The organism is Arsenicicoccus dermatophilus (assembly GCF_046267915.1).
In the GTDB taxonomy this organism is placed as follows: domain Bacteria; phylum Actinomycetota; class Actinomycetes; order Actinomycetales; family Dermatophilaceae; genus Arsenicicoccus; species Arsenicicoccus dermatophilus_A.
This window is the reverse complement of record NZ_CP176520.1, coordinates 2149142-2610514: the sequence shown is the minus strand read 5'-3', so window position 1 is coordinate 2610514 and position 461373 is coordinate 2149142. Positions and strand designations below refer to the sequence as shown.

Annotated in this window: 383 protein-coding genes, 8 tRNA genes, 3 rRNA genes, 1 other RNA gene, 3 pseudogenes and 2 riboswitches (2 of these 400 only partly in view); of the genes and pseudogenes, 271 read left to right on the top strand and 127 right to left on the bottom strand. The window is 73.1% G+C overall.

The window, feature by feature from the left end:
- A protein-coding gene (locus ACK2IS_RS12310; protein ID WP_409483606.1) for an ATP-dependent helicase crosses the window boundary here: on the top strand, positions 1–2585 show its 3' portion. It extends 787 nt beyond the left edge of the window; the window shows 2585 of its 3372 coding nt (coding positions 788–3372); the start codon falls outside the window, past its left edge; its stop codon occupies positions 2583–2585.
- Between the two features lie 27 nt (positions 2586–2612).
- Here ACK2IS_RS12310 and ACK2IS_RS12305 read toward each other — a convergent pair whose 3' ends face one another.
- The gene (locus ACK2IS_RS12305; RefSeq protein WP_409483605.1) at positions 2613–3788 is read right to left on the bottom strand and encodes a phosphotransferase; all 1176 of its coding nucleotides are present in this window, start codon (positions 3786–3788) and stop codon (positions 2613–2615) included.
- Between the two features lie 41 nt (positions 3789–3829).
- On the opposite strand from ACK2IS_RS12305, the gene nudC reads away from it, so the two are divergent.
- The 5 genes from nudC (at position 3830) to ACK2IS_RS12280 (ending at position 8334) form a co-directional block, all read left to right on the top strand.
- Complete coding sequence (nudC, locus tag ACK2IS_RS12300) at positions 3830–4753, top strand: NAD(+) diphosphatase (RefSeq protein ID WP_409483604.1); 924 nt, start codon at positions 3830–3832, stop codon at positions 4751–4753.
- 45 nt (positions 4754–4798) lie between these two features.
- A complete protein-coding gene (locus tag ACK2IS_RS12295; RefSeq protein ID WP_409483603.1) occupies positions 4799–6934 on the top strand; it encodes an ATP-dependent DNA helicase UvrD2 in 2136 nt (711 codons plus the stop codon).
- A gap of 165 nt (positions 6935–7099) precedes the next feature.
- Positions 7100–7420 carry a hypothetical protein gene (locus tag ACK2IS_RS12290; RefSeq protein ID WP_409483602.1) on the top strand — a complete coding sequence of 107 codons (321 nt, stop codon included), beginning with the start codon at positions 7100–7102 and terminating at the stop codon, positions 7418–7420.
- A gap of 185 nt (positions 7421–7605) precedes the next feature.
- Positions 7606–7893, top strand: coding sequence for a WhiB family transcriptional regulator (locus ACK2IS_RS12285; RefSeq protein ID WP_409485673.1), 288 nt, complete (start codon positions 7606–7608; stop codon positions 7891–7893).
- Positions 7894–8154: 261 nt separating this feature from the next.
- Complete coding sequence (locus ACK2IS_RS12280) at positions 8155–8334, top strand: hypothetical protein (RefSeq protein ID WP_409483601.1); 180 nt, start codon at positions 8155–8157, stop codon at positions 8332–8334.
- Between the two features lie 7 nt (positions 8335–8341).
- Here ACK2IS_RS12280 and ACK2IS_RS12275 read toward each other — a convergent pair whose 3' ends face one another.
- From ACK2IS_RS12275 to ACK2IS_RS12265, 3 genes are all read right to left on the bottom strand, one after another.
- Positions 8342–9679 carry an ABC1 kinase family protein gene (locus ACK2IS_RS12275; protein WP_409483600.1) on the bottom strand — a complete coding sequence of 446 codons (1338 nt, stop codon included), beginning with the start codon at positions 9677–9679 and terminating at the stop codon, positions 8342–8344.
- 10 nt (positions 9680–9689) lie between these two features.
- Positions 9690–10577, bottom strand: a complete 888-nt coding sequence (locus tag ACK2IS_RS12270; protein ID WP_409483599.1) for a hypothetical protein — start codon at positions 10575–10577, stop codon at positions 9690–9692.
- A 148-nt stretch (positions 10578–10725) separates the two neighbouring features.
- Positions 10726–10881, bottom strand: a complete 156-nt coding sequence (locus ACK2IS_RS12265; protein WP_241452625.1) for a DUF5679 domain-containing protein — start codon at positions 10879–10881, stop codon at positions 10726–10728.
- 228 nt (positions 10882–11109) lie between these two features.
- Between ACK2IS_RS12265 and ACK2IS_RS12260 the strand changes: the two genes are divergently transcribed.
- Positions 11110–11937, top strand: coding sequence for an enoyl-CoA hydratase/isomerase family protein (locus ACK2IS_RS12260; RefSeq protein ID WP_409483598.1), 828 nt, complete (start codon positions 11110–11112; stop codon positions 11935–11937).
- Positions 11938–12055: 118 nt separating this feature from the next.
- The gene (locus ACK2IS_RS12255) at positions 12056–12604 is read left to right on the top strand and encodes a M48 family metallopeptidase (RefSeq protein ID WP_409483597.1); all 549 of its coding nucleotides are present in this window, start codon (positions 12056–12058) and stop codon (positions 12602–12604) included.
- Positions 12605–12607: 3 nt separating this feature from the next.
- On the opposite strand, the gene ACK2IS_RS12250 is transcribed toward ACK2IS_RS12255, so the two are convergent.
- On the bottom strand, positions 12608–13189 hold the full coding sequence (locus ACK2IS_RS12250) for an NUDIX hydrolase (RefSeq protein WP_409483596.1): 582 nt from the start codon (positions 13187–13189) through the stop codon (positions 12608–12610).
- A complete protein-coding gene (locus ACK2IS_RS12245; protein ID WP_409483595.1) occupies positions 13186–14667 on the bottom strand; it encodes a zinc-dependent metalloprotease in 1482 nt (493 codons plus the stop codon). The genes ACK2IS_RS12250 and ACK2IS_RS12245 overlap by 4 nt, the downstream gene beginning before the upstream one ends.
- Before the next feature lie 125 nt (positions 14668–14792).
- Here ACK2IS_RS12245 and ACK2IS_RS12240 point away from each other — a divergent pair, with 125 nt between their 5' ends.
- Both ACK2IS_RS12240 and ACK2IS_RS12235 read left to right on the top strand, forming a co-directional pair.
- Positions 14793–15227 (top strand): molybdenum cofactor biosynthesis protein MoaE, encoded by a 435-nt coding sequence (locus ACK2IS_RS12240; RefSeq protein WP_409483594.1) that lies wholly within the window; start codon positions 14793–14795, stop codon positions 15225–15227.
- Entirely contained in the window at positions 15224–16315 is a 1092-nt protein-coding gene (locus ACK2IS_RS12235) for a PDZ domain-containing protein (RefSeq protein ID WP_409483593.1), read from the top strand. The genes ACK2IS_RS12240 and ACK2IS_RS12235 overlap by 4 nt, the downstream gene beginning before the upstream one ends.
- A gap of 81 nt (positions 16316–16396) precedes the next feature.
- On the opposite strand, the gene ACK2IS_RS12230 is transcribed toward ACK2IS_RS12235, so the two are convergent.
- Positions 16397–16936: a PPA1309 family protein gene (locus ACK2IS_RS12230; protein WP_409483592.1), complete on the bottom strand. Its 540-nt coding sequence runs from the start codon at positions 16934–16936 to the stop codon at positions 16397–16399.
- A gap of 84 nt (positions 16937–17020) precedes the next feature.
- Between ACK2IS_RS12230 and ACK2IS_RS12225 the strand changes: the two genes are divergently transcribed.
- The 7 genes from ACK2IS_RS12225 to ACK2IS_RS12195 all read left to right on the top strand — a co-directional run bounded on the left by ACK2IS_RS12225 (position 17021) and on the right by ACK2IS_RS12195 (position 28732).
- The gene (locus ACK2IS_RS12225) at positions 17021–20080 is read left to right on the top strand and encodes a UPF0182 family protein (protein WP_409483591.1); all 3060 of its coding nucleotides are present in this window, start codon (positions 17021–17023) and stop codon (positions 20078–20080) included.
- 48 nt (positions 20081–20128) lie between these two features.
- A tRNA-Met gene (locus ACK2IS_RS12220) sits at positions 20129–20202 on the top strand.
- 583 nt (positions 20203–20785) lie between these two features.
- A 16S ribosomal RNA gene (locus tag ACK2IS_RS12215) occupies positions 20786–22305 on the top strand.
- 342 nt (positions 22306–22647) lie between these two features.
- Positions 22648–25750, top strand: a 23S ribosomal RNA gene (locus ACK2IS_RS12210).
- A gap of 70 nt (positions 25751–25820) precedes the next feature.
- Positions 25821–25937, top strand: a 5S ribosomal RNA gene (gene rrf, locus ACK2IS_RS12205).
- Together the 16S, 23S and 5S rRNA genes form the textbook arrangement of a ribosomal RNA operon.
- A 94-nt stretch (positions 25938–26031) precedes the next feature.
- Positions 26032–27360: a M16 family metallopeptidase gene (locus ACK2IS_RS12200; protein WP_409483590.1), complete on the top strand. Its 1329-nt coding sequence runs from the start codon at positions 26032–26034 to the stop codon at positions 27358–27360.
- A 1-nt stretch (position 27361) separates the two neighbouring features.
- A complete protein-coding gene (locus ACK2IS_RS12195) occupies positions 27362–28732 on the top strand; it encodes a M16 family metallopeptidase (RefSeq protein ID WP_409483589.1) in 1371 nt (456 codons plus the stop codon).
- Between the two features lie 168 nt (positions 28733–28900).
- Here ACK2IS_RS12195 and hisN read toward each other — a convergent pair whose 3' ends face one another.
- The 4 genes from hisN to aroA form a co-directional block, all read right to left on the bottom strand.
- Positions 28901–29680, bottom strand: a complete 780-nt coding sequence (hisN, locus tag ACK2IS_RS12190; protein ID WP_241452612.1) for a histidinol-phosphatase — start codon at positions 29678–29680, stop codon at positions 28901–28903.
- Between the two features lie 71 nt (positions 29681–29751).
- The gene (locus tag ACK2IS_RS12185) at positions 29752–29913 is read right to left on the bottom strand and encodes a hypothetical protein (RefSeq protein WP_409483588.1); all 162 of its coding nucleotides are present in this window, start codon (positions 29911–29913) and stop codon (positions 29752–29754) included.
- A gap of 192 nt (positions 29914–30105) precedes the next feature.
- Complete coding sequence (locus ACK2IS_RS12180; RefSeq protein ID WP_409483587.1) at positions 30106–31206, bottom strand: ribosome small subunit-dependent GTPase A; 1101 nt, start codon at positions 31204–31206, stop codon at positions 30106–30108.
- Entirely contained in the window at positions 31203–32618 is a 1416-nt protein-coding gene (gene aroA / locus ACK2IS_RS12175; RefSeq protein WP_409483586.1) for a 3-phosphoshikimate 1-carboxyvinyltransferase, read from the bottom strand. Before aroA ends, ACK2IS_RS12180 begins: the two co-directional genes overlap by 4 nt.
- 86 nt (positions 32619–32704) lie before the next feature.
- On the opposite strand from aroA, the gene ACK2IS_RS12170 reads away from it, so the two are divergent.
- From ACK2IS_RS12170 to ACK2IS_RS12155, 4 genes are all read left to right on the top strand, one after another.
- A complete protein-coding gene (locus ACK2IS_RS12170; protein WP_409483585.1) occupies positions 32705–33538 on the top strand; it encodes an SOS response-associated peptidase in 834 nt (277 codons plus the stop codon).
- Positions 33539–33746: 208 nt separating this feature from the next.
- Positions 33747–34370, top strand: a complete 624-nt coding sequence (locus ACK2IS_RS12165; protein WP_409483584.1) for a sigma-70 family RNA polymerase sigma factor — start codon at positions 33747–33749, stop codon at positions 34368–34370.
- Entirely contained in the window at positions 34370–34624 is a 255-nt protein-coding gene (rsrA, locus tag ACK2IS_RS12160; RefSeq protein ID WP_409483583.1) for a mycothiol system anti-sigma-R factor, read from the top strand. The genes ACK2IS_RS12165 and rsrA overlap by 1 nt, the downstream gene beginning before the upstream one ends.
- Positions 34625–34804: 180 nt before the next feature.
- Positions 34805–36835 carry an alpha/beta hydrolase gene (locus ACK2IS_RS12155; RefSeq protein WP_409483582.1) on the top strand — a complete coding sequence of 677 codons (2031 nt, stop codon included), beginning with the start codon at positions 34805–34807 and terminating at the stop codon, positions 36833–36835.
- A gap of 94 nt (positions 36836–36929) precedes the next feature.
- Here the strand turns inward: ACK2IS_RS12155 and ACK2IS_RS12150 are convergent, their stop codons facing one another.
- The 3 genes from ACK2IS_RS12150 to ACK2IS_RS12140 all read right to left on the bottom strand — a co-directional run bounded on the left by ACK2IS_RS12150 (position 36930) and on the right by ACK2IS_RS12140 (position 38091).
- Positions 36930–37004: a 50S ribosomal protein bL37 gene (locus tag ACK2IS_RS12150; protein WP_372490264.1), complete on the bottom strand. Its 75-nt coding sequence runs from the start codon at positions 37002–37004 to the stop codon at positions 36930–36932.
- Positions 37005–37234: 230 nt separating this feature from the next.
- Complete coding sequence (gene sodN, locus ACK2IS_RS12145) at positions 37235–37627, bottom strand: superoxide dismutase, Ni (protein WP_409483581.1); 393 nt, start codon at positions 37625–37627, stop codon at positions 37235–37237.
- A gap of 110 nt (positions 37628–37737) precedes the next feature.
- Complete coding sequence (locus tag ACK2IS_RS12140; RefSeq protein ID WP_409483580.1) at positions 37738–38091, bottom strand: S26 family signal peptidase; 354 nt, start codon at positions 38089–38091, stop codon at positions 37738–37740.
- Positions 38092–38216: 125 nt separating this feature from the next.
- Here ACK2IS_RS12140 and ACK2IS_RS12135 point away from each other — a divergent pair, with 125 nt between their 5' ends.
- Positions 38217–39182 (top strand): zinc-binding dehydrogenase, encoded by a 966-nt coding sequence (locus ACK2IS_RS12135; RefSeq protein WP_409483579.1) that lies wholly within the window; start codon positions 38217–38219, stop codon positions 39180–39182.
- A gap of 73 nt (positions 39183–39255) precedes the next feature.
- Here ACK2IS_RS12135 and ACK2IS_RS12130 read toward each other — a convergent pair whose 3' ends face one another.
- The 4 genes from ACK2IS_RS12130 to ACK2IS_RS12115 form a co-directional block, all read right to left on the bottom strand.
- On the bottom strand, positions 39256–39843 hold the full coding sequence (locus tag ACK2IS_RS12130) for a cytochrome b5 domain-containing protein (RefSeq protein WP_409483578.1): 588 nt from the start codon (positions 39841–39843) through the stop codon (positions 39256–39258).
- Between the two features lie 120 nt (positions 39844–39963).
- Positions 39964–40626, bottom strand: a complete 663-nt coding sequence (locus ACK2IS_RS12125; RefSeq protein ID WP_409485672.1) for a GDSL-type esterase/lipase family protein — start codon at positions 40624–40626, stop codon at positions 39964–39966.
- A 62-nt stretch (positions 40627–40688) separates the two neighbouring features.
- Positions 40689–40862, bottom strand: coding sequence for a DUF6104 family protein (locus tag ACK2IS_RS12120; protein ID WP_409483577.1), 174 nt, complete (start codon positions 40860–40862; stop codon positions 40689–40691).
- Between the two features lie 123 nt (positions 40863–40985).
- Positions 40986–44900 (bottom strand): multifunctional oxoglutarate decarboxylase/oxoglutarate dehydrogenase thiamine pyrophosphate-binding subunit/dihydrolipoyllysine-residue succinyltransferase subunit, encoded by a 3915-nt coding sequence (locus ACK2IS_RS12115; protein ID WP_409483576.1) that lies wholly within the window; start codon positions 44898–44900, stop codon positions 40986–40988.
- A gap of 118 nt (positions 44901–45018) precedes the next feature.
- Between ACK2IS_RS12115 and ACK2IS_RS12110 the strand changes: the two genes are divergently transcribed.
- On the top strand, positions 45019–46398 hold the full coding sequence (locus ACK2IS_RS12110) for a hemolysin family protein (protein ID WP_409483575.1): 1380 nt from the start codon (positions 45019–45021) through the stop codon (positions 46396–46398).
- Entirely contained in the window at positions 46395–47552 is a 1158-nt protein-coding gene (locus ACK2IS_RS12105; protein WP_409483574.1) for a hemolysin family protein, read from the top strand. Before ACK2IS_RS12110 ends, ACK2IS_RS12105 begins: the two co-directional genes overlap by 4 nt.
- On the opposite strand, the gene cofE is transcribed toward ACK2IS_RS12105, so the two are convergent.
- Positions 47539–48600, bottom strand: coding sequence for a coenzyme F420-0:L-glutamate ligase (gene cofE, locus ACK2IS_RS12100; RefSeq protein ID WP_409483573.1), 1062 nt, complete (start codon positions 48598–48600; stop codon positions 47539–47541). The genes ACK2IS_RS12105 and cofE overlap by 14 nt on opposite strands.
- A complete protein-coding gene (gene cofD, locus ACK2IS_RS12095) occupies positions 48597–49655 on the bottom strand; it encodes a 2-phospho-L-lactate transferase (RefSeq protein WP_409483572.1) in 1059 nt (352 codons plus the stop codon). Before cofD ends, cofE begins: the two co-directional genes overlap by 4 nt.
- A gap of 325 nt (positions 49656–49980) precedes the next feature.
- On the opposite strand from cofD, the gene ACK2IS_RS12090 reads away from it, so the two are divergent.
- From ACK2IS_RS12090 to ACK2IS_RS12080, 3 genes are all read left to right on the top strand, one after another.
- A complete protein-coding gene (locus tag ACK2IS_RS12090; RefSeq protein WP_241452594.1) occupies positions 49981–50259 on the top strand; it encodes a WhiB family transcriptional regulator in 279 nt (92 codons plus the stop codon).
- 114 nt (positions 50260–50373) lie between these two features.
- A complete protein-coding gene (locus ACK2IS_RS12085) occupies positions 50374–53763 on the top strand; it encodes a glycosyltransferase (protein WP_409483571.1) in 3390 nt (1129 codons plus the stop codon).
- Positions 53760–55277 (top strand): DUF5719 family protein, encoded by a 1518-nt coding sequence (locus ACK2IS_RS12080; protein WP_409483570.1) that lies wholly within the window; start codon positions 53760–53762, stop codon positions 55275–55277. Before ACK2IS_RS12085 ends, ACK2IS_RS12080 begins: the two co-directional genes overlap by 4 nt.
- A gap of 94 nt (positions 55278–55371) precedes the next feature.
- Here the strand turns inward: ACK2IS_RS12080 and ACK2IS_RS12075 are convergent, their stop codons facing one another.
- A complete protein-coding gene (locus tag ACK2IS_RS12075) occupies positions 55372–55845 on the bottom strand; it encodes a metallopeptidase family protein (RefSeq protein WP_409483569.1) in 474 nt (157 codons plus the stop codon).
- 52 nt (positions 55846–55897) lie between these two features.
- Here ACK2IS_RS12075 and ACK2IS_RS12070 point away from each other — a divergent pair, with 52 nt between their 5' ends.
- From ACK2IS_RS12070 to secA, 13 genes are all read left to right on the top strand, one after another.
- Entirely contained in the window at positions 55898–56422 is a 525-nt protein-coding gene (locus tag ACK2IS_RS12070) for a DUF3499 domain-containing protein (RefSeq protein WP_409483568.1), read from the top strand.
- Between the two features lie 39 nt (positions 56423–56461).
- The gene (locus ACK2IS_RS12065; RefSeq protein WP_409483567.1) at positions 56462–57913 is read left to right on the top strand and encodes a phosphomannomutase/phosphoglucomutase; all 1452 of its coding nucleotides are present in this window, start codon (positions 56462–56464) and stop codon (positions 57911–57913) included.
- A gap of 3 nt (positions 57914–57916) precedes the next feature.
- Entirely contained in the window at positions 57917–58102 is a 186-nt protein-coding gene (locus tag ACK2IS_RS12060; RefSeq protein WP_409483566.1) for a Trm112 family protein, read from the top strand.
- Positions 58103–58122: 20 nt separating this feature from the next.
- On the top strand, positions 58123–59298 hold the full coding sequence (locus ACK2IS_RS12055; RefSeq protein ID WP_409483565.1) for an SIS domain-containing protein: 1176 nt from the start codon (positions 58123–58125) through the stop codon (positions 59296–59298).
- Positions 59299–59415: 117 nt separating this feature from the next.
- Positions 59416–60873 (top strand): adenosylhomocysteinase, encoded by a 1458-nt coding sequence (ahcY, locus tag ACK2IS_RS12050; protein ID WP_409483564.1) that lies wholly within the window; start codon positions 59416–59418, stop codon positions 60871–60873.
- Positions 60874–61052: 179 nt separating this feature from the next.
- Complete coding sequence (mtrA, locus tag ACK2IS_RS12045) at positions 61053–61733, top strand: MtrAB system response regulator MtrA (protein ID WP_409483563.1); 681 nt, start codon at positions 61053–61055, stop codon at positions 61731–61733.
- Positions 61734–61746: 13 nt separating this feature from the next.
- The gene (mtrB, locus tag ACK2IS_RS12040) at positions 61747–63546 is read left to right on the top strand and encodes an MtrAB system histidine kinase MtrB (RefSeq protein ID WP_409483562.1); all 1800 of its coding nucleotides are present in this window, start codon (positions 61747–61749) and stop codon (positions 63544–63546) included.
- Entirely contained in the window at positions 63543–65303 is a 1761-nt protein-coding gene (locus tag ACK2IS_RS12035; protein WP_409483561.1) for an LpqB family beta-propeller domain-containing protein, read from the top strand. The genes mtrB and ACK2IS_RS12035 overlap by 4 nt, the downstream gene beginning before the upstream one ends.
- Before the next feature lie 144 nt (positions 65304–65447).
- The gene (locus ACK2IS_RS12030) at positions 65448–66197 is read left to right on the top strand and encodes a ComF family protein (RefSeq protein WP_409483560.1); all 750 of its coding nucleotides are present in this window, start codon (positions 65448–65450) and stop codon (positions 66195–66197) included.
- Positions 66198–66323: 126 nt separating this feature from the next.
- Positions 66324–67031, top strand: coding sequence for a ribosome hibernation-promoting factor, HPF/YfiA family (gene hpf / locus ACK2IS_RS12025; RefSeq protein WP_409483559.1), 708 nt, complete (start codon positions 66324–66326; stop codon positions 67029–67031).
- 144 nt (positions 67032–67175) lie between these two features.
- Entirely contained in the window at positions 67176–67868 is a 693-nt protein-coding gene (locus tag ACK2IS_RS12020) for a response regulator (RefSeq protein ID WP_409483558.1), read from the top strand.
- A 4-nt stretch (positions 67869–67872) separates the two neighbouring features.
- Positions 67873–69099 (top strand): winged helix-turn-helix domain-containing protein, encoded by a 1227-nt coding sequence (locus ACK2IS_RS12015; RefSeq protein ID WP_409483557.1) that lies wholly within the window; start codon positions 67873–67875, stop codon positions 69097–69099.
- Between the two features lie 146 nt (positions 69100–69245).
- Positions 69246–71909 (top strand): preprotein translocase subunit SecA, encoded by a 2664-nt coding sequence (gene secA, locus ACK2IS_RS12010; protein ID WP_409483556.1) that lies wholly within the window; start codon positions 69246–69248, stop codon positions 71907–71909.
- Positions 71910–72030: 121 nt separating this feature from the next.
- Here secA and ACK2IS_RS12005 read toward each other — a convergent pair whose 3' ends face one another.
- Positions 72031–72540: an Rv3235 family protein gene (locus ACK2IS_RS12005; protein ID WP_409483555.1), complete on the bottom strand. Its 510-nt coding sequence runs from the start codon at positions 72538–72540 to the stop codon at positions 72031–72033.
- A complete protein-coding gene (locus ACK2IS_RS12000) occupies positions 72537–73310 on the bottom strand; it encodes a LysM peptidoglycan-binding domain-containing protein (RefSeq protein ID WP_409483554.1) in 774 nt (257 codons plus the stop codon). Before ACK2IS_RS12000 ends, ACK2IS_RS12005 begins: the two co-directional genes overlap by 4 nt.
- Before the next feature lie 206 nt (positions 73311–73516).
- Between ACK2IS_RS12000 and ACK2IS_RS11995 the strand changes: the two genes are divergently transcribed.
- Positions 73517–74059 carry a hypothetical protein gene (locus ACK2IS_RS11995; protein WP_409483553.1) on the top strand — a complete coding sequence of 181 codons (543 nt, stop codon included), beginning with the start codon at positions 73517–73519 and terminating at the stop codon, positions 74057–74059.
- 16 nt (positions 74060–74075) lie between these two features.
- Here the strand turns inward: ACK2IS_RS11995 and ACK2IS_RS11990 are convergent, their stop codons facing one another.
- Positions 74076–74306: a helix-turn-helix domain-containing protein gene (locus tag ACK2IS_RS11990; RefSeq protein ID WP_409483552.1), complete on the bottom strand. Its 231-nt coding sequence runs from the start codon at positions 74304–74306 to the stop codon at positions 74076–74078.
- Positions 74307–74507: 201 nt separating this feature from the next.
- Here ACK2IS_RS11990 and ACK2IS_RS11985 point away from each other — a divergent pair, with 201 nt between their 5' ends.
- The 5 genes from ACK2IS_RS11985 (at position 74508) to ACK2IS_RS11965 (ending at position 80228) form a co-directional block, all read left to right on the top strand.
- Complete coding sequence (locus ACK2IS_RS11985) at positions 74508–75215, top strand: SAF domain-containing protein (RefSeq protein ID WP_409483551.1); 708 nt, start codon at positions 74508–74510, stop codon at positions 75213–75215.
- The gene (locus ACK2IS_RS11980; protein ID WP_409483550.1) at positions 75212–76477 is read left to right on the top strand and encodes a CpaE family protein; all 1266 of its coding nucleotides are present in this window, start codon (positions 75212–75214) and stop codon (positions 76475–76477) included. Before ACK2IS_RS11985 ends, ACK2IS_RS11980 begins: the two co-directional genes overlap by 4 nt.
- A gap of 222 nt (positions 76478–76699) precedes the next feature.
- Positions 76700–78292 carry a sugar transferase gene (locus tag ACK2IS_RS11975; RefSeq protein WP_409483549.1) on the top strand — a complete coding sequence of 531 codons (1593 nt, stop codon included), beginning with the start codon at positions 76700–76702 and terminating at the stop codon, positions 78290–78292.
- Between the two features lie 76 nt (positions 78293–78368).
- The gene (locus ACK2IS_RS11970) at positions 78369–79790 is read left to right on the top strand and encodes a WS/DGAT/MGAT family O-acyltransferase (RefSeq protein WP_409483548.1); all 1422 of its coding nucleotides are present in this window, start codon (positions 78369–78371) and stop codon (positions 79788–79790) included.
- Between the two features lie 18 nt (positions 79791–79808).
- Positions 79809–80228, top strand: coding sequence for a DUF6912 family protein (locus ACK2IS_RS11965; RefSeq protein WP_409483547.1), 420 nt, complete (start codon positions 79809–79811; stop codon positions 80226–80228).
- 7 nt (positions 80229–80235) lie between these two features.
- Here ACK2IS_RS11965 and ACK2IS_RS11960 read toward each other — a convergent pair whose 3' ends face one another.
- Complete coding sequence (locus ACK2IS_RS11960; protein WP_409483546.1) at positions 80236–80556, bottom strand: hypothetical protein; 321 nt, start codon at positions 80554–80556, stop codon at positions 80236–80238.
- Positions 80553–80801 (bottom strand): hypothetical protein, encoded by a 249-nt coding sequence (locus tag ACK2IS_RS11955; RefSeq protein ID WP_409483545.1) that lies wholly within the window; start codon positions 80799–80801, stop codon positions 80553–80555. Before ACK2IS_RS11955 ends, ACK2IS_RS11960 begins: the two co-directional genes overlap by 4 nt.
- Positions 80802–81045: 244 nt before the next feature.
- Here ACK2IS_RS11955 and ACK2IS_RS11950 point away from each other — a divergent pair, with 244 nt between their 5' ends.
- Both ACK2IS_RS11950 and ACK2IS_RS11945 read left to right on the top strand, forming a co-directional pair.
- Entirely contained in the window at positions 81046–85920 is a 4875-nt protein-coding gene (locus ACK2IS_RS11950) for an NAD-glutamate dehydrogenase (RefSeq protein WP_409483544.1), read from the top strand.
- A 110-nt stretch (positions 85921–86030) separates the two neighbouring features.
- Positions 86031–87536, top strand: coding sequence for a sensor histidine kinase (locus ACK2IS_RS11945; RefSeq protein ID WP_409483543.1), 1506 nt, complete (start codon positions 86031–86033; stop codon positions 87534–87536).
- Positions 87537–87692: 156 nt separating this feature from the next.
- On the opposite strand, the gene ACK2IS_RS11940 is transcribed toward ACK2IS_RS11945, so the two are convergent.
- A complete protein-coding gene (locus tag ACK2IS_RS11940) occupies positions 87693–87941 on the bottom strand; it encodes a WhiB family transcriptional regulator (protein WP_241452563.1) in 249 nt (82 codons plus the stop codon).
- Positions 87942–88286: 345 nt separating this feature from the next.
- On the opposite strand from ACK2IS_RS11940, the gene ACK2IS_RS11935 reads away from it, so the two are divergent.
- Positions 88287–88670, top strand: a complete 384-nt coding sequence (locus tag ACK2IS_RS11935; RefSeq protein ID WP_409483542.1) for a hypothetical protein — start codon at positions 88287–88289, stop codon at positions 88668–88670.
- A gap of 13 nt (positions 88671–88683) precedes the next feature.
- Here ACK2IS_RS11935 and ACK2IS_RS11930 read toward each other — a convergent pair whose 3' ends face one another.
- Genes ACK2IS_RS11930 through ACK2IS_RS11920 form a run of 3 tightly spaced genes read right to left on the bottom strand, consistent with a single transcriptional unit; the run spans position 88684 to position 93720 of the window.
- Positions 88684–89061, bottom strand: a complete 378-nt coding sequence (locus ACK2IS_RS11930; RefSeq protein ID WP_409483541.1) for a fluoride efflux transporter FluC — start codon at positions 89059–89061, stop codon at positions 88684–88686.
- Positions 89058–89579, bottom strand: coding sequence for a FluC/FEX family fluoride channel (locus ACK2IS_RS11925; protein ID WP_409483540.1), 522 nt, complete (start codon positions 89577–89579; stop codon positions 89058–89060). The genes ACK2IS_RS11930 and ACK2IS_RS11925 overlap by 4 nt, the downstream gene beginning before the upstream one ends.
- 43 nt (positions 89580–89622) lie before the next feature.
- The gene (locus tag ACK2IS_RS11920; RefSeq protein WP_409483539.1) at positions 89623–93720 is read right to left on the bottom strand and encodes an FtsK/SpoIIIE domain-containing protein; all 4098 of its coding nucleotides are present in this window, start codon (positions 93718–93720) and stop codon (positions 89623–89625) included.
- 180 nt (positions 93721–93900) lie between these two features.
- On the opposite strand from ACK2IS_RS11920, the gene ACK2IS_RS11915 reads away from it, so the two are divergent.
- Genes ACK2IS_RS11915 through ACK2IS_RS11885 form a run of 7 tightly spaced genes read left to right on the top strand, consistent with a single transcriptional unit; the run spans position 93901 to position 98498 of the window.
- Positions 93901–95124: a CpaF family protein gene (locus tag ACK2IS_RS11915; protein ID WP_409483538.1), complete on the top strand. Its 1224-nt coding sequence runs from the start codon at positions 93901–93903 to the stop codon at positions 95122–95124.
- Positions 95121–95987 carry a type II secretion system F family protein gene (locus ACK2IS_RS11910; RefSeq protein ID WP_409483537.1) on the top strand — a complete coding sequence of 289 codons (867 nt, stop codon included), beginning with the start codon at positions 95121–95123 and terminating at the stop codon, positions 95985–95987. The genes ACK2IS_RS11915 and ACK2IS_RS11910 overlap by 4 nt, the downstream gene beginning before the upstream one ends.
- Positions 95984–96919 carry a type II secretion system F family protein gene (locus ACK2IS_RS11905; RefSeq protein WP_409483536.1) on the top strand — a complete coding sequence of 312 codons (936 nt, stop codon included), beginning with the start codon at positions 95984–95986 and terminating at the stop codon, positions 96917–96919. The genes ACK2IS_RS11910 and ACK2IS_RS11905 overlap by 4 nt, the downstream gene beginning before the upstream one ends.
- A 26-nt stretch (positions 96920–96945) precedes the next feature.
- Positions 96946–97182, top strand: coding sequence for a hypothetical protein (locus tag ACK2IS_RS11900; RefSeq protein ID WP_409483535.1), 237 nt, complete (start codon positions 96946–96948; stop codon positions 97180–97182).
- A 1-nt stretch (position 97183) separates the two neighbouring features.
- Positions 97184–97573 carry a TadE/TadG family type IV pilus assembly protein gene (locus tag ACK2IS_RS11895; protein WP_409483534.1) on the top strand — a complete coding sequence of 130 codons (390 nt, stop codon included), beginning with the start codon at positions 97184–97186 and terminating at the stop codon, positions 97571–97573.
- Positions 97570–98040, top strand: coding sequence for a pilus assembly protein (locus tag ACK2IS_RS11890; RefSeq protein WP_409483533.1), 471 nt, complete (start codon positions 97570–97572; stop codon positions 98038–98040). Before ACK2IS_RS11895 ends, ACK2IS_RS11890 begins: the two co-directional genes overlap by 4 nt.
- Positions 98037–98498 (top strand): pilus assembly protein TadG-related protein, encoded by a 462-nt coding sequence (locus tag ACK2IS_RS11885; RefSeq protein WP_409483532.1) that lies wholly within the window; start codon positions 98037–98039, stop codon positions 98496–98498. The genes ACK2IS_RS11890 and ACK2IS_RS11885 overlap by 4 nt, the downstream gene beginning before the upstream one ends.
- A 37-nt stretch (positions 98499–98535) precedes the next feature.
- Here ACK2IS_RS11885 and ACK2IS_RS11880 read toward each other — a convergent pair whose 3' ends face one another.
- Positions 98536–99315 (bottom strand): FadR/GntR family transcriptional regulator, encoded by a 780-nt coding sequence (locus ACK2IS_RS11880; RefSeq protein WP_409483531.1) that lies wholly within the window; start codon positions 99313–99315, stop codon positions 98536–98538.
- A gap of 152 nt (positions 99316–99467) precedes the next feature.
- Here ACK2IS_RS11880 and ACK2IS_RS11875 point away from each other — a divergent pair, with 152 nt between their 5' ends.
- The 12 genes from ACK2IS_RS11875 to ACK2IS_RS11820 all read left to right on the top strand — a co-directional run bounded on the left by ACK2IS_RS11875 (position 99468) and on the right by ACK2IS_RS11820 (position 112738).
- Positions 99468–100019, top strand: a complete 552-nt coding sequence (locus tag ACK2IS_RS11875; RefSeq protein WP_409483530.1) for a gluconokinase — start codon at positions 99468–99470, stop codon at positions 100017–100019.
- A gap of 14 nt (positions 100020–100033) precedes the next feature.
- Complete coding sequence (locus ACK2IS_RS11870; RefSeq protein ID WP_409483529.1) at positions 100034–101419, top strand: GntP family permease; 1386 nt, start codon at positions 100034–100036, stop codon at positions 101417–101419.
- A gap of 374 nt (positions 101420–101793) precedes the next feature.
- A complete protein-coding gene (locus ACK2IS_RS11865; protein ID WP_409483528.1) occupies positions 101794–102879 on the top strand; it encodes a C1 family peptidase in 1086 nt (361 codons plus the stop codon).
- A gap of 106 nt (positions 102880–102985) precedes the next feature.
- Positions 102986–103582, top strand: a complete 597-nt coding sequence (locus ACK2IS_RS11860; protein WP_409483527.1) for a hypothetical protein — start codon at positions 102986–102988, stop codon at positions 103580–103582.
- 34 nt (positions 103583–103616) lie between these two features.
- Positions 103617–104732, top strand: coding sequence for a peptide chain release factor 2 (prfB, locus tag ACK2IS_RS11855; RefSeq protein WP_409483526.1), 1116 nt, complete (start codon positions 103617–103619; stop codon positions 104730–104732).
- A 139-nt stretch (positions 104733–104871) separates the two neighbouring features.
- Positions 104872–105156 (top strand): hypothetical protein, encoded by a 285-nt coding sequence (locus ACK2IS_RS11850; protein ID WP_409483525.1) that lies wholly within the window; start codon positions 104872–104874, stop codon positions 105154–105156.
- Between the two features lie 167 nt (positions 105157–105323).
- Complete coding sequence (locus tag ACK2IS_RS11845; RefSeq protein ID WP_409483524.1) at positions 105324–106169, top strand: cell division ATP-binding protein FtsE; 846 nt, start codon at positions 105324–105326, stop codon at positions 106167–106169.
- Entirely contained in the window at positions 106166–107077 is a 912-nt protein-coding gene (ftsX, locus tag ACK2IS_RS11840; RefSeq protein ID WP_409483523.1) for a permease-like cell division protein FtsX, read from the top strand. The genes ACK2IS_RS11845 and ftsX overlap by 4 nt, the downstream gene beginning before the upstream one ends.
- A gap of 196 nt (positions 107078–107273) precedes the next feature.
- A complete protein-coding gene (locus ACK2IS_RS11835; protein WP_409483522.1) occupies positions 107274–108713 on the top strand; it encodes a peptidoglycan DD-metalloendopeptidase family protein in 1440 nt (479 codons plus the stop codon).
- Between the two features lie 61 nt (positions 108714–108774).
- The gene (gene smpB, locus ACK2IS_RS11830) at positions 108775–109254 is read left to right on the top strand and encodes an SsrA-binding protein SmpB (RefSeq protein WP_409483521.1); all 480 of its coding nucleotides are present in this window, start codon (positions 108775–108777) and stop codon (positions 109252–109254) included.
- A 78-nt stretch (positions 109255–109332) separates the two neighbouring features.
- Complete coding sequence (locus ACK2IS_RS11825; RefSeq protein ID WP_409483520.1) at positions 109333–111330, top strand: DUF2207 domain-containing protein; 1998 nt, start codon at positions 109333–109335, stop codon at positions 111328–111330.
- A gap of 154 nt (positions 111331–111484) precedes the next feature.
- Positions 111485–112738 (top strand): DUF2207 family protein, encoded by a 1254-nt coding sequence (locus tag ACK2IS_RS11820; RefSeq protein ID WP_409483519.1) that lies wholly within the window; start codon positions 111485–111487, stop codon positions 112736–112738.
- Between the two features lie 186 nt (positions 112739–112924).
- Here the strand turns inward: ACK2IS_RS11820 and pepT are convergent, their stop codons facing one another.
- The 4 genes from pepT to ACK2IS_RS11800 form a co-directional block, all read right to left on the bottom strand.
- On the bottom strand, positions 112925–114181 hold the full coding sequence (gene pepT, locus ACK2IS_RS11815) for a peptidase T (protein WP_409483518.1): 1257 nt from the start codon (positions 114179–114181) through the stop codon (positions 112925–112927).
- Between the two features lie 20 nt (positions 114182–114201).
- Positions 114202–117588, bottom strand: coding sequence for a pyruvate carboxylase (locus ACK2IS_RS11810; RefSeq protein WP_409483517.1), 3387 nt, complete (start codon positions 117586–117588; stop codon positions 114202–114204).
- 92 nt (positions 117589–117680) lie between these two features.
- Positions 117681–119000, bottom strand: coding sequence for a threonine/serine exporter ThrE family protein (locus ACK2IS_RS11805; RefSeq protein WP_241452527.1), 1320 nt, complete (start codon positions 118998–119000; stop codon positions 117681–117683).
- Between the two features lie 121 nt (positions 119001–119121).
- Positions 119122–119181, bottom strand: a riboswitch (cobalamin riboswitch).
- Between the two features lie 146 nt (positions 119182–119327).
- On the bottom strand, positions 119328–119798 hold the full coding sequence (locus ACK2IS_RS11800; protein ID WP_409483516.1) for a hypothetical protein: 471 nt from the start codon (positions 119796–119798) through the stop codon (positions 119328–119330).
- A 267-nt stretch (positions 119799–120065) separates the two neighbouring features.
- Here ACK2IS_RS11800 and ACK2IS_RS11795 point away from each other — a divergent pair, with 267 nt between their 5' ends.
- Both ACK2IS_RS11795 and ACK2IS_RS11790 read left to right on the top strand, forming a co-directional pair.
- Positions 120066–121346, top strand: coding sequence for an MFS transporter (locus ACK2IS_RS11795; RefSeq protein WP_409483515.1), 1281 nt, complete (start codon positions 120066–120068; stop codon positions 121344–121346).
- A gap of 37 nt (positions 121347–121383) precedes the next feature.
- Complete coding sequence (locus ACK2IS_RS11790; RefSeq protein ID WP_409483514.1) at positions 121384–122451, top strand: 3-hydroxyisobutyryl-CoA hydrolase; 1068 nt, start codon at positions 121384–121386, stop codon at positions 122449–122451.
- 111 nt (positions 122452–122562) lie between these two features.
- On the opposite strand, the gene ACK2IS_RS11785 is transcribed toward ACK2IS_RS11790, so the two are convergent.
- The gene (locus ACK2IS_RS11785) at positions 122563–123489 is read right to left on the bottom strand and encodes an isoaspartyl peptidase/L-asparaginase family protein (protein WP_409483513.1); all 927 of its coding nucleotides are present in this window, start codon (positions 123487–123489) and stop codon (positions 122563–122565) included.
- Between the two features lie 71 nt (positions 123490–123560).
- Here ACK2IS_RS11785 and ACK2IS_RS11780 point away from each other — a divergent pair, with 71 nt between their 5' ends.
- Positions 123561–124418, top strand: a complete 858-nt coding sequence (locus tag ACK2IS_RS11780) for a hypothetical protein (protein ID WP_409483512.1) — start codon at positions 123561–123563, stop codon at positions 124416–124418.
- Between the two features lie 127 nt (positions 124419–124545).
- Positions 124546–124911, top strand: a transfer-messenger RNA (tmRNA) gene (ssrA, locus tag ACK2IS_RS11775).
- 144 nt (positions 124912–125055) lie between these two features.
- Here the strand turns inward: ssrA and trxA are convergent.
- On the bottom strand, positions 125056–125478 hold the full coding sequence (gene trxA / locus ACK2IS_RS11770) for a thioredoxin (protein ID WP_409483511.1): 423 nt from the start codon (positions 125476–125478) through the stop codon (positions 125056–125058).
- A gap of 399 nt (positions 125479–125877) precedes the next feature.
- Here trxA and ACK2IS_RS11765 point away from each other — a divergent pair, with 399 nt between their 5' ends.
- The 6 genes from ACK2IS_RS11765 (at position 125878) to ACK2IS_RS11740 (ending at position 132727) form a co-directional block, all read left to right on the top strand.
- Positions 125878–128277: a DEAD/DEAH box helicase gene (locus tag ACK2IS_RS11765; RefSeq protein WP_409483510.1), complete on the top strand. Its 2400-nt coding sequence runs from the start codon at positions 125878–125880 to the stop codon at positions 128275–128277.
- A 115-nt stretch (positions 128278–128392) separates the two neighbouring features.
- Positions 128393–128956, top strand: coding sequence for a YqgE/AlgH family protein (locus ACK2IS_RS11760; protein ID WP_409483509.1), 564 nt, complete (start codon positions 128393–128395; stop codon positions 128954–128956).
- A gap of 38 nt (positions 128957–128994) precedes the next feature.
- Positions 128995–129300 (top strand): DUF3039 domain-containing protein, encoded by a 306-nt coding sequence (locus tag ACK2IS_RS11755; RefSeq protein WP_409483508.1) that lies wholly within the window; start codon positions 128995–128997, stop codon positions 129298–129300.
- Positions 129301–129404: 104 nt separating this feature from the next.
- Positions 129405–129641: a hypothetical protein gene (locus tag ACK2IS_RS11750; protein ID WP_409483507.1), complete on the top strand. Its 237-nt coding sequence runs from the start codon at positions 129405–129407 to the stop codon at positions 129639–129641.
- A gap of 186 nt (positions 129642–129827) precedes the next feature.
- Positions 129828–131582: a DEAD/DEAH box helicase gene (locus ACK2IS_RS11745; RefSeq protein ID WP_409483506.1), complete on the top strand. Its 1755-nt coding sequence runs from the start codon at positions 129828–129830 to the stop codon at positions 131580–131582.
- Between the two features lie 164 nt (positions 131583–131746).
- Positions 131747–132727, top strand: a complete 981-nt coding sequence (locus ACK2IS_RS11740; protein WP_409483505.1) for a hypothetical protein — start codon at positions 131747–131749, stop codon at positions 132725–132727.
- Between the two features lie 108 nt (positions 132728–132835).
- Here ACK2IS_RS11740 and ACK2IS_RS11735 read toward each other — a convergent pair whose 3' ends face one another.
- On the bottom strand, positions 132836–133312 hold the full coding sequence (locus ACK2IS_RS11735) for an Lrp/AsnC family transcriptional regulator (RefSeq protein ID WP_409483504.1): 477 nt from the start codon (positions 133310–133312) through the stop codon (positions 132836–132838).
- A 110-nt stretch (positions 133313–133422) separates the two neighbouring features.
- On the opposite strand from ACK2IS_RS11735, the gene hppD reads away from it, so the two are divergent.
- Positions 133423–134631 (top strand): 4-hydroxyphenylpyruvate dioxygenase, encoded by a 1209-nt coding sequence (gene hppD, locus ACK2IS_RS11730; RefSeq protein WP_409483503.1) that lies wholly within the window; start codon positions 133423–133425, stop codon positions 134629–134631.
- 140 nt (positions 134632–134771) lie between these two features.
- On the opposite strand, the gene ACK2IS_RS11725 is transcribed toward hppD, so the two are convergent.
- From ACK2IS_RS11725 to ACK2IS_RS11715, 3 genes are all read right to left on the bottom strand, one after another.
- Positions 134772–135275 carry a hypothetical protein gene (locus ACK2IS_RS11725; protein WP_409483502.1) on the bottom strand — a complete coding sequence of 168 codons (504 nt, stop codon included), beginning with the start codon at positions 135273–135275 and terminating at the stop codon, positions 134772–134774.
- 9 nt (positions 135276–135284) lie between these two features.
- Entirely contained in the window at positions 135285–137231 is a 1947-nt protein-coding gene (locus tag ACK2IS_RS11720) for an ABC transporter transmembrane domain-containing protein (RefSeq protein WP_409485671.1), read from the bottom strand.
- 143 nt (positions 137232–137374) lie between these two features.
- Positions 137375–139108, bottom strand: coding sequence for an ABC transporter ATP-binding protein (locus ACK2IS_RS11715; RefSeq protein ID WP_409483501.1), 1734 nt, complete (start codon positions 139106–139108; stop codon positions 137375–137377).
- An 88-nt stretch (positions 139109–139196) separates the two neighbouring features.
- Here ACK2IS_RS11715 and ACK2IS_RS11710 point away from each other — a divergent pair, with 88 nt between their 5' ends.
- Positions 139197–140114 (top strand): RDD family protein, encoded by a 918-nt coding sequence (locus ACK2IS_RS11710; RefSeq protein WP_409483500.1) that lies wholly within the window; start codon positions 139197–139199, stop codon positions 140112–140114.
- A complete protein-coding gene (locus ACK2IS_RS11705) occupies positions 140111–140659 on the top strand; it encodes a GNAT family N-acetyltransferase (RefSeq protein WP_409483499.1) in 549 nt (182 codons plus the stop codon). The genes ACK2IS_RS11710 and ACK2IS_RS11705 overlap by 4 nt, the downstream gene beginning before the upstream one ends.
- A 174-nt stretch (positions 140660–140833) precedes the next feature.
- Here the strand turns inward: ACK2IS_RS11705 and ACK2IS_RS11700 are convergent, their stop codons facing one another.
- The 5 genes from ACK2IS_RS11700 to ACK2IS_RS11680 form a co-directional block, all read right to left on the bottom strand.
- Positions 140834–141460 carry an isochorismatase family protein gene (locus ACK2IS_RS11700; RefSeq protein ID WP_409483498.1) on the bottom strand — a complete coding sequence of 209 codons (627 nt, stop codon included), beginning with the start codon at positions 141458–141460 and terminating at the stop codon, positions 140834–140836.
- Positions 141457–142776 (bottom strand): nicotinate phosphoribosyltransferase, encoded by a 1320-nt coding sequence (locus ACK2IS_RS11695; protein WP_409483497.1) that lies wholly within the window; start codon positions 142774–142776, stop codon positions 141457–141459. Before ACK2IS_RS11695 ends, ACK2IS_RS11700 begins: the two co-directional genes overlap by 4 nt.
- Before the next feature lie 128 nt (positions 142777–142904).
- Positions 142905–144566 (bottom strand): S8 family peptidase, encoded by a 1662-nt coding sequence (locus ACK2IS_RS11690; RefSeq protein ID WP_409483496.1) that lies wholly within the window; start codon positions 144564–144566, stop codon positions 142905–142907.
- Between the two features lie 340 nt (positions 144567–144906).
- Entirely contained in the window at positions 144907–146661 is a 1755-nt protein-coding gene (locus tag ACK2IS_RS11685; RefSeq protein WP_409483495.1) for a S8 family serine peptidase, read from the bottom strand.
- 257 nt (positions 146662–146918) lie between these two features.
- Positions 146919–148877, bottom strand: a complete 1959-nt coding sequence (locus ACK2IS_RS11680; protein ID WP_409483494.1) for a S8 family serine peptidase — start codon at positions 148875–148877, stop codon at positions 146919–146921.
- Between the two features lie 339 nt (positions 148878–149216).
- Here ACK2IS_RS11680 and clpS point away from each other — a divergent pair, with 339 nt between their 5' ends.
- From clpS to ACK2IS_RS11645, 7 genes are all read left to right on the top strand, one after another.
- The gene (gene clpS / locus ACK2IS_RS11675; protein WP_409483493.1) at positions 149217–149507 is read left to right on the top strand and encodes an ATP-dependent Clp protease adapter ClpS; all 291 of its coding nucleotides are present in this window, start codon (positions 149217–149219) and stop codon (positions 149505–149507) included.
- On the top strand, positions 149507–150094 hold the full coding sequence (locus ACK2IS_RS11670; RefSeq protein WP_409483492.1) for a DUF2017 family protein: 588 nt from the start codon (positions 149507–149509) through the stop codon (positions 150092–150094). The genes clpS and ACK2IS_RS11670 overlap by 1 nt, the downstream gene beginning before the upstream one ends.
- Positions 150095–150243: 149 nt before the next feature.
- On the top strand, positions 150244–151167 hold the full coding sequence (locus ACK2IS_RS11665; protein ID WP_409483491.1) for an ABC transporter substrate-binding protein: 924 nt from the start codon (positions 150244–150246) through the stop codon (positions 151165–151167).
- A 3-nt stretch (positions 151168–151170) separates the two neighbouring features.
- Complete coding sequence (locus ACK2IS_RS11660; protein WP_409483490.1) at positions 151171–152175, top strand: amino acid ABC transporter permease; 1005 nt, start codon at positions 151171–151173, stop codon at positions 152173–152175.
- A 14-nt stretch (positions 152176–152189) separates the two neighbouring features.
- A complete protein-coding gene (locus ACK2IS_RS11655; protein WP_409485670.1) occupies positions 152190–153014 on the top strand; it encodes an amino acid ABC transporter ATP-binding protein in 825 nt (274 codons plus the stop codon).
- 105 nt (positions 153015–153119) lie between these two features.
- Positions 153120–153926, top strand: coding sequence for a glutamate racemase (murI, locus tag ACK2IS_RS11650; RefSeq protein ID WP_409483489.1), 807 nt, complete (start codon positions 153120–153122; stop codon positions 153924–153926).
- Between the two features lie 2 nt (positions 153927–153928).
- Positions 153929–154687 (top strand): MBL fold metallo-hydrolase, encoded by a 759-nt coding sequence (locus ACK2IS_RS11645; RefSeq protein WP_409485669.1) that lies wholly within the window; start codon positions 153929–153931, stop codon positions 154685–154687.
- A 43-nt stretch (positions 154688–154730) separates the two neighbouring features.
- Here ACK2IS_RS11645 and ACK2IS_RS11640 read toward each other — a convergent pair whose 3' ends face one another.
- Together ACK2IS_RS11640 and ACK2IS_RS11635 are read right to left on the bottom strand one after the other, a co-directional pair.
- On the bottom strand, positions 154731–155201 hold the full coding sequence (locus ACK2IS_RS11640) for an SRPBCC domain-containing protein (protein WP_409483488.1): 471 nt from the start codon (positions 155199–155201) through the stop codon (positions 154731–154733).
- 111 nt (positions 155202–155312) lie between these two features.
- On the bottom strand, positions 155313–157508 hold the full coding sequence (locus ACK2IS_RS11635) for an MMPL family transporter (RefSeq protein ID WP_409483487.1): 2196 nt from the start codon (positions 157506–157508) through the stop codon (positions 155313–155315).
- 98 nt (positions 157509–157606) lie between these two features.
- Between ACK2IS_RS11635 and ACK2IS_RS11630 the strand changes: the two genes are divergently transcribed.
- Genes ACK2IS_RS11630 through rdgB form a run of 3 tightly spaced genes read left to right on the top strand, consistent with a single transcriptional unit; the run spans position 157607 to position 159737 of the window.
- Positions 157607–158344, top strand: a complete 738-nt coding sequence (locus ACK2IS_RS11630) for a hypothetical protein (protein WP_409483486.1) — start codon at positions 157607–157609, stop codon at positions 158342–158344.
- A 14-nt stretch (positions 158345–158358) separates the two neighbouring features.
- Complete coding sequence (gene rph / locus ACK2IS_RS11625; protein WP_409483485.1) at positions 158359–159108, top strand: ribonuclease PH; 750 nt, start codon at positions 158359–158361, stop codon at positions 159106–159108.
- A complete protein-coding gene (gene rdgB, locus ACK2IS_RS11620) occupies positions 159105–159737 on the top strand; it encodes an RdgB/HAM1 family non-canonical purine NTP pyrophosphatase (protein WP_409483484.1) in 633 nt (210 codons plus the stop codon). The genes rph and rdgB overlap by 4 nt, the downstream gene beginning before the upstream one ends.
- Before the next feature lie 106 nt (positions 159738–159843).
- Here the strand turns inward: rdgB and arfB are convergent, their stop codons facing one another.
- The 3 genes from arfB to bcp form a co-directional block, all read right to left on the bottom strand.
- Positions 159844–160293, bottom strand: a complete 450-nt coding sequence (arfB, locus tag ACK2IS_RS11615) for an alternative ribosome rescue aminoacyl-tRNA hydrolase ArfB (RefSeq protein ID WP_409483483.1) — start codon at positions 160291–160293, stop codon at positions 159844–159846.
- Positions 160294–160327: 34 nt separating this feature from the next.
- Positions 160328–160407, bottom strand: a tRNA-Leu gene (locus tag ACK2IS_RS11610).
- Between the two features lie 49 nt (positions 160408–160456).
- Positions 160457–160924: a thioredoxin-dependent thiol peroxidase gene (gene bcp / locus ACK2IS_RS11605; RefSeq protein ID WP_409483482.1), complete on the bottom strand. Its 468-nt coding sequence runs from the start codon at positions 160922–160924 to the stop codon at positions 160457–160459.
- A 169-nt stretch (positions 160925–161093) separates the two neighbouring features.
- Here bcp and ACK2IS_RS11600 point away from each other — a divergent pair, with 169 nt between their 5' ends.
- From ACK2IS_RS11600 to ACK2IS_RS11580, 5 genes and pseudogenes are all read left to right on the top strand, one after another.
- Positions 161094–161738 (top strand): DUF3618 domain-containing protein, encoded by a 645-nt coding sequence (locus tag ACK2IS_RS11600; protein WP_409483481.1) that lies wholly within the window; start codon positions 161094–161096, stop codon positions 161736–161738.
- Between the two features lie 158 nt (positions 161739–161896).
- Positions 161897–161971 (top strand) — tRNA-Lys (locus ACK2IS_RS11595).
- Positions 161972–162034: 63 nt separating this feature from the next.
- Complete coding sequence (locus ACK2IS_RS11590) at positions 162035–162511, top strand: GNAT family N-acetyltransferase (RefSeq protein WP_409483480.1); 477 nt, start codon at positions 162035–162037, stop codon at positions 162509–162511.
- A 169-nt stretch (positions 162512–162680) separates the two neighbouring features.
- Positions 162681–163880: an IS30 family transposase gene (locus ACK2IS_RS11585; protein ID WP_409483479.1), complete on the top strand. Its 1200-nt coding sequence runs from the start codon at positions 162681–162683 to the stop codon at positions 163878–163880.
- 4 nt (positions 163881–163884) lie between these two features.
- Positions 163885–164133 (top strand): annotated as a pseudogene (locus ACK2IS_RS11580) (integrase core domain-containing protein); the annotation flags it as partial.
- Positions 164134–164606: 473 nt separating this feature from the next.
- Here ACK2IS_RS11580 and ACK2IS_RS11575 read toward each other — a convergent pair.
- The 3 genes from ACK2IS_RS11575 to ACK2IS_RS11565 form a co-directional block, all read right to left on the bottom strand.
- The gene (locus ACK2IS_RS11575) at positions 164607–166721 is read right to left on the bottom strand and encodes an RHS repeat-associated core domain-containing protein (protein ID WP_409483478.1); all 2115 of its coding nucleotides are present in this window, start codon (positions 166719–166721) and stop codon (positions 164607–164609) included.
- The gene (locus ACK2IS_RS11570; RefSeq protein WP_409483477.1) at positions 166722–167720 is read right to left on the bottom strand and encodes a DUF6531 domain-containing protein; all 999 of its coding nucleotides are present in this window, start codon (positions 167718–167720) and stop codon (positions 166722–166724) included.
- 905 nt (positions 167721–168625) lie between these two features.
- A complete protein-coding gene (locus tag ACK2IS_RS11565) occupies positions 168626–169243 on the bottom strand; it encodes a copper resistance protein CopC (protein WP_409483476.1) in 618 nt (205 codons plus the stop codon).
- Positions 169244–169411: 168 nt separating this feature from the next.
- On the opposite strand from ACK2IS_RS11565, the gene ACK2IS_RS11560 reads away from it, so the two are divergent.
- Positions 169412–169702: a hypothetical protein gene (locus ACK2IS_RS11560; protein WP_409483475.1), complete on the top strand. Its 291-nt coding sequence runs from the start codon at positions 169412–169414 to the stop codon at positions 169700–169702.
- Positions 169699–171315, top strand: coding sequence for an alpha/beta hydrolase (locus tag ACK2IS_RS11555; RefSeq protein WP_409483474.1), 1617 nt, complete (start codon positions 169699–169701; stop codon positions 171313–171315). Before ACK2IS_RS11560 ends, ACK2IS_RS11555 begins: the two co-directional genes overlap by 4 nt.
- A gap of 34 nt (positions 171316–171349) precedes the next feature.
- Here the strand turns inward: ACK2IS_RS11555 and ACK2IS_RS11550 are convergent.
- Both ACK2IS_RS11550 and orn read right to left on the bottom strand, forming a co-directional pair.
- Positions 171350–171422: transfer RNA gene (locus tag ACK2IS_RS11550), tRNA-His, on the bottom strand.
- A gap of 121 nt (positions 171423–171543) precedes the next feature.
- Entirely contained in the window at positions 171544–172182 is a 639-nt protein-coding gene (gene orn / locus ACK2IS_RS11545) for an oligoribonuclease (protein WP_409483473.1), read from the bottom strand.
- A gap of 80 nt (positions 172183–172262) precedes the next feature.
- On the opposite strand from orn, the gene ACK2IS_RS11540 reads away from it, so the two are divergent.
- From ACK2IS_RS11540 to ACK2IS_RS11530, 3 genes are all read left to right on the top strand, one after another.
- Entirely contained in the window at positions 172263–173420 is a 1158-nt protein-coding gene (locus ACK2IS_RS11540) for a PrsW family intramembrane metalloprotease (RefSeq protein WP_409483472.1), read from the top strand.
- A gap of 104 nt (positions 173421–173524) precedes the next feature.
- On the top strand, positions 173525–177409 hold the full coding sequence (locus ACK2IS_RS11535) for a Pls/PosA family non-ribosomal peptide synthetase (protein WP_409483471.1): 3885 nt from the start codon (positions 173525–173527) through the stop codon (positions 177407–177409).
- On the top strand, positions 177406–178719 hold the full coding sequence (locus ACK2IS_RS11530) for a M1 family metallopeptidase (RefSeq protein ID WP_409483470.1): 1314 nt from the start codon (positions 177406–177408) through the stop codon (positions 178717–178719). The genes ACK2IS_RS11535 and ACK2IS_RS11530 overlap by 4 nt, the downstream gene beginning before the upstream one ends.
- Before the next feature lie 448 nt (positions 178720–179167).
- On the opposite strand, the gene ACK2IS_RS11525 is transcribed toward ACK2IS_RS11530, so the two are convergent.
- Positions 179168–179884, bottom strand: coding sequence for a 4'-phosphopantetheinyl transferase family protein (locus tag ACK2IS_RS11525; RefSeq protein ID WP_409483469.1), 717 nt, complete (start codon positions 179882–179884; stop codon positions 179168–179170).
- A 75-nt stretch (positions 179885–179959) separates the two neighbouring features.
- Here ACK2IS_RS11525 and ACK2IS_RS11520 point away from each other — a divergent pair.
- Positions 179960–180032, top strand: a tRNA-Arg gene (locus tag ACK2IS_RS11520).
- Between the two features lie 56 nt (positions 180033–180088).
- Here the strand turns inward: ACK2IS_RS11520 and ACK2IS_RS11515 are convergent.
- Both ACK2IS_RS11515 and ACK2IS_RS11510 read right to left on the bottom strand, forming a co-directional pair.
- Positions 180089–180745: an excalibur calcium-binding domain-containing protein gene (locus tag ACK2IS_RS11515; RefSeq protein ID WP_409483468.1), complete on the bottom strand. Its 657-nt coding sequence runs from the start codon at positions 180743–180745 to the stop codon at positions 180089–180091.
- A gap of 348 nt (positions 180746–181093) precedes the next feature.
- The gene (locus tag ACK2IS_RS11510; protein ID WP_409483467.1) at positions 181094–182023 is read right to left on the bottom strand and encodes a hypothetical protein; all 930 of its coding nucleotides are present in this window, start codon (positions 182021–182023) and stop codon (positions 181094–181096) included.
- 402 nt (positions 182024–182425) lie between these two features.
- On the opposite strand from ACK2IS_RS11510, the gene ACK2IS_RS11505 reads away from it, so the two are divergent.
- Positions 182426–184327 carry a bifunctional metallophosphatase/5'-nucleotidase gene (locus ACK2IS_RS11505; protein WP_409483466.1) on the top strand — a complete coding sequence of 634 codons (1902 nt, stop codon included), beginning with the start codon at positions 182426–182428 and terminating at the stop codon, positions 184325–184327.
- A gap of 132 nt (positions 184328–184459) precedes the next feature.
- Here ACK2IS_RS11505 and ACK2IS_RS11500 read toward each other — a convergent pair whose 3' ends face one another.
- Complete coding sequence (locus ACK2IS_RS11500) at positions 184460–185074, bottom strand: vitamin K epoxide reductase family protein (RefSeq protein WP_409483465.1); 615 nt, start codon at positions 185072–185074, stop codon at positions 184460–184462.
- Positions 185071–185994, bottom strand: coding sequence for a DUF929 family protein (locus tag ACK2IS_RS11495; protein ID WP_409483464.1), 924 nt, complete (start codon positions 185992–185994; stop codon positions 185071–185073). Before ACK2IS_RS11495 ends, ACK2IS_RS11500 begins: the two co-directional genes overlap by 4 nt.
- 274 nt (positions 185995–186268) lie before the next feature.
- On the opposite strand from ACK2IS_RS11495, the gene ACK2IS_RS11490 reads away from it, so the two are divergent.
- From ACK2IS_RS11490 to ACK2IS_RS11460, 7 genes are all read left to right on the top strand, one after another.
- Positions 186269–188008, top strand: coding sequence for a dynamin family protein (locus ACK2IS_RS11490; protein ID WP_409483463.1), 1740 nt, complete (start codon positions 186269–186271; stop codon positions 188006–188008).
- Complete coding sequence (locus ACK2IS_RS11485) at positions 188005–189669, top strand: GTPase (protein WP_409483462.1); 1665 nt, start codon at positions 188005–188007, stop codon at positions 189667–189669. Before ACK2IS_RS11490 ends, ACK2IS_RS11485 begins: the two co-directional genes overlap by 4 nt.
- A 145-nt stretch (positions 189670–189814) precedes the next feature.
- Entirely contained in the window at positions 189815–190024 is a 210-nt protein-coding gene (locus ACK2IS_RS11480) for a hypothetical protein (protein WP_409483461.1), read from the top strand.
- Between the two features lie 265 nt (positions 190025–190289).
- Entirely contained in the window at positions 190290–190490 is a 201-nt protein-coding gene (locus tag ACK2IS_RS11475; RefSeq protein ID WP_409483460.1) for a hypothetical protein, read from the top strand.
- Positions 190491–190645: 155 nt separating this feature from the next.
- Positions 190646–191302 (top strand): single-stranded DNA-binding protein, encoded by a 657-nt coding sequence (ssb, locus tag ACK2IS_RS11470; RefSeq protein WP_409483459.1) that lies wholly within the window; start codon positions 190646–190648, stop codon positions 191300–191302.
- A gap of 108 nt (positions 191303–191410) precedes the next feature.
- Positions 191411–193093 carry an energy-dependent translational throttle protein EttA gene (gene ettA / locus ACK2IS_RS11465; protein ID WP_409483458.1) on the top strand — a complete coding sequence of 561 codons (1683 nt, stop codon included), beginning with the start codon at positions 191411–191413 and terminating at the stop codon, positions 193091–193093.
- A gap of 163 nt (positions 193094–193256) precedes the next feature.
- Entirely contained in the window at positions 193257–194996 is a 1740-nt protein-coding gene (locus ACK2IS_RS11460) for a pyruvate dehydrogenase (protein ID WP_409483457.1), read from the top strand.
- 87 nt (positions 194997–195083) lie between these two features.
- Here the strand turns inward: ACK2IS_RS11460 and ACK2IS_RS11455 are convergent, their stop codons facing one another.
- Positions 195084–196052 (bottom strand): acyl-CoA thioesterase, encoded by a 969-nt coding sequence (locus ACK2IS_RS11455; protein ID WP_409483456.1) that lies wholly within the window; start codon positions 196050–196052, stop codon positions 195084–195086.
- A gap of 147 nt (positions 196053–196199) precedes the next feature.
- On the opposite strand from ACK2IS_RS11455, the gene ACK2IS_RS11450 reads away from it, so the two are divergent.
- On the top strand, positions 196200–196706 hold the full coding sequence (locus ACK2IS_RS11450) for a hypothetical protein (protein ID WP_409483455.1): 507 nt from the start codon (positions 196200–196202) through the stop codon (positions 196704–196706).
- A 119-nt stretch (positions 196707–196825) separates the two neighbouring features.
- Here the strand turns inward: ACK2IS_RS11450 and ACK2IS_RS11445 are convergent, their stop codons facing one another.
- Positions 196826–199039 (bottom strand): RecQ family ATP-dependent DNA helicase, encoded by a 2214-nt coding sequence (locus ACK2IS_RS11445; protein ID WP_409483454.1) that lies wholly within the window; start codon positions 199037–199039, stop codon positions 196826–196828.
- A gap of 61 nt (positions 199040–199100) precedes the next feature.
- Between ACK2IS_RS11445 and ACK2IS_RS11440 the strand changes: the two genes are divergently transcribed.
- Positions 199101–199556: an acyl-CoA thioesterase gene (locus ACK2IS_RS11440; protein WP_409483453.1), complete on the top strand. Its 456-nt coding sequence runs from the start codon at positions 199101–199103 to the stop codon at positions 199554–199556.
- The gene (locus ACK2IS_RS11435) at positions 199553–200218 is read left to right on the top strand and encodes a hypothetical protein (RefSeq protein ID WP_409483452.1); all 666 of its coding nucleotides are present in this window, start codon (positions 199553–199555) and stop codon (positions 200216–200218) included. The genes ACK2IS_RS11440 and ACK2IS_RS11435 overlap by 4 nt, the downstream gene beginning before the upstream one ends.
- Before the next feature lie 85 nt (positions 200219–200303).
- Here the strand turns inward: ACK2IS_RS11435 and ACK2IS_RS11430 are convergent, their stop codons facing one another.
- The 5 genes from ACK2IS_RS11430 to ACK2IS_RS11410 form a co-directional block, all read right to left on the bottom strand.
- A complete protein-coding gene (locus tag ACK2IS_RS11430; protein ID WP_409483451.1) occupies positions 200304–201713 on the bottom strand; it encodes an MFS transporter in 1410 nt (469 codons plus the stop codon).
- Complete coding sequence (locus ACK2IS_RS11425; RefSeq protein ID WP_409483450.1) at positions 201710–202528, bottom strand: glycerophosphodiester phosphodiesterase; 819 nt, start codon at positions 202526–202528, stop codon at positions 201710–201712. Before ACK2IS_RS11425 ends, ACK2IS_RS11430 begins: the two co-directional genes overlap by 4 nt.
- 94 nt (positions 202529–202622) lie before the next feature.
- On the bottom strand, positions 202623–204368 hold the full coding sequence (locus ACK2IS_RS11420; RefSeq protein ID WP_409483449.1) for a glycoside hydrolase family 13 protein: 1746 nt from the start codon (positions 204366–204368) through the stop codon (positions 202623–202625).
- Between the two features lie 128 nt (positions 204369–204496).
- Entirely contained in the window at positions 204497–204967 is a 471-nt protein-coding gene (locus ACK2IS_RS11415) for a globin (protein WP_409483448.1), read from the bottom strand.
- Complete coding sequence (locus tag ACK2IS_RS11410; protein WP_409483447.1) at positions 204964–206085, bottom strand: mechanosensitive ion channel family protein; 1122 nt, start codon at positions 206083–206085, stop codon at positions 204964–204966. The genes ACK2IS_RS11415 and ACK2IS_RS11410 overlap by 4 nt, the downstream gene beginning before the upstream one ends.
- Before the next feature lie 77 nt (positions 206086–206162).
- Here ACK2IS_RS11410 and malQ point away from each other — a divergent pair, with 77 nt between their 5' ends.
- The 4 genes from malQ (at position 206163) to ACK2IS_RS11390 (ending at position 213818) form a co-directional block, all read left to right on the top strand.
- Entirely contained in the window at positions 206163–208379 is a 2217-nt protein-coding gene (gene malQ, locus ACK2IS_RS11405; protein WP_409483446.1) for a 4-alpha-glucanotransferase, read from the top strand.
- A 179-nt stretch (positions 208380–208558) separates the two neighbouring features.
- Positions 208559–210064, top strand: a complete 1506-nt coding sequence (locus ACK2IS_RS11400; protein ID WP_409483445.1) for a pyridoxal phosphate-dependent decarboxylase family protein — start codon at positions 208559–208561, stop codon at positions 210062–210064.
- Positions 210061–211449, top strand: a complete 1389-nt coding sequence (locus ACK2IS_RS11395; RefSeq protein WP_409483444.1) for a lysine N(6)-hydroxylase/L-ornithine N(5)-oxygenase family protein — start codon at positions 210061–210063, stop codon at positions 211447–211449. Before ACK2IS_RS11400 ends, ACK2IS_RS11395 begins: the two co-directional genes overlap by 4 nt.
- A complete protein-coding gene (locus ACK2IS_RS11390; RefSeq protein WP_409483443.1) occupies positions 211446–213818 on the top strand; it encodes a GNAT family N-acetyltransferase in 2373 nt (790 codons plus the stop codon). The genes ACK2IS_RS11395 and ACK2IS_RS11390 overlap by 4 nt, the downstream gene beginning before the upstream one ends.
- A 73-nt stretch (positions 213819–213891) precedes the next feature.
- Here the strand turns inward: ACK2IS_RS11390 and pepN are convergent, their stop codons facing one another.
- Positions 213892–216444, bottom strand: a complete 2553-nt coding sequence (pepN, locus tag ACK2IS_RS11385) for an aminopeptidase N (RefSeq protein ID WP_409483442.1) — start codon at positions 216442–216444, stop codon at positions 213892–213894.
- Between the two features lie 166 nt (positions 216445–216610).
- Between pepN and ACK2IS_RS11380 the strand changes: the two genes are divergently transcribed.
- From ACK2IS_RS11380 to ACK2IS_RS11370, 3 genes are all read left to right on the top strand, one after another.
- Entirely contained in the window at positions 216611–217201 is a 591-nt protein-coding gene (locus ACK2IS_RS11380; protein ID WP_409485668.1) for a DsbA family protein, read from the top strand.
- 99 nt (positions 217202–217300) lie between these two features.
- Positions 217301–217792, top strand: a complete 492-nt coding sequence (locus ACK2IS_RS11375; RefSeq protein ID WP_409483441.1) for a ribose-5-phosphate isomerase — start codon at positions 217301–217303, stop codon at positions 217790–217792.
- Positions 217793–218018: 226 nt separating this feature from the next.
- Positions 218019–218231, top strand: a complete 213-nt coding sequence (locus ACK2IS_RS11370; RefSeq protein WP_409483440.1) for a hypothetical protein — start codon at positions 218019–218021, stop codon at positions 218229–218231.
- 127 nt (positions 218232–218358) lie between these two features.
- Here ACK2IS_RS11370 and ACK2IS_RS11365 read toward each other — a convergent pair whose 3' ends face one another.
- Positions 218359–218979 (bottom strand): DUF2185 domain-containing protein, encoded by a 621-nt coding sequence (locus ACK2IS_RS11365; protein WP_409483439.1) that lies wholly within the window; start codon positions 218977–218979, stop codon positions 218359–218361.
- A 528-nt stretch (positions 218980–219507) separates the two neighbouring features.
- Positions 219508–219581, bottom strand: a tRNA-Gly gene (locus ACK2IS_RS11360).
- A gap of 117 nt (positions 219582–219698) precedes the next feature.
- On the opposite strand from ACK2IS_RS11360, the gene ACK2IS_RS11355 reads away from it, so the two are divergent.
- A tRNA-Pro gene (locus ACK2IS_RS11355) sits at positions 219699–219772 on the top strand.
- 86 nt (positions 219773–219858) lie between these two features.
- Here ACK2IS_RS11355 and ACK2IS_RS11350 read toward each other — a convergent pair.
- Positions 219859–220908 (bottom strand): hypothetical protein, encoded by a 1050-nt coding sequence (locus tag ACK2IS_RS11350; protein ID WP_409483438.1) that lies wholly within the window; start codon positions 220906–220908, stop codon positions 219859–219861.
- 160 nt (positions 220909–221068) lie between these two features.
- On the opposite strand from ACK2IS_RS11350, the gene pcaF reads away from it, so the two are divergent.
- The 9 genes from pcaF (at position 221069) to ACK2IS_RS11305 (ending at position 230921) form a co-directional block, all read left to right on the top strand.
- Entirely contained in the window at positions 221069–222277 is a 1209-nt protein-coding gene (pcaF, locus tag ACK2IS_RS11345; protein WP_409483437.1) for a 3-oxoadipyl-CoA thiolase, read from the top strand.
- Between the two features lie 29 nt (positions 222278–222306).
- Positions 222307–223092 carry a CoA transferase subunit A gene (locus ACK2IS_RS11340; RefSeq protein ID WP_409483436.1) on the top strand — a complete coding sequence of 262 codons (786 nt, stop codon included), beginning with the start codon at positions 222307–222309 and terminating at the stop codon, positions 223090–223092.
- 3 nt (positions 223093–223095) lie between these two features.
- Positions 223096–223746 (top strand): CoA transferase subunit B, encoded by a 651-nt coding sequence (locus ACK2IS_RS11335; RefSeq protein ID WP_409483435.1) that lies wholly within the window; start codon positions 223096–223098, stop codon positions 223744–223746.
- Positions 223747–224063: 317 nt separating this feature from the next.
- Positions 224064–225584 carry a trigger factor gene (tig, locus tag ACK2IS_RS11330; protein WP_409483434.1) on the top strand — a complete coding sequence of 507 codons (1521 nt, stop codon included), beginning with the start codon at positions 224064–224066 and terminating at the stop codon, positions 225582–225584.
- Positions 225585–225776: 192 nt separating this feature from the next.
- Entirely contained in the window at positions 225777–226412 is a 636-nt protein-coding gene (locus ACK2IS_RS11325) for an ATP-dependent Clp protease proteolytic subunit (protein ID WP_409483433.1), read from the top strand.
- Positions 226413–226450: 38 nt separating this feature from the next.
- Positions 226451–227107, top strand: a complete 657-nt coding sequence (locus tag ACK2IS_RS11320) for an ATP-dependent Clp protease proteolytic subunit (RefSeq protein WP_409483432.1) — start codon at positions 226451–226453, stop codon at positions 227105–227107.
- 219 nt (positions 227108–227326) lie between these two features.
- Positions 227327–228604: an ATP-dependent Clp protease ATP-binding subunit ClpX gene (gene clpX, locus ACK2IS_RS11315; RefSeq protein ID WP_409483431.1), complete on the top strand. Its 1278-nt coding sequence runs from the start codon at positions 227327–227329 to the stop codon at positions 228602–228604.
- A gap of 269 nt (positions 228605–228873) precedes the next feature.
- Positions 228874–229455: a hypothetical protein gene (locus ACK2IS_RS11310; protein WP_409483430.1), complete on the top strand. Its 582-nt coding sequence runs from the start codon at positions 228874–228876 to the stop codon at positions 229453–229455.
- Positions 229452–230921: an acetyl-CoA acetyltransferase gene (locus ACK2IS_RS11305; protein ID WP_409483429.1), complete on the top strand. Its 1470-nt coding sequence runs from the start codon at positions 229452–229454 to the stop codon at positions 230919–230921. Before ACK2IS_RS11310 ends, ACK2IS_RS11305 begins: the two co-directional genes overlap by 4 nt.
- A gap of 72 nt (positions 230922–230993) precedes the next feature.
- Here the strand turns inward: ACK2IS_RS11305 and ACK2IS_RS11300 are convergent, their stop codons facing one another.
- Both ACK2IS_RS11300 and ACK2IS_RS11295 read right to left on the bottom strand, forming a co-directional pair.
- Positions 230994–231344, bottom strand: coding sequence for a hypothetical protein (locus ACK2IS_RS11300; protein WP_409483428.1), 351 nt, complete (start codon positions 231342–231344; stop codon positions 230994–230996).
- A 42-nt stretch (positions 231345–231386) separates the two neighbouring features.
- On the bottom strand, positions 231387–233600 hold the full coding sequence (locus ACK2IS_RS11295; protein ID WP_409485696.1) for a hypothetical protein: 2214 nt from the start codon (positions 233598–233600) through the stop codon (positions 231387–231389).
- Positions 233601–233607: 7 nt separating this feature from the next.
- Between ACK2IS_RS11295 and ACK2IS_RS11290 the strand changes: the two are divergent.
- A pseudogene (locus ACK2IS_RS11290) lies at positions 233608–233730 on the top strand (aquaporin); the annotation flags it as partial.
- Positions 233731–233828: 98 nt separating this feature from the next.
- On the top strand, positions 233829–234119 hold the full coding sequence (locus ACK2IS_RS11285; RefSeq protein WP_409483427.1) for an aquaporin: 291 nt from the start codon (positions 233829–233831) through the stop codon (positions 234117–234119).
- A gap of 128 nt (positions 234120–234247) precedes the next feature.
- Here ACK2IS_RS11285 and ACK2IS_RS11280 read toward each other — a convergent pair whose 3' ends face one another.
- The gene (locus ACK2IS_RS11280) at positions 234248–235129 is read right to left on the bottom strand and encodes a dienelactone hydrolase family protein (RefSeq protein ID WP_409483426.1); all 882 of its coding nucleotides are present in this window, start codon (positions 235127–235129) and stop codon (positions 234248–234250) included.
- Between the two features lie 207 nt (positions 235130–235336).
- Positions 235337–237970, bottom strand: coding sequence for a valine--tRNA ligase (gene valS, locus ACK2IS_RS11275; RefSeq protein ID WP_409483425.1), 2634 nt, complete (start codon positions 237968–237970; stop codon positions 235337–235339).
- 109 nt (positions 237971–238079) lie between these two features.
- Between valS and ACK2IS_RS11270 the strand changes: the two genes are divergently transcribed.
- Positions 238080–238946 carry a lysophospholipid acyltransferase family protein gene (locus ACK2IS_RS11270; RefSeq protein WP_409483424.1) on the top strand — a complete coding sequence of 289 codons (867 nt, stop codon included), beginning with the start codon at positions 238080–238082 and terminating at the stop codon, positions 238944–238946.
- 64 nt (positions 238947–239010) lie between these two features.
- Here the strand turns inward: ACK2IS_RS11270 and ACK2IS_RS11265 are convergent, their stop codons facing one another.
- The 3 genes from ACK2IS_RS11265 to ACK2IS_RS11255 all read right to left on the bottom strand — a co-directional run bounded on the left by ACK2IS_RS11265 (position 239011) and on the right by ACK2IS_RS11255 (position 242154).
- Entirely contained in the window at positions 239011–239982 is a 972-nt protein-coding gene (locus ACK2IS_RS11265) for a bile acid:sodium symporter family protein (RefSeq protein WP_409483423.1), read from the bottom strand.
- Between the two features lie 68 nt (positions 239983–240050).
- Entirely contained in the window at positions 240051–240590 is a 540-nt protein-coding gene (locus ACK2IS_RS11260; RefSeq protein WP_409483422.1) for a DUF4916 domain-containing protein, read from the bottom strand.
- Between the two features lie 184 nt (positions 240591–240774).
- Positions 240775–242154: an FAD-binding oxidoreductase gene (locus ACK2IS_RS11255; RefSeq protein ID WP_409483421.1), complete on the bottom strand. Its 1380-nt coding sequence runs from the start codon at positions 242152–242154 to the stop codon at positions 240775–240777.
- A 62-nt stretch (positions 242155–242216) separates the two neighbouring features.
- Here ACK2IS_RS11255 and ACK2IS_RS11250 point away from each other — a divergent pair, with 62 nt between their 5' ends.
- Positions 242217–243446, top strand: a complete 1230-nt coding sequence (locus ACK2IS_RS11250) for an acetyl-CoA hydrolase/transferase family protein (protein ID WP_409483420.1) — start codon at positions 242217–242219, stop codon at positions 243444–243446.
- A 90-nt stretch (positions 243447–243536) separates the two neighbouring features.
- Here the strand turns inward: ACK2IS_RS11250 and ACK2IS_RS11245 are convergent, their stop codons facing one another.
- Together ACK2IS_RS11245 and ACK2IS_RS11240 are read right to left on the bottom strand one after the other, a co-directional pair.
- A complete protein-coding gene (locus ACK2IS_RS11245) occupies positions 243537–245342 on the bottom strand; it encodes an ATP-binding cassette domain-containing protein (RefSeq protein WP_409483419.1) in 1806 nt (601 codons plus the stop codon).
- Entirely contained in the window at positions 245335–247107 is a 1773-nt protein-coding gene (locus ACK2IS_RS11240) for an ATP-binding cassette domain-containing protein (RefSeq protein WP_409483418.1), read from the bottom strand. Before ACK2IS_RS11240 ends, ACK2IS_RS11245 begins: the two co-directional genes overlap by 8 nt.
- Positions 247108–247600: 493 nt before the next feature.
- Here ACK2IS_RS11240 and ileS point away from each other — a divergent pair, with 493 nt between their 5' ends.
- The 4 genes from ileS (at position 247601) to ACK2IS_RS11220 (ending at position 254911) form a co-directional block, all read left to right on the top strand.
- On the top strand, positions 247601–250903 hold the full coding sequence (gene ileS / locus ACK2IS_RS11235; RefSeq protein WP_409483417.1) for an isoleucine--tRNA ligase: 3303 nt from the start codon (positions 247601–247603) through the stop codon (positions 250901–250903).
- A 248-nt stretch (positions 250904–251151) separates the two neighbouring features.
- Positions 251152–252498 (top strand): bifunctional folylpolyglutamate synthase/dihydrofolate synthase, encoded by a 1347-nt coding sequence (locus ACK2IS_RS11230; RefSeq protein WP_409485667.1) that lies wholly within the window; start codon positions 251152–251154, stop codon positions 252496–252498.
- On the top strand, positions 252495–252896 hold the full coding sequence (locus ACK2IS_RS11225) for a DUF4233 domain-containing protein (RefSeq protein ID WP_409483416.1): 402 nt from the start codon (positions 252495–252497) through the stop codon (positions 252894–252896). Before ACK2IS_RS11230 ends, ACK2IS_RS11225 begins: the two co-directional genes overlap by 4 nt.
- 161 nt (positions 252897–253057) lie before the next feature.
- Entirely contained in the window at positions 253058–254911 is a 1854-nt protein-coding gene (locus ACK2IS_RS11220; protein WP_409483415.1) for a LamG-like jellyroll fold domain-containing protein, read from the top strand.
- 103 nt (positions 254912–255014) lie between these two features.
- Here ACK2IS_RS11220 and ACK2IS_RS11215 read toward each other — a convergent pair whose 3' ends face one another.
- On the bottom strand, positions 255015–256772 hold the full coding sequence (locus tag ACK2IS_RS11215) for a M4 family metallopeptidase (RefSeq protein ID WP_409483414.1): 1758 nt from the start codon (positions 256770–256772) through the stop codon (positions 255015–255017).
- Positions 256773–256980: 208 nt separating this feature from the next.
- Between ACK2IS_RS11215 and ndk the strand changes: the two genes are divergently transcribed.
- Positions 256981–257412 carry a nucleoside-diphosphate kinase gene (ndk, locus tag ACK2IS_RS11210; RefSeq protein ID WP_409483413.1) on the top strand — a complete coding sequence of 144 codons (432 nt, stop codon included), beginning with the start codon at positions 256981–256983 and terminating at the stop codon, positions 257410–257412.
- Positions 257413–257487: 75 nt separating this feature from the next.
- Here the strand turns inward: ndk and ACK2IS_RS11205 are convergent, their stop codons facing one another.
- The 3 genes from ACK2IS_RS11205 to ACK2IS_RS11195 form a co-directional block, all read right to left on the bottom strand.
- Entirely contained in the window at positions 257488–258063 is a 576-nt protein-coding gene (locus ACK2IS_RS11205; protein ID WP_409483412.1) for a MarR family winged helix-turn-helix transcriptional regulator, read from the bottom strand.
- A gap of 93 nt (positions 258064–258156) precedes the next feature.
- Positions 258157–258354, bottom strand: coding sequence for a YbdD/YjiX family protein (locus ACK2IS_RS11200; RefSeq protein ID WP_409483411.1), 198 nt, complete (start codon positions 258352–258354; stop codon positions 258157–258159).
- A 13-nt stretch (positions 258355–258367) separates the two neighbouring features.
- Entirely contained in the window at positions 258368–260632 is a 2265-nt protein-coding gene (locus tag ACK2IS_RS11195) for a carbon starvation CstA family protein (protein ID WP_409483410.1), read from the bottom strand.
- A gap of 168 nt (positions 260633–260800) precedes the next feature.
- Between ACK2IS_RS11195 and lpdA the strand changes: the two genes are divergently transcribed.
- Complete coding sequence (gene lpdA / locus ACK2IS_RS11190) at positions 260801–262198, top strand: dihydrolipoyl dehydrogenase (RefSeq protein ID WP_409483409.1); 1398 nt, start codon at positions 260801–260803, stop codon at positions 262196–262198.
- Between the two features lie 170 nt (positions 262199–262368).
- On the opposite strand, the gene ACK2IS_RS11185 is transcribed toward lpdA, so the two are convergent.
- On the bottom strand, positions 262369–264744 hold the full coding sequence (locus tag ACK2IS_RS11185) for a putative bifunctional diguanylate cyclase/phosphodiesterase (RefSeq protein WP_409483408.1): 2376 nt from the start codon (positions 264742–264744) through the stop codon (positions 262369–262371).
- Between the two features lie 332 nt (positions 264745–265076).
- Between ACK2IS_RS11185 and rpsO the strand changes: the two genes are divergently transcribed.
- From rpsO to ACK2IS_RS11135, 10 genes are all read left to right on the top strand, one after another.
- The gene (gene rpsO / locus ACK2IS_RS11180) at positions 265077–265346 is read left to right on the top strand and encodes a 30S ribosomal protein S15 (protein ID WP_241452338.1); all 270 of its coding nucleotides are present in this window, start codon (positions 265077–265079) and stop codon (positions 265344–265346) included.
- 173 nt (positions 265347–265519) lie between these two features.
- Positions 265520–268024, top strand: coding sequence for a polyribonucleotide nucleotidyltransferase (locus ACK2IS_RS11175; protein ID WP_409483407.1), 2505 nt, complete (start codon positions 265520–265522; stop codon positions 268022–268024).
- A 338-nt stretch (positions 268025–268362) separates the two neighbouring features.
- Positions 268363–269796 (top strand): thioredoxin domain-containing protein, encoded by a 1434-nt coding sequence (locus tag ACK2IS_RS11170; RefSeq protein ID WP_409483406.1) that lies wholly within the window; start codon positions 268363–268365, stop codon positions 269794–269796.
- Between the two features lie 111 nt (positions 269797–269907).
- Complete coding sequence (locus ACK2IS_RS11165; RefSeq protein WP_409483405.1) at positions 269908–270465, top strand: DUF3072 domain-containing protein; 558 nt, start codon at positions 269908–269910, stop codon at positions 270463–270465.
- Between the two features lie 106 nt (positions 270466–270571).
- A complete protein-coding gene (locus tag ACK2IS_RS11160) occupies positions 270572–271609 on the top strand; it encodes a YihY/virulence factor BrkB family protein (RefSeq protein WP_409483404.1) in 1038 nt (345 codons plus the stop codon).
- 175 nt (positions 271610–271784) lie between these two features.
- Positions 271785–272783 carry a hypothetical protein gene (locus ACK2IS_RS11155; protein WP_409483403.1) on the top strand — a complete coding sequence of 333 codons (999 nt, stop codon included), beginning with the start codon at positions 271785–271787 and terminating at the stop codon, positions 272781–272783.
- 129 nt (positions 272784–272912) lie between these two features.
- Positions 272913–273662 (top strand): 4-hydroxy-tetrahydrodipicolinate reductase, encoded by a 750-nt coding sequence (gene dapB, locus ACK2IS_RS11150; protein ID WP_409483402.1) that lies wholly within the window; start codon positions 272913–272915, stop codon positions 273660–273662.
- Between the two features lie 110 nt (positions 273663–273772).
- Entirely contained in the window at positions 273773–274171 is a 399-nt protein-coding gene (locus ACK2IS_RS11145) for a VOC family protein (protein WP_409483401.1), read from the top strand.
- A 297-nt stretch (positions 274172–274468) separates the two neighbouring features.
- Positions 274469–274894 (top strand): VOC family protein, encoded by a 426-nt coding sequence (locus tag ACK2IS_RS11140; RefSeq protein ID WP_409483400.1) that lies wholly within the window; start codon positions 274469–274471, stop codon positions 274892–274894.
- Positions 274891–275298, top strand: a complete 408-nt coding sequence (locus ACK2IS_RS11135) for a VOC family protein (protein WP_409483399.1) — start codon at positions 274891–274893, stop codon at positions 275296–275298. The genes ACK2IS_RS11140 and ACK2IS_RS11135 overlap by 4 nt, the downstream gene beginning before the upstream one ends.
- A gap of 86 nt (positions 275299–275384) precedes the next feature.
- On the opposite strand, the gene ACK2IS_RS11130 is transcribed toward ACK2IS_RS11135, so the two are convergent.
- Entirely contained in the window at positions 275385–275888 is a 504-nt protein-coding gene (locus tag ACK2IS_RS11130) for a GNAT family N-acetyltransferase (protein WP_409483398.1), read from the bottom strand.
- Between the two features lie 119 nt (positions 275889–276007).
- On the opposite strand from ACK2IS_RS11130, the gene ACK2IS_RS11125 reads away from it, so the two are divergent.
- Together ACK2IS_RS11125 and ACK2IS_RS11120 are read left to right on the top strand one after the other, a co-directional pair.
- Complete coding sequence (locus ACK2IS_RS11125; RefSeq protein WP_409483397.1) at positions 276008–276535, top strand: GNAT family N-acetyltransferase; 528 nt, start codon at positions 276008–276010, stop codon at positions 276533–276535.
- 87 nt (positions 276536–276622) lie between these two features.
- Positions 276623–277444, top strand: a complete 822-nt coding sequence (locus ACK2IS_RS11120) for an alpha/beta fold hydrolase (protein WP_409483396.1) — start codon at positions 276623–276625, stop codon at positions 277442–277444.
- Positions 277445–277502: 58 nt separating this feature from the next.
- Here the strand turns inward: ACK2IS_RS11120 and ACK2IS_RS11115 are convergent, their stop codons facing one another.
- The 6 genes from ACK2IS_RS11115 to ACK2IS_RS11090 form a co-directional block, all read right to left on the bottom strand.
- A complete protein-coding gene (locus tag ACK2IS_RS11115; RefSeq protein WP_409483395.1) occupies positions 277503–278762 on the bottom strand; it encodes an MFS transporter in 1260 nt (419 codons plus the stop codon).
- A gap of 82 nt (positions 278763–278844) precedes the next feature.
- Positions 278845–279201 carry a cyclophilin-like fold protein gene (locus ACK2IS_RS11110; RefSeq protein WP_409483394.1) on the bottom strand — a complete coding sequence of 119 codons (357 nt, stop codon included), beginning with the start codon at positions 279199–279201 and terminating at the stop codon, positions 278845–278847.
- Positions 279202–279251: 50 nt separating this feature from the next.
- Positions 279252–279896, bottom strand: a complete 645-nt coding sequence (locus tag ACK2IS_RS11105) for a lactate utilization protein C (protein ID WP_409483393.1) — start codon at positions 279894–279896, stop codon at positions 279252–279254.
- Positions 279893–281431: a lactate utilization protein B gene (locus ACK2IS_RS11100; protein WP_409483392.1), complete on the bottom strand. Its 1539-nt coding sequence runs from the start codon at positions 281429–281431 to the stop codon at positions 279893–279895. The genes ACK2IS_RS11105 and ACK2IS_RS11100 overlap by 4 nt, the downstream gene beginning before the upstream one ends.
- Entirely contained in the window at positions 281428–282231 is an 804-nt protein-coding gene (locus tag ACK2IS_RS11095; protein ID WP_409483391.1) for a (Fe-S)-binding protein, read from the bottom strand. The genes ACK2IS_RS11100 and ACK2IS_RS11095 overlap by 4 nt, the downstream gene beginning before the upstream one ends.
- Before the next feature lie 20 nt (positions 282232–282251).
- Positions 282252–283931, bottom strand: coding sequence for an L-lactate permease (locus tag ACK2IS_RS11090; protein ID WP_409483390.1), 1680 nt, complete (start codon positions 283929–283931; stop codon positions 282252–282254).
- Positions 283932–284071: 140 nt separating this feature from the next.
- Between ACK2IS_RS11090 and ACK2IS_RS11085 the strand changes: the two genes are divergently transcribed.
- Positions 284072–284824, top strand: coding sequence for a FadR/GntR family transcriptional regulator (locus ACK2IS_RS11085; RefSeq protein ID WP_409483389.1), 753 nt, complete (start codon positions 284072–284074; stop codon positions 284822–284824).
- On the opposite strand, the gene ACK2IS_RS11080 is transcribed toward ACK2IS_RS11085, so the two are convergent.
- Positions 284805–285380 carry an N-acetyltransferase family protein gene (locus tag ACK2IS_RS11080; RefSeq protein WP_409483388.1) on the bottom strand — a complete coding sequence of 192 codons (576 nt, stop codon included), beginning with the start codon at positions 285378–285380 and terminating at the stop codon, positions 284805–284807. The two genes, ACK2IS_RS11085 and ACK2IS_RS11080, sit on opposite strands and share 20 nt — an antisense overlap.
- 76 nt (positions 285381–285456) lie before the next feature.
- Here ACK2IS_RS11080 and paaA point away from each other — a divergent pair, with 76 nt between their 5' ends.
- The 6 genes from paaA to ACK2IS_RS11050 all read left to right on the top strand — a co-directional run bounded on the left by paaA (position 285457) and on the right by ACK2IS_RS11050 (position 290073).
- Complete coding sequence (paaA, locus tag ACK2IS_RS11075) at positions 285457–286524, top strand: 1,2-phenylacetyl-CoA epoxidase subunit PaaA (protein ID WP_409483387.1); 1068 nt, start codon at positions 285457–285459, stop codon at positions 286522–286524.
- The gene (gene paaB / locus ACK2IS_RS11070; protein ID WP_409483386.1) at positions 286521–286808 is read left to right on the top strand and encodes a 1,2-phenylacetyl-CoA epoxidase subunit PaaB; all 288 of its coding nucleotides are present in this window, start codon (positions 286521–286523) and stop codon (positions 286806–286808) included. The genes paaA and paaB overlap by 4 nt, the downstream gene beginning before the upstream one ends.
- On the top strand, positions 286805–287602 hold the full coding sequence (paaC, locus tag ACK2IS_RS11065) for a 1,2-phenylacetyl-CoA epoxidase subunit PaaC (RefSeq protein ID WP_409483385.1): 798 nt from the start codon (positions 286805–286807) through the stop codon (positions 287600–287602). The genes paaB and paaC overlap by 4 nt, the downstream gene beginning before the upstream one ends.
- Positions 287603–287616: 14 nt before the next feature.
- A complete protein-coding gene (paaD, locus tag ACK2IS_RS11060; RefSeq protein WP_409483384.1) occupies positions 287617–288099 on the top strand; it encodes a 1,2-phenylacetyl-CoA epoxidase subunit PaaD in 483 nt (160 codons plus the stop codon).
- 3 nt (positions 288100–288102) lie between these two features.
- Complete coding sequence (gene paaE, locus ACK2IS_RS11055) at positions 288103–289224, top strand: 1,2-phenylacetyl-CoA epoxidase subunit PaaE (RefSeq protein ID WP_409483383.1); 1122 nt, start codon at positions 288103–288105, stop codon at positions 289222–289224.
- Between the two features lie 252 nt (positions 289225–289476).
- Positions 289477–290073: a hypothetical protein gene (locus tag ACK2IS_RS11050; protein WP_409483382.1), complete on the top strand. Its 597-nt coding sequence runs from the start codon at positions 289477–289479 to the stop codon at positions 290071–290073.
- A 55-nt stretch (positions 290074–290128) separates the two neighbouring features.
- Here ACK2IS_RS11050 and ACK2IS_RS11045 read toward each other — a convergent pair whose 3' ends face one another.
- Positions 290129–290764: a GNAT family N-acetyltransferase gene (locus tag ACK2IS_RS11045; RefSeq protein ID WP_409483381.1), complete on the bottom strand. Its 636-nt coding sequence runs from the start codon at positions 290762–290764 to the stop codon at positions 290129–290131.
- Between the two features lie 81 nt (positions 290765–290845).
- Positions 290846–290975: riboswitch (cobalamin riboswitch) on the top strand.
- Between the two features lie 31 nt (positions 290976–291006).
- On the opposite strand from ACK2IS_RS11045, the gene ACK2IS_RS11040 reads away from it, so the two are divergent.
- Genes ACK2IS_RS11040 through ACK2IS_RS11025 form a run of 4 tightly spaced genes read left to right on the top strand, consistent with a single transcriptional unit; the run spans position 291007 to position 293762 of the window.
- Entirely contained in the window at positions 291007–291711 is a 705-nt protein-coding gene (locus tag ACK2IS_RS11040) for an energy-coupling factor ABC transporter permease (protein WP_409483380.1), read from the top strand.
- On the top strand, positions 291708–292103 hold the full coding sequence (locus tag ACK2IS_RS11035; RefSeq protein ID WP_409483379.1) for an energy-coupling factor ABC transporter substrate-binding protein: 396 nt from the start codon (positions 291708–291710) through the stop codon (positions 292101–292103). The genes ACK2IS_RS11040 and ACK2IS_RS11035 overlap by 4 nt, the downstream gene beginning before the upstream one ends.
- 1 nt (position 292104) lies before the next feature.
- Positions 292105–292881: a cobalt ECF transporter T component CbiQ gene (gene cbiQ, locus ACK2IS_RS11030; RefSeq protein WP_409483378.1), complete on the top strand. Its 777-nt coding sequence runs from the start codon at positions 292105–292107 to the stop codon at positions 292879–292881.
- Entirely contained in the window at positions 292878–293762 is an 885-nt protein-coding gene (locus ACK2IS_RS11025) for an energy-coupling factor ABC transporter ATP-binding protein (RefSeq protein WP_409483377.1), read from the top strand. Before cbiQ ends, ACK2IS_RS11025 begins: the two co-directional genes overlap by 4 nt.
- A gap of 4 nt (positions 293763–293766) precedes the next feature.
- Here ACK2IS_RS11025 and ACK2IS_RS11020 read toward each other — a convergent pair whose 3' ends face one another.
- Together ACK2IS_RS11020 and ACK2IS_RS11015 are read right to left on the bottom strand one after the other, a co-directional pair.
- Positions 293767–294735, bottom strand: a complete 969-nt coding sequence (locus tag ACK2IS_RS11020) for an aminoglycoside phosphotransferase family protein (RefSeq protein WP_409483376.1) — start codon at positions 294733–294735, stop codon at positions 293767–293769.
- Positions 294732–295808 carry a hypothetical protein gene (locus tag ACK2IS_RS11015; RefSeq protein WP_409483375.1) on the bottom strand — a complete coding sequence of 359 codons (1077 nt, stop codon included), beginning with the start codon at positions 295806–295808 and terminating at the stop codon, positions 294732–294734. Before ACK2IS_RS11015 ends, ACK2IS_RS11020 begins: the two co-directional genes overlap by 4 nt.
- Positions 295809–295944: 136 nt before the next feature.
- Here ACK2IS_RS11015 and ACK2IS_RS11010 point away from each other — a divergent pair, with 136 nt between their 5' ends.
- The 8 genes from ACK2IS_RS11010 to truB all read left to right on the top strand — a co-directional run bounded on the left by ACK2IS_RS11010 (position 295945) and on the right by truB (position 304571).
- Positions 295945–296244: a hypothetical protein gene (locus ACK2IS_RS11010; RefSeq protein WP_409483374.1), complete on the top strand. Its 300-nt coding sequence runs from the start codon at positions 295945–295947 to the stop codon at positions 296242–296244.
- Positions 296245–296714: 470 nt separating this feature from the next.
- Positions 296715–297239: a ribosome maturation factor RimP gene (rimP, locus tag ACK2IS_RS11005; RefSeq protein ID WP_409483373.1), complete on the top strand. Its 525-nt coding sequence runs from the start codon at positions 296715–296717 to the stop codon at positions 297237–297239.
- Entirely contained in the window at positions 297239–298267 is a 1029-nt protein-coding gene (gene nusA, locus ACK2IS_RS11000; protein ID WP_409483372.1) for a transcription termination factor NusA, read from the top strand. Before rimP ends, nusA begins: the two co-directional genes overlap by 1 nt.
- Before the next feature lie 100 nt (positions 298268–298367).
- A complete protein-coding gene (locus ACK2IS_RS10995) occupies positions 298368–298619 on the top strand; it encodes a YlxR family protein (RefSeq protein WP_409483371.1) in 252 nt (83 codons plus the stop codon).
- A gap of 159 nt (positions 298620–298778) precedes the next feature.
- Positions 298779–301841: a translation initiation factor IF-2 gene (infB, locus tag ACK2IS_RS10990; RefSeq protein WP_409483370.1), complete on the top strand. Its 3063-nt coding sequence runs from the start codon at positions 298779–298781 to the stop codon at positions 301839–301841.
- 115 nt (positions 301842–301956) lie between these two features.
- Complete coding sequence (locus ACK2IS_RS10985) at positions 301957–303036, top strand: TRM11 family SAM-dependent methyltransferase (protein WP_409483369.1); 1080 nt, start codon at positions 301957–301959, stop codon at positions 303034–303036.
- A gap of 60 nt (positions 303037–303096) precedes the next feature.
- Complete coding sequence (gene rbfA / locus ACK2IS_RS10980; RefSeq protein WP_409483368.1) at positions 303097–303597, top strand: 30S ribosome-binding factor RbfA; 501 nt, start codon at positions 303097–303099, stop codon at positions 303595–303597.
- The gene (truB, locus tag ACK2IS_RS10975) at positions 303597–304571 is read left to right on the top strand and encodes a tRNA pseudouridine(55) synthase TruB (protein ID WP_409483367.1); all 975 of its coding nucleotides are present in this window, start codon (positions 303597–303599) and stop codon (positions 304569–304571) included. The genes rbfA and truB overlap by 1 nt, the downstream gene beginning before the upstream one ends.
- A 115-nt stretch (positions 304572–304686) precedes the next feature.
- Here truB and ACK2IS_RS10970 read toward each other — a convergent pair whose 3' ends face one another.
- Positions 304687–305337, bottom strand: coding sequence for a GntR family transcriptional regulator (locus ACK2IS_RS10970; protein ID WP_409483366.1), 651 nt, complete (start codon positions 305335–305337; stop codon positions 304687–304689).
- Positions 305338–305567: 230 nt separating this feature from the next.
- Here ACK2IS_RS10970 and ACK2IS_RS10965 point away from each other — a divergent pair, with 230 nt between their 5' ends.
- The 3 genes from ACK2IS_RS10965 to ACK2IS_RS10955 all read left to right on the top strand — a co-directional run bounded on the left by ACK2IS_RS10965 (position 305568) and on the right by ACK2IS_RS10955 (position 309132).
- Complete coding sequence (locus ACK2IS_RS10965; RefSeq protein ID WP_409483365.1) at positions 305568–307412, top strand: AMP-dependent synthetase/ligase; 1845 nt, start codon at positions 305568–305570, stop codon at positions 307410–307412.
- A gap of 67 nt (positions 307413–307479) precedes the next feature.
- Positions 307480–308163, top strand: a complete 684-nt coding sequence (locus tag ACK2IS_RS10960) for an FMN-binding negative transcriptional regulator (RefSeq protein ID WP_409483364.1) — start codon at positions 307480–307482, stop codon at positions 308161–308163.
- Between the two features lie 9 nt (positions 308164–308172).
- Positions 308173–309132 carry a bifunctional riboflavin kinase/FAD synthetase gene (locus tag ACK2IS_RS10955; RefSeq protein WP_409483363.1) on the top strand — a complete coding sequence of 320 codons (960 nt, stop codon included), beginning with the start codon at positions 308173–308175 and terminating at the stop codon, positions 309130–309132.
- A gap of 349 nt (positions 309133–309481) precedes the next feature.
- Here ACK2IS_RS10955 and ACK2IS_RS10950 read toward each other — a convergent pair whose 3' ends face one another.
- From ACK2IS_RS10950 to ACK2IS_RS10940, 3 genes are read right to left on the bottom strand one after another with little or no spacing between them, the layout of a single operon-like run.
- Positions 309482–310288, bottom strand: a complete 807-nt coding sequence (locus tag ACK2IS_RS10950) for an SGNH/GDSL hydrolase family protein (protein WP_409483362.1) — start codon at positions 310286–310288, stop codon at positions 309482–309484.
- 53 nt (positions 310289–310341) lie between these two features.
- The gene (locus ACK2IS_RS10945) at positions 310342–311892 is read right to left on the bottom strand and encodes an AAA family ATPase (protein ID WP_409483361.1); all 1551 of its coding nucleotides are present in this window, start codon (positions 311890–311892) and stop codon (positions 310342–310344) included.
- Positions 311889–313100, bottom strand: a complete 1212-nt coding sequence (locus ACK2IS_RS10940) for a toxic anion resistance protein (RefSeq protein ID WP_409483360.1) — start codon at positions 313098–313100, stop codon at positions 311889–311891. The genes ACK2IS_RS10945 and ACK2IS_RS10940 overlap by 4 nt, the downstream gene beginning before the upstream one ends.
- A 138-nt stretch (positions 313101–313238) precedes the next feature.
- On the opposite strand from ACK2IS_RS10940, the gene ACK2IS_RS10935 reads away from it, so the two are divergent.
- Positions 313239–315353: a TIGR03960 family B12-binding radical SAM protein gene (locus ACK2IS_RS10935; RefSeq protein ID WP_409483359.1), complete on the top strand. Its 2115-nt coding sequence runs from the start codon at positions 313239–313241 to the stop codon at positions 315351–315353.
- A gap of 73 nt (positions 315354–315426) precedes the next feature.
- On the opposite strand, the gene ACK2IS_RS10930 is transcribed toward ACK2IS_RS10935, so the two are convergent.
- Positions 315427–316014 carry a TetR/AcrR family transcriptional regulator gene (locus tag ACK2IS_RS10930; RefSeq protein WP_409485666.1) on the bottom strand — a complete coding sequence of 196 codons (588 nt, stop codon included), beginning with the start codon at positions 316012–316014 and terminating at the stop codon, positions 315427–315429.
- Positions 316015–316263: 249 nt separating this feature from the next.
- Here ACK2IS_RS10930 and ACK2IS_RS10925 point away from each other — a divergent pair, with 249 nt between their 5' ends.
- From ACK2IS_RS10925 to ACK2IS_RS10870, 12 genes are all read left to right on the top strand, one after another.
- The gene (locus ACK2IS_RS10925) at positions 316264–318879 is read left to right on the top strand and encodes an MFS transporter (protein ID WP_409483358.1); all 2616 of its coding nucleotides are present in this window, start codon (positions 316264–316266) and stop codon (positions 318877–318879) included.
- 103 nt (positions 318880–318982) lie between these two features.
- Positions 318983–319441 (top strand): GNAT family N-acetyltransferase, encoded by a 459-nt coding sequence (locus ACK2IS_RS10920; protein WP_409483357.1) that lies wholly within the window; start codon positions 318983–318985, stop codon positions 319439–319441.
- Positions 319442–319601: 160 nt separating this feature from the next.
- Complete coding sequence (locus tag ACK2IS_RS10915; protein WP_409483356.1) at positions 319602–319997, top strand: DUF1622 domain-containing protein; 396 nt, start codon at positions 319602–319604, stop codon at positions 319995–319997.
- Between the two features lie 156 nt (positions 319998–320153).
- The gene (locus tag ACK2IS_RS10910) at positions 320154–321584 is read left to right on the top strand and encodes an amino acid permease (RefSeq protein WP_409483355.1); all 1431 of its coding nucleotides are present in this window, start codon (positions 320154–320156) and stop codon (positions 321582–321584) included.
- Between the two features lie 108 nt (positions 321585–321692).
- Positions 321693–324557 (top strand): FAD-binding and (Fe-S)-binding domain-containing protein, encoded by a 2865-nt coding sequence (locus tag ACK2IS_RS10905; protein ID WP_409483354.1) that lies wholly within the window; start codon positions 321693–321695, stop codon positions 324555–324557.
- A 58-nt stretch (positions 324558–324615) separates the two neighbouring features.
- Positions 324616–325383, top strand: coding sequence for a TIGR03936 family radical SAM-associated protein (locus tag ACK2IS_RS10900; protein ID WP_409483353.1), 768 nt, complete (start codon positions 324616–324618; stop codon positions 325381–325383).
- Between the two features lie 377 nt (positions 325384–325760).
- Positions 325761–328988 (top strand): Rne/Rng family ribonuclease, encoded by a 3228-nt coding sequence (locus tag ACK2IS_RS10895; protein ID WP_409483352.1) that lies wholly within the window; start codon positions 325761–325763, stop codon positions 328986–328988.
- Positions 328989–329193: 205 nt separating this feature from the next.
- A complete protein-coding gene (gene rplU / locus ACK2IS_RS10890; RefSeq protein ID WP_241452288.1) occupies positions 329194–329502 on the top strand; it encodes a 50S ribosomal protein L21 in 309 nt (102 codons plus the stop codon).
- Between the two features lie 48 nt (positions 329503–329550).
- On the top strand, positions 329551–329805 hold the full coding sequence (gene rpmA / locus ACK2IS_RS10885; RefSeq protein WP_241452286.1) for a 50S ribosomal protein L27: 255 nt from the start codon (positions 329551–329553) through the stop codon (positions 329803–329805).
- 141 nt (positions 329806–329946) lie between these two features.
- The gene (obgE, locus tag ACK2IS_RS10880; RefSeq protein ID WP_409483351.1) at positions 329947–331476 is read left to right on the top strand and encodes a GTPase ObgE; all 1530 of its coding nucleotides are present in this window, start codon (positions 329947–329949) and stop codon (positions 331474–331476) included.
- Between the two features lie 4 nt (positions 331477–331480).
- The gene (gene proB, locus ACK2IS_RS10875; protein ID WP_409483350.1) at positions 331481–332590 is read left to right on the top strand and encodes a glutamate 5-kinase; all 1110 of its coding nucleotides are present in this window, start codon (positions 331481–331483) and stop codon (positions 332588–332590) included.
- Between the two features lie 133 nt (positions 332591–332723).
- Positions 332724–334010: a glutamate-5-semialdehyde dehydrogenase gene (locus tag ACK2IS_RS10870; RefSeq protein ID WP_409483349.1), complete on the top strand. Its 1287-nt coding sequence runs from the start codon at positions 332724–332726 to the stop codon at positions 334008–334010.
- On the opposite strand, the gene ACK2IS_RS10865 is transcribed toward ACK2IS_RS10870, so the two are convergent.
- On the bottom strand, positions 333995–334699 hold the full coding sequence (locus ACK2IS_RS10865; RefSeq protein ID WP_409483348.1) for a hypothetical protein: 705 nt from the start codon (positions 334697–334699) through the stop codon (positions 333995–333997). The genes ACK2IS_RS10870 and ACK2IS_RS10865 overlap by 16 nt on opposite strands.
- Positions 334699–334857: a hypothetical protein gene (locus ACK2IS_RS10860; RefSeq protein WP_409483347.1), complete on the bottom strand. Its 159-nt coding sequence runs from the start codon at positions 334855–334857 to the stop codon at positions 334699–334701. The genes ACK2IS_RS10865 and ACK2IS_RS10860 overlap by 1 nt, the downstream gene beginning before the upstream one ends.
- Positions 334858–335232: 375 nt before the next feature.
- Here ACK2IS_RS10860 and ACK2IS_RS10855 point away from each other — a divergent pair, with 375 nt between their 5' ends.
- A complete protein-coding gene (locus ACK2IS_RS10855) occupies positions 335233–335925 on the top strand; it encodes a class I SAM-dependent methyltransferase (protein ID WP_409483346.1) in 693 nt (230 codons plus the stop codon).
- A gap of 58 nt (positions 335926–335983) precedes the next feature.
- On the opposite strand, the gene ACK2IS_RS10850 is transcribed toward ACK2IS_RS10855, so the two are convergent.
- Positions 335984–337072 (bottom strand): glycosyltransferase family 2 protein, encoded by a 1089-nt coding sequence (locus tag ACK2IS_RS10850; RefSeq protein ID WP_409483345.1) that lies wholly within the window; start codon positions 337070–337072, stop codon positions 335984–335986.
- Positions 337073–337139: 67 nt separating this feature from the next.
- Here ACK2IS_RS10850 and ACK2IS_RS10845 point away from each other — a divergent pair, with 67 nt between their 5' ends.
- The 5 genes and pseudogenes from ACK2IS_RS10845 to ACK2IS_RS10825 all read left to right on the top strand — a co-directional run bounded on the left by ACK2IS_RS10845 (position 337140) and on the right by ACK2IS_RS10825 (position 339460).
- Positions 337140–337382: a hypothetical protein gene (locus ACK2IS_RS10845; RefSeq protein WP_409483344.1), complete on the top strand. Its 243-nt coding sequence runs from the start codon at positions 337140–337142 to the stop codon at positions 337380–337382.
- A gap of 17 nt (positions 337383–337399) precedes the next feature.
- A pseudogene (gene nadD, locus ACK2IS_RS10840) lies at positions 337400–337972 on the top strand (nicotinate-nucleotide adenylyltransferase); the annotation flags it as partial.
- Between the two features lie 146 nt (positions 337973–338118).
- Positions 338119–338559: a ribosome silencing factor gene (gene rsfS, locus ACK2IS_RS10835; RefSeq protein WP_409483343.1), complete on the top strand. Its 441-nt coding sequence runs from the start codon at positions 338119–338121 to the stop codon at positions 338557–338559.
- Positions 338560–338612: 53 nt separating this feature from the next.
- Positions 338613–339263 (top strand): histidine phosphatase family protein, encoded by a 651-nt coding sequence (locus ACK2IS_RS10830; protein ID WP_409483342.1) that lies wholly within the window; start codon positions 338613–338615, stop codon positions 339261–339263.
- Between the two features lie 124 nt (positions 339264–339387).
- Positions 339388–339460: transfer RNA gene (locus tag ACK2IS_RS10825), tRNA-Ala, on the top strand.
- A 193-nt stretch (positions 339461–339653) separates the two neighbouring features.
- On the opposite strand, the gene ACK2IS_RS10820 is transcribed toward ACK2IS_RS10825, so the two are convergent.
- Positions 339654–340496 (bottom strand): Cof-type HAD-IIB family hydrolase, encoded by an 843-nt coding sequence (locus ACK2IS_RS10820; protein WP_409483341.1) that lies wholly within the window; start codon positions 340494–340496, stop codon positions 339654–339656.
- Positions 340497–340732: 236 nt separating this feature from the next.
- Here ACK2IS_RS10820 and leuS point away from each other — a divergent pair, with 236 nt between their 5' ends.
- From leuS to ACK2IS_RS10795, 5 genes are all read left to right on the top strand, one after another.
- Positions 340733–343666 carry a leucine--tRNA ligase gene (gene leuS / locus ACK2IS_RS10815; protein WP_409483340.1) on the top strand — a complete coding sequence of 978 codons (2934 nt, stop codon included), beginning with the start codon at positions 340733–340735 and terminating at the stop codon, positions 343664–343666.
- Between the two features lie 2 nt (positions 343667–343668).
- Positions 343669–344547: a DegV family protein gene (locus tag ACK2IS_RS10810; protein ID WP_409483339.1), complete on the top strand. Its 879-nt coding sequence runs from the start codon at positions 343669–343671 to the stop codon at positions 344545–344547.
- A 234-nt stretch (positions 344548–344781) separates the two neighbouring features.
- Positions 344782–346539, top strand: a complete 1758-nt coding sequence (locus tag ACK2IS_RS10805) for an oleate hydratase (protein WP_409483338.1) — start codon at positions 344782–344784, stop codon at positions 346537–346539.
- A gap of 560 nt (positions 346540–347099) precedes the next feature.
- A complete protein-coding gene (locus ACK2IS_RS10800) occupies positions 347100–347894 on the top strand; it encodes a ComEA family DNA-binding protein (RefSeq protein WP_409483337.1) in 795 nt (264 codons plus the stop codon).
- The gene (locus tag ACK2IS_RS10795; protein ID WP_409483336.1) at positions 347891–350431 is read left to right on the top strand and encodes a DNA internalization-related competence protein ComEC/Rec2; all 2541 of its coding nucleotides are present in this window, start codon (positions 347891–347893) and stop codon (positions 350429–350431) included. The genes ACK2IS_RS10800 and ACK2IS_RS10795 overlap by 4 nt, the downstream gene beginning before the upstream one ends.
- A gap of 30 nt (positions 350432–350461) precedes the next feature.
- Here ACK2IS_RS10795 and ACK2IS_RS10790 read toward each other — a convergent pair whose 3' ends face one another.
- Entirely contained in the window at positions 350462–351397 is a 936-nt protein-coding gene (locus ACK2IS_RS10790; RefSeq protein WP_409483335.1) for a LysR family transcriptional regulator, read from the bottom strand.
- A gap of 124 nt (positions 351398–351521) precedes the next feature.
- Here ACK2IS_RS10790 and ACK2IS_RS10785 point away from each other — a divergent pair, with 124 nt between their 5' ends.
- Entirely contained in the window at positions 351522–352403 is an 882-nt protein-coding gene (locus ACK2IS_RS10785) for an NAD-dependent protein deacetylase (protein ID WP_409485665.1), read from the top strand.
- 43 nt (positions 352404–352446) lie between these two features.
- On the opposite strand, the gene lexA is transcribed toward ACK2IS_RS10785, so the two are convergent.
- Entirely contained in the window at positions 352447–353145 is a 699-nt protein-coding gene (gene lexA, locus ACK2IS_RS10780) for a transcriptional repressor LexA (RefSeq protein ID WP_409483334.1), read from the bottom strand.
- 254 nt (positions 353146–353399) lie between these two features.
- On the opposite strand from lexA, the gene ACK2IS_RS10775 reads away from it, so the two are divergent.
- A complete protein-coding gene (locus ACK2IS_RS10775; protein WP_409483333.1) occupies positions 353400–353792 on the top strand; it encodes a LysM peptidoglycan-binding domain-containing protein in 393 nt (130 codons plus the stop codon).
- Positions 353793–354030: 238 nt separating this feature from the next.
- On the opposite strand, the gene ACK2IS_RS10770 is transcribed toward ACK2IS_RS10775, so the two are convergent.
- The 3 genes from ACK2IS_RS10770 to ACK2IS_RS10760 form a co-directional block, all read right to left on the bottom strand.
- The gene (locus ACK2IS_RS10770; RefSeq protein ID WP_409483332.1) at positions 354031–354600 is read right to left on the bottom strand and encodes a PKD domain-containing protein; all 570 of its coding nucleotides are present in this window, start codon (positions 354598–354600) and stop codon (positions 354031–354033) included.
- A 293-nt stretch (positions 354601–354893) separates the two neighbouring features.
- Complete coding sequence (locus ACK2IS_RS10765) at positions 354894–355520, bottom strand: DUF6318 family protein (protein WP_409483331.1); 627 nt, start codon at positions 355518–355520, stop codon at positions 354894–354896.
- 93 nt (positions 355521–355613) lie between these two features.
- Positions 355614–355742, bottom strand: coding sequence for a hypothetical protein (locus tag ACK2IS_RS10760; RefSeq protein ID WP_409483330.1), 129 nt, complete (start codon positions 355740–355742; stop codon positions 355614–355616).
- Positions 355743–356075: 333 nt separating this feature from the next.
- Between ACK2IS_RS10760 and nrdR the strand changes: the two genes are divergently transcribed.
- The 3 genes from nrdR (at position 356076) to ACK2IS_RS10745 (ending at position 361054) form a co-directional block, all read left to right on the top strand.
- Positions 356076–356579 (top strand): transcriptional regulator NrdR, encoded by a 504-nt coding sequence (gene nrdR, locus ACK2IS_RS10755; RefSeq protein ID WP_409483329.1) that lies wholly within the window; start codon positions 356076–356078, stop codon positions 356577–356579.
- A 148-nt stretch (positions 356580–356727) separates the two neighbouring features.
- Entirely contained in the window at positions 356728–359676 is a 2949-nt protein-coding gene (locus tag ACK2IS_RS10750; protein WP_409483328.1) for a vitamin B12-dependent ribonucleotide reductase, read from the top strand.
- A gap of 205 nt (positions 359677–359881) precedes the next feature.
- On the top strand, positions 359882–361054 hold the full coding sequence (locus ACK2IS_RS10745) for an amidase domain-containing protein (RefSeq protein ID WP_409483327.1): 1173 nt from the start codon (positions 359882–359884) through the stop codon (positions 361052–361054).
- A gap of 71 nt (positions 361055–361125) precedes the next feature.
- Here the strand turns inward: ACK2IS_RS10745 and ACK2IS_RS10740 are convergent, their stop codons facing one another.
- The 4 genes from ACK2IS_RS10740 to ACK2IS_RS10725 form a co-directional block, all read right to left on the bottom strand.
- Complete coding sequence (locus tag ACK2IS_RS10740; RefSeq protein ID WP_409483326.1) at positions 361126–362037, bottom strand: endonuclease/exonuclease/phosphatase family protein; 912 nt, start codon at positions 362035–362037, stop codon at positions 361126–361128.
- Between the two features lie 117 nt (positions 362038–362154).
- Positions 362155–362646 (bottom strand): hypothetical protein, encoded by a 492-nt coding sequence (locus tag ACK2IS_RS10735; RefSeq protein WP_409483325.1) that lies wholly within the window; start codon positions 362644–362646, stop codon positions 362155–362157.
- A 4-nt stretch (positions 362647–362650) separates the two neighbouring features.
- The gene (locus tag ACK2IS_RS10730) at positions 362651–363109 is read right to left on the bottom strand and encodes a hypothetical protein (protein WP_409483324.1); all 459 of its coding nucleotides are present in this window, start codon (positions 363107–363109) and stop codon (positions 362651–362653) included.
- A 29-nt stretch (positions 363110–363138) separates the two neighbouring features.
- Positions 363139–363912, bottom strand: coding sequence for a DeoR/GlpR family DNA-binding transcription regulator (locus tag ACK2IS_RS10725; RefSeq protein ID WP_409483323.1), 774 nt, complete (start codon positions 363910–363912; stop codon positions 363139–363141).
- A 275-nt stretch (positions 363913–364187) separates the two neighbouring features.
- On the opposite strand from ACK2IS_RS10725, the gene ACK2IS_RS10720 reads away from it, so the two are divergent.
- The 8 genes from ACK2IS_RS10720 (at position 364188) to ACK2IS_RS10685 (ending at position 372755) form a co-directional block, all read left to right on the top strand.
- A complete protein-coding gene (locus ACK2IS_RS10720) occupies positions 364188–365264 on the top strand; it encodes a substrate-binding domain-containing protein (protein ID WP_409483322.1) in 1077 nt (358 codons plus the stop codon).
- 31 nt (positions 365265–365295) lie between these two features.
- Complete coding sequence (locus ACK2IS_RS10715; RefSeq protein ID WP_409483321.1) at positions 365296–366822, top strand: sugar ABC transporter ATP-binding protein; 1527 nt, start codon at positions 365296–365298, stop codon at positions 366820–366822.
- Entirely contained in the window at positions 366819–367940 is a 1122-nt protein-coding gene (locus ACK2IS_RS10710; RefSeq protein ID WP_409483320.1) for an ABC transporter permease, read from the top strand. The genes ACK2IS_RS10715 and ACK2IS_RS10710 overlap by 4 nt, the downstream gene beginning before the upstream one ends.
- A gap of 1 nt (position 367941) precedes the next feature.
- Complete coding sequence (locus ACK2IS_RS10705) at positions 367942–368955, top strand: ABC transporter permease (protein ID WP_409483319.1); 1014 nt, start codon at positions 367942–367944, stop codon at positions 368953–368955.
- Entirely contained in the window at positions 368952–370463 is a 1512-nt protein-coding gene (locus ACK2IS_RS10700) for an FGGY-family carbohydrate kinase (protein ID WP_409483318.1), read from the top strand. The genes ACK2IS_RS10705 and ACK2IS_RS10700 overlap by 4 nt, the downstream gene beginning before the upstream one ends.
- A 103-nt stretch (positions 370464–370566) precedes the next feature.
- Positions 370567–370815 (top strand): hypothetical protein, encoded by a 249-nt coding sequence (locus ACK2IS_RS10695; protein ID WP_409483317.1) that lies wholly within the window; start codon positions 370567–370569, stop codon positions 370813–370815.
- Between the two features lie 5 nt (positions 370816–370820).
- On the top strand, positions 370821–371825 hold the full coding sequence (locus ACK2IS_RS10690) for a CobW family GTP-binding protein (protein ID WP_409483316.1): 1005 nt from the start codon (positions 370821–370823) through the stop codon (positions 371823–371825).
- A gap of 39 nt (positions 371826–371864) precedes the next feature.
- Positions 371865–372755, top strand: coding sequence for a diacylglycerol/lipid kinase family protein (locus ACK2IS_RS10685; RefSeq protein ID WP_409483315.1), 891 nt, complete (start codon positions 371865–371867; stop codon positions 372753–372755).
- 258 nt (positions 372756–373013) lie between these two features.
- Here ACK2IS_RS10685 and ACK2IS_RS10680 read toward each other — a convergent pair whose 3' ends face one another.
- Together ACK2IS_RS10680 and metA are read right to left on the bottom strand one after the other, a co-directional pair.
- Positions 373014–373907 (bottom strand): thioredoxin domain-containing protein, encoded by an 894-nt coding sequence (locus ACK2IS_RS10680; RefSeq protein WP_409483314.1) that lies wholly within the window; start codon positions 373905–373907, stop codon positions 373014–373016.
- 292 nt (positions 373908–374199) lie between these two features.
- Positions 374200–375138 carry a homoserine O-succinyltransferase gene (gene metA / locus ACK2IS_RS10675; RefSeq protein WP_409483313.1) on the bottom strand — a complete coding sequence of 313 codons (939 nt, stop codon included), beginning with the start codon at positions 375136–375138 and terminating at the stop codon, positions 374200–374202.
- Between the two features lie 190 nt (positions 375139–375328).
- On the opposite strand from metA, the gene ACK2IS_RS10670 reads away from it, so the two are divergent.
- The 11 genes from ACK2IS_RS10670 to ACK2IS_RS10620 all read left to right on the top strand — a co-directional run bounded on the left by ACK2IS_RS10670 (position 375329) and on the right by ACK2IS_RS10620 (position 389516).
- Positions 375329–376291, top strand: coding sequence for an oxygenase MpaB family protein (locus tag ACK2IS_RS10670; RefSeq protein WP_409483312.1), 963 nt, complete (start codon positions 375329–375331; stop codon positions 376289–376291).
- A 208-nt stretch (positions 376292–376499) separates the two neighbouring features.
- The gene (locus ACK2IS_RS10665) at positions 376500–378200 is read left to right on the top strand and encodes a S8 family peptidase (protein ID WP_409483311.1); all 1701 of its coding nucleotides are present in this window, start codon (positions 376500–376502) and stop codon (positions 378198–378200) included.
- 262 nt (positions 378201–378462) lie between these two features.
- Positions 378463–380172 carry a S8 family peptidase gene (locus ACK2IS_RS10660; protein WP_409483310.1) on the top strand — a complete coding sequence of 570 codons (1710 nt, stop codon included), beginning with the start codon at positions 378463–378465 and terminating at the stop codon, positions 380170–380172.
- Positions 380173–380321: 149 nt separating this feature from the next.
- Positions 380322–381518, top strand: a complete 1197-nt coding sequence (gene serA / locus ACK2IS_RS10655) for a phosphoglycerate dehydrogenase (protein WP_409483309.1) — start codon at positions 380322–380324, stop codon at positions 381516–381518.
- A 225-nt stretch (positions 381519–381743) separates the two neighbouring features.
- Positions 381744–383036 carry an MFS transporter gene (locus ACK2IS_RS10650; protein ID WP_409483308.1) on the top strand — a complete coding sequence of 431 codons (1293 nt, stop codon included), beginning with the start codon at positions 381744–381746 and terminating at the stop codon, positions 383034–383036.
- A 161-nt stretch (positions 383037–383197) separates the two neighbouring features.
- On the top strand, positions 383198–385012 hold the full coding sequence (locus ACK2IS_RS10645; protein ID WP_409483307.1) for a S8 family serine peptidase: 1815 nt from the start codon (positions 383198–383200) through the stop codon (positions 385010–385012).
- Positions 385013–385158: 146 nt separating this feature from the next.
- A complete protein-coding gene (locus ACK2IS_RS10640) occupies positions 385159–385671 on the top strand; it encodes an FBP domain-containing protein (protein WP_409483306.1) in 513 nt (170 codons plus the stop codon).
- Between the two features lie 150 nt (positions 385672–385821).
- A complete protein-coding gene (locus ACK2IS_RS10635) occupies positions 385822–387306 on the top strand; it encodes a glutamine synthetase family protein (RefSeq protein WP_409483305.1) in 1485 nt (494 codons plus the stop codon).
- 93 nt (positions 387307–387399) lie between these two features.
- Complete coding sequence (locus ACK2IS_RS10630) at positions 387400–387831, top strand: hypothetical protein (RefSeq protein ID WP_409483304.1); 432 nt, start codon at positions 387400–387402, stop codon at positions 387829–387831.
- A 274-nt stretch (positions 387832–388105) separates the two neighbouring features.
- Positions 388106–388804 carry a hypothetical protein gene (locus ACK2IS_RS10625; protein WP_409483303.1) on the top strand — a complete coding sequence of 233 codons (699 nt, stop codon included), beginning with the start codon at positions 388106–388108 and terminating at the stop codon, positions 388802–388804.
- A gap of 7 nt (positions 388805–388811) precedes the next feature.
- Positions 388812–389516, top strand: coding sequence for a peptidyl-tRNA hydrolase (locus tag ACK2IS_RS10620; RefSeq protein ID WP_409483302.1), 705 nt, complete (start codon positions 388812–388814; stop codon positions 389514–389516).
- Positions 389517–389541: 25 nt separating this feature from the next.
- Here ACK2IS_RS10620 and ACK2IS_RS10615 read toward each other — a convergent pair whose 3' ends face one another.
- The 3 genes from ACK2IS_RS10615 to ACK2IS_RS10605 all read right to left on the bottom strand — a co-directional run bounded on the left by ACK2IS_RS10615 (position 389542) and on the right by ACK2IS_RS10605 (position 394181).
- On the bottom strand, positions 389542–391335 hold the full coding sequence (locus ACK2IS_RS10615; RefSeq protein ID WP_409483301.1) for an AMP-dependent synthetase/ligase: 1794 nt from the start codon (positions 391333–391335) through the stop codon (positions 389542–389544).
- Between the two features lie 64 nt (positions 391336–391399).
- Positions 391400–393274 carry an AMP-dependent synthetase/ligase gene (locus ACK2IS_RS10610; RefSeq protein WP_409483300.1) on the bottom strand — a complete coding sequence of 625 codons (1875 nt, stop codon included), beginning with the start codon at positions 393272–393274 and terminating at the stop codon, positions 391400–391402.
- A gap of 55 nt (positions 393275–393329) precedes the next feature.
- On the bottom strand, positions 393330–394181 hold the full coding sequence (locus ACK2IS_RS10605) for an alpha/beta fold hydrolase (protein ID WP_409483299.1): 852 nt from the start codon (positions 394179–394181) through the stop codon (positions 393330–393332).
- A 111-nt stretch (positions 394182–394292) separates the two neighbouring features.
- Between ACK2IS_RS10605 and ACK2IS_RS10600 the strand changes: the two genes are divergently transcribed.
- From ACK2IS_RS10600 to ACK2IS_RS10560, 9 genes are all read left to right on the top strand, one after another.
- Positions 394293–394955, top strand: coding sequence for a hemerythrin domain-containing protein (locus ACK2IS_RS10600; protein ID WP_409483298.1), 663 nt, complete (start codon positions 394293–394295; stop codon positions 394953–394955).
- Entirely contained in the window at positions 394853–396901 is a 2049-nt protein-coding gene (locus tag ACK2IS_RS10595) for a DUF6541 family protein (protein ID WP_409483297.1), read from the top strand. The genes ACK2IS_RS10600 and ACK2IS_RS10595 overlap by 103 nt, the downstream gene beginning before the upstream one ends.
- A 16-nt stretch (positions 396902–396917) precedes the next feature.
- Complete coding sequence (gene hrpA, locus ACK2IS_RS10590; protein WP_409485664.1) at positions 396918–400865, top strand: ATP-dependent RNA helicase HrpA; 3948 nt, start codon at positions 396918–396920, stop codon at positions 400863–400865.
- A gap of 434 nt (positions 400866–401299) precedes the next feature.
- Entirely contained in the window at positions 401300–403102 is a 1803-nt protein-coding gene (locus tag ACK2IS_RS10585; RefSeq protein WP_409483296.1) for a hypothetical protein, read from the top strand.
- 7 nt (positions 403103–403109) lie between these two features.
- Positions 403110–404078, top strand: a complete 969-nt coding sequence (locus ACK2IS_RS10580) for a substrate-binding domain-containing protein (RefSeq protein WP_409483295.1) — start codon at positions 403110–403112, stop codon at positions 404076–404078.
- Between the two features lie 4 nt (positions 404079–404082).
- Positions 404083–405585, top strand: a complete 1503-nt coding sequence (locus ACK2IS_RS10575) for a sugar ABC transporter ATP-binding protein (protein ID WP_409483294.1) — start codon at positions 404083–404085, stop codon at positions 405583–405585.
- On the top strand, positions 405582–407384 hold the full coding sequence (locus ACK2IS_RS10570; protein WP_409483293.1) for an ABC transporter permease subunit: 1803 nt from the start codon (positions 405582–405584) through the stop codon (positions 407382–407384). Before ACK2IS_RS10575 ends, ACK2IS_RS10570 begins: the two co-directional genes overlap by 4 nt.
- Positions 407381–407725 (top strand): gamma-glutamylcyclotransferase family protein, encoded by a 345-nt coding sequence (locus ACK2IS_RS10565; protein ID WP_409483292.1) that lies wholly within the window; start codon positions 407381–407383, stop codon positions 407723–407725. The genes ACK2IS_RS10570 and ACK2IS_RS10565 overlap by 4 nt, the downstream gene beginning before the upstream one ends.
- Positions 407726–407924: 199 nt before the next feature.
- Positions 407925–408848 (top strand): PAC2 family protein, encoded by a 924-nt coding sequence (locus ACK2IS_RS10560; protein WP_409483291.1) that lies wholly within the window; start codon positions 407925–407927, stop codon positions 408846–408848.
- Between the two features lie 92 nt (positions 408849–408940).
- Here the strand turns inward: ACK2IS_RS10560 and ACK2IS_RS10555 are convergent, their stop codons facing one another.
- Complete coding sequence (locus ACK2IS_RS10555; RefSeq protein ID WP_409483290.1) at positions 408941–410695, bottom strand: DNA polymerase; 1755 nt, start codon at positions 410693–410695, stop codon at positions 408941–408943.
- Between the two features lie 37 nt (positions 410696–410732).
- Between ACK2IS_RS10555 and ACK2IS_RS10550 the strand changes: the two genes are divergently transcribed.
- The 5 genes from ACK2IS_RS10550 to ACK2IS_RS10530 all read left to right on the top strand — a co-directional run bounded on the left by ACK2IS_RS10550 (position 410733) and on the right by ACK2IS_RS10530 (position 415809).
- A complete protein-coding gene (locus ACK2IS_RS10550) occupies positions 410733–411467 on the top strand; it encodes an EcsC family protein (protein WP_409483289.1) in 735 nt (244 codons plus the stop codon).
- Positions 411468–411691: 224 nt separating this feature from the next.
- Positions 411692–412069: a YkvA family protein gene (locus ACK2IS_RS10545; RefSeq protein WP_409483288.1), complete on the top strand. Its 378-nt coding sequence runs from the start codon at positions 411692–411694 to the stop codon at positions 412067–412069.
- A gap of 121 nt (positions 412070–412190) precedes the next feature.
- Positions 412191–413432: a DUF4192 domain-containing protein gene (locus ACK2IS_RS10540; protein ID WP_409483287.1), complete on the top strand. Its 1242-nt coding sequence runs from the start codon at positions 412191–412193 to the stop codon at positions 413430–413432.
- A gap of 54 nt (positions 413433–413486) precedes the next feature.
- Positions 413487–413879 carry a universal stress protein gene (locus tag ACK2IS_RS10535; RefSeq protein ID WP_409483286.1) on the top strand — a complete coding sequence of 131 codons (393 nt, stop codon included), beginning with the start codon at positions 413487–413489 and terminating at the stop codon, positions 413877–413879.
- Positions 413880–414078: 199 nt separating this feature from the next.
- Entirely contained in the window at positions 414079–415809 is a 1731-nt protein-coding gene (locus ACK2IS_RS10530; protein WP_409483285.1) for an RNA polymerase sigma factor, read from the top strand.
- Between the two features lie 165 nt (positions 415810–415974).
- Here ACK2IS_RS10530 and ACK2IS_RS10525 read toward each other — a convergent pair whose 3' ends face one another.
- Genes ACK2IS_RS10525 through ACK2IS_RS10515 form a run of 3 tightly spaced genes read right to left on the bottom strand, consistent with a single transcriptional unit; the run spans position 415975 to position 420540 of the window.
- Positions 415975–418299, bottom strand: a complete 2325-nt coding sequence (locus ACK2IS_RS10525) for a transglutaminaseTgpA domain-containing protein (RefSeq protein ID WP_409483284.1) — start codon at positions 418297–418299, stop codon at positions 415975–415977.
- Positions 418296–419540: a DUF58 domain-containing protein gene (locus ACK2IS_RS10520; RefSeq protein ID WP_409483283.1), complete on the bottom strand. Its 1245-nt coding sequence runs from the start codon at positions 419538–419540 to the stop codon at positions 418296–418298. The genes ACK2IS_RS10525 and ACK2IS_RS10520 overlap by 4 nt, the downstream gene beginning before the upstream one ends.
- A gap of 10 nt (positions 419541–419550) precedes the next feature.
- Entirely contained in the window at positions 419551–420540 is a 990-nt protein-coding gene (locus tag ACK2IS_RS10515) for an AAA family ATPase (RefSeq protein WP_409483282.1), read from the bottom strand.
- A gap of 538 nt (positions 420541–421078) precedes the next feature.
- Here ACK2IS_RS10515 and mraZ point away from each other — a divergent pair.
- The 20 genes from mraZ to ACK2IS_RS10415 all read left to right on the top strand — a co-directional run bounded on the left by mraZ (position 421079) and on the right by ACK2IS_RS10415 (position 441724).
- Positions 421079–421510: a division/cell wall cluster transcriptional repressor MraZ gene (mraZ, locus tag ACK2IS_RS10510; protein ID WP_409483281.1), complete on the top strand. Its 432-nt coding sequence runs from the start codon at positions 421079–421081 to the stop codon at positions 421508–421510.
- A gap of 174 nt (positions 421511–421684) precedes the next feature.
- Entirely contained in the window at positions 421685–422731 is a 1047-nt protein-coding gene (gene rsmH, locus ACK2IS_RS10505; protein ID WP_409483280.1) for a 16S rRNA (cytosine(1402)-N(4))-methyltransferase RsmH, read from the top strand.
- Complete coding sequence (locus tag ACK2IS_RS10500) at positions 422728–423282, top strand: hypothetical protein (RefSeq protein WP_409483279.1); 555 nt, start codon at positions 422728–422730, stop codon at positions 423280–423282. The genes rsmH and ACK2IS_RS10500 overlap by 4 nt, the downstream gene beginning before the upstream one ends.
- 110 nt (positions 423283–423392) lie before the next feature.
- Positions 423393–425372: a peptidoglycan D,D-transpeptidase FtsI family protein gene (locus tag ACK2IS_RS10495; protein ID WP_409483278.1), complete on the top strand. Its 1980-nt coding sequence runs from the start codon at positions 423393–423395 to the stop codon at positions 425370–425372.
- Positions 425373–425383: 11 nt separating this feature from the next.
- Positions 425384–427006, top strand: a complete 1623-nt coding sequence (locus ACK2IS_RS10490) for a UDP-N-acetylmuramoyl-L-alanyl-D-glutamate--2,6-diaminopimelate ligase (RefSeq protein ID WP_409483277.1) — start codon at positions 425384–425386, stop codon at positions 427004–427006.
- A complete protein-coding gene (mraY, locus tag ACK2IS_RS10485) occupies positions 427003–428085 on the top strand; it encodes a phospho-N-acetylmuramoyl-pentapeptide-transferase (RefSeq protein WP_409483276.1) in 1083 nt (360 codons plus the stop codon). Before ACK2IS_RS10490 ends, mraY begins: the two co-directional genes overlap by 4 nt.
- Positions 428085–429593: a UDP-N-acetylmuramoyl-L-alanine--D-glutamate ligase gene (gene murD / locus ACK2IS_RS10480; RefSeq protein WP_409483275.1), complete on the top strand. Its 1509-nt coding sequence runs from the start codon at positions 428085–428087 to the stop codon at positions 429591–429593. Before mraY ends, murD begins: the two co-directional genes overlap by 1 nt.
- The gene (locus ACK2IS_RS10475; RefSeq protein ID WP_409483274.1) at positions 429590–430834 is read left to right on the top strand and encodes an FtsW/RodA/SpoVE family cell cycle protein; all 1245 of its coding nucleotides are present in this window, start codon (positions 429590–429592) and stop codon (positions 430832–430834) included. Before murD ends, ACK2IS_RS10475 begins: the two co-directional genes overlap by 4 nt.
- The gene (gene murG, locus ACK2IS_RS10470) at positions 430831–432084 is read left to right on the top strand and encodes an undecaprenyldiphospho-muramoylpentapeptide beta-N-acetylglucosaminyltransferase (RefSeq protein WP_409483273.1); all 1254 of its coding nucleotides are present in this window, start codon (positions 430831–430833) and stop codon (positions 432082–432084) included. The genes ACK2IS_RS10475 and murG overlap by 4 nt, the downstream gene beginning before the upstream one ends.
- Positions 432081–433547 (top strand): UDP-N-acetylmuramate--L-alanine ligase, encoded by a 1467-nt coding sequence (gene murC / locus ACK2IS_RS10465; RefSeq protein ID WP_409483272.1) that lies wholly within the window; start codon positions 432081–432083, stop codon positions 433545–433547. Before murG ends, murC begins: the two co-directional genes overlap by 4 nt.
- A gap of 32 nt (positions 433548–433579) precedes the next feature.
- Positions 433580–434305: a cell division protein FtsQ/DivIB gene (locus ACK2IS_RS10460; RefSeq protein WP_409483271.1), complete on the top strand. Its 726-nt coding sequence runs from the start codon at positions 433580–433582 to the stop codon at positions 434303–434305.
- Positions 434306–434560: 255 nt separating this feature from the next.
- Positions 434561–435910, top strand: coding sequence for a cell division protein FtsZ (ftsZ, locus tag ACK2IS_RS10455; protein ID WP_409483270.1), 1350 nt, complete (start codon positions 434561–434563; stop codon positions 435908–435910).
- Positions 435911–436045: 135 nt separating this feature from the next.
- Positions 436046–436789: a peptidoglycan editing factor PgeF gene (gene pgeF / locus ACK2IS_RS10450; RefSeq protein ID WP_409483269.1), complete on the top strand. Its 744-nt coding sequence runs from the start codon at positions 436046–436048 to the stop codon at positions 436787–436789.
- Positions 436786–437562 (top strand): YggS family pyridoxal phosphate-dependent enzyme, encoded by a 777-nt coding sequence (locus ACK2IS_RS10445; protein WP_409483268.1) that lies wholly within the window; start codon positions 436786–436788, stop codon positions 437560–437562. Before pgeF ends, ACK2IS_RS10445 begins: the two co-directional genes overlap by 4 nt.
- Before the next feature lie 42 nt (positions 437563–437604).
- Positions 437605–438189, top strand: coding sequence for a cell division protein SepF (locus ACK2IS_RS10440; protein WP_409483267.1), 585 nt, complete (start codon positions 437605–437607; stop codon positions 438187–438189).
- 96 nt (positions 438190–438285) lie between these two features.
- Entirely contained in the window at positions 438286–438570 is a 285-nt protein-coding gene (locus ACK2IS_RS10435; protein ID WP_409483266.1) for a YggT family protein, read from the top strand.
- 68 nt (positions 438571–438638) lie between these two features.
- Positions 438639–439574, top strand: a complete 936-nt coding sequence (locus tag ACK2IS_RS10430; protein ID WP_409483265.1) for a DivIVA domain-containing protein — start codon at positions 438639–438641, stop codon at positions 439572–439574.
- A 224-nt stretch (positions 439575–439798) separates the two neighbouring features.
- The gene (locus ACK2IS_RS10425) at positions 439799–440224 is read left to right on the top strand and encodes a TraR/DksA family transcriptional regulator (protein WP_409483264.1); all 426 of its coding nucleotides are present in this window, start codon (positions 439799–439801) and stop codon (positions 440222–440224) included.
- A complete protein-coding gene (gene lspA / locus ACK2IS_RS10420) occupies positions 440221–440799 on the top strand; it encodes a signal peptidase II (protein ID WP_409483263.1) in 579 nt (192 codons plus the stop codon). Before ACK2IS_RS10425 ends, lspA begins: the two co-directional genes overlap by 4 nt.
- Positions 440792–441724: an RluA family pseudouridine synthase gene (locus ACK2IS_RS10415; RefSeq protein ID WP_409483262.1), complete on the top strand. Its 933-nt coding sequence runs from the start codon at positions 440792–440794 to the stop codon at positions 441722–441724. The genes lspA and ACK2IS_RS10415 overlap by 8 nt, the downstream gene beginning before the upstream one ends.
- A 10-nt stretch (positions 441725–441734) precedes the next feature.
- Here ACK2IS_RS10415 and ACK2IS_RS10410 read toward each other — a convergent pair whose 3' ends face one another.
- Complete coding sequence (locus tag ACK2IS_RS10410) at positions 441735–442601, bottom strand: hypothetical protein (protein ID WP_409483261.1); 867 nt, start codon at positions 442599–442601, stop codon at positions 441735–441737.
- Positions 442602–442817: 216 nt separating this feature from the next.
- On the opposite strand from ACK2IS_RS10410, the gene dnaE reads away from it, so the two are divergent.
- From dnaE to ACK2IS_RS10380, 6 genes are all read left to right on the top strand, one after another.
- Positions 442818–446378, top strand: a complete 3561-nt coding sequence (dnaE, locus tag ACK2IS_RS10405; protein WP_409483260.1) for a DNA polymerase III subunit alpha — start codon at positions 442818–442820, stop codon at positions 446376–446378.
- 105 nt (positions 446379–446483) lie between these two features.
- The gene (locus ACK2IS_RS10400; protein ID WP_409483259.1) at positions 446484–448640 is read left to right on the top strand and encodes a S9 family peptidase; all 2157 of its coding nucleotides are present in this window, start codon (positions 446484–446486) and stop codon (positions 448638–448640) included.
- Entirely contained in the window at positions 448637–449482 is an 846-nt protein-coding gene (locus ACK2IS_RS10395; RefSeq protein WP_409483258.1) for a shikimate 5-dehydrogenase, read from the top strand. Before ACK2IS_RS10400 ends, ACK2IS_RS10395 begins: the two co-directional genes overlap by 4 nt.
- An 86-nt stretch (positions 449483–449568) precedes the next feature.
- Positions 449569–450135 carry a hypothetical protein gene (locus ACK2IS_RS10390; RefSeq protein WP_409483257.1) on the top strand — a complete coding sequence of 189 codons (567 nt, stop codon included), beginning with the start codon at positions 449569–449571 and terminating at the stop codon, positions 450133–450135.
- 118 nt (positions 450136–450253) lie between these two features.
- The gene (locus ACK2IS_RS10385) at positions 450254–451261 is read left to right on the top strand and encodes an SPFH domain-containing protein (protein ID WP_409483256.1); all 1008 of its coding nucleotides are present in this window, start codon (positions 450254–450256) and stop codon (positions 451259–451261) included.
- On the top strand, positions 451258–451482 hold the full coding sequence (locus tag ACK2IS_RS10380; protein WP_409483255.1) for a hypothetical protein: 225 nt from the start codon (positions 451258–451260) through the stop codon (positions 451480–451482). The genes ACK2IS_RS10385 and ACK2IS_RS10380 overlap by 4 nt, the downstream gene beginning before the upstream one ends.
- 43 nt (positions 451483–451525) lie before the next feature.
- On the opposite strand, the gene ACK2IS_RS10375 is transcribed toward ACK2IS_RS10380, so the two are convergent.
- Complete coding sequence (locus ACK2IS_RS10375) at positions 451526–452314, bottom strand: ABC transporter permease (RefSeq protein ID WP_409483254.1); 789 nt, start codon at positions 452312–452314, stop codon at positions 451526–451528.
- 118 nt (positions 452315–452432) lie between these two features.
- Here ACK2IS_RS10375 and ACK2IS_RS10370 point away from each other — a divergent pair, with 118 nt between their 5' ends.
- Positions 452433–453260, top strand: coding sequence for a M14 family zinc carboxypeptidase (locus ACK2IS_RS10370; RefSeq protein WP_409483253.1), 828 nt, complete (start codon positions 452433–452435; stop codon positions 453258–453260).
- Positions 453261–453273: 13 nt separating this feature from the next.
- Here ACK2IS_RS10370 and ACK2IS_RS10365 read toward each other — a convergent pair whose 3' ends face one another.
- Positions 453274–454458 (bottom strand): CPBP family intramembrane glutamic endopeptidase, encoded by a 1185-nt coding sequence (locus ACK2IS_RS10365; RefSeq protein ID WP_409483252.1) that lies wholly within the window; start codon positions 454456–454458, stop codon positions 453274–453276.
- 91 nt (positions 454459–454549) lie between these two features.
- Between ACK2IS_RS10365 and hisD the strand changes: the two genes are divergently transcribed.
- From hisD to priA, 8 genes are all read left to right on the top strand, one after another.
- Positions 454550–455929, top strand: coding sequence for a histidinol dehydrogenase (gene hisD / locus ACK2IS_RS10360; RefSeq protein WP_409483251.1), 1380 nt, complete (start codon positions 454550–454552; stop codon positions 455927–455929).
- Positions 455926–457071 carry a histidinol-phosphate transaminase gene (locus ACK2IS_RS10355; RefSeq protein ID WP_409483250.1) on the top strand — a complete coding sequence of 382 codons (1146 nt, stop codon included), beginning with the start codon at positions 455926–455928 and terminating at the stop codon, positions 457069–457071. Before hisD ends, ACK2IS_RS10355 begins: the two co-directional genes overlap by 4 nt.
- The gene (gene hisB, locus ACK2IS_RS10350; protein ID WP_409483249.1) at positions 457068–457682 is read left to right on the top strand and encodes an imidazoleglycerol-phosphate dehydratase HisB; all 615 of its coding nucleotides are present in this window, start codon (positions 457068–457070) and stop codon (positions 457680–457682) included. The genes ACK2IS_RS10355 and hisB overlap by 4 nt, the downstream gene beginning before the upstream one ends.
- A gap of 5 nt (positions 457683–457687) precedes the next feature.
- Entirely contained in the window at positions 457688–458302 is a 615-nt protein-coding gene (locus tag ACK2IS_RS10345) for a hypothetical protein (RefSeq protein WP_409483248.1), read from the top strand.
- Positions 458299–458946 (top strand): imidazole glycerol phosphate synthase subunit HisH, encoded by a 648-nt coding sequence (gene hisH / locus ACK2IS_RS10340; protein WP_409483247.1) that lies wholly within the window; start codon positions 458299–458301, stop codon positions 458944–458946. The genes ACK2IS_RS10345 and hisH overlap by 4 nt, the downstream gene beginning before the upstream one ends.
- A 357-nt stretch (positions 458947–459303) precedes the next feature.
- Entirely contained in the window at positions 459304–459750 is a 447-nt protein-coding gene (locus tag ACK2IS_RS10335; RefSeq protein ID WP_409483246.1) for a hypothetical protein, read from the top strand.
- Between the two features lie 93 nt (positions 459751–459843).
- Positions 459844–460965 carry a thioredoxin domain-containing protein gene (locus ACK2IS_RS10330; protein ID WP_409483245.1) on the top strand — a complete coding sequence of 374 codons (1122 nt, stop codon included), beginning with the start codon at positions 459844–459846 and terminating at the stop codon, positions 460963–460965.
- Between the two features lie 128 nt (positions 460966–461093).
- A protein-coding gene (gene priA / locus ACK2IS_RS10325) for a bifunctional 1-(5-phosphoribosyl)-5-((5-phosphoribosylamino)methylideneamino)imidazole-4-carboxamide isomerase/phosphoribosylanthranilate isomerase PriA (protein ID WP_409483244.1) crosses the window boundary here: on the top strand, positions 461094–461373 show its 5' end (the start). It continues 461 nt past the right edge of the window; 280 of the gene's 741 nt are visible here — the first part of the coding sequence; the start codon lies at positions 461094–461096; the stop codon falls past the right edge of the window.

The window sequence follows — 461373 nt, the reverse complement described above, 5'->3', positions numbered from 1 at the left end:
GCATCGCGCAGACCTTCCCCGACGTGGGATGGGGCGAGCGGCGCCGGCACCGGGCGGTCCTGCTGGACGAGTTCCAGGACACCAGCGAGGCCCAGCTGGTGCTCCTGCGCGAGCTCTTCGCCCACCCCACCGACGGCGTCCCGGTCATGGCGGTCGGTGACCCGCACCAGTCGATCTATGGCTGGCGCGGAGCCTCCGCGACCACGCTGACGTCCTTCCCGCGCCACTTCCCGACCCAGGCGGGGCCCTCGCGGACCCTGCCGCTGTCCACCTCCTGGCGCAACGACGAGGCCGTGCTGGCCGTCGCCAACACCGTGGCCGCCCCCCTGACCGAGGCCTGCCCGGTGGAGGTGTCCCGGCTGTCGCCGCGACCGGGGGCCGGGCCGGGACGGGTCGAGGCCGCCCGGCTGACCACCCACGTCGCGGAGGCGGAGCACGCCGCCGACTGGTTGGCCGGACGTCTCGGCCTGGGCGACGACCCGACCACCGGGGTGCCCGGCACCGCCGACGACTCGGGGCCGGCACCGGGCGGGCGCCGTCCCACCGCGGCTGTGCTGTGCCGCAAGCGCTCGCAGTTCCCCGTCGTCCTGGAGGCCCTCGAGGCCCGCGGCGTGCCGTGCGAGGTGGTCGGGCTCGGCGGGCTGCTCGCCATGCCCGAGGTCATCGACCTGGTGGCCTTCCTGCACGTCGTCGACGACCCCGCCCGCGGCGACCACCTCGCCCGGCTCCTCACCGGACCGTCGGTGCGCCTCGGTGCGAGCGACCTCGCAGCGCTGCACGACTGGTCCCGGGCGCTGGGCGCGCGGGTGGACGCCGACGAGGACCAGGTGGGTCTCGTCGAGGCCGTGGACCACCTGCCGCCGACCGGGTGGGTGTCCGGCCGTGGGCGCTCGCTGACGCCCCTCGCCAGGCAGCGGCTGCTGGACCTGCGCGACCGGGTCCGGCGGGTGCGCGACCTGCTCAGCGCCACGCTCCCGGAGGTCGTCGCGGAGGCCGAGCGGGTCCTGGGTCTCGACCTCGAGGTCCTCGCCCGGCCCAGCCGCCCGATCGCCGAGGCGCGGGTCCACCTCGACGCCTTCGCCGACGTGGCCGCCCAGTTCGCGGCCGGCGCCGACCGGCCCACGCTCGGGGCTCTGCTTGACTGGCTGGACGCCGCCGAGGACCGCGAGCGCGGCCTCGCCCCCGGGCAGGTCCCCCCGGTCCCCGGTGCGGTCCAGGTGCTCACCGTCCACGCCTCCAAGGGCCTGGAGTGGGACCTCGTCGTCGTCCCCGGCCTGGACGAGGGCACCTTCCCCGCCCACGACGCCCGCACCCGCGAGAGCGACGACGGACGCTACGTCGTCCCCGAACCGACCGACAAGACCTGGCTCGCCGGCCTCGACACAGTGCCCTTCGACCTGCGCGGCGACCGCGGCGGGCTGCCGGTCCTGCCGTGGCGCGATGCTGCGGACCTGGTCGACGTCAGCGCCCGGATCGGCACCTTCGTCGGGGAGTGCGGAGCCCACGCGGTCATGGAGGAACGCCGGCTCGCCTACGTCGCGCTCACCCGCGCCCGGCACGAGCTCCTGCTCTCGTGCGCGGTGTGGGGCCACCAGACGCGTCCGAGGGTGACCTCGCGCTTCCTCGAGGAGATCCTCGCCGCCGGCCAGGCCGTCCCCACCTGCTGGGAGGCCATGCCCGACCCGGCGGACGAGCCGACCAACCCGCTCGCGACGGTCGACCGCAGCGTCCTCTGGCCGCCGGGCCACCCGGTCGATCCGGCGCTGCTGCGGGCGGTGAGCGAGATCGAGGCCGCCGCCGAGCGCAGGCGCGACCCCGCCGAGACCGCGTCCCCGGCCGCGGGCGGGGAGGGCCCGGCTCCGGCATACGGCCGCGTCCCTGACCGGTCCTGGGCCGAGCTGGACCGCGAGCTGGCCGTGCTGCTCGCCGAGCGCGCCCGGGGCGGACGCGAGCGGGCCGCCGTCGTCACCATGCCGGCCCACCTGTCGACCTCGGCCCTGGTGGCGCTCGCCGACGATCCCGACGCCTTCCTGAGCGGGCTCCGACGGCCCATGCCCACCCGCCCCGCGACCGAGGCCAGGCGGGGCACGGCGTTCCACGCCTGGATCGAGCGGCACTACGGCGAGGCGGCGATGGTCGACCTGGACGAGCTGCCGGGCAGCGCCGACGAGGGCGCGGCCGAGGAGGCCGAGCTCGCGGTGATGCGCGAGCACTTCCTGGCCAGCGAGTGGGCGCAGCGCACCCCCGTGGAGGTGGAGCTGGCGGTGGAGTCGCAGGTGGCGGGGGTGAGCATCCGCGGTCGCATCGACGCGGTCTTCTCCCGGCCCGACGGGGGGCTGACGGTGGTCGACTGGAAGACCGGCGCCCGTCCCACGGGGCGCCGGGCGCAGGTCCGCCAGGTCCAGCTCGCGGTCTACCGCCTGGCCCTGGCCCGGTTGCGGGGTCTGGACCCCGACCAGGTCGACGGCGCCTTCTACTACGCCGCCACCGGTGAGACGGTCCGACCGGTGCTGCCGGACCAGGCCGAGCTGGAGACGCTCGTCGCCGAGCTGTACTCCCGAGGCTCCGGCACCGCGCCCGGCTGAGCCCGCGCGCCCGCCGCGCCCCGGGGCTCAGGCCTCGTCGGGCGACCGGTAGGTGCTCGTCCTCGCCCGAGGGTCGGCCACCGGATCCTCGGACCGATCCTCCTGGGCGGCCAGCGGGTCCGACAGGCGCGTCGGGAGCCGGGAAGCGGCGTCCTCCGCCACGAAGGGCAGCTCGGCCTGGTCGTACCCCGGGTCCGTCTCGTCGGGGAGGTCTTCTCCGGATCCCACCGGCCCCGGACGGGTGGTCTCGGGGGCGAGCGGCCGCAGCACCTCCCGCCCCACCCGGGAGGACAGCTCCTGGAGGTCGCGGGCGCAGGCGTCGACCGCCGCCGCGTCGTCGGCCGCCATGGCGTGGCTGAGCTCACGCACCAGCCGCAGCTCGGAGAGCAGCTGGGCCCGCATCTCCAGGGCACGGTCGGGGCGCTCCTGCCGGGCCGCGGAGTAGGCCTCGAGGACCGTGTCGAAGGCCTCGGGAGAGGCCTCGCCCCACAGCTGGCCGAAGTCCTCCGCAGGATCACCCACCCGGGCCTGGTCCCAGCCGGTGACGGCGACGACGCGACCCGTCGCCGAGTCCGACTCGGCGGCGAAGTCAGCGACCACCAGCTCGCCCGACAGCCGACCGTGCAGCGGGACCGAGGCGAACCGCCAGCAGGCGACGTTCTCCAGGGCGCGTTCCCACCGGCTCATCAGCGCCGAGGGGATGTGCCCGCTCGCGCCGACCCGGTCCAGCTCGACCAGGTGACGGGAGCGGCAGGCGTCGGCGTCATAGCTCGGGACCCCGCTCTCGTCGTACAGGAGCGGGTCGAGGTTGTGCACGTGAGCCACCGCCCGGCCCAGCGCCGCGGCGATCCCCGGTCCCGCGGGCAGCCGGGCGAAGTCGAGGTTGCGGCCCTCCAGGTGCGGATAGACCATCGCCCGCCCGCTGTCCCGCAGCGGGATGCTTCCCGCCTCCACGGGCACCGCGAAGGGAAGCCGCTTGTCCAGCTGTGGCAGCAGGAAGGCGGCCGACTCCATCTGTGCCGCGTCGGCGGCCGTGCGCGGGACCCGGATGGTCCAGCGGCGGCCCTTGGTGTCCTCGACCCAGGCGACGTCGCACCGGTCGTCCTCCCCGAGCACCAGCTGCACGCCCACCGGATCCAGGCCCTTGACGGCGGCGCTGGCGAGGGCGGAGAGCTGGAGCGGAGTACGGCGGGGCGCTGTCACGGCCCCAACCTAGGCGAGCCTTGCCGTCTACGCTGTGAGGCGTGACCGATCCGGCGCAATTGCTCCCCGAACTTGCCCTGGCCCGCCCGGGGCTCGACCGTCAGGGCTGGCGGCGCGACGTGCCCGGCCTGCTCGACCAGGCGTTGGCCGACCCCGCGACCCAGGTGGTGGAGGTCCGCGGAGAGCTGCTCGAGACGACCGCCGACCTGTCCGCTCTCGTGCGACGGGGGATCGGCGAGGTCGCCGTGCGGCCGGGCGGCGAGGAGCTGCTGATCCATCTCGGACGGCAGCCGGATGGCCCTCGGCTGGTCGGCGTCGTCCGACCGGCCGACGACGAGCCGGGTCCGGGCTGGCACGGGCTGCGCGCGGTCGGGCTCACCCTCGGGGACGCCGACGTGGCCGTCGCGACCGCTCTCGTCGCGATGGCCCACTGGCACCGCGCCCACGGCTGGTGCGCCCGCTGCGGGCGGCCCACCACCGTGGTCAGGGCGGGATGGGTGCGTCGCTGCGCCGCGGGCCACGAGTCCTTCCCGGCGACCTCACCGGCGGTGATCGTGGCCGTGACCGACGAGGACGACCGGATCCTGCTGGCCCGCAACGCGTCCTGGGCGCCGGGTCGGATGTCGGTGCTCGCCGGCTTCGTCGAGCCGGGGGAGTCCCTCGAGGGGGCCGTGGCGCGGGAGGTCGACGAGGAGGTCGGTCTGAGGGTCCGTGGGGTGACCTACGCCGGCAACCAGCCCTGGCCCTTCCCGGGGTCGTTGATGGTCGGCTTCCGGGCGCGGGCCGCGGCGGGGGAGCTCACCTTCCGGGACGGCGAGATCGGTGAGGCCCGATGGTTCACGCGCGAGGAACTGCGGGCGCAGGTGCGCGCCGGGACGGTGCTGTCCGGCGGGAGCCCGTTGTCCATCGCCTACCACCTGATCGAGAGCTGGTTCGGCGAGTCGCTGGCCGATCTGCACCCGTGAGCCGAGACGGGGGTATGTCGGTGCGGTCTGGGACACTTCACCCCGATGCCTGCCTCACCTGACCAGATCCTGGCCGCCCTCGACCCCGAGCAGCGGGCGGTCGCCGAGCGCCCGCTCGGGCCGATGTGCGTCCTCGCGGGCGCGGGCACCGGCAAGACGCGCGCGATCACCCACCGCATCGCCTACGGCGTCCGGTCCGGTGTCTACGTCCCGCAGCGGGTCCTGGCCGTGACGTTCACGGCGCGGGCCGCGGGCGAGATGCGCACCCGGCTGCGCGACCTGGGGGCCGCAGGGGTGCAGGCACGCACCTTCCACGCGGCGGCTCTGCGGCAGCTGCACTACTTCTGGCCGCGGGCGATCGGAGGTGCGGCGCCGGAGGTGATGGCGCACAAGGCCGGAGCCGTCGCGGAGGCCGGGGCGCGGTTGCACCTGCAGCTGGACCGGCCCGCCATACGCGACCTCGCCGCCGAGGTGGAGTGGGCCAAGGTGAGCCTGCTGACCCCGGAGAGCTATCCCGCGGCGGCGCGGCACGCCCGCCGCGACCCGGCGGGGCTCGACCACACGGCGATGGCGCGGCTGCTGCAGGCCTACGAGGAGGTCAAGGGCGAGCGGGGGGTCATCGACTTCGAGGACGTGCTGCTGATCATGGCGGGGATCCTGGACCAGCACCCGGCGATCGCCCGCGAGGTGCAGGCGCAGTACCGCCACTTCGTCGTGGACGAGTACCAGGACGTCAACGCCCTCCAGCAGCGTCTGCTCGACCTGTGGATCGGCGACCGCCGGGACATCTGCGTGGTGGGCGACGCGGCCCAGACGATCTACTCCTTCACCGGGGCCTCGCCCGCGCACCTGCTGGGTTTCGCGGCGCGCTATCCCGACGCGGCGGTGGTCAAGCTGGTCCGCAACTACCGCTCCACCCCGCAGATCGTCGGTCTGGCCAACGTCATGCTCCGCGCCCAGGCCCGGGCGAGCCGCGCCGGGACCGCCCATGCCCTCGTCCAGCTGCAGGCCCAGGCCGCGGACGGTTCCCCGCCCACCCTGACGGCCTACGACGACGACCAGGCGGAGGCCCGCGGGGTGGCCGCGGCGATCAAGGCCCGGATCCAGGCCGGCACCCCGCCGGCGCAGATCGCGGTGCTGTTCCGCACCAACGGGCAGAGCGAGGCGATCGAGACGGCGCTCTCCGAGGAGCAGGTGCCCTATCTCGTGCGCGGCGGGGAGCGTTTCTTCTCCCGCCGGGAGGTCCGCGACGCGATGCTGCTGCTGCGCGGCCAGGCACGCACGGACGACGGCTCGCTGCCGCTGGGTGAGCTGGTCCGGGAGGTCCTCGTCGGCGTGGGGTGGACGGCGACGCCTCCGGCCGGCGGGGGTGCCGTCCGCGAGCGCTGGGAGTCCTTGCAGGCCCTGGTGGCCCTGGCCGACGACCTGGCCGTGGCCCAGCCGGAAGCCCGGCTGAGCGACCTGGTGGCGGACCTGACCGAGCGCGACCAGGCGCAGCACGCGCCCACCGTCCAGGGCGTCACCCTGGCGTCGCTGCACAGCGCCAAGGGTCTGGAGTGGGACGTCGTGCACCTCGTCGGCTGCAGCGACGGGCTGATGCCGATCTCCATGGCCGAGGGGTGGGAAGCGGTCGAGGAGGAGCGACGGCTGCTGTATGTCGGACTGACCCGCGCCCGCAAGGAGCTGGCCCTGTCCTGGGCGGCCTCCCGCAACGTCGGGGGACGTGCCGGGCGCCGGCCGAGCCGCTTCCTGGACGACGCCGTCTCGGTGCTCGGCGAGGGGGCGCGCTCGACGCAGCGCGCGGGTGGCCGTGGTGGCTCGCGCGCCGCCGGCCCCACGATCGCCCGCGTCGCGCACTGTCGCACCTGTGGCACCGAGCTCGGGACCGCCGCCGAGCGCAAGACGGGTCGTTGCGCCGACTGCCCGCCCACCTACGACGAGGCGACCTTCGAGCGGCTGCGCGAGTGGCGGCGGGGGGCGGCCGCGGCGGCGAGCGTCCCGGCCTATGTCGTGTTCACCGACGCGACGCTCACGGCGATCGCCGAGCGCCATCCCGAGGATCTTGCGCAGCTGGCGCAGGTGTCCGGGGTGGGCGCCCGCAAGCTCGACCTGTACGGCGCGGCGGTCCTGGCCCTGCTCGGCGGCGCGGAGCCTGACGAGATCCTCTCTGCGACACCATGATTCGTGACACTGACGGAGTTGTCACCGGTCCGTGAGGGGGACCTGCCGTTAATTCCGTTGCCCCCTCGTGAGGCCCCGGATACAGTCCAGATGTCCTGACGCGGTGCGAGCCGTGTTCCACGTCGGCGCGCGAGCGCCGTCGACGCCCGAGAGGAGGGTCCCGCCATGGAGAGCACCACGATCGTGATGACGACCGACGTCGTCGGCCTCGTGCTGCCCACGCGCGCCTGGACCCTCGGCACCAGCCGGCCGGGCACCGGTCTGCGGGGCACCGCCCTGCGTGGCAGCAGCATGTCGGGCCACGGCACCACCGGCGGCGCCGCCGGCGGCACGACGGTCCTGTCCTGCGGCACCGGCCTGTCCGGTCGCTTCGAGGGCACCGCTGTCGATCTCGTCATCAAGCGCGCCGCCACCCGTCCGGGCGCCGTCCGCATCCCGTCTCGTTCCCACGATGTCGTCCCGTCCTTCGGGAGGCCACCGGTCTAGACCCAGACCTGGTCCTCCTCACGAAGGCCGTGGAACCCGACATCCGGGATCCGCGGCCTTCGTGCGTGTCCGGCGATCCCCGCGCCACGCGCCACACCACCTGCCACCAGACCACCACCCACCAGGGCCCGCACCCGGGCCGCCCGACGCCCCTCATCTCGGGGCGACACCACCAGGAGGACGAGATGACACTCGCGGAGCTGATCGACCACAGAGTCGCCGGCGCTGCTGCCGACAGTGCGATCCCGTGCCAGGACAACGACGCGGAGCTGTGGTTCGCGCAGACCCCGGAGGGGGTGGAGTTCGCCAAGGCACTGTGCGGCACCTGCCCCGCCCGGCAGGAGTGCCTGGCCGGCGCCCTCGAGCGGCGCGAGCCGTGGGGCGTCTGGGGCGGCGAGCTCGTCCTCGCCGGCGTCGTCGTCCCCCGCAAGCGGCCTCGGGGCCGTCCCCGCAAGACCGAGGTCGCGGCCTGACCGTGACCCTCCCGCACCGACCACCCGAAGGAGAACCATCGTGTTTGCCCACGTCAGCCAGGAGATCGTCCGGGTCCGAGCCGAGCAGGCCCGGGTCCCGGCCCGCCCCCGCAGCGCCCACGAGGTGCGTATGGCGGTGGCGCGCCGCCGCCGTCGCTGAGGCGCGTCTGCCCGCACCACCCACCGACGAGCGGCCCGATGGAGCGGGCGGGATCGAAGCGGTCCCGCCCGCTTCGCCGTGCTCCGGCATACGGTGGCCTCGTGGACGAGGCGATGACGTGCGGCAGCTGTGGGCGGCAGGTGCGGGGCGCGGAGGCGGAGCAGGCGCAGGTGCGGTGGGGCTTCGGGGTCGAGCGGGGGCGCACGGTGTGGACCTGCGACGTGTGCAGCCGGCGCCACGCCCGCTCCATCGAGGGGAGGCTGGACTCGCCGTGGTGGTAGCCCGGTCCTAGGTCGGGGGGAGCTCCAGCTCGTCCAGCCAGTGGCTCAGGATGGCGCGGGTCTCGACCTCGGCCCCGAGCTGGCACAGGACCCCGATCCCGCCGGCCCACACCCGGTGGATGAGCAGGTAGTCCGGCGGCAGGTCGAGGACGGCGAGCACCGGCTGCCAGCGGGGCTCGGTGACGTGGGCGAAGCACTCGCGCAGCCAGCCGCGGGTGAACCGGAACCGGTCGTGGCGGGCGGGCTCGAGGAAGGGTGCGAGGAACTCCGCCAGCTCGTCGGCGTCGGCGTCGGCGTCCGCGTGCACCCAGCCCTCGTCGACGAGGCCGGCGAGCACGGACTCGGCCGTGTCGTCCCCGGTCAGGGCCAGCCCGAGGAGGCGCCCGACGGCCGGGGGCATGCCGTCCGGGAGGTGGTTGACCGCCCCGAAGTCGAGGACCCCGAGCCGCCCGTCCGCGGTGAGCCGGAAGTTGCCGGGGTGGGGGTCGGCGTGGAGCAGGCCCACGTGGTCGGGGCCGGCGAGCAGGAAGTCCAGGTAGGCCGATCCGGCCTGGTCGCGCTGCTCCTGGCTGCCGTCGCGGACGACGTGGGACAGCGGCACCCCGTCCAGCCACTCCATGACGACCACACGCCCGGTCCCGGCGAGGACCTGGGGGATGACGAAGTGCTCGCTGTCGGTGAAGGCCGCCGCGAAGCGACGCTGGGCATCGGCCTCGAGGGTGTAGTCGAGCTCCTCGCTCATCCGGTCCTGCAGCTCCTGGGTGACGGCGCGCAGGTCGATGCCGGTCCCCATCGCCCCGAGGGGTCCGAGCGCGCCCGTCAGCCGCGTGATCCGGGAGAGCTGACGCAGGTCGGACATGAGCGCCTCGCCCGCGCCGGGGTACTGCACCTTGACGGCGACGGCACGACCGTCCGCCCAGGTGGCCCGGTGGACCTGGCCGATCGACGCGGAGGCAGCCGGGGTGTCGTCGAAGTCCGCGAACGACGACCGCCAGTCGGGTCCGAGCTCGGCCGCGAGGACGCGGTGCACGGTGGCGGCGGGCATCGCCGGGGCCGCGTCCTGCAGCGCGGTGAGCGCCGTCCGGTAGGGTCCGGCGATCTCGTCGGGCAGCGCCGACTCGAAGATCGACATCGCCTGGCCGACCTTCATGGCGCCGCCCTTGAGCTGCCCCAGGACGCTGAAGAGCTGGTCCGCGGTCCGGGTGGCGACCTGCGCGGCCACGGCCTCCGCGGGGGCGCCGCCGAGTCTGCGGCCGAGCCCGGCGGCGGTGCGACCGGCGTGCCCGAGCGGGAGGGTGGCGAGGCGTATGGCGCGGCCGGCTGACCGGCGGGGGATGTCGCTCACCGGTCGATTGTCACCCCGCGAGGACCTCCTGCGCGGGCAGATGGGCGTCGCAGCGGGGGTGGACCTGCCATCCGCGGCGGACGAGCTCACCGCTCGTGGGGTCGATCTCGACGGTGACCCCGGCGGTGGTCGCTCGCTCGGTCCCGGACGCGAGGCGGAGCGTGACGCCGCAGGCGAGGGCCGTCGTGGCGGGGTCGCCGACCGCGGCGCGCGGGGCGCGGTTCTCGGGGTCGACCAGCTGGGCGAGGACCCGGGGCCAGGCCGGGTCGCGGTCGGAGCGGTAGAGGTCCAGGCACAGCGGGCAGGGGTCGGTCAGGTCGCTCCACAGCGGTCCCACCGTGATCGCCCCCTCGGTCACCACGACGGGCAGCACTCGTGCCCAGGGTGCCCACCGGCGGGCGACCATGGGGTCGACGGCTCCGTCGGCGACGAGGACGACGAGCCCCTCGGGCGGGGAGGTGCGGCTGCGGCGTCCGGCCTGGGGGAAGCGGGAGGGGGCGAGGTCGTGCTGGGTGTGCACGGTGCATCCGGCTCGGGCGAGGTGTCGGGCGAGCTCGTCGGCGAGGTCGCCTCGTCCGGCGACCAGGACGGTCGGGGCGGGTGCCTGCGGTCGGGACCACAGGTCCCGGGGCGGGGCCATGGACCGCAGGAGGCCATGGTCGGCCAGGGTCTGGAGCAGGTGGTCGATCCGGGCGGGGTCCTCGTCGTGGTGCAGGTAGGCCGCCCCGAGCTGGTGCCGGGTGCGGGTGCCGTCGAGCAGGGACAGGACCTCGCGGTCGGCCGCCGACAGGCCGGCGACCACGACGGCCGTGGCGTGGTGGGAGCCGACCTGCACCTCCCCGTCTCCACGGTCCAGCAGGCGTGCCGGGATCAGGGCGGGAAGGTCGGGGCGGGCCATGATTGCTCCTCAGGTGTGGGGTCAATCAAAGTCTGCCGCACGCAAACGAAAGCAAACGAAGGGTAGGGCTCGCCTGTGGACAAGGGTGTGACGTGAGCGGGGGGGTGCCGACCGTGGTCGGCACCCCCCCGCTCCCCGGTGGTGCGGCTCAGGCCTTGCCGAGGATGCGGTTGAGGTTGGTGCCGCACTCGGGGCACTTGCCCTTGGCCATGCGACGACCGTTGGTCTCCACGACGTCGCCCTCGGCCTCGCGCTTGGCCTTGCACTTCACGCAGTAGAACTCGCCCTTGTAGGTGTCGGCCATGATCTGTCTCCTTGTCGATCGTGCCGCCGGTGCGGCATCCGGACTGCCGTCACCATAGAGCACGGAGAGTGTCCTTTTGGGGATGACGTCCCGTTGCCGTACGAGTACGGTCCGCAGCACGAACGCCCGCTCTGCCGTGCTGCCGCGGCCCTCTCGGCTCGCTACTGTCGGGAGCGCGCGCGGCCGCGGTCCGCCGGTCGCGCCGACGACGACCGCGCGGAGGACCCAATGTCTGACCAGTTCCATTGGTGGGATCAGGAATTCGTACACCTGAGCGTGGTTCGCCGCGAGCACGGTGAGCGGCGTGCCGCCGTCGTCACCCTGGACCTGCCCGACCGTCGCAACGCGATGAGCGAGGAGATGACCTCCTCGTGGGGGCGGCTCGTCGAGCTGTTGCGGAACGACACGCGCCTCGCGTGCGTGGTCGTCACCGGCGCGGGCACCGCGTTCTGCTCCGGCGGCGACCTGTCCTGGCTGGGCGCCGAGCCGGACGCCGCGGTCGCCGACCTGCGAGCGCGGATGCTGGCCTTCTACCGCACCTGGCTGTCCATGGCGACGCTCGAGGTCCCCGTGGTGGCCGCGGTCAACGGCCACGCGGTCGGCGCCGGGCTGGCCCTGGCCCTGGCCTGCGACATCCGGTACGTCGCGCAGACCGCCAGGCTGTCGGTCCCCTTCACCTCCCTGGGTCTTCATCCAGGGATGGCGACCACCTGGTCCCTGCCTCGACTGGTCGGTGAGGGCACCGCCGCGGATCTGCTCCTGACCGGTCGCGTCGTCGGTGGCACCGAGGCCGTCTCCCTCGGCATGGCGTCCGCGGCGGCCCCGGCGCAGGAGGTGCTCCCACTGGCGCTCGCCGCGGCCGACCGGATCGCGGCTGCGGCGCCGGTGGCCACCAGGCTGACGCTGATGGCGCTGCGTGGTGGCGGGCACCCGTCCCGGGACGCCGCGCTGCAGTGGGAGGCGCTGGCCCAGGCCACGACCATGGCCACGGACGACGTGCACGAGGGGATCGCGGCAGCGGGGGAACGGCGCTCTCCGCGCTTCGCCGGCCGGTGACGGTCCACGAGGGCCCACCCCATGTCGCTCGCCGTGCGCACCCGCTCTGACACGCTCCGCACCCGTGCTGCGGCGCGCCCCCGGGCCCGTGCCCCGTCGCGCGGCTAGGGTGCGGCGCATGAGCGACGTCGAGGTCCGCCGCAGCCCCCGGCGTCGGCGGACGATCAGCGCCTATCGCGAGGGCGGACGGATCGTCGTGCTCATCCCGGCCGGTCACTCCCGCACCCAGGAGCAGCGCTGGATCGACCAGATGGTCGCCAAGGTGGAGTCCCGCACGCCGCGCGGATCAGCCGGCGACGAGCAGCTCCGGGCCCGAGCGGCCGACCTGTCGGCGGCCTACCTCGGCGGCCTCGCCAAGCCGGCCAGCATCGTGTGGGTCACCAACCAGCGCCGCCGCTGGGGATCGTGCACCCCGGCGGACGGTACGATCCGGATCTCCGACCGGGTGGCGGCGCTGCCGCTGTGGGTGCAGGACTACGTGATCCTGCACGAGCTCGCCCACCTCCTGCAGCCCGGCCACGGACCGGACTTCTGGACCCTGCTGCGCTCCTACCCCAAGCTGGAGCGGGCCAAGGGTTATCTCGAGGGCTATGCCCACGCCCGTCAGGCCGAGCCGGTGCCGGACGGGGAGCCCGGCTCGCTCGACGAGGACTGCCTGGGCGCCTGAACGTCAGCCGGCCCGGCGTCGGGCGTTGGCGAGCAGGCGCGGCAGGTCCTGCCCGTGCGGCCGGGGCAGGGCGTCGACCGGCCACCAGGCCACGTCGAGGGACTCCGCGCTGACGGTGGGGGCCGCCGGTGGGACCACGGCGACGCAGCGCAGGTCCAGGTGCTCCCGGCAGCGTCCGAAGCTCCCGACCAGCCCGTGCCGGTCCAGGTCGACGAGCACCGGCCGCACCTGGAGGTCGGCGAGACCCGACTCCTCCCGCCCCTCGCGCCGGGCGGCCGCGAGCACGCTGTCGTCGCCGGGGTCGGCATGACCGCCGAGCTGCAGCCAGGTCCGGGCCTTGCGGTGGTGCGTCAGCAGCACCTGGTGCCAGTCCTCGGTCACCACCAGCACGCTGGCCGTGAAGTGCTCGGGTGGTCCCTGCCGGGACCACGCGTCCGGGTGCTCCGCGAGGTGGGCGAGCATCCGCGCGCGCACCTGCGCCTCCCGGTCGTCGACCGGCTCCAGGCCCGTCAGCAGCCGTACGGCGTCCGCGTGCAGCGCGTCGAGCCAGGTCCCGTCCGGGGGTCCTGCGGCCAGGTCCCTCACGCCGGCGACCCGGGCGGGGTGGGCCCGGTGCCGCCGCCCGTCCCGTCGCCGGAGCCGTCACCCGCGCCGCCGCTGGCCAGCAGCCGGTCGAGCTCGGCGTCCAGGTCGTCGCCGCCCCCGGCCCGCACCCGCTCGACGTACCCCAGCACGTCGTCCAGGTCAGCGCCGGTGGGGGAGAGGTCGGGGTGGGCCCAGGCGCCGTCGCGCAGCTGCGACCCCCCGGCCTCCTCGAGCGCCGCGAAGAGGTTGGCGGCGTCCCGCAGCCGCCGGGGACGCAGCTCCAGGCCGACCAGCTGGGCGAGGGTCCGCTCGGCGGGTCCCCCGGTGGCGCGGCGCCGCCGCACGGCCTCACCCAGGGCGGCGGCCTCCGGCAGGTGGCCCCGGGTGGCGCGGTCGGTGACGACGTCGACCCAGCCCTCGACCAGGGCGAGGAGGGTCTCCAGAGAGGCGAGGGCCCGGCGCTGGGCCGCGGACGGCTCGGGGGTGAACAGGTCCTGTCCGACCGCGGCCTGCAGCGCCTCCGGGTCGGTGGGGTCGATGGTCGCCATCCGCGTCTGGATGCCCTCGACGTCGATGCTGATGTCGCGGGCGTAGGCCGTCACGGCGGACGTGAGCGCGGCGCCGAGCCAGGGGCGCCCGGCGAACAGCCGCGACCGGGCCGACTCCCGGGCGGCGAGGTAGAGCCGCACCTGTGCGGGGTCGATCTGCAGACCCTCGCCGAAGGCCGCGACCCCGGCGGGCAGCAGTGCGACGGCGTGGTCGGGGACCAGGGGCAGTCCGACCTCGGTGCCCGACACGACCTCGCCGGCGAGCCCGCCGACCGCCTCGCCGATCTGGGCGGCGAACATCGTGGCTCCCATCCGCTGCACCATCGGACCCATCTGGGCCATCAGGGCGGTGGCATCCATCCCCGCCGGCAGGGCTGGCATCCCGGGCAGGGTGCCGAACGTCTCCAGGCCGCCGTGCCGACCGAGCTCGTCCAGCTGGGAGCGCATGGCCCCGGTCATGGCCCCGGTGACCCCGTCGGCGACGGGTCCGACCAGGCGCACCCAGGTGGGTAGGGTCGCCTCCACCCACTCGGCCCGGCTCCACACGGCGTCCGCCGTGGCAGGGGCCTCGAGGTCGGTGACCTGGTCCAGCCACATCTGGGCGACCCGGATCGCGTCGCCGCAGTCCCGCCGCTCGTTCTCGCAGACGACCTGGTCGCCCGTGCTGGCGGCGCGCTTGCGGGCCAGGTCGAGGGCCAGCGCCCCGTCGACGGGACCGTCGGGCGCCGGACCGGTGAACATCGCCCGGACCTGCTGCTGCACCATCGCCAGCTGGGCCGGTTCGAGTCCCTGGGCGCCGAGCCGCGCAAGCATCTCGCGCAGCCGCGGGTCGGCGGCCAGCGAGGGATCGCCGAGCATCTCGCCGAGCATGCGGGCGAGGTCGTCCTCGTCGGGGTCCTTGCCGGCGCCGGGGTTCGGGGGGGTGCTCACGGCTCGCTCCTCGCGGTGGGGGTCCTGGTTCTTCGTCCAACGCTAGGAGGCACGTGGACGTTCCGTCACCTTCTCGTCACCCCGGCTAGTCTTCGGCGAGACATCAGCGCTCCGGAAGGCCCCCCGTGTCCCAGTCCCCTCCACCGGTCCGGCTCACCGCGATCCGTGACTCGGCCCTGTCCGTCGCCGAGGTGCTCGACGCGGTGTCGGACCCGCGCGCCGGAGGGGTCGTCCCCTTCGTGGGCGTGGTGCGCGACCACGACGGGGGCAACCAGGTGAGCCGGCTGGGCTACTCCGCCCACCCGTCGGCGGCCGAGCGCCTGCAGGAGGTCGCGCGGGACGTCGCCGCCCGCCACGAGGTCCTCGCCGTGGCCGCGGTGCACCGGGTCGGCGAGCTGGCGGTCGGCGAGCTCGCGGTGGTCTGCGCCGCCGCGGCCGCGCACCGGGAAGCGGCCTTCGACGCCTGCCGCGACCTGATCGACACCCTGAAGTCCACCGTGCCGATCTGGAAGCACCAGGTCTTCGCGGACGGCTCCGACGAGTGGGTGGGGCTGCCGTGAGGCGTGGGACAGGTGCCTCCCGGGTCCGCGCGGCCGACGGTCGGCCCCGTCGCTCCTCCCGGGGACCGCTGGTGGCGCTCGCGGTGGCGTCCCTGGTCGCCGTGGCGCTCGCGTTCGTCCGGCTGCCCTACGTCATCCTCTCGCCGGGGCCTGCCATCAACACCCTGGGCACCAACGAGGACGGTCGGCCCCTCATCACCGTCCCCAAGGACAAGGACCATCCGGCGGGCGGCGCGCTCAGCCTGACGGCCGTGTCGGTGCGCGGCGGTCCGGGCCGGCTGCTCAACGCCTACGACCTGGCCGCCGCCTGGGTGGCGGGCGACCGCGAGATCCTGCCCGAGGAGGCGGTCTACCCCAGGGGCGCGACGGGCGAGCAGGTCAAGAGGGCCGGCCAGGCGGAGATGTCCCACTCGCAGGAGGACGCCGTGGTCGTCGCCGAGCGTGCCCTCGGTCTGCAGGTCGGGGAGAAGGTCGCGGTCGGTCAGATCCCCGAGGGCTCGACCGCGGCGGGGCGCCTCGAGGTGGGCGACCGGATCCTGGCGGTCGGGGGTCGCCCGGTGAGCACCGGTGAGCAGCTGCGGCAGCAGATCCAGGGGTATGCCGACGGCTCCACCGTGGCGGTCCGGGTGCTGCGCAAGGGCGTGGAGCGCACGGTGACGCTGCCGGTGCGCCTGAAGGACGGCCGCAAGGTGGTGGGGGTCGGCCTCGCCGTCGACTACACCCTGCCCGTGCCGGTGACCATCGACCCCGGGCAGGTCGGGGGTCCCTCCGGCGGGCTCATGTTCTCGCTGGGCGTCTACGACCGGCTCACGCCCGGCGACCTCACTGGAGGACGCCGGATCGCGGGCACCGGGACCATCTCGCCGGGTGGGCAGGTCGGCCCGATCGGTGGCATCCACCAGAAGGTCGTGGGGGCCCGGGGAGCCGGTGCGCAGTGGTTCCTGGCCCCCGCCGCGAACTGCTCGGAGGTCAGTCACGACGTGCCCGACGGCATCCGCGTCGTCAAGGTGGAGACCTTCACGCAGGCCCTCGCCGGCGTGCAGGCCATCGCGGCCGGGCGCGGCGACGGCCTGCCTGGCTGCGGCTGACCGGTCGCCGCACCCGACGGCCCGGTCCCGCTCGCCGCACCCGACGGCCCGGTCCCGGTCGCCGCCCCGCGGACGGGGCGGTCAGTCGGTGAGGGTTCCGCGCAGCGCCTCGACCAGGCCTGGCGCGATGTCCGCCCCCATCGCGACGGCGTCGTCGTTGTCGTGGGCGCGCTGGCGCAGGAGGGTGACCTGCTCGCCGCCGCGCTCCACGGCCACGAGCAGCCGCACGTCCTGGCGGTCGGGATGGGCGGCGAGGTAGGCCGTCGCGGCCTCGGGGTCCTGCGGCATACCGCTCTCTGCCGCCGGGGGCACCACGATCCGCTCGACGCTGATCGCGGTCCCGGCGACCTCCTCGGGCCACACGATCTGGGCGAGCAGCTCCTCGAGCCCGGCCGCGTCGGGCAGGTCCTCCTGCTCGACGGCGGTGAGGCCGTCGGGGTCCTCCTCGGCGAGCCGCCGGCTCAGCTGCGGTTCGGCGGCGAGCAGGTCGCCGGTGCGCACGAGCGCGAACAGCCGCGTGGGCTGGTCCCAGCCGGAGCGGGACACGTGCCGCTCCGTGTCGACGGCGCAGGTGATGAGCGGGGTGGGCACGATGCGGGGCGTCTCGGTCACGGTCGCCATTCTTCCAGCCCCGCGGGGTAGGTTGTCCGCGAAGACCGTCCCTGGCTGTCCGGCCGGCGAGGACCTGTGCAGGAGGACCCGAGCGTGAGCGACGACGAGGCCCCGCGCCCCCAGGACGGGGAGCCGACCGGCGCGCGGCGCGTGACGCCACCGGGCAGCCGCCGTCGCCGTCGTGGGGTGATGGGGCCGCTCGTCACGATCCTGGCGATGGTGGCCCTGGCACTGGGCGCCCTGGCGGGTCTGTGGACCGAGGTGCTGTGGTTCGGCTCTCTCGGCCGGCAGGGGGTGCTCACCACCGAGCTGACGACCCGGACCGTGCTGTTCCTGGTCGGTGCGGTGACGGTGGGTGGGCTGACCCTGTCGAGCGTCGTGCTGGGCCACCGGCTGCGTCCGGTCTACGCGCCGGTCACCGAGGAGCAGGTGGCGCTGGACCGCTACCGCACCGTCCTGGACCCCTTGCGTCGCCTGGCGACCTGGGTGGTCCCCGGCATGCTGGGGATCCTCTCGGGCACGGCGCTCGCGAGCCAGTGGCAGACCTTCCTCCTGTGGCGTCACCAGGTCCCCTTCGGGCGCAAGGACGCGCAGTTCGGGATGGACGTCGGCTTCTTCGTGTTCACGCTGCCGTGGCTGCGCTTCCTGGTGGACTTCACGCTGATGTCCCTGGTGCTGGCCGCGATCGTGGCCGGCCTGACCCACTACGTGTACGGCGGTCTGCGCCCCCCGGGCGCGGGGGGGCGGTCGAGCCGCGCCGCCGTCGTCCATCTGTCCTGCCTGTTCGCCGCTCTCGCGCTGGTGCAGGGGCTGAGCTACTGGCTGGGGCGGTACGACCTCGCGCTCGCGGACGGGGCCCGGATCACGGGCATCACCTATGCCGCCGATCACGCGGTCCTGCCGGGGCGCTCGATCCTCGCCGCCGCGGCGGTGCTGTGCGCGCTGTTCTTCCTGGCGTCGATCCGGACGGGATCGTGGCGGTTGCCGGTCGTGGGGGTGGCCCTGCTCGCCGTGACCGGTCTCGTGGTGGGCACGATCTACCCGATGCTCGTGCAGAGCCTCAAGGTGCGGCCGAGCGAGCGGACCCTGGAGCAGCCCTACATCCAGCGCAACATCGAGGCGACGCGAGCGGCCTTCGGCCTGGACAGGATCGTGCAGACGCCGTATGCCGCGGAGGCGACGGCGGCGCCCGGGCAGCTGCGGGGGGACGCTCAGACCATCCCGGGCATCCGGATCGTCGACCCTGCCGTCGTGGGCAAGACGTTCGAGGCGCTCCAGTCGGTCAAGGCCTTCTACTCCTTCCCGACCACCTTGGACGTCGACCGGTACGCCGTCGACGGCCGGTCGGTGGACGCGGTCGTGGGGGCTCGGGAGCTGCGGCTGGCCGACCTGGATCCCGCCCGGCGCAACTGGGTCAACGACCACACCTTCTACACCCACGGCTACGGGCTGGTCGCTGCCTACGGCAACCGGCGCGGGCCTGACGGCCAGCCGGTGTTCTTCGAGCAGAACATCCCCACCACCGGACGGCTCGGACCCTACGAGCCGCGCATCTACTTCGGCGAGGAGTCGCCGACCTACTCGATCGTGGGCGCCCCGCCCGGCAGCGGGGATGCCGAGCTCGACCACCCCGACGGGTCAGCGGGGGGCGAGCGGCGCACCACCTACCGGGGATCTGGCGGGGTTCCCATCGGGTCTTTGCCGCGTCGGCTTGCCTACGCCATCGCGTACCGCGAGCCCAACATCCTGCTGTCCAGCACCGTCAACGACGAGTCGCGCCTGTTGGACGTCCGGTCCCCGCGGGAGCGGATCGGCAAGGTGGCGCCCTGGCTCACGCTGGACGGCGACCCCTACCCGGCCGTCGTCTCCGGACGGATCCAGTGGATCGTCGACGGGTACACGACGAGCTCGAGCTACCCGGGCTCCAAGCTCACCGAGCTGCAGGACGTGACGACGGACGCCTTGACGCAGACCTCCCGCAGCCGCACGGCTCAGGCCCCGGCGCGGGTCAACTACGTCCGCAACTCGGTCAAGGCGACGGTGGACGCGTACGACGGGACCGTGCACCTGTACGCCTGGGACGAGCAGGACCCGATCCTGCGGGCGTGGATGCGCGCCTTCCCCGGGGTGGTCGAGCCGCGGTCGGCGATCAGCGGAGCCCTGATGTCGCACTTGCGCTACCCGCAGGACCTGTTCAAGGTGCAGCGCTCCATGCTCGCTCGTTACCACGTGACCGATCCGGCCAGCTTCTTCGGTGGTCAGGACTTCTGGAAGGTTCCCGGTGACCCCGCCCAGCGGGCGACCGTGGACACCCCGAGCCAGCCGCCGTACTACCTCTCGGTGCAGGTGCCGGGTCAGGGCGCACCGACGTACTCGCTCACCTCCACCTTCACGCCGGAGAACCGCATGGTCCTGTCGGCCTTCCTGTCCGCCGACGCGGACGCGGGGAACCAGCCGGGCCGACCCAGGGCGGGCTACGGCACGCTGCGGCTGCTCGAGCTGCCCAAGGACGCCCAGGTGCAGGGCCCGCAGCAGGTGGCGAACGAGATCTCCTCGAGCGCCGCGTCGTCGCCACGGTTCGCCCTGACGCTGGGACAGTTCCTCAACAGCGGGTCCTCCGGAGGGTCCAAGGTCACCAAGGGCAACCTGCTCACCCTCCCCGTCGGCGGGGGACTGCTGTACGTGCAGCCGATCTACGTGCAGGCGTCGACCAGCACCTCGGCCTACCCGCAGTCCAAGGCCATCGTGGCGAGCTTCGGCGACAAGCTGGCCTGGTCCGACACCCTGGACGGGGCGCTCGACGGGCTCTTCGGCGGCAGCTCGGGGGCGACGGCCTCGCCCGGGGGTGAGACACCGAAGGCGCCGGCCACCGGGTCGGCGGAGGTCGCCCGCCAGCTCGCGCTCGCCCAGCGGGCGATGGCCGATGCCGACAAGGCGCTCGCGGCCCGTGACTTCACCGCGTACGGCGAGGCCCAGCGGCGGTTGCGGGTGGCGATCGAGAGTGCCGCCGCGGCCCAGCGACCGGGGCAGACGACGGTGGTGCCGGCGACCCCGTCGCCGCAGGCGACCGCCCCCGCACCAGCACCGTCACCCGCCATGCCCAGCGCCTCGGCGTCGTCGCCCGCCACCACCGCGAGCTCGCTTCCGGGGTGACGGATTTGCATGAGGCATCCACCGTCCCGTAACCTCAGACCATACCGACGCGGGGTGGAGCAGCTCGGTAGCTCGCCGGGCTCATAACCCGGAGGTCGCAGGTTCAAATCCTGCCCCCGCTACGACAGGCAGCAGCCCGACGAAGGCCCGGACCAGATGGTCCGGGCCTTCGTCGTCGATGGCTCCCCGTCGTGGGTGCCGGGACGCCGGTGTCCGTGGGGGTGTGCGGACCATGAGGGTTGCTGCCGGCGAGCGCCTATCGGTCAGCCCACCACCGCGGTGCCTTGCCGCCCGATTCATCCCGATTTTGCCCCGGCGCCACGTGATGTGTACTGTCTCTCCTCGTGCCCCGGCCACGGAGCGCAACCCCTCATCTCGTCGTCCACCAGGACGCGCAGCGAGCGGGTTGACACCGAGCCGAGCATGAGTTAAGTTAGTCGAGTTGCCCAAAGCGGGTCACTGGTTCGGCTAGGCCATAAACGCCTGGACGGCAAGTTGACACGCCAAGGCGAAACGAAGTAAGTTTAACGAGTTGCTGCAGAGCAAACGGCGCGGAGAGCGTCGCTAGCACTGCAAGCGTCCGATGTTTGAGAACTCAACAGCGTGCCTAAGTTTGATGCCAATTTTTTACCTCGTTTGAGGTTCCTTTGGTAGACGGACAGCAACGTCAGGTTGTTGTTCTGTTTGCTGGGATTGTACAAATTTTCTACGGAGAGTTTGATCCTGGCTCAGGACGAACGCTGGCGGCGTGCTTAACACATGCAAGTCGAACGATGAAGCCCAGCTTGCTGGGTGGATTAGTGGCGAACGGGTGAGTAACACGTGAGTAACCTGCCCTTCACTCTGGGATAACCCCGGGAAACCGGGGCTAATACTGGATACGACCTACGCAGGCATCTGCAGTGGGTGGAAAGCATTGTGGTGGAGGATGGACTCGCGGCCTATCAGCTTGTTGGTGAGGTAGTGGCTCACCAAGGCGACGACGGGTAGCCGGCCTGAGAGGGCGACCGGCCACACTGGGACTGAGACACGGCCCAGACTCCTACGGGAGGCAGCAGTGGGGAATATTGCACAATGGGCGAAAGCCTGATGCAGCGACGCCGCGTGAGGGATGAAGGCCTTCGGGTTGTAAACCTCTTTCAGCTCTGAAGAAGCGAAAGTGACGGTAGGAGCAGAAGAAGCACCGGCTAACTACGTGCCAGCAGCCGCGGTAATACGTAGGGTGCGAGCGTTGTCCGGAATTATTGGGCGTAAAGAGCTTGTAGGTGGTTTGTCGCGTCTGCGGTGAAAATCCAACGCTTAACGTTGGACTTGCCGTGGGTACGGGCAGACTAGAGTGTGGTAGGGGAGACTGGAATTCCTGGTGTAGCGGTGAAATGCGCAGATATCAGGAGGAACACCGATGGCGAAGGCAGGTCTCTGGGCCATAACTGACACTGAGAAGCGAAAGCATGGGGAGCGAACAGGATTAGATACCCTGGTAGTCCATGCCGTAAACGTTGGGCGCTAGGTGTGGGGCTCATTCCACGAGTTCCGTGCCGCAGCTAACGCATTAAGCGCCCCGCCTGGGGAGTACGGCCGCAAGGCTAAAACTCAAAGGAATTGACGGGGGCCCGCACAAGCGGCGGAGCATGCGGATTAATTCGATGCAACGCGAAGAACCTTACCAAGGCTTGACATACACCGGAAACATCCAGAGATGGGTGCCCCGCAAGGTCGGTGTACAGGTGGTGCATGGTTGTCGTCAGCTCGTGTCGTGAGATGTTGGGTTAAGTCCCGCAACGAGCGCAACCCTCGTTCTATGTTGCCAGCACGTGATGGTGGGGACTCATAGGAGACTGCCGGGGTCAACTCGGAGGAAGGTGGGGACGACGTCAAATCATCATGCCCCTTATGTCTTGGGCTTCACGCATGCTACAATGGCCGGTACAAAGGGCTGCGATACCGCGAGGTGGAGCGAATCCCAAAAAACCGGTCTCAGTTCGGATTGGGGTCTGCAACTCGACCCCATGAAGTCGGAGTCGCTAGTAATCGCAGATCAGCAACGCTGCGGTGAATACGTTCCCGGGCCTTGTACACACCGCCCGTCAAGTCACGAAAGTCGGTAACACCCGAAGCCGGTGGCCTAACCCTTGTGGGGGGAGCCGTCGAAGGTGGGACTGGCGATTGGGACTAAGTCGTAACAAGGTAGCCGTACCGGAAGGTGCGGCTGGATCACCTCCTTTCTAAGGAGCATATGCCTCTTCATCACCGAACGTGTGGTGGGGGTGCTCAAGGGTGGAACATCGAACGGATGGCGCCGGCTGGTGCTGGTGGCGAGTACGGCTCGTGGTCTCTTCGGGGATCGTGGGTGGGGAAAGCTGCTGGTGGTGGTGGGTGTCGTGGCGCGCTGTTGGGTCCTGAGACATCGGGCCGCCCCTGGTATGGGTCCTCTCTTGTGGGAGAGGGGCTCGGGGGTAGGTCGGGTTGTTTCTCCTGGACTGTCGAAGCTGCACTTTCGGGTGTGGTGAGGTGGTGGTCACGGGTTTGTGTTTTGAGAACTACACAGTGGACGCGAGCATCTTTGTGGCCAAGTTTTTAAGGGCGCACGGTGGATGCCTTGGCACCAGGAACCGATGAAGGACGTAGGAATCTGCGATAAGCCTCGGGGAGTCGATAACCAGACTGTGATCCGAGGATTTCCGAATGGGGAAACCCGGCTGGAGGTATGTCCAGTCACCTGCACCTGAATATATAGGGTGTGTGGAGGGAACGTGGGGAAGTGAAACATCTCAGTACCCACAGGAAGAGAAAACAACAGTGATTCCGTCAGTAGTGGCGAGCGAACGCGGAAGAGGCTAAACCGGTCGTGTGTGATACCTGTCAGGGGTTGCACGGTCGGGGTTGTGGGACTTTCCTACCAGCACTGACATGCTGGTGAGCAGTAAGAAATCCATGATGTAGGCGAACGGTCTTGAAAGGCCGGGCACAGAGGGTGTTACCCCCGTAGCCGAAACGTCGTGGACTGCTGGAGAGCATCCCAAGTAGCACGGGGCCCGAGAAATCCCGTGTGAATCTGGCAGGACCACCTGCTAAGCCTAAATATTCCCTGGTGACCGATAGCGGACAAGTACCGTGAGGGAAAGGTGAAAAGTACCCCGGGAGGGGAGTGAAATAGATCCTGAAACCGTGCGCTTACAATCCGTCGGAGCCTCTGTGTGGGGTGACGGCGTGCCTTTTGAAGAATGAGCCTGCGAGTTAGTGCTCAGTGGCGAGGTTAACCCGTGTGGGGAAGCCGTAGCGAAAGCGAGTCCGAACAGGGCGAATGAGTCGCTGGGTCTAGACCCGAAGCGAAGTGATCTACCCATGGCCAGGTTGAAGCGCGGGTAAGACCGCGTGGAGGACCGAACCCACCTAGGTTGAAAACTGGGGGGATGAGCTGTGGGTAGGGGTGAAAGGCCAATCAAACTTCGTGATAGCTGGTTCTCCCCGAAATGCATTTAGGTGCAGCGTCACGTGTTTCTTGCCGGAGGTAGAGCTACTGGATGGCTGATGGGCCCCACCGGGTTACTGACGTCAACCAAACTCCGAATGCCGGTAAGTGAGAGCGTGGCAGTGAGACTGCGGGGGATAAGCTCCGTAGTCGAGAGGGAAACAGCCCAGATCACCAGCTAAGGCCCCTAAGCGTGTGCTAAGTGGAAAAGGATGTGAAGTTGCTGTGACAACCAGGAGGTTGGCTTAGAAGCAGCCACCCTTTAAAGAGTGCGTAATAGCTCACTGGTCAAGTGATTTTGCGCCGACAATGTAGCGGGGCTCAAGCACACCGCCGAAGCTGTGGCATTGACACATTGCCAAGCCCTTGTGGTTCAGGCGTGTTGATGGGTAGGGGAGCGTCGTGTGGCGGGTGAAGCGGCGGAGTGATCCAGCCGTGGACGCCACACGAGTGAGAATGCAGGCATGAGTAGCGAATGACGGGTGAGAAACCCGTCCGCCGAATAACCAAGGGTTCCAGGGTCAAGCTAATCTGCCCTGGGTAAGTCGGGACCTAAGGCGAGGCCGACAGGCGTAGTCGATGGACATCCGGTTGATATTCCGGAACCGGCGCAGTACCGCCCCTAGCGAGGCTGGTGATACTAAACCTGGTGAAGCGGCTCTAACCACCTTCGGGTGGGTGAGTCGCGGATGAGGTGACCTGAGCCAGTAGTAGTTAAGCGATGGAGTGACGCAGGAAGGTAGCCTCCGCGTGGCGATGGTTGTCCACGTCTAAGGATGTAGGCCGGCATGTAGGCAAATCCGCATGCCATGGGGCTGAGATCTGATAGTGACCGCGTATGCGGGAAGAGGGTGATCCTATGCTGCCTAGAAAAGCTTCTAGCGAGGGACTGAGCCGCCCGTACCCCAAACCGACTCAGGTGGTTAGGTAGAGAATACCAAGGCGATCGAGTGAATCGTGGTTAAGGAATTCGGCAAAATGCCCCCGTAACTTCGGGAGAAGGGGGGCCATGATCGTGACGCACCTTGCGTGTCGAGCGTGAGTGGCCGCAGAGACCAGGGGGAAGCGACTGTTTACTAAAAACACAGGTCCGTGCGAAGAAGTAATTCGATGTATACGGACTGACGCCTGCCCGGTGCTGGAACGTTAAGGGGACCGGTTAGCCTCACGGCGAAGCTGAGAACTTAAGCGCCAGTAAACGGCGGTGGTAACTATAACCATCCTAAGGTAGCGAAATTCCTTGTCGGGTAAGTTCCGACCTGCACGAATGGCGTAACGACTTCCCTACTGTCTCAACCGCGAACTCGGCGAAATTGCACTACGAGTAAAGATGCTCGTTACGCGCAGCAGGACGGAAAGACCCCGGGACCTTTACTATAGCTTGGTATTGGTGTTCGGTACGGCTTGTGTAGGATAGGTGGGAGACTGTGAAGCATGCACGCCAGTGTGTGTGGAGTCAACGTTGAAATACCACTCTGGTCGTTCTGGATATCTAACCTCGGTCCGTGATCCGGATCAGGGACAGTGCCTGGTGGGTAGTTTAACTGGGGCGGTTGCCTCCTAAAGGGTAACGGAGGCGCCCAAAGGTTCCCTCAGCCTGGTTGGCAATCAGGTTTCGAGTGTAAGTGCACAAGGGAGCTTGACTGTGAGACAGACATGTCGAGCAGGGACGAAAGTCGGGACTAGTGACCCGGCGGTGGCTTGTGGAAGCGCCGTCGCTCAACGGATAAAAGGTACCCCGGGGATAACAGGCTGATCTTGCCCAAGAGTTCATATCGACGGCATGGTTTGGCACCTCGATGTCGGCTCGTCGCATCCTGGGGCTGGAGTAGGTCCCAAGGGTTGGGCTGTTCGCCCATTAAAGCGGTACGCGAGCTGGGTTTAGAACGTCGTGAGACAGTTCGGTCCCTATCCGCTGTGCGCGTAGGAAACTTGAGAAGGGCTGTCCCTAGTACGAGAGGACCGGGATGGACGAACCTCTGGTGTGTCAGTTGTTCTGCCAAGAGCACCGCTGATTAGCTACGTTCGGGAGTGATAACCGCTGAAAGCATCTAAGCGGGAAGCACGCTTCAAGATGAGGTTTCCATGCCCCTAGAGGGTGAGAGGCTCCCAGCTAGACTACTGGGTTGATAGGCCGGACGTGGAAGCACGGCAACGTGTGGAGCTGACCGGTACTAATAAGCCGATAACTTGACCCGAAGATCGCTCGCGTCCACTGTGTAGCTCCCGACACACAAACCCTATGGTTTGTTGACATGTCGATAGAGTTACGGCGGTCATAGCGTAAGGGAAACGCCCGGTCCCATTCCGAACCCGGAAGCTAAGCCTTACAGCGCCGATGGTACTGCACTGGTGACGGTGTGGGAGAGTAGGACGCCGCCGGACAACCATTCACGTGTAGCCCCCAACCACCGGTTGGGGGCTACACGCATATCCGGACTCTTCTTCCCGCCGCAGCCGCGTGGCCTAGGGTGCTCCTATGCCCTTGAGCTACCAGATCGCCGAGCGGACCTTGGCCAACGGCCTGCGGATCATCGTCAACGAGGACCACAGCGTGCCGACGGTCACCGTGAACCTGTGGGTCGGTGTCGGCTCCCGTCACGAGGTGGCCGGCCGCACCGGATTCGCCCACCTCTTCGAGCACCTGATGTTCCAGGGCTCGGCCAACGTGGCCAGTGGCGAGCACTTTGCGGCCCTGATGGCGCATGGTGCCCGCCTCAACGCGACCACGTGGTTCGACCGGACCAACTATTTCGAGACGGTGCCCAGCGGCGCCCTCGAGCTGGCGCTGTGGCTGGAGGCGGACCGACACGGCCGGCTCCTGGATGCCGTGACGCAAGAGAACCTGGACAACCAGCGCGACGTCGTCAAGGAAGAGAAGCGGCAGCGCTACGACAACCAGCCGTACGGCTTCGCCCTCGCCGACGTCTACGCCACCGTGTTCCCGGAGGGGCATCCCTACCACCACAGCACCATCGGCTCGATGGCCGATCTCGACGCGGCGAGCCTCGAGGACGTGCATGCGTTCTTCCATCGGTACTACGGCCCCGACAACACCACTCTCACGCTGTCGGGAGACGTCACCGCCGCAGACGGCTTCGCCGCTGTGGAGAAGTACTTCGGGGGACTTCCCGCGTCCACGGAGCCGCCCCGCGGGCCGGTGTCCCCGCTCCCACCGCTGACCGAGCCGGCGCGACTCGAGCGGCGCGAGGACGTGCCCAGCGACCGCCTGTTCATCGGTTTCCGGCTGCCGGTCGACGACACCGACGAGTTCTACGCCGCGAGCGCGGCCCTCGACGTCCTGGCGGGTCTGTCCACCTCGCGCGCCTACACCCGATTGGTCCGTCGTGAGCAGCTGGCCACCTCCGTCCAGGGCTTCGCGTGGGGCCTGATCGACGGCGTGAGCCTCGGCCTGATCACCATGGACGTCGCGGACGGGGTCGATCCCGCCGTGGCCGAGCAGGCTCTGTGCGAGGAGCTGGAGCGACTGGGTGAAGAGGGCCCCACCGGCGTCGAGCTCGAGTCCGTCCTGGCCCAGAGCGAACGGTCATGGTTGAGCGCTCTCGCGTCCCAGGCCGAGCGTGCGGACGCCATCTGCGGGCACGCCGCGCTGCACGGTGATGCGACCTTCATCAACACCTTCCTCGAGCGGATCGCCGCGGTCACGCCCGAGCAGGTCCGGCAGTCGGCGCGGGCCTACGTCCAGCCGTGCAACCGTGCGGTGGTCGCCTATCTGCGTAGGCAGGACGGCATACGCCCGCAGGACGACGAGCCCAACCCGGACCCGACCACCAGCCAGGAGGCCTGAGATGAGCCAGACCACCATCCCGCCGCGGCCGCAGGTCGCCGAACCGGCAGCCTGGGCGTTCCCGGAGCCGAGCGAGCACGTCCTCGACAACGGCCTGCGGCTGCAGGTCTTCCACACGCCCGGCCAGTACGTCGCCAGCGTGCGGCTCGCGGTGCCCGCCTTCCCGGCGCTGGAGCCCCGCGAGCAGGAGGGTCTGCTGGCGATCCTCGGCCGCACCTTCGACGAGGGCACCCAGGACCACCCGGCCGAGGAGTTCGCGCAGCTGCTGGAGCACGGCGGCATCGCGCTCGGCTCCTCGACCAGCGAGTTCGGGATGGTGCTCGACCTCGACGTCGCGGTCGCCCGTCTGGAGCGGGGGATAGAGCTGTTCGCGGAGTGCGTCCGGCGACCGGCGTTCCCCGAGGACGAGATCGAGCGCGCCCGACGTCGGCGCCTCGCGGACATCGAGCAGGAGACGGCCGACCCGCGCTCGAGGGCCGCCCGGGAGTTCGCCCGGACCTTCTACACCCCGGACGTGCGCGCCTCCCGTCCCTCCGCAGGCACCCCGGACACCGTGCGCGCCATCACGGCCGAGGCCGTGCGCGCCTTCCACGCCGACCACGTCGGCCCCCTGGGCACCACTCTCGTCGTGGCCGGCGACCTGTCCCCGCTCGGCCCGGACGCGACCAGCGTCGTGCGGGACCTCGTGGCGCGCTCGTTCGGGGACTGGGCGGCGCAGCGGATCGCCCCCATCGCTCCGCAGGCGCCCGTGCGCCGGGACGACGCAGCGCGCATCGTGGTCGTCGACCGGCCGGGGTCGGTGCAGTCCGAGCTGTACGTCGGTTGCCTCGGGCCGGACCGCCGCCATGGCTGGGGGGCCTACCCGGTGCTGTCCTTCCTCCTGGGCGGGGCGCCGCAGGCCCGGATCGACGCGGTCCTGCGCGAGGACAAGGGCTACACCTACGGGATGCGTACGTCCTTCGTGCCGCGCGCCCAGGACGGTCTGCTCCTCGCGTCCGGCTCGGTGCGCGGCGACGTCACGGGAGAGTCCGTCCAGCTGCTGCTCTCGATCCTGGAGGACGCCCGCACGGGCTTCGAGGTCGACGAGACGCGCGACGGTGTCGCCTTCGTGAGCATGACCGCTCCGGGGCGGTACGCCACCGCCGACGCCATCGCGGACGAGGCCGCCGGACTGGCCCTCGAGGGGCTGCCCACGACCTGGGTGACCGAGATGTTCGCCCAGACCCGAGGGCTGGACCCCCAGGCGCTCCTGCGGGCCTACGAACGGGCCCAGGTGGGTGTCTGGACCGTCGTCGTCGTGGGCGACGCCGCGCAGGTGGTCCCCCAGCTCAGCGCGCTCGGCCGCGGCGAGGTCGAGGTCCGCGAGCGCTGAGCCCGGACCACGTGCCTGAGCCCGGACCACGTGCCTGAGCCCGGACCACGTGCCTGGGCCCCGACGCCCGAGGCGCGGGGCCAGGTCGGGGGGAAGGCCGTCAGGCCGTCACGCCCGCCGACCCCCGGCCGACCGTGTGCGAGATCGGGGGCAGGCGGTGCCGAACGCTCAGCCCAGGCGGCGCAGGACCTCGTCGTGCAGCAGCCCGTTGGTGGCCACGGCGTTGCCGCCCCACGGTGCGGCGGAACCGTCGAGCGAGGTGAACCGCCCGCCGGCCTCGGTGACGATGGGGACCAGGGCGGCCATGTCGTACTCCGCGAGAGAGGGCTCGGCCGCCAGGTCCACGGCACCTTCGGCCACGAGCATGTACGACCAGAAGTCGCCATACGCCCGGGTGCGCCAGCAGTCGTCCATCAGCTGCAGGAAGGCCTCCAGTCGGTCGCGCTCCCGCCAGCCACCCAAACTCGCGTAGGACATCGACGCGTCCTCGATCCGGGAGACCTGGGACACCTGGATGCGCTTGGCGGAGAACAGGTTGCGGCCCGTCCACGCCCCGGTGCCCCGGGCGGCCCACCAGCGACGGCCGAGCGCCGGGGCGGACACCAGGCCCATCACCGGCTCGTCCCCGTCGACCAGGCCGATGAGGGTCGCCCACACGGGCAGGCCCCGGACGTAGTTCTTGGTGCCGTCGATGGGGTCGATGATCCAGCGACGGGCGCCGTGCCCGGTGGTGCCGAACTCCTCGCCCTGCACGGCGTCCCGGGGGCGCGTGCGCTTGAGTTGGCCGCGCATGAGCTCCTCCGCGTCCCGGTCCGCGTCGGTGACCGGGGTGAGGTCGGGCTTGGTGTCCACCACGAGCGATTCCGACCGGAAGCGCGTCATCGTCACGCGCTCGACGGAGTCGGCGAGGACATGAGCGAGTCGGACGTCGTCGTCATAGGTGATCACCGTCGTAAGGTAACCGTGCGTCACGAAATGTCGCCCCATTTGTCCGCGACGCGCCAAAGGTCATCACCCGATCAGGCGTAGTTGGCCTCCGTGCGTCGAGAGCGGTCACGCACCAGGGCGAGCCCGAGGCGACGGCAGACCGCCAGGCCGAGCAGCCACCCGATGATCACGTCGGTCGACCGGTGGTGCGCCAGGAGGACCGGCGAGGGCCCCATCACGACGACCCCCGACACCGCGCCCGGCGTGCGCGAGCGACCCGTGGTACGGGTGCGCGAGCAGCAGGCAGGTCAGCGGCCCGACGATCGCCGTGGTGCCGAAGGGTGCCTGGAGGCGAAAGATGACGAGGGCTCGCAGGGCGGGCCGGCGTCGGCGGGCGGCTGTGGTCGGCGACACGACCGGATCGGCGGAACGCGTTGTGCGGCGACTCAGCGCCCGAGCTCGCCGGCGCCCCGCTCGTCGGGGCGGTCCTCGCCACCCGCTCGGGCCCGCAGCAGGCGTCGCAGCGAGTCCAGACGTGCGGCGCCGCCGACGCCGGCGTGACCTGCCACCACCCACTCGTCGAGCGCGCACTCCCGCTCGTCGTGGCTGCACCCACGGGGACACTCCTCGGCGCCCACCGCGAGGTCCGGGAAGTGCTGGATCACCCGGTCCAGGTCCACGTGCGCCAGCCCGAAGCTGCGCACGCCGGGCGTGTCCACGACCCAGCCGTCGTCGTCAGGCAGCCGCAGCGCGATCGCGGAGGTGGACGTGTGCCGCCCGCGGCCGGTCACGTCGTTGACGTGCCCGGTCGTGCGCCGGGCCGCGGGGACGAGCAGGTTGACCAGCGTGGACTTGCCGACGCCGCTGTGGCCCACCAGCACGCTGACCTGACCGCAGAGCGCGTCCCGCAGCTCCTCCAGCCCCCGCGTCCGGGCTAGCAGCTCTGGGGCGTCGGGCCGCGACGCGAGGTCCTCGGTGTCCGGGATCGTCGAGGTCGCGATGCAGCGGACGTCGAGGGCCGAGTAGGCCTGGACCCACGGCGCCGGGTCGACCAGGTCGGCCTTGGTCAGCACCAGGACCGGCTCCAGGCCCGCGTCGTAGGCCGCCACCAGGCAGCGGTCGATCATCCGGGGACGCGGCTCGGGGTTGGCCAGGGCGGTGACGATGACCAGCTGGTCCACGTTGGCGACGATGACCCGCTCGACCGGGTCCGTGTCGTCGGCCGTGCGCCGCAGCACCGACGAACGTTCGTGCTGCCGCACGATGCGGGCGAGGTGGTCCGGGCCGCCCTGCAGGTCCCCGACCAGCCCGACGCGGTCGCCGACCACGATGCCCTTGCGACCGAGCTCGCGCGCCTTCATGGCGGTGACGACCCGCTCCTGCGGCCCGCCCTCGTCGACCAGGGTGGTGTACCGACCGCGGTCGACCGCCGTGACCAGCGCCTCGACGGCGTCGTCGTGACTCGGGCGCTCCTTGGTGCGCGGCCGGGACCCCTTGCGGCTGGGGCGGATCCGCACGTCGCTCTCGTCATACGTCCGCCGGGTCACCGCCGCCTCCCCCCGAGCCGCCGGCCCCGCTCGGTGCGCTCCTGGTCACCCCGGCCCGCCTCGGCCCCGGGCGCCGCGGCGAGCAGGTCGCCCCACCGGCCCGCGAAGTCCGGCAGGGTCTTGCCGGTCGTGGCGACGTCCTCGACGACCACGCCCGGGACGCGCAGGCCCACGACGGCGGCCGCCATGGCCATGCGGTGGTCGGCGTAGGTGCGGACGAGCTCCCCGCGCAGGGGGCGAGGGCGGACCAGCAGCCCGTCCTCGGTCTCGACGACGTCCCCGCCCAGACGACTCAGCTCCCGGGCGAGAGCCGCGAGCCGATCGGTCTCGTGGTGCCGGATGTGCGCCACGCCCCGGATCCGCGTGGGGGAGTCGGCCAGGGCCGCGACGGCGGCCACCACCGGGGTCAGCTCGCTCGCGTCCCGCAGGTCGACGTCGACGCCGTGCAGCGCCCGCCCCACCACGGTGAGCCCCCCGCGGTCCAGGACGACGTCAGCGCCCATCGCCTCGAAGACCCCGCGGACGAGGTCCCCGGCCTGCGTGGTGAACTGCGGCCAGGCCGGGACGTGCACCCGACCGCCGGTCACCAGCGCGGCCGCGAGGAACACCGCCGCGTTGGACAGGTCCGGCTCCACGGTCACGTCCAGCGCGTTGATCTCGCTGGGCTCCACCCGCCAGGTGTCCGGGTCGCCGTCGTCGACCATCACCCCGACGTCCCGCAGGGTCTCCACGGTCATCCCGATGTGCGGCAGGCTGGGCAGCGCCGGCCCCACGTGCCGCACCGTGACCCCCTGGTCGAAGCGGGCGCCCGACAGGAGCAGCGCGGAGATGAACTGGCTGCTGCCGGAGGCATCGACGGTGACCTCGCCGCCGGGGAGTGCGCCGCGGCCGTGCACGGTGAAGGGCATCGCGCCCCGGCCACCGTCGTCGACCACCGCGCCGAGGCCGCGCAGGGCCTGCAGGACCGGGCCGACCGGGCGGGTGCGGGCCTGGGGGTCCCCGTCGAAGGTCACCGGGCCGTCGGCGAGGGCGGCCACCGGCGGCAGGAAGCGCATCACCGTCCCGGCGAGCCCGACGTCCACGAGGGCCGGGCCGCGCAACCGGGCGGGCCGGACCAGCCAGTCCGGACACCCCGGGTCCTCGCCGTCGTGGTCCTCCACCTGCGCCCCGAGGCGACGCAGGGCCTGCGCCATGAGCAGGGTGTCCCGAGAGCGCAGAGGGCGGCGGATCCGCGAGGCGTCGTTGGCCAGGGCCGCCAGGACCAGGAAGCGGTTGGTGATCGACTTGCTCCCCGGCAGGACGGCCACGGCGTCCACCGGCCCGTCGGCCGTGGGCGCGGCCCAGTCGCCGGACGACGACGATGCGGCGAGGAAAGGGGAGGAGCGATGGTCGGGGTCCGCGGGGCGCGTCAACGAAGGTCCTTGGTCGAGGAGAGGATGCTGCGACAACACTAGCCACTGGACCCCATGACAGCGCGTGACCGGCCATGATGAACCACATGTGCGGACGCTACGCAGCCACCAGGGACGTCGCCGACCTCGTGGCGGTCCTCGACGTGGAGCAGGACGCCACGAGCGAGCCGACCCTGGGGATCGCGCCGGCAGGGTCGGGGTCGGGGGTGGTGCCCGACCACAACATGGCCCCCACCAAGGCCGCCCCCGTCGTGCTCACCAGGCGGCCGCGCGGCGCCTCCGCCGGGGACGACGCCGACCCGGTCCGACAGCTGCGCCTGCTCACCTGGGGGCTCGTGCCCTCCTGGGCCAAGGAGGTCAAGGTCGGGGTCCGGATGATCAACGCCCGCGCCGAGACCCTCCTCGACAAGCCGGCCTACGCGCGGGCGGCCCGCGCGCAGCGGTGCCTGGTCCCCGCGGACGGGTACTACGAGTGGCAGCAGAGCCCGACCGCGCGGGACGCGAAGGGCAAGCCGCGCAAGCAGCCCTTCTTCATCCACCGCGCCGACGGGCAGCCCCTCGTCATGGCGGGGGTGTACGAGCTGTGGCGCGACCGGACCTTGCCCGAGGGCGACCCCGCGTCGTGGCTGGCGACATACGCCGTCATCACCACCGCCGCCGAGCCCGGGCTGGACACCATCCACGACCGCCAGCCGTTCGTCCTGGATCCCGAGCGGTGGGCCACCTGGCTCGACCCTGCGCGGACGGACGACGAGCACGTGCGAGGCCTGCTCGAGGGCTACCGGCCCGGGCGGTTCGAGGCCTACCCCGTGAGCACCGCGGTCAACGACGTCCGCAACAACGGCCCGCAGCTGCTCGACCCCGCCCCGGCCGACCAGCTCGTCGGTGTGGTCGACCCCGCCACGGGCGAGGTGCGGTGAGGGGACCAGGCCGCAGGGAGGACGTCCCGCCAGGGGCCGAGCAGGCGTCCCGTCCGCCGGAAATAGCCGGGGAAGGAGGGACGTTGACGGGGAGGACCGCCGACCCGAGGAGCAGCCCGTGCTAGTCACCCCCGTCCTCCCGACGGCCGAGCACCCGTCCCTGGACATCGCGCCGCAGCCCCGGCTCGCCGGACTAGGCTTGCCCACGATGACTGACATCGACGTGGCGACCGAGAGCCCGGCCGAGCGCCAGGCCCGCTTCGAGACCGAGGCGCTGCCCTTCCTCGACCAGCTCTACAGCGCGGCCCTGCGGATGACCCGCAACCCGGCGGACGCGGAGGACCTGGTCCAGGAGACCTACGCCAAGGCCTACGGCGCCTTCCACCAGTACCGGCCCGGCACCAACCTCAAGGCCTGGCTGTACCGCATCATGACGAACGCCTACATCAACACCTACCGCAGGAAGCAGCGGGAGCCGCTGCAGTCCGACGCCGCCGAGATCGAGGACTACCAGCTGGCCCGCGCCGGCTCGCACTCCTCCACCGGCAACCGGTCCGCGGAGATGGAGGCGCTCGACCACCTGCCCGACAGCGACGTCAAGCGGGCGCTGCAGGAGATCCCGGAGGACTTCCGCCTCGCGGTCTACCTCGCGGACGTGGAGGGCTTCGCCTACAAGGAGATCGCCGAGATCATGGGCACGCCCATCGGCACGGTGATGTCCCGCCTGCACCGCGGCCGGCGCCAGCTGCGCGACTTGCTCACCGACTACGCCGTGGAGCGCGGGTTCGTCCCCGGCGCCTCCACCACCGAGGCCGAGGGGGCGGACGCGTGATGGGTGAGCACCTCGACTGCTCCAGCTTCATGGACCACGTCTTCGAGTTCCTCGACGGCGAGCTCGACGAGACGCAGTGCGAGGAGTTCGCCCGGCACCTGCGCGAGTGTCCCCCCTGCCTGGACGAGTACCAGCGGGACCAGGCGCTGAAGGCACTGGTCCGACGCAGCTGCGCCTGCGAGCAGGCCCCCACCCAGCTGCGCACCCAGATCATCGCGAGCTTCACCAGCGTCACCATCGAGTACGGTCGCTGACCGCCCGGGCGAGCCCGCCCCCGACGCCAGGTGCCGGGGCCGGCTGCCCGTCATCACGATCGGTCGACCGGATGCCGTGATTCCCGACCGAGCGCGTCGCCCATGGTCCCGTCTCAGGTACCCGTGCCATCCTGCGAGCACGCCCGGACCGGGGGATCGACGTCGATGGAGGGGCCAGGCATGGAGCTGACGGGAAATGCCTTCGTGATCGTCGCGGTGGCCGTGGCGGTGGCCGCGCTGATCGGTGGCGCGGTGCTGAGCGGGCGGACCGCTCGCAGCCGGGTGGGGCTGGCCCAGCGCCTGCTCGTCCAGCTCGTCGTCGTGGCGCTCGGGGTCACCGCCATGGCGGTCGTCCTCAACCGGGACAACAAGTGGTACGCCAGCTGGTCCGACCTGCTCCACGGGTCGGCCGGCGCGGAGCAGGCGACCACCAGCGGAGCCCAAGGCGCTGCGGCCTTCGCCTCGGACCGCCCCACCCCGACCGCCACGGCCACCCGGCGTACGCTGCCTGCGCTGCCCCAGCCCGGGTCGCGGGTCCAGACCTACACCGTGTCCGGGCCGCGCAGCCGTCTCAGCGGCAAGGTCGTCGTCCTGCTCCCCGAGGGGTACACCGACCCCGCCCAGGCGATGCGGGACTACCCGGTGCTGGTGGCGATGCACGGCTACCCCGGAACCCCTGAGCAGTGGCTCGACGCCATGTCCGCGCAGAAGTCTCTCGACGCGGCCCGGACCGGCGGCAAGACCGGCCCCGTGGTGCTCGTGGCACCCCAGCTGGAGTTTCCCGGAGGCACCGACTCGGAGTGCGTGGACGCCCCCGGCGGTGCCCAGGTCGAGACCTGGCTCGCTGCCGACCTGCCGGCCTGGGCGCGCAGCACCTTGCGCGTCCGCACCGACCGTGCCTCCTGGGCGGCGACCGGCTTTTCCACCGGCGCCTACTGCGCCGCGATGATGGCGGTGAAGCACCCCGACACCTATGGCGGCGCGATCATGCTGGGCGGCTACACCAAGCCCGCGTTCAGCGGGAAGTCACCCCTGACGACCCCGCAGCAGCGGGCAGCGTACGACCTGCCGGCCCTGGTGGCGAGCCACCGTCCGCCGGTCGCCGTCTGGGCGCAGACCTCCGACGTGGACCAGCTGTCCTACGGCTCGACCAAGGCGCTCGCCGCCGCGGCCACGGCCCCCACCTCGGTGACCACCCTGCTCGACCACGGCACCGGGCACCGCACGGCGGTCTGGGCGGCGCACCTGCCCGCCGCCCTCCAGTGGCTCGGCGCCACCGTCCCCGGCTTCTCGGTCAAGGCGGCCGTCGCGACGCCGACGGCCGGCCCCGCCACGCCGGCCACCCCTGCCGTGGCAGCCGCGCCGACCCTGCCCCCCGGGTTCGCCCCGCTGCCGGTGGCCAAGGGTCGACTGATGAAGACCGTCCTCGCCGGGAAGGCCTCCGGCGTCACCATGCCCGTCTGGGTGTGGCTGCCCCCGGCCTACGACGACCCGGCCAAGGCCGGCACCCGCTTCCCGGTGCTGATGATGTTTCCGGGCGGTGACGGTGCGGGGTACACCCAGTGGTACCAGTTCGGCCAGCCCCAGCTGCTCGCCGACGGCGCCCAGGCGGGGACGTTCTCGGACTTCGTGATGGTCATGCCCTCCATGCAGGTCGCCAAGAACCTCGACACCGAGTGCACCGACCTGCCCGGCCAGCCGAGGGTGGAGACCTTCTTCGTCCAGGACGTGGTCGGGATGGTCAAGCAGAACTTCCGCGTGCTGCCGCAGGCGACCGCCTGGGCCGCAGGGGGCGACTCCAGCGGGGCCTACTGCGGGGCCCGTCTCGCCTTCGCCCACCCCACGACGTTCTCGACGGTCGCCTCGCTGTCGGGCTACTTCGTCATCGACAGCAACGTGCCGTCCGGAAAGACCGCCGCGGCCCTCGCCACCAGCCCCAAGGCTCTCGCCTCGGGCCCCAACCCGCCCCCGGTCACGTTGCGGAACTGGGTCGGGAGCAACGCCGAGGAGCAGTTCTCGGCAAAGGTCTACCGCTCGTTCGCGGCCGTGGTGAAACCACCTACCAAGGTGAGCCTGGCGCAGGGCCGGGGCGGCCACAACTGGAAGTCCTTCCGGACGATGCTGCCCGAGCTGTTCGCCTGGCTCACCCAGCAGCTCGACAAGCCGGCCGCCGGTCCGACGCCTCCCGGTGCCCGGCCCGCGGCGCACTGACGCCGACGGGCCCGCACCGAGCCGGTATGCCGAAGGCCCCTGCCGCACCAGCGGTCAGGGGCCTACGTGCGTCGCCGGACGCGTGATCGAACGATCAGGCGTTGGGCTTGCGGCCGTGGTTGGCGCCGTTCTTCTTACGGGCACGACGCTTGCGGGCGCGCTTGCTCATGAGGACTCCTCGGATCGGGTATCGCGGCCGCCCCGGAGACCGGGGCAGCGCGTTGGCCCAGGACGGGCCTCAAACAGCAAGTGTCGCACAGGAGCGCGGCCGCCCCGAAACCGGTCCGCGTCGCGGGCGGGGGACCCGGGACGCTGCGAGCCCCGCGGGCGCCTCGGGTGCGGACCGGGGCAGGGACGACGGCGTCCTGCGGGTGGCCGCACCCTCGACGACGGCCGGGGTCAGGCCTTCTTGGTCTCCGCGAAGATGGTGGCGATCTCGTCGATCTTGGCCAGGAGCTCGTCGGCCTTGGCGATGTCCCACTCGCCCTTGGTGCCGGAGGCGCCCGCGAGCTTGGTGGCCTCGTTGACGAGGGTGTGCAGCTGCGGGAACTTCTCGAAGTGCGGGGCCTTGAAGTAGTCGGTCCACAGCACCCACAGGTGCTCCTTGACCAGCTGGGAGCGCTGCTCCTTGATGAGGGTGGCGCGCATCCTGAACTCGGGGTCCTGGTTGTCCCGGACCTTCTCCATGATGGCCTTGACGGACTGGGCCTCGATCCGGGCCTGGGCGGGGTCGTAGACACCGCAGGGCAGGTCGCAGTGGGCGTGGACCTCGACGGGGGCGAACGTGAACATCGTCAGTTCCTTTCGCGAAGACTGTGCGTGGCGGGACGCCACGTCTGGGCACCAACCTAACCCGACCGGCGGGGGGCTGGCGATCTTGCCGGGCCCGCCGGAGCGGGCCGTCACCCCTCGGGGCGGGAGAATCGCGGCAGTCGCAGCAGCGGTGTGGGGACGCGCTTGACCACCAGGCCCTCGATGTCCTCGTCCCGCAGGGCGCCGACGTGCCAGGAGTCGATCCCCTCGCGCGGGTTGTCCCGCTCGACCCACCAGCCCTCGCGGGTCTTGGGATCACGACCCGTGACGCGCTTGACGGACAGCGGACGGGGCCCCTGCTCGCCGTCGGGCAGCCGGACGACGGCCAGCCGGCCGATCCGCGGACGAGCCCCGAAGGCCACGAGCAGCCAGTCGCCCTCGTGCAGGGTCGGCTCCATCGAACGACCGCGGACGACGGCGAAACCAAGGCGGGGGCGAGGCATCCAGGGACCTATCTGACGAGTCGGGTGCTGCGTGCCGGTCCAGCCTATGCCGTGCGGCCCGGCTCCGGGCCCCCGCCTCCGCCGCACCGGCTGCGAGCACTCCCGGGCTGGCATAGGTTCGGCCCATGCTCGCCGCCTACGCCGCCCGTCAGTCCGCCGACGACCCGCTCTCCGCGCTGGAGGTGGGGGAGCAGCCGGAGCCGCAGGCGCGCCCCGGGTGGGTCACCGTGACCCTGCGGGCGTCCGGGCTCAACCACCACGACCTGTGGTCCCTCAAGGGGGTCGGGCTGCTCCCCGATCGGCTCCCCATGATCCTGGGGTGCGACGGGGCCGGCGTGACCCCCGACGGGGACGAGGTCATCGTCCACGCCGTCGTGGCGAGCGAGGGCTGGCGTGGCGACGAGACCCTCGACCCGCGCCGGACGCTGCTGTCCGAGCTGCACCCCGGCACCATCGCCGAGCGGGTGGCCGTCCCCACCCACAACCTCGTCCCCAAGCCCGCCGCGCTGTCCTGGGAGCACGCGGCCTGCCTGTCCACCGCGTGGCTCACGGCATACCGGATGCTGTTCACCCACGCCGCGGTCCAGCCGGGCGCGACCGTCCTGGTGCAGGGGGCGGGGGGCGGAGTCGCCACGGCGCTCGTGCAGCTCGGGGCCGCGGCCGGTCTGCGCGTGTGGGCGACCTCGCGGGACGAGACCAAGCGACGCAAGGCCCTGGAGCTGGGGGCTACCGAGGTCTTCGAGCCGGGCGCGCGGCTGCCCCGACGCGTGGACGCCGTGCTGGACACCGTGGGCGCGGCGGTCTGGCGGCACTCGATCAAGTCACTGGAGGCGGGTGGCACCCTGGTCACCGCGGGCGCGACCACCGGTGACCCCCAGCGCACGGAGCTGCCGGACATCTTCTTCCGGCAGCTGCGGGTCGTCGGCTCCACGATGGGCAACCGGGGGGAGCTGGAGCGCCTCGCGCACCTCGTCGTCGACCGGCGCATCGAACCGGCCGTGGACAGCACCACCTCGCTGCCGGGGGCCCGGCGAGGTTTCGAGCGGCTGGCCGGATCGGACCTGTTCGGCAAGGTGATCGTCACGCACTGACCCGTCGTGGCGCTCACCGCTCGCGGGACGACGAGGAGGGCGTGACCGCGATCACGCCCTCCTCGCGCTCAGGTCACTTGGTGAGGGTGCCGATCTGGAAGGTCGCCAGACGCGCCTTGGCCTCGGCGTTGGTGGCGTGCTGGGCGGTGAACTGCGCGGTGGCGTCCTGACCGCAGATGCCCTCGATGCGCTTCGGGCCGCCCGGGTGGCGGCTGATCCACTTGGTGAGGTCGTAGACCTTGCCGTCGATGGCGGCCCAGCAGGAGGTGGCGTTGTCGTGGTCGTTGACCACGGCGATGGTGTAGGACTTGCCACCGGCGGCAGGGGTGGCCGCGGAGGACGACGGGGTGCCGACCGTGGTGGCGACCGTGCTGGTCACCGTGGCAGAGGCGGCGTTGTCGATCGCCGTGGCGGCTTGGGAGGCGCCGTTCGTCGCGGCCGTGGCGGCCTCGGAGGCGCCCTTCGACGCAGCCGTGGCGGCCTGGGAGGCCGCCGTCGAGGCGGCGGTGGCAGCGGCGGCGCCGGCGGTGCTGGCGGCGGCGCCGACCGACGACGCGGCGTCGCCGGCGCTCTTGGCGGCGTCCGAGCCGCAGGCAGACAGCGACGACGCGGCGACGAGGCCGGCGGCGATGGCGACAGAGGTGCGCAGGGCGCGGGGCATGTCAGTCTCCTTCCGGCGGCCGCGAGGTGCGGACGCGGCTCCACCTTAAAGGGTGCCTGGTCTCACGCAGGGTCATCGCCGGAGCCGTTCCCGAGTCGTGATACGCGCCTTGGCGGACACTCAGCGCGACAGCCGCATCCAGCCGTCCCATCCGCCGTGCAGGACCAGCCAGGCGATCAGCCCGTACCCCGCCTGACCGGGGTGGAAGCCGTCGCCGGTGGCGTCCAGGTCGCTCACCCACTGGTCGTGCCCCTGCAGCGGGCGGAAGCAGTCCACGAAGGGCACCCCGCGGCGGGCGCACACGTCGGCCTGGGCCTCGGTGACGATCTCCAGCGTGGAGTTGAAGGTCGGGTCGTTGGTCGGCGTCGACCCCACCACGAAGGCCGCGATGCCCTGGGCCTGCGCGTCGTCGAGCACGTTGGCGAGGTTGAGCCGGGACCGGGCGGTGGTGATCCCGGTGAGGACGTCGGCGTGACCGACGCTGATCACGAGCCGACGCTCCGAGCGGCCCCGCCACCGGGGCGGGCACTCGCTGCGCCACCGGGCCAGGACGTCCGCCGACGAGTCGCCGCGGATGCCCAGGTTGTAGGCCGAGAGCTGGACGTCCGGGTGCTGGGTCCGCGAGACGACCCGGGACACCCAGCCCAGGCCCTTGGGGTCGCCGTAGCCCGCCACGAAGGAATCACCGATGAACACCAGCCCCACGTCCCGGGGACCGTGCTCGTCGTCCACCGGGGCGACGTTGTGGGGGGAGGGGTTGTAGTCCTGCGGGTCGCGGAACACCACGGGTGGATCCTTGTCTGTCGGGCGTCGGACGGACCGAGAGCTGCGGTGGCCGAGAGCTGTCACTCGTCGTCGTCGAGACGGGCCAGCCAGGTGGCGAGCCGCTCGACCGGCACCTCGAACTCGGGGTTGAGGTCGACGAAGGTCCTCATCTGCTCCGCCAGCCAGCCGAAGCTGAACTCCTCGTCACCCCTGCGCTGTTCGAGCTCTTCCAGGCCGCGGTCGGTGAAGTACACGGTCGTCATTGTGCCCCATCCGGACGCACCGGCCAGCGGGGCGTGCCGACGTGGACACAGATTTGCCCGGCACGGCGGCGGGCCCGCCCACCAGGGTGGACGGGCCCGTCAGGGAGGAGGGGATCAGCGCTCGAGGGCGCGCTCCATGAGCGAGGCCTGCTCGACCGCGTGCGCCTTGGAGGAGCCCGTCGACGGAGCGGCCGAGGCGGGGCGGGAGACCAGACGGAAGGAGCGCTTCTCGCCGTGGCGGGCGAGCAGCTCCGGCGCCGTGAGCGCGACGTACGGCCAGGTGCCCTGGTTGGCGGGCTCGTCCTGGACCCAGACGATCTCGGCCTCGGGGTAGTCCGCCAGCGCCTGGGCGAGTTCCTTGGCCGGGAACGGGGCGATCTGCTCCACGGTCATGATCGCCGTGCGGTCGTCGCCGAGCTTCTGCCGGTGGGCGTCGAGCTCGTAGTAGACCTTGCCGGAGCAGAGCAGCACCCGGTCGACCGTGGCGGCGTCGATGCCGGTGCGCTCCGGGATGACCGGCCGGAAGGTGCCGGTGGTGAAGTCCTCCGGCGAGCTCGCCGCGGCCTTGAGCCGCAGCATGGACTTCGGGGTCGCCACGATCAGCGGGCGGCGCGGCCGGGCGTAGGCCTGCCGGCGCAGCAGGTGGAAGTAGGAAGCCGGGGTGCTCGGGAAGGCGACCGTCATGTTGTCCTGCGCGCACAGCTGCAGGTAGCGCTCGATCCGGGCCGAGGAGTGGTCCGGCCCCTGGCCCTCGTAGCCGTGGGGGAGGAGCAGGACGACGGAGGACCGCTGGCCCCACTTCTGCTCCGAGGAGGAGATGAACTCGTCGACGATGCTCTGGGCGCCGTTGGCGAAGTCGCCGAACTGCGCCTCCCACAGCACGAGGGCGTCCGGGCGCTCGACGGAGTAGCCGTACTCGAAGCCCATCGCGGCGAACTCGCTCAACAGCGAGTCGTAGACCCAGAAGCGGGCCTGACCCTTGCCCAGGTAGAGCAGCGGGGTCCACTCCTCCGCCGTCTCCTTGTCGATCAGCACCGAGTGGCGCTGGACGAAGGTTCCGCGGCGGGAGTCCTGGCCGGCCAGGCGGACCGGCGTGCCCTCCATCAGCAGCGAGCCGAACGCGATGAGCTCGCCCGTTCCCCAGTCGATGCCGCCGTTGGCGACGGAGTCCGCACGCTTCTCCAGCATCTGGCGCAGCTTGGGGTGCACGGTGAAACCCTCGGGAGTGGCGACGAAGGCCTTGCCGAGGTGCTGGAGCGTGTCCGCGGTGATGGCCGTCTCCACGACCTTGGCCGGGGCCTTGTCGTCCGCCTCCTGCGCCTGCGGTCGCTCCAGGCCGGCGGGGCCCGAGTCGCGCCCGGCCTTGGCGGCCTTGACCGCCTCGCGGGTCTCCACGAAGACCCGCTCCAGCTGCTGCTGGTAGTCCTGCAGCGCCTCCTCGGCCTGCTCGACCGTGATGTCGCCACGGCCGATGAGGGCCTCGGTGTAGAGCTTGCGGACGCTGCGCTTGGCCTCGATGAGGTTGTACATCAGCGGCTGGGTCATCGAGGGGTCGTCGCCCTCGTTGTGCCCGCGTCGGCGGTAGCACACCATGTCGATGACGACGTCCTTGGCGAACCGCTGGCGGAACTCGTAGGCCAGCTCGGCCACCCGGACGCAGGCCTCGGGGTCGTCGCCGTTGACGTGGAAGATCGGGGCCTGGATCATCCGGGCCACGTCCGTGGAGTAGACGCTCGACCGCGAGCTCGACGGCGCGGTGGTGAAGCCCACCTGGTTGTTCACGACGATGTGGATCGTGCCCCCGGTGCGGTAGCCACGCAGCTGGGACAGGTGCAGGGTCTCCGCGACCACGCCCTGGCCGGCGAAGGCCGCGTCGCCGTGCATGAGCACGGGAAGGACGGTGAAGGCCTCCCCGGCGTGCCCGAGGCGGTCCTGCTTGGCCCGGACGATGCCCTCGAGCACCGGGTTGACGGCCTCCAGGTGCGAGGGGTTGGCGGCGAGGTAGACCTTGGTCTGCCGGCCGTCGTCGGAGGTGAAGGTGCCCTCGGTGCCCAGGTGGTACTTCACGTCGCCCGAGCCCTGAACCGAGGAGGGGTCCTGGACGCCCTCGAACTCCTTGAAGATCTGGCCGTAGGACTTGCCCGCGATGTTGGCCAGGACGTTGAGGCGACCACGGTGGGGCATGCCGATGCACACCTCGTCCATCGAGTCCTCGGCGGCCCGGGTCAGGATGCGGTCGAGCAGGGCGATGGCGGACTCGCCGCCCTCCAGCGAGAACCGCTTCTGGCCGACGAACTTGGTCTGCAGGAAGGTCTCGAAGGCCTCGGCGGCGTTGAGCCGGCGCAGGATCCGCAGCTGCTCCTCGGCCGTCTGCCGGTCGTGGTGGACCTCCACCCGGTCCTGGATCCACTGGCGCTGGTCCGGGTCCTGGATGTGCATGTACTCCACGCCGACGGTGCGGCAGTAGGAGTCCCGCAGGATGCCGAGGATGTCGCGCAGGTGCATCAGCGGCTTGCCGCCGAAGCCACCCGTCGCAAACTCCCGCTCCAGGTCCCACAGGGTCAGGCCGTGGCGCTCGATGTCCAGGTCCGGGTGGCGGCGCTGGACGTACTCCAGCGGGTCGATGTCGGCCATCAGGTGGCCCCGGACGCGGTAGGCGTGGATCAGCTGCTGGACGCGGGCCGTCTTGTTGACGTCGTCCTCGTGCCCGGCCGAGATGTCCTGGACCCAGCGCACCGGCTCGTAGGGGATGCGCAGCGAGGCGAAGACCTCGTCGTAGAAGCCGTGCCGGCCGAGCAGCAGCTCGTGGATGACCTTGAGGAACTCGCCGGAGCCGGCGCCCTGGATGATCCGGTGGTCGTAGGTGCTGGTCAGCGTCAGGATCTTGCTCACCGCGTGCCGGTTGAGGGTCTCCTGCGCGGCGCCCTGCCACTCGGCGGGGTACTCCAGCGAGCCGACGCCGATGATGGCGCCCTGGCCCTGCATGAGCCGGGGGGTGGACGAGTTGGTGCCGATGCCGCCGGGGTTGGTCAGCGAGATCGTGGTGCCGGCGAAGTCGTCGACGGTCAGCTTGCCGCCGCGGGCCTTGCGGATCAGCTCCTCGTACGCCGTCCAGAAGTGGACGAAGTCCATCGTCTCCGCGGACTTGATCGAGGGCACCACCAGCGAGCGGGTTCCGTCCGGCTTGGGGAGGTCGATCGCGATGCCGAGGTTGACGTGGGCGGGCTTGACCAGCGCCGGCTTGCCGTCCTCGATCCGGAAGGAGTGGTTCATCTCCGGCATCGTCTGCAGCGCCTTGACCATGGCGAAGCCGATGATGTGGGTGAAGGACACCTTGCCGCCGCGCGAGCGGCGCAGGTGGTTGTTGATGACGATGCGGTTGTCGATCAGGGCCTTGGCCGGGACCGCACGCAGGCTCGTGGCGGTGGGCACCTGCAGGCTCGCGTCCATGTTGGTGACCACCCGGGCGGCCGGGCCCTTGAGCACGACGACCTCGTCCTCGGTCTGCGGGCCGGGCTGCCTGACCGCGGGGATGTCCCGGGGCGTGGGCTTGGCCTGCGCGTCGCCGGGGCGCGCGCCCATGGCGGACCTCGGCGTGGCCGGGTCACCCGGCGCGGCCTGGGTGGGTCCGGACGCCCCGGGCCGCGCGGCCGCGCGGTCCTGGCCGGCCGCGCCCGCCTTGCCAGGATCGATCGCGCGGTCGGTGGCCTGCTCGGGGGAGGCCGACTCGGGCTTGGCCGCGCCGGTCGAGGGCGACGCGGGCGCGGCGTCGACCCGGCCCGGCCGAGGTGCGGAGGCGCCCGCCTGCGAGCCCCGGGCCGGTGCGGCAGCCGTACCGCCCTGGCCATCGCCGTGCCCGGACCCGGGGGTGTAGTCCTCGAAGAACGACCACCAGGCCCGGTCCACCGAGCTCTTGTCCTGCTTGTACTGCTCGTACAGCTCGTCGACGAGCCATTGGTTGGCTCCGAAGGAGGTCGAGGGGGTGGGGCCGCTGGGGGGCGTGGTCACGGCTGGGATCGCCTCTTTCATGGATTCGCGTCGACGTCGACCGAGAGTGCCTACGGGGTCAGAGTAACCCCCAAGCCTTCGACCTGCCGGGGAGCGGAACCACGGTGACCGCCCTGTCGACCGTAGGATCGGGCCCACTATGACCGAATGGTTGCTCCTGCTGGCAGCGGTGCTCCTCACCGGCTGCGCGGCCTTCTTCGTCGCGGCGGAGTTCTCGCTGGTGGCGCTCGACCGACCGACCGTCCAGCGGGCCGTGGACGCGGGGGACACGGCGGCGCGCCCGGTGCTCACGTCCCTGCGCACCCTCTCGACGCAGCTGTCCGCCGCCCAGGTGGGCATCACCCTCACCACGCTGCTCACCGGCTTCATCGCCGAGCCCGCCATCGGCGGCCTGATCCGGGGACCCCTGCTCGGCCTCGGGGTGCCGGCGTCCGCGGTCCCTGCCGTCTCGACCACGGTCGCGATGCTCCTGGCCACCGTGGCCTCGATGATCGGCGGCGAGCTCGTCCCGCAGTTCCTCGGCCTGTCCGCCCCGCTGCCCACCGCCAAGGTCGTCACCCGCCCGGTCCGGATCTTCAGCCTCCTGGCCAGGCCCCTCATCGTCGTGCTCAACGGGTCGGCCAACGCCTTCCTGCGCCGGCTCGGCATCGAGCCGCAGGAAGAGCTCTCGGCGGCCCGCACCCCGCAGGAGCTGGCCTCCATGGTGCGCCGCTCCGCCGAGGCCGGGACCATCGACGAGGACACGGCCCGGCTGCTCACCCGGTCCCTGGGCTTCGGCGAGCGGACCGCCGACGACGTGATGACCCCCCGGGTCCGCTGCGAGACGGTCGAGCGGTCCGCGTCGGCCGCGGACGTCCTGACCCTCGCCCGGCGGACCGGGCACTCGCGCTTCCCGGTGATCGGGGAGGACCTGGACGACGTCGACGGCGTCGTCCACGTCAAGCGTGCCCTCGCCGTGCCCCACGAGCGCCGCCAGGAGGTGCCGGTGTCCGCCCTCATGGTCGACGCCCTGCACGTGCCCGAGACGATCCGGCTCGACCCCCTCCTGCTGCTGCTGCGCCGGCACAGCTTCCAGATGGCCGTCGTCCTCGACGAGTACGGCGGCACCTCCGGCGTGGTCACCCTGGAGGACGTGATCGAGGAGATCGTCGGGGAGGTCGCCGACGAGCACGACCGCCGCGGACCCCAGGCCCACGCCCGCCGCGACGGGACCTGGACGGTCCCCGGGCTGTGGCGCACCGACGAGGTCCGCGACCGCGTGGGCGCGGCCATCCCCGAGGCGCCCACCTACGAGACGCTGGGCGGGTTCGTCATGGCCCGGCTCGGCCGGGTGCCCGAGGTCGGCGACGAGGTCGAGATCGAGGGCTGGCACCTCACGGTCGAGGGCATGGACGGCCGCCGGGTCGACCGGCTCCGGCTCGAGGCACGACACGACCCGCCCGGCGACGGACAGGGGCACGCCCAGGCGGGCTCGCCCGACGCCTCCTCCGGCATACGACAGCAGGGGGAGACCCGATGAGCACCGCCGCCGCACTGTGGATCTCGATCATCCTGCTGCTGGGCAACGCGTTCTTCGTGGGCGCGTCGTTCGCCGCGATGGCGGCCCGCCGGTCCGCTCTCGAGCCGCTCGCCGCGGAGGGCTCCACCGCGGCCCGGCGCTGCCTCGACGCACTGGAGCAGGTCTCCACCCTGCTCGTCTGCTGCCAGCTCGGGATCACCGTCTGCTCGCTGGGGATCGGCGCGCTCGCCGAGGTCGCGCTGCACCACCTCTTCGAGGGCTGGCTGGAGGCCGCCCACCTGTCCGCCGCCCTCGCCGGCCCGCTCGCGCTGGTGCTCGCGCTGCTGCTCGTGGTCTACCTGCACGTCGTCGTGGGGGAGATGATCCCCAAGAACCTCGCCATCGCCGGACCCGAGCGAGCCGCCCTCGTGCTCGTCCCGGCGCTCCTCACCGTCACCCGCGTCCTGCGGCCGATCATCTGGGTGATGGAGCGGCTGGCCAAGTCCATCGTGCGCGCCGTGGGGATCGAGCCCAAGGACGAGCTCGCCTCCACCTTCACGACCGAGGAGGTCGGGGAGATCGTCGCCGAGAGCCACCGCGAGGGGCTGCTGGAGGCCGAGCAGCACGGGCTGGTGCAGGGTGCGCTGGAGTTCAGCGACCGGCTCGCGCACGAGGTGGCCGTGCCCCTGGAGCGGGTCGTGTCGCTCACCCAGGGCGCCACCCCGCAGGACCTCGAGCGGCTGGTCGCCAGGCACGGCTACTCGCGCTACCTGGTGCGCTCCGAGGACGGCGACATCGTGGGCTACCTGCACCTCAAGGACATCCTGTACGCCCGCGACGAGGACGTGGACGAGCCCATCCCCCCGAAGCGGCTGCGTCGCCTCGCGACGGTCCACGCCGACGACGAGGTCGAGGACGTGCTCGCCGCGATGCAGCGGACCGGGCGGCACCTCGCCCAGGTGCTCGCCGCGCACGACGACCGCGAGGTCACCGGTGTGGTCTTCCTCGAGGACGTCCTGGAGGAGCTCGTCGGCGAGGTGAGCGACCAGTCCCAGAAGGCCGTCGAGCGGGTCGCCCGGGTGCGGGCCGCGGCCAGCTCGGTCGGGGGGGAGGAGACCGTGGTCGACCCCGTGCGTCATGGGCGGTCCACGGCGGGGCCGCTCACCGATCGCTGAGCAGCACCTCCGCCGCGGTACCGCACACATCCTCCTGGGCCACGACAAGATCCTCGGCCGCACAGGCCACCTCGAGCCGGGCCAGAGCGCGGCCGAGGCTCGTCGCGTCGGTCGCGTCGAGCCGGATCCGATCCTCCTCGGCAGCCGCGACGGCCACCTGGGGGAGCGTCAGCAAGGCCAGTCGGACGGCCCGGTCGCAGCGCGCGCCGAGCTCCTCGGCGACCAGCGGGCGGACTCCCACGCGCTCGCTGGACGGGCTCCCCGGCGGGGCACCCAGCGCAGCGCGGACGGCCTCGACGTGGCCGAGCGCGAACCAGTCCCCGGGGCCCGTCCGGACCAGGGAGCGGGCCCCCGGCCCACGGTCAGGACCGACCAGGTGCGCCAGTCCGCGCACGACCGCGGCCCCGACGCCGGATGCCTTGCCCTTGACCAGGTCGGCGGCCGAGGCGACCTCGTCGGCGACCGCGCGGGAGGTGACCACCAGCGAGCGGCCGTCGTGGTCGACCCCACCCCGCAGGTCGTCGGCGGGGCTGAGCCCGGCGCACCCCAGGGCGAGGTCGGCCTGGCCGCCGCGCCAGGGCCGGCCCGCGGTGTCCGTGAGCAGCACCCCGACCCGGGCCCCGACCTCGGCCCGGAGCTGCCGCCTCAGCCGTTCCGCCGCGGCGTCGGGATCCTCGGGCAGGACGAGCAGCCCGCCCTGGTCGCCGGTGTTGGAGGCATCGACCCCCGCCGCCGCCATGACGGGTCCGGCGACGGCCTCGACGATGCGGGTGACTCCCGCAGGGGTCGCGCGCTCGGCGACGACGCGAACCGACTGGGAACGGACGAGCGCGTCCTTGGCACCTCGCTCCCCGGCCCAGGGGCGCCGCAGCCCCTCGGCCTTGGAGACCAGCTTGCTGGAGACCGCCAGGACGTCGCCGTCCTGCAGGCCCCCCGGCACGGACCGTACGACGGCGTGGGCCAGCACCGCCGCCAGGTCCGTGGTGTCGGTGACCTCGGGCAGGCCGAGCACGGGGTGGATCTCGACGGGGTCGGGTGCGGCGCTCACCGGTCCGTGACCGGGGCCGCCGCGTGGCCGTCGCCCGCCGCCAGTTCCAGGCCCAGACGCAGCGCCTCGGCGGCGATGGCCGCGGTGGCGGGCACGTCGGTCATCAGCAGGGGCCGCGCGACCACCCTGAGGTCGCGCCGGGTGCGGGCCAGGGTCGCCCCGGCAGCGGCGTCGGACTCGTCCACCAGCCAACCGTCGAGGAAGTCGGCATACAGCCCGGCCACCGCCTCGGTCGTGGTGGGCAGCCCCAGCGCGGCGAGGCAGGCGTCGGCGTGCCCGCGCACCGGACGGCCACCGATCACGGGGGAGACGCCCACCACGGGTGCGCGGCAGCCCCGCACGGCATCGCGCACCCCGGGCACGGACAGGATGATGCCGATGGACACGACCGGGTTGGACGGCGGCAGCAGGATCAGGTCGGCGCCGCGGATGGCGTCCAGGACCCCGGGAGCGGGAGCGGCCCGGTCCAGCCCGGCCACGACGAAGCGGTGGGCGGGCAGGGCGGCCTGGTGCCGCACCCACCACTCCTGGAAGTGGATGGCGCTCTGCCCGCCCTCGCGGTCCGGGTCGTCGACGACCACGTGCGTCTCGACGGGGGTGTCCGTCATCGGAAGCAGCCGGACGCCGCGCTCGGGCAGTCCCCACCGGTCGGCCAGGCGAGCGGTGACCTGGGACAGGGGAGCCCCCTGGGCGAGCCACTGGGAGCGGGCGACGTGGGTCGCGACGTCCTTGTCCCCCAGCCCGAACCACTGCGGCTCGGCGCCGTAGGCCGCGAGCTCGGACTGGACCACGTGCGACTCGTCCGACCGACCCCAGCCCTGACCCTCGTGGATCCCGCCGCCGAGGGTGTACATCATCGTGTCCAGGTCCGGGCAGACCCGGAGCCCGAAGAGGGTGATGTCGTCGCCGGTGTTGCCGACGACGGTGACCGCGTGCGGGCCGCCCGGCAGTGGGGACGGGGCGATCCCGGCCGCGTCGGTCGAGGTGGTGAGCTCGAGGAGGCCGCGCAGGAAGCGAGCGCCGCCGACCCCTCCGGCGAGAGTGACTATCCGCATGCCAAGATCCTTGCATACACTCTTTCGGGTCAATATCCTTACTTCTTCGTCATGATCTGTCACGAAGGCGAATCGCCGGGCTGACGTGCACCGATGGACTGGCCGGGGCGGTGCCAGATGGGCCGAAAGGGTGGCGAAACCGCCATCTTCCCGGCATCTCCTAGCACTGGGGCGCTTGACTGTCGGCGTATGACACGCATGTAATTTCGCTGTTGCACCCGGGTGGGGACAGATCGTTGTGCCCCTACCCCGCTACTACGTGTAACGCAGTAATCACCCAGAGCATCGAGACCGCGGTCGCGGTGCGGAGGCAGGAGGGGCCGTGATGGAACTGCAGCTGGTCGGCGGGCTGGACGTGTCGGGTGTCGACGACGCCGAGGAGGGCGTGCTGTCCTGGCAGGAGCGAGCACTGTGCGCCCAGACCGACCCGGAGGCCTTCTTCCCGGAGAAGGGTGGCTCCACCCGGGAGGCCAAGAAGGTCTGCACCGGGTGCGAGGTCCGGGCCGAGTGCCTGGAGTACGCGCTCGCCAACGACGAGCGCTTCGGCATCTGGGGCGGGCTGTCCGAGCGCGAGCGCCGCAAGCTCAAGAAGCGCGCGGTCTGACCGGAACCGGTCCGTCCAGGACCTGACCGGCGCCGCGTCGCCGGCACACCCCAGGTAGTACACCCCAGGTAGTCAGGCGCCCCGGCGCCCCGAGCCCCAGACCACGGAGAACAGGTGCCCTCAGCTCTCAGCGGCGCGGCAGGCCCCGCGAGGGAGCCGAGCCCCGTCGACGCGATCGTCCTCGTCCGCGACGGCGCGCCCTGGGTGGCGGACTGCCTCCGGGCGCTGTCGGGTCAGACCGCGCCCCTGCGACGACTGGCGATCGTCCTCGCCGGCGACTCCGACGATCCCTGTCACGCCCCGGAGGGCCTCCCCGAGCCGATCGTGGTGGTGGCCCGTGGCTGCTGCGACGCCCGTGCGGTCCGAGCCGGTATGGCGGCCCTGCGGGCGGCAGCCGTGCCGGAGCCCGCGGGATCGACCCCGCCCGAGCGCCCGCCCACCTCCGCCGTCGCTCCCACGCCGTCGCCGCGCCCCGAGCCGGCGGCGGCACCGACCGGTTGGGTGTGGGTGGTCCAGGACGACTGCCGTCCCGAGGCCGGCTGTCTCGCTCACCTCCTCCAGTCCGCCGCCGAGCATCCGACGGCGGCCGTCCTCGGCCCCAAGCACGTGGACGAGCAGCAGCCTGACCGTCTCGTCGCGGTGGGTCTGGCCGTGTCCCGCACGGGCCGTCGCGTCGCGGTCCCGCGCGCCCCCGAGCTGGACCAGGGTCAGCACGACGACCGGTCCCAGGTCCTCGCCGCCGCAGCCGGGGCGCTGCTCGTGCGGGCCGATGTGCTGGAGGACCTCGGGGGCCCCGACCCTCGGCTGTCCGCCGCCTGGGACCTCGACCTGGGCTGGCGCGTGCGGGACGCCGGCCACGAGGTGCTCGTGGTGCCGCAGGCCCGGGCCCGGACCGCGCGGGCGAGCGAGCGGGGCCTGAGGTCCCGGGAGCGGTTGCCGTTCGCGGGAGTGCCCTGGGCCGACCTCGAGGCCCGGGGGGTCGTGCGCGCGCGGGTCCTGGCCGAGCGGGCCGACTGGGAGCGGGAACGGCGTGCCGCCTCGGCCGCGCACGTGCGTCGTCGCCGACGGGCGTCCCGCCAGGTCGTCCTCGCGCGTCACCCCTGGTGGCAGGTGCCCCTGGTGATCGCTCAGGTCCTCGGCTGCGGGCTGGGCCTCGCCCTGCTCCTGCTCGTGGCCAAGCGCCCGCGGGCGGCGCGTGCCGAGCTCTCCGACGCCCTGTCCGTGCTCGCCCTGCACCGCTGGTTGCCCGCCCGCACGAGTCCGCCCCGAGGGGGCCGATCGCGGGTGGGCGACCTGCTGTCGCCGCAGCACGAGGCCCTGCGCGGCGTCACCGACGAGCTGTCCCGGGCGCTGCCCGGGGCGCGTCACCCCACCGCGGCGGACGGGGTCGAGGACGACCGGCCGGACCTCGTGGAGCCGGGTCCGGTCAGCGACGAGGCCGAGGACCTGCCGGGGGAGGCGCGGGGCGCCGGGGTCACCCGACACCCCGTGCTGCTCGCCCTCCTCGCCGCGGTGCTCCTCACCGTCGTCGGCTGGTGGGGGGTGCTGAGCCAGGACCTGGGGGGCCTGCGCGACCGCGGACTGGTCGGCGGGGAGCTGCTCCCGGCCTCGGGCGACGCAGCGGCAGCCTGGACGCGCTACCTCACCAGCTGGAGCGAGGACGGTGCGGGTACGGCCCTGCCGGCTCCTCTGTGGACACCGCTGCTGGCGGGCCCGGCCGCGCTGGTGGAGCTGCTGCCCGGACGCACCCCGAGCGCGCCCACCGGCACCACCGTGGCCCTGCTGCTGCTGGTGGCGCTGCCGCTGGCGGTGCTGTCGGCATACCTCTCGGGGCGGGTGGTGACGCGTCGGTCGTGGCCCCGCGCGCTGGTGGCCCTGGCGTGGGGTCTGTCCCCGGCCCTCCTGGTCGGGCTGCGGGAGGGGCGGGTGGGCGCGGCCGCCCTCGGGCTGCTCCTCCCACCCCTGCTCGCCGGCCTGGCCGCCTGCAGCAGGCGTCGGCCGTGGTGGCCCGCCGTCGGCGCCACCCTCCTGGTCGCCGCGGCCGCGGCCTCGGTGGCGCCCCTCCTGCTGGTCGTCGTGGCCGTCGCCGGCATCCTCGTCGGGGGGCTGGGCGCCGGCCGCTCCCGCGTCGCCGGGCTGCTGCTCGTGCTGGTCCCCGGGGCGCTGCTCGGACCGGACGTGCGGGCGTGGTGGCACGGGCCCGAGCTCCTGCTGACCGGGCCGGGCCTCGCGCGGTGGGGGACCGCTCCCCGGCCCTGGACCGCCGCGCTCCTGTGGCCGACCGAACCGGCCCTCGATCCCTCCCTGGCCCTGCCCGGACCGACGTGGCTGCAGCAGGGATGGCCGGTCCTGATGGCGCCGGTGCTGCTCGCGGGCCTGGCCGGGATGCTCGTGTCCGGGCGGCGCGGGCGCCTCGCCGGGCCTCTGGCGGGACTGGCCGTCCTGGCGCTGGCGCTCGCGTGCTTCGCGCCCTCCCTCACGCTGGCCCGGGTCGTCGACCAGGCAGGCGCCCACCGGGTCACGGCCTGGACGGGTGCCCCGGTCCTGCTCCTCACGCTCGCGCTCCTCGCCGCGGCGCTCGTCGGTGCCGACGCGGTTTGGCACAGCGGCGCGGCCCTCCCCGCCACCTCGCCCGGGCGGGTCGTGCGCGTGCTGGGATGGACGCTCGTCGGGCTGCTGACGCTCACCGTGGTCGCGCAGGCCTGCTGGCTGTCCGTGGTGCGCCTGGACGGCCAGCTGCGGGTGGGCCCGCAGCGTCTGCCCGGGATCGCCGCAGACGGGGCGGGGAGCGCGCTGCGCACGCGCTACCTCGCCCTGCACCCGCAGGGCCGGTCGCTCGGCTACGAGCTGCTGCCGGGCGACCCGGTGGAGGTGGTGCGCTCCCTGCCGCGCGCGGACGCCGAGGATCCCTGCGCCGCCCCGGTGGCAGACCTGCTCGGCGGCGCCCCGGCGGGTGGCACGAGCCCGACCGCAGCCCGGCGGCTGGCTGCCCTGGGCGTGGCCTTCGTCGGGCTGCAGCCCGCCGTCCCGGAGGTCGCCACCACCCTGGACACCACGGCCGGGCTGGCGCGGTTGACCGACCCGGGCGAGGTCAGCCTGTGGCGCGTCTCGCCGCAGGGCGCCGGTCCGGGTGCGTCGGCTCCGCTCGCGGTCTCGGCGGTGCAGGTCCTGGGCCCCGACGGGGAGCTCGTGGGGTCGGTGCCGGTGCGGGGCGCCGGACCGCGCGCCTCGGGGGACCTGCCCGCGGGAGCCGCGACCCTCGCGGTGGCCCGTCCCTCGTCCTGGGCCCGGACCGCCGAGGTCAGCGTGGACGGCGTCGTGGTCCGCGCCGTCGACCGCCAGGGGCTGGCGGCCTATCCCCTGCCCCCGGGCGCGCACCACGTGGAGATCGGTCCCACGACCTCGTGGAGCTGGTGGCGGTGGGCCCAGCTGGGGCTGCTCGCCGTCGTGGTGGTGCTGGCACTGCCCCTCGGGGCCCGTCCGCAGGAGCAGGAGAACCGATGAGGGGTGCAGGTGTGCTGCGGGTGCTGGCGGTCGTCGTGGCGGGTGCCGCCGCGGTGGCAGGCGCCACCGCCATGGACCGCACCTATCTCGTCGACGGTGCGCCGCACCGCACGGCGCCTGCGGCCGGTCAGCCGGGACGGCCGCTGACGGCCGTGTCCCTGCTGTGCCCGGGCCCGGAGACGACGGGCGTGCCCGGGCTACCCCGGCCGAGGGCCGGGGGGCCGGGCGCCGCGGTCGACCTGATCGCCGCGGCGGCTCCCGCGGGGGTGCCCGGCGCGCTGGGCGCCGAGCTGCCGGACGGCTCCATCAGGCTGGTGGCGCTGCCCGGCGACGTGGAGCTGCGCCGCACCACGGTGGGGACGTCCGTGCCGGCCGCACCGGTCACGGGCGCGCGCGGTGGGCTCGTGGCGGCCTCGGGGGGGCTCGCGCCGACCCTGGCCGGGCTGCAGCGCTCGCTGGTTCCGGCGGGGGAGCGCCGCGCCCTCACGTCGGCGCCGTGCTCGGTCCCCCAGGCGGACGCCTGGCTGCTGGCGGGCTCGGGCCAGGCCGGGCGTCAGGAGCACCTGGTGCTGGTCAACCCGCACGGCACCGCGGCGACGGTGGATGTCACGGTCCTCGGGACCAGGGGTCCCATCATCGGCGTCGCGGGCCGCGGTGTCGTCGTGCCCGCGCGTGGGCGCACCGTGGTGCTGCTCGACGCGCTGGACGGTGCCGAGGTCAGCCCGGCCGCGCACGTGCAGGTGCGGGCAGGCACCGTCCACGCGACGCTCCACGACGGGTGGCTCGACGGGATCGTGCCCCGGGGCGGGGACGACGCGGCGGCCTCGGCCCCGCCGGAGACCCTGCAGGTCCTGCCCGGGGTCTCCGTCAGCGGGCCGGCCGATCCCGTCGTGGTGCGTGTCGCCGTGCCGGGCACGGCACCCTCCGACGTACGGGTCTCCGTCCTCGGCCCGTCAGGACCGGTGCCCGGTGCCATCGTGACCCGCCGGGTCGCGGGCCGGGCCACCGCGGACCTCGGGCTGCCGTCGCTGCCGTCCGGGGTGTATGCCGTCCAGGTGCAGGGCTCGACCCCGGTCGTGGCCGCCGCGTCGGTGGGCCGGGCGGACGGGGCCCGACCGGCCGGCCCCGCCACCGTGGCTGCGCCGGTGCGCGACCTGGCGTGGGCCGTGGCCGCGTCCCCCCTGCACGACCTCGCGGGCGTGCCGCTGGGCGTGCAGGCCGGCGTCGCCCTCGACGAACGCCTGTCCGTGGCCAACCCCACCTCACGACCCGCGACGGCCACGCTCACCCTGGTGGACCCGGCGGGGCTGCCGAGCCCTCGGCTGCTGACGGTCCCGGCGGCGTCCGCGGTCAGCGTGGCGGTGGGCGGCTCGGCATCGGTCTGGCTGCGCCCCGACGTCCCCGGGGTGCGGGCCGCCCTGGTCACCGAGGCCGAGGGCGGGCTGATCACCTCCAGCCCGCTGACGGCCCGGCCCCAGACGACCGTGCCGTTCGTGGTGTCCCGCCAGGGCTGACGGAGGTGCCTGCCGGTGGGCGGGTGGGCGCGCACTCGTCCCGGGGGGCGGGACCACAGCCCACCACCGATGGACTGCTCTCACACCCTCACCGTCAGCCCAGGTCGGGGTCGTAGCCGGGGTCGAGGTCCTCCGGCGACACCATGAGCAGCGCCGCGGCCTGCTCCACCACGACCAGGTCCACCAGCTGCTCGAGCTCGGTGCTCCCGCAGGCCCGGCTTTCCACCGGGCGTCGGTAGACCACGATCCGCGGGCGGCGGGAACCGTCGCCGGGCCGGGCGTTCCCGAGGGGGACCGTGCCCTCCTGCTCGCAGGTCCGCAGCACGTCGTCGGTGGGCACGAGCTCGACCGCCACCTCCACCCCGTCCAGCCGGCCGTCCGCGCGCGGTGCGATCCGGTCGACGGCCTCGAGGACGAACTGGTCGAAGCGGTCCGCTCGGGTGAGCATCTCCGGCACGGGGGGCCAGGCGAGCGGGCCGCGTCGCCCCCGGCCGCGTCGGTCTCGGGACAGTCGGCGAGCCGGGCCTGCGCAGGGGCTCTCGGCGGGGGGCGTGCTCACGTCGGGCATCCTACGGCGTGCCGATGGCCGCGGACCCGCGCGCGGGCTAGGGTGCACTCCCGTGACCGCTCCGCGCCTGTGCTCCAAGACCCCGTGCGGTCGTCCCGCCGTGGCGACCCTCACCTATGTCTATGCCGAGTCGCAGGTCGTGGTGGGCACCCTGGCGACCTTCGCGGAGCCGCACTCCTACGACCTGTGCGCGGACCACGCGCGTCGGCTGACCGCTCCACGCGGCTGGGACGTGGTGCGCCTCGTCCCGACCTTCGCGGACCCGGCGCCCGCGCCGGACGAGCTGGTGGCCATCGCCGACGCGGTCCGCGACCGCCGGGAGCAGGACCCGCCCCAGGGTGACCGGCAGGCCTCCCCGCAGCGCGCCACCACGTCCACCCGGCGGACCATCGTCGCCGCGACCGGCGTCCCGACCCAGGGTGATCGTCCGATCGGGCAGGTGACCACCGTCGAGGTGGGGCGTCGCGCCCACCTGCGCGTCCTGCGCGAGGAGGTGGACGGCGCTCCGCAGGGCGGGCCGGGTCGGGCCGAGGACGGCGAGGTCGTCACCGATCCCGGTCCTGACGGCCCACGCTGACCGGCTCCCCGGCCCAGGCTCGCCCGGTAGGGTGACGGCGTGACCTCCCGCACCGATCTCACCACCTTCGTGAAGGCCTACGACGTGCGCGGCCTCGTGCCCGACCAGCTGGACGCCAGGGTGGCGCACGCCCTCGGGTCCGCCTTCGCCCGCGTGGTGGCCCTGCCCGACGGCGCTGAGGGCGTCGTCATCGGACACGACATGCGTCCTTCCTCCCCGGAGCTGTCCCGGGCGTTCGCCGAGGGGGCCAGGCAGCACGGGGTCGACGTCACCCTGATCGGGCTGTGCTCCACCGACGGGCTCTACTTCGCCTCCGGCCACCTGGGTCTGCCCGGCGCGATGTTCACCGCCAGCCACAACCCCGCGGCCTACAACGGCATCAAGATGTGCCGCTCCGGGGCTCGCCCGGTGGGTCAGGACTCGGGCCTCGCGGCCATCCGCGACCTGGCGCAGGAGCTCCTGGACGGCGAGCCGGACCAGGCTCCGGCCGCGACCCCCGGCGAGATCCGGGAGCAGGACCTGCTCCGGGCGTATGCCGAGTTCCTGCGCGGGCTGGTCGACCTGTCGACGCCGCGACGCCGCACCCCGCTGCGGGTCGTCGTGGACGCCGGCAACGGCATGGGCGGGCTGACCGTCCCCGCCGTGCTCGGCGACGCGGCCGACCTGGACGCGCTGCCGATCGAGGTCGTGCCGATGTACTTCGAGCTGGACGGGTCCTTCCCCCACCACGAGGCCAACCCGCTGGAGCCCGCCAACCTGGTCGACCTGCAGCGCGCGGTCGTCGAGCAGGGGGCCGACCTCGGGCTGGCCTTCGACGGCGACGCGGACCGCTGCTTCGCGGTGGACGAGCGCGGCGCGGCGATCAGCCCGTCCGCGGTGACCGGCCTGATCGTCCAGCGGGAGGCCGCGCGGGCGGTGGCAGGCGGAGCGAACCCGGGCGAGCTGGCCTTCGTCCACAACGTCATCACGTCCCGGGCGGTGCCCGAGGTCATCGCCGAGGCGGGCGCCCGGGCGGTCCGCACCCGGGTCGGGCACTCGTTCATCAAGGCCACGATGGCCGAGCACGACGCGGTCTTCGGCGGCGAGCACTCGGCGCACTACTACTTCAAGGACTTCTGGTTCGCCGACACCGGCATGCTCGCCGCGATGCACCTGCTCGCGGCCCTCGCCGAGACCGACGACCCCGCCTCGCGGCTCGTCGCGCGCTTCGACCGCTACGTCGCCAGCGGCGAGATCAACTCGACGGTGGCCGACCAGTCCGCCCGCAGCGCCCTCGTGCGCGAGTGGGCGGTCGCGCGGGGGCTCGCCGTCGACGAGCTCGACGGGCTGACCGCCACCCACGAGCCGGGGGCGGACGGCGGCCTGTGGTGGGTCAACGTCCGTCCCAGCAACACCGAGCCGCTGCTGCGGCTCAACGTCGAGGCCTCCGACCGCGCCACCATGGAGCAGGTGCGCGACGAGGTCCTCGCGATCATCCGAGGAGAGGCCTGACCCATGAGCGACACCACCATCCAGCCCTGGCTGCGCGAGATCCTGCGGTCCCCCGGAGGCGAGCACCAGCTCGTCGACGGCACCGCTCCCGACGGCAGCCCGGAGCTGCGCTGCCCCGGGCTCGGCGTCGCCTTCCCCGTCGTGGACGGCATCCCGGTGCTGCTCATGGACGAGGCCCGACAGCTCTGACCCCTGCCGAGGAGGCTCCCGTGCCCCAGCTGGACGAGCGACTGCTCGACGACCTCGACGAGCTGCGCCGGCTCGACTCCCGCGACCACGTCCGGGCCCTGGCCACGGCCGGGGCGCAGGTGCGGGCCGGAACGACGCTGGCGCAGGAGGCCGGTGCCGCACGGCTGTCGCTGGACGACCGACCCCGCGCCGTGCTGGTGTGCGCGCTGGGCGGCTCGGCCGTGGTGGCCGAGGCGCTGGGGGTGCTCGCCGAGGACCACGGCCCGGTGCCGGTGGGGCGCCGGTCGACCGCGCCGCTGCCCAGCTGGGTGGGTCCTCTCGACGTGGTCGTCGCGGTCTCGTTGTCCGGCCGGGCCCCCGGCCCGCTGACCCTCGCCGCCGAGGCGGCCCGCCGCGGCGCCCAGCTGCTCACCGTCGGGGCCGCAGAGTCGCCCCTGGCGGACGTGTGCCGTCAGGCGCGGGGCGTCCACGTCCCCGTGCCGCCGGAGGTCGTCGCGTCCCGCACCTCGCTGTGGGCCCTGCTCACCCCGGTGCTCGTGGCCTGCGACGCCCTCGGGGTCGTGGACTGCGGCCCGGACCTCCTGGCCACGGTGGCCGACGAGCTCGACGCCCAGGCCGAGGCCTGCCGCCCCGGCTCCGAAAGCTTCGTCAACCCCGCCAAGGTCGCCGCCGTCCAGCTCGCCGAGACCGTCCCCGTGGTGCTCGGGGACGGCGCCGCCATGGGGGTCGCCGCCCGCCGCGCGGTCGCGGGGCTCGCCCGCACCGCGCGCATCCCGGCGATGTCCGGCTGGCTGCCCGACGACGCCTCCCAGGTGGTCGCGACCTTTGGCGGGCCGTTCACGGCTGCGGGCGGCCAGGGCGTCGGCGGTCACGCCACCGGCCCGGCGCGGGATATCTTCGCCGACCCCTTCCTCGACGCCGCCCAGACCCCGCCGCTGGGGCTGCTGCTGCTGCGCGAGGAGGGACCCGACGTCCCGCCGGCCCAGACCGCGCTGGCCGAGGCGGTCCTGCAGGAGGCGCGGGACACCGGGGTACGGGTCCACGAGATCACCGGCAGCGGGGGCCGCCGGGTGGTCCGGCTCGCCACCGTCCTGGCGCTCACCGACTTCACGGCGGCCTACGCCGCGCTCGGCCTGGGGCTGGACCCCTCCACGAACCCGCACGTGGCCGCCCTGCGCACCGCGACGATCCGCTGACGCGCGCCCGGTCGGCGACCCCGCGGATCACCTAGACTCGGGCGGTCGGCCCTTGCCGCCCGCAGCCTGCGGGTGGGTGGGCCGTACCTTCGCCATACCGATCGAAAGGCTCGTCACGTGACGATCGACCACAAGGTCCGCGACCTCTCCCTGGCCGAGGCCGGGCGGCACCAGATCCGCCTCGCCGAGCACGAGATGCCGGGCCTGATGGCGCTGCGCGAGGAGTATGCCGAGGCCCAGCCGCTGGCTGGCGCGCGGATCGCCGGCTCCCTGCACATGACCGTGCAGACCGCCGTGCTCATCGAGACGCTCACCGCCCTCGGCGCGCAGGTGCGGTGGGCGAGCTGCAACATCTACTCCACGCAGGACGAGGCGGCGGCGGCGGTCGTCGTCGGTCCGGGGACGCCCGAGGACCCGCAGGGCGTGCCGGTCTTCGCCTGGAAGGGCGAGACGCTGGAGGAGTACTGGGACTGCACCGACCAGATCCTCACCTGGCCCCAGGGGCAGCACGCCAACATGATCCTGGACGACGGCGGCGACGCGACGATGCTGGTGCACAAGGGCGTCGAGTGGGAGGCCGCCGGGCAGGTGCCCCCCACCACCGACGAGGACTCGGAGGAGTTCTCCGTGTTCAAGGCCCTGGTGCGTCGCACGATGGCCGAGGACCCGCAGAGGTGGACGACGGTCGCCGCGGAGATCAAGGGTGTCACCGAGGAGACCACCACGGGTGTGCACCGGCTCTACGAGCTGGCCCGCGCCGGTGAGCTGCTGTTCCCGGCGATCAACGTCAACGACTCGGTCACCAAGTCCAAGTTCGACAACAAGTACGGCTGCCGCCACTCGCTGATCGATGGGATCAACCGCGCCACCGACACGCTCATCGGGGGCAAGGTCGCCGTGGTGTGCGGCTACGGCGACGTCGGCAAGGGCTGCGCGGAGTCGCTGCGTGGCCAGGGCGCGCGCGTGATCGTCACCGAGATCGACCCGATCTGCGCGCTGCAGGCCGCGATGGAGGGCTACCAGGTCGCGCGCCTGGAGGACGTCGTCGGCCAGGGGGACATCTTCGTCACCACGACCGGCTGCTTCGACGTGATCCGCACCGAGCACATGGTGGCCATGAAGGACAAGGCGATCGTCGGCAACATCGGCCACTTCGACAACGAGATCGACATGGCCGGGCTGGCCAAGGTCTCTGGGGTCACCAAGACCGAGATCAAGCCGCAGGTCCACGAGTGGACCTTCACCCAGGAGGGCCCCGACGGGCAGCCCGCTGGCCGGTCGATCATCGTGCTGTCCGAGGGGCGCCTGCTCAACCTCGGCAACGCCACCGGTCACCCGTCCTTCGTGATGTCCAACTCCTTCGCCAACCAGACGATCGCGCAGATCGAGCTGTTCACCAAGCCGGGGGAGTACGCCAAGGACGTCTACGTCCTGCCCAAGCACCTGGACGAAAAGGTCGCCCGCCTGCACCTGGACGCGCTCGGCGTGCGGCTGACCGAGCTGTCCAAGCCGCAGGCGGAGTACCTCGGCGTCGACGTCGCCGGCCCCTACAAGCCCGAGCACTACCGCTACTGACCGGCCGCGAGTCGGCGGCGCCCGCCCTCATCCGGGGTGAGGGCGTCGCCGTCCGTCGTCCTGCTGCGCCGCACGGGTGAGCGAGGGCGAACACGCGGGGACGGCCATGACCCCTCCGTGATGGTGGCGGGCCGGTGTGTGAAGATGACGGACGACGTCGTGCAGTGAGGAGCAGCCCCGTGAAGCACCGGATCCTGGTCGTCGACGACGACCTCGCGCTCGCCGAGATGCTCGGCATCGTGCTGACCAGCGAGGGGTTCGACGTCACGCACGTGGCGACGGGCACGGCGGCGCTGCCGGCCTTCCGCGAGGTCAAGCCGGACCTGGTGCTCCTCGACGTGATGCTCCCCGGCATGGACGGGATCGAGGTCTGCCGACGGCTGCGCACCGAGTCGGGCGTGCCCATCGTCATGCTGTCCGCCCGCACCGACACCACCGACGTCGTCGTGGGGCTGGAGTCCGGCGCCGACGACTACATCGTCAAGCCCTTCAAGCCCGCCGAGCTGCTCGCCCGCATGCGGGTCCGGCTGCGCCGCGGCGAGGAGGTCGAGCAGGAGCACCTGACCATCGGCGACCTGACCATCGACGTGGCCGGACACGCGGTGCGCCGCGGGGACGAGACGCTCTCGCTCACCCCGCTGGAGTTCGACCTGCTGGTCGCGCTGGCCCGCAAGCCCTGGCAGGTCTTCACCCGCGAGGTGCTGCTGGAACAGGTCTGGGGCTACCGCCACGCCGGCGACACCCGTCTGGTCAACGTGCACGTCCAGCGGCTGCGCTCCAAGATCGAGCACGACCCCGAGCACCCCGAGATTGTGGTGACCGTGCGCGGCGTCGGCTACAAGGCCGGCACCGGCTCCTGACCGGCGGCAGTCCATGGCCCGCACCCTGCGCTCCGACCTCGCCTCGCTGCGGGACCAGGTCACGCGCACGGCGTCCGACGGGCTGTCCCGCACCTGGCCCTGGCTGCGGACGTCGCTCACCCGCCTGATCGAGCTCTGGCGGCGCTCGCTGATGATGCGCACCGTCGCCAGCACCATGCTGCTGAGCACGGCCATGCTGTTGATCGTGGGCTCCTACCTGCACGGGCGGGTCGCGGAGGGCCTGACCGACGAGAAGCGCGCGACGGCCAGCAACGACGCCGCCGCCCGGCTGCGGTCGGCACAGGCGCAGTTCGACCACGCCGACAAGACCGACGAGTCCAACCTGCGGCAGATGGCCACCGACATCGTCCAGCAGGACCACGCCCCGGACCGCTCCCGGGACGTGCTCATCACCCCCACCGTGGGCAACACCCGGGCGCCGCTGCCCACCGTGGCGGCGGGCGACATCTCCCTGGCCGAGGTGCCGGGGACGCTGCGCACCCAGGTGCGGGCGGACCGCACCCACCAGCAGCTGCAGATCGTCACCCTGCGCCGGGACGGCACCAGCGTCCCCGTCGTCCTGGTGGGCGCCCAGGTGCAGCTGCCCCCCGGGGCCGGCAGCTACGACCTCTACTACGCCTATCCCATGCGCGCGGAGGCGCGGGCGCTGGAGATCGTCACCCGCAACCTGCTCCTCGCGGGCGGGCTGCTCGTCGTCCTCATCGGCGGCGTGGCGTATGTCGTGACCCGGCTCGTCGTCGACCCCGTCCGACGGGCGGCGCAGGTGGCCGAGCGACTCGCGTCGGGCAGGCTCGACCAGCGGATGGCGGTGCGGGGGACCGACGACCTGGCGGTGCTCGGCCGCTCGTTCAACCGGATGGCGTCCAGCCTGCAGACCCAGATCGTCCAGCTTGAGGGCCTGTCCAAGGTGCAGCAGCAGTTCGTGTCCGACGTGTCCCACGAGCTGCGCACCCCGCTCACCACGGTGCGCATGGCTGCGGACCTGCTCTACGACGCCCGTGAGGGCTTCGACTCCCCGGCGGCCGCCCGCAGCGCCGAGCTCCTCACCGGCCAGCTGGAGAGGTTCGAGAACCTGCTCACCGACCTGCTGGAGATCAGCCGGATCGACGCGGGCGCCGCCAGCCTGGACCCCGAGCCCCTGGACCTGCGACGGCTCGCGCAGGAGGTCGTGGACGACTCCGCGGCGCTCGCCGCGCACCGCGGCAGCGAGGTGCGCGTGGTGGCTCCCGAGGTGCCGGTCCTCGCCGAGGGCGACCGCCGCCGGATCACCCGGATCCTGCGCAACCTGGTCGTCAACGCCATCGAGCACGGCGAGGGCGAGCCGATCACCGTGGAGATCGCCCGCAACGTGGACGCCGCGGCCGTGGCCGTCCGGGACAACGGCGTCGGCCTCAAGCCCGGGGAGGCGGCCAAGGTCTTCACCCGCTTCTGGCGCGCCGACCCGGCCCGGGCCCGCACCACCGGAGGCACCGGCCTGGGACTGTCGATCTCGATGGAGGACGCACACCTGCACCACGGCTGGTTGGAGGCCTGGGGTCAGCCCGGGGTCGGGTCCTGCTTCCGGCTCACCCTGCCGGTGACCTTCGGCGAGCCCTTCGGCGAGTCGCCGCTGCCGATGCAGCCGCGCGGGGTCCGGGTCAACCCGCCGGTCCTCGCCCGGTCCGCTGCTCCCGGGGGCGCCCGCGGGACGGCCGACACGGTGCCGGGCACCGCCCTCGACGTCGGCTTCCTGGGTCTGGAGGACCGCTCCCCGGCGGCCGCCAAGGACCCGACCTGGGCCAACCAGCCATGAGGCGCCATCTCCTCGGCATACCGTGGACGCTGGCCGCCGCGCTGGCGATCGGTGGCTGCCAGGGCCTGCCCGGGTCGAGCCCGGTGCAGCAGGGCCAGGTGGTGGGGCGGGGACCCGCGGAGGGGGTGCGGGTGATCCCCCGCGGACCGGTGCCCGGCTCGACCCCCGAGGCGCTGGTGACGGACTTCCTGCGGGCCGGGGTGGCGTCCGAGGACAGCGGCGTGGCCCGGGACTACCTCACCGGCCACGGCTCCGAGCAGTGGCACCCCGACGGCTCGGCCTGGATCTACGACGACGCCCGCCGCCCCACGGTCACCCAGGTCAGGCCCGGCACCGTGACCGTCAGCGGCGTGGTGTCCGCCCAGCTGGACCGCGAGGGGCACTACGTCGAGCTGCCCCCCGGACAGGTCCGCACCGCGACGCTCACCCTGGTCAGGCAGGGGGACGAGTGGCGGATCGACGGCGGGCTGGGGGCGTTGGCCTCAGCCTGGATCAGCCGCTCGGACCTGGGTCTCTACGCCTCCTCGCCGGTCGCGTACGTCGCACCCGGCCAGCACACCCTGATCCTGGACCGCCGCTGGTTCCTCGAGGGCTCGGGGCTGCTCACCCGGGTGGCGCGGGCCCAGCTGGCGGCGCCGCCGGCCTACCTGCAGGGCGCGGTCGAGACCGGCGTCCCGGAGTACACCGACCTCTCGCTCGGCGCCGTGGCCCTGGACCGGGGCCTGGCCCGGGTGGCGCTCACCGGCCGGGCGCTCAACGCCGACGACCGGGGCCGGCGCCTGATGTGGCAGCAGCTCACCGCGACCCTCACCTCGGTGACCGGCGTGGACCGGGTGCAGCTGGAGGCCGACGGGAGCACCCTGACGGCCCCGGGTCTGCCCGACGGACCCCTCGGCGCGACCGACGTGTCCCTCGCCGAAACCGCCCTGCCGACGGCCCCGGTGCTGCTCCGCCGCCGGGGCACGCTGGAGCGCGCGGACCCGGCCTCGCTGAGCGAGCAGGGCGGTCAGCGCGCCACCCGGCGACCCCTCGCGGGGCCGCCGCTGCCGCCCGTGGGACCTCAGTGGTCCCGGCTGGCGCTGTCCCCCGACGGGGAGGAGCTCGCGGGTCTGAGCAACGACCGCACGGACCTCGCGCGGTGGCACGGCACCCAGCTGGTGCGGCACGACAGGTTGGCCCAGGACCTGACCCGCCCGGCCTACGACACCCGCGGGTACCTCTGGGCGGCGGGCCGCACCGACGCCGGCACACGCCTGTTCGCCCTGGCCCGCTCGGACACCTCCGCCATGCCCCCGACGGCGGTCAACGTGCCCTGGCTGGCAGACCGGACGGTCCTCGCGCTGCGTCCCTCCCCGGAAGGGCAGCGTGTCCTCGTCGTCTCCCAGCCCACCGGCGGGGGCCCGGCCACCGTCGGCGTCAGCGGCGTCCTGCGCAAGGACGGGCGCCCGGTGGGCCTCGCCCAGCCGATCGCCGTCGCGGGCGCCCTGGTGTCCGTGGTGGACGCCACCTGGCTCGACGCCGACACGCTCGGCGTCCTCGGCCGGAACCGCGACCACCCGGCGCCCCACGTGGTCGTGGCCCCGATCAGCGGTCCCAGCCAGATCCTCGGACCGGTCCCCGGCGGCACGGCGATCACCAGCGTCGGCGGCGCGCGCACCATCGTCGTGCAGACCGACCGCGGACAGGCCCTGGTGCGGTCCGGCAACGGCTTCCAGCCGCTCGTGGCGACCGGGGACTTCGTGGTGCCCGGGCACTGACCCGGCGCATCGGTCCGGACACCTGCCCTGGGGACGGTGGCGGGTTCCGGGTCCGGTCGTCCACAGGGCGGGGTGAACGGGCCGGGCCGCCGGAGAGCGGGTGGGAGGGTGGGACCTCCGGCAGACACCTGGCAGGGAGGAGCCATGCGGGTCCGTGACCTCACCACCGCCCTCGCCGACCTGGCGCTGCCGCGCACCTGCGCGGTCTGCGGCCGCCCCGCGGGATCGCTGTGTGAGCCCTGCCGGGCCGACCTGTGGGGCTGGTGCCACGCCGGCGGTCCGCGGCGGGTTCGTCCCGATCCCGAGCCGGCCGGACTGCCTCCGGTGGTCGCGGCAGGTGTCAACGACGGCTCGCTGCGGCGTGCGCTGCACGCCTACAAGGACGAGCAGCGGCGGGACCTGCGCCCGCACCTGGCCGAGCTGCTCGCCCCGGCCCTGGACCTGGTGACCACCCGGGCGGGTGCGGGAGCGCAGGGCATGCCCGCCCTTGCCCGTCCGGTCGTCGTGCCGGTCCCCACCGCCCCGGCTGCGCGGCGACGCCGGGGCGACCGGCCGCTGGAGGCGCTCGCCGCCGCCGCCGCGGACCGGGCGGGCCTCCCGGTCGCCCGGCTGCTGGTCACCCGGGGTCCCCGTGCCGACCAGGCGGTCCTCGGCCATCGGGCGCGGGCGGCGAACCTGCACGCCACCATGGTGCTCGCTCGCGCCGGGTGTGCCGGTCCGGTCGTGCTGGTGGACGACCTGCTGACCACGGGCGCCACCCTGGTGGAGGCCACCCGGGCGGTGGAGGCGGGTGGGATGCCCGTGCTGGCCGCCGTGGTCGTGGCGGCGACCCGGCGACGTCCGGACGGCGGGACCTGTCGGGAACCCGTGGGCCCCGTTCGAACGTTGCGCTAGCGTCAGACAACGGCTCGACGACGAGTCGGGTCCTCCCGTCGCGCGAAGGAGGTGAGGAGCAGCTCTCAGCAGGCCAGGCAGGCCTGACCATCCCAGCGGTCCACGCCCCTTCCAGGAGGAGATTCCATGGACATCCAGATCACCGGTCGCCACCTTCCCGTCACCGACGCGTTCCGCGAGCGCGTGCACGACAGGCTCAGCAGGCTCGAGCCCTTCGTCAGCCGCGATCCCCGCCTGGACGTGATCGTGGCCAAGCAGGCCAGCGCCGCGGCCCCGGACGCGATCACCGTGGAGATCACCTGCCGCACCAAGGGCCCGGTCGTGCGGGCCGAGGCGACGGGGGACGACAAGGAGGCGGCCTTCGACGTCGCTGCCACCAAGCTCCTGGACCGGCTCAAGAAGGCCGCCGACCGGCGCCGCGGCCAGCGCCGCCGGGTCACCACCTCCACGGCCCCCGACCTCGCCGTCGGGCCTTTCGCCGACTCCGTGCTGACGGAGGTGCGCGCTCCCGCTCCCGAGACCGCCGCACCTGCTCCGGCGACGCCCGCGGAGCCGGACCAGGACGCCGGCCCCGAGGTCGTCGAGCTGCCCGACACCCCGATCGAGGTGCGCGTCAAGCACCACCGGTCCGCGCCGATGACCCTGGAGCAGGCGCTGGACCAGATGGAGCTCGTCGGCCACGACTTCTACCTCTACGCCGACGCGGACACCGGTGCGCCCAGCGTGCTCTACCGCCGTCGCGGCTGGTCGTACGGCGTCCTGCACCTGGACACCGAGCCCGCGACGGGCGTCGACGGGGAGCCCGCCGCCGAGGCGGAGGCCGCCACCGCCTGAGGGCACGGGCCGACCGGATGGGCCGGGCATCGCCTGGTTCACCCGGTCGGCCCAGCCCGCCCCGCGCCGGGGGAGACGGCCCGGCCCGGCGAGTCGTCCGGGGCACACGGCGCGGGTGCGGCTCGCCCGTGCCAGGATGCCGGTATGACGGGGAACAACGACGGCGTGTCCCAGGAGCGCATCCGGGTCCTGGTGGCCGACGACCACGTGCTGTACCGACGCGGGCTGGAGATGGTGCTGGCCCAGGAGCCGGACATCGAGATCGTGGGCGAGGCCGGCGACGGCGCAGAGGCGGTGCAGCTCGCCGAGGAGCTGGTGCCCGACATCGTGCTGATGGACGTGCGCATGCCCCGCCTGTCGGGTTCCGAGGCGACCGCTCGGGTGCGGGCGTCGGTGCCGTCGGTCAAGGTCGTGATGCTGACCATGTCCGACGAGCACCAGGACCTGTACGAGTCGGTGCGTGCGGGCGCGACGGGCTACCTGCTCAAGGACGTTCCCGGCGAGGAGATCGCCGACGGCATCCGGCAGGCCGCCGCCGGCCAGTCGCTCATCTCCCCGCCCATGGCGTCCAAGCTCCTGCAGGAGTTCGCGCACCTGATCAAGCGCGAGGACGAGCGGCCCGCGATGCCGGTCCCGCGGCTCACCGACCGGGAGCTGCAGGTCCTCAAGCTCGTCGCCCGCGGCCTGGCCAACAAGGACATCGCGACCGAGCTGTTCATCTCCGAGAACACGGTCAAGAACCACGTGCGCAACATCCTGGAGAAGCTCCAGCTGCACTCGCGGATGGAGGCCGTGATGTTCGCGGTCCGCGAGAAGATCCTCGACCTGCCCGAGTGACCCGGTGGCCGGGCATCCGCCGCAGCGGCGGCTCACCCTGCCCCAGGCCCGGCGTATGGCGCTGGCGGCGCAGGGCTTCGCCCGGGCGCGCCCGGAGCACCCCACCGCCCGCGACCTGACGCGCGTCCTGCAGACCGTGCAGGTCGTGCAGATCGACTCGGTCAACGTGCTGGCGCGCTCGCACTACCTGCCCTTCTGGTCGCGCCTCGGCGGCTACGACCGGGCCGCCCTGGACGGGCTGCGGGACCGGGCCCCGCGCCGGATGGTGGAGTACTGGGCCCACGAGGCCTCGCTGGTGCCGCCGTCGACCTGGCCGTTGCTGGGGTGGCGGATGGCCCGGGCGCACGACGACGCCTGGGGCGGGATGCGCCGGGTCGCCCGCGAGCACCCGGAGCTGGTGGCCGCGGTGCGTGCCGAGGTCTGCGAGCATGGCCCGCTCACGTCCCGCCAGGTCGAGGCCCGGCTGGTGGCGCGGCTGGCGCACGACCCGGCGCGGCCGCGGGACCGGTGGGGATGGAACTGGTCGCTGGTCAAGTCCGCCCTGGAGCACCTGTTCTGGGCGGGGGAGATCACCAGCGCCGGGCGGACGACGAGCTTCGAGCGACGCTACGCCCCGCTCGACCGGGTGCTCCCGCAGGCCCTGCTGGCGGACGCCCTCGCGGCCGCCCGCACCCCGGAGCGCGACGGCGACCGGGTGCGGGCCCTGGTCGAGCTGTCGGCCCGCGCCCTCGGCGTCGGCACCGTCCAGTGCCTGCGCGACTACTTCCGGCTGCCCGCGCCGCGGGTGGCACCGGCCGTCGACGCGCTGGTCGAGGAGGGCGTGCTCGTCCCGGCCGAGGTCGAGGGCTGGCGCCGTCCGGCCTACGTCCACCGCGACGCCCGGGTGCCGCGCCGGGTCACGGCGAGCGCGCTGCTCAGCCCCTTCGACTCGCTGGTCTGGCAGCGGGACCGGACCCGGGCGCTGTTCGGCTTCGACTACCGGCTCGAGATCTACGTGCCGGCGCACCTGCGCGTCCACGGCTACTACGTGCTGCCCTTCCTGCACGACGAGCGGCTCGTGGCCCGCGTCGACCTCAAGGCGGACCGCGCGACCGGGCGGCTGCTCGTCCAGGCGCGGCACCAGGAGGAGCATGCCGGGCCGGACGCCGTGGCCGCCCTCGACGAGGAGCTGGCGGCCCTCGGCGCCTGGCTCGACTGTCCCGAGGTGACCCTGGGGCTGAGCCCGCGGTGACCCCTGGCCCGAGACGGGGGCGGCCCGGGGTCAGCCGACGGTGGGACGGAGGTGACTGCCGACCTCCGGCATACGCACTAGTCTGAGCGGAGCGAGGGCCGGGCGACCGGCCCCGTGAGCCACCGATCACCGCGAGGGAGCACCACGTGTCCGTCATCGACCGTCTGCTGCGCGCCGGCGAGGGCAAGACCCTCCGCCGCCTGCAGGGCATCGCTGTCCAGGTCAACGCCATCGAGGCGAGCTACGAGGCGATGACCGACGCCGAGCTGCGCGCCGAGACCGACATCTTCCGCAGGCGGCTGCGCGACGGCGAGACGCTGGACGGCATCCTGCCCGAGGCCTTCGGCGTGGTCCGCGAGGCCTCCCGACGCACCCTGGGCAAGCGGCACTTCGACGTGCAGGTCATGGGTGGTGCGGCCCTGCACCAGGGCAACGTCGCCGAGATGAAGACCGGTGAGGGCAAGACCCTGGTGGCCACGCTGCCGTCATACCTGAACGCCCTGGAGGGCAAGGGCGTCCACGTCGTCACCACCAACGACTACCTCGCCTCCACCCAGGCCGAGCAGATGGGGCGCGTCCACCGCTTCCTGGGCCTGGAGACCGGCTGCATCCTGGCGTCGATGACCCCCGAGCAGCGCCGGGTGGAGTACGCCAAGGACATCACCTACGGCACCAACAACGAGTTCGGCTTCGACTACCTGCGCGACAACATGGCGTGGACGCCGCAGGAGATGGTGCAGCGGCCGCACAACTTCGCCATCGTGGACGAGGTCGACTCGATCCTCATCGACGAGGCCCGCACCCCGCTGATCATCTCCGGTCCCGCGGACCAGGCGACCCGGTGGTATACCGAGTTCGCCAAGCTGGTGATGCGGCTGGAGCGCGGCGAGGACGGCCGCGGCGACTACGAGGTCGACGAGAAGAAGAAGACCGTCGGCATCTTGGAGGCGGGCATCAACAAGGTCGAGGACTACCTCGGGATCGACAACCTCTACGAGTCGGTCAACACCCCGCTCATCGGCTACGTCAACAACGCGATCAAGGCCAAGGAGCTGTTCAAGCGGGACAAGGACTACGTCGTCATCGACGGCGAGGTCCTGATCGTCGACGAGCACACCGGTCGCATGCTGCCGGGCCGGCGCTACAACGAGGGCATGCACCAGGCGATCGAGGCCAAGGAAGGCGTCGAGATCCAGAACGAGAACCAGACCCTCGCGACGATCACGCTGCAGAACTACTTCCGGCTCTACACCAAGCTCTCAGGCATGACGGGCACCGCCCAGACCGAGGCCGCCGAGCTGCACCAGATCTACAAGGTGGGCGTGGTCCCGATCCCCACCAACCGGCCGATGATCCGCAAGGACCTGCCCGACCTGGTCTACCGCACCGAGACCGCGAAGTTCGAGGCCGTGGCCGACGACCTGGTCGAGCGCCACGCCAAGGGCCAGCCGGTCCTGGTCGGCACCACGTCCGTGGAGAAGTCGGAATACCTCTCCGAGCTGTTGCGCCGCCGTGGCGTCCCGCACCACGTCCTCAACGCCAAGCATCACGCGTCCGAGGCGGCGATCGTCGCGGAGGCCGGCCGCAAGGGCGCGGTCACCGTGGCCACCAACATGGCCGGTCGAGGCACGGACATCATCCTGGGCGGCAACCCCGAGTTCCGGGCGATGCAGGCGTTGAAGGCCCAGGGTCTGGACCCCGACGAGACGCCGGAGGAGTACGAAGCCGCCTGGGACGTGGCGCTGGCCGAGGCGGAGGCCGGCGCCAAGGACGCCCACGAGGAGGTCGTCGCGCTCGGCGGACTGTACGTCCTGGGCACCGAGCGCCACGAGTCGCGGCGCATCGACAACCAGCTGCGTGGCCGGTCCGGGCGTCAGGGCGACCCCGGCGAGAGCCGGTTCTACCTCTCGCTGCAGGACGAGCTCATGCGGATGTTCAACGGGCAGATGGTCGAGACCTTCATGGCCCGGGCCAACATCGAGGAGTCCGTGCCGATCGAGTCCAAGATGGTGAGCCGTTCGATCGCCAGCGCCCAGACCCAGGTCGAGGGCCGCAACTTCGAGATCCGCAAGAACGTCCTCAAGTACGACGACGTCCTCAACCGCCAGCGCACCGTGATCTACGACGAGCGCCGCAAGGTCCTCGAGGGCCAGGACCTGCAGGAGCAGATCCGGATCTTCCTCAACGACGTCGTCGACGCCTACGTCACCGCCGAGACCGGCGAGGGCTTCCCCGAGCAGTGGGACCTGGAGCGGCTGTGGACCGCGCTGCGGCTGATCTGGCCGGTGAGCGTGTCTTGGCAGGAGCTGGAGGACGAGGCCGGCGGCCGTGCCGCCATGCGCCCCGAGGACCTGGCCCTGGAGCTCAAGTCCGACGCGCAGCACGCGTACGACCGCCGCGAGGCCGAGCTCGGTGAGCACGTCATGCGCGAGGTGGAGCGGCGGGTGGTCCTGTCGGTGCTGGACCGCAAGTGGCGTGAGCACCTGTACGAGATGGACTACCTGCAGGAGGGCATCGGCCTGCGGGCCATGGCCCAGCGCGACCCGCTGGTGGAGTACCAGCGCGAGGGCTACCTGCTCTTCGAGGCGATGATGGACGGCATCAAGGAGGAGTCCGTCGCCTACCTGTTCAACCTCGACGTCGAGATCGGCGAGGAGGAGGCGGCGCGGTTGGCCGAGGCGGCGCGTGAGCGCCAGCAGCTGCACTACTCCGCCCCGAGCGAGGACGGCTCGGTCGAGGAGCACGACGAGGGCGCCCAGCCCGCCTCGCGGCGCGCGCGTCGTGGGGGCCGCAAGGGTCGTCGTCGCTGAATCGCGTACGACACCGACGGGCCCGGCAGGACATCACGTCCTGCCGGGCCCGGTCCGTCCCCGGAGTACGTCGACCAGAACGCGGGAGCGGCGCCCTGGCCGGCGCGCCCGCGAGCAGCGGTCAACCGACAGTCATCGCGTCGATGACCCACCGCCCGTCCCGACCCACCATCCGGAAGGCGAGCGCGCGAGCGCGGTCTCCGATCATCACCACGGCGGCGACCTCGGCCACCCCGTCGCGGGGCTCGGCGACGCGTACCCGCCGCACCACCGGGCGTCGGCCGCGACCGGGATGACGGGTGGGCGCCAGCTGCGCGCCGCGGGCCAGCCGGGCGTAGACCTCCGTCGTGGTCCACCGGACCAGCTGGCTGATCGGGCGGTGGGCGGCCAGGACCTCGACCACGGCCTGGCTCACCTGCTGGGCCCAGGCGGAGGCGGGCGGCAGGTCGGCGCTCGCGGTGGGCTGGGGGCCGAAGGCCGCGTCCCGGTGCCGGAAGTCGAGGTCGAGGGTCCCCTGGCCGACGGTCCAGCCGTGGTGACCGTCGTCGGGGGAGGACGGGTGGCCGACCGGCTCGGGAACGATCCGGGGCGCGGGCCGTACGTAGGGCCTGGGGGCTGCTGCGAGGCTCATCGGAGGCTGCCGGCGCGCTCGAAGGCGGGGACGTGCAGCACCTGACCGGGCAGGAGCAGATCGGGGTCCGGGCCGATGGTCTCGCGGTTCGCCAGGTGCCACGCGTGGCAGGCGGCAGCGATCTCGGCGTCCGAGGAGTGCGGCGGCAGGTGCGCCGCAGCCAGGGCCCACAAGGTGTCGCCGCGGAGCACCACGACCTCGTCCGGTCGTGGACGTCCCGGGGTCCGGTGCGTCGCCGGGCGGGGCCGGGCTCCGACGTCGGGGCCGCCCTCCGTCGGGCTAGGCGGCTCGGGCAGCAGGTCCGGCTGGACGGGCGCGCGGTCGGTCGGTGCGCGGAGCGCGTCCGCCCCGGCCAGGTCGGGCACCACCGTGGTGGCCGCCTCCAGGGCGGCGGCTGCGGCCACGGGTGCGGGACGGGGCGCGGCCTGGGCCGGGGAGGTGGCCGTCGCCGTGCCGACGCCGAGGAGGGCCGCGGCAAGTCGTAGGCGACGGTCCCGCCCCGCCACCGCGAGCCGGCTAGGAGCGCCGCGCCGCAGGTCGCGGGCGAGCAGCAGGAGATCGGTCGCGGTGCGTCCGAGCCAGCAGGTGGCGAGGGCCCCCGAGGCCGCCAGTGCGGTCCTGCCGAGCAGGGAGGGGAGGTCTCCCGACGGCCACGTACGCACGGCCGCGAGGGTGGCCACGGCGACCGCCGCGGCCAGCAGGCCCAGGACCGCAGCGGTCGACCAGACGCGGAACGCGGCGGCGCGGGGGTGGTGAGAAGTGACGGGCATGAAGTCAACTTAGGCAGTTTGCCTGCGTTTGCCTATGAATGATGCCGAAAGAGCGCGACCTGGTACTTACGGTGAGTAACCAACCACCCGAGGTGTCCGGGGGGTGGGCCATTGTGCCTACCGCGACCCTGGGGACCGACGGACTCGTACGCTGGGGTCCAGGGAGCGCTGCCGACCGACGCGCAGCCAGGCACCGAGAGGGGACCATGGGGCGCTGGGACGAGCTCTTCGACGACCTGGAGGGGCGCTGGGCGGAGGAGGAGCGGGCGCAGGAGCTGGGTTCCGTCCCCGACCGGGTGCGCCGCGACCGGGGCAGCACCACGATCCTGGGCCGGGCACTGGCCGCCGAGGGGCGTTCGCTGCAGGCGGTGCTCCCCGGGGGCGAGATGCTCCACGGCGTGCTCACCGACGCCGGGGCCGGCTGGCTGCGGCTGGAGGCCGACGACCGGGCGCAGGTGGTGCGCACGGATGCGGTCCGGCACCTGGCGGGGCTGCCCCGTGCGGCTCGGCCGGGTGGTCGGGTGGCGGACCGCCCGGTGGGGGCTGCCGTGCGCGACCTGGCGCGGGACCGGCGTGCGGTCCGCGTGCACCTCACGGCGGGTGAGGTCCTGGAGGGCATGGTGCAGGCCGTCGGTCATGACCATGTCGACCTGGCGCTGGTGCCCGCGGACGTCCCCGCTCGACGTGGCGTGGCCGCCCGTCTGGTCACCGTCCCCCTGGACGGGATCGCCGCGATCCGTCAGGTGTGAGGGCGCTTGCCCGAGGTCAGGCCTCGGACTCGCTCTGACCGAAGGGGTGCGCAGCCACGAAGGCCCTGGTCTCGGAGTACATCCGCTGGATGTAGTCCTCGAGGACGCTGCTCTCCACGCGCCACTGCCCCCGGCCGCCGACCTTGATCGCCGGCAGCTCTCCCGACCGCACCAGCGCATAGGCCTGGGCGGACGAGATGTCCAGCACCTCGGCCACCTCGGCCAGCTGGATGAAGCGCTTGGGCATGCGCAGCTCTCCTCGTGCGATCGGCTGCCGGGCGCTCCGGCTCGACCCGAGTGTAGGACTGCCGTCCGGCCCTCGGACGAGCGCCTGTGGACAGCGGCGGTGACGAGGCCGGCCCTGTGGATGACGGCCGCCCTCTCCGGCGCCGGGGCGCCACCATGGAGCGCAGGAGTGGCCGCGCCCGCGGCCGGTGAGGAGGACCCCGTGGCACCGTGGCGACCGTGGACAGGACGGGCCGGCGCGCCGGCCGCCGGCGAGCAGGCCCGCAGCGCCCGTCGTCTGCGTCAGCCCTCGTGGCGGGACGGTCGGCTCCTCGTCGGGCTGCTCCTGGTGCTGGCCAGCGTGGCGCTGGGGTCTCGGCTCGTCGCCGCGGCCCAGGACACCACGGCGGTCTACGTCGCCACCCGCGACCTCGGGGCCGGCGAGGCCCTCTCCGCCGCGGACCTGCGTCCGGTGCAGGTCCGTCTGGGCTCCCTGCAAGGCGACTACCTCCCGGCCGGTGGACTCCCGGGCGACCGTTCGCACGTGGTGCGGTCCGTCGCGCGCGGTGAGCTGGTGCCGCTCTCGGCGCTGGGCTCGCGGGACCAGGTCGCCCAGCGGCAGGTGTCCGTCCCCGTCCCGGCGGGATCGACCGGCCCGCTCGTGCGCGGCACCGCCGTGGAGGTCTGGGTGAGTCGGCACAGCTCGGAGGGTGGCGCCGACGTCTATGCCGCACCCCGGCTGGTGGTCGGCAACGCCTCGGTCGCACGCGAGCCGGAGCAGTCGACCAGCCTCACCGGGGGTGGCAGCACCGTCGCCCTGCAGGTGTGGGTGCCCACCGCCACCGTCCCGGCCCTGCTGGCGGCCGTGGACGCCAAGGACCGGGTGACGGCCGTCCCCCTGCCCGGCGCGGTCCTGCGCAGCGGCTCATGAGCGGGGGACCTCGTCCGTCCGTCCTGACCGCGCTCCCGGACGGGTGGGACGCCGACGTCGTCGCCGCGCTGGGCGCGAGGGTGGCCGTGGGTCGCCGGTGCGTCGACCTGCCTGACCTGCTGGCGGCCGCCGAGGCCGGCCTGGGCGACGTGGTCCTGCTCGCGGCGCGCTTGCGCGGGCTCGACCTGAGCGCCGTCCGGGACCTGCGGCTGCGGTCCGTCGGTGTCGTGGGGGTGGTCTCTCCGGGGGAGGAGGCTGACGAGGCCGGCCTGCGTCAGCTGGGCGTGAGCACCCTGGTCCCGGCCGACGCGGCTCCGGCCGATCTGTACGCCGCGGTGGTGGCCGCCCTGGCGCGCACCGCGGCGGCGCCACCGGCGGACCACCCGGTGGGCGCGGCCGATCTCGCGGACGCGGCGTCGAGGGCTCCCGAGCCGGAGGGCCGTGGGCGGGTGGTCACGGTGTGGGGACCCCACGGGGCGCCCGGTCGGACCACCCTCGCCGTCAACCTCGCGATCGAGCTGGGGCGGGCCGAGGTGCGGACGTTGCTCGTCGACCTGGACACCCACGCCGCCTCGGTCGCTCAGCACCTGGCCGTGCTGGACGAGGCACCGGGCCTGGCTGCCGCCTGCCGGGCCGCCGAGCACGGCACCCTCGACCGGCTGTCCCTGGCCCGGCTGGCACCCGAGGTCGCCACCGGCGTGCGGGTGCTGACCGGGATCCCTGCGGCCGACCGCTGGCCGGAGGTCCGGTCCGCGGCCGTCGAGCGGATCCTGGACGTCGCCAGGCTCGAGCACGACCTGGTCCTGGTCGACTGCGCCGCCTCGCTGGACGACGACGAGGAGCTGAGCTATGACACTCTCGCGCCTCGCCGCAACATGGCCACGCTCACGGCGCTGGAGGTGGCGGACGAGGTCCTGGCGGTAGGGGCGGCGGACCCGGTGGGACTGCAGCGCCTGGTCCGCGGGCTGCACGAGCTGAGGAGCAGGGCCGTGGAGCCGGGGACGGTCGTCGTGAACAAGCTGAGATCGGCCGCGGTGGGACCACGGGCGGGGGAGCGGGTCGGCGGGCTGCTGGAGCGGTTCGCCGGGGTCGGTCAGCTCCGGCTGCTGCCCTTCGACCCCGACGCGGCCGACCGTGCGTTGCTGGCAGGTGTCGGCCTGGGGGAGGCGGCCCCCGGCTCCCCGCTCGCGCTGGCCGTGGCCGACGTGGCCAGGCTGCTGGACGCGCGGCGCCACCTGGGGGACGGGCCCGGCGAGGGTTGAGGCACGGGAGCGCCCCGGACGCCGCTACCCATATGGACGCATCTGCCCGATTCGTGCCCCTGTGCGAAGGCATGCGCATATAGTTCAAAGTCCTGACTCACAGTTGCCACCTTGCGCCTGCCGCGCAGGAATGAGGGAAGGCAGTGCGCGCTGCTCGCAGGCGCCCGTAGGGTGGTCGAGCCGACACGGAACGACAGGACGACAGGAAGAGGTAGGGGGCAGATGACGGTCCAGCAGGAGCTCCGGGGAGCAGCCGAGCCCCAGAGCGAGGAGCGCCGCCAGCCCACGACCCGACCCAGGATCTCCTGGACCTGCGACCGGCCGTACGTCGTGCCGGCAGCCGTCGCAGGACGGGAGCGGACGCCCGAGGAGGTCGAGCGTTTCGACCCCGTCGCGCGAGCCCGGACGCGCCGCGCCCGGTGGGAGCGACCGACCATGGTCCAGGCGGTCGTCGGCGACGTCCTGATCGCCATCTGCCTGACGTTCGTCCTCATGGTCAACGACCAGCGGACCCTGCATCAGTCGATCGGCGGTGCCGTGGGCACCGGCGTGCTGTGGTGCGTGTTGCTGCTCATCCGCCGCGGTTACGACCTGCGGCGGATGAGCGAGGTGACCGCCGCGGTCCAGGCCGTCGCGGGGGCCGCCTTCGGCGCGATGGCGGTCCTGGGCTTCCTGTCCTACGCCATGAAGGTGGAGCTGCCACGACGCTATGTCCTCGTGGGCGTCCCGGCGATCGCCTTCCTGACGATCGTCCACCGACTGATGGTGCGCCACACGCTCAAGCGTCGCCGCACCTGCGGCGACGCGATGCTCCGCACGCTGGTCGCCGGTGACGGCTCGACCGCAGGGGCGTTCGCGCACGAGCTCGCCACCACCAAGGACCACGGCATGCAGGTCATGGGCATGGCCCTGGCCAGCCTGGACGTGGTGCCCATGACTCCCGGCGCCTCGCAGGTCCCGGTGTGGGGCGTGCTGTCCGAGATCCCGCAGCTGGTCGTGGACCACGACATCGATGTCGTCGTGGTGACCGGGGGCGGTCTCTCCGGCACCTCTCTGCGCCGGCTCTCCTGGGCGCTGGAGCGCGTGGGGGCCGACCTCGTCGTCGCCCCGGGGATGGTCGACACGACCCCCTCGCTGGTGACCATGCAGCCGACCGCCGGCCTGCAGCTGCTGCACTGGGAGCGCCCCTCCGACAAGCTGGGCCGCGGCATCCTCAAGAACATCCAGGACCGGACCATCGCCCTGCTCGCGATCATCGGGGTGTCGCCGATCCTGCTGATCACGGCCGCGGCCGTCAAGCTCACGAGCAAGGGTCCGATCTTCTACACCCAGCAGCGACTCGGGCAGGACGCGCAGCCGTTCACCATGATCAAGTTCCGCAGCATGGTCACCGACTCGGACGCGCTGCGAGCCCAGCTCGTCAAGCAGCACCAGTCCCAGACGGGACAGGGCAACAAGGTCCTGTTCAAGATGGCGGACGACCCCCGCATCACCAGGGTGGGCAAGATCATCCGCCGCTACAGCATCGACGAGCTGCCGCAGCTGTTCAACGTGCTTCGCGGCGACATGGCCCTCATCGGTCCTCGGCCTCCCCTGGCCGAGGAGGCCGAGAAGTACCACGACAAGGACAACCGCAGGCTCCGCGTCAAGCCGGGGCTGACCGGTCTGTGGCAGGTCAGCGGACGCTCCAACCTGGACTGGGACCAGTCGGTCAACCTCGACCTGCGCTACGTCGACAACTGGTCCCTGGGGATGGACATGCAGATCCTGCTGAAGACGGCCCGAGCGGTCCTCAAGGGTGACGGCGCCTACTGAGAGCCGCCGCACAGCCACCGTCGACCGGGCGCTCCGAGGAGGGGCGCCCGGTCGACGCATCTGGGACGATGGCCCGGTGAGCGAACGGCTGACCCCCCTGGACGCGTCCTTCCTCTACCTCGAGCGCCCCAACGCGGCGATGCACGTGGGCGCGGTGATGGTGTTCGCGCCGGACGCCCAGGCACCCGACCACGCGGAGCTGCTCGAGCGGGTGGGGACTCGCCTGCCGCGGGTGCCTCGCTACCGCCAGCGCGTGCGCACCGTCCCCGGGGGGATCGCCAACCCGGTCTGGGTGCCCGACCAGTCCTTCGACGTGACCTACCACGTCCGCGCCGCAGCCCTGCCGCGGCCGAGCACCAGGGAACAGCTCGACGAGTTCGTGGCCCGGGTCCTCGCCCGGCCCCTGGACCGGAGCCGCCCGCTGTGGGAGCTCTACCTCGTGGAGGGCCTGGAGGACGGGGGCTTCGCGGTGGTCACCAAGACCCACCAGGCACTGGTGGACGGCATCGAGACGGTCGACATCGCCCAGGTCGTGCTCGACGACACCCCGGTCGCGGACGTCCCGCCCCCGGCGCCGTGGGCTCCCGGGCGCGAGCCCAGCGATCTGCAGCTGGTCGTGGGCTCGGTCCTCGGGGCGATCCGGAGGCCGGGTCGGGTGCTGGAGGCGGTCGACGCCGGCGTGGGCGAGCTGCGCCGGGCTGCCGAGGGCGTCCTGGCCGGGGCGGGGCAGGTGCTCTCCGCGGTCGCCACCACCGCGTCCCGTCCCGCCCACCGCAACGCCCTGAACGGCCCCACCGGCCAGGCCCGCCGCTATGTCACCGTGGCGACCGACCTCGAGGACTACCGCGTCGTCCGGGAGGGGGTCGACCGCGGCGACGTGGGCCTGACGCCCAGCATCAACGACGTCGTCCTGACCGTCGTGACCGGCGCCATACGGTCCTGGCTGGAGAGCCGCGGTGAGGTCGTCGACCGCGCCACCTCGGTCCGGGCGCTGGTCCCGGTCGGCATCCGTCCCGAGGGGGTGGACCAGGCCGGGTCGAGCCGCGTGACGGCCTGCTTCGTCGACCTGCCGGTGGGAGAGCCCAGCCCGGTGGTCCGGCTGCACCAGATCGCCTTCGCCATGTGGCGGCAGGTGGACCGGGGCCGGGCGATGGGGGCAGACACCCTGGCGGGGCTCGCGGGATTCGCGTCGCCGACCCTGCACGCCCTGGCCGCGCGGATGGGTGGGCTCGCCTCCCGCGCCTTCTTCAACCTGGTCGTCACCAACGTCCCCGGCCCCCAGGAGCCGCGCTACCTGGGCACGACCACGATGACGGAGACCTATCCTGTGATGCCGGTCGCCGACGGGCAGGCGCTCGCCCTCGGCGTGACGTCCTACGACGGACGGGTCTACTACGGCATCAACGCCGATCGTGACCTCGTCCCCGACCTCGCCGTCCTCGCCCAGGCGATCTCCGACTCGCTCGCCGAGCTGGTCGAGCTGGTCGAGCTGGCCTGACCTCCAGGAGCTGATCCCATGGCCGTGCGCCGCACCTACCTGCCCCTCGACCTCGACGACCTGAGGGCCCTGCACGACCGCGGCGAGGTGACCGCCGCGGCCCTGGAGGGTGCCTGCGCGGTGACGGCGGCGGTGGCTCGCGAGCTGCCCGACGACGACGAGGAGGAGCGCGAGTACGACGCCCTGCGGGAGTGCGCGGCGGTCGCCGCGGAGCGGGCGGGTGCGCGCCGCCGGGTGATCGCCGCCGCGGACCTGGCACCTGCCGGCGTGGCCGACGTCCCGGACGGCTACGCCTTCGTGCGGGTGACCTCGCCCGTCCGGCTCGGGCAGCTGGTGTCCTTCCACGTCGACGAGACGACGGCCCACGAGGACGAGGACCTGCTGTGGTACGACGTCAGCGAGCTGGCCGAGGTCCTGCGGCTCGTCGAGCAGGACTGATCCGGGGTCAGGGCGTCGTCGGGCCGAGCTCGGACCGCACCCGACGCACGACGTCGAGGAGGGCCTGTTCGTCAGCCCGGAGCCGGGCATCGGCGAGCAGGCTCTCGGGCGAGGCGTCCCGGCCGGATCGCGCCGCGGCCGCACCCTCCCAGGTGTCGGACAGCACGGTGCCGTGACGTGCCAGGGCCTCGGCCAGGGGAACGAGGGTCCGGAGCACCCGGGCGGCCTCGGACCCCGTGGGGGCCGGCAGCTCCCGGTGCAGCCGCGCGAGGGTCGCCGCGGCAGCGCAGACCGAGGCCGGGTCCGGGTCGGCAGGCCCGACGCTCACCGGGCGGGCCCGGCGCGCTGCAGGTCGACGGGGGCCGCCGTCGACCACCAGACGGCCGACCCACCCGGCCCAGGGTCCTGGCCGGTCGGGTCCTGACCCAGCGCCTCCAGCCGGTCCGCCAGCAGCTGGAGGCAGGACACGAGCTCGTGCTGCACGACGGGGGAGGCAGCCATGGTCGCCGTCGTCCAGTCCAGCTCGTCGACGGCACGGGCCAGCGCGGCGGAGGTGGGCGGCAGGACGGGCACGTCGGCACTCTAGCCAGCCGGGGCGAACCGGGACGGCCACCACCCACAGGGTTGTATGGCGAACCGGGTCCTCGCATGGCCCTCGCGGGCGCGCGACGACCCGGTGGCTCGACATGAGAGGGGACGTCGGGCGCCGGTCCGGATAGGCGTGGGGTGGCCTGTCGGTCCGCACGGCATACGGCTAGTCTCGGCCCCAGTGCACAAAGTCGTGCACCCGTCGAGATCGATGAGGTACTCACAGGCCATGTCTGCATCCTTCGACCAGTCCCGCGAGGAGCTGCTCACCGCAGCTGCGGAGGTGGCAGGGCGCTCCCGGGACGGCACCACCGTCCAGCTCCTCCACCGTTACTACCGCCACACCGCCACCGAGGATCTGCGCGCCAGACCGCCGGAGGACCTGCTGGGCGCGGCCCTGGCCCACCGGGACCTGGCGCGTCGCCGCGAGCCGGGCACGGCCCTGGTGCGGGCGTTCACGCCCACGGTGGCGGAGAACAAGTGGTCCTCGGGGCACACGGTGGTCCAGGTCGTCACCGACGACATGTCGTTCCTGGTCGACTCGGTCACCGCGGCGATCATGCGTGACGGACGCACGATCCACGACCTGGTCCACCCCCGGCTCGTGGTGCGCCGCGACGTGACCGGCCAGCTGGTGGAGATCCTCGACGTCGACCCCGAGGACGCCCCGCGCGGGGCCTTCGACGTGCACGTCGAGTCCTGGATGCACGTCGAGATCGACCGGGAGTCCGACAGCGCCGACCTGCGTGCCCTGGAGCAGCACCTGGTGCAGGTGCTGGGCGACGTCCGCGAGGCCGTCGAGGACTGGCCCAAGATGCGCGAGCGGGCCGAGTCCACGGCCGCCGTCCTGCGCGAGCGCCCGCCGGCCGACGTGCCCGGCGAGGAGATCGACCAGGCCGTCCGGCTGCTCGACTGGCTCGCGGCGGGGAGCTTCACCTTCATCGGTTCCCGCGACTACGTCCTGGCCGGAGAGGATGAGGACCTGACCCTGCGTGCGGTGCCGGGCACGGGTCTGGGGATCCTGCGCTACGACGAGCGTCAGGCCTCGATCGCCCACCTGGAGGGGGCGGTGCGGGCCAAGGCGCTCGAGCCCCACCTGCTGGTCATCACCAAGGCCAACTCCCGGTCCACGGTGCACCGCTCGGTCTACCTCGACTACATCGGCGTCAAGACCTTCGACGCCGAGGGTCGGGTGACCGGGGAGCGGCGCTTCCTGGGCCTGTTCACCTCCGGGGCGTACACCGAGTCCGTGCTGCGCATCCCGGTGGTGTCGGACAAGGTCGCCGAGGCGCTGCGCCTGTCCGGCTACGGTCCTGACAGCCACGACGGTCGCGACCTCGTGGGCGTCCTGCAGACGTTCCCCCGTGACGAGATCTTCCAGTCCGACCCGGCCACCCTGGCCGAGGTCGCGACCTCGATCATCCACGCCAAGGTACGACGGCAGCTGCGCGTCTTCCTTCGCGAGGACGTCTACGGCCGCTTCACCTCCGTCCTGGTCTACCTCCCTCGCGACCGCTACAACACCGAGACCCGGTTGCGGATCGAGGGCCTGCTGCGCGCCACCTTCGGCAGCGACCAGATCGACTACACCACCCGTGTCAACGAGTCGACGCTCGCCCGGCTGCACTTCGTGGTGCGCGGCGAGCAGGGCGCCACCCTGCCCGACGTCGACCGAGCAGCCTTGGAGAGCAAGATGATCGAAGTTACCCGTGCCTGGGCCGACGACCTCGGCGAGGCGGTCACCAGCGAGCATGGTGAGGAGGCGGCCGCCGCTCTGCTCAAGACCTACGGGCAGGCCTTCTCGGAGTCCTACAAGGAGGAGTTCGGCGCGCGCGTCGCCGTCGTGGACATGGCGCACCTGGAGGCGTTGACCCCCGGCGAGCTCGGGCTGAGCCTGTACCAGCCGCTCGGCTCCGACGCCCGCGAGCGGCGCATGAAGGTCTACACCGACCACGAGCTGTCCCTCTCCCGGGTGCTGCCGATCTTCACCGACCTCGGGGTCGAGGTGACCGACGAACGGCCCTATGTCGTGGACCGGGCGGGGCGTGAGCCGGCGCACGTCTACGACTTCGGACTGCGCGCGGCCCGCGACGGCGACTGGGAGGACCATGGCGGCGACGTCCGGGCCCACGTCCAGGAGTCCTTCGCACAGGCCTGGACCGGGGAGATCGAGTCGGACCGACTCAACTCCCTGGTGCTCGCCGCCGGCCTGACCTCGCGTCAGGTCGTCATCCTGCGCTCCATCGCCAAGTACCTCCGGCAGGCGGGGACGACCTTCACCGCGGCCTACATCGAGGACGTGCTGGTCGGCAACCCCGAGATCAGCCGGATGCTGGTCGAGCTGTTCGAGACCCGTTTCGGCATCGAGGCCTTCCCCGACGACGAGGAGGGTATGACGCAGCGGCGCGCCGCCGAGGAGGCCGTGGTCGCCCGCATCACCGACGCCCTGGAGCAGGTCGCCTCACTGGACGCCGACCGGATCCTGCGGTCCTTCCTCGGCACCATCCAGGCGGTGCTGCGCACGAACTACTACCAGCGCACGCAGGACGGGGCGCCCAAGCCCTACCTGTCGATGAAGCTGGACCCGCACGCGGTGCCCGGCCTGCCGGCCCCGAAGCCGAAGTTCGAGATCTGGGTCTACAGCCCGCGGGTCGAGGGCGTGCACCTGCGCTTCGGCAACGTGGCCCGTGGTGGTCTGCGCTGGAGCGACCGTCGCGAGGACTTCCGCACCGAGATCCTGGGCCTGGTCAAGGCGCAGATGGTCAAGAACGCCGTCATCGTGCCGACCGGCTCCAAGGGCGGCTTCTTCGCCAAGCAGCTGCCGGACCCGGCCGTGGACCGCGACGCCTGGCTGGCCGAGGGCATCGAGTCCTACAAGCTGTTCATCTCCGGTCTGCTGGACCTCACGGACAACCGTGTCGGGCAGGACATCGTGCACCCCCTCGACGTGGTGCGGCACGACCCCGACGACCCCTACCTCGTGGTGGCGGCCGACAAGGGCACGGCGAGCTTCAGCGACATCGCCAACGGCGTGGCGCAGTCCTACGGCTTCTGGCTCGACGACGCCTTCGCGTCCGGCGGCTCGGCGGGCTACGACCACAAGGGCATGGGCATCACCGCCCGGGGCGCGTGGGAGTCCGTCAAGCGGCACTTCCGAGAGCTGGGGCACGACACCCAGACCGAGGACTTCACGGTCGTCGGCGTGGGTGACATGAGCGGCGACGTCTTCGGCAACGGCATGCTGCTGTCCGAGCACATCCGCCTCGTCGCGGCCTTCGACCACCGGCACATCTTCGTCGACCCGCAGCCCGTGGCGGCGACGTCGTACGTCGAGCGGCGCCGACTGTTCGACCTGCCGCGCTCCTCGTGGGCGGACTACGACACCTCGCTGATCAGCGAGGGCGGGGGGGTCTTCTCCCGCAGCGCGAAGTCGATCCCGGTGTCCCCGCAGATGGCCGCGGCCCTGGGCGTCGAGGGCGCCCCGACGTCGATGACTCCCGCCGAGCTGATGAAGGCCATCCTGCTCGCTCCGGTGGATCTGCTGTGGAACGGCGGCATCGGCACCTACGTCAAGGCGTCCACGGAGTCCAACGCCCAGGTCGGCGACCGGGCCAACGACGCCATCCGGGTCGACGGGCGGGACCTGCGCGTCAAGGTGGTCGGGGAGGGCGGCAACCTGGGCGCGACCCAGCTGGGCCGGATCGAGGCCGCCCACAGCGGCATCCACGTCAACACCGACGCGATCGACAACTCCGCCGGGGTGGACACCTCCGACCACGAGGTCAACATCAAGATCCTGCTGACGGGTCTGATGAAGGAGGGCGACCTCACGCTCAAGCAGCGCAACGAGCTGCTCGCCTCCATGACCGACGCGGTGGCCTACCAGGTCCTGCGGGACAACTACGAGCAGAACGTCCTGCTCGGCAACGCGCGCTACCAGGACCAGGTCATGGCGCCGGTCCACCAGCGCCTGATCGTGTGGCTGGAGGAGCGCGGTGAGCTCGACCGCGCCCTGGAGTTCCTGCCGACCGACACCGAGATCGCGGACCGGGTGGCGGCGGGCCACGGGCTCACCTCGCCCGAGGCCTCGGTCCTGCTGGCCTACGCCAAGCTGGCCCTCAAGACCGACCTGGCGTCCAGCGGCCTGGCCGACGAGCCGTACTTCCGTCGGACCCTGGCGGAGTACTTCCCCGAGCCGGTGCGGGAGCGGTATGCCGAGCAGCTGCAGCAGCACCCGCTGCGCAACGAGATCATCGTCAACTCGGTGGTCAACTCCCTGGTCAACCGCGGCGGGATGACGTTCGCGTTCCGCGCCATGGAGGAGACGGCGGCTCGCCCCGAGCAGATCGCCAAGGCCTTCGTGGTGGCGCGCGAGGTGTTCGACCTCAAGGGCTTCGTCGCCCGGGTCGAGGAGCTGGACAACAAGGTCCCGACCGACACCCAGACCTGGATGTACCTCGAGTTCCGGCGCCTGATGGACCGCGCCACCCGGTGGTTCCTGCAGAACCGCCCGGTGACCCTGGACGTGGAGTCGGAGATCGAGCGCTTCCGGGACGCGGCGGCGCGTCTGCAGCCGCAGATCGCCGACCTGCTCAAGGGCAGCGAGCACGAGCGGCTGCTGGGCCAGGCTCGCCAGCTGGAGGCCGAGGGCGTGCCCGCCGACCTCGCGGTCGGCGCAGCCGGCATCCTGGACCTCTACTCGGTCCTGGACATCGTGGACATCGCGCGCAGCACGGGCCGAGAGATCGACCAGGTGGCCCGGCTGTACTTCCAGCTGTCGGAGCACTTCGGCATCGACACGCTGCTCACCCGGGTCTCGGCCCTGCCCCGCGACGACCGCTGGGACGCCCTGGCTCGGGGCTCGATGCGGGACGACCTGTATGCCGCGCTGAGCTCGCTCACCCTCGCGGTGCTGGCTACGGCGGGCGACCTGTCCGACCCGGCCGCGCAGATCGAGCGGTGGGAGGAGCTCAACGCCGACCAGCTCGGTCGGGCGCAGACGGCTCTGTCGGGCATCACGCGGCTGGAGCGCCCGGGCATCGCGCCGCTGTCGGTGGCCCTGCGGACCCTGCGCAGCGTGATCCGCTCGGGTGGCGCCGAGTGATCGGCTGACGCCTCGGTCCCGTCGCCCCCGGCCCGGCACCGCCTCTCGCGAGGTGGCTGCCGGGCCGGGTCGTCGTCAGCGGCACGGCGCCGTCACCTAGGGTGGCTCCCGTGGCGACCCTCACCGACACCCTGCGCTCCGAGACCACGCTCGACGCCGCGGACATCAACTGGCTTCGGCTGCTCGTGGGCGACTGGCAGCTCCTGTCCGACCTGACCTTCGCCGACATGGTGCTGTGGGTTCCGACGCCGTCGGGGGAGTGGTTGGTGGTCGCGCACGCCCGCCCGACCACGGGGCGGATGGTCTTCGTGGAGGACATCGTGGGCACCCGGCGGGTGCGACGCCGCAGGCCGGCGCTCAACGAGGCCTACGCGTCGCGCCGCATCGTGCGGGACCAGGACCCGGGGTGGCTGGACGACGAGGGGGTCCGGGTGGACGCCATACCCGTCGTGCACGAGGGCCGGGCGATCGCCGTGATGAGCCGGTGCACCAACCCGGCCTACCTGCGGGTTCCCAGCCGCCTGGAGCTGTCGTACATGTCGGCCGGCGACGCCTTGTGCCGGATGACCGCGGCCGGGTCGTTCCCGAGCAGCGAGGTGCCGACCGGTCAGCGCCGGGGTGCTCCGCGCATCGGGGACGGCATGGTGCGTCTGGACGTGGACGGGGTGATCACCTACGCCAGCCCCAACGCCATCTCGGCCCTGCACCGGATCGGGCACGTCGGCCCGGTCATCGGCGTGACCCTCGCCGAGATCACCACGGAGGTGCTGCGCGATCACGCGCCCGTGGACGAGACCCTTGCCCTCGTGGTGACCGGGCGGGCGCCGTGGCGCACCGAGGTGGAGACGCGGGCCGGGCACGTGACCATGCGCGCGATCCCTCTCGTCGAGCGGCAGGACCGGGTGGGCGCCGTCATCGTCATGCGGGACGTCAGCGAGCTGCGTCGACGCGAGCGCGAGCTGATGACCAAGGACGCGACGATCCGGGAGATCCACCACCGGGTCAAGAACAACCTGCAGACGGTGGCCGCGGTGCTGCGCCTGCAGGCCCGGCGGCTGCCGCCGGGTGAGGCCCGGGTCGCGCTGGACGAGGCGGTCCGGCGGGTGGGCACCATCGCCATGGTCCACGAGACGCTGAGCAAGGGTTTCGACGAGATGGTCGACTTCGACGACGTCGTCAGACGGTCCATCAACAACGTCGTGGAGGTGGCGCGCACCGAGGAGCCGGTCCGTGCCGAGCTGCGAGGGTCCTTCGGGCGGCTGCGAGCCGAGGACGCCACGTCGCTGTCGATGGTGGTGGCGGAGCTGGTGTCCAACGCGGTGGAGCACGGGCTGGCACCGGCCGGCGGCGAGCTGGTCATCGATGCCCGCCGGGGGCCGGACCCGCGTGGCAGCGAGGAGGACCGGGGTGAGCTGCTCACCGTGACGGTGGCCGACGACGGCGTCGGTCTGCCGGCGGGCTTCACGCCTCAGGGGGAGAGCCTGGGGACCCAGATCGTGTCCAGCCTGGTGCAGGACCTGCGCGGCCACATCAGCTGGGCGCCGCGGCAGCCGCGGGGCACGCTGGTGTCGTTCACGGCGAAGCTGCGCAACCCGGCGACCGATGAGGGGCTGTGACCCTGGCAGGCCCTGGTTGGCTGCGTCACCGGCCGCGTCGCACCTGGTCGTAGCCGATCGGGGACGACCACGGCGCCGCTGCCCCGGAGGACGGCGGCGCCGGGAGGGTCGACCTGGGTGGCTGCAGCCTCCTGGAAACGGGGCCGCAGCCGGGGATCAGCTGGCTCGGCGAGCGCGGGCGTTGCGCCGCTTGAGGGCGCGGCGCTCGTCCTCGGACATGCCGCCCCACACGCCGGCGTCCTGTCCGGACTCGATCGCCCACTTGAGGCAGGTGTCCATCACCGAGCATCGGCGGCAGACGGCCTTGGCCTCCTCGATCTGCATGATCGCCGGGCCGGTGTTGCCGATCGGGAAGAAGAGCTCGGGGTCTTCCTCGAGGCAGGCTGCGCGGTCGCGCCAGTCCATCGTTGTGCTCCTTGCCATGGCGATGCGGCCTGGGTGCGAGGGGAGCGCCCAGGTCCCGTACCCTGGTCCAGGGACGGGTGTCGTACGTCGATCCAACGACGGTCCGGTGCGCCGTGTTCCGCGCGTTACCAGACCGTGCCCCTTGTGCGGTCGCACGGGACGTCGGACGGCATGCTGCCGCTGCTCCCCCGGAAACGGGACGCCCTTTGATCGAGCGAAACGAGTAGCACACCGACAGGCAAGTCTAGGTTTGACAGGATCACTTGCCTAGACGTATGCCGAAGATAAGGGCCAGATGTGGTAACGCCATCACCGTTGCGTCACGGTAGTCTGGGAGTATTTACTGTGAGTAGTCGAACGTCATACTTTTCGACCGGGTCCCAGCTCTGGTCCGCCGGGGTCCTCGCGATCGAGGCGCTGGTCGCGCTCGCCGCGGCTCTCTGGTGGGGTTGGCAGCTGGCCCGGGGGGCCTCCCCGGAGGTGGCGCGGGTCCTCGTCGAGCTGGTGATCTTCCTGCTCGGAGCGGTCTTCTTCGCCGCTCTGGCGCGTGGCCTGGCGCGCGGGGACCGCTGGCCGCGGACCCCCACCGTGGTGTGGCACGGGTTGCTCGTCCCGGTCGCGATAAGCCTCTGGCAGAGCGGGGAGACGCTCACCGCCGCACTGGTCACCCTCGGCCTCACCGTCGCCGTGCTCGGCATCCTGCTCTCCCGGCCGATGACCGAGCGGTGATCACGCCGGGCGGTCAGCTCGCCGCGACGGACCAGCCCAGGGAGGCGGCGATGACCCCGCCCAAGACGTTGGTGGCGAGATAGGCGCTGAGCATCGGCCACTGCTTGCGGTGCAGGAGCTCGGCGCAGCCCACGGCCAGGGCGGACCAGCTGCCGAGGCTGCCGGCGAACCCCATGCCGATCAGGGCGTAGAGCGGCTCGGCCAGCGTCCCGGAGGCCCACCACTGCAGCGCCAGACCGATGACGGCCGACGCCGCCAGGTTGGTGGTCGTCGTCGCGACGGCGCCGCGCGGCAGGTCCTCCCTGGAGGGGGCCTTGAGGGCGACGGCATACCGCAGCATCGAGCCCAGGGCGGCGCCGATCGCGAGCCCGAGGGTGTCGAGGAGGTTCACGAGCGCCAGCCGCGGTGGTGCCGGACAGGGCCGTCGCCGTGCTCCGTCCCGCCGTCGATCGGCCCGGTGCTCGTGGGCCCGACGGAGGCCTCGTGGACCGCAGGTCCGCGCCGGTGCGGCACCGCCAGGACCGACAACGACGTGATCTCGCCCATGGAGACCTGCAGGCCCACCACCGCGGCACCCACGCCGAGGACGGTCCCGGAGGCGAGGTAGAGCGCCGCGCTGAGCAGGTGGTGGGGCGCGAGCGCGAGCACCTCGCCGGTGAACAGGCCGAAGGTGGTGAACGATGCCAGGCCGCCGGTCAGGACGGTCAGCGACCACAGCGGCCCGCGGCGCAGCAGCCAGGGTGTGAGCAGGCCGGCCAGCAGGCAGCCGAGGGTCTGGGTGAGCAGCAGCCCGGCCGGGAACTCGCTGGGGGGGAAGGTCTGGCTGAGCGCCGCGCGGGCCAGCGCCCCGCCGAGGCCCCCCGCCCCGACGGCGAGGAAGCGCGTGCCGGTGGTGGGAGCGGAGGACATGTCCCGATTGTGCCCCCTGGGCTGCCGGGACGCGCCGGTTCGCTCAACGGCTGGATGGCCGGGCGACCTGGATGGCGAGACACCGCCCGTGGTCGACGAGAATCGCGCGTCCGGGCGGAGGCGCATGCAGGCGGGGCACGCGCGTGCCGATGAGCTCGCCATCGGTGGGGTGGTGCGGCTGCAGGACGATCCCGGTGCCGCAGCGGCGCAGCTCTGCAGCCAGGCCCCGGAAGGTCGCGGTGAGCTGGCTGCCCGACCCGGCGACGGCGACCGTGGGGGCGCCGGGCTCGTGGCGGGTAGCCCGCTGGGCGGCGGCCACGCAGACGGCCTCGGCGGGGGAGTCCAGGAGCAGCTCGGCGTCGTCCACGAGCAGGACGGTGCCGGGGGCGTGCAGAGCCTGGACGAGAGCGTCGGCGTCGTCGCGACCGTGCACCGGGAGGCCGTGGGCCGCGGCCCAGGTGGTGAGCGGGGACCGGCGGGTGGCGACGATCACCACGGGTGGGGGCCCCGACGGGGTCGGCGTCGCCCGGGCCACCGCAGCACGGTGGGCCGCCGCAGCCCCTGGGGGCGCAGCCCGCCCGGCCACGTCCACGAGGGCCGCGGCACCCAGGGCGGCGAGCGTGGTCGAGCGGCCACTGCCCGGTGGTCCCAGGACGGCGACCACCGGTGCGGTCGCCAGCGGCGTGGGGACGGCCTGCGCGGTGTCCCCGCCCAGGGCGAACGTCGCGGCGCCGCCCGGGACGGTGGGACCGCCCTGGGCGCCGGGGCGCGTGGCGGCCAAGGCGTCGAGGGACACGTCGGTGGGCAGGCTGCGCAGCCGCAGCACCGGTCCGCTCGGGGCACCCGCCCGAGCGCCGACCCGCTGCAGGTCCTCCGCGGTGACCTGGGCGAGCTGCACCTCGACGTGGTCGGGTGTGCGCAGGGCCCGGCCAGGTGGCTGGTGGTGGGGGCGGGCCGCGCCGGGCACCCCGGCCAGGGCGAGGTCGGTGGGATCCGGCATCCGCAGCAGGAGCCGGTCGCCGAGGTGCGTGGCGAGGGAGGAGGTGAGCAGCGACCGGTCGCCCGCCATGGCGACGAGCAGGCCGCCGCCGGGGCCGTCGCGCAGCAGCGCCACGAGGGCGTCCTGCAAGGTCGCGGCCAGGACCGGGTCCACGGCACCGCCGACGGCGTCCCACCGGTCCACCAGCAGGAGGGTGCGCCGGGCAGGCGTCTCCCGGCACCCCGCTGCGAGCAGCTGCAGCAGCCGCAGGACCTGCAGGGGGTCTTCGGGACCGACCACCGTCCCGCAGCGGGGGATCCGGGCGAGATCACCCAGCTGCCCGCCGCCGTCGACGGCGTGCAGGTGCACCTCCGACCCGGCGAGGGCCGCCGCGGCGACGGCCCGCAGCGCCGTGGTGCGGCCGGTGCGGTGCGTGCCGACGACGGCGAGATGACGACCGCCCGCCAGGTCCAGCAGGTGCGGCACCTGCTGCTGCTCGTGGGGCAGGTCGGCGAGCCCGACGGCGCCGCACGGCAGCTCGTCGGGCCCGACCACGTCGGGCAGCGGCGGCAGCCAGGGTGGGCGCACCGCGGGGCGCCCCTGGGCGGCCGCGGTCACCGTGTCCACGAGGACGTCCAGCTCGGTCCGCCCGCCCCCTGGAGGGGGTGTCGGCCCACCGGCCACGTGCACCTCGATCCGCGACGTCCCGGGCGCCACAGCGGGTGCGCCCGCCCAGGCCACCTGGAGCAGCCGGGGCGGTCCGCCACCGGTGCGCCACCACGCCCGGCCGGGGTGCCGGTCGCCGAGCCGAGCCGCGTCAGGGGCCTCCAGCACGTCCTGGGAGTCGGCGGCGTCGCGCATGCGTAGCGCGATCCGGGCGTTGACGTTGGCGCGGATGTCCGGGGTGACCACGCCCGCCGGCCGCTGGGTGGCCAGCACCAGGTGGACCCCGAGGGAGCGGCCGACGGTGGCGACGGCCAGCAGGCCGTCGACGAAGCCGGGTACCTCCTGCGCGAGCAGCCGGAACTCGTCGACCACGACGACGAGCCGGGGCAGCGGTTCGTCGTGGGATCGATGCCGGGCGAGGTAGGCGTCCAGGTCCGCCGCCCCCGCGTCGCGCAGCAGGCGCTCGCGGCGGGTCAGCTCGGCGCGCAGGCTGACCAGTGCGCGGTCGGCGAGGTGCTCGTCCAGGTCGGTGAGCAGCCCGCTGGTGTGGGGCAGGTCGGCGCAGCGGTCGAAGGCCGCGCCGCCCTTGTAGTCCACGAGCAGGAAGGTCAGCTCCTGGGGCGACAGCGTGGTCGCGAGCCCGACGACGAGGGTCTGGAGCAGCTCGGACTTCCCGGAGCCCGTGGTGCCCCCGACCAGCACGTGCGGCCCGTCGGCGACCAGGTCGAGCACCACCGGCGCCGCCCCGTCGTGGCCGATGACGGTGGCTGGTCCCCGCCGTGGCGAGGACCACCGCGCACTGACGGCGTCCGGGTCGTGGACCACGAGGCCGAGCGCCTCGGAGAGCGGCAGCCGGTCCGGAGGCGCCTGACGCCGGCTGGGGCCGGACCCGGTGGCCAGGGGTGCGAGAGCCGCCGCGAGCGCCTGGGTCCATCCTGCCGCCGCGCGGTCCGGCACCACGGCGGGCACGAGGGTCCCGTCGGGCAGCCCCGCGCCGCCGCGGCCCCGACCGTCGAGGGTGAGCCACGCGCGGGCCGTGCCCGGCAGGCGGTCGGCCTCCTCGGTCGCGGCGAGCACGACGCCGGACCCCAGCCGGTCGAGCAGCGCCACGCACGCGGGGTGCTCGGCCTGCACCACCACCACCAGGTGATCGTCGTCGGGGTCTGCCTCCAGCGACGCCACGAGGGCCGCCGTCTCGTCGGCCGGGACCGGAGGCGACCCGCCCGGGAGCCACCGGACCCACTCCCACCGCCGCGCGGCGCGGGCGGTGGGCGCCACGAGGTGCACCTGCGCCGGGCCGCCCCAGCGCGTCATACCCCCGCCGAGGGCGGCGGCCAGCACGTCGTGAGCGCCCGGTCCGGCGATCGCCGTGCACCCGGCCGCGCGCAGGTCGACCTCCAGGGGCGCGTCGTCGAGGACCGGGGTCGTGGGCGGGCGGTCGCCGGCGCGCACGGTCACCCGGGACGGCTGCGGCGCCCGGCCGAGCCGCACCAGCCAGGCGCCCGGCGCCGGGTCCCGCCACAGCCCCGCGCCGCGCGCGGTGACCGCCAGCAGGGCCCGGGCGGGGTCCGCGGTGCGCCCCTCCCGCAGCTCGGCCTCCGCGGCGAGCGCCTCGGCGACCTGGCGCTCGCAGGCCCGGGTGGCCTCCTCGTGCCGTGCCCGCTCCGCGGTCTCGCGCAGGCGTCGCCGGCGGCTCTCGGTCAGGTGCGTGGCGAGCACGACGAGCGGCCCGAGCAGGCCGAGGACCAGCAGGTATGGCGCCCGGACCACCGCCGCCAGGACCACGGCCCCGACGAGCGGCAGCAGCAGCGTCACCCAGGGGAAGGTCGGCGGGTCCGGTGGTGCCGGAGGTCGGGGCAGCTCCACCGTCACCTCCCGCGGCGTGGCGGCGGGAGTCGGGCCGGGGTGCACGACCAGGTGACCCTCGCCGTCGGCTTGGACCCGCCCGGGACGTGGGGGGCGGGTGACCACGAGCGTCGAGTCGCCCAGCCGGAACCTCACCCCGGGCGCCACCGGGGTGCTGCCGGTCGCCGTGACCCCGTCGACGCGCGAGCCGTTCGTCGAGCCGACGTCCAGCAGCCGGACGCCGTCCTCGCGCACGGCCAGGACGGCGTGGTGGCGGGACAGGGCGGGGTCGGGGACGACCAGGTCGCAGCCGTGATCGCGGCCGACGACGTGGTCGCCGTAGGGCAGCGCGAGGACCAGCCCGGCGACCGGTCCGCCGACGGCGCACAGGAGCAGACGATGCCCTCGGGGGGCGGCGGGCGGTGGCGCGGCACCGGGCTCCAGGTGGGCTCCGCGCAGCAGGGGCGCCCGGCCGAGGACGGCGTCGTCGGGCAGGGGGAGCCCGGCGACCCGCCATACCGCGGCGTCGTCCAGGCCCAGACGCTCGCACAGGTGCGGGCGGAGCTCGGCCCAGGTCGTCCCTGCGGGCGCGACGAGAGTCACCACGGACCCGCCCGTCGGTGTCACCACCTCGAGCTCCACGCGCACCATCGGTCCTCCTGCTGTCTCGACCGGACCAGGCTGCCGGGCGGCGGGTCGACGGCGTGCCCGTCGTCCACAGGCGATCCGCGCACGGCAGGCACGCACCGTGTTGTCCACACCCATTGGACGTCAGCTCAGCGGGGGAGTCCGAGAGGTTCCTACCGTGGGGTGACCGACGAAGGAGCCGCCATGACCCCCGCCACCCTGCACGCCGAGATCACCGAGCTGATCCGGCGCGACGGCGTGGACCCCGTCGTCGACCGACCGCGGGTCACGGCGCTGGTGGCGCGAGCCGTCGAGGACTACGACGAGCGCGCGGTCGCCGCCGGGCTGCCGCCGCTGGACGACCCCGCGGGCACCGCACGCGAGATCGTCGACGAGATGGCGGGCTTCGGGCCGCTGCAGCCCTATCTCGACGACCCGCGCGTGGAGGAGCTGTGGATCAACGAGCCGGGCAAGGTGTTCGTGGCCAGGGACGGGGTCAGCGAGCTCACACCCGTCATCCTCACCGCCGACACCGTGCGGGACCTGGTCGAGCGCATGCTCAAGACGAGCGGCCGCCGGGTCGACCTGAGCACCCCTTTCGTGGACGCGGCCCTCGCGGACGGCAGCCGGCTGCACGTCGTCATCCCCGACGTCTCCCGGCGCCACTGGCTGGTCAACGTGCGCAAGTTCGTCGCCCGCGCCGACCACCTGGACGACCTGGTGCGTCTCGGCGCGCTGACCCAGCACGCGGCGGACTTCCTCGCGGCCGCCGTCGCGTCCGGGCTGAACGTGCTGGTCAGCGGGGGAACCCAGGCCGGCAAGACGACCACGCTCAACTGCCTCGCGGCCGCGATCCCCCCGCGCGAGCGGGTGGTGACCTGCGAGGAGGTCTTCGAGATGAAGCTGCCGCTGCGCGACGTCGCGGCGATGCAGTGCCGTCAGGCCAGCCTCGAGGGCACCGGGGAGATCCCGCTGCGGGCCCTCGTCAAGGAAGCGCTGCGGATGCGCCCCTCGCGGATCATCGTCGGCGAGGTCCGCCAGGCCGAGAGCCTGGACCTGCTCATCGCCCTCAACTCCGGCCTGCCCGGGATGGCGACCATCCATGCCAACTCCGCCCGCGAGGCGATCACCAAGATGTGCACCCTGCCGCTCCTTGCGGGGGAGAACGTCGGCTCCCGCTTCGTGGTCCCCACCGTGGCGTCGAGCATCGACGTCGTCGTCCAGATCGCCCTGGAGGCGGACGGGCGACGCCGGGTCCGCGAGATCGTCGGGGTCCCGGGCCGCGTCGAGGACGACGTCGTCGAGGTGGCCGATCTCTTCGTGCGCCACGGGGGCGAGCTGGTGCGCGCCGACGGGTTCCCTCCGCACGCCGACCGTTTCGAACGGGCAGGCCACGACCTGGCCGCGCTGCTGAGGCCCCGACCATGAGCGGCCTCGCCGTCGGGCTGCTCCTCGGGCTCGGGCTCTTCTGCGTCTGGTGGTCCTGCTGGGTGCCGGAGGACGCCGAGCGCCCGGCCGAGCGGGAGGGCCGGCTCGCCCGCCTGTCCGACGAGCTGCTGCAGGCCGACCTGCGCGCGGTGACCGTCTGGCAGCTCCTGGGGGCCTGCGGCGGGCTGGGTCTGCTCACCCTGCTCCTCGTCTGGGGAATGACGGACGTCCCGACCGTCGCCGTCTGCTTCGCCGGGCTGGCGGCCTACCTCCCGCTGGCTCTGGTCCGGGCCCGCGCCCGTCGTCGCCGGCTGCTGCTGCGGGACCTGTGGCCGGACGCCGTCGACAACGTCGCCTCCGGCGTGCGGGCCGGGCTGGCGCTGCCCGAGGCGCTCGGCCAGCTCGCGGTCCGCGGCCCCGAGCCGCTGCGACCGGCGTTCGCGAGGTTCGCCGACGGCTACCGCGTGACCGGTCGCTTCGGGGACTGCCTGGACACCCTCAAGGCCGACCTGGCGGACCCGGTCGGTGACCGTCTCGTGGAGTCCATGCGCATCGCGCGCGAGGTGGGCGGCAGCGACCTGGGCCGGCTGCTGCGCACCCTGTCGAGCTTCCTGCGCGAGGACGCCCGCACCCGCGCCGAGATGGAGGCCCGGCAGTCTTGGACCGTCAACGCCGCCCGCCTGGCGCTGGCCGCCCCCTGGCTGGTGCTCGCGTCGATGGTCACCCGGCCGGCGTCCCTGCAGGCCTACGCCACCCCGCTCGGGGCCGTGGTCCTGGGCTGCGGCGCCGCCGTGTCCGGGTTCGCCTACTGGCTGATGACTCGCGTCGGGCGGCTGCCCGAGGAGCAGCGGGTGCTGCGATGAGCGCGGCCACCGGATGGTCCTGGCCGGGCGCCCTGCTGGGGCTCGCCTGGGCCGGCGGCGTGCTCCTCGTCTGGACCCGCCTGCCCGCGCGCCGTCGCCCCTCGCTGGAGGACCGCGTGGCGCCATACCTGCAGGACCTGGCGCTGCCCTCGGGGACGGGCGTCCGACCCGCCGACCGCGGGCTCACCGCTGTGCTCCAGCCGCTGCTGACCGGCCTCGCCGCGCGTCTCGACCGGCTACTCGGGGGCCGCGAGTCGGTGGCCCGGCGGCTCGTGCGGGCCGGCCAGACGCCCGACGTCGACGGCTTCCGGGCCCGGCAGGTCGTGTGGGCAGCGGTAGGAGCCGCACTCGGCGGGCTCGCAGCCGCGGCGGCCGTCGCGCACGACCCCGCCGCCATCCTGCCCGGCCTGGTCCTGGTGCTCGCGGGCGCCGCGGCCGGGGTCACCGTCCGCGACCACCTGCTCTCCCGGGCCGTGGCGGGCCGGGAGCAGCGGATCCTCACCGAGTTCCCCACCGTCGCCGAGCTGCTCGCGCTGTCGGTCACCGCGGGGGAGGGCGCGGCCGGAGCCCTCGAGCGGGTGTGCCGACTGTCCGGCGGAGACCTGGCGCAGGAGCTGCGGATCTGCCTGGCGGAGGCGCGCGCCGGGTCTTCGCTGCCCGCCGCGCTGCAGACCCTCGCCGACCGCACCGGCCTGCCCAGCCTCGCCCGCTTCGTCGACGGGATCGTGATCGCGCTCGAGCGCGGCACCCCGCTCGCCGACGTGATGCGCGCCCAGGCCCAGGACGTCCGTGAGCAGGGCCGACGGGCGGTGATGGAGGAGGGCGGCCGCCGCGAGATCGCGATGATGGTGCCCGTCGTCTTCCTGATCCTGCCGGTGACGGTCGTGTTCGCGGTGTTCCCCGGGCTCCAGCTCTTGACCCTGACCGTCTAGCACCACCGGATCCCTTGGAGGACACCATGACTCACCTCGACCACCTCACCCATGCCGTGGCCGCCCGCACCGCGGCGACCCTGCACGTCCTCGGCGTGCGGCTGCGCGAGCGCGCGGGCGGCGACGACCTCGAGCGCGGCGACGTGCCCGGCTGGGTGATGATCACCCTGATGACCGCCGGGCTGGTCGCGGCCCTCGCCATGGTGGCCAAGCCTGCCCTCACCGGCCTGTTCCAGAAGGCCATGCAGACGATCGGCGGCTGACGTGCCCGCCCGTGAGGCCGAGCGCGGCTCGGCCGTCGCGGAGTTCACGATGGTCACGGCGCTGCTGATGGTGCTCGTCGTCGGCGTGCTGCAGGTGGCGCTCGCGCTCCACGTCCGCAACTCGCTGGTGCAGAGCGCCGTCGAGGGCGCCCGCTACGGCGCCCGCGCCGACGTGGACCCGGGGGCCGCCGTGCCCCGGACCCGCGCCCTGATCACCGGGTTCGCCTCCGCACGGTATGCCCAGGACGTCTCGGCCACCCTCACCAGCGATGGCGGGGTCCAGGTCGTCCAGGTCACGGTCCGCGCCCCGTTGCCCGTCATCGGCACCCTCGGTCCCGGCGGCCTGCTCACCGTCTCCGGACGGGCCTACCGCGAGGGGCAGACCTCGTGACCGTCGTGCGGGCGCGGCTGCGCCGACTGCTCGCTCGGTGCCAGGAGGGCGAGCGGGGCTCGGCGAGCCTGGAGCTCGTCGGTGTCTCGCTGGTGCTGCTCGTGCCGCTCGTCTATCTGGTGATGACCCTGTCCCGGCTCCAGGCCGGGGCGTATGCCGTGTCCGGTGCCGCCCGGGACGCCGGCCGGGTCTTCGCCGCGGCCCAGGACGAGACGATCGCGCACGGGCGGGCCGCCACCGCGGCGCGGATCATCTTCCGGAACTACGGCTTCGCCGCGGGCGACGTGCAGGTCACCTGCCTGGACGACCCCTGCCTCTCACCGGACGCCCGGGTGCGGGCCACCACCTCACTGAGGGTGCCGCTGCCGCTGGTCCCGGACCTGGTGCGCGCCGTCGTGCCCACCGAGATCACCGTGCGCGGCGAGCACCTCGACACCGTCGACCGCTTCCGCGGGGAGGTGCGATGACTGCCGGCACACCTGCTGGCGAGGGCGAGCGGGGCTCGATCTCGTTGCTGTCCTTGGGCTTCACCCTCGTCGCGGCCCTGCTGATCGTGGTCGGCATCGACGTCACCGCCGTGCAGCTCGCGCGCACCCAGCTGTGGGACGTGGCGGACGCGGCCGCCCTGGACGCGGCCGACCGGGTCGACGAGGCCCAGGTGTATGCCGGCGGCCTCGGCCGGGAGCTCCCGATCACCGCTGCCGGCGTCGAGGCCACGGCCCAGCAGCACCTCGGCGCCCAGGGCCGGCCCGCCGACGTGGACCGCTGGTCGCTCGGCGGTGCCACCGGCACCCCGGACGGCCGGACGGCGGTCGTGCAGGTGGTGGGGCACGTCCGGCTGCCGGTGGTGGGCAGCGTGGTGGACGCCTTCGGCGGGGGAGTGACCGTCACCGTGGAGTCGCGGGCCCGGTCGCGCGTGCGCTGACGGCGCGTGGTGTGCGTAGCCCCGATCGCGGCTGCGGTCAGGAGCCGACGACGGCGGCCACGGCCTGGGTGGCCTCGTCGATGATGCCCTGCATCGCCCGGGTGGCCCCGGCCGCGTCGCCGGACTGGATCGCCTGGGCCACGTCGCCGTGCAGCCGGATCGCGTCCGGGTTGGGGTTGCTCGGCATCAGGTCGTGGTGGGTGCGTCCGGCCAGCACCTCGGCCACGACCTGGTCGAGGGCGGCGAGCATCTCGTTGCCGGAGGCCTGCAGCACGGTGGTGTGGAAGACCACGTCCGCGTCCAGGTAGGCCTCCAGGTCCTGGGCCTTGGCCCAGCGCGCCATCTCCATGACGGCCCCGACGAGGGTGGCGGCCTGCTCGGGCGTCGCGTGCTGGGCGGCCAGCCCGGCGGCGACCGGCTCGACCCCGGCGCGCAGCTGGTTGAGCGTGCGCAGCTGCTCGCTGCGCTCGGCCTCGGTGCCGTCCAGGCGCCAGCGGATGACGCGGGGGTCGTACACCTGCCACGCCGACCGGGGCTGCACGGTGATGCCCACGCGGCGGCGGGTCGCGATCAGGCCCATGGCCTCGAGCACCCGGGCGGCCTCGCGGACCACCGAGCGCGAGGCGCCGGTGGCGGACTCGATCTGCTCGGCGCGCAGCACGGTGCCCGCGGGGTGCTCGCCGGACACGATCGCCCGCCCGACCTGGGCGACCACGGTGTCGTGCAGGCTCAGGCGGCTCGCCGTGCGGGGGATCGGGCGGCCTCCGTCACCCGTCCCGCCGACGCTGCGGGCGGTGGCGCTGCGTCCAGGCGTCATGCCCTGATCGTGCCACAGTCGGGAAAAGTTGAGCCATCCGGGTATTACGTCATACGAATCATGGGGGTTTTCTTGAAAACGTCCGCTCTCTGAGCGCATCCTGAGCGAATCCGACACGCAACGCTGCGTGCACCGACCTTGGAGGCACGACGATGAGCTCCGAGCTGCGCCCCCACCCGCCGCGGGTGGTCGTCATGGGCGTCACCGGCTGCGGCAAGACCACGGTGGGAGCGGCCCTGGCACAGCGGCTGCGCGTGCCCTTCGCGGATGCCGACGACTTCCACCCGCCGGCCAACATCGACAAGATGTCTGCCGGCATCCCCCTGGACGACGACGACCGCGCCCCCTGGCTGCTCACCCTCGCCGGCTGGCTGCGCGAGCACGCCGCCACCGGCGCCGTCCTCGGCTGCTCCGCCCTCAAGGTGCGCTACCGCGACGTCCTGCGCGGCGGAGCGCCCGACCTGACCTTCCTCCACCTGGCCGGCGACCGCGAGGTCGTCACCGCCCGCGTGGCAGGACGACCGGGCCACTTCATGCCCGCGTCACTGGTCGACTCGCAGTACGCCACGCTCGAGCCGCTCGACGGCACCGAGCGCGGGGTGGCGATCGACTTCTCCCTCAGCGTCGACGAGATCGTCGACACCTACGTCCGCTCCTTCCCGGAGCAGGCGCTCTGCGGCGATCCCGCCCTCCCCATCCGCTGAACAAGGAAAGACCCATGACCACCACCCTGCACCCGTTGTTCGCGGCGGGCGACGCGGCGGCCGCGATCCCGGCGGCACGGCTCGTGCCGGCCGTGCTTCTCGGTATGGCGCTGATCGTCCTGCTGATCACCAAGCTGCGCTTCCACCCCTTCCTCGGCCTGATCCTCGGGTCGCTGACCGTCGCCGCCGTCGCGGGCTTCGACCTGAACAAGGCCGTCGAGTCCTTCACCAAGGGATTCGGCTCCACCGCCGCGAGCGTGGGCACCCTGATCGCCCTCGGGGCGATCTTCGGCAAGCTGATGGCGGACTCCGGCGCCGCCGACGAGATCGTCGACACCATCGTCGGCCGCTCGACCCCGGCGACCCTGCCGTGGGCCATGGCCGCCGTCGGCGCGCTCATCGGCCTGCCGATGTTCTTCGAGATCGGCCTCGTGCTGCTGATCCCGGTGATCTACCTCGTGTCCCGCCGCTCCGGGCAGTCCGTCGTCCGCATCGGCATCCCGACCCTCGCGGGCCTGTCCGCCATGCACGGCTTCGTGCCGCCGCACCCCGGCCCGCTGGCCGCCATCGACGCCGTCAAGGCCAACCTCGGCCTCACCCTGGCCCTCGGCGTCGTCGTCGCCCTGGTGGCCGTGGTCCTCGCCGGCCCGATCTTCGGCGACGTAGCCGGCCGCTGGGTCGACGCCCCGCCGCCGGAGATGTTCGAGACGCGCGCGTCGAGCACCGGTCGTCGCCCCGCCTTCGGCATCACCCTGGCCACCGTCCTGCTCCCCGTCGCCCTGATGATGGGCAAGGCGCTCGCCGACATCTTCGTCAGCAGCAAGAAGGACCCGCTGCGCGCCTCCCTGGACTTCCTGGGCACGCCGCTCGTCGCGCTGCTGATCGCCGCCCTCGTGGGGATGCTCACCTTCGGTCGCGGCGCCGGCTGGAGCATGCGGGAGACCGCCAGGTCGGTCGAGTCCTCCCTGCCCGGCATCGCCGGCATCATCCTGATCGTGGCGGCCGGTGGCGGCTTCAAGCAGGTCCTCATCGACACCGGTGTCGGCAAGCTGGTCGCCACCTGGGTCGACAGCTCGGGCATCTCGGTGCTGCTCGTCGCCTGGCTGGTCGCCGTGCTCATCCGGCTGGCCACCGGCTCGGCGACCGTCGCCACGGTCACCACCGCCGGCATCGTCGCCCCGCTCACCGTGGGCATGAGCCAGAGCCACATGTCGCTGCTGGTCCTCGCCATCGGCGCCGGCTCGGTGTTCTTCTCGCACGTCAACGACGCGGGCTTCTGGCTGGTCAAGGAGTACTTCGGTCTCAAGGTCTCCGAGACCATCAAGACCTGGTCGATCATGGAGACGATCATCTCCGTCACCGGTCTGCTGACCGTCCTGCTGCTGTCCGTCGTCGTCTGACGGCTGCTCGTCCGGCGCCCGTCCCCCCGAGCTCGCGGGGGCGGGCACCGCGCCGTGCCCCGCGCCGGCGGCGCTGCCTGAGAGTGATCGTCCAGCGGTATGCCGGTCGTCATCAGCCCTCGGTCGGGTCGCCGCGCTCGGTAGCCCTGTGCCCCGGGTACGTGAGGGCCGGTGACACCGGTCGTACCAATGAGTAGGCGCATGGCGTCCGAATGGCTGAGTCTGTTGCCAAATCGTCATGGGGGACTGGTGCATACGTCCGTACAGGGGCACATTCGGACACGTACCGCTCACCGCCACGGGCCCGACTCGGTGCGTCGGCCTGCTCAGGCGTCCTCCTAGGTGAGCGAACCTCACGCAGAGTAAGGACCTTTATGCGTACCTCCCGACTGATCGCCCTGTCCGGCGCCGCCCTCGTCGCCACCTTCGGTACCGCCTCCAGCGCGGTCGCCGCCACCACCCCGCCCCCCGCGCCCGCCAAGGCGGCCGCCTCCGGCAACCACGGCATGGGCCTCGACCTCAACGTCGCCAAGGCCCGCAAGGCCAAGCTGGCCAAGGGCGTGCGCGCCTTCGGCACCGCCCAGACGCTGCGTCCTGCCGGGATCAAGTCCGGCGAGGGTGACCTGAGCCAGTACGCCCTCACCCCCGGCAACCAGGGCAACATCGGCTCCTGCGTGACCTGGGCCACCGGCTACGCCGGCTACGGCATCCTGATGAACCAGCAGAAGATCAGCGGTGGCCCGATGGCGCCGATGTACATCTACTCCCAGGTCTCCCGGGGCAACGACCGTGGCACCACGGCGAGCGTCGCGCTGCCCATGGAGCAGGAGCAGGGCATCGACACCCAGTCGCACTACAAGCACGGCCCGGAGGACTACGTCAACCAGCCGACCCAGGAGGAGCGCCAGAACGCCGCCAAGTACAAGCTGAGCGGCTTCAAGGAGATCTCCACCGACGCGGGGACCGCCCGTCCGGCGATCGAGGCTGCCATCAACGCCGGTCACCCGGTGCCGATCGGCATGCAGCTGCGCGAGAACTTCAATGACATGGACGCGCAGACGGCGGCCAACTACAGCTACCGTCCCGAGGGCCGCACGATCGGTGGTCACGAGATCACGATCATCGGCTACAACTCCAAGGGTGTGAAGATCCAGAACTCCTGGGGCCCGAGCTGGGGCGACCGTGGCTTCTTCACCCTCTCCTGGGACGCGCTGTTCAGCGGTGACCTGATGGAGGCCCACACGATGGACGGTGTCCAGGGTGGGGCTCCCGGCCCCGCGCCCACGGACGGCCCGACCGACCAGCCGACCGACGGCCCGACCGACCGTCCCACGGACGGCCCGACGGACGAGCCGACCGACGGTCCGACGGACGAGCCCACCGACGAGCCCACCGACCCCTCTGACGACCCCGAGGACGGCGGCGACTGGTGGGACGACTTCTTCGGCGCCAAGAAGTGACCATCTGCGGTGACTGATCCTGGGCGTCCTCGACGCCCATGGTGACCGGATCGGGTCCCTCGCGTCGCGAGGGACCCGATCGCCATACCCGACCGCAGGAGCGCCCGTGAACCGCACGTCGATCCGTCTGTCCGTCCTGATCCCGCTCGTCGCGGCGCTGGCCGCCTGCTCGGGTGGTGGTGGTCCCGCGCCCTCGACGACGGGCTCCTCGTCGTCGAGCCCCGGTCCGGCCACCGGCAGCGGCACCGCACCGGCCGGCGGCGCCACCGAGCCGTCCGCCCGCCCCTCGCCCAAGATCTCCGGACGGTTGTTCGGACCCGAGGCGCACTGCATGGGGCCGGCGAACTGCTTCCTCAGCAACCCCAAGAAGCTCTCCGAGAGCGAGCTCGCCACCATGCTCAAGGGCCTGTCCGGGGCCACCACCGCACCTCCGGGCGAGGCGCCCTGGCCCTTCGTGGTCCTGGACGCGCCGGAGGCGGGCCTGCCCGTGCGCTCCCGCCCCGCGCCCGACGCCCCCGTCGTGGCGGAGGAGGGGACGGCCCTGCGGCACCGTCTGGTCTACGCCTACTGCCGCTCGACCACCGGCTCGGACGCGTGGTACCGCATCCAGTCCCTGCAGGACGCGGCGGAGGGGGAGTACTACGTCGAGGGCCGCTATCTCCACGCCTTCCACCACGACGGTCAGATCCCCCCGTGCCGCTGAGTCGGGTTGCGGCGGGCCGGTAGGCTGTCTCCTCGTGGCTGTCGACTTCCCTGAAGAGATCAAGACCCTGCGCGCGACGATGGACTCGGTGCGCCAGGTGACCAACCTCGACGCGCTCGCCGAGCAGATCACGGACCTGGAGGCCAAGGCCAGCGCCCCTGACCTGTGGGACGACCCGGACGAGGCGCAGAAGATCACCTCCGCGCTCTCCCGCGCCAACTCCGAGCGGGACCGGGTCATGGGGATGGACAGCCGGATCGACGACCTCGAGGTCCTCGTGGAGATGGGCACCGAGGAGGGCGGCGACGCCGAGACGATGCGCGAGGCCGAGGCCGAGCTGGTGTCCATCCGCAAGGCCGTCGGCGAGTTGGAGGTGCGCACCCTGCTGTCGGGGGAGTACGACGAGCGTGAGGCGGTGGTCACCATCCGCGCCGGTGCCGGTGGCGTGGACGCGGCCGACTTCGCCGAGATGCTGATGCGGATGTACCTGCGCTGGGCCGAGCGGCACGACTACCCGACCAAGGTCATGGACACCTCCTACGCCGAGGAGGCCGGGCTGAAGTCCGCGACCTTCGAGGTCAACGTGCCCTACGCCTTCGGCAACCTGTCCGTCGAGGCCGGCACCCACCGTCTGGTGCGCATCAGCCCCTTCGACAACCAGGGCCGTCGCCAGACGAGCTTCGCCGCCGTCGAGGTGATCCCGCTCATCGAGACCACCGACACGATCGAGATCCCGGAGAACGAGCTCAAGATCGACGTCTTCCGCTCCTCGGGCCCCGGCGGTCAGAGCGTCAACACGACCGACTCGGCGGTGCGCATGACGCACCTCCCGACCGGGATCGTCGTGTCGATGCAGAACGAGAAGTCCCAGATCCAGAACCGCGCCGCCGCCCTGCGCGTCCTGCAGTCCCGACTGCTGCTGGTCAAGAAGCAGGAGGAGGACGCCAAGAAGAAGGAGCTCGCCGGCGACGTGAAGGCGAGCTGGGGGGACCAGATGCGGTCCTACGTGCTGCACCCGTACCAGATGGTCAAGGACCTGCGGACGGAGTACGAGGTGGGCAACACCTCGGCGGTGCTCGACGGGGACATCGACGGCTTCCTTGAGGCGGGGGTCCGGTGGCGTCGTCATCAGGCCAACGCCAAGGACTGACCCGTCCGGCGCACCTCCTGTGACGCAGACCCCCCACCTTGACGCACCGGGTGAGTGGTCTGCTCCGTTCGGTCGCAACCGGACTCTGGGTCTGGCTGTTCACCCGTCCGTGACCACGCCGTGACCTACGCTGGGTCCCATGGCACTGCTCTGGGGCGAGACCCGCGCCGACCGACAGGTCCTGCTGCTGCGCCGGCGCGTGGAGCTCCTGGAGGAGCAGGTCCGCCTGCTGGCGCGCTTCACCGGTATCGACCCGCACCACCTTCCGCAGGAGCGAGAGGTCCTCGGCGAGGAGGCGGCCCGGCTGGCCCTCGGCGGGCACAAGGTCGCAGCGGTCCGCGCGCACCGCAAGGCCGAGCACGTCGACCTCAAGACCGCCGTGCAGGACGTGGAGACCTTCCTCGCCCAGCACGAACGGGTGTGACGGCGCCGGCTCCCGCCTCGACCCATCACCGGGCGCGGTGCCTGCGGTGATGACGTGCGCACGACATCACCGTCAGGTCCCGCCCGCACCGCCCGCCGGCGCCTAGGCTCGGCCTCGGCGGGGGCGTACCCCCCGCGTTCCGCGGATCGAGGGTGAGGCGCGCTCAGATGATCAGGTTCGACCACGTCTCGATGGTGTACCCCCGCGCGTCCCGTCCCGCCCTGGACGACGTGACCACCAGCATCGAGCGCGGCCAGTTCGTCTTCGTCGTCGGGTCGTCGGGGTCGGGGAAGTCGACCCTGCTCCGGCTCGTCGTGTGCGAGGAGACGGCCACCGCGGGCCGGGTCACCGTGGCCGGGCGAGAGCTGGAGCGGCTGCCGCGCCGTGAGGTGCCCAGGCTGCGCCGCGAGATCGGCAGCGTCTTCCAGGACTTCCGGCTGCTGCCCGGCAAGACCACGGCGGAGAACGTCGGGTTCGCCCTGGAGGTCGTCGGGCGCACCAAGAACCTGGCCCGCCACGTGGACGACACGCTCGAGCTCGTGGGGCTGGGCGGTCTGGGTGGCCGCTACCCGCACGAGCTCTCCGGCGGGGAGCAGCAGCGCGTGGCCATCGCCCGGGCCATCGCCGTCGGGCCGGCGGTGCTGCTGTGCGACGAGCCGACGGGCAACCTGGACCCGGCGACCAGCCTGGACATCGTCGGCCTCCTGGACGAGATCAACCAGCGCGGCACCACGGTGGTGATGGCGACCCACGACGACGAGATCGTGGACGCCATGGGCAAGCGGGTGATCGAGCTGCACGACGGCCGGCTGGTGCGCGACGACGCGGTGGGTACCTACGCCCTCCAGCGTCAGGCCGCGCTGCGGGCCGCCGCCGGGCCCCGGGACGCCTGGGGCGACCAGACCTGCGCACCACCGCCGACGGGGCACGCGCCGGTCGGCGACGTGCGCGCCGCCGGACCCACGGGGACCCTGGCGGGCGCGACCCGCGTCCAGGCGGGGGAGGACCGATGAGGGCAGGTTTCGTCCTGCGCGAGGCGATGACCGGGCTGCGCCGCAACCTGTCCATGGCCGTGTCGGTGGCGCTGGTGACCATGGTGAGCCTGCTCTTCCTCGGCATCGGGATGCTCAGCTATCACCAGGTCCAGTCCATGAAGGGCTACTGGTACGACAAGATCCAGGTCTCCGTGGTGCTGTGCAACGCCACCTCCGGGGAGGCGGCCTGCTCGCGAGGCGCGGCGACGGCGGCCGACCGGGCGGCGGTCGAGCGGCAGCTGGGGGCCATGCCCGTGGTGCAGTCCTGGCACTACGAGAGCCAGCAGGAGGCGTACCAGAACTTCCAGCAGCAGTTCCGGGACAACCCGATCGTCGCGGGCACCAGACCGGAGCAGCTCAAGGCGTCCTACCGGATCAGGCTGACCGACCCGCAGGAGTACCCGCAGCTCACCAGCACCTTCCAGGGCTCGCCGGGGGTGGAGAAGGTCGAGGACCAGCGCAAGGTCGTCGAGCCGCTGATCGACCTGCTGTCCAGCCTGACCCTGGCCACGATCTCCATGGCCGCGGTGATGCTGCTGTGCGCCGTGCTGCTGGTGGCGACCACGGTCCGCAGCTCGGCCTACACCCGCCGGCGCGAGACCGGCATCATGCGCCTGGTGGGGGCCGGCTCGATGACGATCCGCGCACCCTTCGTGATCGAGACCGTCGTGGCCGCGCTGGCCGGGGCGGCGCTCGCCGTCGGGTTGCTCGGCGGGCTGCTCGGGTGGCTGTCCTCGCGGCAGGGGGGCCGGTCGGTCGTCTTCGGCGGGGTGCCCCTGGTGGGCCCGGGTGACCTGTGGCGGGTGGCTCCGTGGCTGGTGCTCGTCGCCGTCCTGGTGGCCCTGGTGACGTCCTGGTCGGCACTGCGTCGACACCTGCGGGTCTGACGCGTCGACCCCCTGGACGCCGGCTGCAGATAGGGCCATCCGGGCTACCGTAGATGGCGAACGGGTGACGAACAAGTCACAACGGAACGAAGTTGTTCGTCACCGGTGGTGTGACTGAAGTGATAGGTGGTACCAACGGGGAGTGCGGGGTTGCTGCGGCGCTCCGCCGCCCGCGTCCCCGACCTCAGGATCCCTCATGCCTGCACCTACGCCCCGCACGACCTCGCGCGGCTCGTCGGCGCTCTGCTGCGTCCTGGCCCTGGGGCTGCCGGCGCCGGCCTGGGCGCAGGAGTCGGGAACGGACGATCAGCTGCGTGGGCGCCAGGCCCAGGTGCAGGAGTCCCTGGAGGGGGCGCAGGGCCGGCTGGAGATCACCACGGCGGAGCTGGCCGCCGCGTACGACGCCCTCGTCCAGGCCCAGGGACAGCTCCCGCGCGCCCAGGAGCAGGAGGCCGCGGCGACCCGAGCGTGGCAGGAGGCGCGTCGCACCGACCAGGAGCTGGCCGACCGGCTGGCGGAGGCGACGGTCCAGGAGCAGCAGGCCGCTGCGGAGCTGGCCGCCACCCGCACGGCCCTGGCCACGGTGACCGGTCGGCTCGGACGGGTCGCCGCCGAGATGCAGGCCGGCGGCTCCGGGAACCTGGACCCGCTGAGCGTCCTCGTGCAGGCCCAGACCCCGGACGAGCTCTACACGCGGTACCAGGGTCTGGAGGCCGTGGGCAGCGTGCAGGCCCAGGACGCCCGCGACCTGGCGACCGCCCGCGCCGAGGAGACCGCCAAGCAGGCCCGCCTCGACGCCGTCCAGGACGAGGTCGCCCGCCTCAAGAAGCAGTCCGAGAAGCGGGTCCGGTCGACCGCGCAGGCACAGGCCCGGGCGGCCACGGCCCGCACCCGCGTCGAGCAGCTGGTCGCCCAGGCAGGCCGGGCCACGGCCGAGATCGAGTCGCGCCGGTCCGAGGAGGAGGCCCGGGTCGCCGACCTCGACGTGCAGGCCCGAGCGCTGACCGCCGAGCTCGCCGACCGCACCCGTCGGCGCAAGGAGGCGGCCGCCGCGGCCGCCGTGCAGCGGGCTCGGGAGGCGGCAGCGGCGCAGGCGGCGCAGGAGACCCCGACGGCGACCCGCACGGCCACGCCCCCGGCTGACACGAGAGCGACGACCGCGCCGCGAGCGCCCAGGGCGAGGGACTCCCAGGCCGTCCCTCGCCCGCGCACGGTCCCTCGCGTCGCCACCTCGCCCCACGGCGGCGCCGTCCTCTCCGCACCGGCCGCCGGCCGGATCACCTCACCCTTCGGCATGCGCTTCCACCCGGTGCTGAAGTACGTGAAGCTGCACACCGGCACGGACTTCGGAACGGGCTGCGGGGCGCCGGTCCACGCCGCCGCGGACGGGCAGATCGTGAGCGCCGGGTTCAACCGGGCCTACGGCAACCGCGTGGTCCTGGACAACGGCATCCTGCGCGGCCACGACCTGGTCACGACCTACAACCACCTCACGAGCATCACGGTGTACGGCGGGCGGGTGCGTCGCGGTCAGCTCCTCGGCTACTCCGGCACGACGGGCTACTCCACCGGATGCCACCTGCACTTCGAGACCATCGTCGACGGGGTCTTCCAGAACCCGACGCTGTGGCTGTGACGACGTCCTCCCGGCGTACTCGCTCGAATCCCACCGCCCGGCGGCCCTAGACTGGACCGTCATGGCCAAGGAGCAGGGCACGAAGGTGATCGCGCGCAACAAGAAGGCGCGCCACGACTACCACATCCTCGACACGTGGGAGGCGGGACTCGTGCTGTCCGGCACCGAGGTCAAGTCGTTGCGGCAGGGACGCGCGAGCCTGGTCGACGGCTTCGCCCAGGAGTATGCCGGGGAGCTCTACCTCGAGGGCGTGCACATCCCGGAGTACTCCCAGGGCACCTGGACCAACCACGCCGCCCGCCGCCGTCGCAAGCTGCTGCTGCACCGCGACGAGCTGCGGACCATCGTCGCGAAGTCGCAGGAGAGCGGGCACACCATCGTGCCGCTGGAGCTGTACTTCAAGGACGGCAAGGCCAAGGTCGAGATCGCTCTCGCCAAGGGCAAGAAGCTCTACGACAAGCGGCAGACGCTGCGCGAGCGTCAGGACGGCCGGGAGGCCGCCCGCGCGGTGTCCGACGCGTTCAAGCGGGCCCGTGGCTGATCGGCGGCCGGAGGCAGGGAGCCGGTCGGTCCGATCCGCCGTCGTAGGGCTGTGCAGCCGACGAGCAGGGGGAACTCCATGAGCCTGACCACGACCGCTCGACCGGGTGGGACCGGGCGGCTGCCGGCGGCGCTGGCCGCCACGGTGGTGTCCCTGTGGCTGCTGCTCATGGGGGCGGTGCCCGCGTCGGCCGTGACCGCTCGGGCCGAGGGCACCGACCGGATCCGCAACCTGACCGTGGACTACCGCGTGGACGCGCGTGGCGGCGTCGACGTGACCGAGTCCTACCAGTACGAGTTCAACGACCCGGGCCGGCACGGGTTCACCCGCTATGTCCCCACGGTCGAGGGCTATGACCCCAAGGGCGGCAGCGCGGACAGCACCCAGCACCGGGTCTACGCGATCAGCGACATCCGGGTGACGAGCCCGGACGCACCTGACGACGCCGCGGTCAGCACCCTTGGCAACGACACCGTCATCCGGGTGGGCAGCGTCGACCAGACCGTCAGCGGCACCAAGCACTACGTCATCAGCTATCACCTGGACCACGTCGTCAACGAGCAGGAGGCCGGGGTCGCGTTCTTCCCGAACGTCCTCGGCAGCCGGTGGCAGCGCCCGATCGACGAGGTCGACGTCTCGGTGACCGGTCCGGCGGCGCCGATCAAGGTGGGCTGCACCTACGGCCCCGCGGGCACCAAGAAGGCCTGCGCGACGGCCACCAACGGCACGCCGGCACGGTTCTCCGCCACCGACCTGGCCCCGCGCGAGGACATGACCGTCAGCGTGATGTTCCCGCGCTCGGCCTTCACCGACGTCAGCAAGCAGATCGAGCAGGGCGGCCCGGAGACCGCTGACGGCCGCGTGTCCATGTCGCCGTCCGAGGCCAAGGCCCGCACCCTCGGCCAGCTCGGTGTGGGGCTCGGGGCGCCGCTGCTCGCCGCGCTCGGCATGGGAGCCCTGGTGTGGCGCCGCGGCCGGGACGAGCGGTATGTCGGGCTCGCGCCGGACACCGTGCCGGCGCCCGGTCAGCAGGTCGCGACCACCCGCGGCGGCAAGGCCCTGCCGGTGGCCGTGCGGTTCACCCCGCCGGACGACGCGACGCCGGGCCTCATCGGGACGATCTACGACGAGTCGGCCGACACCATCGACGTGTCCGCCACCGTCATCGACCTCGCGGTCCGGGGCTACCTGCGGATCGAGCAGACCCAGGACGGCGGCGTCTTCCAGACCAACGACTGGAAGCTGGAGTACCTCGGCACGCCCAAGCCGGGTGACCGTGGGCTGCTGCGCTACGAGCGGACGATCCTGGACGGGATCTTCACCTACGGCACGCCGGTGATGATGTCCGAGCTCAAGAACCGCTTCGCCCCGACGCTGGCCGCGGCCAAGCAGGAGATGTATGCCGAGACCGTGCAGCGCGGCTGGTTCCGCAGCTCGCCGGAGCAGGTGCGCAATGCCTTCGGCTGCCTGACCTGGCTGCCCTTCCTGCTCCTCGGCGGCTGGTTCTTCTTCGGCAGCGGGTCCTTCGTGGGCGCGCTGGAGTCCGACCAGATCGCCGGGATCGGGCTTCCCGTGCCGTCGCTGCTGCTCGCGGGCGCCGGGCTGTTCGCGGTGCCCTTCATCGTGCGGGCCCTGGCCAAGCGGATGCCCGCGCGGACCGCCGACGGGTCCGCGGTGCTCTACCAGGCCCGCGGGTTCCGGGAGTACCTCCTGACCGCCGAGGCCGAGCAGATCAAGTACGACGAGGCGCTGGACATCTTCAGCCGCTACCTGCCCTACGCCGTGGTGTTCGGCGTGGCGGACCGGTGGGCCAAGATCTTCGCCCAGGTCGCGGAGATGGCCCAGGCTCAGGGCTACGACGTGGGCATGCCGACCTTCTACGTCTGGTACGGCGGCGGCTTCGGGGACTTCTCCGACTTCGGCAACGCCGTGGACTCGTTCTCCACGACGGCGGCCGGCGCGTTCACCTCGACGCCGGGCTCCTCGGGCGGCAGCGGGTTCGGCGACGGCGGGTTCGGGGACTTCGGCGGCTTCTCCGGCGACGGCTTCGGCGGGGGCGGCGGCGACTCCTGGTGAGGTGACCGGCCGCCGGGCGCCGACCGGGCGAGCTGACGGGCCGGGCTGAGGACAGGACGCGTCGGGGGACGCGTGGAGATCGACGTGGGTCGGGCCGCCCGCGCACCGTGCGCCGGGCGGTCCGACCCACCGGGGGAAGGTCCAGGGGGACACGATGACGAGGACGGATCTGGGTTTCGTGGTGCTCGGCGTGCTGCCGGTGCTGCTGGTGGCCGTGGTGCTGTGGTGGTTCCGGCGGCGACGCCGGGACGAGATGTACGTCGGGGTGACGCCCGGGGAGAGGCCCGCACCGGGCACCGGCATACGCACCCGTCGTCTGGGAGGCACGGGGGAGTGGACCGGGGCGGTGGCGGTGCGGTTCACGCCCCCGGACGGGGTGACCCCCGGGATCGCGGGCACGGTCGTCGACGGACGCGCCGACCAGGTCGACCTCAGCGCGACCATCATCGACCTCGCGGTGCGGGGCCACCTCACGCTCACCGCGGTGCCCGGGGACGGCTCGACCCGGGCCGAGGATCCCGACGGGCCCTCGCGCGCCGTCGACTGGGAGCTGGAGCGGCACCGGGAGGTGCGCGACGGGCTGCGGCCCTTCGAGGCCGAGCTGCTGGGCGAGCTCTTCGCCGGCGGTGACCGGGTGCGGCTCTCGGCGCTGCGGGGGAGCTTCGGGATGACCTTGCGCAAGACCCAGATCGGGCTCTACCGCGAGGTGGTGGACCACGGGTGGTACGTCGACCACCCGCAGCTGCGCAACCGGCGGCTCGGCTGTCTCGGCTGGCCGATCCTGCTCGCCGGTCTGGCGCTGCTGGGGCTGCTCGCGGTCGACCTGGTCACCCACCGGCGCTACGGGCCGCTCGAGCTGCTGCCGGGTCTCGGCCTGCTGGTCTCGGGGCTGCTGCTGGTGCGGGGCGGGCGGGGGCGGACCCCGCGCACGGCCGAGGGCACCGCGGTGCGGGTGCAGACGCTGGGCTTCCGGGAGTACCTCACGACCGCCGAGGCCGACCAGATCCGCGTCGAGGAGGCGCGCGACGTCTTCAGCCGCTACCTGCCCTATGCCATCGTCTTCGGCTGCGCCGACCGGTGGTCGCGGATCTTCGGCGAGGTCGCGGCCCGGGCCCACCTGGCCGGGGTCGCCGACGTGGCCTTCGACCTGGACTGGATCCAGGGCGTCGACCTGCTCGCGGACGTCGCCCACCTGGGGATCGACGTGGTCCGCGTGGTCGACGCCTTCGACGGGCCGGGGCTGGTCGACGTGGGTGCGGGGCTCGGTGACCTCGTCGACGGCGACCTGGTCGAGACGCTGTCCAACGGGCTGGGCGAGCTGGCGTCGGGGGTGGGCGACTTCGTGGCGTCGTCGGCGGACCTCGTGGACGGTCTGGACGGTTGCGACCTGGACGGCTGCGACCTGTGAGGTCGGCCCGCCCCCGCCCCCCGGGCCGGGGGGCGGGCTCGCCGGTGCCGGTGCTCTCGTCTCGGCCTCCGGCCGGAGCCGGACGCCGCGACGCGAGACGGGTGCAGAGCGGGAGGCGGGGCGCTCAGGCCAGACGGACGAGGGACGCCCCGTCCGGCGGGCGGTATGCCGGGGCGACGCGGCCGCTCAGGCCCCGGCGGTGACCCGCACGAGCTGGCGGACCAGGGCATGGCTGCGCTCGAACGACGACAGCGGCAGGAACTCCGCCGTGCTGTGGAAGTTGTGCGCGCCGGTGAAGAAGTTCGGCGTCGGGATGCCCTGCCGGGACAGCCAGGACCCGTCGGTCCCGCCGCGCATCGGGAGGGGGAGCGGCTCGATCCCGAGGTCGCCCATCGCCCGCAGCAGGTGCGCCACCGCCGGGTCGTCCGGGGCCAGGGAGTCGGCGATGTTGCTGTAGACGTCCTCAACGGCCAGCTCGATCACGGCCCGCGGGTGCATCGCGCGCACGGCCTCGACGGCGTCGCGCAGCTCGGTCTTGCGGGCGGCGAACCGCGCCCGGTCGTGGTCGCGGATGCTGACGGTGAGGACCGCCTCGGCCTGGCCGCCGGTGATCCCGTCGACCCACAGGTAGCCCTCCCGCCCCTCGGTGCGCTCGGGGGTCTGCGCGCGGTCGAGCCGGCCGATCACGTCGGTGGCCACCAGGATCGGGTTGACCAGCACCCCCTTGGCGGCCATCGGGTGAGCGGTGACCCCCTCGACGCGGATCGTCGCGGTCGCGGCGTTGAAGGTCTCGGTGACCACCTCGCCGAGCTCGCAGCAGTCGATGGTCCAGGCGTGGCGCACCGGGAAGCGGTCGAGGTCCAGGGTGCGGACGCCGCGCAGCCCGATCTCCTCGTCGGGGACGAAGGCCAGGTGGACGTCGCCGTGCACCTCGTCGGCGCCCGCGTCCAGCAGCCCGGCGGCGGCCTCCATGAGCACGCTGATCGCGGCCTTGTCGTCAGCGCCCAGGACGCTGGTGCCGTCGGTGACGAGAAGCCGGTCACCGGCATACCGCGCCAGCTCGGGGTGCTCCGTGACCCGGATCCAGCGGTCCCACCGCCGGTCCAGGCACACGTCGCCGCCGTCGTGCTCGACGACGCGTGCGTGGATCTCGGGGGACAGGTCGACGTCGACGGTGTCCAGGTGGGCGCAGAAGCCCACGGCGGGCACCGGGGGGTGGCCGTCGGGCAGGGTCGAGGGGATCCGGGCGGTCAGGACCGCGGTGTCGGACAGGTGGACGTCCGCGGCGCCCATCGCCACCAGCTCGTCGCGCAGGAGCTCGGCCAGCTCGCGCTGCCCGGGCGTCGACGGCACGACGACCGCGGCGGCGTCGCCCTGGCTGGTGATGGCGCAGTAGCGGAGAAAGCGCTCGACGAGGGCGTCCTGGATCCCGTGCGTGTCCACGCGGTCATTGCACCACGAGGTCAGGCCACCACGACGAGGAGGTCCCCTCCCTCGACGGCTTGCGTCGGACCGATGGCCACGCGCTGGATCGTTCCAGCCACGGGGGTGGTGATCGCGGCCTCCATCTTCATGGCCTCAATGGTGGCGACCTGGGTGCCCGCGGCGACCTCGTCCCCGACCGCGACCGCGAGCGTCACGACCCCGGCGAAGGGCGCCGCCACCTGGCCCGGGACGCCCGGGTCGGCCCGTTCGGCGGTGGCCACCGAGGAGGTCACCGACTCGTCGCGGACCGAGATGGTGCGCAGCTGGCCGTTGATGGTGCACAGGACGTTGCGCATGCCGCGGGCGTCGGGCTCGCCGATGGCGGTCAGCCCCAGGAGCAGCGTCTTGCCCCGCTCGAGCTGGACCTCGTGCTCCTCGCCGACCGCCATGCCGTGGAGGAACTCGCGGGTGCTGAGCACGGACAGGTCGGAGTAGGTCTCCAGCGCCCGCTCCAGGTCCGCGGTCGGCCCGGGGAACAGCAGCCGGTTCAGGGTGCGCCGCGGCTCGGTCCGCAGCGCCTGCTCGTCCTCCGCGGAGAGCTCGGTGACGACCGGGCGGGCACGCCGGCCCGCCAGCGCCTTGGTCCGGAAGGGCTCGGGCCAGCCGGCGGGCGGGGTGCCGAGGTCACCGGCGAGGAAGCCGATCACCGAGTCGGGGATGTCGAAGCGCTGCGGGTCCTGCTCGAACGCAGCAGGATCTGCGCCGGCGCCCACCAGCGCGAGCGCCAGGTCACCCACGACCTTGGACGAGGGGGTCACCTTGACGATGTTGCCGAGGATCCGGTTGGCCGCGGCATACATGTCCTCGATCTCCTCGAAGCGGTCGCCCAGCCCGAGCGCGATCGCCTGCTGGCGCAGGTTGGACAGCTGGCCGCCGGGGATCTCGTGGTGGTAGACGCGCCCGGTGGGACCGGGCAGCCCGGACTCGAAGGGGGCGTAGAGCCGGCGGATGGCCTCCCAGTAGGGCTCCAGGTCGCAGACCGCGTCGAGGTCCAGGCCGGTGGCCCGCTCGGTGCCGTCGGTGGCGGCGACCAGGGCGGACATGGAGACCTGGGAGGTGGTCCCGGCCATGGCGGCGCTGGCGACGTCGACCGCGTCGACGCCGGCGCCGATCGCGACGAGCAGCGTCGCGAGCTGGCCGCCCGCGGTGTCGTGGGTGTGCAGGTGCACCGGCAGGTCGAAGGACCGGCGCAGCTCGGTGACCAGGCGCGCGGCCGCAGGGGCGCGCAGCAGACCGGCCATGTCCTTGATCGCGAGCACGTGGGCGCCCGCGTCGACGAGCTGCTCGGCGAGCCGCAGGTAGTAGTCCAGCGTGTACGTCCGCTCGCCGGGGTCGAGCATGTTGCCCGTGTAGCACAGCGCCGCCTCGGCGACGGCGTGGTCGGTCGCGAGCACCGCCTCGATCGCGGGCCGCATCTGCGACACGTCGTTGAGCGCGTCGAAGACCCGGAAGAGGTCGACGCCGGTGCGGGCGGCCTCGGCCACGAAGGCCTCGGTGACGGCCAGGGGGTAGGGCGTGTACCCAACCGTGTTGCGCCCCCGCAGGAGCATCTGGATCGGGAGGTTGGGCAGGGCCTCGTGCAGCAGCGCCAGCCGCTCCCAGGGGTCCTCGTGCAGGAAGCGCAGCGCCACGTCGTAGGTCGCGCCGCCCCAGGCCTCGACCGAGAGCAGACCGGGGAGCATGCGGGCGACGTAGGGCGCGACGTGCAGCATGTCGCGGGTCCGCACCCGGGTGGCGAGCAGGGACTGGTGGGCGTCACGGAAGGTCGTGTCGGTGACGGCCACCGGGGTCTGCTCGCGCAGTGCCCGGGCCCAGCCCGCCGGGCCGAGGTCCAGGAGCCGCTGGCGGGAGCCCGCGGGCGGGGCCTGGCGCCATACCTGCGGGTCCAGGACGGGCAGCTTGTCCCGGGCCGAGCGCTGGGTGCGCTGCGGGCCGTGGGGCTGGTTGACGGTGACCTCGGCGAGGTAGGTGAGCAGCTTGGTGCCGCGGTCGGCGGGGATGCGCCCCTGCAGCAGCTCGGGCCGCTCGTCGATGAAGCTCGTGGTCACGTGCCCGGCGATGAACTGCGGGTCGCCGACGAGCTGCTCGAGGAAGGCGATGTTGGTGGAGATCCCGCGGATCCGGAACTCCTGCAACGCTCGTTGGGTCCGGCGCACCGCCGTCGCGAAGTCCCGCCCGCGGCAGGTGAGCTTGACGAGCATCGAGTCGAAGTGAGCACCCACCTCGGCGCCGTCGAAGACCGTGCCGCCGTCCAGGCGCACGCCCGCGCCGCCGGGGGAGCGGTAGACCATGATCCGGCCGGTGTCGGGGCGGAAGCCGTTGGCCGGGTCCTCGGTGGTGATCCGGCACTGCAGCGCGGCACCGCGCAGCCGGATCGCGTCCTGCGTCAGACCCAGGTCGGCCAGGGTCTCGCCCGCGGCGATGCGCAGCTGGGCGCTGACCAGGTCGACGTCGGTGACCTCCTCGGTCACGGTGTGCTCGACCTGGATGCGCGGGTTCATCTCGATGAAGACGTGCCGCCCGTCCGGGCCGAGCAGGAACTCCACGGTGCCGGCGTTGACGTAGCCGATGTGCCGGGCGAAGCGCACCGCGTCGGCGCACATCCGCTCCCGCAGCGCCGGGTCCAGGTCAGGCGCCGGGGCGATCTCGACGACCTTCTGGTGGCGGCGCTGCACCGAGCAGTCCCGCTCGAAGAGGTGGACGACCTCGCCGGTGCCGTCGGCCAGGACCTGCACCTCGATGTGCCGCGGGTCGACCACGGCCTCCTCGAGGTACATGCGGTCGTCGCCGAAGGCGCTCGCGGCCTCGCGCTGCGCCTCCTCGATCGCGGCGCGCAGCAGCGCGGGCTCGGCGACCCGTCGCATCCCGCGTCCGCCGCCGCCGGAGACCGCCTTGACGAAGAGCGGATAGGTGAATCCCTCCGCGGCGCGCAGCAGCTCGTCGACGTCCGCGCTCGGCTCGGAGTCCTTGAGGGTGGGCAGGCCCGCCTCCTGGGCGGCCTGGATGGCACGGGCCTTGTTGCCGGTCAGCTCCAGCACGGTGTGCGGAGGCCCCACGAAGGTGATGCCCTCCTCCTCGCACCGCTGGGCGAGGTCGGGGTTCTCCGAGAGGAAGCCGTAGCCGGGGTAGATCGCGTCGGCCCCCGCCTCCTGGGCGGCGTGGACCATCCCCGCCACGTCGAGGTAGGCGCGGACCGGGTGGCCCTGCTCGCCGATCTGGTAGGACTCGTCGGCCTTGAGCCGGTACTCCGCGTTGCGGTCCTCGTAGGGGAACACCGCGACGGTGGTGGCACCGAGCTCGGTGGCGGCGCGGAAGGCGCGGACGGCGATCTCGCCGCGGTTGGCGACCAGGACCTTGCGGAACATGGTTCTCCTTCGAGGGTTCGAGGTGGGAGGGAGGAGGCTAGCCCGGTGTGCCCCGATCCTGACGCAGATCACGTGCCCGATCGTGGGGGTGGTCACGGTGTGGTCCTGCCGGGGAGCTCGCCGAGGGCACCACGCCGCGGGTCGTAGGCCCAACCGGGATCGGTCAGGATGCGGGCCAGGGCCAGCCCGGAGCTGACGGCGGCGACGAGGAGCATCGCCGAGCAGGTCTCGGCGAGGAAGTCCGGCATGGACCCGGCGTTCAGATGGTGGAGCGCCTGGTGCATCGTCGTGCCGGGCAGCATCACCACGGCTGCCGGCACCGAGACGGTGATGCGGGGCAGCTGTGCCCAGGCGGCGCATCCGGCCGCCAGGAGACCGAGCACGAGCCCGGCGGCGAGGCAGGCGTTCTGCGGAGGCTGGCCGAGGCGGGCGAGGCAGATCCGCACCAGGTTGGCACCGCCGCCGACCAGGGCGGCGAGGACCACCATCCGCAGGTGGGAGTTGAAGAGGACGGCGAAGGCCCCGACGGCCACCACGCCTACGACCGCGGCGACGGGCAGGCTCAGGGGCGACCCGCCCGACGGGGCGGGGAGCATGGCCGAGGCGCCCGTGAGCGAGGAGACCGACCAGGCGACGCCACCGGAGACTCCGAGGACGCTCGTGACGTGGACCAGCCGACCCTGGGCCGCCATCACGTCCAGGTGGGCCAGGTCCAGGAGAGCCGTGTAGAGCGGGAACCCGGGCACCAGGTAGAGCAGAGCTGCGACCTGTCCTGCCTGGTGGACCGGCGCAGGCTGGTGCAGCAGGCCGACCAGGCTCGCCAGCAGGACATGGGTCAGGCAGGAGACCAGCGCTGCTGCGGCGACGGCGGCGAGGTCCGCGAGGTGTCGTCCGACGAGTTCCGTGCGGGCCCGCTGGCCCAGGCCTGCAGCCAGGCAGACGGCCAGGGCGTCCGCGATCCCCAACCCGGACGACAGGGCGAAGGCTGCGCATCCCACACCGGCGGCGAAGGCTCTGGTGGCAGGCCCCCAGCGCCCCGGGACCTCCAGCACCCGCGAGAGGCGCGCGTCGATGGACGACGCCGCCTCGTCGCTGCGGACCGTGGCCGCCAGGCCCTCCAGACGGGCGATGCGCCCCGCATCGACGTGGGGGCCGGCGACCTCGCGCACTATCGTCCGGAACTCCTCGCCCCGGCGAGCGGTGACCGCGATGGAGGTCATGGTCACGGTCGCGTCCAGGGCATCGATGGAACGGGCGGCGGCGACCGTGCGCATGGCCTGCCGCACCCGGTAGGAGCCGGTGCCCGCGGCTGCCAGGTGTCCGCCGAGGCGCAGGATCACGCGCACGTCGTCGCCCAGCCGGGTGCGGCCGACCTGCGGATCCGCCGAGATCACGTCATGGGGCTCGCCCATCGGTCTCATCGACACCTCCCTGGGCAACGGCGCGGGAGGATCGGCGCAAGGCTGGGGGTGGCCCCGGCACTCATCGCGTCCTGCCCTCGGCCGGGGCTGGCACGGCAGTCGTGGCAGGCGACCGGGCTCGTCCCCCGGAGGGGGCATCACCGTTGCGGGACAGCGCCGGGATCACACCGGCTTCGCTGGGACACGACCGGCCAGGGGGATCCTGGCGCGTCCATCATGGCACGGCCCGACCGGTGCTCTGCTCCCGGTGTCCGGCAGGGCCTTGCCCGCGCTGCCCGGCGGGACGGCCGACGGTGCCACGGGGTGCGTCGCGAAGGATCAGGCGACCTGGGCGATGTCGTACGCGACATACGCCCGGGGGGTCCCGGCCGGCGTGATCTGCACGGTGCGGCGGTGCCCGCCGCGCGGGGCGGCGACCCGGACGGTGACCGTGGCTCCGGCGGGTCTGCCCGCAGTCGGCGCGGGCGAGGTGGCGGCCCGCCCACCGACGCTGACCCGCACCTCGAGGGCTGCCCGGTCGGGGCAGGCGACGGTGAGCTCGCAGGTGCCGGGCGTTCGCTGCTCCTGCTCGCCGACCCGGAGGGTGGCGGCGAGGGGCGCGTCACCGTCCGGCGACGTGCGTCGAGATGCCGCCCGTCCAGGGGTGGGGCGGGCGGGCCGCGTCGTGCGGCGCGGCGTCTGCGTGCTGCGGCGCAGCGTCCGGGCCGATCCGACGCGGGTCCGGCCGGACCGCACGAGCCCCACCAGTGCCCCGACGAGGAGCGATCGGGTGCCGGTGACCGGCGACATGAGCTCCTCCTGCGGACGGTGGTCGCGTGACCCGTCGACCTTAGCGGCCAGGCGGGGCTGGGTCGAGCCAATGTCATTGCGCCCCAACTTCATCCAAGCCTCGCTCGGGGTCCTCTCCGGTGGAGCGCGGCCTGGCCCAGGCGAGGTCGCGCCCAGTCCTGGATCCGGGAGCGGCGTGCGAAGGCGTGGCCAGACCTGCCGCCGGTCGTCGGACCCGCCTGCGCCACGAAGCCCGGCGGACCCGACCACCGGCGGTAGGTTGCCGGGGTGACCAGCGACGTGCTCCCGCCCGACACCCCCGAGCGCGCCGCGGCCCAGCGCCACACCGTCCGCGCCCTCGCGGTCACCAACGCCGTCGGGGGCGTCGGCGTGACCACCGGCATCACCGTCGCCACCCTGCTGGCCGCCGACGTGTCCGGCCGCGAGTCGCTCGCCGGCCTGTCGCAGACCGCCCAGGTGGCGGGCGCCGCGCTGTGGGCCTTCGTCCTGTCCCGCGTGATGACCGCCCGCGGGCGCCGGGTCGGTCTCGTCATCGGCTACGCGATCGGGACGACGGGAGCCCTGCTCTGCGTCCTCGCGGGTGTCCTGCGGTCCTTCCCGCTGCTGCTCGCAGCGGCCCTGCTCGTCGGGGCGGCAGGTGCCGCCAACTCCCAGTCCCGGTTCGCCGCCACGGATCTCGCGACCGAGGAGCACCGCGGCCGGGACCTGTCCCTCGTGGTGTGGGCAACCACCGTCGGGGCGGTGACCGGCCCCAACCTGGCAGGCCTCGGCGGTTCGCTCGCCATACGGCTGGGCCTGCCCCCGCTCACCGGTGCCTTCCTGCTCACCGCCCTGGCGCTGCTCGTCACCATCGCACTGGTGCACCTGCTGCTGCGGCCGGACCCGCTGCTCGCCGCCCGCGCCGCGGCCCGCCGGGACCCCGACCGCCTCGCACCGGAGGTCTCGGCGTGGGAGGTCGTGCGCACCCGGCCGACGGTCGCCGCGTGCGTGGTCGCCATCGCCCTCGCCCAGGCCGTCATGGTCGGCGTGATGATCATGACCCCCATCCACATGCGCCACGGCGCTGCGTCGGTGCAGGTCATCGGGCTGACCATCAGCGGCCACATCCTCGGCATGTACGCCTTCTCGCCCCTCGTGGGACGCCTGGTCGACCGGTGGGGCGCCTGGCGGGTCATGCTCCTCGGCGCCGCGGTGGAGGCGGCGTCGGTCGCGCTGGCCGCGATCACCCACGCCGGGGCGTCATGGTTGCTGTCGCTGGCGCTGTTCGGGCTGGGGATCGGCTGGGCCCTTGCGATGATCGGCGCGTCGAGCTCGCTCGTGGGCGCCACCCCGCTGCTCGCGCGCGCCCCGGTCCAGGGCCTGTCCGACCTGTGCATGGGGCTGACGGCCGCCGTCGGCGGGGCCCTTGCCGGCGTCATCGTCGGCTCGCTCGGCTACCCGGTGCTCGCGCTCTCCTGCCTGCCCGCCTGCCTGGTCGTCGCTGCCTGCGCGCTGCGGGTGCGCCACCTCGGCGGGCCTGACCGGTCCGGTGCCGGGTCGCCGCGATAGGTTCGGGGCGACCGCAGCCCACGGAGGAGACAGTCGTATGCCGGAGAGCCTGCCCATCGCCGCCCTGGCCCGCCCCGGGCACACCGAGGACGTGGTCTACGAGCGCCGCGGCGCCCTCGGCCGGATCCTGCTCAACCGCCCGCGGGCCATCAACTCGCTCACCACGCTCATGATCGACTCGATGCGCGAGCAGCTCACCGAGTGGGCGGTCGACGACGGCGTCGTCAGTGTCGGCATCGAGGGTGTCGGTCCCAAGGGCCTGTGTGCCGGCGGCGACATGCGGGCCGCGCGCGAGGCCACCCTGGCCGGACGACGCGACGCGGTGGACTTCTGGGAGCGGGAGTACGCCCTCAACGCCCAGATCGCCTCCTACCCCAAGCCCTACGTCGCCTTCATGGACGGCATCGTCATGGGCGGCGGCGTCGGCGTCTCCGCGCACGGGTCGCTGCGGCTCGTGACCGAGCGAACCCGACTGGCGATGCCGGAGACCGCGATCGGCTTCTTCCCCGACGTGGCGGGCTGCTGGTGGCTGGCGAAGGCTCCCGGCGAGCTCGGGGCCTATCTCGCCATGACCGGTTCCTCGATGACCGGGGCCGACGCCGTCGCCACCGGGTTCGCCGACGCGCTGGTGCTCACCGACCAGATCCCCGGCCTGCTCGACCGTCTGGAGGCGGGGGAGCGGCTCACCGCCGACTGCGGCGAGGTGGACCCCGACGAGGAGATCATGGCAAGCCCCCTGCTGGCGCAGCGGGACTGGATCGACAACGCCTTCGCCGGGGACGACGCCGCGGCGATCCTGGCGCGGCTCGAGGCGAGCCCGGTCGAGGCGGCGCGCGAGTGCGCGGCGGTCATCCGCACGAAGTCGCCGCTGTCGGTGTGCGTGGCGCTCGCGGCGGTGCGGCGCGCGGCGCGGATGAGCTCGGTCGAGGAGGTGCTCACGCAGGACCTGGTGCTCGGGCACCGTTTCTGGGAGCGCTCGGACATGCCCGAGGGGGTGCGGCACGTGCTCGTCGACAAGGGTCAGGGCAAGCCGCCGCGCTGGCTCTACGACCGGGTCGAGGACGTGCCCCACGACGTCGTGGCGGGCATGTTCGTCCGCCCCTGACCGGCCGGCCCCCGGGATCGTGTGCGTTGTCCGCCGGATTCCGGCGGACAACGCACACGATCCCGGGGAGCACGGGAGGGGGGGAGCACGGGAGAGGGGGGAGGTCGCCCGTCAGGCGATGGCGACGACCGGGCCCTCGCCCACGTCGTGCGCGCGATACATCCCGGGGGAGTCGAAGGCCAGCACCACCTCGCCCGCCGGCGTCACCGCCACCAGGCCCCCGTCCGCCCCGCGGGCCCCCACGAGCTCGTCGATCGTCTCGCGCACCGCCTGCGCCAGAGGCTGCCCGCCCCAGCGCAGCCGGGCGTGGACCTCGTGCGCCACCGCCCCGCGGACGAAGAGCTCGCCCTGCCCGGTGCACGACACCGCGACCGTCTCGTCCGACGCCCAGGTGCCGCACCCGATCAGGGGGGTGTCACCCACCCGCCCCGGCAGCTGCGCGGTGATCCCACCGGTCGAGGTCGCGGCAGCCACGTGACCGGCGCGGTCCCGGGCGACCGCGCCCACCGTGCCGTGCCGGTACTCGCGGAAGTGGCCCGCCTCGCGCAGCTGCCGCAGCCGCGCCTCGGTCACGTGGTACGACGGGTCGACCACCTCCAGCCCCCACTCCTCGAGCAGGGCACGGCGCGGCATCGCCATCAGCACGTGGTCGGTCTGCTCCATCACGGCACGGGCCGCCATGACGGGGTTCCGCGGACCGGCGGTGCAGGTCACCGCCCCGGCCCGGGAGTCGCCCAGCATCACCGCGGCGTCCAGCTCGGCGGTCCCCTCCGTCGTCAGGGCGGCCCCGCGACCGGCGTTGAAGCACTCGCTGTCCTCCAGCACCACGACGCTCGCGCACACCGCGTCCAGCGCCGACCCGCCGGCGTCGAGCACCGCCCGCCCGGCGGCCACGGCCCCGGCCAGCGCAGACGTGGCGGCCCGCTCCTGGGCGGGGGACAGCGTGGCCGGGTCCACGCCCGCACCCCCGTGCAGGGCGATCGCCGGGGCGTCCCCGGCAGGCAGGTGGGTGAGCACGACAGGCGGCAGGGACGTCATACGGCCATTGTCGTATGCCGGTCCGCCCTCCGGTCGCACGGCGTTCACCCGGCGCCCCTAGCCTGTGAGCCATGCGCACCCTCAGCCGCATCCGCGGTCTCGTCCTCGCGTCCTTCGCCGCCGCCACGCTGATCGTCCCCGCCGCTCCCACGGCCGTCGCCGCCCCCGCCGCCGACGACGTGTCACCGGTGGAGGGCGCCCACGCCCACAACGACTACCTCCACGCCCGCCCCCTCCACGACGCCCTGGACCACGGCTTCACCAGCGTCGAGGCCGACGTCTGGCTGGCCGACGGGCAGCTGTGCCTGGGCCACGCCGCGCCCGACTGTCGCAAGACCTTGGAGGGCAACTACCTCGAGCCCCTCGCCGAGCGCGTCGCCGGACGTGCAGGCTCGGTCTACGCCGGCTGGGCGGGCACCTTCCAGCTGCTGATCGACGTCAAGTCCGACGGGCCCACCACCTGGCCGGTCATCGAGAAGGCGCTCGCCGCCCACCCCGAGCTGATCACCCACTGGGAGGACGGGGTCCGCACCCCGGCGCCGGTGATGGCCGTCATCTCCGGCAAGCGCAGCCTCTACCAGATCGCGTCAGCGAAGACCCGCTGGTCAGCCTACGACGGCGGGCTCGGGGACCTGGACCGGGGGCTCTCGCCCGAGCTGATGCCCATGGTCAGCGGGGACTGGTGGGAGACCTTCACCTGGCGTGGGGGCTATCCCCTTCCCGCGGACCAGAAGGCCCGCCTCGAGGGCTATGCCGCCACCGCCCGCAAGCACGGCTACACGCTGCGGTTCTACGGCACCCCCGACCTGGACGACCCGGCGACCGCCGCCAAGCGCCGCAACGTCTGGGACGCCGAGAAGGCCGCCGGCGTGCACTGGCTCAACTCCGACAACCTCGCCGTGCTGGAGAGCTATCTGCGCGCGCGCTGAGCCGACGAGGAGGGCGCGGCCGGGAATCTCGGTCGTGCCCGCCTCGTTGTGCCGGGTAGACTCACCGGTCGTGCCGGGTCCGCCCGGCGTTGCTTGACAACTCCACAGCGTGACGTGCCCGTCCCATGGGGGTGATCGGTTTCGACGTTGGTCGATCTGCCAGGGGAAGCGGGCCGAGGATGCTGAGTTGTCTCGTTAACGCCCTCAGCAAACCAATAGGTGCCAATTCCAAGCGCACCGACTTCGCCCTCGCCGCCTGAGCGAGCCCGAAGTCTGTCGACCTAGGCCTGATCTCGTCCTAGTGCTCGGCATCAGCTAGAGATCTCGCTGCGCGCCGGTGTCGGGACGGCGCGCGGGACTCCTTCTCGACTGGGCCTGTCAGGGGACGTGTGCGCGCGAGCCCTGGGGCCGAGAAAATCCTCAGCGCACTGCGCCCGGAGAAGCCCTGGTGCGTCGTCAGCGGACGCGGGTTCGATTCCCGCCACCTCCACCACCAGAAGTCAGGCACGTCACGCCGTGGACCGTCAGCAGGTATGACGAGAGCCCCACCCGCTCGCCGGGTGGGGCTCTCGTCATACCTGCGTGCTCGTCCTGCCTGCCGGTCGCCCGCTCGGGACCGAGTGTCCCGGGCGGGCGCTCACAGCCCGGGGATGTCGGTGGGGGAGGTGCCCACGGACGGTCCCTGCTGGGCCTGGTGCGCGGCGAGCTGCTCGGCGTACTCGCGCTTGACGGTCTCCATGTCGAGCGCCTTGATCTGGGAGATGAGGTCCTCGAGGGCGGCGGGCGGCAGCGCGCCGGGCTGCATGACCAGCGGCACACCCTCCCGGAAGGCCATGATCGTGGGGATCGAGGTGATCTGCAGCATGGACGCCAGACCCTGCTCGGCCTCGGTGTCGATCTTGCCGAAGACCACGTCCTCGTGCTTGTCCGACGCGGCCTCGAAGACCGGGGCGAACTGGCGGCACGGCCCGCACCAGGCGGCCCAGAAGTCGAAGAGGACGATGTCGTTGTCCTGGATGGTCGACTCGAAGGTCGCCTCGGTGATCTCGCGGGTGCTCATGCCCCTGCCAACGAGCGGGACCGCCGGGGGATTCCCCGCCGGGCGGCCGGGTCGGGTCCGGCGGCTGCTACGATGAGGGCACAGTCTCGCTTGTCCTGCCCTGGGATCGGTGTGCGTCGGCTCCGTCCGACGTACGACGGATCGCCGGTGCAGGTGCGGAGACCGAGCCCGGCTCACGGCGCTCGTTCACTCCACGGCGATCGCCCCGACCGGGGCCGGGCTCCTCAGCCCCACTGGCCGCTGCTCGACGGCGGCCCACGAGAAGCGAGACGACGCCGGCGGCAATCCTCCGACCGGCCCGACCGGGCTCCCGCAGCTGGAGCCTGAGGCTCGTCTTCACCGTTGCCCTCGCCAGGTGGCCCGAGGCGTGCCTACCTTTGCGAACAGGGAAATCCGCACATGAGCAACATGAATCGTTCCGGCGCGCCCAAGAAGGCCCGCTGGAGCACCGCCAAGAAGGTCGACGCCCGCCGCGCCTCCTCCACCCACCGTGGTCAGGGCGACCGCGACGACCGCCCCCAGCGTGAGGGCGTCGTCCGCAAGCCGCGCTTCGACCGGGACGACCGGCCGCGTCGTGAGGGTGGCTACGAGGGCCCGCGCCGCGAGTTCTCCGACCGTCCCCGTCGTGAGGGTGGCTACGACCGTCCGCAGCGCGATGGCGGGTTCGATCGCAGGCCGCGCTTCGAGCGTGACGACCGTCCGCGTCGTGAGGGTGGGTACGACCGTCCGCAGCGTGATGGTGGGTTCGATCGCAAGCCGCGCTTCGAGCGGGACGACCGCCCGCGCCGTGACGGCGGGTATGCCGGGCCGCGCCGCGAGTTCTCCGACCGTCCGCGTCGTGAGGGTGGGTACGACCGTCCGCAGCGTGATGGTGGGTTCGATCGCAAGCCGCGCTTCGAGCGGGACGACCGCCCGCGCCGTGAGGGTGGTTACGACCGTCCGCAGCGTGACGGCGGGTTCGACCGCAAGCCGCGCTTCGACCGCGACGACCGCCCGCGCCGTGAGGGTGGCTACGACCGTCCGCAGCGTGACGGAGGGTTCGACCGCAAGCCGCGCTTCGACCGCGACGACCGCCCGCGCCGTGAGGGTGGCTACGACCGTCCGCAGCATGGCGGTGGGTTCGACCGCAAGCCGCGCTTCGACCGCGACGACCGTCCCCGCCGTGAGGGCGGCTATGACCGCAAGCCGCGCTTCGACCGCGACGACCGTCCCCGCCGTGAGGGCGGCTACGACCGCAAGCCGCGCTTCGACCGCGACGACCGGCCGCGCCGCAATCGCTTCGACGCCGAGCAGCCAGGTGCCCTGCACGACGAGCGCTCCCGCTCCTGGAGCGACAAGGAGGAGCGTCAGGCCATGGGCCTGGCCGTCGACCTCCCGGCCGAGCACGCGGCCGCCGAGGTGACCGAGGACAACGGCTTCCAGGCGCTCGGCCTGCCCGATGCGCTCGTCGAGCGCCTCGCCCGCGACGGCATCACCACGCCCTTCCCGATCCAGGTCGCCACGATCCCCGACGCGCTCGCGGGCCGGGACGTCCTCGGCCGCGGCCAGACCGGCTCCGGCAAGACCTTGTCCTTCGGGCTGCCCCTCATCACCCGCCTCGCGGCGGGCGGTCACGCCCGGCCCGGCCAGGTCCGCTCGATCATCCTCGTGCCGACCCGCGAGCTCGCCCAGCAGGTGAGCGACGCGCTCCAGCCGCTGGTCCACGTCATGGGCCTGCGTCACAAGCTCGTCGCGGGCGGCATGCCCTACCCGCCGCAGATCGCCGCGCTGGAGAAGGGCCTCGACGTCCTCGTCGCCACCCCCGGCCGGCTCAAGGACCTCATCGACCGCGGCGCGGCCGACCTGTCCCACGTCGAGGTCGCCGTCCTGGACGAGGCCGACCACATGGCCGAGATGGGCTTCCTGGAGGCCATCAGCGAGGTCCTCGACCTCATCCCGGCCGGCGGTCAGCGGCTGCTGTTCTCCGCGACCCTGGACCGCGGCATCGACACGGTGGTCGAGCGCTACCTCGTCGACCCGGTGACCCACGAGACCGACCCCGGCACCGCCAGCGTCGACACGATGGACCACCACATCCTGCTGATCGACCCGATGCACAAGAAGGTCATCACCGCCGAGGTCGCCAACCGCACCGGCCGCACCGTCGTCTTCGTGCGCACCAAGCTGGGCGCCGACCGCGTCGCGCTGCAGCTGCGCGAGCAGGGCGTCTTCGCGGCGGCGCTGCACGGCGGGCTCTCCCAGGTGCAGCGCAACCGCGTCCTCACCGGCTTCAAGGACGGCACGCTACCGGTCCTCGTCGCCACCGACGTCGCGGCCCGCGGCATCCACGTCGACGACGTGTCCGTGGTCCTGCAGGTCGACCCGCCGGCCGACCACAAGGACTACCTGCACCGCTCGGGCCGCACCGCCCGCGCCGGCGAGCGCGGCACCGTGGTGACCCTCGCGCTGCCGCACCAGCGTCGGCAGATGGAGCGTCTGGTGGAGCAGGCGGGCGTGGACGTCACCCCGGTCAGGATGGCCCCCGGCGACCAGCGGCTGTACGACGGGGTTGGTGCGCGGACCCCGTCCGGCGAGGCCGTCGACGAGGGGCGCTACCGCCGCCTGATCGAGGGCGAGCCGCGGCCGTCGCGCGGCGGCTTCCGGCGCAGCGGGTCGCGCTACCAGCCGGTGGGGCGCCGCAACGACCGCGCCTTCCGCAGCAACGACCGGGACCGCGGTCGCGGCAACGACCGGGACCGCGGTCGCGGCAACGACCGGGACCGGGGTGACTACCGCGGCAACCGGCGCACCGAGGGCTGATCGCCCGGCACCGGCGCGCCGTCCGGCGCCGCTCCCCGCACGGGGGAGCGGCGCCGGTCGTCATACGGGCCGTCGTCGCAGGCCGGCAGGACCACCTCGTGTGCACAATGGCCTTGTGCTGACCCCCGACCTCACCGGACGACTGCTGGTCGCGATGCCCGCCATCGATGAGGGGGTCTTCGCCCGCGCGGTGGTGCTCGTGCTGCACCACGGCGACGACGGCGCCCAGGGGGTGGTCCTCAACAAGCCCGTCGACGCCCCGGTGGACGCCGTCCTGGACGGCTGGCAGGAGCACGTCGCGGCCCCGGAGGTGCTCTTCCAGGGCGGCCCCGTCGGGCTGGACTCGGCCCTGGGCGTGGCGGTCGTCCCGGGGCTCGCGCAGCGGGAGATCCCCGGTGTGCAGCGGTTGTTCGGGGGCGTGGGCGTGGTGGACCTGGACTGCGACGCCGCGCCGGTGATGGCCGTCGCGAGCGGGGTGCGCGTCTACGCCGGCTATGCCGGGTGGACCGCGGGGCAGCTGGAGGCCGAGGTGCACGAGCGGTCGTGGTACGTCGTGGACCGGGAGCCCGGCGACATCCTCACCGAGGACCCGGCGACCTTGTGGCACCGGGTGATGCGTCGCCAGCCGGGCCGGGTGGCGCTGGCGGCGTACTTCCCCGACGACGAGGACTACAACTGAGCGGGCCGACGAGCGCGGCGCTGCCTACACTGGCCCGTATGAGTCAGGGATACCCCGAGATGCCGCCGGACCCCTTCGCCGAGCCGGGTGGGCCGAGCACCTCCACCGCCGTCCTCGAGCGCGAGGAGGTCGCGGAGCAGCTCCAGGAGCCCGGTGACCACGAGCGCTTCGCGCACTACGTGCGCAAGGAGAAGATCCTCGAGTCGGCGATGAGCGGCGAGCCGGTGGTGGCGCTGTGCGGCAAGATCTGGGTGCCCGGCCGGGACCCCAAGAGGTTCCCGGTGTGCCCCGTCTGCCAGGAGATCTACGACGGTTTGCGGGCGCCGCAGGACGGCGAGGACTGAGGGGCCCGGTCAAGGCGTGACTATGAGTGACGATAGTCGCGGATTTGATCTACGCTGAGTGACAGGTGCACATCGCACCGGCACCGCGACCGAAGGACACCGTCATGCGTCTCGTCACCCGCATCGTCACCGCTCTTGCCGTGGCCGCGACGACCCTCGTCGCCGGCGGGGCCTGCGCCCAGGCCGCCCGCGGCACCGACACCCTCATCCGGATCGAGCAGGCGCCCGACACGCTGATCCGTCTCGACACCACCCCCGACACGGTCATCCGCATCGAGCGTCAGGCCGACACGGTCATCCGGATCGAGCAGGCGCCGGACACGCTGATCCGCCTCGACTGACCCTCCGACCTCGGGTTACCCGCCTCACCTCGTCGGGGCGACGCCACACCCGGCGGGGCGGGGGTCCCCGATCGTCGGCGCCGGCCCGCCCCAGCCCGGGGCGGGCCGGCGCCGGTCCGGGGCAGGGCTGTCAAGGACCCCCGCCCGGCATGTTGATCGGGGAAACCGTCTAGCCTGCAGGACGCCATGAGTACCTCTGCCGCCGAGCACCTGTCCCCAGCCTTTCCCGAACGAGCGGCCTGGGGGACGGCGGGCAAGCTGCGAGCCTGGCAGGCGGAGGCGCTGGAGCGCTACCTCACCGAACGGCCGCGCGACTTCCTGGCCGTGGCCACGCCCGGCGCCGGCAAGACGACGTACGCCCTGCGCGTCGCCACCGAGCTGCTGCGGCGCGGGGTCGTGCGCCGGGTCACCGTGGTCGCCCCCACCGAGCACCTCAAGGTCCAGTGGGCCGAGGCCGCCGCGCGCGTGGGGATCCAGCTGGACCCGACGTTCACCAACGCCGCCGGGACGCACAACAAGGCCTTCGACGGGGTCGCGCTCACCTATGCGCAGGTCGCCACCAAGCCGCAGCTGCACAAGGCCCGCACGGAGGCCGCGCCCACCCTGGTGATCCTCGACGAGATCCACCACGGCGGCGACAACAAGTCATGGGGCGAGGCCATCCGTGAGGCCTTCGAGCCCGCGGCGCGGCGACTGGCCCTGACGGGCACGCCCTTTCGCTCCGACACCAATCCCATCCCCTTCGTCCGCTACGAGGAGGGACCCGACGGGATCCGCCGCTCGGCGTCGGACTACTCCTACGGCTATGCCGAGGCGTTGCGCGACGGAGTGGTGCGCCCCGTGCTCTTCATGGCGTACGGCGGCGCGATGCGCTGGCGCACCCGGGCAGGCGACGAGCTGGCCGCCCGCCTCGGGGAGCCGCTCACCAAGGACCTGACCGCTCACGCCTGGCGCACCGCCCTGTCGCCGCAGGGGGAATGGATCCCCTCGGTGCTGCGCGCGGCGGACAAGCGCCTCACCGAGGTGCGCCGGCACGTCCCCGACGCAGGGGCCTTGGTCATCGCCACCAACCAGACCAACGCGCGCGCCTACGCCCGGCTGCTGCACGAGCTGACCGGCGAGAGGCCCACCGTGGTCCTGTCCGACGACGCGGGCGCCTCCAGGCGGATCGAGTCGTTCGCGTCGTCGACCGACCGCTGGATGGTCGCGGTGCGAATGGTGTCCGAGGGGGTCGACGTGCCGCGCCTCGCCGTCGGGGTCTACGCCACGTCGACGTCGACGCCGCTGTTCTTCGCCCAGGCCGTCGGACGCTTCGTGCGAGCCCGCAAACGCGGCGAGGTCGCGTCGGTCTTCCTCCCCTCGGTGCCCACCCTGCTCGAGCACGCCGCCCGCCTCGAAGAGGAGCGCGACCACGCCCTCGACCGGCCGAGGAAGCCCGGCGAGGAGGAGCCCCTGTGGGCCGAGGAGGACGGCCTGCTCGAGGAGGCCAACCGCGCGGAGGGCGCCAGCGACGAGCTGCAGGGCTCTTTCGAGGCGCTGGAGTCCGACGCGGAGTTCGACCACGTGCTCTTCGACGCCCAGCAGTTCGGGCTCGTCGCGGACGTCGGGTCTGCGGAGGAGGACGGCTACCTCGGGCTGCCGGGGCTGCTCGAGCCCGACCAGATGGCGCACCTGCTGCGCGAGCGTCAGCGTCGGCAGCAGCCCAACGCCCGGGCCCAGGAGCATCACGAGGAGGTGTCCACGCATCGCGCGCTGCAGGCCCAGCGCAAGGAGCTCAACAAGCTGGTGTCGGCCTATGCCCGCAAGAGCGGCACCAAGCACGCGATCGTGCACGCGGAGCTGCGGCAGGTGTGCGGCGGCCCGGCCCTGGATCAAGCGTCGAGCGAGCAGGTCGCCGCCCGGATCGACAAGATCCGCAACTGGTTCGTCGGCCGGCGGTGACGGCGCCGGCCGCCGCAGGGCACCACCGGGTCACCACCCGGCTGGGGGTGTCCGATAGCCTGCCCTGACCATGTCGGATCTGGTCCTGGTCATCTCCGCTCGCGGGGAGCATGATGGGGACGGACGCCCGCCAGGGGGGAGGGCGCCGCACCGAGGGAGAGGTCATGAGCCGCACCACGCTCACCATCTGCACCGCCGCCGCGCTCGCGGCCCTGTCGACGGCCACCGCCACGGCGGCCGCACCCGTGACGACGGCCGTCCACGCCCGCCCGACCACGGCGACCGCCCGGGCCGCCGCCGCCACGCCCACCGTCAAGACGTCCTACCTCGTCGCCACCCACGTGGGCAGGACCGCTCGCCTGCAGCTGGTCAGCCGGGCCACCGGGGCCGTCACCGCGACCCTCGCCACCACTCCGATGACCGGCGGCCCCAACCCCTTCCAAGGAGCGTCGATCGCGCCGGACGGGTCGGTCCTGGTCGTCAAGGAGGGACGCACGCCGTACGACGGGAAGCTCCTGCGCATCCGCGGTGCCCAGGTCACGACCCTCATGTCGCGCGTCCAGGCCGCCAAGGTCTCGCCCGACGGCCGGCGCCTGGCCGTCACGCTCCTGTCGCCCGACACCGACCGGGACGGCCGCGGCACGGCGTCGCTGCAGGTCGGACCGCTGAGCGGGACGGGCATGCGGACCATCGCCGAGGAACCCTTCCCGGTCGGCCGCGGCGGTCTGCCGACCGACGACCAGGCGAGCCCCATGGTGCGGACCTGGCTCGGCAACCATCACGTGGCCGTCGCGTGGGGCGGCGGGGACGACGGGAACGTCGCCGTCGTCCCCGCCGACCGCCCATCGAGCAGGCAGTCCTGGCCCCGGGTCAGCGGCGACTCCAGCACCGACGTCGCCGGCGTGGTCGGCAGCACCGCCGTCGTGCCGGTCTACGCCAAGAACGGCTATGACATGGTCCACGTGTCGCCCACGCGCCCGCGCGGCGTCAAGGTCGCGCACCTGAGGTTCACGCGGGACGCGGTGACCCCCGTGAAGAACTACCTGCGCAAGGTCGGGGCCGCGCCCGTCGACGCGACCTACGCGCGGCTGCGGTACCGCGCCACCACGGGCGTCGTCGTCGACCGCACGTTCACCGGCCGCTGAGTCGCGCGGATCCCCGGGCGCCCGTTCCTGGTGGACCCTGCCGCCGAGCCGTCTCCACCGGCCCTCGTGGCGAACGCGTGCGGGGTGGGCAAGGACGCGGTGCGCCGCTCAGGGCGCGTGGTCGACCGCTGCGTCCACCAGGGGCGTGGTGCGGGTCGCGAGGCGGGTCGCCAAGGAGATCACGGTGGTCGTCCGGATCACCGACCCGCCCGCGACCGCGTCGTCGAGCACCCGCTGGACGTCGGCGTTGTCCCGCCCCACCAGCCGGATCCAGATGTCGCCGCTGCCGGTGATGGTGTGCGCCTCGAGGACCTCGGGGATGCGCTCCAGCTCGGCGACGACCCTCTCGTGGCCGTGGTCCTGACGGATCTCGAGGGTGACGAAGGCCATCACCGGATAGCCGAGCGCGGCCGGGTCGACGGTGGGGGCGAGCGACCGGATGACACCGCGCTCCTGCAGCCGGTCCAGCCGGGACTGGACGGTGCCGCGGGCCACCCCGAGCTGGCGGGCCGCGCCCAGCACCCCCAGGTGCGGGTCCGCGGTGAAGGCGTGCAGGATCCGGCGGTCCAGGTCGTCGATGCCCATGGTGCACATTGTCCACCCTGTGCGGGAGCAGCGGCATACGGCTGGGCAGGTTGACCAGTGAACAGGGACAAGGTTGCCGGAGTGTCAGGGGACCCACACAGTTAGGCACCATGACCGACACCACGCTTGACCTCACGGCGCAGGAGCGCCAGGCCGACCTCGACCTCAACCAGCTCAAGCAGCTGGTGGGCCTCGTGGAGTACGACGAGGCGAAGGACTCGTTCCCGGTGACCGGCTGGGACGCCATCGTGTTCGTCGTCGGCAACGCCTCCCAGGCCGCGCACTACTACCAGTCTGCCTGGGGCATGACGCTCGAGGCCTACTCCGGCCCCGAGAACGGCAACCGCGACCACAAGTCCTTCGTGCTGCGCTCGGGCTCCATCCGCTTCGTCCTCAAGGGCGCGGTCGACCCCCAGAGCCCCCTCGTCGCGCACCACGGCCGGCACGGCGACGGCGTCGTCGACATCGCGCTGGAGGTCCCGGACGTGGACAGGTGCGTGGCCCAGGCCAAGGCCGCCGGCGCCACCGTGATCGAGGAGCCCCAGGAGGTCTCCGACGAGTTCGGGACCATCCGCTACGCCTCGATCGCGACGTACGGCGAGACCCGTCACACCCTGGTGGACCGCTCCCGCTACACCGGCCTGTACTGGCCCGGCTACACGCAGATGTCCTCCTCCTTCGTCCGCCGCGAGGGTGCGCCCAAGCGTCTGTTCCAGGCCCTGGACCACATCGTCGGCAACGTCGAGATGGGCAAGATGGACGAGTGGGTCGACTTCTACAACCGCGTCATGGGCTTCGTCAACATGGCCGAGTTCATCGGTGACGACATCGCGACGGACTACTCCGCACTGATGTCCAAGGTCGTCGCCAACGGCAACCACCGGGTGAAGTTCCCGCTCAACGAGCCCGCGGTCGGCAAGAAGAAGTCGCAGATCGACGAGTTCATCGAGTTCTACCAGGGCGCGGGCGCCCAGCACCTGGCCCTCGCGACCGGGGACATCATCCGCACCGTCGACGAGCTGCGCGCCAACGGCGTGGAGTTCCTGGCCACCCCGGACACGTACTACGAGGACCCGGAGCTGCGCGCCCGCATCGGTGAGGTGCGCGTGCCGATCGAGGAGCTGCAGTCGCGCGGCATCCTGGTCGACCGCGACGAGGACGGCTACCTGCTGCAGATCTTCACCAAGCCGCTGGGCGACCGCCCGACGGTGTTCTTCGAGCTGATCGAGCGGCACGGGTCGCTGGGCTTCGGCAAGGGCAACTTCAAGGCGCTCTTCGAGGCGATCGAGCGCGAGCAGGAGCGGCGCGGCAACTTCTGATCGGCGCCCCAGGACGGCGGCCGCCGACCCCACAACGGCGTGGGGTCGGCGGCCGCTCCCACGTCGGGGTCCGTGAGCTGTGCGCTGAGGTCACGGCGTGCGGCCTAGACCGGGACGGCCGGGCAGCGGCGCCGGCCAGGTCAGGCGGGGGTGAGGTCGGGCAGGTCGACGACGAAGTCGCCCGCCTCGTGCGGGTACTCGTCACCCATCGACGGCTCTCCCGCGAGGTGGGCACCCACCTCGGGGAAGATCGTCAGCAGGTGGTCGTCCAGGGCCCAGAAGGTGTCGGCCCACTGGTGGTGACGAGCCTGGGCGGGAGAGAGGAACTCACCGTTGAGCGGCAGCGGTGAGGCCGCGGCCTGGCTGTCCACGAAGGTCGACCCGATCGGGGAGCCCGGTCGCGGCGCGACCCGCCCGGTCCGCGCGGCGAAGGTCACGTGGTCCGCGTAGCCTTCCTCGAAGGAGCCCATGGCGATCTCCACGAAGACCTCCCGATAGCCGTCGTGGTCGTACAGGAAGAGCCAGTAGACGGCACAGGTCTCGCGGTCCTCGGTGATCCTCCCGGTGTAGAGCACCCGACGGTCGGCCAGGGGACAGGGGCACGGAAGGACCGTGCGGCCCCATGACTCCAGCTGGTAGATCATGGCGGCACCCTAGCGCCGCGCGGTGGTCGTGACCTCCGTCGGGGTCGGCACCTGCAGGTCCTCGGCGAGCGCGCCGCGGAACTGCGCGCGGTAGAGCCGGGCGTAGGCACCTTGCTGCGCGAGCAGGGCCTCGTGCGAGCCCTGCTCGACGATCTCCCCGTGCTCCATCACCACGATCCGGTCGGCGTGCCGGATGGTCGACAGCCGGTGGGCGATGACGAAGCTGGTGCGATCCTGACGCAGCCGGTCCATCGCCTCCTGGACCAGGGCCTCGGTGCGGGTGTCGACCGAGCTGGTGGCCTCGTCGAGCAGCAGGATCGCCGGATCGGCGAGGAAGGCGCGAGCGATGGTGAGCAGCTGACGCTGACCGGCGGACAGCGCCGAGCCCTCGTCGTCCAGGACGGTGTCGTAACCGTCTGGCAGGGTGCGGACGAAGTGGTCGGCGTGGGCGGCCCGGGAGGCGGCCACCACCTCGGCCTCGGTGGGCCGCCGCGCGCCGTACGCGATGTTGTCCCGGATGGTGCCGCTGAACAGCCAGGTGTCCTGCAGCACCACGCCGAAGGCCGACCTCAGCTCGCCTCGGGGCAGGTCGCGGACATCGCTGCCGTCCAACGTGATCCGACCTCCGTCCACGTCGTAGAACCGCAGCAGGAGGTTGGCCAGGGTGGTCTTGCCGGCGCCGGTGGGGCCGACGATCGCGATGGTCTGGCCGGGCTCGGCCACCAGGTCCAGGTGCTGGATGAGCGGCCGGTCGGGGGAGTAGGCGAAGGACACGTCCTCGAAGGCCACCCGCCCGGCGACCTGTCGGGTCCGCTCCCGACCGGCACCCGAGGTGCCTGACGTGCTCGAGGCGGACGCCTCGGACGCCGGGTCGGTGGCGGCCGTCGTCGCCGTGACTGGGTCCGCCGACTCCTCCGGGGCGTCCAGCAGGCTGTAGACCCGCTCCGCGGACGCCACGCCCGACTGCAGCATGTTGGCCATGGCGGCCATCTGGCCCAGGGGCTGGCTGAGCTGGCGGGTGTACTGGATGAAGGCCTGGACCCCACCGATCGACATGGCGCCCGAGGCCACCCGCAGGCCACCCAGCACGGCGATGAGCACGAAGGTGACGTTGGAGACGAACCACATCGCCGGCTGGATGATCGAGGAGACGAACTGCGCGCGGAAGCCCGCGTCGTACAACGCGTCGTTGTGCCGGGCGAACTCCCGCTGCGACTCGGCCTGCTGGCCGAAGACCTTGACGAGCAGCTGACCGGTGTAGGCCTCCTCGACGTGGCCGTTGAGCCGCCCGGTCGCGGCCCACTGCTCGCGGAACTGCGGCTGCGCCCGCTTGGCGATGATCATCGTCAGCCAGGCCGCCACGGGCACGCTGACGATCGCGATCATCGTGAGCAGCGGGGAGATCGTCAGCATCATGGCGATGACGCCCGCCACCGTCAGGGCCGAGTTGAGCAGCTGGGTCATCGTCTGCTGCACGGACTGCCCGACGTTGTCGACGTCGTTGGTGGCCTTGGACAGGATCTCCCCGCGGGCCTCGGTGTCGAAGTAGCGCAGGGGCAGCCGCTCCAGCTTGAGCTCGACGTCCCGCCGCATCCGGTAGACCGTCTGCTGGACGACGGTGGTCGTCAGCCAGACCTGCACCCAGGTGAGCAGGGACGACAGGACGAACAGCCCCAGGGCGAGCAGCAGCAGGCGGGCGACCGCGTCGGTGTCGATGCCGTGCCCGGGCACCAGGTCCGGCATGCCGGACACGAGGTCGGCCAGCCGGCCACGGCCCTGGGAGCGCAGGGACGCGGCGAGCTGGTCGCGGGTGATCCCGGCAGGCAGGGTGCGACCCACGGAGCCGGCGAAGACGAGGTCGGTGGCGCGTCCGAGGATCTTGGGGCCCGCGACGCCCAGCGTCACCCCGACGACGCCGAGCAGGAGTATGGCGAGGACGTGCCCCCGGTGGCTCATCAGCTCGCGCAGGAGCCGCCGTCCGGAGGCGCGGAAGTCGTCGGGCCGCACGACGGGGCCGCCGGCACCCAGGTGGCCGGCGCGTCGGCGCTGGGGGGCGGGGCCGACGTCCTCGGACCGGGGGCGCTCGGTGCTGGCCGGGCTCACGCCGCCTCCTCCTGGCTCAGCTGGGACAGAACGATCTCGCGGTAGGTCTCGCAGCCGGCCATGAGCTCGGCGTGCCGGCCCCGGCCGACGATCTCGCCCTCGTCGAGGACGACGATCTCGTCCGCGTCGCGGATCGTGCTCACCCGCTGGGCGACCACGATGACGGTGGCGTCGCGGACCACGGGGGTCAGCGCGTGGCGCAGGGCCGCATCGGTGGCGTAGTCGAGCGCGGAGAAGGAGTCGTCGAAGAGGTAGACCAGCGGCCGGCGCACGATCGCCCGGGCCATGGCGAGGCGCTGCCGCTGCCCGCCGGACACCGTGGTCCCGCCCTGGCTGATCGGGGCGTCCAGCTGCCCCTCCATGGCCTCGACGAAGTCGCGGGCCTGGGCGATCTCCAGCGCTGCCCAGAGCTCTTCGTCGGTGGCGTCCTCGCGCCCGAGCCGCAGGTTGCCGGCGACCGTCCCGGAGAACAGGTAGGGCCGCTGCGGCACGAGCCCGAAGCAGCCCCACAGCTCGGCCGGGTCCAGCAGGCGCACGTCCACCCCGTCGATGGTCACCCGGCCCGTGGTCACGTCCATCAGCCGGGGCACGAGGTTGAGCACCGTGGTCTTGCCGGCACCCGTCGAGCCGATGATCGCCAGCGTGCGACCGGGCCGGGCCTCCAAGGTGATCCCGCGCAGCACCGGGTCGTCGGCACCGGGATAGGTGAAGGACACGTCCTCCAGCCGCACCACGCCCTGCCGGATCGCGCCGCGCACCGGGTCCGCGGGCGGCAGGATCGTCGGGCTGGTGGCCAGCACCTCCCCGATGCGTCCGGCCGACACCTGGGCCCGGGGCAGGACCATGAACATCATCGCCGCCGTCAGCACCGACATGAGGATGTTCATCAGGTAGGTCATCATCGCGACCAGGTCACCCACCTGCATGTCGCCGCCGTCGATCCGCAGCCCGCCGAACCACACCAGCGCCACGGTCGAGGCATTCATGACCAGCATGATCAGCGGGAACATCGAGGTCATCAGCCGACCCGCCCGGATGGAGACGTCCCGCAGGTCCTCGTTGGCGACCGCGAAGCGCTCCTGCTCGGCCCGGTCCTTGACGAAGGCCCGGATGACGCGGACGCCGGTGACCTGCTCGCGCAGGATCTGGTTGACGGTGTCGACCTGGGCCTGCATCCGGCGGAACAGCGGGTGGAGCCGCCAGATGAGCAGGCCCAGCGGCACCAGCAGCACCGGCACCACGACCAGCAGCAGCGCGGACAGCGCCCGGTCGTGGTGCAGGGCCAGGACGACCGAGCCGATGATCGTCACCGGCGCCGACGACACCAGGACCAGCGTCAGGAAGGTGAACGTCTGGACCTGCTGGACGTCGTTGGTGGTGCGGGTGATCAGCGACGGGGCACCGAAGCGGGCGAGCTCCTGCGCCGCGAACGTCTCGACGTGCTCGAAGACCTCCGCGCGCAGGTCGCGCCCGAGACGCATCGCGGTGCGGGCTCCGAAGTAGATGGCGGTGAGGTTGGTGACGATCTGCAGGACGGTGACGCCCAGCATGCCCGCGCCGACGCGCAGGATGTAGCCCGTGTCCCCGGTCGCGACGCCCTTGTCGATGACGTCGGCGTTGAGGGTGGGCAGGTAGAGGTTGCACAGGACCTGGAGGATCTGGAAGACGGCGACGATCAGGAGGGCGCCCCGGTGACGGGACAGGTGGCGGCGCAGGATCGCAGAGAGCACGAGGCCCACGCTATCCCCCCGGTGCGACATCTCTCCGGGCCTCGCCGGGTCGGGTGGTGAGGACCTGCTGACGTGGCACCCTAGGGGCATGACGCAGCCTTCAGGGTGGTACGACGATCCTCAGGACCCCGCTTTCCTGCGCTACTTCGACGGGGTGACGTGGACCGACCACCGCGCCCCCAAGGTCGCGCCGCAGGTGCAGCGGTCCACCATCGGTGAAGGGCAGCGGGCCGAGGACTTCCACCGGCCCGTCGGCCAGGGACCGGCCGGGGCGAGCCCGTACGTCGTGCCGTCGGCCCAGGGCAGCTACGGGACGGACAGCCACGGGCAGTCGGCATACGGATCATCCCCCCAGCAGAGCCAGGTCCCTGCGGGCTACGGGCAGGCGTATGCCGCAAGCCCGGTGGCCCCGGACGGCCAGCCGCTGGCGGGGTGGTGGCGACGCGTCGGGGCCAACCTCCTGGACAGTCTCCTGCTCTCCCTGCTGACGGTCCCGCTCGCGCTCGGCCTGCTGCGCGACTGGATCCCCGAGGTGCAGGCGTGGATGGACCAGGTCGCCGCCCAGCCGGAGACGACCACCACCATGCCCGCCGTCCCGCAGCCGGACACCACGACCCTCCTGCAGGTCGGCGCGGTCACCCTGGCGGTGTTCTTCGTCTACGAGATCGGCTGCCTGTCCCGCTGGGGTCGCACCCTCGGGCGCGCCGCCACCGGCATCAGCGTCCGCCGGGTCGAGGCGCCGCTGACCGTGCCCTTCGGCCGGCTCGCCGCGCGCACCGTCGTCAAGCGGCTCGGCGACCTCGTGCCCATCCCGTTGCTGGGCATGCTGTTCAGCCTCGTGGACGTGCTCTGGCCGCTCGGGGACGGGCAGCGTCAGGCCCTGCACGACAAGGCCGGCCGCACCCTCGTGGTGCGGGGACGTGTCGCCCGGGGGGACCTCGCTCGTGGCGGGGCGGGCGTCGACGGTGCGTCCCCCGGTGACGACGGACCGATCACCCCCCGGTGACGGCCCCCGAGATCTGCGTGCGCCCGCGCCGGGACGACGAGGTCGTCACGCTCGGCCGGCTGCTCCTGGAGCAGCGGCCCGACTCCCGCTACCCCTACCGGGACCCGCTGCCCTTCCCGGTCGAGGAGTTCGTGCGGCGGCGCAACGAGCTGGCGGCCTGGGTCGCCGAGCGCGACGGCGAGCTCCTCGGGCACGTCGCCGTCGGGCGGTGCACCGAGCCCGGCCAGGGCGACGACGCTGCGTCGGTCGAGAGGCTCTGGGAGCGCGCGCACGGCCGGCCGTGGCAGCAGCTCGGCGTGGTCCAGGTGCTGTTCACGGCCCTCGCCGGTCGCGGGACCGGGGTCGGCGCGCTGCTGCTCGACACCGCCGTCGCCGCGCTGCGGGAGCGCGGGCTTGCACCCTGCCTGGACGTGCTTCCTACGCACGAGCGGGCGTTCGCGTTCTACCCGCGTCATGGGTGGGTGCCGGCCGGGTCGGCGCGTCCCGACTGGCTCGCGCCGGACGCACCTGACGTCGTCGCGATGGTGCTTCCCGCCCACCGCTGAGCCCGCGCACTCCTGCGCTCGCAGCTCAGTCGAGGCACGTTGTGGGACCCGGGGCGTGTGGTTGGCGCGCTCGCAGCTCAGTTGAGGCACGTTGTGGGACCCGGGGCGTGTGGTTGGCGCGCTCGCAGCTCGGTCGAGGCACGTTTCGTGGGTCAGGGAGAGGGAGTATGCCGGTCAGCCCACGCGGGGGGTGCCGTCGAGCTCCACGCCCGCCGCCCGCAGCTCGGTCAGCGCCCGGGCGGTGCTGTCGGCGGCGACACCGGCGGTGAGGTCGAGCAGGACGCGCGTGGCGAAGCCCTCGCGGGCCGCGTCGAGCGCGGTCGCCCGCACGCAGTGGTCGGTGGCGATGCCCACGACGTCCACCGCGACGACTCCTCGGGCCCGGAGCCAGTCGGCGAGCGTCTCGCCCGCGACCGAGCGGCCCTCGAATCCCGAGTAGGCGGCGGAACGCTCACCCTTGCGGAAGGTCTCCTCGACGTGGCCGAGGGCCGGCTCCAGGCGCGGGTGGACCTCGGCCCCCGGCGTGCCGACCTGGCAGTGCACCGGCCAGGAGTCGACGTAGTCGGGGGTGTCGGACCAGTGGGCGCCGGGGTCGACGTGCCAGTCCGCGGTGGCGACGACGTGGGCGTAGTCCCGCACCGCGGGCGACAGGACCAGGTCGGCGACGTCGGACGCCACGGCCGCGCCACCGGCGACGGCCAGCGACCCGCCCTCGCAGAAGTCCTGCTGCACGTCCACCACCACCAGCGCCCGGGCCCGTCCGGACCGCTGCTCGTCGGAGAGGTGCTCGACGTCGTTCATCGCTCGTCGTCCTCGTAGATCGTCGGGATCGCGGGCTCGCCGCGGGACAGCCGGCGGGCGCGGGCCGGCAGCTCGGCGACCGACGCCTCGTGCCGCGCCCGGGCGGCCGCCAGCGACTGGTCGCCGCACGCCTCGCCGCCCGCCATCAGCTGCACGAGCAGCTCCCGGTCGTTGCCGTCGTCGACCGGTCGCTCGCCGATGCCGATCACCTCGGCCTCGGCGGCCCCGCGCTCGTCGAGACGGCGCAGGGCGTACTTGCGACCACCCACGGAGGCCTTGGACGTGGAGGCCTTGGCCACCGAGACCCACTGCCCGTCCTCGCCCTTGCGCGAGACGAGCTTGTAGACCATGCCCGCCGTCGGGGCGCCCGATCCGGTCACCAGGGAGGTGCCCACGCCGTAACCGTCCACCGGCGCGGCCGCCAGCGCGGCGATGGCGTACTCGTCCAAGTCGCTGGTCACGGTGATCCGGGTCCTCGTCGCCCCGAGCTCGTCGAGCTGGACGCGCACCTCACGGGCCTGGGCCACCAGGTCGCCCGAGTCCAGCCGGACGCCGCCCAGCTCGGGGCCGGCGACGGCGACGGCCTGGGCCACGGCGGCCTTCACGTCATAGGTGTCCACCAGCAGCGTCGTCCCCGTCCCCAGCGACTCCACCTGCGCCTGGAAGGCGTCGTGCTCGGTGTCGTGCAGCAGGGTGAACGAGTGCGCGGAGGTGCCCGTCGTGGGCACGCCGTACCGCCGCCCCGCCTCGAGGTTGGACGTCTTGTCGAAGCCCACGATGTAGGCCGCGCGCGCGGCCGCCACGGCCGCCTCCTCATGGGTGCGCCGCGAACCCATCTCGATCAGCGGGCGCTCCTCGGCCGCGGTGACCATCCGCGAGCCCGCGCCGGCGATGGCGGAGTCGTGGTTCATGATCGACAGCACCAGCGTCTCCAGGATGCACGCCTCGGCGAAGGTGCCCTCGACGACGAGGATCGGCGAGCCGGGGAAGTAGACCTCGCCCTCCGGGTAGCCCCAGACGTCACCCCTGAACCGATAGCCCGCGAGGAACTCCAGGGTGGTCTCGTCGACGACCTGGTGCTCGCGCAGGAAGGCGATCTCGTCGTCGCCGAACCGGAAGCGCCGGATCGCCTCGATCACCCGGCCGGTGCCCGCGACGACGCCGTACCGCCGCCCGTCCGGCAGTCGCCGGGCGAAGACCTCGAAGACGCAGTCCCGGTGGGCCGCACCCGAGTGCAGGGCCGCCTGGAGCATCGTCAGCTCGTAGTGGTCGGTGAGAAGGGCCGTGCCGGCCACGTCGCTAGTCACGCGACGCACTCTAACCGGGCCCGACGGCGCAGCGGGGGTGGACCGCTCGGACGACGAGCGGTCCACCCCCGCTGCGGGGAGGATCGGCTGACGGATCCCGACGGTGGGCCGGGAGCGACCGACCCGGGTCGGTCGGATCAGCTGATGCCGATGCCCAGGGTGTAGGCGCCCGAGCCGCTCGCCGCGTCCACCCAGATGCGGTAGGACCCGGCGGGACCCGTGTAGGTGATCCGCTCCTTGCTGGTGGGGCCGGCCGACCGGGCCACCGTGGACCAGCCGGAGCCCGTCCACCTCTGCAGGTACATGTCGAAGTCGGCGTTGGTGGGCCCGGCCAGGCAGATGTCCTGGTTGCCCTCCCACGAGAGGGAGTAGTAGGAGTTGTTGGGCTCCCGGCTGTCGCCGCCGGTCCTCAGGGAGCCCCGCCACACGGTGGGGTAGCTGCCGCAGTCGCCGCCCGGCGCCGGGGTGGGGGCAGGCGTGGGGGCCGGCGAGGTGGTGGTCGCCGTCGGCGTCGGCGTCGGGGCCGGGGTGGTGGGCGTCGGGGCCGGGGTCGTGGGCGCCGGGGTCGGCGTCCCGCCGAAGCCGTTGACGTAGAGCAGCCTGTTGGGCGACCCGTTGGTGCCCTTGACGACGTCCTTGGTGGCGGTGTCGATCAGCGCCTGCTGGGCCTGGGCCTGGGTCGCGTTGGGGTTCTTCTGCACGTACAACGCCAGACCACCGACGACGTGCGGGGTCGCCATGGAGGTGCCCGAGATGGTGTTGGTGGCCGAGCTGCTGCCGGTCCAGCTCGAGGTGATGTTGGAGCCGGGGGCGTACAGGTCCACGCAGCGGCCGTAGTTGGAGAAGCTGGAGGCCGCGTCGGTGCTGGTGGTGGCGCCGACGGTGATCGCGCTGGCCTCGCGGGCGGGGGAGGTGCCGCACGCGTCCCGGCTGTCGTTGCCGGCGGCGACGGCGATGATCACCCCCGACTCTCCGAGGCGCTTGACCGCCGCATCCAGGCCGGAGTCGGCCCCGCCACCCAGGCTCATGTTGGCGACGGCGGGCTTCTTGGCGTTCCTGATCACCCAGTCGATGCCGTCCTCGACGGAGGACCCGGCGGACGAGCCGTTGCACCCAAGCACCCGGACGGGGACGAGCGTGGTCTTCTTGGCGACGCCGTAGGTCGTGCCGCCGATGGTGCCGGCGACGTGGGTGCCGTGGCCGTTGCAGTCCTCGGGGCTGCGGCCGTCACCCATGGCGTTGTACCCGGTCTCGGTGCGACCGGCGTACTCCTGGTGGGACATGTTCATGCCGGTGTCGATGACGTAGGCGTGCACGCCCGAGCCGTCGCCCTGCGGGGCGTAGCTGTTGTCGAGCGGCAGCGCTCGCTGGTCGACGCGGTCCAGGCCCCACGTCACGGAGGCGCGCTTGATCGTGGGCTCGGTGACCAGCTGCACGGCGGGGTCCTGACGCACGGCGGCGAGCGCTGCCGCGTCCATCGCGGCGGTGTAGGCGCCCAGACCGGTGAGGGTCTTGTGGACCTTGGCGCCCTTGCCCTTGCCGCGGGCGGCGGCGGCGGTGGCGACCTCGGCGATGGTCTGCCGCCCGGCGAGGGTGGCCCGCTGGCCGGCCTGGGTGTCCTTGAGCATGACGACATAGGTGCGCTCGCCGGCGTCGGTGACGCTGTGGCCGGCGGCGAGCTGGACGGGGGCGAGAGGGGTGGTGGTGTCGCCGGGGACGGCTGCGGCGACGGGGGCGGCCGCGGCCGAGGCGGCCATGAGGGTGGTGAGGGCGAACGACGCCGCGAGGCGGTGGCGCATGGGGGGCTCCTGGGCGGGATGGGGACCGGGGCACTCCCTGTCATACGTTCTGGCAGAACCCAGCGGAAGGTTGCCTCGGCGTGGCCCGCCGCGACTTCATACGTTCAGCGCACACCCATTCACTCATAGTAATCATATGCGGCGCCCAAGGTCCCCCGCACGGGCCGCTGAGCCGCCCGCATGGCACAGGATCAGAGCACACCACGTGAACGGCTGTCCACCCCCGCCCGTTTCTCCGGCCGATCTCCCAGGAAGGCGGCGCCAGGCGGTGGTATGCCGGGGCGCCCCGGACCTGTGCCGGGTCCGGGGCGCCCCTGGCGCGGGTGCTGTCAGGGCGGGGTCACTGGACCGTGACGTCGTCGATGACGAAGGAGGTCTGGTTGACGGAGTCCTCGGTGGCGGCGAACTTCAGGGTGACGGTCTTGCCGGCGTAGGCGGTCAGGTCGACGGTCTTGGTGACGTAGCCGTTGGTCTTGTCCAGGTTGGAGTAGGACGCGACGGTGGTGCCGTCGATGGAGACGGTGGCCTTGTCGTACTTGCTGTAGGAGCTGGTCTCGGCGGTGTCGATGGCGATCCAGTAGGTCAGCGTGGGGGTGCCGGTGGGGACGGTGATGGTCTGCTGGGCGTACTCGCTGGTGGTGGTGCCGTTGCCGCCGAGCCACAGCTTCCAGGTGCCGGTGCGGGCCTTGCGGCCGGTGTTGTCGGTGATGGGTCCGGTGGAGCCGGTCCAGCCGGTCTGTCCGGACTCGAAGCCGCCGTTGACCACGGCGTTGCCGCCGGGCTGGGGGGTCGAGGTGGGCGTGGCCGTGGGGGTGCCGGTCGGCGAGCTGGTCGGCGTCGGCGTCGGCGTCGGCGTGGGGCCGTTACCACCGCCGGTGAAGTCGTTGACGTACAGCAGGCGGTTGGGCGTGCCCGACAAGGTTCCCGTGAGGACGTTCTTGGTGGAGCTGTCGACGATCGCCTGCGCCGCCTGGGTCTGGGTGGCGCTCGGGTTGCCCTGGGCGTACAGCGCCAGACCGCCGGCGACGTGGGGGGACGCCATCGAGGTGCCGGAGATGGTGTCGGTCGCCGTGGATCCGCCCTTCCACGCGGAGGTGATGTCCTCGCCGGGCGCGGCGATGTCGACGCACTTGCCGTAGTTGGAGAAGTAGGCGAGCTTGTCGGACTTGTTGGTCGCCGCGACGGTGATCATCGCGGGCTCGCGCGCCGGGGAGTTGTTGCAGGCGTCGGTGGAGTCGTTGCCGGCCGCGACGGCGGTGAGGATGCCGGCGTCGGTCAGGCGACGTACCGCGGTGTCGAAGGCCGGGTCGGCGTCGCCACCGAGGGAGAGGTTCGCGACCGCGGGCTTCTTGGCGTTCTTGACGACCCAGTCGATGCCGTCCTCGACCGAGGTGCCCTCCGAGGAGCCCTCGCAGGTCATGACCCGGACCGGCACGAGCGAGACCTTCTTGGCCACGCCGTACTTCGTGCCGCCGATGGTGCCGGCGACGTGGCTGCCGTGGCCGTTGCAGTCGTTGGTGCCGCCGCTGAGGGCGCTGAACCCGGTCAGGAGGCGGCCGGTGAACTCGGTGTGCGAGCTGTTGATCCCGGTGTCGATGACGTAGGCCGTGACGCCCTGGCCGGTGGCCTTGGGGGAGTAGAGGTTGTCGAGGGGGAGCTTGCGCTGGTCGATGCGGTCCAGGCCCCAGGTTTCGGAGATCTTCTTGGCCCGCTGCTCGGAGATCATGAGCACGTCGGGGTCGCGGCGGACCTTCTCCACGGTGGCGGCGTCCATCGTCGCGGCATACGCGCCGATGCCCGTCAGCGGCTTGACGTCCTTGGCCCCGGCGGAGGCGCCACGCTGGGCGGCCAGCGTGGCGGTCTGGGCCACGACGGCCAGGCCCTGGGTGCTCGAACGGTCGGCGGCGGGCTTGTCCTTGAGGACGACCAGGTAGCCCTTGTCGCCCGTGGCGACGGCCGAGTGACCCTTGGCCAGGTAGACCGGCGCCGGGGCGGAGGACTCGTCGGCGTGGGCGGCGAGCGGGGCGAATCCGGCGAGGACCAGGGCGGCGGCGCCGAGGCCCACCGCGCGACGTCGGGCGGTGTGGACGGACATGGGGTCTCCTGACGGGTGAAGCGATATTCGGGCGGGTGCGCCCGTACGGGTGATCATCCTCAGCCCCGACACAGATGCCTGTCCAGACCTGTGGGCATTTTTCTCTCCGTGATGTCTTCGATGTCTTCGTCACGGGACCGGGCCGAGGTGTCAGGTGGTAGGGGCGCCCGCGTCAGGGCGTGGTCCGTCCTGCGTATGCCGATCAGGGCGTCCCGGGCCGGTGGCCTGGGACGCCCTGAGGTGGTGGCGGGGGTGGGTCAGCCGATGGTGATGTCGTCGAAGACGAAGGAGGTCTGGCGGGTGTAGTCCTCGGTGGCCTCGAGGCGCAGGGTGACGGTCTGGCCGGCGTACTTGGTCAGGTCGACGGTCTTGCTGACGTAGCCGCTGGTCTTGTCCTGGGGGGTGTAGGTGGCGACGGTGGTGCCGTTGATCAGGACGCGGGCGTTGTCGAAGCGGGCGTAGGAGCTGGTCTCGGCGGTGTCGATGGCGACCCAGTAGGTGAGCTTGGGGTTGCCGGCGGGGACCTTGACGGTCTGCTGGGCGCGCTGCCAGTTCATGTGGCCGGTGCCGGCGAGCCAGAGCTTGCCGGAGCCGGAGTGGGCGGGGCGGGCGGGGTTGGTGTTGATGACGCCGGGGGTGGCGCTCCAGCCGGTCTGGGCGGACTCGAAGTCGCCGTTCTTGACGGCGTTGGTGCCCGGGGCCGGGGCCGGGGCGCTGGTCTCGGTGGGGACCGGGGCGGGGGCGGTGGTGGCCGTCTCGGTGGGGACCGGGGCGGGGGCGGTGGTGGCCGTCTCGGTGGGGACCGGGGCGGGAGTGCTGGTCTCGGTGGGGACCGGGGCGGGAGTGGTGGTCTCGGTGGGGACCGGGGCGGGAGTGGTGGTCTCGGTGGGGACCGGGGCGGGGGCGGTGGTGGCCGTCTCGGTGGGGACCGGGGCGGGAGTGCTGGTCTCGGTGGGGACCGGGGCGGGCGTCGAGGTGGGGGCCGGCGTGGGGCCCTGCTTGAAGTCGTTCACGTACAGCAGCCGGTTGGGGGTGCCGTTGAGCGAACCCTTCAGGGCGTCCTTGGTGGCCGTCTCGGTCAGCGCCTGCGCCGCCTGGTCCTGGGTGGCGCTCGGGTTGGCCTGGGCGAAGAGCACCAGACCGCCGGCGACGTGGGGGGACGCCATCGAGGTGCCGGAGATGATGGACGTGGCCGACGCGCCGTCCTTCCACGCGGAGGTGATGTCCTGGCCGGGCGCGGCGATGTCGACGCACTTGCCGTAGTTGGAGAAGGACGCGAGCTTGTCGGACCGCGAGGTGGCGGCCACCGTGATCATGGAGGGCTCACGCGCCGGGGAGTTGTTGCAGGCGTCGGTGGAGTCGTTGCCGGCCGCGACGGCGGTCAGGACGCCGGCGTCCACGAGCCGCTTGACGGCCTGGTCGAAGGCCGGGTCGGCCTCGCCGCCGAGGGAGAGGTTCGCGACCGCGGGCTTCTTGGCGTTCTTGACGACCCAGTCGATGCCGTCCTCGACCGAGGTGCCCTCCGAGGAGCCCTCGCAGGTCATGACCCGGACGGGGACGATCGTGGCCTTCTTGGCGATGCCGTACCTCGTGCCGCCGATGGTGCCGGCGACGTGGCTGCCGTGGCCGTTGCAGTCGTCGCTCGTGCCGCCGAGCGCGGTGAAGCCCTGCTCGAGTCGACCGGTGAACTCGGTGTGCTTGGCGTTGACGCCCGTGTCGATGACGTAGGCCGTGACACCGGAGCCGTCACCCTTGGGGGCGTAGGTGTTGTCCAGGGGGAGCGCCCGCTGGTCCACACGGTCCAGGCCCCAGGTCTCGGAGATCTTCTTGGCCCGCTGCTCGGAGATCATGAGCACGTCGGGGTCGCGGCGGACCTTCTCCACGGTGGCGGCGTCCATCGTCGCGGCATACGCGCCGATGCCCGTCAGCGGCTTGACGTCCTTGGCCCCGGCGGAGGCGCCACGCTGGGCGGCCAGCGTGGCGGTCTGGGCCACGACGGCCAGGCCCTGGGTGCTCGAACGGTCGGCGGCGGGCTTGTCCTTGAGGACGACCAGGTAGCCCTTGTCGCCCGTGGCGACGGCCGAGTGACCCTTGGCCAGGTAGACCGGCGCCGGGGCGGACTCGTCGGCGGACGCGGTGGTCGGGGCCAGGACGGTGGCGGCGATGGTGGCGGTCGCGAGGGTCAGCTGGGCCGACGCACGCAGGAGATGACGCATGGATGCTCCTAGAGCGGGGGAGGGATCGTTCGCAGGCGTAGGGGTGCGATGCCAGTCCTACGACCCTCTCCCAGGCTGTGCCAAGGCTGCGGCGGCGCGGCCCGCCCAGGATCATCCTTTCGGACCCGCCGACGGTGCGCACAGTGAGCAGGCGCAGCACCAATGGCCTGGCACCGCCGCCGGGGTCGTGCACGAGGCAGCCGGTTGCTCCTGACGCGCAGTGACCGGCCTCGGAGGCGCGACGCCGGGGCAGGACGACCCGGTCGAGCGGGTCCCGGAGGCAGCTCGTCAGCTCCGGCGACCTCCGGAGGGCGCGGTCGCGGGACCTACACTGACGCCATGTCCGTCGCACCTGTGGAGCTTGACCAGCCGAGGTCGCAGGAGGCCCACGCCCCCGACCTGCCCTGGGTGACCCTGGTGTGGAACGACCCGGTCAACCTCATGTCCTACGTGACCTTCGTCTTCCAGGAGTACTTCGGCTACGACCGGATCCACGCGGAGAGGCTCATGATGGACGTCCACCTGGAGGGCCGGGCCGTCGTCAGCAGCGGCAGCCGGGACCGGATGGAGCGCGACACCGAGGCGCTGCAGGGCTACGGCCTGTGGGCGACCTATCAGCAGGACTCCTGATGGCTCAGGCATTTCGCCGGCACGGCGACAAGGTCGTCGGTCACCTGGACGAGGACGAGCGGGATCTCGTCACCAGCCTCCTGGACCAGGTCGCCCGTCTGGTGCGGGACATGGACCCGCCGATGCCGGAGCTGACGGGTGACCCCCTGACCGACGCGATGGCCGGGCTCGACCACGCCCCCCGGCCCCAGGCCGACCCGGCGCTGCGCCGGCTCTTCCCCGACGCGCGGCGGGACGACGGCGAGCGGGCGTCCGTGGAGGGCGAGGACTTCCGGCGGCTCACCGAGATGGGGCTGCGCCAGCGCAAGGTCGAGACGATCCACGCCGCCATCGGCCTGCTCACCCAGGCCCGCGACCCCGAGGTGGTCACCCTCACGCCCAAGGAGGCCGGGCAGCTGACGGTGGCGCTCACCGACGTCCGGCTGGTGCTGGGGGAGCGCCTCGGGCTGCGCACCGACGAGCAGGTCGAGGAGCTGGAGCGGCTCGTGGAGCGGTATGGCGAGGACGACCCGCACGTGCAGACCGCGGCGCTGTACGAGTTCCTCACCTGGCTGCAGGAGACGCTCGCCGAGTCCCTGATCCACTGAGGCGCACGGCGGCCCAGGGGGGCCGCAGCCCAGGCCGGCAGGGGCTTGGTCACGATTCGGATGCGGGGGACACCGCTGGGTGAACTTCGCGTTGTGCTGCATAGTGATGCATGACAAGGTACGGGCACCGCACCCCACAGGAGGTCCCCGTGCTTCGTCGCTCCGCCCTGTCCACGGCCACCGCCATCGCCCTCGCCGCCACCACGTCCCTCGCGCTGACGGCCTGCGGGTCGGACTCCCTCGACTCGACCTCGACGGCCAGCAAGGCGGCCGGCAAGGACTCCGCCCCGGCCACCCAGGCCGTCGATGCGGCTCTGGCCGCCAAGGTCCCGGCCGCGATCAAGGCCAGGGGCGCGGTCAAGGTGGGCTCAGACGCGTCATACGCCCCCAACGAGTTCATGGGTGCCGACGGCCAGACGGTGACGGGCATGGACGTCGACCTGTTCACCGCGGCGATGCAGAAGCTCGGCCTCAAGGCGGAGTTCACCAACGCCGAGTTCCCGTCGATCATCCTGGGGGTCACCAGCGGGAAGTACGACGTGGGCGTCTCGTCCTTCACCATCAACGACGAGCGCAAGAAGCAGGTCACCATGGTGCAGTACTTCAACGCCGGCACCCTGTGGGCGGTGAAGAAGGGCAACCCCCGGCAGGTGGACCCGGACAAGGCCTGCGGGCTGAAGGTCGGCGTGCAGAAGGGCACCGTCCAGGTCGACGACCTCGCCGCCCGCTCCAAGAAGTGCACCGACGGCGGCAAGCCCGCCATCACCACGGTCGTCGAGACCGAGCAGTCCAAGGTCACCGCCGACCTGGTCTCCGGCAAGGTCGAGGCCATGGCCGCCGACTCCCCGGTGACCAACTACGCCATCAAGCAGACCAGCGACCAGCTCGAGGTCGTCGGCACGATGTACGACTCCGCGCCGTACGGCATCGTCGTCCCCAAGGCCCAGGCCGACTTCGCGCAGGCGATCTCCGGGGCCTATGCCGCCCTGGAGAGGTCCGGGGACTACAAGAAGATCCTCGACCGGTGGAACAACGCCGACGGCGGCGTCTCCTCCTTCACCGTCAACCCCTGACCCATGGCCACCTCCGCCACCGAGCCGGTGCTCCCGGGCGGCCCCGCCGCCGACCGACCCGACCCTGCCGCAGACCGTCCCGGCCCCGTCGACGCGCGACCGGTGCGTCACCCCTGGCGCTGGGTCGCCGTCGCGGTCATCGCCGTCCTGGCCGCCATGCTGGTCAGCTCCTTCGTGACCAACCCGCGCTGGGACATCCCCTACATGCTGCGGGTGATGAACTACAAGCCCGTCCTCAAGGGGCTCATGCTCGGAACCCTCCTCGGCACGGTCATCGCCATGGTGATCGGCGTCGTCCTCGGGGTGGTCCTCGCCGTGATGCGGCTCTCGGCCAACCCCGTGCTCAGCGGCACCGCCGCGGTCTACACGTGGTTCTTCCGGTCGATCCCTCGTCTGGTGCTGCTCACCATGCTCGGCACCGGCATCGGCTATCTCTACCCGCAGCTGTCGATCGGGGTGCCCTTCGGGCAGCAGCTCGCCGGGGCGCTCGGCCTGGACTGGGACGCGACCTTCGCGACGGTGGACATCAACGCCTGGTCCAGCACCATCTGGGCCGGGGCGATCGGCCTGGGCATCTCCGAGGCTGCGTACATGGCCGAGATCGCCCGCGCCGGCATCCTGTCGGTCGACCCGGGCCAGCGTGAGGCGGCGCAGGCGCTGGGCCTGTCGTCCGGCCAGACGATGCGCCGCATCGTGCTGCCACAGGCCATGCGGGTGATCGTGCCGCCGACCGGCAACGAGACCCTCGCCATGGTCAAGGACACCTCGCTGCTGTCCGCGGTCCCCATCAGCTGGGAGCTCTTCTACCAGACCCAGGTCATCGGCAACCGGACGCTCAAGATCATGCCGACGATGATGGCCGCCGTGTGCTGGTACGTCGTGATCTGCTCGGTCCTGATGGTGGGTCAGTACTTCCTGGAGCGGCACTTCGGGCGCGGCTTCGGCAGCAAGCCGTCCAGGCGACAGCAGCAGGTCGAGCACCTGCTCGGCACCACCGGGAGCCACTGATGACGGACGGCGGTATGACGGACGACGCCGGGGCCACCCTGCGGGGGACCTCTCGCGCGACCGCCTCGACGGACCAGCCTCTCGTGCGGGCGCGCAACGTGCACAAGGCCTTCCACGGCAACGAGGTGCTCAAGGGCATCGACGTGGACGTGCACGAGGGTCAGGTCGTGTGCCTGCTCGGGCCCTCGGGCTCGGGCAAGACGACCTTCCTGCGGTGCATCAACCAGCTGGAGTCGATCGACGGCGGCCGGATCTGGGTCGACGGGCAGCTGGTCGGCTATCGCGAGGTCGGCGGCCGGCTGCACCACCTCACCGACGCCCAGGTCGCGGCCCAGCGTCGAGAGATCGGGATGGTCTTCCAGCGGTTCAACCTGTTCCCGCACATGACGGTGCTCGCCAATGTCATGGAGGCGCCGGTGCAGGTCAGGCGCGAGGCCAAGGACGTGGTGCGCGAGCGGGCGCTCGGGCTGCTCGACCGGGTGGGGCTGGCGGAGAAGGCCGCGGCCTATCCCGCCCAGTTGTCCGGCGGCCAGCAGCAGCGGGTCGCGATCGCCCGGGCGTTGGCCATGCAGCCCAAGCTGATGCTCTTCGACGAGCCCACGTCGGCGCTCGACCCGGAGCTGGTGGGTGAGGTGCTGTCGGTGATGCGCGAGCTCGCCGCGTCGGGCATGACGATGATCGTGGTGACCCACGAGATGGCCTTCGCCCGGGACGTGGCCGACCGGGTCGTCTTCATGGACGGCGGGGTCGTGGTCGAGGAGGGCACGCCCGCGGAGGTGATCGGGGCGCCGCGTCACGAGCGCACCCGCGCCTTCCTGTCCCGCACGCACCACGAGTGACCTACCGGGGGCGGTCGGATCCGCCGGGCTTGGTAGCCCAGGCGGATCCGACCGCCCCCGGTAGGGCTTCACGGGTCGCAGGTCGGGCGGCACTATCCTCCTCGGGTGAGCGACGCACCCATCGGCATCTTCGACAGCGGGTACGGCGGGCTGACGGTGGCGCGGGCGGTGCTGGACCAGATGCCCAGCGAGTCCATCGCCTATCTCGGGGACACCGCGCGGGCGCCATACGGCCCCAGGCCCATCGCCGAGACCCGCCGCCTTGCCCTGGAGTGTCTCGACCGGTTGGTCGACCACGGGGTCAAGTGCCTGGTGATCGCCTGCAACACCGCGTCGGCGGCGGTGCTGCACGACGCGCGCGAGCGGTATGCCGTGCCCGTGGTCGAGGTGATCCGCCCGGCCGTGCGTCGGGCGGCGGCAGCCACCCGCAACGACGTCGTCGGGGTGATCTCCACCCGCGGGACGCACCAGTCGCGGGCCTACCCGGACGCCTTCGCGGCCGCTCCGCAGATCCGCGTCGTCAGCCAGCCGTGCCCGCGCTTCGTGGAGTTCGTCGAGTCGGGGGTGACCGGCGGCCGGGAGGTCGTCGAGGTCGCTCGGGAGTACCTCGAGCCGGTGATCGCGCAGGGGGTCGACACCCTGATCCTCGGGTGCACCCACTATCCCCTGCTGACCGGTGTCCTGTCCTATGTGATGGGAGACACGGTGACACTGGTGTCCTCCGCGGACGAGACTGCCAAGGACGTCTACCGCGTGCTGGCGGACGCCGACGCGCTGCGCCCGGCCGACCAGGGGCCCCCCAGCCACGGCTTCACCACCACGGGGGACCCGGCCGAGTTCCGGCGCCTGGCGCGGCGCTTCCTCGGGCCTGAGGTGGACACCGTCTTCGCCGACGACAGGGGGGCGCCGTGAGGATGACCGTGATCGGGTGCTCGGGGTCCTTCCCGGGTCCGGACTCGCCGGCGTCCAGCTATCTGGTGCAGGCCGAGGACGCCGCCGGGCGCACCTGGTCGGTGCTGCTGGACCTGGGCAACGGCGCGCTCGGCGTGCTGCAGCGGCACCTGCGCCTGGGCGCTCTCGACGCGGTGCTCCTGTCGCACCTGCACCCCGACCACTGCCTGGACGTGTGCGGGCTCTACGTCACCCAGAAGTACCGCCCGGACGGGGCTGCCGCGCCGATCCCGGTGTGGGGTCCGGAGGGCACCGGCGAACGGCTGGCGCAGGCGTACGGCGGCGGCGAGGGCTCGGACCTGTACGCCGCCTTCGACTTCCACGACTGGGTGGTCGGATCGCCCGTGACCCTGGGGCCGTTCACGATCACCGCGGCCGAGGTGTGGCACCCGGTGCCGGCGTATGCCGTGCGGGTCGAGGCCGACGGTGCGGCGCTCGTCTACTCCGGCGACACCGACCTGTGCGAGGGGCTCGTGACGCTGGCGTCGGGGGCGACCCTGCTGCTGGCCGACTCGGCCTTCGTCGAGGGCCGGGACGCGGCCCGGGGCATCCACATGACCGGGCGCCGGTGCGCGCAGGCCGCCGTCCGGGCGGGGGTGCAGCGGCTGATGCTCACGCACCTCCCGCCGTGGAACGACCCGCAGCTGTGCCGCGCCCAGGCCGCCCAGGTGTGGCCGGGCGAGGTGGAGCTGGCGCAGCCGGAGGCCACATACCCCCTGTGACCGGGAGCCGGGCTCGGTCGACCACCGTGCCGGGGCATCACCGCTAGCAGGCGGTGAGCTCCTGGAAGGTCGCGTAGAGCAGCCAGAAGTGCTCGCCGGGGAGCGGTGCGCCCGTCAGCGAGCCCTCGAAGTAGCTCAGGTGGGTGATCCAGCCGGGCAGGTAGGACGCCGCCAGGTCGCCCAGGTCCTCGTGGCGAAGCACCAGCAGGCAGCCGTCCGCGCGGTCCTCCAGGGACAGGTCGAGCTGGGAGACCGGCTCGCCCGGGAGCTGCCAGGTCAGGTGCAGGAACTCGCCGGGGGAGCGGTCCAGGACCCGGCTGCGGCAGGGATGGCCGGGGTCGTGCTCGACGACGAGCTCGGCGCCGGGGTCGAACGATCCGCTCACCAGCCGCCCGAGCCACTGCGGGAGGGTCTCCGCGCGGACCAGGTGCTCCCACACGCCGTGCCGGTCCACGGTGAGCACCCAGCCGATCCGGACGCCACCCGACACGGGCCCGGTCTCGAGGAGAGGCATGGATCGATGCTGCGCGGCACCAGGGGGGTTCGCAACCTGCTACCCCGCGATGACGCGGATGCCGCGGGTGACGCGGGGTGCCGCCGGACGCCGCGGGGTGCCGGACGGGGCCTAACGGACGTCGCGGGACAGGGCGGACGGCCACCAGGTGCGCGGTCCGAGCTCGCGGACGAGGGCGGGCACGAGCAGGGAGCGCACGACGAGGGTGTCGAGCAGCACCCCGAAGGCCACGATGAAGGCGACCTGCACGAGGAAGCTGAGGGGCAGCACCCCGAGGGCGGAGAAGGTCGCGGCGAGGACCACGCCCGCGCTGGTGATGACTCCGCCGGTGACGGCGAGGCCGAGGAGCACCCCCTCACGGGTGCCTCGGCGCCGGGACTCCTCGCGGACCCGGGTCATCAGGAAGATCGAGTAGTCGATGCCCAGCGCGACGAGGAAGACGAAGCCGTAGAGCGGCACGGTCGGGTCGACGCCGGGGTAGTCCAGCACCTGGAAGAACAGCACTCCGAAGACGCCCATGGTGGCTGCGAAGCTGAGCACGTTGGCGAGCGTGAGCAGGATCGGGGCGACGAGGGAGCGCAGCAGCAGCACGAGCACCAGGAAGACCACGACCAGGATGGCCGGGCCGACGATCCGCAGGTCGTGAACGCCGGCGTCACGCGAGTCCAGCCCTTGCGCGGCCGTGCCCCCGACCAGGGCGGACCCGTCGATGGGGCGGACCGCCGCGCGGATCCGTCGCACCACGTCCTGGGCGGCGGGGGTGTCGGCGGCGGCCGTGGTGGTCGCCTGCAGCAGCACCCGACCGTCGACGACCTCCGGCGGCTCGCCCGCGCCCGGACGGCCACCGGCGCCGCCGGGCCGGCCGCCGAGGGGGACGGCCGAGGCGACCCCGTCGATCCCCTTGACGGCGGCGGTCGCCCGGGCGAGCCGGTCCTGCGCGACGATCACCTGCACGGGTGCGCCCGAGCCGCCGGGGAAGTGCGCGGCGAGCGCCGTGCCGCCGGTCACGGACTCCACCTGGGTGGTGAAGAACGAGGACTGCGGGGCGCCGTCGGCCTTGATCACCGGGACGCAGGCGGCGCAGGCGGCCAGCAGCAGGACGGAGACGACCCAGGCCCGGCGCGGGTGGTCACCGACGAGCCGGGCGACGCGGCCCCACACGGCGCGTCGGGAGGTGTCGGCCAGGGCGTCCTCGGCGTGCACGTGGTCCACCCGCGGGATGGCGGGCCAGAAGATCCGGCGTCCCGCCAGGCCGAGCACGGCGGGCAGGAAGGTGAGCGCCGTCAGGATCGCCCCCGCGATGCCGAGCGCGCCGATCGGCCCCAGGCTGCGGTTGTTTCCGAGGTCGGACAGCAGCAGGCAGAGCAGGCCCAGGATCACGGTGCCGCCGCTGGCCACGATCGGCTCGACCGACCCGCGCCAGGCCCGGGCGAGCGCGGTCCAGTGGTCCTCGTGGTCGTGGAGCTCCTCCTTGTAGCGGGCGACGAGCAGCAGCGCGTAGTCCGTGGCCGCACCCACGACGAGGATCGACAGGATGCCCTGGCTCTGGCCGGACAGGCTCAGTTGGCCGCTCTCGGCGAGCGGGTAGAGCACCACACCGGCCGCGGCGAGCCCGAGGACCGCCGTCGCCAGCACCGCGATCGGCAGGACCGGGCTGCGATAGACGACGAGCAGGATCATCAGCACCACCCCGAGGGCGACGAGCAGCAGGATGCCGTCGATGCCGGCGAAGGCCGTGGTGAGGTCCGCCGTGAAGCCGCCCGGCCCGGCGACGTAGGCCTGCAGCCCGTCTGCCCGCAGGTTGCCGTCCCGCGCCGTGCGCAGGGCCTCGGCGATGGCTCCGACCGGCTTGATCCCGTCCACCTCGGTGGCGGTGCGGGTGTTGTCCACGGTGACCGGCACCAGGAGCGCCTTGCGGTCCTGGGACGGTATGGCGACGACCGGGCCGGCCAGGAAGTCCTTGACCGTCCGGGTCGAGGAGCCCGGCAGCCGCAGACCCGGCACCGAGTCGGCGTAGCGCCGCACCGCGGCGAGGTCGGCCGGGGTGAGCCCCGAGTCCCGCGTCACCACCACGAAGTACGGCAGCGTGGTCTGCGGCTGGAAGCGGGCCGCCACCTGCCTGGCCTTGGTCGACTCGGCGCCGGCGGGCAGGAAGGACGCCTGGTCGTTCTTCTGCACCGACGACAGCCTGCCCACCATGGGGCCACCGAGCCCCCCGACGGCCAGCCACCCGACAAGGACCAGCAGGGCGACCGCGAGCCAGCGGGGTCGGCGCCGGGCGGTCGGGGCGGGGTGCGAGGCCGTCATACGGTCATCTCACCACGGGAGCGGGTGACCTGCCCGCAGGCTCGGTGGGCCCCGGGGCGGGTGTCCGGCAGGCAGGCACCGTTGGCTAGCGTGGGGCCATGACGAAGGGGTGTGCGGTGGTGGGCGGGGGCACGGCGCGGGTGGGGACGTCGCAGTCGGAGGGGCTGGCGCGCGCCGTGGTCCGGCAGCGTCGGGTGGGGTGGGTGGCGATCGGGCTGGCTCTGGCCTGGCTGGTGCTCAACGCGGTCCTGCTGCGCCGGCTCGTCGCGGCCCACGCGGCCCCGCCGGTCGGCAACGAGCACTGGTGGGAGCTGGAGCGCTCGCTGGAGGGGTGGAGCAACGTGGCGGGCATCGTCGGCGTCGCGATGCTGCTGACGGGCTACACCTGGGTGCGCTGCGCCGAGAGCCTGGCGCAGCGGCTCGACCCGTCCGCCCGGCCGAGCGGTGACTTCGCCAGCCTGCTGGGGTGGGTGGTGCCGGGGGTGCGCTGGTTCTACGGCCCCTGGGTGATGCTCCGGGTGCTGCGGGCCACCGGCGTCGACCGTCGGCTGCGCTGGGTGCTGTGGCCGGTGTGGGCCTACGGCTGGGCGCGGGTGATGGACGTGGAGGTCGGCGCTCGCTCGTCCGGCGCGCACCAGAGCTTCGGGGTCTACGAGGACGTGCTGGCCTTCCGCGACGGGTTGACCAGCTTCCAGGGCGTGCCGGGGGAGTGGGTCGCGCACTACGCCGCCGTGGTGGGCACCACCTGCCTGTGGGTGGCGATCGTCCTGGCCGTGGGTGCGGCGCAGCGTCGCCGGCTGGAGGAGTCGGACGCCGCCGGTCGGCATACGCCCTGACTAGGCTGGGGGACATGACTGATCGCCACGACGGCCGCGCCCCCGACCAGCTCCGCGAGATCCGGATCACCCGCAACTGGCTCGACCACGCCGAGGGCTCGGTGCTCGTCGAGTTCGGGCGCACCCGGGTGCTGTGCGCGGCGAGCTTCACCGAGGGTGTGCCGCGCTGGCTCAAGGGGCAGGGCAAGGGGTGGGTGACGGCGGAGTACGCCATGCTCCCGCGCTCGACCGACACCCGCTCGGACCGCGAGTCGGTCAAGGGCAGGATCGGTGGCCGCACCCACGAGATCTCCCGGCTGGTCGGCCGCTCCCTGCGCGCCGTCGTCGACACGAAGGCGCTGGGGGAGAACACGATCGTCATCGACTGCGACGTGCTGCAGGCCGACGGCGGCACCCGCACCGCCGCCATCACCGGCGCGTATGTCGCGCTCGCGGACGCCATCGCCACCGGACGGGCGCAGGGCGCGATCGCCCGGACCACGCAGCCGCTGCGGGGCTCGGTCGCCGCCGTCTCCGTCGGCGTGGTGCAGGGGCAGCCGGTCCTCGACCTGGACTACCCCGAGGACTCCACCGCCGACACCGACATGAACGTCGTGATGACCGGCGACGGCCGGTTCGTCGAGGTGCAGGGCACCGCCGAGGCCGAGCCCTTCGACAAGGCCACGCTGGACGCGCTGCTGGCCCTCGCGACCGACGGCTGCGCCGAGCTCACCCGGTTGCAGACCGCGGCGCTGGAGCAGACGCCGCGGGAGCGGGTGCGATGAGCCGACTGGTCCTCGCCACCCGCAACGCCGGCAAGGTCCGCGAGCTGCAGGCGATCCTCGCCGAGACGCTGCCGGACGTCGAGGTCGTCGGGCTCGACGCCTTCCCCGAGCTGGAGGACGTCGTCGAGTCGGGCGTGACCTTCGAGGCCAACGCCGCGCTCAAGGCCACCTATGCCGCCCGGGTGACGAACCTGCCTGCCGTCGCGGACGACTCGGGGCTGTCCGTAGACGTGCTCGGCGGCGCCCCCGGGGTCTTCTCCGCACGCTGGGCGGGACGCCACGGCGACGACCGGGCCAATCTCGACCTGCTGCTCGCCCAGCTCGCCGACGTGCCGGACGAGCACCGGGGAGCGCGCTTCCGCTGCGCCGCCGTGGTCGCGCTGCCGGACGGCACGGTCGTCTGCCGGGAGGGCGACTTCCCGGGGACGCTGACCCGGGAGCCGCGCGGGGCCAACGGTTTCGGCTACGACCCGATCCTGCAGGTCGAGGGCGACACCCGCACCGCCGCCGAGCTCGGCCCGGCCGAGAAGAACGCGATCTCCCACCGGGGCAAGGCCTTCCGGGCGCTTGCCCCCGAGATCGTCCGGCTGATCGGTCAGGGCACGAGCGAGCAGTCCGCCGGGTCCTAGGCCGGGCCGCGGCGGGCTGTCCGCACGGTCGTGCCGAGGCGGGCCGGGTCGTCCGCCGGGTCCCGGGCCGGTCAGGGCCGTCCGCCGCGGCGGCTCGACGCCGGGCTCAGTCGTCGCGGGCGGGGCGCGCCCGGCCTGACTTCACGTCGGAGCGACGCGCCTTGGCCGCGAGACGCCGACGCTGAGAGCCCTTGGTGGGCTTGGTCGCTCGCCGGGCGGGCGGCGGCGGGGCCAGGGCGGCCCGGAGGTCCGCGGCGAGGCGCTCGCGCGCAGCCACCCGGTTGCGGCGCTGCGACCGGTGCTCGGAGGCGTCCACGGTGACCACGCCGTCGACCAGGCGGCCACCCAGGTGCGCCACGACGCGGGTGCGCTGGGACTCGGTGAGCGCGGCCGACGACGCCGGCGCCCACGACAGCTGGACGCGCGAGTCGGTGGTGTTGACCCCCTGCCCGCCCGGCCCCGAGCTGCGCGAGAACCGCTCCACCAGCTCGGCCGCGGGCACCACCAGCCCGCGCGGGATCCCCGGACCCGGCGGCACGGTGAGGTCGGTCGTCATACGCCCATGATCGCAAGGGGCGCGGGTGACGGGGTGCGCACGGCGGGACTCGAACCCGCACGCCGGAGCACAGGAACCTAAATCCTGCGTGTCTGCCAGTTCCACCACGTGCGCGGACCCGGTCGGCATGCACCGCCGGGCGTGCGTCCAGGTTAGCGGGACCTCAGTCCAGCCCGAGCAGCCCGCCCAGCATGGCGACATGACCCTTGGCGCGCACGTTGTAGCGCGCGAGCTCGACCCGGCCCTCCTCGTCGACGACCACGGTGGAGCGGATGACCCCGGTGACGGTCTTGCCGTAGCTCTTCTTCTCGCCGTACGCGCCGTACGCCTGCAGCACCGCCAGCTCGGGGTCGCCGAGCAGGGCATAGGTGAGGGACTCCGTCTCGCGGAAGCGCGCCAGCCGCTCGGGGGCGTCCTTGCTGATGCCGACCACCTCGTAGCCCGCCGCCCGCAACCGCTCCAGCGAGTCCCGGAAGTCGCAGGCCTGGGTGGTGCAGCCGGGCGTCATCGCCGCGGGGTAGAAGAACAGGATCACCTTGCACCCGCGGAAGTCCCGCAGCGAGACCTGCTCGCCGGTGTCGGAGGGGAGCGTGAAGTCGGGCGCGAGGTCGCCGGTCTCGAGACGGGTCACAGGGTGCCTCCCAGGGGTGTCGGCGGCGGGTGGTTGCCGCCCGAGCCTAGGGGGTATGACGAGGTCGAGCCGCGTCTGCGCGGGATCCCGACCAGGGCCACCCGCCTGCGTTATCGTCACATCGAGGACCTGCGTCCAGCACGCCTAACGACCGCACGAGGAGATCATCGTGACCGACCAGAACAAGTCCGTGTCCGAGCTCGAGTCCGACATCGCCAAGAGCCGCGAGCGGCTGGCCGCCACCATCGACGAGCTGGCCTTCCGCGCCCAGCCCAAGAACATCGTCGAGGAGCAGAAGCGTGCGCTCCGCTCGACGCTGATGAGCAAGTACCGCTCGTTCATGGGCACCACCACGGACGACGGCTACGGCATCGCCTACGACGAGGACGCGTCCGCGGCGGACATCGCCAAGGCCAAGGCCGAGGACCTCAAGCTGCAGGCCAAGGTCAAGGCGGACGAGCTCAAGGCGCAGGCGACCGCCAAGGCCAGCAGCCTCAGGACGCAGGCGACCTCCAAGGTCCAGGACCTGAAGTCCTCGCGCCCCTCGACCGCCTCCGGCACCTCGGGCCCGGGCTTCACCAGCACCACCACCAACGCCGACGGCACCACGACCTACGTCACGGAGGGTGCGGGCAGCACCGACCTCAAGACGCGCGCCCAGGTCGTCGCCGACCAGGCCCGCCTCAAGCTCGACGAGGTCACCCACGACAGTGACGGCGAGCTGCGCACCGACCGCGTCGCCACGGGCCTTGCCGTCCTCGGCGCGGCGCTGGTCGCGATGGGCGTCGCCAAGCGCAACGGCGACGAGGACTGACGTCTCTGCCTCCGCCCCGGTCGCGTCGTGCGGCCGGGGCGGCGGCATGCCTGGACGCGCGTCCGACGTGTGCGGTGCGCTGGGAGTGGGCCGCCGCAGGAGTGGTCAGACCCTCGATTTCACTGTCGGGCGGGTTGCTGCTAAAGTTTCACCTCGTTGCGCCGCTAGCTCAATGGCAGAGCAAGTGACTCTTAATCACTGGGTTCGGGGTTCGAATCCCTGGCGGCGCACCAGACTTTACGAAGGCCCTGGTCATCCGACCAGGGCCTTCGTCGTGTCCTGACAGTGTGGCCCACATGTCGAGCATCGGCGAGATCGCGCACCTCACGGAGGCAACGTCCGGCGACGCGGCCGGTATGGCGCGGGTCGAGGCAGCCGCGCGCCGCCAGCTCGCCTCGGTCGGTGTCAACCTGGCCGGTGTGGACGTCGGTGGGTTCCAGGAAGACCTGGGCTGGGACCTGGCGATGGTCGCGGAAGTAGGCGGTGATCTCGTCGGGCTGGTCCGCGCCACTGCTGACCTCGATCGAATCCTCGTGGACCAGCTGTCGATCGAGCCCGCCTGGGGCCGCCAGGGCATCGGACCCAGCCTCGTGGGACACCTGTCCATGACCGCGTCCAGCCGGGGTTTCCGGCGCGTGGCCGGCACCACAGGCGGATTCAACTGGTCGCCGCAACACCTTGACGAGGAGGGTGGTGTGGGTCGTGGCGACCGGGCATTGGAGTACGAGGATCAGCGATGTGCCCGAGCCGGCTCGTCGGCAGTGGCGTGCTGATCGGGCGTTGCGTCCCCCGATGCGTTCGCCGGGTCGTCCGCAGCCCTCGCGGGCAGTGCAGCGTGAGTTCTGGCGAGCGATCGCGACGGGCGTGAGCACGGCCGAGGCCGCGCTGGCAGTGGGCGTGTCTGTGCCTGTAGGGGCGCGGTGGTTTCGTCACGCTGGTGGGATGCCACTGCTCATCCTTGCCGAAGCGTCGGCGCGGTACCTGTCATTCGCGGAGCGCGAAGAGATCGCGATCCTGCACGCCCAGGGCGCCGGGGTTCGGGCGATCGGACGTCGGCTGCAGCGTGACCCGGGGACGATCAGCCGTGAACTGCGCCGTAACGCCGCCACCCGTGGTCATCGGTTGGAGTACCGGGCGGGCGTCGCTCAGTGGAAGGCGCAGGAGGCTGCGAAGCGACCGAAGGTCGCGAAGATGGTCGCCAACCCGCGCCTGCGCGACTACGTCCAAGACCGCCTCGCAGGGCACATCACCCATCCCGACGGCACACCCGTGGATGGGCCCGTGCCACCGCAGTGGAAGGGCTTGAACAAGCCCCAACGCACTGATCGGCGCTGGTCCACTGCCTGGAGTCCCGAGCAGATCAGCCAACGGTTAAGGATCGACTTCCCGCACGATGAGGGCATGCGCATCAGCCACGAGGCGATCTACCAGTCCTTGTGCATCGAGGGCCGCGGTGCGTTGAAGCGTGGGCTCGTGACCTGTCGGCGCACAGGGCGGGCGCTGCGCCAACCGCGGGAACGGTCGCGGAACAAGGCCCAGGGACACGTCACCGCGGACGTCGTCCTCAGCCAGCGTCCCGCCGAGGCCATCGACCGGGCCGTGCCAGGGCACTGGGAGGGTGACCTGATCATCGGGACGGGTCGCTCAGCCATCGGCACCCTCGTCGAACGCCATAGCCGCGCAACGGTCCTGATCAACCTTCCCCGCCTGGAGGGATGGGGTGAGCAGCTCCCCGTCAAGAACAGCACCTCCTCGGGCGGGTATGGCGCCGTCGCGATGAGCCAGGCGCTGGCCGCGTCCAGCACGAGCCTGCCCCAACAGCTGCGCAAGACGATCACCTGGGACCGCGGCAAGGAGCTGTCAGGCCACGCCGCGTTCGCCATCGCGACCGGCACCAAGGTGTACTTCGCCGACCCGCACTCGCCGTGGCAGCGGCCCACGAACGAGAACACCAACGGGCTACTGCGGCAGTACTTCCCCAAGGGCACAGACCTGTCCCGATGGTCAGCAGCAGACCTGCAGGCAGTCGCCTATGCCCTGAACAACCGGCCCCGGAAAGTCCTCGGATGGAAGACGCCCGCCGAAGTCTTCGACGAACACCTACGATCGTTGAATCGAGCCGGTGTTGCCTCGACCGGTTGAACCCGCCCAATTCCGTTCGCGCAACTACGTCGCCACCCTCGCGATGACCGGGTCGATGGGGCAGGTCGGAACGAGCGCGGACAACGCGGCGACGGAATCCTTCTTCGCGCTGCTGCACAAGAACGTCCTCGACCGGCGCCGCTGGGCCACCCGTGACGAGCTGCGCCTGGCCATCGTCACCTGGATCAAGGCCACCTATCACCGTTGGCGCCGACAACCCGCCCTGAGCAAGCTGACCCCGATCCAGTTTTAGACCATCAACCAGACCGCTCACCCGGCCTGAAACACCACACCACCACCGTCAACCAGAACGACAGCAGCCCCCCGACTACACCGGATTGTGAAGAGCCACTTAACCCGCGTAGAGGTAGGAAGAGTCAGGCATTCATATAAGTGATTCCAGATAGTCCCGGTGCGGTCCGCACCGGGACTATCTGGAATGAGGAGCCTGGAAGAGACGTATGGGTGGGAAGCTCGAACCTACATGTCTAGCTTTGGTGGGAATTTAGTCAGAGTCGTGCGTGGCTCCTGACTTCCTAAGGAAATAGGTTGTCAAAAGGAGAAGTGCTGCTACAACCCCGGCGGTCACGGCTGTGCTTGGCCAGCTTTGTCCGACCCACGTATGAGCCAGAAGTGCTGTAATTGCAATAACGACAACCATGAAGATATAATGCAGAATTCGTTTCATGAAGCGCTCTTCTCGCGGATTGTTAAGGAGAGTTGTTTTTATCCATGGAATCCAGAGACGGTTCCTGCTCCGCACCCTCCAACAAAACCGGCTAGTACTCCCACTGGGCCGCCCGAGAGGCCAGCCACCGCGCCGCCGGCCCCCCAAATGACGCATTGATCACGGGCCGACTTCTCTTTTGTAGTCATGGTCCGTCGCTTGGGGCCATTGTGAGTCCCCGCTGCCCTCCCGCAGTACCCGTCCATGTTGGAGCCCATCTCGGTGCACCCACCGGGTCCTTCACCACTGGGGTCGCTCATAGCATTTGGTGCTCCCGCTGCGTAGAGGTAGGGGTTGGTTTCCTCTGCGCTGGTGTCGGGTTGGGTGAAGCGTCCGAGGGTGGAATCGTACCAGCGGGTTGTGGTGCGCCACAGGCCGGTTGCGTCGTCGTAAAGAAGGCCGTGGTAACCGAGGCGGTTGGCCTGGGTGCCGTCGTAGTGCTCGTCGGTGACGCGGTGCTCGCCGTAGGGGGTGTAGCGGTAGATGGCGGCTTCGTTGCCGTACTGGCCGCCGGCGATGCTGGTGATGCTGCCCTGCCGGTCGGTGAGGTAGTAGGCGGCTTCGGCGTTCTTCCAGTTGCCGTCCTTGGCCCACTTGTAGCCGAGGGGCTTCCCGGAGGGCGCGAGGAGGTATTTGGTGGTGCCGTTGGTGTCGGTGGTGGTGGTGTCCAGGCCGATCATGGAACGGTGGTGGGTGTTGCCGTGGTTCCACCACATCACGCCGGTGTGATCGTTGTTGTTGGTGTACTTGTAGGCCCAGGCGACGGCGCCGTCGGCGCCGTCGGCGGTCCAGGCCATGGCACGTCCGGGGATCCCGACGCTGGGGTCGCCGGGGGCGGTGAGCTCGTTGCCGTCGGCGTCGTAGGCGAACTGCTTGGTGTCGCTGTTGATGGTGGTGAGCTGGTCGGCGGCGTCGTACCCGTAGGTGGTGGTCCCGGCGGTCATGGACCAGCCGAGGTTGCCTTCGCGCTTGGCGCTGGTGCGGTTGCCGTTCTTGTCGTACGCGTAGGCGAACGCCGCGGACGGGCCACCGGTGGAGGTCTTCTCGGTCGCGGCGGTCAGGCGCTTGAGGGAGTCGTAGGTGTAGCTGGTGACGGCGCCGGCGGGGACGACGGTCTTGCCGTCGTAGGTGTAGCCGACGTTGTCGGTCATGGTCTGCACCTGGGTGCGGTCCGCGCCGCCGCTGGTGGTGTAGGTGTACTGGAAGTCGTTGAGGTGGGCCTCGTTGGGGGAGGCGGCCTTGATGCGGGTGATGCGCCCGGACGCGTCGTAGGTGACGTCCTGGACGGTGTCGGCGGGCAGGACGCGCTTGGTCTCTCGGCCGTTGGCGTCGTACCCGAACTTCACGCAGTCGGTCTGGCTGCCCAGGTCGGTGGTGCAGGTGGCGCCGGGGAACCCGGCGGTGGTGAGCTGGTTCGCGGCGTCGTAGGTGTAGGTGGTGGTCTGCCCGGAGCCGTCGGTGGCCGAGGTGACGTTCCCGGCGGGGTCGTAGGCGACGGTGAAGCCGCCGGTGTTGACGTCGGTGGTGACCTTGGTCTCGCGGTTCTGGGCGTCGTACTCGTGGGTGGCGGGGTCGTAGGTGCGGTTGCCGTCGGCGTCGTAGGTGAACCAGTCGCTCCAGGCGGGGTAGTTCCCCGAGGCGGGGATGTCCTTGCGGACCTGACGGTCCTGGTTGTCGTAGGCGTAGACGGTGTGCTGGCCGCGGCCGTCGACCGCGGCGATCATCCGCCCGAGGGCGTCGTACTCGAAGGTCTGCGCGCCCAGCGGAGCCGGCGGGGTGACCTTGGTGAGGTTGCCGTCCTTGTCGTAGGTGTAGCGGGTGACGTTGCCGTTGCCCTTGGTGATCGAGCACAGCTGCCCGGCGATCGGGGAGCAGCTGGTGGCGCTGTCGGTCGACCCGGGCTTGCTCCACGTGTACTTGACCGCGGCGCCGCCGGTGGCGGTGGTGTCGGTCTTGGAGGTGAGGTTGCCGACCGCGTCGTAGGTCATGGAGGACTTGTTGCCGGCGTCGTCCGTCAAGCACTTGGGGCGGTCGGGGTTGACCGAGTCGGTCGACCCGCAGTCCCCGCCGGTGGTGTACACCGCCGACGTCATCGCCCCGGTCGGGATCTTCACCTAGGTGGGGTTGTTCGCACTGTCCCAGGTGTAGGAGGTGACGTTCCCGCCGGTGCCGCCGGTCCCCATGGCGTCGGTGGTCGTCGCGACCGTCGAGTTCGCGGTCCACGTCGCCGACCGGGCGTGCCCGAGGGGATCGGCGACCTTGGTGACGCGCCCGGACGAGTCCAGGGTGTACGTCGTGGTGGCGCCCTTGGGGTTCTTCTCGGTCGTCGTCGTTGCCGAGGGGTAGGCGAACTCGGTGGCCTGCGCGTCACCACCGGCGTTCAGGCCGGTGTACCGGATCACCTTGGACACCCGCCCGCCGGTGGCGTACTCGATGCCCAGGGTTACCCCGCGGGCGGTCGCGATCCGCGACAGGCGCCCGTTGGCGTCGTAGGAGTAGCTGGTCTTGTCCCCGGCGGCGTTGATGCTGGACGCCAGACGACCCGCACCGTCATAGGTGTAGGTGATGGACCGGTTCGCCGAGTCGGCGATCTTCGTGATGCGGCTGCTCGCGTCGTAGGTGAACGTCGACACCCGCCCCGCGGCGTCCTTCACGCTGGTCACCCGGTTGCTCGCGTCGTAGAAGTAGGACAGGCCCACCCCGTTGCGGTCGGTGTGCGTGGTCAGGAACCCGCCCGCGGTGAACGTCATCGTCTCCCCGGACCCGTTCGTGCGCAGCTTCCAGGTCCCGTCACCGTTCTTGGTCAGCTTCGCGTTCATGCCCGCCGGCGCGGTCCACGTGCTGCCGGACCCGGTGAACGTCGCCCGGAACCCCGACGGCCCACGGAACACGACACTGCTGGTCGCGATCTCCAGTCCCACGTCCTGCCCACCGCCCAGGCTCCACTTCCCGGAGAACGCTCCCGTCCGCGTCGCCAGACCGTTGTAGAACCGGTCCCAGCGGGTCGCCATCCCCAGCGCGTTGAACTTCAGGTCCGTGTCCCGCACCACCAGGTTCCCGTTCGCGACGTTCACCGCCGCCGACAAGCCCTCACGGACCGCGAACTCCTCCATCCCGTAGTGCCCCTGAACCCCCAGCCCCGGCGCCGCGACCGCCTGGTCCGGATCCGCCGCCAACGACGCCGAACCCCGCGCCGCCGCAGACCTCGACGCCGCTCCCGTGGCCGTTCCGGTCGCCGTCACCTTCCCCGACGCCGTACCCGCCGTAACCGTGGACGTCGGGGCGGCGGTGGTGGGAGCCGCCGTCGCCGACGGGCCACCCTCACCGGGTCCACTGCCCTCGTAGGTCCACACCTGCGACGGGGCCGGCACCGACCCGACCACCTTGCGGTTCACCTGCCCCGGAGCGACCCACGTGCTCTTCGCCACCTTGTCCTTCACCCACGCCGGCGGCTCCGCACGCTGCTGGACCTTCTTGCGATTGGCCGGCGGCTTCGCCGGCGCCTTGGGCCGCTGCTTGGCCTTCGTGTGCCCCGGCGGAGGCGGCGTCGGGCCGGGATCAGCAGATGCCGTGCCGCCCAGCGCGCTCAGCGCCAACGAGATAGTAGAAACAGCAACAAGTGTCGACCGGCCAGCACTGCGCTTCCATGACGAATGAGTCGTCATAACGAACCCCTCTTGGTCTCGCGCACGAATGTCATTGAATAGTGAATCGCCTACTCCTGGTGCGCAGCTCGACCATCCACCCTGTCCAGCACATTGGCAAGACAGAATGAATCAATGATGGTCTTACCAGCCGGTATAACTTGCGGCGCGCGCTTTGTTAACGGGGGGTAATGGTTAAATTCGCAAAAACGCCGGGCGGCCGAGAACATCTCCATCTGACCGCGCGGTAACCTCAGCAAGAACAACTGCACCGCCATGCCTCACACGTGATGTGAGCCAGCACACGGCGAGGCCCCTGGTCCTCGACCAGGGGCCTCGTGGTGGAAAGTCCGGGGGAGTGACGCCGTGAGGTGTCAGCGCAGGTGCTCGTCGAGCTCCTCGGCGCGGGTGGCGCGGCTCTTGCGGCGGGCCTGGCGCCGCCCGGCCCACACGAGCGGGATCACCAGACCAAGCGAGACCAGGGGGAAGATCCAGCCCCACGCGCCCCCCGAGCTGCGGCGGGGCACAGCCGATGTCGTCGGGGCGGCGGACGGCGCGCTCGAGCTGGTGGCGCTCGGGGTGGTTGCGGAGACCGTGGATGCGGCGGGGGCGCCCTTGACCGTGAAGGTGATCTGCCCCGAGATCCGGTGGGTGTCGGCGCTCACCACGCTGTAGACCACGCGGTAGGCCCCGCCGCCCAGCCCGGCCGGCAGCGACGCAGTGACCGTCGGCCCGGCGCTGCTCGTCGTCACCGGCAGCTGGGCCCCGTCCGGCCCGGTCACCAGGATCTTGCTGTACTGCCCCTTGACCGTCTCGTTGAAGGTCAGCGACACCGCCCGCGGCGCAGCCGCCAGCGTGGCGCCGTCGGCGGGATCGGACCCCACGAGGGCGGAGTGGGCCGACGCGGTGGGTGCGGCCAGCAGTCCCCAGACCAGGGCGAGGACGCTGACGAGCGCAGCGAGCGGCATACGGGCACGGGTCGGGGTGGTCACGCGGTCCTCCGGGTCGGGACCGCGTCTGCGGGGCAGGTTGTCCACAGCGCGACGCGGTCCGGTGGTCGTTCGTCCCCAGGGTGTCACGTCCGCCGGCCGGTGCGGCCGCGGCGTCCCTAGTGTCGAACGCGGTCGTCGGGTGCGGCGACGTGGCCGAGGAGGGTGTGGATGGACGCGGTGGTGCTGGCCGGGTGCGCGCGGGAGCTGGACGAGCGGGCCGAGTGGTTGGCCGTGGCGGCGGCCCGGGTGGCGGCCGAGGCCGCGGCGGTGGACTGGGAGTCTGCTGCCGCGGACCTCGCCCAGCAGCAGGTCCGCGGGCTCCTCCTGCTGCTGCGGGCGAGCAGCCGGCAGACCCAGCTGGCGGCCGCGGCGGTCCGGACTCACGGCGAGGCGGTGACGGCCGCCCTGGCGTCGGTGGAGCGGGCCGCCAGGGCCTGCGTCGAGGGGGTGGCCCGGTGAGCGACGAGGCGTATGCCGGAGAAGGCGTGCGGATCACCGGGGTCGTCGGTGGTGCGGGGGGCGTCCGCGTCGTGGTCGACGACGTGCAGCGCCTCGGCCTGCTGTGCCGTCAGGTGGACGACGAGCTGTCCGAGGGCGCGGTGGCGCTGGCCGTGGCCCGGGCCGCGGGGGCCGTGGCGGCCACGGCGGGGCTGTCCCCGGCCACGGCCGCCGTCGCCCAGGCGGCCCTGGCCCCGGTGGCGCTCGGACCGACCTCGCCGCTGGTCGTGGGCCTCGGAGCGAGCGCCCTCGGGCGCGACCTGGTGACCGCCGCCGCGGCCTACGACCTGGCGGAGCGGACGGCCACCACGCTGTGGGACGGCGTCGACGCGAGCCGGGTGGCGGTGCGGACCGCGATGACGATCGGGCAGCCGGAGCTCGTCGCCGCAGGCCTGCTCGACGGCTACGTCGCCGAGTCGGCCGAGGCGGGCGAGCTGCTGGACCCCCAGGACGCGCTTGGCCGCTGGGCGGTCGGGCGGGGTCCGGCGCTGGAGCACGACGTCAACGGCGCCGCGGTGCTGGCCGCGTCCTTCGCGGCCCAGGACCAGGCACTTCGTGGCCGGGCCCCCAGCGGGCCCGGTGCCGAGGTGACCGCCGTCGGGGTCGACGCCCACGCCCTGGCGGACCGGTGGGCCGACGGCGAGCCCGTGGTCACCGACCAGCCCGCCCCACCCCGCCTCGACCCCGCGGCGGACTCGCCGCTGCTCGCCTGCACCTCCGCCCCGACCCCGCGCGCAGTGGCCGACCTGCTCACCGGCGTCGCCGAGACCAACGACGCCCCGGACGGCGCCGTCGCCCTGCGGACCATCACCTCCACGGCGCCCGACGGGACGGCCCGCCGCACCCTCGTGGTGGACGTGCCCGGCACCGACGCGTGGAGCGCTCCCGGCGCCGTCGACGACCGGGTGCGCGACCTGGGCGGCAACGTGCGACTCCTCGGCGGCGAGGACTCGGCCTACTCCCGCGGGGTGGTGGCGGCGGTCGTGGACTCCGGGGTGCCGCAGGACGTCCCGATCACCCTCGCCGGGCACTCCCAGGGCGGTATGGCGGCCCTGCTCGCCGCCACCGAGCTGCGCCGCCGGGGCTACCGGGTCACCCACGTCGTCACCGCCGGGGCGCCGATCGGTGGGCTGCGGCAGCCCGACGGCGTCACCACGCTCGCGCTCGACGGCGACCAGGACGTGGTGACCAAGCTCGACGGGCGGGCCAACCGCGACCAGGTCCGCCGGGTGACGGTGCGGTTCGCGAGCGGGCTGCCCGATCCCGCGGGCAACCACGCCCTGACGACCTACGTGCAGGCCGCCCGCGAGGTGGCCCGGGCGGCGCCCGCCGATCCCTCGCTGCGGCCCGTGGTGGCGCAGCTGCGTGAGGAGGGGGTGCTGCCGCAGGGGGAGGCGACGACCTCGGTGCGGCGGGTCTACGTGCGGCGGCGCCTGGACGGTGCGGCCGGCGCGGATCTCCCGGCGGCGGGTGAGCAGCCGGCTGCCGGGATCCTCCGCTCGTCGGGGGACCAGGCGGCGGGCGGGGCCGCGCCGTCGCAGGGGGAGGACTCCCGGCATACGAAACGGCCCTGACCAGGACTTGTGTCCGGATCAGGGCCGTTGCCGGGGTGAGTGACGGGACTTGAACCCGCGGCCACCTGGACCACAACCAGGTGCTCTACCAGCTGAGCTACACCCACCATGCGAGCTGCCACGTAGACCGTGACGAGCAGCGCGAACAATACTAGCGCGAAATTCGGGTGCCCGTGACCACGGGGGCCGTGGGGCCGCCCGCACCCCGCCGGGAGCCGGCCGGGTCGGTCAGGAGGCGGCCGGGGCGGGCGAGCCGTACTTGCTCGCGATGGCCTTGGCCTGGTCGCTGGTCGGGCCCGGCTGCGGCACGAAGACCGCCTCGCGGTAGTAGCGCAGCTCGGCGATCGACTCGGTGATGTCGGCCAGCGCCCGGTGGCCGCCGAACTTCTTGGGGGAGTTGAAGTAGGCGCGCGGGTACCACCGGCGCGACAGCTCCTTGATCGAGGAGACGTCGATGATGCGGTAGTGCAGGTGAGCCTCCAGCTCGGGCATGTCCCGGGCGAGGAAGCCGCGGTCGGTGGCGACGGTGTTGCCCCCCAGCGGCGCCTTGCCCGGCTCGGGCACCCACTCGCGGACGTAGGCCAGGACGGCGGCCTCGGCGTCGGCCAACGACATACCGCCCTCGAGCTCGGCGAGCAGCCCGCTCGTGGTGTGCATCTCGCGGACGAAGTCGTTCATCTGCGCCAGCGCTTCGGCGGGCGGGCGGACGATCACGTCGATCCCGTCACCGAGCTGGTTGAGCTCGAAGTCGGTGACCAGGGCCGCGACCTCGATGAGCGCGTCGTCGGTCAGCGACAGACCGGTCATCTCGCAGTCGATCCAGACGATGCGGTCGGTCAGGGCCTTGTCGGTGGGGGTCGAAGTCACCTGATCACCATAGCGAGCCCGGCCCGGACCTCCGCAGACGCCTCGGTGGGCGGGCGTGGCCAGCGGCTACCCTGCAAGGCATGAGCCGTGACCGGGGGGAGAGCGGGGCGGGGGCGGGACGCGCCCTCCTCGCCCCCCGCGGCGTGCTCCGCCGGCTGCTCGTCACCGCGCTGCTCGTGATCGGCTTCGGCCTGTGCGGGCTGGTCTTCCTCGCTGCCGTGGGTGGCTCGACCGGTCTCGGTGCGGGGCTGCTCGGCCTGATCTTCGCCGCCCTGCCGCTCGGGATCGTCGTCCCGTCCTTCCTGTGGGTCGACCGGCTCGAGGCCGAGCCCCGCTGGCTGCTGCTCGTTGCCCTGGCCTGGGGCGCGCTCGTGGCCACCGCCGTCGCGCTCGTCGCCAACACCGGCACCATGGCGATCATCGCCGGGGCCACCGGGCAGAGCCCCACCAGCGTCGGCGCCGTGCTCGTGGCCCCCGTGGTCGAGGAGACCGCCAAGGGCCTGGGGCTGCTGCTCGTGCTGCGCCTGCAGCGCTGGGAGCTCGACGGCGTGGTCGACGGTCTGGTGTATGCCGGGATCATCGCGGCCGGTTTCGCGTTCGGCGAGAACATCCTCTACCTGGGGCGTGCTTTCAACGAGGCGGGCACCGAGGGCTTGTTCGCCACCTTCCTGCTGCGTGGCGTCGTGGGCCCCTTCGCCCATCCGATCTTCACCTGCTGCACGGGTCTGGGGGTGGGCCTGGCGACCTACCGTCGGCCCGGGGTGGTGCGCGTGGTCGCGCCGTTGCTCGGCTGGGTGGTCGCCGTCACCCTGCACGCGGCGTGGAACCTCTCGGCGGTCGCGGGGCTCGACGGCTTCCTCACCGGCTACCTGTTCATGCAGGCGCCGGTCTTCGTCGTCTTCGTGCTGCTCGCCCTGTGGGCGCGACGCCGCGAGGCCCGCACCGTGGTCACCGAGCTGGGCCGTTACGCCCGGGCCGGCTGGTTCACCGACGCCGAGGTCTCGATGCTCGGCTCGGTGGCGGCCCGCCGCCAGGCCCTGGCCTGGGCGAGCGCCGTGCACGGTCGACCCGGCAAGGTGGCGATGACCGGGTTCCTGGACGCGGCCAGCGACCTGGCGATGCTGCGGCACCGCATGCAGCTCGGGAACGTCGACGACGCGGTGCTGGCGGAGGAGCGTCGCCTGCTCGACCTGGTGGTCAGCCGTCGCAGGGAGCTCACCCCCGGAGCGACGCGGTAAGGTTAACGGCAGGTTAACTACTCGCACGCCCCGCGCCCCGGCCCCACGGCCGCGCCGGCCTGATCCACAGGCCCGGCCTGGCCGGGGCGTTCCGACGGACAGGGATGACGAACCACGTGGCACGAGCCCAGCTGATCGGCGCCCGCACGCCTGACCCGCGCACCCTCGTCGACGTCCTCGAGCAGGTCGCCCGGGAGCACCCCGGCGCCCCGGCGCTGGACGACGGCACCCGGGTCCTCACCTACACCGAGCTGCTGGCCGAGGCCCGCACCTTCGCCGAGCGGTTGCGCGGCGAGGGGATCCGACGCGGCGACAAGGTCGGCATCCGGGTCCCCTCCGGGACCTGCGAGCTATACGTCGCGATCGTGGCCACCCTCCTCGCGGGCGCGGCCTACGTCCCGGTCGACGCCGACGACCCCAGCGAGCGGGCCGAGCTCGTCTTCTCCGAGGCCCGCGCCGCCGTCGTGGTGACCGCGGGCCTGCGGCTGCTGCGTCTGGACCTGGACGCCGACCGGGAGCCGGACGCCGACCCGCGCCCCGGCCTGGACGACGACGCCTGGGTGATCTTCACCTCCGGCTCGACGGGCACCCCCAAGGGCGTCGCCGTCACCCACCGCAGCGCCGCGGCCTTCGTGGACGCCGAGGCGCGGATGTTCCTGCAGGAGGCGCCGCAGGGCCCGGGCGACCGGGTGCTGGCCGGGCTGTCGGTGGCCTTCGACGCGAGCTGCGAGGAGATGTGGCTGGCGTGGGGTCACGGCGCCTGCCTGGTCCCCGCGCCCCGCGCGCTGGTGCGCACCGGCATGGACCTCGGGCCCTGGCTGGTCGAGCGGGGCATCACGATCGTCTCGACGGTGCCGACGCTGGCGTCGCTGTGGCCGGCGCAGAGCCTGGACGCGGTGCGGCTGCTGATCTTCGGCGGCGAGGCCTGCCCGCCCGAGCTCGCCGAGCGACTCGTGCGCCCCGGCCGGGAGGTGTGGAACACCTACGGCCCCACCGAGGCCACCGTCGTCGCCTGCGGCGCCCGGATGACGGGGGAGGGGGCCGTGTCGATCGGCCTGCCCCTCGACGGCTGGGAGCTCGCGGTGGTCAAGGACGGCGAGCTCGTCGCCGAGGGCGAGGTGGGCGAGCTGATCATCGGCGGCGTCGGCCTCGCGCGCTACCTCGATCCGGCCAAGGACGCCGAGAAGTACGCCCCGCTCCCGCTCCTCGGCTGGGAGCGGGCCTACCGCTCCGGCGACCTGGTGCGCTACGAGCCCACCGGGCTGATCTTCCTGGGCCGCGCGGACGAGCAGATCAAGCTCGGCGGCCGGCGGATCGAGCTCGGCGAGGTGGACGCCGCGCTGCAGGCGCTGCCCGAGGTCGCCGGCGCCGCCGCCGCGGTCAGGACCACCGACGCCGGCAACCAGGTGCTCGTGGGCTACGTCGTGCCCGCCGACCCGGCGACCTTCGACCGCGCCGCGGCCCGCCAAGAGCTCGCAGGCGTCCTGCCCGCCGCGCTGGTGCCCCTCATCGCCGTCACCGACACCCTGCCCACCAAGACCTCCGGCAAGGTCGACCGCGCCGCCCTGCCCTGGCCGCTGCCCGACCTGGCGCCCACCCGCGGCGACGCCGGCGGGGTCGAGCTCACCGGCACCGCGGCCTGGCTCGCCGAGCAGTGGTCCGCCGTCCTCGGCACCCCGGTCACCAGCCCCGACGACGACTTCTTCGGCCTGGGCGGGTCCTCCCTCACCACGGCCCAGCTCGTCTCGGTGCTACGGCGCACCCACCCCGAGGTCACCGTCGCCGACGCCTACGCCCACCCGCGGCTGGCCGACCAGGCGGACCACCTCGACGGCATGGCGGCGCGACTGCGCACCGACCGCACCCCGCCGCGCGCGGTGCGTCCGGTGCCGCGACGCGCCCAGCTGGCCCAGCTGCTTCTCGGCATACCGCTGTCGACGCTCACCGGGCTGCAGTGGCTCGTCGGCGTCGCCCTGGTCAACAACCTCGCCCACCTGCTCGTGGACCTGCCGTGGGCCCCGACCGCGCCGTGGTGGGCGATCGCGCTCGCGTGGGTGCTGCTGCTCACCCCCGTCGGGCGGATGGGCATCACCGTCCTCGGCGCGCGTCTGCTGCTGCGCGGGCTGCAGCCCGGCACCTATCCGCGCGGCGGCTCGGTGCACCTGCGGATCTGGGCCGTGGAGCGGCTCGCCGAGTCCGTGGGCGCCGTGACCATGGCGGGTGCGCCGTGGATCGTGTACTACGCCAAGGCCCTCGGCGCGACCGTCGGGCCCGACGTCGACCTGCACACCCTCCCGCCGGTCACCGGGCTGCTGACCCTCGGCCGCGGCTGCTCGATCGAGCCGGAGGTCGACCTCGCCGGCCACTGGCTCGACGGCGACCTGCTCCACGTCGGGCGGGTGACCGTGCGGCCCGGCGCCGTCGTCGGCGGCCGCTCCACCCTGGGCCCCGGCGCCGAGGTCGGGCGCGAGGCCGAGGTCATGCCCGGCTCCTACGTCACCGGGGAGGTCCCCGACGGCCAGCTGTGGGCGGGCTCGCCCGCCACCCGCGTCGGTCGCGCCCGCCCCACCTGGCCCGCCGAGCGGCCCGTCCGCTCCCGCGCCTGGCTGTGGCTGTATGCCGTCAGCGCCGTCCTCGTCGGGCTCGTCCCCACCGTCGCGGCCGTGCCCGGTGCGGCACTGCTGCTGCGGGCGGTCGACGGCACCTCCGGCATACGGCAGGCGCTGCTCGCGGCCCTCGCCTGGACCCCGGTCGCCACCGTCGTCTCCCTGCTCGCCCTGATGCTGCTCACCCTGGTCTGCGTCCGCCTCCTCGGCCTCGGGCTGCGACCTGGCTACCACCCCGTCCGCAGCCGGATCGGCTGGCAGGCCTGGGCCACCGAGCGACTGCTCGACAGCGCCCGGACGCTGCTGTTCCCGATCTACGCCAGCCTGTTCACGCCGGTGTGGCTGCGCCTGCTCGGCGCCAAGGTCGGTCGCGACGTCGAGGCCTCCACGGTGCTGCTGCTGCCCGCGATGACCCGGATCGGGGAGGGCTCCTTCCTCGCCGACGACACCATGATCGCGTCGTACGAGCTCGGCGGCGGCTGGGTGCACATCGAGCGCGCCAAGGTCGGCAAGCGGGCCTTCCTCGGCAACTCCGGGATGACCGCGCCCGGACGCTCGGTGCCCAAGAACGGCCTGGTCGCCGTGCTGTCCGCCGCCCCTCGCAAGTCCAAGTCCGGCTCCTCCTGGCTCGGCTCCCCGCCGGTGCGGCTGCAGCGCCAGGCCACCGACCACGACGTCTCCCGCACCTATCACCCCAGCCGCCGGCTCAAGGTCGCCCGCGCCCTCGTCGAGCTGTGCCGCCTCGTGCCGGTCGTGTGCACCGTGGCGCTCGCCGTCTGCGTCGTGGGTGCGCTCGAGCTCGCCTGGGCGCGCGTCGGTCCGTGGGCCGCTGCCCTCGCCGGGGGAGTGGTGCTGCTGCTCGCGGGCGTCGTCGCCGGCCTGGTCACCGTCGCCGTCAAGTGGCTGCTCGTGGGTCGCCTGCGCGTCGTGGAGCACCCGCTGTGGAGCACCTTCGTCTGGCGCAACGAGGTGGTCGACACCTTCGTGGAGATCCTCGCGGCGCCGTGGTTCGCCTGGACGGCGACCGGCACGCCGGTGCTCAACCTGTGGCTGCGGCTGCTGGGCGCCAGGATCGGGCACGGCGTGTGGTGCGAGACCTACTGGCTGCCCGAGGCCGACCTGGTCACCCTCGGCGACGGGGTGAGCGTCAACCGCGGCTGCGTGCTGCAGACGCACCTCTTCCATGATCGGATCATGCAGATGGACACCGTCACCCTCGACGCCGGCTCCACCATGGGCCCCCACGGCGTCATCCTGCCCGCGGCGAGCCTGGGCGCGGCCACCACCGTCGGCCCCTCCTCCCTGGTGCTGCGCGGCGAGCACGTCCCCGGCGGCACCCGCTGGATCGGCAACCCCGTCGCGCCCTGGCAGGTGGGCGCATGAGCCCCGCGTCCGCTCCCGCCGATCCCTATGTCCCGACCCACGGCGACCCCACCTGGCGGCCCGTGCACCACGACCTGGTGCTGGACTACCGCGTCGCCAGCAACCGGCTCTCGGGGCGGGTCCGTGTCGTCGTCGAGCCGGTGACCCGCGTCCGCAAGGTGACCTTCGACCTGGCGCCGCGGCTCGCGGTCGTCAAGGTGCTCGTCGACGGCGGGCGGGCGCGCTACGCCCACAAGGGCGCTCGGCTCACCGTGACCCTGCCCCGAGAGATCGGGCCGGGCACCAGCGCCGCCGTGGAGATCCAGTGGAACGGCAACCCCGCCCCCTCCCGCGGCCCCTGGGGCGAGGTCGGCTGGGAGGAGCTCACCGACGGCGTCCTCGTGGCCGGGCAGCCCGACGGCGCGCCCACGTGGTTCCCCTGCAACGACGTGCCGGGGTTGAAGGCGACGTACTCCGTCGAGGTGACCTGCGACTCGCCCTACGCCGTCGTCACCAACGGCGAGCTCGTCGGACGGGTCACCCGCGGGTCCCGGACTACCTGGACCTACGAGCAGCGCGAGCCGATGGCGAGCTATCTCGCCAGCCTCCAAATCGGCCCCTATGCCACGATCCCGCTCGCGGACGCGCCCGTGCCGCAACGGATCCACGCGCCGGCGCGGCTGCGCGCCCAGGCCCTGCACGACTTCGGGCGGCAGCCGCAGATGGTGGCGCTGTTCGCCGACCTCTTCGGGCCCTATCCCTTCGGGGCCTATGACGTGGTGGTCACCGACGACCCCCTCGAGATCCCGCTCGAGTCGCAGGGTTTCAGCACCTTCGGGGCCAACCACTGCCACGGGCGGCGGCACGAGGAGCGGCTGGTCGCCCACGAGCTCGCGCACCAGTGGTTCGGCAACGCCGTGGGTGTTGCGAGCTGGCAGCACATCTGGCTCAACGAAGGTTTCGCGTGCTACGCCGAGTGGCTGTGGGCGCCCGTCGGCGGCGGCCAGTCCACGGACGCCCACGCGCGCCGCTGGCACCGGACGCTCTCGACCCAGCCGCAGGACCTGGTGCTTGCCGACCCCGGCGCGGAGGACATGTTCGACGACCGGGTCTACAAGCGCGGCGCCCTCACGCTGCACGCGCTGCGGATGACTCTGGGGGAGGAGGCCTTCGGCTCGCTGGTGCGGACCTGGGTCGCCGACCACCTGCACGGCACCGCGACGACGCAGGAGTTCCTGGACCACGCCGCGTCGTACGGCGGAGAAGCAGTTCGCACGCTCCTGCACAGCTGGCTGCTGCAGCCCACCCTGCCCCGGCTGCCCACCCGCTGAGGGCGGCCGCGGACGAGCGCGGGCCGGTCGTCGCGCTGCTAGCGGCTGAGGGGTCGCTCGCCGGTCACCGACCAGACCTGTGCGATCCGGCCGCCGTCCAGCACGAAGGCGTCGATCCCGCCGACCCGCATCGCCCGTCGCGGCATCCCAGACGCACCAGGCAGATTCACCGTCGACGCGGGCCTCGATCACCGAATACGCCAGTCCGGCACGGGGTTCGCGGAAGTCCCCGACCAGCCGAGCGAGGTCGCCCAGTGTGACGATGCGATCCCCGATCTCGCCGATCGCCCGGCCCCCGAAGCGAATCGTGACGGTGGGCGCGCAGATCCGCTCGGCCTGGGCGAGATCGCCGTTCCACCGGGCGGACCAGCCGGTGATGAGGGCGTCGTCCGTCGCCATACGTCCAGCCTGTCCGACCCGGCGACCGAGGGCACGTGCTGCGGCAGGCTCACCCGAGGTCGAGCAGCTCGTCCCCGTCGAGGCGGGTGACCTCGATCGCGGCCACCCGGTCGTCGGCGTCGTGCAGGGCCACCGCCGCCACATGTCCGTCCGGCACCCGCAGGTCCTCCAGATGTATGACGGGACAAGGCTCTTCGGGCCACCCGACGACGGCGGGCTCCTCGTCCGGCGGGGTCACCCGCACGCTGGCGGGATCGACGGTCAGGCCGTGGCCGGTGGCCTTGAGGGCGGCCTCCTTGCGCACCCACCAGGTCGCCCGGGCCCAGGTGCGCTCGTCGTCGGGCAGGGCCGCCAGCCGGGCCAGCTCCACCGGGTGCAGCGACACCTCCTCGAATCCCTCGAAGTCGCAGGCAGACTCGACCTCCACGTCCACGCCGACCGGGCCGTCGGGGGAGAGGGCGACGGCGACGAGGTCGCCGGCGTGACCGAGGGAGACGTGCACCCCCAGGTCGGGGACCTCCAGCCGGCCGTGCTCGGCGGATCCGCAGGTGGGGCAGCGGCGCTCGAGCACGACCTCGGTGGCGTCGACGCCGCAGCGCACCGCGAGCGCCCGCCGCAGCAGCACGTGCGAGGCGACCAGCCGGGCCCGGTCCTGCGCCCGCACGAGGGTGTCCAGCCGGGCGAGCTCGCCGTCGTCGAGCAGCCCGCGCAGCGCCGGGGTGTCGACGACGCGGGCGACGTGGACCTCGACGTCGGCGGTCTTCATGGCGCCATGCTCTCCCTGCCGCGGCGTACGCGCTCGTCGGCAGGGGTCCGACACGCGACTAGACTCGTGCTCCCGGCCTCCATAGCTCAACGGATAGAGCATCGGCCTTCTAATCCGACGGTTGCAGGTTCGAGTCCTGCTGGGGGCGCGCACGCGCCGAGACCCCCTGACCTGCTGCAGGTCAGGGGGTCTCGACATGTCGGCTCAGTTCTCGCAGGCCACGCCGTCGCCGTCCCGGTCCAGCTTGCGCGAGTATCCCGGCTCGCCCCGGTGCAGCGGCGCCGCGCCCGCCGCCCGGGCTGCCGCACACGAGGAGTAGGTCGTCGACTCGGCGGGGGGTGAGGAGGGCGTGGGATCGGTCCGCGGGGTGGGAGCGGACGGGCGAGCTGCCGTGGGCCGGGACGTCGGACGGGGCTGCGGGGCCCGGGACGACGGCCGAGTCGTCGGGTGGGCGGTGGCTCGGCTCGATGCCGGCGCCGCAGCGGTGGTGGTCGTACGAGGTGCGCCCGCGAACGCGACGGCGGAGGCGCTGACCGTGGGCGCACCCGTGGCCCGGGCCCGGGTCGGTGAGATCGCCGCGGGGGCGGCTCGGTGGCTCTCGGGCACGGATCCCGCGGTGGTGGTGGCGACCGGGCGGTCGGGCCGGGCAGGAACCACGGTGCGGGCGGGCGTGGGCGAGTCTGCAGGAGCGCCCGTGGACGGGGCAGGGGACGAGGTGGTTGCCGACGGCCGTGGCGCCGCGGTCGGTGCCGGGTCGGGGGAGGAGGGCAGGGCCAGGCCGACCAGTGCCAGCACTCCCACCCCCACCGCGACCTTCCCGCGCGTGGTCCCGACGAGCTCTCGTATCCCCATGACTGCCATCCCCTCCACGAATTATGCGGTGAGGCAACGACATTACGTCGGCGGTCGGATCCGTGACAGGGATTGGGGCCGGTCGGAGCGGTTGGCGAGAGGGCTGAAGGCCGAGGCCCCTCCACCTGGTGCAGGTGGAGGGGCCTCGGCTCGGTCGGGGGTGGGCGGGGGTCTCGCCCTGGGGAGGTGTCTCGCGCCGGGAGGATCTGTCTGGGGCTACGACCCGAGACAGATCGTGAAGCGCGCCGCGCCGGGGCGCAGGCGTGGGGAGGGAACCCGGCGGGGGCGAGTGCGGCGCGTCAGCGGGGGCCGGAGCGCAGGCGCACCGGCGGAGGCGTCCGGACCAGGGCCCGCCGGTCAGAGCGTCGGCGGCCCGAAGATGTGGTAGCCGACCCTCCCGGGCTCGTAGGAGTACCCGGTCGAGAACACCTGGCGCGTCAGCAGGTCCAGGTCCAGCTGGACGGCACCCGCGAGACCCTCGACGGCGTTGAGGCGGGCGATCGCCGCGAGCCACCCGCGCTCGGCGGCCTGGGCGTGCACGAACTCCTCGAGCAGCCGGACGTGCCCGCGGTAGCGCGCCTCGAAGTCGTGCTCGCTCATGCCCTGCTGGAAGGTGAACTCGGCATACGCCGCATAGGCCTCGCCGTGCCGGTCGATGCCCTGACCGAGCGCGTGCATGGTCCACAGCTCGGGCTGGGCGAGGGGATAGACGCCGTAGAACCCGAGCCGTCCCTGCACCGTCCAGTCGGTGTCGGTGGGGTCGCCGGGCAGTGCGGCGAGCGCCTCCTCGACGGCCCGCTCGGGGCGGGTCATGTCGATCCAGGCGCCGACGCGGCAGGTCCCGCGGGCGACGTAGAGCATCGGCCGGGGCTCGTCGTCGCGCTCGCGCCCCGCCGAGCCGAGGGTGTCGGCCAGCTCGCAGAAGCCGCGCAGCGCCTCCAGCCAGGCGCTGCGGCGGGCGGGCGGCTCGGGCAGGTCGCCGCCGCGGACCCGGACGGACAGGTGGCGCTCGATGTCGTCGAGCTGGGCGAGAACGGCGGCGGGGCGCAGGATGTCGTAGACGACGAACTCCCCGAGCGGGCTCTCCGGCTCGGGCTCGAGGTGCGCGCCGATGACGTGGCACAGGGCGGCGCCGACCTCGCCGTGGCGTGCCAGGTCCTCGTCGAGGGCGGCGTCGATCCAGGCGGTCGGCCGGTGGTGCTCGCGCATCCATCCGATCTCCGCCAGGTGCTCGGGGTGGCTGGTCGAGCGGCGACGGTCGCGGTCGCTGAGGGGGGTGCCCGACATGGCGCCTCCTTCGTGGTCCTGGCCTCGGACGGGGTGTCCGGAGCGACGTCTGGCACGACGGTATGGCGCGACGAAGCGCCTGCTCGGGGCCGTCGGCGAAGGTGGGCGTTATGTCCGGGCAACTCCGCTCGGACAGGGCGACCACATGACTTTGCGTCACAGGTCATCGCAGAGCGCTTCACGCACGGTGGTGGCGTCGCGAAGATGTCGCCTGGCGCTCACCCGACGGTCACCGCAGGATGGGTCGAGGGGTGCCGTCGTGCCGCACGCTGGGCACCCGAGGCGGCCAGACCCGGCGCGCAGGGACGCGCCGGGCATGGCCACCCCGACCGGCCCCGCCCCGCGGTCCGGTCGTCGCCCGCCACCCGACGACGCGGGTGCGCAACCGTCCGAGGGAGAGTCATGTCTCGTTTCCGCTCCATGCGCGCGGCCGCCGTCATCGCCGGTCTGGTCACCGTCACGGCCGCCGCCCCGGCCGTCGCCGACCCGAGCTGCCCCACGCCCGCGCCGGCCCCGGGCAGGCCCGGCCACCCCGCCCCCGGCAGGCCCGGCCACCCGCACCCCGGCAAGATCCCGCCCGGCAAGGGCACGCTCGTCGACCTGCAGGTGCTGGGCTTCAACGACTTCCACGGCAACCTCGAGGCGCCCGCAGGCTCCTCCGGACGCGTCGTCGTCGACCACAGGATCGACCCCACCACGGGCAAGGCCGTCGACGTCACCGTCGACGCGGGCGGCGCGGCCTACCTCGCCACCACCCTCAAGACGCTGCGCCAGGGCCAGGCCCACACCGTCACCGCCGCCATGGGCGACCAGGTCGGCGCGTCGCCGCTGCTGTCCGCGGCCTTCCACGACGAGCCCACCATCGAGGCGATGAACCTCCTGCGCGTCGGCGTCGGCACCATCGGCAACCACGAGTTCGACGAGGGCTACCAGGAGATGCTGCGCCTGATCAAGGGCGGCTGCCTGCCCGACGGCGACGGCAAGGACAACCAGAACTCCTGCCCGGACGGTTCGTTCGACGGTGCGGCCTACCCGATGGTCGCCGCCAACGTGTTCTACCAGGGCACCAACCGCACGGTCCTTCCGGCATACACCATCAAGATGGTCGGGGGAGTGCCGGTCGGCTTCGTGGGGGCCGTCCTGAAGGACACCCCCGACATCGTCACCCAGGCCGGGGTGGCCGGCCTGGAGTTCCGCGACGAGGTCACCACCATGAACGCCGCCGCCAAGGAGCTGCAGCTGCGGGGCGTCAAGGCCGTCGTCGCCATGGTCCACCAGGGCGGCTCGCTCAAGCAGCAGCAGTGGACGGCGCCGGACGGCAAGACCTACCCGGTCAACCCGGCGTACGACGTCACCTGCGCCAAGGGCGGCGAGCTGGACCCGAAGTCCGACATCCTCCCGATCGCGCGGGGGCTGTCCCCGCAGTTCGACCTGGTGATGACCGGCCACACCCACCAGTCCTACGTCTGCGACGTGCCGGACCCCGCCGGTCAGCCGCGCTACGTCACCTCGGCGCTGTCCTTCGGCCGCCTGGTCACCGACGCGCGGATGAAGTTCGACACCAAGGCCGGTGACGTCGTGCGCAGCTCGGTGACGGTCAACAACGTCATCGTCTCCCGCACCCAGACGCCGGACCCGGCCGTCAGCGCGCTGATCGCGAAGGACAAGGAGCACGTCAAGGCGATCGCCGGCAAGGTGCTCGGCCAGATCACCACCGACGTCACCAAGACGCCGAACGCCGCCGGCGAGTCCGCCCTCGGTGACCTGATCGCCGACGCCCAGCTCGCCGACCCCTCGGTCGTCCGCGGCGGCGTCAAGCCGGTCATCGCGTTCCTGAACCCCGGCGGCATCCGGACCGACCTGACCTACAAGGCATCCGGTGCCGAGGGGGACGGCGTGGTGACCTACGAGGAGGCCTTCCAGGTCCAGCCGTTCAACAACTACCTCGTGTCCATGGACCTGACCGGCGCGCAGATCCACACCCTGCTCGGCCAGCAGTTCACCGGCGCGAACGCGTCCTTCGTCAAGGTGCTGCAGGTCAGCAAGGGATTCCGCTACGAGCACACCGCGGCCGGCGCGATCAGCAACGTGACGCTCGACGGCAAGCCCATCGCGAACGACTCGAGCACGACCTACCGCATCGTCACCAACAACTTCCTGTCCGACGGCGGCGACGGCTTCCCGGTCTTCAAGGAGGGCACCAATAAGCTCATCGGCGGCCTGGACATCGACGCCTTCGCGGCCTACCTGAGCAGCCACTCGCCCTATACCCCGGCCCCGCTGGACCGCATCGTCCTCAGGTGAGGCCGAGCCACCACCAGGCCGTATGACGAGAAGGCCCCCTCGCCCGCCGCGCGCGGGGGAGGGGGCCTTCCGACATGCACCCGCAACCGCCGACATCGCTGTCCGAGCCTGCGGCGCGCGGCCGCAAGCGCGTCAGCGCCGGGAGGGGGTGAGCGCCTTGCCGAAGACGAGGGCGAAGAAGAGCGCCAGCGTCACCACGTGGACCACGGTGCACCACAGGCAGATCGCGCCGAGCTGCACCTCCGCCCACACGAGATAGGCCACCATCGCCACGCCCACCGCGACCAGCGCGATCCGGGGCAGGTCCAGCGCAGCCCGCCGCCACAGCGCGGGCAGGCAGAGCGCCACCAGCGCCACGAAGAACGCCAGCCCGGGATAGACGACCGGGATCCCCAGGAGCGAGGAGTATGTCGAGCCGGTGACCTTGGCGCAGCTGACGACCTGGCCCTCGGGGCAGGCGAGGGCCTTGCCGCCCGTGAGGTGCTCGTAGGTGAGGTAGAGCGAGGCGAGCAGCCCAATCACCGACAGGGCGAGCGACAGGGGGGCGAGCCAGCGGGGCAGCCCACGGTCCCGGCCCCGAGCCGGCTTGGGGGACGAGCCAGCGTCGGGCCCGGAGGCGGCGCGCACCGAGGTGGCTCCCGTCGAGGCGCCCGCGCCGGAGAGCGTTGCGGACGAGCCCGCCCGGCCCGCCCGGGCCGCGTGCCGGTCCCCGACGGGCTGCCCGCCCTTGCGCGTGGTGCGGGTCATGGGTTCTGGATCTTGGTGGCGGCGGCCTTGACCGCGGCGGACGAGCAGACCTCGGCGGGCTTGTTGCCGGTGGTCTCGCAGATGGCCGCCGTGATCACGTTGGCGCCGGTGAGCGCGGCCTTGGCGGCGGGGTCCTTGGGGTCCTTCAGCGCCGCGGCGATCTGGGCGGTGGTCTTGCCCTCGAAGGCCTTGAGGTCGCTGAGTCCGCCGTGCTGCAGCACCTTGCCGCCGATGGACAGGAAGGGGATGGCGCCCTCGGACTCGGTGTAGGGCTTCGCGTCGTACTTCTCGAAGAAGGCCTTGTCCTCGCCGGAGAGCTCGTCCAGCTTGACCCGGGCGCCGTTCTTGATCTCGTTGGTGGAGGTCTCGTAGCCCGTGAAGCTGAGCAGCGAGCTCTGGTAGGACGCGCCGTGGTGCCGCTGGCTGAACGACACCGTGGAGATCGGTGCCAGACCCGGCTCCTGCATGGAGGTGCTCTCGGCCAGGGCCTGCCACTGCCCGAAGCGCGCCATCGCGGTGGCGACCGACCAGCGCAGCCCGGCGCAGAAGGGGCAGAACTCCGCCCCGACGTAGATGATGCGCGGCTTGCCGTCCTGCACCGAGGCCGGGGCGTCCTTGACCCGCTTGGGCCCGGCCTGCAGGTCGCCGACGCCGGCGGCGTCGTACGCCGAGGCCGGGACCGAGTTGATCGCCCTGAGCGAGTCGGCGGAGAGCATCTGGGTGCCCTTGGCGACCTCGACCGGCTTGTTCTTGCTCGCAACGGCCGCCCAGACGACACCGGCGATGACGAGCAGCACCACGGCGGAGGTGACGGCGGCGACCTGCAGGCGCCGCTTGCGGTCGGCGGCCTCCTGCTGGGCGCGCAGGGCGGCGGTGCGCTGCCGGGCGGCTTCCTTCTGCAGGTTCCTCTTCGCAGCCACGGTCTCTCCTGGCGGTGGGGTCGTATGGCGCGTCCAGCAGCTCCACGCCGGCGAGCACGGAAAGTGATCATCGCTGGACCGTCCTGGGGAGTCTAGCGACGTCTCCGCGGGAAATGGGTGAGGTGGCTCGCTCACCAATCCCGAGCGGGCCGGGGGCTTCCTGACACAATGACCCCGGAGCGACCCCCGGCGCGGCTGCCTGGCAGTCGTGACCATCCGTGAGCGGTTGGCGGGCCCGTGAGACGGCTCCCCGACCGCCGAGACCGAGGTGCAGATGGACAACAGGCAGGAAGCCGAGGCGGTTGCGCAGGCCCGAGGGGACCGGCTCGCCGACGCCGTGGCCCAGCTGCGGACCGTGACCGAGCAGGCGCGGTTCCCCATCGACCTGGTCTCGGCCGAGCAGGCGCGGGCGGGACGCACCAGCCTGGTCACCCAGCTGGACGACTACATCCTTCCCCGGCTCGCTGCGCTGGACGCGCCGCTGCTCGTCGTGGTCGGCGGCTCGACCGGCTCGGGCAAGTCCACGCTGGTCAACTCGATCGTCCGCGAGTCGGTCACCCGCTCCGGCGTGCTCCGGCCGACGACCCGCGCCCCCGTCCTGGTCCACCACGCCGAGGACAAAGAGTGGTTCACCGGCAAGGTGCTGCCGCGGTTCGGCCGGCTCACCGGGCGCAGCGACCGCCAGGGCACCCCCGACGACGACATGAATTCCGTGCGCCTGGTCACCTCCGAGACGCTGCCCGCGGGACTGGCCCTGCTCGACGCGCCCGACATCGACTCGGTCGTCGCGGCCAACCGGGAGCTGTCCCGCCAGCTGCTCAACGCTGCCGACCTGTGGCTCTTCGTGACCACGGCGGCGCGGTACGCCGACGCCGTGCCCTGGGAGCTGCTGCGGCAGGCGGGGGAGCGCGGCACGTCCGTCGCCATCGTCCTGGACCGCGTCCCCGACGAGGCGCTCGCGGAGATCCGTGACGACCTGACCCGGATGCTCGCCGAGCAGGACCTGGCGGGCGCGCCGATCTTCCCGGTCCGCGAGACCGAGCTGACCGAGGCGGGGCTGCTCCCGGAGGTCGAGGTGGAGCCGCTGCGGCGCTGGCTGATCACGCTCGCCCAGGACGCCGTCGCCCGCCAGACCGTGGTGCGCCGCACCCTGGCCGGTGCCCTCGACTCGTTGAGCGAGCGGGTCACCACGCTGGTGGACGCCAGCGACGACCAGCGCGGCGCCGCGGACGACCTGCGCCGGGAGGCCACGACGGCGTACGTCGATGCCCTCGAGGGCGTCGAGGTCGGCGTCAGCGACGGGACCCTGCTGCGCGGCGAGGTGCTCGCCCGCTGGCAGGAGTTCGTGGGCACCGGGGAGTTCCTGCGCACCATCGAGTCGGGCATCGGGCGACTGCGCGACCGGCTCACCGCGGCCATCAAGGGCACGCCCCAGCCGACCGAGCAGCTCGGCGAGGTGCTGCAGTCCGGCGTCGCCTCCCTCGTGCTCTCCCAGGCCGACCGGGCCGCGTCCGACGTGCGTCGCCAGTGGCGCAACACCCCCGGCGGCGAGGCGCTCCTCGCCCGGCACACGGGTCTGGGCACCTCCTCGGCCGAGCTGCCCGACCGGGTGGACCGGATGATCCGCGACTGGCAGTCCGACCTGCTCGACCTGATCCGCAGCGAGGGTCAGGACCGACGCACCACGGCCCGGGTCATGGCCTACGGCGTCAACGCCCTGTCGGTGGTCCTGATGCTCGTGGTGTTCACCCAGACCGGCGGGCTCACCGGGGCCGAGGGCGGCATCGCGGCGGGCTCGGCGATCCTGGCCCAGCGCATCCTCGAGGCGGTGTTCGGCGACCAGGCCGTGCGCGACCTCGCCCGCAAGGCCCGCCGCAACCTGATGGAGCGGGTGCAGGAGCTGTATGACGACGAGGAGGCGCGCTACGTGTCAGCCGTGGACGAGGTGGCCGTGAGCAGCAGCCAGGCGGCCGAGCTGGCCCAGGCCGCCGTGCACGTGAGGTCGGCCCGATGAGCTTCCTGCACCGCGACGGCCGCGGCCGCAAGGACGACGCCGGGACGATGCCCGCGGTCGAGCGCTCCCAGGTGCTCGCGGAGGCGCTGCAGACCGGTGGTGACGAGCTCGGCGAGCAGGGCGTGGCCCTCGCGCGTCGCTCCATCAACGTCACCCGGGAGCGCACCGCCCTCGTGGGGCGCCACACCGTGGTGGCCCTGGCCGGCGCGACGGGCTCGGGCAAGTCCTCGACCTTCAACGCCATCGTCGGCGCCGACGTCTCCCGCGTCGGTGCCCGCCGGCCCACCACCTCCACCGCGAGCGCCGCGATCTGGGGCGGCGACCCGGCGACGCCGCTGCTCGACTGGCTCGGTGTCGGGGCACGGCATCGCGTGGCGACGGACCCGACCCACGGGCGGGCCGCCGACCTGGACGGGCTGGTGCTGCTCGACTTGCCCGACTTCGACTCGCGCGCCCAGGCCCACCGGGACGAGGCGGACCGGGTGCTGCAGCTCGTCGACGTCTTCGTGTGGGTCACCGATCCACAGAAGTATGCCGACGCGCGCCTGCACGACGACTACATCCGGGTGCTCAGCGAGCACGACGCCGTCACGCTGGTCGTGCTCAACCACGCGGACCGGCTCGGCGAGGCCGGGCGCGAGCAGTGCGTCGGCGACCTGCGCCGGCTCCTCGCCGACGACGGCCTGCCCGACGCCGAGGTCATCGCCGCCTCCGCCCAGACGGGCCTGGGGCACGACCTGCTGCAGCAGCGGCTCGCCGAGGCCGTCTCCTCCCGCACCGCCGCCGAGCGCCGCCTCACCGGGGACCTGCGGGCCGCCGCCGAGCTGCTGCGCGAGGACGTGGGGTCGAGCGAGCCGGAGGTCCCCGAGGGGCCGAGCCAGGACCTGGTCAACGCGCTCGGCCGCGCCGCCGGCGTGCCCGTCGTCCTGGAGGCCGTGGAGCGCGACTACCGCCGCGAGGCCGCCCAGACGACCGGCTGGCCCTTCACCCGCTGGGGGCACGCGCTTCGCCCCGACCCGCTGAAGCGCCTGCGGCTCAAGGAGGACAACTCCCTCGGCATCCAGGCCACCGACGTCCGCCGCACCATCGGGCGCTCGTCCCTGCCGCCGCCGACCCCGGCCGCCCGCTCGGCCGTGGACCTCGCCACGCGCCAGCTCGCCGACGCCTCCTGCCAGGGGCTGCCGGCCCGCTGGTCCGACGCGGTCCATCGCGCCGCCGCCCCCGGCGACTCCGACCTGGTCGACTCGCTGGACCAGACCGTGCTCGACGTGCCGCTGCGGGCTCGCCGCCCGATGTGGTGGGGCGTCGTCAACGCGCTGCAGTGGCTCTTCGCCGGCTGCGCCGTCGTCGGTCTCGGCTGGCTGCTGGTCCTCGGCGGTCTCGGCTGGGCCCAGCTGCCCGTGCCCGAGCCGCCGCGCGTCGGGATCCTGCCCTACCCGCTGATCATGCTGGTCGCCGGGCTCCTGCTCGGGCTGCTCCTCGCCGCGCTGAGCCGGGCGATCGCCGCGTCCGGGGCCAAGCGGCGCCGCGAGGGCATCGGGCGGCGCTTCGACGCCGCGATCTACGACGTCGCCCAGGAGCGGCTCGTCGACCCGGTCCGCGCCGTGCTCGAGCGTCACGCCCGCACCCGCGAGCTGCTCGACCGGGCCGCGCGGCCGTAAGGCTGTCCTCTCCGCGAGGGGTCGTGCGGGTGCTGTGGCGCCCGGGCGGCCCCTCGCGGAGGCATACGGACTGGCCTTGGCGACGCGGGGCGTCGGTGCGGGCCGCCCACGGCGTGGGAGCAGGGCCGATCGCTAGGCTGCCCCCATGGGGAGCGAGCGGAACGATCGGTTCGTCCTGCGGGTGGTGGCCGCGGTCGTGGGCATCTTCGTGGTCTTCACGCTCATGGCCCGCGTGCTGCGCGGGTGGTCGTGGGGTGATGCGGTCGCCGACGGTCTCCTGATGACGGCCACGACCTGTGCGGTCGGAGCGGTCTATGTCTGGTGGCTCCGGCGTCGCCGCGACCGGCGGGGCTGAGGCCGGCCGGGCCCACGTAGGGGTTGGTGGGGTGTGACCTGGACTCGGTTACCCGGAGGGCTCGGTCAGGTGATCCACCGCGGCGGGATGGTGATGTGCCGCGGTGGTGCTGTCCACGCTCATCACCCTGGTGGAGGGAGGCAAGGTGGGCGCTGTGGCGCCCGGGCGGCCCCTCGCGGCGGCATACGGACCGGTTGTGGCGAGGCGGCGCGTCGGCGCGGGTTGCCCACGGCGTGCGAGTACGGCTGATCGCTAGGGTGGCCACATGGGGGACAGACCGAGCAGGTGCGCGTGGGCGTTCTGGGCCGTCACGGTGTGGATCATGTGGCTGCTGGTGGAGAGATTCCTGATGGGCACCACGTGGGGGGAGGCCGTGGTCTTTGCCGCGGTGATGATGGTTGGCCTGGGCATCATCCAGTGGCTCGTCGACGTGGGGCTCCGGCGTCGCCGCAGCCGGGGCGACTGAGCCCGGCCGGGTTGTCCACAAGGGGGAGGGGTCGGCGCGGCATTCTGCGTGAGATCCACAGGCGGCATGACGGCTCTGCCCCTGGCGTCCCGGGGCGGTGAGGCTGGGCGGACGACCCCATCGCGGGGTATCCACCCTCACACCTGGAGAAAGTCATGCACGAGTCCATCGTGACCGTCACCGGAAACCTGCTCGCCGACCCCGAGCTGCGGATCACCAAGACCGGCGACCAGTTCGCGTCGTTCCGCCTGGCGTGCACCGAGCGTCGCCGCGACCGCAACGGCGTGTGGGGCGACGGCCACACCAACATCGTCCGGGTCACCTGCTTCCGCACCCTCGCGCAGAACGTCATGGGCAGCCTCGGGTCCGGCAGCCGCGTCGTCGTCACCGGCCGCCTGCGCATCGCCACCTGGGAGACCGAGGAGCGCCGCGGCACCAGCGTCGAGATCGACGCCCACGCGATCGGCGCCGAGCTGACCTTCGCCCACGGCCGGCTCACCCGCGGCGTGTGGTCGTCGGTGGCCGACCGGATGGACGACGCCGAGCTCCAGCGGCTGCGGCAGAGCGACGACGGCGAGACCTCCCCGGGGCGTCCGGCGACCCAGGGGTATGGCGGGAGCACCGGACCCCTCGTCCCGACGTACGACGCGCGGACCGGCGAGGTGCACGACGCAGGGACGGCGACCACGGCGGAGCGGGACGACCTGGACACCCTGACCGACGAGGAGCTGGCGCTGGCGGGGTTCACGCCGACGGGCGAGGACGAGGACGCCACGGAGGACGCCGCGGACCGCGAACCCGCCCTGGTGTGACCGGGCGTGGCGGCGCGGGAGCGGCCCCTGGCGGGGCGGCGCCGACCGGCGACGCCCCGCCAGGTCGCGGATTGGGTGAGGTGAGCGCGGACCGATAGCCTGACCTGCATGGCGGAGTTCATCTACACCATGACCAAGGCCCGCAAGGCGGTCGGTGACAAGGTCATCCTCGACGACGTGACCATGTCCTTCTTCCCCGGGGCGAAGATCGGCGTCGTCGGCCCCAACGGCGCCGGCAAGTCGACGATCCTGAAGATCATGGCGGGGCTGGACCAGCCGTCCAACGGCGAGGCGCGGCTGTCGCCGGGCTACTCCGTCGGGATCCTCATGCAGGAGCCCCCGCTCAACGAGGAGAAGACCGTCCTCGGCAACGTCGAGGAGGGCCTCGGCGAGATCAAGGCCAAGGTCGACCGGTTCAACCAGATCTCGGTCGAGATGGCCGAGGAGGGCGCCGACTTCGACGCGCTCATGGAGGAGATGGGCAAGCTCCAGGAGGAGATCGACCACGCCGACGCGTGGGACCTGGACTCCCAGCTGGAGCAGGCGATGGACGCCCTGCGCTGCCCCCCGCCGGACGCCGACGTCACCGTCCTGTCCGGTGGTGAGCGTCGCCGCGTCGCGCTGTGCAAGCTGCTGCTGAGCAAGCCCGACCTGCTGCTGCTCGACGAGCCCACCAACCACCTCGACGCCGAGTCGGTGCTGTGGCTCGAGCAGCACCTCGCCAGCTACCCCGGCGCCGTCCTGGCCGTCACCCACGACCGGTACTTCCTGGACAACGTGGCCGAGTGGATCTGCGAGGTCGACCGCGGTCGCCTCTACCCCTACGAGGGCAACTACTCCACCTACCTGCAGAAGAAGGCCGAGCGCCTCGAGGTGCAGGGCAAGAAGGACCAGAAGCTCCAGAAGCGGCTGAAGGACGAGCTGGAGTGGGTGCGGTCCAACGCCAAGGGCCGTCAGGCCAAGTCCAAGGCGCGACTGGCCCGCTACGAGGAGATGGCGGCGGAGGCCGAGCGCACCCGCAAGCTCGACTTCGAGGAGATCACCATCCCGCCGGGCCCGCGCCTGGGCAGCACGGTCATCGAGGTCAAGGAGCTCACGAAGGGCTTCGGCGACCGGGTCCTCATCGACGGCCTGTCGTTCTCGCTGCCGCGCAACGGCATCGTCGGCGTCATCGGCCCCAACGGCGTCGGCAAGACCACGCTGTTCAAGACCATCGTGGGTCTGGAGCAGCCGGACGCCGGTGACGTGCGCGTCGGCGAGACGGTCGACATCTCCTACGTCGACCAGAACCGCGGCGGCATCGACCCCGAGAAGAACCTCTGGGAGGTCGTGTCCGACGGGCTCGACTACATCCAGGTCGGCAAGGTCGAGATCCCCTCCCGCGCCTACGTCTCACAGTTCGGCTTCAAGGGGCCCGACCAGCAGAAGAAGGCCGGCATCCTCTCTGGTGGCGAGCGCAACCGCCTCAACCTGGCGCTCACCCTCAAGCAGGGCGGCAACCTGCTGCTCCTCGACGAGCCCACCAACGACCTCGACGTCGAGACCCTCGGCTCGCTGGAGAACGCGCTGCTCGAGTTCCCCGGCTGCGCCGTGGTCATCAGCCACGACCGGTGGTTCCTCGACCGCGTCGCGACGCACATCCTGGCCTACGAGGGCACCGAGGAGGACCCCTCGCGCTGGTACTGGTTCGAGGGCAACTTCGAGTCGTACGAGAAGAACAAGATCGAGCGCCTCGGCGAGGACGCCACCCGCCCGCACCGGGTGACCTACCGCAAGCTGACCCGCGACTGATCACGATCCGTCGCGCCGTACCGTCTCGGGAGACCGTCGCCTGCGGGTGGCGGTCTCCCGGCATACGAGATGGTCCGTCCCCACCCTGTTGAGGCCCAGGCCGCCGGGGTAGGTGGCACAGGACGCCGCACGGGCGGCGCCCCCCGAGCCCCCAGGAGCAACCATGGCGAGTCCCACTGTCGCCGACCAGCTGATCGCCCACCTGAAGTCCCTCGGCGTGCAACGCGTCTACGGACTCGTGGGGGACAGCCTCAACCCCGTGACCGACGCGATCCGTCGTGACGGCCAGATCGAGTTCTTCGCGGTCCACAACGAGGAGGCCGCAGCGTTCGCCGCCGCCGCGGAGTCCCGGCTCACGGGTCGGCTGGCCGTGTGCGCCGCCTCCTGCGGACCCGGCAACACCCACCTGGTCCAAGGTCTGTACGACGCCCACCGCACGGGCGCCAAGGTGCTCGCCATCGCCAGCCACATCCCCTCGCCGCAGATCGGCACCCACTACTTCCAGGCCACCCACCCGGAGCATCTCTTCGCCGAGTGCAGCTGCTACGCCGAGATGGCCAACGCGCCGGGGCAGGCTGCGCGCGTCCTCCACATCGCCACGCAGACCGCGATCGCCCGCAACGGCGTGGCCGTCCTGATCCTGCCGGGGGACGTCGCCGAGCAGGATGCCGTGGACGCGCCCGCCCTGGGCCACGTGTCGCAACGGCCCCCGATCCACGTGCCGCAGCCCGAGGCCGTGGCCGATCTGGCGCAGCTCCTGGAGCGTGCCGACAAGCCGATGCTCTTCGTCGGAGCCGGCGTCCGCGGCGCCCACGACCAGGTCATGGCGCTGGCCGGGGCGCTCAAGGCCCCCGTCGGCCACGCTCTCGGCGGCAAGGAGTGGATCCAGTACGACAACCCCTTCGACGTGGGCATGTCCGGGCTGCTCGGGTACGGCGCCTGTGCGGAGGCGATGGGCGAGGCGGACCTGCTCCTCCTGCTGGGCACCGACTTCCCCTACGACCAGTTCCTCCCCGAGGGGACAACCATCGTCCAGGTCGATCGGTACGGCGAACGCCTCGGACGCCGCGCGCGGCTGGCCCTGGCGGTGGAGGGAGACGTGGCGCCCACGATCGACGCGCTGCTCCCGCAGCTGCACCGCCGGCGCACGAGCGACTTCCTCGACGCCATGCTCGAGGCTCACCACACCGCCTTGACCACGGTGGTGGAGGCCTACACGCACGGGGTGGAGACGCTGGTGCCGATCCACCCGGAGTACGTCGCGTCGGTCCTGGACGACCTGGCCGCGGACGACGCGGTCTTCACCGTGGACACGGGCATGTGCAACGTCTGGGCGGCCAGGTACCTCACGCCCAACGGACGCCGCCGACTGCTGGGCTCGTGGCATCACGGGACGATGGCCAACGCCCTGCCCCACGCCATCGGCGCGGCGGCCAGCCAGCCCGGGCGCCAGGTGATCTCGATGTCGGGAGACGGGGGTCTGTCCATGCTCATGGGCGAGCTCCTCACGATCGCCGAGCACCGCCTCGACGTCACCGTCGTGGTCTTCGACAACTCCGCGCTGGGCATGGTCAAGCTCGAGATGCTCGTCGACGGCATGCCCGACCACGGCACCGACCGGACGCCTGTCGACTACGCCGCCGTCGCCGCGGCCTGCGGGATCCCCAGCGTGCGGGTGACGGACCCGACCCGGGTGCGTAAGGCGCTGCAGGAGGCGCTCGCCACCGCCGGCCCGGTGCTCGTGGACGTCGTGACCGACCCCAACGCGCTCTCGATCCCGCCGGAGATCACCCTCGAGCAGGTCACCGGCTTCGCGGCGGCGGCGACCCGCACCGTGCTCGACGGGGGCGTCGGCAAGATGATCGACTTGGCCCGGGCCAACCTGCGCAACATCCCTCGCTGACCCGCCGACCCCGGTCGCACCGCGACGCCCCTCCCGACCCGGGAGGGGCGTCGCGGTGCGACCGGGCCGGTATGCCGCGGGACGGGATCAGGCGCCGAGCTCCTTCAGCCGCAGCATCCCCTCCTGGGCCACCGAGGCGGCCAGGGCGCCCTCGCGGGTGAACATGCGCCCCATGCCGAGACCGCGGCCGCCCTGCGCGCTGGGGGAGTACTGCGTGTAGAGCATCCACTCGTCGACGCGGGCAGGGCGGTGGAACCACATGGCGTGGTCCAGGCTCGCCGCCCGCAGCCGCCGGTCGATCCAGGCCACGCCGTGACGGCGGATGACCGGCTCCAGCAGGGCGTAGTCGCTGGCGTAGGCCATCACCGCCGCGTGCACCAGCGGGTCGTCCGGCAGCGTGCCGATCGCCCGCAGCCACAGCTCCTGGTGGGCGACCTGCTCGGCGGCGGGCACGGACCACAGGTCGCCGTCCACGTGGCGCAGGTCGATGGGGCGGCCGTAGGCCAGGTGGCGGGCGGCCGGGTGGTCGACGGCGCCGTACTTGTCCTCGACGCTCGGCAGCTCCTCGGGGGCGGGCACCTGGGGCATCGGGTCCTGGTGGTCCAGGCCGTCCGCCGGCTCCTGGAACGACGCGGTCATCGCGAGGATGGCGTGCCCGTCCTGCAGGGCGTGCACCCGCCGGGTCGAGAAAGACCGCCCGTCGCGAACGCGCTCGACGGAGAAGCGGATCGGCTTGTCCACGGCCCCAGGGCGCACGAAGTAGGCGTGCAACGAGTGGATGGGCCGGGCGGGCTCGCCGGTCGCGGTCTGGATGGTGCGCCCCGCCGCGATGATCGTCTGGGCCAGCACCTGCCCGCCGAAGACGCGCCCGTGCGGCTGCCACTGGCTCTGCCCCTCGAAGATCTCCCGATCGGGGTCGCCGAGGATCTGCTCGGTGAGGAAGGACTCCGGCCCGGCGTCCGAGCGGGGCGAGATGGTCGTGCGGGCCGTGCCGAGGTGTCGCAGGTCCAGGAGCTGGAGCAGCTCGGGGAAGGGGTCGTGGGAGGGGGAGGTCACGGCGCCAGGGTAGCCTCCCTAGCCCGTCCGGATGATCTCTCCCACCTGGTGCTCAGGTGTTGCCCACCCGGCGTCCGGAGCGGCTCTAGCGTGAGCCCCATCCGGACGTCCGTCCGGGGTCGACGACGCCGTCACCTGGGGGAAGCCATGTCTCGTACCCGCATCACCGCCTCGCTCACCGCGCTCGCCGCCGCGGGCGCCATGTCCGTCGCCGCCGTTCCCACGGCTCAGGCGGCCACCACGTCCTGCCGGGTGAGCTGGGGCTCGACGGACAAGGTCATCAACCTCAGCAGCACGGTCACGGGCACGCTCGCGACGGACGTCCGCACCGGCCACCACACGTGCTACGACCGGGTGGTCTTCGAGCTCGCGGGGCGCACCGGTCAGACCGTCGCCGGGTATGGCGGCAGCGCCGCGACCCCGCAATACCTCGTCGTGGGGGCCAGGACCAAGCTGGTGCCCGTGGGCGTCAAGCCCGGTCAGGTGCTGCCGACGACCTTCCGCACCGTGCGCGGGGTGGTGTATGCCGGTCCCACCGAGGGCTACGAGGCCGTGGCCATCGTGACCCGCGCCCGCCTGCCCTACCGCCTCTTCGTGGTCAAGGGCCCCGGCTCGCACAACCGCGTCGTCGTGGACGTCGCCCACCGTTGGTGATCTGCGCGTCGCTCGACCGCCACCTGTCGTCCGCGCCGGCCCGCAGCAGCAGGCGTCCGCGGCAGCGCCCGGGCCGCCCACCCCACCGGGGTCGGGCGGCCCTGCCGCGTGTCGACCTGTCAGCCGGCCACGGCCAGCGCGAAGGGGAGCACCCTGGTCGCCCCGGCCCGCCGCAGCGCCCGGGCCGCCACGGTCATGGTCCAGCGGGAGTCGACCAGGTCGTCCACGAGCAGGACGGCGCCGGGGCTGAGGGCGAGGTTGTCCAGGACGATCGGCGGCACGGCGACCCGGTCCCAGACCCCGGCCAGCCGGAAGGCGCTGTTGCCGCCGCGCTCGCCGGTCGGTCCGCCGTCGACCAGCTCGAGCGGCCCCAGGTCGACCATCCGGCCCATGGCGGCGAGCCCCTGCCCGAGCGACGCCACCAGCTGCGGCCGGGTCCGTGACGGCACCCAGGTCACCGCGAACGGCCGCTCGTCCCAGCCCCAGTCGCGCAGGACCGGCACGCAGGCCCGCAGCAGCGCCTCGTCGACCGGCGCGTCCGGACCCGACACCAGCGCGCGCACCCGCTGGCCCCAGCCGAGGTCGGTGAGGCGGGCCAGCGCGCGGCCCGGGTCGGCCTGCTCGGTCGCGGCGATCTTGCCCTTGACCTCCACCCCGAGGCGCGCCATCCCCGTCGGCCACTGGGCACGCGGCTCGAGGAGCACGCCGGGCTTGTCGAGCCGGGTGCGTGCCTCGACCACCGCACCCTCGGGCACATCGGTGGGGAACCACGGCCCGGCGCAGACGTCGCACCGGCCGCACGGCTCGGCGCTGGGGTCGTCGAGCACCCGCTGCAGGAAGGCCATCCGGCACTCCTCGCCGCGCTGATAGATCAGCATCAGCTCGGCCTCGCGGTCCCGGGCCTGCGCGACCCGGGCGTAGCGCTCGGCGTCATACACCCAGGGCCGGCCCGTCCCCGTCCAGCCGCCCTGCACGCGGCGGACGGCGCCGTCGACGTCGAGGACCTTGAGCAGCAGCTCGAGCCGGGTGCGGCGGACGTCGACGATGGTCTCCAGGGCGGCCGTGGACAGCGGCTTGCCCGACGCGCCGAGGGCCGCGAGGACCGCCTCGGCCTGCTCGGGGCGCGGCATGGAGGCGGACGCGAAGTAGGACCAGACGTCCCGGTCGGCGGGCGACGGCAGCAGCAGCACGTCGGCGCGGTCGACGCCGCGGCCGGCACGACCGACCTGCTGGTAGTACGCCACCGGGGAGCTCGGCGACCCCAGGTGCACCACGAACCCCAGGTCGGGCTTGTCGAAGCCCATCCCCAGCGCGCTGGTCGCCACCAGGGCCTTGACCTGGTTGTCGCGCAGCATGGCCTCCAGCTGCTCGCGGTCGGCGGGGTCGGTGCGCCCGGTGTAGGCCCGCACCTCGTGCCCGGCCTGGCGCAGCGCCTCGGCGACGTCCTCGGCCCCGGAGACGGTGAGGGAGTAGATGATCCCGCTGCCCGGCAGCGAGGCCAGGTGCGCGGTGAGCCACCCGAGCTGCTGCTCCGCGGAGCGCAGCCGCAGCACCCCCAGCCGCAGCGAGTCGCGGGCCAGCGAGCCCCGCACCGTGAGGACCTCGTGGCCGCCGGTCTCGAGCTGCTCGGCGACGTCGTCGACCACCCGGGCGTTGGCCGTCGCGGTGGTCGCGAGCACCGGGACGTCGGCGGGCAGCTCGCCGAGCAGGTCCCGGATCCGGCGGTAGTCCGGCCGGAAGTCGTGCCCCCAGTCGCTGACGCAGTGCGCCTCGTCGACCACGAGCAGGCCGCAGCGCGCGGCCAGCCCGGGCAGCTGCTCGTCGCGGAAGCGCGGGTTGTTGAGGCGCTCCGGACTGACCAGGAGGACGTCCACCTCGTCGGCGGTCAGCGCGGCCGCCACCTCGCCCCAGGCGTCCGCGTTGGCCGAGTTCATCGACACCGCACGGACGCCCGCCCGCCCGGCCGCCGCGATCTGGTCGCGCATCAGCGCCAGCAGCGGCGACACGATGATCGTCGGCCCGGCCCCGGCCGCCCGCCGCAGCGCCGTGGCCACGAAGTAGACCGCCGACTTGCCCCACCCCGTCCGCTGCACGACGAGCACCCGCTGCCGCGCCGAGACCAGCGCCGCGACCGCCTCCAGCTGACCGTCGCGGAAGTCCACGTCGGGCCGCCCGACGAGCCGCCGCAGCGCCGCCACCGCCTGCTCGCGCAGCTGCGGGTCGACCGCGCCGGTGACCCCGCTGCCGGCACCGGCCACCTCGACCCTCGCAGCCGCACCACCCGCCGCCGTCACCGCGTCACCCACCCCGACCACACCCTCGTCGTCCGTCATGGCGCCAACCCTAGGACCGCGCACCGACATACCCCCGCGACCATGCGTGATGATGGGTCCCATGCCTGATCACGCCCCACGCCCGTACTCCGTCGAGATCCCGCTCCGCTGGAGCGACATGGACGCCTACGGTCACGTCAACAACGTGCAGTACCTCCGCCTGCTCGAGGAGGCGCGCGTCGAGGGCTTCCACGCGTGGTTCGGCGAGCACGACCCGGTGCTCGGGCGCGGAGTCCTGGTGGCGCGCAGCGAGATCGAGTACCACCTGCCCCTGGAGTACCGCCACGCCCCGGTCGCCGTCGACATGTGGGTCAGCCACGTCGGGGGAGCGTCCTACGACCTGGACTACGTCATCCGCGACCCCGAGCGCGTGGGGGAGCGGACTTATGCCGTCGCGACCTCGACGATGGTGAGCTTCGACCTCGCGGGCGGGCGGCCGCGGCGCATCGACGACCACGAGCGCGCCGTGCTGGACCAGCTGCTCGGCGACCCGGTGGCCCTGCGGCGGCGGCGATGACCGACGGCGTCGAGCTGCACCTGGCCGACGAGCAGACGGCGTCCGACCTGCGCACCTATGCCGGGCGGGCGGCGTCCCTCGACCGCTCGGCGGCGATCCGGCTGCAGGCCGTCGGGACCGTGCTGGCGGCCTACGTCGCCGTGCTGCCGGGGAGCGGGCTGCTGTCCCGGGGGCTGGTGCTGGGCCTGCGCACCTGCGGTATGGCGCAGCCGGCGGACCTGGACGTGACCGTGCCGGTGGCCGGGCTGCTCGACCGCTTCGCCCGGGAGACGGGGACCACGCTGCCGGTGCCACCGACCCAGGTGGCCGCACCGTGGGCGGGACAGTCGCCGCCGCGGTCCGGGTGGGCGCTCGTGGGCGAGGTGCCAGGCTCCGACCTGACCCGCACCGCCGAGGCCGGGATCGCCGAGATCGCCTCGGCTGCGGGCTCTTCCGCCGCAGCGCTGGCCGTGGCCGAGCTGCGCCGGCGGGTGTGGGCGCGCCCGGTGACGGCCGCCCCGCGGCCTGCCCCGGCTGCCACCGCCCCCGCGGTGGACCTGCCGTCGGGGGTGGCCTTCGCGGCCCACGTGCTGGGCTTCCTGGGTGCAGCGCCGGCGGCGGTCCATCGCAGCGGGCCGTGGTTGCGGCTGTCGACGCCCACCGGGCACGTGCTCACCCGTTGACCGGCACCCTGCCGCATCCCGGTCACCCGCCCTCCCGATCCGAGCCCGCCCCGAGGGCGGCCCGTCGTCGGGTGGCCGGGGCGGGTCAGACGCCGGGGCGGGCGCGCCGACCCGCCGCCACCACCAGCAGCCCGGACACCGCGCACACCGACCACAGCAGCACGTAGGCCCGCGCGTCGAGCCCGGCCCCGCGGTGCAGCCCCGCGAACACCGCACCCGTCACGGCCACCCCGAGCGCGGACCCGAGGGTGTCGGCGAGCTGCAGCGACGCGGAGGTCCGTCCGTGGTCGGCCACCGGGGTCAGGTCGAGCCCGAGCACCGAGATCGTGGACATGGCCAACCCCATCCCCAGCCCCATGCCGGTGACCGCGACCGGGACGAGCCACGGCGTCAGTCCGAGCCCGGCGACCAGCGCGAGCCCGACGAGCCCTGCGGCCAGGGCGATCCCGCCGAGCCCGAGCAGACGATAGCGGTCGCGCACGAAGCCCTCCCGCCCCTGCAGCGCCGCCCCCAGCGACCACCCGAGCGAGCCGAGCGTCATCATCACGCCGGCCAGGGTGGCCGAGGCGCCGCGCTCGGCGACGAGCATGAGCGGCACGAAGGTGATCGCTCCGTTGAACCCCGCGGTCAGCAGGAACCTCGCCATCGTCACCGACGGCAGCCCGCGTGCGAGTCGCAGCGTGCCGGGCGGCACCAGGCGCGGCGCGAAGCCCGTGACGACCAGCAGCCCCACCGCACCGACGACCAGCGGCAGGACCTCGAGCGGCTCGACGTGCTGGGAGCCCCACTGCAGCGCACCGGCTCCCAGGGCCACGAGCATCCCGGCGACGGCGCTGCGACGGTGCTCCGAGCGGTCGCGTGCGGAGCCGACGTGCCCGGGCGGGGCGACCACCCGTCGTCGCGCCCAGGTCAGCACGGCGGTGACCAGCACGGGCGGCACGCACACCAGGAAGACCCAGCGCCAGGACAGCGACTCGGTCAGCCAGGCGGCCAGCAGCGGACCGATGATCGACGGCAGCACCCACGCGGCGCTGACCCAGCCGAACACCTTGGGCCGCAAGGACTCCGGATAGGCGCGCCCGATCACGACATACAGCGCGACGACGAGCAGCCCGCCGCCGAAGCCGGCCACGACGCGCCCGGCCAGCAGCATCGGGAAGCTCGTGGCCACGCCGGCCAGCGCCGACCCGAGCGCGAGACCGGCCTGCCCGACGAGGGTGACCGGCAGGGGCCCGTGCAGGTCGCACCAGGTGCCGGCGAGCACGGTCCCGAGCAGCTGCGCGGACAGGAACAGCGAGAACACCAGGCCGTAGGACCGCACCGCGTCCAGCTCGCGCGCCACGGCCGGCATCGCCGTCGTGACCGCCATCGACTCGAAGGCCACCAGTGTCACCTGGGCGAGCATGATCAGGGTGACCAGCCGGTATGCCGGCGCCGACGGTCCTGAGGCCGGGTCGTCGTGAGGGTGCGCGTCGGTCCGGGGGTGGGTGCTCACCCGGCCACGCTAGCGGCCGTCTCGTCCGGCTCGTGCCACTGGCCGCGCTCGACGAGCACGTCGCGCAGCACGTCGATGGCGTCGCTGACCAGGCCGTCGACCCCGAGGTCGAGCAGCTCGTGCATCTCGGCGGGGTGGTCGATGGTCCAGACGTGGACCTGCTTGCCGCGACGGTGCACGGCAGCGACGAAGTCCGGGGTCACGAGCTCGATCTCGCGTCCGGCGAGGGTGTGCCGCCGGGGGATCTGCAGCACCGGCGCGGGCGTGCGCAGCCACTGGCTCACCAGCCGGGGCAGGAACCGCAGCGTCGCCACGCCGGGGCCGCCCGCAGCCGTGGCGACGCGGGGACCGAGGAGCTCGCGGGCGTGGCTGAGGCGCCGCTGCGAGAAGGACCCCAGGCAGACCCGGTCCAGGGCGCCGGCCGCCAGGATCGCCTGGGCCGCCGGCACGACCGCGCCGGGGGACTTGAGGTCGATGTTGAACCGGGCGTCCGGGAAGGCCTCCAGCAGGTCGGACAGCAGCGGGATCGGCTCGCCGCCCACCCGCGCCTGCCGCACCTGCTCCCAGGTGAGGTCGGTGATGACGCCGACCTGGTCGCTCACCCGGTCCAGCCGGGTGTCGTGCAGCGCTACGAGGTGGCCGTCGACGGTGGCGTGGACGTCGGTCTCCAGATAGCGATAGCCCAGGTCGTAGGCCGCCCGGAAGGCCGCCAGCGTGTTCTCCCGCCCCACGTTGGGGGCATAGCGGGCGCCGCCCCGGTGGGCGAGCGCGATCGGCACGGGGGAGTCGAAGTACGGGAAGTCCGAGGCCCTCACGAACGGACATCCTCGCACCTGAGGACGTCCCCGTCGGGTCTTCCCGCAGATCAGCCCGGGGGCGGCCGACGCGCCGGCGAGTCGACCAGCGGGCTCAGCCGACGAGCCACACCGTGGTGTCGGTGGGCACCAGCCCGTCCGCCGTGAGCGGCCCGCTCGCGACCAGCAGCCCGGCCCCCGCGGGGAGGCCGACGGGCGTGGAGCCGAGGTTGGTCACGACCAGCAGCCGTCCCGCGACGCCCTCCGCGGTCACGGCGAGGGCGACCACCTCCTCGGCATACCCCTGCAGCCAGGTGAGGGAGCCGCGACCGACCCGCCGGGCCCGGCGCTCGCGCAGCAGCGTGCGGTAGAGCTCCAGCGTGGACCCCTCGACCCCGGCCTGCCGGTCGGCGGCGAGCTGGGCGTAGGACTCTGGCTGCGGCAGCCAGGTGCGTCCGCCCGGCCCGAAGCCGCACCCCGGCTCGCCGCCCGCCCACGGCAGCGGGATCCGGCAGCCGTCCCGGCCGGCCTCCTCCTCGGGAGTTCCCTTGGTGCGCAGGTAGGTCGGGTCCTGGCGCAGCTCGTCCGGCAGCGTCGTGTGCTCGGGGAGCCCGAGCTCCTCGCCCTGGTAGAGATAGGCCGAGCCGGGCAGCGCGAGCATCAGGGCGGTGGCGGCGCGGGCCCGGCGCAGCCCCAGCGCGGCGTCGGGCTGCGGGTCGGTGGCGCGGATCCCGTTGCTGCGCGGGGTGTCCGCCGGATACCCGAGCCGGGTGGCGTGCCGGACGACGTCGTGGTTGGACAGCACCCAGGTGGTCGGCGCGCCCACCGCGTCGGCGGCGGTGAGCGAGTGCTCGATCCAGCCGCGAAGCTCGCCGGCCACCCACGGCGACTCCAGGAAGGCGAAGTTGAAGGCCTGGTGCATCTCGTCGGGGCGGGTGTAGCGGGCCAGCCGCTCGACCGGCTCCACCCAGGCCTCGGCGCACAGGATCCGGTCCCGCTGCGGATCCCCTTGGGGGTTGTAGGAGTCCAGCACCCGTCGCCACGCGCGATAGATCTCGTGCACCCCGTCCTGGTCCCAGTACGGCGACGCGCAGGTCGGCAGCGTCGAGCCGTCCCCGGCGATCATGTCGGTGCGCTGGTCCCAGTCGCGGTATGTCGGGTCCTTGACCAGCCCGTGCGCCACGTCCACCCGGAAGCCGTCGACCCCGCGGTCCAGCCAGTACGCGAGGATCGCCGCGAACTCCGCTCGCACGTCGGGGTGCTCCCAGTCGAGGTCCGGCTGGGCGGAGTCGAAGAGGTTGAGGTACCACTGCGCGGGCCGACCGGGGGCGGGCTGCTCGGGGGTGCGGGTCCACGCGGGCCCGCCGAAGACCGAGCGCCAGTCGGTCGGCGGCTCCTGCCCACCCGGGCCCCGGCCGTCGCGGAAGAGATAGCGCTCGCGCTCGGGGCTGCCGGGCGCCGCGGCCAGCGCGGCCTGGAACCACGGGTGCCGGGCGCTCGTGTGGTTGGGCACCAGGTCGACGATCACCCGCAGCCCCAGCTCGTGGGCCCGCTCGATCATCGCCTCGGCGTCCGCGAGCGTCCCGAAGGTGGGGTCGACCTGGCGGTAGTCCGCGACGTCGTAGCCGGCGTCGGCCTGCGGGCTGGTGTAGAACGGCGACAGCCACAGCGCGTCCACGCCCAGGTCGCGCAGGTAGGGCAGCCGGGCGGTGACGCCGGGCAGGTCGCCCATCCCGTCGCCGTCGGAGTCGGCGAAGGAGCGCGGATAGACCTGGTAGATCACCGCGTCGCGCCACCAGGCGGCGTCGGGGGAGTCGGCGGGGTGGACGAGTCGGCCAGGGCTGACGGTGGCGTCGGTCACGGTCAGCCATCCTCGCGCCTCGCGTCCTGCGCCTGCGAGCGCGACCCGCCAGTCGGGCGCCCGGTCGACCGGCGCTCGCGCGTTGCCTGCCGTATGCCGGCGCTCCATGAGCGGTGCCGGCGAGCGCCTCAGTCGTCCGGGCTGTTGACCAGGAAGTTCGCGGCGTTGGTGAGGTAGTGTCGCAGCGCCTCGTCCAGCGGGGGGTCCAGGTGCAGCGTGTCGGCGGCCGCCATCATGTGCTGCAGCCAGTGGTCGCGCATCCGCGGGGTCACGGCGAAGTCCACGTGGCGCATCCGCAGCCGTGGGTGCCCGCGCTCCTGGGAGTAGGTCGTCGGGCCACCCCAGTACTGCTCCAGGAACATCCGCAGGCGCCGCTCGGCCGGGGCGAGGTCTTCCTCGGGATACATGGCACGCAGCTCGGGGTCCTGCGCCACCCGCAGGTAGAACTCGCGGGTGAGCTGCTCGAAGGCCGCGGCCCCGCCCATGGCGTCGTAGAAGGTGGTGGCGTCCCCGCGGCGGGGGCCGGGCTGCGGGAGCCGGTGCGGCTGGACGGCCTCCGGCTGCGGGGGAGTGGGCTGCGGCGCGTCGGCGGGCGTCACTTGGGGGCCTCCGATCCGGCATACGGCAGCACACCCGGGCCGAAGCTCGGGACGACGGGCACGGTCGGCAGGGAGATGCCCTCGGCGCTCAGGGTCGCCATCACGCGCGAGCGCACCTGGCGGGCCACCACGATCGACTCGTTGGGGGCGCACTTGACGATGATGCGGACCGTCGCCACGCCCGCGCTGATCGACTCGACCCCGCCGACCTCCGGCTCCTCGGTGATCTTGCCGTCCAGGTCCGGGTCGGTGTCCATGCCGCGCACGGCCCGGGAGATGATCGGCAGGACCCGCTCCATCGGCTCCGTGACCGGCACGGGGATGTCCACCAGGGCCGTGGACCAGCCCTGGGAGCGGTTGGCGACGCGCAGGATCTCACCGTTGCGGATGTACCAGATGACGCCGTTGAAGTCGCGGATGGTGGTCAGGCGCAAGGAGACGTTCTCGACCGTGCCGATCACGTCGCCGGTGTCCACGACGTCACCCACGCCGTACTGGTCCTCCACGATCATGAACATCCCGGACAGGTAGTCCTTGACCAGGCTCTGCGCGCCGAAACCCAGCGCCACCCCACCCACGGACGCCGAGGCGAGCAGCGGGGCCATGTTGAAGCCGAGCGCGTCGCCGATCATCAGGGCGGCGACGAAGGCCACGACCACCGTCGTCACCGACCGCAGCACCGCGCCCAGGGTGCGCACCCGCTGCTCCTGGCGGGTCGCGCTGATGAAGGCCGGGTCGCCGAAGATCTTGGACGCCCGACGCATCTGGCGGGACAGGATGGGCAGCTCCGAGGTCTGCACCCGCTGGGTGCCCGCGGCCCGCTCCTCGGCGGCCCGCGAGCTGAGCAGCAGCCCGTGCACGAAGCCGTTGATGGCGCGGTGGACCAACCACCGGGTGGCGATGGCCCCGAGGACGACGAGCAGGACGCGCAGCGGGGCACCCTGGGCCCAGGTCCAGGCCCGGTCCCAGCTGATCGCCAGGGGGTCCAGGGCGGCCGCGAGGCCGGGGGACCTGACCGGGACCTCGCCCGGGACGCCGGCAGCGATCCCGGAGGGAGCGGCGACCACGGACGAACCGGCCGGACGGGGCAGGAGGAGCAGGGGTACGGCGGCGCGCATGACTCCATCATGGCCGGTCCACCTTGGGGCGGGCTGTCAGCGCCGCAGGGCCGGTGCGCCGTGACAGACTGCTGCCCGTGACCGACGCCGCCGTGACGCCGCCTGCCGACGAACCCACCGTCTCTCCCGTCCGGGCCCCCGCGCAGGCCCCCGTCCAGGACCTCTCCCGGCACGGCGAGTCGGCGTCCGCGGAGCTGCTGGAGCTGGCCCGGGCGCACGGCGTGGCGACCGAGTACTGGGGCTGGCAGGGCGAGCACACCGTGGTCCCCACCCGCACGGTCGTCGCGGTGCTGGCCGCCCTCGACGTCGGGGCCGACGACCCGGACGCCGTGCGCCGGTCGCTGGAGCAGGTGCGGGACCGCGAGTGGCGACGCACCCTGCCGCCCGTCGTGGTGATGCGTACGGGCGAGTCCCGCGAGCTCGCCGTCCACGTGCCGCACGGCACCGCGGTCACCGTTGCGGCGCACCTGGAGGACGGCATCAGCGAGGACCTGGAGCAGCTCGACAAGTGGGTCGACCCGCGCCACGTCGACGGGGCTGAGGTGGGGGAGGCGACCTTCCGTCTGCCGCAGCGACTTCCTCTCGGGTGGCACGAGATCCGCGCGACGGTGGGTGACGCCGGCGAGCCGGTCACCTGCCCGCTGGTGGTCACCCCGGACCGGCTGCTGGTCGACCCCTCGCTGGTGGCGCGCCCCGCCGCCGGGCTCATGACCCAGCTCTACGCCACGCGCTCGTCCCGCTCCTGGGGGATGGGCGACGCGGCCGACCTGGCCGAGCTGGCCTGCTGGGCCGGCGAGGACCTGGGCTGCGACTTCGTGCTCGTCAATCCGCTGCACGCCGCGGAGGCGGCCCCGCCCGTCGAGCCCTCGCCCTACCTGCCGACCACGCGACGGTTCGTGTCGCCGCTCTACATCCGGGTCGAGGACATCCCCGAGACGGCCTACCTCACCGCGCAGCAGCGTTCGCTCATGCAGTGGCAGGCCGACGACGCCATACGACTCAACGACGCCGACGTCGTCGACCGGGACGCCTCCTGGCGGCTCAAGGAGGCGGCGCTGCGACTCGTGCACCTGCAGGAGCGCTCGCCGCGACGCGAGCGGGCCTTCCAGGCCTACTGCGAGCGGGAGGGCCAGGGGCTGGTCGACTTCGCCACCTGGTGCGCCCTGTCCGCGCGGTATGGCGAGGACGCCGGTGGCTGGCCCGAGGGGCTGGACGACTCCTCGTCCCCGGCCGTGGCCGCCGCCCGGGAGGAGCTCGCCGACGACGTGCGGTTCTACTGCTGGCTGCAGTGGGTCGTCGAGGAGCAGCTCGCCGCCGCGCAGCGGGCCGCCCTGGACGCCGGCATGCGCGTCGGTCTGGTCCACGACCTGGCGGTGGGGGTCCACCCGTGCGGGGCAGACGCCTGGGGGCTGCGCGACGCGCTCGCCCGCGGGGTCACCGTCGGCGCCCCTGCGGACCAGTACAACCAGCTCGGCCAGGACTGGTCCCAGCCGCCGTGGCGCCCCGACCGGCTCGCCGAGCTGGGCTACGCGCCCTACCGCGACATGCTCCGCACGGTGCTGCGCTCGGCCGGCGGGCTGCGCGTCGACCACGTCATCGGGCTCTTCCGCCTGTGGTGGATCCCGCAGGGCTGCAAGCCCTTCGAGGGCACCTATGTACGCTACGACCACGACGCGCTGGTCGGCATCCTCGCGCTGGAGGCGCACCGGGCGGGCGCCCTGGTCGTGGGCGAGGACCTGGGGACCGTGGAGCCGTGGGTGCGCGAGTACCTCGCCGAGCGCGGGGTCCTGGGGACCTCGATCCTGTGGTTCGAGCGCGACTACGCCGGGGGCGGGGCGCCCTTCCAGCCCGAGACCTACCGTCGCCTGTGCCTGGCCACGGTGACCACCCACGACCTGCCCCCGACCGCGGGCTACCTCCAGAAGGTCCACATCGACCTGCGCGAGGAGCTCGGCCTGCTCACCCGGTCCGCCGAGGAGGAGCGAGCCGCCGAGGCCCGCGACCAGGAGGAGGTGCTCGCCCTGCTGCGCTCGCGCGGGCTGCTGCGCGAGGGCGCCTCGGACGAGGAGACCGTGGAGGCGCTGCACAAGCTGCTGTCCTGGACCCCGGCGCTGCTGCGCGGGATCTCGGTGAGCGACCTGGCTCAGGACAGGCGGATCATCAACCAGCCGGGCACCGACGAGGAGTACCCGAACTGGCGGATGCCGCTCGCGGGCCCGGACGGTCGCCCGATGCTGCTGGAGGACCTGATGCGGTCCGAGTGGCCCCGCCGCCTGGCCCGCACCCTCACCTGACCTACCGCCGGTGGTCGGATCCGCCGAGGTTCGTAGCGCAGGCGGATCCGACCGCCCCCGGCAGGTCTGGCGTGGGCAGTCGGCCGTGGTCCACCAGGGCCTCCGCTCACCGGGCTCGGCACCGTGGCAGCGCCCCTAAGTTAGGTAAGCCTCACCTAACTCCGCTATCGTCCGACGTCGTGACTCACGTCGAAACCACCACAGACCTGTTGGTTCCCCAGACCGTCGAGGCCTACGAAGCGGCCCTGCAGGACACCGTCGGACGGCTCGGCCGCCACCTGCGCGCGGTGTCCCACCCCTCCGCGGGGCCGTGCGTCGACCGCACGAGAGGCGCGGTGGCCGCCATCGACCTGGACGCGCCGGCCGTGGGGCTGGACCTGGCGCTCGACGAGCTGGGCCCGACCTACCTCGACTCGGCGATGCACTTCCACCACCCGCGCTACGCCGCCCACCTGAACTGTCCGGTCACCATCGCCGGACTGGCCGCCGAGCTCGTGGCCGCCACCCTCAACTCGAGCATGGACACCTGGGACCAGTCCGGCGGGGCCACCCACATCGAGCAGGCCGTCGTCGACTGGACCTGCTCGCGCCTCGGTCTGACCGGGGGCTCCGGGGTCTTCACGCCGGGCGGGACGACCTCCAACCTCCAGGCCCTCCTGCTGGCCCGCAGCGAGGCCCGCGCCGCCGGCGCCCGGCTGGAGCAGCTGACGGTCCTGGCCACCGAGCACGGGCACTTCAGCGTCGCCAAGGCCTGCCGGGCTCTCGGGCTGGCGCACGACGCGGTGGTCCCGGTCCCGGTCGACACGGACGGCCGGATGTCACCGGACGAGCTGGCGCGCACCATCGACCACACGAGGTGGTCCGGGCGCGAGGTCATGGCCGTGGTGGCCACGGCCGGCACCACCGACCTCGGCATCGTCGACCCGCTGCGCCCGATCGGCGAGGTGTGCGCCCGCGCCGGCGCCTGGCTGCACGTCGACGCGGCGTATGGCGGGGGCCTGGTCACGTCCACCCGTCATCGCTGCCTGCTCGACGGGGTGGACCTCGCCGACTCGGTCACCGTGGACTTCCACAAGACCTTCTTCGTGCCGATCGGAGCGAGCGCCCTGGTCGTGGCGCGGCCCCGGACCCTCGGTCACGTCACCCACCACGCGGACTACCTCAACCCGGCCGGGTGCGGGCTGCCCAACCTCGTGGACCGGTCGATGCAGACGACGCGCAGGTTCGACGCGCTCAAGGTGTGGCTCACCCTGCGGGCGGTCGGGGCCGACGCCATCGGGCGGATGATCGACGAGGTGATCGACCTGGCGCACCGGGTCGCCGACCGGGTCGAGGCGGCCGACGACCTCGAGCTGCACTCCCGGCCAACCCTGTCCACCGTGGTGCTGCGGGCCCTGCCGCCCGACCCCGACGACCGGGCGAGGTTCTTGCGGGACCCGCAGCTGGCGGACGACGTGACCCGGTGCACCCGTCGGTTGCTGCTGGCGCAGGGACGCTCGATCGTGGCGGGCACCACCCTGGCCGGTCGTGCCTACCTCAAGCTGACGCTGCTCAACCCGGCGGCCACCGACGACGACCTGGCCGAGGTCCTGGACGACGTACGTCGGGCCGCCCGCAGGGCCTGCGACCAGGTCCTGCTGGAGCGGGGCTCCCGTCCGGTCGTCCTGGCGGGGGCTCGGGCATGACCTGCACCACGGCGGCTCGGCCGCACCCGGCACCGGCTCCCACCGTCGATCCCGTGGTCCACGACGTCGTGGCGATCGGGCTCGGCCCCTTCAACCTGGGTCTGGCGGCGCTCGCCGAGCCGGTCGACGGGCTCGACCTGGTCGTGCTGGAGCGAGCCGAGGAGTTCCGGTGGCACCCCGGGCTGATGATCGAGGGCACCACCTTGCAGGTGCCCTTCCTGGCCGACCTGGTCACCCTCGCGGACCCGACCTCCCGCTGGTCCTTCCTCAACCACCTCAAGGCGGTGGGCCGGCTCTATCCCTTCTACATCCGGGAGACCTTCGTCCCGCTGCGCGCCGAGTACGACGCCTACTGCCGGTGGGTGGCGGCCCGGTTGCCGGGCCTGCGGTTCGGCCACGAGGTGGTGGACGTCACCCGGCGGGGTCACGGTGCCGACGCCGTCCACGAGATCGTCGCCCGGCGCCCGGGCGGCGAGCAGGTCGTGGTGCGCGGTCGGCACCTCGTCCTGGGGGTGGGCACCGAGCCGGTCGTGCCCCCGGCCCTCGTCGGGGCCCTGGCCGCGCTGCCGGGACGGGTGCTGCACTCCGCCGACTACCTCACCCATCGCGAGGCCCTGCGCTCCTCGGCGGCCGTCACGGTCGTCGGCTCCGGGCAGAGCGCCGCGGAGATCTACCGGGACCTGCTCGGCGGGCTGGACCTCGCGACCCAGCGCCTGGACTGGCTCACCCGGTCCCCGCGCTTCGCGCCGATGGAGTACGCCAAGCTCACGCTGGAGCTGACCTCGCCGGACTACACCTCCTACTTCCACACCCTGCCGCAGGGCGAGCGGGACCGGCTCGGCGGCCAGAACCGGCTCCTGTACAAGGGCATCAGCTCCCGGGCGGTCGACGAGATCTTCGACCTGCTCTACCAGCGCCGGGTCGAGCTGGAGCTCGCCCGGGAGCACGACGCCGGCCTGCCCGCCACCGTGCCGACCCTCCTGCGCCCCGCCTCCTCCCTGGAGTCCGTGACGGAGGTCTCCGGCCGGCTCCGGCTCAGCTGGCGGCACACCGAGACCGGTCAGGGCTTCGCGTCGGAGACCGACCACGTGGTGCTCGCCACGGGATACGCCCCGCGGCGGCCGTCCTTCCTCGAGGGCCTGGCCGGGCACCTGCGCCTCGACGACCGCGGTCGGCTCGACGTGGCGCGGGACTTCACCGTCGACGACGCGGGCCTGGTCCTGGTGCAGAACGCCGAGGAGCACACCCACGGGCTCTCGGCCCCCGACCTGGGCATGGGGCCCTGGCGCAGCGCCCAGATCATCAACCAGGTGACCGGGCGGGAGGTCTACCCGGTGGAGGACCGGATCGCCTTCCAGACCTTCGGCCCGCAGGTGGCGTCGTGAGCCCGGCCGCGCCCGACCCGACGACCCTGACGACCCCGGTGGGGCCGGTGCTCGCCCACCGGCTGCTCCCCGAGTCCGTCAGCGCGTGGACCCCGCTGCTGCACGCCTGGGTGACCCACCCACGATCGGTGTTCTGGGGCATGGGCACCGCCACCGAGGCCGAGGTGACCGGCGCCTATGCCGCCATCGCGGCCGACCCGCACCACGACGCCTTCGTCGTGCTGCACGCCGGGCGACCGACCGCGCTGGTCGAGACCTACGACCCGCGGCACAGCCCCCTGGCGGGCCACCCCCTCCTGGAGCCCGGCGACGCCGGGATGCACCTGCTCGTCGCCCCGCCCGCGGCGGGGGAGCGCACCCCAGGGCTCACCGCGGCGCTGCTGGGCGTGGGCGTCCGGCTCGCCCAGCAGCGGCCCGGGGCCCACGCACCCCGCCGGGTCGTGGTCGAGCCCGACGAGCGGAACACCGCCATCCACGCGCTCAACGCCCGGGCCGGGTTCACCGTCCTGGAGCCGGTGCGGCTGCCCGGCAAGACGGCGTTGCTGGGCGTGGTCGCGCCGGCGGACTTCGCGAGCAGCGAGATCGGGCGGGCCACGCTCGCCCCCGTGCCCGCCCACCTCACCCCACACGCGATGGAGCGGGCGCAGCGCCACCTGTGCGCCAAGGCGATCCGTGAGCTCGGCCACGAGCGGCTGATCACCCCCGAGCCGGGTGGGCAGCCGGGCACCTGGCAGCTCACGACCCGCCAGGACCCGCTCACGACATACACCTGGACGGGGACGACGCTCCCGCTGGAGCACCCGGTGGTGGTGGCGCAGAGCCTGGTCCGGCACGTGGGCGGTGCCCCGGCGCCGCTGGACGCCCAGGACCTGGTCACCGAGCTCCAGGAGCGGATCGGCCTGCCGGACCAGCTGCTCGGCACCTACCTTGAGGAGATCGCCGCCACCCTCGCCGGTCATGCCTGGAAGTCCACCCACCACCGGCGGACCAGCCCGGAGCTGCTCCACGCGGACCTCGCCACCGTGGAGGCCGCCATGACCGAGGGGCACCCCTGCTTCCTCGCCAACAACGGGCGCCTCGGGTTCGGCCTCGACGACCACGAGCGCTACGCCCCGGAGGCGGGCGCCGACGTCACTCTGGAGTGGCTCGCCGTGCGGCGCTCCCTCGCCCACCTCGCCCTGGCCCAGGACCTGGACGAGGACGAGCTCTGGCGCAGCGAGCTGGGCCCGCGGCGAGCGTGGTTCGACGCGCGACTGGCCGCCCTGGGGCACCGCCCGCAGGACTACCTCTACCTGCCCGTGCACCCCTGGCAGTGGCAGCACAAGCACCTGGTGACCTTCGCCCCGGACGTGGCCCGCGGCGACCTGGTCCACCTGGGCCCCGGCGACCGCTACCGCGCCCAGCAGTCGATCCGGACCTTCCTCGCCGTCGAGCACCCGTCGCGCCGCTACGTCAAGACGGCCCTCGCGATCCAGAACATGGGCTTCCTTCGAGGCCTCTCCCCGGCCTACATGAGGGCTACCCCCAGGATCAACGACTGGGTCGCGGCGGTGGTAGCCGACGACGCGGAGCTGACCGGTCGCGGGTTCACGGTGCTGCGCGAGGTCGCCACGGTGGGCTACACCGGTGACGCCTACCACCGGGCGGCGGTGTCGCCCGCCCTGCCTCAGCAGAAGATGGTCGCCGCGCTGTGGCGGGAGAGCCCCGAGGGCCTCGCCGACCGAGCCCGGGGCGAGTCGCTGCGCACGATGGCCTCGCTGCTGCACCGGGACGGGCAGGGCGAGGCGCTCGTGACGGCGATGGTCCGGGCCTCCGGGCTGTCACCGGCCGACTGGGTGTCCCGGTGGCTCGATGCCTACCTGCGCCCCGTCGCCCACTGCCTGCTCGCGCACGACCTGGCCTTCATGCCCCACGGCGAGAACGTGATCCTCGTGGTGCGCGACCACGTGGTCGAAAGGGTGGTGATGAAGGACGTCGGCGAGGAGTGCGCGGTGCTGACCGACCGGACCCTCCCGCCCGAGGTCGAGCGGATCCGGTCCGTGGTGCCCGCCCAGGAGGCGGCGCTCGCGATCTTCACCGACGTGTATGACGGAGTTCTGCGTCACGTCGCGGAGATCCTCCACGTCGACGGGGTGCTCCCTGCCGACGACCTCTGGGGCCTGGTGCACGCCTGCCTGGACCGGCACCGGCGTGACCATCCGCAGCTGCACCGTCGGGTGGACCTGTTCGCCGAGGACTTCGCGCACTCCTGCCTCAACCGGCTGCAGCTGCGCAACACCCTGCAGATGGTGGACCTGGCCGATCAGTCGGGATCGCTGATGTATGCCGGCCGGCTGGCGAACCCCGCCTCGGACGCCCGCCGGCGCTGAGGTCGAGACCTGCCCCCGGTGGTCGGATCCGCCTGGGCCACGAAGCCCGGCGGACCCGACCACCGCCGGTAGGTCAGGCGCGGTCGCGGGCCTGGACCCGCAGCGCCCGGGCCACGGTGTCCCGCTGCTCGGCGACGATGCGGACCAGCCCGGCGGGGGCGTCCGCGTTGGCCGCCAGCCACGCCTCGGTCGCGTCGAGCAGCGCCCGGTCGGCGAGCACGAAGGGATAGAAGGACGACGCGACGACCTCGCCGAGGGCGAAGGAGTGGCGGTCCCACATCCCGCGCAGCATGTCGAAGTACCGCGCCACGTAGGGCCGCACGAGCTCGACGTCACGCACCCGGGTGAAGCCCGCGCCCGTCGCGCCGAGGATCGTGTTGGACTCCGAGCCGTCCTCGACCCCACGCTTCCACGCCGCGGCCTTGGCCTGCGCGGTCGGGATGGCGGCCAGGGCCAGCGCCGCGTGCTCGTGACCGGACGCGGTGTTGTCCCGCTCCCGCTCGGCCTCGACGGCGGCGGCGTCGGCGCGCCCACCCGCGGCGAGCGCGGTCAGCAGCGTCCAGCGCATGTCGGTGTCGACGGCCAGACCCGTCAGGGTGGTGGACCCGTCGAGCAGACCGCCCGCCAGGTCGAGCTCCTCGGGGCGGTCGGAGAGCGACATCAGCGCCGAGACCAGCTGCAGCTGGGCGTCCGACCCCGGCCGGGCCGCCTCGGCGAGCCCGCGCAGGGTCGAGGCGACGGACGTGCGCACGCAGGCGCGCGCGGCCGGGTCGACATACGCCGTGACCGTCGTGGCCAGCTGGGCCAGCAGCACCCGCAGCAACGTGGAGTCGGTCTCGCCGTCGATGGCCCGCAGGGCCAGGGCGACGTAGTCCTGCGCCCGCATCTCGGCGTCGCGCGTCATGTCCCACGCCGCGGCCAGCGCCAGGGAGCGCGGCAGCGAGTCGGTGAAGGCGCGCGGGTGCTCGATCACGGTCCGCAGCGAGGCCTCGTCGAGGCGGAGCTTGGCGTAGGCCAGGTCGTCGTCGTTGACCAGCAGCAGGTCGGGCATCCGGCGCCCGGCGAGCATCGGCAGCTCGGTTCGCTCGCCGTCCAGGTCGATCTCCTCGCGCCACACACGGACCAGCGCGTCGCCCTGCAGCTCGTAGCCGCCCACGGCCAGGCGGTGCGGCCGCAGCACCGGGAACTGCTCCGGCGCGGTCTGCTCGACGGCGCACGACGCGATGATGCCGTCGGTCACGGTGACGACCGGGCGCAGCGTGTTGACGCCGGACTCCTGCAGCCACAGCGCCTGCCAGCGGCCGAGGTCGCGCCCGGAGGTCGCCTCGAGCTCGGTCATCAGGTCGCCGATGGTGGTGTTGCCCCACCTGTGCTTGGCGAAGTACGCGCGGATCCCGTCGCGGAAGGCCTCACGCCCGACGTACGCCACCAGCTGCTTGAGCACCGACGCGCCCTTGGCATAGGTGATCCCGTCGAAGTTGGTCTCCACGTCGTGCAGGTCGCGGATGTCGGCGGCGATCGGGTGGGTCGAGGAGAGCTGGTCCTGGCGGTAGGCCCAGGCCTTCTCGGCGGTGCCGAAGGTCGTCCACGCGGACTCCCAGCGGGTGGCCTCGGCCTGCGCGGTCGTGGACGCCCACTCGGCGAAGGACTCGTTGAGCCACAGGTCGTCCCACCAGGTCATCGTGACCAGGTTGCCGAACCACATGTGCGCCAGCTCGTGCAGGATCGTCAGGGCGCGGCGCTCGACGGTGGCCTCGGAGACCTTCGCGCGGAAGACGTACATCTCGTGGAAGGTCACCGCCCCGACGTTCTCCATCGCGCCCATGTTGTACTCCGGCGTGAAGATCTGGTCGTACTTCGGGAACGGGAAGGGCTGGTCGAACTCCTCCTCGAAGAACGCGAACCCGCGCCGGGTGATGTCGAACAGCTCGTCGTGGTCGACGTGCGGGGTCAGCGACCTGCGGCTGAAGATCCCGAGGGGGATCTCCCCCGCGCGCGTCCGCACCGAGCTGGTCACCTTGTCGTAGGGGCCGGCGATGAGGGCGGTGATGTAGGACGAGATGCGCGGGCTGGGCGCGAAGGCCCAGGTGGCGGCGGCGACCCCGTCCCGCTCGCCCGCAGGCGTGGGCTCGGGGGTGGGGGAGCAGGAGATGACCTGCCAGTGGGCCGGGGCGGTCACGATGAAGGTGAACTCGGCCTTGAGGTCGGGCTGCTCGAAGACCGCGAACATGCGCCGCGAGTCGGGCACCTCGAACTGCGTGTAGAGGTAGACCTCGCCGTCGGCGGGGTCGACGAAGCGGTGCAGGCCTTCGCCGGTGTTCATGTAGGTTCCGGTGGCCCGGACGAGCAGCTCGTTGCGGGCGGCCAGGTGCGAGAGGCGGATCCGGCTGTCGGCATACACCTCGGAGGGGTCCAGGGACGTGCCGTTGAGCACGACCTCCTGGACCGAGTCGCCGACGAAGTCGACGAAGGTCTCGGCGCCCTCGTCGGCCGCGAAGCGGATGGTGGTCGTGGTGGCGAAGGTGGTGGGACCGGTCATCAGGTCGAGGGCGACGTCGTAGGACACGTCGCGGACGACCTGGGACCGGGCACGCGCCTCGTCGCGCGTGAGGTTGGTGCCAGGCACAGCGGGGCCTTTCGGTGGTGATGCGCCCGGCTGAGCGAGCCGGGCGAGATGGCCTGTCCATCCTCGCAGGTCGCGCTGCGCGGACGGACGGTGGCACGGTGTTGCTGGCAGGATGGTCACTGTGACTCAGGACACCAGCACCGCCGCGACCGCTCCGTCCGTGGAGATGTTCTTCGACCCCCTGTGCCCCTGGGCGTGGCTGACCTCACGCTGGCTGACGGAGGTGGAGCGGCTGCGCGACCTGTCGGTCACCTGGTCGGTCATGAGCCTGGCCGTGCTCAACGAGGGCCGCGACCTGCCCGAGGACTACCGCGCGCTGATGGACCAGTCGTGGGGTCCGGTCCGGGTGATCACGGCGGCCCGCGCCGCGCACGGCGAGGAGGTCGTCAAGCGGCTGTACGACGAGATGGGCACCCGCCTCCACCCGGGCGGCAACAAGGACTGTGCCGCGGTGATCCGCGAGTCCCTCGACGCCGCAGGCCTGACCGCGTCGCTCGCCGACGCCGCCACCCCGGTCGCCGGCGACGACGTGGACACCGCGCTGCGTGCCTCGCACCAGCGGGCCATGGACCTGGTGGGCGACGAGGTGGGCACCCCCGTCGTGCGGGTCGGCGAGGTGGCGTTCTTCGGCCCCGTCGTGTCGCCCGCCCCCCAGGGCCAGGACGCGCTCGACCTCTTCGACGGGTGCGTGCTCGTCGCCGGGACGCCGGGCTTCTTCGAGCTCAAGCGCACCCGCGACGTCGGCCCCCAGCTCTGACGACCTACCGGGGGCGGTCGGATCGGCCGGGCCTCGTCGAGCAGGCGGATCCGACCGCCCCCGGTAGGTTTCCGATCACCCCCCCACCTGAGGAGAACCATGCGCATCCACATCGGCGCCGACCACGCCGCCCTCGAGGCCAAGACCGCGATGATCGAGCACCTGCGCGCCGCCGGTCACGACGTCGTCGACCACGGCCCCTTCACCTACGACGCCCTCGACGACTACCCGGTCTTCTGCCTGCGGGCGGCCGAGGCCGTCGCGGCCGACCCCGACTCGCTCGGCTTCGTCCTCGGCGGGTCCGGCAACGGCGAGCAGATCGCGGCCAACAAGGTCAAGGGCGTCCGCGCCGCCCTCGCGTCCAGCGTCGAGCTCGCCCGGCTGGCGCGGGAGCACAACGACGCGCGGGTCCTGTCGATCGGCGGTCGCTTCACCACGCCCGAGGACGCGCTGGCGATCGCCGACGCCTTCGTCGCGACGCCCTACACCCACGAGGAGCGTCACGCCCGCCGGATCGCGATGCTCGACCACTACGAGCGGACGGGCGAGCTGCCCGAGCTGCCGCTGAGCGCGCGCGGCCACCGGTCCTGAGTCCGTCCCGGGCGGGTGGTGGGTGGACGACCCGCGGCCGCCCGTGACTTTCACCCTGCGTGAGCGTCCGATGTCGCAACTGCCCGAATTGCTCCGACCCGTCCGAGTGAATGTCCCCTCGATGGCCCAGCGCGCGCGGGCCATTCGACCACGAAGAGTGCCACCCACATGGTTGAGTAGGGGTGCATCCCACCCCACCGGATCCTCACGGAAGAAGCCTCAATCCATGGCTGTCCACACCGGACCTCACCTGCGTCCGAGCGCCCCTGTCGTGACCTGGTTCATCGCCCCGCTGCTGGTCGCTCTGGGCGTCGTCCTCGCCTTCGCCACGGTGGTCACCGTCGCGATGGGCATGGCCCCCTTCGCGGTGGCGGCGAGCATCGCCCTGGTCGCCTCGGTGGCCGCCTTCTGGGTGGTCCTGGACCGTCCTGGCGCCTGACCGCCGCTCCGGCTCGGCCGGACTCGTTCGTATGTCGAAGGCCCCGTCGTGCGGCGGGGCCTTCGCCGTGCCCGGCGCCTGGTGGTGGCAGCGCGGGGCTCGGCCGAGACGGCCTACGGCGCTGCCGTCAGGAGGCGCGGTGGCCACCCTCCGGCGGGGTCAGCGCCCGATAGGCACCCTGCTCGTCGTCCCACACCCAGCCGCCGCCCGGCTCGCCGGTGCTGAGCACCGGGGCCAGTACCGGCCATCGGGACACGACGTAGCCCCACGGCTGCAGGAGCACGTTCTCCGGGTCGTCCAGCTCGGCGTCGGTCTCGTCGCTGACCAGGAGGCTCCACCCCGAGTCGGCCTCGTCGGAGGTCTCGGTGCGCGCCACGAATCCCGGCCGCAGGTTCTGCTCGTGCAGGCGCCGGCTGACCCAGACGACCTGCGCGGCCTGCGGGCTCTCGTCCCAGACCGCCATGACGTGCTCGGGCCCGAACGCCACCGGGTCCCCGCGGCGCAGGCTGCCGAGGGCGGAGGGGGTGTTGTCGAGCTGGCCGACATACCGGCCCTCGGCGTCCGCGGACGTCACCTGCACCCACATGCGCTCCCCGAAGGGGCCGCACTCGGGCGGGTCGACGAGGTCGAAGCCCAGCTTGACCAGGTCTCCGGCCCACAGGCCCTCGCGCACGTCACGGGCGGGGATGGACAGGCTCTCCGGCTCGGCCTCCGCCAGTGCCTCGGCGTCGACCAGTCGGTAGTCCATGGACGTCTCCTCGGCGCGGGCGCGTGCCGGGGGCGCTTGCCGAACCCGCCCCCGGGTGGGATGCCTGCTGGCCTCCGCCCGCGCAGACTACCCACCTCAGCAGCGAAAGCCCTCCTGGCCTGGGGGAGGTTCAGGCGGGGGGCAGGCCCCGGTCACGCAGCGAGGCGACGCGCCACGGGATCGTGACGACCGCCGCGGGGGAGCAGGTGACGAGAGTCGCACTCCCGTATGGCGATCCACCAGGTCCCCGGGCCCCTCGCGACCCTCGCTCCTCGCGGGCCTGCGCGCCGACGGCGCCGTGGTGGCAGGGCCGGACGGGGCAGGTCCCGCCGATACGAGGTGACCCTTGGCCGGCTGTGCGGCGCGACGGGGACTCCACCGCCTCACCGCGCAGGCGCGACGTCAGGGGTCGAGGCCTCGACGCGCGGGCTCCTGGCGCGCGGACCGGCGCCGGTGCGCTGCCTGCAGACGGAAGCAGCAGGCCGGAGGCGGGGTGCCCGTGGTGCCTTCCGACCTGCTGCCTCGTGGTGGAGCGGGTGACGAGAATCGAACTCGCGTAGCTAGTTTGGAAGACTAGGGCTCTACCATTGAGCTACACCCGCAGTGGTGCTGCGTCCCCCAGGATAGGCGGGCGGCGCCCCCGCGAGAAATCCGACACCCGAGGTCCGGCGCGCGACGGGTCGGGGCACCACGGTCGGCCCGGTACTCTTGGTGCTCCGCGGGCTGTGGCGCAGCTTGGTAGCGCGCGTGCTTTGGGAGCACGATGTCGCAGGTTCAAATCCTGTCAGCCCGACAGCGGCGAGGGCCCTGCCGGTCGACCGGCAGGGCCCTCGGGCACGTCGCTCTCGGGCAGGTCAGCGCGGGCCCCGTCGGGGAGCGTCACTCGTAGAGCACGTAGTCCGGTGCCGGGGTGAGCGCCAGCACCTGGTCGGGCGTCATCAGCTTCCATGCGCCCTCGGTGTCCTCGGTGAAGAACAGCTTGAACCCGGCACGCACGTGGGCGGGCTTGCGCTTCAGCACGGCCTGCCAGGTCTGGCGCTTCATCGTGGCCGAGCCGATGCCGTCGACCGAGACGATCTGGGCGACGCCCGGGTGCGGGTGCAGGCCGGCGGCGTCCCGCACGATCCGCGGGTTGAGCTGGTGATAGAGCATGACCTTCTCGGGCAGCTTGTACGTGGCGACCAGCTCGGCGAGATACCGCGCGGTGTCGTCCAGCTCGGCGCCGGTGACCGACCCGAACTGCTTCATCGGCACCTGGCCGGGGCCCATCCGCCACTCCGGGTCGAGGGCGACGCCGACGTCGGGCTGCGCCAGCCACTTCTCGTAGACCTTCGTCTCGGTCACGAAGTCGCTGCGTCCCGGCTGGATCGCCAGCAGCAGCATCCCGTCGACCTTGCGGACCGCCTCCAGGTGGCGGGCGATGATCTCGTCGTCGACCCGCGCGTTCCACCGGCCGCCTTCTCCCGGGGCGGGTTTGACGACGGTGGCGATGAGCTCGGCGACCGGGATGGTCGTCGCGCCGACGGCATACGGCTTGCTGCGCCCGACGATCTCGCGCATCCGCTCGTCCAGGCCGCCGACGCCCAGCTTGCCGAGCAGCGGACCGGTGCCCTCCCGCCCCGCGAAGCCCACGAGCCGGTGCCCGGGGAAGAGCGTGCGCCGCGCCAGCACCGCGGGGGAGGCCGGGGTGTCCACCGGTATGCCGGGAGCCGTGGGGCCGGGCGCGGTGGTCGGGCTGGCGGCGGCGCTCCCCGAGGGACCGGGTGAGGGGGCGCCGGGTCGTGCCCCAGGGGCGGAGCCGGAGGTGCTGCCGGAGGCGGTCCCGCCGGAGGTGCTGCCTGCCGCCCGGTCGGGGACGCTTCCGGCGGTGCAGCCCGCCAGCACCATGGCGACCGCGAGGGCCCCTGTCGCGCAGACCTGTCGAACCATGTCGGTTCCCTCTCGTGATGGTTGGTCGGGCCCATCCTGGGGCCCGACCCCGGTGGGCGACGTGCAGCGACACGGGCCGGTGCGCCGAGACGGCGTCCAAGACGTCGCCCGTGCCGGCGCCGCCTGCGCAGGCACCCCGCCCCCATGGTAGGTATGGGGCATGACGGCAACGAGGACGGCATACATCGTCGACGGCGTGCGCACGCCCGTCGGGCGCTACGGCGGGGCCCTGGCGCCGGTCCGGCCGGACGACCTGGCGGCCCACGTGATCCGTGAGCTGCGCGCGCGTCAGGGATCGCTCGACTGGGAGCAGGTCGACGACGTCATCCTCGGCTGCGCCAACCAGGCCGGCGAGGACAACCGCAACGTCGCCCGCATGGCCGCCCTCCTGGCCGAGCTGCCGGTGCAGGTGCCTGGCATCACCGTCAACCGGCTGTGCGCCTCCGGCCTGGACGCCGTGGCCATGGCGGCCCGCGCGATCATGGCGGGCGACGGGGACGTCTACGTCGCGGGCGGCGTGGAGTCCATGAGCCGTGCGCCGTTCGTGATGCCCAAGGCGGAGTCGGCCTACAGCCGCAGCAACGCGGTCTACGACACCACCATCGGCTGGCGCTTCGTCAACGAGGCGCTGCAGGCGGCCTACGGCTCCGACAGCATGCCCGAGACCGCCCAGCACGTCGCCGACGACTGGCAGGTCTCGCGCGAGGACCAGGACGCCTTCGCGATGCGCTCGCAGGAGCGGGCCGCGGCGGCGATCGCGAGCGGCCGGCTGGCCCGCGAGATCGCGCCGGTCACCATCCCGCAGCGCAAGGGTGACCCGGTCGTCGTCGACACCGACGAGCACCCGCGCCTGACCTCCCTCGACACGCTCGCCTCCCTCAGGCCGCTCTTCCCGGACGGCTCGGTGACCGCGGGCAACGCGTCGGGCGTCAACGACGGCGCCGCGGCCCTGCTCGTCGTCAGCGGGGAGGCCCTCGAGCGTCACGGACTGACGCCGCTGGCCCGCGTCGACGGCGCCGCCGCGGCCGGTCTGGAGCCGCGCGTCATGGGCTACGGCCCGGTCCCGGCCGTGCGGAGGCTGCTGGGGCGCAAGGGCGTCGACCTCGCCGACGTCGGCACGATCGAGCTCAACGAGGCCTTCGCCTCCCAGGGGCTCGCCGTCCTGCGCGACCTCGGTCTCGCCGACGACGACCCGCGCGTCAACCCGCACGGCGGCGCCATCGCTCTCGGGCACCCGCTCGGCATGAGCGGCGCCCGCCTGGCCCTCACCGCCGCGATCACCCTGCACGACGAGGGCCACGAGCACGCCCTCGCCACCATGTGCGTCGGCGTCGGGCAGGGCGTCGCGATGCTGCTCTCCCAGCCCTGACCCGCGCCCTCAACCCGAAAGGCAACTCCATGGACAAGGTCGTCCGCTCGGCCGCCGAGGCCATCGCCGACATCACCGACGGGGCCTCCCTCGCCGTCGGCGGCTTCGGCCTCTGCGGCATCCCGAGCGTGCTGATCCAGGCCCTCGACGACTCCGGGGTCACCGACCTCGAGGTCGTCTCCAACAACTGCGGCGTCGACGACTGGGGTCTCGGCATACTCCTGCAGGACAAGAAGATCCGCCGCATCCAGGCGTCGTACGTCGGGGAGAACAAGGAGTTCGAGCGGCAGTACCTGCACGGCGAGCTGGAGGTCGAGCTCACGCCGCAGGGCACCCTGGCCGAGAAGCTCCGCTGCGGCGGCGCCGGCATCGCCGGGTTCTACACCCTCACCGGGGCCGGCACCCAGGTCGCCGAGGGCGGCCTGCCGCTCCGGCACGACGCCGACGGCAGGGTGGTCAAGACCTCCGCCCCCAAGGACACCCGCGTCTTCACCGTCGACGGCGAGGAGCGCACCTACGTCCTGGAGGAGGCCATCCGCTGCGACTTCGCGCTGGTGCGCGCCTGGCGCGGCGACCGGCACGGCAACCTCGTCTTCCGCGAGGCCGCCCGCAACTTCAACCCGCCCGCCGCGATGGCCGGCCGGATCACCGTCGCCGAGGTCGAGGAGCTCGTCGAGCCCGGCGAGATCGACCCCAACGACGTGCAGTTGCCCGGCATCTTCGTGCAGCGGGTCGTCGCGCTGACGCCGGAGCAGGTCCAGGAGAAGCGCATCGAGCGCCGCACCGTCCGCCCCACCGAGCACAAGGAGTCCTGAGCCATGGCCCTCACCCGCGAGCAGATGGCCGCCCGGGCCGCCAAGGAGCTCCAGGACGGCGACTACGTCAACCTCGGCATCGGCCTGCCCACCCTGGTCCCCAACTACGTGCCGGACGACGTCGAGCTGGTGCTGCAGTCCGAGAACGGCATCCTCGGCACCGGCGCCTACCCGACCGAGGAGCAGGTCGACCCCGACCTGATCAACGCCGGCAAGGAGACCGTCACCGTCCGCAAGGGAGCGAGCTTCTTCGACTCCGCCCTGTCCTTCGGGATGATCCGGTGCGGCAAGGTCGACGCCGCGATCCTCGGCGCCATGCAGGTCTCCGAGCACGGCGACATCGCCAACTGGATGATCCCCGGCAAGATGGTCAAGGGGATGGGTGGCGCCATGGACCTGGTCCACGGCGCCAAGAAGGTCATCGTCCTGATGGAGCACGTCGCCAAGGGCGACGCCCACAAGATCCTGACCGAGTGCACCCTGCCCTACACCGGCAGGGGCGTGGTGCAGCGGATCATCACCGACCTGTGCGTCTTCGACGTCACCGCGGACGGCCTGGTGCTGCGCGAGCTGGCCGAGGGCGTCACCGAGGACGAGGTGCGTGCCAAGACCGGCTGCGGCTTCACGGTCGAGCTGCAGGATCCGCCGGCCTGAGCCCGGGTCCGTCAGGGGGTATGTCGCAGCGGTCGTCCGGCATACCCCCTGGTGGTGCCCGTCCCGGGGGCCACCCGTCACGCCACCCACCTCCCCGCTCCCCGCACCGGGCGTCGCAGGCCGGGGCACGGGACGCGGTTAGGGCCCACGCCAGGCCACCCGATAGCATGACCTGAGCCCTGTTCTCACGGGGCGCCTCGTCGATGCCGCCGGCTGCCGACGCACCGTCCGGGTCCCACGGCCCGGGTGACGCGATGGCGTGGCGGTCCGCGCCGGCGGGTCCACAGATTCTCTACTCAGACGTTGGAGCAACCGCAGTGAAGAGTGCCGTCGAGAACCTCAGCCCGACCCGGGTCAAGCTGACCGTCGAGGTCCCCTTCGAGGAGCTCAAGCCGAGCATCGATGCGGCTTACCAGACCATCGGCAACCAGGTCCAGATCCCCGGCTTCCGTCGCGGCAAGGTCCCCGCCCGCCTCATCGACCAGCGCTTCGGCAAGGGCGCGGTGCTGCAGGAGGCCGTCAACGAGGCGCTCCCGAAGTTCTACGGCCAGGCCGTCGAGGAGTCCGGGGTCCGCCCGGTCACCCAGCCCGAGGTCGACGTCACCGCGATCCCGCTGGAGGACGGCCAGCCCCTGGCCTTCAGCGCCGAGATCGACGTGGTCCCCACCATCGAGCTCCCCGACTTCTCCGCCATCACCGTCGACGTGGACGACGTGGTCGTCTCCGACGAGGACGTGGCCGCCAACCTCGAGCAGCTGCGCGAGCGCTTCGGGACCCTCGTGGGCGTCGAGCGGGCCGCCGAGACCGGTGACTTCGTGTCCATCGACCTCACCGCCACCATCGACGGCGAGGAGATCGACTCGGTCTCCGGCATCTCCTACGAGATCGGCTCCGGCAACATGCTCCAGGGCATGGACGAGCAGCTCGTGGGCGCCAGGGCCGACGAGACCAAGACCTTCACCGCCCCTCTCGCCGGCGGCGACAAGGCCGGCCAGGACGCCGAGATCACCCTCAAGGTGCTGTCGGTCAAGGAGCGTCAGCTGCCCGAGCTGGACGACGAGTTCGCCCAGCTGGCGTCCGAGTTCGACACCATGGACGAGCTGCGCGCCGACGTGACCTCCCAGACCGAGCGTGCGAAGAAGTTCGAGCAGGGCGCCCAGGCCCGTGACAAGGTCCTCGCGCACCTGATCGAGACCGTCGACATCCCGCTGCCGGACAGCCTGGTCGCCGAGCAGGTCGCCGCGCACTTCGCCGAGGGCGGCGAGGAGGGCCATGACAACGCGGAGCACCGCGCCGAGGTCGAGGGCAACGTGCGCGAGTCGCTCAAGGCCCAGCTGCTCCTGGACGCCATCGCCGAGGACCGCGAGATCCAGGTCGGCCAGCAGGAGCTCATCGAGTACCTCGTGATGCAGGCCCAGCAGTACGGGATGGACCCCAACCAGTTCGCCCAGATCATGGACGCCAACGGTCAGGTCGGCGCCATGGTCGGCGAGGTCGGCCGCCGCAAGGGCCTGGCCACCGTGCTCGAGGAGATCACGATCAAGGACGCGTCCGGTCGCGTGGTCAACCTGTCCGACCTGGACGTCGAGATCGACGACGAGGCCGACGGGACCGACTCCGAGGACGAGTCCGGCGACCAGGCCAAGGACGAGGACGCCGAGCCGGCCGACAAGGCCGCGAAGAAGGCCGCGGCCGCCAAGGCCGCCGCCACGGACGAGGACGCGGCTCCCGCCCCGGCGGCCGAGACCACGCCCGAGGCCGAGGACGAGGCCGCGGAGGCCCGGCCCGCCAAGAAGGCCACGAAGAAGGCCACGGCCGCCAAGGCAGACGAGGTCTGATCCGCCGCACGCGGCCGAACGCCGCGCGACGTGCTCCGGCCCGTCCGCCCCTGCGGGGGTGGGCGGGCCGCCGCCTTGCGCCCAGGGCGAACACACCCACGGCCGGGAAGGGCAGGTCGGTGCCGGGCGTTACTGTCTCTAGCACGTCCCTGGGCCGCCCACGGCGGCCCGCACCGAAGCGACTAGACAGAGATGAGACCCACGGTGAGCCTGAGCACCCCTGCCACCCCGGTCGCGGCGACCGCACCTGCGGTCGGCCTCGACGACCACATCTACCAGCGGCTCCTGCGCGACCGCATCGTCTTCCTCGGCTCCGACGTGCGCGACGACAACGCCAACGCGATCTGCGCCCAGCTGCTGCTCCTGTCCGCGGAGGACCCGGACAAGGACATCTGGCTCTACATCAACAGCCCTGGCGGCTCGGTGACGGCCGGCATGGCGATCTACGACACCATGCAGTGGATCCCCAACGACGTGTGCACGGTCGCCATGGGCATGGCCGCCTCGATGGGACAGTTCCTGCTCTCCGCGGGCACCCGCGGCAAGCGCTACGCCACCCCGCACGCCCGCATCCTGATGCACCAGCCGCTCGGCGGCATCGGCGGCACGGCGACGGACGTCAAGATCCAGGCCGAGCTGCTCCTGGCGATGAAGAAGGAGATGGCCGAGCTGATCGCCGAGCACACCGGTCAGCCCGTGGACAAGATCACGGCCGACTCCGACCGCGACCGCTGGTTCACCGCCGCCGAGGCCAAGGAGTACGGCTTCGTCGACCACGTCTTCGAGCGCGCGACCCAGACGCCGGGCAGCGGCGGCACGGACGCCTGACCCGCCATACGGCCCCTAGAGACTCCCGGAGAGACCCGATGAACCAGACCCAGCCCATGTATGGCGCCCAGGGCGGCCTCGTCATGCCGACGAGCCGCTACATCCTGCCGCAGTTCGAGGAGCGCACGTCCTACGGGATGAAGCGCACCGACCCCTACACCAAGCTCTTCGAGGACCGGATCATCTTCCTCGGCGTGCAGGTGGACGACGCCTCCGCGGACGACATCATCGCCCAGCTGCTCGTGCTGGAGTCGCAGGACCCGGACCGCGACATCCTGATGTACATCAACTCGCCCGGTGGCTCGTTCACCGCCATGACGGCGATCTACGACACCATGCAGTTCATCCGTCCGGACGTGCAGACCTTCTGCATCGGGCAGGCCGCCTCCGCCGCCGCCGTGCTGCTCGCGGCCGGCGCCCCCGGCAAGCGTTATGCCCTGCCCAACTCGCGCGTGCTGATCCACCAGCCCGCGGTCGAGGGCGGGGGCGGCCAGGCGTCCGACATCGAGATCCAGGCCAACGAGATCTTCCGGATGCGCACCTGGTTGGAGGACACCCTGGCCAGGCACTCGGGGCGCACCCCCGAGCAGGTCCGCGAGGACATCGAGCGCGACAAGATCCTGTCGGCCGAGGCCTCCAAGGACTACGGCCTGATCGACACGGTGGTGGCGAGCCGCAAGGCCTCGGGGCAGTGATCGTCCGGTCGAGGCCCGGCCCCCGAGCGGGTCGGGCCTCGACCGTTCCGTCGCGGCGATTTCGCTGTCGGCTGAACTCGTGCGGCACGCCGGTGAGCGGTCGCACATCCAGGTGTCCTGGACCTTCGGGCCGGGTACCTTCACTGGAGGGAACGGGCGGTTGCCAGCCCGTCGACACGGCAGCGGCCCGCCCGGCCCGCTCGGCACAGGAGGTTGCGGATGGCTCGCATCGGAGACGGTGGGGATCTGCTCAAGTGCTCCTTCTGCGGCAAGTCGCAGAAGCAGGTCAAGAAGCTCATCGCGGGTCCCGGCGTCTACATCTGCGACGAGTGCATCGACCTGTGCAACGAGATCATCGAGGAGGAGCTCTCCGAGGCCCCTGAGACGAGCCTGCACGAGCTGCCCAAGCCGCGGGACATCTTCGCCTTTCTCGAGTCCTACGTCATCGGGCAGGACGGTGCCAAGAAGGCGCTGGCCGTGGCGGTCTACAACCACTACAAGCGCATCAACGCCGGTGCCGCCGGTGGTGCGCCGGGCAAACGGTCCGACGAGCACGTCGACATCGCCAAGTCCAACATCTTGATGATCGGTCCGACCGGCTGCGGCAAGACCTACCTCGCGCAGACCCTCGCCCGGATGCTCAACGTGCCCTTCGCCATCGCGGACGCCACCGCGCTGACCGAGGCGGGGTACGTCGGCGAGGACGTCGAGAACATCCTGCTCAAGCTCATCCAGGCCGCCGACTACGACGTCAAGAAGGCCGAGACGGGCATCATCTACATCGACGAGATCGACAAGATCGCCCGCAAGTCGGAGAACCCCTCGATCACCCGCGACGTGTCCGGCGAGGGCGTCCAGCAGGCGCTGCTCAAGATCCTGGAGGGGACGACGGCGTCGGTGCCCCCGCAGGGCGGACGCAAGCACCCGCACCAGGAGTTCATCCAGATCGACACCACCAACGTGCTGTTCATCGTGGGTGGGGCCTTCGCCGGGCTGGAGCAGATCATCCAGGCACGGGCGGGCAAGCGAGGTCTCGGCTTCGGGTCCGAGCTGGACGTCGCCCGGGAGGCAGGTGCGCCGCGGTTCGCCGAGCTGCAGCCCGACGACCTGATGAAGTTCGGGCTCATCCCCGAGTTCATCGGCCGGCTGCCCGTCGTGGCCACCGTGGACGAGCTCGACCGTGCCGCCCTGGTGCAGATCCTCACCGAGCCGCGCAACGCCCTGGTGAAGCAGTACACCAAGATGTTCGACCTCGACGGGGTCCGGCTGACCTTCACCGAGGACGCGGTCGAGGCCATCGCCGACCGGGCGATCGCCCGTGGCATCGGTGCCCGAGGCCTGCGCGCCATCATGGAGGAGATCCTCCTGCCCGTGATGTTCGACGTGCCGTCCGACGACGCCATCGTCGAGGTGCTGGTGACCGAGGAGACCGTCACCTCGGGCGCCCAGCCCGAGGTGATCCGAGCCAGCGAGGGGCAGACCCGCCGCTCCGCCTGAGTCACCGATCCCGTCGACGGACGCGACGGGCCCGCAGACCATCAGCGGGCTCGTCGCGTCTGCCGGTCTCCCGCCCCTCGTGCTGGGGGGCGTGCGCCCGCGCCCGCCGCCGGGACAGACATGTTCGCTCCGGCGAGACGGACTCATGGCTCGCGGCGACCAGGCGGACCACGCGACGCTTCGCCTCGTCATACGGCCCCCTGGATCGGACCGCCGCCCTCACCACCTCGGGGGTGGCCGCGCCCTCCCCGGCGTGGTGAGGTGGGGGCATGAGTCTCGTGCTGCGCCGGGGCGCCCCGGCCCCCCGGCAGTCCACCCCCACGACCTGCGGGTCCGCCTGCCTGGTCGTGGCCCGGATGCTCGCCGACCCGGAGTACGCCGCGGGGGTGGGCAGCGCGGGCTTCGCGGCCGAGGAGCGCCGGATGCCGCTGTTGACCAACCGGCTCCGGCCGTGGGGGCGGATGCTGCAGCTGCCGTGGCCGCGCTCGCTGGGCACACCGCCGTGGGGGGCCGCGGCGGTGCTCGCCAGGGTGCTCGGGCTCGGGCGGCGCGAGGTGCGGCGGCGGCTGGTGCGGTGGTCCTCCCCGGCGTCGCGGACGGCTCTGCTCGACGGCCTGTCGTCGGGGGTCAGGTCCGGGCGCAGCACGCTGGTGTATGTCGGAAGCCGCTGGCTGCCCCGGCATGTCGTGCTGCTGGTGCCGCCCGCCGACGGGATGGGGGTGGACGTCTACGAGCCCTCGGCCGGTCAGGTGCTGCCCCTGGACACCGACGACTTCCGGCGCGGGCTGACGACGCTCGCCGGATGGACGCGGGTCTGGCTCGTGGTGGCCGCCGCCGAGGACCTGCCGTGAGGCTGGACCCGCGCACCCCCGTCGTCGTCGGGGTGGGGGAGTGCAGCGAGCGCCTCGCCGACCCGGGCTACGCCGCGCTCCCGCCCGCCGAGCTGGCCGCCCGGGCGGTGTCGGCGGCGCTCGTGGACGCCACACCCCGGGTGGGTCTCGGGGCGCTGCGCCGAGTCGTGGACGTGGTCGCGGACATCCCGCAGTTCGCCGTGTCGACACCCGATGCCGTTGCGCCGCTGGGGCATCCGGACAACATGCCCCGAGCCGTCGCCGCCCGGGCCGGGCTGGCGCCGCGGCACGCGATCACCGCCGACGCCGGCGGCCAGGGTCCCCAGCACCTGGTCACCGAGCTGATGGGCATGGTGGCGCGGGGCGAGTGCGACCTGGCGGTGGCGTGCGGCGCGGAGGCCCTGTCGACGACCCGCCACCTGCTGAGTCGGCCGCCGACCGAGCGGCCGTGCTGGTCGGAGTCCGTGGGTGGTCACCGCGAGTGGCGTGGCTACGGCCTCGAGGGGCTCGTCGACTTCGACGACGTGGGGCACATCGACGCGCCCTCGACGTATGCGCTCTTCGAGCGGGCCCGGCAGCGGCGTCTGGAGCGCGAGACCGGGCTCCCCGCAGAGGAGTACGACCAGACGATGGCCGAGCTGTTCGCGCCGTTCTCGCAGGTGGCGGCGACCCACCCGCACTCGGCCCTGCGCGAGTCCTTCACGCCCGCACAGCTGCTCGCGGTCAGCGACCGCAATCGGCTGGTGGCGCAGCCCTATCGCAAGCTCCTGGTCGCCCGGGACCTGGTCAACCAGGGCGCCGCGGTGGTCGTCACCTCCGTGGAGCGGGCGACGAGTCTCGGTGTGCCGCAGGACCGCTGGGTGTCCCTGCACGGTCACTGCGACACCGTCGAGCGACCGCTGCTGGAGCGACCCGACCTGGGGGCCTGTCCCGCCGCCGTCGCGGCGATCGGGTCCGCGCTCGGTCTCGCCGGGGTGGGCCTGGACGAGGTGCGGCACCTGGACCTCTACTCCTGCTTCCCGATCGCGGTGTCCGCTGTGTGCGACGGACTCGGCCTGGCGCCCGACGACCCGCGCGGGCTGACGCTGACCGGGGGACTGCCCTACTTCGGCGGGCCCGGCAACGACTACACCATGCACGCCATCGCCGCGGCCGTGCACCGGCTGCGCGAGACCCCCGGCGAGCTCGCCCTGACCACGGCGAACGGCGGTGTGCTCTCGAAGTACTCGGTCGGCGTGTGGGGCACCGTGCCGCGGCCCTGGCAGCCGGGGGAGTCCGCAGCGGTGCAGGCGGCGCTGGACGCGGCACCACGCGAGCTCCCGCCCACCCCTGCGGGTCCCGAGACGTGGACGATCACCCACGACCGTGACGGCGCGCGGCGGGCCACCGTGGTCGCGCGCGACGAGAAGGGGCGGCGCACGCTGCGGCATACGACGGATCAGGACGAGATCGCCGCTCTGGCCTGACCAGGCACGGTGCGGACCATGGCGTGGTGGGCCGCTCCCGGCCGCCGGGAGCGGCCCGCCACGGCGGAGCGGTCAGGCGCAGGGGTCGTCGGCCTTCTTCTGCTCCTCGGGGAGCGGGCTCTGCCCGGACACCTTCCACTGGCCGCCGACGTTGCGCAGGTCGAACTGCTGGGCGTCCTTGGCGGTGCCCTTCATCACGCAGGCTGCGACGGTGGCCTGGTCGCCCTCCAGACCCACCACCTTCGGCTGGGTGCCCGGAGCCAGACGGATCCCGTTCTTGGCGGCGAAGTCGGTGGCGCCGGCGAGGATCGTCGGCTCCGGCGAGGGGTTGGCGGAGGTCGTGACGGTGCCTGACGTGCCGCCCGAGCAGGCGGAGGCGGTGAGGAGGACGGCGATGGCGATGAGGGGCAGCTGGTTCTTCACGGATCTCTCGATTCGGGTGTGGTCAAGCGATGTCAGGTCGGGTCAGGAGGTCGGTGAGGTCGTGCCCACCCTGGTGGAGTAGCGGTAGATCGCCACCACGTGGACCGCCGGCACCAGGAGGATTCCGGCGAGGAAGGGCCACGGCGCCGCGAGGACGAATCCTGGCTGCGCCGCGAACCAGGCGGCAGGAGCGGCGGCCGACAGCAGGCCCAGCGCGATCGCGCACCCGGTGAGCAGGAGGTTCTCCAGGAGCATGACGCGGCGGATCTGGTGAGAGGTGAGACCGAGGGTGAGGTAGGCGCGCCACGAGGCCGCCCAGGTCTTGACGTTCTCCTGCAGGATGGCGATCGACACGACCAGAGCCAGGCCCATGCCGAAGACGACGCTGAGCAGCACCCGCGGATCCAGCCCTCGGTCCGCTCTGGGCTCGTAGACCTGCAGGTGATCGCGCGAGAGGCCGGCAGCGCGCAGGGCGTCGAACGCGGTCCGCTGGGAACGCTCGTCGGCGGAGAACACGAACATGCGCGGGGGAGCGACCGCGAGGCCGAGTCGAGCCGCGCCCGCGGGGGTCACCGCCAGCCCGAAGAGTCGGTTGGCGTACGCCGCGGTGAACGCCATGGCAGGGATCTGCCGAATCTCTGCGGCCGGCCGCTGCGCCAGGTCCTGAAGCGGGTCCATCAGCGGCAGGCGCAACGCATAGCTGGTCTCGGTGTGGTCCGGCCGGTTCAGACGGACCGGATCGCCGCGCTCGAAGGCTGCTGCGACCGCAGGGGGCAGCGCCTGCCCACCGAGACGCGCGAGGTCTGCCGCCGACGACACGACAGCCACCGGTGTCGGACTCCCGGTGAGATGCGGAACCATGGCCGGGCGACCGTTCGGCAGAACCGCGTCGGACACCGGCACAGCGCGCTGACCCGGAAGGGCTCGCCGAACGGCAGCCAGGGCGCGGGGGTCCGGCGGATCGGATGTCCGGCCTTCCCCGTTGACCACGAGGAGCTGTCCAGGAGGAGCCGGCGGCGCGTAGTTCACCTCGTTGGTCCGAGCGGAGCTCTGCAACAGGATCCCGAGGCCCAGAGGCAGACCCACGGCCAGGGTGAGGATGGCTGTCGCCAGCCCTGCCCGCGCCATACCTGCGGCCAGGTGCACCTTGACCAGGTGCTGGCGCAGGTCGTCCCTGCGGAGCCACCGGGCCGCCAGCGCGACCAGGTCAGGCGCCAGCAGAGCAGCGAGCACGGCCGCGGCGAGCCCCAGGAAACCCTGGGAGAAGACGGCCGACGGCTCCGTGGAGCACACGAGCGCCACCCCCAGGCAGAGCGCGGCACCGGTCCGGCGGGCCAGTGCCGGCCACAGGCGACGCGCCCGCCGCCGTCGCGTGCGCTGACTGTCCGCACGCCACGTGAGGCGCAGCGCCCCGGCGGCCGCTGCCGTCGCGCACGTCGCGGCCAGGACCGTGGGGAGGAGGTCAGCAGCCCGAGGACCGGGCGTCGGCGGCAGCGTGTGCGGGACACGGCCCGCCAAGAGGGCGCGGGCAGGCAGCACGAGGAGCCAGGACAGCGCGGTGCCCATCAGTGCGCTGCCTGCGCAGGCGGCGCCGAGGGTGGCCGAGGCCGACAGCACGAGCGGGCGGCGGGAGAACCCGACGTCGGCGACGGTCCGCAGACCACGACGTGCCGCGCGGGCGGAGCCGATGCCCAGCAGGAGCCCCAGGACGCCCGAGACGCCGAGCACCGGGCCGAGCGCCATGGAGACGTTTCGGTCGGCGATGGCCCGGGTCTCTTTGCCCACCAGCTGGTTCCGGGTCTCGACGTCGGCGGCCAAGCCGGCGGCCGCTGCTTCCCGGAAGGGGGCAGCCACGGCCACGGCGGCGATCTCGGCCATGGCCCGCTCGTCGGGCGGGCCGCTCCCCAGGACGAAGGCATCGGTCTCGACGGGCCTGGCGATCGCCTGTCGTCCGGTGTCGTGGATGACCTTGGCGATGGTCCCGGGTGCCGTCAGGATGGCGCTGCTGCCCGGGTAGAGACGACTCCTGACCACGCCCGTCACCTGCAGGCGGGAGGCGCCGGTGGCCACGGACAGGATGGAAGGGCCACCGAGGTCCCGGTCCAGGCCCTCAGCGAGGGCGACCTGCCCGGGAGCTGTCGGCCAGGTGCCCGTCATCAGCTCGAACTCCGTCGACAGCGCACCTGGTCCCCAAGGCCGTTCCTTCGCGCTGACCGCGTTGGTGGACCCGATCTCGCCGCTGGCCCCCCTCGGCATCGGCGCCATGCTCATGTGCGTGGTCTTCGCCGGCGGCCACGTGTCGGGGGCCCACGTCAACCCGGCGGTCAGCCTCGCCGCCATGGTCCGCGGGCGCCTCACCCCTGCCCTGATGGGGCAGTACTGGCTCGCCCAGCTGGCCGGCGGCCTCCTCGGTGCCCTGGTGGCGACCTTCGTGACCCACCGCACCGGCGCTGCGGCCCCCTGGACCTGGTCGCCGCGGCGACCGTGGAGCTCCTGTTCACCTTCGCGCTGTGCGGGCTCGTACTCGGCGTCGCCACCAGCCGCAACCACCCCGGAAACCACTTCTACGGCGTGGCCATCGGTTTCACCGTCCTCGCCGGCGCGGTCTCGGTGGGGTCCGTCTCCGGGGCGGCGTTCAACCCGGCCGTCGCGGTCGCGCTGGTGCTGATGGGCTTGCTGGGGGTCGTCCCGGCTGCCGTCTTCGTGGTGGTCCAGCTGCTGGCGGCCGTGGCCGCGGCCCTTGCCTTCCGCACCGTCCACCGCGGCGACCGCTGAGCCGGGCGTCTCGCGCTCTCGACGGGGCGCAGGGTCGGTCCTGCGCCCCGCACGGTCGGAGCCTGGCTGTCGACCACGACAGCCAGGCTCCGACCTGCACCCGGGGGGACGGCGGGGGAGCCGATCCGTCAGCGGCCGGGGCAGATCGTGGACTTCATGGCGGAGTAGGCCTTGGGGTCCTTCGTCGCGCTGCACAGCAGGTCGGCGTAGCGGGTGTCGTCGTCGACATACCGCTTGAACCAGGCCGTGGTCATCTCGGCGAGCCGGGCGTCGGGCTTGAGGGGCAGCAGGTGCTGGGCGCCGGTCAGCTCGACCCAGGCACGCTGGTCGGCCTTGGTCAGCGAGGCGTACATGGGGATCGAGTGCATGGAGTTGGGGGCCGTGGTGTCCTTCTGAGCGGCGAGCACCAGCGACGGGGACGTCGTGGCCGGGAACGACCGGATGCTGTCCCACGGGAAGACGTTGACGACCGCCTTGAGGTCAGGCCGCGACTCGCCCACCCGCAAGGACCCGCCCCCGCCCATGGAGTAGCCCCACACACCGAGGCGGGTACGGTCCAGGACGCCCTCGGCCAGGGGGGTGTCCTTGAGCCAGGCCAGACCGCCCTGGAGCGCCTCGGCCCGGCGGGGGGTGCCGTCCAGGGTGCCCTTGGCGTCGATCAGCAGGACCACGAAGCCCTGGGACGCCAGGCGCGGTGCCAGCCAGGCCACGGTGCTGCGCGTGCCGCTCCAGCCCGGGATGAGCACGACCCCGCCGAAGGTCCCCTGCGAGGTGTCCTTGGGCAGGAAGAGGTCACCGCCGCCGAAACGGGGGGTGGACGCTGCCGGGATGACGGTCTTGGAGATCTCGAAGGGGCCGTCCACCTGGGCGGAGGTCGCCGTGGGGGCGGGGCCGCGCTGGTAGGGGTGGGCGTCGTCGGCGACGGCGGCGCCGGGGGCGGCCGTCCCGACCGTGGCGGCGAGGATCGCCGCCGTCACGAAGGTCGCGGATCGGCGTGCGGTGATGGTCATGAGGGCCTCCCAAGAGATGTGCTGCCACCTTCCCGGCAGGCGGCAGCGAGCTGATGTCACGCCGGGTCGGGCCCGACCCCCGGGACGGCACGGCGATGCTACTCGCCCGTTACGGTGCCTCGTCCAGGCCGGCACGACGCCCAGCCGGACCGGTGGAGAGCGGCCACCGCCGGTGCGGTCGCCGCCCTCCACCGAGGCGCCCGGTCGTCAGGCCCTGGGCTTCTTCTCCGCCGGGATCAGCTCGACGTCGCCGACCGTGAGGGTCTCGCCCTCGGCGAGCGTCATACCGCTGATGTTGCCCGTGGCGCGCAGGTCGGCTTCGGCCAGACGGAGCTGGGCGACCTGGTCGGCCGGCGCGGTGAGCGTCATCGCCGTGATCTGCGAGCGCATGCCGACCTTGGCCTCGGACTTGGCCTTGCGCACCCCGATCAGCGCCGCCGACACCGTGGTCAGCAGGCTCGCGTCCCCAGCGGCCGCGACGCCGCTGAGCTCCTCCTGGGTGGGCCAGGGCTGCCGGTGGACCGTGCCCTCGCGGAACCAGCTCCACACCTCCTCGGTGGCATAGACCAGGACGGGCGCGAACAGGCGCAGCAGCACGTCGAGGGCGATCCGCAGCGCCGCACGCGCGGACGCGGCGCCGACCTCGCCGCGGCCGCCGTGGGCCCGGTCCTTGACCAGCTCGATGTAGTCGTCGCAGAAGGTCCAGAAGAAGGTCTCGGTCACCTCGAGCGCCCGGGTGTAGTCCATCGACTCGTAGGCCCCCGTGGCCGTCCGGACCACGTCGGCGAGCGCGGCCAGCATGGCCTGGTCCAGCGGCTCGGTGACCTGCTCGTCGAGCACACCGTCGACCTCGCCGAAGGACAGCGCGAACCTGCTGGCGTTGAGCAGCTTGATCGCCAGGCGGCGGCCGACCTTCATCTGCGCCTCGTCGAGGGCGGTGTCGGTGCCCAGGCGGGCGGCCCCGGCCCAGTAGCGGATCGCGTCGGTGCCGTGCTGGCGGAGCATGTCGACGGGCGTGCTGGCGTTGCCCTTGGACTTGCTCATCTTCTTGCGGTCGGGGTCCAGGATCCAGCCGTTGACGGTGGCGTCGGTCCACGGCAGCGAGCCGTGCTCCAGGTGGGCGCGGACCATGGTCGCGAACAGCCAGGTGCGGATGATGTCGTGGCCCTGCGGGCGCATGTCGAAGGGGAAGAGCTTGGCGAACAGCTCGGGGTCGGAGCCCTGCCCGCCGGCGCGCCAGCCCGCCGCGATCTGCGGGGTCAGCGAGGACGTCGCCCAGGTGTCCATGACGTCGGTGTCGCCCACGAAGCCGCCGGCCTGGCCGCGCTGGGACTCGGCATACCCCGGGGCCGGCTCGGACGCGGGGTCGACGGGCAGCTGGTCCTCGGCCGGCACGATCCGCTCGTCCCAGAGCACCTCGCCGTGCTCGTCCACGCGATACCACACCGGGATCGGCACGCCGAAGAAGCGCTGGCGGGAGACCAGCCAGTCGCCGTTGAGCCCGCCGACCCAGTTGTCGTAGCGGGAGCGCATGTAGGCCGGGTGGAAGTCCAGCTCGCGGCCGCGGGCGCGCATCGCCTCGCGCAGGTCCTCGTCGCGCCCGCCGTTGCGGATGTACCACTGCCGGGAGGTGACGATCTCCAGCGGCTTGTCGCCCTTCTCGAAGAAGTTGGCCTTGCGCTGGGTCTTCCTGGGCTCGCCGTCCAGGTCCCCGGACTCGCGCAGCGCGGCCACGACGGCCTCGCGCGCCGAGTGGGTGGTCCTGGTGGCCATCTCGGCATACACCGCCCGGCCGCCCTCGGAGGTCAGCCAGTCGGGCGTCTCGGCCTGGATCCGCCCGTTGCGGGTGATGATCGAGCGCATCGGCAGCTGCAGCTCGCGCCACCACTGCACGTCGGTGAGGTCGCCGAAGGTGCAGCACATGGCGATGCCGGCGCCCTTGTCCATCTCGGCGGCGGCGTGCGCGAGCACGGGCACCTCGACGTCGAACAGCGGCGAGCGCACCGTGCTGCCGAACAGCCCCTGGTAGCGCTCGTCGTCGGGGTGGGCGATGAGGGCGACGCACGCGGGGAGCAGCTCGGGGCGGGTGGTCTCGATGAAGACCGGCTCGCCGTCCGCGGCGTGGAAGGACACCCGGTGGTAGGCGCCCGGGTAGTCGCGCGCCTCGAGCTCGGCCTGCGCCACCGCCGACTGGAAGGTCACGTCCCACAGGCCCGGCGCCTCGGCCTGGTAGGCCTCACCCCGCTCCAGGTTGCGCAGGAAGGCCTGCTGGGCGGTGGCCCGCGAGTGGGTGTCGATGGTGCGGTACTGCACGTCCCAGTCCAGGCTCAGGCCCAGCATCCGGAAGGTGTCCTCGAAGGTCTTCTCGTCCTCGACGGTCAGTACGTCGCACAGCTCGATGAAGTTCCGGCGGCTGATGGGCACCTGGTCGGCGGCCTTGACCGACCTGCCCTCCGCGCCCTGCAGCGGCGGCCGGAAGTCCGGGTCGTAGGGCAGCGTCGCGTCGCCGCGGACGCCGTAGTAGTTCTGCACGCGCCGCTCGGTGGGCAGGCCGTTGTCGTCCCAGCCGATCGGGTAGAACACCTCGTGCCCGGTCATGCGCTTGTAGCGCGCGAGGCAGTCGGCCTGGGTGTAGCCGAAGACGTGACCGATGTGCAGCGAGCCGGACGCGGTGGGGGGTGGGGTGTCGATCGCCCAGACCTGCTCCCGGGGCAGCTCCATCGCGCGCGCCCGGTCGAAGCGGTAGGTGCCCTGGTCGCCCCATACGGCCGCCCACTTGTCCTCCAGACCGTCGAGGGACGGCTTGTCGGGGACGCGGGAGCTGGGCAGGTCGGTGGTCATGCGCGCGATTGTCCCATCCGGGCGCCGCGGCGGGCGAATCCTCGGGTGGGTGTGGGCGGGGCTCCTCGGGTGGGTGTGGGCGGGGCGACCCGTGGGTAGGCTGCGAACCATGGCGAGTGTGTGGGAGATGCTGCAGAGGGACCCGGTCTACACCCCCGTGATCGGGGCGGTGCGTGCCCTCTTCAAGGCGCAGGGGACGAGGTTCAAGATCACCGGGGCGCACCACGTCCCGCGGCAGGGGTCGGCGGTGATGATGATCAACCACACCGGCTACTTCGACTTCATGTATGCTGGCTACGCGGCGCTGCCCGCCGGCCGTCTGGTGCGGTTCATGGCCAAGGAGAGCATCTTCGGCAACGCGGTGGCGGGGCCGCTCATGCGCGGCATGCGGCACATCTCGGTGGACCGCTCCGCGGGGGCCGGGGCCTATGCCGACGCCCTGCGCGCGCTGCGGGCCGGCGAGATCATCGGCATCTTCCCCGAGGCGACGATCTCGATGTCCTTCGAGCCCAAGGCCTTCAAGTCGGGCGCGGTGCGCATGGCCCAGGAGACGGGCGCGCCGATCCTGCCCGTCGCGATCTGGGGCTCGCAGCGCGTGTGGACCAAGGCCCTGCCGAGGCGGCTGGGTCGCCACCACGTCCCGGTGGGCATCACGGTGGGCCCGCCCGTGCACGTCGGCCCGCAGGACGACGTGGTCGAGGTGACCGCGCGGATCCGCGAGACGATGATCGCCATGCTGCACGAGCTGCAGGAGGCCTACCCGGCCTGGCCGGACGAGGAGCGGCGGCTGCTGCCGCGGCGGCTCGGCGGCACGGCACCCTCCCCTGAGGAGGCCGCGCGCCTGGAGGCCGAGCTGCGGGCCAAGGGCGTCGTGACGACGGACCCGGTGGCCGTCGACCCGGTGCCGGGCGCACCCGCGGTGGGCGACCCGCGCGGCACCAGGCCCGCCGGCACCGGCGGCCGCCACCGCTCCTGAGGGCTCGTCCGGGTGGTCGCCGCGCGAGCGACCACCCGGGCCCGGCGTGACCTGTCGGACCGGCTCAGTCCGCCTGGCCCGGCGCGGTCGCGTAGCGCGCCGCGAGCGCCGAGCACCACATGAGCTGTGCCTGATGGAAGACCATGAGCGGCAGCACCATCAGGCCCACCGGCTGACCGGCGAAGAGCACGAGCGCCATCGGCAGGCCGGACGCCAGCGACTTCTTGGTGCCGCAGAACTGGATCGCGATCTGGTCTCCGCGGTCGAAGCCCAGCCGCTCGGCCACCCACCGGGTCAGCCAGAGCATGCACGCCAGGATCGCCAGGCAGATCACGAGCACGCCCAGCAGCGCCGGCCCGGTCACCCGGGACCAGATGCCCTCGCGCATCCCCGCGGAGAAGGCCGAGTAGACCACCAGCACGATCGATCCGCGGTCGACGAGCTTGAGCGGGGCGGCGTGGGCCGTGACCCAGGGCCGGATCCACCGGCCCGCGACCTGACCGAGGACGAAGGGCAGGAGCAGCTGGACGCCGATGTCCCCGAAGGCCTTCGGCGAGACGGAGACCGTGCCGGTCGTGGTCATCAGGGCCATGACGAGCAGGGGCGTGAGCACCACGCCGAGGAGGTTGGACGCCGAGGCGCTGACGATGGCCCCGGCGACGTTGCCGCGGGCCACCGAGGTGAAGGCGATGGACGACTGCACGGTCGACGGCACCAGCGTGACGTAGAGCAGACCCGCCGCCAGCGGGTCCCCCAGCAGCGGCCGCAGCACCGGCGTCAGCGCGATCCCGAGCAGCGGGAAGGCCGCGAAGGTGAACCCGAGGATCACCGCGTGCAGGCGCCAGTGCCGCAGCCCCGCGAGCGCCTCCTGCGGGGACAGCCGGGCGCCGTACAGGAAGAACAGCGCGAAGATCGCGACCGCGACCACGGTGTCGAGGACCGGGACCGCGCCGCCGCGGGCCGGCAGGACGCTCGCCACGAGGGCGGCGACGACGATCGCGAGCAGGAAGGGGTCGGGGCGGAGCTTGGCGAGCACCCCTCAGTCTCCCCCCGGTCGGCCGGCCGGCCCAAGCAGGCCCGGGCCGGCGGTCGCCGGCGCGCCGCTCAGACGGCGAAGCCCAGGTGGGCGAGCGCCTGGCGCAGCAGGGTGCCGTGGCCGCGCCCCATCTCCTCGGCGACCCCTCGGCTGCGCGCCTCGTCGGGGGTGAGCCAGGCCAGGTCGAGCGCGTCCTGGGAGGGCGTGCAGTCCCCGGCGACCGGCACGACGTAGCCGAGCGCGACCGCGTGCTGGCGTGGGTCGTGAAAGGGGGTCACCCCCGGGGTGGGGAAGTACTCCGACACCGTGAACGGCTGCGGGGACAAGGGGATCCGGGGCATCGCCAGCGGACCGAGGTCCTTCTCGACGTGGCGCAGCAGGGCGTCCCGCAGCCGCTCGTGGTAGAGCACCCGGCCGCTCACCAGCTCGCGGGCGACCGTGCCGTCGCCGCTGACCCGCAGCAGCGTGCCCAGGTGGGTGACCTCACCCCGGTCGTCGACCCGCACCGGCACCACGTCGACGTAGAGGATCGGCAGGCGTTCCCGAGCCTGCTCCAGGCTCTCGTGGCTGAGCCAGGCGGCGGAGGGGTCGACGTCCGTCGGGTTCATGGGCTCATTGCACCACGCGGCGGGGCGTGTCGCCGGGTGAGCCGCGCGGGTCCCGACTCTCGTCCGGCCCCGGGGTGCATGCCGGCCTCCGGCGCCGGGCTCCGGTCTGGCGACCGGGCCGGCCCCCGCTCGGTCGGCCCCCGCTCGGTCGGCTCGCACTCGGGTCGGCCCAGGGGCGCCCTGATCAGGCGGTCGGCCAGAGGACCCGTCCGGGGTTCATGATCCCGAGCGGGTCGAAGAAGTGCTTGAGCCCGCGCTGCCGCTCGATCTCCGCCGCGCCGAGCTCGGTGGCGAGCCAGTCGCTCTTGAGGATCCCCACCCCGTGCTCACCGGTGATGGTGCCGCCGAGCTCCAGGGTGACCGCCACCAGCGCGGTGATGGCGTCGTGCGCCCGCCGGGTCTGGTCCGGGTCGGCCGGGTCGAAGTAGACCGTCGGGTGCATGTTGCCGTCGCCGCCGTGCCCGGCCGTGACGATCCGGGTGCCGTGCTGCTCGCCGATCTCGTAGCCGCGCTCGATGAACTCCGCCAGCGCCTGCACCGGCACGCACATGTCCTCGGTGAGGTTGTGCCCGAGCCGGTCCAGGGCGTGCGAGATCGCCCGGCGCCCGGCCATCAGGGTGTGCGACGCCTCGGGCGTGGTCGCCACCTCGACCGTCGCCGCCCCCGCCGCCGAGCACACCTCGGCGTAGCGGGCGACGTCCTCGGCGGTGTGCCCCGGACGGTCGGACTGCACGAGCAGGGCGGCCTGCACCCCTTGCGGGTAGCCGTAGTCGCCATACGCCTGGACGGCCGCCACGGTGGGCCCGTCCATCAGCTCGAGCAGGCTGGGGCGGTGGCGCTCGCGACGCAGGGCGACGATGGCGTCGCAGCCCGCCCGCAGCGTGGGGAAGGTCGCGAGGACGGTCGCCGGCTGTTCGGGCCGGGGCCCCAGGCTCGCCCAGACGCGGGTCACGACGCCGAGCTGGCCCTCCGAGCCCACGAACAGGCCGGCGAGGTCGAGCCCGGCGACGCCCTTGGCGGTGCGGTGCCCGGTGCGCATGACCTCGCCCCCGGGCAGCACGACCTCCAGGGCCCGGACCGACGCCGCGGTGTCGCCGTACTTCAGGCAGCACAGGCCGCCCGCGTTGGTCGCGACGTTGCCGCCCACCGTGGAGATGGCCACGGACGCCGGGTCGGGTCCGTAGTGCAGGCCGGCGTCGCTCGCCGCGGACTTGAGCTCGGAGGTGATGACGCCCGCCTGGACCACCGCCAGGGCCTCGATCGGGTCCACGTCCTCGATGGCGTTCATCGCCTCGAGGTTGAGCGCGATCCCGCCCTCCAGGGGGACCGCGCCCCCGGCGAGGCCGGTGCGCGCGCCCTGCGGGACGACCGGCAGCCGCTCGGCCGCGGCCCACTCCAGCGCCGCCACCACGTCGTCCAGGTCCCGGGCCCGGACCAGCGTGAAGTCCTCCGGCGCCGGGATGCCGAGCGCGGCGTCCTGGGCGTGCCGGGCGAGCTCGGCGGGATCGCGCGTGCACGCGGCGGCGAGCGCCTCGGGCGGGGTGGGGTCTGACCATTGGCTCATGGAGAAAGCCTAGTCAGGGGGCGGTTCCGGCGCGCGGGAAGGCGTCGGGCAAGGTATGTGCCATGAACATCGTCACGAGCGAGCAGATGAAGACCCTGCTGGCCCAGGCCCCTGCCAACCCCCGCGTCGTCGCGACCGGCAACCACGTCCCGCCGTGGGCGCTGCTCAAGGTCATCGACGAGGCGCTGCCGGAGTACCGCCTCAACATGCTCAACGCGCCGGCGGGCATCTCGACCCGCGAGGGCGTGAGCCACGAGTCCTGCTTCGTCGGCGTCGGCATGCGCAAGCTGCCGACCCTGCACTACACCCCGGCACGACTGTCCCTGGTGCCCGCGCTCTTCCGCTCGACGATGGCCCCCGACATCACCGCCGTCCACGTCTCCGAGCCGATCAACGGCAAGGTCTCCCTCGGTGTGGAGATCAACGTCATGGTCGCCGCCATCGAGGCGGTCAAGGAGCGCGGCGGACTGCTCGTCGCCCAGGTCAACAAGCACATGCCCTACACCTACGGCGACGGCGAGTTCCCGGTCGAGATCTTCGACGCCTTCCTCGAGGCCGACGAGTCGATCGCCTCCGAGCACGGCCCGGCCGCCCCGGACGCCGCCACGGCCCACATCGGCGAGCTCGTCGCCGGCCGCGTCGGCAACGGTGCCACCCTCCAGCTCGGCATCGGCGCCGTCCCCGACGCGACGCTGCCCGGTCTGGCCCGACGGCACGACCTCGGCATCTGGACCGAGATGTTCTCCGACGGCGTGCTCACCCTGGACCGCGCGGGCGCCCTGGACGACACCCGCCCGATCGTCGCGTCCTTCGCCTTCGGCTCCCAGGAGCTCTATGACTGGTGCCACCTGAACTCGCGCGTCATCATGCGCCGCACCGAGATCACCAACGACCCCGGTCAGATCGCCAAGCAGCCGCAGATGACCTCCATCAACACCGCGCTGCAGGTCGACCTGCTCTCCCAGGCCAACGCCTCGCGGATCAAGGCGCGCATCCACTCCGGCTTCGGCGGGCAGACCGACTTCATCGTCGGCGCCCTGCACTCGCGCGGCGGGCAGGCCATGATGGCGCTGCGCTCCTGGCACCCCAAGGCCAATGTCTCCACCATCGTGCCGATGCTCACCGAGCCGACCACGTCCTTCCAGCACTCCGCCGTGATCACCGAGCACGGCGTCGCCGAGGTCTTCGGCCACGAGGAGAAGGTCCAGGCGCGCAACATCATCGAGAACGCCGCGCACCCCGACGTGCGCGAGTCGCTGTGGGAGGGCGCGCGCGAGCTCGGCCTGGCCTGAGCCGATCGTCGCCCCCACGAGGGGAAGGCCCGGTGCACGACATGTCATCGTCGCGCACCCGGCCTTCCCCTCACGCCGTATGGCGACCGCTCAGCGCCCCTCCGGCGGGCTGCCGGCGGCGAAGCCGCGGGCCTGGGTCGTGAACATCGCGGCGTAGCGGGCAGGTTGCCGCATGAGCTCCGCGTGCGTCCCGCACTCGACGAGCCGACCCTCGTCCAGGACCACCACGAGGTCCGCCGCCGCAGCCGTGCCGAGCCGGTGGGTCACGACGACGGTGATGCCGCCGTCCCGGGCGCGCGTGCGGGCGGTGTCGAGGTAGGCCGCCAGCAACCGATCCTCCACGTGCGGGTCGAGCGCGGAGGTCGGCTCGTCGAGGACGGTCAGCGACGAGTGGGGGCGCATCATCCCGCGGGCGGTGGCGAGGCGCTGCCACTGCCCGCCGGAGAGACCGACGCCCTCGGGCCAGCGACTGCCGAGCTGGGTGTCGAGCCCGGCCGGCAGCCTCTCGATCACCTCGTGGGCGTGGGCGCGGTCGAGCGCGCCCCGGACGGCCTCCTCACGGTCGGGGGCCCGGAGGTCCCCGGCGGCGACGGCCTCCCGGGCGGTGAGCTCGGGCCGCGCGTGCTGCTGGACGACGACGGTGCAGCGGGCGTGCCAGGCCGTCAACGGGAGCGCGGCGAGGGGAACGCCGTCCATGGCGACCTGCCCCTCCGTCGGGGTGAGCAGCCCCAGGATCACCTGGGCCAGGGTGCTCTTGCCGGCGCCGTTCCTGCCGACCAGCGCGACGACGCTGCCGGGTGGGATGGTCAGGCTGACCTCCGCGAGGGCGTCCGTCTGGGCGCCGGGATAACGCACCCGGACCCGGTCGAGGGTGAGCCCCCGGGTGCGGTCGCCGGGCGGGACGTCGCTCGTGTCGCGCCTCGAGCTCTCCTGGTCGGCCGCGGCGAGCACGGCGCGCAGATGGCCGACCGTCCGCCCCACCGTTGCCAGCTCGCGCAGCCCGGCCTGGATCCCCCGGAAGGTGCCGTGGGTGGTGGTCGCGGTGGACACGGCGACCGTGGCGGCATACAGGGTGACGTGTCCCCGGGACAGGTCGGTCATGATCCACGCGAGGACGCCCAGCGCGACCGCCGCATAGACCGCGGACGAGGCGATCATCACCAGGCCGGCCGTGACGTCGCGGTGAAGCCGCGGACGTTGCCACTGCCGGGTCCGCTCCAGGATCGCCTCGGTGAGGAAGGCCTGCCCGCCCACGACGCGCAGCTCGGCCCCGGGGCCTGGCTCGGCCAGGAGGGACAGCAGGTATTCCGCGCAGGCTCCTGGGGGAGCGCTCGCCTGCTCGGCCCGCTCGTCCATCCGCACCACGGCACCGGTCAGGGTGACCTGGAGCGCCGACACGAGGAGCAGCAGGCCGAGGCGCAGGTCGGCCGTCAGGGCCACCGTGGCGACGGCGACTGGCGAGACGATGGCCAGCACGGAGTGCAGGCTGCTGTTCACCGCGCCACCGAGGACTCCTTTCTGCTCGTGCAGGAGGCGGATGGCGTGGGTGACTCGTCCGTCCTGGTAGAGGTCCAGCGTGGGCGTGTCCGCGACGGCCCGGGTGGCTCTGGCGAGCAGCTCGTCCCCGACCGCGTCGACGAGGGCGATCCGGGCGCTGATGCCTGCCATCTGGACGGCCAGCGGAGCGGCCCCCAGGAGCACGATCAGGGCGGCGGCCAGCGCGACCTGGCCGCCGTGGCGTGCCGCGAGGCCCGCGACCAGCAGGCCGAGCAGCATCGGCATGGCCGCCTGGGCCAGGCTCAGCAGGGACTGGACGACCACGACCATCAGCGCTCGCGGAGAGACCCGCCACGAGACGGCGACGAGGAAGGTCAGGGCACGCAGGGACTCACGCACGGGACACCTCCGTCGTCCGGTCCTGGGAGGCATAGCGGGCGGCCTGGGTGCGGAACATCTCGGCATAGCGACCGCCCTCGGCCAGCAGCTCGTGCGGGTGGCCGTCCTCCACGATCCTCCCGTGCTCCAGGACCAGCACCCGATCCATCTGGTGCACCGCTGCCATCCGGTGGGACACCAGGACGATCGTGGCGGCTCCGGCTTCCTGGAGCACCGTGGCGAAGACGCCGAGCTCGGCGTGGGCGTCCAAGGCGGACGTCGGCTCGTCCAGGAGCAGGACCTGCGCCCCGCGACGCACCCGCAGGAGCGCCCGCGCCAGGGCGAGCCGCTGCCACTGTCCTCCGGAGAGGTCGACCCCCTCCGCCTCGCCCGGCTCCAGGACGGTGTCCAGGCCTCGGGGGAGACCGGCGACGTGCGCGTCGAGCCCCACGCCGCGGAGCACGTCCCGCAGCTGGGAGTCCTCGGCGGCGAGGCCGAGCGTGAGGTTCTCCCGGACCGTGAGGCGATAGCGTGGCGGGTCCTGCCAGACGGCGGCGACCAGGTCGGTGCCCGGTGCCGGGGGCAGGCCCACGATCTGCCCCGTCGAGGGGCGGCGCAGCCCGGCGACGAGCGAGAGCGCGGTGGACTTGCCCGCGCCGTTGGCGCCGACGAGGGCGACGCGCTGCCCGGGCGGGAGCAGCACGGTGACGTGGTCCAGGGCTGGCGCCGAGGCGCCGGGGTAGGTGTAGGTCACGTCGACCAGTCGCACTCCCTCACCCCGGGGCACGGGCCGGTCCGCGGCGCTGCGCGGTCGATCGGCGACGACCGGCCGGTCTCCGGCCAGCACCTGGGGGAGGCGCTGCGCCTCGGCCACCACCGCCGCGGCCTTGCGCACGAAGTACTCAGGATCCCCCTGCGGGCCGAGGCTGGCGGCGATGCCGACCAGCGCGAGGGTGACCGTGACGACGTCACCGGGCGGTATGCCGCCGCTCAGCCCGTCCAGGACCAGGGCCCGCACCCCGAGGCCCATCACCACGAGCGAGAGGAGGAAGGCCCGTCCCAGGGGCCTCATCGACCTCGCCCGCGCCGAGGCCGAGGACTCCCGCGCTCGCCGCCGCAGGGCGCGAGCCGACTCGTCCAGCCACCCGCTCCAACCGAAGACGCGCACCTCAGGTGCGCTCAGGGGGTCGACCGCCAGCCGGGTCAGGTAGTGCGCGCGGTCCTCGTCGCCGTGACCCTCGTCCTGCCAGCCGCCCAGGACGGAGGTGACGAAGGGCCGGCTCGCCCGGCCGAGCCACCACGCGCAGATCGCGACCGACGTCGCCACCAGCAGGTTCCACCGGGCCGCGACCACGAAGAACGCGATGCCGGCCAGCCGGGCGCCCAGCAGGGACCGCAGCATGTCGACGGACTCACGGACCACCCAGCTGTCGACGTCGCGGACCGTCGAGCGCAGCCGACGCATGGCCACCTCGTCGTCGAGGTGGTCCAGCGTCGGCGCCGACAGCGAGCCGACGGCGACGTCCCGCCGCAGGGCCAGCAGGAGACCGCCCTCGGCCATGGTCGTCAGCACCCGGGAGAGCTGCTGCAGGGCCGGCAGCGCCAGCACGGTCGCCCCGAGCAGGAGCAACGGGGCGCCCCAGCCGCCGCCGGAGGACAGGGCCCCGACCAGGGACCCGGCGAGGACCGCCTGCCAGGCGGCCGTCGCCGACCGCGCGGTCTCGGTGAGGACCAGCCCGACCGTGGGCCCAGGTGCCGCCCGGAGCAGCCGTACGGTCAGGGCCATCGCGCCAGGGGGTACGGCGGTCCGACGGCGCCGGACCAGGTCGGCCACGCGTCCCCTGCGTCGCTGCCCCATCACGATCCTGCGGACCGGTCGAGCAGGGCGGAGACGTCGTCCGGTCGGGAGCCGATCACCTCGTCGATGCTACGCAGGGCGTCCTCGGGCCCGTCACGACAGGGGCAGGGATCACGGCCCTGAGGCGCGCCCGCCGTGGACCGGGACGGTGGCTGGCGACCCTGCCGCTCGGATACGATGGGGCACAGACGTCCGAGCCGCTATCACCGGCGAGTCTCCGGAAGAACGGCGCCCAGCACGCACGACAGCGGCAGGGGGCTCACTAGACCCGGACGGGTGGGCCCGTCACAGCCTTCGGCCAGAGCGGCCGGTGCGCCCCAGGCGTGCCGGCAAGCGAGGTGGTACCGCGGGTCTTCCGGCATACGACCGGATCTCGTCCTCGTGCAGAGATGATCTCAGCGACCACCAGGGAGCCCGCCCCATGACCTATCCCCAGGTCTCCACCGACCCGCAGCAGCCCGACGCCCCCGCCGGCGTGCAGCCAAGCCCGCGCTTCCCGGAGATCGAGGAGCGCATCCTGCGCTACTGGGACCAGGACGGCACCTTCCAGGCGTCGGTGGACCAGCGCCCGGCCGGTGCGGACGGCGCCAACGAGTTCGTGTTCTACGACGGCCCGCCCTTCGCCAACGGCCTGCCGCACTACGGCCACCTGCTGACCGGCTACGTCAAGGACATCGTCCCGCGTTACCAGACGATGCGCGGCAAGCACGTGGAGCGCCGCTTCGGCTGGGACACCCACGGCCTGCCCGCCGAGCTCGAGGCCATGCGCCAGCTCGGCATCAGGACCACCGAGGAGATCCACGAGCTGGGCGTGGAGACCTTCAACAAGGAGTGCCGCGAGTCGGTGCTGCGCTACACCGACGAGTGGCAGGACTACGTCACCCGGCAGGCGCGCTGGGTCGACTTCGACGACGACTACAAGACGCTCGAGCCGGAGTACATGGAGAGCGTCATCTGGGCGTTCAAGCAGCTGCACGACAAGGGGCTGGCCTACGAGGGCTTCCGGGTCCTGCCGTACTGCTGGAACGACGAGACGCCGCTGTCCAACCACGAGCTGCGCATGGACGACGACGTCTACCAGCAGCGCCAGGACCCGGCCGTCACCGTGGGCTACCGCATCACCTCGCCCGGGCCCTTCGAGGGCGTCAAGGCGCTGATCTGGACGACCACGCCGTGGACCCTGCCGAGCAACCTCGCCGTGATGGTGGGGGAGGACATCACGTATGTCGTGGTGGAGTCCGACCTGCCCACCGGCCGACCCGAGCGCTACCTGCTCGCCGAGCCGCGGCTGCAGGCCTACGCCCGCGAGCTCTTCGGCGACGCCAAGGCCGACGTGGCCGAGCGGGTGCTGGAGCGCCACCAGGGCGCCGACCTCGTGGGGCTGACCTATGACCCGCCGTTCTCCTACTACCGCGGCCACGACCGCGCCTTCCGCCTGGTGCCGGCGGAGTTCGTCACCACCACGGACGGCACCGGGCTGGTCCACACCGCCGGGGCCTTCGGCGAGGACGACAAGGTCGTCACCGACCGCGAGGGCATCGAGGCGGTCATGCCGGTCGGCGGCGACGGCCGGTTCACCGCACCCGTCGAGGAGTACCAGGGACAGCACGTCTTCGAGGCCAACGCCCCGATCATCAAGCACCTCAAGGCCGTCACCCGCGGCGAGGGCGAGACCGGCTCGGTCACCGAGGGCACGGTGCTGCTGCGCCAGGAGACCTACGAGCACTCCTACCCGCACTGCTGGCGCTGCCGGCAGCCGCTGATCTACAAGGGCGTCTCCAGCTGGTTCGTGGCCACGACCAAGATCCGGGACCGCATGCTCGAGCTCAACGAGCAGATCGGCTGGACCCCCGAGCACATCAAGCACGGCCAGTTCGGCAAGTGGCTGGAGAACACCCGCGACTGGTCGATCTCGCGAAACCGCTTCTGGGGCAGCCCGATCCCGGTGTGGAAGTCCGACGACCCGGCCTACCCGCGGGTGGACGTCTACGGCTCCTTCGCCGAGCTGGAGCGCGACTTCGGGGTCACGGTCACCGACCTGCACCGTCCCTTCGTCGACCAGCTGACCCGGCCCAACCCGGACGACCCGACCGGCCGGTCCACCATGCGCCGCGTCACCGACGTCCTGGACTGCTGGTTCGAGTCCGGGTCGATGAGCTTCGCCCAGGTGCACTATCCCTTCGAGAACCGCGAGTGGTTCGAGCACCACTTCCCCGGCGACTTCATCGTGGAGTACATCGGGCAGACGCGGGGGTGGTTCTACACCATGCACGTCATGGCCACCGCGCTGTTCGACCGGCCGGCGTTCAAGACCTGCCTGAGCCACGGCATCGTCCTCGGCAGCGACGGGCAGAAGATGTCCAAGTCGCTGCGCAACTACCCCGACGTGCGCGAGGTCTTCGAGCGGGACGGGGCCGACGCGATGCGCTGGTTCCTCATGTCCAGCCCGATCCTGCGCGGCGGCAACCTGGTCGTGACCGAGCGGGGCATCCGCGACGGGGTGCGCCAGGTGCTCATCCCGCTGTGGAACACGTGGTACTTCTTCTCGCTCTACGCCAACGCCGTCGACGGCGGCGCGGGCTACCAGGCGCGGTGGTCGACGGACTCCGAGGACGTGCTCGACCGCTATCTGCTGGCGAAGCTGCGCGAGTTCGTCGAGCAGATGCAGTCCCAGCTCGACGGGTATGACGTCGCGTCGGCGTGCGAGACCATGCGCGGCTTCCTGGACGTGCTGACCAACTGGTACGTCCGGCGCTCGCGGGAGCGCTTCTGGGACACCGGGTCCGCCGACAGGACCGTCGCCACGCAGGCCTTCGACACGCTGTACACCTGCCTGGAGGTCGTCACCCGCACCTGCGCGCCGCTGCTGCCGCTGGTGACCGAGGAGATCTGGCGGGGCCTGACCGGCGGTCGCTCGGTGCACCTGCAGGACTGGGTCGACGTCGAGTCCCTGCCGAGCGACCACGCGCTGGTCGCCCGCATGGACCGTGCCCGCGAGATCTGCTCGGTCGCGTCCTCGCTGCGCAAGGCCGAGAACCTGCGCGTGCGACTGCCGCTCGCCGACCTGACCGTCGTGACGGACGGCGCCGCCGAGCTCGCGCCCTTCGCCGACATCGTCAAGGACGAGGTCAACGTGCGCACCGTGACGCTGCGCGACGTGTCCGAGGTGTCCGCGGCGGACTTCGGCATCAGCCAGCGCCTCTCGGTCAACGCCCGCGCCGCCGGCCCGCGCATCGGCAAGGACGTGCAGGCCGCGATCAAGGGCGCCAAGTCCGGCGACTGGTCGCTCTCGCCCGAGGGTGTGGTGACTGCTGGCGGCATCGCCCTGGTCGAGGGGGAGTACACCCTGGAGACCGTGGTCGCCGGCGGCGAACAGGGCTCCCACGCCACCGCCATGCTGCCCGGCGGCGGCTTCCTCGTGCTGGACACCGAGGTCACCCCCGAGCTCGCCCGCGAGGGTCTGGCCCGCGACCTGGTCCGCGCCGTCCAGCAGGCCCGCCGCGACGCCGGCCTGGACATCTCCGACCGGATCTCCCTGACCGTCACCGGATCTCAGGAGGTCTACGACGCCACCGTCCACCACCAGGACCTGCTCGTGGAGGAGACCCTCTGCGCGCAGTTCGGCTCGGCGCCGACCCTGGACGCGATCAGCGGCGAGGGCACGACCGACGTCGAGGTGGGCGACGGCCACACCGCCCGCCTCCTGGTGAGGAAGCTCGCATGACCGACCTCGACCGGCCCACCGACGACGGCAGCAGCGGCAGCGAGCGCGGCGCCGGCGGTCACGCCGACGGCACCACGGACGGGCCCGGCCGTCACGTCGGCGGTGCCGACGACCAGACTCTGGGAGAGACCCTCGGCAGCGCCGAGCTCGACGAGCTCCTCGGCACCGGCGTCGTGCCCACCCCCCGCGGCCCCGGCCACGGCAGACGGCCCGACGCGCAGCGGGAGGCCGCCGAGCGGCTCGACACGATGCGCCGCATGCGCGAGATCGAGCGGGACATCCTCGCCCGCATCCCCGAGAACGACGCCAATCCCTCGCTCGAGCGGGTGCAGTCGGTGATGGAGCTGCTGGGCGACCCGCAACGCGCCTTCCCCGTCATACACCTGACCGGGACGAACGGGAAGACCTCCACCACCCGGCTCGTCGAGGCCCTGCTGCGCGAGCACGGCCTGACGACAGGGCGATTCACCTCGCCGCACCTGCACGACATCCGCGAGCGGATCGCGATCGGCGGCGAGCCGATCAGCGCCGAGCGCTTCGTCGCGGCGTACGACGACGTGCTGCCCTTCGTGGAGCTCGTCGACGCCCGGCTCGCCGCCGAGGGCCGCCGTCCGATGGGCTACTTCGAGGTCATCGTGTGCGTCGCCTATGCCGCGTTCGCGGACGCCCCGGTCGACGTCGCCGTGGTCGAGGTCGGCCTCGGCGGACGCTGGGACGCCACCAACGTCGCCGACGGCCAGGTCAGCGTGATCACCCCGATCGGCATCGACCACCAGCGGCTGCTCGGGGACACCATCGAGCAGATCGCGCAGGAGAAGTCCGGGATCATCAAGGCGGGCGCCATCACCGTCAGCGCCGCCCAGGAGCCGGAGGTCGTCGAGATCCTGGTCGCCCGCGCCGAGGAGGTGGGCGCCCAGATCGCCTGGGCCGGAGCGAACTTCGAGGTCCTCACCCGCGAGCAGGCGGTCGGCGGACAGCTCCTGACGATCCGTGGCCTCGCCGGGCAGTACGACGACCTGCTGGTGCCGCTGTACGGCGAGCACCAGGGCGCCAACGCGGCCCTGGCCGTCGCCGCCGTCGAGGCCTTCCTCGGCGGGGGGCAGCAGCCGCTCGACCCGGACGTCGTGCGCGCCGGCCTCGCCGCCGCCACCTCGCCCGGCCGGCTGGAGGTCGTCCGGCGCAGCCCAACGGTGATCGTCGACGCGGCGCACAACCCGCACGGCGCCCGGTCGCTGCGGCGCGCGCTCAGCGACGCGTTCACCTTCACCCGCCTGGTCGGCGTGCTCGCGATCCTGGAGGACAAGGACGTGATGGGGATCCTCGAGGAGCTCGAGCCGGCCTTCGACGAGGTGGTGGTTACCCGGTCGACGTCCCCGCGCTCGCTCGCGCCGCAGGCCCTCGGGCGGCTGGCCCGCGAGGTCTTCGGCGACGACCGGGTCACCGTGGTCGACGCCCTGCCCGACGCCCTCGAGCGCGCCGCCGAGATCGCCGAGGCCGACGCCATGGCGGGCGGCGCCGGGGCCGGCGTGGTCGCGACCGGCTCCATCACGACGGCCGCCGAGGCCCGGATGCTGCTGGGGGTGACGACGGCGTGAACGGCCTGATGCTGTACGGCGTTCCCCGCAAGCTCACCCGTCGGCTGCTCGGCACGGTCATCGGCTCCGAGGCCTGCGTCGTGCTCTTCGGAGGGCTGGTCGCCATGGCGCTGGACAAGGCGCACGGGGGCAGCGGCACCGCCGCGCTCACGGCCGGGGCGGTGACGGCGGTGCTGTGCGTGCTCGCCGCCGGGCTGCTGCGCCGCCCCTGGGGGGTGACCCTGGGCTGGCTGATCCACCTGGCCACGCTCGTCGCGACCTGGTGGGTGCCGATGATGTTCTGGGTGTTCGTGATCTTCGGCGGGCTGTGGGTGATCTCCCTGGTGCAGGGCCACAAGATCGACGACCTCGCCGACGACGCGCAGCGCCGCTACGACGCCGACCACCCCCCCGTCTGACCTACCGGCGGCGGTCGGACTCGCCGGGCCTGGTCGCCCAGGCGGGTCCGACCGCCCCCGGCAGGTCTGCTCGGCCGCAGGGCCGCAGGGCCCGCCCGCGTTCACCTGGCCGTCGCCCTCGGGCGACCGGACCGCCATCCGTGCCGCCTAGCGTGCGAGCCATGTGCCGCGACATCACCTCGTCCCCCTCCCGCCGCGCCGTCCTGACCGGGGGTGCGGCAGCCGGCCTCGGCGGGCTCGTCCTCAACACCGCCACCCCTGCGGGCGCCGCGGGCACCGGCAAGGACATCGAGGTCCTGGCGACGCAGGCCACGCACCGACGACCGCAGGTCGGCGCCCAGCAGTTCACGCTCGCGGTCATGCCGGACACGCAGTACCTCTTCGACGACGACGCGATCCACCCCGAGCCGGTCGTCTCCTCCCTGGCCTACCTGCACGCCGAGCGCGACCGCCAGGGCATCGCCTTCCTCGCCCACCTCGGCGACCTCACCCAGAACGGCGCCCAGCGGGAGGTCGACGCCATCTCCCGGGCCTGGGATCGCCTGCGCGCCAGCCGGATCCCCTTCGCCACGCTCGCGGGCAACCACGACGTGGGCAGCCGCACGGACGACCAGCGCGGACCCTCGCCCTATCTGTCGCGGTTCCGCCCCCGGGTGGGGCAGCCGGGGGTGGTGGCGGTCAGCCCGGACGGCTACAACAGCGCGCACACCTTTACCGGCGCCGGCCGGCAGTGGTTGCTGCTGTCCCTCGACTGGCGGCTGTCGGCGCAGGGATTCGCCTGGGCGGCAGGCGTCCTCGCGGCATACCGCCACCTGCCGACCATCCTCACCACCCACGAGATGGTCAGTGCGGACACCGGAGACGGGGTCGGCGTCCTCTCGGACTACGGCCGCACCCTGTGGGACCGGCTCGTCAAGGACCACGACCAGGTCATCCTCACCGTCAACGGGCACTTCTGGCCCTCGGGCAGGCTCGTGCGGCGCAACGCCGCCGGGCACGAGGTCCACTGCCACCTGGCCAACTACCAGGAGCGGTACTACGGCGGCGCGGCCATGATGCGGCTCTACCGCTTCGACCTGGCCCGCGGCGTCATCGACGTGGAGACCCTGGCCCCCTGGGTCCAGCAGCTCGACCCCGCCCGCCGCAACGAGCTCATGCAGGAGGAGCTCGTCGTCACCGGGCCGCTGGACCGGTTCACCGTCGAGATCGACTTCGCCGAGCGCTTCAGGGGATTCGCGCCGGCGCCCGTGCGGCCCGCCCGCCCCGCCGCGCAGCTCCTCGTGCCCGGCACGCTGGCCTACTGGCGCTGGGACGGTTCCGGCAGCGGCACGCTCGCCCGCGGCTCCCGGGTCCGGGACCTGTCCGGCCACGGCAACGACCTCGAGGTGGTCGCCCAGGGCTCGACGCCCGTGCGGGTCGACCCGGGTTTCCACCCCGACCAGCCCGGGCACGCCAGCATCCGGCTCGGCGGCGCCGACGCCAAGGACGGCGACCACCTGCGCACCGTCGACGGGGCGCCCCTCAACGCGGAGACCTTCGAACGTGGCTACACCGTCGAGGCGTTCTTCCGCCTGCCCGATGCCTGGACCGGGCGCGACGCCTGGACCGCGCTCCTGTCACGGCAGGGCACCGCAAAGGCGGCCGGCAAGAAGCCGGGCGACCCCGACGAGCCGCTTGCGACGCTGAGCCTGTCCGGCGCCCGCGAGCTGCAGTGGTGCGTCTATCCCCGCAGCCTGGACACCTCGCTCACGAGCTGGGGACACGAGCTGCGCCTGGACCGGTGGTGGCACGTCGCGGTCGTCAACGACACCAGGCACACCACGATGTATGTCGAGGGCTGCCCGGTCGTCCGCAATCCCGCCACCGCCAACCGCGGCCTCGCCACCCTGGGAAAGCGCTGGCTGGTCGGCGCCTACGAGTACGCCGACGTCCTCGACAAGGTGTTCCGCGGCGGCCTCGGGGACCTGCGCGTGGTCGCCCGTCCGCTCGCGCCGCGGGAGTTCTTGAACGCCTGATCCGCCGAGGGTGGTCGCACTCGCCCGGTGTCGTCGGACCTACCGGGGGCGGTCGGACTCGCCTGGGCGACGAGGCCCGGCAGATCCGACCGCCCCCGGTAGGTCAGGGGCGAACCCACTCGGCGCAGGTGGCCTTGCCGGGCTTGACCGCGATGGCGTCGAAGGCCTGCGCGACCGACCGACACTGCGGGCTGTTGGTGCCGTAGAGCTCGACCGCCGACCGGATCGCGCCCTCCCGGGCCTCGGCGTAGGTCGCGGTGGAGGTCAGCTTGGTCGTCAACGTGCGATACCAGACCCGCTCGGCCACCTCGGGACCGGCACCTGTGACCCGGCCAGCGCCGCAGGTGGGGCTGTCGTACCGGTTGGCGCCGATCCGCTTGGCCCCCGAGCCCTCCGACACCAGGTAGTACCAGTGGTTCAGCGGTCCTGAGGACAGGTGCGGATCGAGGGTGCCGAGCGTGGGGGACCAGCAGTCAGGGCTCACCCCGTCTCGCGACGGCTTGTCGAGGTAGCGCAGCGGCGTCCCGTCACCGTTGAGGTCGATGACCTCCCCGATGACGTAGTCCGGCGGGTCCGAGGGCAGAGCCGCGTGCCTCTCCACCGCGGTGCCGAAGATGTCGGAGGTCGCCTCGTCCAGACCGCCCGCCTCGCCCTCGTAGACGAGCCCCGCGCTCTGCTCGGTGACCCCGTGCGTCATCTCGTGCCCCGCGACGTCGATCTCGGTGAGCGGACGAGCGTTGCCCGCGCCGTCGCCGTACGACATCTGCTCGCCGTCCCAGAAGGCGTTGTCGTAGCTCTGGTCGTAGTGCACCCGCGACCGGACGCCCTTGCCACTGTCCCAGATCCCGTTGCGCGCCAGGACGTCCTTGAAGTAGGCGAAGGTCCGGTCGGCGCCGATCTGCGCGTCGACGGCGGCGCTCGCGGCCGACGCGGGCGTCCCGTCGCCCCACACGTTGCCGGGGCTGGTGACGACCTCCCCGGTCGAGGTGGTCCCTCGGGAGTCCGTGGTCCAGTTCCCGGTCCGCGGGTTGCGCAGCTCGTAGCTCCCGTCGATCCGGCGCGTGGTGGTCAGGGTGGAGGTTCCGGTGCGGACCCCCTTGCCGATGCCGCTGGCCTCGCCCCACACCGACAGCAGGGGAGAGGAGATCGAGGCAGGCGAGCGGGGCGGGGTGACGGAGTTCGCGCCACCTGCCCGCGCCGCCCCGTGGCGGGCGCCGCGGATCTCGTCGTAGGCGCGCAGGGTCGCCCCGGTGGTGGCGTCGATGAGGACGTTCACCCGCGCCGGCGTGCCCTGCGGGTCCAGCCCGACCGCCTTGGTCTGGTAGGCGAGGCGCTGCGAGCCCGCCCGGTCGACGTACACGACCACCTGGTCGAAGGTCAGCGCCAGACCGTTCAGGAAGCCCTGGCGCGCCTTGGCGACGGCGAGGGCCTTGCCCCGCGCCTGGGCGGAGGAGAGCTTCGGCGTGAGATCGACCGTGACCGGGCCCGTGAACACCGCGTGGTAGCCCAGGAGCTTGCCCCACCGGTCCCGGGTGATGACGATGTCGCCGCCGACGACGAGGTGGCCGCGGTAGTACCGGTCGACGCGGCTGTGCGTGGTGCCGTCCTGGTCCTTGACCGCGCTGCGGACCTGGAAGGTGTCCAGGATCGACATCTTCAGGACGCTGCGCAGGTCCGGGACGAGCAGCTGGTGACCGGCCATCAGGAAGGCGTGCTCCGCCGGGGTCAGCGCGGCGGCCGCATGCGGGGTGGCGGGCGCACCGGGCCCCTCGACCGCGCTCGCGGGCGTGCCGACCCCGATCCCTGCGACGCCGACCGCGCAGGCCAGCGCGAGCGTGCTCCTCGCGACGACGCGCGACATGTGGTGCTCCTCCCCAGGCCCGGCGCGGGTGTCGGGTCGACAGCGAGAGCGCAGACGGGCCGGTTGGACCTTGGCACCACCGCCCGGCGGGCGTAAAGAGCGAGGGCGCAGGTTGCGCCGTCCCGGCGACGTCCGGTTCCCGAGGGTGCACCCGCCATCACCAGTCCAGGCGGGTTCGCCTCGGGGTCGTGATCGCTAGGGTGGGACCATGACTGAGACCACCACCGAGCGCACCCTCGTCCTCGTCAAGCCGGACGGCGTCGAGCGCGGACTGACCGGCGAGGTCCTGCGCCGCATCGAGGCCAAGGGCTACCGCCTGGCCCAGCTGCAGATCCTCACCCCGGACGTCGACCGGCTGGCCCGGCACTACGCCGAGCACGAGGGCAAGCCGTTCTACCGGCCGCTGCTCGAGTTCATGAGCTCCGGCCCGGTCTGCGCCGCCGTCGTCGAGGGAGACCGCTGCGTCGAGGGCTTCCGCTCGTTGGCCGGCGCGACGGACCCGACCAAGGCCGCCCCCGGCACGATCCGCGGTGACCTCGGCCGCGACTGGGGACCGGGCGTGCAGCGGAATGTCGTCCACGGCTCGGACTCGCCGGAGTCGGCCGAGCGCGAGATCGGGATCTGGTTCCCCCAGGCCTGAGCGCACACCTGCCGGGGGCGGTCGGACTCGCCTGGGCGACGACGCCCGGCGGATCCGACCGCCCCCGGCAGGTCGCTAGGGGCGGGGGGGCGGCGCCGCCGGCTCCACCAGGTCGTCCAGACCCCGCATCACGGTGTCCAGCAGACCGGCCAGCTGCTCCTGCTCCTCGGTGCTGAGGACGGCGAGGACCTCCGCGTCGACGAGGTCGGCGGCGCGCACGATCTCCCGGAACCGCTCCCAGCCGCCTCGCGACAGGGAGATGAGCACCCGTGAGCGGTGGTCCGGGTCCGGTGCGCGGTCGACCAGGCCCTTGTCCACCATCTTGTCGAGCCGGTGGGTCATCGAGGACGGCACGACCCCGGTGAGGTCGGCGAGCTCGCTGGGGGTGTGGGTGCGGCCGCCGGCGGTGGCGAGCCGGGCGAGGACGGCCCACTCGCCGGACGTGAGGTCCACGTCGGCGAGCTGCGCGGCGTACCACCGCTCGAGCTGCTTGGAGACCCGGTTGACCGCGGTCATGACCCGCTGGACCTGCTTGTCGGCGCCCGCCGCGACGTAGGTCTCCACGTCCTTGGCGTACTCCTCGGCGATGCTCTGCCGGCGTCGCTCGGACCGCCGCCGGGCGCTCGGCGAGGGAGTGGGGCGGTCCGACATGGGCGCAGTGTCGCACACCCGACACGCAGCGTTGCCGGACGCAACGAATGACGGCCCGCCCCCAGGGGCGGGCCGTCATCGGTTCGCGACGGATCAGCAGCAGCGCGAGGCGGGGTTGCGCTCCTGGTCGGCGTACTTCTGCCGCCAGAACTCCCGCTCGCTCGGCAGGGGGGCGTCCGGATGCTCCCGGGCCAGGTGGGCGACGTAGCGCTCGTAGGCATCCGCCCCGGTCACCCCGCGCCAGTACCACCGGGCGGTGCGCAGCGCGGAGGCCAGGCTCGGCGTTCTCACGGGCGGTCCCGGCTCAGTGGTGTACGCCCTGCGGGGAGGGGTCCAGGCCGGCGGCCTTCCACTCCTGCAGGACGGCCTTCTCGGCGGGGGTGGGCAGGAAGGACCGAGGAGCGAAGATCCGCGACGGGACGTCCGGCTCCTCCGAGGTGGGCAGGCCCCCGGCGCGCCCGGCCCTGAGCGCGGTCAGCACGGTGGCCACGACGACCATGATCACGAGCAGGGCGAAGAGCACCGACAGTCCGGTCTGGATGGTCGTGTTGCGGATGACCGAGTCCATGTCGGCGGCCGAGGTGGCCGGCGCCACGACCTTGCCCGCGGCCTTGGCCGCGACGAACTTGTCGTGGTTGGCCCGGTACCCGATGGCGGGGTTGCTGCTGAAGATCTTGTGGAACGACGCGGTCATGGTGACCACCAGCAGCCAGGCGAGAGGTATGCCGGGGACCCAGGACCAACGCACCAGGCCCTGCTTGACCACCACCGCGAACACCACCGACAGCGCGATGCAGGCGAGCAGCTGGTTGGCGATCCCGAACAGCGGGAACAGCGTGTTGATGCCACCCAGCGGGTCGGTCACGCCCATGACCAGGATCGAGCCCCAGCCGAGCACGACGACGGCCGAGCAGATCCAGGCTCCGGCCACCCACGAGGGGTCCTTGAATCGGTGCAGGCCGGGGATGTTGCCGATGGCGTCGGAGAACATGAAGCGCGCGACCCGGGTCCCCGCGTCGATCGTGGTGAGGATGAACAGCGCCTCGAACATCACGGCGAAGTGGTACCAGAAGGCCTTCATCCCCGCGCCGCCGAAGAAGGACATCACCTGGGACATCCCCAGGGCCAGGGTGGGGGCACCACCGGTGCGGGACACGATCGACTTCTCGTGGACGTCGGCGGCCGCCTGGGTCAGCTTGGCCGCGGTCGCGGGCTCCAGCCGACCACCGCCCGGGGCGGTGAGCGGCAGCGTGTTGACCCACGCGGCGGCCTTCTCGGCGGTGCCGCCGGTCAGGCCCTTGGGCGCGTTCATGGCGAAGTACAGGTGCTGGTCCAGGATGCACGCGGTGATCAGCGCCATGATCGCGACGAAGGACTCCGTAAGCATGCCGCCGTACCCGATCATCCGGGCCTGCGACTCCTTCTCGATCAGCTTGGGGGTGGTGCCCGAGCTGATCAGCGCGTGGAAGCCGGAGATCGCCCCGCAGGCGATGGTGATGAACAGGAAGGGGAACAGCGAGCCGGCGAAGGCCGGGCCCTTGCCGGTGTGCGCGAAGCCGGTGACGGCCGGCATCTGCAGGGTCGGGGCCGTGAGGACGATGCCGAGGGCCAGGACCACGATGGTGCCGACCTTCATGAAGGTCGACAGGTAGTCGCGCGGCGCGAGCAGCAGCCACACCGGCAGCACCGAGGCGGCGAAGCCGTAGCCGCACAGCCACAGCGCCAGGGCCTTGGGGGAGAGGGTGAACAACTCCGCACCCCAGGAGGACTCGGCCACCCAGCGGCCGCCGATGACGGCTGCGAGCAGGAGTATGACGCCGATCAGCGAGACCTCGTTGACCGCGCCGGGGCGCAGGTAGCGCAGGTAGACGCCCATGAGCAGGGCGATCGGGATCGTCATCGCGATCGAGAAGACGCCCCAGGGGGACTCGGCGAGCGCGCCGATGACCACGATCCCGAGCACCGCGATCAGGATGATCATGATCGACAGCACGCCCAGGATGGCCGCCCAGCCACCGACGAAGCCCAGCTCGTCGCGGGCCATCTGACCGAGCGAGCGGCCGCGACGACGGATCGACAGGTGCAGCACGAGGTAGTCCTGCACCGCGCCCGCGAAGATCACGCCGAGGATGATCCACAGCGTGCCGGGCAGGTAACCCATCTGGGAGGCGAGCACCGGGCCCACGAGCGGGCCCGCGCCGGCGATGGCCGCGAAGTGGTGGCCGTACAGCACCCGCCGGTCGGTCGGCATGAAGTCCTTGCCGTTGTCGAGCTCCTCGGCGGGGGTCGCCCGGGTGTCCCGGGGACGTACGACGCGGTACTCGATCAGTCGGGCGTAGAAGCTGAACGCGATGACGTAGCTGCCGACGGCCGCGAGGACGACCCACACGGCGTTGACGTGCTCGCCGCGGACCACGGCGAGCATCGTCCAGGCCACGGCGGCGACGACGGCGATCAGCGCGAAGATGCCCTTGCGGGCGGGGGTGAGGGTGGCGGGTTCCTCGACCGCCACCGGGGGTCGGTCGGGGTCTGTGCGCAGGGCACGGACCCGGTCGTCGGTCAGGCTCATGAGGAGGCTTCCTGTCTCGCGCGGGAGGGTGCTGTGCTCGCGAGGGTAGAGCCGCAGGTCCAGGTGGTGTCGGACCATTCCCGTGCATGGACTCGATCGAGGAAGGATCGTTATGCACGAAGGACGGTGAGCGGGGAACCGGCGCGGGGGATGGGTAGGGTAGGAGCCATGGCTGACTTCGATGTTGTGGTCCTGGGTGCAGGCCCGGGCGGGTATGTCGCGGCGATCCGGGCCTCCCAGCTCGGCAAGAAGGTCGCGGTCGTGGAGAAGAAGTACTGGGGCGGGGTGTGCCTCAACGTCGGCTGCATCCCGTCCAAGGCGCTGCTCAAGAACGCCGAGCTCGCGCACACGCTCACGCACGAGAAGAAGAAGTACGGCATCGAGGGCGACGCGACGATGTCCTACGGCCCGACGCACGCCCGCAGCCGTCAGGTCTCGGCCGGGATCGTCAAGGGCGTCCACTTCCTGATGAAGAAGAACAAGATCACCGAGATCGACGGCTGGGGCACGCTCACCGGCCCGAAGTCGATGGACGTCAAGGCCGAGGACGGCTCCACCCGCAGCATCACCTTCGACAACCTGATCATCGCGGCGGGTGCGGTCACCCGGATGCTGCCCGGCGTCCAGGTCTCCACGAACGTCGTGACCTACGAGGAGCAGATCCTCTCCGAGGAGCTGCCCGGCTCGATCATCATCGCGGGCTCCGGCGCCATCGGCGTCGAGTTCGCCTACGTCATGAAGAACTTCGGGGTCGACGTGACCATCGTGGAGTTCCTGGACCGGATGGTCCCGACCGAGGACGCCGACGTCTCCAAGGAGCTCCTCAAGCACTACAAGAAGCTCGGCGTCAAGGTCATGACCGGCACCAAGGTCGAGTCCGTCGAGGACACCGGCTCCGGCGTCAAGGTCACCGTCACCCCAGCCAAGGGCGGCGACGCCCAGGTCCTCGAGGCCGACAAGCTCCTGTCGGCCATCGGCTTCGCGCCGCGCACCGAGGGCTACGGCCTGGAGGCCATCGGCGTCAAGCTCACCGAGCGCGGCGCCATCGAGATCGACGACTACATGCGCACCAACGTGGACGGCGTCTACGCCATCGGCGACGTCACGGCCAAGATGATGCTGGCCCACGTCGCCGAGGCCCAGGGCATCGTCGCCGCCGAGACCATCGCCGGCGCCGAGACCATGCCGATCGACTACCGCTTCGTGCCACGGGCGACCTACTGCCACCCGCAGATCGGCTCGATGGGTCTGACCGAGCAGCAGGCCAGGGACGCCGGCCACGAGGTCAAGACCGCGTCGTTCCCCTTCTCCGCCAACGGCAAGGCCATGGGCCTGGGCGAGGGGGTGGGCTTCGTCAAGATCGTCGCCGACGCGAGGTACAACGAGATCCTCGGCGCGCACATGATCGGCCCGGACGTCACCGAGCTCCTCCCGGCGCTCAACGTCGCGCAGACCTGGGACCTCACGGCCGACGAGGTCTCGCGCGTCGTCTTCGCGCACCCGACCCTCGGCGAGGCCGTCAAGGAGGCCTTGCACGGCATCGCGGGTCACATGATCAACCTCTGACGACCCGGGCCGTACGCCGACGGCGGCCGCACCCACCCGGGTGCGGCCGCCGTCGTCCGTCCTGGACCCCCGCCGGCGCCGGCATGCCCGGCCGGGCCTGACCGCTCGACCTGGCGCACCCGAGCGTCCTGTGGTCGACCGGCCCGGGGGCGATGGGCCTCGTGCCCCGCTCAGGCCGACCGGCCGTCCGCGCCCCCCGGCTCCAGCAGCCGCGGGGTGAGCCGGTCCAGCGTCGTCGGCCGCGCGAAGAGATAGCCCTGCATGGCGGTGCAGCCCAGGTCCGCGAGGATCGTCCGTTGCTCCGGCAGCTCCACGCCCTCGGCGAGCGGCTCGCGGCCGATGGACCGGCACAGGTGGACGATCGCCTCCAGGAACCCCCGCGCACCCGAGTCGCTGCCGATGTCGGTGAGGAAGGACCGGTCGAGCTTGACGACCTCGACGGGCAGCTGGCGCAGGTACTCCAGGGAGGAGTAGCCGGTCCCGAAGTCGTCGAGCCACAGCGCGACCCCGAGCCGTCGGAGCGCGGCCACGGTGTCGACCGAGGCCGCCAGGTCGAGCATGGCGAAGGTCTCGGTGACCTCGAGGATGAGCAGCTCGGCAGGCAGGCGGGTCTCGTCCAGGATCGCCGCCACCTCGGCGACGAAGTCGGGCTGGGCGATGTGCACGGTCGAGATGTTGACGCTCACCCGCAGCGGGTCCGCCGGGCGATGGGTCTGGTTCCAGACGTGGACGTCCTGACAGGCACGGTGCAGCACCCAGCGCCCGATCGCGGAGATGAGGCCGCTCTCCTCGGCGTACGGGATGAACTCGGCGGGCCCCATCAGCGGCACCCCGTCGCGTTCCCAGCGCAGCAGCGCCTCCACGGCCGTCGGCCGTCCGCTGACCGCGTCCACCATCGGTTGGTAGTGCAGCGTGAACTCGCCCTGGTGCATGGCGGCCCGCAGCTCGGCGTTCAGGCGCAGCAGCCGCCGGGCGTCGCCGACGACCTCCTCGGTGGCGAGCGCGACCGTGCCCCGGCCCGAGCGCTTGGCCCGGACCAGGGCTGCGTCGGCCGCCGACAGCGCGTCGCCGCGGTCCACGCTCCGGTCGACGTGGTGCACGCCGATGGAGCAGGTGATCTGCAGCACGTTGTGTCCCAGCGTGAACGGCTCGGACAGGGCCTGCTGCAGGGTGTGCGCGCGGCGCAGGTCCGCGGTGGTGCCGTCGGAGGCGCCGAGCACCAGGAACTCGTCCCCGGCCATCCGGGCCACGACGTCGTCCGCGCCTGCCCACCGGTCGAGCCGCGCCGCCACCGCGACGAGGAGCTGGTCGCCGATGACGTGCCCGTAGGTGTCGTTGATGGCCTTGAAGCTGTCCACGTCGACGGACATCAGGACCAGGGGTGAGGCCACGTCCGCCTCGGGCAGCCGCTGGTCCAGCGCCTCCCAGAGCCGGTGCCGGGAGCCCAGCCCGGTGAGCGCGTCGCGGGTGGCCTGCAGCCGCAGCTCCTGCTCGATGTCCAGGGACCTCATCACCTCGGCCGCGGTGTCGACCAGGGAGGTCGCCGTCGGTCGGGTCAGGCCCGCCACCGTGCCGCGGCCGGGGGTCACGGCGGCATACACCCCGGGGACGACACGGTAGGACTCCCCGTCGTGGGGGGGACGATCGGTCACCGACCAGGTGCCGGCGTGCCACAAGGTGGCCAGCTCCTTGGCGAGCGCCTCCGGGACCTCCTCGCGGTGCGCCAGGGCACGCAGCCGCTCGCTGGCCTGGTAGAGCTGCTCGGTCAGCCAGCGCTGGTGCGCGGCGCGCGCGCTCACGGCCAGGTGGCTCACCACGATGCCCAGCAGGGCGACCCCGAGGACGGCCCCGAGGGTCGAGGTGCTGCTCGCCAGCGCCACGGAGCACAGCGCCAGGCCCACGCCGACGAGGACCGGGAGGGTGCGCAGCGGGGCGGTGGCCAGGCTCGGGGCCCCGGTCCGTACGCCGTCGAGGCGGAACGCGAGCCAGACCAGCAGCTCCATGGTGAGGGCACCGATGCCGACCGCGAGCAGGGTGGCGGCCACCGTGCGGGGCGTCAGCCCGCCGCCGGGGGCGACGAGGTCGTGGTAGGTCACCGCGGTGAGCACGGAGGTCGCGGCCGTGCCCGCCAGGTTGAAGGTCGTGTGGATGGGCCGGACCCGCAGCCGCACGCAGGTGCACAGACAGACCCAGGCCATCGCGAGCACGTAGCCGGGCAGCGGGGCCACGAGCAGCAGGGGCAGGGTGACGAGCGACTCTGGAGGGTCGGTGACCCCGCTGCCGGCGAGACGGACGACACGGCTGTGCAGGACCGGCGCCACGGCGGCGACGAGCACCAGCCCGGCGAGGTAGGTGCGCGAGGTCTCCAGCGGGGACCCGTGGGGGAGGACCACCAGGGCGGCCGCGGCCCCCACGGCGAGCACGGTGGTCAGGGCGAGGTAGGCCGCGCGTGGCGGTGCGGGCGCCTGCGGCTCGGGGGAGCGGGCCAGGACGACCGGGGCCACGACGTGGTCGCGCGCCGCGAGGTCGGACGTGCTGCCGCTCATGAAACCCCTGGGTGCCGGTGCCGGTGATGTGTCCGACCGTCACCTTGGGTAGGAGTGATCCCGCGAGCGGGTGATGACGGACATCAGCACTATAGAGCGGCAGGTCGGAGCGGCGGGCGATGTCCGAAGCCGCAGCGACCAGGTGGCCGGGCGCTCGGCCCGGCGGGTCCCCGGCGGGACCGCGGCGCCCTCGCCGCCGGGCGCCCGGGGAGGATTAGGGAGGGGAAGCCCGGCGCTGCTACCGTGGATCCTTGCCGTGGACCGGCCGCGGATGGAGAGCGCCTCGGGGACGAGCCCCGAGGCACCGCGCTGTTAGGACAAGGAGTCGCTCAGTGCCCCTGGATGCTGACGTCAAGCAGAAGATCATGACCGAGTACGCCACCCACGAGGGCGACACCGGTTCCCCCGAGGTCCAGATCGCGATGCTCACGCAGCGCATCAAGGACCTCACCGAGCACGCGCGGGCGCACAAGCACGACCACCACTCCCGTCGTGGTCTGCTCCTGCTCGTCGGCCGCCGCAAGCGCATGCTGCGCTACCTCGAGGCGACCGACATCGAGCGCTACCGCGCGCTGATCAAGCGTCTGGGTCTGCGTCGCTAGTCCGTGACCTGGCATGAAGGGAGCGGCCCGCTGCGGGCCGCTCCCTTCGGCCTGCCTGGAGGGTCACGACGTCGGCAAGCCCTATCCTGGGCGAGGCGACCAGGTCGCCATGAGGAAGACCGCGCCCGCACAACGACGATGTGGTGCGCGCAGAGCAAGAGATAGGAGGACCCATGGAGGGTCCAGACATCACGTTCGCCGAAGCCGTCATCGACAACGGCCGCTTCGGCACCCGCACGGTCCGCTTCGAGACCGGCCGACTGGCCAAGCAGGCCGGCGGCGCCGTCGTCGCCTACCTGGACGACGAGACCACCCTGCTGTCCACCACCGTGGCCGGCAAGTCCCCCAAGGACCAGTTCGACTTCTTCCCCCTCACCGTCGACGTCGAGGAGCGGATGTATGCCGCGGGTCGCATCCCCGGCTCGTTCTTCCGTCGCGAGGGCCGTCCGGGCACGGACGCCATCCTCACCTGCCGACTGATCGACCGCCCGCTGCGCCCGACCTTCACGAAGGGGCTGCGCAACGAGGTCCAGGTCGTCATCACGGTGCTGTCGATCCACCCGGACCACCAGTACGACGTGCTGGCCATCAACGCCGCCTCCGCGTCCACCCAGATCTCCGGGCTGCCGTTCTCCGGCCCGGTCGGTGGCGTCCGCGTCTCCCTGATCGACGGCGAGTGGGTCGCGTTCCCCAACTTCTCCGACATCGAGCGCTCCGTCTTCGACATGGTCGTCGCCGGGCGCAAGGTGACCACCAAGGACGGCGACGACGTCGCGATCATGATGGTCGAGGCCGAGTCTACCGAGTTCACCTGGGACCTGATCCGGACCGAGGGCAAGCAGGCCCCGACCGAGGAGATCGTCGCCCAGGGCCTGGAGGCCGCCAAGAAGTTCATCGCCGTCCTGTGCACCGCGCAGGAGGAGCTGGCCGCGCAGGCCGCCAAGCCGGTGCAGGACTTCCCGATCTTCCTGGACTACCAGGACGACGCCTACACCGCGGTGGAGCAGGCCGCCGAGGGCGAGCTCAAGCCGCTGCTCGCCATCGCGGGCAAGCAGGAGCGCGAGGACAAGCTCGACGAGCTCAAGGACCGCCTCAAGGCGGACCTGGCCGGCGAAGGCAAGCCCTTCGAGGGCCGGGAGAAGGAGATCTCCGCGGCCTACCGCTCCGTGCAGAAGAAGCTCGTCCGCGAGCGCATCCTGCGCGACAAGGTCCGCATCGACGGGCGCGGTCTGGCGGACATCCGGGCCCTGTCGGCCGAGGTCGAGGTGCTGCCGCGCGTCCACGGCTCGGCGATCTTCGAGCGCGGCGAGACCCAGATCATGGGTGTCACCACGCTCAACATGCTGCGCATGGAGCAGCAGATCGACTCGCTCAGCCCGGTCACGCGTCGGCGCTACATGCACAACTACAACTTCCCGCCGTTCTCCACCGGTGAGACCGGGCGCGTCGGCTCGCCGAAGCGTCGCGAGATCGGCCACGGCGCCCTCGCCGAGCGTGCGCTGATGCCGGTGCTCCCGACGCGCGAGGAGTTCCCCTACGCGATCCGTCAGGTCTCCGAGGCGCTGGGCTCCAACGGCTCCACCTCGATGGGCTCGGTCTGCGCGTCCACCCTGTCGCTGCTCAACGCCGGTGTGCCGCTGCGTGCACCCGTCGCCGGCATCGCCATGGGTCTGGTCTCGGCGGAGATCGACGGCGAGACGCAGTACGCCGCGCTCACCGACATCCTCGGGGCCGAGGACGCCTTCGGCGACATGGACTTCAAGGTCGCCGGCACCAAGGAGTTCGTCACCGCCATCCAGCTCGACACCAAGCTCGACGGCATCCCGGCCTCCGTGCTGGCCGGCGCGCTGACCCAGGCCCGCGACGCGCGCCTGCACATCCTGGACGTCATGGCCGAGGCCATCGACGTGCCGGACGAGATGAGCCCCTACGCCCCGCGCGTCATCGCGGTGCAGGTGCCCGTCGACAAGATCGGCGAGGTCATCGGGCCCAAGGGCAAGATGATCAACCAGATCCAGGAGGAGACCGGCGCCGACATCTCCATCGAGGACGACGGCACGGTCTACATCGGCGCCACCGACGGCCCCTCCGCCGAGGCGGCCCGGGCTGCGGTCAACGCCATCGCCAACCCGCAGATGCCGGAGATCGGGGAGCGGTTCCTGGGCACCGTCGTCAAGACCACCACCTTCGGCGCCTTCGTCTCCCTGCTGCCGGGCAAGGACGGTCTGCTGCACATCTCCGAGGTGCGCAAGCTCGTCGGTGGCAAGCGCATCGACGCGGTCGAGGACGTCCTCGGCGTGGGCCAGAAGGTCCAGGTCGAGCTCAAGGAGATCGACCCGCGCGGCAAGCTCTCCCTGGCGGCGGTCCTGACCGAGGAGCAGGCGGCGGCTGCGGCTGCCGCTGCTTCCGAGCAGGGCTCCTCCGACCGCGGTGAGCGCACCGACCGCGGCGAGCGCACCGAGCGCGGGGACCGCGAGGACCGCGGCGAGCGGCGTGAGCGCCCCCGTCGTGAGCGTCGTGACGACGAGGACGGGGAGGGTGAGCGTCGCTCGCGCTCCCGCAGCCGCCGTCGTCGTCCGGAGGCCACCGAGGAGGGCGCGGGCACCCCGGCGGCCGACCAGGTCGTCGAGGCCGTGGCGGACGGCAACGAGGCGACGGCGACCTCCGAGGACGCCTGAGCCGCGGCGTTGCCCGAACGGCAGGGCCGGTCACCCCACGGGTGGCCGGCCCTGCCGGCATACCCGGACGGTCGTGCGCCTGCCACCGCCTCGAGGATGACTGGCCGTGATGGTGCATGGACAGGGTGGTCTGCCCCTCGTAGAGGTCTGGTCCACGCTGCGTGCCAGGAGACCCGGACAGGTCAGGGTGTCGCACGAAATCTCCTCTGGAGCCTGGTAATCGGCTGGCGGCAGGGCTACCTTGACGACCGTTCGGCGCCGCCCCGCACCTCGCGTGCGCGCCGCTGCCGCCCGATCCCCTGCCGCGCACCCGGCGCGGCACCGACACAGGAGTTCTTGTGCGCACACCCTGCCCTCGCCCGTCGACGAGCCGTGCTCTCGCCGGGGGCGTACTGGCGGTCGCCGTCAGTGCTGGTCTCGTCCCGACCGCGGTCGCCGCCCCTCACGACACCACGTGTCCCGCATCGGCCCGCCCCTCGGCCCTCGCCGTGCAGGCGGGCGCGGCTCACCGGCCGGCCACGGCGCTGCGCGCCGACCAGTCGGTCATCGACGTCGACGCGAGCAACCTGGCCCAGGTCAAGGAGATGGCCCGCACCAAGCCGGTCGTCTTCGTCGTCACCGCTCCCTCCTGGTGCGGCTACTGCAAGAAGCTCGACCCCGTCATCCGCAGGTACAACGCCGACGACAAGGGCGCCTGGATCCTCGCGATCATCGACGTCGACAAGGCAGGCGGGGCCGAGAAGGAGTTCGGCGTCGACGGCTACCCGACCATGGTGCCCTTCGGGCGGTCCGGCGAGATGCAGGACCCGGGCCGGATGGCGGGCTGGGCCGGCGAGAGCGGCACCCGCGAGTGGGTCTCGTCCGTGACGAAGGCCTACGGTCCGGGCGACGACCCGACGGCGGAGCCGACTGCGGCACCTACGGACGGGCCGACCGACGAGCCGACCTCCGCCCCGTCCGACGAGCCGACCTCCGCCCCCACGGACGGGCCGACCGCGGCACCGACCGACAGCCCCTCCGACGGCACCCTGCCCGCGCTGCCCCCCGGCGCCGTCCAGCTGACCGACCAGAACTTCGAGGAGGCCGTGATGGCCGAGTCGAAGAAGCGCACGGTCGTCATCGACTTCTCCAAGGACAAGTGCGATCCGTGCCTCAAGATCGCGCCGGTCCTGGACGAGAAGTACCGCAAGGACGCCGGGAAGTGGCAGTACACCCGTCTCGACGGCACCCAGTTCCCGCAGCTGTGGAAGAAGTACGACAACCCCTGGTTCCCGACCCTCGTCGCCGTCAAGGACGGCAAGGAGCTGGCGCGACGCTCGGGCTTCGAGGGTGACACCCAGCAGGTGACGGACTGGCTGGACAAGGTCGCGCAGGGCGAGGCCCCGGCCAGCGACCCGGCGGTCGTCGAGCTCAAGGACGCCGCTGCGTGGGACCAGATCACCGCCATCTCCAAGCGCCACCCGGTCGCCGTCCGGGCGCATCGGGACGGCTCTGACCAGGCGTCTGCCGAGCAGGGCAAGGTCGCGGCCGAGATGGTGAACGGTGACGGAGGCAAGTGGACGCTGGCCAACGTCGACCTGGAGGACGAGGACGCCGCGTCGCTGCTCGAGGAGCACGGCGTGGAGGTGACCGACGCGCCGAAGATGGTGGTCTTCTACAACGGCAAGATCCAGGACCTCGCCGCCCTGGAGGGCCCCTCGACCAAGGAGCAGCTGCGCTCCTGGGTCGACACGATGCTGAGCACGCACTACCCGACGCTCGCGCTGCGCTGACCGAGGGCTGCACCGATCTGGCCGGTTCCTGGTGGGGGCCGGCCAGATCCGGCATACGGCGTGCTGCCGCCGAGGGTGATGACCGCGGCAGGAGTGGGTATGGCGTGGGTCATGAGCGACCAGCAGCCCCAGATCCCCCCGATGGACGAGCCGCCCTACGAGGAGGTGCCGCCGCCCGCCGAGCAGGTCCTGCCGGACGACGCCGAGCGCGGCCAGCGTGGCCCGGCGAGCTCCCAGACGGGCGCCGAGCAGACCGGGGTCGACGACGCGGCCCCGCCCGTGGGCGGTCCGAGCCTCACCCAGGAGGGCTTCGCGGCCCAGGGCAACCAGCAGGCGGCCGCACGCCGCCCGGACGTGCAGCGGCAGGCCGAGCAGCAGGCCGCTCCCCAGGGCGGCCAGGGCCAGGGCGGCCGGCAGGAGATGCTCGGCGCGGGCAGCGGCCCCGCCGGGGCGCCGATCAAGGACCCTGAGACCTGGGTGACCGGTGACCAGCCGGCCACCGAGGCGCAGAAGGCCTTCCTGGACTCCCTCGCCCGCGAGGCCGGCGAGCAGATCCCGGCCGACCTCACCAAGGCCGAGGCGTCCGAGCACATCGACCGCCTGCAGCAGGTGACCGGTCGAGGCCCGCAGCAGGGGCGGGCGCAGCCGGGGCCGGACCTCCAGGGCTGAGCCGGCGACGAGGACCGCGGGCGGGCTCCCTCGACCGGCCGTCGCGACGGGTGCACCGGGCTTCACGCTGAGTCGGGCACAATGACGCCGGGAGAAGGGAGCGTCCGTGGCGATCGTGGACAAGGTGGACCGCTTCCAGCGTCGACACCGATCGGTGGGGTTCCCGCTCGCGGTCGTCTACAAGTTCTTCGACGACCAGGGGCCCTACCTGGCGGCCCTGCTGACGTACTACGGCTTCCTGTCGGCCTTCCCGCTGCTCCTGCTGCTGTCGTCGATCCTCGGCTTCGTCCTGCAGGGACATCCCACGATCGAGCACCGGATCATGGAGTCGGCGCTGAGCCAGTTCCCGGTCATCGGGACCCAGCTGACCGCCCAGAGCCTGCACGGTGACGGCAAGGCCATCGCGATCGGTCTGACGATCGCGCTCTACGGTGCGCTCGGGGTGGGGCAGGCCCTGCAGAATGCCCTCAACGTCTGCTGGGCGGTGCCACGCAATCGGCGACCCAATCCCGTCGTCTCGCGGGGCCGGTCGCTGCTGCTGATCGTCACGGCGGGGCTCTTCCTGCTGGTGACGACCGTGCTGTCCGGGATCGCCAGCTCGGCCTCGGCCTACGGCCTGGACCTGGGGTCCGGAGGTGGCTGGGCGCTCACCGCGCTCACCGTGCTGCTCAACGCCGGGATCTTCCTGCTGATCTTCCGGATCGCGACGGCGCACCCGATGCGCTGGCGGCGGTCGATCCCGGGCGCGCTGCTGTCGGCCCTGTGGTGGCAGGTGCTGCAGAGCATCGGGACGGCCTACGTGAGCTTCGTCGTCAAGGGATCCAGCGACGCGTACGGCGTCTTCGCGCTCGTCCTCGGTCTGCTCGGTTGGGGCTTCCTGGCGTCGTGCGGGGTGGTGCTGGCGATCGAGCTCAACGTCGTGCTCGCCAAGCACCTGTACCCGCGGGCCCTGCTCACGGTGTTCACCGACAACGTCGACCTGACCGACGCCGACAAGAAGTACTACGAGGGTCTGGTCAACGCCAACCGGCTCAAGGGCTTCCAGCAGGTCGACGTGTCCTTCGAGCGGACGCTGGAGGACCTGGAGGCGGAGACCCGGCCGGTGCCGCGGCGACGCCCGCGCCGAGGCTCACCCGGTCGGTGACGAGCGGGTGGTCACCGCGGTGGCGTGTCGGGCGCCGTCCTGGTCACGGCGGGGCATCTCCTGCCTGACCCGCTCGCGTCATTTGTCGAATGGGCCTGGTGCATCTGGGGATCCGAGCCCCATCCTGGCGATGGACGCCCACCAGGGGGGAGGGCGCCGACCATCAGGAGCCATCATGCCTCGCATCATCACCACCATCGTCGCCACCGCCGCCGCCGTGACCCTGCCCATGGGGGGCACACCGACCGGGCCGACCGCTGTGGCAGCGCCCGCCACGACCACGACCGTGGCGACGGCTCGCGCAGTGACCCCCAGCGTCAAGACGTCATACCTGGTCGCCACCCGCTCCCGGGGGACGGCCCGGTTGCAGCTGGTCGACCGGGCGACCGGCGTGACCACGGCGACGCTGGTGACCCGACCGCTCGCAGGCTTCGGCCACTTCGCCGACGCCACCATCGCCGGGGACGGCTCGGTGTGGGTCGTCGAGCACGGGGCGAAGTACTACGACACCACGCTGCTGCGCATCAAGAACGGCGCGGTGACCGAGGTCATGCCGTATGTCACGACGGCACGGGTCTCGCCCGACGGCCGACGGATCGCCGTCACCGTGCAGGAGCCGGACTTCGACCGGGACGGGTTCGCCACCTCCTCCGTGCGCGTGGGGCCGGTCACCAGCACCCTGACCGCGCTGAAGGTCCTGAGCCAGGCTCCCGTCGAGGTCGATGCCGGCTCGGACGACCGAGCGCCCACGGCGCTCTCGGACACCTCCGCGGTGCAGGCCTGGCTGGGCAACGACCACCTGGCGGTCACCACCTGGCACAACCGCACGGGCAACGTGGACCTGGTGTCCGCACGGTCCGGGCGGACCACGGCGTCCGTCACCGGCCCCGACCCCGTCACCGAGGTGGTGGGGATCCGCGGCGCCGACGCCTACCTGCCGGTGGCGGCGTGGAACGCCGGAGGAAAGGTCACGGGCTACGACGTCTACCGGCTGTCCGCGACTCGCAGCCACGCCGTCAAGGTCGGGCGGGTCGGACTCACGGCGTCCGGTCGGCCCGCCCTGGCTCCCTTCCTGCGCAAGGTCGGCGCCACCCCGACCCAGGCCGCCGGCCTCCCCCTGCGCTACCGCCCGGTCGAGGGCGTGACCCTGGACGCGACCTTCCAGGGGATCTGAACCGTCACCTCGGGGTCGAGGGATGTCTCGACCCCGAGGGGCGGGGGAGCGGGGGCGTCGCGCACCCGTCCGTCGACCGGATGCCGTCGCCCGCGCCGAGCGGGTGACTCGCGGGCCTAGGCTGGCCGCATGAGCGACACGATCAAGGTCTCCGTCATCGGCGCCTCCGGGCGCATGGGCTCCACGGTGTGCGACGCGGTCGAGGCCGCGACGGGTCTGGAGCTGGTGGGCCGGTTCGACCAGGGCGACGACCTCGGCGACCTTGGCGGTGCCGACGTGGTCGTGGAGTTCTCGATCCCGGATGCCTCGCCCGCCAACGTCGCCCACTGCGTCGAGCGGGGGGTGCACTGCGTGGTCGGGACCACCGGCTGGAGCGAGGAGCGCCTCGCGACGCTGCGCGAGCAGGTCGAGGCGGCGCCCGAGGGCACCGGGGTGCTCATCGCCCCCAACTTCGCCATCGGTGCGATCCTGATGATGAGCTTCGCCGCCCGGGCGGCGCGGTTCTACGAGTCGGTCGAGGTCGTCGAGCTGCACCACCCGCGCAAGGTGGACGCCCCCTCCGGCACGGCCGCCCGCACCGCCGACCTGATCGGCGCCGCCCGCGAGGAGGCCGGCCTCGCGCCGATCCCCGACGCGACCGAGCACGACCCGGATGGGGCCCGCGGCGCGCGGGTGCACGGGGTGCCGGTGCACTCGGTCCGACTGCGCGGGCTGGTGGCGCACCAGGAGGTGCTGCTCGGCGGCGAGGGGGAGATGCTGACGATCCGGCACGACTCCTTCGACCGGGTGTCCTTCATGCCTGGCGTGGTCGAGGGCGTGCGTCGCGTGGCGGAGCACCCCGGCGTGACCGTGGGTCTGGAGCACTACCTCGGCCTGTGACCGACGGGGCCGGCGACGCCAGGGGAAGTGGCCGAGTCCGCGCTCCTGCCGATGACGCGGCGCCCCGTCCACCTGTGGACCGGGCGCCGGGCGGATGGTTGCATGGCCTGATGACTCTGTCAGCGAGGCTGGACCTGATCGTCCTGGACTGCCCCGACGTCACGGCGCTGAGCACGTTCTACTCCCAGCTGCTCGGCTGGCCCGCCCAGGACGGCTCCGACGAGGATTTCACCACCCTGGTCCCGCCGGGTGGCGGGGTGTCGCCGAACAACCCCGACGGTCGAACCTCGCTGGCCTTCCAACGCGTCGACGACTACACAGCTCCGACCTGGCCGGGCAGCACGCACCCCCAGCAGCTCCACCTCGACTTCTGCGTGGCGGACATCGACGCCGCCGAGCCCGAGGTGCTCGCCCTGGGCGCCACGCGGCACCCGCACCAGCCCTCGAAGGACGGCGCTTTCCGCGTCTACCTCGACCCCGCGGGGCATCCCTTCTGCCTGATCCGCTGACCGTGGCCCAGGAGACGACGCCACGACGGTGGGTGGCTGCCGCTGCCGAACGGTGGGGCCCGACGAGACGATCCGCCGGTGCACCGCCATCCTGGCCGGCTCGGCACCTCGGAGGCTGAGACCGCCATACTCCTGCTGGCGAACGACGACCATCCGCGCGTGCGCGCGGCGCCGAGAGGGCCCTCGCCTAGGCGCTCGAACCTGCCGTGGCGTGATCGCCGGATCGGGCGAGACCCCCACCGACCCGCACCGCGGGACCACCGACCACCCAGCCGGCTCCGGCGAAGGAGGACCACGATGATCCAGAGCGGCTTCATCAACCTCTACACCGACGACATGCCCCGGGCCCTGCGCTTCTACGCCGAAGCCCTCGGCTTCCGCGAGACCTTCCGCGTCCCCCACGGACGACCCCGCCCACGTCGAGCTGGCCTCCGGCACCATGCAGATCGCGTTGTCCACCAGCCAGGCCGCTCGGGATCACCAAGGCATCGACCCCACCCCCGGTGCCCGTCCGGTTGCCTGGTGCTGTGGGTCCACGACCTCGACGCTGCGTTCGAGGCCGCGACCAGGGCCGGGGCCGTTGTGGTCACAGCGCCTCACGCCGCCGGGAACAACAACCGAAACGCCCTGCTGCGCGACCCGGACCGCAACCTCGTCGAGCTCGTGGCCAAGGCCACCGCGGTCGCACCCGATGCCGGCGAGGACCTCCAGGTGGCCCCATGACCCTGTTCTCGAACCCGCAGATCGTCCTGTTCGTGCGCGACATCGAGCGGGCCCTCGCCTTCTACTCGGTCATCGGCTTCACCGAGGTCTATCGCGTTCCTGACGTCCCAGGCCAGGAGCCCGTGCACGTGGACCTCGAGCTTGACGGCTACCGCCTCGGCCTCGCCACCGAGGAGACGACACGGCTCGACCACGGCCTCGATCCGGTCACCACGGGACAGCGGGCCGCGGTCATCCTGTGGACCCACGACGCCGGCGCCGCCTACGCTCGGCTCGCCGACCTCGGGGCCACGCCCGTGCACCCACCTCACCCATTCCTCGACAGACTCGTCATCGCCTGGGCCGAGGACCCCGAGGGTCACCCCATCCAGGTCGTCCAAGCGGTCTCCGTCAACGCGGACTGACTCATCCCCGTACGGGGCCTGCCTCACCCCTTTCCGGGGACGTGGAGGGCTGGGCGCGGATCGGTCGAGGTGGTCGCCACGAGCCGTCATACGGCGTGCCAGTCGCTCCGCCGCAGCTCGTAGACGACATGTCCATCGGGGCGCAGATCCGGCAGGCAGGTCGCGCCGAGCTTCTCCACAGCACGTCGCGAGCGGTAGTTGTGGGGCGCGACGGAGAAGTGCACGCGACCGACGGCGCCGAAGGCGTGGTCCAGCATCAGGCGCTTCAGCTCCTGGTTCGTGCTGCCGCCCCAGTGGGACCGCGCCAGGAAGGTCCACCCGATCTCAAGGGGCCCCGGCGCGCCCGGGACGTGAAACCGGGAGGTGCCGATCACGTCGCCGTCGAGCGTCTCGACGACCAGCGCGCCGCCCGACCTCAGGGCATCGTCGAAGAACTCGTCGAACTCGACACGCCGGTAGCGGTCGGACGGATGCTGCTCCCAGATCAGGGGATCGCCGGCGACTGCGTAGAGCGCCTCGCGGTCGGCGTCGGTCAGGGGGCGCAGTCGCAGGGTCGGCCCGGTGAGGGTCGGCTGCCTGTCCAGACTCATGGCCGTCAGTCTCCCTGCTGTCGGGGCCGGCGAGCGGCGCCTGCGACGATCCCGCGCCCACCGAGCCGATCGTCGAGTCCAGGTGTCGAGGTGGCGCGCCCCTGGCTAGGGTTCGGGGCATGAGCCGCGGTGGGTTGAGGGCGCTGGAGGCCGGCGACGCCGAGGCCGTGCTGCGGGCCTTCGCGAGCGATGCCGCCATGGCCCGACAGGGGACCGTGCGAGACCTGGGCGAGGCCCGGGCGTATGTCGGGCGCCTGCTGGCCTCCGGGTCGGGGTGCCGGCCCTGGGCCGTCGTGGATGACGAGCTGGTCGGGCTCGTGGCGGTGAACGTCGACCACGAGAACCGGAGCGGCTGGTTCTGGTACTGGATGAATGCCTCCTACCGTGGTCGTGGCTGGACGTCGGCCGCGGCCGTTGCCGTGGCGAACTGGGCGCTCGGCGAGGGCGGTCTCGAGCGGCTCGAGCTGGGACACCGGGTCAACAACCCGGCGTCGGCGCGGGTCGCCCTGGCCGCGGGATTCGTGCACGAGGGGACGGAGCGCGCCAAGTTCCTCGTGGACGGGCAGCGCATCGACGTCCTGACCTACGGTCGCCTCCGCACGGACCCCTGGCCGCGCGATGGCCTCTTCCGGGTGCCGGTCTCCTAGCCCGCGCACCAGGTCGACGGGCCGCCACGCTCGCCCGCTCGTGTCTCGGGTCGCGGCGGGCGAAGGCGGCTGGCTAGGGTCTCGCGCATGGCTGCTGCACCGTCCCCTGCACGCTGGCCCAGAGCCTTCGTCGAGCGGCGCGGATCCGGTGTGCCCGTGGTAGCCCTGCACGGGAACGGGGTCGATCACCGTCTGCTCCTCGCCGTGGACCCGGCCCTCGCCGGCTCCGGCGGTCTGGAACGGCTCTACCTCGATCTGGCGGGCTTCGGGCAGACGCCGGCTCTGCCCGCCCCGGGTGGGCTGCCTGAGCTCGCGGACTGGCTCGTCGGCCAGATCCGAGAGCTCGTGGGCGTCGAACCCTTCGCGCTCCTGGGGAACTCGCTCGGCGGGCTCCTCGCACGCCACGTGCGCGCCGTCCTGCCCGGTCAGGTGCTCGGGCTCGCCCTCATCGCTCCCGTCGTCGACCCCGACCCCTCCCGCCGCACCCTGCCCGCCTTCGAGGTCGTCGAACGCGACGAAGGGCTCCTCGCCTCACTCGCGGCAGCAGACCGAGCCGACTTCACCGCCATGACGGCCCGCCAGACGCGGGCGACGTGGGACCTGTTCTCGGCCTTCGCCCTGCCAGGGATCCGAGCGGCCCGTCAGGACGCGATGAACCGCCTGGGAGACCGCTACTTCCTCGACCCGCACCTGGACTCCAACGCAGGAGTGTTCGCCGGCCCGACGCTGGTCGTCACGGGCCGGCAGGATCACGTCGTCGGCTACGAGGATCAGCACGATCTCGTCCGGGCCTGGTATCCCCACGCCACGTACGCCGCTCTCGACGGCGCCAGCCACAACGTCCATCTCGACCGCCCTCACGCCGTGCACGCTCTCCTGCGCCAGTGGGCTGACGACCTGCCCCGCTGACCCCCGGGCCGCCCGTGCTGCCCGCCCCAGGTGGCTGCCCGGGCTCGCGGGGGGGCGTTCAGCGCCCGGTGCCGGCCGCCACATCCTCCGTGGAGCGGGCGATGCCGCGCGCGGTGAGCCAGGCGGCGATGCCGAAGCCGATGACGGCGACGACGAGGGTGAGGTGGACACCGGTCAGGGTGATGAGGATGCCCGCGGCCGCCGACCCGGCAGCGGCGAGGGTCCGGTTGACCGAGCGGCGGGCGCCGTTGACGCGACCCATCAGGACATCAGGGGTCTGGGACTGCCACAGCCCCATCTCGTTGGCGTTGCTGACGCCCATGGCGGCGCCCAGGATCGCCAGCGCGACGAAGACCACGACGTCGGCGTGCGGCACGAGCGTGCTCGCCGCCACGAGGCCCCAGGCGAGGGGGTACGCCGCCCGCGCGGCCACCACCACCGGTCCGGACCCGTGCCTGCGCCCGAGCCGAGCTGCGGCGAAGGTGCCGGCGAGGCCGGCCAGCCCGGAGCAGGTGAGCAGCGCCCCGTAGGCCGCCGGGCTGAAGCTCATCGTCCGCAGCACGAGCAGGGCCAAGGTCGTCATCGCGATGCCGTTGGCGAGGAACCAGGTGTGCGTCGACAGGGCGAGCGGTCCCAGCGACGGGTGCCGATAGGTCCAGGAGAGCCCCTCACGGACCTCCTCGTGCAGGCGCCGCCGCGTGTCGTGGCGCGCAGGCTCGACGACCTCCATGCCGGCCACGAGCAGGGCCTCGACCGCGTAGCTGACGGCATCGAGGGCCACGGCCAGAGGTGCACCGATCGCGGCGACCAGCGCCCCGCCAGCAGCCGGCCCCAGCGTCTGCGCAGCCGAGTCCGTCTGGTCCAGGCGGGCATTCGCCGTCACGAGCTGCCCGCGCGGCACCAGGAGCGGCAGCAGCGACTGCGTCGCCGCGAACCCGAACACCGAGAAGCTGCCCAAGGCCAGGAGCGCGACGACCAGCATCCATGCGTCGAGCAACCCCGTCAGCCCGAGCGCAGGTATGGCGGCCAACGAGACGGCCCGCCCCACGCTGGACCACACGAGCACCGGCTTGCGCGGCCACCGGTCGACGTAGGCGCCGGCCACGAGGCCGAGCGCGGCATACGGCACGAGCTGGGCCGCGTTGACCAGGCCCACCTCGGTGGGCGACGCCGCGAGGTGCTGGACGACCAGCACCGGCATCGCCACGGCCGTGACCGCTGTCCCCGCCGAGCTGATGGCAGCCCCCGCCCAGTAGCGCGCGAACGCGGCTCGGGACGTGCCGCCTCCGGGCTCGGGGGTGGGGTCCGTCGCGGTCACCTCGGCATCCAACCATCGACGGTGGCGCCCGGCGTCCGCCTGCGTCGCCTCGTGGGCCGCGCCAAGCGAAACCGCCTGAGGATCAGGCCTGCTCGAGGGTGGCGGTGAACCGCCGACCCAGCCCCGGCAGGGCGGCATGGTCGTCGACCTGCCCGAGGCGGACCAGCTGCGACCAGGGGCCGACGGGGGCGTGATAGATCGCGAGCACCCCGAGCGGTTCGTACCACGCGATCTCGCCCGGCGCCGGCTCGTGCTCCCCGGCCAGGTCGAGCCCGGTGAGCGGCTCGGCGAGGGTGGTCATCACCTCGACCCCCTGGTAGTCCCGGAAACGTCCGGTCAGCGGCAGCCGGGCGGCCAGCACGCGGCCGGCGGGGGAGTCGTCCAAGGTGCCGGTGAGCGTCGTGTCTCCGACGCGGATCCGGATCGGCATACGGTCCATGGACCTGACGATAGGGCCCGGAGACGGTATGCCGCCTGCGCAGGCGCAGGTCATTGCGCGACGATCACGTGCAGCGTGCGAGGGCCGTGGACCCCCTCGACGCGGGAGAGCTCGATGTCGCTGGTCGCGCTCGGGCCGCTGATCCAGGTGGCCGGGCGACCCGCCCGCAGCGAGGGCGCGAGGCGCGCCACCGCCTCGGGCACGTCGGAGACGACCTGGTCGGCGCGGACCACGCAGACGTGCACGTCGGGCACGAGGGACAGCGCCCGCCGCCCTTGGTCCGGTCCGTGGTCGAGGATGATCGTGCCGGTCTCGGCGACCCCGACGGCGCAGCCGGTGACGACCGCGTCGACGCCGTCGAGGGCGGCGGACGTGAGCCGGTCGTCCCGCAGGGTCCGCACCCCGGCCTGCTCGACGGCGCCCCGCCAGGCGGGGTCCAGCCCGTCCGGCAGCACCACCGTCTGCACCCGGTGGGCGGTGAGGGCGGATGCCACGCGGGTCGGCACCTGGTCGGCCGGGCAGCGCTCGACGACGGCGCGGTAGTCCTCGACCCGCTCGGCGAATCGCCCGACTACGTCGGGCATCTCGGTGGGTCGGCCGTACCGCCACGCGACCTCGACGTCGGCCTCCGGGGTCGACCGGGGGACGTCGGCGAGGGCCGTGCGGATGCGGCCGAGGATGGCATCGCGGCTCATCGCTCCGCTCCTGCCTGCCGGTGCGGGTCGTCGCCACGCTCCCGGGCCCACCAGTCGCGGAAGGACTCGGTCGGGAGCATCTGGACGTCGCGAGCCCCCGTCCAACGGGAGAGCGGCCAGGGCAGCGTCCCGAAGTGGTCGAAGCGACGGCCGAGGACGCGCCCGGTCAGGCCCGAGGCCTTCATGACCGCCCCCCAGCGACGGTGGTCGCCCATCACCCAGGAGGCGCTGGCCACGACGGCGGGCTCGGAGTGGGGCACCTGGTCGGCCTTCGTGGCCTCGACGACCTTGGCGCGCATGTGGACGAGCAGCTCGGGGATCGGGATGCGCACCGGGCACACGTCGAAGCACGCGCCGCACAGCGTGGAAGCGAAGGGCAGCGAGCGGTCCACGCCCGACGCGGTGCCGCGCAGCTGCGGGGTGAGCACGGCCCCGATCGGTCCGGGATAGACCGAGCCGTAGGCATGCCCGCCGACCTTCTCGTAGACCGGGCACACGTTGAGGCAGGCCGTGCAGCGGATGCAGCGCAGCGCCTGGCGTCCGACGTCGTCGGCGAGGACCTTGGTGCGTCCGTTGTCCAGCAGCACCACGTGCATCTCCTGCGGTCCGTCGCCCGCCGCGGGTCCGGTCCACAGCGAGGTGTAGGGATTCATCCGCTCGGCGGTGGAGGATCGGGGGAGCAGCTGCAGGAAGACCTCGAGGTCCTCGAGGGTGGGCACGACCTTCTCGATGCCCACCACCGAGATCAGGGTCTCGGGCAGGGTCAGGCACATGCGCCCGTTGCCCTCGGACTCGACGACGGCCAGCGTGCCGGTCTCGGCCACGGCGAAGTTCGCCCCGGAGACGGCGACCTTGGCCCGCAGGAACTTCTCCCGCAGGTGCAGCCGGGCCGTGCCCGCGAGGTGGGCGGGGTCGGTGTCCAGGTCCTGCGGCGCGGGGCGGCCGTAGCGGCCCATCTCGTCGCGGAAGATCTCGCGGACCTCGGCGCGGTTGCGGTGGATCGCGGGGACCAGGAAGTGCGAGGAGCGGTCGTGACCCAGCTGGACGATGAGCTCGGCCAGGTCGGTCTCCCAGGCGGCGATGCCCGCGGCCTCGAGGGCCTCGTTCATCTCGATCTCCTGGGTGGCCATGGACTTGACCTTGACCACCTCGGCGGTGCGCTCGGCGACGGCTTGGTCGCCGACCTTGGCGCGCACGAGGTCCACGACGATCCGGTTGGCCTCCTCGGCGTCGCTCGCCCAGTGCACGGTGGCGCCCGCCCGGGTCAGCGACTCCTCCAGCTGCAGCAAGTAGTGGTCCAGGTGGCGCAGGGTGCGGTTCTTGATCGCCTCGCCCGCGAGCCGCAGCTCCTCCCACTCGGCGTGCTCGGCCACCACGTGCTCGCGCTTGGTGCGGATCGTGGTCATCGCGTGGTGGAGGTTCTTGCGCTGCACCGGGTCGGCGAGCTCGCGGCGTGCGGCGTGCGGGAAGGCCGGGCTGTCGACCAGCTCCCCGGGCGGCGGCGCCGGGGTGCGGCGCGGGGGTGGGGTCGTCATCGTGGGTCTCCCGTCGGCTCGTCCTCGGTGCTCGCGAGGATCTCGGCCAGGTGGATGGGGCTTATGCCGGAACGCTGCCGACCGAGCACACCGCCGATGTTCATCAGGCAGGAGTTGTCGCCCGCGACGACGTACTCCGCACCGGTCTCGCGCACGTGCTGGGCCTTGTCGCCCGCCATGGCCACGGACACGTCGGGATTCTTCATCGAGAAGGTCCCGCCGAAGCCGCAGCAGCGGTCGGCGTCGGGCAGGTCCACGACCTCGATGCCCTTGACCGCGCGCAGCAGCTGCAGGGGCCGGTCGCCGACCTTGGTCACCCGCATCGAGTGGCAGGTCGGGTGGTAGGTCACCCGGTGCGGGAAGTAGGCCCCGACGTCGGTGACACCGAGGACGTCGACGAGCAGCTCGGACAGCTCGTAGGTGCGGGTCACCACGCCGGCGACGCGTCGCTGGAGCTCGCTGCTGCCGTCGCGGCGGGCCAGCATCGGGTGCTGGTCCCGCACCGACCCGACGCAGGAGCCGGAGGGGCCGACGACGTAGTCGTAGCCCTCGAAGGCCCGCAGGTAGGTGCGCACCGACGGCATGGCCTCGTCGAGATAGCCGGTGTTGGTGAACACCTGCCCGCAGCAGGTCTGCTCGGGCGGGAACTCCACCCGGCAGCCGAGCCGCTCGAGCAGGGTGACCACGGCCCGCGGGGTCGAGGGGAACATCGTGTCGTTGATGCAGGTGGCGAACAGCGCCACGGTCAGTCCCTCGCCAGGGCGGGCATCCGCCCGGGGGGAGGGGTCGTGCTGGGTCATGGGGAGTCCTCCGGGGTCGGTCACGGCAGCATCCAGGACAGCACCGGCGTCGACTGCAGCCCGACGATCAGGCACAGGACCGCCAGCAGGCCGAGGCTCCACCACAGCACCCGGCGCAGGATCTCGGACTCGCGCCCGAGCAGGTCGACGGCGGTGGCGGCGATGGTGAGGGACTGGGGGGAGACCATCTTGCCCACGACGCCGCCGGAGGTGTTGGCGGCGACGAGCAGGGTGGGGTCGATGCCGGCCTTCTTGCCGGCCGTCTGCTGCAGCGTCGCGAACAGCGCGTTGGCCGAGGTGTCCGAGCCGGTGACGGCGGTGCCGAGCCAGCCGAGCACCGGCGACAGGAAGGCGAACGCCGCGCCCGTGCCCGCGATCCAGGTGCCGATGGTGATGGTCTGCCCGGACTGGTTCATGACGTAGGCGAGGGACAGCACCGAGGCGATCGTCGGCGCGGAGCAGCGCAGCGTGCGCAGGGTCCGGGTGACCTCCCGGCCGAGGGCGGCCGCGGGCACCCGGTCGACGAGTGCGACGACGAGGGCGCACAGCAGCAGCATCGTCCCGGGGCTCGACAGCCACTGCAGGGTGTAGACCGTCGAGGTCGACGGCTTGCCGGCGGCGGTGAGCACGTGCCCGTCCAGGCCGGGCCAGTGGATCTTGAGGTCGGTGCCGGTCAGGAGGTCCTTGATGGGGATGACCAGCTTGGACAGCGAGAACACCACGATGACGAGCAGGTAGGGGAACAGCGCCATCCCGACGCGCGCGGCCGGCAGGAGGGTGCGCCCCTCGGTGTCCGCGGCCGGCCCGCGGCGCTCCTCCTCGGTCACGACGGCCCGCTGCGCGTCCCGGTCGGCGTGCAGCCGGGCGAGGGCGTCGGCGCCGCCCGGCGGGTGCCAGACGCGCAGCAGGAGCACGGCGGCGCCCAGACCGACGAGCGAGGCGATGACGTCGGTGAGCTCGACGGACAGCCAGGTCGCCGAGACCCACTGGGCCGCCGCGAAGGACAGCCCGGTGACGAGGGCGACCGGCCACAGGTCGCGGACCCCGCGGCGGCCGTCGGCGAGCAGGCAGAGGAACACCGGGACGAAGGCCGCGAGGATCGGGGTCTGGCGTCCGACATACGCGCCGATCTGGGTGTAGGGGATCGTGGTGAGGTCGCCCGCGGTGATGATCGGGATGGCGATGGCGCCGAAGGCGACGGGGGCGGTGTTGGCGAGCAGCACCACGGTCGCGGCGCGCAGGGCCGAGAAGCCCACCGCCATCAGCATCACACCGGTGATGGCGACCGGCGCGCCGAAGCCGGCCAGGGCCTCCAGCAGACCACCGAAGCAGAAGGCGATCAGCATCGCCTGCACGCGCGGGTCGTCGCTGATCAGGTCGAACACCCCGCGCAGGTCCTCGAACCGGCCGCTGGCGACCGTGACCTGATGGAGCAGGATGGCCGTGAAGACGATCCACACGATGGGGAACAGGCCGTAGACCGCGCCCTCGGACGCCGAGAGCAGGGCGAGGGGGGCAGGCATGCGGTAGGCCAGCACGGCGACCAGGAGCGACACGGCGAGCGCGGCCAGGCCGGAGGTCCACGCCCGCCACCGCAGGGCACCGAGGGCGACGAAGATCGTCGCCAGCGGGAGGCAGGCGACCAGCGCCGAGAGTGCAAGGCTGCCTCCCACCGGGGCCGGGTCGGGTCGAAAGATCATGGGAACTCCATCGTTCTCGGCAAAAGATCAGACCTTTTCTGGATGGTCAGACCTTTAGGGACTACTATGCATGAATCGGTATGACCACCTCAAGGGCCCAGGGTCCTGTCGGGGCTCCGGAAACTGACACAATGCGGGACATGAAGGCCTACGAGACGGTCATCCACCACGTCGAGACGGGGATCCTCGACGGGAGCCTGCGGGTGGGCACGCACCTGCTTCCGGAGCGGGACCTGGCGGCCGAGCTGGGGGTGAGCCGGTCCGCGGTGCGCGAGGCGATCCGGGCGCTGGAGGCCCAGGGTGTGGTGACGTCGGCGGTCGGGGCGGGCAAGGACGCCGGCACCCGGATCACCGACATGCGCAGCGCTGCCCTGTCCCGGCTGCTCAAGCTCCACGTCGCCCTGGCGAAGTATCCCGTGGACGAGGTGGTCGAGGCGCGGGTCGCGCTGGAGCGCTCCAGCGTCGCCCTCGCCGCCCGGCGCCTGGACGACGCCGGCCGGGACCGCCTGCGCGCCCTGCTCGACCGGATGGCAGACCCCGCCGTCCACCAGGACGAGTTCAACGCGCTCGACACGGAGTTCCACGTGGTCCTGGCCGAGAGCGGACACAACCGGCTCGTCACCGACATGACGGTCGCGGTGCGCGAGTCCCTGCGGCGACCGATCCTGGACGCCGAGCGCTCGCTCGCCGACTGGGAGAGCTTCCGCAGCTCGCTGCAGGAGCACCACGAGGCGATCTACCACGCCGTGTCCGCGGGCGACGGGGAGCGGGCGGCCGAGCTCGTGGAGCAGCACATCCGGGCGACCTACACGATCCTGCCCATCACCCTCGGCGAGATCACCTTCGCCACGGGACAGCCGGGCACGGCGGGGGTCAGCCCAGTGCGCAGGTGAGCCGCACCTCGCGCAGCAGGTCCCGCTCGTCCGGGCCGACCACCCGCTCCCGGCGCGCGCTGTCCGGCCGCAGGCCCGCCGCCTCGAGGAAGGCCCGCGACCCTGGGAGCCCGGCGGGCACCCAGGCATAGACATGCAGGAAGCTCGCCTCACGCAGCAGGTCCACGGCCGCGTTGAGCAGGCGGCTGCCGTGGCCCTGGTGCCGGGCGTCGGGGTGGATCCCGAGCTCCAGCAGCTCTCCGTCCCCGGGCTCGGCGTCGGGGTCCTCGCACGGGCCGATCGCGGCGTAGCCCACCACCTGGTCGCCCGCGCACGCCACCACGAGTCGGTGCCGCGGCGACGGCGGCCGCTCCAGCGACGCGCGCCAGGCGCGGGCGAAGGGCAGGGGCTCGAACCCCGCGAGGACCTCGGCCGGGACCAGCCCGGCGAAGCCCTCCCGCCATACGGCCGACTGGACCGTGCCCACCGCAGGTGCGTCGTTGACCCGCGCCTCGCGGACGCTCGCGTCGGCCTGCGGGCCGAGGGGGGAGGGGTGCTCGTGCTGGTGGTCGCTCACCTGGGTGATCCTCGCAGACCGGGGCGCGCCGACGATCCTTTTGCAGGGCGGGGCCGGGCCAGGGATACTTCTGGACATGTATGGCAACGACGTCATCGACCCGGACGCTATCGACCCGGACGAGCCGCTCAACGCGGCGGAGACCGACGACTACGCGAAGGCCCGCGGGGCCGCTGCCGAGGCGGACCGCGTCCCGGGTGACGGTGCGTCGTTCGACGACCTGATCCGCCGGGACCTGCGGATCGAGCCGCGTGACGACATGCCGGACGGCTATCGCCAGACGCTGATCCGCCAGATCGCCCAGCACGCGCACTCCGAGATCATCGGCATGCAGCCCGAGGGCAACTGGATCACCCGTGCCCCCAGCCTGCGGCGCAAGGCCATCCTCATCGCCAAGGTGCAGGACGAGGCCGGCCACGGGCTCTACCTCTACTCCGCGGCCGAGACCCTCGGCGTCGACAAGGCCGAGCTGCTCGACAGGCTCCACGCCGGCCGGCAGAAGTACTCCTCGATCTTCAACTACCCCACGCTGACCTGGGCCGACGTGGGCGCGATCGGCTGGCTCGTCGACGGCGCCGCGATCATGAACCAGGTGCCACTGTGCCGCTGCTCCTACGGCCCCTACAGCCGCGCGATGATCCGGGTGTGCAAGGAGGAGTCCTTCCACCAGCGCCAGGGTTTCGAGATCCTGTGGGTCCTCGCCCGTGGCACCGAGGAGCAGCGGGCCATGGCGCAGGACGCCGCCGACCGGTGGTGGTGGCCCGCGCTGATGATGTTCGGCCCCGAGGACTCCGGGCAGGCCGCCCAGCAGGGGCACACCGCGCAGAGCATGGCGTGGGGGATCAAGCGGTTCAGCAACGACGACCTGCGTCAGAAGTTCGTGGACATGACCGTCCCCCAGGCCCAGAAGCTCGGCATCACCCTGCCCGACCCGGACCTGCGCTGGAACGAGGAGCGGGGCCACTGGGACTTCGGCCGGATCGACTGGGAGGAGTTCTGGCGGGTGCTCAAGGGTGACGGCCCGTGCAACGCCGAGCGGATGAGCCACCGCATCGCGGCTCACGAGGACGGTGCGTGGGTGCGTGAGGCCGCCAACGCGTACGCCGCCAAGCAGGCCTCGCGCTCGAAGGAGAATGCAGCATGAGCGAGGCCTCCTGGCCCCTGTTCGAGGTGTTCGTCCGCGCCAAGCGAGGCCTGTCCCACGTCCACGTGGGTTCGCTGCACGCTCCCGACGCCACCTTGGCCCTGCACAATGCGCGAGACCTCTACACCCGACGCCAGGAGGGCGTGTCGATCTGGGTGGTCGAGGCCGAGCGGATCACCGCGTCCAGCCCGGACGAGCGCGGGTCCTTCTTCGACCCCAGCGCCGACAAGGTCTACCGCCACCCGACGTTCTACGACGTCCCCGAGGACGTGGAATACCTGTGAGCGACACCACCATCGCCGGCCCCTCGCGCACCGTCGCCGAGCCTGTCGACCTCGCGACCTACGTCCTCGGCCTCGCCGACGACGCCCTCGTCTACACCCAGCGCCTGGGGGAGTGGGTGTCCCGTGCCCCTGCCATCGAGGAGGACATGGCCTTCGGCAACATCGCCCTCGACCTGCTCGGCCAGGCCCGTGCGCTGCTGACCTACGCCGGTCAGGCCGACGGCACCGGACGCACCGAGGACGACCTGGCCTACCTGCGCGACGAGCGCGAGTTCCGCTCGGTCCACCTGGTCGAGATCGAGCGTGGCGACTTCGCCGTGGAGATGGCCCGGCTGCTGTGGTTCGCCACGGCCCGTCTGGCGGTCATGCAGCGGTTGACCACCTCGGCGGACGAGACGCTGCGCGGCGTCGCGGAGAAGGCCGTCAAGGAGCTGGCCTACCACCGCGACCACGCCCGCACCTGGGTGGTCCGCCTCGGTGACGGGACCGAGGAGTCCCACCGCCGCATGCAGGCCGGTCTGCAGGCCGTGGAACCCTACGTCGCCGAGCTGTTCGACGACTCCGCGGCCGAGACCGCGGCGGCCGAGGCCGGGGTCGGGGTGCGGCCCGGCGAGGTCGAGGACGAGGTCCGGGCGTATGTCGAGGACGTGCTCGCCGAGGCCACCCTGACCCCCGCCGAGCCCTCGCGCTGGCGCTCGCGCGACGGGCGCCGCGGCATCCACGCCCGGCCCATGGGTTACCTGCTCGCCGAGATGCAGCACATCGCGCGCTCGCACCCCGGCGCCACCTGGTGACCACGGTGGCGGCGGTGGCCGATGCCATCCGCGCCATCCCCGACCCGGAGATCCCCGTCATCACCATCGACGACCTCGGGATCGTCCGGTCGGTCGACGTGGACGAGGCCGCCGGCGTCGTGCGGGTCGTCATCAGCCCGACCTACAGCGGCTGCCCGGCCATGGGGCTGATCGAGGACCTCGTGCGCCACGAGGCCCGCAAGGGCGGGCTCGTCGCGGAGGTCACCACCCAGCTGTCGCCCGCCTGGACGACGGACTGGATGAGCGAGCGCGGTCGGGAGCGGCTGCGCGAGTTCGGGATCGCCCCGCCCACCGCCGGGGCCGCCGAGGCGGCGGCCGGCCCGGTGCCGGTGACGCTGTCCCGCCACCAGGTGTCCTGCCCGCACTGCGGCAGCGACCGGACGACCGAGGTGGCCCGCTTCGGGTCCACCGCGTGCAAGGCGTTGCGACGGTGCGACGCCTGCCGCGAGCCCTTCGACGAGTTCAAGGTGATCTGACAGATGGCTCTGCTGAGCAAGCCCGCCCGCCCGCGCCCGCAGTTCCACCCGCTCACGGTGGCTCACGTGGAGCGGCTCACCGACGACGCCGCGGCGATCAGCCTCGCCGTGCCCGAGGAGCTGCGGGAGACCTTCGCCTTCGAGCCGGGGCAGCACCTCACCGTGCGCCGCGAGGTCGGCGGCGGCGAGCAGCGCCGGTCCTACTCGATCTGTCTGTCGCGCGGCACCGCGGCCGCGGCGGGCCGGCTGCGCGTGGCCGTGGGCCGGGTCCCCGGGGGTGCCCTCTCACCCTGGCTGATCGACGAGGTCGCGGCGGGCGACGTGCTGGACGTCATGCCGCCGACCGGGTCCTTCGTGGTCCCCACCGACCCGACCCGCGGCCGACACCACTGCGCGATCGCTGCCGGGTCCGGGATCACCCCGATCCTGTCGCTGCTGACCACCGCGCTCGAGGAGGAGCCGGACAGCCGGGTCACCCTGATGTTCGGCAACCGCTCCACCAGCACGATCATGTTCCTCGAGGAGCTCGAGGACCTCAAGAACCGCTACCGCGAGCGGTTCCAGCTGATGCACCTGCTGTCCCGCGAGGCCCGCGACGTGGAGCTGTTCAGCGGGCGGCTGGACGAGCCGCGGCTACGTCGCATCCTGGACACGCTCGTGCCGGTCGACTCGGTCGACGAGTGGTATCTCTGCGGTCCCTTCTCCATGGTCGAGAACGCCCGCGAGGTGCTGGCCGCCGAGGGCGTCGTCACGGACCACGTGCACTACGAGGTCTTCCACGTGGACGACGAGCCCCGCGCCGCCCAGGACCCGGGCGAGGGCGCCGAGCCCGCGGCGGCGGGCGTCCTGGCGCGCGTCACCGTCAACCTCGACGGCCGCACCACCGACGTGGTGATGACGGACGCCGCGGAGACGATCCTGGACGCGACGCTGCGGGCCCGGCCGGACGCGCCGTACTCCTGCACGGGTGGGGTCTGCGGAACCTGCCGCGCGCGGGTCGTCGAGGGGCAGGTGCGGATGGACCGCAACTACGCCCTCGAGCCTGACGAGGTCGCCGCCGGCATCGTGCTGGCCTGCCAGGCCCACCCGCTCACCGAGACCGTCAGCCTGGACTACGACGCCTGACCGACGGCGGCCCCGGGCTGCCGGGCGCAGAGGGAGCCGAGCATGAGGGGTGCACGACGCGTCACCGCCACGACGGTCGGCGCGCTCGCCGTGACCTGCGCGCTCCTGCTGGGGGGTTGCACGGGCGAGCCGCTCGAGCTCCCACCGACCCCGTCCGGCGCCGCACCGTCCACCCCCGCGCCGTCGGGGCGTCCATCGACGCCCTCGCCCGCGCCCACCGTCCCGCCGGGAGGTCCTTTCCCGGTCCCCACGATGCCGGGGGGCGACGGCCCGCAGGCCGGGCCGGGCGAGGCCGAAGCCGTGCTCGACCAGGTGTCTCGCTTCCTCGCCGCGGCCTCCAGCCTGCACGCGGTCGGGACGCTCAACCACGGCGGGCTCCCGATGACCTTCGACCTCGCGGGCACGCGCGACGGGCTGATGCTGCAGGGCACGGTGTCGGTCGGCACCCAGCCGCCCGTCGAGATCCGCCGCGTCGACGGCGTGACGTACGTCCGGTCGCCGCGCACCACCACGGCGGCCCGTGGCCGGTTCGTGCGGCTGTCCAGCGGTTCCGCGACCCAGCTCGGCATCCTCGGGGTGGGCAGTTTCGTCGACGCGGTCCAGCGACTGACCGGGCACCGCGCGCCGATGCGGATGACCTCGGTGTCCTATGCCGGCCGGCGCGCCCGGGAACTCGCGCTCGGGCGTGTCACCACCCTCGTGGTGGCGGCGGACGGCAGCGGCCGGCTGCTCAAGGTGCAGACGACGGCGGGACCGGACGCGGGGAGCATCGAGTTCGACCGTTGGGACGAGCGTGTCGGGATCGCCGCGCCCCAGCGCTCGCAGGTCACCCGGCTTCCCGGGGGCTAGGTCCGGCGGTCGAGGTCGGGCAGGCCGGGGCGGCGACCGGGTCGGGACGATCCGGTCAGGCCCGGCCCTCGGCCGCCGGGGTGCCCAGGTCGGACCCGGCGGTGGTGGTGACGCCCCGGCGGGCGCGGTACAGCACGTGGTGGCGCAGGACGTCGTCGGCCGCGACGAGCGGGTGCTCGAAGTCGTCGGCGAGGTCGTGCGTCATGCCCAGTCGCTGCATCACGGCGCGGGAGCGCAGGTTGATCGAGGAGGTGAGGGCGACCACCTCCTCGAGCCCCAGGACCTCGAAGGCGACGCGGAGCACCTCGGTCGCCGCCTCGGTGGCATAGCCCTGCCCCCACGCCGACCGGGCCAGCCGCCAGCCGATCTCGATGCAGGGCATGAATGGTGCGGCGAATCGGGGCCGGTCGAGCCCCACGAAGCCGACGAAGGGCTCCCCACCGACCACCTCGACCGCCCACATGCCCCAGCCCCGCGCGCGGACGTGCTTGTCGAACCGGTTCGCGAGGTCGTCGCTCTCCTCCTGGGACAGGAGGGTGGGGAAGTAGGCCATCACCTCGGGATCGGCGTTGAGGGTCGCGAACGGTGCCCGGTCCTCGGGGCGCCAGGGTCGTAGGAGGAGTCGCTCGGTGCGGAGCTCCAGCGGGGGGTGCAGCAGGGAGGGCAGGGCCGTGGCATCCGTGGCGGACATGGGACGAGCGTAGAGCCCGGGCGTCGGTCGGCAACAGGCGCGACACCGCGGAAGATTTGAGAAGCATTATCATCAATTGCCGCTGTGGCATACTCCGAGGGTCATCCCGAGGGTGCGCAGGAAGCCGGTGAGAGCCCGGCGCGGTCGCGCCACTGTGAGCGCGGGCCGGTGCCCGCGCGAGCCAGAGACTGCCCCCTCGGCCACCTCCACCGGGACGCGTCATCCCCCCAGAAGGAGTGTCCATGCACATCACCGAGGGCTATCTGCCCCCGCTGCAGGCCGCGGCCTGGACCGCGCTCGCCGCCCCCTTCGTCGTCCACGGCGGCCGTCAGGTCGTCCGCGAGATCCGCGAGACCCCCGAGAACCGCCTCCTGCTCGGGGCCGCGGGTGCTTTCACCTTCGTGCTGTCGGCGATCAAGCTCCCCTCGATCACCGGCTCGTCCAGCCATCCCACCGGCACCGGCCTCGGGGCCGTGCTGTTCCGCCCGCCCGTCATGGCCTTCCTCGGCGGGATCGTGCTGATCTTCCAGGCCCTCCTGCTCGCCCACGGCGGGATCACCACCTGGGGTGCCAACGTCATGAGCATGGCGGTCGTCGGCCCCTGGGTGGGCTACGGGGCGTATGCCGCGGCCCGCCGACTCGGCGCTCCCCAGCTGGTGGGGGTCTTCCTCGCCATGGCCCTGGCCGACCTGTCGACCTACTGCACCACCTCGCTGCAGCTGGCGCTCGCGCACCCGGACCACGCCACGGGGGTGCTCGGCGCCCTGGGCAAGTTCCTCTCGATCTTCGCCGTCACCCAGATCCCGCTGGCCCTGGCCGAGGGCTTCCTCGGGGTCCTGGTGTTCCGGGTCCTGGCCGACGCCGCCCGTCCCGAGCTCGTCCGTCTCGGGGTCCTCGCCGCCGACCAGGAGCGCCCGGTCGTCCAGCGCCCGGAGGTGCTCGCATGACCCGGGCCCGGTGGATCACGCTCGGCTGCGTCCTGGCCCTGGTCGTGCTCTTCGCGCTGCCCTTCGCCGTCGCCCGTGGCGGCGCCCCGGACGGCGAGCGCTTCGGCGGGACCGACTCGGCCGCCACGGCCGCGATCGACGCGGCCGACCCCGGCTACCGGCCGTGGTTCCACAGCGTCTTCGAGCCGTCGAGCAGCGAGGTGGAGTCGGGGCTGTTCGCGATGCAGGCGGCGATCGGGGCCGGTGCGCTCGGCTACGTCGTCGGCCGCCTGCACGGCCGCCGCGACCGCTCTCGGCACGACGCAGGGTCGGGGTCGGCCTCGTCGCTCCCGACGGGCGGCGCCCTCGCCGGATCACGACCGACGAGCTCCGAGACCGGCGGCCGGAGCTGACGTGGCCGGCGGCCTGGCGATCGACGACGCGGCGTGGGCGGGGGCCTGGCGCTCCCGCGCGGTGGCGGACAAGGCGCTGCTCGGCCTGGGCCTGATGGCCGTGGCGCTGGTGCTCCCGCCCTGGCCCGGGTCCGTGATCGTCGCCGTCGCCAGCCTGCTGGTGCTCCTGCTGGGGGCGCGGGTCCCGCCGGGTCTGGTCGCCCGGGCGGTCCGGGCGCCGCTCGCCTTCATCGTGCTCAGCGCAGTCTCGGTGGCGGTGAGCCTCGGTGCGCCGCGGGCGGAGCCGGCGTACCTGCGCCTGGGCTGGCTGGCCGTCACGCACCGCGGGGTCCTCGAGGCCGCCGGGCTGACCGCGCACGCCTTGGCCGGGACCCTGGCCGTGCTGGTGCTCGCGGCCACGACCCCGATCGTGGACCTGCTGACGGCGCTGCGGCGGCTGCGGGTGCCCGACGCCTGCGTGGAGGTGGCCTCGTTGACCTACCGCCTGCTCTTCGTCCTCCTGGACGCCCAGGGGCAGATCCGCGAGGCGCAGGCGGGACGCCTGGGCTACCACGGGTGGCGGACCTCCCTGCGCTCGGCGGGGATGCTCGCCGCAGCGGTCCTCACCCGGTCGTGGGACCGGGCCCGGCGGCTGGAGGAGGGGCTCGCGGGCCGCGGCTACGAGACGGCGCTGCTCACCCTGCCCCGCACCGAGCGGCACTCCCCGGTCTTCGTCGTCGCGACGCTGCTGCTGATCGCCGTCGTCCCGGCCTCGTCCTGGGCGCTGGGGTCACGATGAGCCATCGCGGACCCGGCTGCCACCACGGCCGGCTCGACCCCGAGGTCTACCGGCTCGTCGCCCGCGGGCTGCGGGCGGGCTATCCCGGCGGCCCGGAGGTCCTGCACGGCGCGGACCTGCAGGTCACGGGAGGACGGCGGCTGGCGATCCTCGGCGCCAACGGGTCCGGCAAGACCACCCTGCTGCGCTGCCTCGCAGGAAGCCATCGGCCTGCGGCCGGTCAGGTGTATGTCGACGGCGAGGCGGTCGACCACTCGCGCAAGGGGCTGCGGGCGCACCGGCAGCGCGTGCAGCTGGTGCTCCAGGACCCGGACGCCCAGCTGTTCAGCGCCGACGTGCGCCAGGACGTGTCCTTCGGGCCGATGAACCTCGGGCTGCCCGTCGAGCAGGTCCGCGAGCGGGTGGGGGAGGCGCTGGCGCTCCTGGGCATCGAGCATCTCGCCGACCGACCGACCCACCAGCTGTCGTACGGCGAGCGCAAGCGGGCTGCCACCGCCGGAGCCGTGGCCATGCGTCCCCACCTGCTCCTGCTGGACGAGCCCACTGCCGGTCTGGATCCGCGCGGGGTCGACGAGATGCTCGACGCGCTCGGGCGGTTGGAGGAGCACGGCACCACCGTGGTGCTGTCGACCCACGAGGTGGACGCGGCGCTGGCGTGGGCCGACGAGGCGGCGGTCGTCGCCGACGGCACGGTCGTCCAGGGGCCGGTGGCCGAGGTGCTCGCCGACCGGGAGCTGGTGGCCCGGGCCCGGCTGCGGCATCCCTGGCAGGTGCAGGCGACCGAGCTGCTCGCCCGCGCAGGGATGCTCGCCCCCGGCGTCCGGGTCCGGACCGTCCAGGAGCTGGTATCCGCCCTGGCTGCGGCCCGGCAGGGTGCCTGAGCCGTCAGCCGGTCATCGCCTTGATGACGGTGATCGCCTGGGTGACCCGCTGCTGCCCGGTCGCCGCACGGGCGGCATGCCAGGCGTTGTCCAGCTCGCGCAGCACCACCCAGCGGCGGGCGCGCTCCGGGTCGACGCCCATGGGCTCGCAGGCGTGGTCGACGCGGAACCGCAGGTGGTTGCGCAGGCTGTGCGCCCCGGTCGCCTCCTGCCACCGGTTCCACAGCAGGGGGGCGACGGCGAGCGCGGGCTCTCCCGCGAGCGGCTTGGGGTCGACGGCCAGCCAGCCGCCGACCGCGCCGGGTCGGTGCCCGGCCAGCACGTTCTCGTAGTGCAGGTCGGCGTGGACGAGACGGGCGTCCACCTGCGGGTCGGCCGCCAGCTCCCGCGCGAGGTGCCGCCCCTGGTCGACCAGCCGGCGGGGGAGGCAGGGGGGCGCGTCCTGCAGCCGGGCGGCGATCCGCCCGCACCAGGCGGACGCGGTGCCGGTCCGGGCGAGCGCCGGACGGTCGAGGGCGGCGTGCAGCGCCCCGATCGCCTCGCAGGCGTCCAGCACCGGCTCCGTGGTCAGGTCGCGCTCGTGGTCGAGGCGCTCCAGCAGCAGGGCCCAGCGCGCAGGGTCCGCCGCGAGCAGCCGCACCGCGCCCCGCCCGTCCCAGGCCCGCAGGGCCAGGTGCTCGTGTCGCGCCTCCTCGTGGGGCCAGGACACCTTCAGGACCGCTCGGGTGCCGGGGCGGCTGACGGGCAGCACGAGCGCGCACGCGCCGTGCAGGATCGGCCCGTCGATCCGCAGCCGCCAGTCCGCGAGCAGCCCCGCCACCAGGGCGGGCAGCTGCGACAGCCAGGTGTCCCCGTCCGGCAGGGATCGCCCGTCACGGTCGCTCTCGCCGACGTCGTCGGCCGGTCGGCCGCGCACCGCAGCGACCAGCCCTGGGGGAAGCACGAGCGGGCCTGGCGCCCCGGGGGAGGTCACGGCGCGAGCCCCGGGAAGGCGCGCAACGGCACGCCCCAGGCCTCGCCCGCGGCCACCGTGGCGTGGACCAGCCGGCTCACCGACACCACGGCCTCGCGCGAACCCGCCGCGGCGGGCCAGGCGGCGCCCAGACGCAGCTCCAGGGTGCGCAGCGCGTGCGCGACCAGCCGGCGCGCGGCCGTCGCGTCGGAGACGGGGAAGGGGAGCGGCCAGGCGGCACGGGCCTCGGGAGCCGGCGTCGTCCCGGCGTCCGCGGACGATGTCGGTGTCGGGTCCACGCGCACCGCGCGACCGGGTCCCCCGTCTCCTGCCGAGGCCGGTCCCGCACCTCCGGCCCGGCTCTGGAGCAGCACGACCAGGGCCGTCACCCGGGCCAGCTCGCGCTGCACCGGTGCGCGGGAGGCCCCTGGCGTCCGGGCCGCCGCCACCTCCAGGTAGAACCTCGCCTCCCGCAGGGCGGCGACCAGCGTCGCGTCCACGGGGGAGGGGGCGTCGTCCCAGGCCGGCCAGGGCACCCGGGCGCCCCCCAGGTCGGCGAGCCGGGCCCGGCAGACCGCGACGGACGCGAGCAGGGGCAGCTGCGGCGCCTGGGCATGGGCGAGCGCGTCCACGGCCGCGGCGGCCCACGCGGCTGCCTCGGCAGCCGCAAGCCCGGGCGCCGCGGTGCCCGGCGCCGAGGTGGCGGCGCCGCCCGTCGCGGGGGCCGCGCTCGGGACCGTCGACGCGGCGGCCGTCCCCCTGGAACGAATCTCCCGCGGCACCCGGCGATCACGCAGCACCTGGTCCAGGGTCGCGGCCTGGGCGGTGTGCAGCCTCGCCGCCGCTGCGCCGGAGGCGCCGGCCGCGGACGCCATACGGCCCAGTCGCACCGCGTCCGCCCAGGCCTGCACCAGCAACCCCTCGTCCGGCGTCGGCTCACGGGTCGGCACCAGCGGCACGTGCGGGGCGTCGTCCTCGAGCCGCACCCGACAGCTGCGCAGCGTCCCGGTGAGCAGGACGGCCCCGAGCGCCAGCGCGCCCAGGCCCAGCGCCCCTCGTCGAGGAATCCGCTTCTCCGGCGCCTGCGGCCCCACCGGGTCGGCCCCCGAGGCGGGAGCTGCGACACCGGGCGGCGTCGCGGGGGGTGTCCCGCCATCCGTGCCTGAGACAGCCCGACCGGCCTCCTGCGGTGCGGCCTGGGGGGTGGCGGCCGCCTGAGGCCGGAGCGCGGTGTCCGTGTCCGGGGTGGGTCGGGGTGCGGCGCTGCTCGTGTCGGTGGTGGGCCTCCCGGTCTCCTTGGCCGGTTCCTCGGCCGGTGGGCTGGCTGCCGGTCGTGCGGGGTCCGCTGCGGCCTTCGGCTCAGGTGCGGGGTCGGTGTCCGGGGTGGGTCGGGGTGCGGCGCTGCTCGTGTCGGTGGTGGGCTTCCCGGTCTCCTTGGCCGGTTCCTCGGCCGGTGGGCTGGCTGCCGGTCGTGCGGGGTCCGCTGCGGCCTTCGGCTCAGGTGCGGGGTCGGTGTCCGGGCGGGTCTGAGGAGTGGCCGTGGCCGGGGGTGTCGCCTCGGCCGTCGGTCGGGCAGCGGGGCCACCCGCGGGCTGGGCCGTCGCGTCGGCGGCCGGTGTGTCGGGGATCGCCTCGCCGTCCGTGGGTGATGCGGTCTGGTCCCTGCCTTCGACCCCGGCAACGGGCTCGGTCGCCGGGCGTGGGGCCTGACGACCGGGCTGTGGCTGCGTCGCGGGATCAAGGTCGGCCATGCGGCGATCCTCCCACCCCGACGTCGTGGTTCGGTGGGTCGGCCGCGCCGTGGCGCCCAGGTGCCTGGATCCAGCCGTTACTGTGGTGGCGCCGAGATGACATAGGGTGTGGACTTTGCCGGGAGCCCAGGGCATTCCGGCGGCGACACCTGAGGACCAGGTCTCGGCGCCCGATCCGGCACGGGTGACCTGGCGCGACCGGCTGCCGGGCACCTGGTCAACGACACATCACGAGGCGGAGGCAATCCCATGGTCACCAAGGGCACCGAGCAGTCCCTGCGGGAGCTGCTCGCACCCGCGCTCGCCGGTCTGGGTCTCATGGTCGAGCAGCTGACGGTCCAGCAGGTGGGCCGTCGGCGTCTCGTGCGACTGACGGTCGACACCGACCTGGTCACCGCCCCACCGGCCGACGAGACCACCCCGATCGAGCCGCTCAACCTCGACCTCGTGGCGGACGCGACGCGCGTCGTGGGCGACGTGCTGGACGAGTCCGAGGTGATGGGGGAGCAGCCCTACGTGCTGGAGGTGGGCTCGCCGGGCGTCGACCGCCAGCTCACCGAGCCGCGGCACTACCGGCGCAACGTCGGTCGTCTGCTCAAGGCCACCACGGCCGAGGGCTCGGTGACCGGTCGCATCGTCGCAGCCGGCCCCGACACGGTCACCCTGGAGGTCACCACCAAGGGCACGACCACCACCGAGCAGCTGTCCTACGCCGACGTCACCCGCGCCCAGGTGCAGGTCGAGTTCGCCCGCGCCACCGAGGAGAAGAACTGATGGACATCGACATCGCCGTGCTGCGCATGCTCGCCAGCGAGCGCGAGATCCCCATCGACGTCCTGTTCCGGACCCTCGAGGACGCGATGCTGCTGGCCTACTCCAAGACCGAGGGCGCCGCGCGCCGGGCTCGCGTCGAGCTGGACCGCAAGACCGGCAAGGTCACCGTCTGGGCCACCGAGGACCTCGGCCCCGTCGTCGAGGGGGAGCCCCGCCCCGAGCCCAGGGAGTATGACGACACCCCGGCCGACTTCGGGCGGGTCGCGGCGGCGACGGCCCGCCAGGTGATCACCCAGCGGATGCGGGACCTGGAGGACGAGAGCGTCCTCGGCGACTTCGCCGGCAAGGAGGGCGACATCCTCTCGGGCGTGATCCAGCAGGACGCCAACCCGCGCGTGGTCAAGGTGCTGCTGACCGGTGGGGTCGAGGGTGAGCTGCACGTCTCGGAGCAGGTGCCCGGTGAGCGTTACGTCCACGGCGAGCGGATCCGGTGCTACTGCGTCTCGGTCAAGCGTGGCCCCCGCGGTCCGCAGATCATGCTGTCGCGCACCCATCCCAACCTCGTGCGCAAGCTGTTCGCCCTGGAGGTCCCCGAGATCGCGGACGGGACGGTCGAGATCGCCGCCCTGGCCCGCGAGGCCGGGCACCGCACCAAGATCGCGGTCGCGGCCAAGGCCGCCGGCGTCAACGCCAAGGGCGCCTGCATCGGGCCGATGGGGGCGCGGGTGCGTGCGGTCATGGCCGAGCTGCACGGGGAGAAGATCGACATCGTCGACTACTCCGACATCCCGCAGGACTTCGTGGCCGCGGCCCTGTCGCCGTCGCGGGTGGTCTCCGTGGAGGTCGTGGACCCCAAGGCCCGGGCGGCCCGGGTCGTGGTGCCCGACTACCAGCTGTCCCTGGCCATCGGCAAGGAGGGGCAGAACGCCCGACTGGCAGCCAAGCTCACCGGATGGCGCATCGACATCCATCCGGACACGGCCGCGGCGCCCGCCGCCGGCGACGACACGCAGGGGCAGGGTGCCTGAGGCCGAGGCGGTGCGACGACACGCCCGGGAGCGCGGTAGACTGTCTCGGTCCGGTCCTGCGACCGCGCCGAATCCGCGCACCTGTGTGGGCTGTCGGCAGGTGGCTGACCGGGCAGCTCTCCTGAGAGCGGTCGCCGTGGTCGGCGGCGACGGGCGGTTGCTCGTCACTCCCGACCCGCGCAAGCGACTGCCGGGACGTGGTGCCTGGCTCCACCCCGACGTCGCCTGCCTGGACCTCGCCCTGCGACGCAAGGCGTTCGCACGTGCCCTCCGAGCCGAGGTGCACGTGGACGTCGAGCTGCTGCGGACCTGGGTCCGGGGCGCCCACGACCAGCAGGAGGCGGGTCGGTGACCACCGGCGCGCGACAGCACCGTCCAAGAACCGAAAGCGGGTTTGACGCTATGAGCACCCGATGAGTACTCAGCGATGAACAGCCCCCAGCAGTAACGGCGGTCCGCGACCGGCGGAGGATCACCTCCGCGCCCGCCCGGACCGAGATCAAGGAGAATTGTGGCTAAGGTCCGGGTCTACGAGCTCGCGAAGGAGCTCGGAGTCGAGAGCAAGGTTCTGCTCGAGCACCTCAAGAACCAAGGAGAGTTCGTCCGCGCGGCGTCCTCGACGATCGAGGCGCCGGTCGTGCGCCGCATCCGGGAGTCCTTCCCGGCAGAGCTGGCCGGTGGCACGAAGCCGTCCGCGTCAGCCCCCTCCGGCGGCAAGCCCGCCCCCGCGCCGAGCAGCTCCTCGGCGCGTCCCACCCCCGGGCCGGCCCGCAAGCCGGCCGCCGCCGCGGCCGTCGAGGCGCCGACCCAGCGCCCGAGCACCCCTGCCGCTGCTCCCGCAGCGGCGTCGACCTCTACGCAGCGTCCGACTCCCGGTCCGCGGGCGACCCCGGTCGCCCCGGCCCCGGCGACCCCGGCTGCCGAGGCTGCGCCCACGCCCGAGAGCTCCACGCCCCAGAACGCCGCTCCGGCACCGAAGGCCGCGGCGCCGGCCGCTCCTGCTGCTCCTGGGGTCACCCCGCGTCCCGGCGCCACCCCCGGCCCGCGGCCCGCGGCCAAGAGCACGCCGGCCGCTCCTGGGGCTCGTCCCCAGGCCGGTACCCCGCGCCCCGGCGCGCGTCCCGGTGGTCAGGGCGGGTCCCCGCGCCCCGGCAACAATCCCTTCGCCCCCTCCCAGGGCATGGGGAAGCGTCCCGAGCGGGGTGAGCGTCCCGCCCGCGAGGGGAGCGACGCCCCCCGTCCGGGTGCCCCGCGTCCGGCCGGTGTGCAAGGCAACACCCGCCCAGGGAACAACCCCTTCGCCCCCTCCCAGGGGATGCCCCGCCCGCAGGCGCCGCGTCCCGGGGGCGCTGCCGGTGCGGGTGGCGCTGCCGGCGCCGCCGCAGCCCCGGGTGGCCCGCGTCCGGGCGGACCCCGTCCAGCCGCACCGCGTCCCGGCGGTCCCCGCCCGACGCCCGGCGCGATGCCGAGCCGGTCGTCCGTCCCCCGTCCCGGCGAGCGTCCCGCCCGCGGTGGCGGCGGCGGTCGTCCCGGTGGCGGCCCTGGCGGTGGCGGCTTCCGCCCCGGTGGTGGCGGCGCTCCTGGCGGTGGCGGTGGCTTCGGCCCGCGCCCCGGTGGCGGTCGTCCCGGTGGTGGCGCCGGTCGCGGCGGAACGCAGGGTGCCTTCGGTCGTGGAGGCAAGCCGGCCCGCGGTCGCAAGAGCAAGCGTGCGAAGCGCCAGGAGTTCGAGCAGATGCAGGCCCCGTCGCTGGGTGGCGTCTCCGTCCCCCGCGGCAACGGCACGACGGTGGTCCGGGTCCGTCGCGGCTCGTCGCTGACCGACTTCGCCGACAAGATCAACGCCAACCCGGCCTCGCTGGTCACGGTGCTGTTCCACCTCGGTGAGATGGCCACGGCCACCCAGTCCCTCGACGAGGACACCTTCAAGGTGCTCGGCGCCGAGCTCGGCTACGACATCCAGGTCGTCTCCCCCGAGGAGGAGGAGCAGGAGCTCTTCGCGTCGTTCAACATCGACCTCGAGCACGAGGAGGACGAGGACGACCTGCAGGCCCGGCCCCCGGTGGTCACGGTCATGGGTCACGTCGACCACGGAAAGACCCGCCTGCTGGACGCCATCCGCAACGCCAACGTCATCGCGACCGAGGCCGGCGGCATCACCCAGCACATCGGCGCCTACCAGGTGGCCGTCGAGCACGAGGGCGTGGACCGCAAGCTCACCGTCATCGACACCCCCGGTCACGAGGCCTTCACGGCCATGCGTGCCCGTGGTGCCAAGGTCACCGACATCGCGATCCTCGTGGTGGCGGCCGACGACGGCGTCATGCCCCAGACGATCGAGGCGCTCAACCACGCCCAGGCGGCAGACGTCCCGATCGTGGTGGCCGTCAACAAGATCGACGTCGACGGCGCCAACCCGGCCAAGGTCCGCCAGCAGCTGACCGAGTACAACCTGATCGCCGAGGAGTACGGCGGCGAGACGATGTTCGTCGACATCTCGGCCAAGCAGGGGCAGAACATCGACGCGCTGCTCGAAGCCGTGCTGCTGACGGCCGACGCCGCGCTCGACCTGCGGGCCAACCCCGAGACCGACGCCCGTGGCGTCGCCATCGAGGCCAACCTGGACCGTGGTCGCGGTGCCACCGCGACGGTCCTGGTCCAGCAGGGCACCCTGCGCGTCGGCGACGCGATCGTGGCGGGCTCCGCCCACGGCCGGGTCCGCGCGATGCTCGACGAGCACGGCAAGCAGGTCAAGGAGGCCACTCCCTCCCGGCCCGTCCAGGTGCTCGGACTGGCCTCCGTGCCGCGGGCCGGCGACACCTTCGTCGTCGCCCCCGACGACCGCACCGCCCGCCAGATCGCCGAGAAGCGGGAGGCCGCGGACCGCCAGGCCAGCCTGGCCAAGTCGCGCAAGCGGATCTCCCTCGAGGACCTCAACGAGGCTCTCGCGGCGGGCAAGGTCGAGACCCTCAACCTCATCCTCAAGGGTGATGCGAGCGGCTCGGTCGAGGCCCTGGAGGACGCCCTGCTGCAGATCGACGTGGGCGAGGAGGTCGACCTGCGCATCATCGACCGCGGCGTCGGCGCGATCACGATGAACAACATCAACCTCGCCGTCGCCTCGAACGCCGTGATCATCGGCTTCAACGTGCGCGCCGAGGGGCAGAACGCCGAGTACGCCGACCGCGAGGGCGTGGAGATCCGCTACTACTCGGTGATCTACCAGGCCATCGAGGAGATCGAGGCCGCGCTCAAGGGCATGCTGAAGCCGGAGTTCGAGGAGGTGGAGCTCGGTACCGCCGAGATCCGCGAGATCTTCCGCTCCAGCAAGTTCGGCAACATCGCCGGGTCCATCGTCCGCAGCGGCGAGATCAAGCGTGGTGCCAAGGCCCGCATCACCCGCAACGGCGTGGTCGTCGCCGAGAACGTCGAGGTCGCCGGTCTGCGACGGTTCAAGGACGACGTCACCGAGGTCCGCGAGGGCTTCGAGTGCGGCATCAACCTGGGGTCGTACAACGACCTCCAGCTCGGCGACCTGATCGCCACCTACGAGATGCGCGAGAAGCCGCGCGACTGACGCGCACCGCGCCAGGTGATCGAGGGGCCCGGACCTGTGACGGCCCGGGCCCCTCGGCCATCCCCACCCTGACCCGCGAGCCCGAGGCCTGCCCGGGCGAGCCAGAAGGATCAGCATGACGTCCTACCTCGCCCTCGTGTCGCCGTCGCACAACCGGGTCTACGCCGCGGACGCCCCGCGCATCATGGCGGCCGAGCTGACCTGCGTGGCCGGGGCGCTCGTGCCCGGGATCGACGACGTGGCGGTCCGCACCCTTGCGGGGGTCGACTACCTCGGCTTCCGCACCGCCGAGCCCCTCGCCGGCGTCGCGCTGCGGGCGGTCGGCGTGCTGTCCGGCATACAGGCGCTGTATGCCGTGGAAGAAGCCGAGCCGGGCCCGCCCGCCGGGGCCGACACGGACCCCGCCGGCGCGATGCCGCTGCTGCGTCCCGTGGCCCTGGACCGGCCCGACCGCTTCCCCTCCGACCTGGTGACCATCCAGAAGTACCAGGGCAAGACCAACGAGCAGTTCACCCGGACCCTGCTGACGGTCACCGCCATGGCCACCGCCTGGCCCGAGCGTCTCCTCGACGGCACCCTGACCGTCCTGGACCCGATGTGCGGGCGAGGCACCACCCTCAACACCGCCATCACCCTGGGGCTCGACGTCACCGGCATCGACCTGGACGTCAAGGATCTGGAGGCCTACCAGGCCTTCCTCACGACCTACCTGCGCCAGCACCGGCTCAAGCACAAGGCCACGGCCGGGCAGGTGCGCCGCCACGGCAGGACGCTCGGCCGCCGCCTGGACGTGGAGCTCGCCGCCAGCAAGGACGACCACCAGGCCGGACGCACCCAGCGGGTGACCTACCTGGGCGTGGACACGACCCGCCTGGAGGGACTGCTGCCCGCGGCGCAGACCAACGTGATCGTGGCGGACACGCCGTACGGCGTCCAGCACGGGTCCCACGGCGCGCGGCTCGACCGCAGCCCGCTGGAGCTGCTCGACCTGGCTCTGCCCGGGTGGCTGCGCGCCCTGCGCACCGGCGGCGCGATCGGGCTGGCCGTCAACCGGCACGTCGCCCCGGTCGAGGACACCCACGCGCTGCTGGAGCGCCACGGTCTGACCGTGGTCGACCAGGATGGCTACGGTGGTCTGCGACACCGCGTGGACGCGTCCATCGACCGCGACATCGTGGTCGCCCGCAAGGGCTGACACACCTCTGCCCGGAGGCACCCGCCTCCGGGACCGACCCGACAACGAAGGGGCATCGCCATGGCCGACCCGGCACGCGCACGCAAGATCGCCGACCGCATCAAGGTGGTCGCTGCCGAGTACCTCGAGCACCGGCTCAAGGACGAGCGCCTCGGTTTCGTCACGCTCACCGACGTCCGCGTCACCGGTGACCTCCAGCACGCCTCGGTGTTCTACACCGTGTTCGGCAGCGACGAGGAGCGTGAGGCCACCGCCGAGGTGCTCCAGGAGAACCTCGGCCGGATCCGCTCCCACGTGGGCAAGGCGCTCGGCATCCGGCTGACGCCGACCCTGGAGTTCATCGCCGACGCCCTGCCCGAGACCTCCTCCCAGCTCGAGGAGGCCCTGCGCAAGGCCCGCGAGCGGGACGCCGAGCTCGCCCGGGCCCGCGAGGGCGCCACCCCTGCCGGCGACGCCGACCCCTACCGCAAGCCCGTCTCGGACGAGGAGCCGGTCGAGCCCGGCGCCGAGCAGGTCGGCCGGGTGGCGGAGATCGACGGCGAAGAGGGCGAGCGCGCCTGATGGCCAAGGGTGCTCGCGAGGACGGACCGGACGGGCTGCTGGTCGTCGACAAGCCTGCCGGCGTCACGTCGCACGACGTGGTCGCCCAGGTGCGCCGGCTGGCCGGCACCCGCAAGGTCGGCCACGCGGGCACCCTCGACCCGATGGCCACCGGGGTGCTGCTGCTCGGGCTGGGACGGGGGACCAAGCTGCTGACCTTCCTGGTGGGCTGCGACAAGACCTACGACGCCACCATCCGGCTCGGGCAGGCCACGGTGACCGACGACGCGCAGGGCGAGGTGATCTCCACGGCCCCGGTCGCGCAGCTCACTCCCGAGATCGTCTCGGCGGCCGCGGCCCGGCTCACCGGCCAGATCCAGCAGGTGCCGAGCGCCGTGTCGGCGATCAAGGTGGACGGGCAGCGGTCCTACGCCCGGGTCCGGGCCGGCGAGGCCGTCGAGCTCGCGGCCCGGCCGGTGACCGTCTCCCGCTTCGAGATCCACGACCAGCGGGTCGCGGGCGAGGTGGCCTATGACCTGGATGTCTCCGTCGACGTGTCGTCCGGCACCTATGTCCGGGCGCTCGCCCGCGACCTCGGCGCCGCCCTCGGCGTCGGGGGTCACCTGACGGCGCTGCGGCGCACCCGGGTCGGCGGCTACGACCTCACCCGCGCGCTGTCGCCGGCTGCGGTGCTGCTCGAGCACGACGCCGCCCTGGCCCGGGTGCGCGAGACCGACCCCGAGACCCGGCGTCTGCCCCGGGAGCTGCTCCCGCCGTTGCCGCTGCTGGACCTGGCCACCGCGGCCCGGGCCCAGTTCCCGGTCCACGAGCTGACCGCGGACGAGGTGCGCGCGGTGGGCCACGGCCGGCGGGTGCCGTCGGCGCTGGTGGGGACCCCGGTCGTGGCGGCCCTGGCGCCGGACGGGCGTCTCGTGGCGATCCTGGACGAGACGCAGACGCAGGCGCGCAGCCACGTGGTGCTGGCCCCTGCCTGACCTGCGTCCTCGGCGGCTCCGGGCCGTCCGGGTCCGGCCTGGTCCTCGTCGCCGCGCGGGCCGGCCCGCACGGCGGTCCTGCCCGGCATGCCCGTGCCCGAGGGACAGGGCGTGCTCAGTGGTAGTGCGCCGCCACGATCGCGCTCTCGGCCTGCACCAGGTGCTGGCGCATGACGGTCTCGGCGCGCCGGGGGTCGGCCGAGCGGATCGCGTCGACCACGTCCTGGTGGGCCGCCACCTCGGTGTCGGCGATGGCGGCGGCCAGGGGCGGCAGCAGGGCGTGCGCCCGCTCGCTCTCGGCGAACAGGCGGTCCAGCGTCGTCTGGGCCCGGTGGTTGCGGGCGGCCTGGGCGATCCGGCGGTGGAACGCCGCGGCAGCGCTGACCGCGCGCGCGTGGCTGGTGGCGGAGCGCTGACCGTCCAGCAACCGCTCCAGGTCGTCGACGAGGTCACGGGTGACGGTCGCGGCGGCGCTGGCGGCCACCGTCGGCTCGATGGCGCGGCGCAGCTCCATCACCTCGCGGATGTCGTGGAAGCCCATGCTGCTGACGGTGTAGCCGCGACGGGGGATGACCTGCACCCAGCCCTCGACGGCGAGCATCTGCAGGGCCTCGCGCACCGGCGTCTTGGAGACGGCATGCTCCTCGGCGAGGGCCTTCTCCAGCAGGACGGCCCCCGGGCGCAACCGGGTGTCGACGATCCGTGACCGCAGCTCCCCCCGCAACCGCTCGGCCAAGGAGGGAGCGCTGCTATCCATGTCGGTCATGGGTGGATTCTCGCAGGCGGCAACGTGCTTCGGCCAACGTCCCGGGTGCGGGCGGCGGCGCCGACAGCCCCGAGCAGGCGCCGTGGGCCGACGCGATTCGGCATACGGGTGGATCTGCGCCCGCTGACACGACTCGCCGGGGGCCCGGGCTGCGCCGACGGCGGCCACCAGGCAGGATCCCGAGACCGCTGCGGCGGCGCCCGACCGCCCCTCACCGTCGAGGAGAGCCCATGCCGTTGAACTCCGCCCGGGACGAGGCCGTCGACTGGCCGGTCATCGAGGGTCGTGCCGAGAGCATCGGCCACCTCTTCCGGGAGCGCGTGGCGAGCGACGCCACCCGCCCCGCCTTCCAGCACCTCCGGGGGGACGAGCTGATCACCCTCACCTGGCAGGAGGTCAAGAACCGCGCCTGGGAGCTCGCGGCCGGCCTGCTCGACCTCGGGCTGGAGCACGAGGACCGGGTGGCGATCGCCTCGACGACCCGGCTGGAGTGGGCTCTGGCCGACCTGGCGGTCATGTGCTCCGGCACGGCCACGACGACGGTCTACCCGACCACGTCGGCGGCCGACGTGGCCTTCATCCTCGCCGACTCGGGCAGCACGGTCGTCTTCGCCGAGGACGACACCCAGGTCGCCAAGCTGCGGGAGCACCGCGCCGACCTGCCGGACGTGCGGCAGGTGGTGACCTTCGAGGGCGAGGCGGACGGGGACTGGGTGCTCACCCTGGACCAGCTCGCCGCCCGCGGACGCCAGGCCCTCGCCCGCGACCCGCAGCTCGTCGACCGGGCCGTCGACGAGACCCGACGCGAGCACCTGGCCACCCTGATCTACACGTCCGGCACCACCGGCCGGCCCAAGGGAGCGATGCTCACCCACGACTCCCTGGTCTACGAGGGGGCCTGCGTCGACGCGGTGCACCTGCTCGGCCGCGAGGACGTACAGCTCCTGTGGCTGCCGCTGTCGCACGTCTTCGGCAAGCTCATGCTGTCCCTGGCCTACCAGGTCGGCTTCGTCACCGCCATCGACGGTCGGGTGGACCGGATCGTCGCCACCATGGAGGTCGTCCGGCCGACCTTCATGGCAGCGGCACCGCGGATCTTCGAGAAGGCCCACGCCGCGATCTCCGCCGTGCTGCAGGACGGCTCACCGCACAAGGTCAGGATCGCCGCCTGGGCCCTGGGGGTGGGCCGACGGGTGGCCGAGCTCCAGGAGCGCGGTGAGGCGCTCCCCGCGGCGCTGCAGCTGCAGCACCAGCTCGCCGACCGGCTGGTCCTGGCCAAGGTGCGGGCCCGCTTCGGGGGCCGGGTGCGGGTCATGGTGTCCGGGTCGGCGCGGCTGGAACCGGAGATCGCGCGCTGGTTCGCGGCGGTGGGCCTGCTGGTCGTGGAGGGCTACGGGCTGTCCGAGACCGCCGCCTCCACCTGCGTCAACCGCCCGACGCCCGGGTCCTACCGTTTCGGCACCGTCGGGTGGCCGCTGCCCGGCACCGAGATCCGGACCGCCGAGGACGGCGAGCTGCTGGTCAGGGGGCCAGGGGTGATGCGCGGCTACCACAACGCACCCGAGCTGACCGCCGAGGTGCTCGTCGACGGGTGGTTCCACACCGGGGACATCGGCGAGATCGACGAGCGCGGCTTCGTGCGCATCACCGATCGCAAGAAGGACGTCTTCAAGACCTCCGGGGGCAAGTACGTCGCGCCGGCCATCATCGAGACCCACTTCACGGGGCTGTGCCCCTACGCGAGCCAGTTCATCGTGCAGGGTGCCGGGCGCAGCTATGCCACCGCGCTGGTCGCCCTGGACCCGACCGCGATCCTGTCCTGGGCGCAGCGACACGGGCTCGCCGGACGCAGCTACGCCGAGGTGGTCGCCGCGCCCGAGGTCCGCGAGCTCGTCCAGGGCTACGTCGACCAGCTCAACGCCGGGCTCAACCGCTGGGAGACGATCAAACGGTTCACGATCCTGCCGCGGGACCTGTCCGTCGAGGAGGGTGACCTGACGCCGAGCATGAAGCTCAGGCGCACGGTCGTCGCCGAGCGGTTCGCCGAGGAGATCGAGGCCAACTATCGCACCTGAGGTGGGGGGCGGGCGTGGCGGTGGGCCGGGTGCGTCGGCGTGCGGCCGGGCTGCCACGATGGTCGGCATGTACGTCCCCGCCCACTTCGCCCTCTCCGACGACCAGGTCCGCGCGCTGCTCCACCGGCTCAGCTTCGGCGAGCTCGTGACGCAGGGCGACCAGGGCCTGGAGGCGACGCCGCTGCCGTGGCTCTACGACCCCGACGCGGGGGAGCGCGGCTCGCTGGTCGCCCACGTCGCGCGCACCAACGCGCAGTGGCGGCACACGGGTGCGGGGGAGGCGCTGGTGCTGCTCCGCGGCCCGGACCACTACGTCTCGCCCGGCTGGCTGCCGTCCACGACCGAGCACGGGCGGGTGGTCCCGACCTGGGACTACCTCACGGTCCATGCGTACGGCGAGCTGGTCGCCCACGAGGACCCCGCCTGGCTGCGCGACGCCGTCGAGCGACTCACCCGGCGCCACGAGGGCGGCCAGGAGCGGCCGTGGACCACGGACCGGGCGCCGCAGCGGTGGTTCGACGGGCAGCTGCGCGCCGTCGTCGGCATGGAGGTCCGGCTCACCCGGTGGGTCGCCAAGGCCAAGCTCTCGCAGAACAAGTCGCCCGCCGATGTCGAGGCCGAGATCGCGGCGCTGACGGAGCTGGGTCATGCGGACTCCGTGGACCTCCTGCGAGAGCTGTCGCTGCCCGCCGCCACCCGCCGGGCACAGGTGCTCGCCGACCTGGGTCGGCGGCACCGCGACGGCGACTAGAGTTGGCCCGTGCATCGATGGAGCTCCCTGTCCCAGATCCCCGCTGACCTCGGCCCCACCGTGGTCACCCTGGGCAACTTCGACGGGGTCCACCGCGGCCACCGGGCCGTCCTGCAGGCCGCCTTGGAGCTCGCCGCCGGGCGGGACGCGCAGACCGTCGCCGTGACCTTCGACCCGCACCCCGTCGCCGTCCTGCACCCGGACCGGGCCCCCGTGGCCGTCACCTCCCTGGAGCACCGTCTCGACCTGCTCGAGGAGGTCGGCCTGGACGCGGTGCTCGTGCAGGAGTTCACCCGCGAGCTGGCGGCGATGACCCCCGAGGAGTATGTCGAGACGGTGTTCGTCGACGCCCTGCACGCCTGCGCCGTGGTCGTGGGCGAGGACGTGCGCTTCGGCCGCCGCAACTGCGGCGACGCCGGGACCCTGCGCGAGCTGGGGGAGCGGCACGGCTTCGAGGTGGTCACCCTGTCCGACCGGGGCGACGACCGCCGCTGGTCCTCCAGCATGGTCCGGGAGCAGCTGCTCGCCGGGGACGTGGCGGGCGCCGCCGCGGTGCTCGGCAGGCCCCACCGGGTGGTCGGCACCGTCGTCCACGGCGACCACCGAGGGCGCGAGCTCGGCTATCCCACGGCCAACCTCAGCCCGGACGCCTACGGCCTGGTGCCCGCCGACGGGGTCTATGCCGGATGGCTGGTGCGTCTGGACCGGGGCGCGGGCGACGCCGACCGGGCGCTGCCGGCAGCCGTGTCCGTGGGCACCAACCCGACCTTCGACGGCACCGAGCGCCGCGTCGAGGCCTACGTCCTGGACCGCACCGACCTGGACCTCTACGGCGAGCGCGTGGCCGTCGAGCTCGTCGAGCACCTGCGGCCCACGCTGCGTTTCGGGTCGGTCGACGAGCTGCTCGCGGTGATGGCCGACGACGTCGCCCGCTGCCGCGCGGTGCTGTCCTCGATCGTCCCCGGCTGAGCGCCCGGCCACGCGCTGTGCGGTCGACGTCCGGTTGCGCCCTGGTGCGACCGAGTTGGCACTCTCCGTCCGACGACATCCCCTTCGCAGGGGAGTGAACCGCCCCGGCGTGTCCGGGGGCTGCGGTCGTCGGGGATGGTGGCGTCGTGCCAGGAAGCACGAGCACGCTCACCGACGGGCACCTCGCCGAGCTCCGCCGGGCGACCGAGGGTGGGTGCAAGGGCTGGTGTGGTTCGACAACGACGTCGTGGCTTCGGACGGCACCGTCGTGGCCTGGTCTGCCCGCAGGTCCACGTCCGTCGCAAGCCCGGGCGCTGACGGCGGCCCCCGCAGGGGCCCCGGCCTGGTCTCAGGACAGGGCGCGGGCGATCTGGTCGGCGATGAGCTGCTGCCCGGCCGGGCTCGGGTGGTCGCCGTCCTCGGCGAGCAGGGGCGTCGGGTCCCCCGCGGCCTTGAACGGCGCGTAGAGGTCGACGCAGGTGGCGCCCTCGTCGGCCGCGGCCTGGCACAGGCGCCGGTCGACGGCGCGGGTGAGCCGGTCGGTCCAGGCGTACATCTGCGGGGTCTCGGCCTGGCGGGCGACCTGCCCGTCGAGGCCGACGTTCCAGTAGGTCGTCACCATGACCCGGGCACCGTGACGACCCTGGAGCGAGCGCACCTCGTGCAGCACCGCGGTGATGCGCTGCTGCACGCCCTGGGCCGCGCGATCGATGCACGCGGCGCCGCAGTCCTGGTCCGCCGTCTCGCCGAACAGGTCGAGCACGTCGTTGGCCCCCGAGGTGATCACCACCAGGTCGGAGGTCGTGATCGCTCGGCGGATCGCAGGGTCGCGGCGGACCGCCTGGAGGAGGTCTGCCGCGGTCTGCCCGTCCACGCCCAGGTTGAGGGCCGTCACCGGCGGGCCGTTGCGGGAGAGCCGGTCGGCCAGGCGCTGGGGAAAGGCCGGGCTCTCCTGACCTTCGCCGACGGCGACCGAGTCGCCGAGGGCCACCACCGTGCGGTCGGTCGCCGTGGTCGTGACCGGGGTCGTCGGGGGCTGGAAGGGGAGCGACAGGGCCCCGGTCACGGCCCCGGCGGGCAGGTGCGCGGGCACCACCCACGCACCCACCGCGAGCAGCCCCGCTCCCGCGAGCAGGGGGGTCCGACGGCGACGCATCCCGTCCAGGACGAGGACCAGCCCGGCCCGCGACCCGGTGGTCCCGGGGCGGCTCAGTCCACGCCCAGGTCCACGCCGTCGCGGTCCTCGAGGTCCTGCGGCTCCAGGGTCCGCAGCTGCTCGACGGTGGGCTCCTCCTCGTCGCGCAGGCGCCACGCGTGCCTGCCGATCGCCGCCTCCAGGGCGTTCCGGACGAACCTCCCGTTGCCGAAGGCCTCGCCCCTCGGGGTCGCGGCGAGGATCTCCCGGAACCTCGTCACGGCCGCCTCGCCCAGGTCGTAGTCGTTCTTGCACGCCAGCTCCTGCAGGATGCCGACGAGCTCGTCGTCGGTGTAGTCCTCGAACTCTACGGTGGTCGAGAACCGGCTCGCCAGACCGGGATTGGTGGCGATGAACCCGCGCATCGGTTCGGGGTAGCCCGCGACGATGACGACGAGGTCTCCCCGATGGTCCTCCATCTCCTTGACGAGCGTGTCTACGGCCTCGGTGCCGTACCGGTCGCCCCCGAGGGAGTAGGCCTCGTCGATGAACAGGACGCCACCGAGGGCGCTGCGCACCACCTCCGCGGTCTTGGTGGCCGTCTGGCCGAGGTAGCCCGCGACGAGCTCGGAGCGGTCCACCTCCACCAGCTGGCCCGTGCTCAGCAGGCCGAGGGCGCGATAGATCCCCCCGACGAGGCGGGCGACCGTGGTCTTGCCCGTCCCCGGGTTGCCCGTGAAGACCAGGTGACGGGTGATCGTGGCGCTGCGCAGCCCGGCCTTCTCGCGCTTGGCCTCCATCTGCAGGATCGCGACCTGACGGTGGACCTCGCGCTTGACGGCGGCCAGGCCGACGAGGGCGTCGAGGTCGGCGAGGAGCTCGTCCAGGGACTTCTCCGGCTCCGCCGGGGCAGGGGGTATGCCGGCGGCGGCGGCCGGTTCGGTCCCGGGCGTGGCTGGAGCGGCACCCTGGTCCGCGGACGGGGCGCCGGGTCCGGCAGGTCCACCCGGGGGCCCGGACGAACCGGGGTCGCCGCCCGGGGGCAGGGGTCCGGGGCCGACGGGCTCGCCGAGGTGGGTGGTGGGGGAGCCGGGAGCGCCCGGCCGCAGCCCGGCCGGCAGCCGCCGCAGGGCCTCCAGGGTGGCGTTCTCCAGCGAGCGCAGCTGCTCGCGCAGCGCGTCGGAGGTGGGGCCGGCAGGAGCTGGTCCGGCGCCGGGGGCTCCGGCAGGGGACGCCGCAGCGGCGAGCTGCGCCTGCCCGCTCGTCGTGGCCCGGCCGACCGCGGCGGCGTCGGCGCCCGGCACCGTGCACGCCGCCGCCGCGACCTCGGCGAGCGCCCGGGCGTAGGCGCCCGCCTGCGGGTGGCCCTCCCGAGCCAGCCGGTCGAGCAGCGGGGTGGGGCTGACGGCATACCGCCGCCCGCGGGGCGCGAGGTCGAAGAAGTCGGTGGTGGTGCGGCCGGTGCTGCTCGCCCACGCGGCGTGGACCTGGCTGGGGGAGGCGGTCTGCAGGACGGCGGCGGACAGGGCCAGCGCCTCTGCGCGGACCTGTCCCTCGTCCAGACCGGCCGCGCGGCCGACGCCGGCGAGGGCGTCGACCGCGGCGGCGAGGGTGGAGCCGGTCACCGGCCCAGCTCGAGGGAGCCCGCGGCGCGGCGCTCGTCGGTCTGCTTCACGCGGGCGAGGTACTCCTGGGACTTGGCGACCTCGCCCTCCAGGGTGCCGATGGTGGTGGCCATGGTGTCCAGCGCCTGGCTGCGGAAGGTGTCGATGGAGTCCATGGTGGCGTAGATGTTCTGGAAGGCCGCCTGCAGCTGGGGGAGCCCGATGGTGGCCGAGGCCGCCTGCTTCTGGATCTCCACGGAGTTGTCGCGCAGCAGCTCTGAGGTGCGCTCGATCATCGTCGAGGTGGTCTGGTTGAGCGCGGTGATCTGCTCCAGGACGAGCTTCTGGTTGTTGAGCGCCTGGGCGACGATCACGGCGGTGCGCAGGGCGCTGACCGTGGTGGTGGACGCCCGGTCGACACCCTTGATGAGCTCGATGTTGTTCTTGATGACGATGTCGATGGCCAGGTAGTTCTGGATCGACACCGCGAGCTGGGTGAGCAGGTCCTGGTGCTTCTGCCGGACGTAGAACAGCACGTCCTCGCGCAGCGCCTTGGCCTTGTCCGGGTCGGACAGGTCCAGCTCGGCGATCTGGGCGCAGACCTTGGCGTCCAGGCGCTCGGCGACGTAGACGTACTGGTTGAGCATGCCCATGGTGGCCCAGAGCTGCTGCTTCTCCTGGTTGAGCGCGGCGTTGTCCTGCTGCAGCTCGGCCTGGCCGTTCTTGAGCGACTGCAGGATGCCGTCGAGGTGGCCCTGGGCGGACTCGTACTTGCGGAAGTAGTCGGTGACCTTGTCGCCGAAGGGGATCATCCCGAGGATCTTCCTGGGGCCCTTGGCCTGGCTGGGGTCCAGGTCCTCCACGGTGCGGCGCAGGTCGAGCAAGGTCTTGCCGACGCCGGACTCGGCGGACAGACCGCCCTCCTGCAGGGCCTTGACGGGCGTCTTGAGCAGGCGGTTGGAGGACTCGGCGGCCTGGCGGATCTCGGCGTCCCCCATGGTGCGCACGTCGGCGGCCCTGGCCTCGAACTCCGGGCTCTTGGCCTGGGCGCTCGTCAGGGCGGTGAGGTAGTCCTCGACCTTGGCGTCGAGGCCGGGCATGGCCTCCTGCGGGACGGCGGGCGCCATCTTGGGGGCCTGGGTGGCCTGGACGGGGGCGGGGGCCGGGGGTGCCTCCAGACGCAGGGCCGGCTCGGCGGCGGCGGGCGGCGGGGTGAGCGGCTCGGTCATCGGGGTCTCCTCGCGTGCATGGCGGTTGCGGTCGGGCTCGGGCCTGTGACGTCCCCCTCGCCCCGTCGGCTCCCACCTTGTCAGACTCGTGCGGCTTCCGGGCGGTGTCCAGGGGTAGGCCGCCCTTACCCTGGAGGCATGACCGTGACCCCCACCGCCCCCGGCGCCTCGCACTACGAGGCCCTCGAGCCGCTGCTGGAGCAGGTCAGCAAGCCGATCCAGTATGTCGGCGGCGAGCTCAACTCCGAGGTCAAGGACTGGCACTGCGGCGGCCACGGCCCCGACGGCGCCGAGCTGACCGTCCGGTGGGCGCTGATGTATCCCGACGCCTACGAGGTGGGCGTGCCCAACCAGGGGATGATGATCCTCTACGAGGTCCTCAACGAGCGTCCCGACGCCCTCGCCGAGCGCACCTACTCGGTGTGGCGCGACATGGAGGAGCGGCTGCGCGAGGCCGGCATACCGCAGCTGACCGTCGACGGGCACCGCGCGGTCCGCGACTTCGACCTGTTCGGCATCTCCTTCGCCACCGAGCTGGGCTACACCAACCTGCTGGCGGCGCTGGAGCTCGCGGGCATCCCGCTGCACGCGGCGGACCGCACGGTCGACGACCCGATCGTGGTCATGGGCGGGCACGCGTCCTTCAACCCCGAGCCGATGGCGGACTTCGTGGACTGCGCGATCGTCGGCGACGGCGAGGAGGCGGTCCTGCGGGTCACGGACCTGGTGTCGGCGTGGAAGTCCGCCGGCCGCCCGGGCGGGCGCGAGGGGATCCTCCTGGAGCTGGCCCGCACCGGTGGGGTCTACGTGCCCGGCCTGTATGCCGTGAGCTACCTGCCGGACGGCCGCATCGCGGCGGTCACGCCCACCGCGCCGGGGGTGCCCGAGCGGGTCGCCAAGCACACCGTCATGGACCTGGACGCGTGGCCCTATCCGAGGAAGCCGCTCGTCCCGCTGGCCGAGTCGGTGCACGAGCGGATGAGCGTGGAGATCTTCCGCGGGTGCACGCGCGGGTGCCGCTTCTGCCAGGCGGGGATGATCACCCGCCCGGTGCGCGAGCGGTCCATCACGGGCATCGGCGAGATGGTCGAGCGGGGCCTGGCGGCGACGGGCTTCGAGGAGGTCGGGCTGCTGTCGCTCTCCTCGGCCGACCACACCGAGATCGGGGACATCACGCGGGGGCTGGCGGACCGCTACGAGGGCACCAACACCTCGCTGTCGCTGCCGTCGACGCGCGTCGACGCCTTCAACATCGACCTCGCCAACGAGCTGACCCGCAACGGTCGCCGCTCGGGCCTGACCTTCGCCCCCGAGGGCGGCTCGGAGCGGATCCGCAAGGTCATCAACAAGATGGTGTCCGAGGAGGACCTCATCTCGACCGTGTCCGCGGCGTACGGCGCGGGCTGGCGCAACGTCAAGCTGTACTTCATGTGCGGTCTGCCCACCGAGACCGACGAGGACGTCCTGCAGATCGCCGAGCTCGCCAGGCGGGTCATCGCGACCGGGCGAGAGGTCAGCGGCCGCAAGGACATCCGCTGCACCGTGTCGATCGGCGGCTTCGTGCCGAAGGCGCACACGCCCTTCCAGTGGGCCTCCCAGCTGTCGCCGGAGGCCATCGACGACCGGCTGGCCAAGCTGCGCGACGCGATCCGCTCCGACCGGCGCTACGGCTCGTCGATCGGGTTCCGCTACCACGACGGCCAGCCCGGCCAGGTCGAGGGCCTGCTGTCCCGCGGCGACCGGCGCGTCGGCGCGGTGATCGAGGCGGTCTACCGCGACGGCGGCCGGATGGACGGCTGGAGCGAGCACTTCTCCTACGAGCGGTGGCTGCGCTGTGCCGCCGAGGCGCTGGCCGGCACCGGCGTGGACATGGAGTGGTACACCCAGCGCGAGCGGGACGAGGACGAGGTCCTGCCCTGGGACCACATCGACTCCGGGCTGGACAAGCAGTGGCTCTGGGACGACTGGCAGGACGCACTCAGCCTCACCGAGGTCGAGGACTGCCGGTGGACGCCGTGCTTCGAGTGCGGGGTCTGCATGACGATGGGCACGACGATCGAGACCGGGCCGACCGGGCGCACGCTGCTGCCGCTGACGGTGGCCAACCCGGCGACCCAGGCGCTGCGCGGCTGCGGCGACCCGCTCGCGGCGGCGGCCTCGGGCGCTCCGGCGACGGTCGAGGCGGACGCGGTGTCGGCGACGACCGGGCCGGGCGACCTCAACGACCCCGATCGCGAGTCGCCCACCCGCTGAGCAGGGTCCGCGCCCGGGGGCAGGGGCTCGCGGGCACCGGACGCGGGGCCGGGCGGCCGGCGTGCGCGGGCGGTCACCCGCCCGGGACGACCCCGAGCACCTGGGCGCCCAGCGGCGCCCCGGGCATCGGCGCCCGAGGACCGGTGGCGAGGGCGTCGAGCACGAGCCCGTCCAGCCGCTCGCGCGCCCGGTCCGCGTCCGGCCCCGGGGGCAGGACCCCGCGACGGACCGAGCCGATCAGCAGGGACACGTCCGCGACGTCGACGTCGGGCCGCAGGGTTCCCTCCGCCTGGGCGGCCGTGACGACGCGGCCCAGCAGCACGACGAGGTCTGCCTGCAGCGCGCGGATGCGGGCGTCCGCGCGCACCGCCTCGGCGAGGACGGGGTGCCGCGCGAGCTGCCGTCGCAGGGTGAGGATGTGGGCGGGTCCACCCAGGAGCGCCACCAGGGCCTCCCAGGCGGACGGCGCCTCGGCCACCGCGGTGCGCGCGGTCGCGACGACGGCGCCGAGGTGGTGCTCCGTCACGGCCACGACGAGGCAGGTGCGGTCCGGGAAGCGCCGATAGAGCGTGCCGACGCCGACGCCGGCGGCCCGGGCGATCCGGTCCATGGGGACGTCCAGGCCCTGCTCGGTGAAGGCCTCGTAGGCCGCCTCGAGGATGGCTCGGCGGCGCCGCTCGGCGTCGGCGCGCAGCGGGTGGTCCGGCAGACGGTCCTCGGTGATGACGTCCTCCCTGGTCGGCTCGGGCCGTCCCGGTCGGACGACCCCATCAGCCTAGGCGGACCGGGTGATCCCTCGCTTGAGAAGTGGAAGGATTTCTTCCGGGGGGTGTACGGTTGTTCACGCCATCCGGGCAGCCCTCGACGACGCGGGCCCCACCCCCGCCACGCAGCAGGAAGCGCAGGCCCCGTGACCCAGACCACCCGGTCCCAGATCCCCTCCCCGTCGGCGGCCCCGCCGACGGTGCCGCCCCCGGCCGCCCACCGGGAGACCCCCTCCCCGACCACCCTCGAGCCGGGCATGACCCACAAGGAGGTCCTGGAGGCGCTGAGCGGACTGATGCTCGGCATGTTCGTCGCGATCCTGTCCTCCACGGTCGTCTCCAACGCGCTGCCCACCATCGTCACCGAGCTCCACGGCTCCCAGTCCGGCTACACCTGGGTCGTGACCGCCACCCTGCTCGCGACCACCATCTCCACCCCGATCTGGGGCAAGCTGTCCGACCTGGTCAGCAAGAAGCTGCTGGTGCAGCTCGCCCTCGTCCTGTTCGCGGCGGCCTCGATGGCCGCCGGCCTCTCGCAGAACATGGGCACCCTGATCGCGATGCGCGTCTTCCAGGGCCTGGGGGCCGGCGGCCTCACCGCGCTCAGCCAGGTCATCCTCGCCACGATCGTGTCGCCGCGCGAGCGCGGTCGGTACTCCGGCTACCTCGGCGCGACCTTCGCCCTCGGCACGGTGGCCGGCCCGCTGATCGGCGGTGCGATCACCGAGCACCTGTCCTGGCGCTGGTGCTTCTACGTCGGGGTGCCCTTCGCCGTGCTCGCGATCGTCGTGCTGCAGCGGACGCTGCATCTGCCCACCGTCCGGCGTCGGGTGCACATCGACTACCTGGGGGCCATCCTGCTCGCCGGCGCAGTCTCGTCGCTGCTCGTGTGGGTCACCCTCGCCGGGGACAGCTTCGACTGGTGGTCCTGGCAGACGGGCGCCATGGTCGGCGGGGGCATCGTGCTCCTTGCACTGACCGTCATGGCCGAGCAGGTCGCCCCCGAGCCGATGATCCCGCTGCGGCTCTTCCGCAAGCCGACGATCGTCCTGTCCTCCCTCGCCAGCCTGTTCGTCGGCATCGGCATGTTCGCGGGCACGGTGTTCCTGGGGCAGTACTTCCAGCTCGCCCGGGCGCAGTCGCCCATGGAGGCCGGTATCGCCACCATGCCCATGATCCTCGGGCTGTTCGTGTCGTCCACGATCTCCGGACAGGTCATCACCCGGACCGGTCGGTGGAAGGCCTGGCTGTGCACGGGCGGTCTGCTGATGACCGTCGGCCTGGGCCTGCTCGGCCTGCTGGCGCACGACACGACGTACTGGATCGTCGCCGTGTGGATGTTCCTGCTCGGCACCGGTCTGGGCATGATGATGCAGAACCTCGTCCTCGCCGTGCAGAACGAGGTCCCCCCGAGCGACCTGGGCGCCGCTTCCTCCTTCGTGGCCTTCGCCCGGTCCATGGGCGGTGCCATCGGGGTGTCGGCGCTGGGGGCCCTGCTGGGCACCCGCGTCAAGGACCACCTCGTCGAGGGCTTCACCGCGGCCCGGATCGACCCGGGCTCGGCGCTCGGGGGCGGCCTGCCGCACGTCACCGCGCTCCCCACCCCCATCCGGTCGATCGTGCAGGTGGCCTACGGTCAGGGGCTGTCCGAGGTCTTCCTCGCGGCGGCGCCGTTCGCCCTCGTGGCCTTCCTGATCACGCTGTTCATCCGGGAGACCGAGCTGCGGCGCACCCCGCTGCCCGAGGTCGGCCGGCCCGAGGAGACCGGGGTGGAGCAGGTGTGGAACGCACCGGCCGACCACGACCACGAGGAGCGGCTGACCCGTGCCGAGTGGCGCGAGCGCGAGGGCGTGGTGCAGTCCCGCACCGGTGGTGCCACGCGGACCCTCGTCGCGGTGGCGCCCGCCGACGCCACCGATGCGCTGCCGCCCACGGACCTGACCACGGCCGGTTCCGCCGCGGCGGACCCCGTCGCGGCGCTCGGACCTGCCCTGGAGGGGGTCGTCCGGCGGACGAGCGGTCCCCCCGTCCCTGCCGCCTGGGTGACGGTCACGGACGCCTCCGGCCGCCAGGTCGGACGCACCCGCACCGCCGACGACGGATCCTTCCACCTGGCGCTCGGGTCGGGCGGCTCCTACCTGGTGATCACGTCCGCCGACGGCATAACCCCCAGCGCCTCGCTGCGCGAGGTCGGGTCGCGCCCGGTGCGCCACGACGTCCTGCTGCGGGGGACGGCTCGCCTGACCGGCCGCGTCCTGCAGCGGGGAACCGAGGGCGACCACACCTGGGCGGTCCCCGACGCCCAGGTCGTGCTCGCCGACGCCACCGGCGAGGTCGTCGAGCGCCAGGTCACGACGAGCCAGGGGGAGTACGCCTTCGGTGAGCTCGACGGTGGTTCCTACGTCCTCACCGTCCTCGCCGGGACCCACCGGCCGGCCGCGCACGCGGTCCCGGTCGCGGGCTCCCGGAGCACGGTCCACGACGTGGTCCTGGCGCCCCGCGGGACCCTCGAGGGCCGCGTCGTCGACGCCACCGACGAGCGTCCCGTCGACCGGGCGGTCGTGACGCTCACCGACGGGTCCGGCGTGGTCGCCGCCCGCGCCCGGACCGCGCCGGACGGGGGATACCGGCTGGCCGACGTCCCGGCCGGTCGCTATCTGCTGACCGCCTCGGGCCATGCCCCGGTCAGCTGCGAGGTGGAGGTCGTCGACGGCCGTGTCGGCGAGCACACGATCCAGCTGGGTCGGTCCGCCACGGCCTGAGCACGGCCGAGGGGCTCTCACCCGTCCGCGCCGGACGGGTGGGAGCCCCTCTTCGTGCCCGCGCCGCGCGGCGGCATGCGGCGGCAGGCCCTAGGGTCGGGCCATGCAGATCCGTCGGCTGATCCCGCTCGACGACCCCGCCGACCTGGACGACGTGGTCGCGCTGCGAGCCTCCTGGGCGCACGACCGCGCAGGCGACGGCGACCTGGACGAGCTGCGGCGCCGGATCCGGGACTGGCTGCGGGCCGAGGGTGACTCGCGCGTCCTGTGGGGGGCGTATGCCGAGGAGGGGGCGGTCGGCCTCGTCTGCCTGCTCGAGTACACCCGGATGCCGGACCTCGGTCGGCCGCCGGGCCGGTGGGGCTACGTGGCGCAGCTCTACGTCCGGCCGCAGGCGCGTCGGCGCGGCGTCGCGACCGCACTGATGGGCGCCCTCATCGACCACGCCCGCGAGCGGGGGATGGTCCGGCTGGTCCTGAATCCCAGCGAGATCTCCCGCGAGCTGTACGCATCGCTGGGCTTCCGGCGGGCCGACGAGCTGCTGCTGCTCCCACTGGTCTGAGGCGGCGCTGGCCCGAGGCGGCGCTCGCGCCCCCGGGGCACGAGCCTCGCCTTCGACGACCCGCCGCAGGTCACAGCCCCGTCCGGGACCCCGGGGGCCTATCGTGACGGGGCCACCGTCACCCGGGAGACCACGGCCGGGCCGTCCCCGAGGAGCACCCGTGCTGGAGCCCATCGCCACCGGATTCGAGATCGCCGGATCCGGCGTGCTGGTCGCGGGGCTGGTCCTCGCCACCCTCATCGCCGTCCGCGTCCTGCTCGTCACCCGGGACGGTCGCCGGGCCTACCGGCTGTTCCGCGAGGCCTTCGGCGGGGGGATCCTGCTCGGGCTGGAGATCCTCGTGGCCGCCGACCTGGTCCGCACGGTCGCCGTGGAGCCGACGCTGCGATCCGTGGCCACCCTGGGGCTGATCGTGCTGATCCGCACCTTCTTGTCGTTCTCCCTGGAGATCGAGATCGACGGGGTCCCGCCGTGGAAGCGCGCGCTGGTCAGCGGCGCGGAGGTCACCGGGCGGGCCGTCCGCGAGGGGGTCACCGTCCGCGAGCCCCAGCCCTGAGCGGGCGCCCCGCCCGACCTGGCGCGATCCGGCGCCGCGGTCGCCCCGTCGCGGGCGTCACCGCGCACCGGGACGCGCCGGTCGTGTCGCCCTGCAGCCGAGAACGGCCCGACATAACCTGCGGTCACCTCACGGCGACCGGACGGAGCACGGGACATGACCACGAACATCTCGAACGGGCAGGGCATCTGGCGCCGCAAGCCGGTCGACCAGCTCACCGAGGGCACCGAGGCCGGCGGCCTGCGCCGCTCGATCGGGCTCTGGCAGCTCACGGCCATCGGGGTCGGGGGCATCATCGGGGCCGGCATCTTCACCCTCGCCGGCACCGTCGCCAGCGGGGCCGAAGGTGGACTCGGGGTCGGCCCCGCGGTGCTGATCTCCTTCCTGATCGCCGGGATCGCCTCGGCCGCCGCCGCGCTGTCGTACGCCGAGTTCGCCGGCCTGATCCCCCAGGCCGGCTCCGCCTACACCTACGGCTACGCGGTGCTGGGGGAGGTGGTCGGCTGGGCGATCGGGTGGGACCTGCTGCTCGAGTACACCGCGATCGTGGCGGTCGTCGCCATCGGCATCTCGGGCTACTTCACCTACCTGCTCGCCCAGCTCCACCTCACGCCGCCCGCGTGGATGATGGGCGCCCCCGGCACCGGACCCGGCCACCGGGTGGACCTGTTCGCGATGCTCCTGTGCCTGTTCACGGCATACCTGCTGACCCGCGGCATGAAGAACGCCGCCCGCTTCGAGACCCTCGTCGTCGCCCTCAAGGTCGCGATCGTGCTGCTGGTGGTGGTCGTGGGTGCGTTCCGGATCCGGACCGCCAACTACACGCCCTTCGCGCCCGCCGGTCTGGGCGGCGCGATGACCGGCGCCGCCACGGTCTTCTTCGCGGTCTTCGGCTACGACGCGATGTCCACGGCCGCGGAGGAGTCGGTCGACGCCCGGCGCCACCTGCCCAGGGCGATCATCTACTCGCTCGCCATCTCGATGGTGCTCTACGTCCTGGCCTGCCTGGTGCTCACCGGCATCCAGAGCTACACCGAGATCGACCCCACGGCGGGCTTCTCCGCGGCCTTCGCCCATGCCGGGATGAGCGGGCTCGGCACCGTCATCGCGATCGGCGCCGTCGTCGGCATCCTCAGCGTGCTGTTCACCTTCATGCTCGGCGTCACCCGGGTGTGGTTCGCCATGAGCCGTGACGGGCTCCTGCCGGCGTGGTTCGCCAAGACCGACCCGGTGCGTCACGTCCCCACCCGGGTCACCTGGATCGTCGGCGTCGCCTCCGCCCTCATCGCCGGGCTCATGCCGATCGCCGAGGCGGCCGAGCTCACCAACATCGGCATCCTGCTGGCCTTCGTGGTGGTCTGCTTCGCGGTCGTCCGGCTGCGGCGCACCCGGCCCGACCTGCCCCGTACCTTCCGCTGCCCGTGGGTGCCCGTGGTGCCGCTCGTGGGCATGGCCTTCAGCCTGTGGTTGATCACCTACCTGCAGTGGCAGACCTGGGTGCGCTTCGGCGTGTGGTTCCTGGTCGGCATGGCGATCTACCTGGCCTACGGCCGCACCCACTCGGTGCTGGCCCGTGACGACGGCTGAGCAGTCCCCGACGGACGAGCCGTCCAGGACGGGCGAGCCACCCGCCGGACCGGTCCGTCGCCCGGGTGCGGGCTCCCCTCGCCCGGACCGATCCACGAGGATGAGGACATGACCGCCGCGCCCACCGCCGAGCTGTTGCAGGACCTCGCCCGGGCGGGGGTGCGGGACGTCCGGGCCGACGACCTGACCCGGGGGATCTACGCCACCGACGCATCCCTCTACCGGGTCGCACCGCAGGTGGTCGTCCTGCCGCACGACGCCGCGGAGGTCGCGGCCGTCCTGGACGTGTGCCGGCGCACGGCGACCCCGGTCACCAGCCGCGGGGCAGGAACCTCCTGTGCGGGCAACGCCGTGGGCCCTGGTGTGGTGCTGGACTTCTCGCGCCACATGGGGCGGGTCCGGTCGATCGACCCGCAGGCCCGCACCGCGGTGGTGGAGCCGGGCGCCGTGCACGCCACCCTCCAGCGGGCGGGGCTGCCGCACGGGGTGAGGTTCGGGCCGGACCCGTCCAGCCACACCCGGTGCACGGTCGGCGGGATGATCGGCAACAACGCCTGCGGCAACCGGGCGCTGGGCTACGGCCGCACCTCGGACAACGTCGTCGGGCTCCGGGCGCTGCTCGCCTCCGGTGACGAGATCCGCTGCACCACCGGGGTGCTCGGCGACCCGCCCACGGTCGCGGGCGCGCCCGACGTGGTCGCCGCCCTGCGGCAGGTCACCGGGCGGCACCTGGCGACGATCCGCACCGAGCTGGGCCGCTTCGGCCGCCAGGTGTCCGGCTACGCCTGCGAGCACCTGCTCCCCGAGCGGGGACTCGACGTCGGGCGGATGCTCGTAGGCTCGGAGGGCACCCTCGCCGTGGTCACCGAGGCGACCGTGCGGCTGGTGACCGACCCCGCGGCGAGGACCCTGGTCGTGCTGGGCTTCGACGACATCTACGGCGCGGGCGACGTGGCCCCGCTGATCGGCGAGCTGGGGGCCGTCGCCGCGGAGGGGATCGACCGGCGGATCGTGGACGTGGTGCGTGCCCGGATCGGCGACCAGGCCGTGCCCGACCTGCCCGACGGCGACGCCTGGCTCTTCGTGGAGCCCGTGGGCGACAGCGCCGAGGAGGTCCGCGAGCGCGCCCTGGCCCTGGTCGCCCGGGTGGGGGCGCGGTCCCACCGGATCGTCGACGACCCACGAGAGGCCGCCGCCCTGTGGCGGATCCGCGAGGACGGCGCCGGGCTGGCGGGCCGCACCCCGCGCGACCGCCCGGGCCACGCCGGGTGGGAGGACGCGGCCGTGCCGCCGCAGTCCTTCGGGGCCTACCTGCGCGACGTCGACGCGCTGCTCGCCGAGCACGACCTAACCGGGCTGCCCTACGGCCACTTCGGCGACGGCTGCCTGCACGTCCGGCTCGACTTCCCGCTGGACCGTCCGGGCGGGACGAGGGTGTTCCGCGAGTTCCTCCTGGCCTCCGCGGACCTCGTCGCGCGGTACGGCGGCTCGGTGTCCGGCGAGCACGGCGACGGGCGGGCCCGCTCCGAGCTGCTGCCGCGGATGTACTCCCCGCAGGCCATCGACCTCTTCCGCGGCGTCAAGGCCGCGATGGACCCCGCGGGGCTGCTCAACCCGGGCGTGCTCGTCGACCCCGACCCGGTCGACGCGCACCTGAGAGTCCCGGCTGCCCAGGCGATCTCCACCCGGACCGCCCGGCTGGCCTTCGGCTACCCCGCGGACGAGGGGGACCTGACCCAGGCGGTGCACCGCTGCACCGGCGTGGGGCGGTGCCGGGCCGAGCACCCCGCCGGGTCGGCGTCGGTGATGTGCCCGTCATACCTGGCGACCCGGGAGGAGAAGGACTCCACCCGCGGGCGGGCGCGGGCGCTGCAGGAGATGCTGAGTCCCTTCTCCCAGATCGAGGACTGGCGCTCGCCGGCGCTGCACGAGGCGCTCGACCTGTGCCTGTCCTGCAAGGGCTGCGCCTCGGACTGCCCGACCGGGATCGACATGGCGACCTACAAGGCCGAGGTCCTGCACCAGACCTATCGCGGTCGCCTGCGGCCCCGCGCGCACTACGCCCTCGGGTGGCTGCCGGCCTGGAGCCGGACGGCGGCGCGTGCGCCGCGGCTGGCCAATGCCCTCCTGGCTGCGCCCGGGGTCGCCCGCCTCGGCATGCGGGCCGCGGGCGTGGACCCGCGCCGGTCCTTGCCGCGCTTCGCGACCCGGACCTTCCGGGCGTGGTTCGCCGCGCAGGAGCCGCCCGCCGGTCCGGCGCCGCACGGGCAGGTCGTCGTCTTCGTGGACTCCTTCGTGGAGCACTTCGCGCCGCAGGTCGGGCGGGACGCCGTGGCGGTGCTGCGGGCGGCAGGCTACGAGCCGGTGGTGACCGGCCGTCAGGTGTGCTGCGGGCTGACCTGGATCTCGACGGGCCAGCTCGACGCGGCGCGCCGGATCCTGGGGGGCTCCGTGGCCGAGCTGGCGCCGTGGGTGGCGCGCGGGGTGCCCGTCGTGGGTCTGGAGCCGTCGTGTACCGCCGCCCTGCGCCACGACGCCGTCGAGCTGCTGGGCACGGAGGCGGCCGCCCGCGTCGCCGGGGGAGTGCTCACCCTGGCCGAGCTGCTGCAGCGCACCGAGGGGTGGGTCGCGCCGGACCTGTCCGGCCTGGAGGTCGTCGCCCAGCCGCACTGCCACCACGCCACGGTGCTCGGGTGGTCGCCGGACGCCGAGGTCCTGCGCAGCTCGGGCGCGCAGGTGACCCGGCTCGGGGGCTGCTGCGGGCTGGCGGGCAACTTCGGGGTCGAGCAGGGGCACTACGAGGTCTCCGTGGCGGTGGCCGAGCAGCAGCTGCTTCCCGCCCTACGCGCTGCCTCCCCGGAGGCGATCCTGCTCGCCGACGGCTTCTCCTGCCGCACCCAGGCCGCGGACCTCGCCGGACGCGAGGGGGTGCACCTGGCGACCCTGCTCGCGGCGCACCTGCCCGGCGCCTGACCGCGCCCCGCGCCAGGACCCCCGGCGGCACGGGTTCCCTCCCGTACCCTTGGGCCTCATGGCTCGTCAGCGCACCCCTGAAGGACCCCCTCCGCCGCCCGCGGTCCAGAAGATCCGGCTGCGCTACGCCAAGCGTGGTCGGCTGCGGTTCAGCTCGACCCGGGACTTCCAGCGGGCCCTGGAGCGGGCCCTGCGCCGGGCGGGGGTGCCGATGGCCTACTCCGCGGGCTTCCACCCGCACCCCAAGATCAGCTATGCCAACGCCGCACCCACCGGAACCGCGTCCGAGGCCGAGTACTTCGAAATCGCCGTGACGGAGCGTGTTGATCCGGAACGGGTCCGCGCTGCCCTCGACCTGGCGCTGCCCGAGGGGATCGACGTCCTCGAGGCGGCCGACGCGCTGCCCGGATCGCTCGCCGACCGGCTGCAGGCCTCGGAGTGGATCGTGGAGCTGCGTGGCCTGTCCGAGGAGCAGCACGGGCAGGTCGAGCGCACCGTGGCGGCCTTCCGGTCGGCCGAGCGGGTCGAGATCAGCCGTATGACGAAGTCCGGGCTGCGGACCTTCGACGTGCGCTCGGCGGTCCTCGACCTGGACCTGGACACCGCCGCCGGCCGCGCCCGCAGCGCCGGGGTCGCCACGAGCGAGGGTGCGGTCCTGCTGCGGGCGCTGGTCCGGCACACCACGCCCGCGGTGCGACCCGACGATCTCGTCACGGCGCTGCGGGCGACGGGGGAGGGGCTGCCCGACGTGACCCCGCTCATGACCCGGCTGGTGCAAGGGCCCCTCGACGAGGCCGACCTGGCGATCGGCGATCCCCTCGTCTGACGCCGCCGGCCGCCACGCCGGAGGTGACCCTGCGTGGTCACCGGCGGGCCGGACGGAGACCGTTGTGCGATACTGACCGCGGTCACGATGCGTTCACCCCGCATCGCCGACCCGACGACATCACAACGGACGATGCGGTGATGCGGCCACCGGTCGCCCGTCCCGCCGAGACCCAGCCACGTGGCGGTCTCGTGAGGCCCGTTGCGGATCGCCGGCACCGGAGGTGACGCGCCTGGCGCGAGCCATTCCGGTGTAGCAGACGACTTCCGTCGTCGGGGCAGCCGCCTCGTCGACGACGACGACCGCGCACCACGCGGTGGCGAGGCGCATTCCGCGCCACGGGTGGACGTCATCCGTGGTCGAGAAGGGATCGCCGCATGGCACCCGACCAGCAGGACGCACCCGAGACCACCACCGAGGTGCACGAGGGACTGCCCGTGGACCGGCAGCCCGGCCAGATCGCCGACACCGGCACCAGCCCGGTCGTCGAGACGCAGGACGTCGCCGACGCCGTCGCCGACCCGGCCGGCGCCACCCCGGCCGATGCCGATGAGACCGGCGCCGCGGAGGCGGGCGCCGGCGAGGCTCCCGCCGCCGAGCCCGCCCCGGTCAAGCGCGCCACCCGCGCCCGCAAGACCACCGCCACCAAGCGCGCCCCGCGCAAGACCGCGGCCAAGAAGGCCGCAGCGGCCCCCGTCCCGGTCGAGCCGGACGCCGCCGAGGACTCCCTCGGCACGCCGGGCACCGAGGTCGACGGTGGCGACGCCCGAGCGGCCGCCGCCACCCTCCCGGCCGAGCAGCCGCCCGCCCGCAAGCGCGCCCGCCGCGCGACCAAGAAGGCCGCCGCGGTCGAGAGCACGATGACCGACTCGCTCGCCGGGGCGGACGCCCCCGAGACGGCGGTGCCCGGGCTGACCTCCGGGAACGCGACCGGTGACCAGCCTGCGGCCGCTGCGGACGAGGCCCGCCCCGCCCCCTCCTCGGAGCCCGACGAGGCCGGCCGCGTCACGCAGCTCGCCGCCGAGATCGACGCGCAGGAGTCCGACGACGAGATCGCCGACCTGGCCCTGACGGTCCTGGACGACGACGAGCTCGACGACCTGATCGCCACGATCCCGGTCACCCCGCCCGAGGAGGAGGCCCCCGCACCGTCCTCACCGTTCGGGCTGCTCTTCCAGGCCCCCGACACCACCGCGGTGCGCCGCCACCGCCGCGCGACCTCCCCGAGCGTCGACCCCTCGACCGTCCAGCGCCCCGAGGTCGACGAGCGTGCCGACCAGGAGGCGTCCCGCGACGAGGCGCCGCAGATCGGGACCGAGCCGGCGGTCGAGGACGGCGACGACGCGTCGACCCCCCGGCGCCGCCGTCGCGGTGGCAAGGGCCGTCGCCGTGGCGTCGAGGACGAGCTCGACGGAGCGGGGACCGAGGAGGCCGGTGACGACGAGCCGGTCGGGGACGCCACCGAGCCCGAGACGACCGACGAGGGGGACGACGACACGGCGGGCGGGACCCGCCGGGCCCGTCGGCGCCGGGGCCGCAAGGGCCGCGGCGACCGGTCCGCGGAGACCGACACCGACGAGGCCGAGACGTCCGACGGGGACGAGGACGACGAGGACGGCGAGGGCAGCAGCTCGAGCCGGCGTCGGCGCCGTCGTCGCCGCTCCGGGGCCGGTGGCGGCGAGGATGACCCGCCCGGCACGGTCACCAAGGTGCGCGACCCGCGTCGCGGGGAGGCCACGGGCATCAAGGGCTCGACCCGCCTGGAGGCCAAGAAGCAGCGCCGCCGCGAGGGCCGCGAGGCGGGCCGTCGCCGCACGATCATCACCGAGGCGGAGTTCCTGGCGCGCCGCGAGAGCGTGGAGCGCACCATGGTGGTCCGGGACGCGGGTGACCGCACCCAGATCGCGGTGCTGGAGGACGGCGTCCTCGTCGAGCACTACGTCTCCCGCGAGCAGTCGGCGAGCTCGACCTCCATCGCGGGCAACATCTACCTCGGCCGGGTGCAGAACGTCCTGCCCTCCATGGAGGCGGCCTTCGTCGACATCGGCAAGGGGCGCAACGCGGTCCTGTACGCCGGCGAGGTCAACTGGGACGCCGCAGGCCTGGAGAACGGTCAGGCTCGCCGGATCGAGAACGCACTGCGCTCCGGCGACACCGTGCTCGTCCAGGCCACCAAGGACCCGATGGGTCACAAGGGTGCCCGCCTGACGTCGCAGATCTCGCTGCCCGGCCGCTACCTCGTCTTCGTCCCCGGCAGCTCGATGACCGGGATCAGCCGCAAGCTGCCCGACAACGAGCGCGCCCGGCTCAAGAAGATCCTCAAGGAGGTCATGCCCGCCGATGCCGGCGTGATCGTCCGCACCGCGGCCGAGGGGGCCAGCGAGGAGGAGCTGCGCGCCGACGTCGCCCGCCTCACCCGCACCTGGGACGAGATCCAGGCCAAGGCCAGGGCGCCGCGCACCAGCACCCCGTCGCTGCTGCACGGCGAGCCGGACCTGACCGTCCGGGTCGTCCGGGACGTGTTCAACGAGGACTTCTCCTCCCTGGTCGTCTCCGGCGAGCAGGTATGGCGGACGGTCTCGTCATATGTCGAGTCTGTGGCGCCCGACCTCGCGCCGCGCCTGGAGCGCTGGACGGGGGAGAAGGACGTCTTCGCCGGGCACCGCATCGACGAGCAGCTGGCCAAGGCCATGGACCGCAAGGTCTGGCTGCCCTCGGGCGGCTCGCTGGTCATCGACCGCACCGAGGCCATGACGGTCATCGACGTCAACACCGGCAAGTTCGTCGGCCAGGGCGGCAACCTCGAGGAGACCGTCACCAAGAACAACATCGAGGCGGCCGAGGAGATCGTCCGTCAGCTGCGGCTGCGCGACATCGGCGGCATCATCGTCGTCGACTTCATCGACATGGTCCTGGAGTCCAACCGCGATCTCGTGGTGCGCCGCCTGGTCGAGTGCCTCGGCCGCGACCGCACCAAGCACCAGGTCGCAGAGGTCACCTCCCTCGGCTTGGTGCAGATGACCCGCAAGCGGGTCGGCACGGGGCTCATCGAGTCCTTCTCCACGACCTGCGAGCACTGCAACGGTCGCGGCATCCTCGTCTCCTCGACCCCGGTCGCACCCGGCACCGAGTCCGGTGTGGACCACACCGAGGAGCGCGGTGGCCGCCGCGGGCGCAAGGGCAGGGGCCAGTCCGCCCCGGCCGCCCAGCCCGCCCGGTCCGAGCCGCGGGCCGAGTCGCGCGGCCGGGTGGAGGACGCGGGCCCGACGCCCGCGCAGATCGCGGCGGCGGCCCACGCCGCGGCGATGGCGGCGGCCCAGCCGGGCGCGGACGACGACGCGCCGGCCAGCGCCGACGAGGTCGCCCGCGCGATCGACGAGGCCATGGCCACCGCCCTGGGCGCCCCTGAGGGCGCGCGTCCCGACGCGTCCCCCGTCGACGCGGCCGAGGTGCCCGGGCCGGACGCGGCCGGGGACGAGGTGGTCGCCGTACCCGCGGTCCCGCTCCCCGCCGTCGAGCCCGCCCCGGAGAAGCCGCGCCGTCGCAAGCGCGGCCGCGTGGTCGCCCCGGCCGGGCCCCCCAGGCCGCTCGCGTCCGACGACTGAGCACGATCGACCACCCGTGGGGCTCCGGCCGGAGATTTGGCCGGGGCCCCAAGGCGCGGGTAGGCTGGACCCTCGGTGCGTCCACCGTCCCCCGCGCGACCTCGACACGGTGTCAGGTCCCGGCCGAGCCCGCTCGGCCCTGCGACCGGGGGCCGGTCCACGAAGTGGCTGCCGTGCACATCCTCAACAGAAGCGAGTCTGCAACATGTATGCGATTGTTCGCGCAGGCGGGCGCCAGGAGAAGGTCTCCGTGGGCGACGTCCTCATCGTCGACAAGGTGACCACCAAGCCCGGCGAGTCCATCGAGCTCCAGCCCCTCCTCGTCGTCGACGGTGCCACCGTCACCAGCGACGCCGACGCGCTGGCCAAGGTCACGGTCAAGGCCGAGGTCGTCAAGGCGACCAAGGGCCCCAAGATCGTCATCCAGAAGTACAAGAACAAGACCGGCTACAAGAAGCGTCAGGGTCACCGTCAGCCGACGACCCAGATCAAGGTCACCGCGATCGAGGCCTGAGCCTCCTCGCCCACCCCAGCTCACTCGGATTCGAAGGCAGGCTTAGTCATGGCACACAAGAAGGGTGCTTCCAGCTCCAAGAACGGTCGCGACTCCAACGCGCAGCGCCTCGGCGTCAAGCGCTTCGGCGGCCAGCTCGTCAACGCCGGCGAGATCATCGTCCGTCAGCGCGGCACGCACTTCCACCCCGGCGCCAACGTCGGCCGCGGCAAGGACGACACGCTGTTCGCCCTCACCCCGGGTGCGGTCGAGTTCGGCACCAAGCGCGGCCGCAAGGTCGTCAACATCGTCGCCGGAGCGTGACGATCCCGGGCTGAGGCCCGCAGCGCACACCCACGCGAGGGTGCAGGCCACGTGCCTGCACCCTCGCGGTCTGTCACGGGCGAGAAGCGTCCGTCGTTACCCTGGGAGCCGGACCGGCTGCCACCTGGAAGGACACACCTCATGGCGAGCTTCGTCGATCGCGTGACCCTGCACGTGCAGGCCGGCAACGGTGGGCACGGCGTCGCGTCCGTGCACCGTGAGAAGTTCAAGCCGCTCGGGGGACCCGACGGGGGCAACGGCGGTCGGGGCGGCTCGGTCGTCCTGCGCGTCGACCCGCAGAAGACCACGCTGCTCGACTACCACCACAGCCCGCACCGCAAGGCCGGCAACGGCAAGCCCGGCGAGGGCGACGAGCGCAACGGTGCCGACGGCGAGGACCTGGTGCTGGGCATCCCCGCCGGCACCGTCGTCAAGGACAAGGACGGCCGACTGATCGCCGACCTGGTCACCATGGGCGAAGAGTTCGTGCTCGCCCGCGGCGGGCGCGGTGGCCTCGGCAACAAGGCCCTGGCCTCGACCCGACGCAAGGCCCCCGGCTTCGCGCTGCTGGGGGAGCCGGGCGACGAGCTCGACGTCGTGCTGGAGCTGAAGACGCTCGCCGACGTGGCCCTCATCGGCTTCCCCTCCGCGGGCAAGTCCTCCCTCGTGTCCGTCCTGTCCAGCGCCCGGCCCAAGATCGCCGACTATCCCTTCACCACCCTCGTGCCCAACCTCGGCGTCGTCACGGCGGGGTCGGCGCGCTACACCGTCGCCGACGTGCCCGGCCTGATCCCCGGCGCCCACGAGGGCAAGGGCCTCGGCCTGGAGTTCCTGCGGCACGTGGAGCGGTGCTCGGTGCTCGTGCACGTCGTGGACTGCGCCACCCTGGAGCCGGACCGCGACCCGATGAGCGACCTCGAGGCCATCGAGCGCGAGCTGTCGCTCTACGTCCCCGACGAGACGCTGGGCGGCCGCCCGCTGACCGAGCGGACCCGCATCGTCGTGCTCAACAAGGCCGACGTCCCCGAGGCCGAGGAGCTCGCGGAGTTCGTGCGCCCGGACCTGGAGGCCCGTGGCCTGGAGGTGCACGTCGTCTCGGCGGTCGCCCGCACCGGGCTCAAGGACCTGACCTACTCCCTCGCCCGCCACGTCGAGGCGAGCCGGCGGGCGGTCGCGGCGGTCGTCCCGCAGCGGGTCGTGCTGCGCCCCAAGGCCGTCGACGACCAGGGCTTCACCATCCGCAAGGAGCACACCTCCGAGGGCGTGGTCTACCGCATCGTCGGCGAGCGACCCACCCGCTGGGTGCGCCAGACGGACTTCAGCAACGACGAGGCCGTCGGCTATCTCGCGGACCGGCTCGGGCGCCTCGGCGTCGAGGAGGAGCTCTACAAGGTCGGCGCGGTCGCCGGGGACACGGTGCTCATCGGTGCGCAGGACGACGCCGTCGTCTTCGACTGGGAGCCCACCGTGGCGTCCGGCGCCGAGCTGCTCGGCCGCCGCGGCACCGACCTGCGCCTCGAGCAGGCCGAGGGGGCCCACCGGCCCACCCGTGCCGAGAAGCGCGAGGAGCTCGCCGACCTCAAGGCCGCCCGCCGCGCCACGGCCGCCGAGCTGGCCGCCGAGCGGCGCGCCGGTCACTGGGCCACGGTCCGGGACGACGAGGACGACTGATCCGATGCCGCGGGAGCTGATCACGCGGGCGGGCCGGATCGTCGTCAAGGTGGGGTCGTCCTCGCTCACCGGGGCGGACGGCGACCTCGACCTGGCGGCGATCGACCGCCTGGTCGAGGCCATCGCCGCGCGCCGGGCCGCCGGCGCCCAGGTGGTGCTGGTCTCCTCGGGCGCCATCGCCGCCGGGATCAACCCGCTCGGGCTGACCCGGCGCCCGCGCGACCTGGCGACCCAGCAGGCGGCCGCCGCCGTGGGCCAGGGCGCGCTGGTCGCGGCCTACACCGCGGCCTTCGCCGCCCACGGGGCACGGGTCGGGCAGGTCCTGCTCACCGAGATGGACGTCACCCGGCGCTCGCACTACGTCAACGCCCGGCGGACCCTGGTGCGGCTCCTCCACCTCAGGGTGGTCCCCGTCGTCAACGAGAACGACTCGGTGGCCACCCAGGAGATCCGGTTCGGCGACAACGACCGGCTCGCCGCGCTGGTGGCGCACCTGGTCAAGGCCGATGCCCTGGTGCTGCTCTCCGACGTCGACGCGGTGTATGACGGACCGCCGACGCGGCCGGGCGCCCGCCGCATCCCCGTGGTGGCGTCACCCGCCGACCTGGAGGGGATCGTGGTCGCCGGTTCCGGCAGCTCGGTCGGCACGGGCGGGATGACCACCAAGCTCGAGGCCGCCCGCATCGCCGCAGGCGCCGGCATACCCGCCGTCGTCACCTCGGCAGCCCTCGCGGGCGAGGTCCTGGCGGGCGAGGAGGTCGGGACGCTGTTCACCGCGGCCCCGGTGCGCCCGCGGGGGCGGTTGCTGTGGCTGCAGCACGCGTCCGACGCCAAGGGTCAGCTGGTCCTGGACGCGGGGGCCGTGACGGCCGTCGTGCAGCGTCGCACCTCCCTGCTGCCGGCCGGGATCGTCGCCGTGACCGGTTCCTTCGACGCGGGCGACGCCGTGGACGTGGCCGACGAGGCGGGGCGCGTCGTGGGTCGTGGCCTGGTCAACTACGCCTCGGCCGAGCTGCCGGCGATGCTCGGCAAGAGCACCCAGCAGCTGGGGGAGGCCCTCGGCGAGCACTACCGCCGCGTGGTGATCCACCGCGACGACCTCGCCCTGCTCTGACGCCGACCGCGGACGTCGTGGGGCGGCAGGGTGGTCGATGCGACCCACAGGAGATCACCAGTCGCCCCCGACGGGCTGCCCCGGCCGTGAGCAGCGCGGGCGATCGGGCGCGGCATACGGTTGGATGTCCCCCATGACGACGCCCCTCGACCCAGCGGCCCGCGAGCTCGTCTCCGGGCTGGCCGCCCGTGCCCGCACCGCCGCCCGCGAGCTGGCCCTGCTGCCACGGGGCCGCAAGGACGCCGCGCTGCGCGCCATGGCCGACGCGCTGGTGGCCGCGACCGACGAGATCGTCGCCGCCAACGCCCAGGACGTGCAGCGCGAGTCCGCCGCCGGGATGCGCGCCAACCTCGTCGACCGGCTCACGCTCACGCCGGAGCGCGTGGCGGCGTGCGCCCAGGGCCTGCGCGACGTCGCCGGCCTGCCCGACCCGGTGGGGGACGTGGTCCGCGGGTCCACGACGCCGACCGGCCTGCAGGTCCGCCAGGTGCGGGTGCCGATGGGGGTGGTGGGCATGATCTACGAGGCCCGCCCCAACGTCACCGTCGACGCGGCCGGCCTGGCGCTCAAGTCCGGCAACGCCGCGATCCTGCGTGGTGGCAGCGCCGCCGAGCACAGCAACCGGATCCTCGTCCAGGTCCTGCGAGCCGCTCTGCGGGACCAGGGGATCGCCGAGGACGCGGTGCAGCTGCTCGACGCGCCCGGTCACGACCCGGTGCGGGCGCTGATGACGGCCCGCGGGGAGGTGGACCTGCTCATCCCGCGCGGCGGGGCCGGGCTCATCCAGACCGTGGTCACCGAGTCCACCGTACCGACGATCGAGACGGGCGTGGGCAACTGCCACGTGTATGTCGATGCCGGCGCCGACCTGGAGATGGCCGAGCGGATCGTCCGCAACTCCAAGACCCACCGCACCAGCGTGTGCAACGCCGCCGAGTCGCTCCTGGTCCACGAGGCCGTGGCGCCGCAGGCCCTGCCGCGGCTGTTGGCAATGCTCGCCCGCGAGGGCGTCACCATCCACGCGCCCGCCGAGCTGCGCGAGGCCACCGAGGCCGCCGGCGCCCCCTGGGTCGAGGCGACCGACGAGGACTGGGCCACCGAGTACCTCTCCCTCGACCTCGCCGTGCGGGTCGTCCCCTCGCTGGACGCGGCGCTGGAGCACGTGCGGCGGTGGTCGAGCGGGCACACCGACGCCATCGTCACCGACGACCGCGCCGCCGCGCGCCGCTGGGTCCAGGAGGTGGACTCGGCGGCGGTGATGGTCAACGCGTCCACGCGGTTCACCGACGGGGGCGAGCTCGGCTTCGGCGCCGAGATCGGCATCTCCACCCAGAAGCTCCACGCCCGCGGCCCGATGGCGCTCGAGGAGCTCACGAGCACCAAGTGGGTCGTCGAGGGCGACGGTCAGGTCCGCGCCTGAACCTGTGCGGGCTTCTCGGCGGTGCCACGGAGGCGTGCCGGGAACACCCAGCGCTGCGGCAGGAGCAACCGGGCCAGGGCGTGACCAGCCAGGGCGGCTCCCACGACCCAGGCCGCCCCGGTGACCCAGGCACCCGTGATGCTCGAGGCAGGCTCGCCGGGCGGGAGGAGATACCACAGGACCGGTGCCGCAGCCGTCGCCCACCACCGTCCCGGGCGGGAGTAGGCGGCGCCCAGCAGACCAAGCCCGGCGCCGCCCGGAATGGCAACCTGCCACCAGTAGACCGCTGTGCCTAGATCGAATGCCCGACCCGAGCGCGAGGCCTCCACGGCGTAGTAGATGCTTGTCGCGGTCAGGAGGGCTACGACCCCACACGCCATCCCGAGCACAGGCCGGCGGGCGAGGTAACCCGCGGCGAACGCGGTCAGGGCCCATGCCCACATCGTGCCCAGCACCGCCCCCAGGACCAGGGCCGGGAGGAAGAACTGACCCGGGACAATGCCCCAGCTGGAGTCCGCCACCCCGCCGAGGGCATCGCCTAGGGCGTTCAGCCCACCGACCGCCAGGGCCAGGAGCATCGCGCGCCCCAGCGCAGCCAGGACGCCGGCCAGCTTGCCTCGCGCGGTGCGGTGCGGGGCGCCACCTCTGAGGCGGCGCCCCGCACGATCAGCCTCGTGCATCTCCGGCATCAGGCCTTGTCGTTCCAGAACGCCCGACACGGCAAGGTCGAGTTGTCGTCGACCGGGTTGTACTCCGCATCTGCTCGGGTGCCTGCGTCACGGACCACCTTGACCGGCTTGCCGTACGCCTGGGGATTGCCCTCCTTGGGCTTGGTGTACCACTGCACCGTCGCTGAGTGACGATTCCACCTGTGCTGATGGCAGGACCAGCCCGCCGAGGTGAGTGGTACCGCTGGGAGGCGTCTGGCGTGCGTCGGCCTGGACGGCGGGGGTGAGGAGCACGATGGCGATGGCTGGAGACATGGTGGGCAGCAGGGACACAGGACTGTCCTTCATCGAGCCGCGGCGATGGGCCGCGGGCAGCTCCACCCTAGGTCCCAAGGTCATAGCCAGCGCACGAGAGGAGGTGCGAATAACGAGACTCTTCACCATGGTTCGTCAGGACGTCACCTCTTGTCCACCGGCCGACCGAGCGTCGGCGCAGGCGCCCCGCTCCTGGCACGCTCTAGGTTGGGACCATCGACGAACGAGGAGTAACCAGCGTGGACGAGTCCGAGGTCAGCAAGCTCACCCGGCTGGAGGAGCGTCACTGGTGGTATGCCGAGCGACGGCACATCCTGGCGCGGTTGATCGAGGGCCTCGCACCGGGCCGGGCCCTGGACATCGGGGCCGCCGGCGGTGGCAACACCCGCGTGCTGCGTGATCGCGGCTGGCAGGCGGTGGCTGTGGAGCACACGCGTGAGGGCGCCGCGGAGGCGGCGACCCGGGGGCTGGCGGTGACCCGCGCCGACGCCACGTCGTTGCCCTTCGCGACCGGGTCGCTGGACCTGGTCGTGGCTCTGGACCTGCTGGAGCACCTGCAGGACGACGCCGCGTGCGTGCGCGAGGTGCACCGGCTGCTGCGGCCGGGAGGGACCTTCCTGGTGGCGGTGCCCGTCGACATGGCGCTGTGGTCCGAGCACGACGTCGCCGTGGGCCACGTGCGCCGTTACCGCCGCGACGAGATCCGGGACCTGCTGCTGGCCGGGGGATTCCACGTCGAGCGACGGTTCGCCTGGAACGTCCTGCTGCGCCCCGTGGTGGCGATCCGGCGGCGGTCCAGCCGGGGCAGCGACCTGGAGCAGCTGCACCCCCTGGTCAACCTGGTGCTGCGGGCGGTGGTCACCGTCGAGCGACACCTGCCGGTGCAGGACCTGCCGGGGGTCACCGAGTTCCTGGTCGCCCGGCGCGGCTGAGGGCGGGTCGCGTCGGTCGCGAGGCGACGGCGGCCCCGCGGCTCAGGAGAACGGGACCTCAGGAGACGGCGTCGGTGGGCACCTGACCGGGGAGACGGGCGTCCTCGACGGCCGTGCGCTGGACGCGGGTGGCCCCGCCGGTCGCCGGCGCGGGGGAGGGCACGCTCCCGGTCGCCATCTTGGCCGACCGGGGCAGCGCGAACCGGTGGTCGTCCGGGTCGTGACCGGAGTCGTAGGCGATGAAGTAGGTCGGGCGGTCCTGCATCTGTTGGTACATCCGACCGAGGTACTCCCCGAGGATGCCCAGGCAGAGCAGCTGCAGCCCGCCGACGAGGGCGATGAGGGCCAGCGTGGAGGCCCAGCCCGCGATCGCGTGGCCGCTGAGCCGGCCGATCACGGCATACAGGATGAAGAACAGCGAGAGCACGAAGCCGCCGAAGCCGAACCACGTCGCGAGGCGCAGGGGCTTGAGGCTGAAGCCGATGATCGAGTCGATCGACAGCATCACCATCTTCATCAAGGGGTACTTCGACTCGCCGGCCGCCCGCTCCTCGCGGCGGTAGGACACCGTCGTGGACGGGAAGTTCAGCGCCGGCACCACAAACCGCAGCACCCGCCCGTGCTCGGGCAGCGCCTTGATGGCCTCCACCGTGGCGCGCGACATCATCCGGAAGTCGCCGGCGTTGCCCGCCGTCTGCATGCCGGTGAGGCGGGAGTGCACGGAGTAGAACGCCTTGGCCGTCTCCCGCTTGAACACCGTGTCGGTGGAGCGGTCGGCACGCACGCCGTAGACCACGTCCACGCCCTCGTCGCGGGCCGCGTGCAGCATGTCCGCGATGGTCTCGGGCGGGTCCTGCAGGTCGGCGTCGAGGGTCACCACGTAGTCCCCGGCGGCCGACTCCAGCCCCGCCGAGATCGCCGCCTGGTGGCCGGAGTTCGCGCGCAGCCGCACGACCCGCAGCTGCGGCCACTCGCGGCGGTAGCGCTGCAGCAGCACCGCGGTCTGGTCGCGGGAGCCGTCGTCGACCGCGACCACCTCGTAGCTCGCGCCGAGGCCGTCGAGCACCGGACGGAGCCGCTGCACCAGCAGGGGCAGCACCTGCTCCTCGTTGTACATGGGGATGACGACGGACAGCTCGGGCACCATGGGCCCAGCCTAGGCCCGGGCGCGTCCGCGCCCGCGCACCCCCCGCCCGAGCGGGTACCATGCCCGCATGATCTCTGCCGCGCTCCTCGCCGAGGGTGAGTCCCACCACTCCGAGCACGCCTTGACGCTGCCCTTCGCCGACTTCTGGTTCGGCGTCCTTGCGCTCGTGCTCTTCCTCGCCCTGCTGGGCATCACCTATGCCTTCCGCAACACCGCGGCCAAGCTCGCCCCCGGCATCGCCACCGACGCCACGCACGGTAGCCACGCCGCTCCCGGCGCGCAGGGCACGAGCCCCGGGACCGCGCACTGAGCCTGCGGATCGGGGTGATGGGTGGGACCTTCGACCCCATCCATCACGGGCACCTCGTCGCGGCAAGCGAGGTCCAGTCCCTCTTCGACCTGGACGAGGTCGTGTTCGTGCCCACCGGGCGTCCCTGGCAGAAGGACGCCGACGAGGTGTCGCCGGCCGAGCATCGCTACCTCATGACGGTGATCGCGACCGCGTCCAACCCCCGCTTCTCCGTGTCCCGCGTCGACGTCGACCGCGAGGGCCCGACCTACACCATCGACACCCTGCGGGACCTGCGCCGGCTCAACCCGGACGCCGAGCTGTTCTTCATCACGGGAGCGGACGCGCTGTCCAAGATCCTGTCCTGGAAGGACGTCGACGAGCTCTGGGGGCTCGCGCACTTCATCGGCGTCACCCGGCCCGGCTACGTCCTCAGCGAGTCCGGCCTGCCCCCCGAGCGGGTCACCCTCACCGAGGTGCCGGCCATGGCCATCAGCTCCACCGACTGTCGCGACCGCGTGGCCGCGGGCAAGCCGGTGTGGTACCTCGTGCCTGACGGGGTCGTGCAGCACATCAACAAGTACACCCTGTACGCCGCGGCGGCTCCCGCCGTGTCCGGCGACCTCGGCCTCACCGCCGTGGTGACCGAGCCCGAGCCCGTGGTGCTCGATCCCGTCGAGACCGTGCCCGACCACCCGACCCGCTCTGCCGCCTCGTCCGAGGCCCAGCCTCACCTCACCCACCTGGAGGACCCTGCGTGACCGCCACCCCGCGCGCCATCGAGCTGGCCAAGGCCGCCGCTCTCGCCGCCGACGACAAGCGCGCCCGCGACGTCGTCGCGCTCGACGTCAGCGACCAGCTGGCCCTGACCGACGTCTTCCTGCTCGCGTCCGCGCCCAACGACCGCCAGGTCCGGGCCATCGTCGACGAGATCGAGGACGCGCTGCGCCCCCTCGGCGCCAAGCCCGTCCGCCGCGAGGGCGAGAAGGATGGCCGCTGGGTGCTCATCGACTTCGTCGACATCGTCGTGCACGTGCAGCACACGCAGGAGCGCGAGTTCTACGGCCTGGAGCGGCTCTGGAAGGACTGTCCCGAGATCGACCTGGAGCTGCCCGACCCCGCCGGCCGGGAGGGTGAGGACGACGCCTACGCCGACGCCCCCGCCCGCGTCACCGGCTGGCCGGGCCTGCGAGACTGAGCCGGCGGGCGCGACGTCGGGAGCCCGTGGTGGTGCGACCGCAGGAGTAGGACATGGGCAAGAGGATCATCGTGCTGCGTCACGGCGAGACCGGGCACAATGCGGCCGGGATCTGGCAGGGACAGCTGGACGTCGAGCTGTCCGAGGTCGGTATGGCGCAGGCCCGCGCGGCCGCACCCGTCCTCGCCGACCGACGCCCGGACCTGATCGTCTCCTCCGACCTGGCCCGTGCCGCCGCCACCGCCGACCTGATCGGTGAGCTGCTCGGCGTCCAGGTCGAGCGGGACGACCGCTTCCGCGAGATCCACGTGGGGGAGTGGCAGGGCTGCTCGGGCGCGCAGATCCGGGCCGAGCATCCCGAGGACGCGGACAAGCTGCTGACCGGCGAGGACTTCCGCCGGGGCGGGTCTGGCGAGTCCGTGGCCGACGTGGCCGCGCGCGCCCTGCAGGGCGCCCATGACGTCATCGACCGGCTCGGCGACGACGGGCTCGCGGTGGTCGTGTCGCACGGCGTCGCGGCGCGCGCCCTGGCGGCCGAGCTGGTCGGCATACCGCAGCAGCAGGCCTGGCTCACACTCTCGGGGCTGCGCAACTGCCACTGGACCGAGCTGGGGCAGGCGCGGTCGGGCTCCTGGCGGATCGACACCTGGAACGTCGGGGCGCCGGACGCCGTCGAGGGTGCGCCCTGGCCGACCGAACGGTGACATCGGTCGGCGCCGGGGACGGGCGAGCCGGTCGATTTGGTCGCCGCGGTGAACTCTGGCTAAAGTAATCCAGTCGAACGGCGCGGAAACGCCTCGGAGACACCGCACGGGACGTGTTCCGTGAGGGGCTGTAGCGCAGTTGGTAGCGCACCTCCATGGCATGGAGGGGGTCAGGGGTTCGAATCCCCTCAGCTCCACAAGATGGGCCAGGCACTGGGTGTCTGGCCCCCTTTGGTATGCGCGGGACGCGGGCGGGACGCCTTCGAGATGCCGCACGAGGGCACGACACGCCGCTCGATCCCCGCCACGTGTCCCTGGTGGTGGGCACCGGGGCGGGCAGGGGTGGGCGGGTGGCGGGCGCGGGGAGGCTCGGGGGGCGGGGTGCCGCGGTCAGGGGCGGGCGAGCAGGTGGGTGAGCACCTGCACCACGCCGTCCGCGTCGTACGCCGGGGCGAGGTAGCGGGCGGCCGCGATCAGGTCGGGGTGGGCGTCGGCCATCGCGAAGGAGTAGTCGCCGGCCTCCAGCATCTGCAGGTCGTTGAGGTAGTCCCCGAAGATCGCGGTCTGCGCGGGCGTCACGCCCAGCCGCTCCTGCAACGCCCGCACCCCCTGGCCCTTGTCCACGCCGCGCTCCATGACGTCGATCCAGTGCTTGCCGGACACGACCACCTGGTGGGTCTGCGCGACCGCACCGAAGACCGGCTCGACGTGCCGCTCGGCGTCCTCGACGTCGTAAGCCGCGAGCTTGAGCACCCCGTCGTCCACGGTCGTCAGGTCCTCGACGATCTCCAGACGGGCGTAGTACCTGCGCGCCTCGGCGAGGAAGACCTCGTCCGCCCGCTCGACGTACGCGCTACGGACCCCGCACAGCACCAGCCCCAGATCGGCGCCCTCGGCCGCGGCGTCGCGCACGGTGGCGATCACCTCGCGGACGACGTCGGCCGCGACGGTCGTCGTGGACACCACCTCGTCCTCGTGCACGACCAGGGTGCCGTTCTCCGCGACGTACGACAGCCGCACCGGCGCCCGCTCGAAGACCCGCTGCAGCGTGGCCAGCTGCCGCCCGCTCGCGGGGACGAAGGTCACGCCCCGGCGACCCATCTCGTCCAGGAGCGGCCAGAAGCCCTCGGGCACCTCGCCGCACGCGGTGAGCAGGGTGCCGTCCATGTCGGCGACGACGAGCCGGACGTCGTGCGGGCCGTCGCCGACGGTGGTCCAGGGCTGGGCGGGCATGAGACACCTCTCGGGTGGGGGTGGGCAGGGCTCGATGCTACGGGTGCGAGCAGACTGGACGGGCGCACGGCGGAGGAGCCAGCCCGTGCTGCGGTAACCTGGGTGGGTGGCTCCCCAGCAGCAGCTCCTTGCCGGGCCGCGCTGAACCAGTCGGACATCGGCGCGGCTGCCCCTCCCTGTGAGGGGCCTTTGTGTGTCCGGGCACGCTGCGAGACCACACGAGGACGAGGAGAGACATGAGCGACGCGGCCGAGGCCACCCCAGACGAGCACCCCCACCGCTACACCGCCACGCTGGCCGGGCAGATCGAGAGCGCCTGGCAGGACCGCTGGCAGACCGAGGGCACCTACCACGCACCCAACCCCGCGGGCCCGTGGGCGGAGCCGGACAACCCGCTGACCGCGGCCCGCAAGCTTCTGGTCCTGGACATGTTCCCCTACCCGAGCGGGGCGGGCCTGCACGTCGGGCACCCGCTGGGCTACATCGCGACCGACGTCTACGCGCGCTACCACCGGATGACCGGCAAGAACGTGCTGCACTGCCTGGGCTACGACGCCTTCGGCCTGCCGGCCGAGCAGTACGCCGTCCAGACCGGGCAGCACCCGCGCACCACCACCGAGGCCAACATCGAGATCATGGCCCGCCAGCTGCGGCGCCTGGGGCTCGGGCACGACGACCGGCGCGCGATCCGCACCATCGACCCGGACTACTACCGCTGGACCCAGTGGATCTTCCTGCAGATCTTCAACAGCTGGTACGACCAGTCCGCCGTGCGCCCCGACGGCGGCCTGGGCCGGGCCCGCCCGATCGCCGACCTGCTGCCGCAGCTGCAGGACGGGTCCCGCGCGCTGCCCGAGGCCTTCGCCGGGCGCACCTGGGACCAGCTGACCGCGGCCGAGCAGGCCACCGTGGTCGACGGCTACCGCCTGGCCTACGCCGACGAGGCTCCCGTCAACTGGGCACCCGGCCTGGGCACGGTCCTGTCCAACGAGGAGGTCACCAACGACGGCCGCTCCGAGCGCGGCAACTACCCGGTGTTCCGCAAGAGCCTGCGCCAGTGGAAGATGCGGATCACGGCGTACGCCGACCGGCTGGCCGACGACCTGGACCGCGTGGACTGGCCGGACAAGGTCAAGGCCATGCAGCGCAACTGGGTGGGCCGCTCGCACGGCGCGCGGGTGACCTTCACCGGGCCGGGCGGCGAGGCCATCGACGTGTTCACCACGCGACCCGACACGCTCTTCGGGGCCACCTTCATGGTCCTGGCGCCCGAGCACCCGCTGGTCGAGACGCTCACCACCGACGAGTGGCCGCAGGGCATCCCGCTGCAGTGGACCGGTGGGGCCGAGTCCCCCCGGGCCGCCGTCTCGGCATACCGGCACGCCGCCTCCCGCAGGTCCGACGTCGAGCGGCAGATGGACGACCGGGCCAAGACGGGCGTCTTCACGGGCTCCTACGCCACGAATCCCGTGGACGGGCGCCAGGTCCCGGTGTTCGTCGCGGACTACGTGCTGATGGGCTACGGGACCGGCGCCATCATGGCCGTGCCCGCCCACGACACCCGCGACTTCGAGTTCGCCACCGAGCTGCGGATCCCGATCATCGACGTGGTCGCGCCCGAGGGCGACGGCTCCTGGCCGGGATCGGTCACCACGGGCGAGGCCTACACCGCGCCGGGCGTGGCGGTCGCGTCGAGCAACGACGAGATCTCCCTCGACGGGCTGCGCCTGGACGAGGCCAAGGCCGCGATGATCGCCTACCTCGAGCGGACCGGCAAGGGGCAGGGGACGGTGTCCTACCGGCTGCGCGACTGGCTGTTCAGCCGGCAGCGCTACTGGGGCGAGCCCTTCCCGATCGTCTTCGACGAGGACGGCGTCGCGCACGCCCTGCCCGAGTCGATGCTGCCGCTCGAGCTGCCGGACGTGCCGGACTACTCGCCCAAGACCTTCGACCCCGAGGACGACTCGTCCGAGCCGGAGCCGCCGCTGTCGCGCGCCACGGAGTGGGTCGACGTCGAGCTGGACCTGGGTGACGGGCGCGGCCTGCGCCGCTTCCGCCGCGAGACCAACACCATGCCCAACTGGGCGGGCTCGTGCTGGTACTTCCTGCGGTACCTGGACCCGGCCAACGACCAGGCCCTGGTGGACCCCTCGGTCGAGCGCTACTGGATGGGGCCGCAGACCACCCCCGTCGCAGGAGCGCCCGAGGGAGCCGCGGACCCCGGCGGCGTCGACCTGTACGTCGGCGGCGTCGAGCACGCCGTGCTGCACCTGCTCTATGCCCGCTTCTGGGTCAAGGTGCTGCACGACCTGGGCCACCTGAGCTCGGACGAGCCCTTCCGCAAGTACTTCTCGCAGGGCTACATCCAGGCCTACGCCTACCGGGACGACCGCGGTCAGCCGGTCCCCGCGGCCGAGGTGGAGGAGAGCGCCGACGGCGTCTTCACCTGGCAGGGCAGGGTCGTCCACCGCGAGTACGGCAAGATCGGCAAGTCGCTCAAGAACGTCATCTCCCCGGACGAGATGTGCGACGAGTACGGCGCGGACACCTTCCGCGTCTACGAGATGGCCATGGGCCCGCTGGAGCTCAGCAAGCCCTGGGAGACCCGCGCCGTCGTGGGCTCGCAGCGCTTCCTGCAGCGGCTGTGGCGGATCGTCGTGGACGAGGAGACCGGCGCCTGCCGGGTGTCCGAGGACCCGGTCCCCGCCGACGTCGAGCGTCTCCTGCACCGGACGATCGACCAGGTGGGCCGCGACTACGACGCGCTGCGGTTCAACACCGCGATCGCCCGGCTGATCGAGCTCAACAACGCGCTGACCAAGCTCGACGTCGTGCCCCGTGCCGCCGCCGAGCCGCTGGTCCTGATGATCGCGCCGGTCGCCCCGCACCTGGCCGAGGAGCTGTGGCACCGTCTCGGGCACGCGGACTCCGTGGTGCACCAGCGCTTCCCGCAGGCCGACCCGGCCCTGCTGGTCGAGGACACGGTCACCTGCGTGGTGCAGGTCCTGGGCAAGGTGCGCGACCGGCTCGAGGTCGCCGCGGACATCGGCGAGGCCGACCTGGAGGCCGCGGCCCTCGCGCTGCCCCGCATCCAGGAGCTGCTGGCCGGCAAGACCGTCCGCCGGGTGATCGTCCGGGCGCCCAGGCTGGTCAACGTGGTGACCGGCTGACGATGCCTCTGCTCCTGCCCCGCGTGGGCCTGGTCACCGACTCGACGGGCTGCCTGCCCGCCGCGTCGGTGACCGCGCACGGCGTCGACGTGGTGCCGCTGGTCCTCGTCGCCGACGGGGTCGAACGTGCCGAGGGCGAGATCGCGGGGGAGGAGCTCACCGAGGTCCTCACCCGCGCCAAGAAGCTCGGCACCTCCCGCCCGTCGCCGGCGGCCTTCCTCGAGGCCTATCGCCGGGCGGCGGCGCGGGGCTGCGAGGAGGTCCTGTCGATCCACCTGTCCGCCGACCTGTCCGGGACCACGGAGGCCGCGGTGCTCGCGGCCACCCGCTCCCCGATCCCGGTGGAGGTGGTCGACAGCCGGTCCATCGGCATGGGCCTGGGGTATGCCGTGGAGACGGCCGCCGAGGTCGTCGACGCGGGCGGCGGCGCCGCCGAGGCGGGGGCGGCCGCCCGCGCCCGGGCGCAGGACACCACGCTGACCTTCTGCGTGCAGTCGCTGGACTACCTGCGCAAGGGCGGGCGGGTCGGTGGCGCCGCGGCCCTGCTCGGCACCGCGCTGGCCATCAAGCCGCTGCTGGCCCTGGAGGACGGGCGGATCGAGGCGGTCGCCAAGGTGCGCACCGCCACCCGCGCGGTCACGCAGATGGTGGACCGGTCGGTGCGGGCCGTGCAGGCCGCACCCGCCGGCGCCGACGTGACCGTGCACCAGCTCGACGCCGAGCTGCGCGCCGACCAGGTGGTGGAGGCGCTGCGGGCGCGCTGCCCCGAGGGCACCACCGTCCAGGTGGTCGAGCTCGGCGCGGTGACGGCCTGCCACGTCGGACCGGGCACGACCGCGGTGGTCGTGGCGCCTCGGGGGGCCCGAGCAGCCGGGCGGTGACCGGCCGGGCGGGGGATCGGGGACCCGGTTCGCACCGGCATACCTCCGGGTGAGGTGCTGCGGCTCCGGGAGCACCGGACAAGACCCCGCGGCGACCGCGCCACCCGTCCGGCGCAACCTGGACGGGTGGGACGTGCGAACGAGGGCTCTGGGTGAGGGTCCGTGACTACCGGCGAGTAACCTTGGAGGCGAGGCGGGGTCGAGACGCCGGCCCCCATCGACGAGAGGCGTGAGATGTACTACAGCAGCGGTAACTACGAGGCGTTCGCCCGTCCCAGGCCGGTGCCGGGCGCGGAGCTCAGGCACGTGTGGTTCGTGGGGGCCGGTCTGGCGTCGTTGTCCTCCGCGGTGTTCATGATCCGTGACGCGGGGGTGCCCGGCAGCAACATCACCATCCTGGAGAAGCTCACCCTGCCCGGAGGCGCTCTCGACGGGATCAAGGAGCCCGAGCGGGGTTTCGTCATCCGCGGTGGCCGCGAGATGGAGGACCACTTCGAGTGCCTGTGGGACTGCTTCCGGTCGATCCCCTCGCTGGAGATCGAGGGCGCCTCGGTGCTGGACGAGTTCTACTGGCTCAACAAGGACGACCCCAACTACTCGCTGCAGCGGGTGACCGAGCGGCGCGGTCAGGACACCGGCACCGAGGGGAGGTTCACGCTGTCCACGAAGGCCCAGAAGGAACTGCTCAAGGTCTTCCTGGCGCCTCGGGAGAAGATGGAGGGCAAGCGGATCGACGAGGTCTTCTCCCAGGAGTTCTTCGCCTCCAACTTCTGGCTCTACTGGCGCACCATGTTCGCCTTCGAGACCTGGCACTCGGCCCTGGAGATGAAGCTCTACCTGCACCGCTTCATCCACCACATCGGCGGCCTGCCGGACTTCACCGCGCTGAAGTTCACCAAGTACAACCAGTACGAGTCCCTGGTGCTGCCGATGACGCGGTGGCTCATGGACCAGGGTGTGACCTTCGCCTTCCAGACCGACGTCACCGACATCGCCTTCGACATCACCGCCCAGCGCAAGCGCGCCACCCGGATCGAGTGGGTGCGGCGCGGGGAGCCCGGCGGCGTCGACCTGGGGCAGGACGACCTGGTCGTCACCACGATCGGCTCCCTGGTCGACAACTCCGACAACGGCGACCACCACACCCCGGCCCGGCTCGACCGGGGACCGGCGTCCGCGTGGGACCTGTGGAAGAAGATCGCCCGCAAGGACCCGAGCTTCGGCCGGCCCGAGGTCTTCTGCTCCTCCATCGACGAGACCAAGTGGGAGTCGGCCACCGTCACCACCCTCGACGAGCGGATCCCCGAGCACATCCGGCGCATCTGCCGGCGCGACCCGCTGAGCGGCCGGGTCGTCACCGGCGGCATCGTCACCTGCAAGGACTCGTCCTGGCTGCTGTCCTGGACCGTCAACCGGCAGCCGCACTTCAAGGCGCAGAAGCCCGGTCAGGTCGTCGTCTGGGTGTACTCCCTGTTCGTCGACACGCCGGGCGACTACGTCAAGAAGCCGATGTCCGAGTGCACCGGTGAGGAGATCACCGCCGAGTGGCTCTACCACATGGGTGTCCCGGAGGAGCAGATCCCCGAGCTGGCGGCGACCGGTGCCAGGACGGTGCCGTGCATGATGCCCTACGTCACGAGCTTCTTCATGCCCCGCAAGGCCGGCGACCGGCCGCAGGTCGTGCCCGAGGGCGCCGAGAACTTCGCGTTCATCGGGCAGTTCGCCGAGACCGGGCGGGACTGCATCTTCACCACCGAGTACTCCGTGCGGACCGGCATGGAGGCGGCCTACCGGTTGCTCGGCGTCGAGCGTGGCGTCCCCGAGGTCTTCAACAGCACGTACGACGTGCGCACCCTGCTCAAGGCGTCGGCGGCCCTGCGCGAAGGGGAGAAGGTCGATCTGCCCGGCCCGGCCCGGGTGCGCGGGGCGATCCGGCGCCGCCTGGACTCGACCGTGGTGGGCGGGCTGCTGCGGGACTCCGGGCTGATCTGACCCGCCCGCGACCCGTCCCGCGTCCGCGCGCCGGGTTCCCGGCTCCGGCCCTCACCCTCCCTGGGTGGGGGCCGGACCTCGTCCGGGGCTGGGCTTGTCCACAGCGCGTCGCGGTCCCGACGACGTCGTCCACAGGCCGATGGTCGTCGTCGGAGCCAGGGTGACGGGCTTCCTAGCGTGGCGGCATGGCCCGTCGACCCGCTCCCCCCGAGGACCAGCCCGGATGGCGGCTGACCCTGCCCGAGCCGGCCCCCGGCGTAGACACCCGCCCCGACAACGAGGTCCGGTGGGCCGACGGTCCCGAGGCGCTGGAGGCCCGCGGCCTGCTGTCCCCGCAGCCCCCTGAGCCTCAGCCGGGGCACCCACCTGCGCCGGGAGGCGGACATGCCTGGACTCGCGGGACAGCCCCCGGACGCGACGCTGCCCCCGGTCGGGGCCCCTCCGCGTGGCGCCGTGCGGCCCCGGGGCGCGTGCCCCCGTCGACGACCGCTGCCGCGGAGCATCACGGGGACGGGGGACCCGGTGAGTCCGGACTCCGGTCGACGCCGCAGCCGCCCCCGGTGCTCAGCCTGCCGGAGCGTCTCGTCGACGCCCGCTGGCAACCGCGTTGGACCGCCGTGCTCGCCGTGCTCCTGCTCTTGCTCGTGGCGGGAGCGACCTTCGGGGTGCGGGTCGCTCTCGCCCGCGGGGAGGCCGAGCCACGGCCCGTGGAGCGGGTGAGCGGTCCCGACCGGGAGGGTGCGAGCGGATCCGGTTCCCAGCGGGACCCGGGCGGTGGGCTGACACGGGGCAGTGCCCCGGGCTCCGGCTCCTCGGCGGTGGCGAGCCCTGGGGCTGCGGTGCCCGGCGTGGCGGGTGTCTCGTCCGGGGCGGGCACCGCCGGTGTCGTCGTGGACGTCCAGGGCCAGGTGCGCCGCCGTGGGGTGGCCCGGCTGGGCCCGGGATCCCGGGTGATCGACGCGCTCACCGCGGCAGGCGGCGCCCTGCCCGGGGCCGACCTGTCGACCCTGAACCAGGCGCGGGTGCTGACGGACGGGGAGCTGGTCTACGTCCCCCGGCCGGGTGAGACCGTCCCCCCTGCCGCCGCGGGCGGCACCGCGGTGGCAGGGGGTGCGGCCCCACCCGGCTCCACCGGGACCGCCCCGGGTGGCGGGGGCGTCGGTGCCGTCGTCGACCTCAACCGCGCCACGGCCGAGCAGCTCGACGCCTTGCCCGGCGTCGGTCCGGCCATCAGCGGCCGGATCCTCGAGTGGCGTTCGCAGCACGGAAGGTTCAGCACCGTCGACGAGCTCGGCGAGGTCCAGGGCATCGGTCCCAAGCTGCTCGAGCGGCTGCGGCCGCTGGTGCGGGCGTGAGTCGGCCCGGGCTCCCTGACGGCGTCCCCGCGGATCTGTCCGGTCCACGGGGCGGCCGCGACCTGGCCCTCGGCGCGGCCGAGCTCGACGAGGTCGTACGCCGGGAGCGGGTGACGCGGGTGAGACGGGCGGTCGGCCTGGGCGGTGGCGGCGGCGGGCGTCGCCCCTCCCGCTGGTTGCACGACGTGCGGCCGACCCACCGTGCCGACGTACGGCTGCTCCTGCCTGCCTGCGTCGCCTGGGCGGTGCTGGCGTGGGCCCTGCCCCAGCCGGGACGGGTGCTGACGCTGCTCGTCGTGGGCTCGCTCGCCTGGGCCCTGGCGGCGGCGAGGTGGGGTCGACGCCCGCGGCGCCCGGCGTGGGTGCGACGGTGGGCGCCGAGCCTGGCGCTGTGCGGCGTGATCACCGCGCTGACGACCACGGCCCTCGCGGGCCACCGCGCGGTGCGCGCCGCCGGCACCGTGGACGAGCTCGCCGGTCAACGCGCCGTGGTCCGCCTCGTCGCCGACGTGGCCTCGGACCCCAGGGCGCTCGACGGCGGCAACGAGCGTGTCCCGTCGATCATGGTGCGGTTGCAGGTGCGGTCCGTGGAGGGGCGTGGCCAGGTCAGCCGGGTGACCACCCCGGTGCTGGCCTTCGCTCGGGACCCGGCCTGGCAGCGGATGCGCTGGGGCCAGACGGTCGCCCTTGCCGGGCGGCTGACTCCCGCCGCGCCCGAGGACGAGGTCGTCGCCGTGGTGCAGGTGCGGGGTCCGCCCCGGCCGATCCGCGAGCCAGGTCCGGTGGCGCGAGCCGCCGAGCACGTCCGCGCGGCGCTGCGGGCGTCGGTCCAGGGGCTGCCGGCCGACGGCGCCGGGCTGGTGCCGGCCCTGGTCGTCGGCGACACCAGCCTCACCCCGCCGGACCTGACCCGCGACATGACCACGGTCCAGATGAGCCACCTGTCCGCCGTGTCGGGGTCCAACGTCAGCGTGGTGCTGGCCGCCGTCGTGGGCCTGTGCGGACTCGTGGGCCTGCCTCGGCGCCTGCGACCCGCGATCGCGCTCGTGGGGCTCGCCGGCTTCGTGGTCCTGGCCCGTCCGGAGCCGAGCGTCCTGCGCGCGGCGGTGATGGGCGGTGTCGGCCTCGTGGGCATCTCCGCGGACCGGGAGCGGGCGGCGTTCCCGGCCCTGGGAGCGGCCGTCGCCGGTCTGCTCGTGTGGGATCCCTGGCTGGCGCGGTCCTACGGGTTCGTGCTGTCGACGCTCGCGACGCTCGGGCTGCTGGTCTTCGCGACGCCTTGGGGGGAGGCCGTCGGGCGACGGCTGCCCGCCCGGGTCCGAGGCTGGGGGCCGGCGCTCGCCATACCGGTCGCCGCGCAGGTGATGTGCGGGCCGGTGACGGTGCTCCTGCAGCCCGCCGTCTCGCTCGTGGGCGTCCCGGCGAACCTGCTGGCCGCCCCCTTCGTGGGGCCGACGACGGTGCTGGGGATCGCCACGGCGCTGGTCGCCGCGGTGTCGGTGCCGCTCGCGCACCTGCTGGCATGGCCGGCCGTCGTGCCGGCATGGCTCGTGGCCCGGGTGGCGCGCGTGGCGGCGGACGTGCCCTACGGCTCGATCCCCTGGGCGGAGGGCGCCGTCGGGGCCGGCCTGCTGGCGGTCCTGACCGTGCTGCTCGTCCTCACCGGCAGGCGCCTGGCCTGGTGGGCCCGCCTGCGGCCGGTCCTCGCCGCTGCCGTCGTGGTGGTGATCCTGGCGTGGTGCCTGCCGACGACCGGCGCCTCCTGGCCGGTGACGGGGTGGTCGGCCGTCGTCTGCGACGTGGGTCAGGGCGACGGGATCGTGCTGTCCTCCGGGCCCGGTCGCGGCGTGCTCGTCGACGTCGGGCCACCGGGTCCGGCGGCCCGGGACTGCCTGTCCCGCCTGGGGATCCACCAGCTGGACGCCGTCGTGGTCAGCCACTTCCACAACGACCACAGCGGGGGCCTGGACGAGGTCCTCGAGGCCTTCCCGACCGCCCGGCTGGTGGTCACCGGCACCCGGGACCCCGAGGGTGAGGCCCGCCGGGTCGAGCGCTCGGCGGCGGCTCACCACCTGACCGCCCAGGTCGCCCGCGCCGGCGACCGACTCGACGTGGGCGACGTCCACGCCCAGGTCCTCGGGCCGCGGCGGGAGATCCACGACGGATCCGTGCCCAACAACGCCAGCCTGGTGCTGCTCGTCGAGGTGCGGGGCACCCGTCTGCTGCTCACCGGCGACATCGAGCCGGCCGCCGCGGCCGACGTGCGCCGCGCCGCGGGCGGTCGCTGGCCCGACGTCGACGTGCTCAAGGTCGCCCATCACGGCTCGGCCAAGCAGGACCCGGCGCTGCTGCGCTCCGTGCACGCGCCGCTGGCGCTCATCAGCGTGGGGAAGGACAACGACTACGGCCAGCCTGCGCCGTCGGCCCTCACCATGCTGCGGGAGGCGGGAAGCACCGTGGCGCGCACCGACCAGGACGGCGACCTGGCCGTGCTCGGCCACGGGGCCGACCTGCGCCTGGCCCGGCGCGGGCGATGACGAGGCCCGTGCCCCGGCGCCCCGCGGGCGTCAGCGGGGCGTCACGCCCGGGCCGTGCGCGAACTCCGCGGCGCTGCTGCGCAGGGCGGCGATGGTGGCCGCGACCGCGGGGACCTTGTGCAGGTCAGGGGTCGTGACCGCCTGGACGTGACGGCGGGACGGGGGGTCCAGGGGTCGGATCGCCACGCCCGGGTTGCTCGCCCGGCGCAGCATCAGGTCGGGGATCAGGGCGACGCCGAGGCCGGCACCCACGAGCCCGAGCTGGGCCACGTAGTCCTCGGTCTCGTAGGACAGGCGCGGCGTGAAGCCCGCGTCCGCCGCCATCCCCAGCATGTGCACCCGGCACCGGGGGCAGCCCGCGATCCAGTCGTCCTCGGCCAGGTCGGCCAGCCGGACGACCTCCTCGCCGGCGAGCGGGTGATCGGCCGGGAGGGCGAGTCGCACCTCGTCCACCAGCAGGGCCGTGATGCCCAGCTGCTCCAGGTCGGGGTCCTCCGTGGGCGTCCGCGTGCCCTCGTAGGTGAAGCCGACGACCAGGTCGCAGTCGCCCCGGCGCAGCGCCGCGACGGCCTCGGGCGGCTCATCCTCGCCGAAGGTCACCGTCAGGCCGGGGTGCTGCCGGTGCACCTGGGCCAGCGCGCCCGGCACGATCGTGGCGGTCGCGGACGGGAACGACCGGATCCGCACCCGCCCGGCCCGCAGGCCTGCGATGGCGGCGACCTCCTCCTCCGCGGCGTCCAGGGCCGCCAGCACCCCGTGGGCGTGGCGTGCCAGCACCTCGCCGGCCTCGGTCAGCCGCACCTGCCGGCCGATCCGCTCGACCAGGGCGGTGCCCGTGCGCTGCTCCAGCCGCCGGACCATCTGGGAGATCGCCGGCTGGGTGAACCCCAGCGACGACGCGGCTCCGGTGAAGCTGCCCTCGTCGGCGATGGCCTTCATGACTCGCAGACCCGCGGCGTCGATCATGACGCCGATGCTATAACGAGAGGTTATCGAACGTCCCTTCTGACCTACGCGAGCCTATGGGTGACGCGATGTCGGGACCGGTGGTCCGCGCGCTCGACGACCGCATACTGGAGCGGTGGAGCCGATGATCCTCGACCAGATCGCCCGTGCCGTGCACGACGGCGGTGTCCTCGCCCTCACCGGCGCGGGCATGAGCACCGAGTCCGGCATCCCCGACTACCGCGGCCCGGACGGTCGACGCCGCGTCCAGCCCATGACCTATGCCGAGTTCACGGCCACCCCTGACGCCCGCCGGCGGTACTGGGCGCGCGCCTACGTCGGGTGGGAGCGGTTCGCCGCCGCCCGGCCCAACGCCGGCCACCGCGCCGTCGCCGCTCTCCAGGGGCACGGCATGATCACCGGACTGGTGACCCAGAACGTGGACGGGCTGCACCAGCAGGCCGGGTCGACCGGCGTGCTCGAGCTGCACGGCACCCTGTCCGTCGTCCGCTGCCTGACCTGTGAGGACCGGACCTCGCGAGAGGCGGTCCAGCGTCGGCTGGCCGAGGCGAACCCCGGTTTCGGCGCGACGACGCACGAGGTCCGCCCGGACGGCGACGTGGCGTTGCCGGACGAGGTGGTCGCGGGCTTCCACCTCGCGCGGTGCCTGGTCTGCGGAGCCGACACCCTCAAGCCCGACGTCGTCTACTTCGGCGAGTCGGTGCCCCGCGAGCGCGTCGACGAGGCCTACCGCCTGGTCGAGTCCGCGTCCGTGCTGCTGGTGCTGGGGTCCAGCCTGAAGGTGATGAGCGGCTATCGCTTCGTCCGCCGGGCCCACGCGCTCGGCATACCCGTCGCGATCATCACCCGGGGACGCACGCGCGGCGACGACGAGGCCACCTGGCAGCTCGACGCCCCGCTCGGGGCCTCGTTGACCGCGCTCGCCGACCGGCTCGGGATCGAGGAGGACCTGGGGCCGGTCCTGGACGGGGAGTACGCCACCGGCCTGCCTCTCGGACTGACCTGAGCGACCCAGGGGGTGGCCCGTGCGTCCTGGTCCGGCGCGCGGCTCAGACGGAGCGCAGGACCGCGGTGACCTTGCCCAGAACGGTGGCGTGGTCGCCGTCGATGGGCTCGAACGCGGGGTTGTGAGGGAGCAGCCACACGTGCCCGTCCTGGCGCCGGAAGGTCTTGACGGTGGCCTCGCCGTCGAGCATGGCCGCGACGATGTCGCCGTTGTCCGCGTCCGGCTGCTGGCGCACGACCACCCAGTCGCCGTCGCAAATCGCCGCCTCGATCATCGAGTCGCCGACCACCTTGAGCAGGAAGAGCTGACCCTCGCCGACGATCTGCCGGGGGAGGGGGAACACGTCCTCCACGGCCTCCTCGGCGGTGATGGGTGTGCCGGCGGCGATGCGGCCCAGGACGGGCACGTAGGACGCCGACGGGCGAGCCTGGGTGTCCTCACCCGCGTCGACGGAGCCCAGCGCCTCGGCGTAGAAGGTCTCCGGGGTCCACTCAGGGGCGACGACCTCGATGGCGCGGGGGCGGTTGGGGTCCCGGCGCAGGTAGCCCTTGCGCTCCAGGGTGAGCAGCTGGTGGGACACGCTGCTGACGCTGGCCAGGCCGACGGCGTCGCCGATCTCACGGATGCTCGGCGGATAACCCCTGGTCTCCACGGTGTTGCGGATGTGCTCCAGGATCTTGCGCTGGCGCATCGTCAGGGCCGGGCGGTCGTCCCGCTCGGGCAGGCTCGTGACCTTGGCCATGGTGGTCTTCCTCTGCTCTGTCGCGGGTCGTGACCTGCGTGGACGGCGGGTGATCGCGGCCCGGTCCAAGGGTGTGTCGGTGGTCCCTGGTTGAGTCTCTCCCGTGGCCACGAGGCTACCGGGGTCGATCGGGTGTTTCAAACACGGATTCGACGTGAGCCGTTCCCAACGGCCTCGCAGATGCGGTAACTTCGTACACACGTTCTATCGAACACATGAGCGAGTCGGCGTTCTCGCCGGACAAGGAGATGACGATGAGTGCAGCACCCGTGCGCGGTGGAGCGGCCGACCCGACCGACTCGCCGACGCGCCCCCAGCTGCGTCTCGTGCCGACGGGCGCCGCCGTCTACCCCCCGCGGCGCCGGCTCCGGCTGACGCGCCGGGGACGGCTCGTGCGGCTGGCCGTGCTGACGCTGCTGCTCGCCGCTGCCGCGTTCTCCACGTGGAGCGCCGTGGCCCACGCGGCACCGGCCGACCCCCATCGGCGCACCGTGCAGGTCGTCGCGGGTGACTCCCTGTCCTCCGTCGCCGCCCGCGAGCTGCCCGGGATGCGCAACGACCTGGCGGTCCTGGAGATCGTGCGCGCCAACTCCCTGCCCACGGACCAGGTCATGGCCGGCCAGGAGCTCGTCATCCCCGGCCGCTGAGCCGCGAGCTCCTGCCCACGGGCCGGCCACCCGCGTGGGGTTCCTCCATCATCCCGCGGTGCGGGTCCTCGAGGTGTGCGGGCGTGCTCGTCGCGCGTCGCCGCACGACCGCGGGGCGTGCCTCTCGCCGGTCGCAGCAGACGGCGGGGCCGGTGACGGCGTCGTGGCGGCCCGGGTCAGGGGGCCAGGGCCGCCACGACGCGCAGCGCGGCGAGCGGTCCGGGCCGGGACGCCACGGTCAGCCACCCTCGATCAGCTCGTTGCGGCTGGTCCGAACGTCCAGCGGTGTCGCCGGCCCTGGGATCGGCACGGTGGTGGCGATCGGCGTCCACGGTCCGCCGTCGACGGAGAATTCGCCGGTGTAGGTGGCCGTGACCTTGATCTGGTAGGTGCCGGCGTGCCGGTAGGCAAAGCTGACGTCCCCGGTCGGGTAGGGCCCGCCTCGACGCGTCGTCGGGCCGACGGCCCCGTCGCCGAAGTCGTAGAGATAGTTCGCCGCGAGGGGTCTGATGGCGACGGCGTGCCCGAGCAGCTGCACGGTCCTGGTCTCGCCCGGCTCGTAGCCCGCGGCCTCCCACCCCAGGGACACGAAGGTCGGCAGCGTGACCAGCGTGCGCCCGCCGACCGGTTGGATCTGGGCCGTGGGCTTGGCGAAGGGCGTGTTGACGAACGCGTCGGCGATCATCGGCAAGGTCAGCTGCGGCTGCGGTGGCGGTGGGGGAGCGCCAGGGGCGGCCGGTGCGGCGGGAGTGGTCGCGGCCGGAGGCGAAGGATCGGCGAGCGAGGGCGGCACGAAGGTCGTCCTCATGAGCGCGTCTGCCACGTCCGCCGAAGAACCCATGCCCCGGTAGGGGCCGTAGTAGCCGTGCCCCGTCGCGGGATGGAAGAGGGGTGCTTCGGGCGTGGTGAACGGAGCGGGGACTTTCTTATATGTGCGCCCAGCGATGTCCACCGACCGGCCGGTGTGGGTTTGGGGCACGCGCAAGAGCGGGACTGATCGGACGGGCCTTGCGGCTGGGCGTCGGATTCGTGCTTGTATCTGAAGGCCAGTCGCATTCGCCGAAGCCGAGATGACTGGAGGTGGCCCAGGAGGGGTGGTCATCACTTAAGGACCTTAATCTCGCTGATGCGCCACGAGTTCCTGCTCCATGCGACGTCGAATGACCTTGCAGCGATCTCCTTACGCCTCGCCAACTGCGTCGATCCTCCCTTGGTCACATATGGCTGAGGCGTGTCAGTAACGTCTGCGGTCACGAGCTCCTGACGGGTCAACTCGTCCATGCCGTATTCAACGTTCTTCAGGGTGAGCGTGGGCTCGGCATAGTGGGAGCTGGTAGCGGCCATGTCGGCGGCGCTCTTTTCGAGGTTGGCGCAGCTCTTGCAGGTGGAGAGGCTCAGGGAGGAGATCAGCCCGGTGCGGGGGGTGGTCCAGGCGACGTTGATCTGGTCCACGAAGTACCGCACGAAGGCCTCCGCCCCCTCGGGGGTGTGCGCCCGGGCAGCGGCCGGGATGCCGGCGGTGGCGTCCCCGCGGGCGGGGGACGCAGCGGAAGCGGGTGCCGTGCTGGTGGGTGCTGGCGGGACGGTGGAGGCGGGTGCGCTCGGGGCGCCGCTGCGCAGGGGTGGCGGCAGCTCTCGGGTGGCGGTGGGGGCGGCGACCGGGGAGGCCGAGCAGCCGGCGACGGCAAGGGTCAGCAGGAGCGGTACGGCGGGTCGGTGTCCACGCATCCTTCGACGCTAGCCACCGCGTGGGGTCACGCGCGGGGCGTCATACGAGTGGCTGTGGACACGCCCGCCTGGCGACCCGGTAGGTGTGCTCGGTCAGCGGCGGTGGCGGCCGAGCACGCTGACGCCGTAGACCAGCGAGGCCGCGGCCAGGAACATCAGCACGCCGCGCACCGTGGTGGCTCTGACGCTCAGTGCGACCACGAGCGGGAGCAGGCCGACCATGAGCGGGGTGAGGGCTCGGCGATCCCTGGGGGCAACGGCAAGGGCTCGACCGGGCTCCCGGGTCGGCCCCGCACCCCGACCCACTAGTAACCCTGCGTGACACTTAAGACACGCTCGGGTCAACACGCCGTGTGACCTGCAGTGACACGTCACTGGGGTGAACGTTTTGGATCATTGGGGCGTTATGGCCCTAGGATCACTACATCTAGTGGTTGCACCGCTGTAAGTCATCCACATGTAGTCCACAGGCCGGACGTCTTTGTCAACAGGGGCGGCCCGCTCGACCACAGGTCGTCAACAGGGTCGTCCACAGCCCCGGGAGGAGGAGTCGCCATGCACTGCCCGTTCTGCCGCAACACCGACTCCCGGGTGATCGACAGCCGTACCGCCGACGACGGCTCCGCGATCCGGCGCCGCCGCCAGTGCCCCGCCTGCCAGCGCCGCTTCACGACCGTGGAGTCCACCAGCCTGACGGTCATCAAGCGCTCCGGCGCGAGCGAGCCGTTCAGCCGGGCCAAGATCCAGGAGGGCGTGTCCAAGGCCTGCCAGGGTCGCCCGGTCGGCGAGGACGACCTGGCCCGGCTCGCGCAGAAGGTCGAGGAGCACATCCGCTCCCAGGGCCACGCCGAGATCGAGGCCCACGAGGTGGGGCTGGCCATCCTCGGCCCGCTGCGCGAGCTCGACGAGGTCGCCTACCTCCGGTTCGCCAGCGTCTACCAGGCCTTCGACTCCCTCGAGGACTTCGAGGCCGCCATCGCCGTGCTGCGCGCCGAGCGCGAGCCCACGGGCGCCGAGCCTGCGCGTGCGGGCTGCGACGGCCCGCCCACCACGCACTGACGGGCCGGCGCGTCCGTCGGTGGCCGTCTGCCCGACGGCCGGACGACGACGCGCCGCGCCCCACCCCAACTCCATCACCCCCGCACGCCCGTGTGCCGGGGACCCACCCCCGCCATACGGCAGAAGACTCCCCAGGGAAGGCAGGACCATGACCGAGACCGTCGGCGCCCGCTCCGGTTCGCGCAAGTCGGCCAAGAAGGGCCTCACGATCGAGCGCATCTTCACCACTGCCGGGGTTCACCCCTACGAGCAGGTGACCTGGGAGAAGCGCGACGTCGTCCAGACCAACTGGAAGACCGGCGAGACGATCTTCGAGCAGCGCGGCGTGGAGTTCCCCGACTTCTGGTCGGTCAACGCCTCCACCATCGTGACCACCAAGTACTTCCGCGGCGCGGTGGGCACCGACAAGCGCGAGACCGGGCTCAAGCAGCTCGTCGACCGGGTGGTCCTGACCTACGTCAAGGCGGGCAAGGACCACGGCTACTTCGCGACGCCCGAGGACGCCGAGATCTTCGAGCACGAGCTCACCCACGCGCTGGTCCACCAGGTCTTCAGCTTCAACTCCCCGGTGTGGTTCAACGTCGGGACGGCCAGCCCGCAGCAGGTCAGCGCCTGCTTCATCCTGTCCGTCGACGACTCGATGGACTCGATCCTGAACTGGTACAAGGAAGAGGGCTTCATCTTCAAGGGCGGCTCCGGCGCCGGCCTCAACCTCTCCCGCATCCGCTCGTCCAAGGAGCTGCTGTCCTCCGGCGGCACCGCGTCCGGCCCGGTGTCGTTCATGCGCGGCGCCGACGCCTCCGCCGGCACCATCAAGTCCGGCGGCGCCACCCGCCGCGCGGCCAAGATGGTCGTCCTGGACATCGACCACCCCGACATCGAGGAGTTCGTCGAGACCAAGGCCCGCGAGGAGGACAAGATCCGGGCCCTGCGCGACGCGGGCTTCGACATGGACCTCGGCGGCCGCGACATCGTGTCGGTGCAGTACCAGAACGCCAACAACTCCGTGCGCGTCTCCGACGAGTTCATGCGCGCCGTCGAGGAGGGCGCCGAGTTCGGCCTGCGCGCCCGCATGACCGGCGAGGTCATCGAGCACGTCGACGCCCGCGACCTGATGAAGAAGGTCGCCAAGGCCGCCTGGGAGTGCGCCGACCCGGGCATCCAGTACGACGACACGATCAACCACTGGCACACCAACCCCGAGACCGGCCGGATCACCGCGTCCAACCCCTGCTCGGAGTACATGTCGCTGGACAACTCCTCCTGCAACCTCGCCTCGCTCAACCTGCTGAAGTTCCTGCGCGACGACGACACCTTCGACGCCGAGACCTTCCGCAAGGTCGTCGAGCTGGTCATCACCGCGATGGACATCTCCATCTGCTTCGCGGACTTCCCGACCGACCCGATCGGCGAGACGACGCGCAGCTACCGCCAGCTCGGCATCGGCTACGCCAACCTGGGCGCCCTGCTCATGGCCACCGGCCACGGCTACGACTCCGAGGGTGGCCGGGCACTCGCCGCCACGATCACCTCGCTGCTCACCGGCGCGGCATACAAGCGCTCCGCGGAGCTGGCCGCCGTCGTCGGGCCGTATGCCGGCTACGCCCGCAACGCCGAGGCCCACAACCGGGTGATGCGCCAGCACCGCGACGCCAACGCCGCGATCCGCACCCTCGACGAGATGGACGGCTCGATCCACGCCCTCGCCACCCAGGCCTGGGACCAGGTCATCTCCCTCGGCGACGCCAACGGCTTCCGCAACGCCCAGGCCTCGGTGCTCGCCCCCACCGGCACCATCGGCTTCATGATGGACTGCGACACCACCGGCATCGAGCCGGACTTCTCCCTGGTGAAGTTCAAGAAGCTCGTCGGCGGCGGCTCCATGCAGATCGTCAACCTCACCATCCCGCGTGCCCTGAAGAAGCTGGGCTACCAGGCCGAGTCGATCGAGGCGATCGTGGAGTACATCGCCGAGCACGGTCACGTCGTCGACGCCCCCGGCCTCAAGCCCGAGCACTACGAGGTCTTCGACTGCGCCATGGGCGCCCGCGCCATCTCCCCGATGGGTCACGTGCGGATGATGGCCGCCTGCCAGCCCTTCCTGTCCGGGGCGATCTCCAAGACCGTCAACCTCCCCGAGACCGCCACCGTCGAGGAGATCGAGGACGTCTACCTGCAGGGCTGGAAGCTCGGCCTCAAGGCGCTCGCGGTCTACCGCGACAACTGCAAGGTCGGCCAGCCGCTGTCGGTGCAGGAGACCAAGAAGCAGGCCGAGGACCGGGTGGCCGTCACGGCCGAGGCCGCGACGGACGCGGGCGAGGCCACGGTCGTGGAGAAGGTCGTCTACCGCCCGACCCGCCGCCGACTGCCCAAGCGCCGTCAGTCCCAGACCACGTCGTTCACCGTGGGCGGCGCCGAGGGCTACCTCACCGCCGGCGCCTACCCCGACGGCGGGCTCGGCGAGGTCTTCCTGAAGTTCGGCAAGCAGGGCTCGACCCTCGCCGGGATGATGGACGCCTTTTCCATGGCGATCTCCGTCGGCCTGCAGTACGGCGTGCCGCTGTCCACGTATGTCGACAAGTTCACCAACCAGCGCTTCGAGCCGGCCGGGCTGACCGACGACCCGGACATCCGGATAGCGCAGTCGATGATGGACTACGTCTTCCGCCGCCTGGCGCTGGACTACCTCGACTTCGAGACCCGCTCCATGCTGGGGATCTACTCCGCCGAGGAGCGCGCCCGTCAGCTCGAGACCGGTTCCTACGAACCCGTGTCCGACGACGACGAGGGGGAGTACGACGACGAGATCCAGCAGGACGTCGCCACGTCCAAGACGCCGCAGGAGAAGGCCCGCGAGGCGGGGGAGAAGTTCGGCTCGCGCGCCCCGGCCATCCGCCCGGACGCCGTGAGGTCCGGTGCCGGGGCGGCCGACGCCCGGGAGGTCTCGCGGGAGATCCACTCCTCCGCCGAGCTGATGGAAAAGTTGCAGGGCATGGCCTCGGACGCGCCGATCTGCCTGACCTGCGGCACCAAGATGCGACCTGCCGGGTCGTGCTACGTCTGCGAGGGCTGCGGCTCCACCAGCGGCTGCAGCTGAGCGGTCCGGGTGCCGAGGGGCCCGCCGGGATTCGTCCCGGTGGGGCCCCTCGTCCGTCGCGCGACGCCGGGTGCGGGAGCCCGGTCACCACGATGGCCTACTTAGCAGTAGCATTCGGCTGACGGCCGACCCGTGGCGTGGGCTGTCGTGCGTGCTGCCGGGGGTCGGCAGCCGCCCACCGTTGTCTCGTGATCGAGGAGATCTCGTGCGTCGTCGTGTGTCATTCGCTCTCGCCGGTGGGCTCGTCGCCTGCTCGGTGCCTGTCCTTGCCCCTACGTCCCAGGCCGCGTCGGTCCTGGACGGTGAGCTGCTCAGCCGGACCCTGGCCGCCTCGGTCATCACGAGCTACCAGCAGGAGCGTGTCGCCGGCGCCGTCGGCCTCCCGCGCGTCGGGCTCCCTCTGTCCACGGAGCGTTTCGCCCCGACGCTGCTGAAGTCCCTGGCCGCGGAGAAGGCCACGATCGCCGAGACGCACCGCCGGGCCGGTTCCCCTCGCGCCTACGACCGTGGCCTCGTCTTCGTCGCGGTCGACACGGTGACCCGCAACGGCGACACGGCGACGGTGACCACCAAGGACTCCACCCGGCTGCACCTGCGGGGCGCGGGCATCGGGCTGTCGGACTACGCCACCGACGTGGCCCCGCGTTCCTACACCTTCCGTCTGGTCGGCGGCCGGTGGCAGGTGCAGGGGGTCAAGGACCTTCAGGAGCTCACCCCCCAGCAGCGCCGCGACGCCGGTGCCGCGGCCGCCGACATCCTCGCCCCGCTGGCGGGCGTCAAGGCCGGCGGCACGGGCCCCTTCGCCGGGGTGACCGACTCGCCGGAGGTCATCGCCCAGCTCAAGGCGCGGTCGAGCGCCAACACCCTCACCGCCCCCTACGACCGGGACAAGGCCTCGGCCTACGCCTGGCGCCACGTGTTCTTCCACAACGACCAGAAGTACCCGACGTGGGGCGGCGCCGACTGCACCAACTTCGTCTCCCAGGTGCTCGCCGCCGGCGGCTGGACCAACGTCGGCAAGGGCACGATGAAGCCCGGCGACCGCCGCGCCTGGTACTACGCCGCGGGCGCCTACCCCGACACGCGCACCGCCGCGACGAGCATCAGCTGGATCAACGCCCAGAAGCTCGCCGACTTCTTCCGGGCCAATCCCCAGCGTGTCGTGGAGTACCGGAACCCCGCCAACGCGAAGGTGGGTGACATCGTGCAGTTCCAGTGGGGCGGGCAGCACCGGATCAGCCACAGCGCCGTCGTCACCGGGGTGATGCCCTGGGGGCTGCACCTGACCTACCACACCGCGGACAAGCTCAACGAGTCGCTCAACCTGATCATGCTCCGCGACCCGGCGGCCAAGGTCTTCTTCTTCTCGCCGCGCTGATCTGACGCCGGCACACCGACCGCTTTCGCGGACCTGGGGGTTTGGGGATCTCCAGGTCCGCGAAAGTGTCGTCAGGGCATGCGGATCAGGGCCTGCACGGGGGCGTGGTCGCTGGGCGCCTGCCCGTTGCGCGTCCACGTGTTGACGGCGGCCGCACGCACCGTCGAGCCGCGGAGCAGGATCCAGTCGATGCGCTCGCCTCCGACCCGCGGCGCACGGTAGTCGGTGAACGTGCCGTACGCCGGGGTCAGGCGCTGCTGCGCGGCCGCCCACGAGTCGGCGAGCCCGCCCTCGGTCACCAGGGTGGTCCACGCCACCGAATCGCCTGCGGCCGAGTTGAAGTCGCCGGTGACGACGACCGGCAGGCCGGGGTGCTCGGTGATGACCTGCAGCATCATCTCCGACCCCCGGCGCCGGGACTCGTCCGAGACGTTGTCCAGGTGCGTGTTGAGCCACAGGAAGTCGCGGCCCGTCGCGGTGTCGGTCATGGCGGCCCAGACGATGATGCGGGGCAGGGTGTTGCCGTAGGTCGGCGACGGCATGTCGGGCGTGTCGCTGATCCACCGCTGACGCCACTCACCGACGGTGAAGCGCCCCGCGTCGTAGAACATCGCGCAGTACTCGCCCCGGGTGCCGCCGTCGCGGCCCGACCCGAGCATCTGGTAGCCGTCGGGCAGGGCCTCCCGGATCGGGGGCAGCTGGTGGTCCAGCGCCTCCTGGGTCCCCAGCAGACCGGGCTGCTCGGCGCGCAGCAGGTCCTGCAGCACCGGGGCGCGGCGGGGCCAGTGGTCCGGGCTGGTGCGCCGCGTGCCGGCCTTGTCGTAGCGCACGTTGCAGGTCATGACGTGGACGTCGGGCGCGGTGGCGGGGCCGACCAGCGGCAGCGTGACCGCCGGCGTCGCCGCCTCGGCGCAGGGGGTGGCAGCGGTGAGGGTGAGCGCGCCGACGCCGGTCAGCAGGGAACGACGGGTGAGGGAGTCCATGGCCCGACCCCAGCAGCGCTGATCCACCAGGGCCCGACACGCTCGCGTCCAGCAGGTGAACTCCACCCGGCCGGTCCGTGCTCGCCGACCTCGCTGGGTCTGGTGAGGCCTGGCGCCTCAGACGATCTCGCCGCAGAACTTCTCCGGCAGCGAGCGCCGTGGCGCCCCGCTGCGCAGGTCCCGGACGGCGTCGCGGGCCAGGGTGATCAGGTCGGTCCCGGCGAGCGCCGGCCCGCGCCACCCGTCGTCCTGCCTGACCAGCTCGTGCACCACGACGATCGGCATGCCGGGACCCTCGAGCTGCCCTCGGACCGCGAGCACCGTCCCGGGCAGGTAGACGACCTCCTGCTCCTGCGGGGCCGTGGACACGGCGGTCAGGTCGCGGCCGCTCTCGCCGACGACGAGGAAGACGCCGATCGCGCCGGGCTGCACGGCCAGGGCCAGGTCGCGGGTGGTGGCGGTCAGTCCGGCCGTGCGCAGCGCCGCGAGCTCGGTGCCGAAAGCGGTGGAGCCGTCATACCCCCGCCAGGTGATCGCGGGGGTGGGGGGCAGCTGGGCGAGGGCGGCGGTGAGCACCTCGAAGCGGGTGCGCAGCTCGTCGGAGGTCATGGCCTCACCGTAGGGCGCGGTCGGGCCGCAGGCAGATCCGGCGGATGGCGGACGCGTAGGCCATGCGGGCCACGGCGGCCGTGAGCGGGTCGGCCCAGCGGGGGACGCCGATCACCGAGACGCGTTGGCGCCACACCAGATCCGTGGCGGCGCCCGCCTCGGCGGGGACGAGCGTGGCGTCGACCGACCCACGGACCACGGTGCCGATCTTGACGATCCGGTAGCGCCACGGCCCGTCCTCGGGGCAGGACACGTCCAGGACGAGCATCCGGTCGTCGACGGCAAGGGGCCACCACCCGGTGCGGGCGAGGATCTCGGCCCCCACCTGGTCCAGGCGCCCGTTCCCGGAGGTCGACACCGTGGTGAGGGGGATCTCCTCGGTGTGCCGGTCGGCGCACCACAGTCGCTCTCGGACGAGCTCGCGCGGCAGGGGAATTCGAAGGTTCAGCACCAGGTCGGCCATGCCTGGAGCCTAGGGTGCCGGGGCCTGCGTCAGCGTCGGCCGCGCCAGCCGTGGTCGGGGTCGAGCGCGGCGCGCACCACCTTGCCGCCGAAGGCAGGCAGGTCGTAGTCGTCCAGCTGCTCGTCGGTGATGATGAGGTCGGCGCCGGCGACCTCGCTGATGAAGCCCACGCAGCGCACGCCGAAGGCGGAGGACAGGGCGAGCACGCAGCGTCGCTGCCCGGCCGCGAGCATGGCCCGGCAGGTCGCGACCGACCACGGCGTGGAGGTGGTGAACCCGCCGAAGGGGTGGATGCCCTCCACCTCGACGAAGGACCAGTCCGCCTGCTGCTCGGCGAGACAGGCGGCGGTGACCGGCCCGGACGTGGTGGCGCGGGCGGGGGCGTCGCGCAGCTCGCCGCCGGCCGCGAGGACCGTGATCGTCGGGTGCTGGGCGAGCTGGTCGGCGGCGCGCAGGTCGTTGGTCACGACGGTGAGCGAGGGGACGTCGTAGAGCAGCGGCACCAGCTGGTCGGTGATCGGACCGCCGCCGATCAGGACGCGCTCGCCGCCGCGCAGCATCCGTCGGGCCGCCCCGGCGATCGCGAGGTACTCCTGGGCGCGGACCGAGCGCGGCACGGAGACCCGGTGCAGCCGCACCCCGCCGTGCAGCCGCTCGACCAGGCCCTGGCGGGTGAGGGTCTGCAGGTCGCGGCGGATGGTGGAGACGTCCACGTCGAGCTGGGAGGCCAGGTCCTTGACCTCGACGTAGCTGCCCCCGCCGAGGGTGGACAGGATGAGCTGCTGGCGGCTGGTGAGCCCCATCGCACCTCCTGCCTCGCGCCCGTCGGCCCGATCGTATGCCGCCCCCGCGGGCCCGCCGTCCACGGTCCGGCAGGGGGCTCCTCCACCCTAGGGCGACCCCCGTCACATCCGTGCACGAATTCGTGCACCCTCTCGGGTGAATGCGTGCAGAACGGTTGACACCGCAGGAAGAGCGGGGTCAGGCTGCCGAGCAGGCGTTGCACGAATTCGTGCACGAGTCGACGTGGTCTCGTGCGCAGCAGTCGCCACCGGTAACTCGAAGGAGAGTGGATCAGATGCGCGCTCGTCGCACGATCACCATGGCGGCCGGGCTGAGCGTCCTCGCCCTCAGCGCCTGCGGGACGGTCGACAACACCGCGGCCCCCGGAGGGGCCGGCTCGGCCGGGGCGTCCGCGGCCGGCAGCTCGGCCGCGGGCGCGACCAGCGCCGCCGTCGCCCAGGGCGCCTACGTCAACGTCGTCAAGCTCACCGGCATCGCGTGGTTCGACCGGATGAAGACCGGCGTCGAGGAGTTCGCCAAGGAGTCGGGCAAGCCCGCGACCCAGACCGGTCCCGCCACCAACAGCCCCGAGCTGCAGGTCGGCATCATCCAGGGCCTGATCGCCAAGAAGCCGTCCGTGCTGGCGATCATCCCCTCCGACCCCGGCTCGCTGGACGCGGTCATCAAGCAGGCCACCGGCGCGGGCGTCAAGGTCGTCACCCAGGAGGCCCCGGCGCTGACCAGCCCCGACGCCGACATCGAGGCCTTCGAGAACGCGAAGTACGGCCAGGCGATCATGAAGGGCCTCGGCGGCTGCATGAAGGGCCAAGGCCAGTACGTGCAGTTCGTCGGCTCGCTCACCGCGGCGACCCACATGGAGTGGTCCAAGGCCGCCCTGGAGGAGCAGAAGAAGTCCTTCGCCGGCATGAGCCGCGTCGGCACCGAGGTCGAGTCCAACAACAACGCGGACGTGGCCTACCAGAAGACCAAGCAGCTGCTGCAGGCCAACCCCAAGCTCACGGGCTTCGAGGGCGCCAGCTCCGAGGACGTCATCGGCATCGCCCGCGCCATCCGCGAGGCCGGCCTGCAGAACGACACCTGCGTCTACGGCACGGGCGTCCCCTCGCAGGCCAAGCAGTACCTCAAGGACGGGTCGATCGACGAGATCTACTTCTGGGACCCCTCGACCGCCGGCAAGGCGATGCTCAAGGCGGGCCAGCTGCTCGTCGAGGGCAAGAAGATCGCGACCGGCACGGACCTGGGGGTGGCGGGCTACACCAAGCTCACCCAGTCGCCCACCAACCCCAGGATGTTCACGGCCGACGCGATGCTGACGGCGACCAAGGACACCGTCGACACGTTCCCCTTCTGATCCGTCCGACGCTGCCGAACGAGTAGGTCCCATGCCCTCCACCACGCATCCACCCACGGCGGACGTCCCCGACGCCGTGCCCCTCGTGTCCGCCCGCGAGGTCACCAAGTCCTTCGGCGGGGTCCAGGCCCTGCGCGGGGCGTCGATCGACTTCTACCCCGGCGAGGTCCACTGCCTGGCAGGGGAGAACGGCTGCGGCAAGTCCACGCTGATGAAGGTCATCAGCGGGGCGCACGCCCCCACGTCGGGACAGATCGTGGTGGAGGGCCGGACCTACGACCACCTCACCCCGCGCACGGCATACGGCCTGGGCCTGGAGGTGATCTATCAGGACTTCTCCCTGCTCCCCAACCTCTCGGCCGCGGAGAACATCGCGCTGCCGGGACATCTCGTCGCCGGCCGCCGGCTGATCCGCCGCAAGGAGGTCATGGCGACGGCGGAGGCCGCCGTCGCCCGGCTCGGGGTCGACCTGGACCTGCGCACCCCCGTCGGCGAGCTCACCGTCGCCGAGCGCCAGCTCACCGCCGTGGCCCGGGCGCTGGCGCACAGCGCCCGGTTCATCGCCATGGACGAGCCGACGACCGCGCTCACCTGGCGCGAGGTCGACGCGCTCTTCGACGCGGTGCGGACCCTGCGCGCCGACGGCGTGGCCCTGGCCTTCATCAGCCACAAGATGCAGGAGGTCTTCGCGATCTCCGACCGGGTGAGCGTGATGCGCAACGGCGAGGTCGTGTCCACCGGTCGCCCCGCCGAGCTCACCCACGCCTCGCTGGCGGAGCGGATGACCGGCCGCAGCTCCACCGAGACCGAGCGCACCACCCCGGTCGAGGTCACCGGGCCCCCGGCCCTGGAGGTGCGCGGTCTCACCCACGAGCCGTTGTTCGCCGACATCTCCTTCACCGTGCGCCAGGGCGAGATCGTCGGGCTGTCCGGCCTGCTCGGCTCCGGTCGCACCGAGATCGCCGAGGCCGTCGCCGGGATCGACCCCGCCCCCACCGGCGAGGTGCTCGTGCACGGCACCCCGGTCCAGGTGCGATCGATGCCGGACGCCGTGCGCGCCGGCATCGGCTATGTCCCCGAGGACCGGCTCACCCAGGGGCTCTTCCTGGACCAGCCGATCGCCGACAACCTCGTCGCCGCGCACCTGGACCGCGGCTCGCGGCGCGGCCTGCTCGAGCGGGGCGCCCTGCGCCAGATGGTCGCGGACTCGGTGCGCGACCTGCGGATCAAGGTCGGGTCGGTCGACGACCCGGTGCGCAGCCTGTCCGGCGGCAACGCCCAGCGGGTGCTGCTCGCCAAGTGGCTGCTCGGCGAGCCCAAGGTCCTCATCCTCAACGGGCCCACCGTCGGTGTCGACGTCGGCTCGAAGTTCGACATCCTGTCCGTCCTGCGGGTGCAGTCGCTCAAGGGCCTCGGCGTCGTCGTCATCTCCGACGACGTCCCCGAGCTCGTCTCGACCTGCCACCGCGTCCTCGTGGTCCGCAGCGGGCGCATCGTCGGCGAGCTCGCCGGCGAGGCGCTCAGCGAGCCCGCCATCGTGAAGGCCATCTCCGCATGAGCGCCACCAGGCCCACCGCGCCGACCAGCCCCTCGGCCGGCCCCGCCACCACCGCCCCGACGGCCGCCCGCGCGAGCCTGTCGCACCGGCTGCTCGCCAACTCCGAGCTGCTCCTCGTCGTCCTGATCCTCGCGATCCTGGCCGCCGTCATCGTCAAGGTCCCCGACTTCCTCAACGTCGAGACCCTGTTCAACATCCTGCGCGCCTCGATGGTCAACGTCGTCTTCGCCCTCGGCGTGCTGCTCGTCCTGGTGGCGGGCGGGATCGACGTGTCCTTCCTCGCCATCGGCATCGTCGCGGCCTACGTCGCCTGCCGGGTGACCCCGCAGACGGGGTCGCTGGGGATGGCCGTCATCCCCTTCGCCGTCGCGATCGCCATCGGCGTCGTCCTCGGGCTGGTCAACGCCGCCGTCGTCATCAGTGCCCGCGTCATCACCCTGATCGCCACGCTGGCGACCTCGGCGATCTTCACCGGGGCGTTGTTCGCCCTCGGCGGCGGCGACATCATCAACACCCTCCCCGAGCCGCTGCAGCAGCTGGCGACCACCAACCTGATCACCGCCAAGGGCGCCGTGCGCGGGACCACCCGGCTCAACGTGCTCGTCCTGCTGGTGCTGCTGGTGGCGCTGCTCGTGTGGGCCTTCCTGCGCTGGACCGTCGCCGGACGCAGCGTCCTGGCCCTCGGTGGCGGCGAGGAGGCTGCCGCCCGGGCGGCCGTGCCCGTCAAGCGGATCCGCGTGCTCGTCTTCTGCCTGGCCGGTGCCCTTGCCGGCCTGGCCGGGATCATGCACGTCACCCTCGCCGAGCGGGCCGACCCGACGACCTTCATCGGCCAGGAGCTCAACGTCATCGCCGCCGTCGTCCTCGGCGGGGCCGCGATCACCGGGGGCAAGGGCACCGTCCGCGGGACCGTCCTCGGCGTCGTGCTGATCTCGCTGATCCAGACCTCGCTGGTGCCCCTCGGCGTCCCCAGCATCTGGCAGCAGGCCGTCGTCGGGCTGCTCCTGCTCCTCGGCGTCACGCTGCAGGCCCTGTCGGCCCGCACCCGTCCCGCCCGCCCGATCCTCGACCACGGTCCCGTCGCGACCACCGAGCCCACCACGGAAGGCGCGCACTGACATGGCGACCCTGACGTCCCCCCGAGACCTGTTGCGCGCCATGGGGACCCGCGCCAGCTTCACCCGCCTCGTCCTGGTCACCCTGGCGATCTTCGTGACCTTCAGCCTGGTCAACCCGGGAGTCTTCCTCTCGGGCGCCAACTTCCAGTACATCTTCCTGTCCGCCCCCGAGCTCACCCTGCTGAGCCTGGCCATGTCCCTGGCCATGCTCACCGCGGGCATCGACCTGTCCGTCGTCGGCATCTCCAACGTCTCGGCGATCGTCGCCGCGCAGCTGATGCTCGGCGGCCGGCCCGTCGGCGTCGCGGTCCTCGCGGCGCTCGCCGTCGGGGCGCTGTGCGGCCTGGTCAACGCCGCGCTCGTGGCGGGTCTGGGGGTGCCCCCGATCCTCGCCACGCTCGGCACCCAGCAGCTCTTCAGCGGTATGGCGCTGGTCCTGTCCGGCGGCACCGTGCTCATGGGCCTGCCGCGGTCCTTCACGGACGTGGCGCTGACGACCGTCGCGGGCATCCCGCTGATCTTCGAGATCATGCTGGTCATCGCGGTGCTCGTGGCCGTCGTCGTCGGCCGGACCACGCTCGGCCTGCGGATGCGCCTGGTGGGGGCCAACCCGCGGGCGGCGGACTACAGCGGTATCCGGCGAGGCCGGGTCCTCACGATGACCTACCTGCTGTCCGGCACCCTTGCGGGCGTGGCCGGACTGATCATCAGCTCGCGCGCCAGCGGCGCCAACTCGCAGTACGGCACGTCGTACGTCCTGCTCGCGATCGTGGTGGCGGTGCTCGCCGGGGTCAACCCCGACGGCGGCTACCTGACCGTCGCCGGCGTGGTCATCTCGGTGCTCGCGCTGCAGATGCTCGCCACCGGCCTGCTCTCGATGCAGGACAGCCCGCACGTCGTGACCATCGCCCAGGGCGTGCTGCTGATCGTCATGGTGCTGTGGAACACCTGGGGCGCGGGCCTCGGGCACTGGTGGCGCTCGCGCGCCGGGCGCCGCGAGGAGGTGGCGGCATGACCGCCCGCACCCCCGTCACCCTCGGCATCGACATCGGGACGGGCAGCGCCAAGGGCGTGCTGGCCACCGCCGACGGCGAGATCCTGGCCGACGCGCGCGTCGACCTGGCGATGCGGCTGCCGCGGCCCGGCCGGGCCGAGATGGACGCCGTCGACGACTGGTGGGGGAGCGTGGTCACCATCGCCTGCCGGCTCACCGACCGGCTCGCCGAGCTGGGCGGGCACGAGCTCGTCGCGATGTGCGTGTCCGGGCTCGGACCGGCGCTCGTCGCCTGCACCGACGACCTGACCCCCGTGCACCCGGGGATCCTCTACGGCATCGACGCCCGCGCCGAGGTCGAGATCCAGGAGCAGACCGCCCGGCTCGGCGCCGACGCCGTCCTCGCCCGCTGCGGCAAGCACCTGTCCAGCCAGGCCGTCGGCCCCAAGCTCGCCTGGGTGCGCCGCCACGTCCCGGACCACGACCCGGCCATGCGGTGGTACTCCACGCACAGCTACGTCGTCGCCCACCTCACCGGGCGCTGGGTCCTGGACCACCACACCGCCAGCCAGTGCGACCCGTTGTACGACGTCGCGCGGCAGGACTGGGCGCGGGACTGGGCCGAGGAGGTGCTGCCCGGGACGCCGCTGCCCGAGCTGCTGTGGCCGGGCGAGGAGGCCGGACGGGTCACCGCCGAGGCCGCCGCGGCGACCGGGCTCCCCGAGGGCCTGCCCGTCATGGCGGGGACGGTCGACGCGTGGGCGGAGGCCTTCAGCGTGGGCGTGCGGCGGCCCGGTGACCTGATGCTCATGTACGGCTCCACGATGTTCCTCGTGCAGGTGCTGCCCGCCCCGACGGTCGACGCCCGCCTGTGGACCACCTCCGGGGTCGTGCCCGGGTCGCACACCCTCGCCGCCGGCATGTCCACGTCGGGGAGCCTGACCACCTGGCTGCGCGGCCTGATGGGTGACCCCTCCTTCGAGGACCTCGTCGACGAGGCCCGCGCCGTGCCCGCCGGCAGCGACGGGCTGGTGCTGCTGCCCTACCTCGCGGGCGAGCGCAGCCCGCACTACGACCCCGACGCGCGCGGGGTGATCGGCGGCCTGACCCTGCGGCACACCCGCGGCCACCTCTTCCGGGCGGGCTACGAGGGGATCGGCTACGGCATACGGCAGGTGGTGGACGTGCTCTCGGAGGTCACCGGACCGCCGGCCCGGGTCGTGGCCGTCGGCGGCGGCACCCAGGGCGGGCTGTGGACCCAGGTCGTCAGCGACATCTGCGGGATCGAGCAGCAGGTGCCCCGGGTGACCGTGGGGGCGAGCTACGGCGACGCGCTGCTGGCCGCCACCGGCGTGGGGCTGGTGCCCGTCGGCACCTCCTGGGCCCGGGCCGACCGGGTCGTCCGCCCCGACCCCGCGGTGCGCGCCACCTACGACCGCCTGTACGACGTCTACCGCGAGCTGTACCCGGCCACGCGGGACCTGGTGCACACCCTCGCCCACCTGCAGGGGGACGCCGCGGCCGGGTGATCCTGCGCGGGCGGAGCCCGGACGGCGGCCCGGTGCGCGCGGGCCGCCGTCCAGGTGCTTCACTGATCCTGGTCATGTCTATCCGCCGCGCCGAGGAGCCCCCATGACGCAGACTGCTCGCCCCACCCTCGTCTGGACCCTGGCGGTCCTGGCCGCCGTCGTCGCCGCCGTGGTCGGTCTGGTCGGCTGGCTCTACGCGCTCGCGCTGACCGCCACCCTGGACGAGGAGTTCCTCCCGCTGCCCAGCCACGTGCCGCTGCTCACCTGGGCCGGGATCACGCTGATGCTCCTCGGTGGCGCGACGTCGCTGACCATGCTGCTGCTCCACCGCCGGGCCCTGGCCGCCGCCTGACCCGGGTGGCCCGCCCCCGCACCCCCGTGGTCGTCCTGTCCGGACGCCTCGGCAGCGGCAAGACCACCCTGCTCAACCACATCCTGCGCGCCGGAGCCGGTCGGATCGGCGTGATCATCAACGATTTCGGTGCGATCAACGTCGACGCGCTGCTCGTGGCCGGGCACGTCGACGCGGCCCGCTCCATCGCCGGCGGCTGCCTGTGCTGCCTGTCCGACACCAGCGAGCTCGACCGGGCGCTGCGCGGTCTGGCCGCCCTCGACCTGGACGCGATCGTGGTGGAGGCGAGCGGCCTCGCCGAGCCGCGCGAGCTCGCCCGCCTGGTCATCAGCAGCACCGTGCGCGGCGTGCGGTTCGGCGGCGTCGTCGAGGTGATCGACACGGCGGCCTGGGCCGAGGAGGGCCGGTACGACGAACCGCCCGTGGCTCTCGACCACCTGCGGGTGGCATCGCTGGGCGTCGTCCACAAGACCGACCGGGTCGCCCCCGACCAGGTGGACCGGCTCGAGGAGCTCCTCGCCCGGCTGGCGCCACGGCTCCCGCTCGTCCGCGCCCAGCACGGACAGGTGGACCCGGAGCTGTTGTACGACAGGGGTGCTCGCGGACGGCAGGTCGGGCAGCTGAGCTTCGCCGAGGTCCTCGCCGAGGTCCACGACCCGCACCACGCGCACGCGACCGCGATCGCCGTCGACGACCCGCGCCCGGTGGACCCCCGCCGGCTCCTGGCCTGGCTGGAGGCGCGACCCGCCGGGGTCTACCGCGTCAAGGGCACCACGTGGATCGACGCCCCGGGGCACCGAGGGCGCTGGGTCGTGCAGGCCGTGGGCGGCTGGGTGGCCTTCGAGCGCGGCCCGTGGCCCCGGGGCCAGGAGCGCGGCACCCGGCTGGTCGCCGTCGGCACGGACCTGGACGCGGCGGCCGTGGAGCGGGAGGTGCGGGCGCTGCTCGACGGGGAGGGGGAGCGGGCCGAGGGGGACGTCATACCGCTGCTGCGCTACCTGCGCACCTGACCGGCGTCGCGTGCGCCGGGCGTGTGACAGGGTGCGGGCATGATCGAGGATCCCAGCGCCACGCGCCGCGCCGTGCTGGTCGTCAACCCCGTCGCGGGCCGGGGGCGGGCTCTGCGCCTGAGCGGCCCCGTCGCGGACGTGCTGGGCCGGCACGGCTGGTCGGTGCAGGTCGTGGTCTCCCGCGACGAGGACCACGCCACCGCCACGGCGACCGCGGCCCGAGCCGACGAGGTCGTCGTGTCGCTGGGCGGGGACGGGCTGCACCGGCTGCTCGCCCTCGGCTGCCTGGCCGGGGGAGCCCCGCTCGCCCCGCTGCCCGGAGGCCGCGGCAACGACCTCGTGCGGGCGCTCGGGCTGCCCACCGACCCGCTCGTCGCCGCGCGGGCCCTGGGGCGGACGGACGAGCGGCGCCTCGACGTCGGGGAGGTGGACGGCCGGCCCTTCCTGGGGGTGGCGACCGTGGGGATCGAGGGGGCGGCCGGGCGGCACGCGAACTCCGCTCGCCTGCTGCGCGGCTCGTCGGTCTACGTCTGGGGCGCGGTCCGCGCGCTGGTCGAGCACCGACCGGTCCCGCTGCGGGTCACGGTCGACGGCGTCGGCGCCGATCTGCTCCTGCACGGACTGTCCGTCGGCCAGTCCGGTCGTCACGGCGGCGGGATCCGCGCCTGCCCGGACGCGGTGCTCGACGACGGGCTGCTGGACGTGACCGCGCTGCACGCCTGCTCGCTGCCTCGGCTCGTCGCTCTCCTGCTGCGGGCCTTCGGGGGCGGCCACGTGCGCGACCCCTGGGTGAGCACGGGCCGCGGCCGCGTGGTCCGGGTCGAGGGCCCGCCCCTCGCGCTGCATGCCGACGGCGAGCCCCTGGGTGTCCTCCCGGCCACGGTGACGATCCGTCCCGGCGCTCTGCGCGTCCTCGTCCCGCGAGCGTGAGAGGGCGGGGCCGGGACCACCGGCCTGAGCACCTACGGCGAGACGACAGGCCGTGGCCAGGACGTGCACGCAGACCGGACCGGGACGGCGCAGGAGGCCGACGGCCCCTGACACGGGCCGAGCCCGGCCGTCCCCCCGAGGGACGGCCGGGCTCGCGGCCACCGGGTGTCGAGCGAGCTCGGCACCCGGATCACCGACCGTCGCTGCTCACCGACGGATCGGGCTCACGTGCGAGGCATGATCACGCGCAGGGCGCACTCACGAGGGGGCCTTGGCCTGAGCCAGCGCCTTCGCCTTCGGAGCCTGGTTCATCGGCAGGAACTGCGACTTGGTGAGCCAGCCACCCTCGTCGCCCCAGTCGCCCCAGTCGCCGTCGTCACCCGGGTCCCAGGTGGGCTCGTCGGTGGGGACGTCCGTCGGCTCGTCGGTGGGCGCGTCCGTCGGGTAGTCGGTCGGGTAGTCCGTGGGCTCGCCGGTCGGGGGCGCCGGCGGCGCGTCGGTCGGGCCGGGGTTCGGGCCGGGGTTCGGGCCAGGGTTCGGCCCGTCGGTGGGCACGTTCGTCGGCTTGGTGGTGGGGCCGTTGGTCGGCCTGGTGGTCGGCCCGTCGGTGGGCTTGGTGGTCGGCCCGTCGGTCGGCTTGGTCGTGGGCGAGCCCGTGGGGCCGGGCGCCGGCGCGGCCTTGACCACCGCGTCGACCCAGGTGCGGGTGCCGTCCTCGCCGGCGAAGCCCTCGTACCGCTTCACCTCGCGCATCTCCTGGCCCTTGGACCAGGCGATCATCGTCGGGTAGCCCTTGGTGGCGAACTCCTTCTCGGCGCCACCGGCCTTGTCCACGTCGATGATGGCCAGGACCCACTTGCCCTGGCCGTCGGCGTTGAGCTTGCGGATCACCGGGTCGAGCTTCTGGCAGTACTGGCACCACGCCGGGGCGGTGACCACGAAGACGACCGGCTTCGTGTCGGACATCTTCTTGACCGACTCGAGGTTGGCCGACGTGACGTCCACGACCGAGTCCGCCGCGGTGACGGCCTGGGCGGCCGTGCCCGGGACGGCAGGGGTGGCGGCGACAGCGGTCGCGAGGGGGGTGGCGGTCAGGGCCGCGGCCAGCGCGGAGGCGGCCAGGACGCTGCGGTGCGTATGACGACGGTTCATGTGGGTCCTCGTTCACGGATCGGGAAGCGGGGCCCACCGCGGTCGAGGTAGCAGACCGACACCCTGGGTAGCCACGAGGCCGTGACCACCCAGGGTGCGTGCGTGAGCGCCGCCGCCGGTCGAGGTGGCGGATTCACGGACTGTGCGGTAGGTCGCTGCCGACGCTAGGGCAATCGAGTGATCAGGGGGAAGAGTCACGGGGAGGTCTCGGCCCGGTCTTCGACCGCTCGGGGCATCGACGTGTCGGAGAGCGCATCCCCATGCGACTCAGGGTCATCGACCGGTCGACGGCTCAGCGGGACGCCCCCGAGGCGGGGCGCAGCAGCCGCAGGTCGTACGGCGTGCGTTGGTAGACGTGATGGTTGAGCCAGTTCGCGTAGAGCAGGAAGGCGTGGCTGCGCCACGTCACCCGCGGCTCGCGAGCGGGGTCGTCGTCCGGGTAGTAGCCCACCGGCACCTCGACCCGCAGCCCGCGTCGCAGGTCCCTGGCGTACTCCAGCGCCAGGGTGTCCGCGTCGTACTCCGGGTGCCCGGTGACGTAGACCTCACGCCCGTCCCGCGACACCGCGAGGTAGAGCCCGGCCCGGTCCGACGTCGCGAGCACCCGCAGCGCCGGGCAGGACGCGACCTGGTCCAGCGGCGTCCCCGTGTGCCGGGAGTGCGGCGCGGTGAAGCTCTCGTCATACCCGCTGAGCAGCCGCGCCCGAGGATCGAGCACCCGGTGCGTGAAGACGCCGAACGCCTTGGCGGGCAGCGCGACCTTGTCGATCCCGTGACGGTGGTAGAGACCGGCCTGCGCACCCCAGCACACGTGCAGGGTCGACCAGACGTGGGTGCGGGACCAGTCCAGCAGGGCGCCCAGCTCCGGCCAGTAGTCGACCTCCTCGAAGGGAAGCAGCTCCACCGGCGCCCCGGTGACGACCAGACCGTCGAAGTGCTCCTCGCGCACGTCGTCCCAGGTGCGGTAGAACGCGTCCAGGTGGTCCGCGCCGGTGTGCCGGGCGGCGTGGCTCGCCATGCGCAGCAGCGTCACCTCGACCTGCAACGGCGTGGCGCCGAGCAGGCGCAGCAGCTGGGTCTCGGTGACCACCTTGGTCGGCATCAGGTTGAGGATCGCGATGCGCAGCGCCCGGACGTCCTGGCGACCGGCCCGCTCGCTCGACATGACGAAGACGTTCTCGTCCTCGAGGGTGCGGCGGGCGGGCAGGGCGCGGGGGACGGTGACGGGCACGGGCGGGACCTCCTGGACGGGCGCTCCACGGTGGCACGGCCTGCGGACCGGCGACCGGCCCGTCCGGCATCCGGCCGGGGTCGCCCCTGGTCGACGCCGCCGGCTCGACCGTCCCGCCGGAAGGAGGACGACCGAGTCGTCCGCACCGCCCGACCTGTTGCCGGGCTCTCGATCGTGGGACCCTGGCAGCATGCGTGATCGGGCGGGCGACGCGACCAGACTCCTGCAGGACCTGACGAGCCGGGCGGTGGCCCGCGGGCGTACCCGGGCGGCGCTCGCGCTGCGCGCCAAGGTGGCCGGCGACGACGCCGACCGCAGCGCCGACCGGATCTGGGGGACGCCGGGGGAGCGGTGGTTCGGCCCCGACGACGTGATCTGGCGGGTGCACGCCGACGCGGCGATGTTCGCCGGGGGCATCCGCGCGCTGCTGCTCCAGTCGCTCCACCCGCTGGCCATGGCGGGCGTCGCCCGGCACAGCGGTTACCGCAGCGATCCCTGGGGCCGGCTGCAGCGGACCAGCAGCTACATCGCCACCACGACCTACGGCACCGTCGAGCACGCCGAGCGGATGATCCGGGCCGTGCGCCGGGTCCACGAGACGGTCGTCGGCACCGCGGACGACGGTCGTCCCTACGCCGCCGGCGATCCCGAGCTCCTGCGGTGGGTGCACGTGGCCGAGGCCGACAGCTTCCTCACGGCGTACGAGGTGCTCGGGCCGGGGCGGCTGAGCGACACCGACCGGGACGAGTACGTCCGGCAGACCACCACCGCCTCCCTGCTCCTCGGCGCGACGGACCTGCCGCAGACCCACGCCGAGCTGCAGTCCGCCCTCGAGGGCTTCCGTCCCCAGCTGCACGCGACGCCCGCGGCCCGCGAGGCTGCCCGTTTCCTGCTGCTCACCCCGCCGCTGCCACCGTCCGCGCGGGCGGGCTACACCGCGCTGGCGGTCGGCGCGGTGGCCACCCTGCCCCCATGGGCACGCTGCGAGCTGGGGCTGCGGGCACCGCTGCCGGCTCCGGCGTCCACGGCGACCACGACCCTCGGGCGGGGGATCGGGCGCGCGGCGACCTCCGGGGCCCGCTGGATCATGGCGGATCCCGCCGTGGCCAACGCCTCCCGGTCCGAGTCGGCGCGCCGGGCCGGGCGGGGCTGACCGCCCGGCTGGGGTGCGCGAGCATCCTTGGAGGTCAAGCGACTTCGTGCACGGACCGCGTCCGTCGGTCGCCAGATGCCTTGGCAGCACTAGCCTGTCGGCTCGGAGCCCCCACCACCGAGGCTCCGCACGGGCACCATCGTCCGCACCGGCGGGCGTCCCGTCGCCGCCCCTGTGCGGCGAACTCCTCGACCTAGGAGCCGAATCCGTGGCCAGACGTCGTCACGCCCTAGCCCTCACCCTGAGCGTCGCCACGCTCCTCGCCGGCGGGGCCGTCACGCCTGCGGCCGGCGCCGCGGAGGCCGAGCCCGGCGCCCAGCACGCCGTGCTGGTGCTGGCCCGTCCGGGCGCCCAGGACCCGGCCGTCCGGGCGGCCATCACCGCCGCGGGCGGGACGGTGACCCGCGCCGAGGCGGCCGTCGGGCTGTACACGGTCAGCACCGCCCGACCCGGTTTCGCGGCCGACGTCCGCCGGTCGGCGGACGTGGACACGGCTGCGCCGGACCGAGTCGTCGGCCGGGTCCCGCAGCGCCGCAAGCCCGGTCGCGACGAGATCGAGCGGATGCAGCGCGAGCGGGCCGCCCACCCCGGCCCCGGCCGGGTCGTCGGCGAGGCCGCCACCCCGGTCGAGGGGGGCAAGGTCGACCCGACCGGCGAGCCGCTGTGGAAGCTGCAGTGGGACCTGGCGATGATCCACACGCCGGCTGCGCTGCGGGCCTCGACGGGACGCGGCGTCCAGGTCGGCGTGATGGACACCGGCATCGACGCCGCCCACCCCGACCTCGCCGCGAACGTCGACGCCGCGCTGTCCCGCAACTTCACCAAGGACATCCCGGAGATCGACGGTCCCTGCGCCGAGGACCCGGACGGCTCCTGCGAGGACCCGGTCACCGTCGACGAGAACGGCCACGGCACCCACGTCGCCTCCACGATCGGGGCCGCCGTCAACGGGATCGGCATCGCGGGCGTGGCCCCCCAGGCAGACCTGGTCAACCTGCGCGTGGGGCAGGACTCGGGCTACGTCTTCCTGGGGCCGGTCGTCTCCGCCCTGGTGCATGCCGGCTCCGCCCATCTCGACGTGGTCAACATGAGCTTCGGCATCGACCCGTGGGCCTTCAACTGCGCCGACAACCCCGCGGACACCCCCGAGCAGCAGGCCCAGCAGCGCCTGACCATCGAGGCCACCAACCGCGCCCTGCGCTACGCCCGCGACCAGGGCGTGACGCTGGTCGGGACCGCAGGCAACACGGCGACGGACCTGGACCACCCCACCGTCGACGACAGCTCCCCGGACTACCCCGAGGGCGCGGCCCACCCGCGCCGGGTCGACAACTCCTGCCTGGCGCTGCCCGCCGAGGGTGACCACGTGCTGACGGTGACGGCCGTCGGCCCGTCCACCCGCAAGGCGTACTACTCGTCGTACGGGCTGAAGGCTGCGGACCTCGCCGCCCCCGGCGGGGACTACCGCGACTTCCCGGGGACCGAGCGGAACGCGCAGTTCGCCAACACCGTCCTCGGCGCGCTGCCCAAGCAGGTCGGCATCGAGCAGGGGAGCATCGACCCGGCCACCGGTGCTCCCACGAGCCCCACCGTGATCCGGCAGGGCGAGGCCTACTACGAGTACAACCAGGGCACGTCCATGGCGGCCCCGCACGTCGCCGGGGTGGCGGCCCTGGTCATCGGCGCCCGGGGCGGCCAGGGCAGGCAGGGGCCGTCCCTGAGCCCGGCCGTGGTCGAGCGGATCGTGCTCGGCTCGGCCACCCCCCACCCGTGCCCGACCCCGGCGACCGTGGTCTACCCCGGGGTGGACCCGGCCTACACCGCGACGTGCACCGGCAGCACGGAGCACAACTCGTTCTACGGCGACGGCATCGTGGACGCGGCCCGGGCCGTGTCCCACCGGGGCTGAGGGGCGACCACACCGCTGGGGCACGATGACGAGGCACCCCGACCGCTACGCCGGTCAGGGTGCCTCGTGACGAATCGATAAGGTTCCGCTCCGCTGGAGTTTCCGTGACGTACACGGTTATGAGCGAATTGTCAGACAATCACCCGTTTGGTGCTATGACACAGTGGGGTCACAGGACACGATCGGGTCACCGTCGTCGTCGGACGGCGGTGACCTGCTCGCTGCCTCAGGCCGCGAAACTCCCGACCTAGGAGCCACACCCGTGACCACACACCGTCGTGCCACCGCCGTCACGCTGAGCGCCTCCGCGCTCCTCGCAGGCCTCGTCGCCGCCACCCCGGCCGGCGCCGCCACCACCGACCAGGGGGCCGCCAGGAGCGGCACCATCCTGGTCCTCGCCAAGGCCGGCGCCCAGGACGCCTCCGTGCGCGCCGCCATCGCGGCCGCCGGCGGCACCGTCACCGCCACCGACTCCGCCATCGGTCTGTACACCGTCGCCACGTCGCGTCCCGGCTTCGCCGCCCAGGTGCGCAGCAGCCCCGCGGTCGACACCGCGGCCCCCGACCGCGTCGTCGGCCACGCCATCAAGGAGCGCGAGCCCGACCGGGCCCAGATCGAGACGCTCGTCGGCGAGCGGGGTCTGCAGGGCCGCGGCCCGGTCCTCGGCCACGGGCGCGGCCGCGGCCACCAGGGCAAGGGCGTCGACCCCACCGGCGAGCCGCTGTGGGGCTACCAGTGGGACATGCAGCTGATCCACACCCCCGCCGCGCTCAGGGTCGCGACCGGCAAGGGTGTCCGGGTCGGGGTCATGGACACCGGCGTCGACGCGTCGCACCCGGACATCGGGCCCAACTTCGACATCGCGCTGTCCCGCAACTTCACCAAGGACATCCCGGAGATCGACGGTCCCTGCGCCGAGGACCCGGACGGCTCCTGCGAGGACCCGGCCACCGTCGACGAGGGCGGCCACGGCACCCACGTCGCCTCCACCATCGCCTCCCCGGTCAACGGCCTGGGGATCGCGGGTGTCGCCCCCCAGGCGGACATCGTCAACCTGCGGGTGGGCCAGGACTCGGGCTTCTTCTTCCTCGAGCCGACCGTCAAGGCCCTGACCTACGCCGGCCGGAACGGCATCGACGTGGTCAACATGAGCTACTACATCGACCCGTGGGCCTTCAACTGCGCCGACAACCCGGCCGACACCCCCGAGCAGCAGGCCCAGCAGCGCCTGACCATCGAGGCCACCAACCGCGCCCTGCGCTACGCCCGCAGCCACGGCGTCACCCTGATCGCCGCGGCCGGCAACTCCGCCACCGACCTGGACAACCCCACGGTGGACAGCTCGTCACCGAACTACCCCGCGGGCCAGGCCAAGAAGCGCACCATCGACAACTCCTGCCTGGACATGCCCACCGAGGGCGACCACGTGCTGACGATCACCTCCGTCGGCCCGTCCACCCGCAAGGCCTACTACTCCTCCTACGGCCTGAACAGCGTCGACGTGGCCGCCCCCGGCGGGGACTACCGCGACTTCCCGGGCACCGACCGCAACGCCAAGCCCGCCAACCTGATCCTGGCGGCGCTGCCCAAGGGCGTCGCCATCGAGGACAAGCTCATCGACCCGGTCACCGGGATCCCCACCACGCCCAACGTCATCAAGCAGGGCGACGCGTACTACCGCTACCTGCAGGGCACCTCGATGGCCGCGCCGCACGCCACCGGCGTCGCCACCCTGATCGTCGAGCGGTACGGCGCCACCCTCGGTCGCCAGGGCAAGGTGCTCCTGCCGGCGCTGACCGAGCAGATCCTCGTGCGCTCGGCCACCGACCACGCCTGCCCCGACCCGGCCACGGTGGTCTACCCGGGCGTGGACCCGAAGTACACCGCCACCTGCACGGGCACCACCCGGCGGAACTCGTTCTACGGCGAGGGTATCGTCGACGCGGCCCGGGCGGTGCTGGCCCGCCCCTGACCCGCCCTGCGGTACGCCGGGGCCGCCGGCTCTCCCTGGTGACCGGGAGACCCGGCGCCCCGGCAGGGCGCCCCCACCTCCGCGCGCCGGCTCGGTCGGATGGCGGACGGCCCGGTCACCCACGGTCCCACCCCTGTCACGATGAGCCCATGAGGGCTCTGCTGCTGGAGAACGTCCACCCGATCGCCGTCTCGCTCCTGCGCGAGGCCGGGATCGAGGTCGACCACCGGCGGGGCGCCCTGGACGAGGACGAGCTGGCCGCGGCGCTGCGGGGGGTGCAGCTTCTCGGCATACGGTCCAAGACCGAGGTCACCGAGCACGTCCTGGCGCAGGCCGACGACCTGCTCGCCGTCGGGGCCTTCTGCATCGGCACCAACCAGATCGACCTCGCGGCCTGCGAGCGCCGGGCGGTACCGGCCTTCAACGCGCCCTACTCCAACACCCGCTCGGTGGTCGAGCTCGCCCTCGCTGAGATCATCGTGATGGCCCGCCGACTGACCGAGAAGGACCGCGCCCTGCACGACGGCACCTGGCTCAAGGAGGCCCGGGGCTCGCACGAGATCCGCGGCCGGCGTCTCGGCATCGTGGGCTACGGCAACATCGGCTCGCAGCTGTCCGTCGTCGCCGAGATGCTGGGGATGGAGGTCTACTACCACGACATCCAGGACCGGCTCGCCCTCGGCAACGCCCGCCGCTGCGACAGCCTGGAGGAGCTGCTCGACATCGCCGAGTGCGTCACCCTGCACGTCGACGGGCGGGAGAGCAACGCGGGGTTCTTCGGGCGGGAGCAGTTCGCGCGGATGCGACCGAGGTCGTTGTTCCTCAACCTCGCCCGCGGCTTCCTGGTCGACGAGGCGGCGCTGCGCGAGGCCCTGGAGACCGGCCACGTGGCGGGCGCGGCGGTCGACGTGTTCCCCACCGAGCCCAAGGCCTCCGGCGACCCCTTCGCCTCGCCGCTGCAGGGTCTGCCCAACGTCGTCCTCACCCCGCACGTGGGCGGCTCCACCGAGGAGGCCCAGGAGGACATCGGCCGGTTCGTCGCGGGCAAGCTGCGGGACTTCGTCGAGCTCGGGACCACCACCCTCGCGGTCAACCTGCCGCAGCTCACCCTCCAGCACGTCCCCGGCGACCACCGGCTCACGCACTTCCACCGCAACACCCCTGGCGTGCTGGCCAAGGTCAACCAGATCCTGGCGACGCACGGGGTCAACATCGGCGGCCAGCTCCTCGGCACCCAGGGCGAGATCGGGTATGTCGTGACCGACGTCCAGTCCGAGCTGGACGAGCGGGCGCTCGCCGAGCTGCGGGCGCTCCCGGAGACGGTGCGGCTGCGCGTGGTCGACTGACCGACGCCGCCGCGCCATCCCCCCGCCCTGCGCCCGCCCCCGCCATACCTGCGCCGCACTGCGCGTGCCCGCGTCTCTTCCCGCGCCCACCCGCGTCTCTCCCTGCGCCCGCAGCTGAGCTAGCGCACGTTCTGGCGCCCAAAACGTGCCGGAGCTGAGCTCCGAGCGCAGCGGCGGTCGGGGTGGCTGGGTGCGTCGGGGCGGTCGGGCGGTGACGATGGCCGTATGCCGACGGCGACGCACCCCGCACCCCACCCGCTCCGGGCCTTGGTGCTCCCGGTCTACCTGCCCTCGTTCGTCTACGCCGCGGGCGCCGCGGCCCTGCTGCCCGTCCAGGTCCTGCTCGCCCTCGAGCTCGGCTTCAGCCCTGCCGAGGTCACCGCGATCCTGACCTGGATCGGGGCCTTCGCGATCGTGTCCTCCCTGGCGGCGGGCCATCTGGTCGACCGGCTGGGGGACACCCGGGCCGTGGCGCTGACCACCGCGGTGGGGACGGCCGGGCTGGTGGGGGCGGCGGCTGCGGCGATCGCCGGGGTCCGGGGTGCCGGGTGGATCCTCGTGGCGGCGCTGACGGCCTTCGGCCTGGTCGACGCCGTGTGGTCGATCGCCCGCCAGGGCCTGGTCGCGGACCTGGCGTCGGCGCAGGTGCGGGGCCGGGCGATGAATCTCTACGGCGGCTGCCAGCGGCTCGGCCGGGTGGCAGGTCCGGCCGTGGCCGCCGGGGTGCTGCTGGTCACCGGCCCGGCCGCGGTGCTGCCCGTCGCGGCGGCCCTGGTCCTCGTGGCGACGGGAATCCTGCTGCGGCACCGCCCGGCTCGGCATACCTCGTCCGCGGACGAGGCCCCGACGTCGGTGGCGGCGAACGACGTGATGCCGCAAGCCGATCCGGGCCGCGCGGCCCGAAGGACAATGGTGCTGCTGGGGGCCGGGGTGCTGATCCTGTCCGCGCTGCGCACCGCCAAGGAGACGCTCGTCCCGCTGTGGGCGGCCGAGGGGGTGCACCTGCCGTCCGAGCAGGTCGCCCTGCTGATGGCCGTCACCTCCTCGATGGAGCTGGTGCTGCTGTGGCCCTCGGGTGTGGCGCTCGACCGGTGGGGCCGCACCCCCGTCGTGGTCACGGCCATGGGCCTGATGAGCCTCGGCCTGTGCCTGGCCCCGTGGCAGGCCACCCCGGCCTGGCTGTTCGCCGCGGCCATGCTGATCGGGCTGGGGGACGGCACCGGGTCCGGCATCATCAAGACGCTCGGGGTCGACGTGGCCCCGACGCACGGGCGGGCGCGCTTCCTCGGGTGGTGGCAGTCGATCGCGTCCGGCGGCAGTCTCGCGGCCCCGGCCCTGTCGGGCGCCCTGATCGCAGCCGGCTCCCTCGGCGGGGCGATGGGTGCGGTCGGGCTGCTCGGCTGCCTCGGCACCGCCTGGATGGCCTGGTGGACCCCGCGGCTGGTGCCCTGCCGCAGCGACGCCGCGGCCTCACCGGACCCCTGGACGGCCCAACCGGATGGGGCTCACGGTGGGTGATGACGGTCGGGCGGTATGGCGGGAAGGATCCCGGATCATCACCCCTCAGGGTGACGGACATTCGCGTGAAGGACGCCGCCCGGCCGTAACTAGTTGCCCGTTCAACGGGTTGTACCTCGTGACTGTCGGTCGATCGTCGACCACACCGAGGAGGACTTCCCGTGAACGCCGCCCGCCCCACCGTCCGGACCCGCGCCGCCGCCGTCTGCCTGGCCGCCGCCACCCTGGGGACCGGCGCGACCACCAGCGCCCACGCGATGCCGGCTCCGGCACCGGCCGGCGCCGCGTCCTCCGCCGCCCAGACCGCCCGCCCCTGGCACGCCAAGGACGCCAGCCTCACCACCGACGCGGACACCCTGGTGCGGCGGGCGCCCCGCTCGGCCGTGGCCCAGGACGGCACCGTGCGGGTCACGGTCACCACCGACGTGGCCGGACGGCCCGTGGTGTCCGCCCGCCGCGTCCCGCAGGGCCGTGCCGCCGCGCTGATCCGCAAGGCCCAGGCCGACCCGGCCGCGGTGGCGGTCGGCATCGCCACCCCGGTGCACCTCGCCGCGACGTACGACGACCCGCTGCGCTCGGCCCAGTGGCCGCTGGACACCCTGCACGGCGAGCAGCTGCGGGCCCAGGACCCCGCCCGCGGCATCACCGTCGCCGTCGTCGACACCGGGGTGTCGGGCACCCACCCGGACCTGGCCGGTCGCCTGCTGCCCGGGCTGGACCTGGTGGACCCGGCCAACGACGGCCGGGTCGATGCCAACGGTCACGGCACCCACGTCGCCGGCATCATCGCCGCGGACGCGGGCAACGCCACCGGCGTCGCCGGTCTGGCCCCGGACGCGTCGATCCTGCCGATCCGGGTGCTCGACGCCGACGGCAGCGGCTGGACCAGCGACATCGCCGGCGGCATCGTCCAGGCGACCGACCGCGGCGCCAAGGTGATCAACCTGTCCCTCGGGGGGGAGTACGACGACCCCACCATGAGGTCCGCCGTGGCCTACGCCCGGTCGAAGGGCGCCACCGTGGTCGCGGCCGCGGGCAACGCGCGCGCCTCCGGCAGCCCGGTGGAGTACCCCGGTGCCTACCCCGGCGTGGTCGCCGTCGCCGCCACCACCTCCACGAACACCTCGGCGAGCTTCTCCAACGTCAACGACTACGTCGCGCTCGCGGCGCCGGGGGAGCGGATCGCCTCGACCTACGCCGACTGGTCCACCGGCTCCCTGGTCGACGACTACGTCTACCTCTCGGGCACCTCCATGGCCACGCCCTACGTCGCGGCCGCCGTCGCGTCGCTGCGCGCCGCCTTCCCCGCCGCCACCTCCGACCAGGTGGTCCAGGCCCTGGAGAGCACCGCCACCGACCTCGGCACGCCGGGCCTGGACCCAGAGTTCGGCCACGGCCTGATCAACCCGCTCAAGGCCTCCGACCAGCTGCGCCCGACGACCAGCCTCACCTGGTCGTCCACCACCTCGACGCGGGTCTACGGCGTCTCCACGACCCTGTCGGCCACCCTCAAGACCGGCACCACCCCGGTCGCGGGCGTGCCCGTCACCGTGTGCGCCCAGGGCGTCGGGCTGGGCCGCTCCTGCGCCACCCGCACCACCGACGCCACCGGGCGCGCCGTCTGGTCCGGCGCCCTGTGGCGGACCACGGCCTTCTCCTGGTCGTATGCCGGGAGCACGCGCCTCAAGCCCGCGGCCCTGGCCTCGCGGACCATCCCGGTCGCGTCGCGCCTGACGGCCACCGGGGGCACCCGCGCGCTCAGCCTCACGATCGCCCCGCGTCAGGCGTCGGTGACGATCGACCGCTGGAACGGCTCCTCGTGGGTCGCCACCCGCACGGCCTCCACCACGTCGACCGGCGCGGCCACGGTGACCGGGCTCTACCCGGGCTCCTACCGGGTGCGGTCCGCGCCGTACGTCTCCGGCGGGGTCACCCAGCTCGTCGCGGCCGCCAGCGGCGCCGTGACCGTCCGCTGACCGCAGGCGTCCCCGGCCGGGACACCCCGCCCGTCACCGATCGCCGCCGGCCGTGTCCTCCGGGACGCGACCGGCGGCACCGCACGCCTGCGCCGCGTCGCGGACGCCGCCGTCCGGCAGCGGGCACCAGGTGCGAGGATGCCGTGGTGCAGCCACTGACCGAGCAGCAGATCCGGGACTCCTTCGTCAACGCCACCCGCCGCGAGGTGAACCAGGCGACGATCCCCGACCTGACGACCCTGGCCTGGGACCGGCTGGACTACCTCGGCTGGCGTGACGAGAGGCGTCCGGGTGCCTACGTCGTGCTGGAGACCGAGGACGGCCCCGTCGGGGTGCGGCTGCAGACCACGCCCGCCCAGGGACGCCGCAAGGCGATGTGCGCCTGGTGCCAGGACATCACCGTCTCCGACCCGGCCCTGCTGTGGGTGGCCCGCCGGGGCGGGGCCGCCGGGCGGCGGGGCGACACCGTCGGCACCCTGATCTGCGCCGACCTGTCCTGCTCGCGCAACGTCCGGCGCGTCCCCACCGTGGAGGAGGCCGGCAGCGACGACCCGGCCGATCGCGCCGCCGTCGTGGAGCGACGCATCGGCGTCCTGCGGGAGCGGGCCCGCGCCTTTGCCCGCGAGGTGCTGCAGGGCCACCTGCCCGCCGCGCCCTGACCGACCCCGCGGCGCCCGGTGCCCCGCAGGTGCCGGTGCCCGGTCGCGGCGGCATACCCCCACCCCGGCCGCAGGCCGGACCCGGCCACCTAGCACGATGGCTCCTGTCAGCAGTCGCACAACGTCGTGGACAGCCATCAGGAGCACACCATGCCCGACATCTCGCTCACCCCTCACCTCCTCGTCCGGGAGATCGGCAAGCCGGCGGCGGAGTTCACCAAGGCCGACCTCGTCGAGCTCGTGGAGCGCCGGGGGATCCGGATGCTCAACTTCCGCTACGTCGCCGGTGACGGGCGACTCAAGAAGCTCAACTTCACCATCAACTCCCGCGAGCACCTGGACCGGGTCCTCACCCTCGGCGAGCGCGTCGACGGGTCGAGCCTGTTCCCCTTCGTGGCGGCCAGCGCCAGCGACCTGTACGTCGTCCCGCGCTACCGCACGGCCTTCCTCAACCCCTTCGCCGAGGAGCCGACGCTGGACCTGATGTGCTCCTTCTACGACGTCGACGGCAACCCGCTGGCGTCCGCGCCGGAGCAGGTGCTGCGCCGGGCCCAGGCCTACCTGGAGGAGACCACGGGGGCCCGCCTGGAGGCACTCGGCGAGCTGGAGTACTACCTGTTCAGCGAGGTCGACTCGATCTACCCGATCGTCGAGCAGCGCGGCTACCACGAGGCGCACCCCTACTCTAAGTGGGGCTCGGTGCGCCGGGAGACGATGATGCGGCTCGCCGAGATGGGCGCGCAGATCAAGTACGGCCACGCCGAGGTCGGCAACATCATCAGCGACAACCAGGAGATGGTGCAGCACGAGATCGAGTTCCTGCCGGTCCCGATCGAGGAGGCCGCGGACCAGATGGTGCTCGCCAAGTGGGTGCTGCGCGAGGTGGCCTACCGCCACGGCCTGCAGGTGTCCTACGCGCCCAAGATCATCGTGGGCCAGGCCGGCTCGGGCATGCACTTCCACACCCGGCTGTCCCGGGACGGGCGCTACACCTTCAGCGACGGGCAGGGCCTGACCGACGACGCCCGCAAGGTCATCGCCGGCTACCTGCAGCGGGCTGCGTCGCTGACGGCCTGGGGCAACACCGTCCCCACGTCCTACCTGCGGCTGGTCCCGCACCAGGAGGCCCCCACGTCGATCTGCTGGGGCGACCGCAACCGCTCGGTGCTCGTGCGCGTGCCCCTCGGCTGGCGCGGCGTGGGCGACCGGATGGTCCACGACGCCAACCCGCTCGAGCCGCGCCAGGAGGTCGACGCCACGGCCGCCCAGACCGTCGAGGTCCGCTCGCCCGACGGCTCGGCGCAGGTGCACCTGCTGCTGGCCGGGCTCGCGGTCGCGGCGCGCACCGGCCTGCTCGGGCAGGACTCCCTGGAGGTCGCCGAGCGCCTCTACGTCGCCGAGGACGCCTCCCGGCGGGACGACCTGGCCCAGCTGCCGGCGTCGTGCACCGCGTCGGCCGAGGCGCTGCTGGCGGACCGCGCGGTCTACGAGGAGGGCGGGGTCTTCCCGGCCGGGCTGATCGACGCCCAGGCCGAGATGCTGCGCGGGTATGGCGACGACAGGCTGTCCGAGCGTCTGTTCGGCAACGCCGAGGCCCTCTCCGCCCTGGTCGCGGAGCACCTGCACGTGGGGTGACCAAGCGCCACAGGACGCACTCGATACGCCCGAGCGGGTGCGTCCTGTGGTCCGGGGCGACAGCCCCTCACAGCCCGGTCTAAGGTCTGACCCGTGAGCACCAGGGGAACCGGCCGAGGCCGGACGGACGCGCTCGCGGCGACGAGCGGACATCCTTCGCGCGAGGGCGCGCTGGGCACCTTCCGTGAGGAGCTGGGGGACATGTGGCCGACGGTGCGGCCGCTGTGCCGCACGCTGGACGACGACGGGGTCGTCACCTTGTCCCGGCGGCTCGAGCAGCACATGCTGGCCCACCCCGCCTGCCAGGACCGGGTCGGAGAGCTCGCCGCGGACCTGATGGCCCTGATGGCCGGCTGGCCTCACCTCGACCGGGATGCCAGGGCGGTGCTCGTGGCCGCGATGAGCTATCTGGCCGAGGGGGACGACCTGGTGCCGGACCACCTGCCCGGGGGGCTGGAGGACGACGACCGGGTGGTCGGTGCAGCCGTCCGGGCCATCCTGCGAGCCCGCCGCAGCGCCGCCTGAGCGGCGACGCAGCGCAGCCGCAAGAGACTGTCCGCAGTCGCCCCCGCTGCGCCGCGTGACGGATGTCCCAGACGTCCTGACCTGACACCCCCGACAGGATGAACCGGTCCGTCGCACTGCCGTCCCGGTCCGCGGGGTTCGCGAAGATGACCTGTGGCGCGGTGGGCGACACCGCTCCGGCCGGCCTACAGGTCGACCCCCGGACCCGTCCGGGACCCGGCAGCGGCTGCGCGAGGGCCGCGGCGAAGGGGGGCTCCGGCCCCGAGGAGAGACGATGAGCAGCGCACCCTGGTGGGCCGACGACGCCGACGCGGCGTCACCCGGCCGCCACGTGGAGGTGCTCCGGCCCCATGTGGAGCTGCACGTGCCGGAGGCAGAGCCCGAGGGCGGCACCACGCGCGGCGTCGTCGTCGGTGCCGGTGTCCTGACCACGGCCGTGCTGCTGACCGGGATCCTCGGCACCGTCACGGCCCGGGACCAGATGTCTCAGCTGCAGGCGGCCGGCGCACCGGCCCGCAGCATCGCTGCCGTCCCACCGACCGATCTCGGCGGGGAGCCGACCGCCGCGCTCGCCGGGGGGCGGGAGCTCACCTCCGCCCCGGCCGACCCTGCCCCGGCCGACCTCCCCCATGTCGCCGCCCCGCGGTCCACCGTGGTCGTCGCTCCGTCCCGCCCGGTGGGGGCCCGCCCGGCGCCCGGCCCCCGGACCTCCGACCACGCCGGACGCCGCCCTGCGACGTCGGGCAGCAAGGCCCCTCGGCCCAGACCCTCCGCCGCCACGGACCCGTCGGGCGAGACCGACGGTCCGCCCGTGATCGCCCTCACCGGGCCGGTGTCCTCCCGTCCGCGCCACACCCCGCGGCCCACCACCGCCGCGCGCCCCCGCTCGGCCCCGGCCAAGGACGGGGACCGGCGCAAGGCCGGAGCCACCCGCCCGGCCGCGAGCCCTCCGGCCGGCCGGACGCGGCGGTGACGTCCGGGTGACGGCCGCAACGGACTCCGGCGAGCCGGCCCCCGACGTGCCCTGGGCGATGCAGCTCGTGGTGCGTCACGACAAGCAGGCGCTGCCGGACGCGGATCTGGTGTGCGCCACCGCCGCCCGGGCCGTCGTGACCCTGCTCGCCGACCCGCGCTCGAGCAGCGGGGAGTGGGCGGCGCCCGTGACCCGCTGGCAGGCGGGGCGGATCCGCAAGCTGGTGCGCCGGGCCCGCGGCACCCGGTGGGACCGGGTCCAGGCCGTGCCGGGCGTCACCGTCGAGGAGGGACGCGCCGCCGTCCGTGCCTGCGTGCCCGGCCCCGCCCGCCCCTTGCCGCCCGAGCTGGACGCCCTGCAGGTGAGCGGGACGAGCTTTCCGCCGCAGAAGCCGCGGGAGGGCGACGCCGGGATCGCAGGGCCGTCGGCACCCGTGGTCACCCTGGCGACCAGCCCCTACGCCGACATGACGACGGGCAAGGCCGCGGCCCAGTGCGGCCACGGCGCCCAGCTCGCGCACGAGACGTTGCGCTCCGCCCCGGAGCTGGCGGGCGTGCTGCAGGCCTGGGCGGCGGACGGCCATCGGGTGCGGGTGACCCACCCCGACGAGGCCGGGTGGGCCCGGCTCGCAGGGGCGCCGGTGAGCGTGACCGACGCCGGTCTCACCGAGCTCGACGGGCCCACCGAGACGATCCGCGCCTGGTGGTCCTGAACGGCCGAGGCCCGGGGGCGGACGGTCAGCGGCGTCGGGCGCGCTGGACCTCGGCATACATCCGGTCGAGCTGCTCGGCGCACCGCTCCTGCACCGCCCGACGCCGGACCTTCAGCGTCGGCGTGAGCAACCCGTCCTCGGTGGTGAGCCGCAGGCCGAGGGGCTCGACCGCGCGGATCTGCTCCTGACCGGGCAGGTCGGCGTTGATCCGGTCGACGTGGGCGCGCACCTGCGCCAGGGCGTCGTCGCCGGCTCCGTCGGCCAGCTGCACCATCGCCACCAGGCAGGGGCGGCGATCGCCGATGACCACGGCGTGCTCCACGGCGGGGTGCTCGGCGATGCGAGCCTCGATCGGCGCCGGGGCGACGTTCTTGCCCTGCTGGGTGACCACCAGGTCCTTGAGCCGGTCGGTGATGGTGACGAAGCCGTCCTCGTCGATCTCGCCGACGTCGCCGGTGCGCAGCCATCCGTCGACGACGGCCTCGCGCGTCGCCTCCTCGTCGCGCCAGTAGCCGTCCATGACGTTGGGCCCGCGATACAGCAGCTCGCCCTCGTCGCCCACCCGCATCTCACCGCCCTCGATCACCCGGCCCACCGTCCCGAAGCGCGTCGCCCCGGGGCAGTTGAACGTCATCAGCGGACCGGTCTCGGTCATGCCGTAGCCCTGGGACACGAGCAGCCCCCCGGCCCAGAAGAACTCCTCGACCTCCCGCCGCAGCGGGGCACCACCCGCGGCGAGGACGGACTTGGTGCCCCCCACCGCGTCCCGGATGTTGTGCAGCACCAGACGGTCCGCGACGGCGAGCCGAGCCCGCAGGCCGCGGGGGAGAGGCTCGCGTGCCATCCGCCGCCGGCCGACCTCGGCGCCCACGCCCACGGCCCAGTCGAACAGGTGACGCCGCACCGGGGTGCGCGAGGCCATGGCCTGCGCCGTGGCGTAGACCGTCTCGTACAGCTTGGGAACGGCCACCAGCCCGGTCGGGCGTGCCTCGACGAGCTGGGCGGCGACGGTCTTGGGGTCGCGGACGTAGGTGTTGAGCGCGCCGTGGGAGAGCACGAAGTAGGTCCACGCCCGCTCCAGCGCGTGCGACAACGGCAGGAAGGCCAGGCTGCTGTCGTCGGGGCCGAAGTCGAAGAAGGCGTCCACGGCGTGGATCTGGTGGATCATCGCGCGGTGGCTGAGGGCCACGCCCTTGGGGGTGCCGGTGGTCCCGGAGGTGTAGATGATCGTCGCCAGGTCCTCGGGGCGACCGGCCGCGGTGCGCCGCTCGACCTCGGCGGCCAGCGCCTCGTCCTCGGTGGCCAGCAGCGAGCTCCACGCGACGTACGCCGTGCCTGCCCGGTCCTGCCGGGCTGCGTCCCCCGCCAGGTCGTCGGCCGGGTCGTCGGCCGCCTCGAGGTCGCAGACCAGCCGCACGTCGGCGAGCTCGGTGGCCAGGGCCAGCGCGGTGGACCGGGCCCGCTCACCGCCGCCCACGACGATCGCGACGGCTCCGCTGTGCCGCACGACGTGGCGTGCCTCGTCGGCGGTGGCGGTGGGATAGACCGGGACGGGCACCGCGCCCACCGCCTGGCAGGCGAGGTCGACCACGGTCCACTGCGGGCAGTTGGGCGCCCACAGGGCCACCCGGTCGCCGACCTGCACCTCCCGGGCCACGAGGGCCTGGGCGAGTGCGCGGACCCGGTGGCCGAGCTCGGCGTAGGTCCACGTCGTCGCGCCCTCGCCGAGGACCCGCGCCGCGGGCCGGTCGGCATGGTCGTGCACGACCCGGGCGAAGACGCGAGCCAGATGATCCTCGGACAGGCGCGGCGGTGTCATGGCGGCTCAGGCTCCCTGCAGGGTCGGGGTCGGCACGGTCACGCTATCGGACGCGGGGCCGTTCTCACGGGCGAGACGGGTCGATCGTGACGCTGGCGTAGATCGCGTCGACGACGTCGGCGAACTCCCGCTCCAGCCGCTGGCGGCGCACGAACGGCGAGGCGGTCCGCTGCCCGAGCGTGCGCAACGAGGTGGGGGTGAGCCGGAAGGCGCGGACCTGCTGGTCGTGGGCCAGGCTCGCGTTGGCGCTGCGGATGGCGTCACCGACGGCGCGCACGACGAGCGGGTCGCCGAGGATCACGGCGTCGTCGGGGTCGTCGGGCAGCCCGCCCGCCGCCCGGAGGGACCGGGCGACGTCCAGGTTCGGCTGGACGACCGCCGCGATGCACGGACGCCCGTCGCCGACCACGATCACGTCGGCGACCACGGGGTGGGCACGCAGCCGGGACTCCACCAGGTGCGGCGCGACGTAGTGCAGGGACTCGGTGACGATCATGTCGTCCAGGCGGCTGGTCAGGTGCAGGTAGCCCTCGGCGTCCACCCGCCCGATCTGACCGGTGTGCAGCCACCCGTCCTCCAGGGCGCGCTGGGTCTCGGTCGGCATGCCGAAGTAGCCCCGCATCAGTCCCGGCCCGCGCAGCAGCACCTCGCCCTCGTCGTCCAGGCGCAGCTCCACGCACGGCAGCGGGCGGCCCACCGAGCCTGCCCGGGTGCCGCCAGGGACGTTGACGGTCGCGAGGACCCCGGCCTCCAGCGTGGTCCAGCCCCGGTGCGCGGGGATGCCGGCCAGCTCCAGCAGGTGCATCAGGTCCGGCGGGGCGCCGGTGCCGCCCACGACGAACAGGTCCTTGGGTCCGCCGAGCGCGCGGCGCACCCGTCGCGCCACCAGGGCGCGCGCCACCGGGACCCGCAGGTGCTCGATGGTCGAGCGGGCCCGGCCGGCGTTGATGCGCTGCCCCTCGACGGTGGCGACCTCGCGCGCCCAGCCCACCCAGCCGCGACCGAAGGTCACGGACCGCGCCTGGTCCTCCAGCGCCCCCAGCACCAGGGAGCGCAGCACCGGCATGGTGGTCATCAGCATGGTCGGCCGGGTGGTCCGCAGCACCTGCGGCACGTCCTCGAGGCGGGGGACCAGGGTGGTGGAGCCGCCCGACAGCAGGGCGAGCAGGCTGCTGCCGTGCTGGAGGCTGTGGTGCAGGGGCAGGGTCGCCACCTCGTGCAGGGGGTCGACCACCGCGAAGGCCGCGGCGATCGCCTTGACCGTCGCCAGCGTGGACCGGTGGCTGAGGACCACGCCGCGCAGCTCGCCCGCCCCGCCGACGGTGTAGTCGATGACGGCGATGTCCTCCGGGCTCCAGGTGTCCCGTCGTCGCTGGGCCTCGGCCGCCGTCGCGACGTCGAAGGGCGCGGCCATGAGCCGGGCCCAGGAGAAGGTGCCCTGCGCGCCCACCTCCGCCCCCAGCTCGTCGACGGCGGTCCCCATGGACAGCACGCTCAGGTCGTCGAGCAGCGGCACCACCGAGGGGTTCTCGTCGAAGCAGACCACGACGCGCAGCGACGGCAGCCGCTCGGTCAGCTGGGCGAGATGGTCGACGAGCACCTCGCCGGACACGAAGGCCGCCCGGGTCTCGGTGGCCCGCAGGATGGCGGCGAGCTCCTCCACGGGGGTGCTCGGCCCGAGGTGCAGCGCCACCCCCGAGGCGGCCATGACCGCGAGCTCGGCGACGAGCCACTCGGCGCGGTTGTCGGACACGATGACCGCGGAGTCCCCGGGGTGCAGCCCCGCCGCGATGAGCCCGTGACAGACGTGACGGACCTGCGCCGCGAGGTCGGCATACGTCAGCTCGACCCACCCGTCGGCCACGCGCGACCGCACCGCCACCGCGTCCGGGTGCTCGGCGGCGCGGGCGAACACGTGCGCGGCGAGGTGGTCGATCATGCCGCGGCCGGGCCTGCTGGGGTCACGGTGCCGCAGCGTAGTGCGTCCGGCCTGGTCACGCGGGCAGGACCCGGAGCACCTGCTCCCAGGCGCCTGCCGGGAGCAGGTGGCCGCAGCCGTCCACCACCACGACCCGGGCGCTGGCCCGCCGGGCCACGGCGGCGGTGAGGGCGGCCGGGGGCGCGAGGACGTCGTCCTCGCCGACGGCCACGGCCAGGGGCGTGGCGTCGATCCGGTCGAGGTAGTGCTGGGGAAGCGGGCGGGGCGTGCGGATCGTCTTGCACCCGCGACCGACCAGGGTGGTCCACGCGACGGCCCGCTCGGTGACGGGCTCGCCGGGCGCGTGGAGCTGCCGCAGCAGGGCCTGCGCGGCGGCGTCCGAGGCGTGCAGCGACCAGCGGGTGTGGTCCCGGGCCAGCGCGGGGGAGGCGGTGGGTGCCAGCAGGCCGCCGGGGGAGACCAGCAGCCGGGACCGCACCCGCGGGTGGGCCGTGGTCAGCGCGACGCGGGCGCCGAGCGAGGTGCCGACCAGCACCACCTCGTCGTCGCCCTCGGTCAGGTCGAGCACCGCGTCGAGCCAGGCGGAGTACCACCCCGTGCTGTCGCGGTGCGGACGGCACGGATGGGACAGGCCGGGCTGCCCGGGCAGGTCCAGGGCCCACACCGTGCCGTGCCGGGCGAGCGCCTCGAGCGGGCCGCGGGTGACCGCGGCGCACGCGCCCGTGCCGGGCAGCCACACGAACCGCGGCGGCCCCTCGCCCAGCACCGTGACGTGCGTGGGCACCGGCGTGTCCGCGACGAGCGGCTCGACGACGAGGGTTCGGTGGGGGTGCTGCCACTGCGCCAGAGCCTCGACGCACCACCGGGTCACGGCCTCGCGTCCGGCGGGCGAGCGGTAGGCGTCCATCACGGGAGGGAACACTACCGGCGACCAGGGGAGCGGTCCGGACCGGTCCGCGCCAGGTCCCCACTAGGCTGGGCACCTGCGCGCCCCCGTAGCGACCTCGAAGGATGACCCATGGCTGCCGACAGCACCCCCACCACCGCGACGCCCCGCGAGGACAACCTCGCCCTCGCCCGCAGCGCCGGCACGATCGTGGCGGAGCTCATCGGCGCGATCGGCGAGGCGGACGCCCAGGCCTTCGGGCAGGCCCACGCCGACCTGGCCACCTGGTGCCAGTTCGAGCTGATCACCGCCGCGGTCGCCAAGGAGCAGGTGCTCTATCCCCTCGCGGCGCAGGCCCCCGAGGCGGCGCTGCTGGTGCAGGCGCTCGTCGCCGACCACCGGGTCATCGCCGGTCTGGTCGACGCGATCAACGCCGCCCAGGACGCGGCCCGGCTCGCGGGCGACGCCCAGGCGCTCGCCGTCCTGCTGCGCGCCCACCTGGCCAAGGAGGACCAGCTGCTGCTGCCCGTCCTGCAGGCCCGCCCCGACTTCCCCGAGGCGTATGCCGAGATGCGGCGCGCCGCCGACCGGCTCGCCCAGGACTACGCGGCGAACGTGGCCGCCGACGTCGAGGCCGCCCACGCCCGGCCGAGCAGCTGCGGCTCCGGCGGCGGCGGGTGCGGCGGCTGCGGGTGCGGCTCCGGCGGCGGGGGCTGCGGCTCCGCCGACGACGGTCGCACCGAGGAGCGGCGGGCCGCGGACAAGGCCGCCGTCACGGTGACCAAGGTCGACTGATCCTGTTCCATCCCCTCGCCACCTGGTGGGCCGCGGCGCCGGTCGTCCTGGCCTCGCTGGCCCTGCTGGTCCTGCCCGGCCTGGCCCTGCTGATCCCCGCCCGGGTCCCGCCCTGGCTCGCCGTCGGGGCCGCTCCCGCCGCGTCGGCCGGGGTGGCCGCCCTGGCGATCACCTGGACCACGTGCCTCGGGATCGGCTGGGGCGCCGGGCCGCTCGCGCTCACCGCGCTGGTCGGGGGAGGGGCCCTGTGGGTCCTCGGGCGCCACTGGACCCGGCTGGCCCGACCGGCCCCGGCCGACGCCGGCCGGGTCGCGACATACGCCCTGGCCACGACGGGCACGGTCGCCGCCTCCTGGGTGGTCCTCGCCGGCGCGGTCGGGCGACCCGACGCGCTGCAGCAGTCCCACGACGCGGGCTTCCACGTCAACGCCCTCGCCCGGGTGCTGGCCACGGGTGACGCCGGCTGGTTCACCGTCGGGGCGACTGCCGCGCCCGGGTCGACCCGCACCTTCTATCCCAGCGGGCTGCACGCCCTCGGCGCGCTCCTCGCCCAGCTCACCGGCGCGCACCCCGTGGTCGTGCTGAACACCCTCGTCGTCGTGCTCGCCGCGATCGTGTGGCCGGTCGGGATGCTCACCCTGCTGCGCACCACCAGCCGGGACCCGCGGTCGGCGGTGGCGGTCGCCGCGCTGCTCCCCGTTACGCTGGTGTTCCCCACGCTGCTGATGAACTTCGGCGTGCTGTGGTCCAACCTGGCCGGCCTGGCCCTGGCCCCCGCCCTGATGGCCCTGGCGGTGCGCACCTGCCGCCCGGGCTACCTGCGCCCCCGGGCCGTCCTCGCGCTGGTCGTGGTCGTCTGCGGGCTCGGCGTCGGCGTCGTCCACCCCGCCGCCCTGCTCAGCGCCCTGCTCCTCGTCGCCCCGCTCGTCGTCGGCACCCTGTGGACCGGCACCGTGCGCTCCTTCGTCGGGCACCCCTTGCGGCGGCGCCGGGTGCTGCAGGCGCTCGCCGTCGCCTCCGTCGGGCTGGTCGTCGGGGCCGTGCTGGTGGCCCGGACCCCGACGGTGCGCTCCCTGGTGCACAGCCGCTCGCGCACGGTGACCACCGCGGACGTGGCCGTGGCCGAGATCCTCACCCTCGGGACCCACCTGACCCCCGGCTGGCTGGTGCTCGCACTGTTGGTGCTCGCGGGCGTCGTCGTCAGCCTGTGGCGGGGCCGGCCCTGGGTGCCCGTGGGTCTCGTCCTGGTCGCGACCTGCTACGTCTGCGCGGCGTCGATCGACACCGGCTGGGGGACGCTGGTCACCGCGCTGTGGGACCGCGAGCCCTACCGGGTGGCCGCCGCGATCGCCATACCGGCCCTGCTGCTCGCGGGCCAGGGGGCCGCCGGGCTGGTCGACCTCGGGCGGCGCCTGCCGGGCCTGGGCGGCCGCCCCGTCGTCGGGCAGACTGTCGCCGCCGTGCTCGTCGCCACCCCGGTCCTGCTGGGCTGGCCCTCCGGCGTCGCCTCGGCCCAGCGGCTGATCGGCCACAACTACGGCGACCAGCAGTGGTGGCGGACGGTCGTCTCCCGGCGGGAGGCGCAGACCTATGCCGAGGTGCTGGGGCCGCGGACCGACGGGCGGGCGGTCGCGGGCGATCCCTTCGGCGGCGGGCAGTGGGCCGGGGTGCTGTCCGGGCACCCGGCGACCTTCGCGCACTTCGGCGGGAGGTACGACGGCGACCACGGGGTGCTGCGGATGCACCTGCGGGAGCTGACGCCGCAGGTCTGCGCGGCGGCCCGCCGCCTGGACGTGGGCTACGTCGTCGAGGACACCGACCTGGTCTGGGCCGACGACCCGCGCCGCGTCCTGTTCGCCGGGCTGCACGGGCTGGCCGGGGTTCCCGGGCTCACCCGCATCGGTGGTACGGGCACCGTCTCGGTCTACGCGCTCACCGGCTGCTGACCGCGGGCGACCTATCCTGGAGGGCGTGCCCGAGCAGACCCCCCACCGTCGTCGCCCCCGTCGTGGCAGCGGACGCCCCCCGCAGACCCCCGAGGAGCGCGAGGCGTCGCGGGCCCGCAGGCTGGAGCGGCACGCCCGCCGCCGGGCGCTGGTCCCCGAGATCACCTATCCCGAGCACCTGCCCGTCGTCGCGCGCAAGGACGACATCGCCGCCGCGATCCGCGACCACCAGGTCGTCGTCATCGCCGGCGAGACCGGGTCCGGCAAGACCACCCAGATCCCCAAGATCTGCCTGGAGCTCGGCCGCGGGATCCACGGCACGATCGGCCACACCCAGCCCCGGCGGATCGCCGCGCGCAGCGTCGCCGAGCGCATCGCGGAGGAGCTGGGCCACCCGATCACCGGTGACCGGGTCGACGGGCAGGAGCGGCCGATCGGCTACCAGGTGCGCTTCGGCGACCACGCGACGCGGGACACCCTGGTCAAGGTGATGACCGACGGCATCCTGCTCGCGGAGATGCAGCACGACCGCGACCTGCGGCGCTACGACACGATCATCATCGACGAGGCCCACGAGCGGTCCCTCAACATCGACTTCATCCTGGGCTACCTCAAGCAGCTGCTACCGCGCCGCCCGGACCTGAAGGTGATCGTCACGTCGGCGACCATCGACCCGGAGCGGTTCGCCGCGCACTTCGCCGCCGCCGACGGCACCCCGGCCCCGATCATCGAGGTCTCCGGCCGCACCTATCCCGTCGAGGTGCGCTACCGCCCGCTGGAGCGTGAGCTGCCCACGGGCCGGAGCGAGTCCGTCGACCAGGTCACCGGCATCGTCGACGCGGTCACCGAGCTGTGGACCGAGGCGGGCGCCGGCGACGGCTCCGACCAGGACGTCCTCGTCTTCTGCTCCGGGGAGCGCGAGATCCGCGACGCCGCCGAGGCGCTGGAGGGTCTGCGGCTGCCGGGCACCGAGATCCTGCCGTTGTACGCCCGCCTGTCCAGCGCCGAGCAGCACCGCGTCTTCTCCCGGCACACGGGCCGCCGCGTGGTCCTCGCCACCAACGTCGCCGAGACCTCCCTGACGGTTCCCGGGATCCGGTACGTCGTGGACACCGGGGTCGCCCGCATCTCGCGCTACAGCCAGCGCACCAAGGTCCAGCGGCTGCCGATCGAGCCGGTCTCCCGGGCCAGCGCCGCCCAGCGGGCCGGCCGCTGCGGCCGCGTGAGCGACGGCATCTGCATCCGGCTCTACTCCGAGGAGGACTTCGCCGCGCGGCCGGAGTTCACCGACCCGGAGATCCTGCGCACCAACCTCGCCAGCGTCATCCTGCAGATGATCTCCCTCGGCCTGGGCGACGTCGCGCGGTTCCCCTTCGTCGACCCACCGGACTCCCGCCAGGTCGCCGACGGGCTCAACCTGCTGCTCGAGATCGGCGCGATCGACGCCGCGTCGGCCGGGGCCGAGGGGCGCGGCGGGCGCCGGCTCACGGCATACGGCCGCCAGATCGCCGCCCTCCCGGTGGACCCGCGGCTGGCCCGGATGATCCTCGAGGCCCACGAGAACGGCTGTCTCGCCGAGGTGCTCGTCATCACCGCCGCCCTGTCCATCCAGGACCCCCGCGAGCGACCGGCCGACAAGCAGGCCCAGGCCGACCAGCAGCATGCGCGGTTCACGGACGAGCACAGCGACTTCATCACCTGGCTCAACCTGTGGGGCTACCTCCAGGACCGGCAACGCGAGCTGTCCGGCTCGGCCTTCCGCCGCACCTGCAAGCAGGAGTACCTGCACTACCTGCGGATCCGGGAGTGGCAGGACCTGCACGCGCAGCTGCGGCAGGCCTGCAAGACCCTGCGCCTGGAGCCCAACACCGGCCCCGCCTCCGCCGACGCGATCCACCAGGCCCTGCTGTCCGGGCTGCTGTCGCACATCGGCCTGCGCGACGCCGAGAAGCGCGAGTACGCCGGCGCCCGCGGCGCCCGCTTCGCCATCCAGCCCGGGTCGGTGCTGCACCGCCGGCAGCCGGACTGGGTGATGTCGGCCGAGCTGGTCGAGACCACCCGGCTGTGGGCCCGCACCAACGCGCGCATCGACCCCGCCTGGGCCGAGCGCCTCGGCTCCCACCTGGTCCGGCGCTCGTATGCCGAGCCCCACTGGTCCCGCAAGCGCGCCTCCGGGGTCGCCCTGGAGCGGGTGACGCTCTACGGCGTTCCCCTGGTCGCCGGGCGCACCGTCGGGCTGGGCCACGTTGACCCCGAGCTCGCGCGCGAGCTGTTCATCCGGCACGCGCTGGTGGAGGGCGACTGGGACACCCACCACGAGTTCTTCCACGCCAACCGTGCGTTGCTCGCCGAGGTGGCCGAGCTGGAGGAGCGGGCCCGCCGCCGCGACATCCTGGTCGACGACGACGAGCTGTTCGACTTCTACGACGCCCGGATCCCGCAGACCGTCGTCTCCGGGCGGCACTTCGACTCGTGGTGGAAGCAGGCTCGTCGCGAGCAGCCCGAGCTGCTCACCTTCACCGAGGACGTGGTCGTCGCCGAGGGCGCCGACACGAGCGTCTCCGCGGGTTTCCCGCAGCAGTGGGTGCAGGGCGACCTGACGCTGCGGCTGACCTACCAGTTCGAGCCGGGCGCCGACGCCGACGGCGTGACCTGCCACATCCCGGTGGAGGTGCTCAACCGGGTCCGCGACGAGGGCTTCGACTGGCTGGTGCCCGGGATGCGCGAGGAACTCGCGACCGCCCTGATCCGGGCGCTGCCCAAGGCCACCCGCAAGCACCTGGTCCCCGCCCCTGACCACGCCCGCGCCGCCCTGGCCGCGGCCGACCCCGCGGCCGGGGACCTGACCGACGAGCTGGCCCGGGTGCTGCGCGGGCGGGTGGGGGTCGTCATACCGCCGGGGGAGTGGGACTGGGACAAGGTGCCGGACCACCTGCGGATGACCTTCCGCGTGGAGGACCGCCGCGGCCGAACGCTGGGCGAGTCCACGTCGTTGGAGGGCCTGCGCCGCCGGCTCGCGCCCCAGGTCCGTCAGACCATGGCGTCGGCGGCCGCCTCGATCGAGCGGACCGGGCTGACCACCTGGGACTTCGAGTCCCTGCCCGCGACCTTCGAGCAGCGGGTCCCGGGCGGGCGCACGCTGCACGGCTATCCGGCTCTGGTCGACCGCGGCACCTCGGTCTCGGTGCAGGTGCTCGCCACCGAGCGCGAGGCCGCGGTGGCCTCCCGGCTGGGGCTGCGCCGACTGCTCCTGCTCGACATCACCCCGCCGTGGAAGCGCGTGCTCGCGGTCCTCACCAACCAGCAGAAGATCGCCCTCGGGCACAACCCGCACGGCTCGGTCCCGGCGCTGCTCGACGACTGCCTCGCGGCCGCGATCGACTCGATCGTCGCGCAGTCCCCCGAGCTGCGGGACCAGGCGACCGGCATCGTCCGGGACAAGGCGGCGTACGACGAGGTCCTGCGCCGGGTGCGCCAGCTCGCGTCGGCCCGGGTGATCGAGGTGATCGAGCTGGTCGAGCCGGTCCTGGTGGCCGCCCGGGAGGCGCGGCTCGCCCTGGACCGGCTGTCGCCGGCGGCCCGGCCGATGCGGGACGACATGGCCGCCCAGCTCGACGCGCTGGTCCATCCGGGGTTCGTGGCCGAGGTGGGTCATGCCCGCCTGCGCCACGTCGCCCGCTACGTCCGGGCGATCTGCTGGCGCGCGCAGAAGGGCCCGGACGACATGCGTCGGGACGCCGAGCGTCAGGCCGTCGTGGCCACGGTGGAGCGGGAGCGGCGGACCTTCCTCGAGGGGCTGCGCCCGTCCCGTGTGGACGACCCCGACGTGCAGGAGATCCGGTGGATGGTCGAGGAGCTGCGGGTGTCGCTGTTCGCCCAGCCCCTGGGGACGGCGCACCCGGTCAGCGAACAGCGCATCTACAAGGCCATGGACGCCGCGGAGGCCCGCCACCCGGGTGAGTGACGCAGGGTGCTGCGATTGCTCCGAAGGTATGGCTCTCGCGAGGAAATCTGCATCCCGGTCGACCCCCGGTTCAGCGCCGGCCCGAGACCGCCTGTACCCACAGTGCCCATGAGGCGTCGCCACGTGATGGGGGTATGGCATTCGGGGCGCGTCTGCGCGGCCGTCCAGGGCGCTCCTCCTCAGGTCCTCACCCGCGGCGCGCTGACGGGCACCGTCCGCTGTCGTCGCGCTCCGCAGCGGCCCGTGCGCGAGGGCCTGCCCACCCAGTACCTTGCGGTCCGGCAGTGGCACCAGTGCGTCCATCGCCCTGGGACCTGACCTCGGAAGGTGGAGATGTGACGCAGCGCCGAACCTCGCAGGCACAGCCCGCGACCCGCGCGGGACGTCGCGCCGAGCGCGGCCGCCGCCGTGACCGTCAGCGCAAGGTGGCCGGGATGGCCGCCCTGAGCATCGCGCTGGCCGGAGGCGCCGCAGCCGCGGCGCCTCACCTGATGCACCTGGCGAAGTCCGACGACGGGCCGGGGACCAGCCGGGTCGCCAGCGCCCAGACGACCTGCGCCACCATGACCTCCCTCGACGTGGCCGTGCCCCCGGCCCTCTTCGCCGCCACCCAGGAGGCCGCCGACGAGGCATCGGACCGCAAGGGCGGCTGCGTCACCTATCGCCTCCGTCCGGTCACGGCGGCGCTGGCCGCCCAGCGCGGCGGCGGCGCGGGCGGCGCGCCTGCTCAGCCCGGTGCCACCCCGGCCCAGCCCGCCGGCGCGGTCACCTCCGCCGGTCAGCCGCCCGTCGCCGGCACGCCGGCGCAGCCCGCCGGCGCCTCCTCCGCGGCCCCGTCCTCGGGGGTGCCTGCCGGCGGTCCTGCTCCCGCGCCCGGCTCGGCTGCCGCGCCCGGCTCGGCTCCCGCGGCCCAGGAGCCCGTGGTCGGTGCCGTCGACGGGTGGTTCACCGACTCCGAGGCCTGGGTGCCCGCCGCCGAGCGCGGCCGGGTCTCCCGACCCGTCGCCTACTCACCCGTGGTCCTCGCCGTCCCGGCGGGCGTGGGCGCGTCCGGTCAGCTCACCCCGCAGCAGGTGGGGATGCTCGCCCAGGGGCCGATGCGCTTCTCCGAGCCCGCCGAGAGCACGCCCGCCCTGCTGTCCCTGCTGACGTTGCGCCAGAGCAGCGACCCCGCGGTCGGCGAGGCGGTGCGCGCACTCAGCCGCCGGACCGTCTCGGAGTCCGAGCTCGAGGCCTCCCTGTCGGCCCCGCCGACGCAGGCGCTGGTCTTCCCCAGCACCGAGCAGCGCATCGCCCAGCTCGCCAAGCAGACCGGGCGGCCCCTCACCGCGGCCTGGCTGCCCGGGGCGGTTCCCATGGAGAGCTACTCGCTCGTGACCCGCACCCAGGACCCCGCCCGTGTCGCGGCCCTCGACGCCCTCGTCGAGGCCTTCGCCGGGGACACGGTGCGCAAGTCGCTGGTCGACCAGGGCTTCCGGACCTCCCCGCAGGCCGCGCCGGCCGGAGCAGCGCCCGTCACCGGGGTGCCCGCCTCGCTCGCGCCGCCCGCCCCCGTCGACCCGGGCAAGGTCGCCGGGACGATGGACGCCTGGGCCGGTGCCCGCCGGGACGGCCGCTACATCATCGCCGTCGACACCTCCGGATCGATGGACTCCGCCGCCAAGGGGGGCAAGCGTCGCATCGAGCTGGCCACGGGAGCGCTCGCCGTCGCGCTGCGCTCGGTCCCCGTGACCAGCGAGGTGGGCCTGTGGTCGTTCTCCGCCGCCAGGGCGCAGGGCGGGCAGGACTGGGCCGAGCTCGTGCCCATGGGGTCCCTCCAGCTCCCGGCCACCCGGGACGCGCTCGCCAAGGCCGGTGCGGGTCTGGTCGACCCGGCCACCCCGCCGCGTGGCGGGACGGGCCTGTACGACACCACCGTCGCCGCCTACCAGGCGGTCCGGGACCGCTCCGACGCCCGCCACGAGGGCATCGCTCTCGTGCTCACCGACGGCAAGAACGACGACGACAGCGGTGGTCGTACCATTGAGCAGGCGATTGCCGACCTCGGCCGCCTGCAGGACCCCGCACGTCCCGTGCGCCTGGTCCTCGTGGGCGTCGGGGAAGAGCCTGACAAGGCCACGCTCGACCGACTGGCGGCGAGCGTCGGGGGGCTGTCCTACACCAGCGAGACGGTAGAGGCACTGGGACAGATCCTGCCCAAGGCCCTCACCCTGCAGCTGACCGATGGGACGAAGTGATCGATCGATGACCGCAGCCACAGTGCCGGAGCTGTCCCGGCGCACCTTCCTGCTGGGCCTTGCCGGCGCCGGACTCCTGACGGGCTGCGCCTCCGGCGACGACGAGGGCGCCGCGTCCGCCAAGGCTGCCAAGGGCGTGGTCGGCCTCGCCGTCTCCAGCCTCGCCAACCCGTTCTTCATGACCCTGGTCGACCGGGCCCAGGACGAGGCCGCCCGCCTCGGGATCCGGCTCAAGATCACCGACGCCCAGGACGACGCCTCCCGGCAGGCCTCCCAGCTCCAGGACCTCGCGGTCAAGGGCATCGGCCAGCTGGTCGTCAACCCGGTCGACTCCGACGCGCTCGCGACCCCGGTCAAGCGCCTGCGCGAGCGCGGGACCAAGGTCGTCGCCATCGACCGGCGGATCACCGACGCCCAGGGCGTCACCTGCATCGCGAGCGACAACGTGCGCGGCGGGGCCATCGCGGCCCAGGCGCTCGCCAAGGCGCTCGGGGGCAAGGGTGAGGTCGCGGTCCTGCAGGGCGTCGTCGCGACCTCCAGCTCGCGGGAGCGGCACAAGGGTTTCGTCGAGGAGCTCGCCAAGCACCCCGGCATGCGGGTCGTGGCCACCCAGCCCGCCGGGTTCCGCCGGGTGGAGGGCCTGGACGTGGCCACCAACGTGCTGCAGGCCCACCCTCACCTCAACGGGATCTTCGCCGAGAACGACGAGATGGCCCTCGGGGCGCTGCAGGCCCTGGGCGGCCGTGCCGGCCTGGGCGTCAAGGTCGTCGGCTTCGACGGGACCCGTGAGGCCATCGAGGCCGTGGCCCTCGGTCGGATGACCGCCACCATCGGTCAGGACGTCGCCGCCATGGGGACGCTGGCCCTGCGCGCCGTCGTGGACGCCAAGGGTGCCCCCGCCCCCGGCAGCATCGTCGACCAGGCCGTGGTGGCCATCACCCGGGCCAACGCCCGCTCGCTGCTCGCCCACGCCTGACGTGGTGTCCCCGACCCTCCCTCACCCGCCCACCGGCGCCCCGCCCCGGCTCGAGGTCGCCGGCCTGACCCGGACCTTCGGCACGCTGCGCGCCCTCCAGCACGTCGACCTGGCCATCGCGCCCGGTGAGGCGCACGCCCTGCTCGGCGAGAACGGCGCCGGCAAGTCCACGCTCATCCGGATCGTCTCCGGCGCCGAACGGCCGACCGGGGGCGTCGTGCGGATCGACGGACAGGAGGCGGTGCTGGCGGGGCCTTCCGACGCCGTGCGGCGCGGCATACGCACCATCCACCAGCACCCGACCCTGATCGAGCAGCTCAGCGTCGAGGACAACCTCGCGCTGCCCCGCCCCCCCGTGCGACGGGGACTGATCGACCGAGCCGCGGTGCGCCGGCAGGCCGAGGCGGCCCTGGCGATCCTGGGCCTGGACCTCGACCCGACCACCCCCGTGGCCCGGCTGCGCGTAGACCTGCGACAGCGGGTGGAGATCGCCCGCGCCCTCGCCCGGGGTGCGGGGCTGCTGATCCTCGACGAGCCGACCGCGGTCCTGTCCGACGAGGAGACCGCCGCCCTCCTGCAGACCTTGCGCGAGGTCACCCGGCAGGGAGTCTCGCTGCTCTACGTGACGCACCGGTTGGAGGAGATCGCCCAGCTGTGCGACCGGGTCAGCGTGCTGCGGTCCGGGCGGATGGTGACCACCCTCCCGGGAGACGCCCCGGTGACCGACCTGGCCGCCGCGGTGACCGGACGCCCCGTCGCCGGCCTCTACCCCGCCACCCGTCCCCCGGCGCCGACGGGGCAGGCGGCGACCCGACCGCTCCTCGTGGCCGAGGACCTGGCGGTGCCGGGCGTCCTCGCCCCGACCACCGTGGAGGTGCGCCCGGGGGAGGTCGTCGGGGTCGAGGGCGGAACCCCGACGACGCGCAGCGCCCTGCTGCGGGCCCTCGTCGGGGGGATTCCCCAGGCGCGGGGACAGGTCCGGATCGGCGAGCGCACGATCCGGCCCGGGCAGGTGAACGAGGCCATCCGGGCGGGGGTGGGCTACGTGCCGGCCGACCGCCAGGGCGCGGGGCTGGTGCCGCAGGCCTCCGCGGCGGACAACCTCTGGTACGGCGTCCTCACCCGGGGCGGGTCGACGTCCGACGGTCCGTCGCGCGCCGAGCAGATCGCGGCGGTCCGCGAGCGGCTCGCGATCGCCGCCCCGTCGATGGACGACCCGGTCGCGCGGCTGTCCGGTGGCAACCAGCAGAAGGTCGTCGTCGGCCGGTGGGTCGCCGCCCACTCCCAGGTCCTCGTGCTCGACGAGCCCACGCGCGGCGTGGACGTCGGCGCGCGCGAGGTGATCTACCAGGTCGTCACCGAGATCGTCGCCCAGGGCGGAGCGGTGGTCCTGGCGAGCAGCGACCGCCAGGAGATGGACGCCCTGTGCACCCGCACGATCGGCGTGCCCGCCCAGGAGCCCGGTGCCCTCGTGGGCTCCGGGGCAGAGCCGAGGAGCAGCCCATGAGGGCGACCGACGACGCCACCGGACGCGGCGAGACCGCCGCCACCGGGGCAGCCCCCGAACCCGCCGTCCCGGCCGAGGAGCGAGTGACCCAGACCGTGGTCAAGAAGTCGATGAGCAAGGCGTCCCGGAAGGCCGCCGCCAAGAAGGTGGCCGCCACCACGTCCGCCGCACGCGGCGTCGCGGCGCGCCCGGCAGGGATGCCACCCGTCGCGACCGACGGCCGGCCGGCCGCCACCACGGCACCCGAGACGGCCCCGCCGTTGCCTGGCCCCCCGATCTCGGCGCCGGCCGCGAAGGAGGCGACGCCTGCCGGCGACGCGCAGCCCACCACGGGGGTTCAGCCACGAGCCGCGCGCACGCCCGGGGTCCCACCTGGACCGACCCCGGCCGCCCCCGCGACGGCCGCACCAGCGACCCCAGCTGCTCCGGGTCCGGACCCGGCCCCGTCGACCCCGCAGTCGGTCGTGCGTCCCCCGGCTCCGGCCGCGCCGGCGACGCAGGCTGCTGCGGCTCCGGCTGGTGTCCCGCAGGGCCCGGCCGCGAAGTCCGTCCCGCAGTCCGCTGCCGCGCCGGCGAAGCAGGCTGCGAAGGGTGTTCCGGCTCCGGCTGCCGTCCCGCAGGCCGTTGCCGCGCCGGCGACGCAGGCTGCTGCGGCTCCGGCTGGCGTCCCGCAGGCCCCGGCCGCGAAGTCCGTCCCGCAGTCCGCTGCCACGCCGGCGAAGCAGGCTGCGGGGCCTGCTCCGGCGCCGGCCGCGAAGGTCACCCCGCCACCAGCGGCGGTCCCGCCGACGCCGGAGCGTGGTGCCACGGCTGCGTCCTCCTCCCCGTCGCCGGGCGGGCGTCTGGGGGCCTGGGCTCGAGGCGCCGGGAGCCAGGTGCTCGCCGCGCCCGCCGGGCTGCTCGCCCTGTGCCTGGTGCTGGCGGTGGTGTCCCCGGACTTCCGGACCCTCGGCAACCTGCTCAACGTCGCCGACCAGACCGCGACCACGGCAGCGCTCGCCCTGGGTCTGACCTTCGTGCTCGTGGTGGGCGGCATCGACCTGTCGGTCGGGGCGGTCGCCGGCCTGTCCGGGGTCCTCGCGGCCCAGTGCGCGCTCGGGCTTGGCCTGCCGTCACCCGTCTGCGTCGTCGCGGCGCCGCTCGTCGGCCTGGTGGCCGGCCTGGTGACCGGCCTCGCGGTCACCAGGCTCGTCATACCCCCCTTCATCGCCACCCTCGCGGGCATGGCGATCTGGCGGGCGGTCGCCGAGATCTCGTGCGACTCCCAGACTCTCGCGGCTCCCGCCGCGATGGCCGGGGTGGGGGAGCGGGTCGCCGGCATACCGGTGACCTTCCTGGTCATGGTGGCGCTCGCCGTCCTCACCCACGCGCTGCTGCGACGCACCGTCCTGGGCCAGTGGCTGTATGCCGTGGGAGGCAACCCCGAGGCCGCCCGTCTGGTGGGCATCCCGGTCGAGCGGACCCGGGTGGCGGCCTACGCGCTGTCGGGTCTGTGCGCCGGCGTCGGCGGTCTGCTGGTCGCCGGGCGGCTGGCGTCGGTGCAGGCCGGGGCCGGGGCCGGGATGGAGCTCGACGCGGTGGCCGCGGCCGTCGTCGGTGGCGCCAGCCTGGCCGGCGGCCGCGGGAGCGCCGCGGGCACGGTGGTCGGCGCCACGGTGCTGGCGGTCATGCACAACGGCCTCAACCTCCTGGACGTCCCGGCCATGTGGCAGCAGATGGCCCTGGGCGTGGTCATCGCCGCCGCGGCCTCCCTCGACGCTCGTCGGCGGGCCCGCGACGGCGACCGGGTGAGCGTGTGACGGCGGCGCCCACCGGCGGCCGTCGGCTCGCGGTCTACGGCACGCTGTGCCCGGGCCGGTCCAACCACCACGAGGTCGCCGACATCCCCGGCACGTGGACGCGGGGCGTCGTCCACGGGCACCTGCTCCCCGAGGGCTGGGGAGCGGCGTCGGGCTACCCCGCCATCGAGCTCGCCGACGACGCGCCGGCCGTGCCGGTCCACGTGCTCACCAGCGAGGCCCTGCCTCGGCACTGGGCGCGGCTGGACGAGTTCGAGGGCCCCGGCTACCGGCGGGTGGGGTGCACCGTCGGCACCGACGACGGACCGGTCCAGGCGGAGATCTACGAGCTCGACCGCTGACCGGGGGCCTCGTGGCGGGTCGTCCCCAGGCCGCGGGGGAGGATCCGCGCGACTGGTCGTCGCGCACCGCCGTGCTCGCCGCTGTGCCGGCGGCTGGCGGGAGCACCCGCTGGACCGCGAGGACCGTCGCGGTGGAATGCCCCTGCCTACTCGTGCGTTGCCTCTGAGGAGACCACTCCGTCCGACCTGGGAGGCAGCCGTGCAGGACCCCACCGGGCTCTACCACTTCGAGAGCGACACCGACCCGCAGCACCTGCGGGCCTCCTCGCTGGTCGTCGCCATGGGGGCCTTCATCGACGCCGGTCACACCGGCCGGCTGATCGGCGACCACCTGCTGGCGACGCTGGACCACTCGGTGGTGGCGACCTTCGACGTGGACCAGATGCTCGACTACCGCGGGCGCCGTCCGGCGATGACCTTCGACCGGGACCGCTACACGGCCTACGACGACCCGACGATCGTGCTCCACCGGGTGCTGGACGCGGACGGGACGCCCTTCCTGATGCTGACCGGCCCGGAGCCGGACTACCAGTGGGAGCGGATGGTCGAGGCCGTCCGCGGGCTGGTCCGGGCCTTCGGGGTCACCCTCACCGTCGGCGTGCACGGCATCCCGATGGGAGTGCCGCACACCCGACCGATCGGGCTCACCCAGCACGCCTCCAGCCCGGCCCTGATCCCGGACAACAACCCGGTCTTCGGCGAGGTGCAGGTGCCCTCGTCGTTCGCCTCGCTGCTGGAGCTGCGCCTGGGCGAGTCGGGCTACGACACGGTCGGGTTCAGCGTCCACGTCCCGCACTACCTGGCTCAGACCGACTTCGCCGACGCCGCCCTGACCGGGTTGCGCGCCGTCGCCGGGGTGACCGGCCTGGCGCTGCCCACCGCCGACCTGGCGGCGGTCGCGGGCGTCAACCGCGAGGCCGTCGACGCCGAGATCGGGGACAACGAGGAGGTCCTCACGGTCGTGCGCGCCCTCGAGGCGCAGTACGACCAGTGGACCCGGGGGCTCGACAAGCCCACCTTGCTCGCCCCCTCGCCCGACGAGCTGCCCACCGCCGACGAGATCGGCGCGGAGTTCGAGCGGTTCCTGCGCACCCACGACGGGCGCCCGGAGGACCGCGGCTGACGGCGCCGGTCCGGGACCACCCGGCAGCAGGCCCGTGCCGAGCCTCGGGGCCGGCACGAGCGGCGCGCGGCGCTCGGTGCCGCCGGGGGGCGTCAGTCCTTGGCCTCGGACCAGCGGTGGACGACCGACACGTCGGCGACGAACCGCACCCGGTCGGTGCCCGCCCAGCGCCGCGCCGCCTGGTCCAGGCTGCGGTGCAGCAGGGCCTCGGCGGCGGCGGCGTGCTCGGTCGGCACGTGCACCAGCAGCTCGTCGTGCAGGCACAGGACGATCTCGGCGTCGAGGGCGCGCCCGCCCGCCCGGACGGTCGCGGCCCAGGCCTTGAACAGCTCGGCGGCCGCGCCCTGGATGACGGCGTTGCGGGCGAAGCGCCCCCGTCCGGCCCGCTGCGCCTCGGAGAGCTCCCCCTGCCACATGGGCACCAGCCGTCCGCCCCAGGTGATCACCGGGTCGCCACGGACCCCGGCCTGGTGCGCCCGGGCTAGGTAGGCCATCGCCGTGGGATAGGCCTCGTCCAGCCGCTTCAACGCCTCGCCGGCCGACCCCGAGGTCTGGCCGTACATCGCGGCGAGCACCGCGATCTTGGCGACGGGCCGCTCCACGCCGAGCTCGGCGCCGACGGGGGAGTAGAGGTCGTCGGCCTGGGTGGCCTGCGCGAAGGCCGCGTCCCGGGCCACGGCGGCGAGGACGCGTGGCTCGATCTGGCCGAGGTCGGCGCGCACCAGGACCCGGCCCGGGTGGGCGGCCACCGCGGGGCGCAGCTCGGCCGGGAGGTTGTGCAGGCCGTTGGCTGCCGTCATCCGTCCGGCTCCGCCGTCGCAGGCCGTCCACTCGCCACGGAGCCGGTCGTCCGGACCGACATAGGTGTCCAGCCAGTGCCAGCCGTAGGTCGTGGCGATGCGCTCGGCCTTGCGCCACGCGAGCAACGCCTCGACGACCGGGTGGGAGCTGCGGTGCGCGGCGAGGGTCCACTTGCGGGTGTCGTCGACGATGACGCCGACCGCGGCGAGCAGCTCCTTGACCTGCAGGGGATTGCGCAGGTCGGTGCGCTCGCGACCGGGCACATGGCGCAGCACCTCCTGGTCGCGACGAGCACGTAGGCCGGCGGCCTGCGCCTCGTCCGTGGGGCGGGGACCGGCTGCGGCGGTGATCAGCTCCTCGACGACCACCCGGTCGACGGGCAGACCGGTGACCTCCAGCTCGGCGCACAGCAGGGCGGCCGCGGACTCGCAGGTCGCCGTGACGAGGAGCCGCTCGGGGGCGCGTCGGGTGCCGCCCGCGGCCGTGGGGGAGGCGGCGGCGTCGACGTGGGCGCGCTGCCGCGCGGCAACGTCGAGCGCGGCCCGGGCCCAGGTCACCAGCCGCTCGGGCGTCCGCTGCCAGGTGCGGTCGGCCGCGTCGGGCCGCAGGTGCCCGTCCCTGGTGACGAGCGCCCCCGGGTCGGGCTCGGGGTCGCCCGCCTCGCCCTGGGTGTGGGCGAAGGCGAACAGGTCCGGCGGTCCCGGGACGGGGACGGTCCGGGGGTCCAGGTCGTGCGCGACCGCCCAGACCGTCGCCGGGTCGGCCCGGTGGCCGCCGCAGAGGACCCGGTGGACCTCGGCGAGGTCCCAGCACCGGGCCAGCCGCACGCCCCGGGCGACGAGCGGACCGGCGTCCTCGCGGGTCTGCCACCAGACCCAGCGGGGCCGGTGCTCCTGCTCCAGCCGGGCGACCTCGGTCACGAGCCGGTCCACGGGGCGGGGCGTCACGAGCACCGACCCGTCCTGGGCCAGCACCGTCCCGACGCCGCCCGCCACGGCGAGCGCGTGGAGGGTGTCAGGAGTGCGCCCGTGGGGTAGGACTGTCACGGATCAAGTGTGCGTCACACCAGAAAGGGAACCCCTCATGGGCCTCATGGACAAGGTGGCCGGGATGGCCATCGACAAGATCGCGGGCAAGAACGCCGTCGACCCGCGTACCGGCCAGACGGCCGGCACCTCTGCCCTCAACGGTCCGGTCGAGGACCTCGTGCAGAAGCTGCTGGACTTCGGCATCGACGGGTTGGGCCCGCTCGAGGGTGCCGCGGCGTTCGCCGACAAGGCGGCCAAGGGCCGCTCGGGCGAGCAGAGCGTGGACGAGATCGTCCGGGCGCACAAGAAGACCGCGGCGGCGGGTGGCTTCGTCACCGGCCTCGGCGGCTTTGCCACCATGCTGGTCGCGCTGCCGGCCAACGTCGTGGAGTTCTACATCGTCGCGACCCGGATGGTCGCCGGCATCGCTCGCGCCCGCGGCTACGACATCGACAAGCCGGAGACCCGCTCGGCGATCCTGCTGACCCTGGTGGGTGCCGACTCCGGCGACGACCTGCTGCGCAAGGCCGGCGTCCTGACCACCGGTCGCATGTCCAGCCTGGCGTCGCAGCACCTGCCGGCGTCCGCGGTCATGATGATCAACAAGGGCGTGGGCTTCCGCCTCATCTCCACCCTGGGGGAGAAGGGTCTGGCCAAGGTCGTCGGCAAGGGTCTGCCCGTGGTCGGCGGCTTCGTCGGCGGGGGCATGGACTACTACCTGCTCGGCAAGATCGCGGACAACGCCAAGCAGCAGTTCCCGCCCACCACCACGGCCGCGCTGCACGCCTGAGCGGCGATCGCCCGATCCACCGGCGCGGCGCCGGAGCGACCCCCTCCTGAGGGGAATCCTCCGGCGCCGCGCCGCGGCTCGTCCCGACCGCGCGCGGGACCTGCCCGCCGACTCCCGGCCCGGGCACCCCACCCGCACACGCCCCGCCACCCGCAGACATCCCGCCACCGGCGGGCCCGGCGACACCGCGCCGGCGCCCGCGGCCCGAGAGCAGGGAGACCGTCATGGCTCGTCGTCGCACCCGCGTCACCTCGCTGCGGGACGTCGCCCAGGCCGCCCGTGCCGCCCGCCGTCCCGGCTGCGCGGGCTGGGTCGAGCGGGTGGGGTCGATGCCTCGCCTGGTCCGGGCGATGGGCAGCGGGGAGTATGCCGGGACCTCGATGGGGACGATGGCGGCGATGGCCGGGGCGGTGGCCTACGTCGTCAGTCCGGTCGACCTGGTGCCGGAGGCCGTCATACCGCTGCTGGGGCTCGGGGACGACACCCTGGTCCTGGCCTGGCTGGCCGCCCAGCTGGTCGCCATCACCGAGGACTTCCTCGGCTGGGAGAGGTCCCGCGGTGACGGACCCGGGGGCCCGGTGCCGGACCACGTGGTTCGCTGACCTGCAGGTTCGTCGGCGTCCCCAGGGGCCACCGAGGCGGCGCGGAGGATCGGCGCGGACTCGTCCACAGGCCATGAGGTCCCCCTCGACCGCACGTTCCCGTCCCGGCAGGGTCGGACGTATGACGACCTCCGCCCCTCCTGCCGACCAGCCGACCCCGACCGCCGTCGTCCGCGACGTCGGGCAGCTGGTGACCGTGGTGCCCTACGTGCTCGGATTCGCCCCCACCGACAGCCTCGTGGTCCTCGGGCTGCGCTCGCGCCCCGGGACCGACCGCCCCACGGTCGGCCCCGCCGTCCGGATCGACCTCCACGACCCGGACGGCGACCCCGGACCCCTCCCGGCGGGGCCGGCCTGGGACGCCGTGGCCGCCCGGATGCTCCCGCACGTGGACGAGGTGGTGCTCGTGGCCTTCACCGACCGTGCCCGTCCCGGGGTCGATGGGCCCGCGGTCCCGGACGGACCCCGGCCCGGGGTGCCGATGGCGGACCCGCGCTCCGTCGCCGAGGCCGAGCGGCTCCTCGACGAGCTGGTCGCCCTCGCCGGCGCCGCCGGGGCTCGGGTCCGCGACGCGGTGGTGGTCAGTGGTGGCACCTGGTGGCCGGTGACCTGCGACGACCCGGTGTGCTGCCCGCGCGACCCGGTGGCCCTGCCGCAGCCCGAGCAGGTCCCCGCGGTCGCCGAGCTGGTGCTGGCGGGGGAGGCCCCGGCAGGGACCCGCGAGGAGCGCCTGGCCGCCACGCGACCGACCCCCGACCACCCGGTGGCGCGTGCGGTGGCCCGCGCGCTCACGCGAGGCTCCACGGCGGGGCCCGTCGCCCAGAGCGGGCCGCCGTCCGCCGAAGAGGTGGAGGCCGGGCTGCGTGCCTGGCGGGTGCTGCTCGGGCTGGGCGGGAGCGCCGGTGTCACCGTCGACGGCCGCGGCCCGGGGGGCGTCGAGCGAGTCGCCGCCCTGGTGGCCGCAGCGGTCCGCGCCATCGAGGACGTCGACGTGCGCGACGGGCTCTACGCCTGGGTCGTGCCTGACCTGTTCTGCCCCGACGACGTCAGCGCGGGCGTGCGCGAGACCTTTCGGGCGGTGCTGGGGTCCCCGGTCCGTCGGACCCACCGGGAGGTGCGCCGCTCGGTGGGGGAACGGCTCCTCGCGGTCGGCCGGGTGCTGCCCGACGGCCACGCCGCGCCCACCCTCACCGCGGCCGCGGTGGTGTCCTGGTCCCTGGACGACCACATGATCGCCGTCGCGGCCTGCGAGCGGGCACTGACCTGCGACCCGGGCTACGCCATGGCCCGGCTGACGATGTCCGCGCTGCGCCGAGCGGTGAGGTTCGACGAGGTGGTGGGGAGCTCGCACCGCATGAGATAGGTTGCTGCCGTCCCGCGGGGGCTCCCGCCGTCACCCTTGCCTTCGAGGAGCATCATGACCGTCGTCGTCGGGCTCATGGCCACGCCCGAGGGGCGGGCCGCGCTGGAGCGCGCCGCGGACGAGGCCGTCGTCCGGTCCCTGCCCCTCGTCCTGGTCGAGACGGCCCGCCCCGCCCCCGACGAGGAGAGCCGGGCCGCCATGGAGTCGCTCGTCGCCGAGCTCACCGCCACCGTTCAGGCCGGCGGGCTCACCGTCGAGCGCCGCCGCCCCGAGGGCAAGGACCTGGCCGAGCAGCTCGTCGGCGTGGCCGAGGACACCCGGGCCAGCTGTCTGGTGATCGGCCTGCGCCGTCGCTCACCGGTCGGCAAGCTGATCCTGGGGTCGAGCGCCCAGCGCATCCTGCTGGACGCCACCTGCCCGGTCCTGACCGTCAAGCCCATCCGCTGAGCGGCGCGCGGACCCACTCGCGGGCTCCGCGACGTTATAATGGCGGGCACAGCGCCTCGGAGGCTCCGGTCAGCCCCTCGCAGTCCCTGCCACGCCAGGCTGCACCAGCCCATCGCGCACCAGCCGTCTGTGATCCCGTGCGTCCGTCGTCCGACGTCGTCCTGGACCCCTCGTCATCGTCATACGACGAAAGGTTGTTGTGACCACCGTTCCCAACGCAGCCTCTCTGCCTCCTGAGTTCGCCCACCCCGCCCTCCAGGCCCTGCTGGAGATCGGCGTGAGCCAGGGGTCGATCGACTCCCAGCAGCTCGGCGCCGCCCTGAGCGAGGTGGCCCTCGAGCCACGGCGGATGAAGGCCGTGCTGCGCGCCATCGACGCCGCCGGCATCACCGTCACCCTGGACCCCGACCACGCCCGCGCCGTGGCGGCGACCACCGGTGCGCGGTCCACGTCCACCCGCAAGGCTGCCGCCAGGAAGTCTCCGGCCCGCAAGGCTGCTGCCACGCCCGCCCAGGGCGCGGATGCGCCGGACGAGGCCGCCCCGGCGACCAGGACCACCACCCGCAAGGCCCCGGCCAAGAAGGCCGCGTCCACCCGGGCGACCGCCGCCGCGGCCGAGAAGCCCGCTCCCGCCAAGAAGGCCGCAGCCAAGAAGACCACCAAGAAGGCCACCACCAAGGACGGCGCCCCCCCGGCCACGCCCGGTGTGACCACCGGGGACGACGAGGTGCCGGACGTCGACCCCGAGGCGCTGGAGGACGTCGACCTCGAGGCTGTGCTGGTCGAGGTGGCCACCGAGGGTCCCGACGAGGAGCCCGCCGAGACGCCCGAGGACGTCGAGGAGGCGGACGACCCGGAGGGGGACCCGGCGGCGGACAAGGCCGGTGATCCCCAGACCGTCAAGGCGGCGGGCAAGGGCGCCAAGAAGGCCGAGGCCGAGGAGGAGACCACCGACGGTGGCTTCGTCTACCGCGAGGACGACGAGGACGACGCCCCGCCGCAGCAGGTCGTGACCGCGGGCGCCACCGCGGACCCGGTCAAGGACTACCTCAAGCAGATCGGCAAGGTGGCCCTGCTGAACGCCGAGCAGGAGGTCGAGCTCGCCAAGCGGATCGAGGCCGGACTGTTCGCCGAGGAGCGGCTAAGCTCCGGGGACAAGATCGACATGAAGCTCAAGCGCGAGCTGTGGTGGATCGCCCAGGACGGCAAGCGGGCCAAGAACCACCTGCTCGAGGCCAACCTCCGCCTGGTGGTGTCGCTGGCCAAGCGCTACACCGGACGCGGCATGCTCTTCCTGGACCTGATCCAGGAGGGCAACCTGGGTCTGATTCGCGCGGTCGAGAAGTTCGACTACACCAAGGGCTACAAGTTCTCGACGTACGCCACCTGGTGGATCCGCCAGGCCATCACCCGCGCCATGGCCGACCAGGCCCGCACCATCCGCATCCCGGTGCACATGGTCGAGGTCATCAACAAGCTGGCCCGCGTCCAGCGGCAGATGCTCCAGGACCTGGGGCGCGAGCCCACCCCGGAGGAGCTCGCCAAGGAGCTCGACATGACCCCGGAGAAGGTCGTCGAGGTCCAGAAGTACGGCCGCGAGCCCATCTCGCTGCACACCCCCCTCGGGGAGGACGGCGACAGCGAGTTCGGCGACCTGATCGAGGACTCCGAGGCCGTCGTGCCGGCGGACGCGGTGAGCTTCACGCTGCTGCAGGAGCAACTGCACTCGGTGCTCGACACCCTCTCCGAGCGGGAGGCAGGCGTGGTGTCCATGCGCTTCGGCCTCACGGACGGGCAGCCCAAGACGCTCGACGAGATCGGCAAGGTGTATGGCGTGACCCGCGAGCGCATCCGCCAGATCGAGTCCAAGACCATGTCCAAGCTGCGCCACCCTTCCCGCTCCCAGGTGCTGCGCGACTACCTCGACTGAGCCATCCCCGCGACGACGAGAGTCCGGTCGCCCCACCAGGGGCGGGTCGGACTCTCGGCCTACCTGGAGCTGGCACGAGGACCGGTCACGCACGAGGACCGGTCACGCACGGGGCCGGGCGGGCACCAGACCGGCCGCACCGGGGCGCTCTCGCAGGCGCCGGGGTCAGCACAGACGACCCGCGCGGGGGAGCAGCACGGCGCGGATCCGTTCGCCGAGGGTCCGGGTGGCCCGGACGCCGCGCAGGACCGTCCGGGCGTCGTCGTCCACCTGGACCGGGGACGCGCCCGTCCCCGCAGGGGCGTACCGGGCGCGTTCCACCGCAGCGAGGACCCGGGACAGCGCACCCTTGGTCTCCGGGGACAGCAACGGGTGCGAGGCGTAGTGCGCGTCCAAGGTCCGTGGGGTCGTCCCCGGTGGCGGGGGCATCCCGAGGTCCGCGAGCTGCTCGGCCAGGATCGTCCAGCGCACCTCCACCTCAGCGGGAGCCGGGCCCGCGGACCGCAGGCGCCGCCGCCGCGAGGCCGCGGCCCGTACCGGGGTGGTCAGCAGCGCGCCGGCCGCCAGCACGAGCAGCGCCAGCGCGACGAGGCGGTCACGGCTGAACCACCCTCGAGCCTGCTCGGCCAGGCCCACCTCCGTCCGGGAGGCCACGGTCGGGGTGGCGGTCGGCCGGCGGTCGGGTCGGGCCGGTCGGGTCGTCGGCCTCGTGGCCGGCGCGGACGGAGCATCCTGCTGCCGCGGGTTGGCCCACGCCGGAGGCAGCCCCGAACGCCCGCCCGGCGTGGGCTCGAACCGTGTCCAGCCCACGCCCGGCAGCATCAGCTCGGGCCAGGCGTGGGCGTCGGACGCGCGCACGAGACGCGTCCCGTCGGGCAGCTGGCTGCCGGGCAGGAAGCCGAGGACCAGCCGCGAGGGGATGCCTTGGGTCCGGGCCATCAGCGCCATGGCCGTGGCGTACTGCACGCAGTAGCCGCGGCGGGTCCGCAGGAAGTGGGTGATCGCGTCGGGGGTGATTCCCTGTGCGCGCTCCTGCGGGGTGACCGGTGGCAGCGTCAGGGTGTACGTGAACGCGGGCGAGCGCAGGTACTGCTGGATGGCGACGGCCTTGGCATAGGCGCTGTCGGGCGGTCCGTACGCCGCCGGGGCCGACTCCAGCACCCGCAGGGTGGTGTCGGTGACTGCCTCCTCCGACGCCTGGTCCACCGTCAGGTCGACCGGGTCGATGGTGGTCACCTGGGTCTCTGAGGCGACGACGCGGCGGGTGCGCTCCTCGATCTGCTTGGGGGTCAGCGTCGGGACCGCATAGCTGACGACGTACCGCTCCGGTCGGCGCACGACGGCGACCAGGCCGGTGGCGTCGTCCCGGCGCCAGGGGACGTCGGTGTCGACGCGCAGCGGCAGCGACGGGACCGCCAGCTGCGGGGGGTGCAGCGAGCCGTTGTCGAACAGCTCGGACCTGGCGACGGTGTGCGGCAGGTCCGGCTCGACGCCGGTGGGCAGCGGGAGCAGTCCGTGCGGGGACGGGACCTCTGCCGACGCCGCCGGGACCCGGGCGGTGCGCCAGTGGCCGCCGGTGTACTCGTCGGCGACGGCCACGGCGAGGGGCGGGGTGTCCTGGGCCCCGGTGGTCCGGTAGCGCAGGATCGGGCGTGGATCGCGCGAGCCCAGGCTGCGGGCCACGTCGACGTCCGAGGCGAAGCTGATCGTGGGCCCGGACTCGCGCGCCTGCCGTCCGAGCCCCTGCCCCAGGAAGCGGGTCGGCACGGGCGGCAGGGCCAGCTGCAGGGCCACGGCGGCGGCGACGGCCAGCACCGCGAGGACCCGGCCCGCTCGCGCGAAGCCGGCCTCGGGCCGGCCGGCGCCGACCGACCTGGGTGCCTGCCCCTCGAGCAGGCTGGGGGTCACCGTGCTCCAGCGCTCCAGCCGCGATCGCTGCTGCTCGACCAGGAGCAGCAGCCAGGTCAGCGCGAGCGCGGCGAAGTAGCGGAAGGGCAGCGCACCCGCCGTGTTGACGACGGAGACGAGGGAGACGAGCAGGAGGGGGAAACCGGCCAGCGTGGCGGCCCGGCGGGCGACGACCAGGTGGTCGACGACCACGGCGACCAGGCCCGCCAGGGCGCCCACCGCCATCACCAGGCCTGGCACCGCCGGGGCAGGAGCCGCATAGCTGCGGATCGTCGTGGCCGCCTGCGTGCCGCCCGCGACGAGCCGGGCGGGCAGGTCAGGCCCAGGCAGGCCGTAGGGCCCCGACCCGAGCCCGTGCAGCAGCGTCACCGCCACGACCAGCGCCAGCACCTGAGCCGGCACCACGAGCCAGGCGGACGCCCGCAGGGCTCGCAGCGCCAGGCCCGTGGCGGCCACCACGGCCAGGGCGACCAGCGTGGGGCCGATCCAGGCCGTGCCCCGCAGCAGCGTCTCGACGGGCCACAGGGCGACGGCCACCGTCAGCACCGCCAGGAGGGTCTCCAGGAGGCGGGCGCGTCTCATCGCCGACCTCCGCGGGACGCAGCCTCGCGCCAGCACTCGCCGGGGGTCGTGCCGAGGCCGGCGACGGCCGCCCGCCAGCCGCAGGCCCGCAGCCCGGCGGCCACCTCGGCCGCACCACCCGCCCCGGGGGCCGCACCACCGCCCCGGCGAACGACCTCGTCGCCCCGCTCCGCGGCGTCCACGACCAGGGCCACGGCGGTGGTGCCCGGGCGCCGGGCCGTGGCGAGGGCGGCCAGCCCCTCGGGGTCGGCGCCCAGCACGGCCACCACGAGACCGGCCGTGCCGCGCCCGACGACCCGGGCGCCGTGCTCGAGCGGCACGTCGCTCGTGGTCGCCCGGGCCAGACGGTCCAGGGCCGTGTCCAGCGTGACCGGGTGCTCCTGGTCGGCGGCAGGATCCGTGATCAGGCCGACGTCGTACCCGTGCTGCTGGAGGTGGGCCACGACCGACGCCGCCGCCACCACCGCCCACTCGAAGGACGCCTGCGGCCCCTCCCCGGCGTGCGCCGAGGCGCGCCGGTCGAGCAGCACGACGGCGCGGCGCCGCGAGGGCTGCTCCTCCTGCCGCACCATCAGCGAGCCCGTGTGGGCGCTCGCCGCCCAGTGGATCCGGCGCAGCTCGTCACCCTGGCGGTAGGGGCGGATCGTCACGTCGTCCTCGCCGTGCAGGGCCACGGTGTCGGCGACCTCCTCGTCCTGGCCCTGACCGGACCCGGGGACGCCTGCCTCGGCGAGGGGCAGCACCGGCGGGACGACGAGCAGCTGGTGGGTCCCCGTGCCCCGGGTCAACCGGCTGGTCAGCCCGAAGGGGTCGCGGGTCCGCACCGCGAGCGGGCCGAGCTGGTGCTCCCCGCGGACGGACCCGCGGACGGGGTAGACGACGACCCGCGAGGACCGGGGTGCCATCGGGGGGAGCACGAACCGCGGCCGGTCCCCGAGCGCGTAGCCCAGCTGCTCCTGCGCCACGACGAAGGGCGACCGCCAGCGGCCACCGTGGCGCACCGTCAGCCGGACCGTGCCGTGCTCCCCGACGGTGAGCCGCGAGGGATTCACCGTCCGCTCCACCTGCACCCACCCGGCGGGCCGACGCACCAGCAGCCAGGCCACGAGGGTGAGCAGCCCGAGCAGCACTCCCAGGCGCACCAGGTCCCCGAGCCCCAGGACCAGCCCGGCAGCGAGGAGCACCGCGCCGGCGGCCACGAAGGACTGCCCGCGCGTCGTCAGCACCCCGGCCCGGCGCACCGTCGTCCGCTCAGCGTCGGCGCCGGCTCGCGACGCCCGCCACGGGGACCGAGCGCAGCAGCTGGTCGACGGCGTCGGCCGCGGCGTCCGTCCCGGCGGACGGGCCCCCGGTCGGCATCACCCGGTGGGCCAGCACGGGTATGGCGAGGGCCTGGACGTCGTCGGGCAGGACGTGGTCGCGCCCGTCGATCGCGGCACTGGCGCGGGCGGCGCGCAGCAGGTGCAGGGCGGCCCGGGGCGAGGCGCCGAGCCGCAGGGCGGAGGTCGAGCGGGTCGCCCGCACCAGGTCCACGACATACTGCTGGACCGGCTCGGCGGCGTGCAGGTGCCGCACGGCCTCGACGCAGGCCTGCACGGTCCGGGCGTCGGTGACCGGCTCCAGGTCGCGCAGCGGCAGGTGCTCGCCGTGGGACCGCAGCATCGCCAGCTCGGCGTCCTCCGTGGGGTAGCCCATGGACAGGCGGGCCAGGAACCGGTCGCGCTGCGCCTCGGGGAGGGGATAGGTCCCTTCCATCTCGACGGGGTTCTGCGTGGCGATGACCATGAACGGGCGCGGCAGCGGCAGGGTCTCGCCGTCCGCCGTCACCTGGGTCTCCTCCATGGCCTCCAGGAGCGCGGACTGGGTCTTGGGGGAGGCACGGTTGATCTCGTCGCCGATCACGACGTTGGCGAAGACCGCCCCCGGGCGGAACTCGAAGGTGCGGGTCTCCTGGTTGAACACCGAGACGCCGGTGATGTCGCTGGGGAGCAGGTCCGGGGTGAACTGCACCCGGCGGACCGCGGTGTCCATGGCCGCGGCGAGGGATTTGGCCAGCATCGTCTTGCCGACCCCGGGGACGTCCTCCAGCAGCAGGTGCCCTCCGGCGAGCAGGACCGTCACGGCCGTGCGCACCTGCTGGTCCTTGCCCTCGATGACCGTGCCGACCGCCCGGTGGAGGCGGTGGGCGACGTCCGCGACGTCGTCGGGCTCCGGTCGCCACCCCTGGCTCGGACGGGTCACGCTGCCTCCTCGATCGAGCGCCCGGGCCCAGCCCCCGGGACGCGACACCCCACTCTAGGGGCAGGGGCCGGACCGGGCAGGCGCGGTCCGGCGGCGGTCGCCGGCCCCGCGCGCCCCGCCCGACCGCGCCGGACCGGGCCCGTCCGGCGCCGTGGTCCCGAGAGCCGCCCCACCCTTGACCACCGGGGCCGCCCCGGTCTCCCCACCGTCCCCCACCCCGCTCGCCGACGAGCCCTCACGGCGGGCGTCGGGGGCGCTCGGCCCGGGTCGCGGCGCTGCAACCGGGCTCGTCGGGGACATCTGTCCTGGTCTGTGACGATCCTGGGAGCAAACTGTGCATCTGCTCCCGCCCCACTTCACCCCATCGGCCCTGACCAGCGAGGATGCCGAACGGGTGCCGAACTCTCCGACAAATCTCCCCCCGGCGTGGTGGACGGTGGAGTAAAGTGGGGGATAGCAGAGGGTGATGGAGCGGCCACCGCGCGTGGATGGTCGCCGCCCAGGGTCTGGACCGTGACGAGGGAGGGGAGATGAGCCGATGTTCCTCGGGACGCACACCCCTCGGATGGACGACAAGGGCCGGCTCTTCCTCCCCGCCAAGTTCCGCGAGCGGATGGCCGACGGGTTGGTCGTCACCCGAGGGCAGGAGCGCTGCCTCTACGTCTTCCCCATGGACGAGTTCGTCAAGGTCTCCCAGCAGCTGCGGACCGCGCCCATGACGAGCAAGGCGGCCCGCGACTACCTGCGCGTGTTCCTGTCCGGGGCGTCCGACGAGACACCCGACAAGCAGGGGCGCATCACCATCCCCGCCACCTTGCGCGAGTACGCCGGGCTCACCCGGGAGTGCACCGTCATCGGGGCCGGTGACCGCGTCGAGGTGTGGGACACCACGGCCTGGGACCGCTACCTCGCCGCGACCGAGCAGGCCTTCAGCGACCAGGCCGAGGAGGTGGTCCCCGGACTCCTGTGACCCCTGCGGTCCGGCCTCCACCCGCTCCCCGTGCCCCGAGGCACCTTCCCCGGCAACGGGACACGCCGAGCGGAGCGGTTGGGGACCGGACCACAGGGTCCACGCCCGAGGACCACCTCTCGCCGCCATCTCACCGCCCACCCGCACCACCGCCCACCCGAGAGGAGGCACCCGATGACCGAGCAGCAGCGCACCGGCGCCGAAGGACGGCACGTCCCGGTCCTGCGCGAGCGCATCCTCGACCTGCTCGAGCCGGCCCTGACCGCCACCGTCGCCGTGCCGGCCCCCGTCCACGTGGACGGGACCCTGGGGATGGGCGGGCATGCCGAGGCCGTCCTGGAGCGCTTCCCCGACGTCGTGCTGGTCGGCATCGACCGCGACACCGAGGCGCTGCGTCTCGCGGGGGAGCGGCTGTCCCGCTTCGGCGACCGCGTGCACCTCGTCCACGCGACCTACGACCAGGTGGGTGTGGCCCTGGCCGACCTCGGCCTGCCGGGTGCCCAGGGGATCCTGCTCGACCTGGGGGTCTCCTCCCTGCAGCTGGACGAGCAGGACCGCGGCTTCGCCTACCGGGTCGACGCCCCCCTGGACATGCGCATGGACCAGTCGGAGGGCATCACCGCCGCCGAGATCCTCAACACCTACGCCCACGGCGACCTCGCGCGCGTCCTGCGGGTGTACGGCGAGGAGCGCTTCGCCAAGCAGATCGCCTCCGCCGTGGTGCGGGAGCGGGAGAAGCAGGCGTTCACCACCTCCGGTCGGCTGGTGGAGCTGCTGCGCCGGGTCATCCCGACGGCCTCGCAGCGGCAGGGTGGTCACCCCGGCAAGCGGACCTTCCAGGCGCTGCGGATCGAGGTCAACCGCGAGCTCGAGTCGTTGGAGGCCGCGCTGCCCGCCGCCGTCGACGCGCTCGCGGTCGGTGGTCGGCTGGGCGTCCTGTCCTACCACTCGCTGGAGGACCGGCTCACCAAGCAGGTGCTGGCGGCGGGCGCCCGGAGCACGGCGCCCCCGGGCCTGCCGGTGGAGCTGCCGGAGCACGCGCCATACCTGCGCCTGCTCACCCGGGGCGCCGAGGAGCCGGGTGCGCCGGAGATCGCCGCCAATCCTCGCGCCGCCTCCGCCAGGCTGCGCGCCGCCGAGCGGCTGCGCACCAGCCCCGCCACCCGTCCCCATCAGCCCAGCCCGACTCGGAAGCCCCGCCGGAACGGAAGTCCCTCATGAGCCTCCTGCAGCCTCTCGCCCCCCGTCCGACCGGGGCCCGGGTCGTCGAGCCCACCCCCCAGCGTCCGCACCTGGAGGTGGTGCGTCAGGCCCGGCGCCGAGCCACCCAGGTGCCCTTCGTGGTCCTGGGCGCGACCTTGCTGACCCTCGGGCTGCTCGCGCTGCTCGTCCTCAACCTCACCCTGTCCCAGGGCTCCTTCACGTTGCACGACCTTCGCGAGCGCTCCGCGGAGCTCAAGGACACCTCGATCGCGCTGCGCCAGGACCTCAACGCCGTCTCCTCGCCGGGCACCCTGGCGGCCAGGGCCGAGGAGCTCGGGATGGGCCCCGCGAACGCGCCTGCCTTCCTCGACCCCGCCACCGGCACCGTGTCCGGCGTGGCGGAGGCGGCGAGCCGCACCGGCGAACTTACGGTGGTGTCGGGCAGCCAGGCCGTCGCCCCGCAGCTGCGCCCGGAGGGCTCCATGGCCGCCGCGGCCCAGCAGGTCGCGGGCCTCGGGCTCGGCAACGGGCTGCTCGGCGGCCTCGCCGCGCTGCCCGCCGCTCGCTGACCATCCGCCCGGAGCCACGACCGCCGGAGCCCGGCCGCACCCGCGCCCGCAGCCCCGGCCGGGACCGGCCCTGACCGCGCCGCCGGCGCACCACGAAGCGAGGTGACCGCATGCCCGCCACCGGAGGACCCCGGGAGCCCGGTGACCGGACCCCGCCCCGTCCCCCGCGCCCGGCACGACCGGGCCGTCGACCGCCGCGGGGCCGCCGCCCCGGTGGCAGCACCCGGGTCGCCGCCTCGCCCCTGGCCGCCAACCGGGCCGGGATGCACCCCACCCGCCGGGTGCGGACGATGTTCCTCGTCACCTTGCTGGTGCTCACGATCTTCGCCGCCCAGCTGGTGCGGCTGCAGGGTCTGGACGCGGCCGCCATGTCCGCCAAGGCGCTCAAGCAGCGCAGCGTGGTCCGGGTGCTGCCCGCCGCCCGCGGGCAGATCACCGACGTCGACGGCCGGGTGCTCGCGGACTCCCTGGAGCGCTACACCCTGATCGCCGACCAGGTGGCCGTGGCGGAGTACACCAGGCGTGAGGGCCGGACCAGGGTCAAGGTCGGCGCCCAGGGCGCGGCCTCCGACATCGCCCCCCTCCTCGGGCTCGCCGTCGGCGACGTGCTGGGGCGGCTGTCCGGGAAGCGCCGCTGGTATCCGGTGGCCACCGACGTCACCCCCGTGGCCTGGCGCCGCATCCGCGCGCTGGGGGTCCCCGGGCTCACGACCGAGCTGACCTCCAAGCGGTTCTACCCGGCGGGGACCTCCGCGGCGTCCCTCGTCGGGGCCATGACCGACGCGGGCGCCCCGGCCGGGGGCGTCGAGCAGCTGATGAACGCCACCCTGGCGGGCAGGCCGGGCGAGCAGACCTACGAGCGCACCCCGGCCGGCCTGCAGATCCCCACCGGCATCCAGTCCCTGCGCCCGGCGGTGCCCGGCCGCAACGTCCAGCTCACCATCGACGCCGACCTGCAGTTCGTCGCGCAGAACGCCATCTCGCAGGCGGTGATCTCCCGCGAGGCCACCAACGGCTACGTGACGGTGATGGACGTCCGGACGGGCCGGCTGCTGGCCGTGGGGAACTACCCGACCTTCGACCCCAACGACCTGTCCACGCTGGGCAAGGGCGGGACGATGTCCAACAAGGCCTTCCAGGAGCTGTTCGAGCCCGGCTCCACGGCCAAGGTGATGACCATGGCGGCGGTGCTGCAGGAGGGCGTGGCCACCCCGTCGACGCCGGTGACCGTCCCCTCCGAGCTCCCGCGCGCCGACCGGGTCTTCCACGACTCCGAGGAGCACGGGGTCCAGCAGCTCACCCTCGCCGGGGTGCTCGCCACCTCCTCCAACATGGGCACGATCCTCGCGGGCGAGAAGATCCCGGTGGACCGGCTGATGGGTTATTTCCGGTCCTTCGGCCTGGGGCGCCCGACCGGCATCGGCTACCCCGGCGAGCAGCCGGGCATCGTGCCGCCCACCCCGACCGGGTCCCAGCGCTACACCGTGATGTTCGGCCAGGGCATGAACCTCGACCTGATCCAGTCGGCGGGGGTCTACCAGGCGATCGCCAACGGGGGCGTGCGGATCCCCCCGTCGCTGATCGCGGGCCAGACCGGGGCGGACGGCAGGTTCGTCCCGGCCAAGGCGCCCGAGCCCCAGCAGGTGATCAGCCCCGTCGTCGCCCGGCAGCTCACCGAGATGATGGAGGCCGTGGTCTCCGAGGAGGGCACCGGCAAGGTCGCCGCGATCCCCGGCTACCGCGTCGCCGGCAAGACCGGTACGGCCAACCGGTACGACGAGAAGGCCGGCACCTACAAGGGGTACACCGCCTCCTTCATCGGCTTCGCCCCGGCGGACAACCCGCGCTTCGTGGTGGCCTGCACCCTGCAGAACCCGGTCCGCGGCCACTACGGCGGCCAGACCTGCGGCCCGGTCTTCGCCGAGGTGATGAAGGCCGCGCTCTCGCGCTACCAGGTCGCTCCCAGCGGCACCGAGTCACCCGACCTGCCCGTCACCTCGGACGGATCGAGCCTCAAGCCGGAGCAGAAGCAGCGGACCCGGGACGCTCGGACCCAGACCGCGTCCCCGGTTGCGGGCGCGACGCGATAGGTTCCTGCTCCGTGGTCACCTTCCCTCGCCCCGAGTCCGTCCTGCCGGTGCCCCTGAGCGACCTGGTCGCCGACCTGGAGGGGGCCTCGCTCGTCGTGGTGGCGGCGTCCGGCGAGAGTCCGCAGGCTCGGGACCGGTCCGTCGCGGGCGTGACCCTGGACTCCCGCCAGGTCCGGGCCGGTGACCTGTATGCCGCCCTGCCGGGAGCGAACGTGCACGGCGCCCGTTTCGTGGCGCAGGCCGTGGCCGCCGGGGCGGTGGCGGTGCTCACCGACCGGGTGGGGCTCGAGCTGGTCCGTCAGGGCGACGGCCCCCCGGTCGAGGGGCTCCCGGTCGTCGTGGTGCCGGACCCGCGGGCGGCCCTGGGCCGGGCGGCGGCGCGGGTCTACCGACCTGCCGTCGGGTCGGACCCCGCGCCGGGGGTGTTCGGCATCACGGGCACCAACGGCAAGACCACGACGGCCTACCTGGTCGACGGCGGGCTGCGGGCCCTGGGGTGCCGGACGGGGCTGATCGGCACGGTGGAGACCCGGATCGGCGACGAGCGGATCAAGAGCGCCCGGACCACGCCGGAGGCGAGCGACCTGCAGGCGCTGCTGGCGGTCATGGCCGAGCGGGGGGTGCAGCGGTGCACGATGGAGGTGTCCAGCCATGCGCTGGTGATGCACCGGGTGGACGGCCTGGTCTACGACGTGGCGGCGTTCACCAACCTCTCCCAGGACCACCTGGACTTCCACGGCTCCATGGAGGACTACTTCCTGGCCAAGGCGTCGCTGTTCACGCCGGAGCGGTGCCGCGAGGGGGTCGTGGTCGTGGACGACGCGTGGGGGGTGCGGCTCGCGGCCGAGGCGACGGTGCCGGTGGTGACGGTCGCGGCCCGGCTGCCCGACGCCGACTGGCTGGTGCGCGACCTGGGGGACCAGCGCTTCGAGCTCGTCGGGCAGGGCCGGACGCTGCGGCTGCGCAGCCCGTTGCCCGGCGACTTCAACCAGCTCAACACCGCCGTCGCCGCGCTCGTGCTGCACCTCGGCGGCATCGACCTGGAGGACGCGGCCCGGGCCGTGTGCGCGGACCCGCGGGTGCCCGGCCGGATGGAGCGGGTGGACGCGGGCGGCGACGACCCGATGGCGGTCGTCGACTTCGCCCACACCCCGGACGCCGTCGAGGCGGCCCTGGCCGCGCTCCGGTCGCAGACCGCGGGCCGGCTCGTCGCCGTGCTGGGCGCGGGCGGGTCCCGCGACGCCGGCAAGCGACCCCTGATGGGGGCGGCCGCGGCCGCCGGGGCCGACCTGGTGGTGGTGACCGACGACAACCCGCGCGACGAGGACCCCGCCGCGATCCGGCGGGCCGTGGCCTCGGGCGTGGGGGAGCGGGACCGGGACCGGGTGCAGGTGGTCGCCGGTCGGGCGGCGGCCATCGCCGCCGCGGTGGCGCTGACGACCGGTCCGCAGGACACCGTGGTGGTCCTCGGCAAGGGCCACGAGCAGGGGCAGGAGGTCGCGGGGGAGGTCCATCCCTTCGACGACCGGGACGAGCTGCGGCGCGCGCTGGCCCGCCGGCATACGACGAACGACGAGAGAGCAGGTGCACCTCAGGTGGACGGTCAGACCGAGCGCGGGGAGGACCGTCCGTGAAGGCCGTCCTGATCGCCGCCACGATCGCCCTGCTCGTCGCCCTCCTCGGCACCCCGGGCTACATCAAGCTCCTGGTCCGGCGACACTACGGCCAGTTCGTCCGCGACGACGGGCCGACCTCGCACCACACCAAGCGCGGCACGCCCACGATGGGCGGGGTGATGATCATCCTGGCCTCGACGGTCGCCTACGCGCTGGCCCACCTGCTCACCTGGTGGCCACCCACCGCGTCCGGCCTGCTCGTGATGTTCCTGATGCTCGGCCTGGGCCTGGTCGGCTTCCTCGACGACTACATCAAGATCTCCAAGCAGCGCAGCCTGGGCCTGCGGTCCTGGCAGAAGCTCCTCGGTCAGGGCGTCGTCGGCCTGATCTTCACGGTGCTCGTGCTGCGCTTCCAGAACGACGCCGGGGTCACGCCGGCCTCGACGATCATCTCGACCGTCCGCGACACCCGCTTCGACCTGGACATCAGCCCGACCATGCCGTGGATCGGCGTGCTGCTCTTCGTGATCTGGGCCAACCTGATGATCGCGGGCACGAGCAACGGCGTGAACCTCACCGACGGCCTGGACGGCCTGGCGACGGGGGCGAGCACCATGGTGATGGCGGCCTACGTGCTGATCGGCACCTGGCAGACCAACCAGAGCTGCGCGATCAACCCCGGCCCCAAGTGCTACGAGGTGCGCGACCCGCGGGACCTCGCCGTGGTCGCCGCGTGCGTGATGGGCGCGTGCTTCGGCTTCCTGTGGTGGAACGGCTCGCCGGCCAAGATCTTCATGGGGGACACCGGCTCCCTGGCCCTGGGCGGGGCGCTGGCCGGCCTGGCCATCTGCACCCGCACCGAGCTCCTGGTCGTCATCCTGGGCGGCCTGTTCGTCCTGGAGACCCTGTCGGTCATCATCCAGGTCGGGTCCTTCAAGGCGACCCGCAGGCGCGTCTTCCGGATGGCGCCCCTGCACCACCACTTCGAGCTCCTCGGCTGGCAGGAGATCACGGTGGTCATCCGGTTCTGGATCATCGCCGGGCTCTTCGTGGCCTTCGGCATCGGACTGTTCTACGCGGAGTGGGTGGTGGGCTGATGAGTGACGGCCGTACGACGGAAGACCCGGCCTTCGACCCGGCCTACGAGCCACGGCCCGGGCTGACCCACAAGGATGCCGACTGGGCAGGCCTGCGGGTCCTCGTGGTGGGACTGGGCCGCTCGGGCTTCGCCGCCGCCGACGCGCTCAACGAGCGCCGCGCGCAGGTCACGGCATACAGCCCGGACGTCACGGACCAGATCCGCGAGCACGCACGGATCCTGGACATCCTCGGCGTCGACTGCCGGCTCGGCGAGGACGCCCCGGACGAGATCCCCGAGGGCACCGAGCTGGTCGTGACCTCGCCCGGCGTGCCCCCGCACGCCCCGCTCCTGGTCAGGGCCGCCGAGGCAGGCATCCCGGTGTGGGGCGAGGTGGAGCTGGCCTGGCGGATGCGGCCCGAGACGGGCGCCGCGCCCTGGCTGGTCGTCACCGGCACCAACGGCAAGACCACGACCGTCACGATGCTCGAGTCGATCCTGCGGCACGGCGGGGCCCGGGCGATCGCCGCGGGCAACGTCGGCACCCCGATCATGGAGGTGATGCTCGACCCGAGGCCCTACGACGTCATCGCCGTCGAGCTGAGCTCCTTCCAGCTGCACTGGCAGCGCTCGGTGTCCCCGCTGGCGTCGGCCTGCCTCAACGTCGCCCCCGACCACATCGACTGGCACGGCTCCTACGAGGAGTACCTCCGCGCCAAGGGCGCGGTCTACGACAAGACCCAGGTCGCCTGCGTCTACAACGTCCAGGACCCGCAGACCGAGCTGCTCGTCATGGAGGCCGACGTCGTCGAGGGCTGCCGGGCGATCGGGTTCACCGTCGGCGTGCCCGCCGTCTCCATGGTCGGGCTGGTCGAGGACGTCCTCGCCGACCGGGCCTTCGTGGAGCAGCGGCACACCTCCGCGGTCGAGCTGGGGACCCTGGCCGACCTGCGCGGGGACGCTCCGGACGTCGCTCCGCACTACGTCGCCAACGCCCTGGCGGCGGCGGCCCTGGCCCGGGCCTACGGCGTGGGCCCGATCGCGGTGCGCGACGGCCTGAAGGCCTACCGCCCCGAGGCTCACCGGATCGCCCACGTCGGAGAGGTCGACGGCGTGCGCTACGTCGACGACTCCAAAGCCACCAACCCGCACGCCGCCTCGGCCTCGCTCGCGGCCTTCGAGCACGTGGTCTGGATCGCCGGCGGCCTGCTCAAGGGTGCCGACGTGGACCAGCTGGTCGCGGACCGTGCCGACCGGTTGCGGGGCGTGGTCCTGATGGGCCGGGACCGGGAACGCATCGCCCAGGCGCTGGCCCGACACGCGCCCGACGTCCCGGTGGTGGACGTGGACGGCACGGACACTGGGGCCATGGCGCGCGTCGTGCGGGAGGCGACGACCCTGGCCCGCCAGGGAGACGTCGTCCTCCTCGCCCCGGCGGCCGCGTCCATGGACATGTTCGCCAACTACGGCGCCCGCGGCGAGGCCTTCGTCGAGGCGGTGCGCCAGCTCGGAGGGTCCACCGCATGACCACCCGCACCGGAGCCACCAGGTCGGGCGCCGACCGCTCCGGTCGGACCGGCCAGCGGGCGCCCGAGTCCGTGCCGGCCCGCCTCGAGGCCTTCCTCGAGCGGATCGACACACCGCTGACGACCTTCCACCTGCTGGTCAGCACCACCACGGCCCTGACGATCTTCGGGCTGGTGATGTACCTCTCCGCGTCGAGCATCCGCAGCTACGACTACTTCCTCAAGCAACTCGTCTTCGCCCTGGTGGGTGCCGTGCTGTGCGCCGTGGTCGCCCGGCTCCCGGTGCGCGCCTGGAAGCGGCTGGCCTGGCCCGGCATCGGGCTGGCCGTGGTGCTGCAGGGGCTGATCTACACCCCGCTCGGCATCACCTTCCAGGGCAACCGCAACTGGATCCTCGTGGCGGGATACCAGCTCCAGCCGTCGGAGTTCGCCAAGCTCGCGATCGTGGTCTTCGGCGCAGGCATCCTGGACCGCAAGCGCCACCAGCTCGGCAACATCTGGCACGTGGTCATCCCGCTGGTCCCGGTCACCGTGCTCCTGCTCGGTCTGCAGCTGGCCGGCCAGGACCTGGGCACCGGCATGGTCCTTCTCGCCATCGTCGCCGGGATCCTGTTCGCCGCCGGGGTGCCCAGCCAGCTCTTCGCCATGGCTGGCGGGGTCGGGGTCGTCGCGGTCCTGCTGATGACGCTGACCAGCCGCAACCGGATGGGTCGGATCAGCACCTGGATGGGTGGCTGCACCGACATGACCGACGTCTGCCGCCAGGTCATCAACGGTCAGTACGCCCTGGCGGACGGCGGCTGGTGGGGCCGGGGTCCCGGCATGAGCGCCGAGAAGTGGGGCTGGCTGTCCGAGTCCCGCAACGACTTCATCTTCGCCATCATCGGCGAGGAGCTGGGCATCGCCGGGACCTTCATGGTTCTGGCCCTGCTCGCCGTGCTGGCCTACGCCTGCTACCGCCTGGTCTTCCGCACCCAAGACCTCTTCGTCCGCCTGGCGACCGCCGGCGTCATGACCTGGCTGATGGTCCAGTCCTTCATCAACATGGGCGCCGTGACGGGTCTGCTCCCGGTCATCGGCGTCCCGCTGCCGCTGGTCTCCGGCGGCGGCACCGCCATGATCTCCACCCTGCTCGCGCTGGGCATGCTCATGTCCTTCGCCCGCGAGGAGCCCGGCGCCCCCGAGGCCCGGGCGCTGTCCCGGCTGCGCGCGACCACCACCGACCCGAGGAGTCCCCGATGACCACGCCCCCGTCTCCCGCCCCCGCCACCGGACCCCGGGGTCCGCGCTCGGTGGTCCTCGCCGGAGGCGGCACGGCCGGCCACGTCTCGCCGCTGCTCGCCCTCGCCGACGAGCTGCGCCGGCGCGACCCCCAGGTCCGGATCACCGTCCTCGGCACCGCGGCCGGCCTCGAGGCCCGGCTCGTCCCCCAGCGCGGCTACGACCTGCGGACGATCCCCAAGGTCGTCTTCCCCCGCACGCCGTCCACCGCGCTGCTGCGCCTGCCCACCTCCCTCAAGGGCGCCGTCGACGCGGCCGGAGCGGTGCTCGACGAGGTCGGCGCCGACCTGGTGGTCGGCTTCGGTGGCTATGTCTCGAGCCCGGCCTACCTCGCGGCGCGGCGGCGTGGCCTGCCGATCGTGGTCCACGAGCAGAACGTCCGCCCAGGGCTGGCCAACCGCCTGGGCGCCGCGCTCACGCCATATGTCGCCACCACCTTCGCCGCCACCACCCTGCGCGGGGCACGCCACCTGGGGATGCCGCTGCGCCGCGAGATCACCGGGCTGGACCGGGCCGCCCTGCGCGCCGAGGCCCTGCGTCACTTCGGGCTGCGTGACGACCAGCCGGTCGTCGTGGTGACGGGCGGATCGAGCGGCGCCAAGCGGCTCAACGACACCTTCGCCGCGCGGGTGCGCGAGCTGTCCGCGGCCGGGGTGCAGGTGCTGCACGTGACCGGGCGGGGCAAGAGCTTCGAGCCGGCGCCCCACGAGGGGGCGGCCTACGTCGTCCAGGAGTACTGCGACCGGATGGACCTCGCCTTCGCCGCCGCCGACCTGGTGGTGTCCCGGGCCGGGGCCGGCATGGTGTGCGAGCTGACGGCCGTGGGGCTGCCCGCGGTCTACGTGCCGCTGCCCATCGGCAACGGCGAGCAGCGGTTCAACGTCGCCGAGGTCGTCGCCGCGGGCGGCGGGCTCGTCGTCCCCGACGACCAGCTGCTCCCGGAGTGGGTCGACCGGACGCTGGTGCCGCTGGTGCGTGACCGGGACCGGCTGAGCCGGATGGCGGCTGCCGCCCAGTCCGTCGGCACCCGGGACGGCGACGGCCGGCTCGCCGACCTGGTCCTGGAGGCGGCCGGGGCAACCACCCGGACCACCGCGCCCACCGCCGCCGACGCCGGGGACAGCCCCGCAGCCCCCTCCGCCGGCGTCGACACCGCCCGGGCCGCCCAGGTCGACGCCACCGAGGTCGACGCCACCGAGGTCATCCGATGAGCGCCACCGACCGCTTCGACTTCCGCGCCCCCGTCGTCCCGCTGGACGAGCTCGGCCGGGTCCACGTCACCAACGTCGCGGGCGCCGGGATGTCCGCGGTGGCCCGGGTGCTGCTGGACCGCGGGGTCACCGTCAGCGGGTCCGACCCCAAGGACCTGCCGATCCTGCAGGCGCTGCGTGACCAGGGCGCCGACGTCCACGCGGGCGCCCGGCCCGACTCCGTGGCGGACGTCGACACCGTGGTGGTGTCCTCGGCCACCCGGGAGAGCGACCCGGAGCTGGCCCGCGCCCGCGAGCTCGGGCTGCGGGTGCTGCACCGCTCGCAGGCCCTGGCCTCCGCGGCCACCGGCCGCCGGGTCGCCGCCGTCGCGGGCGCCAACGGCAAGACGACGACCACCTCGATGCTGACGGCCCTGCTGGTCGACGCGGAGGAGGACCCCTCCTTCGCGATCGGCGGCGAGCTGGCCGGACTCGGCACCAACGCCCGGGCGGCCGCAGGTGCGGCGTTCGTCATCGAGGCCGACGAGTCGGACGGCTCCTTCCTGGTCTACCACCCCGAGGTGGCGGTGGTCACCAACGTGCAGCCCGACCACCTCGACCACTACGGCACCTACGACGCGGTCCGGGCGGCCTACCTCGACTTCGCCCGCAGCATCCGGCCCGGCGGGCTGCTCGTGGCGTGCGCCGACGACGGGGGCTCGGCGCGCCTGGCCGCCCAGGCGGCGGCCGAGGGGATGCGGGTCCTGACCTACGGCACGAGCGAGGGCGCCGACGTGCGGGTCCTCGGCCACACGGCGGCCGGCTTCGGGACCGTGGCCCGCGTCCGGGACGTCGACGGGGCCGAGCGCGAGCTGCGCGTCGCCATACCCGGGCCGCACAACGTCCTCAACGCCACCGCCGCGTTCACCGCCGCCCACCACGGGTTGGGCGTCGTCGCGGACCGGGCCGCCGCGGGCGTGGGGGCCTACACGGGCACCCGCCGCCGCTTCGAGCTCAAGGGGATCTGCGGCGGCGTGACCGTCGTCGACGACTACGCCCACAACCCCGGCAAGGTGCAGGCGGTGGTGGGCACGGCGGCCGCCCTGGTCGAGGCGCCTGCCCGGGTGCTCGTGGTCTTCCAGCCGCACCTGTACTCCCGGACCGCGGACTTCGCCACCGAGCTCGGCCGTGGGCTGCGCCCCGCCGACGTGGTGGTCGTCATGGACGTCTACGCCGCGCGGGAGGACCCGGTGCCCGGGGTCTCCGGCGCGCTCGTCGCGCAGGCGGTCCGCGAGCAGGCCGCCCGGGACGGTGGCCCGACGTGCGAGGTGCACTACGTCCCCGAGTGGGACCAGGCCGCCCCGACGGTCGCCGCCCTGGCGTGTCCGGGAGACCTGGTGCTCACCGTCGGCGCCGGGGACGTCACCTACCTCGGTCCGCAGGTGCTGGCGCTGCTCGAGGCGTCCGGGGACCGCGACCGGTGACCCCGGCAGGTCGGGGGCGAGGGAGCACCGCTGTGCGACCGGGCAGGACGACGGCCCGTGAGGCGAACCGCTTCGAGGAGCGGGCCCGCCGGGCCCGGCTCGACCGGCTGCGCACCCTCCTGCTCGTCCTCCTGGCGCTCGCCCTGCTGGGTGGGCTCGGCTACCTCGTGTGGTTCAGCCCGGTCCTGACCGTCAAGGAGGTCGAGGTGCAGGGGGTCTCCGGCGCCCAGGCCGACGAGGTGCGGCGGGCGGCGGACGTCCCCCTGGGGGTGCCGCTGGCCCGGCTGGACCTCGAGGGTCCCGGCCGCCGGATCACGAGCTCGCCGTTGTACGCCGAGGCCGAGGTCGCCCGACGGTGGCCCACCACGGTGGTGCTGAAGGTGACTCCCCGACGGCCGGTCCTGGCCCTGCGGACCGGCGGGTCCTACCAGCTGGTCGACGAGGACGGTGTGGCCTACCGGTCCGTCGACCGGGTCCCCTCGGGGGTCGCGGTGGCGACCGGCCGGGGGCAGGTGCCTGCGCCGGGGCTGCGCGCCGCCGTCGCCATGATGCGCGCCCTGCCCGAGGACCTGCGGGGCCGGGTGAGCACGGTGGAGGTCGAGGGCCCGAGCATGGTGACCTTCCAGGTGGGCCGTTCCCGGGTCCGCTGGGGAGACGAATCTGAACCTCAGCTCAAGGTTAAGGTCATCGCGGCGCTGCTGCCCCGAGCGCCCGGCACCCTGGACGTGAGCGCCCCGCACCTGCCGGTCACGCGATAGGGGGTGTCGCCGCTCGGCGGCCCCGTCACCTGGGTACAGTCCGCCGTGGTGGACCTGAACCTGAGGGCGGAGGTCACCTTTCTGAACGGCTCGCAACACGCCGCGGCAAGGGTTGCTCCGTCCGTGGAGCGCGACGTACGTTTTACCCAACGCTCGGTAACAGAACCATAACCCTGCAGTCTAACTTGAGGGTCTGACCTCCTCCAGGAGGGGGCCCCGACAGCCCTGCTGCACCCCTGAGGAGAGGCCCCCACCGTGGCAGCACCACAGAACTACCTCGCCGTCATCAAGGTCGTCGGCATCGGCGGCGGCGGTGTCAACGCGATCAACCGGATGATCGAGGTCGGCCTCAAGGGGGTCGAGTTCATCGCGATCAACACCGATGCCCAGGCCCTGCTGATGAGCGACGCCGACGTCAAGCTCGACGTGGGGCGTGAGCTCACCCGCGGACTCGGCGCCGGCGCCGATCCCGAGGTCGGCAAGCGGGCCGCCGAAGACCACGCCGAGGAGATCGAGGAGGTCCTGCGGGGGGCCGACATGGTCTTCGTGACCGCCGGCGAGGGCGGCGGCACGGGCACCGGTGGGGCACCGGTGGTCGCCAAGATCGCACGCGGCATCGGCGCCCTGACCATCGGTGTGGTGACGCGGCCGTTCACCTTCGAGGGTCGTCGCCGGGCCAACCAGGCCGAGTCGGGCATCGGCAACCTGCGCGAGGAGGTCGACACCCTCATCGTCATCCCCAACGACCGGCTGCTGTCGATCAGCGACCGCAACGTCTCGATGCTGGACGCCTTCCGCAGCGCCGACCAGGTCCTCCTGTCCGGCGTCCAGGGCATCACCGACCTGATCACGACGCCCGGTCTGATCAACCTCGACTTCGCCGACGTGAAGTCGGTCATGCAGGGTGCCGGCTCCGCGCTCATGGGCATCGGGTCGGCGCGCGGCGAGGACCGGGCGGTCCAGGCCGCCGAGCTCGCGATCTCCAGTCCGTTGCTCGAGGCGAGCATCGACGGGGCCTACGGCGTGCTGCTGTCCATCCAGGGTGGTTCGGACCTCGGGCTCTTCGAGATCAACGAGGCCGCCCGCCTGGTCCAGGAGGCCGCGCACCCCGAGGCCAACATCATCTTCGGCTCCGTGATCGACGACGCCCTCGGCGACGAGGTGCGCGTCACCGTCATCGCGGCCGGCTTCGACGGGGGTGACCCCCAGCCGCGCCGCGAGGAGCCGGCGCCGGCCCAGCAGCGTGGCCCCCAGCCTCCCGCCCAGCCCGCTCGTCCGGCCCAGGCGGCTCCCCAGCAGGCTCAGTCCCAGCCGGTGCGCCCGGCGCAGACCCCGCCCCAGGGGCAGCCGCAGCCGCTGCGCCCGGTGCAGGCGGGGGAGCCGCAGCAGGCACAATCGGTCGTCCGCCCGGTCCAGCCCGGCCAGCTGCCCCAGCCGGTGGGGACCCAGGCGGGTCCGCACGCCCCCGGTCAGGTGCCCGCGCAGCCCCAGCAGGCGCCCGGCGCCCCGGGGCAGGTCCGCCCGACCGAGCATGCCCAGCGCCCGCCGCGGCAGGTGACCTTCGACGACAGCGCCGACCTGGACGTCCCGGACTTCCTGAAGTGACCGGTGCCGGCGCGCGCCGGCGGCCGAGCGTGACGACGCCCCGACCTCCCGGTCGGGGCGTCGTCGTCTGCGGGGGAGTGGGACGACCGGCGGTGCGGGCGGGCGGGCCACGGCGAACGCGCTAGCCTCGGAGACGTGTTCGTCCACCAGCATCACGAGGGTCCCGTCCGGCTCGCCTTCACCGCCGCCCTCGGCGGCGTGAGCGAGGGTCCGTATGCCGCGCCGGCGGGCGGGGCGGGTCTCAACCTGGGCTCCCACGTCGGCGACGACCCGGACCGCGTGGCTGCCAACCGCGTCCGGGTGGCCGAGGCGCTGGGGCTTCCCGTCGACCGGCTGGTCCTGCTCGACCAGGTGCACGGCGCCGACGTGGTTCGCGTCGACGGTCCCTGCCGGGGCCCGGCCGGCAGCGCCGACGGACTGGTCACCACCACCCCTGGTCTGGGTCTGGTCGTGCTGGTCGCTGACTGCACCCCGGTGCTGCTGGCCGACCCGTCCGCAGGCGTCGTCGGCGCCGCCCACGCCGGTCGCCCCGGCATGCTCGCCGGGGTGGTGCCGGCCACCGTCGAGGCGATGCGGGAGCTGGGGGCCCGCGAGATCACCGCGCACGTGGGCCCGTCCGTGTGCGGCCGGTGCTACGAGGTGCCGCTCCCGATGCAGCAGGACGCCATCGCCCGGGTGCCCGAGAGCGGGGCCCGGACCTGGACCGGCACCCCGGCGATCGACGTCGCCGCGGGCGTCGTCGCCCAGCTGGCCGCCCTCGACGTCGCGGTGACCTGGGTCCCCGGGTGCACCCGCGAGGACGACCGGTTCTACTCCTACCGGCGTTCCGGCACGACGGGACGCCTCGGCGGGGTCGTGCTCCTGGAGGAGCGGTCATGACCCCCGACCGGTACGTCGAGCCGGCGAGGCCGCCCGCCGCTGCGGGCACCGGGGCGGGCCGTCGCACGGGGCTGGCCGCCCGCCTCGCCGCCGTCGAGGACCGCATCGGGCAGGCCTGCCGCGCCGCGGGTCGCCCGCGCGCGGACGTCACCCTCGTCACGGTCACGAAGTTCTTCCCCGCCACCGACGTCGAGCTGCTCGCCGGCCTGGGGGTCACCGACGTGGGGGAGAACAAGGCCCAGGAGGCCGCCGCGAAGGTCGCCGAGCTGGACCCGGCGCTGCGGGCCGGGTTGCGGGTCCACTTCGTCGGGCAGCTGCAGACCAACAAGGCCCGCCAGGTCGTCGGCCTGGCCGACCTGGTCCACGCCGTCGACCGGGACCGGCTCGTCACGGCGCTGGACCGGGCGGCGGCCGAGGCCGGACGTCGCGTCGAGGTGCTGCTCCAGGTCGACCTGGACCCGAAGAGCACCGTCGACGGGAGGAGCGGGCGTGGTGGCGCTCGTCCGGACGCCATACCTGCCCTGGCGGACCTGGTGTCGGGTGCCGCGCACCTGGAGCTGCGGGGTCTGATGGCCGTCGCGCCGCTGGGCGCCGACCCCGACGAGGCCTTCGCGCGCCTGGCTCTGACGGCCGAGCGGCTGCGTGCCGGACACCCTCGGGCGACCCTGCTCTCGGCGGGGATGAGCGGCGACCTGGAGGCTGCAGTGCGTCACGGAGCGACACACCTGCGTGTCGGCTCGGCAATCCTGGGGGCCCGTCCGGTCCCCCGGTAGCGTCGCTCCTGACCACGATCCACCACAGATCAGGAGCACGCGATGGCTGGGGCGCTACGCCAGGCGATGGTCTACCTCGGGCTGGCCGAGGACGACGAGTACGACGACAGGTACGACGACGACCGGGAGCCCATGCGTGACCACGGCTCCGAGGCCGCCCCGCGGGAGTCCGCCCGGCCGGAGCCGCACCTGGTCGACGCGTCACGCAGCCCCACCGGTCCCGCCCGCCCCGAGGACGAGCCTCGAGGTGCCACCTCCGTGCGCGAGGAGCGTCATGCCTCCGTCGCACACCTGCCGCAGCGCACGCCCGTCGCGCGCGTCGTCCGTGACCCGGAGGTCGGTCAGATGAACCGCATCACCACCATCCACCCGCGCACCTACAACGAGGCGAAGACGATCGGGGAGTCCTTCCGTGAGGGCATCCCGGTCATCATGAACCTCAGCGACATGGCCGACGACGACGCCAAGCGGCTCGTCGACTTCGCCGCCGGTCTGGTGTTCGGGCTCAACGGCTCGATCGAGCGGGTCACGAGCAAGGTCTTCCTGCTCACCCCGCAGGACGTCGAGGTCTCCACCGAGGAGTCCGAGACGCCCACCGAGACCCGCGGCTTCTTCAACCAGAGCTGACACGCAGCCCCAGCGTCGTCACGCAGGCCCGTCGGGAACACCCGGCGGGCCTGCCCCGTTGTCCAGACCGAAATCGTTTCACCCGAAGGGATCCGGATGGCCGTCGTCAAGACCCTGCTCCTCGACCTCCTGTGGTTGTTCTGGGTCCTCCTCCTGGCCCGGATGGTGCTCGGATACGTCGTGATGCTCGCCCGGGACTGGCGCCCCACGGGGGTGATCCTGCTGGTCGCAGAGGGCATCTGCACGGTCACCGACCCTCCGCTGCGGGCCTTACGCCGAGTGATTCCCCCGCTACGCATAGGTGGGATCGCGCTTGACCTGGCGTTCCTGGTGCTGCTGTTAGTGGTAGTGGCTCTGATGCAGGCTGTCGCCAGGGTGTAGGTTGCTGGGCGACCGTCGCGCCCGCGCCCTCAAGCGGAAGCGACCTGGACGATCGCAAAGGAAGACTCATGGCGCTCACGCCTGATGACGTGCTGAAGAAGAGCTTCGGAGCCACGCAGTTCCGTCGGGGTTACGACGAGCGCGAGGTCGACGACTTCCTCGACGAGGTCGTGAGCGAGCTGCGAGACCTGATCGCCGAGCGCGACGACTACAAGCGCAAGTACGAGGAGTGCGCGCGCAGCAAGGGCCAGGCGCCGGTCGCCACCAAGGGCCGCCGCGAGAGCAGCGCCGAGGTCGCCAAGCTCCGGACCGAGCTCCAGGCCGCGCTCAAGCGCGCCGACGACGCCGATCGCCGGGCCGAGGCCGCCGAGCGCGGGGCTGCGGGGCACAGCGACCAGGCGCTCGTGGCCGCCCGCGACGACGCCTCGGCCGCCCGCGCCGAGGCCGGGCAGCTGCGGGACCGCCTCATGCGGGTGGAGAACGAGCTGGCCGCCACCCGCTCCGAGCTCACCAAGGCCCAGAGCGCTCCCCGCCAGCCGCTCGCCGCCCCGTCGGCCGCGCACGACTCCTCCGGCGCCGCCGGCCTGATCGAGCTGGCCCAGCGTCTGCACGACGAGCACGTCGCCAAGGGGCAGGCCGAGCAGGACCGACTCGTGGCCGAGGGTCGCAGCCAGCGCGAGGCGATGATCAACGAGGGTTCGCGCAAGCGCGACGAGCTGGTCGGCTCCGCCCAGCTGCGGCACGACGAGCTCATCGCCGAGGGCCAGCAGCGTCACAAGAAGCTCATCGCCGACGGCACGGCCCAGCACGAGACGCTGATCGCCGAGGCGACCAAGCAGCGCGAGGGGATACTCCAGGGCCTCGCCGGCGAGAAGGCCCAGCTCGAGCAGGCGGTCGCCGCGCTCCGCGCCTTCGAGGCCACCTATCGCGACAACATCTCCACCTTCCTCAAGTCGCAGCTGCACGAGGTCGAGCGCACGCGCCTGGCCCCGAGCCACGCCTGACAGCCCGACAGCGCCGGGTCTTGCCGGCGTCCCGGGAGCGGGAGGACACCGCACGGTGCCTCCCGCTCCGGCGTGCCAGGGCGTCTCAGCGCATCACCGGCGGAGCCCCAGCTTTCCCGCGGGTGACGGAGGGGCTACCCTGTGCACACCTCGGCGCGGCTGTGCGCCGTCAGCCGTCCGGTGCGGGGGCACCCGACGGCCCGTTCGATCTCAGTGAGGGCAGCATGGCTGGCAAGTCCGCAGGGCGGTCCACGACGTCCGGTTCCATCGACGTCTCCGGTGACGACGGCACCTGGTCACCGGCAGAGGTGGCCGAGCTCAAGGAGACCCTGCGCTCCGAGATCGCCCGGCTGCGCGACGATCTCGCCGCGGCCCAGGAGGATCTGGTCGGCCTGGTCCAGGACACGCAGGACATCGTCGGCGACGATCAGGCCGACGTGGGCTCCAAGGCGATCGAGCGTGAGCACGAGGCCGCCATGGCCGCCAACACCCGCGACGTCCTGACGCAGTACGAGCATGCGCTGGAGCGGGTCGAGTCCGACCTGCACGGCGTGTGCGAGGGATGCGGGGGCACCATCCCCAAGCTGCGGGTCCAGGCCTTCCCGCGGGCCACCCTGTGCGTGACGTGCAAGGCCGCGCAGAAGCGTTGATCCCGACGACCCGGGCGCGCCGCACCTGGCCCCTCATCGCCCTGCTCTCCGTGCTGACCTTCGCCGCCGACCAGGGCAGCAAGGTGTGGGCGACCCGCACCCTGACGCCCGGGGACCCGCACCCGCTGGTGGGTGAGTGGTTGCGGTTGCTGCTGATCCGCAACTCCGGCGCAGCCTTCTCCCTGGGCTCCGGCCAGACGTGGGTGCTCACGCTGGTCGCCGTCGCCATCGGGATCCTGGTCGGGTGGCACGCCCGCCGCATCGTCTCGGTGAGCTGGGCGGTGGCCGCCGGCCTCGTGCTGGGCGGTCTTCTCGGCAACCTGTGGGACAGGTTGTTCCGCCCACCGTCCTTCGGCCAGGGCCACGTGGTCGACTTCATCGACTACGGCGGCTGGTTCATCGGCAACGTGGCCGACATCGCGATCGTGGCCGCCGCCGCCCTGATCGCCCTGCTGTCCGTCCTCGGCATCAGCCACGACGGATCTGTCCCGCAGGATCACCCTGCCGACCCGGCCCCCGCGCGCCCGGACGGCGGGCCGACGACCCCGACGAGCCCTGGAGCCACCCGTGCCTGACGTCCGCATGCTGCCCGTCCCTGACGGGCTCGAGGGGGAGCGCGTCGACGCCGCCGTGGCCCGGCTGTTCGGGGTGTCCCGGTCCAAGGCCGCGGACCTGGCGGGCGAGGGTGCGATCCAGGTGGACGGAGCCGCCGTCGCCAAGTCCGAGCGGGTCACCGCCGGTGCGTGGCTGGAGGTCACCCTGCCCGACCCGGTGCGCGAGGACGCCCCGGCCGTCGAGCCGCGCGAGGCTCCCGGCCTGCAGATCGTCCACGACGACACCGAGATCGTGGTGGTCGACAAGCCGGCCGGCTGCGCGGCCCACCCCAGCGTCGGCTGGGACGGCCCCGACGTGGTGTCCGGCCTGATGGCCGAGGGCTACCGCATCACGACCTCCGGCGCCGCGGAGCGTCAGGGCATCGTCCAACGACTCGACGTCGGGACGACCGGGCTGATGGTCGTGGCGAAGTCCGAGCGGGCCTACACCGTCCTCAAGCAGGCCTTCCGCGACCGGACGCCGGAAAAGGTCTACCACGCCGTGGTCCAGGGTCTGCCCGACCCGATGGCGGGCACCGTCGAGGCACCGATCGGTCGACACCCCCACCACGACTGGAAGTTCGCGGTCCGGCAGGAGGGGCGTCACTCGGTGACGCACTACGCCGTGCTCGAGGCCATGCGGCACGCGTCCCTGCTGGAGGTCCACCTGGAGACGGGCCGGACCCACCAGATCCGGGTGCACTTCAGCGCCCTGCGGCATCCGTGCGTCGGCGACCCGCTCTACGGCGCCGACCCGGTGCTGGCACGCAAGGTCGGCCTGGACCGGCAGTGGCTGCACGCGCACCGGCTCGGTTTCACCCACCCGGGCAGCGGTGAGTGGGTGCGCTTCGAGTCGCCGTACCCGCCGGACCTGCAGCACTCCCTGGACCTGCTGCGGGCGGGCTGAGCCCGGTCGCTCACGGCTGCCCGGGCAGCCGCAGGGAGGACTCGGCGAACCGGTCCTCCAGGAACCGCGTCTGGGTCTCCAGGGCGCGGGCGTCCCCGGCATAGACCGACTCGGCGATCCGGTCGACCTGGGTGGCGACGAGCTGCAGCTGGTGGAGCAGCTCCTCGTGCGGGGTGCGACCGCTCGTCAGCCGGTGCGCGCGGGCGAAGCTCGGCGGCAGGTCGACGTACGCCCCCAGCGCCTGCGGGAGGTAGTCGTCGACGATCCGCCCGACGACGAACCTGCTGTCCGTGGCGGCCGCGTCGCGCTCGACGCGCTCGGCCAGCGGCGCGAGACCGGCGTGCACCCGGGCGTACGCCGCCTGCACGTCCTCGGGCAGGCGCGCCGTGTCGGCGCGGACGGTGCTGCTCAGGTGGTCCAGCCGGGCCCGCAGCGTCGGTCCGGACGGTGCGGCGGTCGCCGGGGAGGCGGTGACCTGGGGTGCCTGGGACGAGGAGCCTGGTCCCAGAGCCGTCCGGAGCCCTTCCTCGTACGCCACTGCGCCCCTGAGCACCCGGTGGCGCAGGACGAGGGCGTGACCGGTCCCGCCGAACCAGGTCGCCACCAGGAGGATCGAGAGCAGGGTGCTCCACGGCTCGTGGCGGTCCGTGCCGGAGCCGGCGAGCGTCGAGACGAGGAGCAGCGCGGCGCTGGCCGCGGACCATCCCTTGGCGATGCGCCAGACGTCCCGCGACCTGGCGATGTTGCCGGCCCACAGCCACCCGGCGAACGAGAAGAGTCCGCTACCGAAGAAGACGAGGAGGACCCACCACGATCGGCGTCGGCGCCACGCGCCGGGTCGTCGCTCGAGCAGTGCGTCGATGTGGTCGGGCGTCACAAGCGGTCCTCTCGCGGCTGCGTCCGTGCTCCCCCCGTCGGTCCAGCCCGTGACGCCCCTCCAGCCTAGAGGCGCAGCCTGCTCGACGTGCTGCCTCGCGCCGGAAGAGGACGGGACGCAGGTCCCCTCCTCGCCGCGGACGGCAGCCGGTGTCACCGGGCGTTGCCCGGCTCGTCGCCGGGAAGTCTGTCCCCGGGCCGCCGTAGACTGCCCGCGATGTCCTCGCCAGCAGCCTCCAGCAGCTCCTTCGTCCACCTGCACAACCACACCGAGTACTCCATGCTCGACGGTGCGGCGCGGATCGACGACCTCTTCCAGCGGGCCTCCGAGATGGGCATGCCCGCCGTCGCGACGACGGACCACGGTTTCATCTTCGGGGCCTACGAGTTCTGGAAGAAGTCGACGCGGTACGGCGTCAAGCCGGTCATCGGGATCGAGGCCTACCTCACGCCTGGCACCCACCGCACCGACAAGACCCGGGTGAAGTACGGCGACGGCGGCCGCGACGACGTGTCCGGGTCCGGCGCCTATACCCACATGACGATGTGGGCGCGCGACAACGAGGGCATGCACAACCTCTTCCGGATGTGCTCGCTGGCGTCGCTGGAGGGCTACTACTTCAAGCCGCGCATGGACCGCGAGCTGCTGGAGACCTACGGCAAGGGGATCATCGCCACGACGGGGTGCCCGTCGGGGGAGATCCAGACCCGGCTGCGTCTGGGCCAGTACGCCGAGGCGAGGCAGGCCGCGAGCGACTTCCGGGACATCTTCGGGCGGGACAGCTTCTACTGCGAGCTGATGGACCACGGGCTCGACATCGAGCGGCGGGTGCAGAAAGACCTCTTCCGGCTGGCCAAGGAGCTGGACCTGCCGTTCGTCGCCACCAACGACCTGCACTACACCGACGCCGCCGACGCCAAGGCGCACGCGGCGCTGCTGTGTGTGCAGTCCGGGTCGACGCTGATGGACCCCAACCGGTTCAAGTTCGACGCCGACGACTTCTACCTCAAGTCCCCCGAGGAGATGCGACACCTGTGGCGCGAGGTCCCCGAGGCCTGCGACAACACGCTGCGCATCGCCGAGATGTGCGACATCTCCTTCCACGAGGGGGAGGGGCAGTTCATGCCGCGCTTCCCCTGCCCGCCGGGGGAGGACGAGACCAGCTGGTTCGTCAAGGAGGTCGAGACCGGCCTGCACGCCCGCTTCCCGGAGGGGGTGCCGGACTACGCCCGCAAGCAGGCGCAGTACGAGTGCGAGGTCATCATCGGCAAGGGCTACCCGGGTTACTTCCTCGTCGTCGCCGACTTCATCAACTGGGCCAAGGAGAACGGCATCCGGGTGGGTCCGGGCCGTGGCTCCGGCGCCGGCTCGATGTGCGCCTACGCCATGCGGATCACCGACCTGGACCCGGTGCCGCACGGTCTGATCTTCGAGCGCTTCCTCAACCCCGAGCGCAAGTCGATGCCCGACTTCGACGTCGACTTCGACGAGCGTCGGCGTGGCGAGGTGATCAAGTACGTCACCGAGAAGTACGGCGCGGAGCGCGTCGCGCAGATCGTCACCTACGGCACCATCAAGGCCAAGCAGGCCGTCAAGGACGCCGGGCGCGTGCTCGGTCATCCCTTCGCCGTGGGCGAGCGGCTGACCAAGGCCATGCCCCCGGACGTCATGGGCAAGGGCATCCCGCTGTCCGGGATCTTCGACCCCGAGCACAAGAGGTATGCCGAGGCGGCGGACTTCCGCGCGCTGCACGACTCCGACCCCGTCGCCCAGGAGGTGGTGGGGACCGCCCGGGGGCTGGAAGGCCTGAAGCGGCAGTGGGGTGTGCACGCCGCCGGCGTCATCATGTCCAGCGAGCCGCTGATCGACGTCATCCCGATCATGCGCCGCGAGGCCGACGGCCAGATCATCACCCAGTTCGACTACCCGAGCTGCGAGTCGCTCGGCCTGGTCAAGATGGACTTCCTGGGGCTGCGCAACCTGACGATCCTCGACGACGCCATCAAGAACGTCGAGATGAACCGCGGCGAGACCCTCGACCTGGACGCCCTGTCCAAGGACATGACCGACAAGGCGACGTACGACCTGCTCGCCCGCGGTGACACCCTCGGGGTCTTCCAGCTCGACGGCGGCGGCATGCGCTCCCTGCTGCGGCTCATGCAGCCGGACAACTTCGAGGACATCTCCGCCGCCCTCGCGCTCTACCGCCCGGGTCCCATGGGCGCCAACGCGCACACCAACTTCGCGCTGCGCAAGAACGGCAAGCAACAGGTGGACTACATCCACCCCGAGCTGACCGAGGCGCTCGAGCCGATCCTCAAGATGACCTACGGCCTGATCATCTATCAGGAGCAGGTCATGGAGATCGCCCAGAAGCTCGCGGGCTACACCCTCGGCAACGCCGACCTGCTGCGCCGCGCCATGGGCAAGAAGAAGAAGGAGGTGCTGGACGCCGAGTACGTCAACTTCGAGAAGGGCATGCTCGACAACGGCTTCTCCACGGAGGCGGTCGAGAAGCTCTGGAGCATCCTGCTGCCCTTCTCCGACTACGCCTTCAACAAGGCGCACACCGCGGCCTACGGCGTGGTGTCGTACTGGACCGGCTATCTCAAGGCCAACTACCGCGCGGAGTACATGGCGGCCCTGCTGACGAGCGTGCGCGACGACAAGGACAAGTCGGCGCTGTACCTCAACGAGTGCCGGCACATGGGCATCCAGGTGCTGCCGCCGGACGTCAACGACTCGATCGGCTTCTTCGCCGCCGTCGGCGACGACATCCGCTTCGGCCTGGAGGCGATCCGCAACGTCGGCGCCAACGTGGTGGTGGAGATCGTCAGGGCCCGCGAGGAGAAGGGCGCCTTCACGTCCTTCAAGGACTTCCTCAACAAGGTGCCCGCCGTCGTGTGCAACAAGCGCACCATCGAGTCGCTGATCAAGGCCGGCGCCTTCGACTCGCTGGGGGAGACACGCCGGGGCCTGGTCGAGGTGCACGAGAGGTATGTCGAGGCCCTCGTGGACGTCAAGCGTCGCGAGGCCGCCGGCCAGGACTCGCTGTTCGCGGCCTTCGGGATGCCCGGCGAGGAGGAGGACGCCGGTGGGGCCGATGCCTTCGCGGGACTGCCGCCGGTGCCGACCCACGGCTGGGACAAGCAGGTGACCCTGCAGTACGAGCGGGAGATGCTCGGGCTGTACGTCTCGGACCACCCGCTCTTCGGGATCGAGCACGTCCTGCACCAGCACGCGGACACCTCCATCGCCGCGCTCAACACCGAGGACGGCAAGCCCGACGGGGCCACGGTCACCATCGCCGGCCTGATCACCGGGCTGCAGCTCAAGCGCACCAAGAAGGGTGACCTCTGGGCGATCGCCACGGTGGAGGACCTCGACGGCGCGATCGAGTGCCTGTTCTTCCCCTCGACGTACATGACGGTCTCGACGGTGCTGGCACCGGACGCGGTGGTGGTGGTGCGTGGCCGGGTCAACAAGCGGGACGAGTCCACCTCGATCTACGCCCAGGACCTGCACCTGCCGGACCTGGTCGAGGGGCCGCGCGGGCCGGTGCTGCTCACGCTGCCGACGGTGCGCGCCACCACCGGGATCGCCGAGCGCCTCAAGGACGTCCTGCTCAACCACCCCGGCACGACGGAGGTGCAGGTCAAGCTCACCCAGCCCGGCCGCGAGGTGGTGATGCGGCTGGAGCCGCACGTGGATCCCACCTCGGCGCTCTTCGGCGACCTCAAGGCCCTGCTCGGCCCGGCCTGCCTCGACGCGGGCTGACTCCGCGGCGGCGGCGAGCCGACCGGCGAGGGGCTGCTGCGCCGGGTGCGGGCCGGCGTGACGTCGGTGCCGCCGTCCGGCTGGTCCATCGACTAGCGTTCGTCCGTGACCTCCGCATCCTTGCCCGAGCCCCCGCGCGCCCGCCGGGTGGAGACGACCCGCACCCACCACGGGGAGAGCGTGTCCGACCCCTACGAGTGGCTGCGGGACAAGTCCTCGCCGGAGGTCATCGCCCACCTGGAGGCCGAGAACGCCTACACCGCCGCGATGACCGCCGACCAGGAGCCCTTGCGCCGGGCGATCTTCGAGGAGCTGAAGGCGCGGGTCCAGGAGACCGACCTGTCGGTGCCGGTGGCCTACCGCGGATGGTGGTACTACTCGCGGACCACCGAGGGCGAGCAGTACGCGCGCGAGTGCCGGGTCGTCGTGGCCGACACCCCCGACGGGGTCCCCGGGCCGCCCCCGCAGCTCGTCGACGGCGCCCCGCCCGAGGGGGAGCAGGTGCTCCTGGACGGGCCCGCCCTGGCGCAGGGCCACGAGTTCTTCGGCGTCGGGTCCACCGACGTCAGCCACGACGGCACCCGGTTCGCGTACGCCGTGGACACCACGGGCGACGAGCGCTACGACCTGGTCATCACCGAGGTGCCCACCGATCCCACGGTCACCGGCGTGGTCGGGCGGATCATCGACGACCAGGTGACCGGGATCGGCTACGGCCTGGTCTTCTCCCTGGACGGGCGGCAGGTCTACTACACCCGCAACGACGACGCCTGGCGCCAGTTCCAGGTCTGGCGGCACGAGATCGGGACCCCCGTCGAGCAGGACGTGCTGGTCCACGACGAGACCGACGAGCGCTTCTGGGTGGGGGTCGGGTCCAGCCGCGACGACCGCTGGATCGTCATCGCCACCGGGTCCAAGACCACCTCGGAGACCTGGCTCATCGACTCGGCCGACCCCGACGCGACCCCGCGGCTGGTCGCCCCCCGCGAGGAGGGCGTGGAGTACGACGTCGAGCCCGCCGGCGAGGTGCTGCTGATCACCCACAACGCCACCCACCAGGACTTCGAGCTGGCCGTGGCACCCACCGACGCCACGAGCCGGGATCAGTGGCGAACCATCCTCACCCCGGGCGAGGGGGAGCGGGTGGTCGGGGTGGAGGCCTTCTCGGCATACGCCGTCGTCGCGATGCGCAAGGACGGGCTCACCGCCCTGTCGGTGCTGGACCGCCCCCGGCCCGACGAGCTGGCCGCACCGCGGCCGCTGGAGTTCGACGAGCCGATCTACACCGTGCACCCCGGCGACAACCTCGACTACGACGCGACCTGGCTGCGGATCTCCTACCAGTCGCTGGTCACCCCGCCGTGCGTCTACGACGTGGACCTGGCCACCCTCGGGCGGACCCTGCGCAAGCGCACCGAGGTGCTCGGCGGGGTGGACCTGGACGCCTACGAGCAGCGGCGCGAGTGGGCGATCGCGCCGGACGGCACCCGGGTGCCGATCTCGCTGGTCTACCGCAAGGACACCCGGCCCGACGGCACGCACCCCGGGATGCTCTACGCCTACGGCTCCTACGAGGCCTGCACGGACCCGTGGTTCTCCTTCCTGCGGTTCAGCCTGCTCGACCGCGGCTTCGTCTGGGCCCTGGCGCACGTGCGCGGCGGCGGCGAGATGGGACGCGCGTGGTACGACCAGGGCAAGACCCTCACCAAGCGCAACACCTTCACCGACTTCGTCGCCTGCGGCGAGCACCTGGTGCAGACCGGGTGGGTGGCCCCGGACCGGCTCGTCGCCGAGGGCGGCTCGGCCGGCGGTCTGCTGATCGGGGCCGTCGCCAACATCGCCCCGGACCTGTTCCGCGCGCTGCACGCCCAGGTGCCCTTCGTGGACGCCCTGACCACCATCCTCGACCCCTCGCTGCCGCTGACGGTGGGCGAGTGGGAGGAGTGGGGCGACCCGCTGCACGACCCCGAGGTCTACCGCTACCTGCGCAGCTACTCGCCCTACGAGAACGTCGCCCCGCGCCGCTATCCCTCGATCCTGGCGACCACCTCGCTCAACGACACCCGGGTGTTCTACGTCGAGCCCGCCAAGTGGGTCGCCCGGCTGCGCGAGACCGTCACCAACGACCCGGCCGAGCGGCCCGTCCTGCTGCAGACCGAGATGGTGGCCGGCCACGGCGGCGTCTCCGGGCGCTACGACGCCTGGCGGCAGGCGGCCTTCGAGTGGGCCTGGCTGATGACCCAGGCGGGGGTGACCCGATGACCGCGGCGCCCGACCCGCGGGTGGCCGTGCGGATCTGCCGCGACACCCGGCTGTGCATCTCGCTGTCCGGGCGACCGTCCAACATCGGCACCAGGTTTCACAACTACCTCTATGCGGAGCTCGGGCTGGACTACGTCTACAAGGCCTTCACGGCCACCGACATCCGCGACGCCGTCGCCGGGGTGCGCGGCCTGGGGATCCGCGGCTGCGCGGTCTCGATGCCGTGGAAGGAGGACGTGATCGCGCTCGTCGACGAGATGACCCCGTCCGCCGCCGCCATCGAGTCGGTCAACACCATCGTCAACGACGACGGACGCCTGGTGGCCTACAACACCGACTACCTCGCGATCCGCTCGCTGCTCGACGCCCACGAGGTGCCGCGGTCGCTACCGTTCGCCGTGCTCGGCTCGGGCGGTATGGCGAAGGCCGCGGTCGCCGCGCTCACCGACGCGGGCTTCTCCTCGGGGCACGTCGTGGCCCGCAACCCTGGGACCGGCCCGGCCCTCGCGTCCCGCTACGGCCACACCTGGGCGCCGTCGCTCGACGGGCTCGCCCCCGGACTGGTGCTCAACGCGACTCCCGTGGGCATGGCCGGCGGGTCCGGGGAGGGCGAGCTGTCCGCTCCCCGGGAGGTCGTCGAGGCCGCCGAGGTGGTCTTCGACGTGGTGGCCTTCCCCTCCGAGACGCCGCTGGTGACGCTCGCCCGCGAGCTGGGCCGTGAGGTGATCACCGGGGCCGAGGTGATCGCCCTGCAGGCGGCCGAGCAGTTCGCGCTCTACACCGGGGTCCGCCCCACCGCCGAGCAGGTGCGCCGGGCCTCGGAGTTCTCCCGCGAGGCCTGACCTGCGCGACCGGTCGCCGGCTGCCGGGGCGACCCGACGGGACGTCCGAGGTGACCCCCGGCCTGCCTGCTGCCTAGGGTGGCGCCATGCCTGATCAGCCTGCCCTCGTCGTCCTCCTCGAGGGCGTCTCCGACATCGCCGCCATCCGTGCCGCCCTCACCACCGCCGGCGTCGACCTCGCCGCGGTCGACCTGGTCGACCTGCAGGGGGTCACCAACGTCGGCCGGGTCCTCGCCGAGATCCGCCAGCTGCGCCCGGAGGCGGAGGTGGTCGGGATGTGCGACGCGGGCGAGGTCCGGCACGTGATGGCCGCGCTCGCGGCGGACGGCTGCCCGGCCGCCGACGCCACCGACCTGCCGGCCTACGGCTTCTTCGTCTGCGAGGCCGACCTGGAGGACGAGCTGCTGCGCGCGCTGGGCACCCCGCGCGCCGTCGAGGCGATCCGACGGTCCCCGCTCGGCGGCAAGCTCGAGGCGCTGCAGATCCAGCCGGCGTGGCGCGACCTGGAGCTGGACGAGCAGGTGCGGCGCTTCACCCGCACCCCGGCCGCGCGCAAGGAGCGGGTGGCGGGGGTGCTGGCCGCGGCGCTGACCCGCGAGGAGCTGCCCGAGCCGATCGCCATGCTGGTCGACCGGATCTCCTGGAGCGTCTGAGAGCTCGCCGCGCCGGTCGGACCTGCCGGCATACCGGAGGGAACCCGTGGGCTCCCGCCCGCGTCAGAAAAGTGATATCACTTAGATGTCACATTCTGACGCACCCCAGGGGGAGAGCATGAGCACCCAGCACACGCCCGGCGGACCGGTCGACCGCAGCGACGACACCGTGGACCCGATCCAGGCGCCGCCGTCCACCAGGCCCGTCGGACACCAGGGCGCACGGGTCGGGGTCAACGAGCGACCGGCCTTCGCCATGGACGGGTTCCTGGCGCTCGCGCTGGCGCTCCTGCTGCTGGTCGGCGGCATGACCTGCGTCGCCCTGGGGGCCAAGCAGGCCGCCGACGTCGGATCCGCCACGGCGACCCCCTTCGTCCTCGGGGTGCTGCTCATGCTCCTCGGGGCGGTCGTCGCCAGCTCGGTGGTCGTCATCCAGCCCGGCCAGACCGCGGTGATCCAGTTCTTCGGCAGGTATGTCGGCACCGCCCGCCGCGCCGGCCTGACCATGGTGCTTCCGTTCACCAGCAAGCGGCGGGTGTCGGTGCGGGTCAACAACTTCGAGACCAACACGCTCAAGGTCAACGACGCCGACGGCAACCCCGTCGAGATCGCCGCCATCGTCGTCTGGCAGGTCGCGGACACCGCCCGGGCGTGCTTCTCGGTGGAGTCCTACGACAACTTCGTCCGGGTGCAGTCCGAGTCGGCGCTGCGGCACGTGGCGATCTCCCACCCCTACGACGCCCCCGACGAGGTCGAGGGCGCGGTCGAGTCGCTGCGCGGGTCCACCGACGTCGTGTCCGGCGAGCTGGCCCGCGAGGTGGCCGAGCGCGTCGCGGTCGCCGGCGTCGAGATCGTCGAGGTCCGCATCTCCCACCTGGCCTATGCCCCCGAGATCGCCCAGGCGATGCTGCAGCGCCAGCAGGCCTCGGCCATCGTCGCGGCCCGCGCGCGCATCGTCGAGGGTGCGGTCGGCATGGTCGACATGGCCCTGGCCCGCCTCGAGCAGCAGGACATCGTCGAGCTGGACGACGAGCGCAAGGCCGCCATGGTCTCCAACCTGCTCGTCGTGCTCTGCGGCGAGTCGCGGGCGACGCCCGTGGTCAACACGGGGTCGCTCTACCAGTGACGCCGCCACGCGAGCGGCGCGGCGGGGCCGGGCGCAGGCAGATGCTCCTGCGTCTGGACCCCGCCGTCCACGACGCCCTCGCCCGCTGGGCGGCCGACGACCTGCGCAGCGTCAACGCGCAGGTCGAGATGGTGCTGCGGGAGGCCCTGCGCAAGGCGGGTCGGATGCCTCAGGACGCCGGGCCGCTCCCGCGCCGCGGGCGCCCGCCGGCCGAGGGCTGACCCGGAGCCGGGTCGCGCTGGACGGTCGAGATCGCCTGGTGGCTCACCGCGTCCGTCGGCCGTAGGCACCGACCCGCCCCCGGGCCACGAGCTCGACCGTCACGACGACGGCGAGCGCCTGGACGAGCAGCAGGGCCGCGAGGACGACGAGCTGCACCGCGGCCGCCTCGAGCGGGGACGCGCCGCCGAGGAGGGTGCCGACGAAGGCGCCCGGCAGCGTCACCAGCCCGACGGTGCGGGTCTGGTCCAGCCCAGGGACCAGGGCGAGCGCGGCGTCGTCGCGGCCCACGAGCAGTGCTGCGTCCCGGTCGGGCAGCCCCAGCGACAAGGCCGCCTCGAACTCGCCGTGCCGCTGCCGCAGCGCGTCCAGGGTGCGCTTGCCGGCCAGGGTGGTCGCGGTCATCGCGTTGCCGATGAGGATGCCGAGGACGGGCACGATCGCGACGGGACGCAGCGGGATCAGGCCGGACGCCGCGAGCGCCGCGCCGACCGGGACGGCTGCCGCGCAGACCGGGAGCACGGTCCACCAGGTGCCTCCCTGCGGTATGACGCGCCTGCCGGCGGTCGTCGAGGCCACGGCGAGCATGAGGGCGACGAAGGCCAGGGTCAACCACCACGAGCGCAGCACCGCGGCGATCAGCATCCCGACGGCCGCGAGCTGGAGGGTGGCCCGGGCGGCCGCGGTGACGGTGGCGCCGGTGTGGCCGAGGTGCCCCCAGCGGTGGACCGCCGCCGCGGCGAGGGTGAGGAGCAGGACGACCGTCACCAGCCTGACGACGTCGGCGGTCGTGGCGACGGAGACGAGCGAGGAGCCGGTGGTCACGGGCTCCATCAGACCACGGTGGCGCGTTCGGGTGGCAGGGGGCGTGAGGACGGCCCTTCGGTCACTCCGAGATCAATCATGGTCATCATCAGGTGACTGCCTTCATCGAACGTCCTGGGAGGGATGCATGTCCTTCGTCGCCCGCACCACCGTTGCCGCTGCCGTCGTCGCGGCCCTCGCCCTCCCGGCCGCGGCCGGTGCCCAGGCGTCCGGCAGTCCCGCCCGGCGAGCCGGTGCCCAGCAGACGGCCATCCGGTCGATGGCCTCCGTCGCCGCGCGGCAGGGCGCGGCCAGGCCCGCTCTCGCGGCGGTCGCCGGGCCGGTCCGCGAGACCCGCGTCATCGGTCGCACCCGCCAGGGCCGCCCGATCTACGCCTACCGGCTGGGGGAGCCCGGCAGGCCCGTGGTCGCCGTGGTCGCCACCATGCACGGCAACGAGCGGATGAACCACTGGGTGGTGAACGGCCTGCGCACCGGTCGTCCGGTCAGGGGCGTGGACCTGTGGGTCGTGGAGTACGTCAACCCTGATGGCTGGGCCCGGGGTTCGCGCTACAACGCTGTCGGCGTGGATCTCAACCGCAACTTCCCGACGGCCTGGAGCTCGCGGGTGCTGCGGGCCGGCCGCGGGCCGGCGTCCGAGCCGGAGACCCGTGCCTTGATGTCCTTCCTGGACCGCACCGACCCGCGCTACGTCGTCAGCCTGCACCAGCCCTTCGACGGCGTGGACACCTATGCCCTCAAGGACCGGGCCCTGGCCGACCGGCTGTCCCGTCAGCTGGGGCTGGCCAGGAAGTCCTTCGCCTGCTCGGGCGGCTGCCACGGCACGATGACGCAGTGGTTCAACGCCCGGCACCGGGGTGCGGCGATCACCGTGGAGTGGGGTCGCTCACCCTCCCGCGCGCAGCTGTCGCGCGCCTCGGACGGGGTGCTCCGGTCGGTCGGGGGCACCCGCTAGACCCGGGTGGGCCTCAGTCCCACCCGGTTCCCGTCGTCCGGTCCGGCCCTGCAGGGGGAGCGGGCGGGCCGGACGGCGGCGGAGTCGGCGTCCCCTGGGAGGGGACGGCTTCCTGCGAGGGGACGGCTTCTTGCGACGGCAGGACCTTGGGCGACGTCGTGGGAGGTGTCGCCGGACCGGGCGTGGCCTCCGGCAGCCAGACGAGGGGCGGGGGAGGGATCTGCGGCTCGGTGCGGCGCCGGATGCCCGCCCGCCGCGCCTGCCAGGCGACGAGGGCGTAGGCGATCGGCATCATCACCAGCGAGGGGACCAGCGCGGCCGGCGAGCTCGTCGTGCCCTGGTCGATGAAACCCTCGTCGAAGCCGCCGAGCACCAGCGAGATCCCCATCACCAGCATGTTGTTGGCGCAGTGCAGCGCGATCGCCGCCTCCAGGCCGCCGGTCCGCCAGGTCATCAGGCAGGCGGTGACGGCGAAGATCGACAGGTCGGCCATCACCCAGGGGTCCATGCTGCCGTGGGCGAGACCGAAGAGCAGGCACGAGGCGACGGTCGGCAGGACCAGGGCGACCCAGCGGTGCCGGGCCCAGGAGCCGAGGCTCTGCAGGATCCACCCGCGGAAGGCGAACTCCTCGCCCGCGCACTGCAGCGGCGTGGTCAGCACCATGACGAGCAGGAGCACCACCCACTGCTGGGGGCGTCCGGCGGGCGGCGGGTCCGCCGCGGTCCCCAGCCCGACATACAGCGCCCAGAGCGGCACGAGCACCAGCAGGCAGCGCGCGAACCACCGCCAGCGGAAGCGCCCGGTCACCGAGGACAGGTAGCGCCCGGGGACCCCGTGGCCCAGCCAGACGGCGAACGCGGCGCACGGCACCAGCGCCGCCAGCGTGAGGTTGGTGACCAGGAAGCCCCCCGGCTCGGAGGTGATCGAACCCGCGTCCTGCAGCCAGTGCTCCGGGTCGCCGCCGGTCGCGGCCACCACCCCGAGGGCCACGGCCCAGCCCACGATGCTGACGAGCACGAAGGACAGCACCATCACCACGAAAGACGCGAGCGGCCGCCACCAGCGGTGTCGTGGCCCGCGCAGCACCTGCGGGTAGTCCACCGCCCGCGGCGGCAGGTCGGGGGTCCGGGGAGGGCCGGCCGGGGACGGCAGGGGGCCGGGTGCCCAGCCGGGCGGCGGGGGAGCGACGCAGGACATGGGGCCCATTGTGACCGAGGGGTCCGACAGACCGTCGGACGCCGCTGAGACGACCCGCTGGCCTGTCGGTGGTCCGACCTAGACTTCGCCCATGCTGTCGATCGAGGACCTGCGGGGGCGTGAGCTGAGCGCCCGTGCCCTGCGCGAGACCCTGCCCCGGGCCGCGCTGGACGTGGAGGCTGCCCTGGACGTGGTGCGCCCGATCTGCGAGGACGTGCGGCATCGCGGTGCTGCGGCGCTGCTGGAGCTGGGGGAACGCCTCGACGGGGTGCGACCGCCGAGCCTGCGGGTGCCGACCGAGCTGCTGGCGCTCGCGGCCGAGCAGCTCGACGCCGACGTGCGCCGCGCCCTGGAGGTCGCCATCGAACGCGCCCGCCTGGTCCACCGGGCCCAGCGGCGGCAGGACGTGACGGTCCAGGTCGTCCCGGGCGGCACCGTGACCGAGCGGTGGGTGCCCGTCGAGCGGGTGGGGCTCTACGTCCCCGGCGGACTGGCCGTCTACCCCTCGTCCGTGGTGATGAACGTCGTGCCCGCCCAGGAGGCCGGCGTCGGCTCCCTCGCCGTCGCGAGCCCGCCGCAGCGCGAGGGGATCGGCCCCTTCGCGGGGCTGCCGCACCCCACCGTCCTCGCGGCCTGCCACCTGCTCGGCGTCCAGGAGGTGTATGCCGTCGGCGGCGCCCAGGCCGTCGCGATGTTCGCCTACGGCGCGGCCGCCGACGAGGAGCTGGGCACCGAGGCCGTCGAGCCCGCCGCCCTGGTGACCGGCCCCGGCAACGTCTACGTCGCGTCCGCCAAGCGGCTGCTCCAGGGGGTCATCGGCATCGACGCGGAGGCCGGCCCGACCGAGATCGCCGTCCTCGCCGACGACTCCGCCGACCCCGAGCACGTCGCCGCCGACCTGATCAGCCAGGCCGAGCACGACCCGCTCGCGGGCTCCGTGCTGGTCACCGACTCCCCGGAGCTCGCCCGGCAGGTGGTCGCGGCCGTCGAGCGACGGGTGCCCGCCACCAAGCACGCCGAGCGGGTCCGCACGGCCCTCACCGGCAGCCAGTCCGGGATCGTGCTCGTCGACGACCTGGACACCGGGCTGCGGGTGGTGGACGCCTACGCCGCCGAGCACCTGGAGATCCAGACCCGCGACGCCGCCGCCGTGGCCGCGCGGGTCCGCAACGCCGGGGCCGTCTTCGTCGGCTCCCACACCCCGGTCTCGCTGGGCGACTACGCCGCCGGGTCCAACCACGTGCTGCCCACCGGCGGCTCGGCGGCCTACGCGAGCGGGCTGTCGGTGCAGTCCTTCCTGCGCGGGATCCACGTCGTGGACTACTCCCAGGACGCGCTGCGCGAGGTCGCCCACCACGTGGTGGCCCTCGCGCAGTCCGAGGACCTGCCCGGCCACGGCCAGGCGATCACCGCGCGCTTCGGCGACGAGGTGCCCGAGCCCGCCACGACGCCGGCGGGGGAGCGGGCATGACCACCCCGGCGTCCGTCCAGGTCGAGGCGCTGCTGCGGCCGGACCTGCGCGGCCGGACGGCCTACGGCGCTCCCCAGCTGGACGTCCCCGTCCAGCTCAACACCAACGAGTCGTCATACCCGCTGCCGGCGGTCGTGGTGACGGCGATGACCGAGGCCGTGGCCGCGGTCGCCCCCGACCTCAACCGCTATCCCGACCGAGAGTTCACGCAGCTGCGCGACCGGCTCGCGGGCTATCTCACCCGCACCGGCGGGGTCGACATCGCCCCCGATCAGGTGTGGGCCGGCAACGGCTCCAACGAGGTGCTGCTGCACCTGGTCCAGGCCTTCGGCGGGGTGACGCGGCGGGCGCTGGGCTTCACCCCGGCCTACTCCATGCACCCGATCATCACCGAGACGACAGGCACGACCTTCGTGCACGGCTACCGCGGCGAGGGCTTCCACGACGAGGCGCACCGCTTCGACCTGTCCGTCGAGTCCGCGGTCGCCCAGGTGCAGGAGCAGGACCCGCACCTGGTGTTCCTCTGCTCGCCCAACAACCCCACGGGCACGGCGCTGTCGCTCGACCTGGTGGAGGCGGTCCACGACGCCGCGCCGCACGCGGTGGTGGTCGTGGACGAGGCCTATGCCGAGTTCGCCCGTCCCGGCACGCCGTCCGCGCTCACGCTGCTCGCCGGGCGCCCCCGGCTCGTGGTCACCCGCACCCTGAGCAAGGCCTTCGCCCTCGCCGGCGGCCGCCTCGGCTACCTCGCGGCCGACCCCGCCCTGGTGGACGCGCTGCGGCTGGTGCGGATGCCCTACCACCTGTCAGCGGTCACCCAGGCCGTCGCGGTCGCCGCGCTCGACCACGCCGACCTCATGCTCGCCACCGTCGAGGCGATCAAGGACCAGCGCGACCGCATCGTCACCGAGCTGTCGACCCTCGGCCTGAGCCCGGTGGCCAGCGACGCCAACTTCGTCTTCTTCGGCGGGGTCGCCGACTCGCCCACGTTGTGGCAGGCCCTGCTCGACCAGGGTGTCCTGGTCCGTGACGTGGGAATCCCCCACTATCTTCGGGTGACGGCGGGGACGCCCGCCGAGACCGACCGCTTCCTCGCCGCCCTGCGCGACCTCGCCCCGACCCACCGACTGGAGCCTCGATGACCGACCGGCCGACCCACCGCACCGCCACGGTCTCCCGCGCCACGTCCGAGTCCCGCATCGAGCTCACCCTCGACCTGGACGGCACGGGCCAGGCCCAGGTGTCCACGGGCGTCCGGTTCTACGACCACATGCTCGAGTCCTTCGCCAAGCACGCGCTGATGGACCTCACGGTCCAGGCGGACGGCGACACCGACGTGGACGCCCACCACACCGTCGAGGACGTCGCCATCTGCCTCGGGCAGGCGCTCGAGCAGGCCCTCGGCGACAAGCGCGGGATCTCCCGCTTCGGCGACGCCCTGGTCCCGCTCGACGAGGCCCTCGCCCAGGCCGTGGTCGACGTCGCGGGCCGGGCCTACGTCGTCCACGAGGGCGAGCCCGAGGGCCAGGCCTACGTCGTCATCGGGGGGCAGTACGTCGGGTCGCTCACGCGACACGTCTTCGAGTCGATCGCGCACAACGCCCACATCGCCGTGCACGTGCGGGTCCTGTCCGGTCGCGACCCGCACCACCTGGTCGAGGCGCAGATCAAGGCCTTCGCCCGGGCCCTGCGCCTCGCCTGCAAGATCGACCCCCGCGTCCAGGGCGTCCCCAGCGCCAAGGGAGCGCTCTGACCGCCATGGATCGGGGGCTGCTGCTCGTGCGGGGTCGCCGCGACCGGGTGCTGCGCTGGGTGCGCCGCGGGACGCTGCCGGTCTACGTCGCGCCCGGCCGCCCGTGGACGGCCCTGGTCCCGGCGGGGGACAGCCGGACCATGGCCCCCTACACCGACGGCGTCACCATGCTGGCCGCCCACCCCCTGCCACTCACCCTGCGCCCGGCGATCGGGCTGTGGCTGCACGACGGCCGGGCCGTCATCACCTGCTGGCGCCGGCGGCTGCGCGGCGGCGAGCTGTGGTTGCAGTGGACCCCTGGCTCGGGGGCCGCGGCGGTCCCCGGCATACCGCTGGCTCGCCCGTCCGACCTGGCCGCCGTGACCGGGTTCCGGCGCAACGGGGGAGCCCCCGGCGCGATCCGCGACCTGCTGGCCGACCCCGGGGGAACGGCTGAGGAGATGCTCTGCGACCTGTGCCTGCTCCTCGGTCTGCCGCACGCCGAGGTCCTCGGCGGCGCCTCCGGGGCGACGCTGCCGCACGCGGAGCTGGTGGCCCCCGCGGACGCCTCCGTGGCGGGATTCGACAAGCTGGTGGCGGACGAGCAGCGGCTCGCCACCGAGGTGGAGGAGGGGCTGTGAAGGCGCCGGACGTGGTGGTGCTCGATCACGGCAGCGGCAACGTCCGCTCGGCGGTGCGAGCCCTGGAGCGGGTCGGCGCGCGGGTGACGCTGACGGCCGACGAGCGCCGGGTGCTCGAGGCGGACGGACTGCTCGTGCCGGGGGTCGGCAACTTCCACGCCTGCCTGCGGGGGCTGCGGGCGGTGGACGGGCACCGGCTGATCGACATCCGCCTGGCCGGGGCCCGCCCGGTGCTGGGCATCTGTGTCGGCATGCAGGCGATGTTCGAGGCCTCGACGGAGCCGTCGTCCCAGGGCGCCGTCCCTGGGCTCGACCAGTGGCCCGGCACGGTCGAGCGCCTGCCGGCGGCGGTCGTCCCGCACATGGGGTGGTCCCGGGTGCAGGCGCCCGCCGACACCTCGCTGCTCGCCGGGGTGGCGGACGAGCGCTTCTACTTCGTCCACTCGTACGCCGTCCGCCACTGGGTCCTGCAGCCGCACGGGCCCTTCGAGGTGGTGACCCCCAAGGTCACCTGGGCCGAGCACGGGGTGCCCTTCGTCGCCGCGGTGGAGAACGGGCCGCTGTCCGCCACCCAGTTCCACCCGGAGAAGTCCGGCGAGGCCGGGCTCCATCTCGTGGAGAACTGGGTGCGCTCGTTGCGCTGAGGACCGGTCGTGCGGCGGCCCCTCGGCCCCGACGACGAGGCCTGGGTCGGCGTCTGCGCGACCGGTGCCTCCCGCTGACCGCGGTGATGCCCGGAGGCCTGCACCAGGGCTCAGCCACCGGCCCGCCCCCCCCTGGACCCGGTCCGACGGGGCAGGCCGAGGACTGGGCATCACCGAGCGTGCTTGACCCGCCCCGAGGCGTCGCAGACTGCCGGATGGCCCGTGACCCTTCGTGTCTTCGGCTTTCCGAACGGGCGAACCTCGTGGCTGGTAACGAATTCGTCTCGCCCAGGTCTGTTGCGCTGTTCGAGGGATGACTAGGGTCGGCCACGACGACGACCCCTCCCGGAGGTGGACATGACCGCGCCGATCCGCTGGTGCATCCCCCTGACCCTGGCCATCCTCCTCGCCGGCTGCTCCGGCGGCGAGGCGAGCACGACCACCAGCAGCGCCGCGGGCACCTCGCAGGCGACGGTTGCCCCGGCGGCCACGGACGCCGCGTCCGCCACCCAGCCGGCAGCACCGTCCTCGGCCGCCCCGGCGGCCGCGGACACCTTCGTGCCCAAGGCCAGCGCCGTCGACGACGCCGTCGCCGAGGTGCGCAGGGGCCCGGGCGGGGCCTCGCTCAAGCCCGCGTCCGTCGCCAAGAGCCTGAAAGCCGCCTGTGCGGCCCGCCTGGCGGGGCTGCCTGCGCCCGACCTGCTCCGCGCCGTCCGCGGCGAGCTGGAGGCGGACAAGACCCCCGGCGCCGAGGCCGTGGCCGCGCGCATCGTGGCTGCCTCCCGGCGCCACATGTGCCCCTGACCGGCAGCCGTCCATCCCCGACTACTTGCCCTACCCCCCAGGCAAGACGCCGCTCTCGTCGCGGTGTCCGCTCGATCCCAGAAGGAAACCGACATGAAGCTGTCCCGCACGACTGCCCGTGTGCTCACCGCGGGCGCCCTGGTGGCAGGCCTCGGCAGCACCGGCCTGTCCGGTGTCGCCACCGCCGCCACCTCCGCCCCCATCCGCACGACCTCGGTCTTTGCGACCGTCTCGGCCGAGTCCTCCGTCGTCGAGGTCACCATGAGCAACCTCGAGGCCGTCAAGAAGATGGGCGACACCCGCCCTGTGGTGTTCCTGGTCACCGCTCCGTCCTGGTGCGGTGCCTGCAAGCAGCTCGACCCCGTCATCCGGGCCATGAACGCCAAGGACGGCGGCTCCTGGGTCCTGGCCATCATGGACCGGGACAAGGACGGCGGTGCCGGCAAGCAGATGTTCACCGGCATCACCGGCCTGCCCACGGCCATCGCGTACGGTCGAGGCGCCGAGATGACCAACCCGAAGCGCATGATCGGGTGGGGCGGCGAGAGCACCACCCGTACCTGGATCGACAGCGTGGTCAAGGCCTACGGCCCGGTCACGCCCGCCCCCACCGGCGCCCCGACCTCGACCCCGGCACCCACCCAGACTCCGGCACCCACCCAGACCACGCCGGGTCCCCTGCCCACGAAGCCGCAGCCGACGGACACCACCCCGGCCCCCGAGCCGACGCGTCCGGTGCCTACCCAGACCACGCCGGGTCCCCTGCCCACGAAGCCGCAGCCGACGGACACCACCCCGGCCCCGCAGCCGACGGGAACCACCACGCCGGCTCCCGAGCCGACGAGCACCACCCCGGCTCCGGGCGGCGCAGTCGTCACCGTGGCCAGCGAGGAGGAGTGGAAGGCCGTCCTGGAGCTGTCCAAGCAGCGCCCGGTGGTCGTCCGGGTCCACCTCGACGCCCAGCTGCCCCGGCTGTCCGGTGAGAACGGCAAGATGGCCGCCGCGATGGTGGCCAAGGACGCGGGCCGGTGGACCCTGGCCAACGTCGACCTGGAGAAGCTGGGGACGGCCGGTCTCGCCAAGCTGGGCATCCCCATGAAGGGCATGCCCAGCATGACCGTGCTGAAGGACGGGAAGTTCGTCGGCGAGTCCCTCGCCGGGCACTCCGACGAGGCCCAGATGCGCACCTGGATCGACGCCAACGTCGGACGCTGACCGGTTCCGCTCCACGACTGCCGCGGCGAGAGCCGTCCCGCACCGGGACGCGCCCTCGCCGCGGCGGTCCGCGTCCGGCGGCCGGGCGCGACGCCATACCGGGGCCGTGGCCGCGATAGCGTCGGGGCGTGACTGACGCACCGCGCCTCGAGCTCCTGCCCGCCGTTGACGTCGTGGACGGTCGCGCCGTCCAGCTGGTGCAGGGGGTGGCCGGGTCGGGGGGTGAGTTCGGCGACCCGTGGGAGGCCGCCCGCACCTGGCAGGAGCAAGGGGCCGAGTGGCTGCACCTGGTCGACCTGGACGCGGCCTTCGGGCGGGGCTCCAACCACGAGCTGCTGCGTGAGATCGTCGGCCGGCTGGACCTGAAGGTGGAGCTGAGCGGCGGCATCCGGGACCAGGAGTCCCTGG

What these genes read in the sequence shown, in the direction of transcription:
- ACK2IS_RS12295 (WP_409483603.1), top strand. Translation starts at nt 4,799, where the DNA reads ATGCCTGCCTCACCTGACCAGATCCTGGCCGCCCTCGACCCCGAGCAG.
- ACK2IS_RS12290 (WP_409483602.1), top strand. Translation starts at nt 7,100, where the DNA reads ATGGAGAGCACCACGATCGTGATGACGACCGACGTCGTCGGCCTCGTG.
- ACK2IS_RS12285 (WP_409485673.1), top strand. Translation starts at nt 7,606, where the DNA reads ATGACACTCGCGGAGCTGATCGACCACAGAGTCGCCGGCGCTGCTGCC.
- ACK2IS_RS12270 (WP_409483599.1), bottom strand. Translation starts at nt 10,577, where the DNA reads ATGGCCCGCCCCGACCTTCCCGCCCTGATCCCGGCACGCCTGCTGGAC.
- ACK2IS_RS12265 (WP_241452625.1), bottom strand. Translation starts at nt 10,881, where the DNA reads ATGGCCGACACCTACAAGGGCGAGTTCTACTGCGTGAAGTGCAAGGCC.
- ACK2IS_RS12260 (WP_409483598.1), top strand. Translation starts at nt 11,110, where the DNA reads ATGTCTGACCAGTTCCATTGGTGGGATCAGGAATTCGTACACCTGAGC.
- ACK2IS_RS12255 (WP_409483597.1), top strand. Translation starts at nt 12,056, where the DNA reads ATGAGCGACGTCGAGGTCCGCCGCAGCCCCCGGCGTCGGCGGACGATC.
- ACK2IS_RS12230 (WP_409483592.1), bottom strand. Translation starts at nt 16,936, where the DNA reads ATGGCGACCGTGACCGAGACGCCCCGCATCGTGCCCACCCCGCTCATC.
- ACK2IS_RS12200 (WP_409483590.1), top strand. Translation starts at nt 26,032, where the DNA reads ATGCCCTTGAGCTACCAGATCGCCGAGCGGACCTTGGCCAACGGCCTG.
- ACK2IS_RS12195 (WP_409483589.1), top strand. Translation starts at nt 27,362, where the DNA reads ATGAGCCAGACCACCATCCCGCCGCGGCCGCAGGTCGCCGAACCGGCA.
- ACK2IS_RS12170 (WP_409483585.1), top strand. Translation starts at nt 32,705, where the DNA reads ATGTGCGGACGCTACGCAGCCACCAGGGACGTCGCCGACCTCGTGGCG.
- ACK2IS_RS12165 (WP_409483584.1), top strand. Translation starts at nt 33,747, where the DNA reads ATGACTGACATCGACGTGGCGACCGAGAGCCCGGCCGAGCGCCAGGCC.
- rsrA (WP_409483583.1), top strand. Translation starts at nt 34,370, where the DNA reads ATGGGTGAGCACCTCGACTGCTCCAGCTTCATGGACCACGTCTTCGAG.
- ACK2IS_RS12155 (WP_409483582.1), top strand. Translation starts at nt 34,805, where the DNA reads ATGGAGCTGACGGGAAATGCCTTCGTGATCGTCGCGGTGGCCGTGGCG.
- sodN (WP_409483581.1), bottom strand. Translation starts at nt 37,627, where the DNA reads ATGTTCACGTTCGCCCCCGTCGAGGTCCACGCCCACTGCGACCTGCCC.
- ACK2IS_RS12140 (WP_409483580.1), bottom strand. Translation starts at nt 38,091, where the DNA reads ATGCCTCGCCCCCGCCTTGGTTTCGCCGTCGTCCGCGGTCGTTCGATG.
- ACK2IS_RS12135 (WP_409483579.1), top strand. Translation starts at nt 38,217, where the DNA reads ATGCTCGCCGCCTACGCCGCCCGTCAGTCCGCCGACGACCCGCTCTCC.
- ACK2IS_RS12130 (WP_409483578.1), bottom strand. Translation starts at nt 39,843, where the DNA reads ATGCCCCGCGCCCTGCGCACCTCTGTCGCCATCGCCGCCGGCCTCGTC.
- ACK2IS_RS12115 (WP_409483576.1), bottom strand. Translation starts at nt 44,900, where the DNA reads ATGAAAGAGGCGATCCCAGCCGTGACCACGCCCCCCAGCGGCCCCACC.
- ACK2IS_RS12110 (WP_409483575.1), top strand. Translation starts at nt 45,019, where the DNA reads ATGACCGAATGGTTGCTCCTGCTGGCAGCGGTGCTCCTCACCGGCTGC.
- ACK2IS_RS12105 (WP_409483574.1), top strand. Translation starts at nt 46,395, where the DNA reads ATGAGCACCGCCGCCGCACTGTGGATCTCGATCATCCTGCTGCTGGGC.
- cofD (WP_409483572.1), bottom strand. Translation starts at nt 49,655, where the DNA reads ATGCGGATAGTCACTCTCGCCGGAGGGGTCGGCGGCGCTCGCTTCCTG.
- ACK2IS_RS12090 (WP_241452594.1), top strand. Translation starts at nt 49,981, where the DNA reads ATGGAACTGCAGCTGGTCGGCGGGCTGGACGTGTCGGGTGTCGACGAC.
- ACK2IS_RS12080 (WP_409483570.1), top strand. Translation starts at nt 53,760, where the DNA reads ATGAGGGGTGCAGGTGTGCTGCGGGTGCTGGCGGTCGTCGTGGCGGGT.
- ACK2IS_RS12075 (WP_409483569.1), bottom strand. Translation starts at nt 55,845, where the DNA reads ATGCCCGACGTGAGCACGCCCCCCGCCGAGAGCCCCTGCGCAGGCCCG.
- ACK2IS_RS12060 (WP_409483566.1), top strand. Translation starts at nt 57,917, where the DNA reads ATGAGCGACACCACCATCCAGCCCTGGCTGCGCGAGATCCTGCGGTCC.
- mtrB (WP_409483562.1), top strand. Translation starts at nt 61,747, where the DNA reads ATGGCCCGCACCCTGCGCTCCGACCTCGCCTCGCTGCGGGACCAGGTC.
- ACK2IS_RS12035 (WP_409483561.1), top strand. Translation starts at nt 63,543, where the DNA reads ATGAGGCGCCATCTCCTCGGCATACCGTGGACGCTGGCCGCCGCGCTG.
- ACK2IS_RS12030 (WP_409483560.1), top strand. Translation starts at nt 65,448, where the DNA reads ATGCGGGTCCGTGACCTCACCACCGCCCTCGCCGACCTGGCGCTGCCG.
- hpf (WP_409483559.1), top strand. Translation starts at nt 66,324, where the DNA reads ATGGACATCCAGATCACCGGTCGCCACCTTCCCGTCACCGACGCGTTC.
- ACK2IS_RS12020 (WP_409483558.1), top strand. Translation starts at nt 67,176, where the DNA reads ATGACGGGGAACAACGACGGCGTGTCCCAGGAGCGCATCCGGGTCCTG.
- ACK2IS_RS12005 (WP_409483555.1), bottom strand. Translation starts at nt 72,540, where the DNA reads ATGAGCCTCGCAGCAGCCCCCAGGCCCTACGTACGGCCCGCGCCCCGG.
- ACK2IS_RS12000 (WP_409483554.1), bottom strand. Translation starts at nt 73,310, where the DNA reads ATGCCCGTCACTTCTCACCACCCCCGCGCCGCCGCGTTCCGCGTCTGG.
- ACK2IS_RS11995 (WP_409483553.1), top strand. Translation starts at nt 73,517, where the DNA reads ATGGGGCGCTGGGACGAGCTCTTCGACGACCTGGAGGGGCGCTGGGCG.
- ACK2IS_RS11990 (WP_409483552.1), bottom strand. Translation starts at nt 74,306, where the DNA reads ATGCCCAAGCGCTTCATCCAGCTGGCCGAGGTGGCCGAGGTGCTGGAC.
- ACK2IS_RS11980 (WP_409483550.1), top strand. Translation starts at nt 75,212, where the DNA reads ATGAGCGGGGGACCTCGTCCGTCCGTCCTGACCGCGCTCCCGGACGGG.
- ACK2IS_RS11975 (WP_409483549.1), top strand. Translation starts at nt 76,700, where the DNA reads ATGACGGTCCAGCAGGAGCTCCGGGGAGCAGCCGAGCCCCAGAGCGAG.
- ACK2IS_RS11965 (WP_409483547.1), top strand. Translation starts at nt 79,809, where the DNA reads ATGGCCGTGCGCCGCACCTACCTGCCCCTCGACCTCGACGACCTGAGG.
- ACK2IS_RS11950 (WP_409483544.1), top strand. Translation starts at nt 81,046, where the DNA reads ATGTCTGCATCCTTCGACCAGTCCCGCGAGGAGCTGCTCACCGCAGCT.
- ACK2IS_RS11940 (WP_241452563.1), bottom strand. Translation starts at nt 87,941, where the DNA reads ATGGACTGGCGCGACCGCGCAGCCTGCCTCGAGGAAGACCCCGAGCTC.
- ACK2IS_RS11925 (WP_409483540.1), bottom strand. Translation starts at nt 89,579, where the DNA reads ATGTCCTCCGCTCCCACCACCGGCACGCGCTTCCTCGCCGTCGGGGCG.
- ACK2IS_RS11920 (WP_409483539.1), bottom strand. Translation starts at nt 93,720, where the DNA reads ATGGTGCGCGTGGAGCTCGAGGTGGTGACACCGACGGGCGGGTCCGTG.
- ACK2IS_RS11915 (WP_409483538.1), top strand. Translation starts at nt 93,901, where the DNA reads ATGACCCCCGCCACCCTGCACGCCGAGATCACCGAGCTGATCCGGCGC.
- ACK2IS_RS11910 (WP_409483537.1), top strand. Translation starts at nt 95,121, where the DNA reads ATGAGCGGCCTCGCCGTCGGGCTGCTCCTCGGGCTCGGGCTCTTCTGC.
- ACK2IS_RS11905 (WP_409483536.1), top strand. Translation starts at nt 95,984, where the DNA reads ATGAGCGCGGCCACCGGATGGTCCTGGCCGGGCGCCCTGCTGGGGCTC.
- ACK2IS_RS11900 (WP_409483535.1), top strand. Translation starts at nt 96,946, where the DNA reads ATGACTCACCTCGACCACCTCACCCATGCCGTGGCCGCCCGCACCGCG.
- ACK2IS_RS11885 (WP_409483532.1), top strand. Translation starts at nt 98,037, where the DNA reads ATGACTGCCGGCACACCTGCTGGCGAGGGCGAGCGGGGCTCGATCTCG.
- ACK2IS_RS11880 (WP_409483531.1), bottom strand. Translation starts at nt 99,315, where the DNA reads ATGACGCCTGGACGCAGCGCCACCGCCCGCAGCGTCGGCGGGACGGGT.
- ACK2IS_RS11875 (WP_409483530.1), top strand. Translation starts at nt 99,468, where the DNA reads ATGAGCTCCGAGCTGCGCCCCCACCCGCCGCGGGTGGTCGTCATGGGC.
- ACK2IS_RS11870 (WP_409483529.1), top strand. Translation starts at nt 100,034, where the DNA reads ATGACCACCACCCTGCACCCGTTGTTCGCGGCGGGCGACGCGGCGGCC.
- ACK2IS_RS11865 (WP_409483528.1), top strand. Translation starts at nt 101,794, where the DNA reads ATGCGTACCTCCCGACTGATCGCCCTGTCCGGCGCCGCCCTCGTCGCC.
- ACK2IS_RS11850 (WP_409483525.1), top strand. Translation starts at nt 104,872, where the DNA reads ATGGCACTGCTCTGGGGCGAGACCCGCGCCGACCGACAGGTCCTGCTG.
- ACK2IS_RS11845 (WP_409483524.1), top strand. Translation starts at nt 105,324, where the DNA reads ATGATCAGGTTCGACCACGTCTCGATGGTGTACCCCCGCGCGTCCCGT.
- ftsX (WP_409483523.1), top strand. Translation starts at nt 106,166, where the DNA reads ATGAGGGCAGGTTTCGTCCTGCGCGAGGCGATGACCGGGCTGCGCCGC.
- ACK2IS_RS11835 (WP_409483522.1), top strand. Translation starts at nt 107,274, where the DNA reads ATGCCTGCACCTACGCCCCGCACGACCTCGCGCGGCTCGTCGGCGCTC.
- smpB (WP_409483521.1), top strand. Translation starts at nt 108,775, where the DNA reads ATGGCCAAGGAGCAGGGCACGAAGGTGATCGCGCGCAACAAGAAGGCG.
- ACK2IS_RS11825 (WP_409483520.1), top strand. Translation starts at nt 109,333, where the DNA reads ATGAGCCTGACCACGACCGCTCGACCGGGTGGGACCGGGCGGCTGCCG.
- ACK2IS_RS11820 (WP_409483519.1), top strand. Translation starts at nt 111,485, where the DNA reads ATGACGAGGACGGATCTGGGTTTCGTGGTGCTCGGCGTGCTGCCGGTG.
- ACK2IS_RS11810 (WP_409483517.1), bottom strand. Translation starts at nt 117,588, where the DNA reads ATGTTCCGCAAGGTCCTGGTCGCCAACCGCGGCGAGATCGCCGTCCGC.
- ACK2IS_RS11805 (WP_241452527.1), bottom strand. Translation starts at nt 119,000, where the DNA reads ATGGGCGAGCCCCATGACGTGATCTCGGCGGATCCGCAGGTCGGCCGC.
- ACK2IS_RS11800 (WP_409483516.1), bottom strand. Translation starts at nt 119,798, where the DNA reads ATGTCGCCGGTCACCGGCACCCGATCGCTCCTCGTCGGGGCACTGGTG.
- ACK2IS_RS11790 (WP_409483514.1), top strand. Translation starts at nt 121,384, where the DNA reads ATGCCGGAGAGCCTGCCCATCGCCGCCCTGGCCCGCCCCGGGCACACC.
- ACK2IS_RS11785 (WP_409483513.1), bottom strand. Translation starts at nt 123,489, where the DNA reads ATGACGTCCCTGCCGCCTGTCGTGCTCACCCACCTGCCTGCCGGGGAC.
- ACK2IS_RS11780 (WP_409483512.1), top strand. Translation starts at nt 123,561, where the DNA reads ATGCGCACCCTCAGCCGCATCCGCGGTCTCGTCCTCGCGTCCTTCGCC.
- trxA (WP_409483511.1), bottom strand. Translation starts at nt 125,478, where the DNA reads ATGAGCACCCGCGAGATCACCGAGGCGACCTTCGAGTCGACCATCCAG.
- ACK2IS_RS11765 (WP_409483510.1), top strand. Translation starts at nt 125,878, where the DNA reads ATGAGCAACATGAATCGTTCCGGCGCGCCCAAGAAGGCCCGCTGGAGC.
- ACK2IS_RS11755 (WP_409483508.1), top strand. Translation starts at nt 128,995, where the DNA reads ATGAGTCAGGGATACCCCGAGATGCCGCCGGACCCCTTCGCCGAGCCG.
- ACK2IS_RS11750 (WP_409483507.1), top strand. Translation starts at nt 129,405, where the DNA reads ATGCGTCTCGTCACCCGCATCGTCACCGCTCTTGCCGTGGCCGCGACG.
- ACK2IS_RS11745 (WP_409483506.1), top strand. Translation starts at nt 129,828, where the DNA reads ATGAGTACCTCTGCCGCCGAGCACCTGTCCCCAGCCTTTCCCGAACGA.
- ACK2IS_RS11740 (WP_409483505.1), top strand. Translation starts at nt 131,747, where the DNA reads ATGAGCCGCACCACGCTCACCATCTGCACCGCCGCCGCGCTCGCGGCC.
- ACK2IS_RS11735 (WP_409483504.1), bottom strand. Translation starts at nt 133,312, where the DNA reads ATGGGCATCGACGACCTGGACCGCCGGATCCTGCACGCCTTCACCGCG.
- hppD (WP_409483503.1), top strand. Translation starts at nt 133,423, where the DNA reads ATGACCGACACCACGCTTGACCTCACGGCGCAGGAGCGCCAGGCCGAC.
- ACK2IS_RS11725 (WP_409483502.1), bottom strand. Translation starts at nt 135,275, where the DNA reads ATGATCTACCAGCTGGAGTCATGGGGCCGCACGGTCCTTCCGTGCCCC.
- ACK2IS_RS11720 (WP_409485671.1), bottom strand. Translation starts at nt 137,231, where the DNA reads ATGAGCCACCGGGGGCACGTCCTCGCCATACTCCTGCTCGGCGTCGTC.
- ACK2IS_RS11710 (WP_409483500.1), top strand. Translation starts at nt 139,197, where the DNA reads ATGACGCAGCCTTCAGGGTGGTACGACGATCCTCAGGACCCCGCTTTC.
- ACK2IS_RS11700 (WP_409483498.1), bottom strand. Translation starts at nt 141,460, where the DNA reads ATGAACGACGTCGAGCACCTCTCCGACGAGCAGCGGTCCGGACGGGCC.
- ACK2IS_RS11690 (WP_409483496.1), bottom strand. Translation starts at nt 144,566, where the DNA reads ATGCGCCACCGCCTCGCGGCGTCGTTCGCCCTCACCACCCTCATGGCC.
- ACK2IS_RS11685 (WP_409483495.1), bottom strand. Translation starts at nt 146,661, where the DNA reads ATGTCCGTCCACACCGCCCGACGTCGCGCGGTGGGCCTCGGCGCCGCC.
- ACK2IS_RS11680 (WP_409483494.1), bottom strand. Translation starts at nt 148,877, where the DNA reads ATGCGTCATCTCCTGCGTGCGTCGGCCCAGCTGACCCTCGCGACCGCC.
- clpS (WP_409483493.1), top strand. Translation starts at nt 149,217, where the DNA reads ATGTCCGTCGCACCTGTGGAGCTTGACCAGCCGAGGTCGCAGGAGGCC.
- ACK2IS_RS11670 (WP_409483492.1), top strand. Translation starts at nt 149,507, where the DNA reads ATGGCTCAGGCATTTCGCCGGCACGGCGACAAGGTCGTCGGTCACCTG.
- ACK2IS_RS11660 (WP_409483490.1), top strand. Translation starts at nt 151,171, where the DNA reads ATGGCCACCTCCGCCACCGAGCCGGTGCTCCCGGGCGGCCCCGCCGCC.
- ACK2IS_RS11655 (WP_409485670.1), top strand. Translation starts at nt 152,190, where the DNA reads ATGACGGACGACGCCGGGGCCACCCTGCGGGGGACCTCTCGCGCGACC.
- ACK2IS_RS11645 (WP_409485669.1), top strand. Translation starts at nt 153,929, where the DNA reads ATGACCGTGATCGGGTGCTCGGGGTCCTTCCCGGGTCCGGACTCGCCG.
- ACK2IS_RS11640 (WP_409483488.1), bottom strand. Translation starts at nt 155,201, where the DNA reads ATGCCTCTCCTCGAGACCGGGCCCGTGTCGGGTGGCGTCCGGATCGGC.
- ACK2IS_RS11635 (WP_409483487.1), bottom strand. Translation starts at nt 157,508, where the DNA reads ATGACGGCCTCGCACCCCGCCCCGACCGCCCGGCGCCGACCCCGCTGG.
- ACK2IS_RS11630 (WP_409483486.1), top strand. Translation starts at nt 157,607, where the DNA reads ATGACGAAGGGGTGTGCGGTGGTGGGCGGGGGCACGGCGCGGGTGGGG.
- rph (WP_409483485.1), top strand. Translation starts at nt 158,359, where the DNA reads ATGACTGATCGCCACGACGGCCGCGCCCCCGACCAGCTCCGCGAGATC.
- rdgB (WP_409483484.1), top strand. Translation starts at nt 159,105, where the DNA reads ATGAGCCGACTGGTCCTCGCCACCCGCAACGCCGGCAAGGTCCGCGAG.
- arfB (WP_409483483.1), bottom strand. Translation starts at nt 160,293, where the DNA reads ATGACGACCGACCTCACCGTGCCGCCGGGTCCGGGGATCCCGCGCGGG.
- ACK2IS_RS11590 (WP_409483480.1), top strand. Translation starts at nt 162,035, where the DNA reads ATGTCGAGCATCGGCGAGATCGCGCACCTCACGGAGGCAACGTCCGGC.
- ACK2IS_RS11585 (WP_409483479.1), top strand. Translation starts at nt 162,681, where the DNA reads ATGCCACTGCTCATCCTTGCCGAAGCGTCGGCGCGGTACCTGTCATTC.
- ACK2IS_RS11570 (WP_409483477.1), bottom strand. Translation starts at nt 167,720, where the DNA reads ATGGAGGAGTTCGCGGTCCGTGAGGGCTTGTCGGCGGCGGTGAACGTC.
- ACK2IS_RS11560 (WP_409483475.1), top strand. Translation starts at nt 169,412, where the DNA reads ATGGACGCGGTGGTGCTGGCCGGGTGCGCGCGGGAGCTGGACGAGCGG.
- ACK2IS_RS11540 (WP_409483472.1), top strand. Translation starts at nt 172,263, where the DNA reads ATGAGCCGTGACCGGGGGGAGAGCGGGGCGGGGGCGGGACGCGCCCTC.
- ACK2IS_RS11535 (WP_409483471.1), top strand. Translation starts at nt 173,525, where the DNA reads ATGACGAACCACGTGGCACGAGCCCAGCTGATCGGCGCCCGCACGCCT.
- ACK2IS_RS11530 (WP_409483470.1), top strand. Translation starts at nt 177,406, where the DNA reads ATGAGCCCCGCGTCCGCTCCCGCCGATCCCTATGTCCCGACCCACGGC.
- ACK2IS_RS11525 (WP_409483469.1), bottom strand. Translation starts at nt 179,884, where the DNA reads ATGAAGACCGCCGACGTCGAGGTCCACGTCGCCCGCGTCGTCGACACC.
- ACK2IS_RS11515 (WP_409483468.1), bottom strand. Translation starts at nt 180,745, where the DNA reads ATGGCAGTCATGGGGATACGAGAGCTCGTCGGGACCACGCGCGGGAAG.
- ACK2IS_RS11510 (WP_409483467.1), bottom strand. Translation starts at nt 182,023, where the DNA reads ATGTCGGGCACCCCCCTCAGCGACCGCGACCGTCGCCGCTCGACCAGC.
- ACK2IS_RS11505 (WP_409483466.1), top strand. Translation starts at nt 182,426, where the DNA reads ATGTCTCGTTTCCGCTCCATGCGCGCGGCCGCCGTCATCGCCGGTCTG.
- ACK2IS_RS11500 (WP_409483465.1), bottom strand. Translation starts at nt 185,074, where the DNA reads ATGACCCGCACCACGCGCAAGGGCGGGCAGCCCGTCGGGGACCGGCAC.
- ACK2IS_RS11490 (WP_409483463.1), top strand. Translation starts at nt 186,269, where the DNA reads ATGGACAACAGGCAGGAAGCCGAGGCGGTTGCGCAGGCCCGAGGGGAC.
- ACK2IS_RS11485 (WP_409483462.1), top strand. Translation starts at nt 188,005, where the DNA reads ATGAGCTTCCTGCACCGCGACGGCCGCGGCCGCAAGGACGACGCCGGG.
- ACK2IS_RS11480 (WP_409483461.1), top strand. Translation starts at nt 189,815, where the DNA reads ATGGGGAGCGAGCGGAACGATCGGTTCGTCCTGCGGGTGGTGGCCGCG.
- ACK2IS_RS11475 (WP_409483460.1), top strand. Translation starts at nt 190,290, where the DNA reads ATGGGGGACAGACCGAGCAGGTGCGCGTGGGCGTTCTGGGCCGTCACG.
- ssb (WP_409483459.1), top strand. Translation starts at nt 190,646, where the DNA reads ATGCACGAGTCCATCGTGACCGTCACCGGAAACCTGCTCGCCGACCCC.
- ettA (WP_409483458.1), top strand. Translation starts at nt 191,411, where the DNA reads ATGGCGGAGTTCATCTACACCATGACCAAGGCCCGCAAGGCGGTCGGT.
- ACK2IS_RS11460 (WP_409483457.1), top strand. Translation starts at nt 193,257, where the DNA reads ATGGCGAGTCCCACTGTCGCCGACCAGCTGATCGCCCACCTGAAGTCC.
- ACK2IS_RS11450 (WP_409483455.1), top strand. Translation starts at nt 196,200, where the DNA reads ATGTCTCGTACCCGCATCACCGCCTCGCTCACCGCGCTCGCCGCCGCG.
- ACK2IS_RS11445 (WP_409483454.1), bottom strand. Translation starts at nt 199,039, where the DNA reads ATGACGGACGACGAGGGTGTGGTCGGGGTGGGTGACGCGGTGACGGCG.
- ACK2IS_RS11440 (WP_409483453.1), top strand. Translation starts at nt 199,101, where the DNA reads ATGCCTGATCACGCCCCACGCCCGTACTCCGTCGAGATCCCGCTCCGC.
- ACK2IS_RS11435 (WP_409483452.1), top strand. Translation starts at nt 199,553, where the DNA reads ATGACCGACGGCGTCGAGCTGCACCTGGCCGACGAGCAGACGGCGTCC.
- ACK2IS_RS11410 (WP_409483447.1), bottom strand. Translation starts at nt 206,085, where the DNA reads ATGCGCGCCGCCGTACCCCTGCTCCTCCTGCCCCGTCCGGCCGGTTCG.
- ACK2IS_RS11395 (WP_409483444.1), top strand. Translation starts at nt 210,061, where the DNA reads ATGACCTGCACCACGGCGGCTCGGCCGCACCCGGCACCGGCTCCCACC.
- ACK2IS_RS11380 (WP_409485668.1), top strand. Translation starts at nt 216,611, where the DNA reads ATGTTCTTCGACCCCCTGTGCCCCTGGGCGTGGCTGACCTCACGCTGG.
- ACK2IS_RS11375 (WP_409483441.1), top strand. Translation starts at nt 217,301, where the DNA reads ATGCGCATCCACATCGGCGCCGACCACGCCGCCCTCGAGGCCAAGACC.
- ACK2IS_RS11370 (WP_409483440.1), top strand. Translation starts at nt 218,019, where the DNA reads ATGGCTGTCCACACCGGACCTCACCTGCGTCCGAGCGCCCCTGTCGTG.
- ACK2IS_RS11365 (WP_409483439.1), bottom strand. Translation starts at nt 218,979, where the DNA reads ATGGACTACCGACTGGTCGACGCCGAGGCACTGGCGGAGGCCGAGCCG.
- ACK2IS_RS11350 (WP_409483438.1), bottom strand. Translation starts at nt 220,908, where the DNA reads ATGGTTCGACAGGTCTGCGCGACAGGGGCCCTCGCGGTCGCCATGGTG.
- pcaF (WP_409483437.1), top strand. Translation starts at nt 221,069, where the DNA reads ATGACGGCAACGAGGACGGCATACATCGTCGACGGCGTGCGCACGCCC.
- ACK2IS_RS11340 (WP_409483436.1), top strand. Translation starts at nt 222,307, where the DNA reads ATGGACAAGGTCGTCCGCTCGGCCGCCGAGGCCATCGCCGACATCACC.
- ACK2IS_RS11335 (WP_409483435.1), top strand. Translation starts at nt 223,096, where the DNA reads ATGGCCCTCACCCGCGAGCAGATGGCCGCCCGGGCCGCCAAGGAGCTC.
- ACK2IS_RS11325 (WP_409483433.1), top strand. Translation starts at nt 225,777, where the DNA reads ATGAGACCCACGGTGAGCCTGAGCACCCCTGCCACCCCGGTCGCGGCG.
- ACK2IS_RS11320 (WP_409483432.1), top strand. Translation starts at nt 226,451, where the DNA reads ATGAACCAGACCCAGCCCATGTATGGCGCCCAGGGCGGCCTCGTCATG.
- clpX (WP_409483431.1), top strand. Translation starts at nt 227,327, where the DNA reads ATGGCTCGCATCGGAGACGGTGGGGATCTGCTCAAGTGCTCCTTCTGC.
- ACK2IS_RS11310 (WP_409483430.1), top strand. Translation starts at nt 228,874, where the DNA reads ATGAGTCTCGTGCTGCGCCGGGGCGCCCCGGCCCCCCGGCAGTCCACC.
- ACK2IS_RS11295 (WP_409485696.1), bottom strand. Translation starts at nt 233,600, where the DNA reads ATGCCGAGGGGGGCCAGCGGCGAGATCGGGTCCACCAACGCGGTCAGC.
- ACK2IS_RS11280 (WP_409483426.1), bottom strand. Translation starts at nt 235,129, where the DNA reads ATGACCATCACCGCACGCCGATCCGCGACCTTCGTGACGGCGGCGATC.
- valS (WP_409483425.1), bottom strand. Translation starts at nt 237,970, where the DNA reads ATGACCACCGACCTGCCCAGCTCCCGCGTCCCCGACAAGCCGTCCCTC.
- ACK2IS_RS11270 (WP_409483424.1), top strand. Translation starts at nt 238,080, where the DNA reads ATGGCGAGTGTGTGGGAGATGCTGCAGAGGGACCCGGTCTACACCCCC.
- ACK2IS_RS11260 (WP_409483422.1), bottom strand. Translation starts at nt 240,590, where the DNA reads ATGAACCCGACGGACGTCGACCCCTCCGCCGCCTGGCTCAGCCACGAG.
- ACK2IS_RS11255 (WP_409483421.1), bottom strand. Translation starts at nt 242,154, where the DNA reads ATGAGCCAATGGTCAGACCCCACCCCGCCCGAGGCGCTCGCCGCCGCG.
- ACK2IS_RS11250 (WP_409483420.1), top strand. Translation starts at nt 242,217, where the DNA reads ATGAACATCGTCACGAGCGAGCAGATGAAGACCCTGCTGGCCCAGGCC.
- ACK2IS_RS11240 (WP_409483418.1), bottom strand. Translation starts at nt 247,107, where the DNA reads ATGGCCCTGACCGTACGGCTGCTCCGGGCGGCACCTGGGCCCACGGTC.
- ileS (WP_409483417.1), top strand. Translation starts at nt 247,601, where the DNA reads ATGACCTATCCCCAGGTCTCCACCGACCCGCAGCAGCCCGACGCCCCC.
- ACK2IS_RS11230 (WP_409485667.1), top strand. Translation starts at nt 251,152, where the DNA reads ATGCGCCGCATGCGCGAGATCGAGCGGGACATCCTCGCCCGCATCCCC.
- ACK2IS_RS11220 (WP_409483415.1), top strand. Translation starts at nt 253,058, where the DNA reads ATGTGCCGCGACATCACCTCGTCCCCCTCCCGCCGCGCCGTCCTGACC.
- ACK2IS_RS11215 (WP_409483414.1), bottom strand. Translation starts at nt 256,772, where the DNA reads ATGTCGCGCGTCGTCGCGAGGAGCACGCTCGCGCTGGCCTGCGCGGTC.
- ndk (WP_409483413.1), top strand. Translation starts at nt 256,981, where the DNA reads ATGACTGAGACCACCACCGAGCGCACCCTCGTCCTCGTCAAGCCGGAC.
- ACK2IS_RS11205 (WP_409483412.1), bottom strand. Translation starts at nt 258,063, where the DNA reads ATGTCGGACCGCCCCACTCCCTCGCCGAGCGCCCGGCGGCGGTCCGAG.
- ACK2IS_RS11195 (WP_409483410.1), bottom strand. Translation starts at nt 260,632, where the DNA reads ATGAGCCTGACCGACGACCGGGTCCGTGCCCTGCGCACAGACCCCGAC.
- lpdA (WP_409483409.1), top strand. Translation starts at nt 260,801, where the DNA reads ATGGCTGACTTCGATGTTGTGGTCCTGGGTGCAGGCCCGGGCGGGTAT.
- ACK2IS_RS11185 (WP_409483408.1), bottom strand. Translation starts at nt 264,744, where the DNA reads ATGAGCGGCAGCACGTCCGACCTCGCGGCGCGCGACCACGTCGTGGCC.
- ACK2IS_RS11175 (WP_409483407.1), top strand. Translation starts at nt 265,520, where the DNA reads ATGGAGGGTCCAGACATCACGTTCGCCGAAGCCGTCATCGACAACGGC.
- ACK2IS_RS11165 (WP_409483405.1), top strand. Translation starts at nt 269,908, where the DNA reads ATGAGCGACCAGCAGCCCCAGATCCCCCCGATGGACGAGCCGCCCTAC.
- ACK2IS_RS11155 (WP_409483403.1), top strand. Translation starts at nt 271,785, where the DNA reads ATGCCTCGCATCATCACCACCATCGTCGCCACCGCCGCCGCCGTGACC.
- dapB (WP_409483402.1), top strand. Translation starts at nt 272,913, where the DNA reads ATGAGCGACACGATCAAGGTCTCCGTCATCGGCGCCTCCGGGCGCATG.
- ACK2IS_RS11145 (WP_409483401.1), top strand. Translation starts at nt 273,773, where the DNA reads ATGACTCTGTCAGCGAGGCTGGACCTGATCGTCCTGGACTGCCCCGAC.
- ACK2IS_RS11140 (WP_409483400.1), top strand. Translation starts at nt 274,469, where the DNA reads ATGATCCAGAGCGGCTTCATCAACCTCTACACCGACGACATGCCCCGG.
- ACK2IS_RS11135 (WP_409483399.1), top strand. Translation starts at nt 274,891, where the DNA reads ATGACCCTGTTCTCGAACCCGCAGATCGTCCTGTTCGTGCGCGACATC.
- ACK2IS_RS11130 (WP_409483398.1), bottom strand. Translation starts at nt 275,888, where the DNA reads ATGAGTCTGGACAGGCAGCCGACCCTCACCGGGCCGACCCTGCGACTG.
- ACK2IS_RS11125 (WP_409483397.1), top strand. Translation starts at nt 276,008, where the DNA reads ATGAGCCGCGGTGGGTTGAGGGCGCTGGAGGCCGGCGACGCCGAGGCC.
- ACK2IS_RS11120 (WP_409483396.1), top strand. Translation starts at nt 276,623, where the DNA reads ATGGCTGCTGCACCGTCCCCTGCACGCTGGCCCAGAGCCTTCGTCGAG.
- ACK2IS_RS11110 (WP_409483394.1), bottom strand. Translation starts at nt 279,201, where the DNA reads ATGGACCGTATGCCGATCCGGATCCGCGTCGGAGACACGACGCTCACC.
- ACK2IS_RS11105 (WP_409483393.1), bottom strand. Translation starts at nt 279,896, where the DNA reads ATGAGCCGCGATGCCATCCTCGGCCGCATCCGCACGGCCCTCGCCGAC.
- ACK2IS_RS11100 (WP_409483392.1), bottom strand. Translation starts at nt 281,431, where the DNA reads ATGACGACCCCACCCCCGCGCCGCACCCCGGCGCCGCCGCCCGGGGAG.
- ACK2IS_RS11095 (WP_409483391.1), bottom strand. Translation starts at nt 282,231, where the DNA reads ATGACCCAGCACGACCCCTCCCCCCGGGCGGATGCCCGCCCTGGCGAG.
- ACK2IS_RS11090 (WP_409483390.1), bottom strand. Translation starts at nt 283,931, where the DNA reads ATGATCTTTCGACCCGACCCGGCCCCGGTGGGAGGCAGCCTTGCACTC.
- ACK2IS_RS11085 (WP_409483389.1), top strand. Translation starts at nt 284,072, where the DNA reads ATGAAGGCCTACGAGACGGTCATCCACCACGTCGAGACGGGGATCCTC.
- paaA (WP_409483387.1), top strand. Translation starts at nt 285,457, where the DNA reads ATGTATGGCAACGACGTCATCGACCCGGACGCTATCGACCCGGACGAG.
- paaB (WP_409483386.1), top strand. Translation starts at nt 286,521, where the DNA reads ATGAGCGAGGCCTCCTGGCCCCTGTTCGAGGTGTTCGTCCGCGCCAAG.
- paaE (WP_409483383.1), top strand. Translation starts at nt 288,103, where the DNA reads ATGGCTCTGCTGAGCAAGCCCGCCCGCCCGCGCCCGCAGTTCCACCCG.
- ACK2IS_RS11050 (WP_409483382.1), top strand. Translation starts at nt 289,477, where the DNA reads ATGCCGGGGGGCGACGGCCCGCAGGCCGGGCCGGGCGAGGCCGAAGCC.
- ACK2IS_RS11045 (WP_409483381.1), bottom strand. Translation starts at nt 290,764, where the DNA reads ATGTCCGCCACGGATGCCACGGCCCTGCCCTCCCTGCTGCACCCCCCG.
- ACK2IS_RS11040 (WP_409483380.1), top strand. Translation starts at nt 291,007, where the DNA reads ATGCACATCACCGAGGGCTATCTGCCCCCGCTGCAGGCCGCGGCCTGG.
- ACK2IS_RS11035 (WP_409483379.1), top strand. Translation starts at nt 291,708, where the DNA reads ATGACCCGGGCCCGGTGGATCACGCTCGGCTGCGTCCTGGCCCTGGTC.
- ACK2IS_RS11025 (WP_409483377.1), top strand. Translation starts at nt 292,878, where the DNA reads ATGAGCCATCGCGGACCCGGCTGCCACCACGGCCGGCTCGACCCCGAG.
- rimP (WP_409483373.1), top strand. Translation starts at nt 296,715, where the DNA reads ATGGTCACCAAGGGCACCGAGCAGTCCCTGCGGGAGCTGCTCGCACCC.
- nusA (WP_409483372.1), top strand. Translation starts at nt 297,239, where the DNA reads ATGGACATCGACATCGCCGTGCTGCGCATGCTCGCCAGCGAGCGCGAG.
- ACK2IS_RS10985 (WP_409483369.1), top strand. Translation starts at nt 301,957, where the DNA reads ATGACGTCCTACCTCGCCCTCGTGTCGCCGTCGCACAACCGGGTCTAC.
- rbfA (WP_409483368.1), top strand. Translation starts at nt 303,097, where the DNA reads ATGGCCGACCCGGCACGCGCACGCAAGATCGCCGACCGCATCAAGGTG.
- truB (WP_409483367.1), top strand. Translation starts at nt 303,597, where the DNA reads ATGGCCAAGGGTGCTCGCGAGGACGGACCGGACGGGCTGCTGGTCGTC.
- ACK2IS_RS10970 (WP_409483366.1), bottom strand. Translation starts at nt 305,337, where the DNA reads ATGACCGACATGGATAGCAGCGCTCCCTCCTTGGCCGAGCGGTTGCGG.
- ACK2IS_RS10965 (WP_409483365.1), top strand. Translation starts at nt 305,568, where the DNA reads ATGCCGTTGAACTCCGCCCGGGACGAGGCCGTCGACTGGCCGGTCATC.
- ACK2IS_RS10960 (WP_409483364.1), top strand. Translation starts at nt 307,480, where the DNA reads ATGTACGTCCCCGCCCACTTCGCCCTCTCCGACGACCAGGTCCGCGCG.
- ACK2IS_RS10950 (WP_409483362.1), bottom strand. Translation starts at nt 310,288, where the DNA reads ATGCGTCGCCGTCGGACCCCCCTGCTCGCGGGAGCGGGGCTGCTCGCG.
- ACK2IS_RS10940 (WP_409483360.1), bottom strand. Translation starts at nt 313,100, where the DNA reads ATGACCGAGCCGCTCACCCCGCCGCCCGCCGCCGCCGAGCCGGCCCTG.
- ACK2IS_RS10935 (WP_409483359.1), top strand. Translation starts at nt 313,239, where the DNA reads ATGACCGTGACCCCCACCGCCCCCGGCGCCTCGCACTACGAGGCCCTC.
- ACK2IS_RS10920 (WP_409483357.1), top strand. Translation starts at nt 318,983, where the DNA reads ATGCAGATCCGTCGGCTGATCCCGCTCGACGACCCCGCCGACCTGGAC.
- ACK2IS_RS10910 (WP_409483355.1), top strand. Translation starts at nt 320,154, where the DNA reads ATGACCACGAACATCTCGAACGGGCAGGGCATCTGGCGCCGCAAGCCG.
- ACK2IS_RS10905 (WP_409483354.1), top strand. Translation starts at nt 321,693, where the DNA reads ATGACCGCCGCGCCCACCGCCGAGCTGTTGCAGGACCTCGCCCGGGCG.
- ACK2IS_RS10900 (WP_409483353.1), top strand. Translation starts at nt 324,616, where the DNA reads ATGGCTCGTCAGCGCACCCCTGAAGGACCCCCTCCGCCGCCCGCGGTC.
- ACK2IS_RS10895 (WP_409483352.1), top strand. Translation starts at nt 325,761, where the DNA reads ATGGCACCCGACCAGCAGGACGCACCCGAGACCACCACCGAGGTGCAC.
- rplU (WP_241452288.1), top strand. Translation starts at nt 329,194, where the DNA reads ATGTATGCGATTGTTCGCGCAGGCGGGCGCCAGGAGAAGGTCTCCGTG.
- rpmA (WP_241452286.1), top strand. Translation starts at nt 329,551, where the DNA reads ATGGCACACAAGAAGGGTGCTTCCAGCTCCAAGAACGGTCGCGACTCC.
- obgE (WP_409483351.1), top strand. Translation starts at nt 329,947, where the DNA reads ATGGCGAGCTTCGTCGATCGCGTGACCCTGCACGTGCAGGCCGGCAAC.
- proB (WP_409483350.1), top strand. Translation starts at nt 331,481, where the DNA reads ATGCCGCGGGAGCTGATCACGCGGGCGGGCCGGATCGTCGTCAAGGTG.
- ACK2IS_RS10870 (WP_409483349.1), top strand. Translation starts at nt 332,724, where the DNA reads ATGACGACGCCCCTCGACCCAGCGGCCCGCGAGCTCGTCTCCGGGCTG.
- ACK2IS_RS10865 (WP_409483348.1), bottom strand. Translation starts at nt 334,699, where the DNA reads ATGCCGGAGATGCACGAGGCTGATCGTGCGGGGCGCCGCCTCAGAGGT.
- ACK2IS_RS10850 (WP_409483345.1), bottom strand. Translation starts at nt 337,072, where the DNA reads ATGGTGCCCGAGCTGTCCGTCGTCATCCCCATGTACAACGAGGAGCAG.
- ACK2IS_RS10845 (WP_409483344.1), top strand. Translation starts at nt 337,140, where the DNA reads ATGATCTCTGCCGCGCTCCTCGCCGAGGGTGAGTCCCACCACTCCGAG.
- ACK2IS_RS10830 (WP_409483342.1), top strand. Translation starts at nt 338,613, where the DNA reads ATGGGCAAGAGGATCATCGTGCTGCGTCACGGCGAGACCGGGCACAAT.
- ACK2IS_RS10820 (WP_409483341.1), bottom strand. Translation starts at nt 340,496, where the DNA reads ATGCCCGCCCAGCCCTGGACCACCGTCGGCGACGGCCCGCACGACGTC.
- leuS (WP_409483340.1), top strand. Translation starts at nt 340,733, where the DNA reads ATGAGCGACGCGGCCGAGGCCACCCCAGACGAGCACCCCCACCGCTAC.
- ACK2IS_RS10810 (WP_409483339.1), top strand. Translation starts at nt 343,669, where the DNA reads ATGCCTCTGCTCCTGCCCCGCGTGGGCCTGGTCACCGACTCGACGGGC.
- ACK2IS_RS10805 (WP_409483338.1), top strand. Translation starts at nt 344,782, where the DNA reads ATGTACTACAGCAGCGGTAACTACGAGGCGTTCGCCCGTCCCAGGCCG.
- ACK2IS_RS10790 (WP_409483335.1), bottom strand. Translation starts at nt 351,397, where the DNA reads ATGATCGACGCCGCGGGTCTGCGAGTCATGAAGGCCATCGCCGACGAG.
- ACK2IS_RS10785 (WP_409485665.1), top strand. Translation starts at nt 351,522, where the DNA reads ATGATCCTCGACCAGATCGCCCGTGCCGTGCACGACGGCGGTGTCCTC.
- lexA (WP_409483334.1), bottom strand. Translation starts at nt 353,145, where the DNA reads ATGGCCAAGGTCACGAGCCTGCCCGAGCGGGACGACCGCCCGGCCCTG.
- ACK2IS_RS10775 (WP_409483333.1), top strand. Translation starts at nt 353,400, where the DNA reads ATGAGTGCAGCACCCGTGCGCGGTGGAGCGGCCGACCCGACCGACTCG.
- ACK2IS_RS10770 (WP_409483332.1), bottom strand. Translation starts at nt 354,600, where the DNA reads ATGAGGACGACCTTCGTGCCGCCCTCGCTCGCCGATCCTTCGCCTCCG.
- ACK2IS_RS10765 (WP_409483331.1), bottom strand. Translation starts at nt 355,520, where the DNA reads ATGCGTGGACACCGACCCGCCGTACCGCTCCTGCTGACCCTTGCCGTC.
- ACK2IS_RS10760 (WP_409483330.1), bottom strand. Translation starts at nt 355,742, where the DNA reads ATGGTCGGCCTGCTCCCGCTCGTGGTCGCACTGAGCGTCAGAGCCACC.
- nrdR (WP_409483329.1), top strand. Translation starts at nt 356,076, where the DNA reads ATGCACTGCCCGTTCTGCCGCAACACCGACTCCCGGGTGATCGACAGC.
- ACK2IS_RS10750 (WP_409483328.1), top strand. Translation starts at nt 356,728, where the DNA reads ATGACCGAGACCGTCGGCGCCCGCTCCGGTTCGCGCAAGTCGGCCAAG.
- ACK2IS_RS10740 (WP_409483326.1), bottom strand. Translation starts at nt 362,037, where the DNA reads ATGGACTCCCTCACCCGTCGTTCCCTGCTGACCGGCGTCGGCGCGCTC.
- ACK2IS_RS10735 (WP_409483325.1), bottom strand. Translation starts at nt 362,646, where the DNA reads ATGACCTCCGACGAGCTGCGCACCCGCTTCGAGGTGCTCACCGCCGCC.
- ACK2IS_RS10730 (WP_409483324.1), bottom strand. Translation starts at nt 363,109, where the DNA reads ATGGCCGACCTGGTGCTGAACCTTCGAATTCCCCTGCCGCGCGAGCTC.
- ACK2IS_RS10725 (WP_409483323.1), bottom strand. Translation starts at nt 363,912, where the DNA reads ATGGGGCTCACCAGCCGCCAGCAGCTCATCCTGTCCACCCTCGGCGGG.
- ACK2IS_RS10720 (WP_409483322.1), top strand. Translation starts at nt 364,188, where the DNA reads ATGCGCGCTCGTCGCACGATCACCATGGCGGCCGGGCTGAGCGTCCTC.
- ACK2IS_RS10715 (WP_409483321.1), top strand. Translation starts at nt 365,296, where the DNA reads ATGCCCTCCACCACGCATCCACCCACGGCGGACGTCCCCGACGCCGTG.
- ACK2IS_RS10710 (WP_409483320.1), top strand. Translation starts at nt 366,819, where the DNA reads ATGAGCGCCACCAGGCCCACCGCGCCGACCAGCCCCTCGGCCGGCCCC.
- ACK2IS_RS10705 (WP_409483319.1), top strand. Translation starts at nt 367,942, where the DNA reads ATGGCGACCCTGACGTCCCCCCGAGACCTGTTGCGCGCCATGGGGACC.
- ACK2IS_RS10700 (WP_409483318.1), top strand. Translation starts at nt 368,952, where the DNA reads ATGACCGCCCGCACCCCCGTCACCCTCGGCATCGACATCGGGACGGGC.
- ACK2IS_RS10695 (WP_409483317.1), top strand. Translation starts at nt 370,567, where the DNA reads ATGACGCAGACTGCTCGCCCCACCCTCGTCTGGACCCTGGCGGTCCTG.
- ACK2IS_RS10685 (WP_409483315.1), top strand. Translation starts at nt 371,865, where the DNA reads ATGATCGAGGATCCCAGCGCCACGCGCCGCGCCGTGCTGGTCGTCAAC.
- ACK2IS_RS10680 (WP_409483314.1), bottom strand. Translation starts at nt 373,907, where the DNA reads ATGAACCGTCGTCATACGCACCGCAGCGTCCTGGCCGCCTCCGCGCTG.
- ACK2IS_RS10670 (WP_409483312.1), top strand. Translation starts at nt 375,329, where the DNA reads ATGCGTGATCGGGCGGGCGACGCGACCAGACTCCTGCAGGACCTGACG.
- serA (WP_409483309.1), top strand. Translation starts at nt 380,322, where the DNA reads ATGAGGGCTCTGCTGCTGGAGAACGTCCACCCGATCGCCGTCTCGCTC.
- ACK2IS_RS10650 (WP_409483308.1), top strand. Translation starts at nt 381,744, where the DNA reads ATGCCGACGGCGACGCACCCCGCACCCCACCCGCTCCGGGCCTTGGTG.
- ACK2IS_RS10635 (WP_409483305.1), top strand. Translation starts at nt 385,822, where the DNA reads ATGCCCGACATCTCGCTCACCCCTCACCTCCTCGTCCGGGAGATCGGC.
- ACK2IS_RS10625 (WP_409483303.1), top strand. Translation starts at nt 388,106, where the DNA reads ATGAGCAGCGCACCCTGGTGGGCCGACGACGCCGACGCGGCGTCACCC.
- ACK2IS_RS10615 (WP_409483301.1), bottom strand. Translation starts at nt 391,335, where the DNA reads ATGACACCGCCGCGCCTGTCCGAGGATCATCTGGCTCGCGTCTTCGCC.
- ACK2IS_RS10610 (WP_409483300.1), bottom strand. Translation starts at nt 393,274, where the DNA reads ATGATCGACCACCTCGCCGCGCACGTGTTCGCCCGCGCCGCCGAGCAC.
- ACK2IS_RS10605 (WP_409483299.1), bottom strand. Translation starts at nt 394,181, where the DNA reads ATGGACGCCTACCGCTCGCCCGCCGGACGCGAGGCCGTGACCCGGTGG.
- ACK2IS_RS10600 (WP_409483298.1), top strand. Translation starts at nt 394,293, where the DNA reads ATGGCTGCCGACAGCACCCCCACCACCGCGACGCCCCGCGAGGACAAC.
- ACK2IS_RS10585 (WP_409483296.1), top strand. Translation starts at nt 401,300, where the DNA reads ATGGCCGCCCTGAGCATCGCGCTGGCCGGAGGCGCCGCAGCCGCGGCG.
- ACK2IS_RS10580 (WP_409483295.1), top strand. Translation starts at nt 403,110, where the DNA reads ATGACCGCAGCCACAGTGCCGGAGCTGTCCCGGCGCACCTTCCTGCTG.
- ACK2IS_RS10570 (WP_409483293.1), top strand. Translation starts at nt 405,582, where the DNA reads ATGAGGGCGACCGACGACGCCACCGGACGCGGCGAGACCGCCGCCACC.
- ACK2IS_RS10550 (WP_409483289.1), top strand. Translation starts at nt 410,733, where the DNA reads ATGGGCCTCATGGACAAGGTGGCCGGGATGGCCATCGACAAGATCGCG.
- ACK2IS_RS10545 (WP_409483288.1), top strand. Translation starts at nt 411,692, where the DNA reads ATGGCTCGTCGTCGCACCCGCGTCACCTCGCTGCGGGACGTCGCCCAG.
- ACK2IS_RS10540 (WP_409483287.1), top strand. Translation starts at nt 412,191, where the DNA reads ATGACGACCTCCGCCCCTCCTGCCGACCAGCCGACCCCGACCGCCGTC.
- ACK2IS_RS10535 (WP_409483286.1), top strand. Translation starts at nt 413,487, where the DNA reads ATGACCGTCGTCGTCGGGCTCATGGCCACGCCCGAGGGGCGGGCCGCG.
- ACK2IS_RS10525 (WP_409483284.1), bottom strand. Translation starts at nt 418,299, where the DNA reads ATGAGACGCGCCCGCCTCCTGGAGACCCTCCTGGCGGTGCTGACGGTG.
- mraZ (WP_409483281.1), top strand. Translation starts at nt 421,079, where the DNA reads ATGTTCCTCGGGACGCACACCCCTCGGATGGACGACAAGGGCCGGCTC.
- rsmH (WP_409483280.1), top strand. Translation starts at nt 421,685, where the DNA reads ATGACCGAGCAGCAGCGCACCGGCGCCGAAGGACGGCACGTCCCGGTC.
- ACK2IS_RS10500 (WP_409483279.1), top strand. Translation starts at nt 422,728, where the DNA reads ATGAGCCTCCTGCAGCCTCTCGCCCCCCGTCCGACCGGGGCCCGGGTC.
- ACK2IS_RS10495 (WP_409483278.1), top strand. Translation starts at nt 423,393, where the DNA reads ATGCCCGCCACCGGAGGACCCCGGGAGCCCGGTGACCGGACCCCGCCC.
- murD (WP_409483275.1), top strand. Translation starts at nt 428,085, where the DNA reads ATGAGTGACGGCCGTACGACGGAAGACCCGGCCTTCGACCCGGCCTAC.
- ACK2IS_RS10475 (WP_409483274.1), top strand. Translation starts at nt 429,590, where the DNA reads ATGACCACCCGCACCGGAGCCACCAGGTCGGGCGCCGACCGCTCCGGT.
- murG (WP_409483273.1), top strand. Translation starts at nt 430,831, where the DNA reads ATGACCACGCCCCCGTCTCCCGCCCCCGCCACCGGACCCCGGGGTCCG.
- murC (WP_409483272.1), top strand. Translation starts at nt 432,081, where the DNA reads ATGAGCGCCACCGACCGCTTCGACTTCCGCGCCCCCGTCGTCCCGCTG.
- ACK2IS_RS10445 (WP_409483268.1), top strand. Translation starts at nt 436,786, where the DNA reads ATGACCCCCGACCGGTACGTCGAGCCGGCGAGGCCGCCCGCCGCTGCG.
- ACK2IS_RS10440 (WP_409483267.1), top strand. Translation starts at nt 437,605, where the DNA reads ATGGCTGGGGCGCTACGCCAGGCGATGGTCTACCTCGGGCTGGCCGAG.
- ACK2IS_RS10435 (WP_409483266.1), top strand. Translation starts at nt 438,286, where the DNA reads ATGGCCGTCGTCAAGACCCTGCTCCTCGACCTCCTGTGGTTGTTCTGG.
- ACK2IS_RS10430 (WP_409483265.1), top strand. Translation starts at nt 438,639, where the DNA reads ATGGCGCTCACGCCTGATGACGTGCTGAAGAAGAGCTTCGGAGCCACG.
- ACK2IS_RS10425 (WP_409483264.1), top strand. Translation starts at nt 439,799, where the DNA reads ATGGCTGGCAAGTCCGCAGGGCGGTCCACGACGTCCGGTTCCATCGAC.
- dnaE (WP_409483260.1), top strand. Translation starts at nt 442,818, where the DNA reads ATGTCCTCGCCAGCAGCCTCCAGCAGCTCCTTCGTCCACCTGCACAAC.
- ACK2IS_RS10395 (WP_409483258.1), top strand. Translation starts at nt 448,637, where the DNA reads ATGACCGCGGCGCCCGACCCGCGGGTGGCCGTGCGGATCTGCCGCGAC.
- ACK2IS_RS10390 (WP_409483257.1), top strand. Translation starts at nt 449,569, where the DNA reads ATGCCTGATCAGCCTGCCCTCGTCGTCCTCCTCGAGGGCGTCTCCGAC.
- ACK2IS_RS10385 (WP_409483256.1), top strand. Translation starts at nt 450,254, where the DNA reads ATGAGCACCCAGCACACGCCCGGCGGACCGGTCGACCGCAGCGACGAC.
- ACK2IS_RS10375 (WP_409483254.1), bottom strand. Translation starts at nt 452,314, where the DNA reads ATGGAGCCCGTGACCACCGGCTCCTCGCTCGTCTCCGTCGCCACGACC.
- ACK2IS_RS10370 (WP_409483253.1), top strand. Translation starts at nt 452,433, where the DNA reads ATGTCCTTCGTCGCCCGCACCACCGTTGCCGCTGCCGTCGTCGCGGCC.
- ACK2IS_RS10365 (WP_409483252.1), bottom strand. Translation starts at nt 454,458, where the DNA reads ATGTCCTGCGTCGCTCCCCCGCCGCCCGGCTGGGCACCCGGCCCCCTG.
- hisD (WP_409483251.1), top strand. Translation starts at nt 454,550, where the DNA reads ATGCTGTCGATCGAGGACCTGCGGGGGCGTGAGCTGAGCGCCCGTGCC.
- ACK2IS_RS10355 (WP_409483250.1), top strand. Translation starts at nt 455,926, where the DNA reads ATGACCACCCCGGCGTCCGTCCAGGTCGAGGCGCTGCTGCGGCCGGAC.
- hisB (WP_409483249.1), top strand. Translation starts at nt 457,068, where the DNA reads ATGACCGACCGGCCGACCCACCGCACCGCCACGGTCTCCCGCGCCACG.
- ACK2IS_RS10345 (WP_409483248.1), top strand. Translation starts at nt 457,688, where the DNA reads ATGGATCGGGGGCTGCTGCTCGTGCGGGGTCGCCGCGACCGGGTGCTG.
- ACK2IS_RS10335 (WP_409483246.1), top strand. Translation starts at nt 459,304, where the DNA reads ATGACCGCGCCGATCCGCTGGTGCATCCCCCTGACCCTGGCCATCCTC.
- ACK2IS_RS10330 (WP_409483245.1), top strand. Translation starts at nt 459,844, where the DNA reads ATGAAGCTGTCCCGCACGACTGCCCGTGTGCTCACCGCGGGCGCCCTG.